Source organism: Pseudarthrobacter sp. NBSH8 (assembly GCF_014217545.1).
Classification (GTDB): Bacteria; Actinomycetota; Actinomycetes; order Actinomycetales; family Micrococcaceae; genus Arthrobacter.
Genome location: NZ_CP043178.1, coordinates 2515083 through 2976455 on the forward strand (window position 1 = coordinate 2515083; position 461373 = coordinate 2976455).

A 461373-nucleotide genomic window follows, 5' to 3' on the forward strand; every position below is an offset into this window, starting at 1 on the left:
GGGCGGCGGCACGATGGTCTGGGTGGCCTGGTCCTCGCCGCTGGGCTCGAGCGGATGGACCACCACATCGATGTCTGCGGCCTGATACACCAGCCGCTGCGGCGGCGACGATGCCGGACCCGCCGGGACCGGGGCGCCGGTGTCCGTGGAGGGCGTGGGGGTGGACGGCGCTGGGCCCTGGGTGGTCGGCTGCACAGCAGCCCCGGTCACGGCCGGCGACGGTCCCGGCCCGGCCAGGAATGGCAGAAATGCGAACGCCAGGTAGGCCAGCACGCCACACAGCGCCACAAAGACAATGCTCTTGGCGGTGAAGAGCCTTCCATCGCTGTCCATGGTTACCCCGCTTGTCAGTCGGATTTGCCCGGTTTGCCGGCAGGCGCCGTGCCCTTTGTGGCCACGGCGCCTGCCGGTGATTCAAACAGCGCCCCTGCGGGCGCCAGTAGCCGGCGTCATTCCTTCCGGGGCCGGGATACGGTACCGCTGGCTGCCAGGGTCTTGCGGGCAGCCACTCCCGCTGCAGCGAGCAACATCACGACGATGCCAGCGGCCCAGGGGGCGATGGAAACGTCAGTCGAACCTGCCATTGCAGTCTGGACATTGAAGCCAGGGTTGTTGGCAGCTACGGCACCTTGACCCGTCGGTGTACCCACAACTGCCCCTCTGGGAGTTTCGCCCGGCACCACAGGCGGCACCACAGGCGGCACCACAGGCGGGACCACCGGCGGCACAGTTGTGGGAACGCAACCGTTGTTGTAGGTTGCCTGCCCTTCAGCCGTCCAGTTCTGGCCAGCAGGCAGCACCGTGCCATCGTTCGGCGGGATGATGTCCTCAGAGTGCTGGTGGTTGGCATTGGCGTGGCCGTTGAGACCGTTCAGGTCGATCGTCACCGACACGTACGGGTTGGTTGCCGATCCGGTGGCGTGGCAGATGGTGATCTTGTGACCCCCGTTGCCGTTCCCCGACTCACCCGGTGCCGCGCAGCCGGCATTCCAGACATCGACCCTGTCAAGGTTCTGGCCGCCGGGAAGTACATTTCCGTCGTTGGCCGGAATGATGTCTTCATCATCCTGGTGGCCCACGTGGCCGTTGAGCCCGTTAAGGTTGATGGTCACCGACACGTAGGGGTTGGTTGCCGAGCCGGTGGCATGGCAAATGGTGATCATTTTTTCGCTGTCGGGCGACGCGGTGGCCGGCGCTGTGGCACCCAATAGCGCAAGACCCGCGACACCAAAAGCGGCAAGGATCCGTTTCATTTCCGTCTCCATCCATTGTCTGGTCCAAACTGATCAGACAGGTGAAAGAACGGCGCCATCCCCGACACGGAGGGCTAAAGGCAAACGGACAGCATCGGGGCGACGGTTCTCCCAGATGCGAATCATCAGTTTGCTAACCAGATAAGGCTAGACAGACGGACACCAAGATGTCTCCAGTACTCAGTACCCGCCTTACAACGTGGGCTCTACTGACCGGCCCCGGAACCGTACTCAGTCCGCGTACCAGCAAGTAGCCAGCAGGGACATACCTAGGCTTCGGCCGGTTCCTCATACTTGGGGAAGACGGGCGCCGGAGCCGGTAGCGGAGTTCCGGCGACAATAGGTGTGGTGAGCGCGGCGAACTGGCGGGATCCGCCGACGGGCTGTCCCAGCGTGTCCAACAGCGCGGCCGTGGCGGTGGGCATCACCGGCTGGGCCAGGATAGCCACGATGCGCAGCACTTCCAGCGTCACGTACAGCACGGTGTTCATGCGTTCGACGTCGGTCTTCCGCAGTACCCAGGGAGCCTGCTCGGCAAAGTAGGCGTTGGTGTCCCCCAGGACGCCCCAGATGGCCTCGAGTGCGCGGCTGAATTCCTGCTTTTCGAAGGCGGCCCGGGCAGTCTCCAGGAGGCCGTTGGCCTGCGCCAGGATCGCGGTGTCTTCAGCCGTGAAGGCACCCGGAACCGGCACGCGGCCCTCGCAGTTCTTGGCCACCATGGACAGCGAACGCTGCGCCAGGTTGCCGAAGTTGTTGGCCAGGTCCGAGTTCATGCGGCCCACGATGGCCTCATGGTTGTAGCTGCCGTCGGCGCCGAACGGGACCTCGCGGAGGAAGAAGAACCGTACCTGGTCCAGGCCGTACTGCGCCACGAAGTCTGCTGGCGCCACCACGTTGCCGAGCGACTTGGACATCTTCACACCGTTGTTGTGCAGGAAGCCGTGGATCATCACGCGTTTGGGCAGCTCGATGCCGGCACTCATCAGGAACGCCGGCCAGTAGATGGCGTGGAACCGCGAGATGTCCTTGCCGATCACGTGGACGTCGGCGGGCCAGAACTTCTTGAATGATTCCGACTCGACGTCCGGGTAGCCGACGCCGGTCAGGTAGTTGGTGAGCGCGTCCACCCAGACATACATCACGTGTTGGTCGTTGCCGGGGACGGGGACGCCCCAATCGAAGGTGGTGCGGCTGATCGACAGGTCTTCGAGGCCGCGCTTGACGAAGCTGATGACCTCGTTGAAGCGGGACTGCGGTGCGCCGAACTCCGGCTGGGCCTCGTACAGTGCCAACAGGCGGTCCTGGTAGGAGGACAGCCGGAAGAAGTAGCTCTCCTCAGCCGTCCACGTCACCTCAGTGTCCGTCTCCTTTGAGTACCGCACGCCGTCGTCCTTGACCACGGTGTCGTCCTCGACGTAGAAGGCCTCGTCCCGGACGGAGTACCAGCCTTCGTACTTGGACAGGTAGATGTCACCGTTGGTTTCCATCCTCTTCCAGATGGCCTGCGACGCGGCGTAGTGGTCAGCGTCCGTGGTCCGGATGAAGCGGTCGTAGGTGATGCCCAGGGCCGCGTGGGCAGACTTGTAGACTTCCGCATTGCGGTCCACCAGCGCCTTGGGCGTGAGGCCTTCCTTCTCGGCCGCCTGCGCAATCTTCATGCCGTGCTCATCCGTTCCCGTCAGGAACATCACGTCAAAGCCGTCAAGCCGCTTGAAGCGCGCCATGGCGTCGGTGGCGATGTACTCGTAGGCGTGCCCGATGTGCGGAACACCGTTCGGGTAGGTGATGGCCGTAGTGATGTAGAACGGGGTTTTGGCTGTTGCGCTCACGTGCGGACGTTACCTTTGGTGCGAAGGGGTAGGGCTAGATCAGTTCAGTCAGCGTATCGCTCAGGCGGACCAGTTCGTGGTCGTGTGAAGCGACCAGTACTGCGATTCCGTCCGAGGTGGTGTCCTTCAGGATGCTGATGATGCGGTTGGCGGAGGCCCGGTCCAGGCTGGCCGTGGGCTCATCAACCACCAGCACCCGCGTGCCCAGGATGAGGGCACGGGCGATCGCCACTCGCTGGCGTTCGCCACCGGACAACTGGGCCGGACGGTGCCGCATCCGACGGCCCAGGCCCACCAGGTCCAGGAGGTCCTTGGCCATGTCGCGGCGCTGGTCCACCTCGCCGTCGGGCACTGCAGGCAGGAGCACGTTTTCAAGGGCGCTCATGCCGTCGATCAGTGCACCGCCCTGGTCAACGTAACCGATCAGGGCCCGACGGCGGTCGGCGATTTCGTCGTCGCCCATGCTTTCGAGGGAATCCCCTTCCCAGAAGACACGGCCCGACGTCGGCAGGGTCAGACCCGCGCCGACGGTCAGGATGCTGGTCTTGCCGGATCCGCTTCGGCCAGCCACGCAGTGCATCTCGCCGGCGTGCAGCGTGAGGTCGAAGCCCTCCACGACACTGACAGCTTCGGCACCGCCCTTGCCGCCGCCGTAGCGGATGGTGATGCCGCTCAGTTCCAGCGGGGTCCCGTGGTCCGCGGCCTTGACGATGGTGTTGGCACGGGTCTGCAGGGGCGCCTCAGCCAGGCCGGACCTCCGGCTCCGGTGAACATTCGTCTCGTTTGTCATTGGACCACTTTCGTTGCAATCGGTATCCAGCAAAGTACAGCCACCAGGCCGGCGACTCCGGCCCACAGCACGGCATACGGGGCAAGAAGCAGCCCGATGCCCAGCGCCCCCAGGACGCCCAGCGGCAGGGCCAGCGTGCCCACCAGCGCGTTTTCGAAAAGCCGGACCTGACGCAGCATGTCCGGGTTCCAGCCCATGGCCTCAAGGATGCCCAAGTACTGGCGTTTGGCGTTCAGCTCAAACCTGCCGGTAACCAACGTCAGGGTCAGGCCCACGGCGACGCCGGCGAGAGCCAGGAGGACGCTGGGCAGCGCCACGCTTGTTGCGGCCAGTGCGCTGAGCGCACTCGCGCCCGCTGCACGGGGGATGTCGATGAGCAAAGCAACCAGCCCGCCTACCGCGGCTCCAAACACGCCCACTGCAACGGCCAGGGACAGGGTGTTGAACTTGTTCGTGCTGAGCTGCCGGTTGGCAAACGTCAGCGGAGAGTCGACCGGGATCAGACGCTCGTCGTGCTGCGGTTCCTGGTCCACCTCATCGCGGTGGCGCAGCTGTTGCGCGGCGAAGAAAGCTGCTGCCGCATACAGGACCAGGACGGAGGCCGAGACGATGGCTGTGGTCACGCTCCAGCTCACCAGGCTCAGGACAATCCCGGCTACTGCGAGCAGCGCAGCGCCGACGGCGAATTCCTCGAGCACCCATTTCCTGATGCGCAGCTGGGTCCAGCCCATGGCGCGGAGGGTTCCGGCTTCGCGTTTGCGTTTCCGGATGTAGCTGACGGTGGAGGCGCCGGTCAGCAGCGCGGCTCCACAGAGGGTGAGGAAAAGAAGTGTGACGTTGGACCCGGTCAGCGAGCCGGAGACGGCGTCGGCGGCGTTCTGCCGGACCCAGGACTGCTGGACAGTGCCCAGCGCTGACTCCTTGCCGGCATCGTCCTTTGAGTAGCCGGGGACAAAAATGCTGGCGTCTTCACGGGCGGAACCGGCCACGACAGTAGCCTCGAGACCCATCCCGCGGATCTCGCTGGCGAGCTTGTCGACGTCCGGTTGGGCTTCCTTCCAGCTGCCGGGGGCCTTGGCCCGGACACGCACCGCATCGATTACGGAAGCGTTGTCCTTGTAGCCGCGGGCCGCGGCCAGGCCGTAGAAGTCGGTGATGGCGCCAGCCGACTGGCTTGCCAGTCCGGTGGCACTGAGTGAAGGCTTGAGTTCGGCAGCGGTGACCGACTTGCCTTCGGCGTCCTTGGTGAGGGTAAACGGGGTGGGGTCGTAGCCACCCAGTGGGAGTCGGTTGACGTCCCCGGCGGCCTTTTCGACGGCCGAGGGGTCAAAGGTCCCATAGACCATGGCCAGCGGAGCTGCGAGCTTCTCCCCCGTTGCCAGGTCTTCCCGGTAGGAACGTTCATCTACGGGCTCACGCTGCGTCTGGTCCACCGGGGCGCCGTTGGCACCCTTCTCCGGTAGCCGGTTAACGGTGACCCAGTCGCTGGGAATGGCGGTCTTCTGGACTGCGCCATTGGCTGCGGCTTCGCCGTCGGTGTACTTCGGCGCGGCTGCGAAGTCGTTGCTCCACGTAGCCGGGGTATAGAGCCCCTGGTTGAAGTTGCCGGCGCTGCCAAAGAGGCCGGAGTGATCGGTGGAACCGGGCCAGGACAACGCGAAGGGGTCCTTGGACACGAAAGGCAGGTAGTCCTTGCCGAGGGACCGCGTGGCCGTGCCGACTTCCTTGACCACCTTGCCCGCGGCGTCGATCTCCTCGATCTTTACGTTGTATTTCAGGTCCAGGGAGGTGCCTGAACGGACAATCAGGGGAATCGCCTGCGAGTCCGCGGTCAGCTGTCCGCTGCGCTTGGCCAGCTGGTACTGCGTCATCAGCGGTGCCCAGTATTTGAGTTTGACGCCGAGGAAGTCGGGGCCTTCATTGAGCTCTTCCGTGCTGATGCCGTTGGTGAAGAGGCTTTCGAAGTGCCGGCCGATCGCTCCGGCGTTGCGCGCGTCAGCGGGCGGAGCCTTCTCCAACGGGGCCAGGAAGTCGCCGGCCGAGCCAAGCAATGCGCGCTCGGAAACGGGATCGACGGCCACCACGGACTCCGTCACTTCGGGAGACAGCGGCAGGGATACAGAAAGGTTGAACAGGTTGTGTTCGGAGCCGCCGGCAGGAGCGGGGAACTTGATGCCCGTCTCACCTGCGGGAGGTGCGATCCGGATGCTGGTGCCCCCTGCCGTCTGCTCTTCGAGCAGTCGGGCCTTGCCCAGGCTGCCCTCGGCGGTGGACTTGAACAGGGTCTGCTCTGAGACGCCGTCGGAGCTGACGGCGCTGGCGGTCAGGCGGTAGTTCTTGGCGGTGTCGCCGAGAACTGACTCGGCGGCGGGCCATTTGCTGGGCTCTGTGGCGCCGGCGGCCTGGTCTGTAGTGGCCGTGCCTGCCAATCCGGAGTTATAGCCAAGGTAGTCCATGGCGTCGAGCCGCGGAGCCTCCAGGTTCTGTGTCACGCGGGACACCAGGCCTATGGGGGCCGCCACGGAGGTTCCGGAAAGTTTCCGGATGTTCTCGAGCTGGTCAAAGCTGATGCCGCCGCCGCCGTTGGCGATCTCCGGCTGCATCAGCTCCCCGGAGCCTGCCTTGGCCTGGACGAGGACGTCGTAGAGACCCCGTGAGTTCTCATCCACCGTTCGGTTTAGCGCGGCCTGAGACTGGCCTTGGACGAGGACCGACAAGCACATGGCTGCGATCAAGATGGCCGCGGTCAGCAGCAGCACTTTGCTTCTGATGAATCGCTGGACGGCGTTCATTGGGCTCCCTGAAACCTGGATTGCGTGCGCACACCGGGATCCGCAGGCGGCGGACATGAAGGATTTCCTGCCTGGTGTGCAAAAAGTATTGGCCGGTCTGCCGGCCTGGTCCCGAAACGGGACCCAGCCATTGTAAGCAGACCGGCCAATCATACGTGGCCGACGTTAACCTTCGGTCACGCGTAATTGATGGCGGTGCGGTACTTAGTCCTCGAGGTCCACTTCGCGGACCATCTCGGCGCCGATGCCTGCCTTGATGGCGTCAAGCACCTGCTGCGGAACGGAGCTGTCGATGGTAAGCAATGCCAGTACCTGGCCGCCTTCCGCCTGCCGTGCCACCTGCATACCGGCAATGTTGATGTTGTTCATGCCCAGAATGTGTCCGATGGTTCCGATCACACCGGGCCGGTCGGCGTAGGCCACCACCACGAGGTGCTCGCTGATGGGGATCTCCACGTCGTAGCCGTTGACGCCGACGAGCTTCTGGATCTGCTTCGGGCCAGTGAGCGTACCTGCCACTGAGATCTGGCTGCCGTCGCTCAAAGCACCCCGGATGGTCAGGACGTTGCGGTAGTCCTCCGCTTCCGCCGACGTGATGAGGCGGACGTTGATGCCGCGCTGTTCGGCGATGACCGGGGCATTGACGTAGGAAACCTGTTCGGTCACCACATCGGCGAAGATACCCTTGAGCGCGGCAAGTTCCAGGACCTTCACGTCAAGGGCCGCGATCTCGCCGGCCACCTCGACGTCGATCTGGGTCAGGGAGGCGTGGGTCAGGGCAGTGAAAATCCGGCCCAGCTTTTCGATCAGCGGGATGCCCGGACGGACGTCGGGGGCGATCACGCCGCCGGCCACGTTCACGGCATCCGGTACGAGTTCGCCGGCCAGCGCCAAACGCACGGACTTGGCAACGGAGACGCCTGCCTTCTCCTGGGCTTCGTCTGTGGATGCACCCAGGTGCGGGGTGACCACTACATTGTCCAGGGCGAAGAACGGCAGGTCCGTGCTAGGTTCCTTGACGAAGACGTCCACGGCTGCGCCGGCGATCTGGCGGTCCTGCAGGGCGGCGTAAAGTGCCTCTTCGTCCACGAGGCCGCCACGGGCCACGTTGACAACGTAGGCGGTGGACTTCATCTTGGTGAACGCGTCGGCGCCGAGCATACCGACGGTTTCCGGCGTCTTGGGCATGTGGATGGTGACGAAGTCAGCCTGGCTCAGCAGTTCGTCGAGGGTGACGAGCTTGACGCCGAGCTGTGCGGCGCGTGCAGAGGTGATGTACGGATCATAGGCAAGGATCTCGGTGTCGAAACCCTGGAGGCGGGCAGCAACGAGGGCGCCGATGCGGCCCAGGCCAATAATGCCAATCTTCTTCTCGAAGAGTTCGATGCCGGTGTACTTGGAGCGCTTCCATTCACCGTTTTTCAGCGCGGAGCTGGCCTGCGGGATGTGGCGTGCGAGGCTAAGGATGTGGCCCACCGTCAGTTCCGCTGCCGAAATGATGTTCGACGTCGGGGCGTTGACCACCATCACGCCGGCTTGGGTGGCGGCTTTGATGTCAACGTTGTCCAGACCAACACCGGCGCGGGCGATGACCTTGAGGTTCTTCGCGGCGGCAATGGCTTCGGCGTCCACCTGCGTGGCGGAGCGGACCAGGATGGCGTCCACGTCTGCGATGGCGGCGAGCAGCTGGGTCCGGTCTGCGCCGTCGGTGTGGCGGATCTCGAAGTCCGGGCCGAGGGCCTCGATGGTGGCGGGCGAAAGTTCTTCGGCGAGCAGTACTACGGGTTTTGACACGGCTGATCCTCTGCGTTGCAGTCCTGGGGATGGGAACAAGTCTAGGCTGACAGAAAGGCCGGGCTCACATTGTTAAGTGTGAGCCCGGCCTCACTGTTGCACGGTGAATGGCGCCGGAAGGGCAGACTTAGCGGGCTGCGGAGCCGTCTACGTAGTCCTCGTCCGTCTGCTGCCAGGCGAACAGGGATCGCAGCTCGCGGCCAACGCCCTCGATCGGGTGCTGCTCAGCCTTCGCACGAAGGGCCATGAACTCGGCGCCGCCGTTGTCCTGGTCGTCAATGAAGCGCTTGGCGAAGGCACCACTCTGGATGTCGCCGAGGACGGCCTGCATGTTTTCCTTCACCGCGGGGGTGATGACGCGCGGGCCGGAGACGTAGTCGCCGTACTCTGCGGTGTCGGACACGCTCCAGCGCTGCTTGGCGATGCCGCCTTCCCACATGAGGTCAACGATGAGCTTGAGCTCGTGAAGCACCTCGAAGTAGGCGATCTCGGGCTGGTAGCCGGCCTCGGTCAGGGTCTCGAAGCCGTACTGGACCAGCTGGGACACGCCGCCGCACAGGACAGTCTGCTCGCCGAAAAGGTCGGTTTCGGTCTCTTCGGTGAAGGTGGTCTTGATGACGCCGGCGCGGGTGCCGCCGATGGCTTTTGCGTAGGACTTGGCCAGGTCCCAGGCTGCGCCGGACGCGTCCTGCTCCACGGCGATGATGTCCGGGATGCCACGGCCGGCTTCGAATTCGCGGCGCACGGTGTGGCCCGGAGCCTTCGGAGCGATCAGGATGACGTCAACGCCCTCAGGCGCTTCGATGTAGCCGAAGCGGATGTTGAAGCCGTGGGCGAAGGCCAGTGCCTTGCCGGGGGTCAGCTTGTCCTTGATGGATTCGTTGTAGATGGAGCGCTGGTGCTGGTCCGGTGCCAGGATCATGATGACGTCGGCCCATTCGGCGGCGTCGGAAACGGTCAGGGCCTTGAAGCCGGCTTCTTCGGCCTTGGCGATCGACTTCGAGCCCTCCTTGAGGGCAATAACAACCTCGACGCCGGAATCGCGCAGGTTCAGCGCATGGGCGTGGCCCTGGGAGCCATAGCCAACAATGGCAACCTTGCGGCCCTGGATGATCGACAGGTCTGCGTCGTCGTCGTAGAACATTTCAGTCACTTGGGTAACTCCTCTTGAGTGTTTTTGCTGGGTAAATAGTCTGGGGTGTTGCGGTACTGCACGGGCAATGCGCCGCAGGTGGGACGTGCCCCGCCTGACTAAGCGCTGCGCAAAGCCCTGTCACTCATGGAGCGGGATCCCCGTCCAACGGCCAGGGTGCCGGACTGCACAATTTCGCGGATGCCGAAGGGCTCGAGCACTGAGAGCAGCGCCGTGAGCTTTTCGGGGTGGCCTGTTGCTTCAATGACCACGGAGTCTGTGGAGACGTCAACCACTGAAGCACGGAACAGGTCTGCAGCCTGGGTCACCTGCAGACGCGTTGCGGCATCCGCACGTACCTTGACCAGGATGTGGTCTCGCTGTACGGAAGATTCGGAGGTCAGCTCAACAATCTTGATCACGTTGACCAGCTTGTTGAGCTGCTTGGTGACCTGTTCAATGAGGTCACCGTCGGCGTCGACGACGACGGTCATCCGGGACATGCCCGGAACTTCCGTCGGGCCCACGGCCAAGGAGTTGATGTTAAAGGCGCGTCGGGCAAAGAGGCTCGCGACGCGGGTCAGTACACCGGGCTTGTCTTCAACCAGAACGGACAATGTGTGGCGGGTCATGTTCAGTCCTCCTCTTCCCATTCCGGGGTCATGTTGCGGGCAACCTGGATCTGGTCGTTGCTCACGCCGGCGGGCACCATTGGCCACACCATGGAGTCGGGGCTCACCACGAAGTCGATGACCACGGGTCGGTCATTGATTTCGAGGGCCTTCTGGATGGTGGCATCAATGTCCTCGTCCCGCTCGCAGCGGAAGGAAGCACAGCCGTAGGCCTCCCCCAGCTTGACGAAGTCCGGGATCCGGACGGTCTCGTGGCCGGTGTTGAGGTCCGTGTTGGAGTAGCGGCCCTCGTAGAACAGGGTCTGCCACTGGCGGACCATGCCCAGCGAGGAGTTGTTGATGATGGCAACCTTGATGGGGATCTTGTTAATGGCGCACGTGGCCAGTTCCTGGTTGGTCATCTGGAAGCAGCCGTCACCGTCGATGGCCCAGACCACACGGTCCGGATCCCCCACCTTGGCACCCATGGCGGCCGGGACGGCATAGCCCATGGTGCCGGCGCCGCCTGAGTTCAGCCAGGCATGCGGACGCTCGTACTTGATGAACTGTGCGGCCCACATCTGGTGCTGGCCAACGCCGGCAACGTAGATGCCTTCCGGCCCTGTCAACGCCCCGATACGTTCGATGACGCGCTGTGGGGCGCTGAGTCCGTCCTCCGGTTCGGTCCATCCCAGCGGATACGTTTCCTTAAGGTTGTTAAGGAAAGCCCACCAGGTGGTGAGGTCCGGCGTGCCGGCGGACTCGAATTGTGAGCGGACCGCCTCGGTGAGTTCGGGGATGATTTCCTTGACGGATCCCACGATCGGTACGTCGGCGGTGCGGTTCTTGGAGATCTCAGCGGGATCGATGTCCGCATGGATCACCTTGGCGTGCGGCGCGAAGGACTTCAGGATGCCCGTCACGCGGTCATCGAAGCGGGCGCCGAGGGTGATGAGCAGATCGGACTGCTGCAGCGCCGTGACGGCGGAAACGGTGCCGTGCATACCCGGCATCCCCACATGCTGCGGGTGGGAATCGGGGAACACGCCGCGTGCCATCAGGGTGGTGACAACGGGGGCGCCGGTGAGTTCCGCCAGTACGCGGAGTTCCGCGGAGGCGTGTGCCTTGACCACCCCGCCGCCCACGTACAGCACCGGCTTGGTGGCCGCAGCGATCAGCTTGGCTGCTTCGCGGACCTGCTTGTTATGGCCGCGCGTCACCGGGCGGTAACCGGGGAGGTCGATCTTCGGCGGCCAGGAGAAGGTCATCTGACCCTGTTGGGCGTCCTTGGCGACGTCCACGAGGACCGGGCCGGGACGTCCGGACGAGGCCAGGTGGAAGGCCTCCGCCATAACGTGAGGGATGTCATTGGGGTCCGTCACCAGGAACGAATGCTTGGTGATCGGCATGGTGATGCCGACAATGTCGGCTTCCTGGAACGCGTCGGTGCCGATCACACCGCTGGATACCTGGCCGGTAATGGCCACCAGCGGCACGGAATCCATGTGGGCATCCATGATGGCGGTAACGAGGTTGGTGGCACCGGGTCCCGAGGTGGCGATACAGACGCCCACCCGGCCGGTAACCATGGCATAGCCTTGCGCGGCGTGGCCGGCTCCCTGTTCGTGACGGACCAGGACGTGATTCATGCTGGAGGCCATCAAGGGGTCATAGGTAGGCAGGATCGCGCCACCAGGCAAACCAAAAATATCGTCGACGCCGAGTTCTTCGAGCGATCGGACAATAGCTTGTGAGCCGGTCATCACCGTTGGGGGTACAACGTTGTTCGGCCCAAGGACAGGAGAGACAGCGGCAAGATCAGCGACGACGGCGGCCTGGTCAGCCGTTCGGTCGGCGCGTTCCGGAGCCTTGGGGGCTCCAGCGGACTTAGTAGCCATCAGCGAGGGGCTGATCGGCGATCCTTTGCTCATCGGACTCTTCCTTGTGGATCATCTGTGTACTTGGAAAATGCGGAAATAAAAAAACCCCTCAGCCTGGTGGCTTTCGAGGGGTTGCGCGTGACGGTTCGTTACCAGTCGGGCTAGTCAGCCACGCGCTTGGTAAGGACGACGGATACACCCAAAGCGGCGCCGACAGTAACGAATGAGATCATGCGTTCAGTTTTCCCTCTGCGTGAGATGCCTGTCAACGAGGACTGTGCGCATCTCACAGTGTGGACTCCATTGTCCACGAATCGAGCAACGCGGCCCATCGGCGCCTTGCTGAGCCCGCCCGCACGAGGCGGCAGGGCTTAATAAGGGTAGCGCCGAGGGACCCGAACCGTTTGGCGCTCAGCGCCAAACGGTTCGGGTAGGCGCTATCCGCAGTAGGCGCCTGTGCTGGCGCTGTGGACCAGTTTGGCGTACTTGGCGAGCACGCCCTTGGTGAACTTGGCAGGGAGGGGTTCCCAGCCAATCTTGCGGGATTCGAGTTCGGCGTCGTCGACCAGCAGGTCGAAGCTTCGGGCGGCGATGTCGACCCGGATCCGGTCGCCGTCCTTGACGAAGGCGATGGGGCCGCCGTCGACAGCTTCCGGTGCCACGTGGCCAATGCACAGGCCTGTGGTTCCGCCGGAGAAGCGGCCGTCGGTGAGGAGCAGGACGTCCTTGCCCAGCCCGGCGCCCTTGATGGCGCCGGTGATGGCGAGCATCTCGCGCATGCCCGGTCCGCCCTTGGGGCCCTCGTAGCGGATGACCACAACGTCGCCGGCCTTGATCAGGCCCTGGTCCAGTGCGGCCAGGGCGCCCTGCTCACGCTCGAACACACGGGCGGTGCCTTCGAAGACGTCGGCGTCGAAGCCGGCGCTCTTCACTACCGCACCTTCAGGCGCCATGGAGCCGTGCAGGATGGTGATGCCGCCGGTCTTGTGGATCGGGTTGTCCATGGCACGCAGGATCTTGCCGTCCAGGTCCGGCGGGTTGATCGCGGCGAGGTTCTCGGCAACGGTCTTGCCGGTGACGGTGAGGCAGTCGCCGTGCAGCAGCCCGGCGTCGAGCAGTGCCCGCATGATGACCGGCACACCGCCGATCTTGTCAACGTCGGTCATGACGTAGCGGCCGAACGGCTTCAGGTCACCCAGGTGCGGGATCTTGTCGCCGATGCGGTTGAAGTCCTCCAGGTTCAGCTCGACTTCTGCTTCGCGGGCGATGGCCAGCAGGTGCAGGACGGCGTTGGTGGAGCCACCGAAGGCCATGGTGACGGCGATGGCGTTTTCGAACGCCTTCTTGGTCATGATGTCCCGGGCGGTGATGCCGAGGCGGAGCAGGTTCACCACTGCTTCGCCGGACTTGCGGGCAAATTCATCACGACGGCGGTCTGCCGAGGGCGGGGCGGCCGAGCCGGGGAGGGACATGCCCAGGGCTTCGCCGATGCACGCCATGGTGTTGGCGGTGTACATACCGCCGCAGGCGCCTTCGCCGGGGCAGATGGCCTTTTCGATGCGGGTCAGGTCTTCGAGGCTCATCTTGCCGGCGGCGCAGGCGCCGACGGCTTCGAAGGCGTCAATCAGGGTGACTTCTTTTTCGGAGCCGTCCTCGAGCTTGACCCAGCCCGGCATGATGGAGCCGGCGTACAGGAAGACGCTGGCGAGGTCCAGGCGGGCGGCAGCCATGAGCATGCCCGGCAGGGACTTGTCACAGCCGGCGAGCAGGACGGAGCCGTCGATGCGCTCGGCCTGCATCACGGTTTCCACGGAGTCGGCAATGACTTCACGGGAAACGAGCGAGAAGTGCATGCCTTCGTGGCCCATGGAGATGCCGTCGGAGACGGAGATGGTGCCGAACTGCATCGGGAAACCGCCGCCTGCGTGGACGCCTTCCTTGGCTCCCTGGGCCAGCCGGTTCAGGGAGAGGTTGCAGGGAGTGATTTCATTCCAGGAACTGGCAACGCCGATCTGGGGCTTGGCGAAGTCATCGTCCCCCATACCGACAGCCCGGAACATACCGCGCGCGGGGGCAGCATGGATCCCGTCGGTGACGACCCGGCTTCGGGGCTTGATGTCGATCTTGTTCTCGGTCGCTGTTTGGGTGTCCTCACTCATGGTCAAAGTCTATGACTCCGATCGGGACGCCAACGACTCGAACAGCACGTTTGGCCCATTTTCAGGAATATTTCGATCAAATAGTGGACGCTTGTCTCAAATTCTGAGACGGCCCCTTACCGGCCTGCCGGAACCTAGACAGCCCCGTTCGCGCCGACGTACCGTCAGGGAACGGCAACCATGCCATCCGGACTGAAGGGCCCTGCTATGGATTTTGTCTTCTGGATTATCCTCATTGTGCTGATCGTGGGCGTTGTGTGGTGGCTGCTGAACCGCAGCAACTCCTCGAGCACCGGCGGCTCGACGCCGATCCGGACGGACGGCGGGCTCGCTGGCGGAAGCGCAGCTGCCTCTGCGGAAGCCGCCGGCACAACGGGCATCCCCAACGCTGCGGGCTTCGGCGCCGCTGAGCCGGCACCACCAACAACGGCGGATGATGCGCCCGAGCACTCCAGCACTCCAGAACACCAGGATGCCGCCGCCGGGCACCAAACCGGCCTTGAAGAAGTCGACGTTGAAAAGGACCCCAGCGATGGGCAGGACGCCGGTGTTGAACCCATCGCTGCCGGTTCCAGGGACGCTGAAGCCGAGGATCCGGCCCGCCCGGAGGACGTATCAACGCAGGAACCTGGAATCCAGGAAGCCGGTAGCCAGGAGAGTGTGAGCCGGCAGGCAGACGAAGCTGAGTGGGAAACCCAGTGGTCAGAGGCAAGTGCGCCAACCCAACCCGCGGCCAGCCGCAGGCCATCAGGCGACGCAGCCACCGCTATGGCAGATATCCCGCTGTCCGAACTGCCAGCCGCCCAGGGCACCGGGCCTGAGCATCACCCGGAGTACACGGAGCCCCACGCGCCCACGCTGCCCGGCGCCGAAACGGCCGCTGCCGAAGCAGTTGAAACGGAATCCGCGGCCATGGAGCCCGCAGCGGTGGCGGACTCCGACGCTGCGGCGGAACCGACCGGGCATCTGGCCGCGGATCAGCCCTATGGCGCCGGTTCCGCGTCGCCCGGCCCGGACGGCAGCGGCCCGGCGGATTTCGACGTCAAGGCCAGTGCCGGAACCATGGTCTATTACGAGGAGGGGCATCCTGACTATGAGCAGACGACAGCCGACGTCTGGTTTGAGTCGGCAGCCCATGCCGAAGCTGCTGGTTTCCGGGCTCCCCGACGCACCCGGATCTGACCAGGCGGGAGCGTTCTTTCGTACGTTCTCGGCGGCCAAGCCTCCTGCGGGCGCTTTCGCAATGATCCTGGCCCTGCTGCTGTCGGGCTGCACCGGGGACGGCACCGATGCTCCCACAGCCAGCATCACGGGAAGAGTGAGCGGACCCGGCACGGAAATCGGAACGGTCCCGGGAAAGACGACGCCGCCGGAGATTGTGGCGCGGCTCGATCTCCAGCTCGACATTCCCTGGGCCGCGGTATTCCTGCCGGACGGGACCGCCATCATCTCCGAGCGTGACTCAGCTCAGCTCAAGGCTGTCCGTGATGGCAGGGCGAGCACCATCGGCCAGGTTCCCGGCGTTGCGCCAGGCGGTGAGGGAGGACTTTTGGGCCTCGCACTCTCCCCCAATTTTGCGGCCGACAGATACCTTTACCTGTACTTCACTTCCGCGCAGGACAACCGGATCGCCCGGTTGAAGCTGACGGACCAGCCTGACGGATCCCTGGACCTTGGCGACCCCGAGGTGGTCTTTGCCGGAATCCCGAAGGCGTCCACGCACAACGGCGGCCGGATCCGGTTCGGCCCGGATGGGTTCCTGTACGTGGGTACTGGAGACTCCCAGCGCCGGGAACAGCCGCAGGACCCGGACGCCCTGGGCGGGAAGATCCTGCGGCTGACGCCGGAGGGTGACCCCGCCCCCGGTAACCCTTTTGGCAATGCCGTCTACAGCCTGGGGCACCGAAACGTCCAGGGTCTGGCGTGGGACAGTTCCGGCCGGCTCTGGGCCAGCGAGTTCGGCCCGGACGTTAACGACGAGCTCAACCTCATTGAGCCGGGCGCCAACTACGGGTGGCCCGCAGTGACCGGGGCGCCGCATCGGGAGGAGTACCGCGACGCAAAGGTGGTGTGGCCTTCGACGGCGGACTCCTCACCCAGCGGCCTGGAAATTGTCGGGTCGACCGCATACCTCGGCGCCCTGCGCGGCCAACGCCTCTGGACGGTGGCACTGTCCGGCGCGGAGGCAGGAGCACCTGTGGCCTATTTCACAGGCGAATACGGCAGGATCCGTGACGTCATCCGAACCCCCGACGGCGGCCTCTGGCTGCTCACCAACAACAGAAACCCTGATTTTGTGCTGGTTCTGGCCCCTCCCGGGTGAGCCTGCTGGCCCCAGCAGCTTCGATTTCACATGGCCCGAAAGTTCGTGTAGAGTTTCATGTCGTTGCGGAGATCAACCGGGAAAGAAAAAGCCGGAAGATCATCACATAAGAGATGCACCTCTAGCTCAATTGGCAGAGCAATTGACTCTTAATCAATGGGTTCCGGGTTCAAGTCCCGGGGGGTGCACCAAGGAAAAAACAGCTCCTGGCACGCGGAAACGCGGCCAGGAGCTGTTTTTGTTTGTGGCGGAAGATCAGCTTGTGCTGACAGGACTACATCGGCAAAAACCGGCACCACCACTGCAAAACTTCGAGGCGGCGATACCGGCGGGGTCCTTTTCCGAACTCCGGGGATTGCTAGCCGAGCGGGGAACCGTCAATCAGGGCGCGCGTTGACGGCGAGGCGAACTGGCTGGCCAATTCCCGGACCACGGCCTGGAGCTCCTGCCGCAGGGCGTCGGGATCAATCGTTGCGGCGGCGAGTACGGAGCGTTCCATCTCAACTGCTGCGGCTGCGGCTTCCCGTCCGCTGTCGGTGAGGGACACCACCTGGCTGCGGCGGTCCGAGGTGCTGCGGACGCGGGCAATGTGGCCGTGAGACTCCAACCGACTCAACGTCTTACCCATGGTCTGGGCCTGAACGCGCACATATTGGGCGAGTTGGGCCTGTGTCATCGGCCCTTGTGCTGAGAGGACTTCGATAGCGATCACGCCGGCGTGCGTCAGTCCGATGGCGCTTAGCTTTTCGTTCCAGGAATGTTCAACGAGGCGTGCCGCAGTGGACAATAGGCGCCCAGTGGGCCAGCGATCCATGTCAGGCATACGAGCAAGTATAGCTAAGGCTGGTTAGTACCGGCCCTGGATGCTTACTAAAATGGTGTGTTCCGCCTGCAACGAGGAGATTAATAGTGGCTGACAGACTCTTGACCGGTGATTTAGCGCCCGGCTTCACCCTGAAGGACTCGTCCGGCAAGGACGTCAGTCTTGCTTCGCGTCACGGCGGCAGCACCATCGTCTATTTCTACCCCGCCGCCGCGACACCAGGCTGCACCAAGGAGGCCTGCGATTTCCGCGACAGCCTCGCGACCTTCACATCGTCCGGCTATCGGATCCTGGGCGTCTCCCCCGATTCTGTGAATAAGCTTGCTGCCTTTGCCGCCAAAGAGGACCTGAGCTTTCCGTTGCTTTCGGATGAGGACCACGCCGTCGCCGAGGCCTATGGCGCATGGGGCGAGAAGAAGAACTACGGACGGACCTATGAGGGACTGATCCGCAGCACCGTGGTGATCGACCCCGACGGCAAGGTGGCATTGGCCCAGTACAACGTCCGGGCCACCGGACACGTGGCGAAACTGCGCCGCGACCTCAAACTGGACTCCTAACGCATTGCGCCTGACGGGGCGCCGGTTCCGGCGTAAAGGATCCGGCTGACCGGACCCGCGCTTGCCCACGGCTACAATGGAAACTGGCATCCGCCGTCGTACGTTTTATCCGTTGGCCAGATGGCCAAGGTCAAGACACATGGCGGCAACTGCCAAGCGCGAGTGGTGAAATTGGCAGACACGCAGGATTTAGGTTCCTGTGCCTTCGGGCGTGGGGGTTCAAGTCCCCCCTTGCGCACACATACACAGAGATCCCAGGCCCGCAGGCCTGGGATCTCTGTCGTTTAACTGCCCAGCCACCGTGTTCTCCTGGGCTTTTTCTCCGGGCTGGCCACGAATCTAAAAAACTCTTGGCAATCCACCCATCCGCTTCCGCGCTTCGGCCGAATACCCATTGAGACACCAGCCAAAGGCAGGTGCCAACAGTCGGAAAAGGTCACGCAGCAGGCACAACGTCTGCGGCAGGCAAGAAATCGGCAGAAACCAAAAAACAAGGAGAATCGAAATGCAGTCATTCAAGCGCACATCCTTCACCGTCGCAGGCGTTGCAGCTGCAGCCCTGATGAGCCTCACCGCCTGCGGTGGAGCCGCAACAACAACCCCGAGCTCCTCCGCTCCGGCCGCTGCACCGTCCGCATCCAGCAATGCTTCATCACCGTCCGCCAGCGCTGCTGCCATGGATCCGGCTGCAAACCTCGTTGGCGCAGGCTGCGCCGGCTACGCGGAGAAGGTCCCCACCGGTGCGGGCTCGGTTGCCGGGATGGCCCTTGACCCGGTAGCGGTCGCGGCATCCAACAACCCCATCCTGACCACCCTGACAGCTGCTGTTTCCGGCAAGCTGAACCCCAAGGTTGACCTGGTTGACACCCTTAACGGCGGCGAGTTCACGGTCTTCGCTCCGGTAGATGACGCCTTCGCCAAGATCGATGCCGCCACCATCGAAACGCTCAAGACCGACGACGCCCTGCTGAGCAAGATCCTGACCTACCACGTGGTCCCCGGCCAGATCACCCCGGACAAGATCGCCGGCACACACGCCACGGTCCAGGGCGGATCAGTCACCGTGACCGGCAGCAAGGATGCCCTCATGGTTGACGGCGCCAGCGTAATCTGCGGCGGAGTCCAGACCAAGAACGCCACCGTTTACCTGATCGACTCGGTGCTGATGCCCAAGTAGTCCGCTTTCAAACCCAGAGGCCTGTTCCCGCCGGAACAGGCCTCTGGCGTGTGCCCAGGGAGCACGGAGGTCTGTCAACTAGACTGTGTCCTTGGCCCGCAGTCGGCGGCGCCCGCCAGAAGCAGCCAGAGGTGATAGACGAGTGCCCAGCAGTACTTCGCGGCGAACGGTCATCAAGACCGGGGCCGTTTTTATGGCGTTAAGCCTGACATCCTGTACCGGCATCCCGTCGCCGTCAGCAACACCCACATCACCTTCAACGGCTCCCGCCGGCGTTGAGCCCACCGAAACCTTCACATTCGGCACGGCGTCCCAGCCGCTTGGCCTCGACCCTGCGCTCTCAAGCGACGTGGAAAGCTACCGGATCACGCGGCAGATCCTCGAAGGCCTGGTGGGCGTGGACCAGACCACCGGGAAACCCACGCCGCTGCTGGCGACGGAATGGTCCGAAGAAGACGAAGGCCGCTCTTACACGTTCAAACTCCGCAGCGGCGTCTCGTTCCAGGACGGCACGCCCTTCAATGCCGACGCCGTGTGCGCCAACTTCAACCGCTGGTTCGCCTTCTCCCCGGATTTGCGGCGGCAGGCGCCGGGAAGCTCGTTCAAGAGCGTGTTCAAGGCACATTCCGACGATGCTGCGCTGTCCATTTTCAAGAGCTGCACGGCCCTGTCCGCTGACACTGTCCGGATCGACCTGACCCAGCGCTTCACCGCGTTCCTCCAGGCGCTCACCCTGCCGGCGTTCGCTATCGCGTCCCCGACCGCCCTGGCCGCGGGCACAGCGGATGTCCTGGACCAGACCCGTGGCGGAAACCCGGTCTCCAGGTTCGCCACCAACCCTGTGGGAACCGGGCCATTCAGCCTGGCCGCCTGGGAAGAGGCGAGTGTCCGGCTCGTCAGCCATAAAGGCTACTGGGGTGACCGCGGGCAGATCTCCACCATCAATTTCGTCACGTACGACCACCCCCAGACGAGGCTTCAGGCCCTCCTGGACGGCAAGATCGACGGCTACGACGCCGTCACGGTGGGCAATTTCGATCAGCTGGTCAAGCGGGGCATGCAGATTGTCCAGCGGGATCCGTTCTCGGTGATGTACCTGGGCATCAACCAGGAAATTCCGGTGCTGCAGAACGAAAAGGTCCGGCAGGCCATTGAGCTGGCCATCGACAAGGAAACCCTGATCCGCAAGTTCTTCATCGACAACACGGCCAAAGCATCACAGTTCGTTCCACCCAAGATCAGCGGTTTCAATAACGATGCTCCCGCGCTGGGCCACGATCCGGTCAAAGCCAAGGCCTACCTGGCCGAAGCCGGCTACATCGGGGAAGAGATCAGGTTCTACTACCCGCTCAATGCCACCCGCCCCTATCTGCCGACGCCGGAGAAAATCTACGCCGAAATCAGCCGGCAACTGACCGCCGTCGGGCTCAACATCAAACCTGTTCCGGTGGACTGGTCCGAGGGCTATCTCCAGAAAGTGCAGTCACCCGGGGACCACGGGCTCCACCTGCTGGGCTGGAACGGCGCGTATGCGGACGCCGATAACTTTGTGGGCCCGCTGTTCGGCGAAAAGAACGGCGAATTCGGCTACCAGGACCCGCAGGTCTTTTCCAAGATCAACCGCGCCCGCGGCCTCCCTGCGGGCAAGGAACGCGACGAGCAATACCACACCATCAACGCCCAGATCGCGGCCACGGTGCCGGCCGTTCCCATCGCCTTCCCCATCTCGGCTCTGGCACTCTCGGACCGCGTCAGCATCTACCCGGCGTCCCCGGTCCTGAACGAAGTTTTCACAAAGGTAGAGCTAAAGTCTTGACGGTCCGGCCCAATTTCAGTATGCGGGCCGCCCGGGGATATTCTTTGACAGCCAGAGCCGCTGCTATCGGAGACTGATTGTGACCTTCATATCCAAGACCCAACATGCCGACGTCGTACTGATTGGCGGCGGCATCATGAGCGCCACGCTCGGGGCGTTCATCAAGCAGCTTGAACCGAACTGGACCATCTCCCTGTTCGAACGCCTGGATCAGCCCGGGCTGGAAAGCTCCGACCCCTGGAACAACGCCGGAACCGGCCATGCCGCCCTGTGCGAACTCAACTACTCCCCCGCAGCCAAAGACGGCTCGGTGGACCCTGCCAAGGCACTGCTCATCAACGAACAGTTCCAGCTGTCCCGCCAGTTCTGGTCCCATTTTGTGGACGAATCCCTGATCGGTTCGCCCAAGGGCTTTATCAACACCGTCCCGCACATGAGCTTTGTGATCGGCGAGAACAACACCAAGTTCCTCAAGACCCGCTACGAGGCACTCAAGCCCCACACTCTGTTCCGCAGCATGGAGTACTCCGAGGACCACGCTCAGATCGCTAAATGGGCGCCGCTGATCGTCAAGGGCCGGGACCCTAAGCAGAACATCGCCGCCACGCGCGCAGCCGAGGGGACCGACGTCGACTTCGGGGCACTGACCCGCGAGCTCACCACCTACCTCGGGAACAACGGCGTCGAAATCAATTACGGCCATGACGTCAGTGGCATCTCCAAAGCGACCGACGGCGGCTGGGACCTTTCGATCAAGCACCCGGCTTCCGGGGAACACGGCAAGATCCACGCCAAGTTTGTGTTCGTGGGCGCAGGCGGCGGCGCACTGCACCTCCTCCAGGCCTCCGGCATCCCGGAGAGCAAGGGCTTCGGCGGTTTCCCCGTGTCCGGCCAGTTCTTCCGCTGCACCGACGAGAAACTCGCCGCCCAGCACAGCGCCAAAGTATATGGTCAGGCCTCGGTGGGGGCCCCGCCCATGTCAGTCCCGCACCTGGACACCCGCTACGTGGACGGGAAGCGTTCACTGCTGTTTGGCCCTTACGCCGGCTTCTCCACGAACTTCCTGAAAAACGGCTCGTACCTTGACCTGCCGCTGTCCATCCGGCCCGGCAACATCATCCCGATGCTTGCTGTGGCCAAGGACAACATGGACCTCACGGCCTACCTCATTAAAGAGGTGGCCAAGCGCCACGGCGACAAGGTCGAGGCCCTGCGCGAGTACTACCCCGAGGCCAAGGACGGCGACTGGGAGCTGATCACCGCAGGCCAGCGCGTACAGATCATCAAGAAGGACCCGAAGCGGGGCGGCGTGCTGCAGTTCGGTACCGAGGTCATCGCCGGCCGAGACGGCACCATCGGCGCGCTGCTGGGTGCGTCGCCAGGCGCCTCCACGGCCGTTCCCATCATGATTGAACTGCTGCAGAAATCCTTCCCCAAGAACTTCAAGGGCTGGCAGGGCAAGCTCAAGGACATGATGCCGGGCTACGGCGTGAAGCTGGATGAGAATCCGGATCTTGCCGCAGAGCTCGAGGCGGCAACGGCCAAGGCATTGCAGCTCGAGGGCGTTTCCGCCAACCACTGATGCAGGCTGTCCGGCGGGCGTGAAGACCTGGCTGGACGGTCTGGTCCTCAGGAGTCCGTCAACCCCACAGGAGAGACCCGCGATGTTCCGGCTGGCACAACTTTCATTGGCAAACCGGGCGCTGATCGCGCTGGTCACCGTCTTCGCGACGGTGTTCGGCGTGATCACCATGTCATCGCTGAAACAGGAACTCATCCCCTCCATTGAGTTCCCGCAGATAACCGTCCTCTCCGCAATGCCCGGCGCGTCACCCGAAGTGGTGGACAAGCAGGTCAGCGCACCGCTGGAAACCGCCTTGAACGGCGTCGAGGGCCTGGAGTCCACGTCCTCGACGTCGCGCAACGGCGTCTCGCAGATCTCAATGGTGTTCACCTACGGAACAAACCTCGACCGCGCCCGCAACCAGATTGACCGGGCCATCTCAAACGCCAAGCGTTCCCTGCCGGAGGAGGTGCAGCCACAGGCCATCGCCGGCAGCATCAGCGACTTCCCCATTGTGTTCCTGGCCGTGTCCTCGGACAAGCCGCTGAGCGAACTGAACGCTGACCTGGCGCGCCTGACCGTTCCCCGGCTCCAGAAGATCGACGGCGTCCGCGGAGCCGACGTGACCGGTGGCGCCACCCAGCACATCGAGATCCTTCCCCGGCCCGAGGCGCTGGCCGCCAAAGGCGCCACGATCGAGTCCATCCGGAACGCCCTCTCCAACAACGGCGCGCTGATCCCGGTCGGGACCATCCAGGAGCAGGGCAAAACGCTCTCCCTCCAGATCGGCAGCCCGGTGGATTCCCTGGACGCCATCACGGCGTTGCCCCTGGGCGGGGCCAAGGATGCCGCAACGATCGGCACGGTGGCCGACGTCAGCCTGCAGGACAACGAGCGGACCTCTATCACCCGGACCAACGGCCAGGAAACACTCGCGGTGTCTGTGACCAAGAAGCCCGAGGGAGACACGGTGGGAATCTCTCACGCCGTGAACGACTCGTTGGCGGCCCTCGAGGCCGAACTGGGGTCCAATGCAAAGTTCACTGCAGTGTTTGACCAGGCCCCGTTCATCGAGAAGTCCATCAAGGATCTCACCACCGAGGGCCTGCTTGGGCTGGGCTTCGCCGTCGCCGTCATCCTTCTCTTCCTGATGTCAGCCCGCTCCACCCTTGTTACCGCGGTGTCGATTCCGCTCTCGCTGCTGGTCACCTTCATTGGCCTCTCCGCGACCGGTTATTCGCTGAACATCCTGACCCTGGGCGCGCTCACTATTGCGATCGGCCGGGTGGTGGACGACTCGATTGTGGTGATCGAAAACATCAAACGCCACCTCAGCTACGGGGAGGAGAAAGTCACCGCGATCCTCACCGCCATCCGTGAGGTGGCCGGCGCCATCACCGCCTCCACTTTGACCACCGTGGCCGTCTTCCTGCCCATTGCATTTGTGGGTGAGCTCGCCGGCGAACTCTTCCGGCCATTCGCCCTGACCGTCACTATGGCGCTGCTGGCATCCCTGCTGGTATCACTGACGATCGTTCCGGTCCTGGCCTACTGGTTCCTCAAGAGCCCCGCCGGTTCCGCAACAGGTTCGCCTGCTGCCCGCGAAGCTGCTGCCCGTGCTGCCGACGCCGCCCGTGCCCACGCCCAGGAGGCGGAACAAAAGAGCCGGTTGCAGCGCGCGTACCTGCCCGTGCTCAGCAAGACCCAGAAGCATCCGGTGGTGACGCTGGTCGCCGCCGTCCTGGTCCTCGGCGCCACTGCTGCCATGACGCCGCTGCTTGCCACCAACCTCCTCGGCGATTCCGGCCAGAACAGCATGACGGTCCGGCAGGTGATGCCCGCTGGCACAAGCCTGGCCGACACCAGCGCAGCCGCGGTCAAGGTCGAGGACGTCCTTCGGGGCATCGAGAGTGTCAGGAATGTGCAGGTCACCTCAGGCAACGCACAGGCCGGTTTTGCCGCCCTGACGTCCTCCGGCTCCGCCAACTCCACGTTCACCGTGGTGACGGATGAGAAGGCGAACCAGGCAAGGCTGCAGGAAACCGTCCGGACTGAGGTAGGCAAGGTGGCAGGTTCCGGGAAGATCACGGTCGGCTCCCAGCAGGGTGGCTTCGGGACGTCCTCCACAGTGGACATCACCATCAAGGCTGCAACATCCGAGGATCTCCGCACAGCCAGCGAGGCCATGGTGGATGCAATGACCGGCGTGCCGGAAACCAGCGAGGTGTCAACCAACCTGGCGGCCAGCCAGCCGGTGGTCCAGGTCAAGGTTGACCGGGCCAAGACCGCGGCAGCCGGACTGAACGAAGAACAGGTAGCCGGCGTCCTGGCTGCCACCATCAGCCCAATCCCCGCCGGTACGGTCCGGATCGACACCAACGACTTTCCGGTGCAGATCGGCAAAGGCACCAGGTTCACCAGCATTGACGCCGTGCGCAACATCGCGCTCCCCGCCGCGGGCGCACCGGTGACCCTGGGCAGCATCGCATCCGTCGAACAGGTGGACGTGCCGGTCTCCATTACCGCCAGCAACGGCCAGCGGACCGCCAAAGTGTCAGTCACGCCGTCGGGCTCCAATCTTGGCGCAGTGAACGCGGAGGTGCAGAAGCGCCTCACGGACGTCAGCCTGCCCGCCGGCGTCACCGCCGAACTCGGCGGCGCCACCACCCAGCAGGCCGAGTCCTTCCAGCAGCTGGGCCTGGCGCTCCTGGCGGCGATCGCAATTGTCTACGTCATCATGGTGGCCACTTTCAAGTCGCTGATCCAGCCGCTGATCCTGCTGGTTTCCGTTCCCTTTGCCGCCACCGGAGCCGTCGCCCTGCTCCTGGCCACGGGCGTTCCGCTGGGCCTGCCGTCGCTGATCGGCATGCTGATGCTGGTGGGCATTGTGGTCACCAACGCCATTGTGCTCATCGACCTCATCAACCAGTACCGGCAGCCACGGGACGGCCGCGCCGGGATGAGCGTGGCGGACGCAATTACCCATGGCGCGAGGCAGCGCCTCCGCCCCATCCTGATGACCGCACTGGCCACCGTTTTCGCCCTGACACCCATGGCGCTTGGCCTGACCGGGGGCGGCGGCTTCATCTCCCAGCCGCTGGCCGTAGTTGTGATCGGCGGCCTGGTTTCTTCCACAGCACTGACCCTGGTGCTGGTTCCTGTACTGTACCGGCTGGTGGAGGGACGGCGGGAAACCAAAGCACTGCTCCGTGCCATGCAGGAGCGTCCGGCGTTTGCGGCAGCGGACGACGTCGATGCCGAGTTCCGGGACTGGACCACTGGTATGGTGCCCCGCGTCAGCGGCCGCCGAGCCGCTCCGGGCGACCCCCAGTAGAGCCTGGAATATTCTCGCCGCGGCGGCGTTATATTCGTCAATACATGCAAATGCATGAAAATCGAGTATAGTGGAAGCAAGCCCAGAGAAGTCCAGGAAACGGAAGGCACACCATGCAGATCGGCGTATTCAGCGTCAGTGACATCACCACTGACCCCACCACCGGCCGGACGCCCACGGAGAACGAACGCATCAAAGCGGCAGTGGCAATCGCCAAAAAAGTCGAGGAAATCGGCATGGATGTCTTCGCCCTCGGCGAGCACCACAACCGCCCGTTCTTCTCCTCCTCGCCCACCACCACCCTCGCGTACATCGCCGCGCAGACCGAGCGGATCACCCTCTCCACTGCCACGACGCTGATCACTACCAACGATCCGGTCAAAATCGCCGAAGACTTCGCCATGCTGCAGCACCTCGCGGACGGCCGCGTGGATCTGGTCCTTGGCCGCGGCAACACGGCGCCGGTGTACCCGTGGTTCGGCAAGAACATCCAGGACGGCGTGGAACTGGCCATTGAGAACTACAGCCTGCTGCGCCGGCTGTGGGACGAGGACACTGTGAACTGGTCCGGCAAGTTCCGCACGCCGCTGCAGAACTTCACATCCACCCCGCGCCCGCTCGACGGCGTGGCCCCCTTTGTGTGGCACGGCTCCATCCGCACACCGCAGATCGCCGAGGTGGCCGCCTACTACGGCGACGGGTTCTTCGCGAACAACATCTTCTGGCCCAAGGAGCACTACCAGCAGCTGATCAGCCTCTACCGTGAGCGCTACGAGCACTACGGCCACGGCAAGGCGGACCAGGCCATCGTGGGCCTCGGCGGCCAGTTCTTTATGCGGAAGAACTCCCAGGACGCCGTGAAGGAATTCCGGCCCTACTTCGATAACGCGCCCATTTACGGCCACGGCCCGTCGCTGGAGGACTTCACCTCCCAGACGCCGCTTACGGTCGGCAGCCCGCAGGAAGTCATCGAAAAGACCCTGACGTTCCGCGAGTACTTCGGCGACTACCAGCGCCAGCTGTTCCTGATCGACCACGCGGGCCTGCCCTTGAAGACGGTGCTGGAGCAGCTTGACCTGTTTGGCGAGGAAGTACTCCCGGTCCTCCGCAAGGAATACGCGGCCCTCAAGCCCGCGCACGTCCCGGACCCGCCTACGCACGCCGGCCGGGTGGCCTCGCTGATGGCTGCTCAGGCGTCTGACACCGCCCCTTCGGAGGCGTGATGGCTGCCGGCGGCAACGAATCACCCATCCGTTTGGCAGCGGAAACCTGGGAATCCCTGTTCCGGGCGCAGGTGGCCGTGATGCGCAGGCTGCAGGCCGGTCCCGCTTTCCGGAAAGTGGCACTGAACGAATACGACGTGCTGTTCACGCTGTCCAGGTGTCCGTCCGGCTGGCTCCGGCTCAATGAACTCAATGACCATGTCCTGCTGAGCCAGTCGAGCCTCAGCAGGCTGGTTGAGAGGCTGGAGAAGCGCGGGCTCGTGGCCCGGATGGCGGCCCCCGACGACGGCCGCGGCGTGCTGCTGAAGCTCACCGAGGAGGGAGCTGCCCTCCAGAAGGAGATCGGCCGGGAGCATGTGAGGGACATCTCCAGCCTGGTGGGGCCGGCCCTGACGGCAGCCGAGCAGCGGGAACTTCAGCGGCTGACTGAGAAACTCCGGCATTCCGTGGGAGCTCGGCCGGCAAAGTAGCCGCCCGGGAGCGGCCGGGAGGTGTCGATCCGAGCCGGGAAACTACCCCAGCATGACCAGCTTGGCCGGATCTTCGGTCGGCAACTGCCCGTTGATCACGGCGCTGACGCGCAGCTCGTTCAGCGTCAGGCGCCCGCCCACTGTGGACAGGAACGCGGTGTCGGACGAGTCGCGGCCGGCCGTGATCCGCAGCATCGACTCACGTGGGGCCAGCCCCGTGGGGTCGATGACGTGCCAGGCGCCGTTGACATGCGCCTCGGCTACCGCATGGAAATCCATGGGACTCAGCCCTGGCGCGTACACGGCGGCGAGCCGGGCCGGGATGTCCTTGGAGCGCAGCAGGGCAATGGCCAGGTGCGCGAAGTCCCTGCACACTCCCCTGCGGTGCAGCAAGGTTTCGACGGCGCCGTCAGTGCCCCTGGAGGAACCGCTGATGTACCGCAATTCCCCGAAGACCCAGCTGCGCACGGCCTGGAGCAGTTCAGCACCGTGCAGGCCGCCAAATTCGGCGTAGGCCGTGGGCAGCAGCCGGTCCGACTCCGCATAGCGGCTTGGCCGCACGTAGCGGATGAGCTCAGCCAGGGTGGCTTCTTCCGCGATGGCCTGCCCTGCAACCGTCGCCGAGTACTCAACGGTGACCTCGGTGGGTTCAACGAATTCCATATAGTGCAGGCGGCCGCCATGATTGTCCTCGAGTTCCTGGAGCGGAACCGACTGCCCGTCGGCTGTGACAGTCAGGGATTCATCAAACGAGGTATAGCCGGGATTCCTGGCCACAGCGATGGCCAGGGCTGCCTTCGTGTCGGCGATGGTCCTGAAAACCATACGCGCTGAAACGGTGCGTTCCATGTGTCTCCGGATGTGAGGTAGTGGCAGAACTTCCCGCCCGGCCCGGGGATGACGGCGCCGGGGGCGGGACTAGTTTTTGATCTCCAGAGACATTAGCATCCGCTGGACGTTCGCGAATTCCGAGCTTTCGTCCACGTACTTCTCGGCCTGGCCCAGGGTGTCGAACGCCTTGGCCGGGGCCACCTGCTCATCCGGGGCAAAGGCCTTCAGGACGCCTAGGTCGCCGAAGGAGTAGTCGCCCTTCCCGCCCGGGCCACGGACCAGGTTACGCAATTCGCAGGCTTGGCCGCCGGCCCCGCCCACAATGTTGGTGATGCCGTAGGAACCGAAGTAGCGGTAACCCTGGATGACGCGGAACACCACGTGTGGCACGATGAGCCCTTCCCCCGTCAAACCGGGAAGCTCTACCGGCACGCTGCTGATCACCACGTAGGGTTTCCGGGCAGCTTCGGGGCACTCAGACGACGACGGCGGCAGTCCTGTCCGCAGGGCAGCCACCACCGTGCCGTCCTGCTTCTTAACCTCGATCTTCAAGGCACCCGGCAGCGTACCGTCCCCGGGCGTGACGGACTGGGCGATCCATTCCTCCGGCAGGTCGAAGCTGACGGTCTTCGCCGGGTCAGTAAAGGTCTTCCAGGCAGCCGCCGTTGCGGCCGGGCCGGGTGAGGCGGACGTCGAGGCGCCATCTGTGGCAGAAGGATCCGACGACGGGGACCCCGCAGCGCCGGCGGTTGAGCTCGTGCCGGCGCCAGGGCTGGCCGACGTTTCCGGCTGTGCCGTCCACGCCGAATCGCTGCTGCCAGGCGAGCTGCACCCGACTGCCAGCGTCCCTGCCATCAGCAGCGCGGCCGTCCGCATTCCCCACGTTGCCGCCTTGTGTGTCATGCAGCCAGCCTAGCGGCGGACGGCGGCGGCCAAGAGCCGCAGCCTCGTGTCGCCGTCGGACATTCCCCGCGCGCAAGGGACTAGGCTGGTGCCTATGGCGGATGAGCAGTATGGCGCGGACCTTGAGAGCCTGGCGGACATCTCTGCCATCGACATTGCGGACTGGCGGCTGCGGACTTTTGCCCTGTACGACACGGTGCGGAAGGTTGCCGCCGAAGATCCGGCGGAGGCCCATTCCCTCTGGCGGCATGAACGCGACCGTATGTTCGCAACGCATCCGGCCTCAGCGCTCAGCGCGAACGATAAATCGCAGTTCTCCGGCCTGAAGACGGCTGACTACGATCCCATCTACCGCTTTTATGTTCCTCTGACCCTTGAGGGGGCCGGCCGGGACATGACCGTGGAAACCGCCACTGACGGTGTTGTCCGTTTTGTCCGGCTGGGCACGTTCGACCTTCCCGAACTGGGCCAGCTGGGTGTGTGGAAGCTGCACGGTTACGGCGGCGGAATTTTCGTGCCGTTCCGGGACGCCACGGCCGGCCAGCCCGGCGGAACGTACGGCGCCGGCCGGTACCTCCTGGACACCATCAAGGGCGCATTCCACGGGGTCCACGGTTCCGGGGCGGGCGCCGAGTTTGTCCTGGATTTCAACTTTGCCTACAACCCGTCCTGCGCCTACAACGAGGCCTGGGCCTGCCCGCTGCCCGGCCCGTCCAACCGCCTGGCCGTGGAGATCCCGGTGGGAGAGCTGTACTGAGCCGACCGACCCGGTGATGGAGCCTGTCGAAGCCGGGTACGGCTCACCCGGAGGACGTAGGATGTCATCATGACTGCCAGCGCTCCCCACCGACTTGCCCGTGTCCGCCCACTGTCTTCTACTGTTGCCGACGAGCATTTCTTCGTGGCCAACGACGCGCCGGATTTCGGCTCAGCCGGCGGCCTGTCCTGGACTGTTATTGATTCCCCCTTCGAGGCGTCCCGCGCAAACGCCAACCACCCGGCCCGGCCGGGGTGGGAGACCGGCACCGTAGTAGACCAGGAGTCCTTCACTTTCCTGGCCCCGTCCGTCCCCGCCAATGTCTTCGGCATGGCGCATAACACCGGCCAGGCCGGCCGGAACCTCCCGCCGCAGGCCTTCCACAAGGCGGCATCCAGCGTGATCGGCCCCGGCGACGCCATTGAACTGAGCTCAACGGTGGGCTACGTGGACCCGGAAGCGGAACTGACCGTCGTCGTCGGGCGCACCGTCCGCGGCCTGACGCTGGAGACTGCCCGGAGCGCCATCCTTGGCTTCACCATCGGCAACGATGTCTCGGCACGCGATCTGCAGAAGTCGGACGAACTGTGGATCAGCGCCAAGAGCCAGGACACCTTCACTCCCGTGGGCCCCTGGATTGTGACGGACCTCGACGACTCGGACCTGGCCATCAGCATCGTCCACAATGGCGCCGAACTGAAGGCCGCCAGCAGCGCCGACCTCGGCTGGAAGGTGGACGAAATCCTCGTGTACCTCAGTTCGTTTATGACCCTGCACGCCGGCGATCTGGTCCTCACCGGCTTCCCGGCGGAGTGTGCCCGCATCCAGCCCGGGGACACTGTTCTGTGCCGCGTGGAGGGCATTGGCGAGCTCAGCAACCCGGTCAAGGCTGCGTCCTGGGAGGAAACTCCTGCCTGATATGTCAGGCTTAGGCAATGGAATCCCCTGCTGCGCCCAGTGCCCAGCTGACGCAGCAGCCCACCCGTGGCGCGCCTGCCACCAGACACTACCGCGGAATCTTCAGGTTTCCACTGGTCCGGCAGCTCCTCCGCTTCACCGGCGTCGGCATTATCTGCACCGCCACGTCGCTGGCTTTGTATGCGTTGCTGCGCCCCTGGCTCGGACCGCAGTTGGCCAATGCGGCCGCCCTGGTGCTGACGTCCCTGATGAACACGGCGCTGAACCGCAGGTTGACGTTCAAGATCTCCGGGCAGCGCCGGATGGCCCGTGACCACCTGAACGGCATGATCGTTATTGCCGTTGCGCTGGTCACCACCGGCGGCAGCCTGGGCGTGCTGCATTGGCTGCACCCGGACGCCAGCGTGTCCGATGAACTGTGGACCACCACGCTGTCAGGCTTCGTGGCCACCGCCGTGCGGTTCACGATGCTGCGGCATTGGATTTTCCGCCGCGCCCGCCATATCTAGCGGCCGAGGGTCCTGACGCGTCCGACGGCGGTGCCCACTGCTGCCGCCGCCTGCTCGAGTTCGTCTGCGGTCACGTCTGACGCGAAGCTGAACCGCACGGCCGTCTGCGCCACTTCGGCGTCATAGCCCAGCGCAGTCAGCACCGGCGACGGCGCATCCGAACCCGCGGCACACGCCGAACCACTCGAGCACACCACACCCTGCCGCTCGAGCTCCAAAAGCACGGATTCGCCGCTGGTACCGGGGAAACAGAACGACGCTACTGACGGCAGGCGTTCCGTCCGGTGCCCGGTAAGCAGGGCTCCGGGAACGGTGTCCAGGATGGTGGCGATGAAGTCTTCGCGGAGAAGAGCCACACGGGCGGCGAGTTCCGGCCGCTCGGCGTGGGCGAGCGTCAGTGCCGTAGCCAGCGCCACGGCGCCGGCAACGTTTTCGGTCCCGGACCGGCGGCCGCGTTCCTGCCCGCCGCCGTGCACCAGGGGCTCCACGCGGGTCCGGCCGCGGACGTACAACACGCCGCACCCCTTGGGCGCGCCGAGCTTGTGGCCGGAAATGCTCAGGGCGTCCACGCCCAGCGCCTTGACGTCCAGGGGCAGCCAGCCTGCGGCCTGGACGGCGTCGGTGTGGAACGGGATGCCCAGCCCGGTGGCGACGGTGGCCAGTTCGGCGACCGGCTGGATGGTGCCCACCTCATTGTTCGCATACATGACGCTGACCAGGGCAGTCTCCGGCCGGAGCATGGCGGCGAGCGCCTCCGGCGTCACCCGGCCGGTCCCGTCCACCGGAACCACGTCCACGGTGAACCCGTGAAACCGTTCCAGGTAGCGCGCAGACTCTTCCACGGCTGGATGTTCGACGGCGCTGATCACCACGCGGTTGAGGGCCGGGTCCGCAGCCTGCCGGGCCAGGGCAACGCCCTTGACGGCGAGGTTGTCCGCCTCCGTGCCTCCCGAGGTGAAGGTGACCTCGCCCGGACGGCAGCCGAGCACCTTGGCCACGGCCGCACGGGCGCCTGCGAGCGCGGACGCCGCGGCCTCGCCCAAGGTGTGGTGGCTGGAGGGGTTGCCGAACTCGCCGCTCAGGTAGGGCCACATGGCCTCGAGGACCTCGCGGCGGACCGGGGTGGTGGCGGCAGCGTCGAGGAAGATCATGGCCGTTTCAGCCGACGCTCAGTTCGACGTCCAGGCCGAGGTCCAGCGCAGCCACGCTGTGGGTGAGACCGCCGATGGAGATGACATCCACGCCCGCCGCTGCGATGTCCTCGACGGTGCCGACATTGACGTTGCCGCTGGCTTCCACAATTGCGCGTCCGTCCACCTGCTTGACACCGGAGCGGAGCTCGTCGAGGGTGAAGTTGTCCAACATGATGGTGTCCACACCGGCGGCAAGGACAGGTTCAATCTGCTCGGCGCTGTCCACCTCCACTTCGAAGTGCGTGGTGTGCCCCAGCTGGGCCTTGGCCGCGGCGAGCAGGGCGGTGAGCTTGGCGGGGTCTCCGCCTGTCATCACGGCCAGGTGGTTGTCCTTGGCCAGCACGGCGTCGGACAGGCTGTACCGGTGGTTGGCTCCCCCACCGCAGCGGACGGCATAGCGCTCCAGCACTCGCAGGCCGGGCGTGGTTTTGCGCGTGTCCGTAATGCGCGCCTTGGTGCCTTCGACGAGCCGGACGAATTCCGCGGTCTTGGTTGCGATGGCACTCATCCGCTGCACAAGGTTCAGCCCGACCCGTTCGGCGAGCAGCACCGAGCGGGCGTTGCCGGTGACGCGCGCGAGGTGCGTGCCGGCGTCGAACCCTGCCCCGTCAGCGAGCAGCAGTTCCACGTCGGTGTCCGGGTCCACAAGCTTCATGGCGTCGCGGAACACCGTTCCACCGCTGAAGACGCCGGGCACCCGGGCGTTCAGTACCGCGGTGGCGCGGGCGTCGGCCGGGATCAGCAGCTGCGAGGTGATGTCACCGTTGGGCGCGTCCTCGGCAAAAGCCCGCTCCAGGATGTCCCGGACGGGTGCTGCGGGGAGGGTCAGGCTAGTCATTGACGAGGCTCGCTTTCCGGCTCATGGTGTAACGCTTATCAGAATGTTCGACGGCGGCATTCCCTGGCACGCTGTCGCTGCGGTAATGCGCCCCCAAGGATTCCCGCCGCTCCCGCGCGGAATGCACAAGCAGCTGCGCCGCCAAAAGGAGATTGGCATCCTCGTGCTCCCGGGGATCGAGGGAATCAGGCACATCGATGGGAAAAACATCGGCCGTCCATGCAGCCAACTCCGCCCCGGCCTCCCGCAGTAAGCCGCCGCTACGAAGCACCCCAGCGTTAGCAGTCATCAACCGCTGAAGAGCCACCCGGGAAAACGGCCCAGCCTCAACGAACGAAGACTCAGCAGGCCCGGGTGCCGGGACCGTTTCAAACTGCCAGGAAATGGACGCTGACGCGTCGTTGAACATCACCGGCAGTTCCGGAGGTCCCGATAGCGCCGTTGTTGCGTGAGCGGCCGCACCGGCCGCCGAGCTTGCGAGGCGATCGCCGGTGCGAGGCGAGAGCGCAGGCGCCGAGGGACTTGCGGAACTGCTGCCCAGGAACCCTTCGACAGCCCGCCGCCCAAAAACAAGACCTTCGAGAAGGGAGTTGCTGGCAAGCCGGTTGGCACCCTGGACACCGGTGCAAGCAACCTCGCCGGCGGCAAGCAACCCGGGTACAGAGGTCCGCCCGTAGAGATCGGTAAGGACGCCGCCCATCCAGTAGTGCGCGGCCGGTGCCACGGGGACGAGTTCCCGGGTCCAGTCGATACCGGCTTGGCGGGTGCGGGCGCTGATGGTCGGGAATCGCTTTTCGAGGTAGCCCTTGCCGTGCAGGGCCTCGACCACCATGGCGTCAAGGAACACGTGCCCGTTGGGATCCCCCAGGGTAGCGAGGTGCAGGGCGATGCTGCGGGAAACGACGTCGCGCGGGGCAAGTTCTGCGTCAGCGTGGTAGGCGGGCATAAAGCGTTCGCCGTGGGCGTCCAGCAGGATGGCGCCTTCGCCGCGCACGGCTTCGGAAATCAGGAGCGGTTCAGCTCCGTTGCCGGCTGCCTCAAGGGCATCGGCCGGGAGCACCATGCAGGTGGGGTGGAACTGGAAGAACTCCAGGTCCGCAACTGCGGCTCCGGCCCGCCAGGCGAGCGCCAGCCCGTCGGCAGTTGCCACGGCGGGGTTGGTGGTCTGGGCGAACAGCCTTCCCGCTCCCCCGGCGGCCAGGAGCACGGCATCGCCGCGGATGGCGAGTTCCCGCCCGTCGTGGAGGAAATTCACGCCGGCCACGCGTCCTTCGCTCTGGGCCAGGGACGTCACCTGGGCGTGCCCGATGACCTGGATCCGGCCAGCTGCCTGCGCATCCAGGACGGTCTTGATGAGCGCCCTGGCCACCCCGGCACCGGTTGCGTCGCCGCCGGCGTGCAGGATCCGCGGCGCGGAATGGGCGGCTTCGAGACCCAGCGAGGGGTCGCCGTCGTCGTCCATATCGAAACGCACGCCGAAGCGTTCCAGGCCGGCGATATCCAGCCGGGCCTCCGTGCAGAGCACGCGGACGGTCTCTTCGTCGCAATGCCCGGCCCCGGCCTTCAGCGTGTCTGCGACATGCGCGGCCACGGTATCTCCGGGCGCGGGTTCGTCGAGCACGGCGGAGATGCCTCCCTGGGCGTAGTAGGTGTTGCTGTCCGCGAGCGCGCCCTTGGTCAGCAGCACCACTTCGACGCCGGCGTCGGCGGCAAGCAACGCGGAGTACAGTCCCGCAATGCCGCTCCCGACGACGATCAGCCGCCGGGGTGCCGGACCACCGGCTGGGCCATCTGCGCTCATGTGGGGCTCGTTTCGGTTTCCAGGGTTACAGCGGGCGGGACTGCAGAGGCGGGGCTACAGGGGACGCGCGGCGAGCATACGCTCGAGCGCGGTTTTGGCGTTGTCCTGGACGGAATGGTCCACACTGATGCGGTTGACGATGCGTCCTTCGACGAGTTCCTCCAGGACCCAGGCGAGGTAGCCGGGGTGGATGCGGTACATCGTGGAGCAGGGGCAGATCACAGGGTCCAGGCAGAAGATGGTGTGCTGCGGGTACTCGGCGGCGAGCCGGTTAACCATGTTGACTTCCGTGCCGATCGCGAAGATGGCTGGTTCGGTGGCGGCCGCAATGGCCTTCTTGATGAAGTCGGTGGAGCCGGCGGAATCGGCGGCGTCCACCACCTCCATGGGGCACTCGGGGTGCACAATCACGTTGACGCCGGGGAACTCGGCGCGGGCCTTTTCGATCTGGCCGACGTTGAAGCGCTTGTGGACCGAGCAGAAGCCATGCCAGAGGATGACGCGGGAATCGAGCAGGGCCTGTTCATCGTTGCCGCCCAGTTCCTTGCGCGGGTTCCACATGGGCATCTGCTCCAGCGGCACACCCATGGCCTTGGCGGTGTTGCGGCCCAGGTGCTGGTCGGGGAAGAACAGGACCCGCTGGCCGCGCTCGAACGCCCATTCCAGGACCACCTTGGCGTTGGAGGAGGTGCAGACGATGCCGCCGTTGCGGCCGCAGAAAGCCTTCAGGGCGGCGGAGGAATTCATGTAGGTGACCGGAATGACCGGAACCCGCCCGTCGGCGTCGGCCTCGGCACCGAAAATTTCTTCCAGCTGTTCCCAGCATTCCTCCACGGAGTCGATGTCCGCCATGTCCGCCATGGAGCAGCCGGCGGCGAGGTTGGGCAGGATGACAGCCTGTTCCGGTGTGGAGAGAATATCCGCGGTCTCGGCCATGAAGTGCACGCCGCAGAAAATGATGGCCTCGGCGTCAGGCCGGGTGAGCGCGGCGTTGGCCAGCTGGAACGAGTCCCCCACGAAGTCGGCGTACTGGATGACTTCGTCGCGCTGGTAGAAGTGACCCAGGATTACGGCCCGGTCGCCCAGCTTTTCCTTCGCCGCACGGATGCGGACGTCCAGTTCGGCATCGCCGGCGCGCTTGTATTCCTCCGGAAGCTGGCCTTGGCGGGGCGTGGCGGCCGGCGCAACGTCCGCGCTGGAGGCGCCGGGGCCATAAGCCGGGGCACCGGCGAGCGCCTCGGCGAGGTCGTATTCCCACGGCCCCTTGGCGAGCTCCGGGCTGCAGGTGGCTGCTGTTTTGCCTGCAGCCGCGCTCCGGGACGCGCTTTCGGCCTGTTCGCGCGTGATCAGCTGGATGGCTGTGTTGACGCTGCTCATGGTGTGCTCCTGTTGTCGGGATCAAGGCCTGGGCGGCCGGTGAAGCGGTAGAGACGTGGCGGGCGGTGCTTGCCGCCCTGGAGGTACTCGCCGGTTTCTTCGATTTCCGGCGTGGATTTGAGCTGGCGGCGGAAGTTGGCCGGGTCCGGCCGGGTGTCCAGGACGGCTTCGTAGACTTCGCGGACCTGGGCGAGGGTGAAGTACTCGCCCAGGAAGTGGTAGGCCACCGAGCCGTAGGCCAGCTTGTTTCGCAGGCGCCGGAGCGCGTACTCAACAATGGCGTTGTGGTCGAAGGCCAGGTCCCCCACCTTGTCTGCCCTGAACCACTTCACGTTCTCCGATTCGTCGGCCAGGGCGGCCTCGGTGGGCTGGACCAGCGCCCAGTAGACGATGGACACAACGCGCTGCGTGGGTGAGCGGTGCAGCCCACCGAACGCATAGAGCTGCTCCAGGTAGCTCGGCGTGAGTCCGGTGGTTTCCCGGAGGTTTCGGGACGCAGCATCCTGCAAGGATTCAACATGCGTCAGCGGTCCGCCGGGAAGTGCCCAAAGGTCTTTGTACGGCTCACGAATCCTGCGGACCAGGGGAAGCCACAGGGTAGGCCGGCCCGAGGATTCGCTGGGCCGCAGGGCGAAAATGACGGTGGAGATGGCGAGGGAGGGGGCAGCGGTGGCCCGCTCGGAGACGTTCGCTGAACTGCTGTACACGGTCACTCACCCGCTTCCTGCTTCTGGGCTTCATTGCCATCATCTAGTTATAGTCAATATGACTAGAACTGATTCTACGGGCACATTCCCCTGATTCAAAATGTTTCGCCGACCGGCCCGCTCGTGTGAAGTCGGTTGATGTGAGCGAGCAGAACGCCATCCCCGGGAACCCGAACCTGGCGGCATCAGGCCTGGGCACCCAGGAATTTTTTCAAATCGTCACCGTCGTTGCACGTCCGTTGCCCGCGGGCCAGCGACTTAGGCGGTAAATTCAAGTGGTCCCCGCGGGGGGCACCAACCCTAACCCCCAAGAAGGTTCACAGGCATGACATCGATTTCCACGGAAGTGCGGCCGAAATCCCACCTCGGCCATACCATGAAACCCCGGCAGCTCACCATGATGGGGCTGGGCAGCGCCATCGGAGCCGGCCTGTTCCTGGGTTCAGGGGCCGGCATCCAGGCCGCGGGGCCTGCCGTGCTGATCTCCTATCTGGTCGCCGGGACGCTCATCATCCTGGTGATGTGGGCGCTGGGCGAGATGGCCGCTGCAAATCCCACGAGCGGCGCCTTCTCCGTGTACGCCGAACGGGCGCTGGGAAAAACCGCCGGCGCTACCGTGGGCTGGCTGTGGTGGCTCCAGCTGGTGGTGGTCATCGCCGCGGAAGCCCTGGGCGCAGCGGGCCTCCTGTTTTCCGTCTGGCCGGTTATCCCCGTCTGGGCCCTGGCCCTGATCTTTATGTTCGTGTTTACGGCCATCAACCTGACGGGTGTCAAGAACTTCGGCGAGTTCGAATTCTGGTTCGCCATCCTGAAGGTTGCCGCCATTGTGGCGTTCCTGGCCGTGGGGGCCGCCCTGCTTCTGGGCCTCCTGCCCGAGGTAGCTTCGCCCGGGCTAGCTAACGTCACCACTGATTTTGCTCCTGCCGGGCTTGGCGGAATCGCCACGGCATTGTTCGTCGTGATCTTTGCCTTTGGCGGAACCGAGATCGTTGCCGTGGCCGCCGCGGAAACGGAGGACCCGGAGCACAGCGTGGGCAAGGCGATCCGTACGGTGCTGTGGCGCATCCTGGTCTTCTACATCGGGTCGGTCTTTGTCATCGCGGCAGTCCTGCCGGCATCCTCCGAAGGACTCGCCTCGCCGTTTGCCGGCGTGCTCGACGCGGCCCGAATCCCTGGCGCCGGCACGGCGATCACCCTGGTTGCCGTCGTCGCGCTTCTCTCCGCACTTAGCGCCAACCTCTACGGCGCGTCCCGAATGGTGTACTCGCTCGCCGAACGGGGCGAGGCTCCCCGGTTCCTGGCCAGGCTCAGCGGCGCCAGCGTGCCCATGGTGGCGGTGGGCGTGTCGGTGGCGTTCGGCTTCTTCGCCACGGTCCTGGAGCTGCTGTTCCCGGACCGGATCCTGCCGGCCCTGTTCCAGCTGGTCGGATCCACGTGCCTGGTGGTCTGGGGCACGGCCCTTGTCTCGCAGCTGATTCTCCGACGCCGCGCGGACCGGGACGGTGCCGAGCTTCCGCTGCGGATGAAGGGATTCCCGGGCCTGACCATCTTCGGACTTGTCCTCCTGGGACTGATTTTCGCTGTGGGCTTCAGCGCGGAAAGCAGCCGCGGCCAGCTGCTGAGCACCTTTGTTCTGGTCGCCTGCCTCGCGGCAGCCTGCTGGCTTGGCGCCCGGCCCACCACCCGCGATCGCCAACCCAAGTAGCTGGAGTCGCTCTCTACCCACGCACCGGGCCTGAAGGTGGTGTCGCCGTCGAAACCGCAGCAGGCCTACCACCTCCTCAAGTACGCGGCCTCACGTCCGGATCCGGTGATCTTATGTCGGCGAAGTCCCGCCGAGGACGGCGTGGACATCGAGGTCCTCGGCGACCGGGTGGAACGGAACCGGCCGCTGGTGGAGGTGGAAACGAGCAAATCCGCTGTTGAACTGCCCAGCCCGCAGGCAGGTAAAGTGGTCCGTATCTTCGGTGGGGCAGGCGACAGGATCAATGTCGGCGAACCCCTGATCGCGTTCGAGGTGCCGGACAACACTGCCGGAATCGTGGGCACGGTCCCGAAGGACGAGGCACCGACGCGCTGGGTCCGCCTGAGCGCCGTACTTGATGAGGACTGACACCATGAGCGGCAGGCACACCGGCGAGATGCATTCCCACACCGTTGAGGGCACTGACCCCCAACTTTTTGTGGAGGTGCACGACCCCCAGAAAGACGCCGGACTGCGCCCAGTGCTGCTGCTGCACGGTTTCTCCTCTTCCAGCAAGCTCAACTGGCATGACACCGGCTGGGTGGCGGCCCTGCTGGAGGCAGGCCGCCGCGTCATCACCGTGGACCTGCCCGGACATGGCCGCAGCGGCGCTCCCGAAGACATGGACTCCTACTCCCCCAGCCGGATCCGCGCGGACCTGCTGCAGATAGCGTTCGACGCCGGCGTGCGGCCAATGCGCAATGGTGACCCCACCAGCGGGGTTGACGTTGTGGGCTATTCCTTGGGCGCCCGGCTCGCCTGGGAATTCGGCGCCACCCAGCCCGAGATCGTCCACCGCCTGGTCCTGGGCGGACCGAACATCGCCGATCCGCTGGCGGCCTTTGACCTCATCGCCGCCCAGAACTACCTCGCCGACGGAACCCCCATCGCGGACCCGTCCACATCCGGCCTGCTCAAGATGGCCATGCTCCTGCCGAGCAACAACATCTTCGCGCTGCTGTCCCTGGTGGATGCCATCAAGGCCGAGCCGTTCGATCCTGCCGAAGCCGTTCCACACATGCCGATGCTTCTTGTGGCCGGCGACCAGGATGAACGTGCGGCCACCATGCCGCAGCTTGCCGCACTCGGAATCCGGGCAGGGTCCATGGCTGAACAGCTGACGTTGCCTGGCCGCAACCACACCAACGCCATCACCAGCCGGGCTTTCAAACAAGGCGCCATCGCCTTCCTGGGGGTCTGACCAGTGCGCGGCTGATCCCTGACAGGGATTTCATAGCTCCCGCATAGGTTCCGCTGCTTGGATCCTCAGATGCACGATCCTTCCCAGCCACGCGCCCGCCGCACGGTCGCCGCCCTACGCCGCCGTTCCGTCCTGGTGGCTGCAGCCGGTTTCCTCGCTGTGGTCCTGATCGCTGCCCCCTACATACTGGCGCCTGCCCGGCCCGGGCAGGGAGCGGCATCGCGCACATCAATTGGCATCGACACCATTGCAAGCTCCGCCCCGATTGACGCGGGCCTGGACGCAGCCATCGATGCCATCATCGGCGCCAACCGTCAGTACCAGGTGGGTGTTGCGCTGATGGCTACCGACGGCGGGGATGTGCACCAGTACGGCGTGGAGGAACCGTTCGAGGCAGCGAGCACGGCCAAGATCCTGACCGCTGCGGCCTATTACCACCTCGTGGAGGAGGGTTCAGCGTCCCTCGATGATCCGCTGGGCGGGTTCACCTCAGAGTTCCAGATCCAGGCGATGGTCCAGGACAGCAACAACGAATCGTGGAGCCTGCTGATGGACGCTGTGGGCCTTTCCGAACTTTCGGAGTACGCCGCCTCCATCGACGTCACGTATGACCCCGGGGTGAATACGCTTTCGACCGCCGAGATGGCCCACATCCTGGCGGAACTGTTCGAGGGCCGGCTCCTGGACCAGGAGCATACGGAGCAGCTCCTGTCCTACATGCAGGACACCAACTACGAAAACCTCATTCCGGCCGCAGTTCCGGACGGCGTCACCGTCTTCCACAAATACGGGCTGCTCGATGACGAACTCCACGACGCCGCCATCCTCTCGATGTCCGCCGGCAGCTACGTGCTGGTGGTTTTCACGAAGGGTGCCGACCTGAGCGACATCCTTGAACGGACGGTGTTGATCCAGGAAATCACCAAGGCTGTTACCTCCGCCCTCTCGTAACTCAGCAGCGGTGGGAGGAAGTATCCCCGGTTCCCGGCGCGGCAGCAGAAGGTAGGCTGGAAGCGGGGCGGAGACAGCCGGAGAGGGAACAATGAGCACGCGTTTTGAAGACCGCACCGATGCCGGTGAACGGCTGGCGGCGGTGCTCACGCAGTTCCGGGAACGCCCCGACACCATCGTCCTGGGGCTGGCCCGCGGCGGCATCCCTGTGGCCGCCGCGGCTGCCAAGGCCCTGTACCTGCCACTCGGCGCCGTTCTGGTCCGGAAACTCGGCATCCCCGGCCACGACGAAACAGCGTTCGGTGCGCTGGCCTGGTCGGGAGGCCGGATAGTGCGCCTGCTCAACCGTCCCTTGGTCACCCGCATTCTGGACCACGGCGTCCGCCAGGAGTGGCTGGACGAAGTGGAGAAACGCGAGAGGGCCGAGCTGCTCCGCCGGGCCGCGACTTACCCGGGGATCAGCAACGACCTCACCGGTCAAACAGTTCTACTGCTCGACGACGGCCTGGCCACCGGAGCCACCATGCGCGCTGCCGCCGAGGCAGCCCGTTCCGGTGGTGCGGCACGCGTCGTCGCCGCAGCGCCGGTGGGTTCGGTGGAAGCCTACACGGCCGTGTCGCGGGTGTGCGACGCCGTGCTGTGCCTGCATCTGCCGGGCAAATTCCGCGCCGTTGGCAGCTTCTACCGGCACTTCGAACAATTGGCCGATGAGGACGCCATCAGCCTGCTGAACCAGTAGGCCCGATGGCAACACCGGGCCCTCACGGCGCAACCTGGCCTCACGGCAGAACGGCGGACCCAGACCAGATGGCCCGAACCCGCCGTTCTGCGATGCGTACAACTTTAGTGGTGGCTGCTGACGCCGAGCGGGTTGCCCTTCGTCTCCTTGGCAAGCAAAACCCCGACAGCCGAAATCACGCACAGGATCATGATGTAGATGCCGATGGATCCGGTCCATTTGGTGCTCTGCAGCAGAGTCTCGGCAATGGTTGCAGCGAAAGCACCACCCAGGATCGCACCGAACGCGTACCCGATGGAGATGCCCGAGTAGCGGACATTGGCCGGGAACATCTCGGCGTACATCGCCGACATGGGGCCGTAGGAAAGGCCGAGGCCGATGGTCAGGACGAAGAGCGCCACACCGTAAAGCCAGATGTTCCTGGTGTCGATCAGGGCAAACATCGGGATCATCCAAACGAAGATGATCGCATAACCGATCAGGAACGTCTTGACCCGGCCGATCCGGTCCGAGAGCCAGCCGCCTGCGAGCGTGAAGATCAGCCAGCCGAAGGAAGCAAGCGTGGTGGCCAGCAGGATTTCCGGGACCGGCATCTTCAGCGTCCTGGTGGCGTAGGAGATAAAGAAGGCAATCAACAGGTAGCCAGCGGCGTTGTTGCCGATGAAGATCATGGTCGAGTAGAGCACGGGCCTCTTATGGTTACGAATGAGCTCGCTGAGGGGCGCCCTGCTTTCGGCCTTTCGGGCCGCCATCTCCTGGAAGACGGGGCTCTCGGCCACAGCCCGGCGGATCAGGTATCCCACCACAATCAGCACAATGGACAGCAGGAACGGAACCCGCCAGCCCCACGAAGCAAAGTCTTCTTTGGACATGTTCGAGTTGAGTATGAAGAGCAGGCCGGTGGCCAGGATCATGCCGACCGGGACACCGATCTGCGGGTACGCGCCGAACACACCTCGCCGGCTCTTGGGGGCGTGCTCCACTGCCATCAGGGCAGCGCCGCCCCATTCGCCGCCGGCGGAGAAGCCCTGGGCAATGCGGAGGATGATCAGCAGGATGGGGGCCCAGACGCCGATCTGCGCGTACGTGGGCAGCATGCCGATCAGAGAGGTGGCTGCGCCCATCATCAGGAGGGTGAAGACCAGCATGGCCTTGCGTCCGAGCCGGTCACCAAGGTGGCCGGCAACCACTGCACCCAGCGGGCGGAACAGGAAGCTGATGCCGATCAGCGCGAAGGACAGGATCTGGGCCAGGCCCGGATTGGATTCGTTCAGCGGAGCCAGGAACAGCGGGGACAGCAGCGTACCCGTCAGTTGGGCGAAGATGAAGAAGTCGTACCACTCGATGGTGGTGCCGACCAACGTTGCTGCGAGGACCTTGCGTTCCTCGTGCTTGCTGCTCGGGCCCGCCTCGGAATCGACGCGTGAAGTTTCGGTCATTGGAACTCCGTGGCTTGGGGCAGCCTGGTTGGGGTTAATGGCTGCCGACGGTGGATTTAGGCCGTCCGATTTACTGATCGAACGGTCAGTTAGTATGACGTTACGCGAAGATGTGACGAAACGCACTATTTTTCTTGATTCTTCGCGCGGATCAGTTCCTTCGTTGATGCGAATCAGTTCTATAGCTGAACTTCCTTTTTCGGAATCAGCGCAGAGCTTTTCGAAATCCGCACACAGTCCGAGTGCGGGAAGCACCGTCACGGCACCCGGGCAGCGCCCGTGCGGCCGCCTAGGATGGGACCCATGACGCCTACCGCAGTCCCCGCCGGAGCAGCTCAGGCTTCGCCGTCCCAGACCCTGTCGCGCGGAATCCGTGCGCTGGAAATCCTGGCGGCCGCGGAGACTCCCTTGACCATTGCGGAACTTGCCGACGCCATGGGGGTCCACCGTTCCGTGGCCTACCGGATATTGCGGACCCTGGAGGACCACTCCTTGCTGGTGCGCGATGACGCCGGCAGAGTCCAGCCGGGGCCTGGGCTCGCTGTCCTGGCGCGGGGCGTGGCCCGCAATCTCCAAACGGCGGCCCTGCCGGAGCTGACCCAACTCGCCAATGCCCTGACCATGAGTGCCTTTGTGGCCGTCTGGGACCGCGACGACTGTGTCACCCTGGTCACCGTGGACCCGAGACATACCGGCGCCGCCATTGTCCAGCACCCCGGCTCCCGGCATCCCATCAGCGCCGGCGCCCCCGGAATTGCGATCCAGTCAGCGTATTCAGAAGCTGATTGGCATGCGGCTGCCCCGGGAATCCCCTACCGGCCCGAGGCGGGAACCGCGCGGCAACTGGGCTTTGCCGCCAGCCACGATGAAGTCCTCGCCGGCGTCTCTTCCGTAGCAGTTCCGGTCCGGGTCCCTGGCGGCCGGCCGGCCGCGCTGTCCGTCGTTTACATCCGGGCAGCCCAGAATCCGGACGAAATCGCCGCTGCGCTGGTGGCGGGCGCCGGGCGCATTGAGGCCCAGCTGGGCTGACCAAGGCACACCCCGCCTGGCCGTGACCAGCGCCCGGCGTCGATCAGTGGCGTTTGCGGAGAATGGCCGCCGCCGCGGCACCTAGCGCCAGCAGGCCGCCAGCAGCAACCACAGGCACAATGAATGCCGTGTGGTAGCCGTGGGCCTGCGCGAGCTGGCCACCAACCGCGGCACCCAACGCGGTGCCGGCCACGATCCCGCTGGCCAGAGCCGTCATCACGGTGCCCAGCCGTTCCACCGGGGCCACCAGGCCTCCGATCGCGAAGACCGTGACCATCACGGGACCCACCGGCAATCCCAGGACCAGCAGCACCACCACCATGCCGCCCAACGATCCTGGCACCAGAAGCAGCAACGCAAGCACCGTCATCAGTGCCGCGCTGACCAGCCACCGGGCCGCCGGGGTGAAGCGCTGGGGCCAGTACGCCACGGACAGGGCTGCGGCGGCAGAGCTCAATCCCATGACCGCATACAGCAGTCCGGCGATTTCAGAGGTGGCGAAACTCGCAGAGAACGAGCTCAAGGACGTCTGGGCGGACCCAAAGAAGGTGCCCATGGCCACCATCGCCAGGACGGGCAGTGCGACGACGGCGGGAATCCTGGCTGCCTTGCGCGAGGCCGCGGAGCCCCGGATCACGGGAACCGCCTTGTGGGTGGAGTGCATGGCAAAGGCGGGCACCATCGTGATGGTCATGGCTGCAGCCAGGGCCAACGGCAGCCAAGGGGCCACCAGGCTGGCCAGGATTCCCACAAGGGCCGGTCCCAGGACAAACGTCAGTTCATCGGCTGTGCCCTCGTAGGACAGGGCCGTGTCAAGGTCCCGGCGGGCCTTCGCTCCCTTGCCCCGCGAGGTGAGCGCCATCCAGCGCACCCTGGCCAACGGCCCTACCTGCGGGCAGCTGGCACCGGCAAGGAACGCGGCGGCGATCACGGCGACGGGAAAGGACCCGGCGTCGGGCGCGGCCCAGGCCGTGCCGATCAGCGCCAGGACGGCCAAGGCATTGAGCACCGCCGCAACCAGGAGGACGGGCCGCTGCCCCCTGCGGTCTGCGAGGGCACCAAAGACGGGGGCGCCGAGGGCCGAGCCGATCCCCACGGCACCGGCGGCAGTGCCGCCAAGCGCGTAGGAGCCGGTCACGGACGTGACGAGGGTCAGGGCACCGACGGTCAGCATGGCCAGGGGCAGCCGGGCGAACAGGCCCAGGGGGATAAAGCTGCGGCCGGCCAGGTGCGGGAGCCTGGCGAACCGACCCGTGGGCGGAGCCAGCGCAGCGGACGCCGGCGCAGTGTCAGGATGGACAGCGCCGGGAGAAAGCGGCGCTTCCAGGGAAGCGGGCAGGGAGGACATTGCTGAAGATTTCAAGGTAACGGGCTCGTTCAGTAATGCGCATCGTCCCTCCTCCCGATGCGCGCGACCCGGTAACTGTTCAATCATATAGGCCGGTTTGGCCCAGTCCAGCCCGGCATGGCCGCAGTCACACCAGCGCCTCGGCGGCGTCGGAAATGCGGAGCATGGAACCGTTCCGACCCTTGAGGACCTGGAGTTGGGTTCCGATGCGCTGTTTCATCTCCCCCACATGGCTGACCAGACCCACAACGCGCCCGCCGTCGCGAAGGCCTTCGAGGGCATCCATGACCTGTTCCAGGGATTGTTCGTCCAGGCTGCCGAAACCCTCGTCTACAAAAAGCGTCTCGATCTGGATGCCACCGGATTCCTGCTGCACAACGTCTGCCAGCCCCAGGGCGAGGGACAGGGACGCCATAAAGGATTCGCCGCCGGAAAGCGTAGAAGTATCCCGGCGGTGCCCGGTCCACTGGTCCACCACTTCCAGCCCCAACCCGGATTTTGCGCCGCGCGCGGCCTTGGCGTCTGAATGCTGGAGCAGGTAGCGGCCATCGCTCATGGCGACTAGCCGTTCGGAAGCAGCCAAGGCCACCTGTTCGAGCCGTGCCGCGAGGACGTAGCTGTTCAGGCTCATGCGGTAGGTGTTGTCTCCACGGCCGGCTGCGGTATCAGCCAGGGCTGTCAGCAGCCGGGCGCGTTCCCTGGGAACGCGCCCGGAACCGGCCAGCTGTTGGTAGTCGTTGCGGACAGCGGCTAGCGCCTCCACACAGCGCGCGGCCATGCCGGCGGCGAGATCGGCAGCCCGTGCTTCCTGTCCGGCCTTCTCCGCGGCGGCCTGCAGGTCAGCGAGGAGGTCTTCGTCCACCACGGGATGGGCTGCCTCTTCAGTCAGTGCCAGCAGCAGCTCCTCGGATGCGAACAGCTCGGCAATCCGCGCCTGTTCGTCCTGGCCGGCCCGGACCTCGGCCTGCAAGGCAGCAGCATCAGCATTCGAAAGAAGCTGTGCGCGGGCCACCTCCGCCGAGCCGAAGCCAGCGTCCGGTAACGCCAGTTCAAGCTGGATCCGTGCTTCCTCGGCCCTGGCCTTGGCTCTGCTGAGCAATGCCTGGGCCTCCACGGTCTTCTCCAACGTGGCGGCGGCATCCTGCAGCGCCCGCAGCCGCTGCGTGAGGCTGCGGTGACCGCCTCGCAGCGCAGAGAGTGCGCTGTCAAGGGACGCCAGCTGGTCCACCCGTCCCGACAATTCAGCGGTGACCTGTGCGAGTTCGGATGCTGCGCTCTGCCTGGCGGAATCCGCTGCCGCCATTCGGGCCTCCGCGGCCTCAAGCTGCTGCCGGAGGTCCGCGAGGTTTTTCACCGCCAGCTGCGACTCGCCGGCGGCGGTGCGGGCGGACGCGAAGGCCGCAAGCGCATCCGCTTCGGGCATGTCCCCGCCCTGGCTTTCAAGGACAGCCACATACTGGTTCGCGTCGCCCAACTCACGGGCCCGCGCTGCCAGATTTGTCTCTGCGGCCTCATGCTCCTGCTGGGCAGCTTCCTCAGCCTGGCTGAGGCCCAGCGCTGACGCCGCAGCCTCCGCGGGAGCCGGGTGGTCCGCACTGCCGCAAACGGGGCAGGCCTCGCCCTCGGCCAGCTGGGCAGCGAGTTCGGCGGCGGCGTTGGCGAGTCTTTCCTCGCGCAGATCCAGCCATCGGAGTTTCTTCTCGAGCTGGATCTCCCGGGACGCCGAGTGGCGCTCCGTGGCGAGCGCCTGCGCCGCGCGTGCAGCCGCGCAGCGCCGGACGACGTCAAGAAGCTCCCCGGCCGCAGCGGCTTCCTTGTCATGGAGCGTGGCTGCTGATGCCAGTTCCGCCAGCGCCTCCAGGCCTGCCGTCAGGGATTCCTGCTCCGCGCGGAGGCCCTGCAGCGAAACGCCAAGGTCAATGTCCTTTTGGGTGAGTTCCTGCTGCTTCGTGGTGAGCGCGGCGCGCCTGGCAACCAGTGAATGGAGGCGTTCTTCGTCCGGCAACCTGGCTTCCACAACGGCCAACAGTGACCTGAGGCGGCTGAGCTCTCCCCCAACGTCAAGTGCCCCGTCGGCAGAGAGCCCGGCATCGCCGTGGTCTGCATCCAAGGCGCCAAGGTCCAGCTGGCCCAGTTCGGGGTCTTCATCCGCGGCCATCCGCAGCAGAGTGATGGCGGATTCCATGGCCCCTGCCGCGTGCCGGACCTGGGTCTGGCTGGACTGGACAGACTGTAGCTGACCCGTGAGCACCTCGGCGCGGCGGTGTTGTTCGAGCCGGACGCCATGGAGCTCGAGCGAGGGCAGCATTGCCTCAGCGGCTGCCTTCCGGGCCTCGGCGGCTGCCAGCTTGCGGTGGCGCTCCCGCCGCGCGGACTCGTTCTCCAGCCGGCCTGACGAGTGCTTACTGACGGCCGCTGCGGCCTCCGCCGCCGCAGCCAGTTCGCCTGCGCGGTGGGCCACGGTTTCCTGCAGCCATTCGATCCGGTCAGCCGACTCTTCCTGGGCAGGAGCCGCAGAATCATCAATGGCCAGCGCAGCGGCCTCAGCTTCGGCCCGCGCCGCCAGCAGCCCAAGTTCTCCGTTCAGCCGGGCAACATCGTTCCGCGCGGCCTGGGCCTGCGCCGACAGCTCCTGTTCCAGGGCTTCGAACCGCTGGGTGCCAAAGAGCTTCTGCAGCAGTTCCAGGCGATCGGCTGCCTTGGACCGCAGGAAGGCGGCAAAATCGCCCTGCGGCAGCATCACCACGCGGGTGAACTGTTCCCGGTCCATTCCCAGCAGGGCGGTAATTTCGGCGCCGGCTTCATCATTGCGTCCGGATCGCTCCGTCCACGTTCCGCTGATGCGTTCCCGGAGGAGCGTTTTGGCTTGCTGTGTGGTGAAGCCGTTTTTACCCCGGGCACTGGGTTTATCCCAGGCCGGCGATCTGGCGACTTCGAAATGGCGGCCCTGGGCCGAAAACTCGCAGGTGACCGCCGGCCCCAGCGAAGGCTCGGCATGATCGCTGCGCAGACGCTTGCCCTCCTGGCGCGCCCCCGGCACGGATCCGTACAGCGCAAAACAGACAGCGTCCAGCACGCTGGTCTTCCCTGCTCCGGTAGGTCCGTTGAGGAGGAAGAGTCCGTGGGCGCTCAACCTGTCGAAGTCGATTTCCTCGGTGCCCGCAAAGGGCCCGAAGGCGGAGATGACAAGGCGGTGGATCCTCATAGCGATGCCTCCCTGAGGCGGACGTTATCCAGCGCCGCCGCGATAGCCGACTGCTCGGCGTCGTCCGCGTCCCGCCCCCGCACGTGATCGAGGAATCCGCAGCAGAGCGAGAGATCATCCTGGGCTTCGGCGAGCCGGCTGCTGTAGCTTTTGGACGCCTTGACGGCGCCGCCCTGCGGATCAAACCCGAGGACCAGCGTGTCCGGAAAACGGACCCGCAGCCGCTCCATGGCCTGTGCGGGCCGCTGGTCATCCGTGAGCGTGATCTGGCAGTACGCCCCTTCGGCCCAGGAATGCTCTGCGGACTCCAGGAGTTCCGAGATTTCGCCGCGGAGCACGGCCAGCTTCCGCGGGGCTTCCCACGTCAGTTCCGATACGCCGGTCACACCGTCCGGGCCAACGTCGATCAGCCAGCTTCCCTTGGTGTGCTTGGCTTCGGAAAACGAGTAGGCCAGGGGCGATCCCGAGTACCTGACCTGCGGCGACAGCGTCTGCCGGCCGTGCAGGTGCCCCAGCGCGGTGTAGCTGAATCCGTCGAACAGGTCCAGGGGCACGGCTCCGACTCCCCCGATGCTGAGGTCCCGCTCGCTGTCGGAGCTGATCCCGCCGCTGGCGAACGTGTGGGCGAGGACCACCGAATGGACTGTTCCCGCAGCGTTGCGCTGCGCGAGGTCCGCCCGGATGCGGTCAGTGGCGGCGCGGGTGACTTCGAAGTGGCTGGCGGTTTCTGCGCCGAGTTGTTCGGCGACGAGGCGCGGTTCCAGCCAGGGGATTCCATAGATGGCCAGGACGGCGCCAGAAGCAGCGCGGTCACCCGCTCCCAGCGGCAGTACAACTGGCTGGTCCAGGTCCGCCAGCCTGGTCCGCAGGTGGACGCCGCCACGTTCCAGCAGCCGGGAAGCGAAGCCCAGCCGGATGGCGGAGTCGTGGTTGCCTGATGTCAGCACCACCGTGGCACCGGCCGCTGTCAGCCGCACCAAGGCATCATCCAACAGCCCTACCACGTCGACGCCGGGCAGGGCGCGGTCGTAGACGTCGCCGGCGATCAGGACAACGTCGACCGCGTTTTCCGTGACGGCGCTGACGAGCTGATCAACAAATGACCGTTGGGCGTCCAGCATCCCGACGCCATGGAAGGACCTGCCCAAGTGCCAGTCCGATGTGTGCAATAACCGCATATTCTTACGCTAGCGGCTGCCACCGACAGTTTAGGAAACCGCCGCAACAGGCCGTGGCCCGGACGGGCCAGCTAGCCGCGCTTTCCGTCGAAGAATTCCTGGGCCTCGTCGGCGACGTCGGCATCGACGTCAACATCCTCGTCGCCAAAATCCTCAACGTCGGCGTCGCTGTCGTCAGGCACTGACCCGCCAGCGGCCGAGGCCGTACCTGCATCAACCGGCTCAGCGAACCCACGGAAGACCAGCCCGGCGATGGCCGCGCCTGCCAAGGGAGCAACCCAGAAAAGCCACAGCTGCTCAAGGGACCAGCTGGAGCTGAAGAGGGCCGAGGCAGTGGCGCGGGCGGGGTTGAACGGCGCGTTGCCCACGGAGAGGCCCAGCTGCAACAGGACGGCGAAGGCGAGGCCCACGGCAACTGCAGCTGCCGTTTTGTTGATGTTGTTGCGCGCGGTGGTGCCCAGGAAGACTGCGACCAGGATGGCGGCGCCGAGTACTTCCAACAGGAGCACGCCGGCGAGGGGCGCTTGGATGATGGAATGTTCGCCGAATCCGGCGGTCACGGTGTCGAACGCCGTGCGGCTGTCCTGGATGCCCGGCAGGGTCCGCAAGATGCCGAAGAGGGCGAGGGCACCGAGGAGCCCGCCCACCAACTGCGCGCCGATGTACGCGGCCGCGTCACCGAGCCGGATCCGGCCGGCGACGGCGTGGCCCACAGTCACCGCCGGGTTGAAGTGTCCGCCGGAAACATAGCCGAAGGCCAGCATCGCCGCGGTCACCGCGAGGCCTGCTGCAAGCGCGGCAGGCAGCGGGCTGGACTGCGGGATGGAAAACAGCGGGACGCCCAGCCCTGCCACCACGATGAAAAGGCTGCCAAAAGCTTCCGCAGACAGCCTGGACACCAGCCCGTGCCGGATCTCGGCACCGCTGCCAGCAGTCAGCCCGGAGGCGGGAACACGGTGGACGGGCACAGGCGTGGTCATGGTGGGGCAATCCTTATCGTTGGGGTTTGGTGCCTTTGCATTCTGCCAAGGGATTCTGGGCGTTGGCTGAGTCCGAGCTTAGTGGACGGACGGCGTGGCACCTCCGGCGCGTTCCACCGCCGCCCCACGGTAAATTTACTGTTATGAGCATCGAACCGGGCGCCATCGCCGCGCCCCCGCTGAAGTCCCGCATCCACGGCTGCCTCCTGGGCGGGGCGTTGGGCGACTCGCTGGGCTACGCGGTGGAGTCCGACTCGATCGAGGCCATCCGCCAGCGCTTCGGCCCGGCGGGCCTGACGGACCTGGCAGGGCTCGACGGCGGCAGCCACTTTTCGGACGACACACAGATGACGCTGTACACGGTGGACGGGCTGGTGGAGGTGCTCGAATGGGCCAATGACGGCGTGGGCGCCGATGCGAACGCCTGCGTGTGGCTGGCTTATCTCCGCTGGTTGGACACCCAAGGTGAGTCTGCGCCGCCGCATGCCCCGGCGCAGCCGGCGCGGTGGATCGACGGCAACGAGGTGCTGCGGCACCGCCGCGCGCCGGAAGAAACGTGCATCAGCGGGCTGGCCACCGGTGAAATGGGAACGGTCTACCGGCCCGTGAACTCGGACTCGAAGGGCCGCGGAACGGTGATGCGGTCCGCACCGTTCGGCCTGATTCCCTACATAGCGTCCGACGCCGTCTATAAGTTGAGTGCCGACGCCGCCTCTCTGACACACGGCCATCCGTCCGCCCGGCAGAGTGCCGGCAGCTTCAGCCTGTTGATCCACCGCCTGGTGGCCGGCGACAGCCTGGCGGACGCCGCGACGGCGGTCTTGGAGGAGGTGCGTGGCCTGAAGGATGTGGCGGCGGAACTTCCCGAGCGGCTTGGAGCGGCCATCCGCTGCGCGGGAAAAGGCATCCTTACACCGGAGGAACTGGTTCGGCAGCTCGGCGGGGGCCGGGCCGCGGAGGAGGCGTTCGCCGTCGGGCTTTACGCGGTCCTGGCGACAGCGCCTGGTGCGGACTCCACACTGTCGCCGCAAGACCATTTCCGGGCGGCGATTGCCTTGGCCGTCAACCACAGCGGTGGCAGTGATTCCACGGGATCCATCGCGGGAAACATCCTGGGCGCCTACTACGGCGAAGAGTGCCTGCCCCCGGAATGGCTCGACGCCCTCGAAGGGCCGGACATCATCCGCGGCATGGCCGATCTGCTGGTGGGCGTTACGGCCGCCTAAGCTGGAGGTTGTTGCAGGCCTCGCAGATGTCCTCCGGGATCAGGCCCCGGCGCTGTAGCACGCCGAAGATGGCGCAGCCCAGGCAGAATCCGGCGAAGGCCTCCAGCGAGGCAGCCGCAATGAGAACCGCGAGCGCAATCCAGGCTGCGGGGGCGGCACCGGCAAGGAACAGGATCAGCGCCGTAGTGGACACCACCGTTCCCACGCCCTGGGCAAAACGCTTGGGCGGTCCGGGAACCAGGCGTGCGCTGCCCAGCCGCGGCGCCAGCACCTTGACGGAGAGCAGGGCCAGCGGCGAGATCCGTGGCCCGAAGAGAACGCGCAGCCAGAAGCCTGCGGCGATCAGCACCAGTCCCCACACGGACCCGCTCAGCACTGTGGCGCCTGCCAGCAGCACCACCAGGCCGGCGGTGATCCGGGCTGCGTACTCGTTGACGGGGTTGGGAAAGGCGAACACGGCGGACCAGTTGATTCCGGTTGTTTGGCCGTGCATTAGTTTGCTCATCCTGTAAGGCTAGGAGCCGGGCCTCCCGCAGGGAAGATTTGTTGCGCCGGATGAACGCCGGGCCGGGTCGCGCAGCCAAAATCTCCGCAGCCAAAATCTCCGCAGGCGGACAACCAGTGCGGCTCAGCCGCCCACCATCTGCAGGAACTCGCCTTCGGAGAGCACTTCAATGGGCTGGCCGCGGTCGTGGAGCTCCAGGACGCGCCGGGCCTTGCCGGTCAGCCTGCCGGACCTCAGGTCCGCGGCCACAAAGCCGTCACCCACCACCAGCACCGTGGTGCGGGCCGTCACCCGGCTTTCCGGCCGGGCACCCAGCTCGGCCGAACGCACCTTCGCTTCCGGCCGGGCCATGGAGAGCTCGCCGGTGAAGACAACGGTCTGGCCGTACAGCGGATGGGAGGGTTCGGCGTCGGCATTGGGCACTGGGTTGTCGCCCTCCTCCGGCCACCCGGACAGGAACGGGCGGACCAGCGCTGCGCTGTTTCCACCAGCGGCGCCGGCAAGTGCGGTAAGGCTGGCTTTGGACAGGACATCGTGCGCCGGGTCAAAAGCCTCCTGATGCGGCAGCACCAGACCCAGCGACAGGTAGAGCTCGGCGATGCTGTTGGTATTGTTCCGCGCAGCGATATCGATCAGGATGCCGGCGCAGGCCCGTGCGTCCTCTGCAGCGTCGTGATGGTTGACCAGCGGCACGCCGGCTTCCTCCGCGGCGAACGGCAAGGAATTGGAGACCAGGGAGTAGCAGCGCCGGGCCAGCATCACCGTGCAGACGTAGTCGTAGGCAGGCCCGGGCAGGCCGGAGACCTCAAGCCCGGACCGGATCACGCCCAGGTCAAAGGCCGCGTTATGCGCCGCCAGGATGTCGGTCCCGATAAAGGCACCAATCTCCGGGAACAGCTCACCGAAGCGGGGACGGCCGGCCACGTCCGTGGCCTTGATGCCATGGACCCGGACGTTGTGGTACTCGAAGTGGTCGTGGTTGACCGGCGGACGCATCAGCCACGACGCCTCATCCACCACCCGCCCGCCCCGGACTTTCGTCAGGCCAACAGCGCACGGTGAACCCCGGAAGCCATTGGCCGTCTCGAAGTCGATCGCCGTAAAGTCCAAACCCACGGCCCATACTTTACCGCCGGACAGGGCCGCTCCGTGTCACCGGGGCGGCCCTGTCGCGCAGATCACGCGTCCGACGCCGGGACGCCCATGTGCGTCAAGTACCCTGAGGAGGTGAACTTTCTTGCGATCAGCGACCTTGCCGCGCCCATGCTGGGTGGTGCAGGACCGGTCCAGCCGCAGCTGGCCTCCTTCCTGCCCGACTGGCTGAACCCCCAGATTTTCCTGGCCGATCCCGCACTCGCGCCCTGGGTGGTGCTGCTGGTCTGCGGAATTGTCTTCGCGGAGACGGGCCTGCTGGTGGGATTCTTTCTTCCCGGGGACTCGATGCTGTTCACGGCAGGGCTGCTTGTGGCAACGGACACCATCCAGTTCAATGTCTGGCTCCTGGCGCTCCTGATCACCATTTCCGCGATCATCGGCAACCAGACCGGCTACCTGATCGGCTCCAAGGCCGGCCCCGCCATCTTCAACAAGCCGAACTCCCGCCTCTTCAAGCGCGAAAACGTTGAGAACGCCCACGCTTTCTTCGAAAAGCACGGCGGCAAGGCCCTGATCCTGGCCCGCTTCGTGCCGATCATCAGGACCTTCGTGCCTGTGATCGTCGGCGTAGCCCAGATGAACAAGAAAAAGTTCTTCCTGTTCAACGTGATAGGCGCGGTCCTGTGGGGCAGCGGCGTCACATTGTTGGGCTATCTGCTCGGTGACAGGGTCCCGTGGGTCCGGGAGAACCTGGACATCATCTTTATCGTCATTGTGCTCGTGTCCGTGATTCCGATCGGCATCGAAGTACTTCGCGGCCTCTCGGCCAAGCGCCAGGCCGCCACATTCGGCACCGATGCCGTCGACGAATTCATTGAGGAACACGCTCCCCACGAGGAGCGCAAGACTAACCTGGACTAGCTCCTAGCAGCGCTGCCGGGCGGCGCTGCATCCAAGGCAAAGCTAAGGGAGCCCCACCATAGTGGGGCTCCCTTAGCTGTTAAGGCGTTTTCCGGTAGGGCCTTACTGCCGTGCCAGTGCGTCGACGATGGCCGGCAGGAGGGCCCGGAAGGCCTGTCCTCGGTGGCTGATCGCGTTCTTTTCAGCCGCCGACAATTCAGCGCAGCTGCGGTCCTCGCCGGCCGGCTGCAGCACGGGGTCGTAGCCGAAGCCGCCCTCACCGCGGGGTTCGCGCAGGAGGGTCCCCTCAAGCTGGCCGTACTCCACCACTTCGCTGCTCCCGGCACCGGGTCCCGGAACCGCCAGGGCCGCAGCGCAGACAAACGCGGCCCCCCGGTGCCCGTCCGGGACATCGGCGAGCTGGTCCAGCAGGAGCCTCAGGTTGGCGGCGTCGTCACCGTGCCGGCCAGACCAGCGCGCGGAAAAGATTCCCGGCGCCCCGCCCAGCACGTCCACGGCCAGCCCCGAATCATCGGCAATGGCCACCAGGCCTGTAGCCTCGGCCACGGCCCGCGCCTTCAACAGCGAATTCTCGGCGAACGTCACACCGGTTTCGACGACGTCGGGCGCCCCTGCCGCCGCAGCGTCCACCACCTGGGTGTCGACGTCGAGCCCGGGGACCTGCCCGCGCAGCAACTCGCGGAGCTCCTTGAGCTTGCCCTTATTGTGCGTGGCCAGGACGAGGCGAAGCACCGGCGCGCTAGCGGATTCTGCGTTCACGGCGTTCGGGTTCACAGTGCGTCTGCGAGAGTTTCGCGCTGGATCGCCGCCAGCGCCGTGGTGCCCAGGAGGGCAAGGTCCAGCAGCTGGTCCAGCTCGTCGCGGTCGAAGGGTGCGCCCTCGGCGGTGCCCTGGACTTCAACGAATTTCCCGGAGCCGGTGACCACCACGTTCATGTCGGTTTCGGCGCGGACGTCCTCAACGTAGGGCAGGTCCAGCATGGGCACGCCGTCGATGATGCCCACCGAAACGGCTGCGATCGTGTCGATCAGGGGCTGGGCGTTCCTGGCGATCAGTTTGTTGTCGCGGGCGAACCGGATGGCGTCAGCCAGGGCCACGTAGGCGCCGGTGATGGCCGCGGTGCGGGTTCCGCCGTCGGCCTGGAGGACGTCGCAGTCCAGGACAATCGTGTTTTCGCCCAGGGCCTTGGTGTCAATGATGGAACGCAGCGATCGTCCGATCAGCCGGGAAATCTCGTGAGTCCGCCCGCCGATTTTCCCCTTGACGGACTCGCGGTCCGAACGGGTGTTGGTGGCCCGGGGAAGCATGGCGTACTCGGCCGTGACCCAGCCGCGGCCTTCACCTTTGAGCCAGCGCGGCACTCCCACCGTCAGGGACGCCGTGCACAGGACCCTGGTGTTGCCGAACTCGATGAGGGCCGATCCCTCGGCCTGCTTGGACCATCCGCGGGTGATGCTGATGGGGCGGAGCTGGTCGGGGGCGCGGCCATCGGCGCGCACTACGGGCACTGCGGTTGATTCAGAAGTCATGCCTTTAGCTTATCGACTCGCGGCGAGCAGCCCCGCCGCAGCCAGGGCAGCCGACCACGCAGGGCGGCGGACCGGAGAAGTATTGGATCAGACGGTGTAGTGCACACCGGCCACGGCAACGGCCACATCGCCGCCGAATACGGGGCGCGCTTCGGCCATAACAGTGGTGGGCGATGTCCAGACGGGGATGTGCGTGAGCAGCAGCCGGCGTGCGCCTGCGCTCTCCGCCGCCTGACCGGCGCGCTTTCCGGTCAGGTGGACGTCCTTGATGTCGTCGTCGCGGCCTTCTTCAAACGCGGCCTCGCACAGGAACAGGTCAGAGTCCTTTGCCGCTTCCTCCAGCCCGGCACATGAATCGGTATCCCCGGAATACGTCAGGACCCGGCTGACCGGGTTGCCCTGCTTGTCCGGTTCGGTCACTTCCACCCGCAGGGCGTAGGCCTCCTCCACGGGGTGGTTCACCGCGAACGGCGTCACAGTAAACGGCCCCACGGTGACGGACTCCCGTTCAATCCAGTTCGTGAAGTCGAATTCCTCGCGCATCCCCGGATCCAGCTCCAGGCCGTAAGCGGTGGCCATCCGGTCCGCCGTCGCGGCCGGCCCCCAGACCGGAATCCTGCCGCGTCCCCAGCCGCCGGGCTTCCAGCGGACCGCCACGTGCAGCCCGCACAGGTCCATGCAGTGGTCCGGGTGCAGGTGGGTGAGGAAGATCGCGTCGATGTCTTCAAGGTCTGTGTAGCGCTGGATGGCGCCCAGCGCTCCGCTGCCCAGGTCCATCACGATCTTCCAGGTCCGCTCGCCGTCGGTGGCGGTCAGGAGGTAACAGGACGCCGGCGAGCCGGGGCCGGGAAAGGAGCCGGTGCAGCCGACGATGGTGAGCTTCACAGGACAGGATTTCCGGCGCGGCGGGCGCCGACAAAGTTCGAAATCCTGGGTCCCGACGACGACTGCCGGGCGCTGGCGGCCTGCGCGGCGGCGATCATCTCGGGGGTGATCCGCGCCAGGCTGCCGGTGGGGTACTGGGCCGCCACGTGGTCCACGTGCCGGACGGACAGGACCTCCGGGCCCAGGAACCGGCGGGCCAGCGTTTCGAACTGGCCAGCGTCACCGGTGGCGATGAAGTGGTGTTCCGGGGGTGTCGCGGCGGTACGCTGAAGATCGTGGGTGGCAAGGGCCCGGTACACGTCCTTGGCCGTTTCCTCGGCGCTGGACACCAGAGTTACGGCGTCGCCCATCACGAAGGAAATGACGCCGGTCAGCAGCGGATAGTGCGTGCAGCCCAGCACCACGGTGTCCACGCCGGCTGCCTTCAGCGGCGCCAGGTATTCCTCGGCGATGGCCAGCAGTGCGGGTCCGGTAGTGATCCCGGCCTCCACGTAGCTCACGAACTCCGGGCAGGCCACGGACGTGATCGCCAGATCCGGCGCGGCGGCAAACGTGTCTTCATAAGCCCGTGAACCAACGGTGGCAGAGGTACCGATGACGCCGATACGCCCGCTCCTGGTGGCGGCGACGGCCCGCCGGACGGCCGGCTGGATCACCTCGATGACGGGAATGCCATACTTCGCGGTGTACCGCTCGCGGGCGTCCCGCAGGACCGCGGCCGACGCCGAGTTACAGGCAATGGTCAGCAGCTTGACGCCGGAGTCCACCAGTTCGTCCATCACGCCGAGTGCGTTCGCACGGACTTCGGCGATGGGCAACGGCCCGTAGGGTCCGTTGGCGGTATCCCCCACATAGAGGATGGACTCGTTGGGGAGCTGGTCGATGATGGAACGCGCCACAGTCAGTCCGCCGACACCGGAATCAAAGACGCCGATGGGGCGGGACCCCACCTGGCCGGTGGTGCTGCTGGCTGCGGAGTCCGATGCGACTGCGTCTGACGGATCCATGCTCGAGGCTGTAGTCATGATTATTCGAGGATAGGTCTTCCCCGGGGCCGCAGCCATCACATTGTGGCGTCCGACTCATGTCAAATTTGTCACATTGGCGGTGCTATCCCGGAACGGGACAGCAGCTCAGGCCCGGGAATCCAGGGACTGGAGCATGGCCTGGACGAGGGACTCCTGCAGCCACGTGGTGAAGTTGTACACCAGGGCGAGGTAGCTTTCCACGTCCTCGGCCTGGGACCAGTCCTGCATCAGGTGCACGTGCTGGGCGTCCTCTTCATCCCGGATGTCCAGGCGCTCCGCCAGCACCAGGCGCACATCATTCAATGCCATGGACCAGAGCCCGGCCCCTTCTGCGGTGAGGACCACCTCGTCCTTGTCCAGGTCCAGCGCGGCGGCGCGCAGCGCGCCGATCTTGGTTTCCCGCAAGGAGCGCTCGGTGAGCTGGCGGAACTCCAGGGACGCACCGTCGTCGTTCTTCATCACGTTGGGCAGCAACCGCTTAACCGCACGGTCCGTCGGTTCCTGGACGTCCATGTCCAGTCCGATCAGGGCGGCCAGCGGATCCTGGCTGGCGTGTTCGGCCGGCTGGAGCATGGAGATGACGTCATCGATCAGGCTGCGGAGCAGTTCACGTTCGGCGGGTTCCAGGAACCCGGCGATGCCCTTGAGCCCGTATTTGAATGCCTTAGCCACGTTTCCCCTTGCCCTGCCCGGACCCGCCGGATTTTCCTGTGTTTCTGGAGTTTCCACCATTCCCGCCGTCGGCCTTCTCCACGGTGGCCCAGAGGCCGAAACCGTGCATGGCCACGGCATGCCGCTCCACCTGTTCCTTGCTGCCGTGGGCAACAATGGACCGGCCCTTTTTGTGGACTTCCATCATCAGCTTGTTGGCTTTGGACTCGGAGTAGCCGAAATAGCTTTGGAAGACATAGCTGACATAGCTCATCAGGTTGACGGGATCGTTCCAGATCACCAGGTTCCAAGGGATGTCCGGGGCGGTCAGGGAGTCGGTGGACGACTCTGTCCCGGTCCGGGTGCCCTCCTGTGTATCAGGGCCGAGCGCAACGCTTAAGGTCATCTGTCCATTCTATGGGGAGTATGGGCCCACGCCGGATGGGCCCATACTGGCGAGGGCCCCGCGGCGAAGCGAAGCGAGACGGGGGAGCCGGCGGGGACTAGAGTGAATTTCGTGAGTACCTCCGCCGGCTGGGACCATCCCCGCACGTCCTTTTACACAGACCACTACGAACTGACCATGCTGCAGGCGTCCCTGCATTCGGGCGCCGCGCACCGCCGGTCCGTCTTCGAGGCCTTTGCCCGACGCCTGCCCGACGGCCGGCGATACGGGATTGTGGCAGGGACGGGCCGCCTGCTGGAAGGCATCGCCGACTTCCGGTTCGGCGAAGCGGAGCTGGACTTCCTGGGCCGGACCGGCGTGGTCAACCAGGACACCCTGGACTACCTGGCGAACTACCGGTTTTCCGGTGACATCTGGGGCTACCCGGAGGGCGAGGCATACTTCCCCAACTCCCCCATTCTGATTGTCGAATCAACGTTTGCCGAAGCCTGCATGCTGGAGACGTACCTGCTTTCGGTCCTGAACCATGACAGTGCCATCGCCTCCGCCGCATCCCGCATGATCACCGCGGCCGGCAACCGGCCCTGCATCGAGATGGGGTCCCGCCGCACGCACGAGGAATCGGCAGCCGCGGCCGCCCGCGCCGCCGTCATCGCCGGCTTCGACAGCACCTCCAACCTCGAGGCCGGCATCCGCTACGGCATCAAAACGGTGGGCACCGCCGCGCACTCCTTCACACTCCTGCATGACACCGAGCGGGACGCCTTTGAGGCGCAGATCGCCTCCCTCGGTCCCGGCACCTCGCTGCTCGTGGACACGTACGACGTCGAAGCGGCGGTGCGTGCCGCCGTCGAGTTGGCGGGGCCCAAACTGGGCGGCGTCCGGCTGGACTCCGGGGACCTCGTGGCCCAGGCCCAGTGGGTCCGGCAGCTGCTGGACGAGCTCGGCAATGTGAACACTAAGATTGTGGTTACCTCGGACCTGGACGAATTCGCCATCGCCGCACTGCAGTCCGCACCGGTGGATTCGTACGGGGTGGGCACGTCCCTGGTCACCGGCTCCGGGGCACCCACAGCGAGCATGGTCTACAAGCTCGTCAGCCGGACCGACGACGCCGGCACCTTCGTCTCCGTGGCGAAGGCGGCCAAGAACAAAACCAGCAAGGGCGGACGGAAGTATGCACTGCGCAAGCTAAACGAGCGGGGGGTGGCTACCCAGGAAATTGTGGGCATCGGCCACCGTCCCGAAGACGACGGCAACGACCGGCCGCTGCTTCAGCAGTTTATGAAGAACGGCGAACTGCTGCCGGGCTGGACCGGACACGAGGGTGTGGTCCGCGCCCGCCAGCGGCACGCGGACACCATGGCCGAACTGCCCGGCGTCGTCAACCGCCTGCAGCGCGGCGAGCCTGCCATCCCCACCATCTACGAGGAGAACTGATGTCCCGCGCCCTGATCATCGTTGACGTGCAGAACGACTTCTGCGAGGGCGGCTCCCTGGCCGTGGCCGGCGGTGCCGATACTGCCGGGGCCATCAGCGAGTACGTGGACGCCCACCACAACGAGTTCGACCACATTGTTGCCACCCAGGACTGGCACATCGATCCCGGGGCACATTTTTCCGACACGCCCGACCTCAAGGACAGCTGGCCCCGGCACTGTGTCGCCGGCACGCGCGGAGCCGAACTCCATCCGGACCTGGACACCGAATACATTCAGGCCTACTTCCAGAAGGGCCAGTTCACCGCGGCGTATTCCGGCTTTGAGGGCCTGCTGGCCCCTGAGGACGCCGTCCCCACCGGCGAACGCCAGCCTGGTGCCATGCCCGCTGACGCAGCTGCCTACGCGCCGGCGGAGAACGCCATCGGGCTGGACGACTGGCTGCAAAGCCATGACGTTGAGGATGTTGTCATAGTGGGGATCGCCACCGACTACTGCGTCATGGCCACCTCGTTGGATGCGGTCCAGGCCGGCTACTCCGTCACGGTCATCCGTTCACTGACCGCCGGCATCGCCGAGGACCTGGAGGATGCCGTCGCCGAGATGGAGCTCGGCGGCGTCGAAGTCTCCTGACGCCTGGCACCAGCCGCCTGATACAGGACCTACAACAAGCGTGGCCCGGGATGCAGAGCACCGGGCCACGGCTGTGTCTTGGGCCGCTATTTCCGGCCGATGAACCAGTCCTGGAGCTTGCGCAGCCTGGACTGGAGCTGCTCCTCGTTCGCCTGCGCCACCGGCGGGCCGCCACAAACCGTCCGCAGCTTCGTGTGCACCACACCGTGCGGGGTTCCGGTCCGCGCCGACCAGGCCGCAACGTTTTTGGCCAGCTCGTTGCGCAGGTCCATGAGCATCCGGTGGTCCGGTATGGCCGGAGCCGCGGCGGCCGGCTCGGCTGCCGGTGCGCGCCTGTTTTTGCGGTTGAGCTGTTCGTGCTGTCGCTGCCGCAGCAGCGTCCCCACCTGTTCGGCGTCCAGCAGCCCGGGGATGCCCAGGAAGTCCAGTTCGTCTTCCGAGCCCACCTCTCCCCCGGTGCCGAACTCGCCGCCGTCGAACAACACGCGGTCGAAGGACGCCTGCGAGTCGAGGGCCTCGAACGTGCCCTTGGTGAGGCTGTCGGACGCCTTGTCCTCCCGGTTGGCCTCTTCCATCAGTGAGTCCTCGGGATTGAACAGGCCGTCGCTGTCCTCTTTCTCGGGGCGGTCCAGCGCGTGGTCGCGTTCGGCCTCCATCGAGTTGGCCAGGGCCATCAGCGTCGGCACAGACGGCAGGAAGACCGAAGCCGTTTCGCCGCGTTTCCGGGCACGCACAAAGCGGCCCACCGCCTGGGCAAAGAACAGCGGCGTGGAGGTGGATGTCGCATAGACGCCGACGGACAGCCGGGGCACGTCCACACCTTCTGACACCATCCGGACGGCAACCATCCACCGCTTCTCGCTCATGGTGAATTCCTCGATCTTGCTGGAGGCCTTGGCGTCGTCGGAAAGAATCACAGTTGGCGATTCGCCGGTGATCCGTTTCAGCTGCCCGGCATAGGCCCTGGCGTCCTCGTGGTCCGTGGCGATGACCAGCCCGCCAGCGTCCGGAACCGTGCGGCGCACTTCGCTGAGGCGTTTGTCCGCCCCCGCCAGGACAGCGGGAATCCATTCCCCGGCCGGGTTCAGCGCCGTCCGCCACGCCTGCGACGTGATGTCCTTGGTGACCGCGGACTCGCCCAGGGAGGCCGCCATCTCCTCTCCGGCACTGGTTCGCCAGCGCATCTGGCCCGAGTAGGCCATGAACATGACCGGGCGCACCACGTGGTCACGCAGGGCGTTGCCGTAGCCGTACGTGTAGTCAGCTTTCGAGCGCCGGATGCCGTCCTTGTCCTGTGCGTATTCAACAAACGGGATGGGCGAGGTGTCGGAGCGGAACGGCGTCCCGGTCAGGGAGAGCCGCCGTGCCGCAGGGTCAAACGCTTCGCGGAGACCGTCGCCCCAGGACAGGGCTTCGCCGCCGTGATGGATTTCGTCAAGGATCACCAGCGTGCGGGCGGCCTCGGTCTTGGCCCGGTGCAGCATGGGTTTGCTGGCCACCTGGGCGTAGGTGACAGCCACGCCAACAAAACCGCGGCCGTGCTGGCCGTCGGAGTTCTTGAAGTTGGGGTCGATGGCGATGCCCACCTTGGCCGCGGCGTCGGCCCACTGCCGTTTCAGGTGGTCCGTGGGTGCCACAATGGTGACCCGGTTGACCGCCCCGGATTCGATGAGCATCGAGGCCACGCGCAACGCGAAGGTGGTCTTGCCGGCGCCGGGAGTTGCTACGGCCAGGAAATCGCGGGGATCGGTCCTGAAGTAGAGGTCAAGGGCTTGCTGCTGCCAGGCACGGAGTTTCTGGGCGGTTCCCCAGGCTGCGCGTTCCGGATAAGCCGGTGGCAGGGTGGGGCCGCCAAAGAGCGTCTCCGTCACTATTTGTTGTTGCCCGAGTCCCCTCCGGGACCCTTGCCGCCGTCGTTGCCCGGGCGGAGGCCGTCATAAACCTCTTTGCACATGGGGCACACCGGGAACTTCTGCGGATCCCGGCCCGGCGTCCACACTTTGCCGCAGAGGGCAATGACAGGATCACCCGTCAGCGCGGATTCCATGATTTTTTCCTTGCGCACGTAGTGCGAGAAGCGTTCCCGGTCACCGGGCTCCACTTCCTGGCGCAGCTCTTCGCGCTCGATGGTTGCCGTGGACGTTCCAGCCCCGGAAAGCTCGCGCATCGGGTCGTTCTCGAGAGGGTCCGTCATGCTAGTCATGGCATCCATCTTAGCGTCCCGGGAGGGCTGACGTTCGACGGCGGGACAACCGTTTTGCACTCACCGCACCGTCCGGCGTCCCCCGTTCCGCGCAACGCCGGTACCCGCCCGCCCGCGGTGTGTGGCCGGAATTACAGCTCCTGCCAGTCAGGTTTGTGTTCGTACGTGTGCCGGTAGAAGTCGGCGAGCTTAAGCGACGACGCCGCCGCCTCATCCACCAGGATGGTGGCGTGCGGGTGGAACTGGAGGACCGAAGCCGGGCAGATCGCGGCAACGGGTCCTTCCACGAAGTCGCGGACCGCCGGCGCCTTCTGCGCCCCGGTCGCGATGAGGACAACGTGCCGTGCCTCAAGGATGGTGCCCAGACCCTGGGTGACCACGTGGTGCGGCACCTCTGCCAGGCTGGTGAAGAACCGGGAGTTGTCGCGGCGGGTCTGCTCGATCAGCGTTTTGATGCGGGTCCGGGATGCGAGCGAGGATCCGGGCTCGTTGAATCCGATGTGGCAATCCGTACCCACGCCCAGGAGCTGCAGGTCCACCCCGCCCGCTGCCCGCATGGCATCTTCGTAGGCTCGGCAGGCGGCGGCCAGGTCCTCGGCCGCACCGTCGGGAGTATGGACGTTGCCTTCGGCGATGTTGACCCGGCTGGTGAATTCCCGCCGTATGACTTCCCGGTAGGACTCCGGATGCCCGTGTGCCAGCCCCACGTATTCGTCCAGGGCAAAGGCGTGGGCATTGCTGAAGTCCAGCCCCTCACGCTGGTGCCTTGCCGCCAACTCGTCGTAGACGGGCAGCGGCGATGACCCCGTGGCGAGGCCCAGTACTGCGGCGGGCTTGCGCCGGAGCAGGGCCTCGATGGCATCGGCAACGAGCGGTCCGATCTGTTTGCTGCCCTGGACGATAACGACTTCCATGTCCGGCCGCCTTTCTGTTGCTTTACGGAATCAACGGTTGACGGTCAGTTGGGCCAGCATTTCCGGGCCACGGGCCTCGAGCCAGCGGCCACCTACCCTGATGCCGACCACAAAAAGTACCAGTCCCAGGACGGGGCCTATGGCAAGGTTCAGCCATCCGAAGACGGGGTTTCCAGTCACACTTTGGGCAATGATCAACCCGGCTTCCGGAAGCACCAGGAGGGACAGGACCCCCATGCCGCCAAACTGCACTGCCATGGTCTGGCCGACGCTGCCGGGTGGCTTCTTGAACGGACTGTCTCCGGGCAGTGGCACTGCGACGTTGTACCGCGCCGAGACTACCGACGAGAGGCCAAGACCGGTCAGTAGAATTCCCACCGACAGTCCCAGCACGCCGGGCAGCCATTCCCAGCTGCCGGTGAACATAAACGGCACCACTGAGAAGGCGAGCACCACCGGTACGGCGAGAATCAGGCACGCCAGGGCCCGGCCCAGCCTGTCCGGGACACCCCGCACGCCGGCGGCAAGGTGGAGCGCGAACGCGGTGTTGTCGTAGGAAACATCGGCGGAGATTGACCAGGCCATGAGGAAAGCGGTCAGGGGGCCCAGCATCGTGAGGATGCCGAAGCTGTCCCCCTGGCTCGCCTGGAAGAACATCATCACGGCCAGCAGCGGAATCACGAGGAGCGATCCGCCGTAACGGGGATCCCGCAGCCAGTAGGTCAGGGCACGAGCTGTGACGGCACCGGTGGGCGTGGCGGGCAGGAGCGAGAACAGCCCCAGCTTGCCGCCCCTCCGGCTCCCGCTCCCTTGATAGGGCGGGTTAACCAGGGCACGCTCCAGGAGGACTTTCCAGCACCAGGCAAGTCCCGCGAGGGTGAGCAGTGAAATGAGCAGCTTCACGGCGGCTTCGAGGGGCCGTCCGGCGTCGACGTCTCCGCCCAAGGACCAGGCGGCGCCCAGCGGCGTCCAGGCAAGAGTCCGGGCAAATTCAGGCAGGAACCCGGCGGACGCTGAGATCCCCTGCAACACTCCTGCCACGATGGGGCCCATCAGGATCAGCGGAACCATAAAAACAACACCGCTGACGTCCTTGAAGCGCCGCGACGCCGCCAGGCTGGCCGTGGCGGTGGTGACCACTTTGGACAGCACAATGCACGTCATGACGCCGAGGGCTGCTCCCAGGAGTGCGGTCACGGCAGGAACGAAGCCGCGCGCCCACGTGCCCACGGTGGCCAGCGCCACAAGCGACGTGGCCACCCCCGGAATTCCGATCAGGCCGCCCAGGGCCAGGCCGGTCAGGAGCTGCCGCATGGGGACCGCAAATGTGGTGAAGCGGGCGGGATCGAGGGTCATGTCGGTGGCCGAAACCGCCACCGGGATGATCCCCCAGCCCAGGATGGCCGCGGAACCGCCAAGCACTACGGCCGTGTAGGCGAGCTCGTGGTTTTCCTGCCGCAGCATCACCAGGGCCACGACCAGCGCGCCCACGATTCCGAGCGCATAGAGGCCGCCGAACGCCAGGCCCACGAGCTGCCAGGGGCTGCGGCGGAGACCGTTCCGCAGCAGGGTCAGTTTGAGCCTTAGGAGGTGCGCAACCATTCCAGGCCCTCCGTGTGGTTTCGTCCGCCGACAAGCTGGACAAATCTTTCTTCCAGCGTTGCCCCGGCGCGTACTTCGTCCACGGTCCCGGCAGCGAGGAGCCTTCCGGCCGCCACCACGGCGACGTGGTCGCACATGCGCTGGACCAGGTCCATAACGTGGCTCGAGACGATCACCGTCCCGCCGGACGCTACATAACTGTCCAGGATGGACCGGATGTTGGCCGCCGAGACAGGATCCACGGACTCGAAGGGTTCATCGAGCACCAGCAGCCGCGGCGCATGGATCAGGGCCGAGGCCAGGGCGATCTTTTTGGTCATGCCGGCGGAATAGTCCACCACGAGGGTCCCGGCGTCCTGGTTCAGGTCCAAGGCGGACAAGAGCTCGCCCACGCGGGAGGCCACCACGTCTTTGTCCATGCCACGCAGCAACCCCGCGTAGGTGACCAGCTGTTCGCCGGTGAGCCGGTCAAAGAGGCGCACGCCGTCCGGGAGGATGCCCATCAGCTTCTTGGCCTCCAGTGGCCGGGCCCAGACGTCAACGCCGTGGACAATGGCCGTGCCGAAGTCGGGCCGCAGCAGCCCGGTGGCCATGGACAACGTGGTGGTCTTGCCGGCGCCGTTGGGGCCCACGATGCCAAAGAACGAACCCGCCGGGACGTCGAGGCTGATGCCGTCCACGGCGATTTTTCCGCCGAAACGCTTGGCGAGGCCGCGGATGGACAAGGCAGGAACGGGCCCGCTGTGCGCCACCGGATCAGAGTGGGGATCAGGATGCGGAGCAGTCATAACGCCAGCCTAGACCCAGGGCCCTGTCGACGGGGTCCACCCGCAGGAGTAGGGCCAACGGCGTAGGGAAGCCTAGAACGAATGGCGCGGCAGGGCCCGTTCGTACTGTGGCGCCCAGGGGAGGTCATGCCCAAGTTCAAAAGCCGCCCGGAGCCACCAGTGCGGATCCCGGAGCGCGGCCCGGGCAATAAACACGCCGTCGGCCTGCCCGGTGGCCACGGCATGCTCCGCCTGGCCCGCGGTGGTCAGCAGGCCCACGGTGCCCGTGGGGACGCCGGCCTCCCGGCGGATGCGTGCGGAGAACTCCGTTTGATATCCCGGACCCGGATTGATGTCCTGATGGGCCACTGCCCCTCCGCTGGAGACGTCGATGAGGTCCACCCCGCGCTTCGCCGCCTGGGCGGCCAGCCGGACCGAAGCCTGGGCATCGACGCCGCCCGGCGCCCAGTCGGTGGCTGAAATCCTGAGGAGCAGGGGCATGGATTCGGGGATGACGTTGCGGACGGCATCTACGACGGCGAGCATCAGCCGGTTGCGGCCAGCCTCGTCCCCGCCCCAAAAATCGGTCCGGGTATTGATCAGCGGGCTTTGAAACTGGTGCAGGAGGTAGCCGTGCGCGCCATGGATTTCCAGAGTGTCGAAGCCGGCGTCAACCGCCCGCACCGCGGCCGCCTCGAAATCGGCAATAACGTCATGGATCTGCGCCTCGGTCATCGCGACAGGTCCGGCGTAGCCGTCGAAGGCAAGCCATGATGGTCCCCCCGTGGGCCAGCCGCCGTCGGATTCCGGGACGCTCCCCCGCTGCCCGGCGAACGGCCAGTAGGTGGACGCTTTCCGGCCGGCGTGCGCGAGCTGGGCACCGATCTTCGCTTCCGCGGCACCGTGCCGGTGCACAAAGGACGTGATCCGCTGCCAGGCCTCGGCCTGCTCGTCGTTGTACAGCCCGGCGTCACGGGGGCTGATCCTGCCGGCTGCATTCACGGCAGCCGCCTCGGTGAGGATCAAAGCGGCGCCGCCCGCGGCGAAGGAGCCCAGATGCATCAGGTGCCAGTCGTTGGGAACCCCCGGGGCGCCGTCGGGACCGCAGCTGTACTGGCACATCGGTGAGACCCAGCCGCGGTGCGTGAGCTTCAGGGAACGGAGCTTGAGCGGCTGGAACAGGGCCGGCACTAGAACAGGACCCTGGCGAGTCCTTGGCGCGCCTTGGCAACGCGGGGGTCGGAGGTGCCCACCACGTCAAAGAGCTCCAGGAGCCGTACCCGGGCGGTCTCCCGTTCCGGACCGAAGTTCCGGCCGATGAAGCTGACCACGCGGTTCAGCGCGTCCTCCACATGGCCGCCGGACACATCCAGGTCCGCCACGCCCAGCTGGGCGGCCAGGTTGTCAGGCTCGTTGGCGGCGACGATACGCAATGCTTCCGAGTCCTCGGCGGACAGCGGCTGGAGCCGGGCCATCAGCTCCACCTGGGCCAGCCCGGCCTTGGCCTCGGCGTCTGCGGGCATTTCCAGCAGGGCCTGGCGGTAGGCCACGGCTGCTGCCTCGTAGTCGCCTGCCTCAATGGCGTCGAAGGCGGCCAGGTGCAGCGGCGGAAGGGGTGCCGGTTCGGATTCCGGCGGCGTACCGCCCCCGCCGAGGCTGCCCGTGACGCCGTTGGCGGCCGCCACTTTGAGCAGTTCATCCAGGAGGGGCCGGATCTGGGCTTCCTCGGCGCCGCCCTGGAAGAGCGGTACGGGCTGGCCCTTGAGCACGGCGACGGCGGTGGGGACGGCCTGGACCTGGAATGCCTGTGCCAGTTGCGGGAAGGCTTCAATGTCCGCCGCACCCAGAACGAGGCGGCCGCCGTAACCGTTGATGACCTGCTCCAGCGAGTCGAGCATCGCGGCGGATTCCGGCGAGTACGCCGCCCACAGCGCGAAGACCACCGGCACCTGGGCGGAAAGCTCCACGAGCTCCTGGAAATTCCCCTCGGTGACAGTGACCCGCAGCGGCGACGCGCCGCCGTCGGGCGCTCCGGCACCTGCCTCCGGGTTGGCGCCTGTGTCCCCGGGAACAGGCGAATTGCCGGGAGCGGCAGGAGGTGCCTGGCGCTGTTTCAGGGATGAAAGGTCGACGGCGCCACGCAAGTTAAGCAGGCTGGCAGCGGCTGGAGGGACTGGGCGGGAAGCTGGCAAACTCATGCTTTCCACTCTAGCCACTCCGGCCGCTGCCGGGGGTACTGCTTCAGGGACTGGACCCTGCGTGCCTATTTGAAGCTTGCTCCTACCAGCCCGCGCGTCGCGGCCACCAGCTTGATGGGATCCGTCGAACCTGCCGGCGGGACGTAGACAGCCATTGATTCAGCAAAGTTCAGCACCATGCCGGTGGTGGTCTCCTTGCCGCCGGCGAGCGCCGCGGCGTCGTCACCGATGGTGAGCTTGTCACCGGAGGCCTTTGGCGTGCCGTCAAAGGCGAAGTTGATCCTGCCCAGCACCAGCGCCCCGCCGTCAGCCGTCCGGAACACCACAGTGCTTTCCGGCACCACCTTGTGAGTAAAGGAGAAGTTGCCGTTTTCTCCCGACTTCACTACCTCGGCCTGGTACGACAGCGTGTCGGCGATGTAAGGCGAAGAAGTGCCCTCCACCAGCTTGTCCTTGAAGCTCGACTCTGCGTTGCTCAGGCGGTCGGCCAGCCCGGCCAGGGCTTCTTCGCCGCTGTACAGCAGGCCTGATTTGTCATTGGCGGCCAGGGTATCGGTGCCGTCCCGGCCGATGGCGGGGAACGTGGTTCCCGGCTGCAGCGGGGTGGTCTCGGTGAGCTTGTAGTTCTCCCGGGGCGAAGGCTGGACCAGGGTGAGGAGCTGCGGGACGACGTTGCCTTCGCCCTGTGTGACCGCGAGGACAGAACGGGGCCAGGTCCGGTCGCTGGTGACCACGGTCGTGAGGAGCTTGGTGGAACGGACAGGCATCCGGGCTTCATAGGTACCCACCTGGGAACGGATCTTGTAGTTCTGGGTACGGACCTCAAGCTCCGTCCCTGCGACCCGCTCTGCAAGCTTGGCTGCATCCTTCGCGGCGTCGCCGGCGTCGGTGGCGCTGGAGACCTGCTCCAGGATCCTGCGGAACTGGGCATCCAGGAGGACCGGCGCGGCCGTCTGGGCGGCCTCCGGTGTCGCAGATCCGGTGGTGGGAGCCGGGGCGGGTGTGGTGGCCGCGTTCGCAGCAACACCCGTTCCGGCCACAACAAGGGCGGTCACTGCGGCGGTGACCATGCCGCCGGAAACCATGCCGAGCCGTGCGGAGGACTTTGCCTCGGCCTTGGCCCGGGCACGCCGGGCGAACAGGCTGCCCTGGCCGGTACCTTCACCGTCGCGCTTGCGGGCGGACATAACCATCAGGGCGATGCCGGCCAGGATCAGCAGGCCGCCAAGCGACATGAGCGGGATGGCCCACGGGGTGGAGGTGTCATTGGGGAACGTCATTGAGATCGACGAGGGTGCGGGCTTGGTGCCATCGGACGCCAGCAGCAGTGACCATTCGCCGTCGGCCGGCGGCGTCCACGAGTACTCCAGCTCACCGCTCGAGTTCTCAGTGGAAACCCAGAGATCGGATCCGGACGGATTTGGCGCCGTGGCGTCGCCGTCGGTGTGCTCAATTTGCAGGGATTTGTTGTCCTCCGAAACCCCTGTGATGGTGTTGCGGGCCGTCGGGCCCACCCAGGCATCCACGTCGTCAGGCCGGCCGACCGCGAGCAGGAAGTTGCCGTCGCCTTCGATCTTGATCGTCACCGGTCCGCCCTGCGCGGTGCGCAGGTTCTGGTCGATGACGGTCAGTGGCGCCTCCGCGGCATCTGCCGGGGCGGAAGCCGTAAAGGTCTCGGAGGGAGCCCAGATTGTCTTCTGGCCGATTCCGGCCAGAAGTGTCAGGAGGCCGAGCAGCACGAGTGCAACTGCAGTCTTGAAGCGCAAAGGAAACACCTATCATTCGCGGGAGTTTACTTTCAATAGTAACCGTTTTGTTACCAGAACCCCCGTTCGGGCGCCGGAGGAGTCCGGAAACAGCGTCGCCCGGGCGGCCCGGGCGGGCGCCCTCGCTCCTGTTGGCAAGGCTGCTGATAGTGTTTGCGATGATCATCACACCGGCCCGCAAACGCGGCGCCACGCACGGAACAGGCCCCATAAACCAGTGACTGACAAGACGGAAGAGTCCTCCCCGGGACACGAAAATCAACCGGCCGCTGACACTTTGGAATCCTCGCCGGACGTCCCTGCCACGGCGAAGCGACGAGGGTCCGCCGCTGCGGCCCTTGGCCAGCTTGTGCAGCGCCTGCGCCAGCCGCTGCCGGGCGCCCAGCCCAGGCTCCGGTTTGAGTTCCCGCCGGAGTACAACCACACGAAAGAATCTGCCGCTACCGAAGTCGACGAGACCGCCGGGACGCGCGAGCAGTTCGGCCGTCCGGGTCCACAGATGTCGATGCAACATCCCCTCTATATGGGCTTCATGGGAACTGTCGGCGTCGGCCTTGCCCTGCTGGTCTACTGGATCGGATCCAACACCACGCAGCTGCTGCTATGGATTGTGGCTGCCCTGTTCATTGCCCTCGGCCTTGAACCCGTCGTCGGCTGGCTGGAGAACCGCCGCGTTCCCAGGCCCGCCGGCATTCTTCTTGCGGTCCTGGTCCTGGTAATGGCTGTAGGGGGGTTCTTCGCCACCCTGATCCCCACCATCGTGGAACAGGTCACCCAAATCGTGGTGCAGGCACCCACCTGGGTCCGGGACTTCATCGACTCTGAATTTTTCCGCACCGTGGACGACCAATTTGGTGTGCGCGACCGCATCAACGAGGAACTCGACAAGTTCGTCAAAAACCCTGATGCGATGGGCGGGATCTTCGGCGGCGTGGTGGGCTTCGGTTCCACCCTGGCCAATGGCCTCTTCGGCACGTTGATCGTCCTGGTCCTGAGCCTGTATTTCCTGGCAGCCCTTCCGGCCATGAAGAAGTGGGGTTACCGGCTTGCCCCACGGTCACGCCGGCACAGGGTTGAAGCCCTTTCCGGGGAGATCACCCGGTCCGTAGGCAACTACGTGATCGGGCAGGCCTGCGTGGCATTGCTCAATGCCACGTTTGCATTCATCGTGATGTCCATCGTGGGTGTCCCGTTCGCCCTCCTGCTGGCCTTCGTGGTGGCCCTGCTGGCCTTTATCCCCCTGGTGGGCGGCATGATCGCCGGCGTCGTGGTCGTGCTGATCGCCTTGACGGTCGGGTGGCAGACGGCCGCCGTCTACGGCATCTGCTACTTCGCCTACCTCCAGTTCGAGGCGTACTTCATCTCGCCCCGCATCATGCAGAAAGCCGTGGCCGTGCCTGGTGCCGTTGCCGTCATCTCCGTGATTGCCGGCGGCAGCCTGTTGGGGGTCCTGGGCGCACTCATCGCCATCCCGACGGCGGCCGCCATCCTGCTCCTGATCAAGGAGATCTACATCGTCCGCCAGGACAAGCACTGACGGACAGAAACCAGTGCGAGCGTGCTAGGCGGCTGAGGTAGCCACCGGGCCGTTCCACACCTGCGGCAGGCCCTCGGGACCGGAGCCTGCTTCCGTCACGTCATCCACGATTTCATTGAGCACGCGGGAAGCGTACTTTTCGCCCACCCATAGGTGCTTGGCGCCGTCCACCCCCACCACTCTGGCCAGCGGCACCAGGCTGAAGCGTTCAGCGGCGGCCTCGGGCTGCAGGTAGTCGTCATGCTCCGGAACGAGCACGGTGAGCGGCTTGGCGGAGTCTGCCCAGAGGCGCAGGTGGGCGTCGGTGGCACGGTGCAGCGGCGGCGACAGCAGCACGGCACCTTCAATTTGGCTGGCCACCGGCTCAACGGCACCGTACATCAGCGCCAGCTCGGTACCGAAGGACCAGCCCACCAGCCAGCGGTTGGGCAGTTGGCGTTCGACGGCGAAACGCACCGCCGCCTCAACGTCCTGCCGCTCGCCGATCCCCTCGTCGAAGGAACCCGCGCTGGTTCCCCGCGGCGAACCGGTCCCGCGCGTGTTGAAGCGAAGCACGGCGACGCCGGCGAGGGCAGGAAGCCGGTAGGACGCCTTGCGGTACACGTGCGAGTCCATAAAACCGCCGTGCGTCGGAAGCGGATGCAGGGTGATCAACGTCGCAGTGACCGGGCCGGACTCGGGGAGCGCCAGTTCCCCCACCAGAATGTGGCCATCCTCGGTGCGCAGCTCGATGTTCTCCCGCCGGGCCGGCAGCACCGTTGACGCGCGGATGGGGGCGGGCCCTGTTGGCTGGCTGAATTCGTACGACGCCGGATCAAAAGTCATGCCTGCCAGCTTAGCGACTCCCGGCGTCCCCAGTCGCGGTGCTCCGGCCTGTAACGCGGCTTTTCCGGGGCGCCGTTCCCCGGGCTATTCAGAGTCAGCGGTAACGGTAGGTCCGGGACAGCCAACAGTTTGTGTGCCAGTGCCGGCGCTCGGCCAGGCTTGCCGCAGCACCGAAAATATGATCGTCTTTCCACACCACCAGGTGGGCGATGCCGGGGACAACAGCGGTGGAGCATCCGGGGCAAATGTAGGTTTTTTCCGCGTTTCTGGCGGTCATCGTCCTGACCATCCACTCGCCGTCCGGCGCGCTTTCCCGCCGGGCGATTCCAGCCCGTGCCCGCTCCAAATCCAGCTCAGGAACGTCGCTGTTGCCCTTCTTGCCGGCCGGCTTTCCGGCAGCTACGCCCGGCCTTCCGGAGGCAGGTCGGCGGGGGCGGTTGGAACGCGGCATGCCTCCATTCTGCCCCAGCCCCGGTAGTGTGTAGGCGTGCGACTTGTCATAGCCAGATGTTCAGTTGATTATGTTGGCCGGCTCAAAGCCCATCTCCCCCTTGCCACCCGGCTCCTGCTGGTCAAGGCCGACGGCTCGGTGCTGGTTCATTCCGACGGCGGCTCGTATAAGCCGCTGAACTGGATGAGCCCGCCCGCCACCCTCCGGGTGTCCTCGCCGGAGGACATTGACCTGGAGCTTGGCGTCACGGAACAGTGGACCGTCCAGTCTGCCAAAACCGATGACCGCCTGATCATTAACATCCACGAACAGCTGCACGAGTCCTCCCACGACCTTGGGGTGGATCCCGGTCTGATCAAGGACGGCGTCGAAGCTGACCTCCAACGCCTGCTCGCCGATCAGATTGAGACCCTCGGCTCGGGCTTTTCACTCATCCGGCGCGAATACTTCACGGCCATCGGCCCGGTGGACATCCTGGCCCGCGACGCCAGCGGGGCCACCGTGGCCATTGAGCTGAAGCGGCGCGGCGACATTGACGGCGTGGAGCAGCTCACCCGCTACCTTGAACTCCTGAACAGGGACCCGCTGCTGGCCCCGGTCCGTGGCATCTTCGCTGCCCAGCAGATCAAGCCGCAGGCCAAGGTGCTGGCAAACGACCGCGGCATCGACTGCATCACGTTGGACTACGATGCAATGCGCGGTGTGGACGACAGCGACTCCCGGCTTTTCTGAGGTCCGCAAACTGCTTTTCTGACGCCGGGTCTCCGCACCGGCGCCGGGGTTCGGCCGCTGACAAGGGGATTCATCCGTCTTATCGGCAAAATTTGCGGTGTTGACAGTTCAGGGGCGTTGACCTAACGGAATCGGCGTGAAATTCTTAGATCAGTCTTTGTGTAGGTGTTTTTCATGCTCGCAAGACATGTTGCGAGCGCGAAGCTCCTGCAGCGCATGTTCCCAGGAACGGCATTGAAGGATTCTTCTCGCGGAGTGACCGAGTCCGGCACGAGGTGTGCCGGACTTAGACAAGTTCCATAATGAGGAGAAATAAATGGCACAGGGAACCGTCAAGTGGTTCAACGCTGAAAAGGGCTTCGGCTTCATTACCCCGGATGATTCCGATGGCGATGTCTTCGTTCACTACTCGGAAATCCAGACCGGTGGCTTCAAGACCCTCGACGAGAACCAGCGCGTTCAGTTCGAGATCGGCCAGGGTGCCAAGGGCCCCCAGGCTACCGGCGTAACGCTGGTCTAGTCCCCCGCCCAGCGGCCGCCATCTGCGCGGCCTCCAGCAAAGAGAAGATCCCCGGCATCCATGCCGGGGATCTTTTCTTTGTCCACCGGCTCTTTGTACACCGTGACTTTCCAGTCGCAAAGGTTGTTCGGGCCGCTGCGAGGATCAGCTTCCCTGGCCCACCAGGCCCCGAATCAACCGTGCCCCCTGCCGCAGCGAAAGGCCGGGCAAATAGGCTCGGGTGAGCGCCCGTCCGATCGCCGGCAGCTGCAAAGGATCCTGGTAATACAAGTAAAGCGCCCGGTACTCAGGTTTGAAGCGTGATTTGAAAGCGGCCAGGGACCGGAACCCGTAGACCGGTTCGAGGGCGTGGCCTACTACATCGAGGATCCGGACGAGGTTCTCTGCCTGCACCGGCTCCCCCGGCGTTTCGTCGCCGGGCCGGCTGGCGAGCGGGGACCCGGAGAGCGAGATCACCTCCACGGATTCGCGCAACTCCAGGACTGCCGACGCAATCAGGAACTCCATCACCCCGGGGAATCCGTCGGCACCCCGGCGCATGACGTCGAGCGTGCGGCTGACCAGCGTGCCGCCGTCGTAAACGGGCAACCAGCTCGTTACCCCGTGCACGTGTCCCTCGCCGTCCACGGCGAGGCAGCAGAGCACTTCGTCGTCCATCAGCTCGTCCATGCCGCCGAGCGTGAATCCCATTTCCGGAACTGATTTGCCCGCCGCCCATTCCTCCGACACTTCGCTGAGCCGGGCACGGAGGGCGGAGGGAAGCCCGTGGTAGGTACCCCAGACGGCTTTGACGCCCATCTTGGCGGCGCGGTTGCGCGCAGTCCTGACGTTCTGCCATTCCTTGCCGGTGAATTCGAGTTGCCTGACGGACAGCCTGGTTTCCTGCGCCACGGACACTCGCTGGAACCCCCGGTCCTGCAGGAGTGGCCACAGCGTGTCATCGCACGAGTAGAACGCCGGGCTGAGCGCGCGGTTGCCGCAATACGAGAGAAACCCTTCTGCGGTCTGCTGGCGGGCATCCGCCGCGCCGAAGGGGCCCGCCAGCGTCAGGGCAACACTGCCGTGCAGCTGGTAGGCCACCGCACCGCGTCCATCCGGGTTAAACCAGTACCGGTTGGGCTCCCAGAGGGCCATCCACGACAGCGAATCGCCGCCCTCGTGCAAAAGCGTCCGCGCTGCCGCCCTGTCATCGTGGCCCGAATCACTCCCATGGTGCCGGCCCAGGAGCACGGACCAGACTCCGGCCAACGCAACAAGCCAGAAGACCGGTCCGGAGTAGCCAAAAATCAGGGACTCGAGGCCGTCCCGTTCAGCAAAAACCCGGTGGTAGAGATTCGGCAGTGGAACCGGCAGATACTGCCTGGAGAGTTCAGCAAGCAAGCCCAGCAGGCCGCCGTCGCGCGTCATTCCCCCAGCGGCAAACCAGACCACTGCATAGCTCCCGGCCAGCAGGAGCCAGACGCCGCCTACCACCGCCAGGAGCCGACGGCGGGCGGCCGGGATTGTCTCGACGCGGAACTGCAGGCGGTTGGCCCAGAGCAGGACCGCCAGCAGCAGTGGGACGATCACCAAAGGCAGGATGTGAACAAAGCCCGAACCCATGGCGGCAGTATGAGGACGCGCGGGGTAGTGCGGGATCAGCGCGAACAATGCCAGGTAGACGGCCGCCATCGCCGTGACCGCAACTTGGAGCGCCAACGTGATGCGCAGTGCCATGCGGCGGCCCCGGCGCATTCCGTCAGCACAGATGAGGAGCAGAACCACCGGTACTACTGCCAAAGCGAGGCCGAAGGGGCCGGCAAAGCCCGTCCGCCCCATCTCCAGGCAGGATGCCTCCACTGTTGCTCCACAGTTAGCTTCGAGTTGCCCGAGTGTGGGCATGGGGTTCAGCACCACATCCCGAAGCAGCGCCAGAGGGCCGGTGGGAGTCCGGGCAACGGCGGTAAGGATGGGGCCCACGGCGAACACAGCCACAGTCAGTGCGAGGAGGTTCCTGGTTTCCCTGCCGCTCAAGCGGGGCGGATGCAGCTGGCCGTGGTCGTCCTGGTTCCACCAGCTGGCTGCGAGACCCACCGCGGCACCTACCAGGCCGATGACGGTTTCCGCATGCCCCACGTACAGAACCAGCAGCAGCGACACCGAAAGCAGCGCCGTCCGCAACCGGCGCCGCCACAGGAGACCAATCTTGCCGCTCGCGGCGAGCGAAGCCGCCAGGACAGCGGCGTAGGGTCCGATCAGGCTGTAGTCCGCCATCAGCCCCAGCCAGCCGTCTCCCGCGTACCTCGCCAACTGGGTCAGGAGCAGAAAGACGGTGACAGCTGCAAACTGGCCACCGAGGAAAAACGCTGCCGTCTGAAGGGACCCAAGGTTCCTCTCGGCCAGGCCAAGCAGCAGCAGGATCATCAGCGACGCCACCAGGTATGCCAGCGGATTCGTGGCAAAGAACAGTGACGTGACCAGGACCCACCAGTTGCCGGCCTTCAGGCCAGGGGCGCTGACGCCCGCGACGGAAAGAAGTTCCTCCGGCGGGCCGCTGAGGAAGCTGCCGGTCGCCGCACCGACGAGCAGGAAAATACCGAGGATGGTGAGCGTCAGCGGCACCGACCGCAGATAGCCCCACATTCTTCCGCCAGCCGGACGCACGACCGTCGACCAGAGCAGCGCCGGCGCACGGGTTTTCCCAGCTTCCCTCATTTCGCCCAGCCCCAGTGTGCAGCCAGCAACTCAAGTCCGTTGCCCATGCCGGGGGTCAGGACGTCCCAGGAATGGCCGGTGTGCGCCACCACATCCGAGCCCACCGTGAAACCTGCGCCGCTGGCGGCTGCCTCCAGAGACCGCAGATTTGCCACGAACTCCGGATCTGTGGCCCCGGCCGCGAAGTAGGCGACGCTGCCAGGATACTTGCGCTCCTTCAACAGCGTCAGCGGTACCTGGGCATCAAACGCGGCAGTGTCGCCATGGAAGGCAGCGTCAACGGTCTTCTGGCGTTCCTTGGCCAGCGCGGGCTCGCTCTCGCTGGAAAAAGCGAGAACACCCGTGTACAGCTCCGGGTGGCGGGTGCCCATCTGAACTGCACACGTGGCCCCATAGCTGAAACCGCCGATGGCCCATTGCCGGTGATCGGTGTCCACGTCCAACATTCCTGAGATCCATGCGGGCACGTCAACGGCGAGGTACGTGTCCGCCTTGGCGATGGCGCTGTCCATGCAGAGGTTGTTCGCTGACTGGCTGCCGTTGGGATCAACCACCACAACAACGGGCGCCACTCCCCCGTGCCGGGCGGCGAAAGTGTCCATGCGCGCCCTGAGCGACCCGCCGGTCAGCCAGTCGGCGGGACCGCCGGGCTGGCCGGGCACCAGAACCAGCACCGGAAGGCTGGGACGGTTCGAAGCAAAGTAGGCCGGCGGAAAGTAGATGTACGAGTCGCGGGTCTGGAGGCCCGAGGCGGTTCCTGAAATGGATGCGGTGCGGAGAACGCCATCGGCAGGGAGCTCAGTGGCCGGTTTCCATCCGTCCAGAGATGTTGCCGGGCCGTTGGGCTGGCGCATTAGCTCCTGTTCCAGGGCCGGGATGCGGCTCAGCGCCGTTCCCGTCAGGTCCGCAACTGTCCGGTTGAGGCCGAAATAGGCGTTGATCTGCACCGCGGCCAGCAGCACCACTGCCAGGAGGGCAAGCACATCCAGCGCACGGCGGCACCACGACGCCGTGCGAAGCCGGAGCACCACCAGCAGAAGTGCGGCCACAGCGGGAAACACCCACGCCAGGACGTCGAACGGCAGTTCTTCGGGGAAGGTCGAGGCCCAATAGATGAGGACCCAATGGACGAGGAGCACTGCGACGGCTGCAGCAGCCACTGAGGCGGCAACACTGAGGATCCAGCGGCGGCGGCCAAGGGCGCGCGGGCGCCAGATCAGGGACAGTGCGGCGGCGGCACCAAGGACCCACGCGGCCCAGTACACCGGTCCGTCGGTCAACCGGATATCAGCAATCCAATCCACGTGGCTAGCGCCAGGTACCCACGCCGATGACCGGCCCGGCTTCCAGCCAGGAGGACAGTCCTGTGTAGGCATCGAATTTCATGGCCAGCCGCAGATCCTGGCCTTCGTATCGCAGCTCGACAATCACGACGTCCGGCTGGACCTTCACAGCCTCGGCCTCGGTGGGTTTGCGACGGCCCAGCAGCTCCAGGGAGCTGCGTTTGAACTTGTGTTTGGGACGCACGCTCAGGGAAAGCAGCCGGAACCACTCAAGGTCGTTGTCCTGATAACGACAAACCCCCATCTGCCAGCTGTTTCCAGCGATGCAAATGGAGGCGTCCACCGTGCCCAGGGCGCGCCGCAGATTGAAGCGGCGCACCCCCGAAAGGCACAGTGCGAAAATCAGCAATCCGAAAACGATTGCCAAGGCGATGAACGTAAAAGTCGGCGCGTCCATCAGGGTCGTGCTAGCGGATCCCAGCAGTAGCCGCGTCACCCAGTTGGGCGTTGTCAGCAACAATCACCACGCGGTTGTTGTCGACGGAGAAGAATCCGCCGTCAACAGCCACGGCAATGCGGTTCCCGGAAACCGGCTCAATGGCCAGTTCACCTTCGGCCAGGATCGCCAGCAGGGGCGAGTGGCCGGGCAGGATTCCGATCTCACCATCACTGGTGCGGGCCTTGACCATCTTGGCCGCTCCGGACCACACGAAGTGATCCGCTGCGACAATCTCAACCTCAAGCTCAGCCATATTACTTGGTCTGTTCCTGGATCTTGGCCCACTGGCGCTCAACATCGTCAAGGCCGCCGACGTTGAAGAACGCCTGCTCTGCAATGTGGTCAAGCTCGCCGTCGCAGATGGCGGTGAAGCCTTCAACCGTGTCCTTGATGGTGACGGTAGAGCCCTCGACGCCGGTGAACTGCTTGGCGGTGTAGGTGTTCTGGGAGAGGAACTGCTGGATACGTCGTGCACGCGACACAACGATCTTGTCCTCTTCCGACAGTTCGTCGACACCGAGGATGGCGATGATGTCCTGGAGTTCCTTGTTCTTCTGCAGGATCTGCTTCACACGGACAGCCGTGTTGTAGTGGTCCTGACCGATGTACTGCGGGTCCAGGATGCGGGACGTCGACGTCAGCGGGTCAACGGCCGGGTACAAACCACGGGAAGCAATTTCACGGGAAAGTTCCGTGGTTGCGTCGAGGTGTGCGAAGGTCGTCGCCGGGGCCGGGTCGGTGTAGTCATCTGCGGGAACGTAGATGGCCTGCATCGAGGTGATCGAGTGGCCCTTGGTGGACGTGATGCGCTCCTGAAGGAGGCCCATCTCGTCAGCCAGGTTGGGCTGGTAGCCCACGGCCGACGGCATGCGGCCGAGGAGGGTGGAAACCTCGGAGCCTGCCTGCGTGAAGCGGAAGATGTTGTCGATGAAGAGCAGCACGTCCTGGTTCTGCACATCGCGGAAGTACTCCGCCATGGTCAGGGCAGACAGTGCAACGCGCAGACGCGTTCCCGGCGGCTCATCCATCTGGCCGAATACAAGGGCGGTGTCCTTGAGGACGCCCGCCTCTTCCATTTCAACCCAGAGGTCGTTACCTTCACGGGTACGCTCGCCAACACCTGCGAATACAGAGGTACCACCGAAGTTACGGGCCACACGGGTGATCATTTCCTGGATCAGAACCGTCTTGCCCACGCCGGCGCCGCCGAACAGGCCGATCTTTCCACCCTTGATGTACGGGGTGAGAAGGTCGATGACCTTGATGCCGGTTTCCATCATCTCGGTGGAACCCTCAAGCGTCGCAAAGGCCGGGGCCTTGCGGTGGATGGGCCAGCGCTCGGTGATCTCGAGTTCGGCCTCCGTCACGTCAAGCGGCTGTCCGAGGACGTTGAAGATGTGTCCCTTGACGACGTCGCCGACGGGCACGGAGATGGGGGCACCGGTATCCACCACAGCGGTACCGCGGACGAGACCGTCGGTTGCCTGCAGGGAGATGGCGCGAATCACGTTGTCGCCGAGGTGCAGGGCAACCTCGAACGTGATGGTCTTGGTCTCACCGTTGAGGGTAATCTCGGTGGTGAGTGCGTTGTAAATCGAGGGGATTGCGTCAGCCGGGAATTCGACGTCGACAACCGGGCCAATAACACGTGCAATACGGCCGGTAGCACCGGTCGTCGCGGCTACGTGTTCGGTAGCAGTGGCAGTCATCTCTCTCACTTCACTCAGTAGATGGCGTGGGGTTAAGTTTGTTCTTTAGTGCAGGTACAGCTGGACCGGACCGGGCTAGGACGCGTTCAAGGCGTCGGCACCGGCAACGATTTCAGAAAGCTCCTGCGTAATTTCAGCCTGTCGGGCTGTGTTGCGCAGACGCGTGTACTTCTTGATAAGGTCCGTGGCGTTGTCGCCGGCAGACTTCATCGCCCGCTGGCGGGCTGCAAGCTCGGAAGCTGCGGCCTGCAACATGGCGGCAAAAATGCGTGACTCGATGTACCGCGGCAGCAGCGCATCAAGGACCTGCTCCGCCTCCGGCTCGAATTCGTAGAGCGGCAGGAGGTCCGACTCGGACGCCGCCTGCTCTTCAACAACCTCGAGCGGAAGCAGACGGATAACCGTCGGCTCCTGCATCACCATGGACTTGAAACGGGTGTAAACGACATGGATCTCGTCCACGCCGCCCTCTTCATAGTCTGTCGCGAAGGCTTCGAGCAGTGCCGCGCCGACTTCACGTGCAGTTTCAAACTCGGGCGCATCGGTGTTGCCGGTCCACACCCGCTCGTAAGGAAGGGTGCGGAAGTCAAAGTACGCCTGCGCCTTGCGGCCCATCACATACGTCTTGACTTCTTTGCCCTCTCCGCGGAGCAACTCGTTGAGGCCAACCGCCTGCTTAAGCACGCTTGCCGAGTAGGAACCGGCAAGGCCGCGGTCAGCACTGATGACCAGGACGGCGGCCCGGCGGATCTGCTCCGGTTCGGTGACCAACGGGTGGTCGATTTCGCTCTGGCTCGCGACAGCAGAAACGGCACGCGTAATCGCGTTTGCGTAAGGCAGTGAAGCCGCTACGCGTGCGCGGGCCTTGCCAATGCGCGAGGTAGCGATCAGTTCCATCGCCTTGAAGATCTTGCGCATCGACGTGGTCGAGCTGATCTTCTGGCGGTAGACCCGAATCTGGGCTCCCATACTTTTCCTTTCCTAAGATCCCGATGGCCGGGACTGCCGGAACCTCAAAGGTCCCGGCAGTCCCTGCCAGCGAAACTAGCGCTTCTGCTTGACGATTTTTTCCTGGTCAACGTCGCCCTCGGAGATAGCGTCGTGCTCCTCGTGGCCGGCGCCTACCAGGCGGTTGTCACCTTCACCGAAGAAGCCCTTTTTGAAGGCCACGATTGCAGTCTTCAGTGCTTCAGCAGTGTCATCGTCCATAACGTTGGTCTGCGCCAGCGTGGTCAGGATGGAGGACTTGTGCTTGAGGTGCTCCAGGAATTCGGTCTCAAAGCGGTTGATATCCTCAACCGGAACCTCGTCGAGGTAGCCGTTGGTACCGGCCCAGATGGACACAACCTGGTTCTCGATCGGGAACGGCGAGTACTGGCCCTGCTTGAGCAGCTCCATCAGGCGGGCACCACGGGTCAGCTGCTGGCGCGATGCTGCATCGAGGTCCGATGCGAACATGGCGAAAGCCTGCATGTCGCGGTACTGGGCCAATTCCAGCTTCAAAGTACCGGAGACCTTCTTCATGGACTTGACCTGTGCAGCACCACCAACGCGGGACACAGAGACACCCACATCGACAGCCGGACGCTGGTTGGCGTTGAAGAGGTCCGACTGCAGGAAGATCTGGCCATCGGTAATGGAGATCACGTTGGTCGGGATGTAGGCAGAGACGTCGTTTGCCTTGGTCTCGATGAGCGGCAGGCCGGTCATCGAACCGGCACCGAGCTCGTCAGAGAGCTTGGCACAACGCTCCAGCAGGCGGGAGTGCAAGTAGAAGACGTCGCCCGGGTAGGCTTCGCGTCCCGGCGGGCGGCGCAGCAGCAGTGACACTGCACGGTACGCCTCGGCCTGCTTGGAGAGGTCATCAAACACGATGAGGACGTGCTTGCCGCCGTACATCCAGTGCTGGCCGATGGCCGAACCGGCGTACGGTGCCAGGTACTTGAAGCCTGCGGGGTCAGACGCGGGGGAAGCCACAATGGTGGTGTATTCCAGTGCGCCGTTGTCCTCAAGGGTCTGCCGGACAGCCGCAATGGTGGATGCCTTCTGACCGATTGCCACGTAGATGCAACGCACCTGCTTGGTCACGTCACCGGAAGCCCAGTTGGCCTTCTGGTTGATGATGGTGTCGATCGCGATTGCCGACTTGCCGGTCTGGCGGTCACCGATGATCAGCTGACGCTGGCCGCGGCCGATGGGGATCATGGCGTCGATAGCCTTCAGACCGGTCTGCATCGGCTCGTGGACCGACTTACGCTGGGTCACGCCGGGCGCCTGGAGTTCCAGTGCACGGGTGGTTTCGGCCTTGATCTCGCCGAGGTCGTCGATGGGCTGGCCCAAGGGGTCAACCACACGTCCGAGGAAGGCGTCGCCTACCGGTACGGACAGAACCTGACCCGTACGGTGGACTTCCTGGCCCTCTTCGATTCCGGTGAAGTCACCGAGTACGATGACACCGATCTCGCGGACGTCAAGGTTCTGGGCCAGGCCCAGGGTGCCGTCTTCAAAGCGAAGCAGCTCGTTCGCCATGACCGAGGGAAGGCCCTCAACACGGGCGATGCCGTCACCTGCGGTTGTTACACGGCCAACCTCTACGCGCTCTGCGTTTCCGGGTTCGTAGGACGCCGCGAACTCGTTCAACGCATTACGGACGTCGTCGGCGTTGATGGTCAATTCGGCCATCTGCAGTCCCTGCTCTCCTGTTTTCGTGATCATCGTTGCTCACGATGACCGGGGGTTTCGTTTCGTTAAGTTGTGCTTGTCCGGCTAACCGGCCAGTTGGCGGTGAAGCTGACCCAGCCGGGTGATAACCGAAGCGTCAAGCACTTCGTCACCGACCTGGACGCGGATTCCACCGATCAGTTCAGGATCAACGGTGATGTTGATCTTGAGCTCGCGACCGTACAGGGAATTAAGCCCTGACTGGAGGCGGGCGAACTGCGTTTCCGTCAAGGAACGGGTGACGCTGACCGTTGCAATCCAGCGCTGCTGCCGCTTGGCTGCCAGCTCGGCAAACCGGGCCACCAACCTGGTCGGCTTGATGCCGCGGGGCTGGGCAACCGCCTGCGCAATGAGGACGTTTGCTTCCTCGCCTGCGCCGGGATTCAGCTTCCTCGCCAACCCGGTCTTCGCTGCAGCACTGGCCTGCGGCTCCGACAGAGCACGTTGTACCTCATGGTTGGAGGCAACGGCCTGGTTGAAGGAGAACAGATCGTTCTCCAGCTCTTCCAGCCCAGAGATTCCGGAGGCAGAAACGGCCGACTTGTTTTCAGCAACGGCGATAACCACCGTTGCGGCAAGCGTCTCGAGTGCATCGCCGATATCTCGGGCCGATGCCCAGCGTGAACTGGCCAGTCCGCCCGCGATGTCCGCAGCCTCAGCGGAGACTTTTCCGCCAACAAGCTGCCTGACAAGCGCCGACTTTTCGGCACCGGTGCGGGACGGGTCAGTCAGGGCGCGGCGCAAGCCAGCCGAGCTATCCACCGTTCCCAGGATTCCGAAGAGTTCCTTAGCCAACTGCAGCGAGGCCACCGGAAGCTTTGCTTCCAGTTGGGTCAGCGCCGTGGTCAGCGATTCGCTCGATACACCTGACATTACTTAGCTGCACCTGCGTTCTGGTTCTCCAGATCTGCCAGGAAGCGGTCAACGACACGGGCAGAACGCTCGTCATCGTTGAGTGCTTCGCCAACGATGCGGCCTGCCAGCGTGGTGGCCAGCGTGCCTACCTCGGAGCGCAGAGACACAACTGCGGCCTGGCGCTCCGATTCGATCTGCACGTGTGCCTGTGCCGTGATGCGGGCAGACTCAGCGGCAGCCTTTTCCTTCAGATCTGCAAGGATCTGGGCGCCTTCAGCACGGGCTTCCTCGCGGATGCGGTTGGCCTCGGCACGGGCATCGGTCAGCTGCTGCTTGTACTCTTCGAGTGCTGCAGAAGCCTCTGCCTGCGCCTTTTCTGCCTTGGCAATGCCACCTTCAATGGCCTCGGCACGCTCTGCAAACGTCTTCTCGAACATCGGGACAACGAACTTGACCACGATGTACATGAGGACAGCAAAGCCGGCGAGAACGACGCCCATTTCCCAGACGTTGGGAACGAGCGGGTTGGTCGCCTCGGCGCCTTCCACGGCGGCTGAGATGATCGTTTGATACATAATTCACCCGTCCTTATCTACTCGGTTCTGGATGTTCGCTTGGTTCTGAAGTCAGACTAGAGAACGAAAGCGAAGACCAGGCCGAGGATGGCGAGGGCTTCAGTCAGCGCGAGGCCGAGGAATGCGATCGGCTGCAGGACGCGCTGGGCTTCCGGCTGACGTGCCACGCCGTTGATGTAAGCAGCGAACACGAGGCCAACACCGATACCACCGCCGATTGCGGACAGTCCGTAGCCGATGAGGTTGAGGGAGCCGTTGATGGTGCCTTCCATTTTTCTTCCTTTCAAGATGCCATCTATGTGGCAGGTTGTTTGGGTTGCTTCATCCCCGTGAGGGGAAGTTTGTGGGTGCCTAGTGGCTGTCCGCGTGCAGGGCGCCTTCGATGTAAATGGCGGTCAGCAGCGTGAAGACGTAGGCCTGCAGGGCCATGATCAGTGCTTCCAGCATGTACATGGCAACTGCGCCGGCGATGACCAGAAGGGAGGTTCCCTTGAGCAGGATGTTCTCCTGCATCACCAGGAACTCAATGCCGGAACCGGCGATCATGACGATCAAGTGTCCTGCCAGCATGGTGGCAAAGAGACGGAGGCTGTGTGTGACCGGCCGGACCAGGAAGTTCGAGATGATCTCGATCGGGATCACAATCGGGAGAATGTAGACCGGAACGCCGGACGGCACGGTGGCCAGCTTGAAATACTTCAGGCCGTTCTTCTTGATGCCGATGGCAATCCAGGTGACGTACACAATGCCCGCGAGGACATAGGCGCCGCCAACGTGCGAGAAGCTTGGGAGCTGGATCACGGGAATGGCGCCGTAGATGTTGTTCACCAGAATGAAGAAGAAAAGGCTGAACAACAGCGGGACATACTTCATGAAATCTTTACCGCCGATAATGTCTTTTGCAATGCCGTTTCGGACAAAGCCATAAGCCATTTCACCAGCGAACTGGAGCTTGCCGGGAACAAGCTGCTGCTTCCGCGCAGCTAGCAGAAAGAATGTGGCGATAATGACGACCGACAGGATTACCAGCAGCATCTGCTTGGAGAATCCGTCAGCCACCCCCCACGGCAGGATTGCCGGCAGGTGCATTTCTTCAATTCCAGGAGGATTGAACTCTCCTGAATCTTGGGCCGGGAGCGCAAGCGCGATCAACGCGTTTCCTCTCTGCAGTGTCCATCATTGGGCGTTGGTCGAGGACCCGCGGAATTGTGCTCCGCAGCTCCCCCTGTGCAATTATTTGGCATTTGTGTTTCCGTCCGCGGACGGGCCGCTGTCTGCGCCGCTCTTACCTGCCGTGGTTCTGGAACTGGTAAGGCCATGCATGTGGGAAAGATAGAAACCTCCGAGAGCTCCAAGCAGAGCGCCTGCGAGCACGATCCAGCGGGTTCCCCACAGATAATCCAGACCCCACCCTATCAAACTCCAGACGATGATTCCGCCAATAATGTAGCTAAAGACGGCCATTCCGGCGTTGTATCCGCCGTCGTTGTTTTCGGCTGACACCCCCGGCGTGGGCGCAGCGTTCTTGGGCACGGAGGAACCGTTTTTCGCTGTTCGTTTCCGATCAGGCATCGTTCGGCTCCTTGGGCTCGGGGTCGTTGTAAATCTGCAGGCGCGCCTTGCTGAAGCCATAGATTTCGGCAGCCTGCCAGAAGACAACAGTGGCAACGGCACCAATCAGGAACCATCGGTCGTGAAGCCAGGCAGGTGCTCCGATCACAAACAGGACAACCGCGAAACCCACGACCTTGACAAAGTAGGTGGCCGCGAACATTCCGATGGCACCGGAGGGGTTGTTGCGCCCCACAAAGTGGCCCACGAGAAGACTGATGGCGAAGAAGAGCATCACCAGGAGGCCGCCCAAAGTACTGGACAGGACGCCGCTGGGGCCGTTCAGGATCACAGCCGGGATGCCCGCCAGGATCAGCGCCCCTGCACCGGCAGCTGAACTGAGCGCGAGGAGGCGAAGCCACAAAGACCGCGTGGGACCGGAAACACCAACGGGTCCGCTGCCGGACGCACGTCCGGATTCGGCGTTGGAGGTCATAAGATCCCAATCGTCGGCGCCCTGGGGCTGGTTTGGCGGGGCAGCTTGGGCTGCCCTCAAATTCTACACGAGATAGAAATATATCCGAACGCTGTTACGCCGGCGACTGGTCGCTGTGGCGGCGCAGGTAGGGCCAGGCCGTGATCAGGCCCATGACCAGCGTGGCGAAGATGTCCGCGGCCAAGACAACTTGCCAAGGGAAGACGGCAAAAGCCAATCCCCCGAAGGACAGGATGGCGGTCCAGAGGTACATCAGGATCACGGCCGTCCGGTGCGAGTAGCCGATATCCAGCAGCTTGTGGTGGAGGTGCCCGCGGTCTGCGGACCACGGTGAACGTCCCCGCGCCGTCCGGCGGACCACGGCGAGGCCCAGGTCAAGCAGTGGCAGGAACAGCACGGCGAACGGCAGGAGGATCGGAATGACGGTGGAGATACCGTTGGCGCGGTCGTACAGACCGGACGTGATCTGACCGGTGGAGACGATGCCCGCCGAGGCCATCAGCAGTCCGAGCAACATGGCCCCGGAATCGCCCATAAAGATCTTGGAGGGGAACCAGTTGTGCGGCAGGAAACCGATGCAGCTGCCCACCACCACGGCGGTGAGGAGCGTGGCCAGGTCTGAGTAGTCCAACAGAGTGGCGTTTCGGTGCACCCAGTATGCCGTGAAGAAGAAGGCAGTTCCACCGATGATGGCCACGCCGGCGGCCAGCCCGTCGAGGCCGTCAATGAAGTTGAAGGCGTTCATGGTGGTGACTATGAGACCGGCCGTCAGCACCACCCGGAGCGCTTCGTTCTCCAGGTAGATCGGCTCCGGAATCCACGGGACAATGGTCATCCGGACTCCCCAGATGGCCACCACCATGGCGGCGGCGCTCTGGCCGATGAGTTTGACCCACCACCGGATGTCCAGGAGGTCGTCCGCGATCCCCACGAGCACGATCAGCGCCGCGCCCGCCAAGACGCCCCATGGCGAGAAGTTGTTCCGGTATATGTCCTTGACGAAGAAGGACTGGCTGGCCACGACGAGGGCCACCAGCACGCCAAGAAAAATGGCCACCCCGCCCAGCCGGGATACCGGCGTCGAATGCATGTCTCGGCTGCGGATGGGGGCATGGAGTTCGAGCCGGTTGCCGATGACCCTGGCAACCCATGTGGCCCCGTAGGAAACCATGGCAGCCGTCAGCCCCATCAGGAGGTACATGATCATGCGAGAGCGGCCATTTCGTCGGTGTGCGGCGCAACCCAGCGGGTGCGCACAGGCATGGACAGCAGCCCGAACAGGTGGTCCTCGATCGATGGGCTCACTGGCCGGGGATCTGACTTTCGATAAATGAAACTACTCCGTCGCCGGGCGGACAGCAGGCAGTGCTTGGTGCCTGACAGGGCTGTATTACAGTGGACTCTAGTCAAGATACTAGCGTCAATAGCTCCATGGCTTCGCGCCACAGTGGCGCATTGCGAGCGGGGAATCCCCTGAAGGCCATGCTGAAAGGAATCCCCAATGACCGTCCGGGTTGCAGTTGCCGCCGTGACATTTAACCGTCATAAAGAGCTGTCCGTCCTGCTGGACGCCGTGAATGCGCAGTCTGCGGCGGTAGACACCATCTGCCTCGTCGACGGCGGTTCGGATCCTGCCCGTGATGTCGCCGCGCGGCACGCGAACGTCGATTACGTCCGCTCCGAGGCGAACCTCGGAGGGGCAGGCGGCTTTGCCCTCGCCGCGTTGAAGGCAGTGGCCACCGGTGCCAAATGGATCTGGATGATGGACGACGACGCCGAGCCGGCAGATCCTGAATGCCTCGCCACGCTGCTCCGTGAGGCTGAAGCGCGTGACCTTGAAGCCGTCGTCCCGCTGGTGGTGGCGCCGGGCGATCCCGACCGGCTTTCCTTCTTTTTCCGGCTGGACGGAAGGGTCACCCATGACCGGGCCGAACTGGAAAAAGTGGGCTTCCTTCCGAACGACGGGCACTTCTTCAACGGTGCCTTGATCCGGTCCGACGTGTTTTTCAAAGTGGGCCTGCCGGACATGCGCCTCTTTATCCGCGGCGACGAGGTGGACTTCACCATCCGCCTGCGCAAGGCGCGCATCCGGTTCGGCACGGTGACCACCACCGCCATTACCCACCCCCATGCGTTCGACGAGACGCGGCACGTCTTTGGTGCCCGCTGGCATGTGATCGTCCCGGACTCTGCCTTCAAGCGCTACTACTACTACCGGAACCGCGGCTACCTGATCCGCCGCTACTTCCGGGTCAAGTCGTTCGTGGCGGACGTGGGTGGTTACGTAGGCTACTTTGCGCAACGCCGTGACCTTCCCGGTTTCCTGTCCTGGGCAAGGTCCTTCACAACGGGACTCCGGGCCAAGGGGTTCGCGCCGCTGGAGGACCAGAAGTTCTAGGCGTGGCCCCGGAGGCGTCGGCGGGCCAGGAGCCACAGGAGTACCCACGGCTCGCCGAAAACGCGGTACGCAACCCGGCGCGGATGCAGCAGTAGGCGCCACGCCCACTCCAGCCCGAGCCTTCCCAGCCAGCGCGGTGCCAGTTTTTGCACGCCCGCCAGCTGCTCGATGGCGCCGCCCACCGTGCAGTAGATGGCCGGCGGGAGCATATCCAGGCGGCGCTGCAGCACTGATTCCTGGAGGGGCATGCCCAGCCCGAGCAGGACGAGCTGGGGTTGATGCTCCGCGAGCCAGCCCACCGCGGCGGTTTCGACGTCGTCGTTCCAGCCTTCGCCAGGGAACCCTGTCACGGTGGCGGCCGGGGCAATGCCCTGGATCTGTGTGACCGCTTTGGCGTTGGCCTCCGTGCCGGCGCCGACCACGGCGATCCGTTCAAGGCCGTCCACCCGACCCAGGGACGGCAGCCAGTCGGTGGACCCCAGCCGGTACTCCATCAGCGGGCTGACAGCGTTTCCAGTCCTGCCCCACAACCACAGCACCGGTGCACCGTCCAGGAGCACGACGTCGCTGTTCTCGTACAGAGCGCGGAATCCTGCGTTGGAATGGGTCAGCGTCACGCTGTGCAGGTTATGTCCGACGACGGTGCGCCGGGTCCCGTCGTCGACAAACCCGGAGAGCACCACAACCAGTCCGTCCACCGTCAGCGGAGTGGCATCGACGCCGAGGACAGGGATGTTCTGGCGTGCCAGGCTCACCCGTCAGTCTCCCGGACCGGTGCGGCCGGCCCGTCGACAGATGTTTCAGGGGCAGGCGCATCAGATGCGGCACGTTCGGCGTCAGATTCGACGTTTGATTCGACTTCTTCAGTTGCTTCCTCGGGCTCAGCCATCGGAATTTCGCCCAGGCCCAATACGCCCGGAACCTGCTCCCTCAGCTGTTCCAGGGACACGGCGCCGTTGCGCACCACTCGCAGGAGCGGACCGGTGGCGTCCACAATCGTAGAGGGCACGGCGTCAGTTCCTTCCACCGGCCGGAAACCGCCTTCGAGGTAGACCTCCACGGACTCCGCGAGCTGGGCTCGTGCCTCAGCGGCGGTCTGCGCCGGCGGCTGGCCGGTCCGGTTCGCGGAGGACACAGCCAGCGGACCCGTCAGTGTCAGGAGTTCCTGGGCAACTTCGTCGGCGGGCATGCGCAAGGCCACCGTTCCCTTGGTCTCGCCCAGGTCCCAGTCCAGTGACGGCTGGGCGTGCAGGATCAGGGTCAGGCCCCCCGGCCAAAACGCCTCGGCGAGTTTGCGGGCATCAGCGGAAATATCCGTGGCCAGCCCGTCCAGGGCATTGATTCGGGGAATCAGAACCGGCGGCGGCATGGTGCGGCTGCGTCCTTTGGAGGCCAACAGCATGGTGACGGCCTGCGGCGAAAAGGCATCGGCGGCAATGCCGTAGACCGTGTCTGTGGGGAACACCACGCACTTCTTCTCGCTGATGGCACGCTGGGCATGCTCCAGGCCAAGGGCGCGCTGATCCTCTGACGTGCAGTTGTAGGTTGTGGTCACTGGCCTATTCTTTCATCACTCGTGGTGCGGACCGGCAAGGACAGCGCTGGTGGCGCGTTCTTTGCCGTTGAGGTCCAAGTGCGTGGTGATCTCCGACCAGACACCCGTCCGCTGCATCATGCCGGCGATCCAGCCGGCCTGGACTTCCGCGTGTTCCATTACGAAGTAGCCGCCGCGAACCAGCAGCCGGGCAGCCGAGGCGGCCGCCGCCGTCGGAAGCTCCATGCCGTCCGCTCCCCCGCCGTACAGGGCTTCGGGAGGATCGTGCAGGGCAACTTCGGGTTCATTCGGGATGGCTTCGGCGGGAATATAGGGCGGGTTGGAGATTACGACGTCGAAGGTTCCGTTAAGTTCCGGCAGCGCGTCGCGGAGGTCCCCCAGGATCAGCTTGACGCCCAACGGCGCCAGGTTCCTGGCTGCCCACGCGTGCGCGAACGGGCTGTACTCCACGGCGTGGACTTCGGCGCCGGGCACTTCGTGGGCGATGGAGCCGGCAATCGCGCCCGAGCCCGTGCCCAGATCGACAATCCGCGGGTGCACCATGCCCTGGACGTGGTCGATGACCAACTGCACCACGGACTCTGTTTCCGGCCGGGGTATAAAAACGCCGGGCCCGACCGCAAGCTCCAGATACCGGAAGTGAGCCACGCCGGTGATGTGCTGCAGCGGGATCCGCTGGGCCCGTTCAGCAACAAGCCCGGCATAGCCATCGGGCGCCTTAGTGTCCCCCAGCATCATCGCCCGCAGCCTGCCGAGCCCTACGCCGAGCAGATGCTCCGCCAGAAGTTCCGCGTCGATGCGGGGGCTGGGGACCCCGGCATCCTGGAGGATCGCCGTGGCCTCGCTAACGGCAGCCGCGAGGGACTGCTCCGACCCGAGTGTCATGGCGCCCGGGCTAGTCGCCGATGGCGTCCAGGCGTGCCTGTTCGTCCATCTCGATGGCGGACTGAATGACCGGTTCCAGGTCACCGTTCATGACCTGGTCCAGGTTGTATGCCTTATAGCCGGTGCGGTGGTCCGCTATCCGGTTTTCCGGGTAGTTGTACGTGCGGATGCGCTCGGAACGGTCCATGGTGCGGATCTGGGACTTACGCTGGGCAGAGTTCTCGGCGTCGATGATTTCCTGCTGGTGCGCAAGGATTCGGGCACGGAGCACGCGCATGCCTGCTTCGCGGTTCTGCAGCTGGGATTTCTCGTTCTGCATGGCCACCACGATGCCGGTGGGGAGGTGGGTGATACGGACAGCGGAGTCCGTGGTGTTCACGGACTGGCCACCGGGACCCGAAGATCGGTAGACGTCGATCTTGAGATCGTTCTGGTTGATGTCCAGCTCTTCGGGCTCATCGACCTCGGGGAGGACCAGGACACCGGCGGCAGAGGTGTGGATGCGGCCTTGGGATTCCGTGACGGGCACACGCTGAACACGGTGGACGCCGCCTTCGAACTTGAGCCGTGCGTAGACACCTTCGGCGGGATCGTTCGAGCTGCCCTTGACGGCCATCTGGACGTCCTTGTAGCCACCGAGATCGGATTCGTTGGCTGAGATGAGTTCAGTCTTCCAGCCGCGGGATTCCGCGTACCGTGTGTACATCCGCAGGAGGTCGCCGGCGAACAGTGCGGCTTCGTCGCCACCTTCACCGCCCTTGACCTCGAGGATCACGTTGCGGGCGTCGTCAGGATCCCGCGGGATGAGGAGCCTGCGCAGCTTCGCGGAAGCCTGCTCCAGCGCTGCCTCCAGCACGGGAACTTCGGCAGCAAATTCAGGGTCCTCCGAGGCCATTTCCCTGGCCGCGGCGAGGTCGTCCTCCAGGGCATGCCACTTGTTGTATGCCTCCACGATGCCATTGAGCTGCGCGGACCGCCGCCCCAGCTTCCGGGCCAGCCGCTGGTCAGCATAAACAGCAGGGTCACCAAGCTGCGCCTGGATAGCATCATGCTCATCAAGCAGGCCCTGTACGGACTCAAACATTTCAAAACCTCTTTCGACTTTTACAAGTCTAGTTTCATGGGACTTAACGACGAACCGCCCAAAATATGCCGGCCACCAGGCCGGCATATTTTGAGCGGTGAGCGCAGCTACTTGTCGTTATCCGACTTCGCACCAAGCGTTGTCTTCTGGACCTGCATGAGGAACTCGACGTTGCTCCCGGTCTCCCGGATCTTGTTGGTCAGCAGTTCAAGGCTCTGCTGCGTTTCGAGTCCGGAAAGGACGCGGCGCAGCTTCCACATGATCTTGACTTCCTCGGGGGAAAGCAGGTTCTCTTCGCGGCGTGTGCCGGACGCGTTGACATCCACAGCCGGGAAGATGCGCTTGTCCGCCAGCTGGCGGGAAAGGCGGAGCTCCATGTTGCCGGTGCCCTTGAACTCTTCGAAGATGACCTCGTCCATCTTGGAACCGGTCTCCACGAGAGCGGTTGCCAGGATGGTCAGCGAGCCGCCGTTTTCGATGTTGCGGGCTGCACCGAAGAAACGCTTCGGCGGGTACAGCGCGGCGGAGTCGACACCACCGGACAGGATTCGGCCGGAGGCCGGTGCTGCCAGGTTGTAGGCGCGGCCCAGGCGGGTCATGGAGTCCAGGAGGACCACCACGTCCATGCCCATTTCCACGAGGCGCTTGGCGCGTTCGATGGAGAGCTCGGCAACGGTGGTGTGGTCATCGGCGGGACGGTCGAAGGTAGAAGCAATGACCTCACCCTTGACCGTGCGCTGCATGTCCGTGACTTCTTCGGGACGCTCGTCAACGAGCACCATCATGAGGTGGACTTCAGGATTATTGATGGTGATGGCGTTGGCGATGGACTGCAGGATGAGCGTCTTGCCGGCCTTCGGCGGGGAGACGATCAGACCGCGCTGGCCCTTGCCGATCGGGGCAACCAGGTCGATGACGCGGGGGCCGATCTTCTTGGGATCCGTCTCGAGGCGCAGGCGCTCGGACGGGTACAGCGGAACCAGCTTGGCGAATTCGACGCGGTCCTTGAGCTCTTCCGGCGTCTTTCCGTTGACGGACGTGACACGGACCAGGGCGTTGAACTTCTGGCGTGCGGTCTGCTGGCTCCGGTCTTCGCCTTCGCGCGGAGCACGAATGGCACCGACGCAGGCGTCGCCCTTGCGCAAGTTGTATTTCTTGACCTGCGCCAGCGAGACGTAGACGTCGTTCGGGCCCGGCAGGTAGCCGGACGTGCGGATGAACGCGTAGTTCTCCAGCACGTCCAGGATGCCGGCGACGGGCAGCAAGACGTCGTCCTCAGTGACCTCGACGTCGTCGACGTCCGGTCCCTGGGTGCGTCCCCGACGGCGGTCGTTCCGGTCGCGGAAACGGTCGTTACGGTCGTTGCGGGAGTTGTCCCGGCTGTCCTGGCCGCCACCGGAGCGGTCATTGCGATCGTTCCGGTCCCTGCGGTTGCGGCGGTTCCGGCGGCTTCCGCCGTCAGCGTCGTCGCCATCGCGAGCGTTGTCGCGGGTGTTATCGCGGTTGTCATCGCGGCGGGCACCATCACGCTGGCCGGCGTCGCGGCTGCCTGCGTTGTCGCGGCCACCATCGGTGGTCTCGCGGGCGCTGGTGTCACGAGACGTGCTCTCGCGGGCAGAGGTTTCACGGGCGGTGGTGTCCCGGGCTGCGGTGTCACGGGCGCCACGGGTGCGGCCGCTCTCACGGCGTTCAGCACGCTGGACGTCGCCTGCTTCGGTAGCCTGGGAATCGGCACGCTGCGTTTCGGTGCGATCAGCCTGGCGCTGTTCAGCGGCGGGCTGCTCGGCCGGAGCCTCAGTTTCTTCTGCCTGCGTTGACGTGCCTGCCGCATCGCCGCGGCGGCGGTTGCGGGTACGCGGCTGGCGGCGTTCCCCTTCAGCGGCGGCCTCGACGGGCGCCGACGCCGGAGCCTCAGCGGGTGCAGCGGCCGGAGCTTCGACGGCAGCTGCCGCGGCGGGTGCCGTAACTACTCCGTCGCTGACAGCGCGGCGGCTGCGTCCACGGCCACGTGCACGGGTCCCCTCAGCGGCCGGAGCCCCCGAGGTTTCGCTTGCGGCAGCCACCGGTGCGGCGGCGGCCGGCGCCACGTGGTTTTCGGTCGCCTTTTCGGCAGCCTTGGCCGGAGCCTTGCTGGCTGACGTGCCTGCACGATGGGCGGAAATGGCGGTCACCAGATCCCCCTTACGCATGCGGGATCCACCGGAAATCCCCAGCTGGCTGGCAAGTGCCTGCAGCTGGGCGAGCTTAAGGCCGGCGAGGCCACTGCTCTTGGCGGGTGCGGCCGTTGACGATCCGGCAGCAGAAGTTGATGGTTCCACAGCTGAAGACAGCTCAGTGGTTTCGGTCACGAAGGATCCTTCCCCCTCGACGGCGTCCAGACTGGGAGCTGGACGCGATGATTTTGATCTGGGCTGCAGTTCAGATCTGCAGCCGACATTTTCGGTCTTGCCGGTTGGATTTCGGCCAGCAGGGCCGGATACTGATTCACCTCACGCACCGATTAATGGCGGGGCGCCGGACTGACGGTTCAGGGGCAGACAATTCAGCTGCAGATTCCTGCGACAGACCAAGCAGGCGGCACCGGAAAATATTTCGCAGTAGGAGATCACTAACAACTGAATGCAGTTGCCGATCAGATAGGCGGGATTACCGCCGGTGCAAGTCCACCTTAGCACCTTCGACGTCCACTGCCAGCTTCAGGACGCGCCAGCCGATGCCCGGCGTGTTCGCCTCAGTAAAGGACTCAATAAACCCAAGCACCTCGGCGGCGTCGGCGTCGCCGTCCGCGAGAACCAGGACTGTAGGCCCGGCACCCGACACCACTGCCGCGTGGCCGGCGTTGCGCAGTGCCCTGATCAGGGCCGCACTGGGGCGCATTGCCTCGGCGCGGTAGCTCTGGTGAAGGTAATCCTCGGTGCCGGCGTGCAGAAACTCGGGCTTCCGGGTCAGTGCATGGATCAGCAGCGCAGCCCGGCCGGAGTTCATGGCCGCGGCATGATGTCCCACAGACGCCGGCAGCAGGGCGCGCGCGGCCTCGGTGGACAGTTCAAAATCCGGGACAGCCACGATGGGGACGACCGAACCAACAACGGTGGCGCATGTGCTCCTGTACTGCTCACCGTCCTGCCATGACAGCGCCAGTCCGCCGAAAATCGCGGGCGCGACGTTGTCCGGATGGCCTTCCATCTCGCTGGTCAGCTGCAGGATCCAGTCCCGCCCGCGACGCGCCGCTTCTGGCACCATGGCGTTGGCAGCCGAGACGGCCGCCACCACGGCCGATGCCGATGATCCCAGGCCGCGGCCGTGGGGGTTGACGTTCGTCGCCGTGATCCTGAGTCCGCCGTGGCGGTAACCAAGCCGGAAAAAGGCGGCCTCCATGGCCCGGACCACGAGGTGGCTGGCGTCGCGCGGCAGGCTGTCCGCCCCCTCGCCGCTGAGCTCGAACAGGAGCTCAGCGGTTTCGAGGCTTTCCACCGTCAGGGTGTCGTGCAACGCCAGGGCGAGGCCCAGGCTGTCGTAACCCGGTCCAAGATTGGCACTGGTGGCCGGGACCCTGACGGTGACACGCTGTCCTGCCTCGATGACGGGCAGGTCAACGGCGGTGGTCGAGGTGGTTTCCAAGGCTACTTTTCTTCCAGTCCCAGTTCAGCTGCGACGGTCACGACGTCGTTGGAGACCTTGACGGGCTGCACTTCGCTGCCGTCCTCGGTCCGGAGGGCCCACTGGGGGTCCTTGAGGCCGTGGCCGGTAACGGTGATGACGATCGTCTTGCCGGCAGGAACTTCACCGGCGGCGTGCTTCTTGAGCAGGCCGGCCACCCCGGCGGCAGAGCCGGGCTCCACAAAAACGCCTTCGCGGGCGGACAGCCAGCGGTGGGCATCCAGGATCTGCTCATCAGTCACGGCATCGATGAATCCGCCGGACTCGTCGCGGGCCGCGATGGCACCGTCCCAGGATGCCGGGTTGCCGATCCGGATGGCCGTGGCAATGGTGTCCGGCTCCGTGATGGGGTGCCCCGCGACGAACGGTGCCGCGCCGGCTGCCTGGAAGCCCCACATCTGGGGGGTTTTAGTGGACACGGCGGGCAGGGTACCGGCTGTTTCGGATTCGAACGGCGCCGAGTATTCCTTGTAGCCCTTCCAGTACGCGGTGATGTTGCCGGCGTTGCCGACGGGCAGGACGTGGATGTCCGGAGCATCGCCGAGCGAATCGACAATCTCAAACGCGCCCGTCTTCTGGCCCTGGATGCGGGCCGGGTTGACGGAGTTGACCAGGAACACCGGGTAGGACTCCCCCAGCTTCCGTGCAATGTCCAGGCAGTTATCGAAGTTGCCGTCCACCTGGAGCAGCGTGGCGCCGTGCGCGATGGCCTGGCTCAGCTTGCCCATGGAGATCTTGCCTTCGGGGACCAGCACCGCGCATTTCAGTCCCGCTGCCGTGGCGTACGCCGCTGCAGAAGCTGAGGTGTTGCCGGTGGACGCGCACACGACTGCCTTTGCACCGGACGCAACAGCGGCCGTCATGGCCATGGTCATGCCGCGGTCCTTGAAGGAACCGGTGGGGTTCATCCCCTCGACCTTCAGGTACACGGTGGAACCCGTGAGCTCGGAAAGCTTCTGCGCGTGGACCAGCGGAGTGCCGCCCTCGCCCAGCGTGATGACCCGGGTGGACTCCGTGACAGGCAGCCGGTCAGCGTATTCGCGGATAACGCCGCGCCATTGGTGAGCCACTTAGACTCCTTCTACCCGCAGAACGGATGTTACTGAATTGATGACGTCCAGGCCTTTGACGGCCTCGACGGTGGCTGCGAGGGCAGCCTCTGATGCGCGGTGCGTAACGATCCGCAATTCGGCCGACTCCACGTTGGACTCTGCGTCCCGGTGGATGGTCTGCCGCATGATTTCGATGGACACGCCATGCTCCGCAAAGAGCTGAGCGATCCGGGCCAGCACGCCGGGCTGGTCAGCCACATCCAGGCCGATGTAGTAGCTGGTCATGACCGCGTCGATGGGCAGCGCGGGGACGTGGCCCGTGGTGGTCTCCGTGCGGCCGGGACCACCCAGCACAATGCGGCGGGCGGCCGAAACGAGGTCACCCAGCACGGCAGATGCCGTCGGAGTTCCGCCGGCACCCTGGCCGTAGAACATCAGCTCGCCGGCGTTTTCCGCCTCAATAAAGACCGCGTTGAACGCGCCACGGACGGCGGCCAGCGGGTGCTCGCGCGGCAGCAGCGTGGGGTGCACGCGCACGGAGACGCCTTCTCCGCCGTCGGCATCGGTGAGCTTTTCGGCGATGGCCAGCAGTTTGATGACAAAACCGGCGTCCTTGGCCGCGGCGATGTCGGCGGCGCTGACGGAGGTGATGCCCTCGCAGTGGACGTTCTCCAGGGCGAAGCGTGTGTGGAAAGACAGCGAGGCCAGGATGGCGGCCTTGGCTGCGGCATCCTGGCCTTCGACGTCGGCGGTGGGGTCTGCTTCCGCGTAACCGAGGCGCTGGGCTTCGGCGAGGGCGTCCGCGAACTGGGCGCCGGTTGAGTCCATCTGGTCCAGGATGAAGTTAGTGGTGCCATTGACAATGCCCAGCACCCGGGTGATGCGGTCACCGGCCAGGCTGTCCCGGATGGGGCGCAGGATGGGGATGGCACCGGCCACGGCGGCTTCGTAGGACAGCTGCACGCCGGCCTTGTCGGCCTCTTCGTAGAGGGTGGGGCCGTCCTGGGCGAGCAGAGCCTTGTTGCCGGTGACAACGCAGGCACCGTTGCGCAGCGCGGAGAGAATCAGCGTGCGGGCAGGCTCGATCCCGCCCATCAGCTCGATCACCAGGTCGGCGTCCTTGACCAGGGTGTCGGCGTCGGTGGTGAAGAGATCCTGCGGCAGGTCCACATCGCGCTTGGCATTGACGTTGCGCACCGCGATCCCGCTGAGCTGCAGGCGCGCCCCGGAACGGGCGGCGAGGGCGTCTGCGTCCTCAATGAGAATCCGCGCGACCTGGGCCCCAACGTTGCCACAGCCCAGGAGGGCTACTTTCAGGGTTCGCAATTCAGTCATTCGGCACTCCCATGTCGCGGTTAAGCAGATCTTCTTCGGTTTCCCCGCGGACAATCAGCCGGGCAGATCCGCCGCGCACCGCGACAACGCCCGGCCGGGCCAGATAGTTGTAGTTGCTTGACAGGGCCCAGCAGTAGGCGCCGGTCCCCGGTACAGCAAGCAGATCACCGGCTGCCACGTCCTCGGGCAGATATACATCTCTAACAACTATGTCGCCGCTCTCGCAATGTTTGCCCACCACGCGGGACAGTTGCGGGGCCGCGGCCGACGTGCGCGAGGCCAGAATCGCCGAATAATCCGCGTCGTAGAGCACCGGGCGGGCGTTATCGCTCATGCCGCCGTCCACTGACACATACCGGCGGGGATGCGTAACGTTCTCCTGCCCTGCGTCCCCGGCCGGGGCATCCACCCGCACGGTTTTCAGGGTGCCCACCTCGTACAACGTGAAGGTAGTGCTGCCAACAATCGCACGTCCGGGTTCGATGGAAATCCGGGGTGACGTGATCCCCAGCTCGGCACACGTGGAACGCACGACGGCGGCCATCGCCTTCGCGATCTCGGCTGCGGGGCGGGGAGTGTCCACCGGGGTGTAGGCAATGCCGTAGCCGCCGCCAAGATCCAGCTCCGGCATAACAATGGAGTACTTTTCCTGCATGGCCGCGTGGAAACGCAGCAGCTTCTGCGCCGCGAGCTCGAAGCCGTCCGGCTCGAATATCTGCGAGCCGATGTGGCAGTGCAGGCCCAGCAGTTCGATGCTGGCGTAGCCTGTGGCCGCCGCCACGGCTTCCTCCGCGGCTGACAGCCCGGCCTGCTCGGTGGAATCCCCGGCCATGGAGAGGCCGAACTTCTGGTCCTCGTGGGCGGTGGCGATGAACTCATGGGTGTGCGCGTGCACGCCCGGCGTCAGGCGCAGCATGACCTTGGCGATGTCGCCGCGACCCGAGGCGATCTTGGCCACACGGTCCAGTTCGTCGAGGCTGTCCACCACGATGCGGCCCAGCTTCATATCCAGCGCACGGTTGATCTCGGCGTCGGATTTGTTGTTGCCGTGCAGGCCCAGGTTCTCGCCCTTGATGCCGGCCCGGGCGGCTACAGCGAGCTCGCCGCCGGAACAGGTGTCCAGCCGGAGTCCCTCGTCCGCCACCCAGGCAGCTACTGCGGTGCACAGGAAGGACTTGCCCGCGTAGTAGACGTCCACTCCCCCACAGATGTCAGCAAACGCGGCGTCAAAGGCGTCCTTGAAGGAGCGGGCGCGGGCCCGGAAATCGGTCTCACTCATCACAAAGAGCGGCGTGCCAAATTGTGCCTTGAGCTCGCTGACAGCGATGCCATCGATGGCGAGCTCACCGGCGTCGTTCTTCTGCACATCCTGCGCCCACATTGGTTCGTGGAGCGCGTTCAGGTCCGCGGGAACGGCGAGCCATTCGGGTGCCAGCGGGGATGCGGTGGTGGTGTCCTGCGCTGGCTTGCCCTGAGCTGAAATTTCCTGTGCCGGCATGGGTCTTACATCCGTTCCGGCGCGGATACGCCCAGCAGGTCCAAACCGTTGGCCAGCACCTGACTGGTGGCGTCGTTCAGCCACAGGCGCGTTCGGTTTACATCGGTCACCGGTTCGTCACCCATGGGTGCGATGCGGCAGGCGTCGTACCAGCGGTGGTAAGCGCCGGCGATGACCTCAAGATGGCGGGCCACGCGGTGCGGCTCACGCAGTTCTGCGGCCTTGGCCACGATGGACGGGTAGCTGCCCAGGTAGGAGAGCAGTTCGTTTTCCGTGGCATGGTCCAGTAGGGAGGCCTCGAAGGCGCTGCGGTCCACACCTGCAGCCACGGCATTGCGGGCCGCGCCGCGGGTACGCGCATGGGCGTACTGGACGTAGAAGACCGGGTTCTCGTTGCTGTGCTTCTTCAGCAGGTCAGGATCCAGGGTGAGCGGGGAGTCCGCCGGGAAGCGGGCCAGGGAGTACCGCACGGCGTCCTTGCCCAGCCAGTCGATGAGATCCTTGAGCTCGATGATGTTACCGGCCCGTTTGGACAGCTTGGCGCCGTTGACGGACACCAGCTGGCCGATCAGCACCTCGATGTTTACGTCGGGGTCATCGCCGGCACAGGCAGCGATGGCCTTAAGCCGGTTGATGTAGCCGTGGTGATCGGCGCCGAGGAGGTAGATCTTCTCGGTGAAGCCACGGTCCTTTTTGGACAAGTAGTACGCGGCGTCAGCGGCGAAGTAGGTGGGTTCGCCGTTCGCGCGGATCATCACGCGGTCCTTGTCGTCGCCGAAGTCGGTGGTGCGCAACCAGACCGCACCGCCGTCGTCGAACACGTGGCCCTGCTCGCGAAGGCGGGCCACGGCACTTTCGATCGCGCCGGCGTCGTGCAGTTCCTGCTCCGAGAAGTAGACGTCGAAGGCCACACCAAAATCGGCGAGCGTGTCCTTGATGTCCTTCAGCTGGGCCTTGTAGGCGGCAGCGCGGATGACGGGGAGGGCGGCGACCTCGGTGAGCTCGCGGATATCGGGGTGCGCGCTCAGGACGTCGTGGCCGAGGTCTGCAATGTACTGGCCCGGGTAGCCGCCCTCCGGCACCGGAAGTCCGTGCAGCCTGGAATAAACAGAGTTCGCAAACACATTCATCTGCGAACCGGCGTCATTGATGTAGTACTCGGCGGTGACCTCCGCGCCTGAAGCACGCAGAACGCGGGCGATGGCGTCGCCCAAGGCGGCCCACCGGGTGTGGCCGATGTGCAGCGGACCGGTGGGGTTCGCCGATACAAACTCCATATTCACCACGTGGCCGGCGAGCGTGGTGGTGGTGCCGTATTCCCGGCCAGCTTCCACAATTGCTTTCGCCAGGGTACCCGCTGCGGCCGCGTCCACCGTGATGTTCAGGAAACCGGGGCCGGCGATATCGACGGCAGAGACGCCGTCAATGGACTTCAACCGGGCGCTGAGGATGGTTGCGAATTCACGCGGGTTGGTGCCGGCCTGCTTGGCAAGCTGGAGGGCTATGTTGGTGGCCCAGTCTCCGTGCTCCCGGTTCTTCGGTCGCTCCACGCGCACCTCATCAGGGACAGCTGATGCAGAAAGCGCGATCTCGCCAGCGGCGACGGCGTCTTTCAGGCAGGCGGATATGGCGAGGGAGAGTTCTTCGGGAGTCACCCCTCTAGCCTACCGGCGGCTGCCACATGGACGAATTTCGGCATGGTGCGTGACTGTTTTTCCTCACAGCGGACGCACGGCTGGTGCGGCGGGTGAACCAATTTGCTGGTTCCGACGTTGAGTACACCGTAAGCACCCAGCCCACGAAACGAGCCCCAATATGAGACCGTCAGTCCGCAAGAGTGTTTTCGTCGGCATCGCCGGCCTGTCCCTCGCCGGAACAGTGGCGGGCTGCGCGCCGTCGGCCACACCCGCCTCAACATCCGAGAACACCTCCGGGGCATCCACCGCCCCTTCCGGCCCAGCATCAACGACAGCCAGCAGCGGCTCGCACTATGCAGACGGCACCTACAGTGCCGACGGCACCTATGTGTCCCCCAATGGCACCGAAACCGTCGGGGTGGAGCTGACGCTCGCCTCCGGCACGGTCACGGCCGTCAACATCACCCAGCACCCTTCGAACCCGAATACGCGGAAATTCCAGGGCGAATTCGCCGGCGGGATCGCGGCGCAGGTTGTGGGCAAGAGCATCGATGAACTCAAGGTCTCCAAAGTGGCCGGGTCCTCGCTCACCAGCGGCGGCTTCAACCAGGCCCTGGACAAGATCAAAGCCGAGGCCCAGTAGGCCGTGCCGGACCCGGAGGACTTCCGCTTCGACGGCATCGGTACCCGGTGGGAAATCTCCACGCCCCGTCCGCTCGATGCCAGTGTCCGGGCCCGACTGCTCGCCTTGGTGGAGCGGTACGACGGCGACTGGTCCCGGTTTAGGTCCGATTCGACAGTCAGTGCCATGGCCCGCGAGCCGGGGCGGTATGAGCTGCCGGCGGAAGCCGCCGACCTTGGCCGGCTGTACCGCTCGCTGTATGACATCACCGGCGGAGCGATGACGCCCCTGATCGGCGGCAGCCTGGAGCGCCTCGGGTACGACGCCGCATATTCCCTCCGGCCTGTAGGGTCCGCACTTCCGGCACCCTGCTGGGAGGACGTCCTGACGTGGAACGGCCAGGTTCTGACCACCTTCGCTCCCCTGGTTCTGGATATCGGTGCTGCTGGGAAAGGACAGTTGGTGGACCTTCTCGCTGTTGAGTTGCGCGACTGTGGCGTGGATTCCTTCGTGATTGACGCCAGCGGCGACCTGCTTCACCGCGGGCCTGATCCGGTGTCCGTGGCATTGGAGCACCCGTACGATCCGGCGAGGGCCATCGGCACTGTGTCGCTGGCAGGCAACGCCTTGTGCGCCTCAGCCTCAAACCGACGGGCATGGGGCGACGGCCTGCACCATGTGCTCGATGGCACCACAGGGCTGCCCGTCAGCACCACGGTAGGCACGTGGACCATGGCGGAAAGCACCATGGTTGCCGATGCTTTGGCCACAGCCCTGTTCTTTGTCCCAGGCAGCGAGCTGGAACAGACATTCGATTTTTCCTGGCTGACGGTTTTTTCTGATGGCAGTGCTGCCTACTCAGCCGGATTTGAAGGGACACTGTTCTCATGAGCCCCGTTGACGCCCCTAAGGCAACCGCCGTATTCACCGCCGGCCGGCTGGACGCCCTGTTGGGCAAGTACACGATGTACCGGCTGATCCTCCTGGTACTGGCTGCCCTTGCCGCGTACAGCCTTCTGCTGAATGCCCTTGGCTGGTTGACGTTCGGCATCCCGCAGATGCTGGCCCACCTGGCGCTGTGCCTTGGCCTAACCTATGTTTCCAACCGCGGGCTGGCCGCCCTTTTCCACGTCCGCCCGCATTCCGAGTCGTCGCTGATCACCGGCCTGCTGCTGTATTTCCTGTTCTGGCCCTCCTTTGTGCCCCTGGATATGGCGGGGGTGGCCCTGGCTTGTGTGCTGGCCTCCGCCTCCAAATACGCGGTGGCCTGGCGTGGCCGGCACATTTTCAACCCCGCCGCTGCCGGAGCGTTTGTGACCGGGCTGACCGGGTTGAACATCGCGACATGGTGGGCGGCGACCCCCGCCATGCTCTGGCTGCTGGTCCCGGGCGTCCTCCTGGTCCTATACCGGACACGGAAGTTGCTTATGGCGGCCTTGTTCCTGGTGGTTGCCACGGCGATTGTGAGCGCTGAGCTGCTGCAGGCAGGGCTCACCCTGGGCAGCGCACTCTGGCAGGTACTCGCCCAACGGCCGCTGCTGTTCTTCGTCGGCTTTATGCTGACAGAGCCTCTCACCCTCGCGCCACGCCGTTGGCAACAGCTCGCACTCGCTGCCGTCGTTGGTGCACTCTTCGCACTCCCCTACAACTTCGGCTTCATCGCCAACTCGCCGGAACTGGCACTACTGACCGGCAACCTGCTGGCGTTTCTCGTGGGCCAGCGGGGCGGGCTCAGGCTCCGGTTCACTGGCTCCCGACCTTTGACGCCGAGCACCACGGAGTTTGCCTTCGAACCGTCCCGGCCCGTCCGCTTTGTGCCGGGACAGTATATGGAACTGGATCTGCCGCACGCGAAGTCAGACGGTAAAGGCCGACGCCGGGTGTTCAGTTTGACCAGTACCCCCAGTTCGGAGACGGTGACGTTTGGCGTCCGGACCGCGGAGCCCCTGTCCGCGGCGAAGAAAGTCCTGCTGGACCTGAAGCCTGGTGATGAGGTGGCAGCCACGTCCGTGGGCGGAGATTTTGTCCTGCCCCGCGATCCTCGGTCCCCCGTCCTTCTGATCGCGGCGGGCATCGGAATCACGCCTTTTCTTGCCCATCTGTCTTCCGGCGCGGCCCAGGACCGGGACGTGGTGCTGCTTCTGCTGGCGCGCAATCCTGCGGAAATTGCCTATGCGGCCGAGCTGCAGGCGTCCGGGGCGCGCATCCTGGCTCGCCTCGCGGACGGTTCCGTCCCGCCGTCGTTCATCACCGATGCCGGGACGCTGGAGTCCGGGGGTGCCGCCGCTGGACGGCTGGACGGAGATTCCCTGAAGGTCCTGGTGCCCGACATTGCCGACCGCGCTGTCTACATCTCCGGGTCCCCTGCGAGCGTCGCTTCGCTGCGCCGTGCAGCCCGGAAAGCCGGCGCTCGGCGGGTGCATGTTGACTCATTTGCCGGCTACTGAAGCCGGCCGTTTTTCCTTGCAGGCACCTTCCTGCTAAGCTCTAGGACGTCCCGCTGGCAACGGCAGGATCCCTGAATTGCCCTCGTAGCTCAGGGGATAGAGCGTCTGCCTCCGGAGCAGAAGGTCGTTGGTTCGATTCCAATCGAGGGCACAAATGAAACCCCCGCCGCTTGCAAAAGCGGCGGGGGTTTTCTACGTTCCGCCGCCGGGCGCGAGCAGACACTTGAGGCCCTACCAACATGGCGCTTGCTGATACCTGGGGCGCTACCGTCCAGCGCCAACGGACTCTTGACGCCCACGCGAAGTTGCACGCGCGGATATCGGCCACACGTGTACAGCCGCACGTCGGCTCGTCCGACTCCTCGCCTGACCCTGCCCCTGGATTCATGACCCGCGATACTGCCCGGAATTTCGTCTTCGGGCACTCCTCAATCTGCACGGGGCGCCAGCGCTGACCATTTTCCCGACTGTTGTTGTGGCCAGTGGGGTGGTTCCCAGTCCTGCCGTTCGCTGGTGTAGTGGCGTCCGGCGGGTGAGATCCAGCCGGGCGGGTTATTCTTGGTAGCCGCAGTGGGTGTCCAGGCTGTGGTGTGGCGGAGTCTGTGGTGTTTGTGGCAGGGCTGGCCGAGATTTGAGATGCCGGTGGCGCCGCCGTGGGCCCAAGCGAGGATGTGGTCCGCTTCGTTGTCCAAAGAGTGGTTGCTGCAGCCGGGAAACGGGCACTTCCCGTCGCGAAGTCTGAGCCATTGGCGTTGGGCTTTTGTGAGCCGATAGCTGGTCCGCCCGATCTCCAGGGGTGCACCGTCCCGCGGATCGGTCAGGACCCGCGGGAAGGACTCCGCGCCGTCGGCGATCAGTTGCCGGGCCATCGACGGCGGGATCGGGCCGTATCCGTCGAGCACGGCAGGTTCATCCGTGAGGCCCAGCAGCGCAAACACCGGCACGGTGATGAAGGCCTGTGCCCGGGGCGAGGAAACACCGCCGCTCACGACCAGGCCCGTGTCGCCGATACCGCTCGTTTCGCCGGTCGCGTCGCCGCTGTTTTCCCTACCCTCATCACCGGTTCCGGCGGCGGCGGTGGTGTTGGCGCCGAGGAGCCAGGTCGCGGCGGTGTCGGCGCGGAGTTGGCTGAGGGTGCGGTCTTCATGGGGGCTTTGGAAGGCCCGGGCTGCGGTGGTGGTACGGTCCCAGATCCCCGCGGCCTGGACGGCGGGGAGGTAGGCGGAGAGCCAGGCCATGCCGTCGCGGTCCGGGGCATACTCCACCCGCCGGTCCTGGACACCACGTAGGTGGCGTTTTTCGATGCTGACCGGGTGATGGCGTTCCCGCCAGGTGCGGGCCTTGTGCCGGAACCGGCCGGGGATGAGCTCACCGGCCGGGCCACATGCCGGATTCATCGCGTGGGGGTCCAGAAAATGTGCCTCCAACGCCTGCGCTCCCGGCCTGTCGAGGTTGGTGGTTTCGTCGACCATGATCCTCGCGTGCTGCCACGAAATCTGCCCGGCCTGCAACGCCGAGAACGTCAACGGCAGGGCCGTGGTCAGCGCGTGCGCCTCAGAAAGCAGAGCACCGGCGGAGCGTTCGCTGACCGTCAGCACGCACGCGACCTCCGCGATCGCGGCCATCTCCTGACCGGCATGGTCCTGCGGCGACTCAGCCGGACCCGCAAGGGCCTCGGCAGCGGCGGCATAACCGGCAGCCAGCCAGACCTTCAGGGCCGCACTTTTCGCGTCCAACCGCGAGATCTCCGCCAGCCCGTCCAGGAATCCATCCGCCACCCGGCGCAACGGATCAGCATCCCCGCAACCGGGGGAACCGGCCCCGCCCCGCAGCGCCACAGCCAGCTCACCGAAAGACACCGAAAGGGCCTCCGCCGTCGCCACAGCTGCTCTGCTATCCATACTCAAATCATCCCGTGAGGGTCTGACAATAACCGCGAGGCTCAATGGCTATGTGGAAAACTCCGCGGCCACGGCCTTGACGGCAGCCATCGCGACTATCAGCCCGGCCATTTTCGGCGCGACGGACACTCCCGCGCCTCAGCTCCCAGGGCTCAACTGTCCGCTCGCGCTCGGAGGCGAAGGATGGCCCCAGCTCCTGGGCCCCAACTGTCCGTTCGCGCGGTCTGCGTCGGCGAGCAGGGCCCCAAACCGTCCGTTTGGGCTGGATTGCGTGCGCCTTCATCGGATTGTCGGTGGCCCCTCGTAGGCTGATTCAACGAACTCGAGGGGGTAGGCCATGCACGTTCCAGCCACATTCTGTTCCATCATTCCGCCGTATTTGTTGCGGCGGTTGGCTCGCTTGGACGAGCCGCAGTTTTCTGCGGCTGCGCGGGCGGCCAAGGAAGCGCTGAGCCACGTCCGGTCCGTCCAGTCGGCCCGTACCCTGCCGGTCCCGGCCGCTCCCCCGGCACTGCGGCAGGTCCGCACCGGCCCGCCCAACAGGAGCATCTACGATGCCGGCGGTTCCGAGAACCTGCCGGGAAAGCTGGTGCGCAAGGAAGGCGAACCGGCTTTCGGCGATCAGTCTGCTGATGAGGCCTACGACGGCCTTGGGCACACACACCGCCTGTTTGCCGACATCTTCGGCCGTAACTCCATCGACAGCGAAGGCCTGCCGCTCGATGCCACAGTGCACTTTGGCAGGCTCTACGACAATGCTTTTTGGGACGGCCGGCAGATGGTCTTCGGTGACGGGGACGGGGAAGTTTTCGAACGATTCACGCGGTCGCTGAGCGTCATCGGGCACGAACTGACGCACGGCATCACCCAGTACTCGGCGGGGCTGGCTTACCGCAACCAAGCAGGTGCCCTCAACGAATCCATGTCCGATGTTTTCGGCGCGCTCGTGGAACAGTACCTGAACAGCCAGACCGTGAGCGATGCCAGCTGGCTCATCGGTGAGGGACTCTTCACACCTCAGGTTGAGGGATCGGCTCTCCGCTCCCTGAAGGCACCGGGCACAGCGTACGACGACGACGTACTGGGTAAGGATCCGCAGCCAGATTCGATGGACTCGTACGTGCGCACAAGCGCCGACAACGGCGGCGTCCACATCAATTCCGGCATCCCCAACCGGGCCTTCTACCTCACGGCGGAGTCACTTGGCGGCAACGCCTGGGAGACACCGGGACGGATCTGGTACAACGCACTGACCGGCGGCTCGCTGCCTGCCACCGCCACTTTCCGCGTATTCGCCAAGGCAACGGCGGCATCCGCCGTTGACCTGTTCGGCAGCGATTCGCCAGAGCATGACGCCGTGCGGCAGGCGTGGGAAACTGTGAAGGTCAAGCTTTAGTTGAACGCCTGCCCGCCGCGAGCCAGCGGCCAGGTTGCAGGAAAGCCCAGGACCGAGGCCATGAAGATCAGTGTGGAGCGCAGCGGCGGCATCGCGGCCCTGACCCGAGTATGGACAGTGCACGCCCAGACGCCGAGCGCCAAAAGCCAGTGGCAACCAATTGTGGAGGCATGCCCTTGGGACGCGGTACCCAAGACGGTCAGTGCCGCGGCCGCTGAGGTGTTCGGCAACCAGCCAGACCGATTCATCTATTCGATCCGGGCGGGCCAGCGCCGCGCGGCGCTGCCCGAGCAGGCTGTCACAGGACCATGGCGAGTCCTGGTGGACAGCACCCGGGCAGCTTCCGAGGACGGCCCCGGACCGGGGGAGAACGCTGGTCCGCAAGGGCCTGCCCCGGATTAAGGGGCCGCCAAGGCTTAGCAGCCTCTCCAGTCAGCCTGCCGTTACCAGGTGGCCCCGGAACGCCCGGCGATAGGACTGCGGGCTGGTGTCCAGCACCTTGGCAAAGTGATGCCGGAGCAGGACGGGGTGGCCAAAGCCCGATTCCCGGGCAACTTCGTCGATGTTCAGGTCAGTGGATTCCAACAGCTCCTGCGCCCGGAGGACCCGCTGCGAGTTCAGCCAGGCAGCGGGCGTGGCCCCGGTTTCGGACCGGAAGCGGCGGGCGAAGGTCCTGGCTGACATGTGCACGCGCGACGCCAACTCAACGACCGTGTGCTCCTGCTCCAGGTTCTGCACCATCCACCGCAGCAGCTCTTCCATCGGCGCCGATCCACAGGCAGGCACGGGCCGGTCGATGAACTGCGCCTGGCCGCCGTCGCGGTGCGGCGGCACCACCATGTCCCGCGCAATAGAGGCTGCCACATTGGCGCCCAGCTCAACGCGCACCAGATGGAGGCAGGCATCAATTCCCGCCGCGGTACCGGCACTGGTGATCAGGTTGCCGTCCTGCACATAGAGCACGTTTTCATCGACCTGCACTTCCGGATACCGGTTTGCGAGCTCATGGGAATAGTGCCAATGGGTGGTGCACCGCCGGCCATTCAGAAGACCGGCGCGGGCCAGGGCGAAGGCTCCGGAGCAGATCGACATCACCCAGGCGCCCCGGTCGTCCGCGGCGCGCAGGGCCTCCAACACCGATTCCGGTACGTCCTCGTTCCGGCCGAACGGCGTCATGATCACGAGGTCCGCGTCCGCAGTAGCGTCCAATCCCAGCGAAACATTCATGGAGAGTCCCGATTTCATCCGGACATCACCGGGCTGCGGTGTGCATATACGGAAGTCGAAGGCGGGGACGTTACTGCCTCGCACCGATCTGTCGATGCCGAACACCTCGCAAGCCGTGGCGAACTCGAAGATCGAGAAGTTAGGAACCACTATGACTGCCACTGATTTCAGCATGCCTTCATTGTGGCAGAAATTATAGCTTTTTGGGCATTTCTGCCACTGGTTCTTGTGTAGGCACCGGAGCAACATTGAGTCATGGAAATCTTCGGAATCGCCTTAGTGGTCCTGCTCCTCGTTGTTCTCGCCGCCACCGTCTCAGCGCTCCTGCGCGATGGCCGCGGTCATACCCCGCCCGTCACCTCCGACCAGGCCTGGTCCGCCCTGGACCTGACTAGCACCCACTACACACTGCGCATCTTCTAACCCGCAGGCATGCCTCAAGCTGCCCATATTTACCCATCAGCACTAACACAAACTGGACCCGGCGCATAAGAGCCGGGTCCTGTCCTCATATCCTGGGTGAGCGGAGTCCGCGAGTCCGGGGCAAGGCGGGATCAGCGGCCGGGGGCGACGGCGGGGTTGCCAGCAGTAAGAGCGGGAAACAGGCGCGGCCCCAGTAGACTGGCTGCAGCCATGACATTTCATATCTCCTACCCTGCTGAGCTGCCCGTTTCCGAGCGCCGCGAGGACCTGAAGGCTGCCATTGCAGCGAACCAAGTGACCATCATCGCCGGCGAGACCGGCTCCGGCAAGACCACCCAGATCCCCAAGATGTGCCTCGAGCTGGGCCTGGGCGACGACGGCTTGATCGGGCACACTCAGCCACGGCGGCTAGCAGCCCGCACGGTCGCTGAGCGCATTGCCGAGGAACTAGGTGTGGAGATCGGCCAGGAAGTCGGGTTCCAGGTGCGGTTCACCGGCGAAGTCAGCCGCGCCACCAAGGTCAAGCTCATGACTGACGGCATCCTGCTCGCAGAGATCCAGCGCGACAAGCTGCTGCGCAAATACAACGCCATCATCATTGATGAAGCACACGAGCGCAGCCTCAACATCGACTTCATCCTGGGCTACCTCAAGCGCATCCTGCCGCAGCGGCCGGACCTGAAAATCATCATCACCTCGGCCACGATCGATCCGGAGCGTTTCGCGAAGCACTTCGGCTCCGACGACGAGCCCTCCCCCATCATCGAGGTGTCCGGGCGCACGTTCCCGGTGGAGATCCGGTACAGGCCGCTGTCCCAGCCAGCCGGCGGACCCGCCGATGACGAAGATGCAGACGCCTCCGACGACGAACTCGAAGAGGACCGCGACCCACTCGACGCGGTCTGTGACGCCGTCGACGAGCTCGCCGCCGAGGCCCCCGGCGACATCCTCATCTTCTTTTCCGGCGAGCGCGAGATCCGCGACGCGGCAGAGGCACTGAATGCCAGGATCCAGTCCAACCGGCGCCTGGCCGGCACCGAAGTGCTCCCGCTATTCGCCCGCCTGAGCCTGCAGGAACAGCACAAGGTGTTCCACCCTGGCCGTAACCGCCGGATTGTGCTGGCCACCAACGTGGCCGAGACATCTCTGACGGTCCCCGGCATCAAGTACGTCATCGACACCGGCACGGCCCGCATCTCCCGCTACTCGCACCGCACCAAGGTCCAGCGGCTGCCCATCGAGCGTGTGTCGCAGGCTTCGGCAAACCAGCGCTCGGGCCGGTGCGGCCGGGTGTCGGACGGTATAGCCATCCGGCTCTATTCGGAAGAGGACTTTGAGTCCCGGCCGCTGTTCACGGATCCGGAAATCCTGCGCACCAACCTGGCGGCAGTCATCCTGCAGATGACCGCCATGGGTGTGGCCCGCGGGCCCAAGGACGTGGAGAACTTCCCGTTTGTCGAGCCGCCGGACTCGCGGGCAATCAACGACGGCGTGACGCTCCTGCGCGAGCTCGGAGCCTTGAATGCCGTCAGGCCAGGTGATGCCAAGAGCGGCGGGCTGACCGCCGTTGGACAGCAGCTTGCCCAGCTCCCGGTCGATCCCCGCCTCGGCAGGATGATTGTGGAGGCCGGCAAGCGCGGCTGCGTCCGCGAGGTGATGATTCTGGCCGCGGCACTGACCATCCAGGACCCGCGCGAGCGCCCAACTGACAAGCAGCAGCTCGCCGCCGAGAAGCATGCCCGGTTCCGCGATGAAAACTCGGACTTCACCGGCTTCCTGAACCTGTGGAACTACCTGCAGGAGAAACAGCAGGAACTCTCATCCACCCAGTTCCGCCGCCTGTGCCGGACCGAGTTCATCAACTACCTTCGGGTCAGGGAATGGCAGGATCTCTTCTCCCAGCTCCGACAGATGGCCCGCCCGCTGGGGATCAGCCTGGACAATAAACGCCTGGCCGATCCCGTGGGCAACCACGAGGGCATCCACATGAGCCTGCTGTCCGGCCTGCTGAGCCACATCGGTATCCTGGACGAGCGCAAGCGCGAATACGCGGGCGCCCGCGGCAGCCGCTTCGCCATCTTCCCCGGCTCGTCGCTCTTCAAGAAGTCCCCCACGTTTGTGATGGCTGCCGAACTCGTGGAGACGAGCCGCCTCTGGGCCAGGGTCGCAGCCAAGTTCGATCCTGTCTGGGCTGAACAGGTGGCACCGGACCTCGTCAAACGCAGCTACAGCGAGCCGCACTGGTCCACCAAAATGGGCGCGGTCATGGCGTACGAGAAGGTCACCCTGTACGGGGTGCCCATCATCCCGCAGCGCCGGGTCAACTACAGCCGCGTGGATCCTGTGCTGACCCGCGAGCTGTTCATCCGGCACGCCCTGGTGGAAGGCGACTGGAAAACGCACCACAAGTTCTTCCACCGCAACCGCGCCCTCCTCCTTGAGGTCGAGGAGCTAGAGGCCAGGATGCGCCGCCGCGACCTGCTGGTGGACGACGAAACGCTGTTTGAGTTTTACGACGCCAGGATCGGCCCCGACGTTGTGTCCGAACGGCACTTCGACAAATGGTGGAAGGAGGCCCGGCAGAAGAGTCCGGACCTCCTGGACTACGACAAGTCACTGCTGCTCAACGACGCCGACGCCCTGGACGAGGCCGCTTATCCGAAGACCCTGATGCACAAGGGCTTCGATCTGCCGCTCAGCTACGAGTTCCACCCCGTGGCGCCGGGGTCACCGCCCAACCCCTCCGATGGTGTCACGGCCGAAGTCCCGGTGCTCTTCCTGAACCAGCTCGATGATGCCGCCTTCCGCTGGCTGATCCCGGGCCAGCGCGCGGAACTCGTGGCTGCCCTGATCAAGTCACTCCCCAAGCAGGTCCGCAAGAACTTTGTCCCCGCCCCGGATGTGGCCCGGCAAGCCGTTGCTGCCCTGGAATCGGACTTCGATCCGGCACATGATGAGCTGGAAGCTTCACTGGAGCTGGCCCTGCGCCGGATCCGCGGCCACGTCATCCCACCCGGTTCCTGGAACTGGGACGCTGTGCCGTCCCACCTGCGGGTGAGTTTCAAGGTTGTCGATACCCAGGGCAAGGCGCTGGATGAGGGCAAGGACCTCGCGGCCCTGCAGGAACGGCTGGCCCCGGCAACACGCCGCGCCATCGCGGAATCGCTGGGGGCGACGCCGGGAACCACGGCTCCGCAGTCACTTGGAAACTCGAAGTCACGCGGAAAATCCGGCGGGGCAGTACCCCCGTCATCGGCAGGTGGAAACTCAGTCGGCAGCGGCACAGGCTTCAGGGAACAGACCGGCCTGACGGAGTGGACCTTCGGCACGGTGCAGCGGCAGGTCAGCAACACCGTCAAGGGCCACACGGTCACCGGCTATCCAGCGTTGGTGGATGAAGGAACATCCGTGGCGCTGCGGGTCTTCCAGACCTCGTCGGAGCAGTTCGAGGCCATGCGCGGCGGTGTGATCCGGCTCCTCGCCCTCAGGGTTCCGGCCCCGGACCGCTACGTGCTGGAGCACCTCAACAACACGGAAAAGCTGACGTTCAGCCAGAATCCGCACGGTTCCGTTTCGGCCCTGATCGCGGATTGTTCCCTCGCCGCCATCGACAAGCTCACGCCGGCCGCCCTCCCCTGGGACGAGGCCTCGTTCCAGGCGCTCTACGAGAATGTCCGGGCGGAACTGATCGACACTGTTTTCACCGTAACCGCCGTCGTCGAACGGATCCTCGCCAGCACGCGCCGGATCGAAAAGCAGCTGAAGGGAACCACCAGCCTGGCCCTGATCAGCGCCCTGAACGACGTCCGCAGCCAGCTGGAACAGCTGGTTTTCCCGGGCTTTGTGGCGCGCACGGGCTACGCTCAGCTCAGCCAGCTGCCCCGGTACCTCACCGCCATCGAAAAACGCCTCGAGAAGCTGCCCGGCAACGTCCAGCGCGATGCCCAGCACATGGCCGCGGTCCAGGCGATCGAGGACGATTACGACGACGCCGTCTCGGCGCTGCTGCCCGGCCGCCGTGCCGGGACCGAGTTAACCCACGTCCGCTGGATGATCGAGGAACTGCGCGTGAGCTTGTTCGCCGTCGAGCTCGGCACCGCCTACTCGGTCTCCGAAAAGCGGATCCGGGCGGCGCTTAACAAAGTGCTGGCGCCGGCCTAAGGCCCCCGAAGGGGCAGTAGGCCGGCGCCAGCGCCGTAGTATTTGCCGTGAACCAGGGCCGGATCAGGCCTGCGGGACCTGCTCCGTGTAGCCGGCCGACCGCAGCCCTTCGCGGAGTTTTTCAGCGTTGGCGTCGAGCCGGGCCGGATCGGGATTCTGGTTGACCGAGCCGAAATCATAGTCGGCCATCGAGTTGGAGGGCCACACGTGGACGTGCAGGTGGTTGACCTCGTAGCCGGCCACGATCAGACCCGCGCGGGCGGCGTCGAAGACGTCGACCTGGACGGCGCCGATCTTGCGTGCCACCTCCATGACCCGGGCCAGCAGCTCGGGAGAGGCATCGGTCCAGCGGTCGACTTCCTCGGTGGGCACCACCAGGGTGTGGCCGTCGGCCAGCGGACCCATCGTCAGGAACGCCACTACATCGTCCTCGCGCCAGACGAACCGGCCGGGGATTTCACCGTTGATGATCCGGGTGAAGATGGTGCTCATGCGTCGGCGCTTCCCGACGGGGCGTGCAGGGTACTCACGTCCAGGACGAACCGGTACTTGACGTCGCCGGCCACCATCCGGTCGTAGGCTCCGTTGAGCTGGTCCGCCGTCACCATTTCGATGTCGGAGACCACCCCGTGCTCGGCGCAGAAGTCCAGCATTTCCTGGGTCTCGGCGATTCCGCCGATCAGCGATCCGGCGTAGGCGATACGGCGGCTGATGAGGGCACCGGGGTTGACGGGCGGCATCGCCTCAGAGGGCAACCCCAGCTGAAACAGCGCGCCGTCCTGGCGGAGCGTGCGGAAGTACGGGTTGAGGTCGTGCGGGGCGGCGACGGTGTCGATGATGACATCGATGCTGCGGTCCGCGGCGGCCATCGCGGCCGCGTCCTTGGAGAGGATGACGTCGTCTGCGCCGAGTTCACGGGCGGCGGCGAACTTCTTCTCCGAGGTCGTGAAGACCTTCACCTCGGCACCCATGGCCTTGGCGATCTTGACGGCCATGTGGCCGAGTCCGCCGAGGCCGACGACACCAACGACGTCGCCCTCTTCGACCTCAAAGTGGTTCAGCGGCGAGTAGGTCGTCACGCCGGCGCAGAGCAGCGGCGCCGCGGCGGCCGCGTCCAGACCCTCCGGGATGGTCAGAACATAGTTGCGGTCCACCACGATGGAGGTGGAATAGCCGCCCTGGGTGACGGCGTCGGCGTTGCGCGGGTCTTGGGCGCCGTAGGTGCCGATCATGCCGTTTTCGCAGTACTGCTCGAGGCCCTCAAGGCAGGCCTCACATTCGCGGCAGGAATCGACCATGCAGCCGACGCCGACGCGGTCACCGACCGCGAAGTCGTCGACGTCGGAGCCGACACGGCTGACACGGCCCACGATTTCGTGGCCCGGGACGAGCGGGTACTTGTCGCCGCCCCATTCACCGCGGGTGGCGTGGACATCGGAGTGGCACAGGCCGACGAAGTCGATGGAAATCTCGACGTCGTCGGCCTTGGGTGCACGGCGTGCAACGGTCAGCGGAACCAGGCCGCTGTCAGGGGCCGTGGCGCCGTAGGCTGCAACGAGGGTGCTGCCGTCAGCCTGGACGTTATCGTTCAGCTGGACGTCACCCAGCTCGGGAAGGGGCGTGGCGAGGGGCGGGGGTACGGGTCGTCCGGGAGTCATAATCTGACGTTACGCCCGTTGCCGTACCGTTATCTAATTCGTCCGCTCACAGCGATACCGGCCAGTAGCTTTCCCCGGAACCGGGGCACCGCAGCCGGACGATGGAGTCGCTGCGTTCGTGGTCCAGAGCTGCCGTGGGTTCGTCGACAAGCAGGATTCTGGGGTCTCCCATCCGGGCGCGGGCGATGTTGACCCGGCGGCATGGCGTCGGACGGCAAGCCCAGCTGGAACAGCGCACCGTCCACTCGCAGGGGGCGACGGCGGCCGGGTCGAGGTTTCCGGGAACGCGGACCACGTAGCGCCGGTCCACCATCACGGCTGACGAGTAGCCGCCCTGGGCGATAGCGTCGCCGTTGCGTGGATCCTTGGCGCCGTAGGTCCCGGTCGACCCGCTTTCGCAGTACTGTTCCAGGCCGTCCAGGCAGCTCTCGCATTCACGGCACGAATCAACCATGCAGCCGACTCCCACGCGGTCCCCCGGGGCGAAGTCTGCACCGCCGAACCGATGCGGCTGACCGTTCCGATGATCTCGTGGCCGGGGACCGCCAGTGCCGGATCAGTTTCCGGATCGGTGCCCAGATCCACAGCAGGATCGGCAACAGCATCATTCGGCAAAACGGGGCGGGCAAGGGGCGGCGGTACGGGGCGTCCTGGGGTCATCCTTCGACGCTACCCCCCGCGGGCCGCCGCATGGCCACTCGGGCCGCTTCCCGTGACCACCGGCCCGGCCGGGTTGTTGGACCATTCCGAGAAGGATCCCGGATAGAGTGCGGCCTGGAATCCGGCGATTTCGAGGGCGGCCACCTCATGGGCGGCGGTCACGCCCGAGCCGCAGTACACGGCCACGGGGACGTCGTCACGGACGCCTAGTTCCTCGAACCGGCGCCGCAGCTGGTCGGCCGGCAGGAAGAGGCCGGCTCCGTCCACGTTCTCCGTTGTTGGTGCGCTGCGGGCGCCCGGAATGTGGCCGGCACGGGGGTCAACGGGTTCAAATTCGCCCCGGTACCTTTCGCCGGCCCGGGCATCCAGGAGGACGCCTGTTGCGGGCCAGTCTGCCGCTCCGGCCGCGTCGATGCTGGGCATCCTGCCTCCAGCAGGGGAAACATCAAAGGAAACACGTCCGACGGCGGCGTCCACCGGTCCGGTGTCCAGCGGCAGTCCGGCGTCCAGCCAGGCTGCCAGGCCGCCGTCGAGCAGGTATACGTCCTGGAACCCGGCGTTCCGGAGCATCCACCAGAGGCGGGCGGCAGCCATGTTGCCGCTGTTGTCGTAGGCCACCACGACGTCGCCGTTGTTGACCCCCCAGCGCCTGGCAGTTTCCTGGAACTCGTCGTGGCCGGGCAACGGGTGCCTGCCGCGGGCAGGAGTGGCCGGCGTCGCCAACTCGGTGGAAAGGTCCACAAAAACTGCGCCCGGGAGGTGCCCTTCAAGGTAGTGCTGCCGGCTGCGCGGGTCTCCCAGCGCCCAGCGGACGTCCAGCAGCACGGTTCGCTGGCCGGCGTCGAAACGCGCCGCCAAAGCCGGGACATCCATCAGTGGACCCATCGTTCTCCTTGGCAATTGCGGGGTGTGCAGTTCCTGATCCAACTCTAGCTCCGGCAAAGCGGCCGGCGGGGAGGGCCGCCGGTAGGCTGGTTGGGTGAAGAACGCGAGCGCGGACCGGGCTTGGGCTGATGAGGCCATCCGAAAAGTAAATGCAGAAAACAACCGGTCCGCCGATACCCATCTCTATTCGGTACCGCTGCCGCAGCAGTGGGGCGTCCAGCTTTACCTCAAGGACGAATCCACGCACCGTTCCGGGAGCCTCAAGCACCGGCTGGCCCGCTCCCTGTTCCTGTTTGGGCTGGTCAACGGCTGGATCTGCGAAGGTACCACCGTCGTGGAGGCTTCCAGCGGCAGCACAGCGGTCTCGGAGGCATATTTCGCGCAGCTTCTGGGGTTGCCGTTCGTAGCGGTCATGACCCGCACAACGAGCCCGGAAAAGATCGCGCTGATCGAACAGTTCGGCGGCTCGTGCCTGTTGGTTGACCATGCCTCAGAGGTCTACGCCGCGGCGGCGGACGTCGCTGCCACGTCCAACGGCCACTACATGGACCAGTTCACCTACGCGGAGCGGGCCACGGACTGGCGCGGCAACAACAACATCGCGGAGTCCATCTTCGGGCAGCTGGCGCTGGAGGAACACCCTGTTCCCCACTGGATCGTGGTGGGCGCGGGGACCGGCGGCACCAGCGCGACCATCGGCCGCTACCTGCGCTACCGCGGCCACAACACGCGCCTTGCGGTGGTGGACCCGGAGAATTCCGCATTTTATCCCGGCTGGGTGAACGGTGCGGGTGGAACGAGCACCGGCCTGCCGTCACGGATCGAAGGCATCGGCCGCCCGCGGATGGAACCGAGCTTTGTGCCCGCCGTCATCGACCACATGATCCAGGTTCCGGATGCCGCGTCCATCGCAGCCATGCGGCACCTGCGCACGGTCGCCGACCTGCATGCCGGACCGTCCACCGGCACCAACCTGTGGGGGGTCTGGCAACTCGTGGCGGAAATGGTCGCCGCGGGCCAGCGCGGCAGCATTGTGTCGTTGATGTGCGACGGCGGCGACCGCTATGCCGGCAACTACTACAATCCGGTGTGGCTGTCCGGCCAAGGCCTGGACCCCGAGCCGCATGAGGAAGTCATCCGCCGGTTCTTCGAGACCGGCGTCTGGAGCGCATAGCTGCTGTTCAGATCTCCACCGATTCCCGCGGGGCAAGGCGGGTGTACTCGGTGCCGTATTTCCGGCCCAGCCGGGCCACGTGGGATTCTGCGACCTTGAGTCCGGTTTCGTTCAGCAGCCCGTCGTGGATCTGGAAGGCACGGGGGGCCCGGACGGCGATGACAAAATCCACCACCTCGCTGACCTTGCTCCACGGCGCGTGGATCGGAACCAGCAACGTCTGCACGCTGAGGCCGTCCGGGATGATGAAAGAGTCCCCCGGGTGGTACACGTTGCCGTCCACCAGGTAGCCGATGTTGGCCACGATGGGAACCTGGGGATGGATCAGTGCGTGCTGTCCGCCGAAGCTGCGCACGTTGAAGCCGGCAGCGTCAAAAGTCGAGCCGGGTTCAACGGTGTGGATCCGTGCTGCCACCTGGGGCGCCACCTCCCGCAAGTGGGCGGCCACTCCGGCCGGCGCGAAGACCGCCATTCCGTCCGAGCCCTGCAGGGCGTTGACCATGGCCGGCACATCCACATGATCGCCGTGCTCGTGGGTGATGAGCACGGCCTGCGCCCCGGCCAGGGCTTCGGCGGTCTCGGAGTATGTTCCAGGATCCAGCACCAACACCCGGCCGTCCTGCTCAAGCCGGACGCATGCGTGGATGTACTTTGTCAGCCTCATAGCGCCAGCCTAGGGTCCGGCCGCCGGCCTGTCCAAGGCACGTCCGGCGGCGCGCTCCCGGCTGGTAATCTGGATGATTGCCACCGTCCCTCAGGGAAGCGAGTACGTTCATGCCGTTCGGCACCAAAACTGGCGCGACGCCGTCGAACGCTGCATCCGGCGCAGGAACCGTCAGCGCGCCCGGCAAGGAGCAGCGCGTCACCAAGCAGCGTGTAGCCGTCAGCGCTGCCCTGGACGAGCTGGATGACTTCGTCAGCACGCAGGAGCTCTACCGCATCCTGCAGAACAAGGGCGTCTCCGTTTCACTGGCAACGGCGTACCGGATCCTGCAGTCCCTCGCGGACGACGGCCTCGTGGACGTCCTGCGCAACGGCGAGGGCGAAGCGGTCTACCGGCGCTGCGCTGTTACCGGGCATCACCACCATCTGCTGTGCCGCAACTGCGGGAAGGCCGTGGAAGTGGAGGCTCCGGCGGTGGAAACCTGGGCGGCCCGGATCGCCACGGAACACGGCTACACAGAAGTGGCTCACACCGTGGAGATCTTCGGCCTGTGCCCGGACTGCACCGCCCTCAGGGCCGCCGGCAAGCTCTGACAGCCAGCGCTGCCTGGTTCATCACGGTTGACCGTGTCAGCGGGCGTGCACCAGACGGCCGTTGATGCCCTTCTTGGCGCGGACACTGCCCACAACGCGGCACACCACGTAGATCAGGAACGACAGCGTGGTGACATAGGGGCTGATGGGGATCCGCCCACCCAGGGCCAGCAGGATTCCGCCCACCGTGGCCGTGACGGCAAAAACAACGCTGAGGGCCACCACGGCCACCGGAGCGGAGGTCACGCGGAGCGCCGCGGCTGCCGGAGTGATCAGCAATGCGAGTACCAGGAGCGCCCCCACCACCTGGATGGACAGCGCTACGCTGACTCCCAACAAGACCATAAAGATCAGCGCGAGCGTCCGCACGGGCACCCCGCGGGCTTCGGCCAGTTCGGGATCAACGCTGGCAAAGTTCAGCGGGCGCCAGATGGCCACCAGGGCTGCGATGACCAGCACGGCGGCGCCGGCGAGGACCTGGAGCTGGACGGTGTCCACGGAGACGATCTGCCCCGTAAGCAGCCCGAATTTGTTTGCGGCACGGCCTTGGTAGAGCGACAGGAACAGGATGCCGAGCCCAAGCCCGAAGGGCATGATCACCCCAATGATGGAGTTTTTGTCCCGAGCCCGGACCCCCATCAGGCCCAGGAGCAGCGCCGCCGCCACCGAGCCGATCAGCGAGCCGAACACGATGTCCGCGCCGATCAGAAGCGCAAAGGCCGCCCCGGCGAAAGAGAGCTCGGAAATGCCGTGCACGGCGAACGCCAGGTCCCGTTTCATCACGAAGGTGCCCACCAGCCCGCCGAGCAGGCCCAGCACGGCCCCGGCCCAGAGGGAGTTCTGGACCAGCACCAGCAACTCGCCGTAGTTCTCGAAGCTGAAGATCGCTCCGATGATGCTGTCCGCATCCATCAGGCCACCTCCCCCACCGTTGCGTGGACATCGGCATGGTGGTGCGTGGTTGCGTCGGGCAGGCCGACGACGACGATGCGCCCGTTCGCGTGGATGACTTCCACGTGGCTGCCGTACAGCTCGGACAGGACCTCGGTGGTCATGACCTGCTCCGGGGTTCCCACTCTGAAGCGCCCGCCGGCCAGGTACAGTACCCGGTCAACGTAATCGATAATGGGGTTGATTTCGTGGGTGACAAATACCACCGCGCTGTTCTGGGCGTGGCACTGTTTGTTGATCAGGGCGCTGACGGCCTGCTGATGGTGCAGGTCCAGGGACAGTAACGGTTCGTCGCAGAGGAGGACCTTAGGGTCCGTGGCCAGCGCCTGGGCCACCCGGAGGCGCTGCTGCTCGCCGCCGGAGAGCTGGCCTACCGGGACTTTGGCGTAGTCGCTGGCGCCCACCAGCTCGAGAAGCTCATCGATCCTGCGGTTTGCCCGGGACATGCCCAGCCGCAGTCCCCAGCGGTGGCCGTCCACGCCGAGCCCTACCAGGTCCCGGGCACGCATGGGCGTGTCCGGAGCAAAGGATTTCTGCTGCGGAATGTAGCCGATCAGGTTGCTGCCGCGCTCCACGGGACGGTCGCCCAAGGTAGCCCGGCCGGACTGCAGTTCCTGAAGGCCCAGGAGGACCTTGAGGAAACTGGTCTTTCCGCTGCCGTTGGGGCCCAGGACGGCGAAAAACTCGCCGGGCCTGATATCCAGGTCGAGACCCTCCCAGAGCAAGCGTTTGCCGAACTGCAGGGACGCCCCGCGGAGGCTGACCACCGGTTTCAACTATTTGTCTCCAAAACTCTGCTGACGTTGTCAACATTGTCCGTCATCCATTGCAGGTACGTCTTGCCCTCAGGCAGTGTTTCGCTGAAGTCAATGACGGGAACGCCCGCTGATTCGGCTGCCTTTTTCAGCGCCTGCGTCTGGGGACCCTCTGTCTGTCCGTTGTAGGCCAGGAACCTGATGTCCTTGGACCCGGCCAGGTCCGTGGCTGCCTTCAGCACCGCGGGCGGAACGTCGGAGCCTTCCTCGATCGCGGCGGTGTAGTCGGCCGGAGTCTTGTTCTCCAGCCCGGCTGCCTCAAGCAGGTACAGCGGGACAGGCTCGGTCAGGGCCACACCTGCGCCTGTTCCGTTGGCCTTCAGAGTGGCGAGCTTGCCGGCCAGACCGTCCACCCGGGCTTTGAAGGTTGCGGCGTTGGAAGTGAAGAGAGCGGCTGAGCCCGGTTCGAGTTCACCCAGTTTGGCCGCCACTGCATCAGCGAGCTTGTCCATGGCAGCCAGGCTGTACCAAACGTGCTCGTTGAACTCACCCTGATCATGGCCGTCAGCCGGCTCGCTCGCCGCCGGCGAATCAGCGTGGTCTTCCTTCGGCGCCAGGCCAGCCACCTCGACAGCGGTAACTATATTGCTGTGCGGGATGTTGCTGTCGTCGGCCATTTTGTGGAGGAAGGCGTCGTAGCCGCCGCCGTTCTCGATCACCAGTTCCGCCTTAGAGACCAGCAGCCGGTCCTGTGCGGTGGCCTCGTAGGAGTGCGGGTCTTGGCTGGTCTTGGTGATGATGGCCGTGACATTGACTTTGTCCCCGCCGATGACCGCCGCAATGTCCCCGTACACGTTGGTGGACGCCACCACGTTAACGACGCCGGCGGATGAGTCGGTGCCGGACGTCGCCGACGGCGCACCGCCGGAGCCGCAGGCAGTGAGCAGCAGGCTCATGCCGGCGAGGGCGGCCAGGGACGTTCGGATGGCGGCGGGATGGCGCACGGAAACCTCAGTTCAGTAAAGGGATGGACTTTTTGCGTCTCCAAAAAGCTTACCCCTAAATGTGAATGATTCCTATTTAGGATAGCCGCGCCGGGCCCTTCCGGACGGGGCGCGTTCAGCCTCCGTTCGGCTCGCCCAGTCGCCTGATGCCGGTGGCCTGCGTGGCGTCCCGGATCTCTCCCACCAACTGCTCGATCACGTCTTCCAGGAAGAGGACGCCGTGGGTCTGCCCGTCCGCACCTATCACGCGGGCCAGGTGTGAGCCCGTGCGCTGCATGACGGACATGGCCGTTTCAACTTCGTCGTCCAGCGCGAGGTTGGCAAGGGAACGGATCCTGCTCTCGGCGATGGGGTGCTGGTAATCCGACTCGGGAATGGACAGCACGTCCTTCACATGGAGGTAGCCGGACAACATGCCGTCGTCGTCCAGCATCGGGAACCGTGAGAACCCGGTCCGGCTGACGGCTTTTTCAAATTCCACCGGGGTGGTGGCCGCCTTCAGCATGACCAGATCGTCCAGTGGAACCATGATGTGCGAAGCCGTGTATTCGGAGAATTCCAGGGCGCCGGTGATCAGGCCCGCGTCATCGTCCACCAGCCCGTGACGGGTTGATTCCTGCACGATCGACTGGACTTCCTCGAGCGTGAAGGACGAGTTCACCTCATCCTTGGGCTCAATCCGCAGGAGCTTGAGGATGTGGTTGGCGGACCAGTTCAGCGCGACGATGGCCGGGTTGACCAGCTTCGCAACAAACATCAGCGGCGGGGCCAGCAGCAAGGCAGCCTTGTCCGCCACCGATACCGAGATGTTCTTAGGCACCATCTCGCCGAACGTCACGTGGAGAAAGGTCACCACCATCAAGGCGATGCCGAACGCTGCGACGTCGGCAACTTCCACCGGCAGCCCAACGGCTTCCAGCGGAGCCGCCATCAGGTGGTGGATGGCCGGTTCGGCCACCTGCAGGATCAGCAGCGAGCACACGGTGATGCCCAACTGCGCGCAGGCCAGCATCAAGGAGACGTTTTCCATGGCGCGCAACGTGGTCTGCGCCCGCTTGGAACCGGCTTCGGCGAGAGGTTCGATCTGGCTGCGCCTGGCCGACATCACGGCGAACTCGGCGCCGACAAAAAACGCGTTCCCCAGCAGGAGGACAACCAGCCAGGCAATTCCGGCCCAGTCACTCATCGTTCCCTCCTGTCGTCCGGAGCAGGCTCCGCTTCGGGTGCGGCCGGATGGAAGGAGATCCGCTCAATCCTTCGGCCGTCCATCCTGGTCACGCTCAGCGTGCCGCCGCCGACGTCGACGGTGTCCCCCACTGCGGCGATCCGGCCCAGCTCACTCATGACGTACCCGCCCACGGTTTCGTAGGCGGCTTCGTCCGGAACGGTCAGCCCCGGAATCTGTTCGGAAAGCTCGTCAGGGCGCAGCAGCCCGGGGAAGTACCAGTCGCCGGAGGCGCTCTGCAGCAGTCCCGGGCGTACCTTGTCGTGCTCGTCGGACACTTCACCGACGATTTCCTCCACCAGGTCCTCAAGGGTGGTGATGCCGGCGGTTCCGCCGTATTCATCCAGGACAATCGCGAGTTGGAGGTTTCCCTCCCGCAGCTCGGCCAGGAGCGCATCGAGGTGGATGGTCTCCGGCACGCGGAGGACATCGGTCATGATGGCTCCGGCCTCCAGGTTGGCCCGCCGGTCCCACGGCACGGCAACGGCCTTCTTGACGTGGACCAGGCCCTTGATGTCGTCGGAGGACTCCCCGATGACGGGGAAGCGGGAGTACCCGGTGCGCCGGGCAGCGTCCAGGATGTCCGAAACAGGCTGGTCGGCATCGATGGTCTCCATCCGGATCCGGGGCGTCATAACGTCAGCAGCCGTCCGGGCTGAGAAGTTCAGGGTCCGCGCCACAAAGTTGGCCGTCCCGGCATCGAGCGTTCCCATGGCGGCGGAGCGCCGCACCAGGGAGGCGAGCTCGGCCGGGGTCCGGGCACCGGAAATCTCTTCCTTGGCCTCCAGGCCAAAGACATTCAGTACCTTGTTGGAAAAACCATTGAGCACCACGATGGCGGGCTTAAAGATGGCCGTAAAGACCAACTGGGGCCGCGCCAATGCTTTGCCAACCTGGAAGGACAGCGCAATGGCCATGTTCTTGGGCACCAGTTCGCCAAGCAGCATGGACAGCAGCGTGGCCAGCACCATGGCGATGACCAGGGAAACGGATGCCGCAGCCACTTCGGGAATTCCGACGGCGGCCAGCGGGCCCTCGAGGAGGCGGCCCACCGACGGTTCCATCACGTAGCCGGTCAGAAGTGTGGTGAGGGTAATGCCGAGCTGACAGCTGGAAAGCTGGGTTGAGAGGGATTTCAGGCACTTGAGCAGCGGGACGGCACCCGTGTCACCGTTGTCGATGGCACGTTGGACCGTGGCCTGGTCAAGGGCAATCAGGGAAAATTCGACGGCGACGAAAAAGCCGGTGCCGGCGATCAGCAGGAGGCCTGCCGCGAGGAGCAACCACTCCATTCAGCATCCCGCCCGAAGGTCGGGAGCAATGGTGTGAGGCCGGGGGAAACGGACCGGCGGAGGATGATCGGCCGAAGCCGATGCTGTTTCCATAGGGGCTCCGCCGGGGTGGGCTGACGGAGAATGATGGGCGCGTGTTCGGGGTTTGCCGGCTCTGCGGGTGGACTGCGCGGTGCTGCAATTCATGCTCCGCTGACAGCCCCCAGGCCGGCACCTAGATTTACTGTCCATAAGAATTTCAGTCTACAGGAGCAGATTGCGCCTTTCGGCTGGCCTCTGATGATCGCGGCGCGCCCGCACCGGGAAGGGTTCCGGACGCCACAATCCGTGATCTCCGCGTCATTGCCATGATTTGGGTCACCGTTATTGGCGGTTAACACAGAATGCTCATTAGACTGGCAACGGTCCGGGTTCAGGACGCAGAGACTGGTTCGAATGTTGTGCTGCGGCACCGTGGCGGCCAGAGAGAAATCAAACTCATGGAAGAGGCGTATTTCAAGTGCCAGAGCAGCCTAGCCACCGTCTACCAGAGGAATTTGGCGGAAACGAGTGGCTCGTTGACGAACTGTACGAGCAGTATCAGAAAGACAAGAACACGGTGGATACCAAATGGTGGCCCCTTTTCGAGTCCTTCGATTCAGGCAGCGGTTCTTCTTCCAACGGAAGCACGGCGGTAGCCGTGGCCCACCCAGCAACCCGCGAAATGCCGGCTGTACCGCCGGCACCTCCAGCTTCTGCAACAGCTGCACCGGCAACGTCGCCGGCTGCACAGCCTGCGGCGCCGGCCACCGCCCCCGCGGCGGCAAAGAAAGCTCCAGCTACGGTCGCCCGCGATGGCGCGAAGAAGACCGAGCCCGGAAACGGGGCCCAGCCGATTCCCGCCCAGCTTCCCAAAAACGTCAAGGCACCCACGGCCCCGGAAGAGGACGTGGTATCCGTTCTTCGCGGCCCGGCCAAGGCCATTGCCACCAACATGGTCACCAGCCTTGAGGTGCCCACGGCCACGAGCGTCCGGGCTATTCCGGCCAAGCTGCTGATCGACAACCGCGTGGTCATCAACTCCAACCTCGCCCGTGCACGCGGCGGCAAGGTTTCCTTCACGCACCTCATCGGCTACGCCGTGATCCGGGCACTGGCCCAGTTCCCTTCGATGAACGTCTACTACGACGAAATCGACGGTAAGCCCAGCGCTGTCCAGCCGGCCCACGTCAACTTCGGCATCGCCATTGACATGCCCAAGCCGGATGGCAGCCGCCTTCTCATGGTGCCTAACATCAAGAAGGCAGAGACCCTCAACTTCTCCGAGTTCTGGCACACCTATGAAGACCTCATCAAGCGTGCCCGCGCAGGTAAGCTGACCGCTGATGACCACTCCGGCACCACTGTGTCCCTGACCAACCCCGGCGGCATCGGCACCGTTCACTCCGTGCCGCGTCTGTCCAAGGGACAGGCTGCCATTATCGGCGTCGGTGCCCTGGACTACCCAGCCGAATTCCAGGGTTCCAGCGAAAAGATCATTGCGCAGAACGCCATCAGCAAGGTCCTCACGCTGACGTCCACGTATGACCACCGCGTCATCCAGGGAGCCGGCAGCGGCGAGTTCCTGAAGCTCGTGCACCAGCTGCTGCTCGGTGCCCAGAACTTCTACGACGACATCTTCGAATCCCTCCGGATCCCGTACGAGCCCGTGCGCTGGAGCCCGGACCTGCAGGTAGACCCGGCCGACGAGATCAACAAGGTTGCCCGGATCCAGCAGCTTATCCACTCCTACCGTGTGCGCGGCCACCTGATGGCAGACACCGATCCACTGGAGTACGTCCAGCGCAAGCACCCGGACCTTGACGTCCTCACCTATGGGCTGACCCTGTGGGATCTGGACCGCGAGTGGCCCACCGGCGGGTTCGGCGGCAAGCCGATGCTCAAGTTCCGCGACATCCTCGGTGTCCTCCGTGACGCCTACTGCCGCACCACCGGCATCGAGTACATGCACATCCAGGAGCCTGAAGAGCGCAAGTGGTTCCAGGACCAGCTGGAGCACGCGTACTCGAAGCCGAGCCGCGAAGAGCAGCTGCGCATCGTGTCCCGGCTCAACGCGGCTGAAGCATTTGAAACCTTCCTGCAGACCAAGTTCGTCGGCCAGAAGCGCTTCTCCCTGGAAGGCGGCGAATCCCTGATTCCGCTGCTGGACGCCATCATTTCCGATGCCGCTGACGACGGACTGGACGAGGTTGCGATCGGTATGGCCCACCGCGGCCGCCTGAACGTCCTCACCAACATCGCCGGCAAGACCTACGCCCAGGTGTTCCGCGAATTCGAAGGCACGCAGGATCCCCGCTCCGTGCAGGGCTCCGGCGACGTGAAGTACCACCTGGGTACGGAAGGCACGTTCACCTCGGAAAACGGCAACGAGACCAAGGTCTACCTCGCCGCTAACCCGTCCCACCTCGAGGCGGTCGACTCCGTGCTCGAAGGCATCGTCCGCGCCAAGCAGGACCGCCTGGACCAGGGCGAGGCCTTCCCGGTGCTGCCCCTGATGGTCCACGGTGACGCTGCATTTGCCGGCCAGGGCGTGGTTGCCGAAACGCTGAACCTGTCCCAGCTCCGCGGCTACCGGACCGGCGGCACCATCCACGTCGTGGTCAACAACCAGGTGGGCTTCACCACTGCCCCGTCATCGTCGCGTTCGTCCACGTACTCCACGGACGTCGCCAAGATGATCCAGGCACCGGTGTTTCACGTGAACGGCGACGATCCCGAGGCTGTGGTGCGCATCGCGCAGCTCGCCTACGAGTTCCGCCAGCGCTTCCACAAGGACGTTGTGATCGACATGGTGTGCTATCGCCGCCGTGGCCACAACGAGGGTGACGACCCCTCGATGACCCAGCCCATGATGTACAACCTGATCGAAGCCAAGCGCTCCGTCCGCAAGCTGTACACCGAGGCCCTCATCGGCCGTGGCGACATCACCGAGGAAGAAGCCGAGCAGTTGCTCCGCGACTACCAGGAACGGCTGGAACGGGTCTTCGCTGAGACGCACGCGGCCCAGACCTCGCCCATCCCGATCATCACTGCGGACTCCGCCGCCGTCTCCGACATTGAGCGTCCCATCGCCCAGCAGGCTGACTTCGGCACCAACGCCCCGGCCTCCACTGCCATCTCGCCGGAGACCCTGGCGCACATCGGCAAGGCCCATGTCCAGATCCCCGAGGGCTTCACCGTCCATGCCAAGCTCAAGCAGCTCCTCGAAAAGCGCGAGCAGATGTCCCGCGAAGGCGGCATCGACTGGGGCTTTGGCGAGATCGCGGCCTTCGGTTCGCTCATCATGGAAGGCGTTCCCGTCCGGCTTGCCGGCCAGGACTCACGCCGCGGCACGTTTGTGCAGCGCCACGCCGTGTTCCACGACCGCGCCAACGGCGGTGAGTGGCTGCCCCTGGGCCACCTCTCCGATGACCAGGCCAAGCTGTGGATCTACGACTCCCTGCTGTCCGAATACGCGGCCATGGGCTTCGAATACGGCTACTCGGTGGAACGCCCGGATGCCCTGGTGCTGTGGGAAGCGCAGTTCGGTGACTTCGTCAACGGCGCGCAGACCATCATCGATGAGTTCATCTCCTCGGCCGAGCAGAAGTGGGGCCAGCGCTCCTCCCTGGTCCTGATGCTGCCGCACGGCTACGAAGGCCAGGGCCCGGACCACTCCTCCGCGCGCATCGAACGCTTCCTGCTGATGTGCGCCGAAGAGAACATGATCGTCGCCAACCCCACCACGGCGGCATCACACTTCCACCTGCTGCGCCGCCAGGCCTACAGCAGGCCGCGCAAGCCGCTGATCATCTTCACTCCGAAGCAGCTGCTGCGCCTCAAGGCTGCCGCGTCGTCCGTCGAGGACTTCACCACGGGGGCCTTCCGCACCGTCATCGGCGACCACGAGCAGTTGGCGGCAGACGCCGTCGAACGCGTACTGCTGGTCTCCGGCCGCCTGTACTACGATCTCCTGTCCACCCGGCAGAAGACCGATGACAAGACCACCGCGATTGTCCGCGTGGAGCAGCTCTACCCGCTGCCGCACGAAGAAATCGCAGCGGAACTGGCCAAGTACCCGAACGCCGAGGTTGTCTGGGCACAGGACGAGCCCGCAAACCAGGGGCCGTGGCCGTTTATGGGACTGAACCTCCCGGAGGCGCTGGACCGGCGCGTCCGCCTGGTGTCGCGTCCCGCGTCGGCCTCCACTGCGGCGGGCTCCATGAAGCGGCACGCTGCCGAGCAGGATACGCTCCTCAAGCAGGCATTTGCACGGAAGTAGTACCAGTGGCTGCCCGGCCGGACGTCGAAATACCAGACTCCGGCCGGGCAGTTCTGTTTAATGAAGATGGATCATAGCCACGCCGGTTGGCCACAACCGGCACGGACGTTAAGAGGGACTTGTGGAAGACAGGAAGCTGCGGATCGCAGCTGTTGGAGATGAACTGCTTGCCGGGCTGGGCGATCCCAGGGCCCTCGGCTGGCTGGGCCGCGTGTTGGCCCGCACTCCGCAGGACGGCATGGTCATGGAAGCGTACGCCCTCCCCTGTCCCCAGGAAGGAACCGAAGGGCTGGCTGCCCGCTGGCAGGAGGAGGCCGGGCGGCGGTTCGGCGACCAGCACGAAAACCGCCTGGTGATCGGCCTCTCGGGCCGGGACATCGAGTTCGGCCTTTCCACCGCCCGCAGCCGCCTGAACCTGGCCAATATCCTGGATACGGCCACGCAGAACCGGATCGAGGTGTTTGTCGTTGGCCCGCCGCCCACGCTGGACCCGGTACAGAACCGGCGGCTCGCCGATCTCAACACCGCTTTCGCTGACGTCACCACCAGGCGCAAGCACCTCTATGTGGACACGTTCTCCCCGTTGCTGAACCACGAGCAGTGGCGCCAGGACCTTGCAGCCAACACCGGCACGCCAGGGCAGGCGGGCTATGGCCTGATGGCCTGGCTGGTCCTCCACCGCGGCTGGTTCCAATGGCTGGGCATGGACGCCCCCGAGTAGGCTTCAAGCCCCTTCAGTCGCGATATATCTTGACCGACTCCCCCAGACCGTTGTATCTTGGGGTAATCAGTCACGATATATCGCGTTTTTGGAGGATCCATGACAGAGGACAGCTGGACCGTCACAGGTCCGCAAAGCATCGATGTTGGCCACGTCAGGTCGCTGAAGCTGGGCATGGTCCGCGGCAGGTTCGACGTCGTGACCCACTCAGAGGCCGTTGTTCGCGTGGAGATCAACGAGGTCCAGGGCGATCCTGTGTCGGTGACGCTGACGGACGGCAGGCTTGAGGTCCGCCATCAGCTGCACGGCCCCCAGGGCTGGTTCAAGAACCTGATGGGCACGGTCAACCACAACAGCAACAACTCCGCGGTTATCAGTATTGCCCTGCCGGCCGGCGTGGAGGTGGAGGCCGGGACAGTCAGCGGCGATGGCCTCGTCTCCGGAATCAGCGGGCACACCCGGCTCAATACCGTCTCGGGTTCAGTGATGGCAGACGGAACGTCCGGGGAACTTCACGTCAACACCGTCAGCGGCGAGGTCATCGCGCGAAACCACGACGGCGTCCTGACCGCCAAGAGCGTCTCCGGCGAGGTCACCGCCTCCGGCCGGTTCAGCAACATCCGGGCTCACACGGTCAGCGGCGACATGAGTTTTGACTTGCTCGGATTCACCCACGATTTCGGTGCCAATTCAGTCTCCGGCGACCTCACCATCAGGCTGCCCCACGACGTCGGGGTGGATATCGTGGCGAAGTCTGCCAGCGGCGTTGTGGTGATTGATGACCAGCAGTACTCCCAGCCCGGCGGCAAGGTGGAAACCATTGCCGGACCGGACGGCAAGCTGATGCTGGTCCGGACGAACTCGGTGTCCGGCAAAACGTCCATCTTCCATGGCCAGCCGGCCCGCAACGACGACGCAAGAAGCCCGGAAGCGGGGCACTGATGCCCCCGGTGTTCGCCCATGGGGCGCTCCGGTTGTACCTGCTCGCGCTGCTGGAGTCGGGGCCCAAACACGGTTATGAACTGATCAAGGCCCTCAGCGAGCGGTTCGGCGGTACGTACTCCCCCAGCGCGGGAACCATCTATCCGCGGCTGGGGAAGCTGGAGGAAGAGGGGCTCGTTGACACCGAGTCTGTTGGCCGCCGCACCAACTACCGCATCACCGCGGCTGGCATTGCCGAACTCAACAAGCGCCGGGAGGAACTCGCGGGCGTCGAGAACGACATTTCCGCTTCCGTCCGCCGCCTGGCGGACAACCTGCGGTCGGATATCCGCGCCAACATGCGCGGGTTGCGGGCTGACCTGGCGGCTACAGCGGAGGCGGCCCGTTCCACGGCGCGGGCCGCGGATTTCAGGAGAGTCGGCCGCCTGTCGTCCGAAGGCTTCCGGGAGCTGAAGGAAGCGGAGATGCTGCTGCAGGCGTTCCGGGACGACCTGCGGGTGGAGCTGCGGCTGCAGGCCACCCGGCAACCGCTGAGCGCGCTCACACTGGAAACCGTCAGGACCGTGCTGGACCAGGCGCGCATCTCCATCCGCAACTCACTGCCTGGCTGAGCCGCATGCTGAGCCGACCGGCTGAGCAAGCCGCCGGACGCCGCCGCTCAGTATTGGCCCCGGTCACAGCCCGTTTCGGTTTCGCGGCGTGTCCCATGGTGTGGGAGACTTGAGGGCAGCTCTTTTGAGTACCAACATTTAAGGAGGCCAGCTATGAGCAAGCGTGCACGTAAACGTCGTGACCGTAAGCGTGGCGGCGCGAACCACGGGAAGCGCCCCAACGCCTAAGCTAAAGCTTGGAAAACGGTTTAAGCGAAGGACCCCGGAAGCCACTCGGCTTCCGGGGTCCTTCGTCTTTGCGCTGTTCTTTTTGCGCCTGCAGTACTGCAGGCGGGTGGCGCTTGTGTCAGGCGTCCACCGGGCGGATGGAGTGGATCCGGTCCAGGATGGCGTTCTTCAGGTTTTCCGGAGCGGCCTCGGTGCACGAGCGCTTCACCATGGTGCGGATCACGCACTCCAGGTCGTACTGCTCGGTGCACTCAGGGCACTCATCAAGGTGGGTCTTGATTTCCGTGATGTCCTCGCGGGTCAATGCCCCGTCGAGGTATTCGTAGATGCGTTGCATCCGGGCGTCATCGCAGTCGCCTAGTCCTTGGCAGTCGCTCATTTCCTGTTCTCCTGTTTTGTGCTCGCGGCCGTGTCCTGTGATTCGACGGCGCCTTTGAATCCTCGTTCGGCGGCATAGTCCGCCAGCATGTCCCGCAACATTTTCCGGCCGCGGTGGAGCCGGGACATCACTGTCCCGATGGGCGTGTTCATGATGTCTGAGATTTCCTTGTACGCGAAGCCTTCGACGTCGGCGAAGTACACCGCCAGCCGGAATTCCTCGGGAATCGCCTGGAGCGCCCGCTTGACGTCCGAGTCCGGCAGGTGGTCCAGCGCCTCAGCTTCGGCTGAGCGCAGGCCCCGGGAGGTGTGCGACTCAGCCCTGGCAAGCTGCCAGTCCTCGATGGTGTCCGAGTTCGACTGCAGGGGTTCGCGCTGCCGCTTGCGGTAGAGGTTGATGTACGTGTTGGTCAGGATCCGGTACAGCCAGGCCTTGAGGTTGGTACCGGGCTTGTACTGGTGGAACGCTGAGAACGCCTTGGTGTAGGCCTCCTGGACCAGGTCTTCAGCATCCGCGGGGTTCCTGGCCATCCGCATGGCGGCCGAGTAGAGCTGATCCACGTACTGCATGGCATCACGCTCAAAACGGACCCGGCGTTCTTCCGCTGATTCGGTGGCCACATCCACGGGTTGCTCAGTGGGCGCGGGCTCGGCGGACACAGGCTCGGCGGACACGGCCTCAGCGGCCGCAGGGACGCCCGCTTCAGGCTGCGCGTCGCTTCCTGCCGGCGTTTCACTGCTGGCATTGGCTTCGCTGCTTGTTTTGGCTTCGCGTTCGGATGCCTCATACATGGCCTCGAGGGCCGGATCCAGGGTGCTCATTGCGTTCAAGTCTACTGTGACGGCCCTGGCACGTGATGTTCCGTACTCCGGAGGATCGGATTCCAGAGTCTGCAGCGCCACCGGCCCGGTGGGTTCCGTCCCGTCCTTCAGTAACCTCAAGGGCAACTCCACTCTGTCTCAGGCCAGGGTGTTCCAGGCAAATATCTGCCCGGCAATCCATGGTGTGTCAATTCGTCCGGTGTTCGGCGGACCCGCAATTCATAACCGCCGACGGCAGGCAAATATTCCTCAAAAGTGCAAGACTAGAACGGACTCCGCCGCATTCGGTGCGGTTCGTCCAGCCAGGAGGAAATCCATGTCCTTTGTCCGTACTCTCGCCCGCCCCATGCTGGCTTCCAGTTTCGTCGTCGCCGGACTGGACAAGCTGAAGAACGCCGATGACACCGCCACCCAGCTCTCGCCGTTCCTGCAGAAGGCGGCCGCGTCGCTGCCGTTCCAGGCCGACGAGAAGATGCTGGCACGCGTGATCGGCGGAACGCAGGTGGGTGCCGGCGTACTGTTCGGCCTGGGCAAGTTCAGCCGGCTCTCGGCATCACTGCTGACCGTCATCTCCCTCCTTAATACCTTTGTGGAGTGGCGCAGCGCGGACATCAGCACCAAGGAAGGCCGCCAGGCCCGCCGGAACCAGCTGCTCAAGAACGTTTCCCTCAGCGGCGGCGCCCTGCTCGCCTCAGTGGACACCGCCGGCAAGCCGGGCCTGGCCTGGCGTGCCGAGCACCTCGCCGCAGACGCCCGGAAGTCAGCTGCAGGTGCGCGGAAGACCACCGGCCAAAAGTTCCACAAGGCGGACAAGGCCGTGCGCCGCGCCGTGGATCACGCAACGGGGGCGTAAGGACGGATGACCGGTTCCACCCCGCCCGCAACCACGGACCCGCGCATCAGCACCGACACCGTTCCGCACTGGCCGGCTCCCTTCGCCGGCAGGCCCATCAACGCCACCGTGACGGTGCCTGGTTCCAAGTCCCTGACCAACAGGTTCCTGGTCCTGGCTGCGCTGGCTGACGGGCCGTCCCGTCTCCGCGCACCCCTGCATTCCCGGGACTCCGCCCTGATGATCGAGGCCCTCCGCCAGCTCGGTGCCACCATCACTGAGGTGCCCGGCGACGGAGCATTCGGGCCGGACCTTGAGGTCACGCCGCTGAGCCAGGAGGCGCCGTCGTCGACGACGCACATTGATTGCGGCCTCGCCGGAACAGTGATGCGTTTTGTTCCGCCGCTGGCGGCTCTGCGCAACGGCGTGAGCGTGTTCGACGGCGATCCCCACGCCCGGAAGCGCCCCATGGGCACCATCATCGAGGCCCTGAGAGCCCTCGGAGTGGCCCTGACCGCGGACGACGGCGGGACCCCCTCGTCACTGCCGTTCACCGTTGAAGGCACCGGGCAAGTCCGGGGCGGCCACCTAGTGATCGACGCCAGCGCCTCATCCCAGTTTGTCTCCGCCCTCCTGCTGGTCGGCGCCAGGTTTACCGACGGACTCCACCTGGAGCACGTGGGCAAACCCGTGCCCAGCCTGGACCACATCAACATGACGGTTGCCGTACTTCGCGGCGTCGGCGTGACCGTGGACGATTCCCTGCCGAATCACTGGGTGGTGGCCCCGGGCCCTATCCATGCTTTTGATCAGCGCATCGAGCAGGATCTCTCCAACGCCGGCCCGTTCCTGGCCGCAGCATTGGCCTCCGGCGGCACCGTCCGCATCCCGGACTGGCCCGCCGGCACCACCCAGGTGGGGGACCTCTGGCGCAGCATCCTGGCGGACATGGGCGCGGACGTCAGCCTGGCTGACGGCGTCCTCACCGTCACCGGCGGGCCAGAGATCAAGGGCGCGGATTTTGACGAAACCAGCGAGCTCGCCCCCACCGTGGCGGCCCTCTGCGCCCTGGCCGCCGGACCTTCACGGCTGACCGGCATCGCGCACCTGCGCGGCCACGAGACGGACCGGCTGGCCGCGCTCGTCACCGAAATCAACCGCCTCGGCGGCGACGCGGAAGAGACCAGCGACGGCCTCGTGATCCGCCCGGCCAAGCTGCACGCCGGCGTCGTCCACAGTTACGCGGACCATAGGATGGCCACTGCCGGCGCCATCCTCGGCCTCGCAGTTCCGGGCATCGAGGTCCAGGACATCGCCACCACGGCCAAGACCATGCCGGAATTCCCGCAGATGTGGGCGGACATGCTCGCCCAGGGCGCGTCCGCCGGCGACGCCACGGAAGGTTCCGCTGGTGGCACGCAGCACTGATTCCTGGGACGAGTCCGACGTCCGGATCCGGCCCAGCAAAAAGGGCTCGCGGCCGCGCACGAAGGACCGCCCCAGCCACGACGACGCCGTCACGGGCCGCATCATTACCGTGGACCGCGGCCGGTACACCGCCGTCGTCGGTGAGGACTCGGGCGACGAACGGATCATCATCGCCGCGAGGGCCCGCGAACTGCGCCGCTCCCCCGTGGTGGCCGGCGACTTCGTCTCCCTTGTAGGCGATGTGTCCGGGGAGCCCGACACCCTGGCCCGGCTGGTCCGGATCCAGGACCGCAGGACCTTGCTGCGCCGCAGCGCCGATGACACTGATCCGATCGAGCGTGCGGTGGTGGCCAATGCCGATCAGCTGGTGGTGGTGGTGGCCGCCGCGAACCCGGAGCCACGCACCGGCTTCATTGACCGCGCCCTGGTGGCCGCGTACGACGCCGGCATCGAGCCGCTGCTGCTCGTAACCAAGGCGGATGTCAAGGATCCCGCGGAACTGTTGGCCAACTATGAGCACCTCGACTTCCCGGTGATCATCAGCCGTACGTCGGACTCCGAGGCCTCAGGTATCGATGCCCGCTCCGATGACGGCCTCTCTGCCCGCCTGGACGGAGACGCGGTCTCGCAACTCCGCGCGTACCTCGAGGGCAAGGTCTCGGTGATGCTGGGCCATTCCGGCGTGGGCAAATCCACCATGGTCAATGCGCTCACCGGGGCCGAACGGGCTACCGGTGGCGTGAACGCGGTGACCGGCCGCGGCCGCCACACGTCGTCGTCGGCCCTTGCCCTGAAACTGACCGGCGCCCCCGCCGGTAGCTGGATCATCGACACCCCTGGCATCCGCTCGTTCGGCCTGGCCCACGTGGATCCGGACCGGATACTAAGGTCCTTCCCGGACCTGGAACCGGGCACGGATGCCTGCGAGCGTGGTTGCAAGCACAACACCGCGGCCGTCAACTGCGGCGTGGATGCCTGGGTGGCGGCCGGTCAAGCGGGCCCCACCGGCCCGGCCCGGCTCGCGTCCCTGCGGCGGCTGCTCGGCACTGATCCGCGCCTGGTGGGCCAGGAAACCAAGGAACTGGGCAGCATCGGCTAGGGGCCAAAAGCCGACGTCCCCAACCCCACGGCCCGGAGACGGTAGTTTGGAACCATGATCCAACCCGCTTCGAGCTACAACGATGACCTGCGCCTTGCCCATGTGCTGGCAGATTCCGTGGACGACCAGACCATGAGCCGCTTCAAGGCACTGGACCTCCGCATCGAGACCAAGCCGGACCTGACGCCGGTAACGGACGCGGACAAGTCCGCGGAGGAAGCCATCCGCGGCCAGCTGTCCCGCTCGCGTCCCCGCGACGCCGTGCTGGGCGAGGAATTCGGCAGTTCGGGCCATGGCTCCCGCCGCTGGATCATTGATCCCATCGACGGCACCAAGAACTTTGTCCGCGGCGTCCCGGTGTGGGCCACCCTGATAGCCCTCGTGGACGAAGGTGAACCCGTGGTAGGAGTGGTCAGTGCCCCCGCGCTGGGCAAGCGCTGGTGGGCCGCCAAGGGTTCCGGCGCCTACATGGGCAAGTCCCTCGCCGCGGCAACGCGGCTCCGGGTCTCGGACGTCTCCAAGCTTTCGGATGCCTCCCTGTCCTACTCCAGCCTGGGCGGCTGGAAGGAACGCGGCAACCTGGATGAATTCCTGGGACTGACCGAAGACGTGTGGCGTACACGCGCCTACGGCGATTTCTGGTCCTACTGCATGGTGGCCGAAGGTGCCGTGGACATCGCCTGCGAGCCCGAACTGAACCTCTACGACATGGCTGCCCTCGTGCCCATCGTGGTGGAAGCCGGCGGCCGCTTCACCTCTCTGGAGGGACAGGACGGGCCGTTCGGCGGAAACGCCCTGGCCACGAACTCCATCCTGCACTCAGAGGTGCTCAAGCGGCTGAACCCGGACCTGGACGATCTCCTCTAGGCACTTTCTTCGAATTATCGACGGCGGATGCCTCCTCAAGGGGGCGTCCGCCGTCGTATCTTCGACAAATGCGCGGTTCCTCAAACGCGCGTAACAAAGTCCTTAACATTGGGCTGGCTTCCTTTCTGCAGCGGCAGATGTTCTACGCTCTTAACAGGTCACGAGTGCCAGCGCTAAACCCCGGTTTGCTGGCCGGCAACCCTCCATTCGCGGTGGGGTGCCCCGGGTGACGACCAGGCCGGTCCGGAATGGACACGGCAAGCGCGGATTCCCGGTGCCGGGTGTCCTTTTAGAGTGAGGTCTCCGTGACAACTGCCACCGTCTCCCCCAACAGTGTTTCCCCCAGCAACGCCGCTGCACTGTTCAACGATGCCGCTACCATCGCCGGGCGGCCCCTTTCCGCCGTCACCGGCGCGGAAATCCAGGCACCGTTGATCCAGGGCGGTCATGTCCGCTACGCAAATCTGGACTACGGCGCATCCGCTCCTGCCCTCTCCGTGGTGTCCGCCTACCTCAACGAGATCCTGCCGTTCTACGCCAGCGTCCACCGAGGCGCGGGCTTTGCGTCCCAGATCAGCACCTCCGTGTACGAGAACGCCCGGAACGTCGTCCGCGACTTTGTGGGCGGGCGCCCGGACGACTCCGTCATCTTCACCCGGAACACCACCGACTCGCTGAACCTGCTGGCGGGTTGCCTGCCGGCGACGGACGGACGGCCGCATGGCGATGTCCTTTATTTGGACATCGAGCACCACGCCAACCTCCTGCCGTGGCAGGGCGTCCCGCACCGCAGCGTCGTCGCCGCGGACACCATCGTAGGGACCCTTGAGGTCCTGCGCGCCGAACTTGAGCAGGGCAACGTCAGTCTCCTCGCGGTCACGGGCGCCTCCAACGTCACCGGGGAGATCCTCCCGGTCAAGGCCCTGGCCGCCCTCGCCCATGAGTACGGGGCGCGGATCGTGGTGGACGCCGCGCAGTTGGCGCCGCACCGGCGCATCAATATCAGCACCGACGACGTCGACTACCTCGCCTTCTCCGGCCACAAGCTCTACGCGCCCTTCGGCTCCGGGGTCCTGGTGGGCCGCGCGGACTGGCTCGACGCCGGTACTCCCCACCTTGCCGGCGGCGGCGCCGTCCGCGAGGCCAAGCTCGACGGCGTCAGCTGGGCCACCGGCCCGGCCCGGCACGAGGGCGGCTCCCCCAACGTCCTGGGTGCGGCCACCCTGGCACGCGCCACCCAGGTCATCGCATCCTTGGACCAGGACCACTGGCACGCCCACGAAGCGGCCATCCGGTCATTCCTGGTGGACGGGCTCGGGAAGATCGACGGCGTCACCGTGCACCAGATCTTCTCGGATACGGACGCCGAAACCGGCACCATCGGTGTGGTGAACTTCTCCGTGGCAGGATACGACGCGGGCCTCGTGGCCGCCTACCTGTCGGCCGAGCACGGAGTTGGCCTCCGGGACGGCCGCTTTTGCGCGCACCCACTCCTCAAGCGCCTCGGCCTTCCCTCCGGTTCGCTGCGGGCCAGCTTCGGCGTAGGCTCCCGACTGGAGGACGCCCAACGGCTCCTCGCAGGCCTGGAACAGCTCCGCCGGACCGGACTGGGCTGGGACTACGTGGTGGACGCGGGCCGCTGGGTTCCGGCTAACGACACCCGCACCTACCCGCATTGGGCGCCCAACACGCCGGGCACGGCAGGCGCGGCTCCATGCCTTGACGACTGACTGAGCCTTTCGTCCTGTACTTCCTGACCTGACGGCCACCCACCGGGTGGAGGCCTATACGGTAAATTCGAAGGATACCGATGGGCGCAGTTGAAGGAGGCCGCACGTGGCACGGGGTGGCCCCAGGCTTGAGCAAGGACGCCGTCTGGAACTCGGACAGAGTTTCCAGGACGGCGGCGAACATTACCAGCGCGTACGCCCTGGCTACCCCGCCGAAGCAGCGGACTGGCTGATCCCTTCCGGAGCCAGGGACGCTGTGGACGTGGGCGCCGGGACCGGCAAGTTCACCGCCCTGCTGCTGGAACGCGGCCTGGCGGTTTCCGCCGTGGACCCGTCCCCGGACATGCTGGACCAGCTGCGGGCACACTACCCGGGGGTTTACGCGACCCAGGGGACCGCAGAGGGCACCGGCCTCGCTGACTCCTCGTTCGACGTCGCGAGCGTTGCGCAGGCCTGGCACTGGTGCGATCCGCTGCCCGCGAGCACCGAACTGGCGCGGATCCTGCGGCCCGGCGGAACGCTGGGGCTGATCTGGAACCAGCTGGACACGTCTGTTCCGTGGGTGCACCGGTTGTCCCGCATCATGCATGCGGGCGACGTCTACAAGCCCGGATTCCGACCGGTGGTGGGCCCGGAGTTTGAAGGCCTCGAAAGCCATGTGGCGCGGTGGGAGGACAGCCTCAGCACGGCGGACATCATGGAACTGACGAAGACCCGCAGCTACTACCTGCGCGCCGGCGAAGCCACCCGCAGCAAGGTCCTGGCCAATCTGGACTGGTATCTGCACGAGCATCTGGGGCACGCCGTGGAAGAGGACATCAGCCTGCCGTACCTGACGCTGACGTGGCGGGCAGCGAAGGCGTGAGGGGCGCAGACCACCGGGTAGGCTTGGAGGCGTGAAGACCAGCGCGCCCTCCTCCTCGATCGAGGACTACGTCAAGGTCATCTACGGCTTCACGGAGTGGCAGGATAAACCAATTACGTCCTCCCAGCTCGCGCAGCGCCTGGGGGTGGCCAATTCTTCGGTCTCAGAGATGGTCCGCAAGCTCAAGGACCAGGGCCTGGTGGACCACAAGCCCTACAGCGCCATCACCCTCACGGACTCCGGTGTCCGGCTGGCACTGTCCATGGTGCGCCGGCACCGGCTTATTGAGACCTACCTCGTCCAGGAGTTCGGCTACAGCTGGGACGAAGTCCACGACGAAGCCGAATTGCTGGAGCATGCGGTGTCGGACACGTTTATCGAGCGTATGGCGGCGAAACTCGGCAACCCGCAACGCGACCCGCACGGCGACCCGATCCCCGCCGCGGACGGCACCGTGCTGCTGCCAGAGGCCCACCTGCTCGGCGAACTCGATCCCGGGCACACCGGCCGGATCACCCGCATCAGCGACGAGAACCCGGATCTGCTGCGCTATCTTTCCGCCGAGGATATCGATCTCGATGCCGAGGTGGAGGTCGTGGGCCGCAAGCCGTTCGGCGGCGCGCTGGTGGTGCGGATCATCAGCCCCGGCAGGAAACGGGATTACGATCTCACGGATGAGGTCACCGCTGCGCTCTGGGTCCACAGCGAGCACCCCCACACCGGCTGCACCCTCAGTGGCACCTGAATGACGAACACCCGCGTGCCGGGATGGCAGGCCTGGCTGGCCGTTGCGATGGGCGGCCTGGCCGGAACGGAACTCCGGTACGGCCTGGGACTCGCGTTTCCGGAAACCGCGGGGACAATGCCCTTGACCACCCTGGGAATCAATGTGGCCGGCAGCTTTGTGCTGGCCGGCCTCACCACGGTCTGGATGGCCCGGCCGCGGACGGCATTCTGGCTCCGCGCCGGCCTCGGGCCAGGACTTCTGGGCTCGTTCACCACGTTCTCAGCCGTAATTTTCTCGATTGACCAGCTGGCCACGGCCGGCGAACACCCGGTGTGGATGGCTTACCTGGGGCTGTCCCTGGCGTTGGGTCTGGGCGCCGCGGCCGGTGGCTGGCGGACCGGGCGGCTGCTCACCGACCGGCTGGAGGCAGCATCATGATGGGCGCGGTCGTGGTGGGGGTGTTCGGCGTGGCGGGCGCCCTGCTGCGCTTCGCCGTCGACAGCTGGTTCGCCCACCATTCGGGGCCCCGTGGCGCCGTGCGCTCCAGCGGGACGCCGCGGCACTGGCCGTGGGCCACGCTGACAGTCAACGTCACCGGGTGCCTGATTATCGGGCTGTCCATCGGGGTCACCGGAAGGCTCGGCCTTGCACCCGAGTGGCAGACCGCCGTCGCCACCGGCCTTGCCGGCGGCCTCACCACATTCAGCTCCTGGACCACCGCGACGGTGCGGCTGCTGAGCGAGTCGCGCTTCGGTGCCGCAGCCCTAAACGTCGGTGCCAACCTGGCCGCCGGTTTCGCCGCGGCGGCTGTGGGCATCGCACTGGCGTCGTAGGACACTCTTCCGGCTTGGCCCCGTCCCGTATCGTTGACTCTGATGATTAGCAGACGTGACGCGGCAATTGCCCTTGATGTACCGATGGAAATGGCCCAGCGCCATGGCATCCCCAAACGAATGACCGAGGCGGAGCTGGGCGACATCCTGGACAACCCGCCGGCATGGCTGATCCAGTCGCGGGCCAACCGGACCGGCAAGCGTCCGGTCTGGGTGCACTTGGAATGCGCCGTCTGCGGCTATGAGGAAGCGGCGCGGCCCAAGAAATGGTGGCCGGAATTCACGTATGTGGTGTGCGAGCACCATCCTCCGGAAGAGGTGCCCCCGCTGCGGGCGGGCCTTATCAGGAGCGAGTTCGACGGCGTCGGAACGCGTTTTGTGGGCATTGCGGACGTTGCAGTTCCGAACTGATCCGGGGCATTACATTCGGGGCTGAACAGGCGTATTTTACGAAGTGGGACGCAGCCCGTCCCCCATTGTAAGGAGCACGCCATGCCGGATAAGTCACCACATCAGCAGCTGCACAAGAAACCGGTTAAAACCATCAAGGAAAAACGCGCGGAGAAGAAGGCCAAGAGCCCGATTGAAGGCCCGCAGGACCCGGTAGCGCACCTGAAGAAGCGCCGGTAGCGGTTTACCCGTTCCCGGCCATCTCTTCGGGCACTGCCACAATGTCCACTTCCTGGCCGTCCCTCAGCACCCGAATCGGCAGCGGCTGGCCGATCGCATCGGCGAACAGCAGCTTCTGCAGGCTCTCAGCGTTGCTGACGGGGCGGCTTCCGGCTGTCAGAATGACGTCACCTGCCCGGAGGCCCCCGCGATCTGCAGGCGAACCGGCCAGGACCTCCACCACGCGCAGCCCGTCGCGTTGCCCCGACCTGATCACATCGCTGGCGTTGAGCCGGAAGGGTGTGCTGACAACGCCGAGATAAGCCCGCCTGACGCGGCCGTCCTTCAGCAGCGCCGAGATGATCCGCCGCGTGGTGGTGTTGATGGGCACGGCCAGGCCAAGCCCGGCGCCGGCCACTGCGGTGTTGATTCCCACGATGCGGCCGTGCGTATCGGCCAAGGCACCGCCGGAACTGCCTGCATTGAGTGCCGCGTCGGTCTGGATGACGTCCTCGATCACGCGCCGATTGCCGCTGGACCACACCGGAATGGCGCGGCCCAGGCCGCTGACCACGCCAGCCGTGACTGATCCGGCCAGGCCCAGCGGATTTCCCACCGCTATGACCAGCTGGCCCACCCGGAGCGCCTCGGCATCGCCGAACTGCGCCGGCGCCACTTTCGGCGCCCGGCCGTGGACCACCGCGAGGTCAGACAAAGGATCCGACCCCACCAGTTCAAGGTCGGTCCTGCTGCCGTCCGCAAAAGCGGCATGGCCTTGGTCCGTGCCGGCCACGACGTGTGAATTGGTCAGCAGGTAGCCGTCTTCCGTGAAGAGCACCGCCGAGCCGGCGCCCATCCGGAAACGGCCGTTACGTCGGTTCCGGTCATTTCAATGGCCGCAACATGCGGCGTGACCGTCTCGGCCACGCGCATGACGGTCTCCGAATACGAGTCCAGCGGACCGTCGTCGGCCGCTGGAAAGCTGTGTTCCCGCGCCGGGTCCATGGCGCACCTCCTGGCTGGCTTTGCTGCCTCCGGCTTCCAAACATTGTGCGGCGTCGGAGCCTATTGGCGACAACCCCGCGGCTGCGCCCGGTAGTCCCGGAACGGCTACGCCGTGGGTGAACAGGGGCTAGTTTCTGAGGTGCGCTTCGCTCCGCCGTGGGGACGGAAAATGGTGCCGTGTCAGGTCTGTTCCCAGGGATCTCTGGTGCTGGCAGACGCTCAGGGGACAGACTTGATGTGTGTGTTTCGGTCGACCCCGATTCGTCTATGGTGCCGGTGAGCCTGTGGGCTAGTTTGGTGGTGGAGGGCACAGTTTTGTGGCTCTTCAGAATGCAGAGTGTAGTTTCGGTCTGAATCCTCCAGATTCCAGCAGTGATCTGGCGACGTAGTTGGTGAGATTGCGGAAGCCGAGGGCAGATCCGCGCAGGTGTTCCAGACGTCCGTTGATTGCCTCCGTTGGGCCGTTGGAGGTGCCTGGTCGGTCAAAGTACGCGAGCACGTCTGCTGCCCTGCGTTTGAGTGTTCCGCCCATCTTTTTCAGTTCTTTCAGGGCGGCGGGGACCCCAGAGCTGAGGGAGTCAATGAGGGCCTGCATGAGCTTCTTACCTTGATCCTGGTCCTTCTCCCGGTAGGCGGCGATCATGCGTTGATACGCGCCCCACGTCGCTTCGACCTCGACATGCTTCTCCTCGGCGAAGAGGTCAGCAATTCGCTTTTGTTGTTTCTCGGTCAGCAACCCGTCACCGGTATGCAGCGTCAGCCGGGCCTTGTAGAGCGGATCCCCGGCCCGTCCCCGGTGCCCGCACGTGGCTTGCTGAACCCGGCGACGGCAGTCATTGAGTGCGTCGCCGGCAAGACGGACGACATGGAACGGATCCATCACCGCAACAGCGGAAGGCAGCTCTTCGGACGCGGCACTCTTGAACCCGGAGAAGCCGTCCATGGCCACGACTTCCACCCCGTCCCGCCACGCTTGAGGACGTTGTTTCAGCCAAGTAGCGAAGACCTGTTTGGAACGGCCCTCGACCATATCCAGCAGCCGGGACGGGCCGGTCTTGTCGCGAACCGGGGTCAGGTCAATGATGACGGTGACGTACTTGTCTCCATGCCTGGTGTGTCGCCACACATGCTCATCAACGCCGATAATCTTCACCCCGTCGAAGCGGTTGGGGTCATTGATCAGCACACGCCGCCCTTCAGCCAGTACAGCCTTGTTCGCGGTATTCCAGGACACACCCAGGCCCTCGGCGACGCGGGCCACGGTGAGGTGCTGACACACGATGCCTTCCAACGCCCACACCAGGCCGCGACGGGAAAGCTTTGACCGTGGTTCGGCCGCCTGGGACGTGTCTTGCCGCCATACATGCCCGCACCCGGTACATCGATAGCGACGGATTCGTACCAGCAAGGTGGTTGGCCGCCAGCCGAAGGGTTCATGGCCAAGTTCCCGGGTCACTGTGTCCCGCGGGATGCCTTGGCAACCGCACTTGCGGCACCATTCGTCCGTGGCCACCACACGGCAGGCGATCACGGCACGATCGGCAGCAAGGAACTGCCCGGTCGCTTCCAAGCCAAGCTCGTCCAAGCGGCAGAAAGTAGTCAGGTCAGGGCATTGAAAGGTAGTTTTAAACACGAGGGCCTTGCGGTAGAAAAATCAGAACTAGACACTCCGATTCTTACCCAAGGCCCTCACCTATGCCGAACCAACTTCCCGGCCTCGGAAGTCACGCGCGCCAACCCCGGCTACACTCTGCATTCGGAAGAGCCAGTTTTGTTGTCCGCGGGACCGTGGACTGTTGCCTTGGAGCACGAATGTCAGATTTGTTGTTTTATCCGCCTTCCCCGGAACGCATGCACTTTGATTCCTGCCGGAATGACTGGGAAGGGTGATCCGAGATGGAAGTGATGCACCCGCGGTGTGCGGGTATTGATATTTCGAAGAAGGATGCGAAGGTCTGTATCCGTGTCCAGGGCCGCGGGTCCAGGTCGACCGCGTCGACGGTCACCACGTGGGGTGCGATGACCGGTCAGATCCTGGACCTGAAGGAGCACCTGCTCAAGGAGCGGGTGAGCCTGGTGGTGATGGAAGCGACCAGTGATTACTGGCGTCCCTTCTATTACCTGCTCGAGGACGAGGGACTGAACGTCATCCTGGTCAACGCCCGTGATGCCAGGAACGTCCCGGGCCGCAAAACCGATGTCTCCGACGCTGCCTGGCTCGCGGATCTGGGCGCCCACGGGCTGGTGCGGGCCTCGTTCGTGCCCCCGCCGCCGATCCGTGAACTGCGCGACCTGACCCGGGCCAGGACCGTCATCACCCGGGAACGGACCCGGGAGATCCAGAGGCTGGAGAAGCTCCTCGAGGACGCCTGCATCAAGCTCTCCTCGGTAGCTTCGGACATCACCGGGGTCTCTGGACGGCTGATGCTGCAGGCACTGATCGAGGGGCAAGAGGACCCGGCGGTCCTGGCAGACCTCGCCCAGCGCAGGATGCGGTCAAAGATCCCCGAGCTCACCGACGCGCTCACGGGCAGGTTTGGCAGCCACCACCGGTACATGGCGGAACTGTATCTGCACCGGATCGATGCCCACACCGCAGATATCGAGGACCTGGGCGCCAGGATCGAGGAGGCGATGGCGCCCTTTCGTTTCGCCCGGGAGCTCCTGATCAGCATCCCGGGATTCAGCACTACCGTCGCGGAGATCTTCATCGCCGAAACCGGCGCCGACATGACCGTGTTCCCCACGGCGGGACACCTGGCCTCCTGGGCCGGAACCTCCCCGGGATCCAACGAATCCGCCGGACGGGTCAAGTCCACCAAGACACGCCCCGGCAACCGATACCTCAAAGGAGCCCTCGGAATCGCAGCGCTCTCGGCAGCACGCTCGAAGAACACCTACTTCTCCGCGAAATACTCCCGCCTCGCCGCCCGGCGCGGACCGATGAAGGCCCTCGTCGCGGTCGAACACGCCATGCTCACCGCGGCTTGGCACATGCTCACCACCGGGGAACTCTACAAAGACCCCGGCGCCGACTACTTCAGGCTGCAAGCACCTGCCAAGACCAAGGCCCGCGCGATCGGACAGCTCGAATCCCTGGGCTACCAAGTGACCCTCGCGCCCCTGCAACCCACCGGATAATCCTGCCTCAAAACGCAGACCGCCAGATCGTTGAGTAAACGGGACAACGTCACCGCAATTTTCATGTCAGCACCTCGCTTAAATGCCAGAAGATCCGGACACAGGGTCCGGATCTTCTGGCAATGTCTTGCGACATTCAAAATGTGGAGATGGGGGGAATTGAACCCCCGTCCGATGTCGTGTTAACAGGTCTTCTCCGGGCGCAGTTTGCGTCGGATTTTCTCGGCCCCAGCCCTCCTGCAAACAGGTGGCTGATCCGGGCCCAGTCATCTAAGAGTCCCGTTTGCCCCGATGACGGAGGCAAGCAGCAGTGGCTATCTAAATGACGCCAGGATCCGGGGCAATAGCAACCTCGGGCTGACGGACTGTCTTACTGCTTAGGCAGCGAGAGCGAAGTCAGTGCGGTTTGATTTGGCACTTATTGGTTTGCAGACAGCGTTAACGAGATAATTCTGCATCCTCGGCCCGCTTCACCTGTCGCGACTAACATCGTCGAAACCGATCATCCCCGTATTTTATTTTCAAACCGGCCGGGCTGTGCAGGCACAAATCCCTGCCGGACTACTTAGCCTAACGCATGTCCGACGGAAAACATTCCTACCGGCGGTTGCGTTCCCGGACCTCGCGAAGTGCTTCGCGGTTGTCCTGCTGCTCCCGCAGGGTCTGTCGCTTGTCGTACTCACGCTTACCGCGGGCGATTGCGATTTCCACCTTGGCCCGCCCGTCGAGGAAGTACAGCTGCAGCGGAACCACCGTGAAGCCGGACTCGCGGATCTTCACGGAGATCTTGTTGAGCTCCTCACGGTGCAGCAGCAGCTTCCGACGACGGCGTGCGGAATGGTTGGTCCAGCTCCCCTGGTTGTACTCGGGAATATGGATCCCCTCCATCCATAACTCATCGTTATAGAACGTGCAGAAGCCGTCCACCATTGAGGCATGTCCTTCGCGCAGGGACTTGACCTCGGTCCCCATCAGGGCGATGCCTGCCTCGTAGGTATCCAGCACGAGGTAGTCATGCCGGGCCTTGCGGTTGGTGGCCACTACCTTACAGCCACTTTCTTTGGGCACGGTGGAACTCCTCAGTTCTTGGATCTTGGCTGGCTCCGTCCGTTCCGGCGCGGAGTCATACCAGTCTACGGCAGGCGAAGACCGGCGTTACAGCAGGCGCATGGGGTCAACTGCGGCTCCGTTGAGCCAGGTTTCAAAGTGTGCGTGGCAGCCCGTTGAGTTGCCGGTGCTGCCCGAGTAGGCGATGAGCTGGCCGGCAGAAACCTGCTGGCCGTTCGAGACCACGATACTGCTGTTGTGGTAGACGATGGTGGTCAGTGAGTTGCCCTGCACCACTCCGTGGGAGAGCTTCACGCGCCAGCCGCCGCCGTCGGCGGAGTTCCAGCCTGAGGAGAAAACCTCGCCGGCTGCAGCTGCGTAGACCGGCGTGCCGCAGGCGGCACCGAAGTCGATGCCAGTGTGGAGGTAACCGCCATTGCCGTAGAAGTCGATGGTTCCCGGCGGCGTGGCTCGCCAGCCGAAGCCGGACGTGATGGGCACGTTACCGGAGAAGGGGTGCCGCAGTCCAAAGGCCGACGGCGATCCGGTCACCGGAACGTACGGCGCTTGTGCCGGCGGAGCCTGGCCCTGGGCGGCTGCCCGGGCGGCCGCTGCTGCAGCGGCAGCCTGGGCCAGCCGGCGTTGTTCGGCTTCCCAAGCCTCACGCAATCTGCGGTCACGCTCTGCGATCTCGTTGGCTACTGCGTTCTGGCTGGCTTCCACCGCAGCCATCTGGCTTTGGATGCCAGGCTTAGCAGCCTGGAGTTCCGCGTCAAGTCTTGTGGTGTCGGCGATCAGCTGATCAACTTGGGCCTTCTTGGCCGCGGCCTCGTCGCGGGCAGCCTTTTCCCTTTCCAGGGCGGCATCAGCCTTGGCCTTGAGGTCCCTGATCTCAGCCTCGACGGCTTCAAGCCGGGCCTGGGAGTTTACGTTGGTGGCACTTTGCTGGGACAGCTTGTCCATGGCGGCGTTCTGGCTACGCATGGCCTGGTCCGCGAGGTCCATCGTGTCAGTCAGGCTGCCTCCGTTGTTGGCCCCGAAGAACAGGGTCAGGTTCGACGGAACGCCACCGGATTTGTACGCCTGGGTGGCGATCTGGCCGATCAGCTTTTTGGTGCCGGCGATTTTCTGCTTATCAGCCTCAAGCTGCTGCGTGATTTTGGCCTTGTTCTGCTGTGCAAGGTCAACGCGCGCCGTCAGCGCTTCGACTTCCTTGACCGCACTGGCCACGCGCCCCTGGGCCTCCAGGAGGGCCTGCTGGGCGCCGGGCAGTTGGCCCTGGTAGATCACCAGGTCGCCGGCGGCCTTCGCGATGCGTGAGTCCACGAATTCCAAGGACTGCTGGACCCGGGACGCCTCGGCTTCAAGGGCGGCCCGCTTGTCATCGAGCTCGTCGGCGTGCACCACCGGGGCTGAGGCGCCCATACTGGCGGCGAACAGCAATACCAGGACGCCGCTGATCAGGCCGGCGCGGCGGCCTGCAGGTCGTGTGCGCTCGGCCCGGTGCCGGGGCACAGTTCGGTGCAATTCGTTCATTGGGATTCCTTGTTCGGTTTGCACAGCCTAAACCTTCAAATATCTGCGTAAGGTCAAGAGGGACGAAATTCCCGCCAAGGATCCGCCAAGGATCAGCAAGGCTGGCGCAAGAATCAGCGTCTGACCCGGTGAGATGAACGCCGTGTCGGGATATTGCTTGGACAGGTACTCGCCCAGGAAGAAGTGCGCCACCGCCCATAACGTGCCGGATGCCAGGGCTGCGCCGATCACAGCCGCAATCACGCCTTCCAGGATGAACGGGAGCTGGATGACCATCTTGGACGCGCCCACCAGGCGCATGATCCCGGTCTCGCGCCGGCGGCTAAAGGCCGAGAGCCGGATAGTGGTGGCGATCAGCAAGATGGCGCAGACAATCATTACGCCGGCGATACTGACGGCCACCAGGGAGGCGGCGTTCATGGCGGAGAAGAGCCGTTCGAGCAGCTGGCGCTGGTCTATGACCGTTTCCACGCCTGGCTGCGAGGAGAACGTCTCGCTGATGATCTGGTACTTTTCCGCATCTTTCATGTTGATCCGGAAGGATGAAGGGAGCTGGTCCGGCGTGACGGAATCGACAATTGGAGAATTGGAGAACTGGTCCTTGAAGTGCTTGTAGGCCTCGTCCTTGGACTCGTACTGGAAATCGTTGACGTACTGGGCCACGGCAGGTGATTCGAGCAGGGTCTGCAGGTTGTCCTGCTGCTCCGGGGTGACCGGGCCTGTGGCGCAACCGGCCGCCGTCGAACCGTCACTGCAGAGGAAAATGGCGACCTGGACCTTGTCGTACCAGTAGCCCTTCATCTGGTTGATCTGGAGCTGGAGCATGCCTGCGGCACCGACGAAGGTCAGTGAGACAAAGGTGACCAGGATGACCGAGACCACCATGGAAACGTTGCGGCGCAGTCCGCTGCCGATTTCGCTGAGAACAAAGGCGAGCCTCATCGCTGAGCCTCCCCTGCATTGGGATTGAGTTCCCCGGGCGCGGGCGGCTGGGCTTGTTCCCGGCCGCTGGCGTCCCTAAGCCTGCGGGACTGTCCCACGATGGGGATCATCGAGGTATACAAAGCCCTGGCCTCATCACGGATCACGATGCCGTTCCTGAGCTCCACAACGCGCTTGCGCATCTCGTTGACGATGTCGTCGTCGTGCGTGGCCATGACCACAGTGGTGCCGTTCTGGTTGATCTTGTCCAGCACACCCATGATGCCCATCGAGGTGGTGGGGTCCAGGTTGCCGGTGGGTTCGTCGGCGAGGAGGATGCCGGGGCGGTTGACTACCGCCCGGGCAATGGCCACACGCTGCTGCTCGCCGCCGGAAAGCTCATGGGGAAGGCGGTTTTCCTTGCCTTCCAGGCCCACGGTCTTGAGGACTTCGGGGACGGTGTCGCGGATGACGCTGCGGCTCTTGCCGATGACCTGCATCGCGAACGCAACGTTGGCGAACACGTTCTTCTGTGGCAGGAGCCGGAAGTCCTGGAACACCACGCCGATGCCGCGGCGGAGCCGGGGCACGCGCCAGCTGGAGATCTTGGCGACGTTCTGCCCGGCCACGTACACGGCGCCCGAGGAGGCCCGGTCTTCCTTCAGCACGAGCCGCAGGAAGGTGGACTTTCCGGATCCGGAAGCGCCGACGAGGAAGGCAAATTCACCACGGTCAATCTCAAGGCTGACATCGTCCAGCGCAGGCCGGGCCGTCTGGTCGTAGACCTTGGTGACATTTTCGAATCGGATCATGGCCCTAATTACCCTGCAGGGCACTACTGATGCAGCCCAGATCTGCAGCCGGCGCACGGGCATTCGTGTGAGGGAATTAGAGCCCCGGCCCCTCGACTATACGCAGTCTTTTGGCCGGTTTTCGGGGGCTACGGGGGTGTGTCGTGTGATCAGGCCTAGCGGGTAGGCACGGCAAGTGCTACTTCACGGCGTTGCGGTTGTCGGTGCGCCAGCGGATCCCGGCATCGATGAAGTCGTCAATTTCGCCGTCGAACACTGCGGACGTGTTGCCTACTTCGTGTTCGGTGCGGAGGTCCTTGACCATCTGGTACGGGTTCAGGACGTAGGAGCGCATCTGGTCGCCCCAGGATGCCTTGACATCGCCGGCGAAAGCCTTCTTTTCAGCGTCCTCCTGTTCCTTCTTCAGGAGGAGGAGTCGCGACTGCAGAACGCGCAGGGCTGCTGCCCGGTTCTGGAGCTGCGACTTTTCATTCTGCATGGACACCACTGTGCCGGTGGGGATGTGGGTCAGGCGAACGGCGGAGTCAGTGGTGTTAACTGACTGGCCGCCGGGGCCGGAGGACCGGAACACGTCCACACGGATCTCGTTGTCCGGGATATCGATGGAATCCGTTGACTCGATAAGTGGAATGACCTCGACGGCGGCGAAGGACGTCTGGCGGCGGCCCTGGTTGTCGAAGGGGCTGATTCGGACCAGGCGGTGGGTTCCGGCTTCGACGCTGAGCGTGCCGAACGCATACGGCGCCTTGACTTCGAATGTTGCGGACTTCAGCCCCGCCTCTTCGGCGTAGGACGTGTCCATCACGGTGGTGGGGTAACCATGGCGTTCGGCCCAGCGAAGGTACATACGCATCAGCATTTCGGCGAAGTCTGCCGCGTCAACGCCGCCTGCCCCTGCCCTGATGGACACGACGGCTTCACGTTCGTCGTATTCTCCGGAAAGAAGCGTCACCACTTCGAGGTCTTTCAGGGATTTCCGGATGGACTCCAGCTCGGCAGCGGCTTCGCCCATGGAATCGGCGTCGTCCTCGTCCTGCCCGAGCTCCACCAGCACTTCGAGGTCATCGATCCGCGACACCAGCTTGTTCAGCCGCTCCAGCTCGGACTGGCGGTGCGAAAGGCGTGAGGTGATCTTCTGGGCCGCCGCGGGGTCATCCCACAGGTTGGGCTCGCCGGCGCGTTCGCTCAGTTCGGCGATGTCTTCCTTCAGAGCCTCAACATCGCTGACTTGCTCGATGGAGGTGTAGGTGGCGCGAAGAGCGCGGATTTCTGCGGAAAAATCAATAGTGGCCATGGTTGTTTAAGCCTACGCTATTAGGCCGGAGTGCCGGACTTCCCTGACTTCTCCGCGTCCGGTCAGCGCGTGAGCCGGGAACGGGCCGTGGAGGCCGCTTCAATTCTGATCCCATCAGGCACGACGAAGTTCGCTATCGGCGGGTGGACAACAGCACTGAGAACCACGACGGCGGTGGATCCGTCAGGGCTGCCGGTCCCCGCTGAAACGGCTAAACCGTCGAACCGGGCCGACGACGGGCTCCGGGCGATAAAGTCGGCCGCAACGCTGCGGACACGGCCAGAACCCAATATGGCTGAGGGGCTTCCGCCCTCTCCCCCGACCTCGCCCAAGGTATAGCTGTCGGCGGCGGCCAGCGAGGCGCCGTCGGCCAGGGACAACAGCCGCTTGTGTTCGAGGTAGACGCTGGAAATGCCGATGACAACCGTCACCACCAGCAGGGCCACCGCGATGTAGCCAATGATCATCACGATCATCTGGCCGTCTTCACCTGAATCGCTGGGTTGGGTTTCAGGGATCGCTTCGTGCGTCATCTTTGGGGTCACCTGAACCTGCCCACCAGTTGGGTGGACGAGGCTTCAACTTCACTGGCCTCGAGCCTGAAGTCCTCGTTGAACGGCACGAAGGGCAGCGGCACAGTGAGGTTGACCGTGACGGTGACGGCAGTGCCCGCAGCCTGGCAGTCAGCAGGGACGCACCGGGTGGATACGCTTGCCTGCCCGGCATCGTGACCGAAGTCCGCGAGGGCGATGAGGGCTGCCTGTTCGGCGGCGGCCTGCGCCGATGGCGCATCCGGCTGGGCCACGAACACCTTTGCGGCCTGGTCAGCGGCGCCGACTACGGCAAAGGACCCGCCCTGGATCTGGCCTACGGTGATGATGAAGTAGACCAGCGGGACCATCAGGAGCAGTGCGAGGAACGTGAATTCGACCACCGCGCTCCCTTCGTCCCCCGATCCCTCGCCAAGTGCTTCTTGGAATCTATGGTGGAGACGGGTTTGCAGGTTTTCAGGGTTGGATGGCTGCATGCCCTTTCACCTCCAGCACGTCCCGCGGGCCGATAAGCCCGATGACGGGCACGGGAGCCTTGATGGTCACTTCCAAGGTCCGCAGGCCCTGAAACGTCACTTCCGTGGTGCTGATGTGCTGCGCGAAGTCAGCATTCAGTGCGGTTCCAATCAGCGTGGCCGCCCGTTCCTCTGCGTCTGATGCTCCCCGGTCCGCGAGCGTTCCATAACGCGCCCCGGAGGCGGCGGCGTCGATCAGTGTGTTGCGCACGTGCAGGACCAGGGTGAGCTGGATGATCGCCAGGAAAAACATTGTGAGCAGCCCGCCAACCATGACGAAGTCCACTATGGCGGAGCCCCGTTCATCAGTGCGCCAGCCCGCATCGGCGCAGCCCCTGGACCGTCGCGGAGGCCTGTTGTAGGTGCACTGGCTGGCGCCCAGCATGCTTTACTTGCCGACCTTGTCCATCGCCTGGTTGAACATAGTTTCGAGGGCCGGTCCGGCGAGAGCGAGAAGAGCCGCCACCAGGACTGCGGACATTAAGGTGATCATCACCCAACCAGGCACGTCACCGCGCTCCGGGTGGTCGTGGATAGACCCGTCGGAGCCATTCCGGGCGTTTGTTGGACCCCACGCGGCACTACTGGCCCAGACCCAAAGGCCGGCCAGCAACGCAAGGAGCAGCACGCTGCCCGAGATTCCCATGTATTTCATTTCGGTCCCATTCATTGTGTAAGTGACGCTGTGTAATTGACGTGGCGGCTAAGGGATATGAGCGCAGGGGTGATGGCCATGGCTACAATCCGAGGCTGATGGCCGCGATGCCGGGGAAAACTGCGAAGACCACCGTTAGGGGAAGGACACCAAAAACCAAGGGAACCATCATGGCAATTTCCTTTTTGCCCGCCGACTCCATCAGGTCCCGTTTTGCCGTGTCCCGGACGTCCTGGGCCTGAGCCCTCAGCACATCTGCCAACGGGGTACCCCGCTCGACCGCAACGATGATGCCGTCAACAAATCTGACGAGCGGCCCCAGATCAGTCCGGGAGGAAAACTCCTGGAGCGCTTCCACCAGCGGTTTCCCAGCCCTGGTCTCAGCAAGAATCTTGGAAAACTCCTTGGCCAGTTCCCCTCTCGCACTGCGGCAGACGCGGTCCAGTGCACCCGTGGCACTTTCACCGGCACCGACCGCCAGCGCCATAAGCTCGGCGAGACTGGGGAATTCTGCCATCATTCGGGATTCCCGCCTGCTGATCTGGACACCGAGCCAGAAGTCCCTGAACAGAAACCCGCCGAGCGCGCTTCCGAGAACGGCCACAACCGCTAGGAAGGGACTGAAGCGGCCGGATACCGCGCCCAGTACCACCGCCGCAAGGGCAGCGGCGAATCCGGCGGCAGCCCAGAGGAGCTGCTCGGCCCGGAAATCGACGGGTGACTTGTTGATGCCGGCTTGGGCGAGCCTGCGGGTCAGCGCCTTTGACCCTAGGTTCAGCTTCCCCAAGGCTGCGAGTCCGTCGTGGAGCAGGGGACGCACGATCCGTTCCAACGGTCCGAATGGCGTGGTGTTCTGTCCGCTGGCCCGCAGCAACCGCGATTCAAGGTTTTGCGATTTCAGCTGCGGATCGATGCGCTCGACGAAGGTGAGCGGCCGCATAAAGGGCAACCGGACGAAGATCAGCCAAAGGCCCGTCCCGAGGACGATGCCGCACACAATCGCAGCCGCCGAGATCCCGTTCATCGCAGCACCCGTTCGTCCTGCGGAAGGGCACCGATGCGGAGCATGATGGAGTAGCAGACCAGCGACACCACGAGCCCGCCGAGGAGGACGCCGGCTCCCATGGGCGTGTTGTAAGCGTTCACGGCTTCAGGCCTGGTGGCCAGGAGGAGCATAACGATCCAGGGAGCGGCCACCGCGAGCCTGGCGGCGTTGACAGTCCAGGACTGCCGGGCCTCGAGCTCGCTGCGGGTCCGCGCATTTTCCCTGAGAAATTCGGCGAGGGTGCCCAACAGTTTCCCCAGGTCCGAACCGCCCACTTCACGGGTCAGCCTGAGTGCCTCGACGATCCGGTCCGCCACCGGGTCCGCTAGCCGGTCCTTGAGTTTATTAAGAGAGGCATCGAACTGCCCGCCCGCGCGGTAGTCGGCTCCGAAGTCCCGGAAAACATGCCGAAGCTCCTCGGGGCCTTTCTCCCCCAGCTGGATCAGGGCCTCCGGCAGTGAAAGCCCGGCGCGGATGGCCGAGCGCAGGTGGTCCACCACGTCCGGCCAGAGCTGGCGTAGGACGGCAGTTCTCCTGTTCGCCCGCCACCGGACAATGCTAACGGGCAGCCAGGCGCCGAAAAGTCCGAAGCATACGGATATAGGCCATGACCGGCTGACCATAAAGAGGATGAGAGCGACAAATATGCCCAATCCCAAGCATGAGGCCACGAGGCCCGTCCCGGTGACCTTTTCGATTCCGGCGGAGGCCAGCAGGTCCTCGAGGCGGCTGGCCCGCGGGCGGCGCTTCAGCGCTGCCGGCTTTTCCCAGAACGACCACCAGATCAGGAAGAGCCCGGCGCCCGCAAGCACTCCTACCAGAGGCGCCATCAGCGCGGCTCCAGCAGCGCCGCGACGTCGTACCCTGCCCGGGAAAACTTCTCCGCCGCGGGCATGGAGTTGGCCCGCGGCTGCAGCTGGCCATCCTCCATGGCGAAAACCATGGAGGATTCGATGATGCCGTTTTCCACCCGCCGGCCGAGGGAAAGGATCTCGGTTACTTGGCGTCTGCCGTTGGCGTGCCGGCTGCAGTGGACCACGAGGTCAATGCAGGACGCCACCGTGGGGACGACGAAGGCAGACGAGATATTTTCACCGGCGAGTAGCGGAAGGGTACAGATCTTGGTCACAGCGTCGTGGGCTGAGTTTGCATGGACGGTGCACATGCCTGGTAAGCCACTATTTAGGGCGATGAGCATGTCGAGGCTTTCCGCTTCCCGTACCTCTCCAACGACCAAGCGGTCCGGGCGCATCCGGAGGGCTTCCTTGACAAGCCTGCGCAGAGGGATTTCGCCCTCTCCTTCGAGGTTGGGCTGCCTGCATTGGAGTCCGACGACATCCCGGAGGGGGAACTGGAGCTCAAAGATTTCCTCGACCGTAATGACGCGCTCACGGCTGCCGATGCTCGCTGCCAGGCAGTTGAGCATGGTGGTTTTGCCCGCCTGGGTGGAGCCTGACACAAGGATGTTCAGTCCGCTGGATACGGCTGCACCGAGGAACCGGGCCGACTGGGGTGTCAGCGTGCCCAGCTCGACGAGGTGTTCAAGGCGGCTGGCCTTCACCACGAACTTGCGGATATTCACGGCCCAGTGCCTGCGGGTGACATCCGGGATGACCACATGCAGCCTGGAACCATCGGGGAGTGCGGCGTCGACAAACGGCGATGACATGTCCAGGCGCCGGCCGGAACTCTTCAGCATGCGCTCCACGAGATCGCGAACCTGCTGGTCAGTGAGGCTGAGCGAGGTCAGTTCCGACTCGCCGTTCCTGGCCACGTAGATTTCGTTTGGCGCGTTGATCCAGACTTCCTCGATGGTCGGATCGTCAAGAAGCGGCTGAAGGACACCGAACCCGGCCACCGCGTCAAAGACAAACCGGCGTGCCGCTTCCAACGGACCAATCGGAGGCAGCGGCCCCATGAGGGCGCGTTCGTCGTAATCGCTGACGGCTGCTTCGACCAGACGGCGGACCTCGCCCGCCTGCCGTAGCGGGTCCAGGCCCCGACGGCGGATCAGCTCGCGGACTTCGTCTTCCACGATTCGCACAGCGTCCATGTTGTTCCCCAATACAACTGCCGCCCCCGGTGGAGGCAGTTCAACTGGGGTGAAAGCTAGAGGACTTACCACACGGTGCCAAGTCACATGAGCGGCGCTGTGGATAACACCAAACGCGAAGTATCCCGGCGGGCGTCCACTCGACTCTTCATGAAATCGACGCGAGCGTCGTCGTGACCTTACGCAACGGAAAAAACCAATGGCAACCGCTGTCGCGCGGTGCTATCTTGATTGAGCACGAGCGGCTCTGAATCTTAGCCGGGGAGAATGTTGAGTGGATTTCGCCGCAGCCGGAATCGCCACGCCCTGCGCGGGGCGTGGCCGCAGAAAAGCAGGCACGAAATCATGAACCGACACGGACACATCGCCTGTTCTCTTCGAAATCGATGGGAACGAGGACTAGCCGCAACGGTGCTCGGCTTTCTTGGGGTTCTTATAACGCCGGCGTCGTCAGTCGCGTCCGACGAGGCCATGCCCACTCTCTCTGTTGAAGCGTCAGATCCCCCCTTGAAGTCCGCTGCCGACGTTCTGACGGTAGATGCCGCGGGGCAGCTTAAGGTATTTCATTCCGACGGCGCGGGGCGTCTGGGCTTCCCCATGACCATTGGTTCGGGCTGGGCGAATGCGAAGGCGCTTTACGTCGTGGATTGGGACGCAGATGGCCTCCAGGACATTCTGTCGCAGTGGAGCGATGGGCGTCTCAAAGTCCACCCGGGGACAGACAATTCGGGTTTCGGGCTCCCAATCGAAGTGGGGACCGGATGGCAGGAGAAATCCATAACGGTTGGCCCCTGGAACAACGATGACGAGTACCCAGGGATTCTTGCGAAGGACACGGAAGGGGCACTGACCTACTACCCGAATACCAGTGGGACGAAACTGGATTCAGGCCGTCAAGTCGGGCGGGGATTTGTTGGCTATCAAATCACGCAAATTGACTTCGACGGTGATGGAAATCAGGACATCGCCGCGCGAAACACCAGCGGCACCATGCTCCTCTTCCGATCCGCCGGCGGAGGTGACTTCATCGATGAACCCCGTCAGGTAATCGGATCCGGATGGAACATGATGACGCACGTCAGCCCCGTAATTGGGTTCGCGGGGTCAGGAACAAGCGGTATCACAGCACGCACTGGAGCCGGCGAATTGTTGTACTATCCCGTCGACCATGGGGCCTGGGGTGCAGTCAGACGCATCGGAAGCGTGTGGCACGACACCGCACTGATCAGCGGCGCCGCGCTTCCTTCGGAACCCTCCGACGAATTAAATCCTGCGGATATCATCGCCGCTGACCCGGATTTCGATCTCCTCCGTTACAGATCAACGGGGTCGGGGGCCTTCTTTGACGGAGAACAGGTAGGAACGGGCTGGATGGGGCTTCGCGCTGGCTTTGTCACAGACTGGAATGCTGACGGTGTTCAGGACCTCGTGGCGCATTGGGCAGATGGGCGTCTCAGTGTGTATGCCGGAGCCAAGGGTGGCGGTTTCAGCAGCCCGATAAGCATGGGTTCGGAATGGCAGGACTGGACCCTAAGCGTTGGATCATGGGTTAACTCGGACCGCTTTCCTTCGCTTCTGGGCTACGACAGCCAAGGCAGGCTTTTCCAATTTCTCAATCTGGGGGGAAGTTCCGTCTCCGAGGGCACGCAGATCGGCACCGGCTGGACTGGCCTACACATAGTACTGGCCGACCTCGACAAGGACGCCCGGACGGATATCGTCGCCCAGACCCCTGACGGGGCACTGTGGCTGTATCGGTCCAGCGGCGATGGCGCTTTGCTTGATGCACCTCCGCAAATCATCGGGAGCGGATGGCACGCCATGACCGGGATGCTCCCCACATCCGGTTTTGCCGGTGCGAACACCACCGGAATCATAGGGCGGACGCCACAGGGCGACCTCCGCTACTATCCAATGGGCGACAACCTTGAATGGGGAACGCCGACTATAGTCGGCCGCGGTTGGAATGGTTTCACCTTGTTTGGTTCACCAACATCGTAGCTAAGAACCCTATGTTGGGTCTGCCCTCGCTTAGCCGTCGCATCAGTTAATGACAGCAACAGGTCGGCGCACGTGGTCTAATGAAGCATATTTCACCTACTTGCCGCGTTGCGCACCTTGGATCCTGATCCTGAGCACTGGGACCGACGTCCACCGGGAGCGCCGATACAAGGAGCGATCCGGACATGGCGTTTAGCGTTTCAACGGCCAAGGTCGACATCACGCCGACACTCAGCACCAATCCCTTTATGGCCGGCTATGGAACGGTAGACGGGGGACGGATCGCCACCAGCAGCACACCTTACCAGCCGCTATATGCCCGGGCCATTGTCCTTTGGGAAGACACTTTCCCGCATCTCATTTTGAGCGCGGATCTGCTTGCTTTCCCCCGTGCGATGCACCAGAGAATCCGGGCCCGGATTCTGGCCCTCGCTAGCTGGCAGAGCAGCGAGATTCTTTTGCAGGCAACACATACCCACAACGGCCCGGCTCTGATCGACTCGCTCCAGCCCTATATTTCCTACGGCTTGTCCGACCTCACGCTCATCAGAAGCTACGGCTCTGCACTAGAGGACAAGATCGTGGCTTTGGTTGGCACGGTCCTTGCGGCTCCACGGACCGCAGTCACCCTTGACTACAAAGTGGCCAGCCAGAATTATGCGGCCAACAGGGTTGGTCTCCCTTACACCGAGACGGCCGTCCCGATCCTTGTAGCCCGGCGCAGCAACGGGGTTCCGCGGGCTGTTATTTTCAGTTACGCGTGCCATCCAGTGAGTGCCGGGTGGCGCACGCTGTTCGATGGCGACTTTCCCGCCGCCGCATGCAACTACCTTGAAAATCAAACCGCCGGTTGCTTCGCCCTTTTCCTTCAGGGAGCATCAGGTGATCAGGATCCGCTCGGGGCCCGCGGCTGGGCCTTGCGGGACCAGCACGGGAACTCCTTGGGAACTGCCGTGAGTTCGGCCATGTCCAGCCCAGGCCGAACGATAACTGGGCCCCTGCTGACCTATTATCAGGAAGTCCGGCTCCCCCTCGATATCACTTTGACTCCGGCAAATCTCGTCGGCGTCCGTGCAGCATTCGTCGCAAGGCTTGGCAATCCTGAAGGGCAGCCACTCTGGTACCAAAGGCATGCGCAGGGAATGATCGCACGGATCGACAGCAACAACCTCCCCACCTTTGTCCCCTCACCCTTCCAAGTATGGAAGCTTTCGGGCAGCCCCCAATTAAAGATTGCGATGGTTGGCGGGGAGCTTGTCAGCGGCTATGCCGCCTACTTCAGGGCCGGGCACGGCGGCGCGAATGGCATCGTCGTGGGTGGTTATGCCAACGAATCATGCTGTTACATACCGAGTAACGAGTTCCTGCCTCCCTATATGCCCTACGGGAGCTATGAAGGCGGATGGGATCCCGATCACCCCGGCGTTGGTGGCGGGTCAATGACCGTCTACGGGCATCTGGCCCATTTCAGGGGAGGAAGCAATGGGGTGGAGGCCACAGTGGTCAATGCCATGAATGCCCTGCTGGGCTAGTCACAGCGTGACGCGTGTTGAGCCGCAACGGCCGCGCACAGCCTGGCCGCGTCCCGAATTTCTAACGTTTCAGGCGCTCTGTAGCCACCGTTCCAGCAGGACGGATTGTGGCGCCAAAGGGGCAAACGCAAGCGCGCCCTTGATGACTGGAGCTCCTAGCTCTGACAAACGAGTGTCCAGCTCCCGTGGATCGGTGCGAATGCACGCCTTCAAGATACGCAGGAACAGGGCTGACCTGTCGTCGCTTGGGGCACCGGCCGTAATTGCAACGTGCACTGCCGTTTCCTCTTCCGGGGTGAGGATGTGGGGACCACCCCCTACGTAGGTGACCTCGCAATTCGCTATGCGCATGTATCTCGACGAAGCCCACACTTCTTCCAGACTGGAGAGCGTTCCAATCCTGGAGCCCCCGACCTCGAAACAATCGAACTGATACCGTGCTTTTGGCTCAGGCTTCTCAGGCGGTATTCGGTTTGCAGCCTCACCTCGTGCTCCGGCCGACGCCGCCACTTGGACGGGTTCAAGATAGGCCGCAGTGGAACAACTGGTTAGGACTAAGGTAGCAAAAGCCATCTGAACGACGGTACGCCTGCGGATATCCACAATGGAGCCCCAATTTCTTTGGGATGCTCCCCAGCTCCGCATGCAATTCCGAGTTCGGCCGTTTAGGCCGAGTTAGTCAATTTTCCCCCAAATTCCGCATTTGTCACTAGTAAAAATTTCTCCATCGTCCAGGGTCACTTCATCCAGCCCCGATGCAGAGCCGTTCCGGTCGCTCACCAGGCCATCAGCACCGGCAACAGCCCAGGTGCATTCTTCTCCTTCAGCGCCTGCCTTACCCTTATCCAGGACGTACCTTCCTGGTTCTATGGAGACACCCGCGATATGCCGACCGTCACCTACCCGCGTGCCGTCAGCCCACGCCTGGATAATTTTTCCTTGCGGACCATCAGGACACACCTGGGCGGCCGCGCGCAGAATCTCTGACCGGTTGTCAGCAAAGCCGCCCGGAGCTGTCTCATCGCTGACGCGTGTGCAGAGCTCGACGGCGGTCAAATAGGCGTCGAGTCCAGCGGAAGAGTCAGCGCCTCCTGAATTCGCGATCTCGATAGCGGCGGCTTCCTCGACCGTGGGCCGGTATGGTTGCGGACCAACGTAGGTAACCACACATGATTCCATGCGCAGGTAATTGCTCGCCGCCCAGACCTCCTCAAGGCTCGATAACTGAACGTCCGGCGAATTATCGAGACTTGTGCAAAAGAAAGCCAGCCGCTGGTCCTGTTGACTTGAACTTCTGCCAGACGATACAGCCGGAGTGGGCGCGCTTCCCGGCTGGGCGGATGGCGGGCCCACGGAGCAACCAGAGAGGAGGATCGCCAACGTCCCCGTCAACAAGAAATTTTTCACGCCGACCTCCTGTTCCATCATCGATCGCCGTCGCCACGCGGTCAACAAGGCGACGAGACTCACCTATAATGCTCGCGAAACGGGGTGCATGCCTCATTTGAGAAACGCTCGCGAAATCACGGGCCGCTACGGGCACGGCGGTGACGATGAGGGATGGACCTGTCGATGGCAACGCGTAGGGAAATCACGAAGAAGCACGCAACCGATTATGCGAAGTCGTCGAAGACTGCCAAGGGGCTGATTCTGGACGAGCTTGTGGCTGTCACGGGGTGGTCCAGGGCCAACGCCCGCCGGGCACTGTCCACCGCGCGGAAACGCAAAGGCCCGGCAAGATCGGTCGTGCGGAAGCCGCGGGGGCGGACCTACGGCTATGACACCTTGAAGGTCCTGATCAGTGTGTGGCGGCTCGCCGGGATGCCCTCAGGAAAATACCTGGCCGCGACCATGGACCTGTGGTTGCCCAAGCTGGAAGCCTTCGGGGAGCTCGACGCGAAGAGGCTGACCCCGGCCGTGGCGGCGCAGCTGATGACGGTCTCCGGGGCCACGATCGACCGGCTCCTCAAACCCACCAGGGACGCCGCCAGGCCCAAGGGCCTATCCGCGACCAAAGCCGGGCCGCTGCTGCGGAACTCCATCACGGTCCGCAAAGCCGGGGACGAACACGAACAGGCGCCGGGGTTCATCGAAGCGGACATGGTCGTCCACTGCGGTCCCACCCTGGCCGGGGAATTCGCCAGGACTCTGACCGCCACCGACGTGTTCACGGGCTGGACCGAGAACGTCGCGGTCCGCAACGGCGCGCACAAATGGGTACTCGCAGCCATGGACGAGGTCATAGCCCGGCTGCCGTTCCCCCTGGTTGGCCTGGACACCGATTAAGCCGAGGAAAACACTGAGCCGAGCGATGCCGGTTTTGTCCCGGGTTTCCGGGGATTCCGGAACTTTTCCTCGGTTTAGCGCTTTGCCTCGATTTTGGCGTTACCTTCGTCGTGTCCATAGACCCAACGAAGGGAAGGCATCATGGAGTCGACAGTTATCGGGCTTGGCGAGCTGGTGGTGGCCGCCTTGGAAGCGGCGGGCTACAAGCAGTCGACGATGCTGGAATACAGGAAATGGCTTCGCCGCCTGGAGTTGCTCGCCCGGAAACAGGATGGCCCTTATACCGTGGGGTTGGGTGCGGAATTCGCCTCGATGACCACGAGCCCGCGGACCGGCAGGTTCAGTGACCAGCGTCGAAAGTCGTACGGCCGGTTGGTGAGGTTGCTGGATTCGTACCTTCTGACCGGTTCGGTGGATCTTTCCATGATGCCGCGAGGTGGTGGCAAGGCCGCTCCGCGGTCCGAGGAGCTTTGCCGGCTGCTGGCCGGGTGGTCAGTTGAGATGGGGCAACGCCACCTGGCGGTGAACACCCGGAACTCTTATGACCGCGAGGCTCGCGGGTACCTTCTCTATCTTGAAGACCAAGGGGTGACGTCGCTTCGGGAGGCCGGGGGTGCCAGCGTGCTGGGGTTCCTTGGATCGTTGCGGGGACGCTGGGCGGAGTCATCGATGTGGTCGGCGGTCCTTAACCTCGATCTTTCATGAGGCGACGTTTTCAGTGGATCAGGGCTTACTGGCTGCCTGACGGTTGCCATGGTGGCATTTGGGTGTGACATTTTGACCGCTGGCCTGATGGCGGCTGTCGGTGACGGTTCCACACCGGTCACGGTGATGCTGTTTTTGTTTCTGAGTGAGTGCGGACCGATGGCGGCTGCGTCTATGGCGGGCTCAGCGCCGCGATTCGTTCCATCCCTTTGAGCAGCAGCTTTACCTCCGGTGCTGTCGCGGCGAGGTGCAGGGTTGTTTGGCGGGCATGGCTGGCAAGCTTGCCGCCGATTTCGAACAGCCTTGCCCGGAGTTTCTTGGGCTCCCAACGCCTGGCTTTCGTACCTGTGAAAGCGATCATTTGGGTCCAGGCCATGATCTCAGCGGCGAGCATGACCACGTGGCACCAGAGTTCATTGCCGGTAAAGGCGTGGAAGGGCAGGTTGGCCAGGCCGGTGTCTTTGGCGTTGCGGATCCTGTCCTCGCAGCGCGCCCGGAGGCGGTGGCGGACCTCCAAGACGGCCAGCTGGCCTTTGGTTTGGTTGGTGGCGATGGCCGTGTAGCGGTTGCCGTCGATGTCGGTGATCCGCAGCTGGGCCCCGGCGTGCGGGACTTCCTTGCGGACGATGACACGCATCCCGGCAGGCCAAGAGGACAGGTCCAGCATGCCGGTGATGTCCGCGACCCAGGCGCCGTCACGCTCGACCCCGTCACTGTCATATGCTTTCGTCCACCCGATTTTGGGGACCAATGGCAGGACCTCGGCCACGGCTCCATGGATAGGGAACCCGACCGAGTAGGAGAAGTTGCGGTGTTTGGCGGTCAGCCAGTCCAGGAAGCCGTGGGTGCCGCCGGCGGAATCCGTGCGGATCATGATTTTCCGCCCGGACCGGTACCCCGTGGGGAGTTGTTTGACAGAGTCTTTGACGACCTGGATGTGATCGGCAACCGTGTTGGAACCGGCATTTCCGGGCCGCAGCAGAGTCACGAGCGGCTCACCGGTGCCCAGAATCCCGTGGTCAAGGAAGGAACACAGTGGGTGGAATCCGAATCCTTTCTTCCACGTTGGACGGGCGTCTTCCTTCTCTGACTCGCCCAGGTTCGTGGCAAGTTGTGCAAGGTCGTGCCTGCAGCGCCCGGGTTGGTTCAGGGTGTGTTGGTCGGGCTTCGGTGGAGCCGGTCGCGGTCGACGTTGTCGGCGAGGTATCGCACGAGTCCGGTGTCTTGCATGCCCAGCTCGGTGGCCGTGAGCTTGGGGTCGAGGTCGGTGACGAGCTGGGTCAGGCGGGTCTGGCGGCAGACGGCGGGGTTGGTGCCGGCCGGGGCGAGCAGCCGCGTGATGTAGCTCGTGTCGACCGGGGTGTCTCGGCTCCGGGTGATCCGGCTGACGATGAGGTGAGGATTCAGTGTGCCGATTGCCTCCCGATCCCGGCGGCACGCTTGGACTGCAGCCCATGTCGCGGGATCCATCGGGGCCGGGGAGGGTCGACCGTGCAGGGTCAGTGCCTGGCGGGCGAGGTCGATGTCAGCGAGGGTGAGCGCGCGGATCTCGGCGTTGGTGGCGGCGTGCAGGAGTGCCAGCAGACCGACCAGCCGCTCTTGCGGGCGGATGGTGTCTGTCGTCCATCGGCGGAACAGTGAACGTTGGGTGGCCAGATCCAGCACGATGCCGGTAAAGGCAGGCTGGGCTCCGAGGGCCAGTGAGCGAGCGGGGTTGGCCAGGACAAGCCGGCGACCCTTGGCCCAGGCGAAGAACCGCCGCAGGACATAAGTCTGCTGGTGCAGGGCGGCGGGTCTGCGTGCAAGGAAGCCTTCCAGGTCAGCGGTGGTCACTTCGGCCCATCCGGTCACCGGGCGCCCGGCGCACATGTGCCCGGCGAGGTCGCGGAGGATGCGCAGTCTGGTCGCGAGCGTGATGTCGCTCAGAGTCTGCCGACCGGTGCGGGTCCGGCGGTCCTGCTCGGTGACCTGGGCGTCGTTGTACTGCGCGACGGCCTGGCGTAGCGGGGTAGGGATGGCGTCCAGATGCCGTTGGCGCGTCGCAGCCGCGCGCTCCGGGGTGTCCGACTGCGCCAGGGTCAGGCTCTGGCTGGTGAAGAATGTGGCCAGGACACGTTCGGTCGTTGCGCTGATCACTGCGCCGGCCGCGCGGCGGAGCTGGTGCGGAGTCACGGCCGGGTTGACGACCAGAATGCGTCCGGTTTCGCGTAGGACCGCCATCGTCCCGCCAGGGTGATATCGGGCGGCGGCGAAATCCACCAGCAGGTTCCACCACGGCGGTGGCGGCTGCATCCGTTGAGCCAGCGACGCGGCATATCGAAACGGCCGGTCCGGGTCCGCGAGCAGGCACCGGTTACATAGCCCACGCCCGGCGTTGCGTCGTTGCTGGCCGCAGTGCCTGCAAGTGATGGTCTTGGCCGGTTTGCGCGGCGCGGCGGCGCGGACGCATCCAGCGCATCGTCCTTCTTGTAGATGGCTTGACTGCCCGCACTCGACGCAGGCCCGCTTCAGGGCGGCGCGTTCCGCGCGGCGATGGCAGGCGTGGCAGTGGTCCCGGTCCCGGAATTTCACCGGTGCCGGGCAGCCCAGACACCGGCGATAGCCGCTCACAGCGGCGGCATCGAGCGGCCGCGGGCGGCCTTCGGCTCGGCCTTGGCCCGGGCCTGCTTCACCGGCTGCGTAACCGGGGTGGTGTCGACCTCGATCAGGTCATTGGGGGTGCACTCCAGCGCCGTGCAGAGCGCGGCGAGGGTGTCGAGCTTGACTTGGCTGGGTTGCTTGGCGAACAGGGCCGATACAGATGCCGAGGACAGCTCAAGGCCGGCGCGTTCGGCCAGGAGCCGGCGCAACTGCGCCCCGGTCCAGATCTCCCGCTGTGCTGCAGCCATCCGCAGCCGCCACCTAATCTCCATCTCCCTCTCCTCTCAGCTCAGCCAGAGTCCCTGAGACCGCCCGGCGGTAAGCATCTTCGATGAACGTCGCCGACGGCGTCACATACCGCATCGTCGTCCCCACGTGCCAATGCCCCAGCATCTGCTGGATAGCAACGAGGTCAACGCCACGTTCGTAATTTCGGGTCGCGCAGGCATGACGCAGCGTGTGCGGGCTGAACCTGACCAGCGTAGCCGGGCCTGTGTGGTTTTCGCCGCGGGCCGCCTGCTCAAGCTCGAGCAAGTGAGCCAACCGGTTACGGATAGGGGCTTGAGCAACATCGGAACGGTCAGTGGCGGTAGTGAGGGTTTAGTCGCCTGCTTGGCGCCACTGACCGTTCCAATGTTGGTGGGTTTTTCGGGGTTGTGGACGGTGTCGTGGGATACCCTCACTTCATGCCGGTGGAGTTTCTGAGTGATGCTGAAGCTGGGGCCTATGGTCGGTACGCTGCGACGGTGGCGCAGGCGGATCTGGATCGGGTGTTCTTCCTCGACGACGCGGACCTGGTGCTGATAGGACGGCGTCGAGGCGAGCATATGAGGCTCGGGTTTGGACTCCAGCTTGCGACTGTTCGTCATTTGGGTGCTTTCCTGGAAGATCCCCTGGATGTTCCAACCGCTGTCGTCGATTTCGTTGCCGGGCAGGTTGGCGTGGCCGATCCGTCGTGCCTTAAAAGGTATGTAGAGCGGGAGAAAACCCGGTTCGAGCACCAGTGGGAGATCCGGCAGGCGTTCGGGTGGAAGGACTTCGCGGACGTCGAGGAACAGTTCGTTGAGTGGATCGCGGCCCGGTCGTGGACGTCCGGGGACGGGCCGAAGGCGATCTTCCACGACGGCGTGTCGTGGCTGAGGGAACGCAAGGTGCTGCTGCCCGGGGTGACGACGCTGACGCGGCTGGTTGCGAAGGTCCGCGAGGACACGAACCAGCGGCTGTGGAACGAGCTCGAACTCCTGCTCACGCCCGGTCAGCGGCTTGCCCTGGACCGGCTGCTGGAGGTCAGGCCGGGAGAGCGGGTTTCGGATCTGGAGCGTTGGCGTAAGGGTCCGCCGCCGCGCGGGAGCGGGCTGGTGATCATCAAGGCTTTGGATCAGGTGTCCGAGATCATGGGACTGGGACTGGCGGACATCGGCGCTGAGAAGCTGTTGCCGCCGCGTCGTCTGGGAGGGCTTGCCAGGTACGGGATGAGCGCGGATGCCTCGCTGATCCGCAGGCACCCGCCGGGGCGTCGGCTGGCGACATTGTTGGCCACGGTCCGGCATCTGGAGGGCGCGTCGGTCGATAACGCCCTGGAGCTGCTGGATTTGTTGATGACAGCCGAGCTGTTGAACAAGGCCCATAGTGCTTCGGACAGGGCGAAGGTCCGTAAGCACCCGCGCCTGGCGAGGGCTTCAGCCCGTTTGGCGGTAGCAGTGCAGGCGTTGTTTGAATCCGATCAGTGGGCCGTCTCGGAATCGGAGCCGCCGCGGGTGTCGAAGGTGTGGGAGGCCATCGAATCGGTTGTTTCCCGGGCCGAACTGCGCGCGGCCCTTGTCGTGGTGGGTGAGGATGTTCCGCCGGTCAACGGCCCGGACCCCGATGACTGGCGGGCGGAGTTGACGGGGCGGTACGCCAGCATTTCGGGGTTTGTGAAGATGCTGCCGCAGACGATCGAGTTCGCGGCGAATGCTGAGGGTACGCCCGTGTTGGACGCGATGCAGGCCCTGCCCGAAGTGTTGGCGTACAGGGGCCGCCTGCCTGCACCATTGATCCCCGGACGGTTGATCAACGCCGAGATAGTGAACGGGCCGTGGCGGCACCTGGTATTCGGGGCCCACGAGGACGGTGCGGTGAACCGCCATGCCTACGCTTTTTGCGTGTTGGAGCAGTTCTGGCGGCACTTGAAGCGCCGCGAGATCTACGCCGAGGCCTCGACGAAGTGGCGCAACCCGCAGGCGCAGCTGCTCGAGGGTGCCCGGTGGGAGGCGATCCGTGCCGATGTGCTGACCACCTTGAGTCTGCCCGAGGACCCGGACGTGCTCCTGGCCGGGCACGCCCAGGCGCTGGAGGAAGCTTACCGGGAGGTCGGCGACCGCCTCATCGTCAACAGCGAGGTCCGTATCGACGATGACGGGAAGATCCACTTGACCGGCCTGAAGGCGCTCGAGGAACCGCCGTCGCTGGTTGACCTGCGTACCAGAAGCACGGCGATGCTTCCGCGCATCGATCTTCCGGAAGCCATTCTGGAGGTCATGACGTGGGTCCCTGAGCTGCCCGCGGCCTTCACGGCCGTCTCCGGGGGACGGTCCCGGCTGGAGGACTTACCGACGTCGCTGGCCGCGTGCCTGGCAGCCCACTCGATGAACGTCGGGTACCGGCCGATCGCGAAGAAAGGCGTGCCGGCACTGGAACGCTCGCGCCTATCGCACGTGTTCCAGAACTACGTGCGCCCTGAAACTCTTGCGGCCGCGAACGTCCCGCTGCTCGCCCGGCAGGCCGGTCTTGAGCTTGCCCAGGCGTGGGGTGGCGGCATGGTCGCCGCGGTCGACGGGATGCGTTTCGTGGTCCCGGTGCCGGCCGTGTTCGCCCGCCCCAACTGTAAGTACTTCGGTCCCAAACGTGGCATGACGTGGCTGAATGCGATGAGCGAGCGGGGCATGGGCCGCGGCGCGAAAATCGTGGCGGGGACCGTGCGGGACTCCCTGCACATGGTCGATGTCATCTTCGGTATGGACGGCGGCAGTCTGCCCGAGATCGTCGTTTCCGATACCGGGTCCTACTCGGATCTGGTGTTCGGGTTGCTCGAACTGCTCGGTATCTCCTACCGGCCGGCTCTGGCTGACCTGCCCGACCAGAAAGGCTGGCGCATCCGTCCCGAGGCCGACTACGGCCCGCTGAACACCTTCGCGAGGGGCCGCATCGACCTGGAGAAGGTCCGTCGGAACTGGGACGACATCCTGCGCGTGGTCGCCTCGATCTATACCGGCACCGTGCGCGCCTACGACGTGGTGACGATGCTTCAGCGAGACGGGCATCCTACCGCCCTGGGTGAGGCGATCGCCTCCTATGGCCGGATCTTCAAATCCCTGCACATCCTGGCCTATATCGACGTCGACGAGTCTTACCGCCGCGACATCAAAGGCGTGCGCAACCTCCAGGAAGGCCGCCACGATCTGGCCCGCAGGATCTGCCACGGACGCAAAGGCGAGCTGTACCACCGGTACGAACGCGGTCTGGAGAACCAGCTCGGGGCCCTGGGCCTGGTCCTGAATTGCGTCGTGCTGTGGACGAGCGTCTATCTCGACGCCGCCGTGCGACAACTCAAAGCCCAGGGCTACCCCGTACGTGAGGAGGACATGGCCCGATTGTCCCCGTTCGTCCGAACCCATTTGAGCGTGCATGGAACCTACAGCTTTGTTCTGCCCGACATGGAACCAGGAACCATCCGCGAACTGCGGGACCCGGACGCCACCGACGAAGACGACGAATGAGCGGGCGTGGTGGCTCATTCCTCCGATGGCACGGCCTTCTCGCCGTGCTCACGGAACATACGCAGCACCGTCGCCGGCGATGGGTGCCCACCCTTCCTCTTGCCCTTTGCAATGACCAGCCGGCCTGCGATATCGCGCAGACTATGCTGCTGCTCGCGCAAGTACAACGCGAGGGCGAGCATCGCCTCGTCGGTCACCGATGCCCCGCCAATCGTCTTGCCCCGCGCCCGGGCAGACTCGTGCCCCTCCAAGGTGCGGGTACGAATGTACTCACGTTCCATTCCCGACAACGCCGCAAGCACCGTGAACACGACCCCCGACGGGTCGTGCAGGCCCTGCAACTCCCCGGAGAGGAACTCCAAGCCGATACCGGACGCCTTCAACCGCTCGGCGAGCATCGCCAGTTCCAGGCCGCGGCCGAGCCGGCCCGTCACGAACAATGGAACAGGATCCGGCGCTAACGGCCCTCGCTCATGTTCGGGGCGTAAAGACGCCGCGATTGCATCCAACGAATCGTTCTCCGTGCGGACTAAGACGTTCGCTGACTGACCCGCGGCTATGCGCCGCGAAGGACTTTCCAGCGCTCTTCGCCGTACAAGAACACCTACATCGTGGTGCTCTCGCGGGTGGCGAGGGTTTGCTGGTGGCGGTAGAGAGTGGCACGGCTCCAGCCGACGAGGTGGGCCGCGTCTTCCGCGGTGCGTCCCTTCGCCCGGGCGTCTTGCGCGATCACTAGCTTGTCCGCAATGACAATCGGATCAGTCAGCGGCCGGCCAAAGCGTGTCCCGTTCTGCCTGGCAGCGGCGATGCCGGCATTTACACGCTCGACAATCAACTCGCGCTCATACTCGGCCAACGTGGCGAGCATGTTCAGCATCAGCCGGCCCGTCGAGGTCGCCGGGTCAATACCGTCGGAGATGGATCGGACCTGGACGCCGCGTTCCCTCAGCAGGTTCACTGTGTTCAGCACGTCGATCAATGACCGGCCCAGCCGATCGACCCGCCACACAACGACTGTGTCGCCCTCCTCTGCGTACTCGAGGAGCCTCTTCATCCCAGGCCGCTCGATCGCCGTCTTACTTCCGGAGGTCACGTCGGCGAAAACGTCGCGCTTCTGCACGCCGGCGGAGACCAGTGCGTCGAGCTGCAGCTTGGCATCCTGGCTCGAAGTACTAACTCGCGTATAACCCAAATGCCTCATTAGGCCATTCTGACTCAAAAAGTCCCTCACTGGGCGCCGCTGAGACGATTTGTGGTGAGACGTGTTTCCGAGACATAAGCGAGCCCGGCTTTCTCAGCCGGCCGCTAACCCCTCCTCAGATCCAGAACAGTGTCTTGAAAAGCTGTACGTTTGCGGGACACCGGTTCCTGACCATTCGTCTCCGACAGGTCAGGGCTGCGGAGCCGGGAAGAGATGATCTAAGAACCGACGCCCGGCGGGGGTGATGGCTCCGGAAGTGATGTCTTCAGATCGTGGAATCAAAGTCCCGTACTCGTCGCGGAGGCGATTCGCGAGCCAAAGCGTGTACTTCTTCTTGGAGCCGCGCCGGAGCGGATGAACCCAGATCCAGGCCAGCTCGCCGCCATCGAGCGTCCGATGCAAGCGTCGCTAGTCGCTGCCGAGGATCTTCCTTGCGTTAATCGGATTCGGCAGCTGGACATATGTTATGAACGTAATCAATTGCTGCGTACAAGGTCCCCCCGCGGGTGTTCCGAGCACTTTGAGCGTGATCGATTGCTCGCTCTCGACAACAGATGCCCCGTCTGGATAGCTGCATTCAAAATTTTGGGTTGTGAGGTAAATTCTGCGCTCAGATTCATCTACCCTGTTCAATGTCCAGGGGATTACGGTCAGGGACCTGACCTTGGACGATTCAATAACCGGAAGTCCGTTCGGGAACGCGGGCGGCGCGATTGCCCCGCCCGGTACCGATTCCTGACGGCAGGACGTAAGAATGGCCACGAGGCACACGAAAACCGCGGTCACACGGTACCGTGCACCTCGTGGCCAAGGGCTCTTAGTAGTGAGCAACCGCCACACCCTTTGTGTTGACGATCTTGTTGATGTGCGTGAAATACAAGGTGGTCCCTGATGCTGTTCCGCCACTGATGATGCCGGCCATGCTGGCCGAACTTCCCCCGTTATTTACCACAACAGGCCCCCCGCTATCACCGGATTGAACGAGCCGGTAGGACGCCGTTGCCCGGTCCAGTCCGCATACTGTGTTGCCATCCGTGTAGATGGTGCAAATGTCAACGAGATCCACTCGTACCTCCACAGACGAAGCCGGTGAATGAGCCATCACTGCATATTTGCGTTCCGTTTCCCACTGCGGCCTGTCCCACTACGGGAAGTGAAGATGTGGCTGAGGTCCAGATACTCGGAGCATAGGAGTTGCCTGAGAGCATGGCCGCATCGATGGCCCCTCCGCCGTACTGGGAAGCGATGGTATTGCCCATGGTTCCGGTATAGTACACCTGCTGGGCAGCCGCGTCAAAGTACCCCTGAAGCCAGACCGTCCCGGTGGGTCCGCAGTGGCCGGCGGTTGACATCTTCAGCGTGCCGCCGCTGGTGTAGACCCCGCCAGCTGTGCACTGCTGGACATATGTCGTACCTCCTGAGGAATAGGTGCGTACCAATCTGTCCCCGCCGTAGTATGGGGTGCTGTCAATCAAAGGCGGGCTCGTGACGGGCCCCGCCATCGGCGAGACGAGTGACGCAGACTGGGCGCCGGGCTTTTCCGGACCGGCAACCAGCTTGGACGTGACCGGCCCGCTGACAGGAGTCGTCTTATCCGGCTCTTCAGAATGCAGAGTGTAGTTTCGGTCTGAATCCTCCAGATTCCAGCAGTGATCTGGCGACGTAGTTGGTGAGATTGCGGAAGCCGAGGGCAGAGCCGCGCAGGTGTTCCAGACGTCCGTTGATTGCCTCCGTTGGGCCGTTGGAGGTGCCTGGTCGGTCAAAGTACGCGAGCACGTCTGCTGCCCTGCGTTTGAGTGTTCCGCCCATCTTTTTCAGTTCTTTCAGGGCGGCGGGGACCCCAGAGCTGAGGGAGTCAATGAGGGCCTGCATGAGCTTCTTACCTTGATCCTGGTCCTTCTCCCGGTAGGCGGCGATCATGCGTTGATACGCGCCCCACGTCGCTTCGACCTCGACATGCTTCTCCTCGGCGAAGAGGTCAGCAATTCGCTTTTGTTGTTTCTCGGTCAGCAACCCGTCACCGGTATGCAGCGTCAGCCGGGCCTTGTAGAGCGGATCCCCGGCCCGTCCCCGGTGCCCGCACGTGGCTTGCTGAACCCGGCGACGGCAGTCATTGAGTGCGTCGCCGGCAAGACGGACGACATGGAACGGATCCATCACCGCAACAGCGGAAGGCAGCTCTTCGGACGCGGCACTCTTGAACCCGGAGAAGCCGTCCATGGCCACGACTTCCACCCCGTCCCGCCACGCTTGAGGACGTTGTTTCAGCCAAGTAGCGAAGACCTGTTTGGAACGGCCCTCGACCATATCCAGCAGCCGGGACGGGCCGGTCTTGTCGCGAACCGGGGTCAGGTCAATGATGACGGTGACGTACTTGTCTCCATGCCTGGTGTGTCGCCACACATGCTCATCAACGCCGATAATCTTCACCCCGTCGAAGCGGTTGGGGTCATTGATCAGCACACGCCGCCCTTCAGCCAGTACAGCCTTGTTCGCGGTATTCCAGGACACACCCAGGCCCTCGGCGACGCGGGCCACGGTGAGGTGCTGACACACGATGCCTTCCAACGCCCACACCAGGCCGCGACGGGAAAGCTTTGACCGTGGTTCGGCCGCCTGGGACGTGTCTTGCCGCCATACATGCCCGCACCCGGTACATCGATAGCGACGGATTCGTACCAGCAAGGTGGTTGGCCGCCAGCCGAAGGGTTCATGGCCAAGTTCCCGGGTCACTGTGTCCCGCGGGATGCCTTGGCAACCGCACTTGCGGCACCATTCGTCCGTGGCCACCACACGGCAGGCGATCACGGCACGATCGGCAGCAAGGAACTGCCCGGTCGCTTCCAAGCCAAGCTCGTCCAAGCGGCAGAAAGTAGTCAGGTCAGGGCATTGAAAGGTAGTTTTAAACACGAGGGCCTTGCGGTAGAAAAATCAGAACTAGACACTCCGATTCTTACCCAAGGCCCTCACCTATGCCGAACCAACTTCCCGGCCTCGGAAGTCACGCGCGCCAACCCCGGCTACACTCTGCATTCGGAAGAGCCTCTTATCCATGGTGACGATTGGCTCTTCCTTGGTCACCATGACTGGAAGCGGCAGCAACCGCTGCAACGCGGCCCGCTCCTGACCCGTCACCGAGGTCAGGCCAACCCGCACGGCTCCGTCCTGGACTGACCAGAAGACCAACCGGTCCTTGAACCCGTTTTCGCCTGCCGCCCTGGTGACCAACGGCGCTATGGATTCTGAACTAACCGGCGTATTGGAGACAAGATTTCCCGCTGGCTCACTTGGTGCGGCGGAGGCGGGGGTAATACCCGCCAGCGTAATGATCGAGGCGCCCAGCAGGGCAAGTATTCTGTGTTTTTTCATTCGAGACCATCCAATCGTCGAAGCACCGTATGGTGCCGGGAAAGGCTGGTCAAGAGAACTGCGCTGAACCCCCGTACCAGCCCATGGTGGTACGGACGCAAAACAAAAGCACCCCCAATGCCCAAAGGCTAACTCGACTTCCGAAGAAACGTCAAAGGATTAAACCGAACTGCGCTATTCCGAGCCTCTTCCAGGCGTTAGTCCGGAAGAAGCTTGTTGCTCACGCAGCCATGCTGAAGGACACGACCCCCCAATACAAGTCTCTGTCAAGTTACTTGTCGGGTAGGGACAGCAACAGGAGTACCGGGCCTTTACCGACGCATCGCCACCATCGAAGCTCAGCACTGGATCATGGCCCAGGGCTAACGATTCCCACCATCCTCGGCTGGGGTTAGTCTTCCTCGGCAATGGCGGCGTCTGGATCGCGCAGCGGTCGTCTACCGTCGAGGAGCTCGGGTAGTAAAAATGAGTAGTGGCCGTGGACGTTGATGTGTTTGCGCATGTAGGGCGAAAGCCGGGCGACGTCGGCGTCGAGCACGGGATAGCCGGTCGCTCGCAAGGCGTCTGAGGTGTACTACTGATGTGAGACACAGTTTGAAAGGATTGTGCCCATGTCTGCTCGACCAACCTATTCCGATGAGTTCAAGGCCGATGCTGTTGCGTTGGTGATTTCCTCGGGACGTTCGCCGGCGTCGGTTGCGCCGGAACTGGGGATTTCCGTCACCGCTCTGAAACGCTGGGTGCGGCTGCATAATGAGGGCCAACCGGAGGGCGGGGGCAAACCAGATGACCCGGTGGATCCAGCGAAATACAAGGCACTGGAAGCCCGGCTGCGTGAAGTGGAGAGGGAAAATGACTTCCTAAAAAAAGTTTCAGCGTTCTTCGCCAGAGAACAACGGTAGAGGATCTCTACCGCCTTGTTCAGACGAAGAACGCGCAGTTCCCCGTCCAATGGATGTGTGGGCGGCTGGGCATTTCCAGGGCCTCCTATTACCGGTGGCTGGCTGCGGAAGAGTCCCCGACGGCGGCCCGGCACCGGGAGCTGACGGAACACGTAAAGGTCATGTTCGATTCCTCCGACGGGATTTTCGGGCACCGTATGGTCCATACGAAACTTGCCGCTGCCGGCATCGAGGTATCGGTGGGAACCGTGGCGGTCATCATGGCAGAGAACGGCTGGGCTGCGAAGCGGATGCGGGCGTTCAAGCGCACGACGATTCCCTCGGATCCGGACAAGGTCTTCGCGGATCTCATCGGGCGGGATTTCACCTCCGCCGCCCCGGGAACGCGTCTGGTCGGGGACATCACATACCTGCGCACCGGTGAGGGTTGGCTCTACTTGGCCACCGTCATCGATCTGTGCACGCGCATGGTCGTCGGCTGGGCGATGGCTGAGCACATGCGCGCCTCCCTGACTACCGGGGCGCTGAAGATGGCCAGGGACCGCGGTCACCTGCAGCCTGGCGCCATTTTCCACAGCGACAGAGGAACGCAATACACCTCCCGGGAAATGAGCGTCTGGTGCACCGGGAACGGCGTCCGACAGTCCATGGGAGCCACCGGAGTGTGCTGGGACAATGCAGTGGCCGAATCGGCGTTCTCATCCCTGAAAAACGAGTTCTACCACCACCACAGCTTCACGACCCGACAGGAGGCCCGGCGCGGAGTGATGAAGTACATCGAAGTGTTCTACAACCGTTGGCGGCCCCACAGCAACAATGACGGACTGCCGCCGGCCACCGCAATGGCGGCCTTCACCTCCACCGCGCAACCGCTACCCGCGGCTGCATGACCAAAAAGAAACTACGCGACTGTCTCACATCCTTGACACACCTCAGTCTAGGAGCCTGCTGATTTAGGCGGATCTAGGACGCCCGGGTTTTCCGGAGGGCCATTTTTTGTGCCGGAGCCGGACGTCGGTTGGGGCGCTGCGGGGCTGAAATCCTGGTCCGTCGCCAGTCTTGGGCACTCCGCGGGGTCTCTGGCGGCTGTTCAGGCCGTTCTCTCCGTGGCGGTCCTGGTCCGGGGTCTTATCCAAGCGCCCACGCCCCGTTCTGGCCGGTCAATCCAAGGTTGAGGAGTCGTTTGAGGTTGATTCCGGCAGCACGGGTCATCCACCAAGCATTATTCTTGGTGACCCCGCGGTAAGGGACGCGTCTGGCTCCGCGGGTCATCCACGCGATCGAGCGCTCGACCATCGGCCGGTGTTGCCGGTAGTCCGCCAGGAACTCCGGGTCAGTAGCCTTGGCCCGGTGTTCTCGGCGGAGCCGGTCGTGCGGGTGGATCTGCATTTTCCGCCCGTTCTTCGCCGTCGTGCACCGGCTCATCAGCGGGCACGATGCGCAGGCTCCACCAAAACTTACCCGTCCTTTCGCACTGATCGCACGGGTGATCTTCGCCGGGCAGGTCACCGTGTTCGCGGCATAGTCGATGGTGAAGTCATCGACAGTGAACCCGTCGGGGACGGCACGGCCCAGCGGCATCGGTTTGATGACCGGGGTGTGCCCGGCGGCCGTGAGAGCGGCCAGCAGCTCGCCGCTGCCGTAGGCGGAATCGCCCAGCACCTGGGCCTGTTGCGTTCCGATGCTCGTGTCGGCGGCGACGAGTTCGGCACCGCGGGCCGCGTCGCTGTTCTCCGGCCCGGCCGCTTTCGTCAGGGCCGCGGCGGTGACCAGGCCGGTCTCGGGCTCGATCACGACGTGGCTTTTGAACCCGTCGATCTTCTTCTGCCGGCTCTTATGCGCGTGCCGGGCGTCCGGGTCAACGGTGGAGATGACCCGGTCCGGGGCGACCTTGCGGGCGATCCTCCACCGACCGTCCGTGCCGTCGGAGCCTTCGGCCGGCTCGACGTCCTGCCCTGCGACCAAGGCCAGGAGTGCAAGTGTTTCCTGCTGCGCCTCGTCCAGGGATTCGGCATCGATACTGCCCAGCAGGGTCAGGGCGTCGGTGACCAGCGCCGACACGAGATCATCGCGGGCACCCTTGTCATCCCAGGCGATGTCCGGTTTTCCCGGTTTGGAGTAATCATGGCCGGCCAGACCCGTCACCACCAGGTCCGCGCCGGGGATTTCCCGGCCGACCCGGCGGATCTGCGCGATCAGCTGGGTGACCGTGTCCTGCCGGGCCACAGCGTCTTCAAGGATTGTCGAATCAATGGCCCGGCGCCTGCGCCCGGAGAGCGCACCCGAGCCGGCGATGACCTGGGTGACGGCCTCGAAAATACGGTGCGGACGGTCACTTTTCGCCAGGCGCCGACGCCAATACGTCAACACCGTCGGATGGAACGCGCCCTGATCCAGGCCGAACCCGCACGCCGCCTTCCACCTCAGGTCAAACGTCAATGCCTCGGCGGTTTCGCGGTCGGAGAGATTATGGAGGGTCTGCAGGACCATGACCGAAGCGATCACGTCCGCCGGGGTCGAGGGGCGGCCGCGTCCGGAGACGAACAGGTCCGCGAAGGCCTCATCGGGGAACAGTTCGTGCCGGTGCTCGGCGAGGAACCTGAACACCGACCCGGCCGGGAGCATATGCCCTGCCAGAGCACCGACATCCAAAAGCTGACGCTGACCATCATCACGACCCTGCACGCACCAAGTCTTAACCATCCCCGGGAATCCGCCCGGAGGCGCGCCTTAAAGTGCCGGATTAATCAGCGCCGTCCTAGGACACGGTCGAGGTAGACGGTGTTCCAAAGGGTGATGCAGTTCAGAACCAGTCCGAGCGCGCCGAGCTGGTCTTCCATGCCCTCTCGGTAGCCGTGGCGAAGTTCGCCCTTGCGGCCGTGGAAGAGGTGCCGGCCCAGGTCATGGCGACCTTCCTGGAGGTTGCGCATGCCCTTGATCTCGCGCCGGTATGACTCGTCCTGGACGACACGAAGAACGTGCAGTGTCTTGAAGATCCGCCCGTAGTGCGCGAAGGCGTCCCCGAGCGGCGTGGGGCGGCCATCGCGTTGCAGCATCCGGATGACGTCGTAGGCGCTGACCGCACCGGTGTGGATCGAAGCGACCACCCGCAGGATCTCTGGCCACCGCCGGTCAATTCGTGTCAGGTCAATCCTGCCGCGGGCGGCGCTGTTGAGCGGTCCGTAATCGGCGTCCAGATCAGTCCGCCACAGCTTCGCGTCAGGCAGGTCGGCCAGCTGCGGCCGGTAGTCGAAGCCCAGGAGCTGGAGTAGCCCGAAGATAATGTCACTGTAAGACCCGGAGTCGGTGATGATCACATCCGGTCGGCGGCCGCCGTCTTGGCTGTAGATCAGGTCGACCACGTGCAGGGTATCCTTCGGGGTTCCGGACACAACCCGCCCGGCCAGGCCCACCGACTGGTCATTGACCATGTTGAGCCAGGTCACGCCGCGGCCCCGGCCGAAGTATTTCGGGTTCGGGCGGGCGTCGACGCTGCGGACCGGGACGACGAACCGGATCCCGTCGACCGCGGCGACCAGCCCGCCGCCCCATGCCTGAGCCAGCGCCACCTCAGCTTGACCAGTGATCAGGGAGGCGTTGGCTGCGGCGTAGCTCTCCGCCCGCAGGTAGTTCTGGTCCACATGACTGATCCGGCTCCGGGTCAGGGCCTGGGCCCCGGAGATGACGGGGGTGAAACCGACGTTGAGCGCTTGCGCGGTCAACGCTGCCGCGATCGTGACGTGCAAGTCATCCAGCCTGGTCTGCCCGCCGGATGCGGCGGTGAACGCCTTGAAGAAATCTGGCTCCCAGGTCATTACCTCCAAGATCTGCTCACCGACGTCAACCTGGGGCATCATCGCCTCGCAGCGTTTGCGCAAGTCGGTCAAGCTCGGCGGGTCCGTGATCGCAGGGTCCTTCTTCACGTGCAGGCGCCCCTCGTCATCGATGCGGACCCCGGCGTCACCGTCCAACCCCGCGGCCACGTGGCGCCAGGCCGCATCGAGGTCGCCCGTCCGGCTGGCCAATAGCTCGGCGGGGGCCAAGGGAAGCTGAAGGTCGTTGAGGACGGGGCCACGGGCGGCGTCCCACGCTGCCCCGGTCAGCAGTTGTGCCCGAGGGTCAGCCCACCGGGTCGAGGCAGCGGCGTAGATGTCGCGGCGCTTGAGGTGCCGGTGGAACTGCTCCAGCACACAGAACACGTACCCTGCCCTGTCCACGGTGCCTTCGGGACGTCCGGGCCGGAACACCAGCGGTCGCCACCACCCTGCCGGTACCAGGTCCACCGCAACCAGCCGTGCATCGAGGAACCCGGCCGGTACACGCTTGCTCGCCTTGGCCGCGAGTAACGCAGGCAAGGCACGCATCGCGTCGAGCACCGGTGTGGACTCGACCGTAGCCCCGAATGCGACTACCTCGGTGAGCAGCGGCAGGAATCCCCGCACCGCGGCGAACCGGGTCACCAGTGTGGCCCGCCAGTCCCCGTTCGGGTCGGCGTCCGGCGGGGGGATGACGTCGCTCAGGTTGGTCACCGCAGTGCGGAGCTCGGCGCGCGAGACCACGCTTTCGATCGCGTCCCACAGCAACTCGATGGTGATCTCCTCGCCCCATTCGGTGGAAGCCAGCATCACCTCCACCGCGGCGGCGCACTTCGCGGCGTCCTTGGACAACCGCGGGTAGCGTCGCAGCTTCTCCGTCTTGGACTCCCGCTCCGCCCGAGCGAGCAGATCGGTGGTCATCAGGACATCGAACATTTCCAGGGTGTCGTCAGTCGCTTTGGCCTCCAGATACACCACAGTGGCGAGCATGGTGGCGAGTTTGCGGGAACGCCGATGACGGCGCAGCGCCGTGGCGGTCCCCGAGATGCCCCACCGGGCCAGCTCCACCACCCGCCGATGCGGCACCGCGTCCAGGCCCAACGCCCCCACCCCCAACCCAGCCACCTCAGCCACCCGATCCAAGGACTTGACCATGTTCCGCCCGGACGGCGGCCGTGGCGCCTTCCGCAACCGCTCCAGATCCGAAACCCGCGCACCCTCGGGAACCTCCAGCAGCCGCTCCACCAGCCGGGCTTGCTCGGCCGTCAGCATCGAGGCCATAACCTCCCACAACCGCTGCATCGCCTCGTCACGCACCCGTGCGGTCAGTCGCGCGAGAATAGTCACCCCTGGCAGCAGGACCCGCCGTTCCCGAAGCCACACCACCGCCCCCTCGAACAGCGCTTTCGGACCATCCCCGGTGTTCCACGCCCGGTCGTCCACCCACCGCACCAGCTCAGCCTCGACGGCTGGGAAGTCGCGGTACCCGAACTCGCGGGCGATCTCCCACTGGTGCTCCAGCCGGGTCTTCTCCCGCTCCCCGTATGCCTTCAGACATGACGGGTCAGCCACCCCAACTGTTCGGCGAGGAAATCGACCGCTTCAGTCGGCACGTCCAACGGATCCGCCAGGAACGAACCGAGCAGACGCGCTGTGCCCAGCTGAAGGCTGAAGCCCAACCGGTTGTAGTCTCCGCGCCGCTTGTTCACCAGCGCCATGTCCGTGTCGTCGAGGAAAAAGAACCGTTCCAACTCCGCCAATGACGGCGGCTGTGTGAAACGTGAATAGGCCGCGGCCTGGACATCAGTGAGGAACTCAACCGGCATAAACCCCAACATAGAGCCAAGACCCGGCAGACATCACAGAACGGAAGAACTGTTACAGGCGTTCCAGCTATCGCTCGGCGAGGTTCACCGCCGCTGCGTTTGCCCAGGTCACCGAGCCAGGACCGTTAGCGCCGGATCCTGTTCCATTGTTCGTGACGGGCCGAGCCGCTTGTGCTCGTGTACCACGATGGTGGCTGCCACACCGGAAACCCGCATTTCCCCAGCCAGGGCCACCGCACGCTCGAGCTCGGGCCGCTTCGTCGCCCTGGTCGAGATCTTCTCCGAAAACACCCGGGCAACCCCGGCCCGCTTGAGCGAGTCGAGCTGGGCGTCCAGCGACTGCCGCACGGTCGAGGCACGGGCATACCCGATGCGCACATGCCCCGCCGGCGCGGCATCGGCTGCGACCGGGCGCGGCAACTCGACCCAAACCGACCCCGGCCGGCGAGCCGACAATGTCGGAACACTCAAAGCCTTCGCCAACGAGGGCACAAGCCGGAACCGGGACGTGTGGTACTGGACCGCAACTTTCCCCCGACCCGTCCGACAAGGCGACCCCGCCGGCACGGCGCAGGAGGACATAGGGCAGTCATTGCCCTCGACAAGCTCGAAGTCATCACTCACCCCGAAATTGTTTCATAGATACGTTTCACGCATCATTCCAAATGCAACATCCTATGAAACATAATCGGCCCCGAACCAGTCACACCACCCACCATGTTTCATAGGCGGTCACCTATGAAACGCCCCAACTCGGTTTACCACCGCCACTGACTGATTTTGTCAATCTGACCGTTCGAATGTTGCTCATGCCCCGACGCCGATCTGCCGATACAAGGATGGCCCGGACCATAGGTCCGGACCATCCTTGTATCGGACTCCCCGAGAGAAGCTAACCTCGAGATTTCATCGGGGGTGTTACCGGGCCGCGTAATTAAAGCCTGAAGGGTGCCCTGACGTGGGAAAATGTAGTTACCACACAACATTTTTCATGACACATCAGGAGCACCCTGCAGGTGAGTTACTTTACCGGTTTTTACCCGCCTGTCCGTGTTGATTCTTCCGGAGACGGGGTGGTGTCTCAGGCTGGCGGTGTGGTCCTGACCTCAATGGTGAAGGTCGCTGGTCTTGGTGCTGGTTTGTCGGAGGCTGGAGCCGTGGCGCAAACCCTTTGCCACGCACGACCCGGGCAAAATCCTCAGCGATCTGGCCCTGTCATTGGCCACGGGCGGCGACAGCGTCTCTGACATTGACCGGCTCCGCAACCAGCCCGAGGTCTACGGGCTCGTTGCCTCGGATCCGACCATCAGCCGGCTGTTCAAGATCCTGGCAACGGTAGAGCCTGCCAAGGCGCTGGCGGCCATCAACGGCGCCCGTGCCAAGGCTCGGGCCCATGTGTGGGCGCAGGCCGGCAAGGACTCGCCCCTGCACGGCGTGAGCGCGGAGAACCCGCTGATCATTGACCTCGACGCTTCCCTCCTGAATTCCCATTCAGAGAAGGAAGACGCCCGTCCAACGTGGAAGAAAGGATTCGGATTCCACCCACTGTGTTCCTTCCTTGACCACGGGATTCTGGGCACCGGTGAGCCGCTCGTGACTCTGCTGCGGCCCGGAAATGCCGGTTCCAACACGGTTGCCGATCACATCCAGGTCGTCAAAGACTCTGTCAAACAACTCCCCACGGGGTACCGGTCCGGGCGGAAAATCATGATCCGCACGGATTCCGCCGGCGGCACCCACGGCTTCCTGGACTGGCTGACCGCCAAACACCGCAACTTCTCCTACTCGGTCGGGTTCCCTATCCATGGAGCCGTGGCCGAGGTCCTGCCATTGGTCCCCAAAATCGGGTGGACGAAAGCATATGACAGTGACGGGGTCGAGCGTGACGGCGCCTGGGTCGCGGACATCACCGGCATGCTGGACCTGTCCTCTTGGCCTGCCGGGATGCGTGTCATCGTCCGCAAGGAAGTCCCGCACGCCGGGGCCCAGCTGCGGATCACCGACATCGACGGCAACCGCTACACGGCCATCGCCACCAACCAAACCAAAGGCCAGCTGGCCGTCTTGGAGGTCCGCCACCGCCTCCGGGCGCGCTGCGAGGACAGGATCCGCAACGCCAAAGACACCGGCCTGGCCAACCTGCCCTTCCACGCCTTTACCGGCAATGAACTCTGGTGCCACGTGGTCATGCTCGACGCTGAGATCATGGCCTGGACCCAAATGATCGCTTTCACAGGTACGAAAGCCAGGCGTTGGGAGCCCAAGAAACTCCGGGCAAGGCTGTTCGAAATCGGCGGCAAGCTTGCCAGCCATGCCCGCCAAACAACCCTGCACCTCGCCGCGACAGCACCGGAGGTAAAGCTGCTGCTCAAAGGGATGGAACGAATCGCGGCGCTGAGCCCGCCATAGACGCAGCCGCCATCGGTCCGCACTCACTCAGAAACAAAAACAGCATCACCGTGACCGGTGTGGAACCGTCACCGACAGCCGCCATCAGGCCAGCGGTCAAAATGACACACCCAAATGCCACCATGGCAACCGTCAGGCAGCCAGTAAGCCCTGATCCACTGAAAACGTCGCCTCATGAAAGATCGAGGCTAAGACGCGCAGTTATCCGTTGGTCAGGATCCCATAGTTTGGGTTGGCATTAAAGAATGCCTGGACCGGGGCCGTGATGATTGTGGCGCTACATTTACGGGTAGGTGTGGATGGGAACCCTTCGCAGTTGTCGCCGGCATTCTGCATTCCGCTGATGATGCCAGCCGCGTATGCATAACCCTTGCGCTGAGCGACCACCGGCCCTCCTGAATCGCCGTTTCCTGCTGCGGAGATCCCGTCCTGCTGAACGGAAAAAGCCAGTTGGCTGTAGCAAGGACCAATCCCAAGGCCGCCGTAACAGACGCTCGCGTTGATTGACGTCACTTTGTTAATGCAAACCATGCCTGATCGAGAACCTGAGGTGCACCAGTAGTCGTTCAGGATGGGAGGTACGGCACCCTTGATCCCCATCCCCAGGTTGCTGTAACGATCACCGTGGTAAATGACGCCACCAAAATGCACCGGTGCGCCGGCTGGAGGGGCAGGAGGCTGGATCAGCTTCAAATCAGAGCCACCGCTGTTTGTTGCTACAAATAACCCAAGCATGGGTGACGTCGAGGACATGCCGGTACGCCAGATGGAACCGGTGGAACCGGTGGGACCGCAGTGATCCGCGGTCAGATTCCTTGTTTCTAGCGTCGACCCGTTCATGAATCCCACACCAAATCCCGTGGTGCAAATGTTGTAATAATCGGGAGCCTCTTTACGTCTTGGTGAAGAATGGGCTTTAGGAAACTGATGGGAGTCTAAGAATTGCCACAAGAATCACCTTCCCCTGGTGGAATTCGAAAGCGTCAAGCTCTGGCGATAGCTGCTCTGGTTGTCGCTGTACTTACAGTCGTGGCTACGGTTGTGCCGTTTTTCTGGACAGACAGTTATCCGGTTAGACCGGTCTCGGCCAGTATGGTGTTTGCCGGAGCGGGGCTCCTTTGCCTTTGTTACTTCTCAAGCGTCCTCCTGCCTCCAGGAACACGCGCACGAGAATTCACGGTGATTGGGTCCGGCATGGTAGGCATGGCACTACTCCTGATAGGCGGACTTACGCTCATCGAAATCTATAGGCCGGCTTCGATTTAAGGACTAATTGCGGGCTGTCCATCCGGGAAGCCGCGGCCGCGCTGAGCGTCCCCGAGAGTTCTCGTACGAGTCGAACAGGCGCTCGGGAGCCCCCGCGGCGAAGCACTGCGCCCAACTTCCAGCCCAGATTGACTCCATCCTGGAGACCGAGGTCCATCCAGCCCCAAGCCTCCCGCAGGAGAATGGACATGAGCGGCGTCACCGACGAGGAAGACCCTGCCGCTTCGGTAGTGGAGTGGGAGGCAACGCATTCGTAGCTGCCGAAGCGCGAGAGCCATCGTGGATCGTGCACCCCGACGTCTGTTCCCAGGATATTCGTCACCATCGAGCGGAGACGGTCGAAGTCCTCAGCCTGATCGCCAAGCGGGCCACTAAACCCTCGCTGCCGCCACTGACCGTTCCAATGTTGCTCAGGCCCCGGATAGTGCCCCTGCTGATACGTCCTCCGCCCTCATCGGAAAACAGTGACGGTCCTTCGCCGAGACGGGGCGCGATCTCCTCCAGGTACCACCCCAGGATCAGGTCAAGGCCGTCGAGCATCGGCACCCACCGCGGCCGGGGTCCGGAGGTCTTGGCTCCCTTGCCAAAGCGGACGTGGACCTTCCCGAAGGGGCCGCGACCGAAGTGCACGTCTGCCCGATCCAGCGACGCCGTCTCCTCCGCCCGCAGCCCCGCGAGATAGAGCGTGCGGAACAAGGCATAGTCGCGTCCGGCGACCGCATACTTCCGCGCGCCGGCGATGCGCTCCTTGAGGAAGTCGAAGAACTCCTCCATCCGCTCATCACTGGGCGGAGCGATCGCGGACGGCGACGAGGAATCGACGTGGCGTGCAGCGTTGAAATCATCGATCGGGTCAACCAGACGGACGCCAAAAACAGACTCGATCTCATTGGCCTTGCGCACGGACAAAAACGCATGGAATCCCTTGAAGGCCTGGACATACCCACGCCGGGTCGCAGCCGATAGGCCAAGCTCGACAAGCCCGGCAACGACCCGGTCGACGTCCTCGGCCGTAACTTCCCACGCCGGCCGGCCGCAAGCGGTCAGGAACCGATCGAGCACCCCGGCGTTGTTCTCAATCGAAGTCTGGGCGAACCCTCGCACGGCCTGGGAGGTCCTGAACGCCTCCACACACGAATCCTGGAACGCCAGAGGATCCGCCGGAGGGTCGATGGCCGGAGCGGGCGCGGCGCCGCCGTGAACAAGACGCAATCCGTCATTGACCACGCACACCTTCTTCCAGCCTTGTAACTGTAGGCGCCACCTTATCGAGCAAGGCGCTATCTTGAGCATGGCGACACGACGAAAAGACCTATATGCCCGGGTCAGTGACGGGATTCCGCCTACAAACCTGTGCCAATGCCAGTTGAATGGGAATTCAGGAGGGAAGCGTCGAGGTCAATGATCAGCGGGTTCTCCGCGCTCACGCCGTGCAGGGGCGAGCCCTTGCCGGCCTGCGCCCACACATGGGCCCGAGCCTTGGCACGGGCGCCGTTGATGGCCGCCAGCGCCTTGGCAGGCTCTACCGTTGCCAGGATCTTGAACAGCCGGCTGATGGTCGGATCCGAGGCAACGAGCCCGTAGACCTCGGGCTGGTTGCGGAGCCGGTCAATGTCAGAGACGCTGTCGCCGCCCGTGGCCAATGACAGGGCCAGATCGCTGAGGATTTTGCCCGGGTCGTGCGTGGCAAAGGGTTTGCGCCACGGCTCCAAATCCTCCGACAAACCAGCACCAAGACCAGCGACCTTCACCATTGAGGTCAGGACCACACCGCCAGCCTGAGACACCACCCCGTCTCCGGAAGAATCAACACGGACAGACGGGTAAAAACCGGTAAAGTAACTCACCTGCAGGGTGCTCCTGATGTGTCATGAAAAATGTTGTGTGGTAACTACATTTTCCCACGTCAGGGCACCCTTCAGGCTTTAATTACGCGGCCCGGTAACACCCCCGATGAAATCTCGAGGTTAATCTGCGGGCCTTCCTGAAATTCCTGGACCGCGACGACCTGCAGGACGCCCTGGACTTGGCCAACGCCAAACGTCATCACGGGATCTTTCCAACCCTGGGCGACGAGGATGAACAGACGGTTCTCCGGGCCGGCACCGGGGGCTTGGTCGCGGCCCGGGATGCTGCCATCACCTTGCTGGCGTTGGTGACGGGCCTGCGCGCGTGCGACCTGATCGCCCTGCGGTTGGGTGACATCAACTGGCGGGAATCGACGATCGGGATTGTGCAGCAAAAAACGGGCAACCCGCTGACGCTTCCCCTGCTGCCGGCGATCGCAGACAGGCTTGCGGAGTATGTCCTCACCGAGCGTCCCGATGTCGGTAACGACCACGTATTCTTGCGGTCAGTGGCGCCCCACACCGAGTTCTCGGATCACTCGTCCATCTATGATGTGACCAGACGAACCTTCAGCGCGGCAGGAACGGACTGCCCGAAGGTCGGGACGAGGTTGCTGCGCCACAACGCCGCCACCAGGCTCCTGCGTGCGGGGACCCCGCTGCCGACGATCTCGGCGGTCCTTGGCCACTCCGGCCCGGATTCCACCAACGCGTATCTCTCCACCGACACCGAGCACATGCGCGCGTGCGTCCTCCCGCTGCCACCGGCTTTGCAACAAGGAGCGGGACGGTGAACGGGCCCAGATTCACCAGCGCGCTCGGCCCCGAGCTGGAGCGTTACCTTGCCTTCAAGAAAAGCATGGGCATCTACTGCGACACCCGGGTCTGGTATTTGAGGAGTTTCGACCGCTACTGCACGCAACGAGCCGTGGATAACCTTGACCGGGCCACCGTGAAGGCTGGGTTTCTTCCCTGATCGCATGCCTCCCGAACGGCCGCCGGTCGTGGATGTCATATATCAGGGACTTCGGCCGTTGGGAACGACTCAATGGCGATGAGGACGCCTACGTTCTGTCTGACCAGTGGAGGTCCGACCTCGTCCGCCCGCAGCCATACCTGCTGACGAACAAGGAGATCACCAGGTTCTTCGATGCCGCGACACGGTTGGAGACCAGGTCCCCGTGGAGGTGGCAGGGGTCCGCGTTCTTCGCCCTCATGCATTCGTGCGGGTTGCGCACCTGCGAGGCGCGAGGGTTGGCGCCGGGGGACGTGAACCTGGCCGAGGGCATCATCGACGTGCTCTGGTCCAAGGGCAACCGCAGCCGACAACTTCTCCTCAACGATCAGATCGTTGACGTTCTGGCTGATTGCGATCCTTCTTCGTTTCCACCACCGGCGACCCGGTGACGGGATCAATGGCTGCGTCCATGTTCCACAAGATCTGGGACCAGGCCGGGCTGCCGCACCCGGTCGGAGGGAAACAATCTAGGCCGTACGATTTTCGGCATCATTTTGCCTATGCCAACATCGAACGTTGGATGGCCGAAGGCACCGACGTCAACGCGATACTGCCCTACCTGGCCAGGTATATGGGCCACGCCTCGCTTCAGAGCACGAACTACTACATCCATACATCCCCGGATTTCATGAACGGCTACGCCGACATCGTCCGTGAAGGCCAGGGAATTCTTCCCGAGGTGGGATTCGAATGAAACGCGACACCAGGAACGACACCCCCCAACTTTTGGGGCTACGCACGGAACTACCTGCACGAATACATGCCCCAAGTCAGGGGCCTGTCCCCGAAGACCATCGGGGCCTACCGGATTTCCCTGGAATGTTTCGTGGGCTCCCTCGTGGACGAGCAATCCGTCCAGCGTAAGGACATCGGCTTCGAGCATTTCGAACGGAAGTTCCTCAAGGCATGGCTGATCTGGATGCGGGAAACCAAGCACTACCAGCCGAAGACCGCGGGCCTGCGCCTGACCGCCATCAAGGCGTTCCTGCGCTACGCCTCCCAGGAGGACCTCCGGCTGGTGGCCTTGCACGAAGCAGCCAAGGCGCTCAAGGCCCCCGCCGCGGCAATGAAGCCCATCGAATACCTGCAGGAGAACGAGACCGCCGCGATCCTTGCAGCCTTCACCGGCTCCACCCCGAAGTCGCGGCGCAACCGCATGCTACTGATACTCCTCTACGAGTCCGCGGCACGCATCAGCGAACTCACCGGACTTGCCCTCGGTGACCTGACGCTGGCGAAACCGGCGCACCTGACACTTACCGCGAAAGGGAACAAAAGCCGCGTGGTGCCCCTTGGCGACAAAACCGTCGGGCACCTGCAGGTCTATCTCCAGGAGTTCCACCCCCAGCGTCCGGCCCTGCCGGCCACGCGTCCGCTGTTCAACAGCCTCCACCATGGCGAACCGACCCGGCTTTCGGAAGACAGCGTCGCCGCGATACTCAAGAAGGCCGGGGACATCGCCCGGGCAACTTGTCCGTCGATCCCCGTCAAGCTGCACTGCCACCTGTTCCGTAAGACAAAGGCGATGGACCTCTACAAGCAAGGAATCCCGCTGCCGATCATCATGCAACTGCTCGGACACGTTAGCGAGAGCACCACCTCGGCTTTCTACGCCTTCGCGACCTCGGACATGATGAAAGCAGCCATGAACACGGCAGCTCCCGGCATCGGCCAGGCCACCGTGAAATGGCTCAGCGAAGAAAACCTGCAGAAGCTCTACACCCTCCGATAACCATGAAAACGCTAAGTCGAGGAAAAGTTCCGGAATCCCCGGAAACCCGGGACAAAACCGGCAGCTCTCGGCTTAGCGTTTTCCTCGGCTTAATCGGAACTAAGCCGATATCGGCTTAGGGTGTGTTGCTAAACCGTTGTGGGGTTAGTTTCCGACAGGTTGGATTCATGGCAGCAAGGCAGGAGATTTCCGACGAGGCATGGGCCGTGATGGCGCCGCATTTCCCGGTATGGAAGGGTAACGGGCGTCCGATCATGGATATGCGCCGAACGGTCGAAGCTATCGTGTGGCGGTTCCGTACCGGGGCGCCCTGGCGTGATGTTCCTGAGAGGTTCGGGAACTGGAACTCGATCTATGGTCGTTTCGCGGACTGGTCCAGGGACGGAACGTGGGCAAACGTTCTCGCGGCCGCGCAGGCTGCCGGCCAGCGTGCCGGTGATGTTGACTGGACAGTATCCGTGGACGCGACGATCACACGCGTGCACCAGCATGGTGCCACCCTTCCCCGCGTCACAGGGGGCCCCGCCAAATTACAAGAAACTCGGCGATGAAGAGCCCGCGGACCACGCGATCGGCAAGTCCAGGGGTGGAATGACGTGCAAAATCCACCTTGCCACGGACGGGAAGGGACGGCCGCTGGGCCTGGTCCTCACAGCCGGTCAGGCCGCTGACACTTCGTTTTTCCAGACCGTACTGGCGAACATCTCAGTCACCGGCGGATCCCGGGGACGGCCACGCACGAGGCCCGACAGGGTGCTGGCAGACAAGGCCTATACCTCCAGCGCCAACCGCGGCTACCTGGCCAGCAGAGGAATCAAAATCACGATTCCGGAGCGTTCCGACCAGATCACAGGACGGGCCCGGCGCGGCTCCAAAGGCGGACGGCCCCGATCCTTCGACAAGGAAGCCTACAAAGGCCGAAACGTCGTTGAACGCTGCTTCAACCGGCTCAAGCAATGGCGTGGCATCGCGACCAGAAGCGACAAAACAGCGCGCAGCTACCTCGCCGGCGTCACCCTCGCCTCGGCCCTGATCTGGATCAAATCAGTGGTTTAGCAACACACCCTAGCACTGATAACGGCGGGGAATTCATCAACTACGCCCTGATCGCCTGGGCTGGCGACAAAGACATTTACTTCACCCGGTCCCGGCCCTACAAGTCCAACGACAACGCCCACGTCGAGCAGAAAAACGGCGACGTGGTCCGCCGGCACGCGTTCCACTACCGTTACGACACCGCCGCCGAACTCAAACTCCTCAATGCTCTCTACGCCCTCGTCCGGGTCCGGCTGAACCTCTTCACCGCCACCACCAAGGCCGTCGGTTGGCGCTCAAACAAACACGGGAAAAAGACCCGGATCTACGACAAACCGCGGACCCCGTACCAACGCGTCATCGACTCCGGAATCCTCACCGAAGCCAAAGCCGCCGAACTCGCCCAACTGATGGAGATCACCAACCCGGCCGACCTCACCCGAGGCATCACCAAAATTCAGACCCAGCTGATAGCCCTCGCAGCAGCCAAAACCCGGGCCCTGGAAGCCTCATCCACGCGAGCAGAAATAGCTGAGGCACGCACAACCCTCTCGCGAGCATCTTGACATGAGTCGTTACGCAAGGCGCCTCTGATCGGTATCGAAAGTAATCGAAAGCGTGTGCCCTTCAGAAAAGACCTCCGAAGGACGGCCCGGCCTTGCCGCGGCGGCCAACACCTATATCCCCGGCGCTGGGTGCCGATTTATATGAGTACCACTACTTATTCACTTGGTCCGCTGGTCGGTCTAGCATTCAGCTCATGAAGGAATACCGCTCCCGGAGCGGCGTTGGATGGGGACTTCGACGACATCGGATTACGGCATTTATTGCTTCGGTTGGCATCGCAGTGGCGGTACTCACCGGCGTGTTTTTTTCTGCGCCAGCGACCGCAGACCAGACCCGCCACACCCTGGCCGTTGGTCTGACGACGGCCGCGGGATCGGTTCAGGATCCAGCCGGCAGAATTTGGATTTCTGATGCCACGGCAGGATTTTGTCGCGTTCTTGAAACCTCCGACAGCACGGTCGGCAGGATCGAGCACCCACTGACAGCAACGGATCCGGCAGCAAAGACCTGTCTCGGAGGCACTTTGCCTTACCGTGGAAAAGGACCCGCGCTGGCAGCGAGTCCCGCTTTGCTCGACCCAACCCCCACTTCCCCGGGCAGCGGGGATGAACTCGTGTTCATTCCGGACGCAGCTGCAGGAAGCGCTGAACTGATTCGCGCGAAGTGGAATCCAGCCACGGGTAAGTTCGAATACCTCGATCAGCTCACGGTCCTGGATGGCGATCTCAGACCCAACGCTGCGAGCGCGGGTCCAGACAACAACATCTACCTGTCTTTTGCGCGGGCACGGGCGATCGTTAAGATCACGAGACCAGCAGCGAACCAACCAAGTATCGAACAGATAGCTTCGGTCAATTCGGCCGCATCGGGTCTTTCCGCTACTACGTTCAATAGCCAGGGACGAGTCACGGTCTTCGTGGCCGAGGCCGCCGGGCTGACAACTTTTACAGCTCCATCCGACGGAAGCCTGACTGACTACGTTCCCCTTGCCGCCTACAACGTCGGGAAGCCAACACGAGTCTATTTCGATAGGGCTACCAACATGCTTTATACCGGAACCTCCGGAGGCACATCGGCGGCCAACGCAGGCATGGACTCAGTTGCCCGTATCAATCTGCAGACCGGTGTCGTTGAATCGCAGTGGGCCCTTGGATTCAGCATGGTCAGCGGCCTCGGCATGAAGGCCGGAAAACTCCTGGTCATGGACGACGCCGGCCAGTTGGACGCGAATAAACCCGCGGGACAGGGCAAGCTCTACCTCTTGTCGAACACAGCGGCGCAGATCCTGACAGGCCCCACGGCGGCAGATGGGACGCAGGCCGCAAACCCCGGGATCACCAACGATCCAACACCAACGTTTACGGTAGGAACGGTTCCGGCAGGCAGCCAGATTGAATGCAGCTTAACGGGGGCAGGACAGACTGAGGTTTGGCAGGATTGCACCTCCGGGAGCTACACCCCTTCGTCGCCCCGGGCAGATGGCTCGTATTCCTTTGCGGTTCGCCCCATCCCCGGCATCGCAGCGACCCGTACGTTCCAGATCGATACCGTTCCTCCCGCAGTGCCAGCCATCACCGCCCCGACCGCCGGCGAGATCGTTACCGGCAATCCCGTGCTCGCAGCCTCATCCGAGTCCGGAAGTTCACTGCGCTGCTCCGTTGATTCAACGGCGGACAACAGCTTCATCGCCTGTGCCTCCGGCCAGCCCTTTGCTTTGACGAAGGAGGGGCCCGTGACCCTCCGAGTCAAAGCTGTTGACCTCGCCGGGAACGTGAGCGCCGCAGCTTCAGTCAATGTCACCGTCGACCGCACCCCTCCCCTGATCACGATCACGGAACCTGCGGAAGGTGCGACCGTGTCGGATTCGATGTCCATACAGTTTTCGTCGACGTCAGCTGACAGCTCAGGGTTCAGGTGCAGCCTTGATGGCGACGCTTTGTCAGCTTGCACTTCTCCGAAGGCGTATAGCGGCCTTGGGAACGGCCAGCATCACGTTGATATTGAGGTTTCGGACGTCGCCGGGAACAAGAGCCTCGCCACCCGTAACTTCACTGTCCAGGTCGCTGACACTGTTCCGCCCGTCGTCACGGCGTCACCTCAGTCCGGAACGTACGGACCGGGAACGACCATAACGTTGTCGGCGAACGAGCCTGCGTCGGTCTATTACACAACTGACGGTTCAACCCCCACCGCCTCCAGCACCCGGTACGTCGAGCCCATCCTGCTCGGCGCCTCGATGACTGTTAGATATCTGGGAGTCGACTCGGCATCGAATGCCTCGGACGTGGGGCAGCAGGCCTACGTCCTTGATGCCACACTTCCCGGGGTGGTCGCCTCGCCAGCCGCCGGCACATACCCGGTCGGGCAGCAGATCACGCTGACGGCCAATGAGCCCTCGACGATCTATTACACGACCAATGGTTCGACGCCCACGTCCGGAAGCACGAAGTACACAGGGCCCATCACGCTGTCTGCGTCGATGACACTGAAATATCTTGCGATTGACGTTTCCAACAATGCGTCGCCGGTGGGAACGCAGGCATATACGGTTATTCCTCCCGTTTCCGGACTCTGGAAGGACTTCAACAGCGACTCCAAGGCGGATGTCATAGCCCGGGACAGTGGGGGTACGCTCTGGATTTACCCCGGCACCGGGAAAGGCGGTTTCCTGGCCCGCAAAAACACCGGTCCTGGCTGGAATGACATGTCGGCAATAATGCCGACTCCGGACTTCAGCGGGGACGGCCGCAGTGACGTGCTTGCCCGGGATAGCAGCGGAGCCTTGTGGCTCTACGCAGGCACTGGCACGGGTGGCTGGCAGCCCAGAGTCAAGAATGGTGAAGCGTGGAACGGAATGTCCGCAATTTTCTCGCCCGGCGACTTTGATGGCAACGGCAAAACGGACATCCTGGCGCGGGACGAGGCTGGCGCCCTCTGGCTGTACCCGGGCAACGGTTCTGGCGGGTTCCTGGAGCGCGTTCAGGTGGGTAGCGGCTGGAACGTCATGAGCTTCATCTTTAGCCCGGGCGACTTCAATGGTGACGGCAAGAGTGATGTATTGGCTCGGGATTCCGGAGGAAGCCTCTGGCTTTATCCGGGCAACGGCAGTGGTGGCTGGCTCGCCCCGCAACAGGTGGGTAGTGGCTGGAACGCCATGAGCACCATGCTGGGCCCAGGTGACTTCAACAGCGATGGAAAGCCGGACGTCTTGGCACGCGATGCGGCCGGGCGCCTCTGGCTCTACCCCGGCAACGGCAAGGCCGGTTGGCTGCCCCAGAAGCAAATCGGTACAGGGTGGAATGGGTATCTGATCCCCTAGCCGCTGATATCTGCTCCTTGCCGGGCAGCACATCGATAACAGTGCCGCATCTTTCACTTTGGCAACATCAGGATCACTGGTTTCACAAGCTCGTACGGTGTTAGTGTGAGCGCGTTAAGTCTCAGCAACCCCAGTTCGGTGTCTCCTGACCGGATTTCACTGGAAACTGAAACCCTGATGTTGCGCTATAGGGAGCGCCTCATGTCATCGGAGCCAAAATGATTCGGAACCACTTAGTCAGCTATCGTCCCCTTCTGCGGGTCTTGGGCACAGCCGCCTTGGCGGCGGCCCTTGTTGCAGGCCCAGGGCTGGCAGAAACTTCCGTAGCGTTGGAACCCAGCCCAACGCCGGCGGCGCCCACGGCGGATCCGGGTGCTCAGCCTTCAGCTTCGGCTCCAACGGTATCCGCGCCGGCGACATCGGCTCCTGCCCTGACCGGGGAGCAGCCGGCAACAGCTGCCACATCGGCTGCTGCCGCCTCCACACCCACGGAAGAATCGATGGCTGAAGCCATCGGCGAGGGCGGGGCGGAGATGGGCCAGCGCTCCGCCCGGGTGACTGCGTCGGCTACTTCTGACTCCTTGAAGAAACTCAGCACCGAATCCCTGGCAACCGAAGGTACTTGGATGCCCACGTTTGGTGTCCAGGGACTGGACGTTAGCGGCCATCAACCCAGCGTGGACTGGCAACAGCAGTGGAATATGGGCGCCAGGTTCGCCTATGTCAAGGCAACAGAAGGAAGTTACTTCACCAACGACTACTTCAACTCCCAGTACCAAGGATCTCGCAACGTCGGGATGATCCGCGGCGCTTACCACTTCGCAATCCCGAACGGCTCCTCCGGATCCGACCAGGCGCGCTTCTTCGTGCAGAACGGCGGCGGCTGGCCCGCGGACGGTTACACAATGCCGCCTGTGCTCGACTTTGAGTTCAACCCCTATGAGGGCCGAACCATCAACGGGTTCTATTTCGGCAACACTTGTTACAACATGTCACCAACGCAGCTGGCGTCCTGGGTCCGCGACTTCGGCAACACGATGCTGTCACTGACGGGTCGTCTGCCAATGATCTACACGAACACAAACTGGTGGAAGCAGTGCCTTGGGGATCCTGCCGGCTTTGGTGACTACCCGTTATGGGTTGCAGCCTACCCACTGACGTCAACTAACAACGCTGGCGCCGTTCCCTCAAGCTGGAGCACTTACAGCATCTGGCAGTACAGCAGCACCGGGCCGTTCGCAGGCGATTCGAACGTATGGAACGGCAGTCTGGCGCAACTGAAAGAATTCGCTGCCATAGGTGACTCCGGGCATAGCGGACCCTCTATAAAGTCCGATGCCGACATTCTCGCCGCTGACGCAGCGGGCAACCTGTTGAACTATGCCTCGAACGGCGCGGGCGGCCTCCGCGCGCCACGAACCATCGGCTCGGGCTGGACGAGCCTGCGATCTGCCACTACCACCGACTGGGACGGTGACGGCGTCCGCGACATCTTTTCACAATGGGATAACGGGGACCTTCTTGTCTACAAGGGGCTGTCCTCTGGAGGGTTTTCGACACCAACCCGGATTGGCCAGGGCTTTCAAGAAAACCTCATCACTGTCGGTGCCTGGCGGACGACCGATTCGCGTCCTGGTGTAATGGCACGGAAACCCTCGGGCGAACTTGTCTACTACGCAAGGTCGGGTGACGGGCTGCAAGCCGGGGTCGTTTCCGGGACTGGTTGGGGAAATATCAACGTCACGATGCTCGACTTCGACGGCGATGGCAATCAAGACATCCTGGCCCAAACCGGAGCCGGTGAATTGAAGCTCTACCGTTCAAACGGCGGCGGGGCGTTCATTGCCGAGACACGGACTGTGGTCGGAACGGGATGGAAGGCCATCACCGCGGTTTCGCTGAGTGGCGGCTTCACCGGAAGCGGAACACGAGGCCTCGTGGTACGCCGTGACGGCGGAGCCTTACAGTATTTTCCGTTCGGACAGGGAGCTTGGGGACAGGCTGCGACAATCGGCACAGGTTGGAATCCGCTGCTTATCCTTGGCTCCGTTGACCAGACTGGACCTCAGCCGTGGGCCACACCGGCAGACACAATGGGCATTACAGGTGAGGGAAAGCTGCTGCTGTATCCTGCGGAAGCCGGCGGCCTCCTGTCAGGGCGGACGGTCGGCACAGGGTGGACAAACGTCCAAGCCGTCTTCAACACGGATTGGGACATGGACGGGAGGCTGGATCTGTTGACCCAATGGAAAGATGGTGCCGTGACCCTTTATAAGGGCCTCGCGGGAGGGGGGTACTCGGTTCCTGTCGGACTGGCCACCGGATTCCAGGACAAGACCGTGACGATTGGCCCCTGGAATAGCAAGGATAAGAGGCCCTTCATAGTGGCGAAGTCCGCGAACGGCGACCTCTTGCTCTACGCCCGCGGGACTGCGGATGCGCTGAAAGCTGCTGTTCCCATTGGTTGGGGATGGAGCGGACTCGACATCACCATGTTCGACTTTGACGGAGACGGCAACCAGGACCTGCTCGCCCGGCGCTCCGATGGTCAACTGCTTCTTTACCGAACGGATGGAGCGTCCAATTTCCTGAACGAGAACCGGAGGCCAGTGGGCAGCGGTTGGGGCCCGGTGGACGCCGCGACCTCCACTTTGGGGTTCCAGGGGGCCGGCACGACTGGTCTTACCGTTAGGTTCAAGGACGGCACCCTTGCCTATTATCCTGTTGTGGGCGGGGCGTGGCGGGCGCCTGTGACGATCGGTTCCGGTTGGACGCCGCTGTCGATTGCCGGATCTGCGCGCTGGCCATAGCCGGTGTGGCTCCGACCAGGGAGGGCTCCTGACGCATGCCCCTCCAGCCGGAGGACGGCAACTGGCCGTGGCTGGGGCGCCGGCCTCGCGCCAGGAGACCGGACATCCAGGCGGCCATGCCTTCTGCTGTAGAATTACACACCGGGTGCGTTCACTCAGGGCCCTTTCGGCTCAAGACACAAAGCAACAGGAGGCTTCTTCAGTGATCTCTGCCCGGATAACCGGTTTCCGTGCGGCCCAAGGCAGATCCTGGTTTTTGCCATCTTTCCTGGTGTTGCTGTTCCTGAGCTGGTCGTGGGCCTTCGCCTCGCCAATTGCTGCTATCCCCGACGAGCCGGCCCATGTCACAAAAGCCGCCGCCGTCGCCCGCGGTCAACTTGGTGGTACACAAGTCGGTACCGATGGGCCGCTGCTCGCTGTCGATGTCCCTCGTTACATCCGATACGTGGATGCTATGACCTGTTTCGCGAGGCATTTGGACAAAACGCCAACGTGCGCCCCCCACCTCGACGGAGACCCTGACGATACGGTCAAAGCACTAACCACTGCGGGACTTTACAACCCGATTTACTACGCAATCGTTGGTTGGCCGTCGCTTGCCGCATCGGGGTTCCCCGCAGTGTACGTAATGCGTTTCGTCAGCGCCTTGTTGAGCAGCTTCTTTCTCGCCGCGGCATTCGGCGCGGTAAGCCAGTTGCGTCGCAACAAGTGGGCACTCATCACTCTGTCGGGCGCTATTACGCCAATGATCCTTTTTCTCAATGGATCAGTTAACCCGAACAGTCTCGAGTACGCGACAACGGCAGCGATATCAGCCAATCTGCTCTTGCTTCTTCGGAAGTCCTCATTGGAGCGCCTGCCAATTCTTCCAATAGCAATAACCACAGCCGCCGCTGCGCTGCTTGCCAATACCAAGGCTCTTTCCTTACTTTGGCTGCTAATAATCGTTCTGGCTGTCATGCTCACGGCGACAGGCGTCCAACTGAAACGCTTAGTCAAGACCCCCGCAGTCCTCGCTGGTGCCGGCGTCATTGCTCTTGCGTGCGCGTTCGCTGTCAGGTGGATCGTCCGGCACGACAGCCTGAGCAGCAAACCATTTGAGGGCGCCGGCCTGGAGCCCGCCGATGGCGTGGAAATCATGCTCGATAAAACATTCAGCCACATGCTCGGGTGGATAGGTCAATTCGGCTGGTTGGAACTCGATGCCCCTGTAGGCGTACTTGCCTTTTGGATGGCGATCATTTTCGTGGCCACCTTCTCTGTCCTGCTATTTACCCGGGGACGATCCCGCCTCGCCGCCCTGCTCTTGGCAGTCAGCCTTATCGTCCTTCCCATAGCACTTCAAGCCCAAGTCATTTCCGAGCAGGGAATCATCTGGCAGGGGCGCTACATCCTCGCCCTATTCGTTCCGTTTATGCTTATGGCCGGCTTCGCCCTTGACAGGTCGCTTACTGGGCGCATCCCGACGCAGGGGCGGAGGGCCCTCGGCGCCGTTGTCAATATCGCGGTAGTTGCACAAATCGTCACCTTTGTATGGGTGCTCCGGCGATACACGACCGGCCTTTCACTGGACGTTCGGTGGGGTGACATGCTTGGGGCCCCAGAATGGCAGCCGCCGCTTGGCATTGTTGGTGTCGTAATCATCTTCTCGGCGACTTTGGTAATAGCCGCTGTGCTTCTCAAACGACATATTAATAGCCCTGACGGTTTGCCCGCTGCCGGTAACACCACCGAACCTGTATCAGCAGAAAGCGTCTGCGGGCATCCTGCGGACAGGATGACGGATCATGCATAATCACCAACGGGATCAGAACGTTGACGAGCGCAAGCCGATCCAGTCTCTACGGCGAGCCATAAATCATAGCGCCTTCCGATACCTGTTTTTTGGGGGCCTGTCGTTCTCAGTCGACCTGGGTCTTCTCGTTCTATTCCGGGAGGTTTTCCAATGGAACCTCTCTGTGGCCACTGCCATCGCGTTCCTGCTCAGCTTCGCCTTCAGCTACACAGTCCAGAAGCTCTTTTCCTTCGAATCCGCCCACAGAACACACGTTAGTCTCGGCCGATACACCCTCTTGGTTGGCGCAAACACAATAGCAACCGTCTTCATCGTGCAGCTTTTATCCCTCACCGGCCTGGGTTATGGCGGAGCAAAAGTGGTTTCCACGGCCGCGACCACTGTATGGAACTATTTCCTCTACAAGCACTGGGTATTCGGAGGCAAGCAGCCGACGCGGGACCATGTCGAGGAAGAAAATCGAAAGGACCCCATCCACAATGTATAACGGCGCCCGAATCGCTGCAGTCGTTCCCGCCTATAAAGAGGAGAGAATGATCGGGCAAGTCATTGAAACCATGCCCGACTACGTGGACCACATTGTTATCGTTGATGACTGCAGCCCGGACAATACTTCTGCGGCAGTCCGTGCAATGTCAGACTCCAGGGTGGAGCTCATTCGTCATGACGTCAACCAGGGTGTTGGAGGTGCCATTATCACGGGGCACCGAAAAGCCATGGAGCTCGGCGCCGATGTGAATGTCGTGATGGCCGGCGATGCCCAGATGGACCCTGCTTATCTTCCCGATCTCTTGGAAAAGGTCGTGGACGACGGCTACGGATTCGCCAAGGCGAACCGGTTCTTTTCCGCAGGCTCATTCTCGGGGATGCCCAAATACCGCATTTTTGGCAACATTCTCTTGTCCTTCATGACCAAACTTGCGTCGGGATACTGGCATCTCTTTGATCCTCAGAACGGTTATACCGCCGTCCGGACTGAAATTTTGCAGCGCCTGCCCCTGGACACGATCTCCAAGCGCTATAGCTTCGAGAACGATATGCTCCTGAACTTGAATATCCTCCAGGTTCCCGCCATAGACGTCCCCATCCCAGCGGTGTACGGCGACGAAGTTTCCAGCATCAGGCTCAGCAAAGTTGTTCCCGAACTGCTGCATATGCTTGGGACCGGATTCTGGAAGCGGATTTGGTACCGCTATGTGCTGTGGTCCTTCTCCCCTGTTGCCCTCATGCTCTTCCTCGGAATGGCCCTGTTTGGGGTGGGTTCCGTCATCAGCATCTGGGTTTGCTTCCAGATCCTGTCCAGTACTGTGGCAACCGCGGCCACCGTGATGCTAGCCGCATTGCCGTTGATGCTGGGAACCCAACTATTGATTAGTGCGCTGCAGCTTGACATACAGGCCAGTCCCTCGGCACCCAGTCTGCCGCACATTCGAAACCACGGCAGGACAAAGCGTTAAGCGAAGCGAGGCCCGGGCTGGTTCAGCCCGGGCCTCGCTTCTTATGTTGCCGCCGCCGTGAAGGGAAAGGGATACTGCCGATTTGCCGTTGGCTACTTGCTGTTCTGTAGGTAGCCCTTGAGGCGGGTATCAGCAAGTTCAGGGCGGAAACCCGTGCCGGTGATCTTTGTCAGGTCCAGCACGCTGTTAGAGGGCCGGGGCGCGGCCTCCTTTCCGCGAAAATACTCGGATGTGGAGACGCCGGTGACGCTGCCCCGCGGGCGCCCGGAAAGTTCGAAAACGTCAGCCGCAACGTCCGCCCAGGACCGGGGCTCGCCGTCGTTCGTCAGGTTGTACGTACCAAACGGTGCCCCGACATCCAAGAGGTGCTTGATCCCGGCTGCAAGGTCTTCCGAGAAGGTCAGACGGCCAATCTGGTCGTTGACAACGGCGGGTGAAACTCCTTTTTCCGCGAGGGACGCCATGGTTCGGACAAAGTTCGGCCCGTCACCAATGACCCAGCTGGTCCGGATGATGTAATGCCGTGGAACCACACTGACAACGGCGTCGCCCGCAGCCTTGGTCTGGGCATAGACGCCCAGAGGAGCCGGGCCCTCGGTCTCATCATGGGAAGGACGGGACCCGTCGAAGACGTAGTCGCTTGAGACCTGCACCATCACCAGGCCATGGGCGACGGCGATCCTTGCCAGTTCCGCAACCGCGGTGACATTCAGTGCCCACGCAGCCTGGCGGCCTTCTTCCGTTTCAGCCGCATCCACCGCCGTGAACGCTGCAGCGTTGATGACGGTGGAATATTTCCGCCAGTTTCGGTTGCCAAACGACGCAGGATCGAGGAGGTCAAAGGTGCTCCGGTCAGCAAACTCCACGCCGGGATCCCCCGCGTACGCCGATCGCAGGGCCTTCCCAAGCTGCCCGTCAGCCCCGAGCACCAGCGTTTTCTTGGGCGCCATCGGGGTGACCTCCGCCAGCCGCGGGTGAGCCATGTCCTTTTCGGACAGTTCCGCTTTCTCCAGCGGAATAGGCCAGGAGATGCCCACGGTTTCGTCAGCTAGATTCACGAACGTGTACTCCGCATCGGCGGACCAATGGTCATTCACCAAATAGACGTAGGACGTGTTGTCCTCCAGCGTCTGGTAGGAGTTTGCGACGCCGCGGGGAATGAAGATCGCCTTGCCGGCATCCAGCTCAGCCGTGAACACGGCGCCAAAAGTCGGACCTTCGCGAAGATCCACCCAGGCGCCAAAAATGCGGCCAGTCGCCACGGAAACAAATTTGTCCCATGGTTCGGCATGAATCCCCCGGGTCGTACCGGCTTTGTCGTTATACGAGATGTTGTTCTGCACGGGGCTGAAATCGGGCAGCCCGAGCGCCATCATCTTCTCCCGCTGCCAGTTTTCCTTGAACCAGCCACGGTTGTCGCCATATACCGGGAGGTCGAAAAGCAGCATGCCAGGAATGGGCGTCTCCGTGGCAGCGAGCTTTTTCTGGAAGTCCATGCCTATTGGCCCTGCACTTTGTATTTTGCTTCAGTTGCGGCTTTCTGCGGCCGCCACCACTCCTCATTGTCCCGGTACCAGGCGATGGTGTCCTCGATGCCGGCGTCGAAGTTGGAAAACTGCGGTTCCCAGCCCAGCTCGTCGCGGAGCTTAGTAGAGTCGATCGCGTACCGCAGGTCATGGCCCGGCCGGTCAACCACGTGGTCGTACGCGTCCGGGGACTGGCCCATGTGCTTGAGGATCAGCTCCACGACGTCCTTGTTGTTCTTCTCCCCGTCGGCGCCGATCAGGTAGGTCTCCCCGATCCGGCCCTTGGCAATGATGGCCAGTACGGCCGAGGAGTGGTCGTTGGCGTGGATCCAGTCACGCACGTTCTCCCCCATGCCATAGAGCTTGGGGCGGATCCCGTCGATCACGTTGGTGATCTGACGCGGAATGAACTTCTCCACGTGCTGGTACGGGCCATAGTTGTTCGAGCAGTTGCTGATGGTCGCCTGCAGCCCGAAGGAACGCACCCAGGCACGGACCAGAAGGTCAGAACCGGCCTTCGTGGACGAGTACGGGCTGGACGGGTTGTACGGGGTCTGCTCAGTGAACCGCTCCGGGTCATCGAGCTCCAGGTCCCCGTAGACCTCATCGGTGGAGATGTGATGGAAACGCTTATTACGCTTCCGGGCCGCCTCGATTAGCGTGTACGTGCCGATGATGTTCGTGTCCAGGAACGGCCGCGGGTCATGCAACGAGTTGTCATTGTGCGACTCAGCAGCATAGTGAACAACAACGTCGTGAGCTGCGACCAGCTCGTCCACGAGCGGCTGGTCACAAATGTCACCCTTGACGAACTGGAACCGCTCGGCCGGAAGGTGCGTCAGCGACTCCTCGTTGCCTGCGTACGTCAGCTTGTCAAGGACGGTCACGTGGTGGTCCGTTGTGGACATGACGTAGTGGACAAAATTGGAGCCAATGAAGCCGGCGCCGCCGGTTACTAATAGTCGCTGCATAGTTTCAAAGGTTACCGGATTTGGATGATGCACGAGTCAGCAGGAAAGATAGGCTATATGCGCGGAATCATTCTGGCCGGCGGTACCGGCTCACGGCTCCATCCGATCACTCTAGGCGTCAGCAAGCAACTGATGCCTGTCTTCGATAAGCCGATGATCTACTATCCGCTCTCCACCCTCATTTTGGCCGGAATCCGGGACATCCTCATAATCACCACGCCCCACGACGCCGAACAGTTTGAGCGCCTACTGGGGGATGGCTCGCAGTTTGGTATCAACTTGAGCTATCTCCAACAGCCGTCTCCCGACGGGCTGGCGCAAGCGTTCATCCTCGGAGCGGAGCACATTGGCAACGAGCCAGTGGCGCTTGTTCTAGGCGACAACATCTTTTACGGTCAGGGTATGGGAACCCAGCTTCGCCGTTTCGAGAACATCGACGGCGGTGCAGTCTTTGGATATTGGGTCGCTGACCCGAAGTCATACGGTGTTGTGGAATTCGACGCCAGCGGCAAGGCCATCTCTTTGGAAGAGAAGCCGGAAAAGCCCAAGAGCCACTATGCCGTTCCCGGGCTGTACTTCTATGACAATGACGTCGTTGAAATTGCGCGGAGCCTCAAGCCATCGCCTCGCGGGGAGCTGGAAATCACAGACGTGAACCGGACATACCTGGACCAAGGAAAACTTCAGGTTGAGATACTTCCCCGCGGCACGGCCTGGCTGGATACCGGTACATTCAATGACCTCAACGATGCTTCCAATTTCGTGCGCACGACCGAGAACCGGCAGGGTCTGAAGATCGGGGCACCGGAAGAGATCGCATGGCGGCTAGGCTTCCTTAGCGATGACGACCTTCGACAGCGGGCCGAACCCCTGCGCAAGAGCGGCTACGGAACGTACCTGCTGGGCCTCCTGGAAAACGGCCGCTAATCCACAGTGCGGCTCCGTCACAGTCGGGATAGGTTCCTCGATCGGATCCGGAAGATGGTCGGACATAGCGGCGGCGAGGACTCCGGACGGAAAACGTTCTGGCTGACATTCCTTCTGCTGATGGGACTCTCCACGGCGTGGACTGTGGCAACGCCGCTGATGGGTGCGCCCGATGAACCTGCCCAGGTCATCAAAGCGGCGGCTGTTGTCCGGGGCGAGATGGCAGGCCTGGAAAAGGCCGGGGTCGGCACCTTTCGGTACGTCATAATCCCGACAGGAATTGCGTACTTAGACAGCTTCGATTGCTTCGCCCAGCATGCAGATGTCACACAGGGAACAGTGATGAACTGGTTGGGGCACGCACTTCGGCAGGAAACTACAACCCCGTCTACTACGCCGTAGCCGGTCTCCGGTCTCTGTTCAGCAGCGACCCTGGAGTTGTCTATGGCATGCGGATGGTCAGTTCCCTACTAAGTTGCTTTTCCTGGCCCTCACCTTTACCGCACTCTCGCAAATGCGCCAACGCAAGTGGGCCATGGTCTCGACAGCTGTCGCTGTTACCCCAATGGTTCTCTTCCTCAATGGCGTAGTGAATCCAAATTCGCTCGAATACGCGACTGCGGCCCCCCTGCTGGCCAACCTCGCGTTGCCTTCTGGAACGTTCCTTGGAGCCGGCAGCCTACCCACGCTTCGTGCCAATCATCGCTGCCTCTGGATGTCTGTTGGCCAACACGAAAAGCCTGTCGCTCCTGTGGCTTGCCTTGATGATGGTCGCGGCCTGCATTCTTGGGACCGGGACGCAGGTGAAAGCCTTGAGCCGCAACCCGTGGGTGGTTGTTAACCCATGACAGTCTCGCCAGCAGTCCCTTTGAGGCGGCAGGCTCGTCGCCTGTAACGGGCTTCTTGATAGTGCTCAGTCGCACCCTAGAGTACTCAACGGCCTACGTCGGCCAGTTCGGTTGGCTGGAAGTATCACCCCTCGTTGGGGGCGGTTGTACTCTGGCTGGGCATCGCGACAGCGCTGATCCTGTCCGCTACCGTGCGCGCCAAGGGCGGTCCGCATGCGGCGACAGTCTTCCTTGTTACAGCGCTCCTGCTCCTCCCGCCGCTTCTTTCAGGCACAGGCCATCGGCACTATCGGAATTGCGTGGCAGGGCCGCTACATCCTGGCCGTTTTCATTCCGCTGGTGATAGTTTCCGGAATGGCACTCGACCGCATCGACCCGGGCCCCTTCTCGCGGCACATGGCGGCGGGCTTGAAGGGAGCAGCCGTGCTGGTCGCATTTTTCTACTTCTGGACGTTTGCGCAGACCCTGCAGCCCTATGTAAGCAGTTGGGCTGCGGACCGTGCGTGGACCGATGTGTCCGCCAACCCGTCCTGGCAGCCGCCAGGCGGCACCTCGCTGTCCCTTGCATTCATCACTGTCATGCTGGTTGCCGCTTTGTGGCTGGTGTGGCGCGGTGTTACTGCGGAGCACGGCCAGCAACATGGTGCCCCAAACCCGCTGGCTCAACGAAGTAGCTGACAGCGTAGACATGATCGGGTCACCTTGACACAGCAGTTTCGGAATCGCCTGGCGGCGCGTCGCAGTTGCCAAGTGGATGTGAAGGCACGGTCCGGATCAGCTTTGGCCAGGCGCACCAAACAGGAGGGGTCAATCTGCTCGACGGCGTCGAAGTCGTTGATCTTGAATGTCGGCCGCGGACCGGGTCTCCCATGACTCGTCATTGCTGCAGCTAAGCCAACACCTAAGCCGCGTTTTCGGCCACCGTGGGCGTCGACTGGCTCGGTTAAGTCCAGCGGCCCGAGTTCTCTCCCCACCAACGTCAAGGCCACAACGTTGTGAAAATACCCCAAGTCATGAACACTCTGGGCGAAAGCGGCCTGGCCTCGATAACAAGGGACTGGACCTTCAGTGACAGGCAATACGTAGATGCCGGGGAAACCATAACCCTCCCCGGCCCGGGTCATCGTCTACCGTATTCCCTCGTAGGAAGGTGCCGGCTGTTTGGTACCGTCGTCTGCTGGCTGGGGCTGCATTGGACCGTCAGACCGCTTCCGCCTGATGGTTAACAGGCTCCAGAGCAGCATCCCCGCAACTGCGAGGGCCCACAACGCGATCCCTATGCGCCACCCCGGCGGTTCGAAGCTTATGGTGATCAGCTTGCCCTTAGCGTCAGCGGGAATGGCCAGCCCAAGCAGATACCCGCCGATGGGGCGATTGGTAGATTGGGCGCCTTCCACACTGTATCCGGGCCAGGGAAGGCGGCTCAAAGCGGCACGGCCGCCTTCGGCCGGCACGTCCTCGACCTTGAGTACGACTTTGGTGTCGTCCCGCGAAACCTCACTCAATTCGGTGCCAGGCCGGGTCCAGGTTACACCTCCGGCAGGGCCCAGGGGCACGTCGCGGCTCCACAGGACGGTGTCGTCAGTCTCCGTTGCGACATGCCATCCGTCGGGAACAGCGGGTATCTCGACTTCTTCATCCCGTGACACGTAATTGTTGGAGGCCATGGCCACTTGCGGTTTGTCGAATGACCGCTTGAGGATCTGTACGTTGTCGAGATGGAGTTCATCGACGAGCAGCAGGCCGGTCTCTGCCCGGCGATCGAAGAGTTTCTCCGCGAGTTCGGGGCAGGTTCCGCCCAGGTACCGCAGACAGAGCAACTCATTGAGCTTGGAGAATCCGACCAGCTGGTAGCGGTTCACTACGTTCGCGTTGCTGAGGTACCACGCGTTCGCCATGAGCGTCTCTTCCCATGTCGCCTTCTCCTGTGGGTAGTCCAGCGGATCCCCCACAACGATGACGTCATTCTGGACGCCCTCGAGCACACCTTTATAGGTGGAGACGTCTTCGGGCTGGTTGGCGATCGACAAGCCGCTTCGGGCAGTCGTGCGGTGCTGAAGTACGGTCGTGGCTGTCGTTGCCAACAAAACCCCGATAGCCAACAACGATAGTGCGGGAAGACCAAACTTATTCCACTTGTGCCTAACGACCTCAGGGTGATTCAACAGCCATCTCATAGACACCAGGCCAGCGACGATCAAGACAGCACACAACGTGATAGTGAAGTAACGCCACGGGGCCTGGGACCAGCCGAGGTAGGACCCAAGCACTACAAGGCCGAGTGCAAAGAAAAGCGACCCTCGACTGATCGAAGGCTGCCTGGAACGGGCCAGTGCAACCACGACCAGGAGAACAGCGGCCAACGCCACGTATGGCATAAAGCGAGCGGGATAGCGCAGGGGGCCTATTGTCGTTGGAAGCAAGACAAAGGCCGCGGACGCTGCGAGGAAGAAGAAAAGGTCCCGCAGATCGGTTGAAAGCTTCTTGAACTGAACCCAGCTCACGAACGCAATGGCGGGTAGGAACCACGCGATATAAGCGGCCGGGCTTGTTGCTGCGGTTCCGGACCACCACCATGAAAGGAGCTGTGGGTAAGCGGTGGCGATCGGCGCCATTAACAGGCTGGTGAAGTCAATGCTCATGTAGTCGTCGTTCCAGATGCCCGTTGTTCCACGCGTGGTGACAGCGGCTGTCAAAACCCCAGGCAGGAACACGACAACGGCGACAAGCCCGATAGATATGCCGGTGAGCGCAATCCTGGCGGCCGGCCACCACGCCTTGCGGATCAGTGCTTCAATACCGACGGCCAGAAGGATAAACCCGATAGCGACAGTCCCAGCGACGTAGCCTACTGTGACTATCAGGTACCCCGTGACGAAAGCCCAGAAGGGGTTTCGTTTGCCAAGCATCAACTGACGTAGCTCCGCCCAGAAAAACGGAAAAATCGCCCACACGAGCGCTCCCGTGACCCATGATGGGGCATCGAAATACATCGTGAATCCGTTCAACGGCACGGCTATGCCTGCAATGAAGGCCCACTCGGGCGACAGCGTGTAGCTCCTCGCGAGAACGAACGTACCAACGCCGGCGAGGACCAGCATGGCCACCTTCAGTGCGGTGGTGAGCACAACCGCGTTAGGGCTGACGTAGGCGAGGAGACCGAACAGCATGACCAGCGGGTTCCAAGTGCCCCACTGCCCCTCCGCGATGTAGTTTCCGCTCGACCAGACTGAGGGGTTCAGGACCGGCACTTTCCCCTGGAGCAGACTCTCGCCAAGGTGATACCACACGCCGTATGCACCGTTCTCGGTGTCATCTTGGAAGTAGAAGCGGCCGTGGAAGATGAGCGGGATAAGGCTTAGCACCAACACCGATCCGGCGGTTGACAGTAGCCACTTCCTGTTGCGTGACGACGGCGATAGGGAAGGCTGCAATTCTGGTTCCGTTCAGTTTGGGCATGCGTCCGCCGCATGACAGCGCGCGAGGGACAGGTTCATAATACCTGAGGGTCCATTCCTCGTGCTCGAGAAGGGTCTCCCCCGCCGCTCAGGGGCGCGGGAGCGGGCTTCGGCCCAACAAAGCCAGCCTGAGCCGGTAGAATCTCCTGACATGACACTGGCTCAACCCGAGACTAACTTGACGCCCCACCGCATATCCGTGGTCATACCCGTCTACCAAGGCGAAAAGACCCTCGTTGGTGTAGTTAACGAACTCCTCCCCTATCGGCAAATGTCAACGAGTAAGGGCGGCCACAATTTCGTCATCTCGGAAGTCCTGCTGGTCTTCGATCACGGCCCCGACGACTCTGCTGCCGTGATCCGCTCTTTGACTCAGTCCATTGACATCGTCCGCGGCGTCTGGCTGAGCCGGAACTTCGGCCAACATGCGGCTACGTTGGCGGGTATGGCTTCGGCAGGTGGGGACTGGATCGTCACCATGGACGAGGACGGCCAGCACGACCCCGCAGCAATCGCCGACCTGCTGGATACGGCCATGGAGCACAACGCCTCTGTCACTTACGCAATGCCGAGCAACCCGGCCCCGCATGGCTTCCTGCGGAACGTCGGGTCGAAGGGCGCCAAAAAAGCAGTGCGCTTCCTGCTGTCCAGCGACGACGCCACGAGCTACCAGAGCTTCAGGCTGGTCACCGGAGAAGTAGCACGCTCTGTGGCCGCCTACGCCGGGCACGGCGTCTATCTGGACGTCGCAATGGGCTGGATTGCTGACAAGACAGCGACTTGCCCGGTCCTGCTGAGGGAAGAAGGCGACCGCCGCTCCGGATACCGGTTGCGGTCGCTGCTCTCCCATTTCTGGCGGATGGTGATTTCGAGCGGGACGCGTGGGCTTCGAATGGTTAGCCTGATAGGTGCAATCTTCGCCTTGACCGGAATCGGACTGGCCATCTATTTTGTCATCGCGTACCTGACCGGCCATGGCGCAGGCCAACAGGGCTGGACGTCGACGATGGTGGTCCTCCTCGTCAGTACCGGCGCAATACTCTTCGCTCTGGGGGTCATCGCAGAATACGTCGGGGTCAACGTCAACATGGCCATGGGCAAACCGGCGTACCTCATTGTGAGTGACCCCGCTCTGGGTCCGCTCGGCAAGACTATCCACAAAGCACCCGCCCAGTTGCCCTCGGGCCCGGTGGCTGATGCAGGCTAGGCCCACGTGGGTCATCGGTGCCGGCGGTCTCCTCGGAAGAGCCGTTGTCCGAGAGCTCGAGTCACGCAAGACACCGGTCTTAACAAGCAAGATCTCGTGGGCTGACCCGGAGGCGGCACTCCGCGAATTCCGGTTCGGCGCCGAGAAGCTGCGGAACGCAGCTGCTTCGGGTCAATGGACTATCGCCTGGTGCGCCGGCGCGGGAGTGACCGGGACCTCACAGGCCGCATTAGACGCGGAACTTTCGTTGTTCTCCCGTGCCTTGGGCGTGTTCGAGGAGACCCTTTGCGCCGACGGTGACGGGCGGATGGGTGCGATGTTCCTTGCTTCTTCGGCCGGCGGAGTCTATGCCGGTTCAAGCACGCCGCCGTTCACTGAGGAGAGCCCCGTGCAGCCACTGGCGCCTTATGGTTTCGCCAAATTAAAGGCGGAGGCGGCGGTGACGGATTTTGCGAAGCGGACAGCGGTCCGGACTCTCATCGGAAGGGTCAGCAATCTTTACGGACCGGGACAGAACCTCCGGAAACCGCAGGGCCTTATCTCAGTGTTCGCCAAGGCTCACCTGACTGGCGCACCGGTTTCGGTCTACGTGTCGTTGGACACGCTGAGGGACTATCTTTTCGTTGACGACGCCAGCCGGTTGGTGTCCGATGGAATCGACAGGCTCGTCCTGCCGGACGTCCTCCCTGGCGAGACCATCGTGAAGATCCTTGCCTCTCAGAGGGCGGATACGATCGGCAACCTCATTGGTGCATGCCGCGCTATCTTCAAGCGCCGTCCGTTGATTATCCTTGGCGCCTCGCCCTTCGCTAAAGCCCAGGCACACGACCTTCGGCTGCGCTCCGTGGTTTGGCCTGAGCTGGACGAACACCCTGTGACTCCGCTTGCTGTTGGCATCAACTACACCGTGCAGGAAGTCCAGCGGCTGGCGGTATCAGGAAAGCTCTGATGTGCTCCCACACCAGGCCTGTGGGCACAAGGATTGTGATGCCCCCTGCCGTCTTCGGTAGTCTGGGGTGTGAAGTTGCCGGTTACCGGCCCTAGAGTTCGGAGATTATGTGGCTTCCACGAAGCAACCCGATTCCCCAGTGGAAGTTGTGAAGGGTATCCATGATGGTCCCCCCGGTCCCCTACTGAGAATCATCAAGGATCAGCGGATCGCTTTCCTGTTGGTTGGAGTCAGCAACACTGCCTTCAGTACCGGATTATTCGTGGCGATCGCCTGGGCCTATCCTGCGCTACCCTCGCCAGTCGTGCTGAGTATCGCATTTGTCGTTTCCCTTGTCGCAGTCTTTTTTGTCTATCGGAAGCTTGTTTTTCGGGTGAAGGGCCACTTCTGGCTGGACCTCGGGCGTTTCACGTTAGTCAATCTAACGATGTTCTTCACCAACATGGCGCTGCTCCTGGTTGCCCATGAAATTCTCGGATATCCGAAGATCCCCGCCCAGATCGCGATCACGTTCGTGACAGTTTTCATCAATTACTTCGGGCACAAGTATTTCTCGTTCCGCAGACGGCCTGAACCCGCTTCCCCCACACAAGCCACCGAGGAAAGTGCACCATGAGTCCCAAAGTCTCCATCGTCATTCCGGCCTACAATAACGTGCAGTACATCGAAGAGACTCTCCAGTCCGTCTTGAACCAGACCTTCGACGACTACGAAGTGGTTGTCGCAGACCACTCCTCCATTGACGGCACGGCTGAAGTGATCGCCCGATTTAAGGAACACCCAAAAGTCCGGGTGCTGTCCCCCACCCCGACAGGCGGCGGCGCCCAGGCAAACTGGAACCGTGTCAGCCAGGCTGCAACCGGTGAATACCTGAAGCTCGTGTGTGGCGATGACCTGATTGCGTCCAATGCCCTCACCCTGCAGGTCGCAGCCCTCGAGGCAAATCCGGGTGCCGTGATGGTCTCCTCGCATCGGGATCTGGTAGATGCGAACGGCCGCCTGTTCCTGAAGGGACGTGGGCTGCAGGGCGTAGACGGACTGGTCAGCGGCCGCCAAGCCATCCGTGCAACTGTGCGTGCAGGTTCAAACATCTTCGGCGAGCCAGCATGCTCCTTGTTCAGGCGGGATCTTCTTGCCCAGGAAGGCTGGTGGGACAACACCCATCCGTACCTCATTGACGAAGCGACCCTCGTGCGGATCTGCCGTCACGGTGACTTCGTAGCGCTCCGGGAAACCTTGGCGTCATTCAGGATCAGCGCCAGCCAATGGAGCGTCCGGCTCGCCCGTCAACAGTCAGGCCAGGCGATTGCTTTTCACAATCAGCAGCGAGCGGATGATCCTACGCTGCTAAGCCGGCTCGATGTGACGGTAGGTAATGCCAAAGCCATCGCCATGTCCTACGCGCGGCGCCTGGCCTACGTCCGCCTGAACCGCCGCATGGGGCACCAACACGCCGTAGAGAGTACTGTCTGACAACGGAGCTTGGCGAACTGCCGGGCACCAATGGTGTAAACGTTCGGAGGGGCTAGGCCCAATACCGTTTACTTAGGCGGTTTGGGTATTCGTTTGAGTTGCCAGCCGGACATCTTGCGTTTGACGACGCGGGGGTTGATTCGTTGTCGGCGTGGCGGCAGGAGGTCGTGGAGGATCTCGCCGGTGAAGCTGGTGAAGGCTTTCCGGAGTTTTTCAGGGGGAAAAAGCCGGGCGGTCGGCGAGGGTTCGCCGGGCCGCCCGGAGGGTGCGTGTAAAGGAAAACCGTAAGGGGTCTTCTTCGAACAGCAGTGCGACCTCGCCGATGAGGGACCGCAGGGCGTAGTGGACGCAGAGGTAGCCTTAGATTTCCTGGAGGACCCCGTCGGGGGTTTTGGAGCGCAGGACGATTCCGGGGCCGCGCTGGTGTGTTTTGAGTTCGTCGAAACAGGACTCGATTTCCCAGCGCCGTCCGTAGAGGTCTGCCAGGTCCTGCGCCGGTGCTGTGTCAGGGTCCAGGATGGTGGTGATGAGGCGGAAATCGCTCGTGCTGGCGCCGGTGGCGACGGTGTATTCGATGACCCGGACGGGGATTGCGTCCGTGTTGTTCCGGCGGGCCTTGGGGTTGGCGTAGACCGCGGAACGGTACGAGCCATCGGGCAGTTCCTCGAGCACCGGCAGGACGTTGCTGGCCTTCATGCGCCATAGCAGTGCCGCGCCGGTTGCGGCACTGTCCCGCCACGCGTGGTAACTGAAGAACCCGCGGTCGGCCATCAGCAGCATGGAGGCATCCAAGTCCGCGTGCAGCCCCGGGAACATGTCCTGCTCAGCCGTGCCATAGCCAGTGACCACGGCTCCGATCACCGCGTGGGTGCCGCACTCCACGAGTCCGAGAACCCGGGCCTGTGGGTAGGCGCTCTTGATCTGGGTGGCCGTGCCGGGCCGCCCGTAGTACTTCTCGTTCGCGGGCGTATCTGCGATGTCCAGGCACGTCCCGTCAACGCTGACCAGCCGCCAGTCCTTGTAAAAACCGCTGCTTCCCGGTGCCGCGAGGGGCTTGGCGACCTCCGCGAAGAGTTCAGCCATCACCGTCGAACCAAGCCGCGTGCGCGCCTTGAAAATCGCGGCCTTCGTCGGCATTTGCCATTCCCTGAACCGGCCCGTGATCCACTCCATTCCGGAGAGCAGGGACCGCATCACCTCTTCATACGAGCCAGAGGCGAACAACGCCATGGCCATGACGTAATAGACCATCAGCCGAGACGGCAGCAGCCTGTTCCGCACTTGGCGCGCGCCCGTGCGGGCGATCACCCGGTCCACCACATCCGGCGGGAAAGCGCGCGTCAAAACACCCAGCGAGACATGGTCACTCAAACGCTCCTGGGTTTCGGGCTTAACATTTCGGGCTTAATCCATCCGCTGCGAGCCATGCACCAAGATTAACAGAACCTGCGCTAAGTAAACGGTATTGGGGCTAGGCCCCTCCGAACGTTCTTCACTTTAAGGTGAGATGGCTGCGGGCAGCGTGGCGCCGGTCATTTTCCGGGGCCGCCGTCGAACCGTTAGTGCCTCGGCGACACTCCAGAACACAGTGACAGCAACAGCGAAAATAATGCTTCCAATGACAACTGGCCAGCCGGGTGGACTGAAGCGAAGGACGATGTCCTTACCCTCGGAGCCGGCGGGAATGTCGAGACCCACAAGGTAGCCCCGTAGCGGCGCTGCCAGGCTCGCACCTTCGGCAGTGTAGCCGGGCCACGCCAGCCTGCTAAGAACGGCATTTCCTGCGCCGTCGTCCAATCTGTTCACCCTAATCACCACTTCCTGACTGCTTTCTGAGACCACCGTCAGGTCCGCGCCAGCGGAAGCCCAGACAACCTGGCCTGTGTTCAGCAGTGGCATGTTCCGGGCCCACATCACAGAATTTTCTGACCGGCTGGTTTCATGCCATCCCGCGGGCGGGGTGTCCCGAAAGGCGTCGTTGGCCTGAGGCTGCGGATCCCGGAGTATCTGGACGGTATCCAAGGAGAGGAGATCCGCGAGTACATCGCCCGTGGTCTCATCGGTTTCGAACAGCTTTCTTCCAGCAGCCGCGCAGGTCCAGCCGTGGCTTGAGATACAAAGATCCTCTGCGTACTCGGCAAACATGATGGGCGAGTACAGGTTTTGAACCTCCGCTGGATTCAGGTACCAGGCGTTGGATGCCAGGGTCTCGTCCCAGATTCCAATACCGAGTACGGTGGGATCTCCCACCACAAAGGTACCGCCTTTGGCACCTGGAAGCTGTTGGGTGTACCCGGCCGATGCGTCGGGCATCCGGTAGTCAGGCAGCGGTGAGCCTTTGAACGCCGCATGCTGCCCACCTGCTATAACGAGGCTGATGAGAATGGGAACGGCAGCTGTGAGTGCCGGCGTCCTGAAACGACCCCTAACCCGGCCCGAGTATAGGAAAAAGTACAGCACTGCGATGCCCGCCACGGATAGCAAGCCGAATGAAGCGGCCAACCGGAAGGATGGAAACTGGGTCCACGCCAGATAGAGACCGGAGACGACAATAGCCGCAGTAAACGCCAATCGTGCCCGGCTCAAAGCTGCGACCCGGTAGCGTGAAACGAGGACGGCAGTACCGATGAGCACCGCCAAGGAAACGTAGGGCATAAGCCGGACAGGAAAGCGGAGGGGTCCAAGGTCACTGGGTGCCAAAGTCAGCCCCAGCGACAGCAGCCCGAAGACACCGATTGCAGCCAACTCCTTGATGCCACCCCTGACACGCCCGTAATTAACGAGGACGAGTGCGGGCAGGAACCATGCCACATAGAGGAGGGGCACGGGCGCAAAGCCGCCCCACCAGCCTGTGACCTGAGGCAGGCTCCCAGGCACCCATGCTGTGGCCAGCCCAGTCAGGTCGAGGGTCAGGAACCCGCTGTTGACGATGCCGCCGGTCCGCGCCGTTACGGGGGCCGTCAGGACACCGGGCAGATAGACAGCCAGCGCCACAGTGCCACAGACCAGACCTGTCAGCAGGAGCCTGAGGGCGGCGCGGCGTGACGCGTGGACCCAGGCTTCAGTCAGAAGCCCAAGGAAAAGGATGGCCAGCATGAGCGTTCCGTGGACATAGCCGATGGTTATCAGCACGTATGACGTCGCTAGTGCAAGGATGGGGTTGGCCCCCGCGAAGGCCATCCGATGCAGACCAAACCACGCAAGCGGTAAAAGACTGAACACCATGAGCCCGGTGACCCACGAGGCGGCATCCATGTATACGGTGAAACCGGTCAAGGTCACGGCAACGCCCGCGATGGCTGCCCACTCCGGACTGGCTTTGTAGCGGCGGGCCACCAGGAACGTCCCGGCCGCCAGGACACAAAGGAATGTAATCTTGAGAATCGTGGAAAAGACGACAATGTTGGGTGATTTGCTCGCTATCAAGCCGATCAGGAGAATCAGCGGATTCCAGATCCCCCATTGCCCCTCAGCCGCATAGTTGCCTGCTCCCCAGGCACTGTCGCTAAACAGGGGCCACTCCCCCGAGCTGATTTTGGCGCCGATCTCAAACCAGATTCCAAATGCCCCGGCCTGGGTGTCATCGTAGTAATAGAACCTGTTGTTGGTGACGAGCGGGATCAACGATCCAATCAACGTGGCGCCTACAGTTGCCGCGGTCCACGCAAGGTCGCGCCGCATTGGCACGTGGCTCACAAACTGCCCTCGACTTCGGCTTCGGCCGAGCGCCGCCGCAGCTCTTTGACCACGCCATGCACTTCGCCGTCCATCACCACTTTGCCGTGCTCCAGGAGGATTCCACGTTCGCAGACGGTTGCCACGAGATCCAGGTCATGGCTGACGACGAACAGCGTCTTCCCCTTGGCCGACAGTTCCTTGATCTTCGCGATGCACTTGCGCTGGAAAGGTTCGTCTCCGACGGCAAGGATTTCGTCGATAAGGAAAACTTCGGGGTCGGTGTGTACAGCGATGGAGAACGCGAGCCGGAGGTACATTCCCGATGAGTAGAACTTAACCTCTGTGTCGATGAACTCCCCGATCTCGGAAAATTCCACGATCGAGTCGAACATCTCGTCAATCTGTTTTTCGGTCATTCCGAGGATGGCGCCATTGAGGTATACGTTGTCGCGGCCGCTGAGGTCGTGGTGGAAGCCCGCACCCACCTCGATCAGTCCGGCTACCCGCCCCCGGGTGCGTACTGTTCCGCCGTCGGGCTGCAATACCCCTGAGATGAGCTTGAGGAGTGTCGACTTTCCGGAGCCGTTCAGGCCCAGGAGCGCGACAGTCTCCCCCTGCTTTACTTCCAGCGATACGTCCTTCAGAGCCAGGAACTTCTTGGACAGGTCGCCTTTCCGTCCCTTGACCAACCACACGAGGGCCTCTTTGAGGGACCTGGTGTGGCGAAGGACGAACTGCTTTCGCAGGTCGATGCAGCTGATCGCTACATGGCCAATCGTCGTCATGTCAGAGCTCCTGTGCAAAGTGGATGGCGAGACGACGGAACGTCAACTGTCCGACGAAGAGGATAACCAACGTGGTCAGCATGGCGACCGGAAGCCACAATGTCAGCAGGTCCGGTGGCATCGTTCCGCCGACGAGCTGATCGGACTTCAATGACGGTTCCCAGAATGCCCAGTGAAAGACTTCCACGGCGACCGTCATAGGGTTCAGCTGGTAGATCCAGAACCAGGGGCCCATAACACGTTCAACCATCGACCACACGTAGAGGACCGGAGAGGCCCAGGTGACGACCATGACGATCATGTCAACGATGTTCTCCGAGTCGCGGAAATAGACGTTGACTGAACCGAATATCAACCCCAAGCCCGTAGCAAGAACTGCAACCATCAGGAATATCAGCACAACAGCTGCCAACTGGAGGACCGACGGCGTCCAACCAACCACAAGACAGGCCCCGATGAGGACCAGCACTTGAGGGAGAAAGTGCGCCGCCGAAACCCATACAGTCGCGACAGGAAAGAGTTCGCGCGGCAGATAAATCTTCCGGATGAGATCGCGGTTGTCCACGATCGAACGCGTTGCGTTGGACAGCGATTCCGTGAAGAAGTTGACCAAAACGATTCCGGCAAAGAGGTAGATCGCATAGTTGGGCGTCCCTCGCTGGAGGTTGAGGAAGATGCCCAGTGCCACAAAGTAGATCAGGAACTGGACGAGCGGTTTAACGTACGACCACATCAGCCCGAGTACGGAGCCCCGGTAGCGAACTTTGATTTCTTTGCGGACCAGCAGTTTCAGGAGGAAACGGTCCCCGTAAACATCGAGGAGACCGCGCCCACTCCCCGGCTTTATGAGCTGGTCGATCTGGCCCACCATCTAACTTTTGTCCTCGGAATTCGCTTCGAAGGTCTTTTTCCACGACTCCAGCGAGCTGATCTCGGCGACAGCGTCCCTGTACTGCCGGGCGAGCTTGTCCCACTCACGGAAGAGCTGCAGATGCAGCCGGGTTGCCTCCGTCAGCATCGATTTCAGCTTTTTCGGGTCACGTTGGTACCACGAAGCTCCTGTTCCTTCGGCATTGGACACCACCACGCTGTCGTAGTGGGCAACCCGGAACCAGCGGTTATCCCGGTGGGCAAGATATCCTTGCGGCCGCTCGCCGCTTTCTGGGCCCGATGCCTTGATCAGCTGCCGCGCAACTGTCTTGATACCCCAGGGAATGAGCTGCTTCTTGCTGGGCATTCCGACGACGGTTCCCCCCATGGGACCGCGGCCCAGTTTCGGTGCGGGAAAGTCGTTGACGTCATCCTTCAACTGCGCGTCCGGGTAGTAGGCCTTCAAGGCGTTGATTTCAGGCAGCTTGGTGCCGAGCACCCGGTGGAGCTCCTGGGGCCCTTTGAAGAGGTCTTTTAGAGCCTCGATCCGACCATGTTCGGTGAAGTACTGCATGGACACGAGGTGTTTCACGTCGGCCTGAACCGATTCCCGCAGGACGCGGCCGCCCTTCGGGTACGGGCTGTGGATCAAGGTGGTAATCAAGCGGTTGCGTTCGTGGAAGTACGCCTGCCATCCCACGAGGTCGTCCTTGTCGATCCACGAGACGTGCCACACGGCAGCACCGGGGAGCGATACCGTCGCGAAACCGGCTTCCCGCGCCCGGAGCCCGTATTCGGCGTCGTCCCACTTGATGAAGAGCGGCAGGGAAAGGCCAATCTCACGGATGACCTCAGTGGGAATCAGGCACATCCACCATCCGTTGTAATCCACGTCGACGCGCCGGTGCAGCCATGCCGTCTGGCGGAGGTTGGAGATGCTGAAGTCGTGCCGGGTTTCCATGTCGGCGTGCGGCAGCGCCGGGACGATCCGGAAGGGATCCACAACCTCACCGAAGGTGTGGAGCACACTGCGGTTGTAAAGGTCGAACATATGGCCGCCGACGATGGTCGGCTTCCTGCAGTGGTCGGCGAAGGTCAGCAACCGGACTATGCTTTCGGGCTCGACCACAATGTCGTCGTCCAGGAGCAGCACGTAGTCACTGCCGTTCTCCACCGACTCGTACATCCCGCGGGCGAAGCCACCCGACCCGCCCAGGTTTGCCTGGTTAATGACCCTGAGCTTTCCGCCCAACGAGTCTTTGATGGCGGCGTAACCGTCCTCTGCCTCGACTTTGTGTGTGCCCTGGTCCACGATCAGGATCTCTTTGACGTTCTCCAGGACGGTGGGATTCTCTGCCAGGATGCGCGCATTGTTCAGGCAGAAGTCGGGTTTATTCATGGTAGTGATCTGAAGTGTCACCTGGCCCTTGGAAGCACGGCTGCTCCCGGCCTGCCATTCTCCGTTCTCCAGGAGGAGTTCGCCCGTACTTGCGGCGAGGTCGAACCAGTACCAGCCGCCGTCGCCAAACGGCTTCAACGTGAGGTCAAAGACAGACGTGGCAGTGCCGTCGACGTGTTGGCCATCCACGCGCTGAACGGACCCTCGTGCGTTGGACTTGTATACGGTGACAGTTCCGGTGCCGCTGGTCCTGACTACCAGTCGAACGTCACGGACATCGGTCCAGCGCCGCCAGTAGCTGGCCGGGAAAGCATTGAAGTATGTGCCGAAGGATATCTGCTCACCCGAACGCACCCGCATTGAATGCCGCGACAGCAAATCTTCGAAATGTGCCTCACGGCTTCCCGAACTGAACATCTGCAGTTTTTGTTCCGGCAGCTTGGGGGTGCGGGCCAGCTCGTCATTTTCGCGCAGCCGGATGCCGCTTGCCGTTCCCGCATCGACGTACAGGGACACTGTGTCTGGCTGGTCCTGCGATGGCAGGATGACGCGCTGGATTGTCGCCCAGTTTGTGGTTACTTCGTGTGCGCTCATGCGTCCACTCCTCCACTTTCAAGCTTGGCGCCGCTTTCGAAGTGCGGCCGGATCTTGTTGTCGAACATGGTCAGGGCTGAGCCAATGGCCATGTGCATGTCGAGGTACTTGTAGGTGCCCAGTCGCCCGCCAAACAACACGTTCTGTTCAGCGGCGGCGAGATCACGGTATTTGAGCAGCCTCGCCCTGTCTGCGGCCGTGTTGATCGGGTAGTACGGCTCATCGCCCTTTTCGGCAGCGCGGGAAAACTCGCGCATCACAACTGTTTTGTCAGTCCGGTAGTCCCGCTCGGGGTGGAAATGGCGAGGTTCGATGATCCGCGTAAAGGCCACGTCGGCGTCGTTGTAGTTCATCACGGACGTACCCTGGAAGTCCCCGACATCCAGCACTTCTTCCTCGAAGTCGATGGTCCGCCACGAAAGCTCGCCTTCGGCGTAGTCGAAGTAGCGGTCTACAGGCCCCGTGTAGATCACCGGAATCCTGCCGACCACGTTGCCCTTGCTGTACTCGTGCGTTTCGTCGAAGAAATCGGTGTTGAGCCGCACTTCGATGTTCGGATTCTCCGCCATCTTCTCAATCCAGGCGGTGTAACCGTTCGTGGGCAGACCCTCGTATGTGTCATTGAAGTACCGGTTGTCGTAGTTGTACCGAACCGGGAGCCTTGAGATGATGCCGGCGGGCAGGTCCTTCGGATCCGTCTGCCACTGTTTGCCGGTGTAGTGCTTGATGAATGCTTCGTACAGCGGCCGGCCGATGAGCTGGATGCCCTTGTCGTTCAAGTTCTGCGGGTCCGTCCCGGCGAGCTCTCCGGCCTGTTCCTGGATCAGGGCCTGGGCCTGGCCCGGTGTGAGGTTCGCACGGAAGAACTGATTAATTGTGGCCAGGTTGATGGGCAGGGAATAGACCTCGCCCTTGTGTACGCCATAGACCTTGTGGACGTAGTTCGTGAAGGCGGTGAACCGGTTGACGTATTCCCACACCCGCTCATTGGACGTGTGGAACAGGTGCGCACCGTAACGGTGCACCTCGATGCCCGTCTGCTTTTCTTTTTCGCTGTAGGCGTTCCCACCGATGTGGTGTCGGCGGTCGATGACCACCACCTTCAAGCCGAGCTCAGTCGCGGCCTGCTCTGCGATTGTCAGGCCAAAAAAGCCCGACCCTACAATGACGAGGTCAGCGTTCACGACTCTCCTGTGTGGTGGATTGCAGGCACAGCTATGCCCGGGTTTACTGGTCAAGGTTACCGCGACGAAGCAGCCGACGTTCCGCTCTGCCGGGCTCAGAGCCTGACGACGTTGCCCGTCCTCGCGGACTCCAGCACCGCTTCTGCGACACGGAGGGTCTCCAGCCCCTCGGCCATTGTGACAATGTTCATTGACTTTCCCAATACGGCATCCCTGAACGCCTCATGCTCCATTTTCAGGGGTTCACGCTTGGCCAGGGCGAATCGAATACTGGATCCCTCGGATACGCCCCGGAACGCCGCCATGGATTCCCACTCGGTCTGGAAGGTTCCGTTTTCGACAAAAGTGAGGTCGGCCGAGATCGTATCTGCGATGAACGCCCCCCGCTCGCCCAGGACAATGGCTGTGCGCTCCTTCAAGGGAGAGAGCCAGTTCACTATGTGGTTCGTGACGACGCCGCCGCTCAAGTGCCCGATGGCTGTCACCATATCCTCGTGCTCGCGCCCGCTGCGGGACGTGGTGTGGGCCACGACATCGACGTAATTCTTCTGGGCAAGCCAGGCGGTCAGATCAATGTCGTGTGTCGCGAGGTCCTTCACCACGCCCACGTCTGCGATCCGCGCCGGGAACGGGCCCTGCCTTCGCGTGGATATCTGGTAGACATCGCCCAGATCCCCGGCCTCGAGTCGCGCGCGCAGGCTCTGAAGGGAGGGATTGAACCGCTCAATATGGCCCACGGCACCAATCAGCCCCCTGCTTTCGAAGGCGGACGCAATCCGACGGCCAGCCTCAGAATCACCGGCAATAGGCTTCTCCACCAGGCAATGGATGCCGGCTTCTGCCAACTGCACCGCCACTGCCTCATGGAGATTGGTCGGAACTGCTACTACGGCCAGGTCGATGCCTTGGGCGATCAGGTCATCGACACCGTTGCAGACGGTCAGGCCGTCCGCCACGCCGTGCGGATCGCCGAAGGAATCTGCCACGGCGACAAGGTCCACGCCGTCCAGCTCCCGGATCACCCGGGCATGATGCCTGCCCATCATCCCGAGTCCAATGAGTCCTGCACGCAAGTTTGGCATCAGCTTCCTGCCTTCGCGACTGCGTTCACGGCAGCAACGATCCGCTCGAGATCGTTCTGGCTCAAAGAAGGGTGGACCGGAAGGGAAAGAACCGTCCTTGCCGCCTCATCGGTGGCCGGCAATTCGTCGTCTGTCTGGAATGGGGCCAGCCGGTTATTCGGAATCGGGTAGTAAATGCCACAGCCAACGTTGTACTCCTCCCGCAGGGCTTTGGCGAAACCGTCCCTGTCTTCGCTGACCCGAATGGTGTACTGGTGATAGACGTGCTGGCAGCCCTCGGCCACAGTCGGAGTGATGACACCCTCAAGATGGGCATCCAGGAATGCAGCGTTTTCCTGGCGGATCCTCGTCCAATCCAACACCTTTGTCAGTTGAACGCGACCGATGGCGGCGTGAATGTTGGTCATTCGCGCGTTGAAGCCAACGAGTTCATTTTCGTACTGGCGTTCCATGCCCTGGTTGCGAAGCAGACGAAGCCGACGCTCGACATCCGGAAGACCGGTGCTGACCATCCCTCCCTCACCAGAGGTCATATTCTTCGTCGGATAAAGGCTGAACATGGCAAAGTCACCGAATGTTCCCACCCTCTGTCCGTTCACCGCAGCTCCGTGTGCTTGCGCTGCATCTTCAAAAACCTTGATGCCGTGCTTCGACGCAAGGGCGCCGATGGAGTGGACGTCAAATGGGTGGCCGTAAAGGTGCACCGGCATAATGCCGGCCGTCTTGTCAGTAATCCTTGATTCAACGGAGGATGGGTCAAGGGTGAAGTGTTCCAGCTCGATGTCCGCGAAGACCGGAGTCGCACCCGTCAGTGCGACAGAGTTGGCTGTCGCGGCGAACGTAAACGAGGGGACAATGACTTCATCCCCCGGTCCGATTCCGGCCGCGAGAAGACCGAGGTGAAGCCCGGACGTTCCGGAGTTGACAGCCACGGCAGCGCGCCCGTCGAGCAGGACGTCGGAGAACTCCTGTTCGAAAAGGGCCACTTCCGTTCCTTGAGCCAGCTGGCCCGTAGCCAGCACGGCATCAACGGCCTTGCGCTCGTCGTCGCCAATGATGGGCTTGGCGGCGGGGATGAATTCCTGGCTCATACTTCAACCTCTCGAAGAACTTCGTCGTTTTCGACATACAGGGCACCGGTCTCAGGGCAGACCCATTGCTCACCGACTCGCTCCAACGGGAACCCCGCCTTTCCGACCCAACCGCGACGTTTGGCGGGAACCCCTACCATGAGTGCAAAGTCGGGAACGTCGGTGGTGACCACAGCGCCGGCCGCAATTGTTGCCCAGCGGCCGATCGTCAGAGGTGCCACACAGACTGCCCTGGCTCCGATAGATGCGCCGTGCTTGATGGTTACGCCGACAGGTACCCAGTCATGTGCGCTCTTCAGCTCACCCTCCGGCGTGATGGCCCGAGGATACGTGTCGTTAGTCAGCACGACGGCAGGTCCAATGAAGACCCCGTCGCCCAATTGGGCTGGTTCGTATACCAGAGCATAATTTTGAATTTTGCAGTTGTCGCCCATCGTGACTCCTGTCCCGATGTAGGCGCCACGGCCAATAATGCAGTTTGCGCCTAGCAGGGCCTTTTCGCGTACTTGGGCCAGATGCCAAATTCTGGAACCCTCCCCAACAACCGCATCAGCTGACACATCGGCGTTATCCGCAATTTCTACCACCCGTGGACGTCCTTCCTCATAAGCACACGACAACGTCATTCATCCTATCTGGCGGGATGGTTGCCCCTCGACACGCGGTGCACCACAGGACCGTCGTTATCCACATGGCGTGTGCCCGTCGAGACAGGCTTCGGATGCAGTGGCTAGCGTTGAAGTGTAGGACAGCCAACCGTTAGGAATTCAACATCATGCCGCTGGAGTGTACGCTCGTCCGCAGCCCCGGTAGTGGGCTGGTCCGGACACCACTGGAACTCACGGTGGACGCGTCCATTGGCACCTGCGGTGCTGACCTGCAGGCCGAACTCGGGGCCAGGTTCGGCACCGGCGCCCTGTCAGTGGACGGCGTGATGCTCGCCTCCCTCACGGTGGGCGAGCCGCCGCTGGTAAACGGGGCGGTGATCGTCGACGGCGGGACGCGGAGCCTTGCAGGCAAGTCGCGGCGGCCTTCCGGACCGCCGGCGCCGCTCGCCCTTGCAGTTCTGAGCGGCGCCGGCGCCGGGACAGTGGTTCCCCTGAGGCGCGGAACGTACAGCATCGGCCGAAGCAACGCGGACATCGTTATCCCGGATTCTGAACTGTCCAGGCGACACGCCCTCATTTTTGTTTCCGAAACTGCCATCACCATCGAGGACCTTGACAGTGCCAACGGTACGGAAGTCGACGGCGAGCGGGTAAGAAAAACGGTGGTGGCCACCGGATCCGTCATCCGTTGCGGCAACTCCACGATGTCGCTGATCTTCGTGGATGCTCCCGGCGTGAGGCTGGAAGAAGCAGGATCAGACGTACACGAGCCCCTTCTGATCCAACGGCGCATCGACGCCGTTAACCGTGGCGCACTCGTGCTGACGGCCGTCCTGCCGTTGGTCATCGGTGTGGGGCTGGCTGTCATGACCGGGATGTGGATGTTCCTGGCCTTCACCGCGGTGTCTGCGGTCTCCGTCCTTGTGCCGGTCGTCTCCGGGAAGCGTCAACGCAGGGACTTGGCCACAGCGGTGGCGACCGCGGTCCGCCACGACCAGGAGCGGCGTCGACGCGCTGCTCCACCGCTGTCCGATCTTGTGGTCAGCGGCCCGCCGTCCGGCGCTTCGCATGAACGGGCTCCCGGCGAACATAGGATCTGGTTACGCGTGGGTTTGGCCGCCCAACGTGCAAATATCCGATTCGAGCCGGCCGCGCCTGGACTGGGGGTCCCGTCGGCCGGAGTTGTTCCGCTGGCCCTCGATCCGGCCAATTCCTTGACCACTGTCAGCGGCCCTGGTGAGTCCCTCGAAGGTCTGATGCGGTCGCTCATCATGCAGCTCGCGGGCTACCCGCGGGCCGGCCGCACGCGCGTGGTGGTCCATGGTCCGGCCGGTCAGCTTCCACTCAGCGCCCGGTTCCTGCCCAGAGTTACGCTGACGGCCACGAAGGCCGCAGCAACAGCCGCGCTGGCAAGGGAGTCTGCCCCAGCAACCAGACAAGGCGTGCTCCTGATGATCAACGCCGGCGACCCGGCGGACGACGGGATCAAAACTCTCGCGGCGGAAAACCACTGGCAGGTCATTGTTTTCCGGACCCGGCTTGTTTCCGTGGCACCAGCGGACATCGAACTCGGTGAACGCATAGCAGAGCTGCACGGACCGGAGGGGCCCATTCGTTTTGTGCCGGACCTGGCACCGGAAGACGTCTTCGGCAGCTTTTGCCGCCTGCTTTCCCGTGCTGCCGCGCCCTTCAACAGCAATGCGTCAATCGTGCCGCAAACTTGCCTGCTCCGCGACCTGCTCAACCCCAGCAAGTCTGAAACGTCAGCGCGCTGGGCCGCTTCCCGCCACGAACCGGGACTCCCCGTGCCTATCGGTCAAACCGCCGACGGCACCCGCTATCTGGATCTCCAAACCGACGGGCCCCATTTGCTGGTGGCCGGGACCACCGGGTCGGGAAAATCCGAGCTGCTGCGCAGCATCACCGCGGCATTGGCGCTCAGCCACCCGCCGGACCGCATTAATTTCCTGTTTGTCGACTTTAAAGGCGGATCAGGGCTTGCGCCCCTGCAAGGCCTTCCACACTGTGTGGGGATGCTCACCGATCTGGCCAGCCACGAGCTCGACCGGGCGCTGGTATCCCTTCGGGCGGAAATCCGGCTGCGGGAAGGAATACTGGCGTCCGCCCAGGCGCCTGATCTGGCTTCATATCGGGCCTCCCGCACGACTCGGGATGCTCAGCTCCCCCACCTAGTTGTGATCATTGATGAATTCCGGATGCTGGTTGAGCAGGCGCCGACAGCCCTGACCGAACTCATGAGGATCGCCGCTATCGGGCGCTCCCTGGGCATCCACCTGATCATGGCGACGCAGCGGCCGCAGGGCGCCCTGACGGCCGACATTCGGGCGAACGTCACAACCAGCATCGCCCTCCGCGTCCAGTCCGACATGGAGTCGATGGACATCATCAATTCCGCGGCCGCTTCAGCCATCAGCCTGCATACACCAGGGCGCGCTTTCCTGGCGCGGGGCACTGAAGAACCAGAGGAGTTCCAGGCTGCCTCCCTGACGGAACCGACTGACAGGAGCGTTCCAGGCCGCCTGCGGGTACGTCTAGCCTCGGAATCGCTCAAGGACCCCACCGGCGAACTACCCGCGGCGGACGACCACGAAGACCTGACACCCGCGATGGCGGCCGCGCCCATGGTCGACATGACGTCCAGCCTCTGGGTCCGCATGGATGGGCAGCCGGCAAGGCCACCCATGGCTGCCCCGCTCCCGCACGTCCTGCAACGCCCGGTGGCGCCCGTTGCAGCCGTGACCGGCCCTGCATTCGAGCCCGGGGACGGGAACCCACAGGGGTGGGCCATAAGCCTCGGAATGATGGACCTGCCCTACCAGCAACGGACAGCACCGCTCGACTGGCTCCCTTTCGAACACGGGCATCTGGGACTCGTTGGTGCCCCTGAGGCAGGCGTGCCCGACGCCCTGAAGGTTATGGTCAACGGACTCGCATCCCATCAGTTCGAAGCGCATTTCTACGTCCTCGACGCCGACGGTTCCTTGGACGGCATCGAGTCGAACTGCCGCGTTGGCGCCAAGGCCGGTCCACAAGACCTTCGACGTGCCGTCCGAATTCTCGAACGCCTCAAACAGGAGCTGTCACTTCGGCTGGGCAGCTCCCCCGACCATCACCGGACTCCCCTGCTGCTGATTATCGCCGGCTGGGGAACGTGGGCTTCGTCCTTCCGGTCCGGGCCGCTGGCCTGGGCGGAAGAACTGGTCCACGATCTTCTGCGGGATGGCAGCCGCGCAGGAATCATTGTCGCCATTTCGGGACAAAGAGAGCTGGTGACCGCCAGGTTCTACGCCTCAGTGCCGAACCGTTTCTACTTTCCATACTGCTCAAACGACGACAGCCGCCTCGCGTGGCCGAAAATGCCCGCCACGTCTGAAGTCCCTGGCCGGGCGGTGGCCTTCGGACCGCTCGCGGCAGGCAAATCTGCCGTCTGCCAGTTCTTTACAACGTCCGACGACGAAGAATCTCTGTGGACTGACCCAGGAAAAGCCGGCGGCCATGCAGTTGTCAGACGGCCCTTCCGTGTGGATTCGCTGCCCGCCAAGGTATCGATAACAGAAATGATGGAACGTGCAATGCCGAATAAGGGAGAATTGCCGGCCCGGCCGGGAACCCACGGTCCGAAGGTTCATCCAGAGACTCCTGGACCACGGACCTTAGTCATTGGGCTGGGCGGAGACGAACTGGCGCCGGTCTCCGTCCGGATTCCGGCAGGCGGAGTTCTCGCCGTGCTCGGAGGGCCCGGCGGCGGCAAGACCAACTTTCTGCGCCTGTTACCGGAGCTGAACGCCGGGACGGCACAGTGGCTGGCACCAGATGCAGGCGCTGACGCCTGCGAGTACTGGTCCGTTGCGCTTCAGAAGGCTGCCGCCGGCACGGTGGGCAGCCATGCCATCGCACTTGTGGACGACGCAGACCTTCTGCCCCAGTCAGCGCACCAGGACCTTACGGAACTGAACAACAGAGGGATCAGCGTGGTTTTCACTGCCGGGTTCAGTCCGATGCTGGTCCAGCGCGTGCCCCTGGCGCTCAGCGCTCGGGGTTCGGGGACCGGGCTGCTGATTGCACCGCGCAGCCTCATGGACGGCGACCTGTTTGGCATCAGGTTCGACGCGGAGCCAAATCCGCCACCGGGCCGCAGCGTCCTGGTAACGAACAGCAGGCCGGTGCCGGTCCAGCTGGGCTGGGTTCCTGACACGTAGAAAGCCCGTGCCCATCAGCAGGATGAGCTGGACGGGAACTCAGACAGCCGGCGGGGAACCGCCCGTCCGTGACGCATAGGCGACGACACGCTTGTCGAACAGCAGCACAATTGCGAGGAGCGCGGGAAAGAGCATGGCGAGCCCGGCCCAGACGAGGCCCCCCGTCAGGGTGGGGACGCCCACTGTCAGGACAAACAGCTGGGCCACCAGGGAAGCAGCCCGTGTCCAGCGGTATCCGCGGAACAGGAAGTGCCCCACCGCGAACAACCACGCCGCGAAGGCGAGGAGCAATGCCATCGTGAACACGGCGCCCCAAAAGGAGAGGACAGGCGCACCCGTCGCAAGTTCATATCCGTACCAGGTGGCCGCGCCAAGCAAAGCTGTGGCTTCAGCGGCGACAACCAGCGCAATGACCGTTACGCTGGCCGGACGTCCGGCCAGCTGGCCGGTGGGAAATTCCTGGCCATTCTGCGGCCCCGATCCGCCCGGGGAAGAGTCCGGGGAACCGTCAGCGGAAGTGTTCGAGGGAGGTACGGGGGGTCTTGACACACTGGCACCCTACCGGAGATAGTCGGACAGTGGCGGGGGTCGGCAATGCCCGTGTGATGTATCGCTCAGCTATCCGGGGATTCCATGCTCTATTACCCCTTGTTTACACAGCGTTAACATGACAGGCTTGACTGAGATGACCAAGGGGGCCCCTGAGGGCCCCTTTCCTTTGTAGCTACTAGTGAATTATTTCACAATCGGCTTATCCCAGAATTGGAGCAACTGATCAGCATGGATTGGCGTAACCGCGCGGCGTGCCTCGACAAGGACCCGGAACTGTTTTTCCCGGTAGGAAACACAGGGCCTGCCCTCCTCCAGATTGAGGAAGCCAAAAGCGTTTGCCGCCGCTGCCCCGTCGTTGACACATGCCTCCAGTGGGCGCTCGAATCCGGCCAGGACGCCGGCGTCTGGGGCGGCATGAGCGAAGACGAACGCCGCGCCCTCAAGCGCCGTGCCGCACGCGCCCGCCGCGCCTCCTAAGTTCGGTCCATCCAGGTTTGGTCCCACGGGCCCAGCCTGAACGGGCCCGGTCCTAATAGGCCAAGCACCAACAGCCTCACATGACGATGGCCGCGACCCTTCCGGGTTGCGGCCATCGGCAGTTAAGTCAGTGACCTTCAAGTCGCCGGCGAGGTCCCCGGGCTATCTGGGCGCCAGGCTGAGCCGGATCTGGACGGCCGTTCCGCCTCCCTCGCGCGGCTGCCACGCGATGGTGCCGCCCAGCTCACTGGTGACCAGCGTGCGGACAATCTGCAGTCCCAGTCCCTCGACGTGCGGCGTATCCGGGAGTCCCACACCGTCGTCGGCAATGGTGACGGTCAGCAGTTCCTCGCCGTCCTCCTCTTCGGAACGGTCGGCGATGAGCCACACCGTGCCAGTGCGTCCTTCGAGGCCATGCTCGACGGCGTTGGTCACCAGTTCATTGATGACCAGTGCCAGCGGGGTGGCGAAGTCGCTGGGCAGTTCGCCAAACAATCCGGCACGCTCGGTCTTGACCTGCTGCGACGGCGAAGCGACCTCCGCGGACAGCCTGAACTGGCGGCCGATCAGCTCGTCGAAGTCAACGCTCTGCGCCAGGCCCTGCGACAGCGTCTCATGCACCAGTGCGATGGTCGCCACGCGCCGCATCGCCTGCTCCAGGCCTTGCTTGGCCTCGTCGCTGACCATGCGGCGGGACTGCATACGCAGCAGGGCTGCAACGGTCTGAAGGTTGTTTTTCACCCGGTGGTGGATCTCGCGGATGGTTGCGTCCTTGGTGACGAGTTCCATCTCCCGACGCCGCAGTTCGGACACGTCCCGGCACAGCACCAGCGCACCAAAGCGCTGCTGCTCATCCCGCAGCGGGATGGCCCGCAGTGACAGGCTCACACCACGGGATTCGATCTCACTGCGCCACGGCATCCGGCCGGTCACCACCAGCGGCAGCGTCTCGTCCACGAGCCGCCGGTCCTTCAGCAGGCCGGCGGTCACCTCGGCCAGGGAACGGCCTTCCAGTGACTCGCCGTCGCCCAGCCGCCGGAAGGCCGATACCCCGTTGGGGCTTGCGTACTGCACAATGCCTTCGGCGTCGAGCCGGATCAGCCCGTCCCCCACACGAGGCGCGCCGCGGCGCGAACCGGTGGGCGAGGCAAAGTCGGGCCACAGTCCCAGCGTTCCCATCCGGAGGAGATCGTAGGCGCACTGCCGGTACGTCAGCTCCAGGCGGGACGGCATCCTGGAACTGGACAGGTCCATGTGAGTGGTCACCACGGCCAGGGTCCGGCCGTTGCGGACCATCGGCACAGCCTCCACCCGCAACGCCATGTCCGTGCTCCAGTTGGTCTCGCTGGACCGTTCGATGGCGCGGCTGCTCCAGGCCTTGTCCACCAGCGGCTGCAGGTCCTGCCGGATGGGCTCGCCCACAAAGTCGCCGTGGAACACGGTGTGCGTGGTTGACGGCCTGACGTGCGCCAGCGCCACATAGCCGTGATCCGGGTGCGGGAACCACAATGCCAGGTCGGCGAACGCCAGGTCAGCGACCATCTGCCAGTCGCCCACCAGGAGGTGCAGCCATTCGGCATCGCCCGGCCCGAAATCAGCGTGTTCCCTGATGGGGTCCGTAAAGATTGCCACTGCACCTCCAGTTACGACGCCGGGATTCCTAGCGTCGGACGATTGACCTCAAGAGCCTCAATGCTACCGACAGCGACGCCATATCGTCGGCTTCGAGCGAGTTGACCTCGTCAAACATGCTCTTCGCCCTGCCCAGCTGCTCGGCATTCTGGCGTTCCCAGTCCTTCAGCCTGTCCTCCGCAGAGTCCCTGGACGCTGTTGACTCGAGTACCGCCGTCGTCATGTCCGAGACGGTGGAATAGAGGTCATCCCGGAGTGCGGCCCTGGCCAGCGCCTGCCATCTGTCCTGGCGCGGCAGGCTGCTGATCCGTTCCAGCAGCGAGTCAGCGTGGAAGCGGTTGAACACGGTGTAGTAAACCGCCGCAATCTCTTCCACCGGCTCCTTACGGGCATGCACGATCTTGGCGATGTCCAGCAGGGCAAAGCTCTCGAAGAGCTCCGCCCACCTAATGGCAAGCCCCTCCGGAAGCTCCCACCCGCGCGCGGTCTCCAGCCAGTTGTCAACGCGGTCACGGTCATCGCCGCGGAGATAATCCAGCAGCCGCGCGCGCATCGGGTCCAGGAGCGGCTTGAATTCGGCCACGGTCTCCGCGATGGGCCGGGACGTGCCGCCCTGGGCCAGCAGCCACCGGACGGCGCGGTCCAGCAGGCGGCGGATGTCCAGGTGGACGGTGCTCCAGTGTTCGGTGGGGAACGACGCCGGCAGGCTGTTCAGCTCCGCCACCATGGTGGTCAGGTCGAAGATCTCGCGGAGCGCCACGAAGGACTTGGCCACGGCCACCTCCGTGGCCGAGGTTTCCTCCATGGTGCGGAAGGCGAACGTGATGCCGCCCATGTTGATCATGTCGTTGGCCACCACCGTGGCAATGATCTCGCGCCGCAGCGGATGGGTGTCCAGTTCGGCGTCGAACCGTTCCCGCAGCTGCTGCGGGAAGTACGCGCGCAGCGTCGCTCGGAACCAGGGATCGTCGGCGAGGTCGCTGTCACGCAGTGCCGACGCCAGTTCGATCTTCGCGTAAGCCGCCAGCACCGAAAGCTCCGGTGACGTCAGCCCCTGACCTTGGCCTAGGCGTTCCCGCAGCGTTTCGGTGCTGGGCAGCGCTTCAAGGTCACGCTTCAGGTCAGCCGACTTTTCCAGCCAGTCCATTAGGCGCTCATAACTGGGGCTCCACTCGGCCACGCGCATCCGGTCGTTCAGAAGCAGGATGTTCTGGTCCACGTTGTCCTCAAGGACCAGCCGCCCCACTTCGTCCGTCATGGAGGCGAGGAACCCTGCCCGTTCCTCCGTGGTCAGTTTGTCCGCAGCGACCATCCGGTCAACGAAGATCTTGATGTTCACTTCATGGTCGGAGCAGTCGACGCCGGCCGAGTTGTCGATCGCGTCGGTGTTCAGGATGACGCCTTGCAGGGCGGCTTCGATGCGGCCGCGCTGCGTCATGCCCAGGTTTCCGCCTTCGCCCACCACCTTGACCCGAAGGTCCTGGCCGTCCACGCGGATGGAGTCATTGGCCTTGTCACCTACGGACGCGTTGGACTCGGTGCTGGCCTTGACGTACGTTCCGATCCCGCCGTTGTACAGCAGGTCGGCGGGGGCGAGCAGAATGGCGCGGAGAAGTTCCGGCGGGCTCAGCTCGGTGATCGCCTCCGGCAGACCCAGCGCCGCCCGGACCTGCGGCGAGACCGGAATGGATTTGGCCTGGCGGGCGTACACGCCGCCGCCTTCGCTTATGAGGGACTTGTCGTAGTCATCCCAAGAGGACCGCGGCAGTTCAAACAGCCTCCGCCGTTCCACGAACGACGATTCCGTTTCCGGTGCGGGGTCCAGGAAGATGTGCCGGTGGTCGAAAGCCGCCAGCAACCGGATGTGCCGGGACAGGAGCATGCCATTGCCAAACACGTCACCGGACATGTCGCCCACGCCCACCACGCTGAACGGCTGGGTCTGGGTGTCCACGTCAAGCTCGCTGAAGTGGCGTTTTACCGACTCCCAGGCGCCACGGGCCGTGATGCCCATGGCCTTGTGGTCATACCCCACCGAACCTCCGGAAGCGAACGCGTCACCAAGCCAGAACCCGTATTCAGCCGCCAGCCCGTTGGCGATGTCGGAGAACGTGGCCGTCCCCTTGTCCGCCGCCACCACGAGGTAGGAATCGTCGTCGTCGTGCCTTACAACGTCCGACGGCGGCACAACAGTTTCGCCTTCAGCTCCGGCGACGAGGTTGTCAGTGAGGTCCAACAGGCCCCGGATGAACGTCTTATAGCTTTCAACACCCTCGGCCATCCACGCCGCACGGTCCGCGGCGGGGTCGGGCAGCCGCTTGGCGAAGAAACCGCCCTTGGCCCCGGTGGGCACGATGACCGCGTTCTTGACGGTCTGCGCCTTCACCAGGCCAAGGATCTCCGTCCGGAAATCCTCGCGCCGGTCAGACCAGCGCAAGCCGCCACGGGCCACCTTGCCGAAGCGGAGGTGGACGCCCTCGACCCGCGGGGAATAGACCCAGATTTCGAACATCGGCCGCGGGAACGGCAGCCCCTCAATCCGGGCAGGATCGAGCTTGAAGCTCAGGTGCGTCTTGTACTGGTAGTAATTGGTGCGTAGGGTCGCCTCGATCAGGTTCGCCAAGGTCCGCAGCACACGGTCGGCGTCGAGCGTTGCCACCTCGTCAATGGCAGCTGACAACTCGCCACGGACCTTCTCCTGCGCCACAAGGCGCTCGGTCCCACTCAGGGCGGGGTCGAACCGGGCCGCGAAAAGAGCCGTCAGGGCCTTGGTGACCTCGGGATTGGCGAGCAGAGTGTCCGCCATGAAACCCACCGAGTTGGTGTTCCCCATTTGCCGCATGTACCGGGTGTAGGCCCGCAGGACCGTGATCTGGCGCCACTGCATCCCCTCACGCAGAACCAGCCGGTCAAAGCTGTCCGACTCAACGGCGCCGGATACGGCGGCACCGAACGAGTCGGCCAGCAGCTGTCCTGTGGCCAGCGGATCAATGCCGGCAGGGTATTTCAGCCCGAGGTCATAGAGGAAGAAGTCGCGCTGGTCAGCTGTCTCGATCTCAAAGGGCCGCTCATCCAGCACCTCGAGTCCAAGATTGTGGAAGAACGGCAGGATCTGGCTCAGGCTCTTGGGCTCCAACATGTACAGCTTGACGCGGGCATCCTCTTCGAGGACTTCACCGGCACCCTTGGGCAAGTACACGTGGACGCCCGGCCGTTCCTGCTTTGCACCGGCTGTGCGCTCGGCTTCAGCCCCGTATTTCTCGAAACGGGCGATGTCCTCCAGCGCGTCTTCGACTTCGTAATCCACCCGGTAGCCGGCCGGAAAAGCCTCCGACCAGATGGCTGCGAGCTCCTTCGCCTGCTCATCCGCGCCGCGTTCCCGCAGGACTTCAGCGATGCCCTCACTCCACGAACGGGCTGCCCGGACCAGCCGCGCTTCAAGCTCATCGGCGTTAACGTGGCTAATCTCAGCGCCCTTGGGCAGGCGGATCCGGAAGAACAGGCGGGCGAGGGCCGATTCGGTCATGCGCGCCTCGTAGTCGATGGTCTCCGCCTGGAACGTGGTCCGCAGTTCTTCCTCGATGCGGAGACGGACATTGGTGGTGTACCGGTCACGCGGAAGGTAGACCAACGCGGACATAAAACGGCCGTAGATGTCCGGCCGGAGGAACAGGCGGGTCCGCCGCCGCTCCTGCAATCTCTGGATGCCGGTTGCTGTGGCCGCCAGGTCCTCGGTCTCGATCTGGAACAGTTCGTCGCGGGGGTACGTCTCCAGGATCCCCAAAAGGTCCTTGCCGGAGTGTGAGTCCGGCGGGAAGCCCGCATTGCCCAGCACGGCGTCCACTTTTTCGCGCACGATGGGGATGTTCCGGACGGATCCGGCGTAGGCACTGGTCGCGAACAGGCCGATGAAGCGGCGCTCGCCGTTGACGTTGCCTACGGCGTCAAAACTCTTCACGCCGATGTAGTCAAGGTACGCGGGACGGTGGACCGTGGACCGCGAGTTTGCCTTCGTGATTACCAGCGCCTTCTTTTCCCGCGCCTTTTTTCGGCCGGCGTCGGTGAGGTGCTGCATGTGCGGAGCGCCCGGCTTCGCCCGGAGCAGTCCGAGACCGCTGTCTTCACGCAGCTCCAGCACATCTTCACCGTCGACGGTGACCAGGTCGTACTCGCGGTATCCGAGGAAAGTGAAGTTGCCGTCGTCGAGCCAGCGCAAAAGGTCCTGCGCCTGCCGCAGTTCGGCAATCTGGGCCGGGTGGGACACCTGGTCCAGACTCGCGGCAATCTGTTGGGCCTTGTTTCGCATCTTGGGCCAGTCTTCGACGGCGGCGCGCACGTCTCCCAGAATGCGGTCCAGCCCGTCCAGCAACGACGCCTTTGTCTCTTCGGAGACGCGGTTGATTTCCACGGCGATCCACGACTCCATGTGGGAGGCGTTTTCGCCTTGCGCAATGAGGTGCGACAACATGGGCATCGCCGCCGTATCACCGCTGGAGAGACCAATGTGGGACGGGACCCGATCAACCTTAACCAGCTGCCCCGTTTCCCGGTTCCGGGTCACCACGAACAGCGGATGAAGGACAAGTCCGATGGCGGCGTTCTGGCGCACAAGCTCGGCGTTGACCGAGTCAACAAGGAAAGGCATATCGTCCGTGACGACATAGACGACGCTGCTGTCTTCCTCGTTGACGATGGAAACCTGAGCCTGGCCCGGCTGCCGGTTCGCGGCGACACCGCGGTGGGTTTCCGCCCGGCTGGCCAGCACCTCCGGGGAATACGTCCGGGCATCCTCTTCGGCAAGATGCTGGTAATAATCCGCCAGGAATCCCTCCCGGTCACCAATAGCCAAGGCTTGATCCTCCACGCTGGATCCAGACGACATCAACAAACGCCTCCATCACAAGTTTGATGCTGCACCGTTGCAGCTCCTACGGTGAGCCTAGCCCTTTCGCTGAAGCCTCGGTGTGGAAGAAAATACAGAGGATCTGGAGGATCGCTGGACAGGTGCACAAACCAATTCGGCGATCGCGTGCCGAAGCTTGGCATCCGGCGCCGTTTCGAGCAGTAGCGAGCCGCCGAGCAGCGCCGCGTCAGCTGCGGGGCTGTCCGCTGGCAGGAAGGCCGCGATCTGCGACGACGGGCCATACCGCCCCCACGCATCCTTCAGCTGGCGCTCCGGGGATCTCCCCACCGCCGCCGCCCGGACCTTGTTCATCACCACAACAGGAGACACCTGCGGTACTGCCAACTCGAGCTCCGCGAGGCCGCGGACAAGCCGGGGAACCCCCACCGGATCGGCGGCCCCCACGGCATAAACGGTGTCCGCCAGTTCCAGGCTCCGCAGTGTCGCGGCGTTCCGGCGCGGAGCCATCGTGTCGAAGCTGAGTTCCTCGTCCGCCTCCAGGCAGAAGCCGGTGTCCACAACCACGACGTCGGCAACCTCCTTCGCGCGTTCCAGCACCAGCGACAGGGCTGCTGCCCGCAATTCGGTCCACCTGTCCGCCCGCGTAATGCCGGTCAGGACCCGGAAAGTCCCAAGCTTGGTGGTGACCGGCGTGGCCACCTTCAGCAACGCGTCGGCGTCGAGCAGTCCCTGGTCCGCAAGCCGGCAGGCCTGTGCGATCCCGGCAGATTCATCCAGCAGGCCCAGGACTGCCGCCATGCTGGCCCCGTAACTGTCGGCGTCGACGAGGAGCACGGATTTGCCATCCGCAGCCAACTCCCCTGCGATGTTGGCTGCAACGAAGGTCCGGCCGGGTGAACCGGCGGGACCCCACACGGCAATGATCTTGCCCGCCCCGGAGGCCGGCGGCACGTCCGCCTGGTCGGCTGGCCGCTGGCGCAGCGCAGCACCGCTATCCCCCAGCCCACTCCCGGGCGTCGTAACCGAGGCAGTGCCGGTCAGCTGGGCAACCGCTTCGGCAATCCTGCCGGCCAAGGCGGCAGACTCCACTCCGGTCAGTGCGGACGCCACGCCGATCCCCCGCAGCCTGGCGGCCTCGTCGGCGTCATCCGTGAGGGCGATGATCGCCACGCCCACGGCACCGAGCCGGTCAACGAGCGACGCAGTCAGGCTCTCGCAACCGTCGGCCACAACCGCAGCCTGCGCCAGGCCGCTCTGGCAGGCGGCCAGCAGTTCGGTCAGTTCGGCGCAGCGACGGACCACAGTGACGGGACCGTGCAGCCGCTCCAACCCGCCCACCACATCCTCGCGGGCCTGTCCCACGGTGACCACGGGGATGCTCATGAGGCCCCGCCGCCCGGGTTCCACACCACTGAAATCTTGGCCTGGTTCGCCTGCGCGCCGAGGAGGGCCGGCATGTGGCTGTCGGCAACCAGCAACATCAGCACCGTGTTGCGGGAGGACCCCAAGGCCGTGGAGCCGGCGGTCACCTGGGCAATTTCCGCGCGAGGCAGCAGGAGCTTTGGCTCACTGAAACCGTTGCGTGCATCCGGCAAGGCAACCCAGACATCCACCCGGGTCCCGGCCACTGCCTGGGGCGGCAGTGCTTCATCAACGGTCACGGCCACGGGCTTGCGGTCCAACGTATCCACAGTGGCCAGGCTTTCCTTCGGCACCAACTGGTGCTTGCCGATTCTCTGGACTGCCACCAGCCCGTCCGGCAGTCCTGCTTCAACGGTGACGTAATGTTGTTCAGTCTCACCCAGGCGGACCTTGGTCCGGACCACATTGTCCGCGGTCAGCTTCTCACCTACCGCAATGGAGTCCCGGGCGGCGTAAACCTCGGTGGTCTGATCGGCGCTGCCAACCAGGGAGATCACTCCCACCACCGATGCCAGGACCAGCAATACGCCAACCAGCAGGCGGGGATCCTTCCACGACGGCGGTCTCAACCTGGCACCCGTAGTAGCTGCATCGTGACTCATGCTTTTCTCCCCCTTGCTCCGGCCCAGTCGGTTGGCTGCGCCCGGACACCTCATTGTTACGGCATGGGCCCCGGAACAAAAGTCAAACGGCCAAACAACATCAAACTGTGGATAACCGCACTAAATGGCACCTTCAATGGCAAAATGGAACCATGCCCAGATTCCTCACCCTTGCCGATGTTGCTGAACAACTGCAGATCAACTCGCCGGCGGCTTATGCCCTGGTTCGCAGCGGAGAATTGAAAGCCATCCAGGTGGGTGGTCGGGGGCAGTGGCGCGTCGAGGAAAAGATGCTGGAGCAATACATCGAAGAGCGTTACGCCGAGGCCAGCCGCATGATCCAGGAAGCCAAAGCCAAGCAGGGCTGACCCAGGCCCCGCTAGAGTTCCCTTGCACTCCATGACCGGAGTGCCCCCAGCGCCGCAAACGGAATCGTGGCAACCTGCCGGACCTGCGATGCCCGCCGGGACTCCCCGGGGGTGACCAGCGCCAAGTCCAAAAAGTCACTTCCTACCCTGTCAATGACTCCGGCCAGCCCAGAGTCTCTTTCCGGCGCGTGGCGCAGAGTGACGGCCAGTTCGGCCCGGTCACGCGCGAGGCCCCGCAGCGCATGTGCCAATCCGATCCGGCGCCGTACCTGCGACGTCTCGGCCACGGAGACCCGCCCCAAGCCCGCGTAGCTCGCCACTGCGCCATACGGGATCAGCACCTGGTGACGCATCTCGTTCAGGACCAGGGCGTCGGCGCCGGCATGACTCAAGGTTCCTTCGAAGACGCGTCCACACACCAGGTGCACTGCCACGTGACTCTCCAAGGAACCCCGCAAGCGGTCAGCCAGGGCTACGGAGGCTGTTTCCGCTCTCGCCCGCTCAGAGATCTCGGCATCAAGCCCCAGCCGCTCGCCCTCGGCGAACTGTGCCTCCATGTCACTGAACAGAGCATCCCAACGCATGGGGCCAAGCGTAGGGCGCGGCTTCATCCGGGGTCAATTCACCGAAGACTTCACTCCAGTCTCTGGACAAACCCGGCACAGTTGCGTCAAACTGGTCCTAGCTTTATCAAACAACATCAAACTGCACCAAACCTAAGATAGGAACCACCATGGCGGCAGGTACAGCACGCGGGCTCCGCGCAGACGCCGTTATGGCGGCGTCCATCCTTCTGTTGGGATTCTTCCTCTGCATCGCCGGCGGGAGCATGGTGGATCGGTGGCAAGTATCAACAGCCCGCCGGCAAGGCCCGGACCTCGATGACCTGCTTGGTGTCGTGGCCGTTGCCGCAGGACTGGCCATCGTGGCCTGGTGGATCCTCTCGATGATGGTGGCGGCAACGGCTGCCGTGCTTGAAAAGTGCGGCAGGCGGCGGGCCGCCGACAGGACAGGCAAGTGCTGCCCGGAATTTATGCGTCGGCTTGCTGTGGCCGTACTGTCGGTGCAACTGCTGACGGCACCGCTGGCTCACGCGGCCGCACCACCGGCCGGACCTGCCTGGGTACCTACACAGGAAGTGGCCGTCCAGGACGTACCGGTCCACGGCGTAGCCATCCAGGCGCAGTGGTCCCCCACCAGCGGCCACCCGCAGATCCCGGAAGCAGAGGGCACAGCTCCCGGGAACCCAGGAGACCAGACCAGCCAAGCTCCTGCGGCTGCGGTCCGGCCCGACTGGCGGCCCAGCCCGCCGGTTCTGGACCCCGGCCTGATGGCTGCCCAGCCCGTCCGTGCGGAGCAGACCACACTGCCGGCGTTGAGTGAGGTCACGGTGCTTGCCGGCGACACACTGTGGGACATCGCCTCCGGACACTTGGGCCCGGCTGCGTCGGATGTGGACGTCGCCCTGCAGTGGCCCCGCTGGTATGAGGCCAACAAATCCCAGATCGGCGAGAGCCCGCACGTCCTGCTGCCCGGGCAGATATTGAAAGCACCCTCCGCGGCCTGACCCACGTTCCGACATTCATCAGCTCACGACTAAGGGGAATCACATGTACGCAGTTACGCCAATCCGCTCCGCCCCGGTTAACCCGGGCCGCGTGGCAGCAGTCCGCCAGGCACCTCCGCGCACCACTTCCGCGCCGGTCGCGCCCCTGCGTGCTGCAGACGAGACCTCAGAAATCCTGGCAATCACCCGCAGCACCGTCCAGGCGGCCATGGAAGTCCTCGCCGGCATCCGGCCGATCCACCAGCTCGCGCGGCGCCTGGATCCGCGCTGCCTCGCCGTCCTGCAGCACCGCTCGGCCCTGATCCGCCGCGAACAGGGCCGGTCCGCCTCGCCATCCCTGGCCCGGCTGCACAGGAACTCCATCGTGCGCTCGGTCCGCGCATGCGAGGTCGCCCCGGGCATTTATGAGGCAAGCGCCGTGGTGGTCGACGATGTCCGGGCCCGGGCGGTGGCGGTCCGCCTTGAACGCAGCAAGCAGGTCTGGCGCGTGACCGAGTTTATGGTCGGCTGACCGTTTGCCCACAATTGGCAGCCACGCGGTCACAGACGAAGAAGTGCCCGGAGCTAAATTGCTCCGGGCACTTCTTTTGTCCGGCTACGGCCTACAGGTATTTGCCTGGAAACTGTGACTGGATCAGCGGCGCTTCTTCTTGGCCGGACGCTTGGTGGCGTCCTGCGCTGCAGCTTTGGCCGGGTTGCCGGACTTGGACGAGGAGCGGGCTTCCACCCGGGTCTCGGATGCGCCGTCTTCACGGGGAGCCGTGTACTGCAGCTGGGCAGGCTTCTCCGGCGCTTCCAGGCCGGCGGCGTGGATCTGCGGCTCAACGTGCTCGGTGTGGCCGCCGGCTGCGTCCGGAACCACCACATCCTGGGCCGGAGTCACCTCAACTTCAAGATTGAAGAGGAAACCGACGCTTTCCTCGCGGATGGCCTCCATCATGCTCTGGAACATGGTGAAGCCCTCGCGCTGGTATTCCACCAGCGGGTCACGCTGTGCCATGGCACGCAGGCCGATGCCTTCCTTGAGGTAGTCCATCTCGTAGAGGTGTTCCTGCCACTTACGCCCGATGACTGACAGCACCACGCGGCGTTCCAGCTCGCGCATGCTTTCGGAACCGATGGTCTCTTCCCGGGTCTGGTAGACCACGCGGGCATCGGAGAGCAGTTCTTCCTTGAGGAATTCAACAGTGAGCTTGGACTTGCCACCGGCTTCCTCAATGATCTCTTCCGCTGTGACGCTGACAGGGTAGAGCGTCTTGAGGTTGGTCCACAGCTGGGTGTAGTCCCAGTCGTCGCCATTGCCTTCGGCCGTGGCGGAGTCGATCAGGGCGGTGATGGTGTCCTCGACGAAGAACTGGACCTTCTCGTGCAGGTCGTCACCTTCGAGGATCCGGCGGCGGTCACCGTAGATGGCTTCGCGCTGGCGGTTCAGGACGTCGTCGTACTTCAGGACATTCTTGCGCTGCTCGGCGTTGCGGCCTTCAACCTGGCCCTGCGCCGACGCGATGGCCCGGGAAACGAGTTTCGATTCCAAAGCCACGTCATCCGGAACGGAACTGTTCATCAACCGCTCGGCTGCGCCGGAGTTGAAGAGCCGCATCAGGTCATCGGTCAGGGAGAGGTAGAAGCGTGATTCGCCGGGGTCGCCCTGGCGGCCGGAACGGCCACGGAGCTGGTTGTCGATGCGGCGGGACTCGTGACGCTCAGTTCCCAGGACATACAGCCCGCCGAGGTTCAAGACTTCCTCGTGTTCGTCCTTCACGGACTGATTGGCGGCCTCCAAGGCAGCAGGCCAGGCGGTTTCGTACTCTTCGGAATTCTCTTCCGGGTCCAGCCCGCGCCTGGCGAGGTCGGCCACCGCGGTGAATTCGGCGTTGCCGCCCAGCATGATGTCCGTGCCTCGGCCTGCCATGTTGGTGGCCACCGTGACAGCACTCTTGCGTCCGGCCTGCGCAACGATGGCCGCCTCACGGGCGTGGTTCTTGGCGTTCAGGACTTCGTGCCTGATGCCCTCCTTGGCGAGCAGCCCGGAGAGGTATTCACTCTTTTCGACACTTGTGGTGCCCACCAGGATGGGCTGGCCCTCCTCGTGACGCTCGGCAATGTCCTTTACGACGGCGTCGAACTTCACCTTTTCGTTCTTGAACACGAGGTCTGACTGGTCGAGGCGCTGCATGTCCCGGTTGGTGGGGATGGCCACCACGCCGAGCTTGTACGTGCCCATGAACTCGGCGGCCTCAGTCTCGGCCGTCCCGGTCATGCCTGCCAGCTTGGAGTACATCCGGAAGTAGTTCTGGAGCGTCACCGTGGCCAGCGTCTGGTTTTCGGCCTTGATCTCCACGGCTTCCTTGGCCTCGATGGCCTGGTGCATGCCCTCGTTGTAGCGGCGCCCGGCCAGGATGCGGCCAGTATGTTCGTCAACGATCAGCACTTCGCCGTCGAGGATGACGTAGTCCTTGTCCCGCTTGAACAGTTCCTTGGCCTTGATGGCGTTGTTCAGGAAGCCGATGAGCGGCGTGTTGGCGGATTCGTAGAGGTTCTGGATGCCCAGGTAGTCCTCCACCTTTTCGATGCCGCTTTCAAGGACGCCGACGGTGCGCTTCTTCTCGTCCGCCTCGTAGTCCTCACCGGCCTTCAGCCGCTGCACTACCTTGGCAAATTCGCTGTACCACCGGTTGGTGTCGCCCTGTGCCGGGCCGGAAATGATGAGTGGTGTGCGGGCTTCGTCGATGAGGATGGAGTCGACCTCATCAACAATGGCGAAGTTGTGGCCACGCTGGACGAGTTCTGACTGGTCCCACGCCATGTTGTCGCGCAGGTAGTCAAAACCGAACTCGTTGTTTGTGCCGTAGGTGATGTCCGCGGCGTATTGCTGCCGGCGCACCGCGGGATCCTGGTTGGACAGGATGCAACCGCTGGTCAGGCCAAGGAACCGGTAGACCCGGCCCATGAGGTCAGACTGGTATTCGGCAAGGTAGTCGTTCACCGTGATGACGTGGACACCATTGCCGGTGAGGGCGTTGAGGTAGGCGGGCGCGGTGGCCACGAGCGTCTTACCTTCGCCGGTCTTCATTTCGGCGATGTTGCCGAGGTGGAGGGCAGCGCCGCCCATGAGCTGGACGTCAAAGTGACGCATGCCCAGGGTCCTGGATGAGGCCTCGCGCACCGCGGCGAAAGCCTCCGGCAGGAGATCGTCCAGTTGCTCACCGTCCTGGTGGCGGGCGCGGAGGTGGTCAGTTTCCTCGCGGAGCTCTGCATCCGTGAAGGTTTTGAACGAGTCTTCGAGCGCATTGATGGAATCGGCATAGTTCCGCAGTTGCCGCAGGGTTTTTTTGTCACCCGTGCGGAGAAGTTTTTCGATAAGTGATGCCACGTGAAGATACTCCCAGTCTTATGCTGCCGAATTCTGGCGTTTTTAGTCTACGGGAGAGACACAGGCCACGCGGCCGGTGTTCCCTGAGAGCGGAGCGGGCCCGCACGGTGGTGCAGGGCCCCCGCGAGGGACTCCGCCAAGTCGCCGACCGGGCTGACCACAATGTCGTCCAGCTCCAGCCATCCGGCCATCAGCTCCAGCTCGGCGGCGACTTCGACGGCGGTTCCTGGCGGTGCGTCCGGCTCACCGTACGCGGACCTGACCATCAGTTTTCCTGCCGCACGGTCCGCTTTAAGGTCCACCCGCGCCACGATCGTCTCGCCCAGCAGGAAGGGCAGGACGTAGTACCCGAAGCGCCGGAGGTGCGAGGGCGTGTAAATCTCGATCCGGTAGTGGAACCCGAAGAGCTCCTCCAGCCGGCGCCGTTCGAAGACAAGGGAGTCAAAGGGACTGAGCAGGGCCCGCCCATCTGCCCGCCGCGGCCTGGCTGCGTCGGCATGGAGATATACCTTCCGGTCCCAGCCCGCGACAGCCACCGGCTCCAGCCTCCCCATGCTGACCAGATGGTCCACCGAAGAAGCTGCCGCCTTGACGGGCGTTCGGAAGTAATCCGCGAAACACTTCACGGTTCCGATGCCATGGGCTTGCGCGGCGGCGTCGATGAGCCGATGCATGGCCTCAACAGGGTCCGGCGTGACTTCGAGGGCAAGCCGGCGCGGCAGTACCTTGGCCGTCAGCGTGTATTTTCGCTCGAATTGTTCGGTTCTGGACGCCGCGGAGATGGTGCCGGCCTCGAACAGGTCTTCAAGCACGCGTTTAACGGCATTCCAGTTCCATCCCCAGTTGTCGTCCCGCCGGTCCTCCACATGCCCGATGTACGCCGTCAGTTCCGCGGCTGTCATGGGCCGCCCTTTGGCGAGGGCGCCGAGGATCTTTCCGGCCACGGCGTCGCGCAGTTCCGGGTCCATGGCGGCTGCCCCCACCCACGTGCGTTTCTGCCACAAGCGGAGGTCCTGGAAGTGCTCGGGCCGGATGAAGCTGGCCTCGTGCGCCCAGTACTCCATCATTCGTCTGGGAGGCGAGCTGGCCATCCGCTGAAGTATGTTGCGGTCGTAGTTGCCGAGCCTTGAAAAGAAGGGCAGAAAGTGACTGCGGGACAACACGTTGACGGAATCGATCTGGACAAGCTGGATCCGGGCAAAGGTACGGCCCACCGTCCGTAGGGTCACGGGGCCGGCGGGCCGTCCTTTGTCGAGTCGCTGAGCTGCCAGTGCGATCCGCCGGGCCTGGTTTAGGCTCAGCGTCGCTGGCACATCAGTCCTTTCATTGAGAGGCGTAAAGCGACCTAGATCCTTGCAGCCTCGTCATCGGAGCGGTAGGCGAGGATTTTTTCTTCGACGGCCGTTTCCCCTGGCTCGCATTCGTGGTCCAGGGTAATCACTCCATAGGTCCAGCCACGGCGCCGGTAGACCACCGAGGGCGTGTTAGTGGCTTTATCCACAAACAGGTAGAAATCGTGGCCCACGAGCTCCATGTTGTCCACAGCATCGTCAAGGGTGAGGGAGGCCGCAGGGAAGACCTTGCGCCGGATCAGTACAGGAGAGTCCCCTGCCGGGATGTCGTTCTCGACCTCGTAGGGCGATCGTTCAACAGGTGCTGCCTGGGCTTCGCTGCGATGGCTCGCCTCGACGTAAATGGGCTCGCTGGTACTTGCGGGTTCCAGTGACGCGGTGGCCTCACGTACTGCCTTGGGTGTGTGACGCCCGTGGTGGACCTTCTTGCGGTCCTTGGCGCGGCGGAGACGTTCAAGGAGCTTGGTGTAGGCGAGATCGAACGCAGCAAATTTGTCTGCGGCGCTGGCTTCGGCACGGATTACGGGTCCCCGGCCCAGAACCGTCACTTCAACGGTGAGCTGGTCGCCGGTCTGGCGTGCATTCGTTTCCTTGGAAACCTTCGCATCTACCCGCTGGACCTTGTCGCCAAGTGACTCGATCTTCGAGATCTTTTCACCGGCGTATTCGCGGAATCGGTCTGAGACCGTGAGATTTCGTCCGCTGATCATAAACTCCATGGTGCCCTCCAAATGACTTCGGTGACACGACGGCGACACTTCCCATGGGCCGATCTGCTTGACAGTCGAGCCCCTTTCCGAGCCGCCATCGAAAGGTACAACTTGTTCTTGGTACCCACAACCGACGTTAGTTCATGGCCACCTGTTATTCATCCTTTCTTCGTTTATTTTTTTCTAAGACGGGCCGCTTTCCGCCGGCTCCCGGGCCGGGCGATTCGCCGCCAGCTGAATCCGGCGGGCGTGTCGCGGCGAGGACCACAGCCCCCACCACCACGGCGCCGCTGACGTGGAGCGCGCGGGCTGCTTCCGCCACTGTGGCCCCTGTGGTGAGCACGTCGTCGACAATGATGCACAGGCGGCCGGTCACTCGTGCGCCCTGGCGTCCCGGGACTTTCAGGGACCCCCTGAGCCGGCTCGCCCGGGCACCACGGCCGAGTCCCTTTTGGCCTCCAGGCAGCCGTTCCAGTGCGGCGCGCCGCCTTGATTTCCGGATCACGTCAACGACCGGCACCCCCGGAAGGGTGGTCCCCCGCCGCAACTCTGCAAGCAGGAGGTGGACCGGGCTGAAGCCCCTCTTGACGTAGCCCGCCGTGCTGCTGGGCACCGGAACCAGGCAGACGCCGTCGACGCCGGCCACAGCCGCGGCAATGCCCCGCCCCAGACCCCGCGCCAGGACAGAGGTGAGCTGGAGCTGGCCATGGCTCTTAAACGACAGCACAGCCTGTGCCAACTCCTCGCGGTACACCCCCGCCGCCACTACGGGAAGGATCAGGCCGCCATCGACCTTCATCAGGGCCGGCGCCTGTTCCTCTGCCCGGAACGGGTGACTGGTCAGCAGGCGCACCTGTCGTTCGCACATGACGCACAAGGCCAGGTCCTCTGCGCCACAGCAGACGCAGTCCACAGGGATGGAAAGTGCCAGCAACTCGGCGGCGGCGGCTCCCATCTGTTCGGCGGCCCGCAACCAGCGGCGGCTGTAGCCGCCGCGATGCTTGGCGTGCACCGCAGGGGGCAGAAGGTCCGGATCCAGGCTTGCAGCACTTCTGGCAGGACTGTCCTCGGCGCGACTGGCAGCACCGCCCTCGGAGCTGCGCGCAGGAGAGCGCAGGACAGGAAGGTGCCGAGCGGGAGGATGTGCGGGCTGGGCTTCGGTCACACCCCATGGTGGCCTCTCGGCCGCGGCCCCCGGAACCCCCAGGCCGCGCTATGTGGACAGCACGTTAGCCGGGGAATGATGGGTCGATGGGGCCCTTAAGCTGGGGCGACCAGCCGTTGCCCAGACGCTGGAAAATGCCCTCGGCCGACTGGCCGTAGATTTCCTCCAGCCCGTTGCCGGCGCTGAGCCACACCAGGCCAGGCCAGGGCGCCAGCTGCTGGGGTTGCCCGGAGGTGAGGGACAGCAGCTCCGGCGTAACGTTCGAGCCTGCCGATGACTTCATCACGGCAACCGTGGTGTCGTTCACCCAGACGCCCTGGTCCGGGTCGCCGGAAGCCACCAGGGTGATGGGGGCAGTCAGTTCCCGGGGAGTCCCGTCGGCATTCCGGATGATCCCGGCAATCTGCACCGTCGTTTTGCCGTTCTGCTCCGAAATGACCAGCGCCCGGACACCCTCACGGGAAATCCTCAACTCCTTGACAATTCTTCCGGCCAGCCAGGACGGCGTGAGGGTAACGGTGGGAACAGCGGCGCCTTCGGCCACCCCGATGGGCCGGTAGGCGACCACCTCAGTGCCCCCGGTGGCTCCCGGCCCTGCGGCCCACACCCAGTCATGAAGACTGAAGGAAGGGTGCGTGATGGTGGTGCGAGTTGTCAGCGCCCGGGCCGGCTGTCCCGGCACCATGCTGAAGAGCGTCGTCCGGCTGTCGTTAAGGAAAGCCACGGTCTGGGACACCGGAGATTCCGCCGGGTAGCGCGGCCCGAGCGCGGACACAGGCTGCATACCCGGCAGCGGGGACACCCTGTTGTTCTCGTAGCGAACCAGCTCATTGCCGCTGACGGCGATCTCGCGGACCGGCACGTTTTTGTCCCGCACCGGGGGCAGCACGGAGCCGTTGTCCTCGACCCGGACCAGGTCCTGGTTGGCGTGCAGCTCCACATTAACGACGTCGGGCTGGCTGCGGAATGTGAGTGCAAGCTGTGTCTGCATCCGGAGCCTGTCCTCCGTGGACGCCTCCGTGAGTTCCTTGGCGGTGAGGTCCACCTGCGCGGCACCTGACACCACCGGAACCGATTCGCGGGCAAGCTTGATGCCGGACGGGAAGGCGCTCACCACGGCACCGCGAAGGTACGGTGCGGGGCCGGCAAGCAGGGCGCTGGTCATGGCTTTGACGGTCTTGTTCTTGATGAACCAGCGGACGTCGGGCACAGCATATGTGAAGCTGGGATCATAGAAGTAGATGGGGTAGGCCCCGTAGATGACCTTGAAGGTTTCCTCCGGGATCGCGGTTCCGTCCGGGATGGCTGAGATCCGCCATTCGCCGTCCACCTGGGTGAGCGTGGCCGGGATGTTCTCGATGGTGCCTTCGGGCATCTGGGTGGCGATGCCGTCAACATCTACGCTGTAGGACACGTCCAACTGGTAGTTGTAGACGTTGTCGACGCCGGTGCCCACCACTTTCGCCTCGCGGTAGACCAGTGCGCGCTGGTCCGGTTTCCAAGACACTGACGCTGCCTGCGTCAGGTATTCGCGGGCCACCGCGTAGTCACCCTCGTAACCGGTACCGGCACGGTAGAAGTAATCAATGATGTTTTCCGGAGTAGCGCCGGCCTGGGGCGCGGCCGGGAGGAATACCGGTGCATTGACGTTTCCGGCGCTGCCTTCCGCACTCTTCCCCACCGGCCCGGAAGTGGGAATGCGCGCGCACGAAGCCAGCAGCAGCACAACAACGAGGAGCACAACGCTCCTCTTCAGCATTATGCGCACTCCTCGTCCCATCATGAAGACTCCTTCGGCGTTCCTGGCCCCAGGACCAGCACGTTCTTGGCGTGAGGAAGCTCGGGGAGGATGATGTCCTCCGGCTCAAGTTGTACGGGTGACCGGTCGATCTCCTCGCCCTGGCGCAACGGAATGGTCAGCCGGAAGTTGGCCCCTCTGCCCTTGTTTCCCCATGCCTGCAGCCAGCCATTATGGAGTTTGGTGTCCTCCATGGCGATGGACAGGCCCAGGCCGCTGCCTCCGGTGGTGCGGGCCCGGGCCGGATCCGCACGCCAGAACCGGTCAAAGACACGGGCGGCCTCGGCAGGAGTCATGCCTATCCCCTGGTCCCGGACAGCTACCCCCACCGCTGACTGGTTGGCCGCCACAGTCACGGTAACCGGCCTGCCTTCGCCATGCTCCACAGCATTCAGGATGAGGTTCCGCAGGATCCTGTCGATCCTCCTGGCGTCCATTTCCGCGACAATTCCCTCGGCGGGCGCCCGGAGGATGATCTCAGAGCCGTATTCGGCCGCGACGGGCGCCGCCCCGTCGATGACGTGGGCAATCACCTGCAGGATGTCCTCGGGCTCGGCGTCGAGCATGGCCACGCCGGCGTCGAAGCGGGAGATCTCGAGAAGATCGGCCAGCAGGGATTGGAACCTCTCCACCTGGTTGTACAGGAGTTCGGCGGAGCGCTTGTTGATGGGGTCGAAGTCGTGGCGGGCGTCGTACAACACCTCCGCGGCCATCCGGACGGTGGTCAGGGGCGTGCGGAGTTCATGCGAGACGTCGGAAACAAACCGCTGCTGCATCTGGGAGAGCATGGCCAGTTGGGTGATCTGCTCCTGGAGACTGGCGGCCATGTGGTTGAACGACGCCCCGAGGCGTGCCACCTCGTCCTCGCCCTTGACCACCATCCGCTCCTGCAACTGGCCGGCCGCGAGCTTCTCCGACACCAGGGCAGCATGGCTGACCGGGCTGACCACGTTGCGGGTGACGTACCAGGCGATGGCCCCGATCATCAGCACCAGCACCGCGGCGCCGGCCAGGAGGACACCCTGGATTTCGTCGAGCGTCTGCTGAGCCGTGTTGACGTCATAGATCAGGTACAGCTCATACACAGTCCCGTTGAATGTCACCAGGTTGCCCACGGCGATGCCCGGCCTGTCCTCGATACCTACCGGAATCACGGTGGATGCCCAGTACTGGTCCTTGCCTGATGCCTGGACTGCCGTACGGAGTTCAGGCGGGATGACGCTGACGGTCAGTTGGTCCGACGCCCGCGACTCCACCCAGCGGTTCCTGGGCTTGGTCTGCTCGGGTTTGGCTTCGAAAACGTAGCGGCGCTGGATGACGGAGCCGCGGCCCTCCACGGCGTTCAGAGTGTCATAGACCAGGGTGATGACGCTGGACTGGTCCGTGACCTGGGCACCGTCGAACGTCTCCTGGACCTGCTTGACGTAGTACCGGGTTTCGGATTCCGCCTGAGTCAGGCGCTCCTGGAAAAGGTTGTTGGCGATCTGGTTGGACAGGTAGGCGCCCACGGCACCAAAGGATGTCACAGCCAGCAGCAGGGTGGTGAGGACGGTACGGAACTGCAGGGACCGGCGCCAGCGCCGACGCATGGACCGCCCGGCAAAACGGATAGCAGGGAAGAAACGGGTCACGCCGATCTGGACAAGGCGGCCCACCCGCAGCCCCACGATGACTCCGCGGCGCCGCCAGATCCGTGCCCGGAACGGCAGCGTTGCCAGCTCCGCCGGCAGCGCATCAGTATGCTCCGGGCCCTTCGCAGCGGGAAGGTCCGGGGCGCGGTGCCCTTCTGGTCCTGAGGGCTCAGGAACCTGCTTTGTAGCCGACACCACGAACCGTCAATACAACTTCGGGAGCTTCCGGATCCCGTTCAATTTTTGACCGGAGGCGCTGGACGTGAACGTTGACCAGCCGGGTGTCCGCCGCATGGCGGTAGCCCCAGACCTGCTCCAGGAGCAGCTCGCGGGTGAACACCTGCCATGGCTTCCGGGCCAGGGCTACGAGGAGGTCAAACTCCAGGGGCGTCAGCGAGATCCGCTCATCGGCACGCTTCACGGTGTGGCCGGCCACGTCGATGGTGATGTCTGCGATCCGCAGGGTTTCAGGCGCCTTCTGGTCGCCGGGCCGCAGGCGGGCACGCACCCGCGCCACCAGTTCGGCGGGTTTGAAAGGCTTGGGCACGTAGTCGTCTGCGCCCGACTCAAGGCCGCGGACGACGTCGGACGTATCCGACTTGGCGGTGAGCATCACGATGGGTACGTCCGATTCGGAACGGATCTGCCGGCAGACCTCGATGCCGTCCACGCCGGGAAGCATGAGGTCAAGCAGCACGAGGTCAGGCTTCGATGAGCGGAAAATATCCAGCGCCTGGCTGCCGTCGGCGCAAAAAACCGGCTCAAAGCCGTCATTGCGCAGAACAATCCCAATCATTTCGGCCAGCGCTTCGTCATCGTCAACTACCAGAATGCGTGCCTTCATAGTTATATGTTCCCTTATTGAACAGGGTTTGTCCTGTTCAACGGCCTTACGGCATGGCGCCACGCTATGACGCCCGACGGAGGAACTATAGGCTGGCAATACGCGGACAGTCCCGCACGGGGGGAGGAACAGGGTGCCCAACCAGGATCCAAACATGCAGCTGCCGAATCCGGCCGGCGAGGCTGGGAAGAGCCAGCCGCCGGGGAGTCTGCCTCCGTGGGGTCCCCCGCCAGGTCCGGCACAGCACTCTTGGGGCGGTCAGCCGGTGTGGGGCCCAACCCCGGGTGGCCCGCCGGCTGGGGGCACACCTCCGCACAACCCGTACGGCGGCCCGCCGCCCTTCCAACAGCCCCGCTACGTGGCCCCGCCCAAACCCGGCATCGTTCCCCTGCGGCCGCTGATGTTCGGCGAGATCCTGGACGGCTCCTTCCAGGCGATCCGGCGCAATGCCAAGGCCATGCTGGGCGCCGCGCTGCTGGCGCAGACACTCGCCGCAGTGCTGACGGCAGTCCTCACGGCATTTTCCGCCACGTCGGCGGCGTCGCTGGAGACCTGGGCGGAGGGACTGTCAGAGCAGGATCTGGTGCCGGTGGCGCTCACCTTCGCGTCCGGCGTCGTGCTGGCCTCGGTGCTGACCGTTTTCCTGTCGGCGGTCCTGCAGGGCGCCATGGTGGTCCCGGTCGCCAGGTCCGTCCTCAACCGCCCCACTGGCTTCAGGCAGATGTGGGCACTGGCGCGGTCCCGCGCGTGGGCACTGATCCGCCTCGCGGCGCTGCTGGTCGGCGCCGGGCTCGTCGTAGCGCTGCTGTTTGCGGCGCTGGCAGTGCTGCTGGTCAGCACGGTGGGTGGAATGGGCGCCCTGATCCTGATCCCGCTGGGTCTCGTGTGCTTTGTGCTGTACATGTGGGTCTACATCAAACTGATGGTGGCTCCCGCTGCCGTGGTGGTGGAAGAGCTCGGGGCGGTGGCCGGCATACGCCGCTCCTGGGAACTCACACGAAACAGCTGGTGGCGGCTCCTGGGCATCACGTTGGTGGTGGGCATCATGGTGGGGGTTATCGTCCAGATCGTCACCATTCCGGTCTCTCTTCTCTCCGGCTTTTACACCGGAGTGGTCTCACCGCATGGTGGTGCCGAGCAGGCTATGACGGCGGCCGTGGTGGCGGGCGTTGCCACCGCGATCGTTGGTGCGATGGTGGGAGCGGTGGGGTTCGCTTTCCAGACCTCCGTTATGGCGCTGCTCTACCTTGACCTCAGGATGCGCCGGGATGGACTGGATATCGTCCTGCTCCGGTTGCTGGAATCGGGCGCGGATCCCGACGGCGTCCCGGGCCGCGGCGTCGCGGCCTACAGGGCAGGACCCGGCCAAACTCCGCGGCCGCCCTACGGGGGACCGCCAAACGGAACGCCACCGTTCGAGGCATGGCCCGATGGCCGCTGAACCACCGGTCCTGCCCGGCCGCGACGAGGCCCGCCGCTGGGCCGAAGAAGAACTTGCCAAGCCTGAATACCGTGACGCGGCCCCCGGCTGGCTGGACAGCGTCTGGGCGGGCATCCTGGACTGGCTGCGGTCCCTGGACGGCCTCTCCGGCCCGGACAGCACCGTCGCGGCGCCTTGGATCGGCGTGGCCTTCGCCGTGCTGATCGGCGCGACGGTCATCCTGGCCCGCCCGCGCCTCAATGCAAAAGCCAAGCGTGCCGCAGACGTGTTCGACGCCGACGCAACAGTCAGTGCCACGGCCTACCGCCAGCGTGCGGAAGCCGCAGCCGCAGCCGGCGCCTGGAGTGCCGCCGTCGTGGACTGTTTCCGTGCGCTGGTGCGCACGGCCGAGGACAGAACGGTTCTTGACGCGCGGCCCGGCCGGACCGCCGACGAGGTGGCACACGAACTGGCCACGCCGTTTCCGTCAGAGGCCGGCCACCTGACGGAAACTGCGCATACCTTCGACGGGATCCGCTACGGCAATGAATACGCGGACCAGGCTGACTATGCCGCCGTGCGCAGGCTGGACGTCACCCTGCAGTCCCTCACGCCGGCGAGCGCGGCCCTGCCCTCTGAACGTGACGAACCGGCGGTTCCGCGATGACGCAGGGTCCCACCATGCAGAACCCTTCGCTGGATCGCCTGACGCCCAACCTTCTGACGCAGAGTGCACCGGAGGCACAGCCGGGTTTCGCCCCTGCACTCCAATCGGATTCCGGGTCAGATTCCGGGTCCGGTACCGGTACCGGTTCCTGGCTCCGGCGGCACCGCGGCGGGGCAGCGATCGGCGCGGTGGCCGCCGTTGGACTGGCGGTGGTCATTTCCACCCAACTCGCGTCAAAGGGCGATTCCCTGCCCTTGTCCGTCCACAACGCCGGGCCGGCCGGCGCCAGGGCGGTCAGCGAGATACTGGGCCGCCACGGAGTCGAGGTCCAGGATGTTGAATCCTTTGACTCGGCCACCGCGGCACTCGCGGACCGGCCAGGTGCCACCCTGCTCCTGTACGACCGGAGCGGATTCCTGGACCAATCCCGGCTGGAACAACTGACCGCAGGTGCGGGACGCGTGGTGCTGGTGACGCCGCGGCTCGGCACGCTGAAGGCCCTCGATACCGGCATCAGCCAGGCGGGCGTGGTGCCGGAGTCAACGGCGCTCCTGGCACCGGGCTGCGATCTCAGCGATCCCGCCGCGGCAGGTGCTGTGTCCGGAACCGGCGGCTTCCTGTACGACGGCGGCACGGTGTGCTTCAGCCCGCCGGGAAGCACCGCCGGGCTGCTTGCCCGCACGGACGACGGCGGCCTGACCGTCCTGGGCAGCACCGCCCTCCTCAACAACGGCGGGCTTGCCGACCCTGGCCATGCCGCGCTGGCCCTGCGGACGCTGGGCAGCTCAGGGGACCTCGTCTGGTACCTGCCCGGACTGGGCGACGCGGCCGCTGCGGAGTCAACGCAGACACTTGATGACCTTGCCCCTGACTGGGTGGCTTTCCTGGGGCCGTGGCTGGTCTTTGTGGCCGTGCTCGCCGTCGTATGGCGGGGGCGCCGCCTGGGCCCGCTCGTCTTTGAACCGCTGCCTGTGGTGGTCAAGGCCGTGGAGACCGCCGAAGGCCGCGCGCGCCTCTATCAGGATTCCCACGCACTGGACCGGGCGCGGGACAACCTTCGGGCCGGCACCCTGGTTCGTCTGGCACACGCCCTTCGGGTTGGATCCGAGGCCACTGCCGACGACGTGGTGCAGGCAGCGGCCCGGCACCTGGGCCGGCCGGCCACCGACATCAGCGGCCTGATCCAGGAAAGCCCCAGTACCGCAGCCAGGCTGGTGCAATGGTCACAGGAACTGGACAAACTAGAGAACGAGGTCAGGACCCGATGAACGAACCGTACGGCGCCCCGCAGATCATGGACACTTCCCCGCGGACGCCCGATCCCGCCCGGCAGGCACTGCTGGATGTCCGCCATGAGGTAGCCAAGGCCGTGGTGGGCCAGGATGCCACCGTCACGGGACTCCTGATCGCGCTGCTGTCCCAGGGGCATGTGCTGCTCGAAGGCGTGCCCGGGGTGGCCAAAACACTCCTGGTACGGGCGCTGTCCGCCGCGCTGAGCCTGGACACCAAACGCGTACAGTTCACCCCTGACCTGATGCCCGGCGACATCACCGGTTCCCTGGTCTACGACTCGCACACCTCGGAATTCAGTTTCCGCGAGGGGCCGGTCTTCACCAACATCCTCCTGGCCGACGAAATTAACCGGACGCCGCCGAAGACGCAGGCCTCCCTGTTGGAGGCCATGGAGGAGCGGCAGGTCTCGGTTGACGGCGTGTCCCGGCAACTGCCGGGGAACTTCCTGGTGGCGGCAACCCAGAACCCCGTGGAGTACGAGGGAACCTATCCCCTCCCCGAAGCCCAGCTGGACCGGTTCCTGCTCAAGCTCACAATGCCGCTGCCCGGCCGGACTGACGAAGTGGAGGTGATCCGGCGGCACGCTGCCGGCTTCAATCCGCGCGACCTTGCTGCGGCCGGTGTCCGCGCGGTGGCCGGCGCCGAGGATCTCGAACGGGCACGGCAGGGAGTGGCCACCGTTGCCGTCGAACCGGAAATCATCGGCTACATCGTGGACCTGGTGCGCGCAACGCGGCAGGCGCCCTCGTTCCAGCTGGGCGTTTCGCCCCGCGGCGCGACTGCGCTGCTGAACACCTCCCGTGCCTGGGCGTGGCTGTCCGGCCGCAGCTTCGTCACCCCCGATGATGTCAAAGCACTGGCGCTGCCGTGCCTGCGCCACCGGGTGGCCCTGCAGCCTGATGCCCAGATGGACGGGGTCCGCGTGGACGATGTCCTGGGCAGCATCCTGGCGTCCGTCCCCGTCCCCCGCTGATCCGCTCGCACATGGCACTCTCCGGACGGTTCGTGTTGCTGGCACTGCTGGGCCTGGTGCCGGTACTGCTGTTCCCCGGCGGGGGAACAGTCCTGGAGGTGGTCGGGGCGCTCGCTGTCCTCCTGGGCCTGGACCTTGTACTGGCCGCGTCCCCGCGGGCCATCATCGTCACGCGCGCCGATCCCGGCAACGTAGCCCTGCACGGCATGGCTTCTTCGGTCCTCAACCTGCGCAACGGTGGCCGACGACGACTGCGGGCGACCGTCCGGGACGCGTGGCAGCCGTCTGCCGGGGCCGTGAATCCGGTCCAGGACCTGGACATCCCCGCCCTGGAAAGCGGCCGGATGACCGTCCGGTTGCAGCCGGTCCGCCGTGGCGACATGGCCGCCCGGCACGTCACTGTCCGCTCCCATGGACCCCTTCGGCTTGCGGCACGCCAACGCACGTTTGACTGCAGCGGCCTCCTCCGGGTCCTGCCGCCGTTCCATTCCCGCAGGCACCTGCCGTCGAAGCTCAGGAAACTCCGCGAACTCGACGGCAAGGCCGCCGTGCAGATCCGTGGTGCCGGCACCGAATTCGACTCCTTGCGGGACTACGTCCGCGGGGACGACGTCCGGTCCATCGACTGGCGCGCAACCGCCCGCCGGTCCGCCGTCGTCGTCCGCACCTGGCGCCCGGAACGCGACCGGCGTGTGGTGATCTTGCTGGATACCTCGCGCACGTCAGCCGCGAGGATCGAGGACGAACCCCGGCTGGATACCGGCATCGAAGCGGCACTCCTGCTGGCGGTGCTGGCCGAGCGTGGCGGTGACAGAGTGGATTTCCTGGCCTACGACCGCCGTCCGCGCGCCAGGGCCGGCTCCGCCACCACCGGCAACCTCCTGGGGCAGCTGGTGCAGGCGATGGCGCCCCTGGAGGCCGAACTGATTGAGCTTGACTGGTCCAGCCTTCCGGGCCAGATCCGGGCGGTCTCCGCACACCGGTCCCTGGTGGTGCTGCTGACGGCCCTGGACGGCGGGGCACCGGAGGAAGGGCTTATTCCCGTAGCCGCGCAGCTCGCGCAGCAGCACGTTGTGGTGGTGGCCGCTGTCCGTGATCCCAGGCTGGGGCAGATGCTGCGTGAGCGTGAGAACGCCGCCGGCGTATACCGGGCGGCAGCGGCTGAACGCGTACTCCTGGAACGGGCCGCGGTCAGCGCCGAGCTCCGGCACCACGGGGTGGAAGTGGTGGACGCGGAGCCACACCACCTGCCGCCGCAGCTTGCCGACCTGTACATCCGGCTCAAGGCGGCCGGTAGATTGTGAATCACCGCAGCGCCGCTGACGGTACCGGCCAGGAGGTCACCATGAACGTCCCTATTTACCGGCAGGCCCTGGGCGAGGACTACCACCGGCTGCAGCCTGAGCTGCAGGAGTACTTTTCCCTGGCGCCCGGCTCGGGGCATTACGGCGTCGGAGAGGGCGTGTTCGATGTTGTGGGCTGCCGGCAGGCCTGGCTGCGGCCTCTCCTCAAGCTCACCTCCGGCGAGGAAGCGTTTTTCCCGGATTACGGTGAAGGCATCCCCTTCCGGATTGAAAACCATGCGCACCAGGATCCGTTCGGCCGCTCCAGCCTGACCGCCCGACGGGAAATCCGTTTCCCAGGGCACGTGCGGATTTTCCAGGACACCACCAGCCTCGTGGATTCCGACGGCGGCCCGCGGCTGGTGGACTACCTGGGCCGTTTCCGGCGCATGGTGACTGACCTCAAGCTCAGTGTGACGGAGGAGGGCAGGCTGCGCGGCGTTTCCGACGCGTCCCGGCTGTTCATGGGACCCCTCCGGCTTCCGCTGCCGGCCACAGTTGACGCCAAGGCCTACGCCGAGCAGTGGTGGGACGGCGATGCCGGCGAGCACGGTCAGCACCGGATCCAGGTCAAGGTCCTGCAACCGCAGATCGGGCAGGTCCTTGTCTATGCGGGCGGCTTCGACTACCGCCTGCGTCCCTACATTGGCGGCAGTTCGGCGCAGAGTTTCCTGCCCCGCTACGCCCGGCCGGACCGTTGGGAAAACCGGACGTAGCCGTTGGCCGTAGTGCGTTCAAACGGCGGGCCCGCTCAGCCGTGTGCGCGCTGGTTCAGGCCGTCGGCCACCTGGGTGAGCCGGCCCAGCACCGCTGTGGCGGTGACTGGCGTATGGCCGGAAAGTCCCGCCGAGGGGGTGACCCGGATACTGCCCAGGGACGACGCCGGGAGCCCCAGCTCGTGCCATGGCCGCCAGACAGACTCCACCACGTCGGCCACCCTGGGCAGTGTGCCGCGGCTAACGTCCAGGGCGCCGGCCCAGATCCGTTTGCCTGCCTCCACCGCTGCGGCCAGCTGCTCCCATTGCCGTGTGGTCAAAGCCCTCAGCGGCACGGCCACGCCGTCGGCACCAGCGGCAATGATCCGGTCGATGGGGGCCTCAATTTCAGGCACGGAGATGACGATTTCGGCGGCCCCCGCGGCGCGCATTGCCTCGATCACCAGCTGCCAGGACTCGGTGACCTCCTGGCCACCCACCGCCCGCAGCGTGCGGTAACCGCTCGACGTCGGAATAGTGCCGGCCAGTACGGCGGCAATGTCAGGCTCATCGACCTGTACCACCAGCCGCGCGCCCGGAACCGCGCTGGAGATCCGGGACAGGTAACCACCAACCCCTGCGGCAAGTGAGTCGGCAATGTCCCGGCGCGCGCCGTAGTCGATCAGTGCCCGTTCACCGTTGTGCAGGTGCAGCCCGGCGGCAAGACCCAGCGGTCCCAGCAGTTGAACCTTTAGTTCGGGGGCCGTGGTGTCCTCGGCGCCCGCAACGTCGGCAAGGACATTGATGTCCGTGGACAGTGCAGACGCGGCCCGGCGGAAATCCTTGCCGGGACGGTCCACCAGCCGCCAGCCGTACGGCTGGATATCCACGGCCATTTCAACCAGGAGTGCGGCTGTCCGCCCCAGGGCGTCGGAGCCGACTCCACGGTCCGGAAGCTCCGCCAGGAACGGCAGGTGCGGGCTGCCGAGCTCGCCGCGGATAATGCGGGCAGCCTCCACGGGGTCCTCCCCCGGCCAGGGCCCAAGCCCGGTGGCAGTTACTTCCACTCTGCAGCGGCCTGGTGGTCCTCGGCGATGGCTTCATGATGCCGGATGACCTCGCCGATGATGAAGTTCAGGAACTTCTCCGCAAAGGCGGGATCGAGGTTTGCATCCTCTGCCAGCCGCCGGAGACGGGCGATCTGGGCGGATTCCCGGCCGGGGTCCCCTGCGGGGAGCCGGTGCGCGGCCTTGAGGAAGCCCACTTTCTGGGTGGCCTTGAACCGTTCAGCCAGGAGGTACACCAGGGTGGCGTCGATGTTGTCGATGCTGGAGCGGATGGACAGCAGTTCCGCCATCACCGAGTTGTCCACCTGGCCTGCCAGCGAACTCGCGGCGGCATCGTAGGTGTCGGTGTCGGGAACATCGTGGTTTTGCTGCGTCATGGTCCAAGTCTATGGGGCGGCCGGGGAAATCCTTCCGGTGTTAAGCGGCGGACGGATACCCCGCATGGGGGGCGGGATGTCCGTCTGGTGGTTCCGCGACTGTGGGGTCGCCGCTGTGGCGTCGCCGGGAGTGCCTACTGCGCCAACAGCGCCCGGTGTGCTTCCCGGCGTCGGGCCTGTTCGTCCGGATCAGGGACCGGCAGGGAGGCAATCAGCCGTTTGGTGTAGTCGTGCTGCGGCGCGCCCATCACCTGGCTGCCGATGCCCTGCTCCACGAGTTTGCCCTTGTAGAGGACGCCCACCCACTGCGACAGAATGTCCACCACCGCGAGGTCGTGGCTGATGAACAGCGCCGCAAACCCGAACTCGGCCTGGATTTCCTTGAAGAGTTCCAGGACCTTGGCCTGCACCGAAACGTCCAGGGCCGACGTCGGCTCGTCAGCGATGAGCAGCCGCGGGTTCAGGATCAGTGCCCGCGCCAAAGACGCCCTCTGGCGCTGCCCGCCGGACAGCTCGTGCGGGTACCGTTCAGCGTACGACGCCGGCAGCTGCACTGATTCGAGCAGTTCAGCAACGCGTTTGCGCGCCTGTGCCGGGCTCGGGTCGGTGTGGATGATCATGGGTTCCGCTACACAGTCGCCGATGGTCAGCTGCGGGTTGAAGGACGCAGCCGGATCTTGGAAAACAAAGCCGATGTCCTTCCGGAGGGGTTTGAACGTACGCTCCTTGAGGTTCAGCATCTCGTAGCCGAGTACCTTCAGGCTGCCGCCCGTGGTCCGGTTCAGGCCCGCGATGGCCCGGCCGATGGTGGTCTTCCCTGAGCCGGATTCGCCCACCAGTCCAAAGACTTCGCCCTGGGACACGGTGAAGCTGACCCCGTCCACGGCCTTGAAGGCCGGCGTTCCCAGCCTGCCGGGATACTCGACGGTCAGGTTGGTTGCCTCCACCAGCACCGGTGAGCCCTGGTGGGCGCGTTCCAGCAGGCCCTCCGAGGCCGAGTTCCGGCCCAGGTGGGGCACGGCGGCCAGCAGCTTCTTGGTGTAGTCCTCTTTGGGTTCGGCAAACAGCACCCGCACCGGCGCTTCCTCCACCACGTCACCCTGGTACATCACCACCACGCGATCCGCGAGATCGGCCACCACGCCCATGTTGTGGGTGATCAGCACGATCGAGGTGCCGTACGTGTCCCGAAGGTCCCTGAGCAGCTCCAGGATTTCGGCCTGGACGGTGACATCCAGGGCGGTGGTGGGTTCATCAGCCACAATCAGTCCCGGGTTCAGGGCAAGCGCGGCCGCGATCACCACGCGCTGTTTCTGGCCACCGGAGAACTGGTGCGGATAGTAGTTGACCCGATGTTCCGGATCCGGGATCCCCACCTTCCGCAGCGCTTCAATGGCACGGACCTTGGCATCCCTGGCCGAAACCCGCTTCCCGCCGGCGTGGGCACGGATGCCCTCGGCAATCTGCCAGCCCACGGTGAACACCGGGTTCAGGGCCGTGGAGGGCTCCTGGAACACCATGGCCACATCGCGGCCGCGGATCTGCCTCAGCTTCGCGGCGCTGACGCTGATCACGTTGTTCCCGTTAATCAGGACGGCGCCCCCGCTGGTGGCAGTCTCCGGCAGCAGCCCGAGAATGGTTTTCGCGGTCACGGTTTTCCCGGAGCCGGATTCGCCCACGATGGCCAGGACTTCGCCGGAGCGGACGTCGAGGCTCACATCCTTCACGGCGTAGACGTCTCCCCCGTCCGTGGCGAAGGTGACCTTCAGGTGGTCGATCTCCAGAACTGGCTGGTCTGCCGGCCTGGACTGGTCAGATACCGCATCAATATTGATGGTCACAGTCCTCTCACATCCGCTGCGATGGCAGCCTGCGCGGCCGCGGTTGATGGTCCCGGGGCGCCCTTGGCGCCCGCAGCCTTGCGCCCGCGCAGTCGCGGATCGTTCAGGTCGTTGATGCTTTCACCCACGAGGGTGAGGCCAACCACCGTCAGTACGATGGCGATGCCGGGGAACACACCGGTCCACCAAATACCGGAGGAGGCATCGGACATCGCCTTGTTCAGGTCAAAGCCCCATTCAGCGGCGGAGCTTGGCTCGATACCAAAACCGAGGAAGCCCAGGCCTGCCAGAGTGAGGATGGCTTCGGAGGCGTTCAGCGTGAAGATCAGCGGCAGGGTCCGGGTCGCGTTGGAGAAGATGTGCCTCCTTATTATCCTGGCGCTGGAGGCGCCAACAACCTGCGCTGATTCCACAAACGGTTCAGCCTTGAGCCGGATGGTTTCAGCGCGGATCACGCGGAAGTACTGAGGCACGAACACTGCAGTGATGGCGAACCCGCAGGCCAGGATTCCGCCCCAGAATCCAGACTGTCCCTTGTTGATGGCAATCGACATCACGATAGCGACGAGGAGCGTCGGGAAAGCGTAGATTGCGTCGGCAATGACCACCAGCACGCGGTCCAACCAGCCGCCGAAGTAGCCGCTCACCAGGCCGAGGAACACCCCCAGGAAGATAGACATCAGCACGGCAGCAACAATCACCGCCAAGGCTGTCTGCGATCCCCAGATCACCCGGGACAGCACATCGTAGCCGCCCACCGTCGTTCCCAACAGATGCTTGCCACCGGGTTCGGCCTGCGCCGGGAACGAACCGGTGTCATCGGAAATCTGGGAATACCCGTAGGGCGCCAACAGCGGCGCAAAGATCGCAGCCACGACAAAAACAGCGCAAAGAACGACGCCGATGAGCAGCATGGTGCGTTGCAGGCCAACGCTCTGGCGGATGTGGGACGAGACCGGAAGCCGGTCCAGCAAGGACTTCTTTGTTGGTTCCCTTGATGTGGTGCCCATCAGTACCTCACTCGCGGATCAATCAGGGCCGCGGCAATGTCCACTGCGAAGTTGGTGATCGCCACAATGACGGCGAGCAGCATTACGATGCCTTGGACTGCCACAAAGTCACGCGCAGTGAGGTACTGGGCCAACTGATAGCCCAGGCCCTTCCACTCGAACGTGGTTTCCGTCAGCACCGCACCGCCGAGCAGCAAGGCAATCTGCAGACCCATCACCGTGATGATGGGGATCAGTGCAGGCTTGTAGGCATGCTGGGTCACCAGTCGGTATTCGCTGACTCCACGGGACCTGCCCGCCTCAACATAGTCCTTGCCCAGTGTGCCGATCACGTTGGTGCGGACCAGGCGGAGGAAGACGCCAGCGGTCAGAAGGCCCAGCGCGACGGCGGGAAGAACCGCGTGCTGGACGATGTCACCGAAGGCCGACAGGTTGCCGCTGCGCAGTGCGTCCAGCCAGTAGACACCGGATGGCGATGCGAGCCTGCTCATGGCCAATTCCGTTGTGGTGGAGGCGCGTCCGGCCACCGGGAACCAGCCCAGGCCTACAGAGAATGTCAGCTTCAGGAGCAGGCCTGCAAAGAAGACAGGGGTGGCATAGCAAAGGATGGCGAACATGCGCAGAAAAGCATCAGGAACTCTGTCGCGCTTGTGGGCGGCAAACATACCCAGCGGAATTCCTACGAGCAGCGCCACCACAAGGGCGTTGATGCTCAGTTCCAGGGTGGCGGCACCAAATTTGACCAGCATCTCGACCACAGGCCGGCCATCTGAAATGGTCCGGCCGAAGTTGCCGGTGGCGATGTTGCCAAGGTACTCGATGTATTGAATGAAGAGGTTCCGGTCATATCCGGCCTGGTGAACCAAGGCGTCAATTTGTTCCTGCGGAAGGCGTCCGCCCTGGGCAGCGGTAATGGGATCGCCGGTGATCCGCATAAGAAAGAAAACGAGGGTGACGAGGATGAAGATCGTGGGGAAAATCAACAGGAAGCGAATCAGGATATATCTCCCGAGGCCACCTCCCGCAGATTTGGAGGTGGGTGCCGCTACCGTTGGCGGCGGCGCATCTATCAATGTGGCCATGCTGAACCTGCTTGGTCTGGAAAGCGAAAAGTGTTGAGCCAACACGTAGGAGGCAGGGCCGGCCGGCCCTGCCTCCTACGCAGGTGCAACAGGTGCTACTTGGAAACGGTGCCGAGCCGGAACTTGAACGACGCGTCCAGCGTCGAATCCACGCCCTTTACGTTGGTCCCCGAAACAGCCACCTGGGCGCCTTGCAGCAGCGGCAGGGTGGAGATGTCCTTGGCCAGAAGGTTCTGGACCTCCTGTATGGTCTTCTCACGCTCTGCCTTATCAGCTGTCACAAGCTGCTTGGCGATCAGCTTTTCGACCTCGCTGTTGGAGTAGTGGTTGTTCATGAAGCCACCGCCCACAAAGAAAGGTGTCAGATAATTGTCCGCGTCGCTGAAGTCCGGGAACCAGCCCAGCTGGAAAACGGGGTAGCTGTCTTTCTTCGACGCCGCGTTATACGTGACCCACTCGGTGGACTGAAGATCCACAGAGAACAGTCCGCTCTTCTCCAATTGGTCCTTGACCATGGCGTATTCGTCACCGGACGAATTGCCATAGTGGTCAGGGTTGTACTGCAGTTTGATAGTCACGGGGCCCGTGATGCCGGCGTCGGACATGGCCTTCTTGGCTTTGTCGGGGCTGGGATTGCCGGAGCCATCCCCGTACGCCTGCTTGAAGGATTCGTTGGCGCCCACGAAGCCGGACGGGACATTGGACCACATCGGCAAGTACGTGCCCTTGTAGACCTGGTCCGAGATGGCCTGGCGGTCAACGAGGTCAGCGACCGCCTGACGGACGGCAAGCGCCTTCTTCGAATCCGCTTCGGGGGTCTTGGCGCCGAACGGCATGGTGTCAAAGTTGAAGACGATGTACCGCATCTCGCCGCCGGGTCCGACATGGACCGTGACGTTGGAATCCTTCTTGAGGTCATCGATGTCCGTGGCACTCAGGCTGCGGTTGGCAACATCGATCTGGCCACCCTTGACCTCCAACTTCATGTTGGTCTGGTCCGTGTAGTACTTGACCGTGGCCCCTGCGTTGGCAGGCTTGCCAAGAACGCCCTTGTAGTCCGGCCAGGCCTTCAGGCTGACCAGAGAGTTCTTGTTGTAGGAGTCGATGATGTACTGGCCGTAGAAGGCGTTGGCCTTGACAATTTCCTCGTCACTGAGGAGCTTGTCTGCCGGGAAGACTTCATCGTCAACGATCACGGCTGCCGGGCTGGTCAGAATCTGCGGGAACGTTTGGTCGTTGGCCTGCTTCAGCGTGAAGACAACGGTGCTGGCATCGGGGGTGGCAATGGACTCGATGTTGGTCAGCAATGATGCCGGGCCATTGGGATCGTTGATCTTTTTCTGGCGATCAAACGAGAACTTGACGTCTTTGGAATCCAGCACGTGTCCATTGGCCCATTTGAGGTCGCTCTTGAGCTTGACCGTGAATTCGGTGGGCTTCGTGAATGATGACGATTCGGCAAGGTCCGGCACGGGGTCGGCGCCACCGGGCTTGGAATTCAGCAAGAAGGAGTAAATCTGGTTGATCATCATAAACGAACCGTTGTCATACGAGCCTGCCGGGTCCAGTGCTACGACCTTGTCCGTGGTGCCGTACGCAATGACGCTGCTTGCATTCTCCGAGGCTGTGCTGCCACCGCCACCATCTGTGGGGCCGGTGCAGGCCGTCAATGCGAAAGCGGAAACGCCTGCGAGCGCGATAACGCTCCGCAAGGCTTTGGTGCTCTTGGTCATCTGTGAACTTTCTGTTCGATGAGTACGCGCTCGCCGCCCGCAAATGGGTGTCTTGGCTTGAGCGGGCAGCGCGCTGTCCTGATGCCTAGATTCAACCAGACGCCGGACTCATCAACCGGCATTTTTGTGAGTTGAGACACAAAATTTACCTGACCAGGGTAATTCTGCTCTGCCTCAGAGCTCCGCGCGCTGCAAAGACCGGGCAGCGTCAATGGTGGCCTGGCCCAGGACGCGGCTGCCCTGGTAGAGAACCACCGTCTGGCCGGGCGCCACACCGCGCAGCGGATCGGTCAAGGTGACCAGGAGCTGAGGTGTATCTTCGCCGGACAGCATGCGCGCGGTTGCCGGCACGGGGTCACCGTGGGCACGGACCTGGGCATAGCAGTCAAACTCGGCACCGGTTTCGATTTCCGCGATGGGCAGGCCGGCCCACGAGACCTTAATTCCGCGGATCTCGTCAATGGCCAGGAGCGCCTGCGGCCCCACCACTACCTTGTTTTCCTTGGGCCGGATCTCCAGGACAAACCTGGGCTTGCCATCCGCTGCGGGCGTCCCCAGCTTCAGGCCGCGGCGCTGGCCCACCGTGAACGCGTTGGCTCCCGGGTGCTCCCCCACCTTCGAGCCGGTCTCGTCAACGATGTCACCGGTGGTCATGTCGATCTTTTCGGCGAGCCAGCCTGCGGTGTCACCGTCCGGAATGAAGCAGATGTCGTGACTGTCGGGCTTGTTGGCCACCGACAGCCCCCGGCGTTCAGCCTCGGCCCGCACCTCAGCCTTCGAAGGCGTGTCCGCCAGCGGGAACATGGAGTGCTTGAGCTGCTCGTGGGTCAGGACACCCAGGACGTAGCTCTGGTCCTTGGCCCAGTCGGCGGCGCGGTGCAGCTCCGGATTACCGTCAGCGTCCTGGATGACCTTGGCATAGTGGCCGGTACAGACGGCATCGAACCCCAGGGCAATAGCTTTCTCCAGCAAGGCTGCGAACTTGATCCGTTCGTTGCAGCGCATGCAGGGGTTGGGCGTCCGCCCGGCAGCGTACTCATCGATGAAGTCCTGGACCACGTCTTCCTTGAAGCGCTCCGAGAAGTCCCAGACGTAGTACGGAATGCCCAGCACATCGCAAGCCCTCCACGCATCGCGCGAGTCCTCGATGGTGCAGCAGCCGCGGCTGCCCGTCCGCAGGGTGCCGGGCATCCTGGACAGCGCAAGGTGAACGCCGACGACGTCGTGCCCGGCTTCGACGGCACGTGCTGCGGCAACGGCGGAGTCGACTCCACCGCTCATGGCTGCTAGAACTCGCATGCTGGCTTTCTTTAGGGTTCGGGGGATGCCGGCAGCGGGCGGCTGCCGATCAACCGGTGGCCGCAGGAATAGCACAATGCCTGCCGCACCAGTCTATCGCCACGCCGAATCCTCCCCAAAAGACCCTTGACCGGGCGGGCCTTCACTTCTAAAGTCAGAATATACAGTTTTAGAATTCGAGCACGCACCAGCGGGAATCGGGCGGACATGGCTGAAGACATTGCGACCGCGGGGGGCATTGTGATTGCCGGCGGCGGACTGGCCGGGGCCACCGCGGCCAAGACCCTGCGGGCGGAAGGGTTCGACGGCCCGGTGACCATCATCGGCGCCGAGAGCCACCATCCCTACCTGCGTCCGCCCTTATCCAAGGAGTATCTGCTTGGGACGGCCGGCGAGGAGGCCGTCCCGGTGGTGCCGCCAGGCTGGTACGCGGAGAACGACGTCGGCCTCCGCCTGGCTACCCGCGTCACGGGCATCAGGCCGGACACCCGGACAGTGGAGCTGGACGACGGAAGCACACTGGCCTACGGTTCTCTGCTGCTCGCCACCGGAGCGACGCCGCGCACGCTGCACCTGCCCGGCAGCGACCTTGCCGGCGTTTCCACCTTCCGCACCCTGGATGACAGCCGGCGGCTGCGCAGCCGCCTCGCGACGGGCGGCCTGAAGGTGGTGATGATCGGCTCCGGCTGGATCGGCATGGAACTGGCTGCGGCTGCCGCCACGTACGGCAACACGGTCACCCTGCTCGGGCTGGAAGCGATCCCCCTGGCCTCGGCCATCGGTCCTGACCTCGGACGGTTCTTCCGCAGCCTCCACGAAGCCAACGGCGTGATCTTCCGGCTTCCTGCCTCTGTGCGGGAGATTACCGGTGACAGCGGGGCTGTCACCGGGGTAATCACCGATTCCGGAGAGGTGCTCCCGGCCGACATCGTGGTCATCGCCGTCGGCGTGGTTCCCGAGACGGGACTCGCGCAGGCGGCCGGCCTCGCCCTGGACAACGGGATCCTTACGGACGCCTCCCTGCGGACCAGCGCGCCCGGCGTCTTTGCCGCAGGGGACATCGCCAACGCCCTGCATCCCTTCACCGGCCAGCACCACCGCAGCGAGCACTGGTCCAACGCCCTGAACGGCGGAAAGGTGGCCGCCAGGGCCATGCTCAGCCAGGACACCGCCCTGAGCACCATCCCTTACTTCTACACCGATCAGTACGACGTCAGCATGGAGTACTCCGGCTTCACGGTCCTGGCTGCCGGCACTGAGCCGGTGATCCGGGGATCGCTGGAGGACAAGGAGTTCATCGCGTTCTGGCAGCAGGATTCCAGGGTGGTGGCCGGCATGAGCGTCAACTGGCCGCGAAAGCCACAGCCCGGCGCGCAGAAGACCATCAAGGCCCTCATCTCGGCCAGAACGCCCATCTCAGCGGAGCGTCTGGCCGACATCTCCGCCGGGCTTGATCAGCTCCTGCCGGAGGACGCCTGACGCGCCACCGTCCCCGCAGTCTGGATCGAGGATTCATGGCCGGCCATCCCTGCCTGGCGGGCGCGCTGGTACGCGCCGGGGAGGGCCGTCAACAAGACATCCACGTCCGCTTCGGCTGAGGCGTGCCCCAGAGTGAAGCGCTGCGCACCGCGGGCCGTCGCCTCGTCCAGCCCCATGGCCAGCAGCACGTGGGACGGTCGTGGGACACCGGCCGTGCAGGCTGATCCCGTGGAGGATTCCACCCCCGCCAGATCCAGCAGGAACAACAGGGAGTCTCCTTCGCAGCCAGGGAACGTGAAGTGTGCGTTGCCGGGCAGCCGCCCCTCCCCCGGTGCGCCACGGAGCACAGCGTCGGGCACCTGCTCAAGAACGCCGTCGATGAGCCTGTCCCGCAGGGCAGCAATCCTCGCGGACTCCGCGGCGAGCTGTGCGGCGGCGGCTTCAGCGGCCGCAGCGAAGGCGGCGATGGACGCCGTGTCCAGCGTCCCGGAGCGCACGTCGCGTTCCTGGCCGCCACCGTGCTGCACCGGGGTCAGCTTGACGGCCCGTCCCAACAGGAGTGCGCCGACTCCCACCGGTCCGCCGATCTTGTGCCCGGAAACCGACATGGCGTCCAGTCCAGAGGCCTTGAAATCCACCGGCAGCGAGCCGAAGGCCTGAACGGCATCCGAATGAACCGGCACCCCGGCGGCATGCGCCAGCTCCACAATCCTGTGTACCGGCTGGATGGTGCCCACCTCGTTGTTGGCCCACATAACCGTCACGAGCGCAATGGTCCCAGGGTCCCGGGCCAGCTCGGCGGCGAGGACATCCAGGTCCACTACGCCTTCGCTGTCGACCGGAAGCCAGGTGACACTGGCGCCCTCGTGCCGCTCCAGCCATTCAACGGTGTCCAGGACGGCATGATGCTCGACGGCGGAGCACAGGATACGCCGCCGTGCCGGGTCCTCGCCGGAACGGGCCCAGTACAGGCCCTTGACGGCGAGGTTGTCCGATTCAGTGCCTCCGGACGTAAAGATGACCTCTGAGGGGTGGGCGCCTGCCGCCGTCGCGATGGCTTCCCTGGCGTCCTCCACGGAGCGGCGGGCCCGGCGGCCCGAGCCGTGCAGGGACGAAGGATTGCCCGTGCGGGAAAGCTCCCGGGTCAGGGCTGCCAGCGCCGCGGCAGAAAGTGGCGTGGTGGCTGCATGATCGAGGTAGACGGGCACGCCTCAATTCTAGCGGCGCCCATGACGCGCATCCGCGGCCCTGGCCGATCAGGCGTCAGGGCGGGGTGATTCTGGCACAGCACTGGCCCGGCTCACTGTTGGGCGCCACACGCTCCTCCGGCTCCCCACACGCCGCTGCCGCTCCTTGCAGAAACGACCCGTTCATGGCGCAGACCACGTCCGGGTGCCCGTCCGCCAGCCGATGGAACGGGCAGTTCACCAGGACGAAACCGCCCGCACCGTCAGCCCGTGGCCCGTAGCCTTCTCCTTCGAGGAAGTCCGCCAGGCTGGCTGCGCCGGAGGCCATTGCCTGACCCTTGCCGAACGACGCGGCCAGCAGGGAACCGCCCACCGGGCCGCCGGTCGCTGTGGAATGCTCGATCGCCGCGACCAACAGCTCAGCGGCGAGATCATAGTTGCGGTCAGGCACGGAGGCACCCACCTCGCCCGTTGCCTGCCGGTACATTTTCGCCGGCCGTCCGGAGCCGGGACCAGACTTCCCCGCAGCCTTGTGGAATTCCACTTCCAGCAGTCCGTCCTGGACCAGCCTGTCGAGGTGGAAGGATGCCGTGCTCCTCGGCAGCCCAAGGGCCAGCGCTGCGTCATCGCGCCCGACTGCGGCATCCGAGGCGGCGATCAGCTCAAAAAGCTGCCGGCGCTTCTCGTCGCCCAATGATGCGACGGCCGCCATGCGGCGGCCCCACGGAAGTCTGCGCACGCTGTGCCCCTCAGTCTAAAAACAACATCCATTGCTTAATCCAGCCTATGTTTCTAAAATAATGATACCTACTTTTAGAAGGAGTCCACCATGACAACCAACGCGAAAATCAACGCAGGCGGTCGGCTTCAGGCGATGTCACCCGACAGGCAGGCGTTCTTCCTGCTGCGCACCGTCTTCACCATCGCACCGATTCTCTTCGGTCTGGACAAGTTCACCAACATCCTGACCGACTGGACCATCTACCTCGCGCCGGTTGCCACCGCCGTGGTGCCGGTGTCGGCGCAGACCTTTATGTACATCGTCGGTGTCGTGGAGATCATCGCCGGTATCGCGGTGGCAGTCCATCCCCGGTTCGGTTCCCTGCTGGTTGCCGTCTGGCTGTTGGGAATCATCATCAATCTGCTGGTCCTGGGCAGCTTCTACGACGTTGCCTTAAGGGACTTCGGCCTGCTCGTGGGCGCGCTCGCCCTGAACCGCCTCTCCCCCGCCGGGTCCTGGCGCAGGCACGGCAAGTAACCGGCACTGCTAATTCGACGGCGGCACCAAAAGGAGGCGTTCTGCGACGTCGGCCCGGGCGGCTGCCAGTGTGGCGTCGTCCGGGCAGGCCACGGAAATGTAGACCGACGATGCGGCGGCACCGAACACCCTCGCCATCACCGCCGTCGACCTGACGCCTGGTTGGCTGGGCGTCTCCAGTACCAGCACCTCAGCCGCTGGCCCCGGCTTGCCAACCTCACCGCCCCACCGCAGCGACTGGGTCTTCAGGTAACCGGGCAGGATGCTCGGATCAAGGTACGTGAAGAGGCCAATGGTTGACTCCTTATCGTCCTGGCGCGCCAGCGGCACCTGGTTGGTGCGGACCTTGGCCGCCACCAGACAGCCATCAGCCTTCAAATACTGGCTCTCGCCAGCCACGTCCTCCTTGACCTGCTGCCAGCCGGGCGCCGCCTTCATTCCGTCGGAGATGCCCACGGGGACCCCGGCGGCCAGTGAACCGCCGGCGGAGAACGGCATGTCCTTGGCCGCAACTGCTTCCGCGTCATGGCCTGGAGTAATGGTGGGGGTGGCCAGGGCGGTAACAGTTGCCTGCACTTTCGGGGCGGCCGGATCGGGCACGCCAACACTGCAGCCTCCCAGGGCTGTCACGCCAAGCAGCGCCCCCGCCACGAGTACAGCCGCCGCTTGTGCCTTCACGCCCACCCCAATATGTTCGCCGGACGGCCAGCCTGCCGTCATCCTCAAAGAGTCTAGACGCCGGCCGAGGGAACCACTGAGGCCTGCGCAGACGTTGTGTGGGCAGGCCGTAAACTGGGGCGAACCGGGCTGCCCGCGGCGGACTGGCCAGACGAAGAAGAGGATGAGTGTTTGACCGAGAGCAGCAGCTCCCACTACGAGGTGCTCCGAGTGGCTGTGACGGCCACCGACAAGGAGATCAAAGTGGCCTACCGTCGGGCCGCGCGAAAGGCCCATCCGGACCATGGCGGGGATGCCGCAGCGTTCCGCCAGGTGACGGCAGCCTACGAAACCCTGATGGACCCCACGCGCCGGAAGGCCTACGACCGCTCCTATGCCGCGGGCACGGCCGGCAATGCTGCCGGCGCGGGCGCCGCGGAAGCGCACTTTGATGCGCCGGCGGCGGGCAGCCATGCCTCGGCCACTGTGCACAGGACCACCACGCCCCGCAATACAGCGGGTGACCCGCCCGTGTACGTCCCGCCCTACGATGCTGAGGCTTTCGAGGCGTCCGGCACGGTGCCGCTGATCCCGTTCGCCCAGGCCAGCCAGCAGGTACACGGGACGCCACGGAAACGGGGTATTTTTGGCGCTGAGGCCAGAATCCAGCGCGAACTGCGCACCGTGCAGCTCATCACCCGCCAGGTCCTCCCGGCGGTCCCTGCGGCCCGGCTGGTGAACGGCCTGCAGTCCCCGGCCGACAACAGCCACATCGACCACGCGCTCCTGTCCGGCTACCGGCTGGCGCTGATCGGGTCCATGCTGCTGCCAAAGGGGGCTTATGCCTGGGACGGACAGACGCTGAAGCACGGCGGACGCTCCATCGCGCCGCCGCAGCTTGCCCACGTTGTCCGGGCCATGCAGGACATCTTCCCGGAGCTGAACGTCACGGGCTGGACAGTCATCCACAGCGCCGACGGCAACCTCCACGAACCCGTCATCGACCGCCACCGGCGAACAGCCAGCACCTCCGAAGCCATTCAGGTGGTCAACGCAGCGGGCCTGGTCCGCGGCCTCAAACAATTCCTTTCCTCCGGCCCCACGCCCAACACAGTCAATGTGTCTGTGCTCGCCAGGCTGCTTCGCGGGATGCACTGAGACTAGGATTGGACCGTGTTCCGAATCCTCTTCCATGCCCCCGAAATCCCCGGCAACACCGGCAACGCAATAAGGCTGGCAGCCATTACCGGCGCCCAACTGCACCTGGTGGAACCTCTGGGCTTTGATTTCTCGGACGCCAAGCTACGCCGCGCCGGACTGGACTACCATGACCTCGCCGTCGTCACCGTCCACAAAGACATCGAAGACGCCTGGCGCGAACTGCAGCCGGAGCGTGTGTACGCCTTCACCTCGGACGGCACCGCCAGCTATGCGGACATCGCCTACTGTCCAGGCGACGTGCTGATGTTCGGCCAGGAATCAGTAGGCCTGCCTGAAAACCTCAAGAGGGATCCGCATGTCACGGCCACCGTGCGGCTTCCCATGCTGCCGTCCCTGCGTTCCCTGAACCTGGCTAATGCGGCGTCCATTGCGGTCTACGAGGCCTGGCGGCAACAGGGATTTTCCGGCGCCCAGATTTGAGCGCCCTCGGCCCATCCCCCGGGCCGCCCGCGCCGAATTACTCCTGACAGCAATTCCGGGGCGAGGAGGAAGGAGCGGTAGGTGACACTGTTGGAGACAAGGCGGGCTAAGCCGCCCGCTTTCCCCTTTTCCAGGGGCAGCACCGGCCGGGATGCTCAGGTTTTGCCGCCGGGCGACCTATGCTGGGTAGTGATGGAAACTCCCAACGCGCCAAACTACGAGGCCCCGGCCGCAGTAACAGACTCACCGGCGGATCTCAGCAAGCGCTTGGCCGGGCTGCTGGCACGCATAGCCGGCGGCGACCAGGCCGCGTTTGCCGAGTTCTACCAATTGACATCCCGCCGGGTTTTCGGCATGGCCCGGCGAGTACTCATCGATCCCGAACTCAGCGAAGACAGCACGCAGGAGGTTTTCCTCCAGGTATGGCAAAACGCCGCGAAGTTCAACCCGGAAGCAGGCAGTCCGCTCTCCTGGCTGATGACCATTTCGCACCGCCGGGCCGTGGACAAGGTCCGTTCCTCGCAGTCGGCCACCGACCGCGAGGCCAAGTACGGTGCCAGCAGCCAGGACGTGGACCACGACTCCGTCTCCGCCGAGGTGGACAGCAGGCTCGAGGCCGAGGCGGTGGTCCGGTGCCTGGAAACGCTGACCGATACACAACAGGAATCCGTGCGGCTTGCCTACTACGGCGGCCTCACCTACCGCGAAGTCGCGGAGAAGCTAAACGCAGCAGTACCCACCATCAAGTCCCGCATCCGCGACGGCCTGATCCGCTTGAAGACCTGTCTGGGGGTGAGTTGAGATGACAGAAATGAATAGTCAGGAAAGCCCCCGCCGTCCCGGCTCTTTCGGAACTGATATCGCTGCCGACCTCGAATCCGGGCGGGCCGTGGATCTCGCCGAGCTCTATGCCCTGGACGCGATCAGCGATACCGAACGCGCCGCCATTGAGCGCTACATCTCCGCCGCGCCCGACGCCGAGCGCAGCGCCTTCCTTGAGCGTGTCCGCCAGGCCCGGGAGACCCTCACGACGTCCTTCACGGCTGAGGCCGAGCCTCCCGCTGACCTTTTCGCCCGCATCGTGTCGCAGTTGCCGTCCCTCGCGCAGCTCCCTGCCGATGGGCCCTCCGCAGTCACGGCGGCCCCTGCCGCCACGGCCACGCCAGCAATACAGTCGCCGACAGATGCCTCGGATGAGCTCGCTGCGGCCCGGGTCCGCCGGGAAGAACGGCGCCGGCCTGCCGGCGCCCGCCGCTGGCTCACCGCTGTGGCAGCCGCCGCCGTGATCGCCCTCGGTGGCGTGGGCGTGGGTGCGTACGTAGCAGACCAGAACGACCCCCTGAACCAGGTGGTCCGGGCCGGCGACGTCCGCGAAGCATCCGTACCCGTCTCCGCCGGCGGCACTGCCACCGTGCTGATTTCTTCATCCGAGGATGCCGTGGTGGTCAAGATGAACGGTGTACCCGCGCCGCCGGCCGGCAAGGTCTACCAGATGTGGCTGATCCCGAAGGACGGCTCGGCACCGGTTTCCCAGGGCCTGATGGACGAAGCTGCCCTGTCTAAGCCTGCCGTGGTGAAGGGCATTGCGTCCGCTGCAGCGCTCGGCATCACCGTGGAGCCTGTGGGCGGCTCGGCCACCCCGACGTTCCCCACTGTCGCTGCCGCACCTCTGGGCGCCTGACTGAACCCTTCGAGTTTTTGTCCAGATAATGTGCCTCAAACGGAGTTTAGGGCACGTTATCTGGACAAAAACTCAGGGGCTGCTGCGCCACAGGCCAACCGCCCCACCACCGGAAATCCTAGAACCCGGCGATCGTCCCCGGGCCGTTGACGGCGATCACGTGGAAGGCTTCGGCGCTGCGGCCCTCGGCGAAGCCCGCATGCCGGGCAATCGCGTGCATGCCGTTCCGCACCGCTGATTCCATGGCCGCGACGTCGGGATGCTGGCTCACGTGCACGTGGATGGCCTCCAGCTTGGCGTCCACATGGTCAGTGACGTCCACAACATGGTTCTCGCGCTCCTCCGGCCCGGCGTAGAGCCACAACCACGGCAGCTTATACGCCTCAAGGCCGGCCTCAGCCAGCTCCGGATAGGCGAAGGGGTTTTCCACTGCAGGATAGACGGCCCGGGTCACCGCCTCCCCCACAGCGAGGTGGTCCGGGTGGCTCTTCTGCAGACGGTTCCAGTTCCGTTCCGGATGCATGGAAAGCACGACGTCGGGACGGATTTCCCGGATCAGCCTGACCACACCCTTCATCACATCATGCGTCGGTTCCAGGTAGCCGTCGCGCTCATGGAGGTAGTGGATGTCGGTCACACCCACGAGTTCGGCGGCCCGGCGCTGCTCGGCCGCACGCAGAGCGATGATCTCCCCCCGGTGCGCCGGGTCGAAGCCGCCCGCATCGCCGTCGGTCATGATGCAGTAGCTGACCTGGATCCCCGCGGCCGTCCAGGCAGCGATGGTGCCAGCCGCACCGAAGTCGATGTCGTCCGGGTGGGCGGCGAAACAGAGCACCCGCCCAACCCGGTGGATGTCCGGATTGAACGGGCTCTGTGCTGAGGCAGCGGAGTGGGCCAAGGGTCAGCCTTTTCGTTTCTTGATTTCTTCGGTGGCCTGCGGAAGGACGTCGAAGAGGTCCCCGATGATGCCAAAATCGGCGATTTCGAAGATCGGCGACTCGGCATCCTTGTTTACGGCCACAATAATTTTGGCTGTTTGCATCCCGGCTTTCTGCTGGATGGCTCCGGAAATACCGGCGGAGATGTACAGCTGGGGCGACACGGTCCTGCCGGTCTGGCCCACCTGGGCGTCATGGCTGATCCAACCGGCGTCCGTGGCTGCACGGGAGGCGCCGACGGCAGCACCGAGGGCGTCCGCCAACTGCTCCACGGGGCCGAAGTCGCCGTCCACTCCGCGTCCGCCGGCCACCACGATGCGGGCGTCCGAAAGATCAGGGCGGCCGCTGGCCACCTTCTGCTCGCGGGCGGTGATGCGGGCCCCCGTGGTGGCATCCGCCGGCACGTCGATGGTGGACGTCTCCGGAGCGGAGGCCACGGACGCCGGCTCGGGCGTGACGTTGTTGGCCTTCACCGTGAGGACGGAAACCGCCGTGGTGGTCCTGGCAGCGGTGGTGTAGGAACCCGCGAGGACTGACTTGTGCGCCGTACCATCGGTGTCAACCGCCACAACGTCAGTGATGACGCCGGCGTTGAGCCGGATGCCGAGCCGCGCCGCGATCTCTTTGCCTTCGGGCGAGTTGTCCAGGAGGACCGTGCCCGCACCGGCGGCGCTGGCGGCAGCACCGAGATAGGCTGCCTTCGCCGAGACGAGGTAGTCATCCAGGTCCTGGGCGGAGGGCCGGAAAACGGCGCTGACGCCGTATTCGGCGAGCGTGGCCGAAACACCTTGATGCAGTTCGCCGTTCAGGGCCACCGCGGTCTCGCCGAGGGAGCGTCCCAGGGTAAGCAGTTCGAGGGTGCTCTTCTTCAGGGCGTTGCCCGGGTTGTCAATGAATACGAGTACGTTTGCCATGTCTGTGATCCCTCTTAGAGCAGCTTCTGGGCGGCCAGGAAGTCGACGAGCCTGACTCCGGCGTCGCCTTCGTCGGTGATAATGGTTCCAGCCGTGCGCGGCGGGCGTTCCTCGGCAGCTGTGACCGTGGTCCAGGATCCGGCGTGGCCCACGTGCGTGGGATCAACTCCGATGTCGGCCAGCGACAGGGTGGTGATGCTCTTGCGCTTGGCCGCGATGATGCCCTTGAAATTGGGGTAGCGAGGCTCGTTGATCTGGTCCGTCACGGAGACCACCGCGGGCAGCGAAGCTTCGACGGTCTCCGAGTAGGTGTCAGCGTCGCGGCGTGCGGTGATGCGCCCGCCGTCGACCGTCAGCGAGGACGCGAAGGTGACCTGAGGCAGGCCGAGGCGCTCGGCGAGCTGGGCCGGCACCAGTGACGTTTCGCCGTCGGTGGATGCCATACCCGTGAGGACAAGGTCCACCGGGGCGCCGGTGCCGAGGTGGCGGATGGCGGCCGCGAGCGCCAGCGACGTGGCGGCGGCATCTGAACCGGCCAGCCCACTGTCGGTGAGGTGCACTCCTTCGGTGGCGCCCATCTGGAGTGCCTTCTTCACCGCGTTCACCGCACCGGACGCGCCCATGCTCAGCGCAATGACGTGGTTGCCTGCTTTGGCGCCACCGCGGGCCTCAGCGAGCTGCAAGGCCGCCTCGAGGGCGTATTCGTCCAGCTCGGAAAGGATGCTTTCGTCACGGTCCGTGGTGTAGCCCTCGCCGGTGAGGTGTCGGTCGAACTGTGCGTCCGGTACATGCTTGACCAGGACGATGATCTTCAATGTCTCTTCCACTGTATTTACAGCAGCCTTCCATGCTTGTGGACAGCCAGCCGGATGGGGTCATGGCCTCGGAACGCCCGGGGTACGGGTAGAACCTAGCTAACCATATAGCTGTCCCCTGTTGCCGTCCCGTTAACGCCTGTGTCACGGCCTGGCAGGCCACCTCAGGGGAACACAAACGACGACGGCGGCGATCACCTTGGTGAGCCCCGCCGTCGTCCGCTGTTTATGGTTGGCCTGCGTCCTTCTGCTCAGTCCCTACTGGTCCGCTGCGGTGCCAAGCGTGACGTCGAACGTCTGTTCCTGGCCGTTGCGCAGGACCGTCAGCTTAACGGTGGAGCCGCCTGCCTGCTCGCGGACGGCCGCGGTCAGCTGGTTGGGCTCGCTGATGACCAGATCGTTGAACTTGGTCACCACGTCGCCCACCTTGATGCCGGCCTTGGCGGCGGCTGAGTTTGCCTCGACTGTGGCCACGTCAGCGCCGACGGAGAACCCTGACGTGGTCCCGCTGGATGACTTGTCCCGAACGCTGACACCCAGTTGGCCGTGGGATGCCTTACCGGTGTCGATGATCTCCTGCGCCACCCGCTTGGCGTTGTTGATGGGGATGCTGAAGCCGACACCGATGTTGCCACTCGACGCGGAATCGGAGCCAGCGGACGCGATGGCCACGTTAACGCCGATGATTTCACCCTTGGTGTTGACCAGGGCACCACCGGAGTTGCCGGGGTTGATGGCTGCATCCGTCTGGATCACGTTGATGGAGATGGAACCCTGGTTCGCGGTGCTTTGGCCCTGCCCGCCACCTGGAGGCGCGAACTGGAAGCCCTGGTCGCCGCCCTGCGAGCTGCTGTCACCGTTCTTGGGTGCCGCCGACGAGGCAACGCTGATGGTCCGGTTCAGCGTTGAGACGATACCGTCGGTAACGGTGCCGGTCAGGCCAAGCGGGGAGCCGATGGCGATGGCCGTGTCACCCACATTGAGCTTGCCGGAATCTCCGAGGGTCGCAGGGGTGAGGCCGGACGCGTTATCCACCTTGATGACCGCCAGGTCAGACAGCGGGTCGGTGCCCACGAGCGTGGCCTTGAGGACCTTGCCTGTGCTGGTGCGGACCTCCAGGGCCGCGCTGGCGCTCTGGCCATCCAGGGTCACCACGTGCGTGTTGGTGAGGATGTGCCCGTTGCCGTCCAGGATAATGCCCGAGCCTGTGCCGCCGGAACTGCCACTGGTGGCGCTGATGGTCACCACGCTGGGGGAAGCCTTCAGCGCTGCCGCCGTGATGGCGTTGACGTCGTCCCTGTTGTTCACGATGACGGTGTCAGGCTGGCTGCTGCTGCTCGCCGCCGACGAGGATCCGCTGTTGAAGAGGTTGCCTGAACCCACTGTGGCTACGCCGCCACCCACGAGGCCGGCGGCCAGGATGCTTGCCACCAGGGTGCCGACGCCGAACGTGGCTTTTCGGCGGGGCGCGTCGGCCGGGTTCGGGGCAGCGTTGTACGGGGCAGCGTTATATGAGACTGCGTTGTACGGGCCCGGGCCGTTGTGGCCTGGGTTGTGCTGGCCCGCAGAGCCGCCGGGCGCCGCCGAATATGCTCCCTGGTGGGCGTACTGGTGACCGGGCAGCTGCTGGTCTGGTGTCTGCTGGCCGTAGAAGGGCTCGCGGGGAGGATAAACCGGACGGGGCGCACCCGGCAGCGACTGGGTGGGGTTCTCTGGTGCCCCGGACCGGTCCAGCTGTTCGGTCGGATTAGCCTGACCGGCAGCGTCACTGCGGACCTCCGCAGGGCTCTGGTCCGCATTCCGGTTCTCATCCGGTTTGCGGTTCTCCGGCGCTGCACCCTGGGTTGGGTTCTCAGTCATTGGCTTCCTTTCATCCTCGTCTGCATTAACTATGTACCGTCTGGCTGGAACTGGGGCGAACGTTGGCTGGGAGGTTGCTGGGAGGCCGAATTCCGCTGCCAACCGGCTCTTCCGGGGGTTTCGCTGGTGGCATATTCGCCGCTGTGGACGCACCAGGAGGTGCACCATAGAATCAAAAGGAAATGCCACAGCGACCTGCGGCTTTACACCACGCGTGGGGGCGCTGCTGCATTCTGAGACGCTCATTCGTCCCGAATCGGTGTCAGTCGTGCTGAAGGGTTGCACATGCGGTCAAAGTTCAAACGTATCCTCGCCGTGATCGGCCTGACCGGGCTGCTCGCGGTTCCTGCTGGCGCGGCCTGGGCTGAAGACCCGGTGACTCTGGACCCGGCGACGAAGATCGTGGATCCCTCGGGCGTCCTGGGTTCGAAGAAGGCTGATGTACAGGAAGCAATCAAGAAGCTGGGGACCGACAACGCCACCGTCCTGCACGTCGTCATCGTTAACAAATTCGAAAACCCGACCGATCGCTTCCAATGGACCGACGAAGTTGCCAAGAAGGCGTCGCTGGGCCCGAATGCACTCGTGTTCGCCATCGCCACCGACACACGCCAGTACAACCTCGCGAAGCCAACCAACAGCAAGCTCACCGCGGCCCAAATCGAGAACATTAAGAGCAGCGCCATTGGGCCCCAACTGGCGAACGACAACTACGCCCAAGCAGCGATTGACGCAACGCTCGCCATCGGCGATGCAGCGAGTGGTGGGAGCGGCAACCTCCCCTCGGGAGACGGCGCCGGGTCTGGCGTCCTCGTAGGAACCGGCCTTGCAGTTGCCGGTGGAGCCGGCGCCTACCTCTACTTCCGAAACAAACGGAAGAAGGCGGCCCAAGCGTCCAGCGCCAGTTACGGCCCCCAAGGCGCCGAACTCGATCCGCTGGCTTCGCTCAGCATCAAGGAGCTCCGACGCAAGGGCGGCTCGCTGATCATCGAGGCCGATGACGCCATCAAGTCCAGCGAACAGGAACTCGGATTCGCGGAGGCCCAATACGGCGATGCCGCCGTGGGCAACTTCACCAAGGCCCTGGCCGAAGCCAAAGCCCACATGTCCGAATCCTTCAAGCTGCAGCAGCAACTTGACGACCACATTCCGGACACGGAAGAACAGCAGCGCAGCTGGCTCGGCGAAATCATCCGCCGCTCAGCGGCAGCGCTCGGCTCGCTCCAGGAGCAAAAGGCCGACTTTGACTCTCTCCGCGAGCTCGAGAAGAACGCCCCGCAGGCACTGGCAGCCATCAGCGCCGGAGCCCACGAAGCCGAGGCCAAGATCGCCAGCGCCGAAGAGTCACTGACGGCTTTGCGTGCCAAATACGCGGACAGCGCACTGGTCCAGGTCGCTGACAACATCACCCAGGCCAAGGAACGCCTGGACTTTGTGCAGAATGCCACGGCCACGGCGCAGGAGAAGCTCACCGCGGGCGAGGGCAGCCTCGCCGCGGTCGCCGTGCGGGCGTCCGAAGAAAGCCTGCACCAGACCAACGTTCTTCTGGACGCCATCGCCAAGGTGTCCACCAGCCTGGACGAGGCCCGGAACGGTCTGGAGGCGGCCGTCGTCGAAACGTCCCAGGACCTCGCGCAGGCGAAGGCCATGATCCAGTCCGGCGAACACCCCGAACTGGCCGGCCCGGTGGCTGGCGTTGAGGCCGCTCTGGGCCAGGTCAAGACCGAAATCCAGGGCGGGAAGATCGATCCCATCGCCACCCTGCAGCGCGTTGAGACAGCACACCAGGCCCTGGATCAGTCACTCACGGGCATCCGGAACCAGCAGGACCAAGCCCGGCGTGCGCAGGCTTCGCTGCAGCAGACCATCATGTCGGCGCAGGCGCAGATCAGTGCCACGTCCGACTACATCACCGCACGTCGTGGCGGCGTGGGTACCGAGGCCCGCACCCGGCTCGCCGAGTCCCAGCGCAACCTTGACTACGCGCTGTCCATCTCGCGCAACGATCCCGTTACGGCGCTGACGTACGCCCAGCAGGCCCACGCCCTCGCCGCCCAGGCAGCGCAGCTGGCACAGGCAGACGTAAACAACTTTGGCGGCTACGCCAACCAAGGCTTCGGCGGCGGTGGCATGTTCGGCGGGCGCGGCGGAGGCGGTGGTGGGCTCGGCGGTGCCATCCTTGGCGGTATCCTCATCAACTCCATCCTCAACGGAGGCAGCGGCGGAGGCTGGGGCGGAGGCCACAGCGACGGCGGCGGCTGGGGCGGGGACTCCGGCGGCGGCGATATGGGCGGCGGCTGGGGCGGCGACATGGGCGGTGGCGGGGACTTCTGATCCGACAAAGGCCAGGCGTCGACAGGAACGAACCTGCCGGCGAAGAGACGCAATACAACAACTGTTCACTGATCTCAGTGGCCTCCACTAAGCAGCACGAAAGGTAACACCATGGTTAAGCAGTCCATTTTCGGCCGGATCGCACAGCTGGCAAAGGCAAACATCAACACTTTGCTGGACAACGCTGAGGATCCGCAGAAGATGCTGGACCAGATGGTCCGGGACTACACAAACAACATTGCGGAGGCCGAATCCGCAGTGGCCCAGACCATCGGCAACCTGCGTATGCTCCAGGATGACTACCGCGAGGACATCAAAAACGCCCAGGACTGGGGCAACAAGGCCCTCGCCGCGTCCCGCAAGGCTGACGAATACCGCAGCGCCGGCGACAACGTCGACGCCGAGAAGTTCGATAACCTCGCCAAGGTAGCCCTGCAGCGCCAGATGTCCGCGGAAAGCGAAGCCAAGGGTGCCGAACCCAGCATCGCTTCGCAGACCGAGGTCGTGGACAAGCTCAAGTCAGGCCTGGACCAGATGAAGGGCAAGCTCAACGAGCTGACGAGCAAGCGCAACGAGCTGGTTGCACGCTCCAAGACGGCTGCGGCACAGTCCCAGGTGCACGATGCCATCAAGAGCATCGACTTCATGGATCCCACCAGCGAAGTTGGCCGTTTCGAAGAGAAAATCCGCCGCGAAGAGGCCAAGGTGCGCGGCCAGCAGGAGCTTGCCGCGTCGAGTCTGGACGCCCAGTTCAACCAGCTTGAAGATCTTGGCGAGCAGGTGGAAATCGAGGCACGCCTGGCAGCCCTGAAGTCCGGCGGCGCCAAGCCGGCAATCGGCGCTTCCGGCGCCACGTCTGCGTCCACGGTCGACGAAGCCGACTTCAACAAGCTCTAGCCAGCCACGTCGGCCGCTGAGCGGGCCAGCCGGGGCCGGGGTTCGCCATGAACCCCGGCCCTTGCTATGCCCGGACAGCACCTCCCACCGGCAGTGCAACCGGCCCCGTGCGGCCGCAGTCGCGGATGTGTAGCGTGGAGGCCATGGCCTCCCCCGTCGCATCCGCACTCGTTTGGCTCCGTGACGACCTTCGACTGGACGATAACCCTGCCCTGTCCCACGCCGTCGAACTCGGCCTCCCGCTCACGGTGGTCTACATCCTCGACGAAGAATCCCCCGGAATCCGTCCATTGGGAGGCGCGGCCCGCTGGTGGCTGCACCACTCGCTGACGTCCCTGGCAGCGGCGCTTGCCGAGTCCGGTTCCGCACTCACCCTCCGGCGCGGACCTGCTCGCCGAGTGATCCAGGACCTCATAGCCGAAACCGGCGCGCAGCATGTGCTATGGAACCGGCGCTACGGCGGTCCCGAGCGGTCCCTTGACGCGGCCATCAAGGCCTGGGCGGCAGAGAATGGCATCCATACCGCCAGCTTCCAGGCCAACCTGCTCTTCGAGCCATGGACAATCACCACCGGCGGCGGCGGCCCCTACAAGGTGTTCACGCCCTACTGGCGGGCCTGCACAGCCTCCGGCGAGCCCCGAGAGCCACTGGGTGCCCCGGCTGGCCTGCCCTCACCTGCCGCTGCCGGGTCCAGGAACCAGGCTGGCAGCGACACACTGGCGGAGTGGTCACTGCTGCCCGTGTCGCCGGACTGGAGCGGCGGACTGGCTGCGGCCTGGGAACCCGGGGAGGCAGGAGCACACAGCAGGCTTAATGACTTCCTGGACGGGGCCGCACAGGAGTACGGTACCGGGCGCGACATACCCGGAGTGGAAGGCACCTCCAGGCTGTCCCCCCACCTCCGTTTTGGTGAAATCAGCCCGTTCCGCGTCTGGCATGAGCTCCGCCGCCACTTCCCCCGGGAGGCGACGCCCGACGTCGGGATCTTCCGGTCCGAGCTGGGCTGGCGGGAGTTCTGCTGGCAACTGCTTTATGCCAACCCCCAGCTGGCTACCCGAAACTATCGGCCGGACTTCGACCGGTTCGAATGGCAGCAACCCACCGCGGCGGAGCTGGGCGCCTGGCAGCAGGGCCGGACCGGCTACCCGCTGGTGGACGCGGGGATGCGGCAGCTGTGGCAGACGGGCTGGATGCATAACCGGGTCCGGATGGCCGCGGCGTCCTTCCTCGTCAAGAACCTCCTCGCCGACTGGCGCCTGGGCGAGGCGTGGTTCTGGGACACGCTGGTGGATGCCGATGCGGCGAGCAACCCCGCTAACTGGCAGTGGGTGGCGGGCTCAGGTGCCGACGCGTCCCCGTACTTCCGGATCTTCAATCCGGTAACGCAGAGCAAGAAGTTCGACGCCGAGGGCCGGTACCTTCGCGAGTTCATTCCGGAACTCGCCCGGATGGACCGCAAGGCCATCCATGAACCGTGGAAGCAGCCCGATGCCCAGGGCTACCCTGCCCCCGTGGTCGGACTCCCCGAGTCCCGGGAGCGTGCTCTGGCGACCTATCAGAAGCTTCGGGAGGACCAGCCAGGCCGGGACGCTCCCACCGGCCCGGAAATCAGCGGCTGACTTTGCCCATCAGGGAAGCAATGGGGCGCAGGAAGATGGGCCGGGCGAGGAACCATGCCGCCACCATGACGGCCACAGACACAAGGAAGATCCAGAAGCCGAGCCAGCCGTCGCCGTCGGACACTGCGTACATGTGGTTCAGGTTCCGCAGGGCACCAGTGGCGAACACCAGGAAGACATGCACAACGATGAAAGCCACGAAGTAAATCATGACGGGGAAATGGATGGCCCGCGCCAGCTCGATCGGGTACGCCTTGTTCAGCGCGGCAGCCTTCTTGGGCCAGGCGGAGGACGTCCGGATGCCCGAGATGAAGGCAAGCGGCGCAGCGATGAAGACGGTGAGGAAGTAGGTCAGCAGTTGCAGGGCGTTGTAGTTGACCCAGCCGTTTTCGGTGGGCCAGTTCAGGGATGCGTACTGCAGGGCTGCGGACAGCGCGTTGGGAAAGACATCCCAGCTGGTGGGAACGATCCTCGTCCATTGTCCTGTCGTGAATAGAAGGACGGCAAACACCAGTCCGTTGAGAATCCACAGTGCGTCCAGAGTCAGGTGGAACCAAAGCTCCAACGTAATCTTGGTGGGCGCGTTCCTGGTCTTGATCAGGCCCTTGTTGTTGCGCGTCCAGTGTCCTGTGGGGCGGGTGGTGGTCCGCACCTGCCAGCCGGTCCTGATGATGAGCAGGAGGAAGAAACCATTCAGGAAGTGCTGCCAGGCCAGCCACGTCGGGAATCCGACAGGCGCGCCCTCAGGCAGTTCCGAATGTCCCGGATAGTCCGACAGGAACGAGGCCACCGCAGGAAGGCCCGTCATCCACTTCGCCAGCAGCACCACCAGCACCAGCACTACGAGAGCGGCAGGGACACCCCAGTAGAGCCCGGACCGTTTGCCTGTCGAGGAGCCGGGCTTCTTCGTGGGTGTGGACATCGAACAACATTCCTCTCGAGAATGACTGACCAGGTGCTCAAAGGGCTTTGCGAACGAGAATACTAGGAACCACGTGTAATCGGGCAAAAGAAGACCCCGACCGGCGTAATGCCAGTCGGGGTCTTCTCCATGGTTGCGGGGACAGGATTTGAACCTGTGACCTCTGGGTTATGAGCCCAGCGAGCTACCGAACTGCTCCACCCCGCGTCGCAAGAACAACACTACCGTACTTTGGAGTAGGTAAAAACCAATCGCGACCAAGGGTCACTTCAACACCGCGGCTGCCTGCCTGGGACGGGTCCGCTTAAACCAAAAAGTCCGGATTCTGTTTCCAGAATCCGGACTTTTCGCCAGTTGCGGGGACAGGATTTGAACCTGTGACCTCTGGGTTATGAGCCCAGCGAGCTACCGAACTGCTCCACCCCGCGTCGCAAGATCAACTCTACCGTTCGGTGAACGGGAGGCCAAATCCTGGTGGCGTGATGTGCGTCTCGCTGGGTCAACCGCCTAGTTGCTGGCTGCAGGCGAGGGCGTCGCCGTGGGTGTGGGCTCCGGCGATGTAGTCGCCTCCGGCGATGGCGTAGCTTCGGGGGCCGGCGCCGGGATCTTGCCTTCGGCGTCGATAGCCTTCTGCAGGGCCGCAGCCAGTTTCTTCTGTTCTTCCCCATAGGCTGCAAAGTCGCCGGCCGCCAAGGCTGACTGGCCCGCCCTTATGGCGGCGTTCGCCTCATCCAGTGCGGCCTTCAGGTCTGCCTGGGCACCTGCACTCACCGGCGGTGTAGTCCCCGGGGTACCGGGGGTCTGGCCGGTGTTGTCGGAGTCACCAGCGGCAGCGCCTGAGTCGCCGCCGAAGAGTTGCTTCAGGGCTCCGTCCAGAGTCGGAGCAAAACCGACTTTGTCACCGAAGGCCACCAGCACACGCTGGAGGGTGGGGTAGGACGTCTCACCGGTCGACTTGAGGTAAACCGGCTGGACGTACAGGATGCCGCCACCCACAGGCAGGGTCAGCAGGTTGCCGTTGAGCACTTCGGAAGCACCCTGCCTCAGCAGATTCAAAGCCTGGGACACCGTGGGATCGGAGTTGAACTTGTTCTGGGCCTGGCCTGGCCCGGGAACCTGGATCTCCGGTGGAATCTGGAGCAGCCTCAACTGCCCGTAGCTTTCCGCCTTAACGCCCTTTTCGTTGCCGGCGTCAGAGTCAGCTGCGAGGAAGCCGTACAGCACGTTGCGGGCAGTGCCGTTCACGATCTGCGGAATGAAGGAGGACGTCAGCTGGAAGGCCGGACTGTCCTGGTCCGGCATCTGCAGCGACATGTAGAACGGCGGCTGCTTGACGGCGGTATCCACGGTGGGATCGTTGGGAACACTCCACACATCCTTCGCCTGGTAGAAGCTGCCCGGATCCGTGACATGGTATCGGCCCAAAAGCTCACGCTGGACCTTGAAGAGGTCCTCAGGGTACCGGACATGGCTCATGACGGCCCCGGACATCTCCGAGTACGGCTTCAGGGATGTGGGGAAAACCTTCTGCCACGCTTTCAGGATGGGGTCCTGGTCGTCCCACGCGTAGAGGGTTACCGAGCCGTCATAGGCATCGACAGTGGCTTTCACCGAGTTTCTGATGTAGTTCACCGAGCTGTTGGGCAGGGCAACCGTCCGGCCTGAAGTGGTCTGCGAGTCCGCGGTCGCAGCGGAAAGCTGTTCCGGCCGCGAGTAGGGATAGTACTGGCTGGTGGTGTAGCCGTCTACGATCCACTTCACGCGGCCGTCTACAACCGCCGGATAGGCGTTGCCGTCAACGGTGAGGTAGGGCGCAACCTTTTCCACGCGGTCACGCGGGCTGCGGTCATACAGGATCTGGGACTCAGGATTGACACCGTCAGACAACAGCAGGTCCGAGGACTGGAACTTGATGGAGTAGAGAATCTTGTTGAAGAAGGTGCCTACGTTCGGCCCGGCGTTGCCAGCGAAGGTGTACTGGGTTTCCCCTTGGCCGGAGGGCCTGTCCTGCTCGCGGGGGGCCGCTCCCTCCGGCGCGCCGACAATGGAGTACTCCGGGGAATTCTCGCCGAAGTAAATACGGGGCTCATAGGTGGAATCATCACCAAGGACACCGGTGGACGGGATGCCGGATTGGAGGAACTCCGGCTTGCCGTCAACGGTGAACTTGTTTCCCTTGGCCGCTACAACTCCATAGCCATGGGTGTAAACAACGTGCTGGTTGAGCCAGCCCTGCTGGTTGGTGGCAACGTTCGCCGGGTTGAGCTCGCGCACCGCGATGACAGTGTCCTGGATCTTGCCGTCGACCACGTAGCGGTCGACGTTCAGCGCCTCCGGGAACTGATAGTACGGCCGGTACTGCTCCAGCTGCGAAAAAGCATCAGAGATCAGGTTAGGGTCCAGGAGCCTGATGTTGGCTGTGGTCTGGGCATCCGGGGCCAGCGCACCGGTCGTGGCGGTGTTGGTGGCGTTATAGCGGTCCACCTGGATCTGGTCCAGGCCGTAGGCGGCCCGGGTCATGTCGATGTTGCGCTTAATGAAATCTTTTTCGTACGTTTCTTCGGAAGGCCGCACCTGGAACTGCTGGATGACCCACGGGTACACACCGCCGGCGAGGATCGAGGTGATGATCAGCATGGCAGTGCCGATGACCGGCAGGCGCCAGCGGCCAATAATCGCCGCGACGATGAAGAGGATGGCCACCAGGACCGCCGCGACGGCGAGAATTGCCTTCGTGGGGATCACTGCGTTCACGTCCGTGTACAGTGCGCCTGCCCAGCGCCCGCCGTTGCTCTGCAAGGCTGCATAGCGGTCCAGCCAGAAATTTGCACCGAGCAGGAGCAGGAAGGAGGCACCTGTCACAGCCAGATGAATCTGCGCCGCGCGGCTGGTGAAGACACCGCGTTCCATCAGCCGGATGCTGCCATAGAGGTAGTGGGTGAGGATTCCGGCGATGCCGGCCACCACAACCACGCTGATGAGGAAGCCCGTGACGAAACCCAGGAACGGAAGCGTCATGAGGTAAAAACTGATGTCCAGACCGAACTCAGGATCCGGCTGACCAAAGGGTACCTGGTTGATGAACAACAGCACTTTTTGCCATTGGCTCGCCGCAGCGCTGCCCGCGAACAGTCCAAACAGGATGGGCAGGCCCACCATGACGACGCGGCGGACCGGTTCAAGCTGGGCCTGGTATCGATTCAGGTTGTCGCGCATCTCAGAGTCCGGCGCGTACACCGGCCGAGCGTGGTAGGCAACCCTAATGGCAAAAAAGACGGCCAGGAACATGAGCACGAAGCCGGCCAGGAAGATCCCGATCCGGGAGAGGTTTTCGGTCACAAACACTTCGAAGTAGCCGAGCTGCCGGTACCACAGGACGTCAGTCCACACATTGGCGAAGAAGATGAAGCCCACCACCGCGATGGCAACAACGATCAGCGTGGGCGTCAGGGCCCCGCGTCGCGAGGGGGGCCTTCCGGTCGGGATGGGGCTGGTAGGACGGGACAAACTCGGTACCTCATAGCTGGTTGTCAGGTTTACATGAGAAGCGTGCGTGCGGTTGACGTCCGGCACCGGTCAAGCGTGTGGCAACGTCCGTCATATCTGCCACGAGTGGCGGTAAAGCTTTGTTCCTGGCCTCAGTCTAGTTGCTGGAGCAGACCGGCAAAGCGCCCGTGTCCTGCCCGGATCCGGAGAGTTCGACGGCGCGGCGCGCCTCTGCGATGTTCTCCACTTTGAACACTTGCAGTCCCTCCGGCACATGGCCCTCAACTTCGTCGCAGTTTTCTGCCGGAGCCAGGAACACGGTGGCTCCCCCGGCACGCGCGCCCAGCATCTTCTGCCGGATGCCGCCGATGGGACCAACGGCGCCGTCGGGGGTGATTGTCCCCGTTCCGGCGACGTGCTTGCCGCCCGTCAGGTCCCCCGGCGTTACGGTGTCGATAATGCCCAGCGCAAACATCATCCCGGCGCTCGGCCCGCCAACCTTGTCCAGGGAAATCTTCACGTCAAATGGAAAAGTGAACAGGTACTTGAGCTTGACGCCGAGAATATAGCGGCCCGCACCGTTGTCCATGGGAACGATGGTCTGAGTGACGGATTCCCCTGCGCGCTGCACCACCAGGCTGGCCGGCGCGCCCTGACCGGCGGCAAGTTCCTCCTGGACGACGGCCAGTGAGGTGATGGGCTTGCCGTTGATCGATTCGAAGATATCGCCGTTTTCAACCATGCCCGCCGACGGCGAACCGTCGGCGAGACCTGCCGCCTGGAGTTGCTGGCCGACGGGAATATTCAGTTCCCTGAGCGCCGATGCCACGGCGTTCTCCTGCGACGACGTCATGGCCACGGAGCTCTGCTCGTCAGCTTCCTCCTTTGTGGTGCCGCTGGGGTAAAGCAGCTCCACAGGGTGAACGGACTTGGACCCGTCCAGCCAGGCGGCGAAGGCACCCAGGACACTCACCGGGCCGTTGGGGCCGCCGTCCACATAAACGGTGGTCAGGTCCAGATTTCCCTTGGCGGGATAGGTTTCGTGGCCCGTCACGCTGATCACAGGACTGCCCTGGCTCTGGCCGATTGTGTTGAAGGTGGGTCCGGGGGACTCCACAACATAAGGCACCGGGACGGTGACGGCCGCGATCCCCAGACCCAGCGCCAGAACGCCCGAAAGCATCATCACGGACACGCGCCGGTCCCCCGGCGGGGAGCTGCGGGGGGCAAATTGCCCGGTTGGCGGGATCCCGGCCACGCCCGTTCCGGGTGCCGCGGCACCCGCTGTGGCGCCGGCGTCGAACTCTGGAGCGTGGTCCTCATGCGGATGGTCGCCGCGGGTTGTAGTCACTGAATCAACAGTACGCGGTGCCGCCGCCGGCCAGCTCTTTGCCTACAGCGAACGTGACGCCTGTCCGGCAGACAGCCGCTCCGGCCCGGGGTACCGTGAAGTGAACAGTCACACCGACGATCGGCGGGATCATGACCTCCAACCCACTCAATCCGTCCAACGGCGACGATGCGCCGAAGGATCCGTTGACCGAGATGCTGCAGAACCTGATGGGCGGCAAGGGCATGGAAAACTTCGACCCTGCCGAACTCGCAAAGGCAGCCGGCCTGCCGAACGACCCCAATCTCCTCGCGCAGATGTTCTCCCAGGTCCAGGCCATGATGAGCGCCCCGTCCGAGGGGCCGGTCAACTGGCAGCTCGCGCACGAGAACGCCCGCCGGGTTGCCGCCAGCAGCGCCGACCCGTCCGTCACGTCCCAACAGACGCGCGAAGTCGACGAGGCCCTGCGACTGGCCGAAATGTGGCTGGATCCCGTGACCGACCTGCCTGCCACCGGCCTGATCGGCCGTGCGTGGTCCCGCGCTGAGTGGGTGGAAGCCACCCTTGGAACATGGAAGCGGCTGACCGAGCCCGTCGCCAACAGCATCGCCAACGCTCTCTCCAGCGCCATGACCGAACAGATGCCCGAAGAGATGAAGTCCATGATGGGCGGGGCCTCGTCCATGCTGCAGAACATGGGCGGCGCGATCTTTGGGATGCAGCTCGGGCAGGCCATCGGCGCACTGTCCGCCGAGGTTGTCAGCTCCACCGACATCGGCGTTCCCCTGGCCGACCTGGAAATGGCGCTCCTGCCGGCCAATGTGACCAAGTTCGGGGAGGGCCTGAGCCTCCCCGAGAACGACATCCGGCTGTTCCTCGCCGTCCGCGAGGCAGCCCACACGCGGCTGTTTGTCCAGGTTCCCTGGCTGCGCGGCCACCTGCTCGGAGCCATCGAGGCTTACGCCCGCGGCATCCACATCGACACTTCCAGGATTGAAGAGCTGGCCCGCGACCTTGACCCCAGCAACCCTGAAGGCATCCAGGAAGCACTCTCCCAAGGTGTCTTTATGCCGCAGCGGACCCCCGCACAGGAGCAGGCGCTTGAAAAACTGGAAACCGCCCTTGCCCTCGTTGAAGGCTGGGTGGACGAGCTCACCGCTGCGGCCACGGAGAAGCTGCTGCCCTCCGCCGGCGCGCTCCGGGAAACAGTCCGGCGTCGCCGTGCCACTGGCGGTCCGGCGGAGCACGCGTTCTCTTCCCTGGTGGGACTGGAACTCCGTCCCCGCCGCCTGCGCGAGGCGGCCACGTTGTGGGCCGCGCTAAAGGACGAGCGCGGTATTGCCGGACGCGATGCCATCTGGCAGCACCCGGACCTGCTCCCCACCGCCGAGGACCTCGATGACCCGCAGGGCTTCAGCGGCCGCCGCAAGCTGGCCGAGGCCAGCGACAGCGAAGTGGACGATGCCCTGCAGAAGCTGCTGAGCGGCGGCTTTGACGACGCCCCGCAGGATGATTCCGACGCCGGCGACGACGGGGACCGGCCCGCAGCCGATGGTGAGCAGCCCAAAGGTTAGCCAGACCGCGGGTTCGTTCCTGATGATGTCGGTGTCCTTGGACGGATTCTTCGAGGCGGCCGACCGTGACATCAGCTGGCACCTGGTGGATGACGAACTCCTCCGCCACTAGAACCGGCAGTCCGGAGCCTCTGAATCATTGCTGGCCGCGGCCAGGCCCCGGGAGGTGGCGAAGGAGACGCCTTCCAGGAATGCCTTGGCCCGCATCGTGTCGGGGTAGGCCTCCAACAGCTTCCAGAACGCGGCATTGTGCCCGGCCACCAGCAGGTGCGCGAGTTCGTGCAACAGAACATAATCGATGACCCACTGCGGCATGGGCCTGAGCTTGTCGGAGAGCCGGATGGATCCTTCCGACGGCGTTGCGGAGCCCCAGCGCGAGTTCTGGTTGCTGACCCAGCGGACCGACGTCGGGACTGCCCTGCCGCCGAAATACCGGGCCGAAAGGGCTGCGGCGTGGGCGGCCAACGCAGTATCTGTGGCTGGCTGCCTACTTCCTTTGCGTGAGCGACGCTCCCCCTGGCGGTGCAGCTTCTCCAGCATGCGGTGCACCCATTCAGACTCCTGCGCGGCGGTGAAACGGGCCGGAATGGCCACCACTGCTGTCCCGTTCTCCCAGAAGGCAGCCACGGTCCTGGTCCGGCGCGCCGACCGCCGCACTTCAACGCGTGCCCCGTCCGCCGTGGTGAGGGGAAGGGCGTCCTGTCCTGCCGGCCGCCGGGTCACAGGGTGGTGCTTTCGACGAGCACCCGCAGCACGTCTTCGCCGTAGCGTTCCAGTTTGGACGGACCCACGCCTGCCAGAACCGCCAGTTCCTCCAGCGTGGACGGTTTGGCCTCCGCGATGGCGGTCAGCGTGGCATCCGTGAAGACCACAAACGCCGGCACTTCCGCGGCCAATGCAATTTCCTTCCGCCACTGCCGAAGGGCATCGAATGTCTGTTCTTCGTAGCTGGGGGGACAGTCGTTACAGCGGCCCACCTTCCGTTCGGCGCCACTCGCCAGCATGCTCCCGCAGATCCTGCAGGTGGCGGGGGCCGCCGATTTCCGGCGCGGCGCCGGCCCTTTTCCGCGGGCGCTGGAGCTGGCAACCGAGTTGGGCCGGAGCCCGTCGAGGAAGCGTGAGGGTTTGCGGTTGGCCCGGCCGCCCGGCGTGCGTGCCGTGGACCAGGAAAGCGACAGGTGCTCGCGGGCCCGCGTGATGCCCACGTAGAGCAGCCGGCGCTCCTCATCCACGGCTTCGGGTGTGTCCGCGAAGGAAATGGGCATCAGGCCTTCGCAAAGGCCCACCAGGAACACGGCGTCCCATTCGAGACCCTTGGCGGCGTGCAGCGAAGCCAGCGTCACACCCTGGACGGTGGGGGCATGCTGCGCGAGAGACCGCTCCTGGAGTTCATTAACAAAGTCACCGAGACTGAACTGCTCGCCGCGGACATGGACGAGCTCGTCCGCAAGGGCCACTAGCGCCGCCAAGGACTCCCAGCGTTCGCGCAGCGCGCCGCCGTTATGGGGTGGAGCCTCCGAGTAGCCCAGCGAGGCCACGATGTCGCGGACCAGTTGGCCGAGCGGTTCCGGTGTCGCGGTTTCGGCGACGGCCCTGGTGGCCGCGCGCAGCTGAAGGATGGCGTCGCGCACTTCCTTGCGTGCGAAGAAACGCTCACCTCCTCGGAGCTGGTAACTGATCCCGGCCGCAGCGAGCGCCTGTTCGTAGGCTTGTGACTGCCCGTTGGTGCGGAAGAGGACAGCCACTTGGCTGGCGGGAGTGCCGGCGTCGAGCAGTTCCTGGATCTTGATGGCCACTGTGGCGGCTTCGGCTTCATCGTCGGTGCATTCGGTGAACTGGGGCACCGGCCCCGCCGCCCGCTGGGCCACCAGTTGCAGCGGAGCCGCCCAGGCAGCATCGGCCACCGGTCCGCCGCCGCGACGGGCGGCAAGGAGATCGTTGGCCAGCTTGACCACCTGTGGCGTGGAACGGTAATCCCGGATCAGTTTCACTACGTTGGCCTCGGGGAACTGGGCTTTGAATCCCAACAGGTGCTTGGGCGACGCGCCGGTAAACGAGTAGATCGTCTGGCTCGCATCTCCGACGACGCACAGCTCGTCCCGCCCACCAAGCCACAGTTCCAGGAGTCGCTGCTGCAGCGGCGAAACGTCCTGGTACTCATCGACCACAAAATGCCGGTATTGCTCGCGGACGGTGGCCGCGACTTTCTGGTCCTCCTGCAGGATCCCGACGGTAATCAGGAGTACGTCCTCAAAGTCGATGACGTTGCGGTCGGTCTTGACGTCCTCATAGGACTGGAAGACCCGGGCGACGGCGGTGAGGTCGAACCCGCCCGGGGTTCCCCTGCCCTGCGCGTTCTCCAGGTAGTTGGCCGGGGTGAGCATGGACACCTTGGCCCACTCGATTTCGGAGGCGAGGTCGCGGATGGACGCGCGGTCCGTGCTGAGCCGGAGGCGACGGGATGCTTCGGCGATCATCTGGGCCTTGTGGTCCAGGAGGTTGGGCAGGGTGCCGCCGACCGCCTGTGGCCAGAAAAACTGCAGTTGGCGCAAGGCGGCGGCGTGGAACGTGCGTGCCTGCACATTGCCCACGCCGAGGTCCCGCAGCCTGCTGCGCATTTCCGCTGCGGCCCGGGCCGTGAACGTCACGGCAAGGAGCCGCTGGGGGCTATACACGCCGGAGTGCACGCCATAGGCAATCCGGTGCGTAATGGCCCGGGTCTTGCCGGTGCCGGCACCGGCGAGGACGCACAGCGGCCCATTCAGCGTGCTGGCGACCTCGCGCTGTTCAGCGTCAAGTCCCCCAAGGATTCGTTCCTCAAGGGACTCGGCACTGTCAAAATTCTCTGTGGTCACTTCTGCTGCTCTGTTGTCGCGACTGCCACGTGCTGGCGTCTGGCCAATGGTGATGCCTGTTCCGGGTGTCAGATGTCCGTGCGGTCCATGATTCGGCCCCCATACCAGTGCTCAATCAATGAGCGGGCGATGGACAGCCGGCTGGAGATAGTGATTTCACCGGTAAGCACGGCGTCCTGGAGTTCCTCCCGGCTGAACCAGCGCGCACGGGTTACCTCCACGCCGTCGGGCCTTGCCACGGCGTCTTCGGTGATGGCGGTAAATCCAAGCATAAGGGAGGCCGGGAACGGCCATGACTGCGAGCCCAAGTACTGGCATCCCGTGACCCTGACGCCCACTTCTTCGTGGATTTCCCTGACGACGGCCTGTTCCAGGGATTCGCCTGGTTCTACGAATCCGGCCAGCGTGGAGTAGTTCTTGGCGTCAACCGGCCCGCCGCCACCGAGCAGCAGCCGTCCGTCCGGCCCTACAACCGTGACGATGATGGCCGGATCCGTCCGCGGATAGTGTTCCGAGCCGTCCTCGGGGCAGCGGCGGACCCAGCCGCCGGCCTCCACTGCTGTACGGACCCCGCAACGGGGGCAATGCGTATGGCCGGCATGCCAGTTGGCGATGGCGCTGGCCTCGACGAACAACGCCGTGTCAGTGGGGTTCAGGACGGCAGCGATGTCGCGGAAGCCCGCCCACTGCGCATCATTCGGGATTCCCGCAGTGCCGGGCCCGGCAGGTTCGGAAAGGATAACGAGGACCACTTCGGTGCCGGCGGCAAGATCCGAGCCGTCCAACGCGGCGCCAAGATAGATGACCTGCTCCGGGGCTGAGCCGCGGTCCCGCAGGTCAGCGAGCAATTGGGCCGCTGCGGGCAGCAAGAGCTGGTTGCCTTGTACCAGGGCCTGCCGCCCGGCTAGGACCACCGCCCGAGTATGCTCGATGTCCAGCAATTCCTCAACCATGCCTGGCCGGACACGGTCGGCGGAGCCTCGGTCAACGGCAGCAGGGAGGACCGGCAGCACGGTATCGAACAGGTGGTTGGCCGGCAGCTGGATTGCCTGCGGCTGGTAGGCCGGTATAGCGGACTCCGCATGACTCATGTGTCCACCGTACTGACTCGGGCTGACAATTTACATTCGGCGGGGCCATTCGGCAAGGACACGTGGCGTGGGCCTCCACACGGTGTGCCGAGGCCGACTTTTGCAGCATATCTGGAGACTCGCCGCCGCACATCGTTGTCTTGGACGCCACTCAATCTACCGTGGAACGGTGAGAAGAAAACCGATCGAACTGGCAGCCGTGGCAACCGCGGCAGTCCCCGGGCTGACCCCTACCGCCGTTAGCTCCGCTGCGGACGATCCCGCGGATTTCGACTCCGCGCTGCTGCTGGATTCGGAGGGCAAGCAGTGGCGGGTACGGTCCCCGCGGCATGCGGAAGCAAGCGCCAGGCTCGAAACGGAGTTCCTCGTCCTCCGGGCATTCGCACCGGCCATCCGGGCCGAGTTGCCCTTCCTGATGCCCACGGTCGCCGGCAGCGTCCGGCTGGGCAGCCTCAGCACCTTTGTCTACTCCCATCTGGCCGGCAGCACGCAAAGTGTTGAGGAACTCACCGCGGGTCCCGCCACGCTTGCCCGGGAAATCGGGACAGCCCTGGCGGCCATCCATGATCTTCCGCACTCCCTGGTCAGCAACGCGGACCTGCCCAGCTATACGCCCAACGAATTCCGCCAGCGCCGGCTCAACGAGCTTGACCAGGCAGCCACTACCGGAAAAATCCCGGCGTCGCTGCTGCTCCGCTGGGAGCATGCCCTCGAAGACGTCTCGCTATGGCGGTTCAACCCGTGCGTTGTCCACGGCGACCTGCACGAGGACAACCTGCTCGTGGAAAGCAGCCGCGTCACGGCGGTTACGGGTTGGACGGACCTTCGGATCGGGGATCCCGCCGACGACTTTGCCTGGCTGGTTGCCTCGAATGAACAGGATTTCGTGGACGCCGTTTTGGCAAGTTACACCAGCAGCCGCCGCGACGTCCCGGACCAGCACCTGATCCGGCGGGCCGCTTTGTCTGCCGAGTTCGCGCTGGCGCAATACCTCGTCAAGGGCATAGCGGCCGGCGACGACGGGATGGTTGCCGAAGCCGAAGGCATGCTGGAAACGCTCGCGGCCGATGTCGAAGAGCACGGCGGCCAGGCCATCAGTGTCGAACCGCTGCCCGCCCCGGCCGACGACGCCGACCAGTCTCCTGCTGCCCACACCGCGACAGCGGGCAGGTCCCAGCAGGTTGGTCAGGCCGCTGCTCCGGCGGTGACCGTCGCCCCCGTACCTATCCTGTCAGCGGCGCCCATTCCGGTGGCGCCCGCAGTGGAAGTCAGCCGAATCCCCGCCGAGCCCATCCTGTCCGACGAAGCAGCGGCCCACGAAGAGCCTGACGACAAGCCGGCAGCACGTCCGTCCGCCGAGGACACGTCCACCGCGGCCATCAGCATCGTCGAAGTCAGGAAGCCCTGACGCCCGGGAGCCCTTCCTGACTTCAGGGCGCACTGACGTCAGGGCGCACTGACGTCGAGAGCGGCGGTCACGATCTGTTCAAGCTCCTCGGCAGTGCCCAGATCGTGCGGCCGAACCACTTGGTTGTCCGCAACGTAGAAGAAGGCGGCTCTGACGTCCTCCACTGCCACGCCCTTGAGCCGGGCCCAAGCCAGCCGGTACGCGGCGAGCTGCACCGATTTGGCCCTCAGCTGGGCGGCCGAGGGCCGGCGGCCGGTTTTCCAGTCCACCAGGTCCCACCTCCCGTCCCCGTCCTGGAAGACAGCATCTATGCGTCCACGGACCACAACGTCGCCCACGCGCGTTTCCACCGGCACTTCGACAAATGCCGGCGACCTGTCGGCCCATTCCGAGGCTTTGAAGGTGGCCACCATGGTGTCGAGGTCGTACGCGGCGTCAATGTGATCGTCGGAGCCGGGGGCCTCGCCAAGATCCAGCATGCCGGCTGCGCCGAAGTACTCCTCAACCCATGCGTGGAATGCCATCCCCTTCCGCGCGGACATGCCGGGCTCACGCGGAACAGGCCTTCGCAGCCGGCCCACTACCCCCGCCGGGTCCTCGCCAAGATCCACCAGCGTGGACGCAGAGATGTGGCCGGGCAGGTGAATGTCCTGCCCGGAAGCGCGCCGGGAACGCCGTTCCAGCAGCAAGGCCGCTTCCCTCGCCCAGCCAGCCGCATTGCCCCGGAGCCTTGGCCCGGACTCCGTGGCGGATGTATGTTCCAAAATTGTCGCCGGGTCCCCGGGAATCATGGCCTCCAAGGCGTCCCGGACACGCGCCGCGGCGTTCTCCATGGCCTGCCGCCTGCCGGGAACAACCCGCAGTCGCTCCCCGGTCCGCGCATCCACAGGGCCTTCGAGGGGGTCATAGGGCCATCCGGCGACCTCAGTTTCGGTAGTCAACGGGCTCTTCTCCGGCAGGGAGGCCTCGTCCACTGACGCCGGGTGCACCACGGCAGAGTTCGTTTCCGTGTTCCTTCCCGGAGCGCTGACAGGGCCGGAGCCGACAAGCTGTTCCAGTTCAGCGAGGAACGGTGACATCTCGGCACGCCCTGCCCTGGAGCCCACCCAGGCTGCGCTGGAGACCCAGAGGACGTGCTTTGCCCTGGTGTAGGCCACGTAGGCAAGGCGGCGTTCCTCACCCTCACCATGGACTTGGACCGCTGTTTTGAAGTCCTTTTCGGCGTCCACCCAGCCCTTCTGGTCCGGCTGGTCGGTATCCCATTGGGGCAGATCCGAACGGTCCCCGCGCAGCGGCCACGGCAGTGCCGCCGCGCCGCTGCTCCAGCGGGAATCCTTGTTGCTGGGGAAGGCACCGGCGTTGAGGCCCGGAACAAAAACGACGTCCCATTCCAGGCCCTTTGACGCATGGACAGTCAGCAGCTGCACAGCCTCGCGGTTGATATCCGACGGAGGAGCCTCAAGGCCGTTTTCCTCAGCCGCGGCGGCTTCAAGCCAGGCCAGGAACGCGAGGATGTCCACGCGGTGCGAGGTTCGCAGGAAGCCGGCTGCCGCGTCCTGAAAGGCATCCAGGTTTCGGCGGGCCTGGTGGATGCTGATTCCCGGGCGCGCTGCCACTTCGATGTCGAGCAACATGGCTCGTTCCACCTCACCGAGCAGCGTAGTGAGGTCGTCCCCGAGGTAGCCGCGCAGCTGCCTGAGTTCCGTAGAGAGCCTGCCGAGGCGGTCGCGGGCCTGGTCCGTCAACGACCGCCCGTGGGAGGAGGTCCAGTCTTCTCGTGGCAGCCAGTCCAGCGCTTCGACCAGGCTGGCACCGTCAGTCAGGTCGCTTTCGATGACGGTTTCCTCGGACGCGCCTGCGGACCCCTCCTCCGGTGTGGCAGCGCCGTCCGGGCGGCCGCGACGGCGTGCGAGCTGGCTGGACCAGTCTCGGAAGGCCATCAGGTCTGCCGGCCCGATCCGCCAGCGTGCGCCGGCCAGGAGGCGCATCAGGGAGTCCGAGCGTCCGGGATCGGCCAGCACGCGGAGCGTGGCCACCAGGTCAACGATTTCAGGGGTATCGAGCAGCCCGCCAAGCCCCACGATTTCGTAGGCAATCCCCCGCGCTTCGAACTCCCGGCGGATGGTTTCCATCTGGGCACGTCGCCGGCACAGGATGGCGAGTGCCGGTGGTACCGGCGTGCCGTCAGGCTCCCGTTCAAAGTCCGTGATCCGGTACTTCAGGACGTCCTCGGCAAGGACTGCGGCTTCGTCGAGGTCTGTGCCGAAGCGCCCCAATACCACCCGCCCCTCCACCGCGAAAGGGCTGGGCTGCAGGGGCGGCACATTCGCTGCCGCGGCAGCCGTGCCCGACGGAATAGTGCCGTCCGCAGCGCTGCCGGCAGGGGCCTTCTGGGCCTCGGCGCGCCCTAAGGCCTCTGACATGATGTTGGCGGCGGACAGAATGGCCCGGCCGTTGCGCCACGCTGTCGTGAGGTACGACGTAGGGGCGGGCATGAAGCGTCCCGGCCCGTCATACCCGTCCACGCGGACCGGGAATTCGCGGACAAAGTGGAAGAGCTGACCTGCCGAAGCACCACGGAAGCCGTAAATCGACTGGTTGGGGTCTCCCACAGCGGTGACCGCGTGGCCCTCACCGAAAAGCCGCGAAAACAGGACCAGCTGGGCATACGACGTGTCCTGGAACTCGTCCAGGAGCACCACCTTGTAGCGCTGGCGTTCCATGTCCGCTGCAAGGGGGATCTCACGGGCAACACGAGCCGCAAGTGCCACCAGGTCGCCGAAGTCCAAAGCTCCCCGTGACTTCTTGGCGGTGGCGTAGCGGCCCACCATGTCAGCCACGCTGGCCCTCGTCCGCAGCATCGCAGCGAGTTCACCGGCTGCCTGGGGGGCGTTCTTTTTCGCTCCGGCCATGTAGGGACGTTCTTCGAACTCGGCGAGCCGCGCCAGAAGCCAGGCTTCGACGTCGGCCGGTTCCTGCAGGTGCTCTGCGCACTCCCCCGCAAGCTGGATGACTGCCTTGACCAGCGTAGACTTGGCGGCCTTAAAGTGGCTGTAATCGCCGTCGAACGCTTCCACCACTTCGCTGGCGAGCTGCCAGGCCTGGGCCCCGCCAAGCAGCACAACGTCGCGTTCCACGCCCAGCCGCAGTCCGTAGTCAGAAACGATGCCACTGGCAAATGAGTGGTAGGTGGATACTTTGGGCTCAAGGGCATCGCTGCTGAGCAGCCCGTCGGGGAACACGTCATGCCGTGTGTCCTGGGCAGCGACCCGCTGCAGTGCCGTCAGCTTAGCCCGGATCCGGGTGGCCAGCTCGCCTGCTGCTTTCCTGGTGAAGGTCACGCCCAGGACTTCCTCCGGCCTGACCCAGCCGTTGGCGACGAGCCAGACCACGCGGTCGGCCATGGTGGCGGTCTTGCCGGAGCCCGCTCCCGCGATCACCAGCCGGGGAGCCAGGGGTGAGGAAATGATGGCGGACTGTTCGGGCGTCGGCGTATTCTTTTCGCCCAGCAGCCTGGACAGCTGCTCCGGGGTAAACAGTGGCGTTGGCACCTGGGGCTGGCTCATTCAGTGACCTGCTTTCCGCGGACACAGAGCGGACAGACCTCGGGGAGCCTGCAGCCGTGCCCCCCGTGGCTGCTCTTTGCCGGGTCGTGCCTGGCTTCGAAGCTGTTGCCGGACATGACGGCGGCCGCATCCGTGACCATGTCCAGCGCCCAGTTATCCTGGGCTTCCAGGGGATCCTGTTGCTGGACGCCGGGGCTCTTGGTGCTTGTTCCGAGCTGCGCCAGCACGGCGCCGCCCGGCACCGGGGAGCCCAGTGATGAGTCCGGCACTGGCGTGTCGGGTTCGGCTGAGCCGGGCAGACCGTGTACATCCGCGAAACCGCCCGCAAGGACCGCTGCCTGGTAGGCCCCCAACTGTGGATGGCGAGACAACTCTGTCTTGCCAGGCTGCCTTTTACCAGTTTTGAGGTCCACAATGACCAGCCTTCCTTCGCCATCGATCTCCAGCCGGTCAACCTGGCCGCGGAGCACGGCGGCGCGGGGAAGGTCGGTCCCGCCAGCCAAACCTTCGACGGACCGGGCATCGTGCTGCCCGGCGTCCGCCGGGGGAACGTCGGGCAGCCGGACCGCAAAGTCCTGCTCGACACCCAGCAGGCTCCGGCCCTCGCTCCGCATCACCAGGACGTACTGGGCGAGCTTACGCACCATTGTTTCGGCACGCTGGAAGTCGAGTTTGCCTTCCCAGTTGTCCTTCATGCCCAGGGTTGACCACCGGCGGATGAGTTCGGCGACGTACTCGCCCCCGGAGGCCTCCGGCAGGTCCTGCGCGATGGCGTGCACCAGCGTGCCCAGACTCCGGGCGAAGTCGGTGGCGGCTTCTCCCCCGGCCGCCTGCACAAACCAGTCGAGCGGTGATTTCTGCACGGATTCCACCTTCGACGGCGAGACGTAAACCGTCCCTCCGGGCGGGACAACCGGCTCAGACGTCGTCAAGGGCGGCAGGCCCCACCAGCTGTCCGGATGCGCTCCGGGGACGGCCGGTTCCACGGCGGCAAGTCCGGCCAGGACCCTGGCGGCTTCGGCGGCCTCGGGCTCATACCTTCCATCCAGCTGCGCGTATTGGCGCAGTTCTGCCACCAGGGCGCGAAGAGTCATGGGCCGTTCCACCGGGGTAAACCCCCTGCCCTCGGAGCCAGGCTCAAGCGGCGCCACATAGTCAAGGAAAGACGACGGCTGGTCATCCTCGGACGAAACTGCGGTGCAGATCAGGATCTCGCACGCCCTGGAAACGGCCGTGGAGAAGCTTCGGAGTTCGTCGTAACGGATTTCCCGCAGCCGGCTCAGCGGGTCCAGCTGCAATGCATAGCTGACCCCGTGCTCGACGGCGTCAGCGTACAGGCTGCTGCCCAGCAGCTCACCGCGGAGCCGGGTATTGGGCCAGACGCCTTCCTGCAGCCCCGCCACGATGACCACGGGCCACTGCCGCCCGGCAGCACTGGCCGGGGTCATCAGCTCGACGGCGTCGTCCACCTGCGCCCGCGCGGCCAGGGTATCCATCGGCAGCTCCTGGTTCAGGAGGTACTCAAGGAACTGCTCCGGCCCGGCGCCCGGCATCTGGTCCACGTAGCGCTCGGCTGTATGGAAAAGCGCCATCATGGCATCGAGGTCCCGGTCGGCGCGGGCGCCGTGGGAACCTCCGGTGAGGGCGGATTCGGTCCACGCGTTGGCCAGTCCGGTGGAGTGCCACAGGGCCCAGAGAACGGTCTCGGCGTTGGCTCCGGACTCGGCGGCGGCGCTCCGCCCGGCCTGGATCATGCGGGCGGTCCGGCGCGCGGAACGGCCTTCCAGGCCCAGGGTCGCCAGGGCCCCGGGTTCCGATAATGCTTCAACCAGCAGGGCGTCGCTGGTCCGTCCGCCGCCGCCCAGCAGTTCTTCCCGCCTGAGCGACTGGCGTAGCCGGCGCAGTTCAATTGATGTGGCGCCCCCGATCCGGGACGTCAGCAGCGCGACGGCTGCTTCCGGGGTCAGCAGGTCCGGATCCAGCGCAATGGCGTAGGCGTCCAACAGCGGGCGTACGGCCACCTCATCGCGGACCGCGGACTCGGCTATCGGAACGCGTACCGGGATCCCCTGTCCCGTGAGGTATCGCTGCAGCTCACTGAGCTGGCCGCCGTTACGCACGATCACGGCGATCTCGGCCAGGTCGCGGCCATGGTTGACGTGCTGGTCCAGGATGCGCTGGGCAACGTACCGCAGTTCGTGTACCGGAGACGGAACCAGGTGTGCTTCCAACGTTCCGGCGGACTGAGGTTGGGATTCGACGACGGCGGTGGGTCCGTGCGCGGTGCCCGCCGTGGGTTCGGGCTGCTCCAGCCGCCTGGCCAGCTGGCCGCCGGCACGTTGTGATATCCGGGACGCGACGCCGAGCCAGGCTTCGGCGATGGCGGGAGCATGCCGATGGGTGTGCCACAGCGGCCGCTCGATGACGCCGGCTTCGGTCGAAAGCAGCCGCGGCAGTTCCGCGACGAGATCTGGCCTGGCCCCGCGGAAGCCTTGCACGACGGTGTCCGGAGAGTAGGCGACATAGCAGTCCTTGCCGGCGGCGATATCGGCGAGAAGCTCAAAAACGGCGGGGTTTGCCTCCTGTACATCGTCCACCAGCACGAGCTGGAGACGATTCCGTTCCGCGGCAAGGAAGTCAGGCGCGTCCTGGAAGATCTGCCGTGCTGTGGTGATGATGCCGGCGGGGTCGAATGCCTCCGGCATGCGCAGGTCCAGTACGTCCCGGTACTCGGCGTACAGCGCCGCCGCGGCGATCCAGTCAGGCCGGCCGCACTGGTGGCCCAGCGCCTCCAGGTCACCGGCGGTCCGGCCGGATTCGATGATCCGGTCAAAGAGTTGGCGTACCTCGTGGCGGAAGCCCCGAGTCTCAAGTGCCGCTTCCAGGTCGACAGGCCACGGAAGTTCCAGGCCGGGCATCCGGTGGCCCTCCAGGAGCTCGCGGATAATGAGGTCCTGTTCCGGGCCGGACAGGAGCCGCGGCGCGCGCGGAAGCGGAAGGATTCCCTCTGCCTTCGCCCGCCGGATCAGGTCAAACGCATAGGCTGCCCAGGTCCGGGCCGGCGTGGTGCTGAGGCTCCTGTCCAGCCGTGCGGTGAAACGGTCGCGGAGTGAATCGGCGGCGAGGCGTCCGGGTGCCAGGATGAGGATCCGTTCCGGGTCAACGCCGTCATGCAGGGTGCGACGGACCGCGGCTTCGATCAGGACCGTTGATTTTCCGGTTCCTGGTGCACCAGGAACCAGGACAGGCCCGGAGCCGTGAGGCACGTCGACGGCGTCACGCTGGTCCGCAGACAACGCCGGAACGTCGGCGTGCAGCTGCCGCGGAGGCAGCAGACGCAGGCCCGTACCGCTGGCACGCCCGGCCGCGGAGGCGGGCCTGGCTGATGTGCGTCTGGACTTGGTGGGGTCAACTACGGGGATTGTTACGCTCACACAGACATTTCATCATCAGCCACCGACATTCTATGCAGCCGCCGCTCCAGCTGCTCCGCAATGGCGTCGATCCGGTCGAAGTCATCCTCGCCCGGGGCCCAGCGTGCTGCCATCAGGTCCACTCGCCATTTGCCTTCGCCGGTACGCAGGAAGGCATCGTGGTTGCCGAGCAGGGGCGTTCCCTCCTGCAGGTAGTGGCGGAGCGCTTCGGCCTCGTGGCCTTCCGGACCCTGGCCGCTTGCTTTGAGAATGCGCCACCACGCGACCTGGCTGCCGTAGTGGCTCATGGCGTGGCCCACCTGCCGGGGACCTCCGGATCCCAGCAGCTCGGCCACATCACCATAGGCCAGTGCGGTTCCGGCTGGAACCAGCTCGACCAGCGAGAGCACCGCCTCGATGTACTCTGTCCGCATACATCAAGGCTACCGGCAGTGGCGTTGGCGGATCCTGTCGGTGCTGGCCGGTAGCGTTGAAGCATGACCTCCTGGAACACCCTTCCCCGCGCAGCCTTCGATCTCGAAACCACCGGACGGAATTCGCGTGCCGCGCGCATCGTCACGGCGTCGGTCACCGTGGTGGACCACAAGGGGGAAGTCATCACCGAACACGAATGGCTGGCCGATCCCGGCGTCGAAATCCCTGCCGAGGCCAGCGATATCCACGGCATCACCACGGAGCAGGCCCGGCGTGAGGGACGCCCGGCCCATGAAGTCACCGGGGAGCTCGCCACTGTCCTGCAGGACCTGTTCGACGCCGGGATTCCGGTCATTGCGTTCAACGCCAGCTACGACTTCACCGTTCTGGCGGCGGAGTCCGCCCGCTACGGCGTCCGGCAGTTGAGCCGGTTCCCTGTCCTGGACCCGTTCATCATGAACAAGCAGGTGGACCGTTACCGTAAGGGGAAGCGCACCTTGACGGCCTTGTGTGAGGAATACGGCATCACGCTGGACAACGCCCATACGTCGGCCGCGGATGCTTTGGCCACGCTCTGGATGCTGGATGCCATGGCTATCAAGTTCCCTAAGCTTAAGATGCCGGCCAGCCAACTTCACGAACTGCAAAAGGACTGGGCTGTCAGCCAAGCGGCGGACTTCCAGAACTACCTGCGCAAGACCAAGCCCGCCGCCGTGATCGAAGGCGAATGGCCCGTCCTTCCCCCGGAAGACGCCAGCGGTGACTTCTAGCTGAGAGCTAACTCACAATTAGGCGGGAACCGCGGACAGCCCCCTTGGGAATCCTTGGATTCGGCCACGGGGGCATCATTCATTCATCAAACTTTCAGGACTAAATATATTCGTTCGTATATTCGACAAACGACCCCTCCAAGCAAAACTTTATTCTCCCGAAAGCGCCGAAAGCCCAGAATGAGAAGATTAAGTTCAGCGGTAATCCCGCCCCGGCCGGCAGTTGGGAGCAAGGCGCCAGACGCCACACGCGCAGCCTCAGGCCCGGTTGAACCTATGACTCTGATGAAAGTGACTTTCCCATGAAGACCAATGCCATGAAATGGCTGACCAGCGTTCCCGTCGCGGTTGCCTTGGCCCTCTCGCTGGCCGCCTGCGGCACGGGGACCGCCCAGCCTAGCGGCACGCCCACCGACGCCCTCGCCGGCAGCGACCAGCAGACGCTGGACAAGTACACCACCGCCGATGTCACCCCGCTGGACCAGATCGACAAGACCAAGCTGGGCCTTAACACCGAAGGCAAGCTGGAGGTTGGTACGCTCTCCGACGCGCCACCGAACATCTTCATCGACCCCGCCGGAAAGTTCACCGGCTACGATAACGAGCTGCTGCGCGCCGTTGCCGGCAAGCTGGGCCTCGAAGTTGAATTCGTGGCCACCGATTTCTCGGCGCTGCTCTCGCAGGTACAGACCAAGCAGTTCGATCTGGGATCGTCCTCGATCTCCACCACTGAAGCCCGCCGCGCCAACGTGGGCTTCACCAACGGCTACGACTTCGGCTTCATGGCCGTCGTGGCCAAGACCGACAGCAACGTCAAGGGTTTCGCAGACCTGGACGCTAATGCCCGTATCGGCGTCGTTCAGGGCACTGTCCAGGACGACTACGTCACCAACACCCTGAAGCTTGAGCCGGTCCGCTTCAAGGACTACGCCACCGTGTACGCCAATGTGCGCAACGGCCAGATCGATGCCTGGGTGGCACCCTCGCAGCAGGCCACCGGCCAGGTGAAGGAAGGCGACGGAACTGTCATCGCCGAGTCTGTTGTGAACACGCAGAACTTCACCGCCTACGCCGTGAACAAGGACAACAAGGCCCTGATCGATGCTTTAAACTCCGGCCTTGACGCCGTAATTGCTGACGGGACCTGGGCCAAGCTGACCAAGGAATGGTACCCGGACCGCGAAACCCCCGCCGACTGGAAGCCGGGAAGCAAAGCTGCTCCGGCTCCCAAGAGCTGATCTGGGCTTAACCGCTTATGGATCTCCTGGACCAGCTGGGTGAAACGTTCCTCAACTGGGAGGAAATGGCGAAAGTCGTTCCCTCCCTTCTCACGGTGGGCTTGCCCAACACCCTGATCCTGGCCTTGGCATCGGGCATCCTCGGCTCCTTGCTGGGGCTTCTGCTCGCACTCATGGGTATTTCCCGGAATCCGGTGGCCCGCTGGGCAGCCCGGATCTACACCGACCTGTTCCGCGGCCTGCCCGCCATCCTGGTGATTCTGGTGATCGGCATTGGGCTGAGCCCCATTGCCCGGGAACTCACGGGTAACCGGAATCCGTATCCGCTCGGGATCCTCGCGCTGACCCTGATCGCCGGCGCATACATCGGTGAGATCTTCCGTTCCGGTATCCAGAGCGTGGAGAAGGGCCAGCTGGAGGCTTCCCGTGCCCTGGGATTCAGCTACGGAAAGTCAATGCGCCTGGTGGTGGTGCCGCAGGGCATCCGGCGTGTGCTGCCTGCCCTGGTGAACCAGTTCATCTCGTTGTTGAAGGATTCCTCCCTGGTGTTCGTGCTGGGCCTGGCTGCCTCCGACCGGGAGATATTCCGGATCGGTAACGATGCGATGGCCAACACGGGGAACCTTTCGCCGCTGGTGGCTGCCGGCGTTCTGTATTTGATCCTGACTGTGCCGCTGACCCACTTCGTGAACTTCATCGACAACCGGCTCCGTACCGGCCGGCCGGAGAAGAAGGAACCGGACGAGCTCGCGGCACCTATCGGCAAGGGGGCACAGGCATGACCGACTTTACTTCCGGAACCCTGACCGGCAAGAACCTGCACCTTTCGTTCGGGCACAACCATGTGCTCCGCGGCATCGACCTCCACGTGGAGAAGGGCACCACCGCTTCGGTCATTGGTCCATCCGGCTCCGGCAAGTCGACGCTGCTGCGGGTCATGAACCGGCTGATCGAACCGGACCAGGGCGACATCCTGCTGGACGGCCGGTCAGTCCTGAAGGACAACCCGGACGAGCTGCGACAGCGGATCGGCATGGTGTTCCAGCAGTTCAACCTGTTCCCGCACAAGACCGTGCTGGACAACGTCTCGCTCGCGCTGCGCAAACTCCGGAAGCTACCGAAGGACCAGGCACATGCCGAGGCTCTTGAGCAGCTGGACCTGGTGGGCCTCAAGCACAAAGCCGATGCCCGTCCGGCCAACCTTTCCGGCGGCCAGCAGCAGCGTGTGGCGATCGCTCGTGCGCTGGCCATGAAGCCTGAAGTGATGTTCTTCGACGAGGCCACTTCCGCCCTGGACCCCGAGCTTGTCAAGGGTGTCCTGTCGCTGATGGCAGACCTGGCCAAGGGCGGCATGACCATGGTGGTGGTGACCCACGAAATGGGCTTCTCCCGCAACGTCTCGGACACTGTGACGTTTATGGATGCCGGCGTGGTGGTGGAATCGGGTCCGCCCGAACAGATCTTCACCTCCCCGGCCACGGACCGGCTGAAGGGCTTCCTCTCAGACGTCCTCTAGCGCCAACAGAAATCCCCGCCTCCCGGACGTTTCCCCCCTCGCATGGAGAGGGGATTCGTCCGCGAGGCGGGGATTTCCGGTTTAAGGAACGACGCCGGAGCTAGCGTTGCGCTGCTGCTGCTGCCTTCGCGGCGGCCGGGAGAGCGTCAAAGATCCGGTTCATCGCACCGTCGTCGTGGGCTGCCGACAGGAACCACGCCTCGAATACCGACGGCGGCAGGTAAACGCCGGATTCCAGCATGGAGTGGAAGAACGGCGCGTACCGGAAGGTTTCCTGGGCCTGGGCGTCAGCGTAGTTGTGGACGCCGTTGGCGGACGTGCCGAACGCCACCGAGAACAGGTTTCCGGCGAACTGGATCGAGTGGTCCACGCCGGCACCATCCAGGGCCTCGGACAGCGCAGAGGCGAGTTCCAACGAGCGGGCGTCCACAAACGAATAGACGTCGCGGGTGGCGTGCGTCAGGGTGGCCACGCCGGCTGCCATGGCCACCGGGTTCCCGGAGAGCGTGCCCGCCTGGTACACCGGGCCCAGGGGCGCGAGGTGGTCCATAACGTCGGCACGCCCGCCGAGGGCCGCCGTCGGCATTCCGCCGCCGATGACCTTTCCGAAGGTGAGCAGGTCTGGGGACCACGGGTCCGCTGCGTCAGGAGCGCCGCCGGTGAGCCCCCAGTAGCCGGAGTAGCCGGTGCGGAAGCCGGTGAGTACTTCGTCCAGGATGAGCAGGGCACCGTGCTCGCGGGTGATGCGGGACAGCCCCAGGTTGAAGCCCTCCCCCGGCGTCACCACGCCCATGTTGGCGGGGGCGGCTTCGGTGATGACGGCCGCGATGTTCGGCCCGTGCGCGGCAAAGGCGGCTTCGACGGCAGCGAGGTCGTTGTAGGGCAGGACCAGCGTTTCGGCGGCAGTGGCTTCGGTGACGCCGGCCGAGCCCGGCAGCGCCAGGGTGGCAACGCCGGATCCTGCAGCGGCAAGCAGCCCGTCCAGGTGGCCGTGGTAGCAGCCGGCGAACTTGATGATGAGGTTCCGGCCGGTGAAGCCGCGGGCCAGCCGGACTGCCGTCATGGTGGCTTCGGTGCCGGTGGAGACCATGCGGACGCGTTCGGCGGCCGGCACGCGCTCCTGGACGATGGCAGCCAGGTTGGCCTCGTCCGGGGTGGACGCGCCGAAGGAGAGGCCGCGGTCAACCGCCGCATGGACGGCCTCCAGGACGGCCGGGTGGGCGTGTCCCAGCAGCGCCGGGCCCCAGGAGCAGACCAGGTCAACGTATTCCTTACCGTCGGCATCGGTCAGGTATGGACCCTTGGCCGACACCATAAACCGCGGGGTTCCGCCCACCGAGCCGAAGGCACGGACGGGTGAATTGACGCCGCCGGGCATCAGGGTCTGGGCACGGGCGAAGAGGGCTTCGGAGCGAGTCATGCCCCTATTCTTCCATCCCGTGCAGTGGCATCCGGCGCCGCGCCACCTGCGGGCGCCGGATACAGTGGCCGCCCGATGAAGAGGCTGCCTGCCTCAGCGATCCGCGAACATGTCCGCAAGCTTGTCCGCGACGAGGGGCGCCACCTTGGAACCGAACAGCTCGATGGAACGCACCATCTGCTCGTGGGGCAGCGTGCCACTGCTGTACTTCATCTCGAAGCGGTCCGCACCGAGGGTGCCCTTGAGCCGGGCTACCTTCGCCGCCACCGTTTCCGGAGAACCAATAAACAGGGCGCCGTCCTCGTCCGCAGCAGCTTCGTACTCGCCGCGCCCGGCCGGTCCCCAGCCGCGCTCCGCGCCGATCTTGTTGCGGGTGGCGAGCCAATGCGGGTAGTACTCTTCGAGGGCCTGCTCGTCAGTCTCGGCCACATAGCCGGGCGAGTGCACGGACAGTGCCTGCGGTTCCTTACCGGCTTCGGCCAGGGACCGGCGGTAGAGGTCGGCGTAGGGGCGGAAGCGCTCGGGCTCGCCGCCGATGATCGCCAGGACCATCGGGTAGCCGTAGGTGGCCGTGCGGACCACGGACTGGGGCGAGCCGCCCACCCCGATCCAGGTGGGAAGCAGGCGTCCCTCCACATGCGGATAGACCATCTGGCCCCGAAGCGACGCCCGTGTCCGGCCGTCCCAGTTCACCGGATTCTGGGACCGTACCCGGTCATAGATTTCCAGTTTCTCCTCGAACAGGGCGTCGTAGTCGCCCAGGTCGTAGCCGAAGAGCGGGAAGGACTCGGTGAACGAACCCCTGCCCAGGATCACCTCGGCGCGGCCGTTGGACACAGCGTCGAGGGTGGCGAAGCGCTGGAAGACGCGGATGGGATCGTCCGAGCTCAGGACCGTGACCGCGCTGCCGAGCCGGATGTTGTCCGTGGCCGTGGCGATGGCTGCCAGCACCACGTCCGGCGCGCTGACGGCGAAGTCCCTGCGGTGGTGCTCCCCCACGCCGAAGGAGTGGAGTCCGACGGCGTCGGCCACCTTGGCCTGTTCCACCACCTGGCGCAGCACCTCGGCGTGGTGCTTGGGTGCTCCGTCGGCAGCCAGGTCGACGTCGCCGAAAGTGCTAACACCAAGCAGCATGGTGCTTGCAGGGACGGGGGCCGTGGGGTTGCCCGGGGTTGACGGAGTGGTTACGGAAGGCTCACTATTTTCATGCATACGCATACAAACCACGGAGCTTCCGGAAACATTCCCCGCCGGGTCAGGATTCCTTCAGCCAGCCGGCAACTTCTGCGGCCCAGTAGGTCAGCACTGTGTTGGCGCCCGCCCGTTTGATGCCGAGGATGGATTCCGTGATGGCACCGCGCCGGTCGATCCAACCGTTGGCTGCGGCAGCCTCGATCATCGCGTATTCACCCGAGATCTGGTAGGCCGAGACAGGCACGGGGCTCATGGCGGCGACGTCGGCCAGGATATCCAGGTAGCTCATGGCTGGCTTCACCATGACCATGTCTGCGCCTTCCTCAAGGTCCAGTTCCACTTCCAGGAGGGCTTCACGGCGGTTGGCGGCGTCCATCTGGTAGGTGCGGCGGTCGCCCTTGAGCTGCGAATCCACGGCTTCCCGGAACGGGCCGTAGAAGGCGGAAGCGTACTTGGCCGCGTAGGCCAGGATGACGGTGTTTTTGTGGCCGGATTCCTCGAGTGCCTGCCGGATGACGGCGATCTGGCCATCCATCATGCCGGAGGGTCCCAGCACGTGGGCGCCGGCGTTGGCCTGGGCCACGGCCATCTGGCCGTAGATTTCCAGCGTGGCATCGTTGTCCACGTAGCCGTCGGCATCAAGGACGCCGCAGTGGCCGTGGTCGGTGAATTCGTCCAGGCAGACGTCGCCCATGATCACCAGGTCATCGCCCACCTCGGCACGGACGTCGCGGATGGCCTTGTTGAGCACGCCGTCCGGGTCCAGCGAGGCGGTGCCGCGGGCATCGCGGACGGCGGGAATGCCGAACAGCATGATGCCACCGACGCCCAGTTCCACGGCTTCCGCAGCGGCACGCTTAAGCGACTCGGTAGTGTGCTGCACAACGCCCGGCATGGAGGAAATGGGAGACGGCTCGCTGAGGCCTTCGCGGATAAACGCGGGCAGGATCAGGTCCGCCGGTGCCAGCCGGTATTCGGCGGTGAGCCGGCGCAGGGCGGGCGTGGTGCGGAGGCGGCGCGGGCGGTGGTTCGGAAAGCTCATCGGGTGTTCCCTTCGTTGGCGAATACGGTGCCCAGCGCGGCCACTATGCCGTCCGGGGTGGGGACTTGGGCGGTGGCGGCCACCGGGATGCCGAGGGCCGCAGCCTCCGCCGCAGTCGGGCGCCCGATGGCGATGAAACGGCAGCGGCCCAGCGGCAGGAGGGTCGCGGCGATGCGGCGGGCAGCGCTCGGCGAGGCGGCCACAACGGCGTCGAGCGTCCCGGCGTCGAGCTCCCTGCGGGTCTGCGACTGACTGAGCTCGCGGGGAGCGCCAGGGTGGGAGACCCCGACGGCGGACGGCAGTTCCGCCTCCAGGCGGTCTTCCGGACGGGCCGGGTATTGCACGGTGTGATAGGCCACAACAGCGGTGACGTCGGCACCCTTGGCTGCCAGGCCATCGCGCAGGGCAGGCGCAGCGATGTCCGCCTGTGGCAACAGCACGCGCGCCGGGACGGCAGTCCAGAGGTCCACGAGCCCTTCGGCGGACTGGATGTCCACCGGGGCGAGGGCCACGGGGATGCCGGCGGCTTCAAGGATCCGTCGGGAGGACGGGCCGATCGTGGCCACCCGCGTTCCGGCCGGCACCAGAGCAGCCGGCGTGGTCCTACGCTCGGCCGCCTTTTCCACGAGCATCCGCACCGTGGTGATGCTGCTGACCACCAGCCAGTCGAAGCCACCGGCGGCCAGGGTATCCAGGGCGGCATCGAGAGCCGGCTGGTCCGCGGCCCGTTCGAAGTCGATGAGCGGCAGGACCAGCGGTTCGGCCCCCAGGCTGCCGAGCAGCGCGGCCAGAGGGCCGGCACGGTCTGCGCTCCGGGTGATCAGGACGCGTCGGCCGCCGAAGGTGCCTGTCGGTGCATCAGGACGCGGCAAGGTCCGCGATCTCCGCGGCGCCGGCAGCGAGCAGGAGCTCGGCCACCTCGATGCCGAGCAGCGTCGCACCGACTTCGGTGAGGCCGTCCGTTGCCTTCTTCTCGCGCACAGAGCTGGTGCCGTCCACGGCACACACCGCGGCTTCGAGGTACAGCATGCTGCCCTTGCGGTAGGCGAAGGCACCCACGGGGGCGGCACAGCCGGCCTCGAGGCGGGCCAGCACGGCACGCTCGGCGGTCACGGCGAGGCGGGTGTCCTCATCGTTGAGCGCGGCCAACGCCTGCGCCAAAACACCTTGCGAGCCTTCGGTGGAACCTGCCTTGCGCGGGGCGTCAGCCGTCCGGCATTCGATGGCCAGCGAACCCTGCCCCGGCGCCGGCAGCATCACGTCCAGCTCGAAGAATTCACTGATGACGTCCAGGCGGCCGATGCGTTCCAGGCCTGCGGCGGCCAGCACAACGGCGTCGAGGTCCCCTGGTGCGCCTGCCGCGTTGCCGGGCAGCCCGGGCACGCGGCCCAGTCGCGTATCCACGTTGCCGCGGATGTCCTGCACGTCCAGGTCAGGCCGGGCGGCCCGCAGCTGCGCAGCGCGGCGGGGCGAGCCTGTGCCCACCTTTGCGCCCTGAGGGAGATCTGCCAGCTTGAGGCCATCGCGTGCGCACAGGGCATCCCGCACGTCGGCACGTTTGGGTGTTGCGGCGATGGTTAGGCCCAACGCAGCGCCCGTGGGGAGGTCCTTGAGCGAGTGCACAGCAACATCGCAGATGTCCTGCAGCAGTGCATCGCGCAGCGCCGCGACAAACACCCCGGTGCCGCCCATCTGGGACAGTGATCCTGTCCTGACATCGCCTTCGGTGGTGATGTGCACCAGCTCTACCGGGAAGCCTCCGACGGCGGCCAGCTGGTCCGCCGTCTGCTGCGTCTGGGTCAGTGCTAGCTTGCTGGCCCTGGTTCCGATCCGTACGGTCACTGCGTTCCTACTCCCCCGGCAGCGCCCGCGGACGCGGCCGAATATGCGTCATGTCCGGTGCCGACGGTGGTGTCGGCTCCGGCGATGGTGGGCTTCTCGCCGCGGAAATTGGCGCAACAGCCCGGCCTGCAGACGTCATACCACGGGCCCAGTCCAGTCACGGCCGGCCGGTCGCCAATGTTGTTGGCGAGCGTCCGTTCGGAGATGAGGTCAACCAGGCCGTTCACAAACTTCCGGTGCGTGCCAGGGGTAGGCACACGCGTGGCAGCCAGGCCCAGGTTGCGGCAGGTCTCCAGGGCTTCGGTGTCGAGGTCCCAGACAACTTCCATGTGGTCGCTGACGAAGCCCAGCGGGACGATGACGATGCCTTTGATGCCCTGGCCCGCCAGGTCGGCGATGGCGTCATTGATGTCAGGTTCAAGCCACGGGACGTGGGGCGCGCCCGAGCGGGACTGATACACGAGCGACCAGGGAGCGGTCAGGCCTGATTCGGCCTGCACGCGGCTGATGACGGCTGCGCCGGTGGCCAGGTGCTGGGCAACGTATGCGGAACCTTCCTCGAAATCGCGCGGCTCGTCCCCGGACCGTCCGGCGGCCTCGGCGTCCCGGGTCGGGATGGAGTGGGTGGCAAAAAGGATGTGCACGGGGGCGTCCGGCATGCCGGCCGCCGTAAGCTGCGACCGCACGTCCGCGAGCCCGGCGGCGGTGCCTTCCACGAAGGGCTCCACGAAGCCCGGGTGGTCGAAGTACTGCCGCACCTTGTCCACCTCAAGCCGGCCATCCAGCCCCGACTCCGTCAGGGCGATGCCGATGTCCTCGCGGTACTGGCGGCAGCTGGAATAACAGGAGTAGGCACTCGTGGTGACCATCAGCAGTTTGCGGTGGCCGGCGTCGTACGCGTCCTGCAGGGTCTGCGGAATATAGGGGTTCCAGTTGCGGTTGCCCCACAGCACCGGAAGTTCAATGCCGCGGGCCGAGAGCTCCGCTTCGAGGGCTGCCTTGAGCTCGCGGTTTTGCTGGTTGATGGGGCTGATGCCGCCGTTGGCCCGATAGTGATGGGAAACCTCTTCGAGCCGCTCGTCCGGGATGCCGCGGCCGCGGGTGACATTGCGCAGGAAAGGGATAACGTCGTCCTGGCCCTCGGGCCCGCCAAAGGAGGCCAGCAGGACGCCGTCATAGTTTTTGGGCGCCATCCGGCCGGTTTCGGTGACCGGGTTGATTCCGGTGAGTACGGCGCCCGCCGCGGGCTCGGGCCGGGTCATGCGAGCACCTCAGCGACTTCCACTGCGGTGACGCGGCGGCCGGTGTAGAACGGGATTTCCTCCCGTACGTGGTTGCGTGCCTCGGTGGCGCGGAGGTGGCGCATCAGGTCCACGAGGTCCACCAGTTCAGGGGCTTCCAGGCCCAGGATCCACTCCCAGTCGCCCAGGGCGAAGGAGGATACCGTGTTGGAGATGACCTGCGGGAATTCCCGGCCCAGCATGCCGTGATCGCGCAGCATCTTGCCGCGTTCGTCGTCGGGGAGGATGTACCACTCATAGGAGCGCACAAACGGGTAGACGCAGAGCCACTCGGCCGGGGCCACACCACGTGAGTAGGCGGGGGTGTGGTTCTTGGCGAATTCGGCTTCCCGGTGGACGCCCATGGCGGACCAGACAATCTCGGTTCCGGCGAAAAGGGTGCTGCGGCGGATGTCGCGGATGGCCTGCTGCAGCGCTTCGGGCTTCGGGCCGTGGAGCCAGACCATGACATCGGCGTCAGCGCGCATTGCGGAGACGTCGTAGCTGCCGCGGTGCGTCACGCCGGCCTCGGCCAATCGGATCAGCAGGGCATCGAAATCTGCGGCAGCGTCAGCGCTGCGCACGAGTTCCTCGGACCGCTTGAAAACAGTCCAGAGAGTAAAGAACTGCTCGGCTGATTCTTCGGTTTTAGTGACAGATTCGGCAGAAGTGTGGCTCATGGTTACCAGTTTGCCCCTTCCCTACCGCCAAGTCGAAACCGGCGACTTCTACAAGACGTAGAAGTGCTTAATGTCACAGCTTCGGCCTGGTGCGGGTCTTGAACCGATCCGCCATAGTGGTCAGATCTTGCGGATCCGGGCAAAGAGGAGTCCAGCGGCCCCTGCAGACCCCACCAGCCCCACACCAAGCCAGACCTTCGCGGGTTCGGCCGCCGCAGCTGCCGCCGTGGCCGATGCCATGTTGTCCCGGCTGGCAGGTGCGTTTCCGTGGCGTTCCGGTCCCGAAACAGGCGTGGCGTTGGCACTGTGGGCGCCCTCGGGCTGGTCCCCGGCGGGATCGCCGTCCTGCCCGGAGGCCTGGGTACCGTCGGCAGGGGAGCCGGGCTGGCCGTCCGGCTGCGTTCCTGCCGGTGAGTCGGCGGCATCCGGTGACGTGCTCAGCGGCGCCGGAACGCTCGACGGCGATCCTGGGCTCTGGGGCGTCGTGACTTGCGGAGTCGTGCCCCGGGGAGTTGTGCCCTGGGGCGATGGGCTGGCAGACGTCGTTGGAGCGGACGACGTCGGCGCAGTTGACGTAGGGGCCGTGGACGTCGGAGTGGGAGAGCCTGAGGGGGCGGAAGTCGGTTGGGGCGAGGCTTTGGTCTGTCCGCCGGAACCGCCCAGGAGGCCATTCAGCAGGCCATTGACCCCGGAGAGATCACCATCCGCTGCTACCTCGGCGGAGGCGGTGGGATCAGAACTGCCATCGGCCGCCCGGGATGCCGGCACACCGGCGGACAGGACCAGTACCGCTCCGGCGGCAGCCACTGCAGCGCCACGCCGGAGTCCCCCATGGATACTGGTCCGGGAACGGGAAAAGTCGGACCTGTAAATAACCATAGTTATCGACCCTAGCCACGTCAGGGGGTGGATGAAAAACCGAAACCTGCACCCCTGGGCGGCCTTTTCAAGGCCCGTATTCCACTGAACAGGGGCGATGGTCAGCTGAGCAGGCTGCGAATTTCTTTTCGGGTATCGGCCACCACGGCGGCGAGTCCATTGCCGGCTACCCATCCGCCCACTATGCCAAGACCGGCCTCTGCCGCGCAGAGTTTCCTGACCTCGGCCACCCGCGCCTTGTGCCCCACGGCCGCGAAGGGCAGGGCTCCTTGCCACCTGACAACATCCCAGCCGACGACGTCGGTCCCCTGCACCGGGACGTCCAGCAGGGCCGAAGCGTCATGCAAGGCAGCAGCCAGGAGGTCGGGGGCAGGGGCGCGGGTCCCGGCCGAGTGTCCCGAGGCTTCCAGGCGGCCGTACGAGAGCCGCAGGACGTGCGTCCCGGGACCTGCCGCAGCGGCAAGCCAATCCCACTTCGCGGTTGCATGCGTAAGGGCTTTCGCCTGGATGCCCGGAGTCTGGGGCGCCACCAGGATCCCGGTGCCCCGCGGCCTGCCATCAAGTTCGGGCAGGTCCACCACCAGCGTGACCAGCCTGACGTCCGGCCCGCTTTCCGGGCTCCTGCCGGCGAGCCCGGGTACGGCCGCCTGAAGCAGCCCCACTGCCGCCGGGCCGGGCAGCGCCACCACCAGCACGCCGCCGTCGTACGTTGCGTCACCGGTGGTAACCCGCCACCCGTCCGCCGTCCGTTCGATGGCGCCCGCGGCTGTTCCACTCATCAAAGTGACCCCGCGGCTGCGGAGATCGCTGAGCAGGGCCACCACCAGGGTGTGCATCCCGCCTTCCAGGCCGGCGACGGCGGAACCCGCCTTCGCGGCGGATGGCTGGGTGGAGCCGCGCCGCTGGGCGGCCACCGCGGCGGCAAGGGAGCCGTGCTCCCGGACTCCGGACCGGAGGCCGGGGGCCACCATGTCCACGTCGAGGAGACCGGGGTCCGCGGAGTGCACGCCGCCCACCACCGGGGCCACGAGGCGCTCCAATACACGGCGGCCCATCCGTGCCCGCACCAGCGCTGCGACGCTCGTGACGTCGGCAGACGCGCCGATCGAAGCCGGCAAGTACTTATCCAGGGATGCCCGGAGCGAACCCACAAATCCCAGCGACCGCCGGACCTCCGGGTCCCACGGATTGGCAGGAATGCCCAGGACCCCGGTCTTGGGCAGTTCGCGCGGGCCGTCCGGAAGCTGCACCCAGGCGCCGCCCGGACGCGGCGCCACAACGTTGCCGCCGAGTCCAAGTTCAGCAGCAAGCTCAGCCACGGCTGAGGAGCGCGTGGCGAACGACTCTGCTCCGCTGTCCAGGGTGAGGCCGGCCACCACATGGCTGCCCACGCAGCCGCCCCAGGACGCGGTGGCCTCCAGGACGGTCACTGTATGTCCGGCAGCTGCCAACTCCCGCGCCGCCAGCAGGCCGGAGATGCCGCCGCCCAACACGAGTGCGGCCCGGTTCGGCGTCAAGGAGCTGCTCATGGTCCTACTCCGGGGAAATGGAGTGGATGAGTTCTACAACCCGGGTCAGGACCGTGGGGTCGGTTTCCGGCGGCACGCCGTGGCCGAGGTTGAGCACGTGGCCGGGCGCGGAGGCGCCGGCCGCAATGACCGCACGGACGTGGGCTTCGAGCACGTCCCAGGGCGCGGAAAGCAGCGCGGGGTCGATGTTGCCCTGCAGCGGCACCGTTCCGCCCAGGCGCCGGTTGGCCTCATCCAGCGGCAGGCGGTAGTCCACACCAACCACGTCCACGCCGACATCCCGCATGGCAACAAGGAGTTCGGAGGTTCCGGTACCAAAGTGGATCAGCGGCGCGCCGAGGTGGCGGACATGGTCCAGCGCCCGGGCCGAGGCGGGTGCCACGAACCTGGTGTAGTCGGCCAGGCCCAGCGATCCCGCCCAGGAATCAAACAGCTGTCCCGCGGACGCGCCGGCTTCCAGCTGGGCGCGGAGGAACAACCCCGAGGCGTCGGCGGCCCATTTGGCCAGCGCAATCCAGGTTTCCGGGTCCGCGTGCATCATGGTGCGCGGGCCCAGGTGGTCACGGGAAGGTTTGCCCTCAACCATGTAGGCAGCGAGGGTGAACGGGGCACCGGCAAAGCCGATCAGCGGGGTTTTGCCCAGCTCGGCGACGGTCAGCCGCACGGCTTCGCGGATCGGTTCCAGCGCTTCCCAGGTCAGCTGCGGCAGGGCGGCAACGTCTGCAGCCGTGCGCACCGGCTTGTCCAGCACGGGGCCCACGCCCGGCACAATGTCCACGCCCACGCCGGCGAGCTTGAGCGGAATGACGATGTCGGAGAAAAATATGGCAGCGTCGACGTCATGGCGCCGGACGGGCTGCAGCGTGATTTCGGCCGCGAGGTCGGGCCGCAGGCAGGAATCCAGCATGGCCACGCCTTCGCGTACCTTCAAGTATTCCGGCAGCGAGCGCCCTGCCTGGCGCATGAACCACACCGGCCGCCGCGATGGCTTGCCGCCACGGTAGGCAGTGATGAGCGGCGAATCTGCGGTGCGGCCGTCCATCAGCGGATGGCCGGCAGCAAGAGCACTGTTGTTAGACAGGACACTAGACGCGGACTTGGACACGGCGGAGCTGGAAGTCATGTCTTTGATTGTGCCCAAAATCGGCCCCAAAAGATAACGACAGCCTGTCACCTGCGGACGCCCCGGCCGCGCCGTGGCAGGAAAGACGGCCCTTTACCGCCCGTTGCTGTTTGCCGGGTTGTTCTACCGGGCAACGAAAAAGCTATGATTGATCTGCTGTGGTTCTTTTTTCATTGGTGGCTACACACGCCGACATCGACCTTGAGACCGTTGCTCAACTGAGCAACGGTGCTTCCGGTATCGCAACATCCGCACTCTCCGGATCGCCGGCAGTGACGGGTGCGATTGTGCTTGCCACCTGCAACCGGTACGAAATCTACGGCGAAGCGCCCCACGCTGACGATGTTGAGGCCGCACGTGCGGCTCTCGTGTCCGAGATCAGCGGACTCAGCGGACTCAACGAACAGCTCGTGTCCCGCTCCTTCAGCACACGCACCGGACCCGAAGTCAGCCAGCACCTGTTCGCCGTCAGCGCCGGGCTGGACTCCGCCGTGGTGGGTGAACGTGAGATCGCCGGCCAGGTGCGCCGGGCCCTCATCACGGCCCAGCACGAGGGCACGGCCAGCTCGGGCCTGGTCCGCCTCTTCCAGGCAGCCTCCAAGACGGCCAAGGATGTCGGGGCGCAGACCGCTCTCGGTTCCCGGGGCCTGTCCATCGTTTCCGTGGCACTGGATCTGGCCACCGACCTTTCCGAGAGCCCCGACTGGTCAGCGAAGAAGGTGGTGGTGTTCGGCACCGGAGCCTACGCCGGCGCCACCATGGCGCTGCTCCGCGAAAGGGGCTGCACCCACATCTCCGTGTTCTCCTCGTCGGGACGCGCCGAAGCGTTTGTCGCCACCCGCGGCGGAACATCGCTGGACAGCGGTTCCCTGCCGGTAGCCGTGGCTGCGGCCGACGTCATGATCGGGTGCAGCGGCTCCGACACCCGGGTCGAGGCCGGTGAACTTGCCGAGATCCGCGTGGACTCCGTCCAGCCGCTGATCGCGATCGACCTCGCCCTCACCCATGATTTTGACCCTGAGGTCGGCCAGCTCGACGGCGTTGAGCTGCTCACGCTGGAATCCGTGCGTTTGGCGGCACCCCAGGAGCAGGCCGAGTCCCTCACCCAGGCCAGCGGCATTGTGTCCGGCGCGGCCCAGGCCTTCGAGCAGGAACGGGAAGCCCGCTCGGTGGATTCCGCCATAGTGGCGCTCCGCCGGCACACCATGAACGTCCTGGACGCGGAAATGGAGCGCGTGCGTGCCCGCCACGGCTGCACAGCCGCCGCCGAAGAAGTGGAATTCGCCCTCCGCCGGATGGTCAAGCAGCTGCTGCACGTGCCCACCGTCCGTGCCCGTGAGCTGGCCGCCAACGGCCAGCAGGACGACTATGTGTCGGCGCTCGAAACGCTCTACGGCATCACCGTGGAGCAGCCGGCTACGGCAGCGCAGGCGGAGTGCCCCGTGGACCACCGGGGCCTCGAAACCGCCTGACCCACCCGCGACCCTCTCTCACCTTTAGGGGCTTTCTTGACGACCCTCTCTCACCTTTAGGGGCTTTCTTGACGACCCTCTCTCACTACTTTCTAGAGAGTGAGAGAGCGTCGTTGAAATAGGGGCGAAAAGTGAGAGAGCGTCATTGAAGGGCAACCGGTTAGTAGACCGGCTTTTGCGGCTCCACGTCGCGTACCCAGGCCAGGATCCCGCCGTCGAGGTGGCTGACCCGCTGATAGCCGGCCTTCCGCGCAGCCTCCAGCACGTTGGCTGACCGGGTGCCGGCCTTGCAGTGGAACACAATGTCCTTGTGCTGCGGGAGTTCCGCCCACGCCTCCCCCGCGAGGATCCTGCCCTGCGGGATCAGCACGGAGCCGTCGATGCTCACGATTTCGTGTTCTCCGGTTTCCCTGACGTCCACCAGCACGAAGTCCTTCAGGCCTGCCTTCCGGGACGCCAGCATGGTGGCCAGCTGGGTTGCCGTTACCGTGTGCTCCGTGTCTGCGGCGACGGCAGGAGTGATGCCGCAGAAGGCTTCGTAGTCCGTCAGTTCCGTAATGGGGGCCGCTGCCGGGTCCTTGGACACACGGATCTCGCGCCAGCTGCCCCCCAGCGCATCAAACAGCGCCACCCGGCCCAGGAGTGAACGCCCGACGCCGGTAATCAGCTTGACTGCCTCGGTCACCATGAGTGATCCCACGGCAGCGCAGAGCATGCCGAAGACGCCGCCCTCGCCGCAGGAGGGCACCGACCCGGCCGGCGGGGCCTCGGGGTACAGGTCCCGGTAAGTGGGTCCGTGCTTTTCCCAGAACACGCTGACCTGGCCGTCGAAGCGGAAGATCGATCCCCACACATAGGGCTTGCCGAGGATGGCGGCGGCATCGTTGACCAGGTAGCGGGTGGCGAAGTTGTCCGCCCCGTCCAGGATCAGGTCGTAGTCCGCGAACAGCTCCAGCGCGTTGGAGGCATCCAGCCTGACGTTGTGCAGCCGGACCTCCACGAGCGGGTTCAGTGCGGCGACGGCGTCCCGTGCGGACTCGATCTTGGGCCGGCCCACGTCGGCCACACCGTGGATCACCTGGCGCTGGAGGTTGCTCAGGTCAACGATGTCGTCGTCGACGATTCCCAGGGTCCCCACACCCGCCGCCGCCAGGTAGAGCAGCGCCGGCGAACCCAGTCCCCCGGCACCAATGACCAGCACCTTGGCATTCTTCAGCCGCCGCTGCCCCACCGCTCCGATTTCGGGAATGATGAGGTGCCGCGAGTAGCGTTCCACCTCGGCCGGCGTCAGCTCACCGGAGGGCTCCACGAGCGGTTTAAACGAGACAGGGGAATCATTTACGGTCAAAGTCGAAGCCATACCTCAATGTATGCCCCGAGATGCCGCCAGGTCATATTACCGCGCAGTATTGTGTAGGTAACGGCAAGCGAAAGTAGGGCAACTGTGGTCCATGAAGCACGGGCTGACCGGGCGTCCGGCGGCGAACCGGCCGCACTCGAACCGGCCGCACCTCAACGGACCGCCGGCCAGCGGTCCGCCCGGCTTCCCCGGGATGAGCGCCGGGCGCAGCTTCTCGCGGCGGCCCAGGAGGTTTTTGTCGCCAACGGATACCATGGCGCCGCCATGGATGAGATCGCCGAGACGGCGCATGTCAGCAAACCGGTGCTGTACCAGCACTTCCCGTCCAAACGCGAGCTGTATCTTGCACTGCTGGACAGCCATCTCGCGTCGCTGACGGATCTGATGCTCGGGGCCCTGAGTTCCACCGATGACAACGACGAACGCGTGCAGGCCGTGATGCGCGCTTACTACCGCTTCATCGCCAGCGATGACCAAGCGCACCGCCTGGTCTTCGAATCGGACCTCATCAACGATCCCGATGTCAGTTCACGGCTCGAGACATTCAACAAGACGTTCGCGGATGCCGTGGCCCGCGTGATCGCCGAGGACACCAAACTGCCGCACCTTGAGGCGCAGCTTCTGGGCCGCGGCCTGGCCGGAATGGCCCAGGTCAGCGCGCGGTATTGGCTTGAAACGGACGGGAACCTGGACCTCGATGTGGCCAGCGACCTCATTTACCGTTTAGCTTGGCGCGGAATCTCTCGCTTCCCCAAAGAGTCCTAGACTACAAATAAGAGAACCCAAGAAACTTTGATTGGCTGGGAGGCCCCCTGTTGGAAATTAAGATCGGCATTCAGAACATTGGCCGCGAAATCGTCCTGGAATCGGCTCAGGATGCAGACACTGTAGCCACGGTTGTTGAAGAAGCCATCACCAAGGGCACCGAACTCCGCCTCAAGGACGACAAGGGCCGTATCATCATCATTCCCGGCAACGCCTTGGGTTACGTGGAAATCGGCGCCGAAGAGGCCCGCAAGGTCGGTTTCGGCCAGTTCTAGCAGGTCCGCGGCCGGCCGCCTTGGCGGTTGGCCGCTGCTTTCCGAGGAGATTTGATGCTTTCGCTGACCATCGTTGTCCTGGTAACAGTGGCCGCAGGTCTTATTGTCTGGGCCAATGACAAGCGCCACACCCGGTATGGGACGGGGTTGCCCGCAGGGGTTGCCGTTGTGGTGGGTGCGGTCAGTTGGATCATCTTTATCGCGGCAGGATTTGGCTACCAGCCGGGCCTGACGTGGATTCCCTGGGTCCTGCCCATGGCGCTGGGCACCGTCGCTGCCATCGGGACGGTCATCTACCTCGGGCGGATCCGCGAAGGCCACGATACTCAGCGGCTGACGCAGGCCCTCAAACTGTAGGCATTTCCTTATAGAACGGTGACCACCACCCAGCAGGGTGGTGGTCACCGTCAGTTAAGCCACCGGTTGGGCAGCGGCACCAAGCCGGGCGGCAGCAGCGCTCACGGCCGCCGCAGCTGCGGCATCCCGCTCAGTGGCCTTGCCGCCGGCGTCGTGGGACGTATAACGGAGATGCACCCTGTTGTAGCGCCAGTCAAGGTCCGGATGGTGGTTCTGTTCTTCGGCCAGGCGTCCGACGGCGGCAATCAGCTCGAGTGCGGCGGCCGCCGTCGGCGTCTTATAGACAGCAACGAGCCCGCCGAGCCGGTACTGCCAGTCGGGCAGCGCGGCGAGGACGGCCTCGATGCGCTCAGGCGTGAGTGTGTCTTGCTTGCCGGCCATGGCGGCCTCCTTGGCTCGTCCGGTGAGCTCGCCCGGCTTTTGGCCGAGGGCGCCCGGTCTGGAGGAGAAGGCCTAGAGAAACTCTGCCCGGCCTTCCATGGCCGATGACGCCAAAGCGTGCTCGCGGCGCGGAATCCTGCCGGCCGCTTTCGCCAGCCTACCGGCGATGACGGCGTGTTTGAAGGCCTCCCCCATGAGTGCCGGGTTCTGCGCACGCGTGACCGCGGTGGCCAGCAGCACGGCATCACAGCCAAGCTCCATGGCCAGTGCGGCGTCGGATGCCGTGCCGATGCCGGCGTCCAGCACCACGGGCACCGAGGCGCGCGAGACGATCAGTTCGATGTTGTGTGGATTCAGGATTCCCAGGCCGGTACCGATGGGCGCTCCGAGCGGCATAACCGCGGTGGCACCCAGGTTTTCCAGCCGCAGCGCCAGGACCGGGTCATCGTTGGTGTAGGCGAACACCTTGAAGCCCCGGTTTACCAGCTGTTCGGTAGCATCCACGAGCTCCACAGCGTCCGGCAGCAGGGTCTGTTCGTCGGCGATGACTTCCAGCTTGAGCCAGTCCGTTTCCAGCGCTTCGCGCGCAAGTTCCGCCGTCATAACCGCGTCCCGGGCCGTGAAGCAGCCTGCAGTGTTGGGCAGGATCCGGATCCCGTGGTCCACCAGGAGCTGGAAAAGGGACCCCGACTCGGCCGGCGAATAGCGCCTCATGGCCACCGTGGTCAGTTCGGTTCCGGACGCCAGCAGGGCAGCTCCCAGCCCGTCGAGGCTCGGGGCCCCCCCAGTGCCCATGATGAGGCGGGAGCCGAGCTCGACGCCGTCGATCACCAGCCTGTCAGCGGCTTCGGGCAGGTTCTGTGTGCTGATGTTGCTGGTTACTGTCATGGTGTCAGCCTCCCTGGACTGCTGTGACCAGTTCGACGTCGTCACCTTCGGCGAGCGCCGTAACGAACCACTGGCTGCGGGGTACTACTTCGGAGTTGTGGGCGACGGCGACGCCGAGTTTCTGCCCGTCTGTCGCCTGGCCGTTGGCTGCGAGGGGGCGGCCTGTGATCTGGCTGATGAGGGTGGTGATGGAGGCGTCGTCCGCGACGGAATGGCGCGAGCCGTTGAGGGTGATGTTCATGCTGATTCCTTCTGAGGGTCGAGGTCCTTCATGATGCTGATGTCCTTGGGTGGGGACTGTGTGCCGGCTATGCGGTGCTGGCTTGAAAAGCGGGCCGGGTTGAGCACTCCCCAACGAGGATCCGTCCGGCCGTCGAGCAAGTCCCGGCAGATCGCTGCCGCCGCCGGAGCAAGGAGCACTCCGTGACGGAAGAACCCGGTGGCAACAATCAGCCCGGCAATGTTCCCCAGGCTCTCCTGGTTTCCCGTTCCTGGTGCGGAAACCGGTACGCGGCCCAGGAGCGGCGCGTTGTCAGGGGTCGCCGGCCTTGCCCGCGCAGTACATTCGAGGAGTTCAAGCTCCGAGACGGCAGGCACCAGGACCTGGGCGTCACGCAGCAACTGGTAGACGCCGCCGGCCGAGACAGCACCATCGCCTGTCCCGGCGAGCGCGTCCTCCCGTTGCGTTGCCCCGATCACCACCGTGCCGTTCCCTCTGGGAACGATGTAGACCGGCACGCCATGGACTATTCCGCGGACTGTCGAGGTGAGGAGCGGGCGCAGGTGCTGCGGCACAGCAAGTCGAAGGATGTCACCGTAGACGGGCCGCAGGGGCAGGTACAGCCCAACCGGCAGGCCTTCCAGCGAGGCCGCCTGCAATCCGTTGGCCACGATAGTCTCGCCGGCCTGGACTATTCCGCCGTCGGCGAGCGCCACGCCGCTGACGCGGCCGTCCTCCCAAAGAACGGCAGCGGCCCGCTGGTCAACGGCGAATCCCCCGCGGGCACCTGCCACGGCGGTTTCTGTTCCCGGTTCATGGAGGGCCAGGACTTCCTGGAGGCACGCCACCAGCCTCCGTGGATCCACCTGGTGGTCTGCGGGGATGTCCAGGGCACAGGAGATGGCCGGGCTGAGCAGGGATTCCCTGGATCTGGCCTCACGGACAGTCAGGGGTTCCACCACCAGGCCGCTGGCCTGCTGCACGGCCCGGAGGTCCATCAGCGCCCTGCGGTCCGCGGCGTCCGCGCCGATGGCGAGGGTCGGCGTCGTCAGGTATCCGGTCTCGCCAGCCCCTGCCAGAGCAAGGTCTGCCGCGAAGGCGGGCCACAGGCCGGAGGATGTAAGCATCAGCGCCAGGAGGTCTTCCTCCTGATAGTGGAGTTCGCTTACAGGGGCCAGCATGCCGGCGGCTGCCCAGGTGGCGCCTCTCCCGGGCGCGTCATCGATCAGCACAACGGAACGGCCGGATCGCCGGGCCTCCCAGGCTATGGCGTGGCCGATGACTCCACCGCCGATGACCGCCACGTCGGCGTGCAGCACGGAGTCCGGTCGGGCTGATGCAGTCTCAGGCGGGCTGCTTATTGCGGGGGGCATATGGTTCCTTCCCTACGCCGGTACTAGCCGGATCAGGTCAAGCGGTCGGCTCTGACGCCCTCTCAGCCCGGCCGCTTTGTGACGGCTGCAACGGGCTCCCGCAGTACTCGCCCAGTTTAGGGGAATTAGGCTGGTTTCCATGAACGCGCAATCCTTCGCCGCTGCAGGCACGCCCTCCGCCAGCTCTTCCACCCCCGAATCCTTGATCGCAACAGACCCCACCGGCGGCACAGGCCCGGGCCTCCCGCACAGCGCCCGGCTGTACCTATGCACAGACTCACGCCGTGACCGGGGCGACTTTGGCGAGTTTGTGGACGCGGCTTTTGCCGGCGGCGTCGACATCATCCAGCTCCGCGACAAGGCGATCGAGGCGGCGGAGGAGCTGGAGCTGCTGGCCGTGCTTCAGGCCGCGGCCGAACGCCACGGAAAGCTATGGGCCGTCAATGACCGCGCCGATGTCGCTATGCTGTCCGGCGCCCCCGTCTTCCACATCGGGCAAAAAGACCTGCCGGTCGCTTCCGCCCGCGCCCTGCTTGGGGCACCCACAGCGATCGGGCTGTCCACGCACACCGCCGAACAGATCGAAGGCGCCATCCGGCTGTCCGGCGGGCTGACGTCCGAACGCGGCCTGGACTACTTCTGCGTCGGACCGGTCTGGGCCACTCCCACCAAGCCCGGCCGGGCCGCCGTCGGCCTTGAGCTGGTGCGGTACGCTGCCGAAGCAGTCCGCGCTGCCGGTGGCGCCCAGGCCACGCTGCCCTGGTTTGCCATCGGAGGCATCGATCTTGGCAACGTGGAGCAGGTGGTGGAGGCCGGTGCCGGCAGGATTGTGGTGGTGCGCGCCATCACCGAGGCCCCCGATCCCGCAGCGGCTGCCGCAGCACTCGTGGCGGCCCTGAACGCAGGCGCATCCTGACAATCCCACGCGTGGCGGACCGTGGGCGTGCACGATCCATGAAAATCGGGCTAACCTGATTTTCGTGTCACATCATCGGTTGGCCCCCAACGTCCACGAGCAGACCAACGAGCTCGCGGCGGCACTGAGCGCCCTGCGGACCGAGCTGGAACTGCCCGGACCCTACCCGGCGGAGGCGGTCCGGGACGCGGAAGCGGCAGTGGCCGCACACGAGTTGCCAGGCGCTGACCTGACAGACGTGGACTTCCTCACCATCGATCCGGCGTCCTCCACTGACCTGGACCAGGCGCTATTCATCGAGCGCGCGGACGATGGCTACCGCGTGCTTTATGCCATCGCTGACGTGCCGTCCTTTGTCCGCCCCGGCGGCATGCTGGATGCAGAGACCCGGCGCCGCGGCCAAACGTTCTACGCCCCGGACGGCCGGATCCCGCTGCACCCGGAGGTCATCAGCGAAGGAGCCGGCAGCCTCCTGGCCGGGCAGCTTTGTTCCGCCTACGTGTGGGAGTTCGAGCTGGACGACACCGCACAGATCTCCACGGTGAGTGTCCGCAGGGCCACCATCCGCAGCAGGGCCAAGCTGAGCTACAAGGGAGTCCAGGCCGAACTGGACGCCGGGACGCCAGGTCCCGTGCTGCAGCTCCTGAAGGAAGTGGGGCTCAAACGGGTTGAACTGGAGCGGCAACGTGGCGGCGCCAGCCTGAACATGCCCGAGCAGGAAATCGTGCAACTGCCCGACGGCGGCTACCGGATTGCCGCGGCACCGCAGCTTCCGGTGGAGGACTGGAACGCCCAGATTTCCCTGATGACCGGAATGGCGGCAGCGAACCTGATGTTGGCGGGAAAGGTGGGCATCTTGCGCACCATGCCGGCGCCGGACGAGCGCTCCCTGCGTCACTTCCGCCTCCAGACCGAGGCATTGGGCAAGCCCTGGGACGGCAAAATCAGTTACGGCGAATACCTCCGCAGCCTTGATCCGACAGAGCCCCGGCAACTGGCCATCCTGCACTCGGCCGGAATGCTGTTCCGCGGCGCCAGCTACACGGCGTTTGACGGCACCGTCCCGGACGACGCCGTCCAGTCCGCCATCGGCGCCGCCTATGCCCACACCACAGCACCGCTCCGGCGCCTCATCGACCGCTTCGTGCTGGTGATCTGCGAAGCGCTGAGCAACGGCAAGCCGGTACCGGACTGGGCGCGGGAAGCCCTGCCGTCCCTGCCGGAGATCATGGCCGGATCCGACCAGTTGGCTTCGCGGATGGAGCGCATGGCGCTGGACACGGTGGAGGCCGCGCTCCTGGTCAACCATGTGGGCCAGGAATTCGAGGCGATCGTGATTTCCGGCTCCAAGCCACAAAAGGACAACGGAAACGGGAAAAACGGCAACGGCGCCAGGAACGGCGCTGCGAAAAACGGGAACGGCCCCTCGGGGGTCATCCAGATCGCCGAACCCGCCGTGACGGCCCGCTGCGCCGGCGACCTGGAATCGGGCACAAAGGTGCGTGTCCGCCTGATCTCCTCCGATATTGCCGCGCGCGAGGTCCACTTCGAGCTGCTGGCCTGAACCATCAGTGCCCGGCCTGATCGGCCCAAAGCCGGGATTCAGGGTCCGTGCCGCTAGACTGAAGAAGTAGATATGGATGCCCGGTCGTTGATTTCCTTGATTTGAATTCAACAAGCCCGCCCCTACGCGATCTTGAGATGCACCCGTTGGTCACCAGTGCCAGCATTTTGATAGCCCGCGATCGGCTTCCACTGGATTTGCTTGCGCGCTTCGAGCGTGCTCCGGAACGGCCACGTTGGCCGGCCCGTTGAGCAGGCAGCGCCAATGCCCAAATGAATTAAGGAAACTCCACTGTGAGTGAATTGCATACCCACCAGATCCTGACTGACGACTCCGGCATCGAGACGATCGAACCCGAAGAAACCATCATCTCGGACGAGAAACCGCACGAGATTGAGGAAAAATCCTTCGCTGACTTCAACGTCCGCGCCGACATCGTGGAATCCCTTGCCGACGCCGGGATCACCCACCCCTTCCCCATCCAGGCCATGACCCTGCCCGTGGCGCTTTCGGGCCACGACATCATCGGGCAGGCCAAGACCGGCACCGGCAAGACCCTCGGCTTCGGCATCCCCGCCCTGCAGCGCGTTGTGGGTCCGGACGACGCCGGCTATGACAAGCTCGCAGTTCCCGGCGCACCGCAGGCCCTGGTCATCGTGCCCACCCGCGAACTGGCCGTCCAGGTGGCCAACGATCTCCAGAACGCCTCCCGCAAGCGCAACGCCCGCATCACCACCATCTACGGCGGCCGTGCCTACGAGCCCCAGGTGGAGGCCCTGCAGAATGGCGTCGAAGTGGTCGTCGGTACCCCCGGCCGCCTCATTGACCTTTACAAGCAGAAGCACCTCGTCCTGAAAAACGTCAAGATGGTCATCCTTGACGAGGCCGACGAAATGCTGGACCTCGGCTTCCTCCCGGACGTGGAAACGCTGATCGCCGGTACCCCTGCGGTTCGGCAGACGCTGCTGTTCTCCGCCACCATGCCCGGCCCGGTCATCGCCATGGCCCGCCGGTACATGACGCAGCCCACGCACATCCGGGCCGCTGATCCGGACGACGAGGGCCTGACCAAGCGCGACATCCGCCAGCTCATCTACCGTGCCCACAGCATGGACAAGATCGAAGTTGTGGCCCGCATCCTGCAGGCCCGCGGCCGCGGCCGCACCATCATCTTCACCAAGACCAAGCGCACCGCCGCGAAGGTTGCCGAGGAGCTGGTGGACCGCGGCTTCGCCGCCGCGGCCATCCACGGCGACCTGGGCCAGGGCGCCCGCGAGCAGGCCCTCCGCGCCTTCCGCAACAACAAGGTGGACGTCCTGGTGGCCACCGACGTCGCCGCCCGCGGCATCGACGTCGACGACGTTACGCACGTCATCAACTACCAGTGCGTCGAAGACGAAAAGATCTACCTGCACCGTGTGGGCCGCACCGGCCGCGCCGGAAACAAGGGCACTGCCGTGACCTTCGTTGACTGGGACGACATGCCGCGCTGGGGCCTGATCAACAAGGCCTTGGGACTCAGCGTCCCGGAGCCGGTGGAAACGTACTCCTCCTCGCCGCACCTCTACGAAGAGCTGGACATTCCGCAAGGCACCAAGGGACGCCTGCCCCGCAACAAGCGCGTGCTGGCCGGCGTCGACGCCGAGGTCCTCGAGGACCTGGGAGAGACCGGCAAGAAGAACACCCGCCCCAGCGGTGGCCGCGACAGCAGCCGCGACAGCAGCCGCGACGCCGGCCGCTCCGGTGGGCGCGACAGCAGCCGCCGCACCGGCGAGCCCGGCGGACGCTCCGGTGACCGCCGTCGTCGTACCTCTGATGCGGCGACCGCCGGCACCAGCCCCGCCCCGGAACCGGCCACTGCGGCTCCATCCGACGCCGAAGTGGACCCTCGTGCCCGCCGCAGCCGGACCCGCACCCGGCGCCGCAACGGCGAAGTAGTGGCCGGCGCCGACAACGGCCAGCAGCAGCGCAGCACCGAGGCATAACAGCGTCGATGACTGACACCGTCTGGGCGCCGGACGGCAGCAACCTGGTGGTTCACGCGGACAACGCGGAGTTCCTCCCCTCGCTGCCGGACGGCGCCTTCACCTTGATATACGTTGACCCGCCGTTCAACACCGGCAGGGTCCAGAAGCGCCAGGAAACGCGGATGGTGCTGAACACCGACGGGGATGGCGACCGCGTGGGCTTCAAGGGGCGTTCCTACGACACCATCAAGGGCGCCCTGCACCGGTACGATGACGCCTTCAGTGACTACTGGTCGTTCCTGGAACCCCGGCTCGTGGAAGCCTGGCGGCTGCTGGCAGACGACGGCACGCTCTACCTCCACCTGGACTACCGGGAAGTCCACTACGCGAAGGTAATGCTGGACGCCATCTTCGGCCGCGAGTGCTTCCTCAACGAGATCATTTGGGCCTACGATTACGGTGCCCGCGCCAAGTACCGCTGGCCCACCAAGCACGACAACATCCTCGTGTACGTCAAGAACCCGACGAAATACCACTTCGACAACGCAGAGGTGGACCGCGAGCCCTACATGGCCCCTGGCCTGGTGACCCCGGCGAAGCGGGAGCTCGGGAAGCTGCCCACCGACGTCTGGTGGCACACCATCGTCTCCCCCACGGGCAAGGAAAAGACCGGCTATCCCACGCAGAAGCCCGAGGGCCTCATCCGCCGTGTGGTGTCGGCGTCAAGCCGGCCCGGGGACTGGTGCCTGGACTTCTTCGCCGGTTCCGGGACCCTTGGCGCCGTGGCGGCCAAACTTGACCGGAGGTTCGTGTGTGTGGACCAGAACCAGCCGGCCATCGATGTGATGGCCAAGCGGCTGGGTGCCAAGGCGACCTTTACGTCGTTCCCGCCACGTTAGCGAGCAGTAGGCGTGGTTCTGGGCCTCCTGAACCTCTGCTATCTGCTTCTCCGCCGATGGTCTTTTAGCAACCCCCCATCAGCTGGATGCCGTGGCCAGCCTGCCGATTGTCCAGGACGACACCCTTGGAGTCACAGTGCGCGTTGACCAGCAGGGCATAACCGCTGCCATTCTGAAAGTTTCCCTTCTGGCCGATTGGCGCGGTTGGATCGAGCTCTTTGAGCGATCCCGGCGGTACGAAGACCCAAGCGTTTTCCGCCACGATGAAGGCCCAATTGCCCTTGATATACAACTCGAAGCCCGGGTACGGCTCGTGGAAGGTGGCGCCGGTGAGATTGGCCGGGCGGCTGACGTTACTACAGTCCAGCGCATTGGCGGCCACAGGGACGAACAACAGTGCTACGGTCATACCGGCCGCGGCCAGGGACTTTTTGAACATGGATTTCCTCCGTCACTCGTTGGGCACTGCTTACGACGAGACACGCAATGGGCCTTCGCCGCACCCCAGTAAGCGCTAGCCCGGGGTTTTCATCAGTCTTGGGCTGACGGGTGTGTTTAAGAGACGAAAAGGTGCTCTGACAAGGGAAAATAGGGGTGTCTACGCCGTTATTTCCGTGTCTTGAAGGAGCACCTTTTCGATGCCCCAGTCTACCAAGGTCTTCCCATCCGTCCCGGTCACTTTCACCGGCCAGTCGCTGGTCTCCCATGCCGGTGCCAGGGTCCTGACTTCATTCATTGACGCCCTCGGGTTCCGGGATCTGTGCGAGGACCGGCTGGGCCAGTTCGTCCCCGCGATGGCCTCGCACCGGCCAGGGAGGCTGCTCGGGTCGCTGGCGGTGATGCTCGCCGCCGGCGGCGAGTACGCCTCCGACCTGGACATCCTGCGCTCCCAGCCCGGAGTGTTCGGGAAAGTGCCCTCGAACGCGACAGTCTCGCGGTTCTTCGAACGCACCGTGAAGAACCCGGACGTTTTCGATTACGGTTTTTCGACCCTGTCCAAGGAACTGCGGACCCGGGCATGGGAAGCCGCGGGTGACCGCAGCCCGGCGGTGACGGCGACGGCCGCGGACCCGCTGGTCATCGACCTCGACGCCACACTGGTGGCCTCGCACTCCGAGAAGGAACGAGCCACCGGCAACTACAAGGGCGGGTTTGGATTCGCCCCGTTCACCGCCAGCATCGATTACGGTTCCGGCCGAGGCACCGGGGAGGAACTCGCGGTGCTGTTGCGCCACGGCGGGGCAACAGCGAACAACGCCGAGGACCACATCCGCATCTTCGAGGCCGCCATCGCGGTCCTGCCCGACGCACTCTACGGTGAAGACGACGAACTGGACGGGGAGAAAATCCTGGTCCGCACCGACAGCGCCGGCGCGTCCCGGAAGTTCCTCTGGTACCTGCATTCGCGCGGCGTGCAGTTCTCCGTCTCGTACCCGGTTCCGGTCGGCAAGGCCCACATGATCGACTGGATCAACGACAAGAAATACTGGCAGCCGGCCCTGGACCAGGACGGCAACGAACGCGACGACGCCTGGGTCATCAACGCCACCCAGGTGATCCCGCTCGAGGACTACCCGCCCGGGACGAAGATCTTCCTGCGCGCCGAACCGCTGCACCCCGGTGCGACACCGACCCTGCTCGACATCGACGGTCACCGTGTAACAGCGTTCCTGACGAATGCCCCACGCTGGCACGGACCGTTCCTGGACGCCCGGCACCGGGCCCGCGGCCGCTGCGAGAACCGCATCAAGACGCTGAAGAACACCGGCCTGAGCAAGCTCCCCTTCTTCGATTTCGCCGCGAACCAGGCCTGGGCGAACCTCGCGGTCCTGGCCGCGAACCTGGTCTCCTGGCTCCAGCTCACCGCCCTGCCCGACGGCCACAAGGCACAGGGCTGGGACATCAAACGCTGGCGCTACCGGCTCTTCGCCACCGCCGGCAAGATCATCACCCGCGCCCGCCGGACCCACCTGCTGCTGCCCGACGCCGCACCGGAGAAACCCCTCATCGCCGCACTGCTCGAAGCGATCAGCCGGATCGCTGCAGCCGCTAACCGCCCCGCACACCTGCTGCGGACCTGACACCGCAGCCCCCGTCAACCAACGAGCCGGAAAGAGCACGCCAACGGGATCAGTGGAAGCCCGCGCCCCGCCCCGCGACCCCGGGGCCCTTCAGCCACGCCCTAAATCCGATCCAGCCCGCCGGGACGACAAAAACCCGGACCCGGCGCCCCGACCGCCGTCCGATGAAAAATCCGGGCTAGAGTACTCAGCGTTGACTATTAGTCAATGAGCGCTCGTTAGCTAGAGATCCGCGCGCACAACGGCGGTTCCCGTGCCCAATTCCTCTATCCTTGCGAGTACCTGCGGTGCAGTGAGATTCTCACCGAAAAGATTGGGTTTTCCGGTCCCGTGGTAATCCGAAGAGCCCGTGATCAGCAGTCCGTGCTTGGCGGCAAGGCCCCTGAGGAAATCGCGCCCCTCCTCCGGGTTGTCGCGATGGTCGATCTCCAGGCCCACCAGGCCGGCGTCTATCATGTCGCGGTACGTGCGCTCCCCCACGATCCGGCCACGGCCGGACGCAACGGGATGAGCGAACACGGGAACGCCACCTGCGGCACGGACAAGTTCGACGGCGGTGGCCGGGTCCGGCGCGTAGTGCTGGACAAAGTAGCGCGAATGGGACGTCAGGATGGAGGTGAACGCCTCGGAGCGGTCCGAGACCACTCCTGCCGCCACCAGGGCATCAGCAATATGCGGCCGCCCCAGGGTGGCCCCGGGAGCCACATGGTGGATGACGTCGTCCCACGTGAGCGGGTAGTCTTCGGCAAGCAAGCTCACCATACGTTCGGCCCGGGTGAGGCGTGCGTCCTTGGCTTTGGTGATCTCTTCAAGCAGTCCCGGGTGGACAGGATCGTGCAGATAACTCAACAGATGCACGCTGATGCCCTGCCCGGTCCGGCAGGAAACCTCCATGCCGGGAACCAGCGCCACTCCGTTTTCCAGCGCCGCGAGGGACGCCTCGGCCCAGCCGTCGGTCGAGTCGTGATCGGTCAGTGCCACCACGTCCAGGCCCGCCCGGGCAGCCGAAGCCATCACTTGGGCGGGGGGTTCGGTGCCGTCCGAAACATTCGAGTGGGCATGCAGGTCAATCCTCACCTGCCCAGCCTAGTTGACCGCGCCCGCGCCGGTATTGGCTCCTTTGTCGCGCGTGCCCTGATGCTGGTGAGACGATGGTGCCGTGAACGATGCCGAAAACACCCTGAACTCTGCCTCCCAGCCCCTCGACGAGCGCGTCAACAACCGCTCCCAGCGGCCCAGTTCCGCCGCCTTCAAGGCCTTTATGGCCAGCAACTGGGCGCCTTCCGAGCAACAACTGCCGGCAGTCGACGCCGTGGCCAACTACGCCGCAGCCCGGCGCAAGGCCATCTCGGAGAAGTTCAAAGGCGAACGCCTGGTCATCCCCGCCGGTCCGCTGAAGGTCCGCTCCAACGACTGCGACTACCGGTTCCGTCCGCATTCCGGCTTTGCGCATCTCACCGGCCTGGGCCTGGACCACGAACCGGACGCTGTCCTCATTATGGAACCAGCCGGTGAAGGAAAGGGCGACGGCGGCAGTCACCACCGTGCCACACTGTACTTCCGTCCGCTGGCCGGCAGGGATACAGAACAGTTCTACGCTGACTCCCGTTCCGGCGAGTTCTGGATCGGTACAAGGCCCAGGCTTGCCGAGTTCGAAGTGCGCCTGGGCCTGGCCACGGCCCACATCGATGGACTTGAATCCGCGATCACCAGGAACGTGGGCGCCCCCGAGATCGGCGGCATCTCCATCCGGTTGGTCCGCAAGGTGGACGAGAACATCGACGCCCTGGTGGATACTGCCCGATACAACACTGCCAAGGACCCGGACAACCTGGACCTCGCTGTCCTGGATGCACTCGATGAAAAGCTTTCCGAAGCGCTGTCCGAACTCCGCCTCCTGAAGGATGAGTGGGAAATCGAACAGATGATGACTGCGGTAGCGGCGACCGTCGAGGGCTTTGTGGAAGTGGTCAAGGCCCTGCCCCGCGCCCTGACCCATGCCCGCGGCGAGCGCGTCGTCGAAGGCGCGTTCTTTGCCCGTGCCCGCGAGGTAGGCAACGAACTGGGCTACGACACCATCGCAGCCGCCGGCAACAATGCCACCGTCCTGCACTGGACGCGGAACACCGGCCGGATCAACGCCGGCGAGCTGCTGCTGCTGGACGCCGGCGTTGAAGCGGACTCGCTCTACACCGCCGACGTCACCCGGACGCTGCCGGTTAACGGCACTTTCACCGCCGTCCAGCGCAAGGTCTACGAGGCAGTCCTGGATGCTGCCGACGCCGGATTCGCCGCTGCCCGGCCAGGTGCGAGGTTCCGTGACATCCACACCGCCGCCACCACCGTGTTGGCGGAACGCCTCGCCGAGTGGGGGCTGCTCCCGGTGAGCGTCGAGGAAGCCATCAGCCCGGAAGGCCAGCAGCACAGACGTTGGATGCCCCACGGCACCAGTCACCACCTCGGCTTGGATGTCCACGACTGTGCCCAGGCAAAGCGGGAACTTTACCTCGACGGCATCCTTACGGAGGGCATGGTCTTCACTATCGAACCGGGCCTGTATTTCAAGAACGAGGACCTGGCCATCCCCGCTGAGTACCGCGGAATCGGAGTGCGGATCGAGGACGACATCCTGATGACCGCCGATGGTCCGGTGAACCTCAGCGCCGCGCTGCCCCGCAAGGCCGATGACATCCAGTCCTGGATGGCAGGCATCTACCAGGAGCTGGCCAGCGGGTTGCCAACCCGCGATAACGGCTAGAGAACGTACGTCCAGCGCATCTCCGCAGAGATGCGCTGGACGGTCATTTCCCTTGGTGAAACTCTCATAACAGTTTTTGGCAATCGCTTGCCAAAAGTTGGCGTTGATGATTACGCTAGCCCCGGAGAAAGAAATCGTAGACTGACTTTTAGTCTCGGGTCTCTGCCGCAATGTACGTCTTCAAAGGAGAAGTCTCATGGGTATGTCCAAACCGCGCCGCCTCGGCACTATCGCCGCAGCGGCAGTGTCCGTTCTTATGCTTGCCGCGTGCGGCGGCTCCGGCGGCTCGGGGGGCGCCACGTCCGGCGCACCGGGCGGCAAGGTGGACGGCACCGGAAAAACGCTCAACGTCCTGATGAACGTCACCGCACAGTACCCCCAGGAACAGCAGGCCTGGTTCAAGGAAATGAGCGCCAAGTTCAAGACGGAAACCGGAGCGGACATCCAGTGGGAGACCTTCGCAACCGCAAATGACGAGATGACCCGGATCCAGACGTCAGTCGTCTCGGGCCAGGGGCCAGACGTCTACGGGCTCGGCACCACCTTCACCCCCACGGCATACTCCACCGGTGCATTCGTGAAACTGGGCGACAACGAATGGGACCAGCTCGGCGGCAAGGACAAGTTCGTTCCCGCAGCGCTCGGCATCTCCGGTCCGGATAAGGCCAACCAGATCGGTATCCCCTTTGTGAGCCGGCCGTTCGTGATGGCCTACAACACCGAACTGCTGGCAGCTGCCGGTATTGAAAAGCCTGCCACAACGTGGGATGAGTTCACCGAGCAGGCCAAGAAGCTCACCAATGGGGACCAGTACGGTGTCGCAATTGCCTACAAGGACAACTTCGATCCCTGGAAATACATCTGGGGCATGTCCATCCAGGCAGGCAACCCCCTGATTGACGGAAGCAAGGTCCGTCTCGATGACCCCATCACGAAGAAGGCCTACGAGACCTACTTCGGGTGGGTGACCAAGGACAAGGTAGTTGACCCCTCCTCCGTTGGTTGGGCCAACCCCCAGGCCCTGGCCGCCTTCGCGGCAGGAAAGGCAGCGTACTTCCCCATGACGTCGCCGCTGTCCATCCCCGCACTGGACGCCTCGGCAGTCAAAGGCAAATACAAATACGCCCTGATGCCCACTGTTCCCCCGGGGGAGACCTCCAACCCTGCGGACGGTAAACCTGCCGCCAGCATCCTCTCCGGCGACAACCTCGTGGTGGCTGACTATTCGAAGCAGAAGGACCTCGCCTTCGCGTTCATCAAGATGATCACCGACAAGGACGTCCAGCTCAACTACTTCAAGGTCTTCGGCCAGCTTCCCGCCAATCAGGAAGCCGCGAAAGAACTTGCAACCAACGAAGTCATTGCGCCGGCCCTTGAGTCCGGAGCCAAGTCTGTAGCCACCCCGTTCAGCGGCGCGTGGGGCGATGTCCAACTGTCGCTGACCAACGTGGTTGTCCAGTCCATTCCGGATCTTTCCTCCGGTGCAGTCAGTGATGCCAACCTGTCCCAGCGGCTCAAGGACGAACAGGCCAAATCGCAGACCGCATTGGACCGGGCCAAGAAGTAAGACCGACCCACCAACTGCGGAAGGTTACGGAAAATGGCTAGCAGCGTTACCGAGCCCCGGCCATCAGACAGCAATCCGCTGGCCGGGGCGGACGCCGGACTTGGCGAAACTACACCCCCCGGGAAGCGACGCAAGGGCCTCAGCGAGAAGAACCGGCCCCTGTGGCTCCTGATCCCCGGCGGACTGCTGATGACCCTTGTCATCCTTGTCCCCTTGGCCATGGGCATCTGGATGTCCCTGATCGATCTGGATCAGTACACCCTTCGCCAATGGGTTAATGCCGAATTCATTGGCCTCCAGAACTACATTGAAGCGGCCGTCAGCAGCGAGTTGCTCCGCTCCATCTGGCTCTCCGTTTCGTTCGCGGTGATTTCCACAGTGGTGACCGTCCCGCTGGGCGTCGCCGCCGCCGTCGTCACCCAGAACGCGTACCGTGGCCGCGCAATGGTGCGCTCTGTCTTCCTGATCCCCTATGTCCTGCCGTCATTTGTGGTGGCCAGCGTGTGGCGGACAATGCTGCAGCCGGATGGCATCGTGAACGTGACGCTGACCAACCTGGGAATGGACGGCGGGCTGTGGCTTAACGGGCCCAACGCATACTGGACACTGGTCTGGGTGGAAATCTGGGCGGCCTGGCCCTTCATCTACCTGCTGGCGCTGTCCGGCCTGCAGGCGGTGGACCACGAGGTCCACGAGGCATCGGCCCTGGACGGGGCACTGTGGTGGAACAAGCTGCGGTACGTGATCTTCCCCTACCTCAAGGGACCGGTTTCGCTCGCCTTCCTGCTGGCCACGCTGAACCACATCAACAACTTCACTCTCCCCTATGTCCTGTTTGGTGCGCCGGCACCGTCCGATGTGAATGTGCTGCCGATCCTGGTTTACGTCACCAGCTTCCAGAGCTTCCGGTTTGGCCTCAGCGCCGCGATGGCGGTCGTTTCGCTGATACTCATTGCCATTCCGCTCTTCATCTACCTGCGCGCAGTCCGGCTTGATGTGCACGAAGGAGGAAAGAAATGACCATCGACGCGGCCAACCCGATCAAGCAGCAGAAGAAGCAGCCCATCCGGCGTGACGCAGCCCTGGAGGTTACACGCCTGATGCCGAGGCCGCTGCTTGCAACGCTCACGGTCCTGCTCTGCGCCGTGGTCCTCATCCCGATCGCGTATATCTTCCTGGCGTCACTGAACACGGATGTGGGCGTCGCCAGCGGCGAGTTCTGGCCCAGCAGTTTCTCGTTGGACAGCTACACCAAGATCTGGGATTCCGTGGGGCTGGCGAAGGCCATCGGCAACAGCCTGATCGTTTCCGGCGCCACGGCAGTCGTCTCGGCCATCATGGCTATCGGCACGGCTTACGTGCTGGTCCGGTTTGAGTTCCGGGGGCGCCTGACCGTGCTGCGCGGGCTGCTGGGTCTCCAGTCCATTCCGGGAACCCTGATGCTCCTGCCCGTATTTGTGCTTTTCTCTTCCGCGGGCACCTACTTGGGTGTGACCGTCATCGGCACGCTCTGGGGCCTGTTTATCGCCTACCTGACGTTCGCGCTGCCGTTCTCAACGTGGGTGATGGTTACGTACCTCCGCGGCCTGCCAAGGGAACTGGAGGAAGCAGCACGCATCGATGGAGCTTCCAACCTCGGGATCCTGTTCCGGATCATCATTCCGCTTAGCTGGCCCGGAATCATCGTTTCGGCTATTTTCGCTTTCCTTCTGGGCTGGAATGACGTGCTGTTCGCGTCTGTGTTCACCCGGCCGGACACGCACACCGCCGCGGTTGCGCTGCAGGTCTTCGCGTCCGCCGTCGAGGGTGGAGCGATTCCGGTGTACTCGCAGATGATGGCGGCTTCGCTGGTCTGTGCCGTCCCTGTGGTGGTGCTGTACTTCATGTTCCAGAAGTACCTCGTTGGCGGCCTGACTGCCGGCAGCGTCAAGTAGGACAGCTTCACAAACAACTCCGCCCGGTGCAGCTGCTGCACCGGGCGGAGTTGTTTGTTTACTGCCGGCATCGCTCCTCGGACCATGGATCACCAGGCCTCCGGGGGGCGCGGCCTAAGGTGTGGATTCGCCGGAGTCCTTGGTGGCGTCAGCCTGGGACTGCGTCCGGGACTGTTCTGTGGGCCGCTGGCCTGTGCCGGGTTGTTCCGAACCGGGCTGTTCTGAGCCGGGCTGTTCTGAGCCAGGCTGTTCCGTGCCGGGCTGGCCTGTAGTGGCCTGGCCTGTAACACGGACTCCGTACTGGGGCCGGCCGTCAGGGAGGTCCGGGTAGCGGACGGCGGCCGCGGGAGCCTTCGCCGGCTGGGCCTCTGCCTCCGGCTGCGCGCCCTGCTCCGGGCCGGCGGCGTGGCCTACACCTTGGACTGCCCCCTGGCCCGGAGTACCAGCACCCTGCTGTCCGTAGGGGTCATTCCAGCTGGCAGGGCGCGCGGGTGCCGGACCGGACTGATTGCCGGGCTGGTCCTGCTGACCGGGCTGCTGGCCCGTTTGGCCGTACTGCTGGTTCTGGTAGCCCTGCGGATTGTAGGGGGCCGCTGCTGCGTCCGAACGGTTCATGGGCAGTTGCTGGAGCAGCCGGCGCGCATCATGGGCGGCTTCCACCGACACCACAACGTCGTAGTTGGTGGCCACCACCTGGCTGGTGGAGGTGAAATCCCGCTTTCCGCGCTGCATGGCATACGTGACAATCCCGAACAGCATAAAGAAGGCAGCGCCCATCAGCACAGACGCCAGGATCGAGAAATAGCCGGGCGATGGTGCGAAAAACGAAAGCATAACGCCAACGAAAAGGCCGAACCACATACCGCTGAGCGCCCCGGAGAGAGCTACCCGCGGGTAGCTGAGGCGGCCGGTCACCCGCTCAACCATCTTCAGTTCGTTGCCCACGATCGAAACCATGTGGACCGGGAACTGCTGGTCGGCGAGGTAATCCACCGCCTTCTGGGCATCCAAGTAGGAGGTGTACGAGCCCACGGTATCGCCGGTAGGCACCGTCCGGGCGTCGTCGGGCCCGCTGGGGCCACCGGCCTTGGGAGCACCAAAAATGTTTGACATACACCCATTCTTGCCCATCCGCATGTATGCCGCCTGTAGATTCAGCTAAAAGAGAGCAGACTCGGTAGCCTGTAGACGTGAGCACAAATCTTTCGCGCGTCTTCGTGGCCCGTCTGCTGGGTCTTGACGTCTTCGACCCTTTAGGCGACCGCCTGGGCAGGTTGCGCGATGTGGTGGTGCTCTCACGTGGCAGCCGCGGTGCCCCGCACGTGGTGGGCATCGTCGTCGAAGTTCCCGGCAAAAAGCGGGTCTTTGTACCGATGACACGCATTACCTCCATCGACCAGACACAGATCATCTGCACGGGACTGGTTAACCTCCGGCGCTTTGAACAGCGCGGCGCGGAGACGCTGGTGGTCGCGGAAATGTTCGACCGCCGCGTAACCCTCCGGGACGGCAGCGGCGACGCCACCATCGAGGACATCGCCATGGACCAGCACCGGTCCCGCGACTGGTTCGTGAGCAAGCTGTTCGTCCGCCGGGGCCACTCGCTGTCCCCGCTCAGCCGGCTGCGCCGGAACGAGACCATGATCATCGACTGGGCCGACGCCCTCCAGGGTGCCCGCACTGAACCCCAGGCAGCCACGCAGTTCGTCGCCAACCACGAGGACCTCAAACCCGCAGACTTCGCCGAAGCCCTGCAGGAAATGAGCGACAAACGCCGGTTCGAGGTGGCCAGCGAACTCCAGGATGAGAGGTTGGCTGACGTCCTGCAGGAGCTGCCCGAGGACGACCAGGTGGAAATCCTCTCCGCCCTTGACGTCCAGCGCGCAGCCGACGTCCTGGAGGAGATGGATCCCGACGACGCCGCCGACCTCCTCGGCGAACTGCCGACAGCACAGGCAGAGGAACTGCTCCAGCTCATGGAACCCGAAGGCGCCGACGACGTCAGGCGGCTCCTCGAATACGACGAGGACACCGCCGGTGGCCTGATGACGCCGGTTCCGGTGATCCTTCCCCCGGAGGCGACTGTCGCCGAAGCACTGGCCCACGTCCGCCGCGAGGAACTCTCCCCCGCCCTGGCCTCGTCCATTTTCATCACCCGGCCTCCGCTGGAAACCCCCACCGGACGCTTCCTCGGTGTGGTCCACATCCAGCAGCTCCTGCGTTTCCCACCCTTCGAGCCCTTGGGCAACCTGGTGGACAAGAACCTTGAACCGTTGTCCGATCAAGCCCACATCAGCGAAGTAGCCCGCACCCTGGCAACGTACAACCTGAACTCCCTTCCGGTGGTTAACGACGCCGGCCGGCTTGTGGGGGCGGTGACTGTTGATGACGTCTTGGATCATCTGTTACCCGATGACTGGCGCGCCTACGATGGCGAAGCCCCGATAAGAAAACTGGGAGGCCGCATTGGCTGACACCGGCGCCCCCAAGAATCCCAACAAGCAGGCCGCGGCCAAGGGCGGGCTCGACACACCCCTAAGCGGCCGCCAACGCATCCTGCCAAAATTCTCGCCGGATCCGGACGCGTTCGGCCACGCTACGGAAGGCTTCGCCCGGTTCATGGGCACGCCACAGTTCCTGGTCTACATGACGGTCTTCGTTGTCATCTGGCTCGTCTGGAACACGTGGGCACCGGAGGCGTGGCAGTTCGATTCGCGCATCCTCGGCTACACGCTCCTGACGCTCATGCTGTCGCTGCAGGCCTCGTACGCAGCTCCGCTGTTGCTGCTTGCCCAGAACCGGCAGGATGACCGGGACCGCGTCTCGCTCCAGCAGGACCGGCAGCGCGCCGAACGCAACCTGTCCGATACCGAGTACCTCACGCGGGAACTGGCCTCCCTGAGGATCGCGCTGCGCGAAGTTGCCACCCGCGACTACGTCCGGGCCGAACTGCGAACACTCCTCGAGGACATGCTGGAAGCCCAGGAGGAACTGCGGACCCATGATCACGCCGGAGCCGGCAGCCACGAGTCACCGCGCGAAAAGATCAAGGACAGGCTCAAGGAAAAGCGGGATAAGCAGCGGAATCCCCGCACGCAGCAGATTCCCAAGGTCAAATCCAGCCACGCCGCCAAAGAGCAGGCAGCCAGGGACCAGGCCCAGAAGGAGTCATCCGTTCAGGACCCGGCCGTCCCGGAGCACCACCCCACCACCGAAAGCTGAGCCCTGCCCCTATGAGCCACCCCCTGGAGCAGGCAGTCAACGCTGCACTGGCCACCGTAATCGATCCCGAGCTTCGCCGTCCCATCACGGAACTCGGCATGGTGGAGTCCGTGGAGATCTCTGCGGACGGCCATGTCAGGCTGGCCGTCCTGCTGACAATCGCGGGCTGTCCCCTGCGCGGGACCATTACTGCCGACTCCGAAAAGGCGCTGTCCGCAGTTCCGGGCGTGACCGCCGTCGACGTTGAACTGAAGGTGATGAACCAGGCCCAGCGGGACGCCCTGAAGGAGCAGCTCCGCGGCGCCGCCGGCCAGCGCGGGATTCCGTTCAACGAGCCGGGGTCGCTGACCAAGGTATTTGCGGTGGCCAGCGGCAAAGGCGGTGTGGGCAAGTCATCACTGACGGTCAACCTGGCCTGCGCCCTGGCCGCCCAGGGGCTACGGGTTGGCATTGTGGACGCCGATGTCCATGGATTCTCGGTTCCGGCCCTGATGGGCATCACGCAGGCGCCCACCCGGGTGGACGACATGATCCTGCCGCCGGTGGCCTACGGCGTGAAAGTGATTTCCATCGGCATGTTCGTGGCCGGAAACCAGCCGGTCGCCTGGCGTGGGCCGATGCTCCACCGGGCCCTGGAACAGTTCCTGACCGACGTCTACTTCGGCGACCTCGACGCCCTCTTCCTCGACCTGCCGCCCGGCACCGGCGACATCGCGATTTCTGTGGCCCAGCTGCTGCCGAAGGCGGAGATCCTGGTGGTCACCACGCCGCAAGCCGCAGCTGCCGACGTCGCCGAGCGCGCTGGTGCCATCGCCACCCAGACAGGTCAGACGGTTGCCGGCGTCATCGAGAACATGTCATACCTGGAAATGCCCGACGGCGGAAGGATGGAGCTGTTTGGCAGCGGCGGCGGGGCGGTCCTCGCCGAAAGACTCACGACGACGGTGGGCATCGATGTTCCGCTCTTGGGACAGATCCCGTTGGACATCCTGCTGCGGGAAGGCGGCGATGCGGGCGCGCCGATCGTGCTGGGCCGGCCGGAGACCCCGGCGGCCATTGCCCTGATCGAGATTGCGGGAAAACTTGCTGCCAGGCCCCGAGGCCTCACTGGGATGAACCTGGGCCTGCAGCCGCGCTAGCGCAGCCCATCAGGGGCGACGGCGCCTAGGTCGCTTCGGTATCGAACGGGGCTGGTTCGCCCGGGGGCAGTGACTGGACCACGCGTTCCGGACGGGACGAAGCCGTCCCGTCTGTGGCAACGGCCCCTGCTCCGGCGACGGCAGCTACCGCCGCCGGCGCGCCGGCACTGACGGGTTTGGCGTCATCGTCCAGGAGCGCTTCCTTGATGATGCGCCGCGGATCATACTGGCGGGGATCGTATTTCTTCCAATCGACATCGTCGATGTCGATGCCGACTTCTTCCTTGATCTGCTCCCGCGCACCGGAAGCCATCCGGCGGACTTCCTTCACCAGATTCGCAAGTTTCTGGGTGTATTCCGGCAGGCGCTGGGGACCGATCACCAGGATGCCGATGATCAGCAGGAGGAAGAACTCCGGGCCGTTGATTCCAAACACTTTAGGAAGATTACCCTCTCCGGAGCCCGGCTGACGATTCCTGCCCGCCAGCGTCGCAAAGTGCCTGCATCACGGAGCTAGCATCTCCCCGAGTTTGCGGATTCCACGCTCCAACCGCGCCACGGGAGAGTCGTCCGCTGCAGCAGGCGGGGAGGCCCTGGTCTCCGGGCTGGCACCCGTGTTAATTCCTTCAACGGCGAGGACGCTGAGCCGCTCCAGCAGCGGAACTGCGTCGTCGGCCTGTTCCGCCGGGAGGTCGGACTCAACCGTAAAAATGCCGGCCGTGGTCTTAATAGTGGCCGTCCAGGGGGCCAGGTTGCTGACCATCAACTTCTCATGCGACTCGTTTGTGCTCAGGTCTGCATCCTGACCGGACTCCTGCCCGGCGTCCGCAGGATGTTGTTCGACGATCGTGGCGTAGTGGCTCCCATCGGACAGGCGCAGTTCCACCGCCGGCCGCCCGTTAAGTGTTATGGCATTTGCGCTGCGGACGTGGAAGCCAAGTTGCTCCAGTTCCGGACAGACCCACCCTTCCGAGCGAAGGGCGAGCAATTGCGGGGCATCGAGCTCCCTGCCGTCGGCCGGCAGTTGGGCCGTATGCTGCACCAGGCTCCCCTTGATGGCCGCTTGGGCGACTGGCGTGCTGTCCCCCGCCAGCGCAAACGCACTGACCGCAAGAATTCCAGCGGCTGCGGCTGTACCGCCGGCGGCGAGCGCAATGACTTTCACGGGCCGGTACGGGCGCTGGGCTGGCTCGGCCGCGGCCGCCAGCAACTGCGTCCTGGCCAGCAGCCGGGCCGTCAGGTCATCGCTGGCAGGTGGCACGGCCGCATCACGGAGACGCTCGATGTACTGGCGTTCACGCTTCAGCGCCGCTGCACATTCTGCGCAGGCCTGCACGTGCTCGGCGCCGCGGTGGTGCCGGCGGCCGAAGGGGTTCTGGGGCGTCATGGTGCCGATCAGAGGATGCTGGCGATGCGTGGCAGTGAAAGTTTCGGCTTTCGTCCTTGCTGTGGCCGGGGATCGCGGTGGGCCAGCTTCTCGCGCAGCATGGTCCGGCCCCGGTGGATACGGGAACGGACGGTACCCAGCTTGACGCCGAGTGCAGCGGCAACTTCGTCGTAGGACAGGCCTTCCAGATCGCAAAGCACAACGGCGGCGCGGAAGTCCGGGGGCAGGTCCTCCAAGGCAGCCTGGACGTCGAGGTCCAGGTTGTTCAGTTCGAAGCTCTGTTCAGGTCCGGGTTCACGCCCGGGAATCCGGGATTCGGCGTCGTCGGCCAGCGCGTCAAACCTGATACGGGTTTTCCGACGGGCCTGGTCCAGGAACAGGTTGGTTGTGATGCGGTGCAGCCAGCCATCCAGTGTCCCTGGCTTGAAATTCTCCAGTGACCGGAAGACGCGGACAAATACTTCCTGGGTGAGATCCTCGGCGTCGAACTTGTTCCCCGTCAGGCGGTACGCCAGCCGGTAGACCTTGGCGGAGTGGTTGGCCACCACTTCCTCCCAGGTGGGCATGACCCATTCAGCGGAGGAATCTTGCGTCGCTGGGACAGGTGCCATACTCGATGCTGACATCGTCCACTCCCATCGTGGATTGCTATCGCCCGGATACTGTTGACATCTCTGGTTCGGCGCCGATCACCTCATGGATGACCGGATATCCATCATTTCAAATTTGGCTGGGAATTTCCTGACCAGGGCGGTTCTTCAGCCAGAGGCACAACGATTCCCTTCCCCGGCTGGCACCCCCGCACACAGTAGGCTGTACTAAACACTCCCCTGCCGCCCAGAAAGCGAATCACATGAGCGCCGACAAATCCACGAGCTGGTCCTATGCAGAAGATCTGCCCGCAGAGGATGAGGTTATGCTTCGGGCCAGGGAGCGCTCCTTCGAACTGGGCGTGACCCCCATCGGCGCAGGTGTTGGTGCGGTGCTGACGGTGTTGGCAGCCGGCTCGAAGGCCCAGACCGCCGTCGAAATCGGCACAGGCGCAGGTGTCTCGGGGGTTTGCATCCTGCGGGGTCTCGGTCCGCAGGCCGTGCTGACCACCATCGACGTGGACGTCGAACATCTGAAGGCGGCACGTGAGGCTTTTTCGGAGGCTGGCAGTCCGGCCAACCGCACGCGCACCATTTCCGGCCGCGCCGGTGATGTCCTGCCGCGCCTGACCGACTCCGCTTATGACCTGGTGTTTGTTGACGCGGACAAGCCGGGCCTGCCCGGCTACGTGGACCAGGCCGTCCGGCTCCTGAAGGCCGGCGGGCTGCTCATCATCAATGACGCCCTGGACAAGGACCGCGTGGCCAACCCGGCTGTCCGGGAGTCCAACACTGTGGTGCTCCGCCAGGTGGGGAAGGCAATCCGCGACGACGACCGTTTGGCGTCCGCTATGCTTCCCACCGGCGACGGCCTGCTGGTCGCGGTCAAGAAGTAGCTCCACAGAAAATAAGCCAGCGTCCGCAGCCGGTTGGCTGCGGACCCTGGCCCTGCGGGATTATTCGGCAACGCCGAACAGGATTTATTCCGTTACGCCGACGAGGCATTCCTTAAGGTTGGCCGCCTCCGCAGCGTTCAGTTCCACCACAAGCCGTCCGCCGCCTTCGAGCGGTACGCGCATGATCAGGCTGCGGCCCTCTTTGGTGACTTCCATAGGGCCGTCGCCGGTGCGTGGTTTCATAGCCGCCATGAGGAATTTCCCCTCCATTTAGTCCCAGGACATATCAGCCCGGATGGGCTGTGTCCGCATGGTCAAATCAAGCCGCTATGGCGGCCCGTACTGATGCCGCCACGGCTGAACATTTCTGAATGCTTTTTGTCCCTGCTTACTTACTATTATCCCGTAATGACCCGCACGTAGCTAATCGATGGACATTTACGGCCGCGTCGGATTCCCCAATCCGCCGGCCAGGCGCCGCCCGCGATCACGGCGGATAATCTCCGCCGCCCGGAAGCTGTGCCCATGCCCACAGCCAGACGATCCAAACGATCTGGAGCAGGATAAACATTGTCAGGACCGTGCCGCGGTACGCCTTGGACCGGGACAACAGCGCAGCTGCCAGGGCCAACGGGAACAGCGGGAGCAACATCCGGAAGGTACTGGTTTGGGGGTGGAGGAACAGGAGGAGGTAGCCCATATAGCAGGCGCACCAGAGGCGCAGCTCCACACCAAGCCGGACCACCGGCGGGGAGAAAAGCAGGAGCACAAAAAGGCCCGCAAAGACGAATGGTGCCACGATCCCCAGGACGGGGCCAAAGAGGTCGACACCGGTGTCGAACCAGGGCTTGAAGGGCACCAGACGGTGGCCGCGCCACACTGTCTCGGTTTTGGTATACGCCTCAATGTCGCCGGTGGCGGCCCAGGCCGTTGCCGGCCACAGCAGTGCCGAGGCACCGCCGATAACGGTCAGGCCCGCCAGGGACGCCAGCTCCCTCAGGCTGTGGGTGCCCGGCCGCTGCTCGCGCCTCCGTTCCACGAGGCGCCACAAGAAGAGAAGCCCCACCATTGCGGCAAAGGGAACGCCCACGGGACGGGAGAGGCACAGCAGGACCACCACTGGCATAGCCGCGAAATAATGATGCCCGATGACCAGCAGCAGCGCCGTGGCCAGCAGGAAAATGGTCAGGGGCTCCGCATACGGGGCCTGGAGAATGGCTGACACCGGAAATGTCGCGAAAAATGCCACCCCCCAAAGCGCCGCAGTGTGCGAAGCCTTGTGCCTGAACAAACAGTACAAAACCAGCGCCGCGCCCAACCCTGCCAGCATGGCGACGACCGTGAGCGCCGTGGCAGGACTGATTCCCGTCAGGCCCGCGAGCGCCTGGCCCAGGGCCGGGAAGAGCGGATAGAAGGCCCACGCATTTTCCTGCACATTGCCGGCGGCATCCGTTGGAAGTCGTGAGGGATATCCGTCGGTGATGATCCGGCCGTACCATCGCGCATCCCAGATATTGATGAAGTTCCAGTAGTCAGGGACGGCCGGAAACCACGGATTGGGGCCTTGGTGCAGGGCTGCTGCCATAAAGATGCACGCACTGACCAGGCGGGCAGCGACGTAGAGGGCGCCAACCTGCAGCCACCATGGCCAGCGTTGGACCGCACCCGCTGCGCGGGCGCCGAATGCAGTGATCAACGCCGTCGGGCCCGTTCGGTGCCCCGTGTCAGTGCTCAAGCGCCGGCCTCCGGGTGCGCCGCACGTTCCACTTCCAGCAGCCGTGCCCGGAGCCTGTCCAATTCTTCGTCTTTGGCCTCGATCTGATCCCGCAATTCGTCAAGGACCTGGTCCACCTGGTCCATCCGGTATCCCCGCAGGCCGAGGGAGAAGCGGACACGGTCGACGTCAGCAGGTACAGCCTCCGCCGGCAGCAGCACCGGCGGAAGGTTGGCGGGCGGCTGCCCGAACCCCGGGTAGAGAATCGGATTCTCCGGGACCTCGGTGCTATCGGCCGGTTCACTGCCCCGGCGGAGGAGACGCAGGATGCTGCGACGGCCACCGGCGCCTGCCCACAGGGTGGCGGCGATCAGCGCGATGGCGAGGTAGACCAGGAAAAAACTCACAGCACCCATCGTGCCAGACCCGGGCAGGCGGCCTATTCGGGCCGTTGCTCGCCATTGGTGGGAACGGGGGGCGTCCCGTGCAGCACCAGCTGCACCGCTTCGGCAGGATCGTCCACCACCTGAATAAGGTCCAGGTCCTTTGCGGAGACCATTCCTTCGGCCACGAGGGTGCCCTTGATCCATTCGATCATCGGCCCCCAGAAGTCGACGCCCAGGAGCACGATCGGGAAGGAAGTCACCTTGCGGGTCTGGACCAGGACCATGGCTTCGAAGAGTTCATCCAGTGTCCCCAGTCCGCCCGGAAGAACGATGAAGCCCTGGGCATATTTGACGAACATGGTTTTCCGGGCGAAGAAGTACCGGAAGTTAATGCCGAGGTCCACCCACTGGTTCAGGCCCTGCTCGAACGGCAATTCAATGCCCAGCCCGACGGAGACGCCGTTGCCTTCCACGGTGCCGCGGTTGGCGGCCTCCATGGAGCCCGGACCGCCGCCGGTGATGACGGCCACGCCTGCGGCTGCCAGCTTCCGGCCTACTTCCATGCCCATTTCGTAGTACAGGCTGCCAGGCTTGGTACGGGCCGAGCCGAAGACACTGACGGCGGGCCCCAGATCGGCAAGCGCGCCGAACCCTTCGACGAACTCGCTCTGGATCCGGAGGACACGCCACGGGTCTGTATGGACGAACTGTCCGGCGCCCTTGGTATCAAGCAGATGCTGGTCGGACATTTCCACAGCTGCCTGCTTGCGGCGGAGTTCAAGGGGCCCCTTACGGCGCGGCTGGGAAGTTTTGGCCGGATCTGCGTTGATGCTCATCCTCCAAGGCTAATGCCAAGGCCGGCGTGCCCGTGGCAGGTATCTCTTGAATCACGATCCGCGCGAACTTGGCGTGATTCACCTCATATCCAGCCAATGTTCGCTAGATTCTTCTTATGACTACTCATGTGCCCGGCGATGCGCTCGTCTCCCTGAATGGTGTGAATAAGCATTACGGTCAGTTACACGTTTTGAAGGACATCAATCTCCACGTCCGCAAGGGCGAAGTGGTGGTGGTCATTGGCCCGTCAGGCTCAGGAAAGTCCACGTTGTGCCGTGCCATCAACCGTCTCGAAACCATTGAAGGCGGCACCATCAGCATTGATGGAAAGGTGTTGCCGGAGGAGGGGAAGGAGTTGGCGCAGCTCCGCGCCGACGTCGGCATGGTCTTTCAGTCATTCAATCTTTTCGCGCACAAGACCATCCTTGAGAACGTGACGCTTGGTCCCATCAAGGTCAAAGGCGTTGCCAAGGCCCAGGCCGACAACGAAGCCATGGCGTTGCTTGAGCGTGTGGGCGTGGGTCACCAGGCCCCCAAACTCCCGGCGCAGCTCTCCGGCGGCCAGCAGCAGCGCGTGGCAATCGCCCGCGCCCTGGCCATGAAGCCCAAGGTCATGCTCTTTGATGAGCCCACCTCGGCGCTGGACCCCGAGATGATCAACGAAGTGCTCGATGTCATGATCCAGCTGGCCAAGGAAGGCATGACCATGGTTGTGGTCACGCACGAAATGGGTTTCGCCCGGAAGGCCGCCGACCGTGTGGTCTTCATGGCGGACGGACAGATCGTCGAGGACGCCAAGCCGGAAGAATTCTTCACCAACCCGCAGAGTGATCGCGCTAAGGACTTCCTCTCCAAGCTGCTCACCAACTGATTCCACCAACGAACACACACACCAGTTCGCACCCAGGCCGTGACCCACGGCCAACCAATGAAAGGAATGTCATGAAGGCATTTATGACCCGCCGGAAGTCGTTCTTCGTGGCGGCTACTGCTGCCCTGGCGCTGTCCCTGAGCGCATGTGGCGGCGGTACCCCCGGCACCACCAGCGATCCCACTGTGGCCGAAAAGCCCACGTTCGCGGCCGGCACCACCATGGAAAAGCTGGCCTCTGCCGGAACCATCAAGATCGGCACCAAATACGATCAGCCGCTCTTCGGTCAAGTTGGCCTGGACGGCAAGCCCGTGGGATTCGACGTCGAGATGGGTAAGCTGATCGCAGCCAAACTGGGCATCGCTGCGGACAAGATCGAATGGTCCGAGACGGTCTCCGCCAACCGCGAGCCGTTCATTGAGCAGGGCAAGGTGGACATTGTCATCGCCACCTACACCATCAACGACAAGCGCAAGCAGGTTGTCAGCTTCGCAGGCCCCTATTACGAGGCCGGTCAGGCTTTGATGGTGAACAAGGACAACGATTCCATTAAGAAGCCCGAGGACGTCGCGGGCAAGAAGGTCTGCTCAGTCACCGGCTCGACGCCGGCCGCCACAATCGTGGACAAGTACCAGGCCGAACTCGTTCCGGCCGCCACTTACTCTGCGTGCCTGGAGCCGCTGCGCAACAAGCAGGTTGAGGCCATCACCACCGACAACGTGATCCTGGCCGGTTTTGTGGACAAGGAACCCAACGCCTTCAAACTGGCCTCGGACGAGACATTCACCAAGGAGCCTTACGGCATCGGCCTGAAGAAGGACGACACCGAGTTCCGCAACTGGATCAACGACCAGCTCGAGGCGTTTGGCAAGGACGGGTCCTACAAGAAGGCCTGGGAAGCCACTGCCGGCACAGTCATCAAGACCGCGCCTGACCTTCCCGCCATCAACCGCTACTAGGTAAAAACGACGCCTTCCGGGGAATGAGCTGCACAGCCCGTTTCCCGGAAGCCGCCAACCTGCTCACGAGAACGTCTACGCCCAGAGCCGAAGGACCCTATGGAAGTCATCATTGAAAACCTCCCCCTTTATTGGGAAGGACTTCTGCGCACGCTCTTTCTTTCCGTCGTCTCCGGGATCATCGCCCTCATCCTCGGAACACTCCTGGCAGCCGCCCGTGTCTCCCCCGTCGCGGCTCTTCGCGGTTTCAGCACTGTCTACGTGGAAATCCTCCGGAACACTCCGCTCACCATTGCGTTCTTCTTCGCGGCAATCGTTCTGCCCCGCCTGGGTGTGACCTTTGAACAGTTTGAGGTCGCTGCCATCATTGCCCTCAGTGCCTACACCGCCGCATTTATTGCCGAAGCCGTGCGCTCGGGCGTGAACAGCGTCCCCATCGGCCAGGCCGAGGCCGCACGAAGCATCGGCATGAAGTTCGGCCAGGTGCTGTCCCTCATCATCCTCCCCCAGGCTTTGCGGACGGTGATCCCACCGCTGATCAACATCCTGATTGCCCTGGTGAAGAACTCTTCCGTCGCTGGTGCGTTCTTTGTCCTGGAACTCTTCGGCTACGGCCGCCAGATGGCCAACGCCAACGGAGATCAGGTCCTGACGGTACTGCTGGGCGTGGCGTTCTTCTATCTGCTCCTCACCGTTCCGCTGGGCATCATGGCCAGCGCGGTGGAACGAAAGGTGGCGATTGCCCGATGACTTCAGTCCTCTACGACGTCCCCGGTCCCAAAGCGCGCCGGATATCGCTCATTGGTTCCGTGGTGGGCTCTGTCCTGATCCTCGGCCTCATTGCCTGGATTGTCATGACCCTCGCCCAACAAGGGATCTTTGAGGGCCGCCGCTGGGCCATCTTCACACGCGCCGATGTGTGGTCCCTGCTCGGAAACGGTGTCATGTCGACGCTCAGCGCCGCAGCCATCGCAGCGATCATCGCATTTCCGCTTGGGCTGATGCTGTCACTGCTGCGGATCTCCCTGGTCGCCTGGATCCGGATCCCTGCGCGGGTGGTCCTTGAGTTCCTGCGCGGCATGCCGGTTGTCCTGATGATGTTCTTCGTCCTGCTGGTGTTCGGGACCAGTTCGTTCATCGCAGTGGTGGCCGGTCTGGTTCTGTACAACGCCGCCATCTTCGCGGAGATCATCCGGGCCGGCATCCAGTCATTGCCGAAGGGTCAGCGTGAGGCGGGCCTGACCATCGGCCTGACAAGCTTCCAGTCCCGGATGCTCATCGAACTGCCCCAGGCTGTTCGCCGCATGATGCCATCTCTGGTGGCCCAGTTGGTGGTACTCCTAAAGGACACCTCACTTGGCTACATCGTGGCCTATGGCGAGCTCCTGCGCGCAGTGCAGGTCATGGCGGACTTCCTGGGCACCGCTTTCCTGTTTCCGATCTTCTTTGTGGCCGCTGCCATCTACATCGCCATCAATATTTCGGTATCCCGGATCGCGGTCTGGATCGAGCGCCGAGGTTCGAGCAAGGCGGCCGGTGGCGTGGCCAAGGTGCCGACCGCAGTAGTGGCACCTGAACTACCGGACGTGCGCGAACCCAAGTAGCAACACCCACCACGCAAGCAGAAGGGTCCGCAGCCTGCTGGCTGCGGACCCTTCTGCTTGCGTGCTACGCCGCGAGCCAGCTCCGTAACGCCCGCAGGCATTCCCGGATGGCGGCGGCGTCAACGTGCTCGTTGTCCTTGTGGGCCAGCAACGGATCGCCGGGCCCGAAGTTCACAGCGGGGATCCCCAGTTCGCTGAAACGCGCGACGTCGGTCCAGCCGTATTTCGGTTTCGGCTCGGCTCCCACGGCCGCTACGAAGGACGCCGCGGCAGGGTGGTTCAGTCCGGGCCGCGCGCCAGCGGCAGCGTCCGTGCGGACCACAGCGAAGCCCTCCAACAGTTCCCGGACATGCGCCTCCGCCTGGTCCGGCGTTTTGTCCGGGGCGAAGCGGTAGTTGATCTCAACCACGCACCGGTCCGGAATAACGTTGCCCGCTGTGCCGCCGTTGATCTTCACGGCGTTGAGGCTCTCCCGGTAGTCCAGTCCGTCCACGTTGATGGTCTGCGGTTCGTAGGCTGCCAGCCGGGCAAGGATGGGTGCAGCCGCGTGGATGGCGTTGCGGCCCATCCACGCACGCGCGGAGTGCGCGGCCTCGCCCACCGTGGTGGCCTCAAAACGGCTGGTGCCGTTGCAGCCACCCTCGACGGTGCCATGGGTCGGCTCCAGGAGGATTGCAAAGTCGCCGCCCAGGAGGCTGCCGTGGTTGCGGACAAGGCGGCCCAGCCCGCTCTTGACGGCTTCCACTTCCTCGTGGTCATAGAACACGAAGGTGACGTCGCGCTTGGGCTCCGCGCCGCCGTCGAACATTGTGGCCGCCAGCGCCAGCTGCACGGCGACGCCGCCTTTCATGTCGGTGGCTCCGCGGCCGTAGAGCACGCCCTCGCCCGGGATACCTGATTCCCAGGTGGACGGGACGGTTCCGCGCGCTCCTTCGGTGACGGGCAACGGCACTGTGTCCAGGTGTCCGGCGAGGATGACGCGTTCCGCCCTGCCCAGTTCGGTGCGGGCGATGAGGGAGTCACCGTCCCGGACCACCAGGAGTCCGGGGATGGCCCGCAGCGCGGCTTCGACGGCGTCGGCCAGTACCGTCTCATTCCCGGAGACGCTGTTGATGTCCATGATGGCGGCCGTGAGCACGGAGACATCCTGACGGAGGTCCAAAGGCACGGTGATGGATTCAGGGGCGGTTTCGGCAGTCACGTTGCCAGTCTAGTTCGATCGCGGTGCCCGCCTCTCGCTAGACTGGGGCCATGACTGAGACCGCTACCTCCGCCGCGCCCGAGAACCAAAACGCAACTTCCGAAGCCCGCTCCGCCCACGGGTTCGGCCTGGCAACCATCGCCAGCGCCACGGGCGAAGCCACCGTCCTTGACGTCTGGTTCCCCGCGCCCGCCCTGGGCGTTGCGGCCGAAAACCTGCGCGCTGTGGAGAACGCCGACGAATCCCTGGTCCAGCTCGCAGAAAGCGGCACCGACGCGGACCGCGGGACCGAGCAGAAGGTGGTCTTCGTCCAGATCAACCTCGATGAAGCTCCGGCCGACACCGCCGACGCGTACCTCCGCCTGCACCTCCTCTCCCACCGGCTGGTCCGGCCCAACACCATCAACCTGGACGGAATCTTCGGCAAGCTCCCCAACGTGGTGTGGACCAACTTCGGTCCCGCCGCCGTGGAAGGCTTCGAACTGACCCGGGCCAGGCTTCGCCGCCGTGGCGCCGTTACCGTTTACGGGGTGGACAAGTTCCCCCGCATGGTGGACTACGTGGTGCCCTCCGGTGTCCGGATCGCCGACGCCGACCGCGTCCGCCTCGGCGCCCACCTCGCTGAAGGCACCACCGTGATGCACGAAGGCTTTGTGAACTTCAACGCCGGCACCCTGGGCGCTTCCATGGTGGAGGGGCGTATCTCGGCTGGCGTCGTCGCCGGCGACGGCAGCGACGTGGGCGGCGGCGCGTCGATCATGGGCACCCTCTCCGGGGGCGGCAAGGAAAAGATCGTCATCGGTGAGCGCGTCCTGCTGGGCGCCAACTCCGGCGTGGGCATCAGCGTCGGCGATGACTCCGTGGTGGAGGCAGGCCTCTACGTCACCGCAGGAACCCGCGTGCTTGTTCCCGGGCCCAAGGACGAGAATGGCGAGGACACCGCCAAGATCGTGAAGGCAGCCGAGCTGTCGGGCGTCCCCAACCTCCTGTTCCGGCGCAACTCCACCACCGGCGCCGTAGAGGTGTTGCCGCGCAAGGGCCAGACCGTGGAACTCAACGACGCCCTCCACGCCAACTGACCTGTCAGTGGCACCTGGTCGCAGTTTCGTTCGCCCCACCGTGCTGCTGCTTACCCTGGCGCTGGCGGGCGCCGGAATCTACACGGCAGTCTCGTTCCTGCAGCGCTCCGAAACCCTGGTCTCGGAGCGCTGCACGGCCGACGCCGGAACCCAGAGTGCCGAGCTCGCAACGGACCAGGCGGTTAATGCCTCACTGATCACAGCGGTTGCCGTGCAGCGCGGGCTACCTCCCCGGGCAGCCAGCATCGCTCTTGCCACCGCCATGCAGGAATCCAAGCTGCGCAATATCGCCCATGGCGACCAGGCAGGCCCGGACTCCCGCGGACTCTTCCAGCAACGTCCCTCGCAAGGGTGGGGAACCGAAGCCCAGGTCATGGACCCGTACTATGCTGCCAATGCGTTCTACGATGCCCTGCTCAAGATTCCCGGCTATGAGTCCCTGGAAATCACCGACGCCGCCCAGCGTGTCCAGCGCTCGGCCTATCCCCTCGCCTACGCACAACACGAAGATCTGGGCCGCTCCTTCGCGTCCGGCCTGACCGGCCAGACGCCCGCCTCCGTGCAGTGCACTTTGCGCGCCCCGCAGGAGCCGGGCATCCCCGCCGCCGTCGAGTCCGAGCTCGCCCTGGCGTACGGGCCGCTCGCGATCACCACGGAAATTGAATCCCTCGTGGTGGAAGCTGACGGCACCCAGGCATGGTCCGTGGCGCATTGGGCAGTTGCCAACGCGAAGGGCCTGGCGGTGACGCGTGTGGACGTTGCCGGCCGCAGCTGGGACCGCGAGGCTCAGGACGGCTGGCGGGAATCTGACGCGCCGGCCGGCCAGGTCAACATTACTGTGGCACCGGCCGGCACCGGCAGCTGACTGCCCGGTTACTGAGGCCCGCGTGCTGACCGCGGAGCCTCAGACCAGGATGTCGACCACGGGCTGGACGTAGCTGCGGAAGAGCTCCGGCGCGGACAAGAGGTTATGGCTCATGATGATCTTGTCCGGCTCCAGATACCACGCCCGCTGTTCGTTCAGCGGAAGTTCGATAATGGTGAGGGTGAAGTCCCGCGAACCCCGGCCCACCTCCAGCAGGCGGTCATCCACCATGTCGCCCAACAGCTGGTCCGACCCGCTGGCCACCCGTTCGGCTTCCAGCCTGAAGTACTCACTGCGGCGCTCCCGTGCCCAGGTCAGTGCTGACCCGAAATGCGCCTGCAGGACACGCTGGAGGGCCGGGGAATTTCCGAATTCCGAAAAATCCGGAGGGGACAGCTCCGGCGAGGTCTGGGGGTGTGCCTTCAGCAACTGCTCCCACCAGGCTTCCCATTCGGTTTTGAGCGCACTCTGCCCGCCGACGTCGGCCGTGAGGTGCGAGTGGTCTGCTTGGCGGATCTTCGGCGCGGCATGTGACAACGCAGGGTGGCCTGCGCCGTCGAGTCCTGCCGCGTCCCGGACAAAGAGCGCGATCATCAGAGGCCCGGACGTATCCGTGGTGATCTGCCAGCCGGAACCACCTGTGTGATGCATCCCTACTCCTCCTGTGGCCTGCCTGCACCGGCCTGACCAGCCGGTTCTGCTTCCCCGGCTCCCAGTCTATTCCCCATGCCACCGGACGGTAATATCAGGCGGCCAGGCTCCTGAGGTGCCGGTCCAGGACATCATGGCACATCTGTGCCGTCATCCAGGCGGGCTGCAGGAGGGCATGCATGCACAGCCCGTCCAGCGTAGCCAGCAGCCTCTCTGCCTCCACCGCCAGCGATTGCTGCCCGTCGCCGTCGTCCGGCACGAGGGCCGTGATGACCTGCCCGACGACGGCCGCCACCTCCCGGTGACTCCGGTCTGCCTCAGCCGCGAGGAAGGGGCGGATCCTGGCGGCGTTTTTGAAGGCCATCCATACACAGGCGTCCACGGCCCGTTCCTCGTCGAGCGGCAGAAATTCGCCCAACAGGGTTAATACCGCTTCACGATGCGGGCCGGTCCCGGGTACGCTGGCGGCCATCGCCGGCAATGCCGCCGTGAGCCGGACCATGATCCGGTCCACAACCGCGGCAAAGGAATGGCTGAGCAGTTCTTCGCTGCCGGAAAAGTAGTGCCGGACGGAGCCTACGGCGAGGCCGGCTTCGTCGGCCACCTCCCGCAGTGACGCACGCTCGAGGCCGTCGACGGCGATGATCCTGAAGACCGCTTGAACGATTTCTGCGCGCCGGGCTTCGGCATCAACAATTTTAGGCACCTGTATTATTTAGCACACCCGTGCTGAAATCCACTCATCGCCGGAATTGGGATAGCGTAGGGGCATGAAAATTCTGGTCACAGGTGGCACCGGGTACATCGGTTCGCACACAGTCTTGTCCCTGCAGGAAGCCGGCCACGATGTGGTGGTGATCGATAACCTGGTGAACTCCAGCGAGGAGTCCCTGCGCCGGGTTGCCGAACTCAGCGGCAAGACCGCGGAATTCCACAACGTGGACCTGGTGGACGAAGCCGCCGTTGAAGGCGTCTTTGCCGCCCACGCGATCGACGCCGTGATCCACTTTGCCGGGCTTAAGGCCGTGGGCGAGTCGGTCCGCGAACCGCTCAAGTACTACTACAACAACCTCGTGGGCACGCTGAACCTGATCCGGGTCATGGACCGCCACGATGTCCGCTCCATCGTCTTCAGTTCATCCGCCACCGTATACGGGGAGCACAATCCCATCCCCTACGTGGAAAAGATGGAGATCGGCGCCAACAACCCGTACGGCCGCACCAAGGAACAGATCGAGGACATCCTCGCCGATCTGGGCGCCGCTGACAGCCGCTGGCACATAGCCCTCCTGCGCTACTTCAACCCGGTGGGCGCACACCCGTCGGGCCGCATCGGCGAGGATCCCCAGGGCATCCCCAACAACCTGGTGCCCTTCATCGCCCAGGTGGCCGTGGGACGCCGCGACAAGCTCATGGTGTTCGGCGGCGACTACGACACACCTGACGGCACCTGCCTGCGGGACTACATCCACGTCGTCGATCTCGCCGAAGGCCACGTGGCCGCCCTCAACCACGTTGCGGACCGCCCAGGCGTCTACCGCTGGAACCTGGGCTCCGGAAAGGGGTCCTCGGTCCTGGAGGTCCTTCGGTCCTTCGAGAAGGCCGTGGGCCAGCCCATCCCCTACGAGGTCACCGGACGCCGTGCGGGCGACCTCCCGGCCTTCTGGGCGGATGCAACCTCCGCCCTGGCCGACCTGAGCTGGTCCACCACCAAGACCGTGGACCAGATGTGCGAGGACCACTGGCGCTGGCAGAAGAACAACCCCCTCGGCTACTCGGCTTAAACAGCAACGCGGGGTCACTTACGGCCCGTCCCGAAGCTCGGGATGGGCCGTAAGTGACCCCGCGTTGTTCTGTAGCGGAGTTCTTAGCGGGCCGGGTAGTCGCGCTCGGGCTCGCCGATGTACAGCTGGCGCGGGCGGCCGATCTTGGTGTTCGGGTCGCTGATCATTTCACGCCACTGGGCGATCCAGCCCGGCAGGCGGCCGATCGCGAACAGGACGGTGAACATCTTCTCCGGGAAGCCCATCGCCTTGTAGATCAGGCCGGTGTAGAAGTCCACGTTCGGGTAGAGCTTGCGCTGGATGAAGTAGTCATCGTTCAGCGCCTTGTCTTCCAGACGCATGGCGATCTCGAGCAGTTCGTCGTTGCCGCCGAGCTTGGTGAGGATTTCGTGGGCCGTGGCCTTGACGATCTTGGCGCGCGGATCGTAATTCTTGTAGACGCGGTGTCCGAAGCCCATAAGGCGGACGCCGTCTTCCTTGTTCTTGACCTTCTCCATGTAATCCTCCGGCTTGGTGCCGTCGGCCTGGATCTGGCGGAGCATCTTCAGCACTGCCTCGTTGGCGCCGCCGTGGGCGGGACCGAACAGGGCGTTGATGCCGGCCGACACCGACGCGAAGAGGTTGGCGTTGGAGGAGCCCACCAGGCGCACCGTGGACGTCGAACAGTTCTGCTCGTGGTCGGCGTGCAGGATCAGGAGAAGGTCCAGCGCCTTGGCGATGACCGGGTCTACTTCGTACTGCTCGGCGGGAAGGCCGAAGCTGAGGCGAAGGAAGTTCTCCACGAGGTTGTGGGAGTTGTCGGGGTACAGCATGGGCTGGCCGATGCTCTTCTTGAGAGCGTAGGCGGCGATGACCGGCATCTTGGCCAGCAGCCGGTACGTGGAGACCTCTACCTGCTCAGCGTTGAACGGATCCAGCGAGTCCTGGTAGAACGTGGACAGCGCCGACACGGCCGAAGAGAGCACAGGCATCGGGTGAGCATCACGGGGGAAGCCGCTGAAGAAGCCCTTGAGCTCTTCGTGCAGCAACGTGTGGTGACGGATCCGCTGGTCGAAGGCTTCCAGTTCCGTGGGGCTGGGCAGGTTGCCGTAGATCAGCAGGTAAGACACCTCGAGGAAGCTGGAGTGCTGCGCCAGCTGTTCGATGGGGTACCCGCGGTAACGCAGGATGCCGGCATCGCCGTCGATGTAGGTAATTGCGGACGTGGTTGCTGCGGTGTTCATGAAGCCGGGGTCAAAGGTGACTGCGCCCGTCTGCTTGAGCAGCTTGGAAACGTCGTAACCTTCGTTTCCTTCAACAACCTGGATGCGCGGGAGCTTGAGCTCGCCTCCTGCATGGTGCAGGGTTGCGCTGTTGGTCTCAGTCATGGAGTCCCCTTCATGAGGCGCGTGGGCCTCTGTCGAAAGCTTGATCCAACATCCGGTGAGCCGTGGCACTGACCCTGTTCTTCCAGGAATCCAACACCCGGGCTGCCTTCTTGTAGAAAGCCACCATTGATAGTCACTTAAAAAGTACCGCCCGATTGCGGGTGTCACTAATCGGAGGCGCGGGAAACCCCCGCAAAATGCCGTCTTTGTGGCGCGAGTCACATGATTGTTACGGCGTCGTGGCCAGTCTGCCCACGGCCGCGTCAATCCGCTCATCCGTGCCCGTCAGGGCGACACGCACAAACCCGTTGCCGGCCTCGCCGTAAAATACGCCCGGACCCACCACGATGCCCCGCTCAGCCAGCCGCGCCACCGTGTCCCAGGTGCTCTCCCCGGCGGTGGACCAAAGGTACAGTCCGGCGTCGGAATCCTTGATCTCCAGCCCGAAGCCCTGCAGCGCCGGCATCAGGCGCTCCCGGCGTCCGCGGTACAGGTTTTTCTGGGCCTGGACATGGATGTCATCGCCCAGCGCAACCCGCATTGCTTCCTGCACCGGGTAGGGGACGATCATGCCCGCATGCTTGCGGCTGTTGACGAGGTTAGCCATGATGGCCGGGTCACCGGCCACGAACGCGGCGCGGTAGCCTGCCACGTTGGACTGCTTGCTCAACGAGTACACAGCCAGGAGTCCCTCGTGGGACCCGCCGGAAACGCGATGATCCAGGATGCTGGGAACTGGCTCGCCGCCTCGCTGTGCGTCCCAGGCGCCCCACCCGAGCTCGGCGTAGCACTCGTCCGACGCCACCACGGCGCCCAGGTCGCGGGCTTGCGCCACAATGGCTTGGAGTGACTCAACACCCCTTACGCTTCCGGTGGGGTTGCCCGGAGAGTTCACCCAGATCAGCCGCACGCGGGAGCGTGTGCTCTGGTCCAACTCGTCGAGATTGTCGGTAGCCACAGAAGTAACGCCGGCGAACGTAGCCCCGATGTCGTAGGTGGGGTAAGCAACCTTGGGACGGACGACGACGTCGCCCGGTTTCAGCCCGAGCAGGAGCGGCAGCCACGCCACCAGTTCCTTGGAGCCCACGGTGGGCATGACGTTCTTAGGGTCCAGACCGGGGACGCCGCGGCGGCGCTCAAACCATGCCGCAATGGCTTCCCGCAATGGAACGGTGCCGTGAACGGTGGGGTATCCCGGCGCGTCCGCGGCGGCCTTGAGGGCAGTCTGGATCAGTGCGGGAGTAGGGTCGACGGGCGTGCCGATCGACAGGTTTACGGCCCCGCCGGGGTGCTCAGCTGCCTTGGCCAGGTACGGAGCCATGGCCTCCCACGGGTAGTCGGGCAGGCTCAGGCCAAAGCCGTTCACGGCTGCGGTCAACGCGCTGCCCGGCTCAGTGGTCTTGGTTCTGCAGCGGCAGGGCGGCGATCATCGGGTGGTCCTTGCCCGTGTTGCCCACCTTCGCGGCGCCACCGGGCGAGCCCAGGTCATCGAAGAATTCGACGTTGGCCTTGTAGTAGTCAGCCCACTCTTCAGGAGTGTCATCCTCGTAATAGATGGCCTCCACGGGGCAGACCGGCTCACAGGCACCACAGTCGACACACTCATCGGGGTGGATGTACAAGGAACGTTCACCCTCATAGATGCAGTCAACGGGGCACTCCTCAATACATGCCTTGTCCTTGACATCTACACACGGCTGCGCGATTACGTACGTCACGTCCCTTGCCTCTCCACGATATTTCCCGGCAATGGCCGGCACTTGAATCCGGCACCGGCCGGACAATTGACTTCTGAGCTTATTATCTCCCAGCCCATCCACGCGAACCTAGCGGGCCGCCTTAGTATGAACTGGTGAGTCCCGCCCAGCCTACGCCCCGAGAATTTCTGGCCAGCGCCCCGCCCGGAACCCGGGTTGTAGTCCGTTACCGGATCGACGGCGGCCTGACCGACGCCCTGGGGCACCTGGTGGCCACTGACGACGGCGGCTGCACAGTCCGCACGCGGAAGGCCGACATCGTGATCCCCCTGGACCTCGTGGTGGCGGCCAAGGAAGTGCCGCCGGCGCCCGAGCGCCGCCCAGCCCGCGTCCGCAACTGACACTCCCCTGACACAAAAGAAACTGCCGGCACGCCGGCGGGGTTCCCGCCTGCCGTACCGGCAGCTTCAGTGACGTGCTATTCAGGACTAGGCCTTGGCGCGTGCCCGTGTGGACTTGGCGCGTTCGCTGGCGTCCAGGATGAGCTTCCGGATACGGATGGACTCCGGGGTCACCTCAACGCACTCGTCTTCGCGGGCGAATTCCAAGGATTCTTCCAAAGTCAGGTTGCGCGGCGGCGTCATGTTCTCGAAGGTGTCCGAGGACGCTGCACGCATGTTGGTGAGCTGCTTTTCCCTGGTGATGTTCACGTCCATGTCATCGGCGCGGGAGTTCTCGCCAACGATCATGCCTTCGTAAACCTCGGAGGTGGGCTGCACGAAGAATGACATGCGTTCCTGGAGCTTGATCATCGCGAACGGGGTGACCACGCCAGAGCGGTCAGCCACGATCGAACCGTTGGTGCGGTACTCGATGGGGCCGGCCCACGGCTCGTAGCCCTCGGCGATGGAGGAAGCAATGCCGGCACCGCGGGTGTCGGTGAGGAACTTGGTGCGGAAGCCGATCAGGCCACGGGCCGGAACGATGAACTCCATGCGGCACCAGCCGGTGCCGTGGTTGGCCATGTTGGTCATGCGGCCCTTGCGGGCTGCCATCAGCTGGGTGACGGCACCGAGGTACTCTTCCGGCACGTCGATGGTCATGTGTTCCATCGGCTCGTGGATCTTGCCGTCGACGGTCTTGGTGACAACCTGCGGCTTGCCGACAGTCAGTTCGAAGCCTTCACGTCGCATCTGCTCAACCAGGATGGCCAGCGCCAGCTCGCCACGGCCCTGGACTTCCCAGGCGTCGGGACGCTCGGTGGGGAGAACCTTGATTGAGACGTTACCGATCAGTTCCTTGTCCAGGCGGTCCTTGACCTGGCGGGCCGTGACCTTGGCGCCCTTGACCCGGCCGGCCAGCGGCGAGGTGTTGATACCGATGGTCATGGAGATGGCAGGATCGTCCACGGTGATCAGCGGCAGCGGCTGCGGGTTGTCGACGTCGGTCAGGGTCTCACCAATGGTGATTTCCTCGATACCGGCAACGGCGACGATTTCGCCCGGACCTGCAGACTCGGTGGGAACACGGTCCAGCGCCTTGGTGGCCAGCAGTTCGGTGATCTTGACGTTCTTGAGCTCTCCGTTGGCGCGGGCCCAGGCAACGGTCTGGCCCTTGCGCAGGGTGCCGTTGTAGATGCGCAGCAACGCGAGGCGGCCCAGGAACGGGGAGGCGTCCAGGTTGGTCACGTGTGCCTGGAGGACACCGTTCGGGTTATACGTCGGGGCCGGGATGTGCTCGATGATGGTCTTGAACAGCGGCTCAAGGTCTTCGTTGTCCGGAGCGGAGCCGTCGGCGGGCTGGTCCAGGGAGGCGCGGCCCACCCTCGCTGCTGCGTAGACAACCGGAACTTCAAGGATCTTGTCGAGGTCCAGGTCCGGAACTTCGTCGGCGAGGTCCGAGGCGAGGCCCAGGAGGAGGTCCATCGACTCGTGGACAACTTCCTCGATGCGGGCGTCGGGGCGGTCCGTCTTGTTGACGAGGAGAATGACCGGCAGGTGCGCGGCCAGGGCCTTGCGCAGCACGAAGCGGGTCTGGGGCAGCGGGCCCTCGGATGCGTCAACGAGGAGCACAACGCCGTCCACCATGGAGAGGCCGCGCTCTACTTCGCCGCCGAAGTCGGCGTGGCCGGGGGTGTCGATGACGTTAATGGTGATGGTTTCACCGTTGGAAGACGGTCCGTTGTAGGCCACGGTGGTGTTCTTGGCCAGGATGGTGATGCCCTTTTCGCGTTCCAGGTCACCGGAGTCCATCACACGGTCTTCGAGGTGGTTGTGTTCGGCAAAGGAGTTGGTCTGCTTGAGCATGGCGTCGACCAGAGTGGTCTTGCCGTGGTCAACGTGGGCCACGATCGCGACGTTGCGGAGGTCACTGCGTGATGCAGTGGCTACCGCAGTGTTGGTGGTGGTTTCAGACATGCGTGATTGCTCGATTCAGTGGTGAAGTCAGCTGTTGTATCGCGACATTTCCAACCGGAACGCACGACGGATTAGCCCAATAACACAGGGCTCCTTCCCTCATTCTAAACGCTGAGCCTATTGTTGGCCTAAAAATTTCGGATCGGCCCAGTTTGTCCGGTAAGCAATTTCGGCGCGCCACGCCTCAAAGAGTGATCAAGCTCACTGGATATTTATGACTTGATGCCACATCATTGCTGTGATAGCCACAGCAAGCCCGGAGAACCCCTGATGCGAAAAGCCTCGGCTCTGACCCGCTTTGTCGCATCTGGAATCGCGGTAACCGCGCTCCTGGGCGGCTACGGACAGACCCCAGCAGCCACAACGGATTCCGGCGCGCCGTCCCCGGTTCAGGCGGCCGCGGCCGGGGCTTACCAGGCCGGCCGCGGGGATCCGATCGGTTTGCCTGCCGGCTCTGTATACAGCAACCCGGCCAGCGGACGTGACGAAGTGGTGGTGCCGGACATGCGGCACACTGCCCTCCTGATCGGCGACTCCCAATCCGAACCTACTGACGGGTGGCCGAGGCTTGGCCTCGCCGCCGTTGGTTACAAGGTCCATTTCTGCGGGCTCGGCGGGACGGGATTCGTGGCGTCCAACGGCAAGACCGGCAACTACATCGACGCCTTGCAGCGCGGCGACTGGAAGCTGCCCTACGGGACGCCCGCCCTGATCGTCATCCAGGGCGGCGGCAACGACGCCGCGCGCGGCGCCACCGATGCCCAGATTGTGGCCAACGCCGACCGTCTGATCGCTGCACTGAAGGACCGCTATCCAGGCGCCAGGATGGCCATGATCGGCACCCTGGCCCGCGGCGCCAACTACGGCGGCGGGCGCAGGACCCAGGTGGATGCGCTTCTCGGTACTGTGGCGGCCCGGCACGGCCTTCCGTTTGTGGGCGTGGGCGACTGGCTGTCGAAATACAGCCTCACGAAAAACCTGGCAGATGCCGTCCACATGGATGCCGCAGGCCGCCGGTCACTGGGCGGCCTGCTTGAAACCAGGCTTCGGCAGCTGGGGCTCGAAGGCCCGGCGCTGGACGGCACAGTCCCGGCGACAGCTTCCGCGCTCACTCCTGCGGACTGAACAGACTCCCTTCGGACTGAGCGGAATCTCAAAAGCGACGGAGCCGGTGCCCTGAGGCACCGGCTCCATTTTTAACTCGGGATACTGCGGCCGGGTCAGGCCACTTCGGGTGGAAGCATCAGCTTCGCACCGGGAATGGCATTGAGCAGTGCCTTCGTGTACTCCTGCTGAGGGGACTCGAAGACATCGTCAGTGGAACCGGTCTCCACCAGCTTGCCCTTTTCCATCACACAGACGTGGTCGGCGATCTGCCGCACCACGGCCAGGTCATGGGTGATAAAGAGATAGGTCAGTCCGAGATTGGCCTGCAGGTCCGCGAGCAGGTTAAGTACCTGCGCCTGGACCAGGACGTCCAACGCGGATACGGCCTCGTCGCAGATGATCACCTCTGGATCCAGCGCCAGGGCACGGGCAATGGCAACACGCTGCCGCTGCCCGCCGGAGAGCTCGTTCGGGTACCGCTGCATGGCGGACTGCGGCAGTGCCACCTGGTCCAGCAGTTCCCGGACCTTCTTCTCTCGGCTGGCCGCGTCACCAATCTTGTGAACGCGCAACGGCTCCTCGATGGTGCGGAAGATGTTGTACATCGGGTCCAACGAGCCGTATGGATCCTGGAAGATGGGCTGCACGCGCCGCCTGAATTTGAAGAGTTCCGACGATTTCAGCAGCGAGGTGTCGACGCCGTCGAACAGGATCTTTCCCTCGGTAGGCCTTTCGAGCTGCAGCACCATCTTTGCGACGGTGGATTTGCCCGAACCCGACTCCCCCACGATAGCCGTGGTGGTACCCCTCTTAACATCGAAGCTCACCCCGTCAACGGCCGCGAAATCCGTCGTTTTCCCCAAGCCCTGGCGGAGCTTGTAGACCTTGCGCAGGTCCTGGATCTGCAGGACGTTATCTGCGGCAGTTGCCTCCGCAGCTGGAGCCAGCAGGTCTGACGCTTCGAGACCCTGCTGCCTGGCGACCTGGATCCTTCGGCTCGCCAGTGACGGCGCAGATTCAACCAGCCGCTTGGTGTACGGGTGCTGCGGGTTCTGGAGCAATGCCAGCGAAGGTCCGGCTTCCACCACCTGCCCCCGGTACATCACCACAACCTTGTCGGCCCGTTCTGCGGCCAGCCCCAGATCATGGGTGATCAGCAGGACTGCTGTACCCAGGTCGGCGGTCATGGTGTCCAGGTGATCCAGAATCTGCCGCTGGACCGTGACATCCAATGCCGACGTCGGCTCATCCGCAATCAGCAGGCGCGGCTGGCAGGACAACCCGATGGCAATGAGGGCACGCTGGCGCATACCGCCGGAAAACTCATGCGGGTACTGCTTGGCGCGCCGGTGGGCATCCGGCAGTCCTGCCTCGGACAGTACCTGGGCGACATCATCCGGGCCGCTGGGCCTGCCGTTGGCGCGGAGAGTCTCCTTGACCTGGTAGCCGATCTTCCAGACCGGGTTCAGGTTGGACATGGGGTCTTGCGGGACCATACCGATCGTATTGCCCCGCAGTTCGATCATCCGTTGCTCCGTGGCGTGGGCGATGTCCTCGCCGTGGAGCAGGATCTGGCCGGCGGAAACGCGGCCGTTGTTGGGCAACAGGCCGATGGCAGCGAGTGCCGTCGTCGACTTGCCTGAGCCAGACTCCCCCACGATCGCCACGGTTTCTCCGGGCATGATGGTCAGATGCGCATTGCGCACGGCCTGGACTTCACCGCTGCCGGTGGTGAAGGTGATTGCCAGGTCGCGAATTTCCAGCAGTGGCTTCACTCCCGCCGACCCGGCCTCATCGATGTGGATTTCTGGAGTAATCATCTCTTCCTTTCTCATCGCTGGCGGCTCTTCGGATCGAGGGCGTCACGGACAGCATCGCCGAGCATAATGAAGCTCAATACCGTGATGGACAGGGCCGCAGCCGGGTACAGAAGGATCTCCGGTTGGGTCCGAACAGAGGACTGTGCAGCGGCTCCAATGTCGTTACCCCAGGACATGATGCTCTGGGGCAGGCCAATGCCCAGGAAGGACAGCGTTGCCTCGGCCACGATGAAGACGCCCAGTTCGAGGGTGGCAAGGACGATAATCGGTGCCAGGGCGTTAGGCAGAACGTGGCGGACCAAGGCACCAAACTTTGAAACGCCCAGTGAACGGGCAGCCGTCACAAAGTCGGCATTGCGCACTTCAATGACCGCACCGCGGGTGATACGTGCCATCTGCGGCCAGGCCAGCAACGAAATCACAAACACGACGCTCCAAACGCCCCTGTTTTCGCGGAAGAAAGGCAACTGCGTGATCACCAGTGCGCCGAGGATCAGCGGCAAAGCGAAGAAAATATCGCCCAGGCGGGCAAGCACGGCATCGACCCAGCCACCGTAGTAGCCGGCAAGGGCACCAACGGTCACACCAATAACCAGGACGCAGAGCACGGAGAGCAGACCTACTGAAAGCGAAGCCTGGGTTCCATGGATGACCCGGGAGTAGATGTCGCAGCCCTGGAACGTGAAGCCAAACGGATGCCCGGCAGAGGGGCCGCCTTCCGAATTGGACAGTAAGCACCCGTCGTTCGGAGCGACGGAGGAGAAAAGGCCCGGGAAAAGTGCCACCACGGCAAGTGCCAGGATCAGCAGCGCCGAAATAATGAACAGCGGCCGACGGCGGAGCTTGCGCCAAGCGTCCGACCACAGACTCAGCGGTGCCTGGTCGGTCTTGACGGTGTCGGTTGCCAGCAACGGAGTTTCGTCGATGGGCGCCACAAAGTGGCTGTTATTACTGGTCATAACGGATCCTCGGGTCAAGCCAGGCATATAGGAGATCAACGAGCAGGTTGGCCACCACGAAGACCAACACAAGAACGCTGACAATGGCGACGATGGTGGGGCCCTCGCTGCGCAGGACGGCCTGGTAGAGCTTGTTGCCGACGCCGGGGACGTTGAAGATGCCCTCCGTCACGATCGCACCGCCCATAAGACCGCCGAGGTTGGCGCCAAGATAGGTCACCACCGGAATCAACGAGTTACGCAGGATGTGTGCGATGACCACCCGTGGCCGTGACAGGCCTTTGGCGGTAGCAGTCCGCACGTAATCGGCGTTCATGTTTTCGCTGACCGAGGCGCGGGTCAGGCGGAGAACATAGGCGAACGACACGAGGCCCAGGACCACTGCCGGAAGCAGCAGGCTGCCCCAGTCGGCATTGGCGCCGACGGTGGGTTTCGCCCACCCGAGTTGCACGCCAAAGACGAGTTGAAAGACAAAACCCAGAACAAAGGTTGGGACAGCGATGACAACCAGCGAAACTACCAGGACGGTGGAGTCAAACCAGCCTCCGCGGCGGAGACCTGCGAAGACGCCGAAGGCCACTCCGAAGATTGCCTGGATGGCCAGTGCTTCCACCGCAAGCATTGCCGTCACGGGGAAGACCCGCGCCAAGCTTGCCGCGATGGGCTGGCCGGTGAAGTCGTTGCCGAGGTTGAACGTGAAGAGGTTCTGCAGGAAGAGTCCGTACTGGACCCAGAATGGTTCGTCCAGGTGGTACTGGCTTCGCAGGGTATCGATGACTGCCTGCGGGGGCTGGCGGTCTCCGAAGAGCGCCGCAATGGGATCGCCGGGAAGGGCGAAGACCATGTAGTAAACCAAAAGCGTGGTGCCTATGAAGACAGGGATCACTTGTAGGAGGCGTCTCAGAATAAAGCGGACCACCGGATCACCAGCCTTCCGGATGCGAAGAAAGGTGTTTCATTTGTGCCTTCCTGCCGTGCAGGACAATGGGGGCCCGGCTTTGTGCCGGACCCCCATTCGCCTGGCGGCAAGTTAGATCCTGGAGACTACTTGGCCGTGATGTTGTAGTAGAGGATTCCGCCATTCCAGCCAGTTTCGGCCTTCAAAACGTTTTCGCTCCACACAATCGGCTTTGCCTGGTCCCAGAGCGGCAATCCGGGCAGGTCCTCGAAGAGGATCTCCTGGGCCTGGTTGAACTTGTCGTTGGCCGCATCGGTGGTCTTGGCGGCAAGTCCTTCCTGGAGCAGCTTGTCGAACTCGGGGTTCGAGTACTTCTCGTAGTTGGAGGATGCGCCCGTTGCCCAGACCGGTCCGAGGAAGTTGTAGAGCGACGGGTAGTCGCCCTGCCAGCCGGCGCGGCTCAGGCCCGGGAGGGACTGGGACTTGCGCAGGTTCAGTACTTCAGCGAACTTGGCGAAGGGCTGGATTTCGGCCTGGATGCCGAGGTTGTTCTTGAAGCCATTGGCTACGGCGTCAATCCATTCCTTGTTGCCACCATCAGTGTTGGAGGCAATCTGCAGCGGCTTGGATCCGTCGTACGGCTGGATCTTGTCAGCCTGGGCCCACAAGTCCTTGGCCTTGGCAGCGTCGAAAGTGAGGACTTCGCTGCCCTTGAGGTCTGCCTTGAATCCGTCGATGACCGGCGGGGCGAAGGCCTTGGCCGGGGTGCGGGTGCCGTTGAAGACTACCTTGGCGATCTCTTCGCGGTTGATGGCGTAGGACAGAGCCTGGCGGCGCAGCTTGCCGGCTTCTCCCTGGAAGTTCGGGTTGTAACCCGGGATGTTCAGGGTGGAGTTGGTGGCCACAGCCTTGGTGGCGTTGCGGTCCTGGAAGTCCGAGACGTATGTCTTCAGTGCGTTGGACGGCAGTACGTCGGTGACGTCCAGATTATTACCCTGAAGGTCCGTGTATGCGGGGCCCGGATCGGTGTAGAACTTGAAGGTCACTCCGCCGTTCTTCGCTTCGCGGGGACCACTGTAGTCGGCGTTCTTGACGAGCGAGATCGACTGGTCGTGTACCCAGGAGCCGGTCTTTTCGAACTTGTACGGACCGTTGCCTACCGGGTTTTCGCCGAAGGCCTTCGGATCCGCCAACGCTGCGGACGGCAGCGGGAAGAATGCTGAGTAGCCAAGGCGGAGCGACCAGTCAGCTTCCGGCTGTGCCAGCTTCACCGTGAGGGTCGAATCGTCTGTAGCTTTCAGACCCGACATCGTTTCGGCGGTAGGCGCCGGGGTGGTGGTCTTCTTGCCATCGGCCGCTGTTTCGGTGGTCACGGCAGAGACGTCTGCATAGCCAGCGATGGACTCAAAGAAGAATCCGTTGTTCTGCAGGTTCTTGGAGTTCGCGGCGAAGTTCCAGGAATCAACGAACGTCTTGGCAGTGATCGCTTCGCCGTTCGTGAACTTCTGGCCCTGCTTGACCTTGATGGTCCAGTTCTGGGCGTCAGGCGACTCAATGGACTCTGCCAGCGAGTTGACCGGCTTGCCGTTGGCGTCGTAGCTTCGAAGGCCTTCGAAGAGCAGCTCGACGACGCGGCCGCCGTAAACTTCGTTCGTGTTTGCCGGCAGCAACGGGTTCTGCGGTTCGTTGCTGTACGCGGTGATGACCTTGTTGGGATCACCGGCCGACTGGCTGGCACCGTCATTGCTGCCGCCTCCGGCGCCGCAGCCGGTCAGGGCAAGAGCGGCGATCGCCACCATGCCGAGTGCTTTGGAAGTGCGCGTGAAACGCATTCCGCCTCCTATGAGTTGTGGGAGATGTTCGGGGGAAATCTTTTGCTCCCCGGCAGGTCCGTCACAGGTTCTCACTGTGACGTGGCCTACATATACGAGTAGCCTAACCGCACAATGTCCAAATACTGGTACTCCGTTGCCAAACCGTAACCAGTTAACCGCCAATAACTAGCCGGCACCCGGAAGTTGCGCAAGTCACATGCTACTCGCTGGTAAGGATTGCTGCGAATCGCGGGCGGGGCGGGCTCCCACAACGGCGACACGCCCCCAAGGACGTCCTATTTCAGGCGCCACTCCCACGCATTCCACCAGACGCCCAAAGGGCCGGAGCTGGGCTTGACACCCGTCACGCGGCTGCTGAAGGCGACAGTTCCCGTGGTCTGGTACAGCGGCAGGCCGTAGGCGCTTTCCCAGACGCGTTTGTCGATGTCAGCCAACAGTTCGTCCTGCTTCGCCAGGTCCGTGGTGCCGGCCAGCTGCTCCATGGCTTTGTCTGCATCGGCGTCGGAAAATCCGTTGAAGTTGCTGCCGCCACCGGTCTTGAAGATCTGAGGGACGCGACTCACGCCAACCCCGGGTCCGACAAAGCCGACGATGGCGGCGTCGTAGCTGCCGCCTCCGAGCGCTTTGGCCCAGTCCGAGCTGCCAAGGCCCGCGTCTTCAACCGTGAATCCGGCCAAGCGGGCGGAGTCGCGGATCAGGGAAAAGGCCCGCACGCGGTTGGGGTTGTCCTTGTTGTACAGGATGCGGACGGTAGGAGCAGCATCCCGCAATTGCGACCTGGCGCCTTTGATATCCACGTCGGCGTAGTCGGCCGAACCGTTGTCCTTCACGGCGTCCCGATATTTGGGCTGGGCTGGCAGGAAGACCTGTGAGTCCAGCGGTTTCGCGTCGGCGACAAATCCGCCCACCACGTCAGCCACGATCTTCTGCCGCGGAACGGTCTTCAGAAACGCTTCCCGGACGTCCTTGTCCGTGAACGGTCCCGAAAAGTTGAGATCGAGGTGGTCGTAACCGGACTGGCTGAAGCGCTGGACGGTATTGCCCTGCTCCGCCAGTCCGTCGAAGAGACTTTCGGTACCGGCAGAAGGCTGCGGGGCGATGATGTCCGCCTGTCCGTTCCTGAGGGCGGCAATGGCGGTGGAGGCGGCACCGGTGAACCGCACGGTGATGTCATCCAGATAGGGCTCCGGCCCCCACACATAGTCCCTGTTCCGGACCAGCCGGATCGAGGCGTCCGGAACGATGTCCCGGACGATGTACGGGCCGCTGGAAAGGTACATGGCAGGATCATCAGGAAGCTTTTTGGTGTCGAAGCCTGAATTCCAGAAGTCGCTGACCCGCTTCAGCGGGGTGTTGACCGCGGGCCGTTCGGTGTCGCCCCTAGGCGAGTCCCTGATCAGGTCCACGAGGTCATCTTCGTCGTTAAGGCCGCTTTTGGCGGCGACAACATGGGCGGGGAGCCCGACGTCGAACGCTACTTCCCAATCAGCGTACGGGGAAGCGTATTCCAGCGTGATGGAACGCCCGTCACTCCCGATCTCCGGGAGTGCAGTGGCGCCCAAGCCGCTCTTGTCAGCCGCGGCCGAAAAGTACGTAGTGCCCGTCCCCAACCGGGGATCAGCGTCGTCGAAATAGCCCGAGCCGGCTGCCCAGGACAGGAGGAGGTCGCCGGTGTCGATGGCTTCGCCGTCGGACCATTTCACACCCTCGTTGACGGTGTACTTCACCTTCAGCGGCCTATCGGAGATTTTCTCGATCCGGCCGAATTGCTCGTTCCGGACCACCTTTTCGGTGTCATCCACATAGTAGAACCCGGAATGGGTGATGTAGCCGATCTTGGTGTTGATGTCCGTGTTTCCGGCGGCGCTGAACGGGTTGAAGGAGCTAAAGGCATTCGCCTCGGCCACGGTGGCATTGCCGCCACGGTTCGTTTCACCGCCTACCACCGGGGGCGCCCCCCCGGAAGCAGAGCACCCCGAGATAACCAGCGCCGCAGCGACGGCCCCGGTGATGACCTGAATCAGATGCCTCAGGGGCATGCCGTCTCCTTTGCCTGTCCGGAATCAGACGTTGAAGCGGAACTCCACCACATCGCCGTCAGCCATCACGTACTCTTTGCCTTCAATACGTACCTTGCCACGGGACTTCGCTTCAGCCATGGACCCCGCCTCGATGAGGTCATGGAAGGACACCACTTCTGCCTTGATGAAGCCGCGCTGGAAATCGCTGTGGATGACGCCGGCTGCCTGCGGCGCGGTGTCGCCCTGGTGGATGGTCCAGGCGCGTGTTTCCTTCGGACCGGCCGTGAGGTAGGTCTGGAGGCCCAGGGTGTGGAAGCCGACGCGCGCCAGCTGGTCAAGGCCGGACTCGTCCTGGCCGTTCATTTCCAGCATTTCGCGGGCTTCCTCCTCGTCCAGCTCCACGAGGTCGGATTCGAGCTTCGCGTCCAGGAAGATGGCGTCCGCAGGGGCCACCATGGCCCGCAGCTCATCCTGCTTTTCCGGGCTGCCCAGGATGCCTTCGTCGGAGTTGAAGACGTAGATGAACGGCTTGGCGGTCAGGAGGCTGAGCTCCTTGAGGTGCTCCATCTCCAGCTTGTCGCTCTTTATCGAAGAGAAGACTGTGTCGCCGCGTTCCAGGACCGCCTGCGCAGCCTTGATGGCAGCCAGCTCGGCGGCTTCCCGCTTCTTGATCCTGACTTCTTTTTCGATCCGGGGAATCGCATTTTCAATGGTCTGAAGATCAGCCAGGATCAGCTCGGTGTTGATGGTTTCCATGTCGGAGCGGGGATCCACTTTGCCATCGACGTGGATGACGTCGGGATCATCAAACACCCGGACAACCTGGGCGATGGCCTCGGCCTCACGGATGTTGGCAAGGAACTTATTGCCCAGGCCTTCGCCCTCAGACGCGCCCTTCACGATGCCGGCGATGTCCACAAAGGACACCGGAGCGGGAAGGAGCCGCTGCGAACCGAAGATGTCAGCCAGCTGCTGGAGCCGGGGATCGGGCAGGTTCACGACGCCGACATTAGGTTCGATGGTAGCGAACGGATAGTTCGCAGCCAGCACCTGGTTCCGGGTCAGTGCGTTGAAAAGAGTTGATTTGCCGACGTTGGGCAGTCCGACGATGCCAATAGTAAGAGCCACGAGCATTGATTCTACCGGTTGCCGGACACATGGGCCCCAGCCGGTCCCCCGCGGTGCCACACCTTGGTGGAACGGGTGGCCGAATATGTCGCTTCCGTAAATTGTCACAGGGTCATGCAACAGTGAGGATATGGATGCTGTAGCCCTGATTCTTGCCCTGTTAATGCTGCTGGTGGGTGCCGTCGCCGGCGCCGCCGCCACCTACTTCCCCTTGCGCCGGCACAGTGGTGCCCTGGAGGACGACTTCGACGCCGTCTCGTCGCGACTTTCCGAGGTCAGCGCCCAGTTCGCCGCCGCGGATGCGGAGCGCCGCCTCCTTTCCCTACAGAACCGGGAGCTGGGCGAGTCCCGCCACCAGGACGGCAGTGTGCTCCGCGCGCTGGCGCCGGTGGCGGAAAAGCTGACCGCCGTGCAGCAGCAGGTGGCCATGCTGGAACGCGACCGCCTTGAACAGTACGGCCAGCTGGCGCAACAACTGCAGGAGGCCAGGCTCTCTGATGCCCAGCTGATCCGCTCCACGCACGCCCTCGAGTCCGCCCTGCGCTCCAACAGTGCGCGTGGGCAGTGGGGCGAAGTTCAATTGCGCCGAGTGGTTGAAGCGTCGGGCATGCTCAAGCACGTGGATTTCCTGGAGCAGGTCCACAGTGCCGGCACCGATTCAGCGGTCCGCCCCGACCTCGTGGTCCAGCTTCCGGGCCAGAAGCAACTGGTGGTTGACGCCAAAGTGCCGTTGTCCTCGTACCTGGAGGCCCAGGAGCTGGGTTCGCGTCAGGATTCAGGCATGGCTGGGAACCCCGGCAGCCAGCAATCCCTGCTGGCTGCCCATGCCAAGGCGCTGCGGGCCCACGTGGACTCGCTGAGTAACAAGAAGTATTGGGACATCCCGGGGAACTCCCCTGAGTTGGTGATCTGCTTCCTGCCGGCGGAATCCATCCTGGCTGCCGCCCTGACGGCCGACGCGACGCTGTTGGACCACGCGCTCTCCAGGAATGTGGTGCTCGCCTCCCCAAGCACGCTTCTCGCCGTACTCAAATCGGTGGCCTTCACGTGGCGCCAGGATGTGCTGACGGACAGTGCACGCGAACTCTTTGACCTCGCCCGTCAGCTGTACGAACGCATGGGAACACTCGGGGACAACGTGGGCAAGCTAGGTTCGTCACTCAAGTCTTCAGTGGACCGGTACAACGCCATGATCGGCACCCTGGAAGCGCGGATCCTGCCCACCGCACGGAAGCTCAATGCCATGGATGAATCAGGGCTGCTCACCCCGCCGGCACTCGAGGTCACGCCGCGCACGCTGGCGGCGCCGGAGTTTCAGCAGGACGAGGCCGCCGCCTGACGTTGTCGGAGACTGGTCAGTCGCGGGAGCGGCGTCCGCCGAGCGCCCGGCTGACGTCCCCGGCTTCCTTCAGGGTTGCGCGGAGTTCCTTGGGCAACGAGAAAAGGAGGTCCTCTTCGGCCGTGACAACTTCTTCTACGGAGCCGTAGCCGTAGTCGGCCAGCAGGCGAAGGACGTCCGTGACCAGGATCTCCGGCACTGAAGCCCCTGACGTGACTCCGACCGTTGCCACGCCTTCAAACCACGCTTCGTCCACTTCATTGGCGAAGTCCACCCGGTAGGAGGCCTTGGCCCCATACTCCAGGGCGACTTCCACCAGGCGGACCGAGTTGGAGGAGTTAGCCGATCCCACCACAATGACCAGGTCGGCCTGGGGCGAGATCTTTTTGATGGCCACTTGACGGTTCGTGGTGGCGTAACAGATGTCGTCGCTGGGCGGATCCTGCAAGGTAGGGAACCTCGCCTTCAGCAGGCGGACCGTTTCCATGGTCTCGTCCACGCTGAGGGTGGTCTGGGACAGCCAGATGACCTTGTCGGGATCCCTGACGGTTACCTTGTCCACTTCGTGGGGACCGTTGATGATCTGGATGTGCTCCGGAGCCTCGCCGGCGGTCCCTTCAACTTCTTCGTGACCGTCGTGGCCGATCAGCAAGATGTCGAAGTCGTCCTTGGCGAACCTCACGGCTTCCTTATGAACCTTCGTGACCAGCGGGCAGGTGGCGTCAATGGTGCGCAGTCCGCGGTCCTCGGCCGACTGGACGACGGCCGGCGATACCCCGTGGGCGGAAAATATCACGAGCGCGCCTTCCGGGACCTCGTCAGTCTCGTCGACGAAGATTGCGCCCTGTGCCTCCAGCGAGCTCACGACGTGGACGTTGTGCACGATCTGCTTCCGGACGTAAACCGGCGGCCCGTAGTGTTCCAAGGCCTTCTCGACGGCGATCACGGCCCTGTCCACACCGGCGCAATAACCGCGGGGCGCGGCCAGGAGTACCTTTTTGGGACCGGTTACCGGAGCCGCCGCGGCTACCTCCTCAGGCGAGCGCCGCCTGCGCGGGACAGTTGGCATCGAGAGGGACACAGCAGAGGAAGTCATTTCTCCATGCTACCGGGTTGGGGGCCGCCGCCCCGGCGAGGCGATCCGGATCACAAGGGCCGCCGCGACCAGCACACCGCCGGTTATCGCGGCACCGCCGACCCAGGATTGGAAGCTGCTGGACGCGGCCGCCACAAACGCATTCTTGAACATGTCCGCAAGTCCGTTGCCACTCGCTGTCCCCACTACAGCGTCCCTGGCGAATTGCGAGCCGGCGGCCCACAGGCCGGCCAGCGCAAGTGCCGCAAGTCCCACCGCGAACAGCACTGACCAACGACGGCGGGCGGCAACCAGGGCAAGCGCAAAGGCGATACCAGCCCCGATAGCCAAAGAGTAGCCGAGCGGCGCGTAGGCGGACACCCTCTCGACCAGCTGGCGCTGCTCCGGTTCTCCAACGTTGATCAGCGTCTGCTCCGGCGCAGTCAGCGGCAGTCCCGTGGTGCGCGCGAGTTCCTCCGCCGCCAGCGCTACCAGTGGCGCCAAGTCCAAAGTGAGCGACGACGGGGAGTCCGGTTCGGCAGGAGCTGCTGCCGGTGCGGCGAAGCTGAGCCGGTGACTCTTCCGCAGTGTCTCCTCCCAGGCCGCCGGGTAACCCGGTAATGCAGTGAGTGAACCGGCCGCCGCCTCAAGCACTGGCCTCACCAGACCTGCCAGAGCGTCCGGGATAGCCCCTGTGTCAAAGGTGCCAACAGCGGCTGTGGCCAGCCGCTGCTGGAATTCTGCGTCCTTCCCCAGCGGACCGGCCAGCGCCACAAAGCCATCCTCCTGAACCACGTTGCGGTCAAGCCAGATGGCGGGAACGGCCAATGCGGACAGCAAAACGCCCAGGACGACGGCGATGGCTGAAACGAAGGTGCGCAAAACGGGTCCTCACGGGTTGGCGGCAGCACAGCCATCATAAGGCTGGTGTCTGGACAAAGAATGTCAGTCTCAGGTGCTACAGCTTATGGATAAGGTTGAATGGCATCCGCCAGCCCGCTGACAGCAGCCAGTTGACTGACCGCCGCCATTCAAACACGAACCGCCACCTCCCGAACAAAGGACCGCAATGCCGCCACCCACAGCGTCCCGGGGCAGCGGACATGTCTGACCAGGCCGCCCTGCCAGGCACTGCTGCCACTACGCTGCCTGCCACAGCCGCTGAGACCAGCCCGGACAATCCCTGGCCGCTACAGTTGCTGTCCCAGAAACTCAAGGCCCATATCGACCGCACACCGTCGGCGTGGGTGGAGGGTCAGGTCATCGAGATGAACCGCCGGGGCGGCAACGCGTACCTCACCCTCCGGGATGTGGACGCGGAAGTTTCCCTGCCGGCGTCGGTCTGGACGAATGTCCTGGACCGGCAGAACATGCCCCTGGAGCGTGGCTCCCGCGTGGTGGCCTTGCTCAAGCCGGAGTTCTGGCTGAAGACCGGGCGGCTTAACATGCTGGTAAGGGACATCAGGCCTGTAGGGCTTGGCGATCTGCTGGCGCGGATCGAACGGTTGCGGCAGGCCCTCTCAGCCGAGGGGCTGTTCGCCGATTCACGGAAGAAAGCATTGCCGCTGCTCCCCCACCGTATCGGCCTGATTACCGGACGGGACTCTGACGCCAAAAAGGACGTCGTCCAAAACGCCGCACTGCGCTGGCCCGCCGTCGAATTCGAGATCCGGGAGGTGGCAGTCCAGGGCAACACAGCGGTCTCGCAGATCATCCGCGCCCTGCAGGAGTTGGACGGCCGCCCCGACGTTGACGTCATTGTCATCGCCCGGGGCGGCGGAGCGTTGGAGGACCTGCTGCCTTTCAACAGCGAGGAACTGATCCGTGCCGTCGCGGCGACGGCCACCCCTGTGGTCAGCGCCATCGGACATGAGGCGGACCGCCCCCTCCTCGACGACGTGGCGGACCTCCGTGCGTCCACGCCCACTGATGCCGCCAAGCGGATCGTGCCTGACGTTGCCGAGGAACTGGCCGGTGTGCGCCAGGCACGCGAGCACCTGCGCAGGAGCATCGGCAGGCTCGTGGACCGGGAGTCGGACCGGTTGTCCGCACTCCATTCCCGGCCGGTTCTGGCCACGCCCGAAGCAATGGTCACCGGACGCGCGGAGGAAATCGAACGCCTCCTCAGGAGATCATCGGCCGCCGTCAGCTCAACGGTGGTCCGGGCGGCTGACCAACTGGTTCACCTGCAGGCACAGGTCCGTGCCCTGTCACCGCAAAAGACGCTGGACCGCGGCTACGCCGTGGTCGAACTGGCCAACGGCCGGCCGGCCCACGCCGCTGAAGCTGCCGGCCACGCTGTGGTCCGCGACCCTTCGGAGGCGCCGTCGGGGACTGCGTTGTCCGTACGCGTGGCCCAGGGCCTGTTCGGCGCCACATCCACTGGGGAACTTCAACAAGGAGAAGCACATGCCCGAGACAAAGCCTGACCCGGAAATCGAAGCCCTGAGCTACGAGGAAGCCCGCGAACAGCTGGTACACGTGGTGGGGAGGCTTGAGGCGGGCGGCGCCAGCCTTGAGGAATCCCTGGCACTGTGGGAACGCGGCGAAGCCCTGGCTAAGCGCTGCGAGGAGTGGCTGGAGGGCGCCCGCAAGCGGCTTGCTGCCGCCCGCGACCAGCCGCTCCGACGAGCCCTCTGACCACCCAGTGCGGGCCTACCCTCGGAACAACCGGCCCCAAACAAGTCAGGACCGATCGACCAAATCAGGACCGATCGACCAGTTCCCGTTCGGTAGGGACGTCGAACTCAGCTTTTGGCCATTCCAGCTTCATGTCAGACATCGCGCCCAACACCAACTGCTGCACTGCGATCCTGGCATACCATTTTTTGTTGGCCGGAACCACATGCCAGGGTGCCGCTTCCGTGCTGGTCTCGTCGAAGGCAGCCTGGTAGGCGCCCATGTAGTCGCCCCAGAACGCCCGTTCCTTGAGGTCATTGCTGCTGTATTTCCAGTGCTTGGCGGGGTTGTCAAGTCGGGCAAGGAGCCGGGCCTTCTGTTCATCCTTGCTGATATTGAGCATCACCTTGATGATTTTGGTTCCGGCATCGGTCTGGCGCGCCTCGAACTCATTGATGGCCCGGTAGCGACGCTTAAGTTCGTCAGGCGAAGCCCAGTTGTGAACCCGGTGGATCAGGACGTCCTCATAGTGGGAGCGGTCGAAGATGCCCACCATGCCGGCTCCGGGAACCTCCCTCTCGATCCGCCAGAGAAAGTCATAGGACTTCTCCTCCTCGGTGGGTGCCTTGAAAGCCTTGAACTGGACGCCCTGCGGATCCATTGTGGCCATCACATGGTTGACGATTCCGCCCTTGCCCGCCGTGTCCATGCCTTGCAGGATCAGCAGAAGCCGTTTTTTCCCGCCGAAGCGCGACACCGCGAACAGCTTTTCCTGAAGTTCGGCCAACGCGCCGTCCAATTCAGCCAGAATTGTGTGGCCATCGGATTTGCTGCCCTTGTAACCGGGCGTCGCGTCAGGGTCGGCGTCGGCCAGCGAAAAGCCTTTCCCCGCCCTCAGCGTATCGACGGGGTGCTTCTTGAACTCAACCAAGTCGGCCATTGGGGTCCTTTGTCCGCAGTGTACGCGTCATCTGGCGCGTCCCCACAGGCTAGTTCCCTTTGTACCTGCTCAGGAAGTCCCCCATACGGTTGATGGCCTCCTCGAGGTCCTTCACCAGCGGGAGGGTAACCATCCGGAAGTGGTCCGGGCGGACCCAGTTGAAGGCCCGGCCGTGGGAGACGAGGATTTTCTGCTCGCGCAGCAGGTCCAAGACGAACTTCTCGTCGTCGCGGATGTGGAATACCTCGGGATCGAGTTTCGGGAAGAGGTACATGGCGCCACGGGCCTGCTGCGTGCTCACACCGGGGATGGCGTTGAGCATGTCGTAGGCCTTGTTCCGCTGTTCCAGCAGCCTGCCGCCGGGCAGGATGAGGTCGTTGATGCTCTGGTAGCCGCCGAGTGCGGTCTGGATGGCATGCTGGGCGGGCACATTGGCACAGAGGCGCATGTTGGCCAGGAGGCTGATGCCTTCCAGGTAGTCCGAGGCATCCTTCTTCGGGCCCGAGATGGCCATCCAGCCGGCACGGTATCCGCAGACGCGGTAGGCCTTGGACAGTCCGCTGAAGGTGAGGCACAGGACGTTGTCGCCCGTAAGCGCGGCCATGTTGATGTGCACGGCGTCCTCGTACAAGATCTTTTCGTAGATTTCATCCGCGAAAAGGATCAGTCCGTGCTTTTCGGCCAGGGCCACGATCTTCTTCAGCGTCTCTTCCGGATAGACCGCGCCCGTGGGGTTGTTGGGGTTGATCACCACAATGCCCTTGGTGCGCGGCGTGATCTTGGCTTCAAGATCCTCAATGTCAGGCTGCCAGCCTGATTCCTCATCGCAGAGGTAGTGCACGGGCTTCCCGCCCGCCAGGGCAACGGAAGCCGTCCACAGCGGGTAATCCGGTGTAGGGATCAGCACCTCATCGCCGTCGTTGAGCAGCGCCATGAGGGACATGGTGATCAGTTCGCTGACGCCGTTGCCCAGGTAGATGTCGTCCACATGGATGTTCTGGATTCCGCGGGTCTGGTAGTACTGGGAGACGGCGGTCCGGGCCGAGAAGATGCCCCGGGAGTCGCTGTAGCCCTGGGCGTGGGGCAGGTGGCGGATCATGTCCACCAGGATGGCGTCCGGGGCTTCAAATCCAAACGGCGCGGGGTTTCCGATGTTCAGTTTGAGGATCCGGTGACCCTCCGCCTCCATCTGCTGGGCGGCCTGAAGGATCGGTCCACGGATGTCGTATAGGACGTTGTGAAGCTTGGTGGACTGCTTGAATTCTGCCATCCATCAAATATGCCATATGACGGATGTACTTCCGTTGAGACCTCAAACACAGAAGCGCCGCGAGCGGACGACGGCGGCTGCCGGCCCATGTGGGTCCGGCAGCCGCCGTCGTGATTTGGTTCTGGAGTCAGGTGTTACTTGACGATGCCCTTGTCCTTGAGCCAGGTGGCGGCGGCGTCTTTGGCATTCTGCTTCTGGCTTCCGCTGACTGCGCGGTTGAGGTTGACCAGGTCCTCAGTGGTCAGGATCTTCGATACGGCATTGAGCGCGTCCTTTGCCTTGTCGGTCATTTTTGCCTTGTTGTAGAGCGGCAGGACCTGCTGGGCCTTGAAGTTGTCTTTTGGATCCTCGAGCACCACCAGGTCGTTGTCCGCGATGGACGGTGTGGTGGTGTAAATGTCAGCGACCTGGACGTCGTCGGTCAGAAGTGCTTGCAGGGTCAGGTTGCCGCCGCCGTCGCTGAAGGGCTTCAGCGCCTTGAGTTCGCAGCCGTAGTTCGCTTTTAGCCCGGGCAGGCCATAGGCACGGGTTTCGAATGTGGCCGGGGCCGCCATGGTCAGGTCCTTGCAGACTTTGGCCAGGTCCTCAATGGACTTCAGCTGGTACTTCTCCGCCGTAGCCTTGGTGACCACCATGGCATCCTTGGACTCAGCCTTGGACGCCTCCAGCACTCCAAGCCCTTCGGGGAGCTTACCCGGCAAGGCCTTGTATACGTCCTCGGCCGAGACCTCGGCAGCTTCAGGATCCACATGCGAGAGCAGGTTGCCGGAGTAGTCAGGGACGAGGTCAACGGAGCCGTCCTGAACCGCCTTGAAATAGATTTCGCGGGCGCCGATGTTGGGCTTGGTGGTTGCCGTGACCCCTGCAGCAGTCAGTGCCCCGGCATAGATCTCTGCCACGATCTGGCTCTCCGGGAAATCAGCCGAGCCGACCACCAATGATCCGCCGCCGGCGCTCCCGGCACTGGTGCTGGGGGTTGCCAACGGGTCGCTCCCGCCGCAGGCTGTCAGCGCAACGGCAAGGCCGACGCCAGCAGCCATGCCGGCCAGTCGCCTGCGGGTAAGGATTGTCCTGGTGTTGTCTTTCATGGGGTACCTCCTTGAACGGCAGCTGACGCAGGCGCGGCAGCTGGGAGATCAGCGGCGGCCTGCTGGCCACCGTGCAGATCGGATGTGAGGCCAGGCGAAAGAAGGACTCTTTGCACCGCGGCAAGGATGAGGTCAACAATGATGGCCAGCCCTGCAATCAACAAGGACCCGGCAAGCATCCGCGGGAAGTCCTGCAACGCCAAGCCATCAAAAAGGTAGCGGCCCAAGCCGCCCAAGGGGAGGTACGCAACCACGGAAACCGTCGCGATGACCTGCAGAACTGCCGTTCGGACGCCGCCGAACATCACCAGCAGCCCGTTGGGCAGCTCAACACGGAACAGGATCTGCACCTCGGTCATGCCAACGGCCCGGGCAGCGTCCACCACAGCCCTGTCCACGCTCGAAATGCCGGCGTACGTTCCGGCAAGGAGCGGCGGCACGGTCAGGATGACCAACGCCCACACCGGTGGCATCAGGCTGCTCCCGGCCAGGAGGGCGAAAAGGACCAACAGGCCCAGGGTAGGCAGCGCCCGCAGCGCACCTGCCACCGCTACTGCCACCACGCGCCCGCGGCCCGTATGGCCGATGTAGAGCCCGGCCGGGACCGCGACGGCGGCGGCAATCACCAGGACCAGCCCGCTGTACTGCAGGTGCTCCAGAAGCCGGACGGGGATGCCGGAACTGCCGGTCCAGTGCACCGGATCAGCTATCCAGGCGAGGGTGTCCACAAAAATATTGCTCATGGTGCGGCCCCCGCGTGAACGTTGGCATCGGCCAGGTAGCCGGCGGCCGAAGTCACCGAGGGGCCAGACGCCTTAGCGGCGCGGGTCCACGGCGTGAGCAGCCTTTCCAGGACGACCAGCACGGCATCCATCAGCAGCGCGAGGACGAGGATAGCAATGATCCCCACCACCACTTCCGTGACGAAGTTCCGTTGCAGTCCATCGGTAAACAGCATGCCCAGGTTTCCCACGCCCAGGAGCGCCGCGACGCTCACCAGGGAGATGTTGCTGACGGAAACCACCCGCAACCCGGCGAACATCACCGGCAGGGAGAGCGGCAGGTCAATCTGGACAAAGCGGAGCCACGGCTTGTACCCCATGGCGATCGCAGCCTGCCGGAGATCCTCCTCTACGGAGTCAAAAGCATCCAGCGCGGCCCGGACCAGCAGCGCCACTGCGTAGATGGTGAGGGCAACAATGACGTTGAGCGGGTCCAGGATCCGAGTTCCGAGAATCGAGGGCAGGATGATGAACAGCGCCAGCGAGGGGACGGTGTACAGCAATGAACTTGCGGTCACCACCACCGACCGCAGCGCCGGGTGGGTCCGCGCCAACTGCGCCAACGGAATGGAAATAACCAGCCCCAGCACCATCGGAATGAGGGCCAGGACCAGGTGCTGGCCGGCCAAACCCATGACCATGCCGCTGTTTGCCAGGAACCAATCCATCAGAGCGCAGCCTGCCTGACCTGGCGGGCTTCCTCAATGACACCGATGACTTCCTGAGCCCTGACGGTTCCCAGGACCTTGCCGTCGCCATCCACCGCAACACCTTGGCCGGATGGGGATGATAGGGCCGAGTCCAGTGCACGCCGTAGTGTCTCGCCGGGCCGGAAGAGTGACCCGCCCGGAATGAGCTCGGAATCCGTCCCCGGCCTCGCCCAGCCCAGGGGGCGCAGGTCCGGATCCACCACGAGCTGCCAGTCGGTCACCGCGGCGGGATCGCCGGCAAACTGGCCGGCACTCATCACAAGCGTGGGCACCGGGTGGATGGTGACGGCGTCGGACGTGGTGAACCCCAAGTGGCGGAAGCCACGGTCCCGGCCCACGAAGGAAGCCACAAAATCATTCGCCGGTGCCCGGAGGATTTCCTCAGGGGTGGCGTACTGGGCCAGCCGGCCGCCGACAGCGAATACGGCCACCTTGTCGCCAAGAATGGTTGCCTCGTCGATGTCGTGCGTGACGAAAACGATGGTTTTTGCGAGGTCTTTCTGCAGCCTCAGGAGTTCCTGCTGTAATTCGTCGCGCACCACGGGGTCAACGGCGCTGAAAGGTTCGTCCATCAGCAGGACGGGTGGATCGGCTGCGAGCGCCCGGGCTACGCCGACTCGCTGCTGCTGGCCGCCGGAGAGCTGGGACGGGTACCGCTTCCCGAGCGCGGAAGCCAGCCCGACGACGTCGAGCAGTTCCGTTGCGCGCTTGCGGGCTTCAGCCTTGGAAACGCCGTTAAGCCGGGGCACTGTGGCGATGTTGTCCAGCACGGAACGGTGCGGCATCAGCCCGGAAGACTGCATCACGTAGCCCATGGACCGTCTCAGCTCCGCGGCAGGCACCGAGGTCACGTCCCGCCCGTCCACGGTGATCACACCGGACGTCGGTTCCACCATACGGTTGATCATCCGCAGCGAGGTGGTCTTGCCGCAGCCGGATGGCCCCACAAAAGCGGTGATGGTGCCCCTGTCGATGGACATGGTGAGCTGGTCCACAGCAGGCTGCCCGCCCTGATACTGCTTGGTGACGCTCTGGAACTCAATCATGGCTTGGTCCATTCCCGGACTTACCTGTTCTGTTGGACGGCATCGGACAGTGTTGGGTCATAAGCTCACTGACATTCACGGTAACGCAATCCGTGATCAGCGTAACTGGATCTTCGGGCAATCCGGGCAAGAAAATCCCTACTGTAATCATTCGTTGCACAACCCCGCGTGGATGGGTCCCTCCGATCACCCCGTGCCGGGATGCGCTTACGCCCGGCTGTGCCCGCGCCTAGAGTTGGACCGTGACCAACTTGGAAGTAGCTCCCCAACAGGAACTTTGTCCGCCCGCCGGCCCTGAAGGGACGTCCGGCCCCTGCCTCCAGATCTGGCCCGAACGGGAGGTCCCGCTGGGCGGCGTGCGGGCCATGACCGTACGCCGCACGCTGCCGCAGCGGGGCTTGCCCACCATCGGCGCCTGGTGTTTCCTGGACAGTTTCGGCCCGGACCGCACCGCGATGTCCGTCCTCCCCCACCCGCACATCGGGCTGCAGACGGTCACCTGGCCACTTGCCGGGAACATCCGGCACAGGGACAGCGTGGGCAGCGATGTTGTGGTCCGCCCAGGTGAGCTGAACATCATGACGGCCGGGCACGGGGTGTCCCACTCGGAGTTCGCCGTCCGGCTGGATCCCGACGCCGCCGCGCAGTTGCCCGTGCAGCGCGGCCTGCAGCTCTGGGTAGCGTTGCCGGACGCGGAACGCCACCGCGAACCCGCGTTCGAGCAGCACCGGGAACTGCCCTCCGTGACGGGGCCGGGTTTCACCGCGACTGTGATGGTGGGCGAATTCGCCGGGGCGGTGTCACCGGCCACGATGTACTCCCCCATCGTCGGAGCAGACATCTCCTGCGAGGGGCCGGCCGTCCTACCAATGAACGCACACTTTGAGCATGCCGTGCTGGTGCTCGACGGCGGGCTGACGCTGGACGGGCAGGAGGTCCCGCCCGGTCCGCTGGGCTACCTGGGCGCGGGACGCCCCTCACTGGAGTTCCAGGCCCTGCCCGGAACCCGGTTCCTCCTGATCGGCGGGGAGCCGTTCCAGGAGGAACTCCTGATGTGGTGGAACTTCGTGGGCCGCACCCACGACGAAGTGGAGCAGGCCCGTCACGACTGGGAGGCGCAGGTGGCACTGGCCGACGATGCCGCCCGTGGGGCCCGCTACGGGCTGGTTGAGGGGCACGGCCCGGACGCAGGCGCCGAAGCCGGACGCATCCCCGCCCCCATCATGCCGGCCGTCAGACTGACACCCCGCAAGCGGTCAGTGGGCCCCTGACCCTTCCGAGACCAGCTTCAGGACGCCAAACACGGGGTCCTGGTCCAGGACACGGACATCGATTACGCCGGCGTCGGCCAAGTGGCTCCGGAAAGAGTCCTGCAGCGGGATCACGTTCATGCCCAGTCCGCTGCCGAGAATAACGGGTCCGTCGATGCCAAGCTTCTGCAATGCCTGGGCAGCCAGGCCGGCGAGGTCCTTGCCGGCCTGGTCCAGCAGCTCCTGGCACGCCGGGTGGCCGGCCGCTGCCGCGTCCACCACCAGGCGTGCCTGCTGGGCCCAGAACCGGCGGCCGGTATCCGGAGAATGAAAGAGCGCAATCAGCCGGTTGGGGTGGTCCACTCCGCACGAGGCAAGCAGGGCCTCGGTCAGCTGGTCCGCCGGGAGTCCCTGGTTCATCCGGCGCAGGCTGTGCCGCACCGCCTCACGGCCCAGCCAGTAGCCGCTGCCTTCATCACCGAGCAGGTAGCCCCAGCCGCCGGCCCGGGCCTCGTCGCCGGTGGCGTTCCGTCCCCAGGCTGCGGAGCCGGTTCCTGCGATCACGGCCACACCCGTGCTGGCTCCGCCTGCGGCCAGCAGCAGCCGCGAATCGTGGACCACCGTGACCTTGGCTCCCGGAACATGCGGTTCTATCAGTGCGGCAAGGGCGGCGGCGTCGTCGTCGGTGTCAATGCCCCCGGCCCCCGCATATACGTGGACCACCTGGCCGCCGCCGATCCGGGAGAAGAGATCCGCGAGGTTCAGTGCCGCCTGTTCGCGGCTGACGTTCTGCACGTTGGAACTGCCGGCGGACTCGTCGGCCACGGCTACTCCGTCCACAAACCTGACGCCGCGGGTCTTTGTACCGCCGATGTCCAGGCCTATGATGACCCCCGCGAGGGGATCCGGGGCGGACGCGGCGCCGCCCACCTGGTGGATTCCGGGCAATGCGGTCTGGGGGTGCTCGCTGTCAGTCACACACCCAGCCTACTGAAATGCTGCCGGCGAATCGCGGCCGGGCCGGGGGCCGCCGTCGTGTCTCAACACGTCGTGCCTCAACATCCCGCGGTTATCCCGTCCCTGAGCGGGCGGCCACGAGGCCCGCCAGCAGGTGGGGCCCCTCTTGCAGGACCATCTCCCGGAAGAACCGGACCGGATCGGGCTCGGCATCGGGACCGGGTTTCCGCCGCCGCCAGCCCAACCCGATCTCGCGGTACGCAAGCCCGGATTCCAAGGCAAGCTCGACCCAGCCCAGGTTGCCCGTTTCCGGGCTGACATGGCGCCCCGGCGCATTGCCCCCGGGCGGAAGGATGCTGACTCCAAGGCCCGCGGTGACCAGGCCACGGGCTGTGTGGGTGTCCTGGCTTTCGAACGCGATCCGCGGCCGGAATCCTGCCTCCCGGAACAGCGCATCGGTCAGTGACCGCATGCCGTACCCCGGCTCCAGCGCCACGAAAGGGTCCCGGCGGATGTCCTGCACACTGACGCTGCCCCGGCCGGCCAGCGGATGGCCATGGTGAACCACCAGGCGGAGGGGCTCACGGTAGAGCGACGCCGAGGAGACGATGCTGCTTGCGGACGGAACCGGTGCTGTCAGTGACAGATCCGCCTGCCCCGAGGCGAGTTCCGCGAGGCAGGTGTCCCGCGCCCCCTGGCGCAGGATGAAGCCGGCCTCCGGGTGGCGGCTGCGGAAGGCGCTGATGAGCAGCGGCAGGGTGGCCTCGCCGAACGTGTGCTGAAAGGACAGCGACACCTTCCCCCGCACCACGTCCGACTCGTGCCGGACCAGGTCCAGCCCGGCCTGGAATTCGGTCAGGGCCGATTCGATGTACGGGAGCAGCGTCCGGGCGGCCGCCGTGAGGCGGATGCCCCGTCCGTCACGGATCAGCAGTTCGGTTCCGACGACGGCGCTGGCCCGGGACAGTGCCCGGCTCACCGTGGACTGGGGTACTCCCAGGAGCTCGGCCGTTTCCGTGACGTGCTGGGTCCGGCCCAGCTCAGCCAGGATAGGCAGCAGCGGCAGGAGCTTCACCAACTGCTTGTGGTCGGCGTGCATTGGTCCCGCCTCTCCAAACGTTCCATTACTGACATGAATTGCGGCCAAAAGATGCATTGGAAGCATACATTGCGGAAGCCTACCCTTGGGCTATGCCACAAAATGCCGCAGCCCCGGGAACATTCGCTCCACCGCAGGGTGGCTGGGCCGGACATCCCAAGGGCTCCGCTGCCTACAGCAAGATCCTGGCCGGCCTGGCCTTCGCGGGCGTGGCCACGTTCGCCCAGCTCTACTCCACCCAGGCAGTGTTGCCGCTCCTGGCCGCAGACCTGAAAGTGACCGCGGCAGAGGCGGCGTTGACCATATCGCTGGCCACTGTGGGCCTGGCCATCACCGTCATTCCCTGGTCCTTCCTCGCGGACAGGATCGGCCGGGTCAAGGCCATGGCCTGGGGCATCTCCGCTGCCACCGTCCTGGGCCTGCTGGTACCCCTCGCCCCCACGTTCGGCGCGCTGCTTGCTTTGCGGCTGCTTGAAGGAATGGCGCTGGGCGGGATCCCGGCCATCGCCATCGCCTACCTGAACGAGGAAGTGAACAGGGCCCATGCGGCCATGGCCGCAGGCAGCTATGTTGCCGGCACAACGCTGGGCGGACTGGCCGGCCGGCTGGTGGCAGGGCCGGCCGGTGAGCTCTGGGGCTGGCGCACAGCCGCCCTGGCCGTTTCCCTGCTGGCAACAGTGGCCGCAGTGCTCTTCCTGGTTCTGGTACCGCCGGCCAAGGGATTCACAGCCGCCAAAGCCTCCGGGATCCGGGGTGCCATGGCTACGCTCGGCGGACATGTGCGCAATCCCCGGCTGCTGGCGCTCTACATCCAGGCCTTCCTCATGATGGGCGGGTTTGTAGCCGTCTACAACTACCTTGGCTTCCGCCTGTCCGCTGAGCCCTTCACGATGCCGGCAACCCTCATTAGCCTGATCTTCCTGGCCTACCTTTCGGGAACGTTTTCATCCCGCTGGGCCGGCGGGCTGACGGCGAGGCTTGGCCGCAGGGATGTGCTGCTTGCGGGCATCGTCCTGATGGTGGTTGGGCTGGCACTGACGCTGACGCCGGTGCTCGCCCTGATCCTTGCCGGTCTGGTGATCTTCACCGGCGGCTTCTTCGCGGCCCACAGCATCGGTGCAGGCTGGACCGGAAGCATCGCCACCACCGGCCGTGCCCAGGCATCGTCGCTCTACAACCTGGCCTATTACCTGGGCTCGAGCGTCATCGGCTGGGCGGGTGGACTGGTGTTCCAGTCACTGGGCTGGACGGCGCTTGCAGCGGCAATCATGGTCCTCGCCTGCATCACGGCGGTGACAGTCGCCGTCGTACATCCCCGGCGAACCCACGAAACGGCACCGCCCTGCACACGAGACCGAACGAAAGCCGCGCAGCCGTAGAACTATCGGCCAACAAATGACGGCTTCGTCTGGCGAATATTCGGAAGGAAGGATGCGTCCCAGGGTGAGTAGCAGGAATCCGCCGTCTAGGATGAATGGACGGACATTCAAGGAGATTCCATGAGCAGCAACCCAAAAAACATCCGGCCGGCCAGCCACTTTGAGCCGCTGGATGCCATTGATGAACGGCTTCTCGCCGCCTTGGTGGACGATGCACGGATCTCCAACAAGCAGTTGGCTGAACTCGTGGGAATCGCCCCGTCCACCGCGCTCATGCGGACCCGCGCGTTGTCCGAACGTGGCATCGTCCAGGGATTTGAGGCGACACTCAGCCTCTCGGCCATCGGCAGGTCCGTCCAGGCACTCGTAGCCGTCCGGTTGCGGGCCCACGACCGGGACCAGATCGACCGCTTCACAGCCCGCGTTCCGCACCTGCCCGCGGTTCTCTCCACCTTCCACACGTCAGGCTCCGTGGACTACCTGCTGCACATCGCCGTCGCCAGCACCGAGGACCTGCGGGACTGGGTCCTCGACAACCTGGCCACCGATCCTGTGGTGGGCCACACCGAGACCACCCTCGTCTTTGAGCACATCCAGGGAAACCACGGTCCGCTGCCGGATTAGGCTCCGCGCTGCAGCGCTTTCCGAAACGTGACCGCGGACAGCGCCAGTGCGGCGGCGCTGCAGAGCACCACGAAGCCCCCGACCGCCGTCGGCAGCCCGAACACCGCAGTGGCCCAACCCAGCCCGATGACCGGCACGGCACTGCCCAGGTACGTGATGACATAGACCGTGCTGATGACCTGGGCATGCTGTGACGATTCCACCTTCGCGGCCACATCGTTGAAGACCGTGCGGAAGGCGACTCCCTGCCCCAGACCAGCCAGGACGCTGGCCGCGGCCAGCAACAGAGGACTGCTCCAGGCCGCTGCTGCGGCAAGGAGCAACACCGAGCCTCCAAGGACCGCCAGCCCGGCGGGCACCACAAAGCGGCCGCGCACGGACAGCACCTGGCTCAGCGCTGAGGCGGCGAGCGTCATCCCGGCCAGGGCGCCGATCAACGGACGTGAATCCGTGTGAAGGATCGGAGCGAAATAGGCCGGGGCCAGCGACAGGCAGAATCCAAAGACCGAGAAGCTGAGGAACCCGACGGCGGCCGCGAGCCAAAACGCGCCCCGCGCTTCAGTGGATACCGCGGGCCGGCGGGGAGCCAGGACCATGACGGGGCGCCGGCCAGCCGGAGGCTTGATGGCCGGCCGGGCCTGAAGCAGGTAGAGCGGCACCAGCATTGCCGCCAGGACCAGCGAGTGAACATAGTACGGGGCGGTGGTGGGCCCCGGCAGCAGCGACAGCAGGCCACCGATGACCGGACCGGCCGCCACTCCACCCGCCGTCGCCAGCAGGGTGAAGCGCGTGGCCCACTCCGGCCGGGACGGGAGCAATTCCCGCAGCGCGGCGGCACTGGCACCGGTGGCCAGGGCAACGGCCACCCCTTGAAGGGCCCGTCCGGCCGAAAGCGCCACCAGGTTTCCGGCCTGCGAGAAGACCCAACTGCCCGCCAGTCCGGCGAAAACAGCCAGGATGAGCGCCGCCCGCCGGCCGATGTGGTCCGACCAGTGGCCTGCCAGCATCAGCGTGGCCACCAGCGCCAGCACATAGCTGGCAAAGGCCGCCGTGACCCCAAGTGCCGAGAGGCCAAGGTTTGCCTGGAGCAGCGGATACAGGGGCGTGGCCAGATTCGCACCGACCAGCAGGGTGAAGATGACGGCACCGGCCATCACCAGCCGTGCGGTGGTGGATGCATCCCAGCCCTGACGCCCGGCGGTGGCCGGACGCATACGGAGTTCATTAAAGACTGTCATTGCTGCTGCCTTGGCGTCGACCGGGGCAGGAGGTCCTTGTGGGAAGCCGCCCCGGGTGGAAATTGATACCTAAAGAATGCTTGACTGTTGACTGATTGGTTCCTTGCTAGTGAAACAATTGCGCAAAATACGCAATTTCTGGTGTCTCCAGTAACTGAAAGTGACAGTTTGCCTACCCTTGATCCCACTGACCTGAAGATCCTGCTGGAACTCATCCGCGATCCACGCGTCCAGATCGGCGAGTTGGCCGAGATGCTGGGCATTGCGCGCAACACGGCACAGTCGCGCGTGCGGCGCCTGCTCCGCGCCGGGGTGCTGCACGATGGCGGCCGCGAGATCGACCTCGAGGCGGTAGGGTACGACGTCGTCGCTTTCGTCACGATCGAGGTGACGCACCGGGAACTGGACGGAGTTGTGGGCGCCCTCCGGCTGCTCCCCCAGGTTCTGGAGGTCCATGAGATCTCGGGTCGGGGTGATGTCTGGTGCCGGGTAGTGGCCACCGATACGCATAATCTGCAGTCAGCCCTCCGCCAGATTCTTCGCGTCAAGGGCGTCATCCGGACCGAAACAGTCCTGGCGCTCCACACGCATATTCCGTACCGGACCGAACCCCTGATCAGCCGCCTCGCACAGGCCGTGCCCGGCACCCCAACACGGCCGAAGCAATTGTCCGAGCGCGGCGGCGGCTCCCCAGATGGCAGTTAGGATTCGAGCATGGAGTGGCTTTCACATATTTCACAGATCAACTGGCTCGCCGTGGCACTGGCCTTCATCTCGAGCATGGCGATCGGCTTTATCTGGTACATGCCGGCCGTGCTGGGCAAGCGGTGGATGGCCGCCATCGGAAAGACTGAAGATGACCTGAAGAACATCAGCGGCGGCGCGGGGATCTGGGTTCCCATGACGGTTGCGGCCGGCCTGACTGCCATCCTGCTGGCGGTCCTGATCAGCAAGCTGGGCCTGGACAGCGCCATGGCAGGCGGCGGGTTCGCCCTGGTACTCGCGCTGGTGTTCCGCGCCGGCGGGCATGTCATCCATAACGGGTTCGCAGGCCGCCCGACCGCTGTCACGCTGATCGATTCCGGACACGATCTGCTCGCCATGACGGTGGCCGGCGCCATCATCGGGACCATGCCCTGACGTGACCATCATCGACAATGCCGTCTACGTGGACGGCGTCCGCAGCGCAGAGCCGCAGAGCCTGGAACAGACCTTCGAAACCCTCTCAGAGCACGGAGGCATGGCGTGGATCGGGCTGTACCGGCCCACGGCGGCGGAAATGACGGCCGTGGCCACCGAATTCGGGCTGCATGCCCTGGCCGTGGAGGATGCCATTTCGGCGCACCAGCGGCCCAAGCTTGAACGCTACGAGGACAACCTCTTCACGGTGCTCCGCCCGGCGCGGTACCTGGATGCCACCGAGACCGTGGAGTTCGGCGAACTCCACATCTTCACCGGCCGGAATTTCGTGGTCACCATCCGCCATGCCGAAATGGCCGGCGTTGCCCGGGTCAGGCGGCGTCTGGAGAGCCGCCCCGACCTGCTCCGGCACGGCCCCGAAGCCGTACTCTACGCGCTGCTGGACCTGGTGGTGGACGACTACGCACCGGTGGTGGCCGGGCTGGAAAACGACATTGACGAGATCGAGGACCAACTCTTCAGCGGGGACACCACCGTCTCCCGCCGCATCTATGAACTGGCCCGCGAAGTCATCCAGTTCCAGCGCGCCATCCACCCCCTGCCGGACATGATGCAGCAACTCAAACGGGGCTTTGAAAAGTACGGCGTGGATTCCGAACTGCAGCACAGCCTGCGGGACGTCGAGGACCATGTGGCGCGGGTCATCTCCCGCGCGGATTCATTTCGCGACCTGCTGCAGAACGCCCTCACGCTGGACGGAACGCTGACCGCCAACCGGCAGAACGAGGCCAGCGCCGAACAGAACGAACAGGTCAAGAAGATCTCCTCGTGGGCGGCGATCTTCTTCGCACCTTCCTTCGTGGCCGGCGTCTACGGCATGAACTTCGACCACATGCCCGAACTCCACTGGACCCTGGGCTATCCTATGTCCATCGTGCTGATGGCCGGCACCGCAGGCCTGATGTACGCCATTTTCAAGAGGAAAGGCTGGCTGTAGAGCCTCGGTCGGCGCGGGCCTCAGACGGCGCGGGGAGTCAGGCCACCTGCAGGTCCACACTCCCGTGGCCCGAGGCTTCAGCGCTGAATACCAGACGCCGGTTGGCAATCTTGTCCGTAAAGAAACGGTCGTGGCTGACCACCACCACTGCACCAGGGAAATGCAGCAGGGCACGCTCCATGACCTGGGTGCTGGAGAGGTCCAGGTGGTTGGTGGGCTCATCCAGCAGCAGGACCGAAGCACCCGAGAGCAGGCACTGGGCCATAGCCACACGGGCGCGTTGGCCGCCTGAGAGGTTGCCGATCTTTTGCTTGAGGTCAGCTTCGGAGAACTGGAACATAGCAAGGAACCTGTTCACCGACTTCTTCGTCGCAGTCAGGGCCAGGCTGTCAGGCATGGCGTTGACCGCATGACTGACCGTGTCGTCGTCGTCCAGTTCTTCCAGCACCTGGTTGTAGGAGACCATTCCGGCACCCTTGGCCCAGGCCACGCTGCCCGAATCGGCCGGCTCTTCGCCGGTGAGTGCCCGGAGTAACGTGGTCTTGCCGCTTCCGTTGGACCCGATGACGGCGATCCGGTTACCGCGCCCGATCTCGAAAGTGAGGCCGCTGAACAGCGTTCTGCCGCCATATGCCTTGCTCAGGGATTCCACCCGGCACAGGACGTCCTTGACGTACAGACCGCCGTAGATCTCCGTGATGATCTGGTCTACGGGCCGGGGCGCACGGGACTTCTTGATCCTGGCCAGCTGGTTTGCGAGTCCCTTGCCAGCCCCATTGGCGGCTTCCCGCCGGTCCGAAATACCTTCGGCTTCGAAGGCGAGCAGCTCGGACTCGTGGACGAACTGGCTCTCCAGGCTCTTGAGTTTGAACTGCTTGGCAACGACGTATTCGGCGAAATTGCCCGGGTATTCGTGGAGGTGGAAGTTCTCCACCTCGATAATCCGGGTGACCACGGAGTCCAGGAACTTCCGGTCGTGCGAGACGATGATCGCAGCGCCCTTGAAAGTCCGGAACCAGCCTTCAAGCCATTCGACGCCGGCCACGTCAAGGTAGTTGGTGGGTTCATCAAGCAGGAGGACGTCCGGGGCTTCCAGCAGGATCTTTGCCAGTGCGGCCCGGTTCCGCCAGCCGCCGGAGAGCTCGTCGATGGCGCAGGTGCGGTGGTGGTCGCTGAAGCCGAGGGTGGTGAGTACTTTGTCGATGCTGCGCTGATAGTCCCAGCCATCCAGCCGGTCCATCGCCTCAAAGAGTTCGGACTGGCGGTGGATGAGTTCATCCAGCCGTGCTGCGTCCGAGGAATCGGCGGCGATGGCCGCATCGATGCCGGCCAGCTCGGCTTCGATCTCTTTCACGTGGGCGAAGAGCCCGTCCAGGACCTCCGCAATAGTGGATTCGCCGTTCAGCTCTGAGAACTGGGAGAAGTAGGCGGCCTTGGTTCCGAGCTCGACGGCGACGGTCCCGGAATCTGGAGCCACCTGGCCTTGGATCAGCTTCAGGATAGTGGACTTGCCCGAGCCGTTCTTGCCGATCAGGCCAACCCTGTCCCCCGCTTCAAGTTTGAAAAAGGCTTCGCGGAGAACCTGGGTTTTGTCAAAGCTGACGTTGACGTCGTTCAGCCGGATCAAACTCATTGATGGTGTCCAATCCAGTCATGATAAAGCGTGGAAGCGGTGGGGGTCCTGCAAGCCTATTCGAAACCAGCATGGAGGTCTTCATCCGCGTGGTGGGTAGGTGGGTCAGAAGGCGCAGCAGGAGAGTTTGGAGACGTCCGTTTTGTAGGACTGGGCGGCGATCTTGATTCCTTCGGCCATGGTCAGGTAGGGGCTCCATAGGTTCGCAACCTGGTCCACGGTCATCCCGGCTTCCAAGATGTAGACCCCGGCCGCAGCCAGGTCCCCTGCGTCCTTCGCGACGGCGGTGATTCCCACGATGCGTCCGGTGTCGGCGTCGGCGACGATCTTGATGAAGCCGCGGGTGTCCCTGTTCACCAGGGCCCGGGGGACGTATTCCAGGGGCAGGACCCGGCATTCGCACCGGATGCCGGCCTCGTTGGCTTCCTTGTCCGTCATCCCGACTGCGGCCAGGGCTGGGCTGGTGAAGGTGACCCGGGGCAGGTGCCGGTAGTCGACCTCGCGGCCGGCGTTGTTGAAGGCGTTCTCCGCCACCAGGGATCCGTGGGAGGCTGCGACGTAGACGTATTCTCGGTGCCCGGTCACGTCTCCGGCGGCCCAAATCCGTGCATTGGAGCTGGCCAGCTGGCTGTTGACCAGGATCTCGCCGCTGTTCCCGGTCCTGACGCCGACGGCGGCCAGGTTCAGGCCGTCCGTGACCGGGCGGCGGCCCGTGGCGACGAGCAGTTTGGCGGCCCGGATTTCCTCCTGCCCGCCGGAGACGGCCGCGGTCGCGACGATCCCGCCGCTGGCCGGGTCCGGGCGCACGGAGGACACGGCCGCCCGACGGACAACACGGATCCCTTCGTCCGCGAAGACACCCATCAGGGCACGTGAGGCCTCGGGCTCCTCGGCCGAGGCCAGACGGGAGCGGACCACCATGGTGACCTTGGACCCGAGCCGGGCGAAGAGCTGGGCTTGCTCCAGGGCCACGTACCCGCCGCCGATGACGAGCAGGGACTCGGGGACCTCCTCGAGTTCCATGGCAGTGGTGGAGGTCAGGTAACCTGTGTCCGCCAGCCCATCGATGGGGGGTGCCCACGGGGCGGACCCGGTGGCAACCAGATAGTGCAAGGCCCTTACGGATTCCCGGGTCCCGTCGCTTCCTGCGATTTCCAGGAACGGATCGTTCTGGGTGCCGGCGAACACTGCATTGCCTTGGCGCAACTCCCAGCCGTAATCCGTGATCAGGTCGACGTATTTATCCGACCGCATTGTCTCCACCAGGGAACGCTTCCCGCCGATCAGCCCGGCCATGTCCACTTCCCCGGCAGTGGTGTTGATGCCGGGGAACCGGCCGGACGCGTCCAACGCGACATGCCTGGCCTCGGCCGCCGCTAGGAGCGCCTTGGAGGGAACGCAGCCGGTGTTCACGCACGTCCCGCCGACGGTGGAACGCTCGATCATCAGGACGCGTTTGCCCAGGCTGGTCGCCCGGATCGCGGCCGCGAACGCTCCGCCGCCGGAGCCGATGATGGCAAGGTCGAAATCAGGTGTTGGTTCAGACATGAAATCCTCCAAAGTCGTACGGTATCGCCGTCCCACAAGCCCTCGACGGTGCCTCGTATAGGGGTCTTCCCCCAGTCTGCACCTTCCACTATGGGGGAAGGTCAAGAGCCAGACCCGTACCGGCCCCGAACCTTTGAGCCACCACCCTGCTCACCGCCGCCGAAGAGGGTGGGTGATGCCTGTCCCAAGCCGGGAACCAAAGGTTCCTTTATCCGTTCTTGACCTTCCACTAATCTGGAAGGTCAAGAGGGAAATCCCCGGGACAAGAGGTTCATGATGCGTATTGGCGAAACCGCCACAGCTGCCGGCTTGACGTCCAAGACACTGCGGTTTTACGAGGACCGGGGCCTGCTGCCGGCCGCTGACAGGGCACCGAACGGATACCGCGACTACCCCCAGGAAACGGTCGGAAGGTTGGAATTCATCCGCCGCGGCCGCACCGCCGGGCTGACCCTGGCCCAGATCGGAGACATCCTCGCCGTCCGAGACACCGGCCAGGCCCCCTGCATACACGTACGGGACACGCTGGCCAAACAACTCCGGGACCTCGACGCCCGGATCGCAGAACTCACGGCACTGCGGGCGACCGTCGCCGAATTTCATGACGCCGCGGCCGCAGGGGACGCAGCCGCCTGCGACCCCGAACGCATCTGCAGCTATCTCTAACGAGCGCCAAGGGCCGTGCCAGTTCACGCTGCTGGATTGCCCGGTTGGCACCGCCAGTGGTTCCCTGTCATTCAGGGAAGGCGGCAGACTTGCACCGGAGCCGTAAACGCGACCACAAGGAGAACCCATGACCACCGCCATCTCAGTCATTGTCTTTGACGTCAACGAAACCCTGTCAGATATGTCACCCCTGAGGGAACGCTTCAGCGAGGTCGGGGCTCCGGCTGAACTGGCCAAACTCTGGTTCGCCACGCTGCTGCGTGACGGCTTCGCACTGACGGCCAGCGGAGACAACGGATCGTTCGCCGCCATCGGGGCCGACGCACTCCGGGGACTTCTGACCGGGGTGGAGCTTAACCGCCCTCTCGAGGCGGCGGTCGACCATGTCATGGGCGGCATGGCCGGCCTTGGTGTACACCCGGATGTCCCCGAGGGGATCAAGGCCCTCGCCGCTGCAGGACTCCGACTAATCACACTCAGCAACGGCTCCGCCCAGATCGCCGGGAAGCTGTTCAGCGGAGCCGGGATCCGCGACGCGTTTGAGTCACTGCTTTCGGTCGAAGACGCGGCCGCCTGGAAGCCGGCCCGGGCCTCCTACGAATATGCCGCCGACGCTTCCGGGACCGACCCGGCCGGCATGCTGCTGGTCGCCGTGCATCCCTGGGACATTCACGGCGCCGCCCGTGCCGGGCTGCGTACAGCATGGCTGAACAGGACCGGGGGCAGCTACCCGGGATACTTTGAGGCCCCTACATTCGTCGTCACAGCTTTGACCGAACTTCCCGCAGTCCTCGAAGCAGCGCACTGACGGGGACCGTGCCCCGCCCGGACCGGGGCCGGCCGCCGCCTGCTGGTTTGAACCGGGAACCGCGGACCGGGTGGAAGGGGGCCGATACTCCCTTTCACCTTCCCGGTGTTTCAGGCGGTCAGTTCCGGGACGGCGGGCAGGTCCAGTTCGGTTCCGGCGCAATGGTTGAAGTAGGTTGCGATCACGGCCGGTGAGTGGGCCATCCCGGCATGGATGTTGAGCAGATTGCCCATCTGGCGGCCCGCCCGAAGGGCTACCTCATCTTCACCGACCCCTCGACCGAGGCAATGCACTGGTACGGCAGTGACGCCATCACCAGCTCCTACACCAGTTGGCTGGCGCCCACGAACCCGAGGTCGAAAGCTTTGGTCGACGCCATCGCCGGTCTGAGCAAGGACGCGCAGGCCCTTTGCCCGCCACTGCCCTCGAACCCGCCGGTATCACCATCGGCTAAACGATTTGCAGGAGCACCGTCAGGAGCCCTGGGATTAGCAGCACTGGTGTTAGGTAGTCATGGACATGCTAAGAGACGCCGCCATCCTCCGTTCCTGTTGACTACGCTAGGGCGCCCATGGGATCCCAGGCCGGCAGAATAACGGGCTCAGCGTCCAGAGCCCGGCGCAGTTGGGGATCAAGGCGCCACTTGTTGACTACGACCTCGAAAACATACTCGTCGAACCAATTGTCAGCCATGGTGAAGAAACCCTGGTCGCCGTTCTCGTCACCCCAACTGTTTTCCACCCGCCACCGGCGCGTCTGGCCTTCGAACACGTCAACCCCCGTCAAGAGCATGGCGTGGGTCATCGCCGAGTCGCCAAATCGGAGACGAGACTCTTTATCCATGGTCAATTTGGCGCCGTAAAGTCCCTCATAGTCGAAGAGGCGTGCATCCCATAACCCATCTTTGCGCACCATCTGGGGTCCAACGTCGCAACCGAACCATACCGGTTCTCCGCCCACGATGGCTTCCATGGCCAAGCGCTTGGCTAAGCCAATCTCGACGTTTAGGTAAAGTACTGGCGCAGCCCCAATCACGTTGCCTAGGTGCTCGACGGTCAGTGTGCTTCCTTTTGGATGCTCCGGTCGAGGGTCGTCGACCAAGCAGACGTAGTCCTCGAGGTTGAGCGTGGTGTATTTCGCCAGAAAATCCTGCGGCGTCAGCATGCCCTCGCGGTGGAATACTTTTTTATCATCCGTGTATTCCCAGTCAATAAGCGTTGGTGGCGTGCCTAGGTGAAGGGTCAGGATTCGGTGGACGTCTGCGATAATCAGTGCCTTGGCTCGGTCCTGTCTTTCGCTGTCGCCAGCGCAGCTGAGGCGGCGTAGCTCCTGCGCTCCGCGGCGAAGGACTGAACACAGCACGGCGTTCATGCGGCCCGTGTTGGAGGAGGACTCGGTCTCGGGCATGGCGGACTTCGGTACGGCACCGTACTTTTTAAAGATGTTCACGGCCATGTCCCATTGGCCGCCGTCGCCCATTACGGTTTGCAGCAGGTAAGACACGAGGCGATCGTCGTCGGGGCGATCAGCCGTCTCCTGAATGGATTGCAAGAAGTAGTTTGCTCGCTCTAACTTGTCAAAATAGGTGGGGTAGTTTTGAGAAAATTCGAATTCCTTGATGTTTAGTGCCGTCTTGGCTTCGACGCGCAGCAGGTTCAACGCCGCGAAGAGCCAACAACGCCCGGACTTCTTCTGGTTGGTTACCTTCCAGTCGTCAATTCGGTGAGAGACAGTAGTTGAGAGCACTGTCGCAAGGTGGCGGTCAATTGCGAGATCATCGACACTGACCCGCGAAATAGCGTTTTGGGTGCGTTTCAGAACCGGGTCGGCGGCGAATGCTTCGTTCAGTGTCATCAGTTGCTCGGTAGTGAGTGACGCGTCTTTGGTGTCCGTGGTGGTAATAGCACTATTAGTCACAGTTGAATCCTTATAATCTTCCACAGTTGATATCGAATTTATAGAAAGTAATGGGTGGGGTGGCACCTCCCGTCTCAGCTGCCCGTTGAGACCTGCTGTGCGAAGTGGCAACGTGAAACGTGGGTATCGCAAATTTGGATGAGTTCCTGTTCTTCGGGGGCACAAATGGCTTGGGCCATGGGGCAACGGGTATGGAATCGACATCCGGGTGGCGGATCGATCGGCGAGGGCGGATCCCCCTGCAATACGATCCGTTCACGGTCCGTGCCATCATTCTTTCTAAGCTCCGGTGCGGCAGACATCAACGCTCTCGTGTAAGGCTGGCCGGTCCGCTCATACACATCGGCATAGGTACGAAGCAGGTTATCAAGCAGGTTTACCATTTGGGCTCGCACCTACGCATCCAGGGCTGAGACCGGTTCGTCGCAGATGAACAGCTGCGGGCTCAGTGCAATACCACGGGCAATGCCAATACGTCCTTTGCCCCCTGGCGCCCTCGATCATTCGGTCGACTGCCGCAGTGATACAGCGGTCCATGGATGCCCTGTCGGGGACATTGATTTCGATGGGTTGAACATGCTGCATGTTCATGACTGGCTCACCTCGCTGGGTCGGATAGGTAGGACGGTATATCCCTGCGCTTTTTCATACAGGGTTCGAGGTTCGGGGCCGTAGGCTTCCAGCCAGAGAGCGTCCGCTGTAACGGCTGCGTCCTTGACATACCCGGTCCGAATGGTTCGGCCGGCTTTCCGAACCTGGACCTACCGGCCGGCCAAATCCGTCCAATCTGCATGGTCTCCCATGGAGCTGCCTTTCGTGTCGCAATTCACTGTTTTGCTTGTGCCTGCGGCTTATTGCCAAGGTAATTTCCATCCCGCGGTCATCCGGACTGGCATCTGCGGTCCGAGCCAGGAAGCATCTCGCTGTCACTACCGGGCAAGGCGCGCTCCATGGGTACTATCCAGCCACGCCTATCGGGAGACACGCTTTAGCTGCAGCCTGCCGAGTCACAGTGGATGCGGACGGTTTCAGGGTGAGACTGTTCTGAATCCAGCGTTGCCCATGGAGGAATCCGGAGTGTTGGAGGACCGGGCAGCGTTCCTGTAGCGGTTGCAGTATGAATCATGGCAGAGGTACGAACCTCCCCTCATTGATCGTTGGCTTCCTTGTTCCGGGCCTTTGGGGTTCATTTCGGGGGAGATCCGGTAGTAGTCGTGATCGAACCGATCTGCGCACCACTCCCATACGTTCCCTACCATTTGCCAGAGTCCCCAGGCGTTGGGTTCATAGCTGCGGACAGGCGCCGTGGTGAGTGCCCCGTCTTCCAAGGTATTCACCGTGGGAAACAGCCCCTGCCAGATGTTGCAGCGCCAGCCGTTTTCGGCGTCGAGCTCGTCGCCCCATGGGTAGCGCATATGCTCGCGCCCGGCCCGTGCAGCACGCTCCCATTGGGCTTCGGTGGCTAATGCCCTATCGGCCCAGGCACAGTACGCCTGGGCGTCATTCCAGCTCACGTGGACGACCGGGTGGTCTTCGAGTTTGTCAAGACCCGACAGCCGCCCGTGGGGGTGTCTCCAGTCCGCGCCGCGGACGCCTACCCACCATGGCGTCCCGGCTGCTGTACCGATGAGGTCTGACGGGTGTGCCTGCACGGCCAGGTGGAAAACGGCGGAAAAGCCGAATACCTCCGCTTCAGTGCGGTATCCGGTTGCCGAGACAAATTCGGTGAACGCCGTATTGGTCACTGTCGTTGCATCGATTGAGTACGATTCCGTGAACACCCGATGCACGGGAGTTTCACCGTCTGCGTTTAGTCCGTCTCGATGTGAGTCGCCCATATCGAAATAGCCTGCCGGGATATGGATCTGTTCAATAGGGTGTGCCCCGTTGCCAATGTGCCGCGCTGCGCCCCAAGCGGGTGCAGCGCGGCGCGGTTGCGACGCCGGGACACAGCAGTTGGGCCCCTCGGCAGGGTTGCCGTCTGAGACTGCAGTTCGTCTTTTTGTCATGAGCTTTCGACTATCTGTAGCTACCAATGCTTTCGGCGATGCCCATTTGAGGCTGTGCCGAACATGCCTAAGCTATGGCCACATTCCCTTCAGGGTGTCATTTGAGTCAGTCGTGCCCATCCGCAACGCGGAACTTTGAGTTTGATAAGGCCCGTCAAGTTCTGCTTCTCTGTGCTGTGCTTGACTCCGGCTGCATCAAAAACTTCGACGAGAGTCGGCGCCGATCCTTCAACGTCTATCACGACCATGTCCTCGGCCGTGACGTTGAATATCAGGCATTCCTCACCGATTTGCGTGTCGTACTTAACCACTGACGGCGCGTAGAGCCCAATAACGGTTTGTTTACCGGGACGTCGGGCCAAGACGGTTGTATATCCATCGATCGGAAGTGAAGGTTCCAGTTGGGCTTCCAGGATGGTCGCACTGCATTGTTTCCACAACCCGAGGAACGCCTTGATCGTATCCAGGTGCCCGCGGTCAAGTGTTGACAGAGGCATCGAGATCTGTGGAACTCCAAAGAACGCATTCATGAGTTGGCGTGTGCTGACAGCCGGGTCTGCTGTTGGATCCCACATGATGGGATCTGAGTGAACAATACGACTGCCGGCAAGCATGCGGGCATCGATGATAGCGCCCCGGTTCATGTAGGCGTCTCCGGGGCAGTCGTCGGCGCGTAGAACATTTGCGAAGGGTGCGATTGCGGGGCTTACGTAAGGGTGTCTGAACTCGATAAGGAGGTCGCTGAGTCCCCGGAGCTCCAAAGCGCTATTAAGGTCGGCAAGAAGCTGCTGCATCGCTTGCCCGACGTCGGGGATATCGCCGTCGGTGGGCGTGGACGCATAGATCATTGATTCGTTGAGGAAATCGATCTTGAGTCCATCAAGATCGAAGGTTTCGATGAGGCGGACGCAGGTGCTAACAATGTGCTTTCGAGCTGCAGCGATCCTGGGGTCGTAAATGTGGCAGTTGAGGCTTGGTTTGAAAGCGGGCGCCAGGTCCGACAGTTCGGCGAAGTCCGCGCTCTCGGTGCCCAACAGCAGCGGTGCCACCCATAGGACTACCCGCATTCCCTTTTTGTGGACGGTTTCGATTAATCCCTTTAGGTCAGGGAACTTCTGCGGGTCGGCTGTCCAGTCACCGCATCCTTGGTAGCCCCGCCCGTTTCCGAAGTTTTGCCAGCCGTCGTCGATGAAGAGCGTTCGGATGCCCAGGTCCGCAGCAACATTGACGTCGGCGAGAATCTTGGTTTCAGAGATGCGTTGGTTATAGGCATACCACGTCGAGTAAACGGGTTCCGACGCGAAGCCGGGTGCGTTCATCGGATCGGCGTGTTTACTGGCTAGCCAGCTGGCGAGGTGGGGAACACTCTCATTTAGCGTGCCGTCCGATGATCGAACAGCCAGCTCATGGGTAGCACTTCCTTCCGGGAGCGCCAAGTGCACAACAAATGATTTTCCCTCCTCCGAGACCCCATATTTCATTGTCACTTCACGCACGGTTTCATCCAAAGCAAAAGAAAGCAGGGAGTGGCCGCCCCCGTCGTAGAGACAGCCGAGTGGCACCGAGTTCACGATGCTCGCGACTTGCCGTCCCATCCAGTCGGGATCGAGTGAGCGATGATTCCGCGCTGAAGAACCAGCGTTCCAGAAGCCAGCAGAATCCCCCAGCGGTACTTCGATGGCCACTACGCCAGGGTTCGCGCTGTTGTTTCGAAGCCGGAATATGGCAAGCTTGTCGTCATCAATTCGCCCGGTTACTTCCACGCCGTGAGTAAAGATCCTGGCGTTTCGCACGTCTGCGACGTGGCTAAGATTTCCTTGAAAAAGTTCCTGCAGCAAAGTCTCTCCCTTGATTCAATATTGCGATACTAGGGACGTCCCGTGGAAGTCAACGTCTGCTCTACGAGCCGGATTTTTCGTCCCTCTCGTGCCAGTCCTTTCCGTCCGCGACGATCCGCCCGAATAATGTCTACGGCCGAGTTGTGCTGCCGTATTAGCCGCACCTGCTGGCCAAAACATCCGCATTGCCAGGACATCAGCTCGGATTTACTACCAGCTGCGGGATCGGGCCAAACGTGGCGAGAGCTGTCAAAATATACTCGTTGACTACCTCGTCGTCGTGGTCGATCGCGAATCGCCAGATTTTTTCATAGAGCTCATGAACGATCGGCACATACTCATGTGGCACGTTGGCAAGTGGCGGCCTCCCGACTTCGCGTCCGGTCTCCTCAATCGCTAGAAGATTGGTGAGTTCGTCCGGGTCCTGATGAATGTTGTAAAGCTCGTCGAAATCGAAGAGGTTGACGACGAGCTTCCACTTCCCTGAGATGACTGCCCGCTGTATCCCATATGTCTCGTTCCCATTGGTTTGGAAGAAGACATCTCTTGGAGTGTGTGGGTCATGTGTTCCTCGTACGATTCCACTCAAATCCAGCCCCGAACGCTCCCGGGCCGATTCCACGCCGCAAATCTCCATCAGCGTTGGGCCGATGTCCACCAGGGTGATGGGCGAAGTAGCGACTGTCGGGCGCCCGTCCTGCTGTGGCCTTGGATCGCGGAGGATGACCGGAATCTCGTACGCCGGGCTGAAGGCGGGAAGTCCTTTGCCCCAGAGTCCGTGCTCCGCCGTGTAGTCGCCATGATCGGAGAGGTACGCGACGATGGTGTTCTCTGCCTTACCGGACCGTTCCAGAGCCTCCAGCAATCGGCCGAAAAGGTGGTCTTCGTAGCTGCAAAACGCCAGGTAGTGCAGCAAGGCTTCCTGATGTTCCTTCACGGTCAGTTGATCGAAGCGGTCCCGTGTCCGTCGATAGAGATTCGGCTTGTCTGTCATGGGATCGTGAAAGCTCGCCGGAAGCTCGATTGAGTCCAGGTCGTAGAGGTCAATGAATTGCTGTGGCGGGATATAGGGGTCGTGCGGGCCAAGCGTACCGACGTAGAGGAACCACGGTTCGTCGCCTGTGGTCTGAATGAATTCGATGCCGGCGTTCACGATGGATGAATCACCGAACGGGTCTTCTTCCGAGCCGTACAGGTGGTAGGCCGGCCAGCCGGGGCGGATGATTTCGCCCTTGCCTCGGAGCCCCGGGTCCGGGCTTTGAGGCATTGTTCGAAGAACATCCAGTTCTCGCTCGCGTGCTGATGCCCGTTGCTCCTCCAGCGACCCGCCATCGTCCCTGACGTACTTCTTCGATTGCAACTCTTTCCACCCATAGGATGCCGGGGGTTCCGAGTTACTCACGTGCCATTTACCGCTGATTCCCAGCGAGTAGCCTGCGTCGAGGAAGTCTTGGGACCAAAACGGCGTGTCGGAGCGCGGACCTCTGCTGAGGGCATTCGTGACGTTGACGTTGTTCCACACGCCGTGTTCGGACGGGTACACCCCTGAAAAGAAGCTGGCCCGCGAGGGGCAACAGTGGGGTGATGGTGCATACCCGTTCGTGAAGGCAACCGCTCCCTCTCTAAAACGGTCAAGGTTGGGGGTGATTGCCCTCGTGGGGCCGTCGCCGAAGACGGTGCTGGCGCGTTGTTGATCCGTCATGAACACGATGACGTTAGGCTTTTCGGTACTCACGATTTAGCTCCCGAAAAAGCAATTCCTTCGATGAACTGTTTCTGCATAAACAAAAAGAGAACAATGAGCGGCAGCTGCGCGAGAAAAGAGCCTGCCATAAGGAGTGGATACGGCGTGATAAATTCTCCACCAAAGGTGGAGAGTCCCGCCGCCAGATTGAGCTTTTCGGGGTCTGAGTTGACGATCAAGGGCCACAGCAGTTCATTCCAAGAATAGATGGAAGTGAAGATTGCAAGTGCAATCAGCCCGGGTTTAGCAAGCGGGAGCATGATAGCGAAGAATATTCTGAAGGGCCCTGCACCATCGATGCGGGCAGCCTCTTCGAGTGATGCCGGCAAGGATAAGAAAAACTGACGCATGAGGAAGACGCCAAATGCGCTGATGAAGCCCGGCAGTACCAGGCCGGTGACGGTGTTGAGGAGCCCCAGTGACCCAAGTATCTCAGTCTGAGGTAGCAGGTAGAGCTCGCGGGGCACCATCATAATGCCGAGCAGTGCAAAGAAGAGGATGTTCCGGCCCGGGAATCGAAGCCTTGCGAAAGCATAGCCAGCGGCCGAGCAAAGGATCAACACGACCGCGGTTCTCGACAGAACAGAGATTGTCGAGACAAGCAGCTGGTCAAAAAATGGGATAAGAGTCGTCGCTGAGATGTAATTGTCAAGGCGCCACTCGGACGGAAAAAGCGTGGCAGGGACTGACAAGGATTCCGAAGTCGTCTTGAAAGAAGTCAGAAACTGCCAGATGAACGGGAAGAGCATGACAGTGGCGCCTGCAATGAGTACCACATGGACAGCCAGGCTCTCCCAATTAATCGGCTTACGGACAGGTCCTCTAGAGCTAATGGTGTGGCTCTCCTGAGTCGTTAGGCTACTCATAATGAACCCATTTCTTTTGAAGTCTGAACTGAGCAAGGGTAAGAAGGAGAGTCAGGACGAGCAGGACGCATACTATCGCGGCACCGTAACCACGGTTCTGTTCGACGATGGCAGTCTGATAGAAGTAATAAACAATAGTCTCCGCGTTGCGCACATTCGGGCTGGTGGGACCGATCATGACAAACACCAAATCGAATACCTGCAACGATCCGATGACGGTGAGCACTGATACGAGAAATATTGTCGGGCTCGCTATCGGAACGCTGATCCGGAAGAACCGTCGGATGGATCCCGCACCGTCGAGGGCTGCAGCTTCAAGAAGGTCGGACGGGACTGTCTGGAGTCCTGCAATCATCAGCACGATGTTCTGTCCCAGGGAGGCCCAAATGCCGACCAGCGCGATGGTAATCATTACGGTGTTTGGATCTGTCAGCCAGGCAATGGGTGGAATGCCCACGGTCGACAGTGCTTGGTTCACGAGCCCGTACTCCGTGCTGAAAAGGAACTTCCAGACGAGGCCAACGGCAACCGGCATGGTGACGACCGGTATGAAGTAGATAATCCGATAGCCGGAAACGAAGCGTAGTCCTTTGCGGTTGAGGAGTCCCGCGATCATCACCGCAATTGGTATTCCGAGCAGACCCACGACGGCGTAGGTAAGAGTATTGCCGAGGGCGCGCCACATCTCCGGGTCCTGCAGCAGCTTCGTGTATTGCTCCAAACCCACGAAGGTTTCCCCGGAGAAAAAGCCGGTTTCTGTCAGGGACAAGTAGAGGCTGCGGACTATCGGATAGAAGTTGAAGATGATGGCACCGATAAATAGTGGCAGCAGGAACAGGTAGGCAGTAAGCGCTTCGTTCCTTTTTCGCCGTGAACTCACCGTCATCATCGTTTTCCCGGCGGTCCTGGACCGGGCACCTTCCCGGCCCTGAGGCCGGGAAGGCTCCGCTAGAGTCGTATCGCGCATGGAAGGCTACTTCTTCTCCGCGTCCAGCGCCGCTTGGATGTCGCTGTTCGCCTTCGCCGCAGCATCAGCAACCGATGTTTTTCCTTCAAATGCCGGCGTGAGGTCGGTGGCCATCTTCCTGGACCACACTGAGGTGTTGTTCGAACGGTCGATCGGGTAAGCCTTCGCAACCGCATCAGAGAAACTGCGCACATCAATTGTGCTGGCGAAGTGATCAATGAAGGTCTGATCAAGTTCCGGATACGCGGTAAAACCTATTCCGTTTTCGGTGTAGATCTTGGCAGCATCCTTTGAACCCAGGAATTGGATGAGTTTCAGGGCCTCTGCCGGATGCTTTGCCTTTTTAGGCATAACGTTTCCAAGGGACGATGTGGAGGTTTCGTTGGTTCCTGCTGACCCCTTCGGGTAGGGGGCAACACCGATACGTCCGGCTTTACCAAGAGGTGAGTCCGCGAAGCTGCGGCTCATCCAGGATCCGTCAGGGTGCATTGCCGCTTTTGCAGAGAGGAACAGACTGATCGGATCCGTCTCTGCTTGTTGGGCAAGGGTTGGAGCACTGCCCTGGGCGATGAGGTCTGTCCAGAACTGAATACCCTTAATGGCCGCCGGCGAGTCAATCTCGGCTTTCGTTGCGTCCGAGTTGATAATGCGGCCGCCTTCGTTGTGGATAGTTGCACCATAAGTGGCGCGGCTATCCAGCGGTGCCGTCGTTCCCCATACCTGTGTCCCTGAATTTGCGAGCGACTTGGCTGTTGCCGCATAGTCAGACACCGTCCAGTTATCCGCCGGGTATTTGACCCCGGCCGCGTCGAACAGATCCTTGTTGTACCAGATCCCGATAGCATCCCGGTTGTTCGGGAATGTGTACAGTTCGTTTTTCCAGGTGTAGAGCCCGCGCATTGTTGCAGGGACAGCATCAGCCGTGACGCCTTCCCCTTCCTTGACAGGAGCAAGTATTCCTTGGGATGCGTAGATGGGGAAGTTCTGCGGGTTCGTCCAGAACACGTCAGGAAGCGTGCCGTTGCTGGCTTCTGTCTGGCGTTTGGTCCAGTAGTCACCAAAAGCGAGGACCTGGGTCTTGACCGTAATGTTCGGATTTTTTTTCGAGAATTCGTCGAACATTTTTCTGAAGACTGGTTCTTGGGTGGTGTCCCACATTGCGTATGTGAGTTCCACCGGTTCGTCCTTGGCGCTTGTCGCCCCGGTGGAGCAGCCTCCCAGGACCATGGCTGCGACAATACTTGTCGCTGCTGCAAGAATTCGTTTCCTCATTTTGTTCCTATCTGTATCGCCGCTGTTTTAATAGCGGACATTTAGTTAGAGCAGGTAAGTTCAAATAACACGAGTGATTCGGGTTGGAGAGACGGAGCAGGGAGCCCCACCGTGGAGAGCAGCTCACCCGAGATCGTCGGGGATCCTTTACCACCATGGAGATCTCGGAGCCAGCGCACGTTGCGCCAATGCCCAACGAAATCCGGAGAATCCACCAAATCAATGCGATAAAGCCGGTCGGGAGCCAAACCAGGGAACCTGATACGTCCCGGAACGCCGCTGGCCGACTGACGCATCCCAACAAGTGCGTAAAGACCGACCGACTGGTCTCGAGCGACGACACCGTGCAGGAGCTGGCAGTCATCGTCCATGTCAGCTCGGACCACCCGGCCGCTATGCAACAAGGGGCGCCACGTCTTGTAGATTTCGAGCCATCTCGCCAGCCCCTGCCGTTCTGTTTCGTCGATCTCCGAGATATCCCACTCGATGCCAAAGTGCCCGAACAGTGCCGTCCCCGCCCGGAAGGCAAGTGAATGTGTCCGCCCGGTTGTGGTTGACTGCGGACGTGCTATATGTGCGCCGATAAGTTCCGGCGGAACGAGCTGCCCCGTCCAGCGTTGAATAAGTTGCCTGTCCAACGCATCATGGTTGTCAGAGGCCCAGAATCGGTCTGTGTGTTCGGCGACACCGAGATCGATTCTGGCGCCGCCGGCGCTGCAGGATTCGATCTCAACTCCGGGAAACTCGCGCCTAAGCTCGGCCATCAAGCGGTACACGGCAACTGTCTGCCGGTGCACGGCAGGCGCATGATTAATCGACGATCCAGCTTCGAGGAGGTCTCGATTGTGGTCCCATTTCATGTAAGCGATGTCGTTGTCGCGCAGCAACGCACGCAACTGCGCCAAAATGTGGTTGTAAGCCTCTACGCGCGTGAGGTCCAGTACATACTGGGTGCGTGCACTTCGGGGAAGTTCGGCCGATGCCTGGAGGAGCCAGTCAGGATGTGCGCGGATCAGGTCCGAATCCAGGTTCACCATTTCAGGTTCAATCCATATACCGAACTCCATGCCGAGACGCTTTGCGGACTCGATCAGGGGCCGGAGACCGTCTGGCCACCGCTCCTCGTCCACAACCCAGTCACCGAGACCCGCCTTATCGTTCACGCGGCCCTTAAACCAGCCGTCGTCCAAAACGAAGCGTTCGACTCCGATGCCTGCGGCCTTCTCCGCGAGAAATATCAGGTGTTCGGGAGAATGGTCGAAGTACACGGCCTCCCAAACGTTAAGAACCACGGGACGCGGCTTCCAAGGGTGCTGTTCACGATTCCTCAGAAATTCGTGGAACCTGGACGCCGCAGCATCCAGGCCGTCGCCATATGTCCAGTAGACCCACGGAGTCGCGAAGTCATCGCCGGGCCGGATAGTGACCTCCCCCGGAAGCAGAAGCTCACTGCCACCCAGGACCTGGACTCCATTTCCCAGCCGTTCGAGGAAATGCCTATGGTTTCCGCTGAACCCTACATGAACCCCCCAAACCTCGCCCGATTCGAAGCCAAAGCCCGGTACCCCGGCATGCAGTACATATGCGCTGTCGTGACCTGTACGGCCGCGACGGTTCTCCCTTACATGCGAACCGATACTGATCGGAGCCCGTTGCGGTGCCCGTTCGTAACCCCAGTGGCCAGAGAAGTCCAGCCGCTCCGAGGCCCTGAGCGGCACCGGAAACGCCATAGCAAGCTCCTCCAGCGAGTACGTTGAGGAGGGTTCCGAACTTCCCGCCGTCTCGGGAGCCACGAGGACAGTTGCGCGGGTTCGTACCAGACCAGACGCTGTCATCTCGATTTCAAGTCGAACCCGGAGGCCACTGTTGCTGTCAACAAGGTCGTACTCGATGTGTCCCCCGGGAGCTTCGATCTCAGATTGATGTACTTGTTCACCATTCAAAGAGACCGACTGGACATGAAATCGCGGAGACCATGAAGAGCCGTCCGAGTGTCCGCTCAGACCGAAGCGCCCCATCCATCCCTCATGATGAGATGGGAGTATCGCAAGTCGCGTAGGTGTGTCAGCGGTGCTGTTCGCCGACGGCATTTCATCGAGTTGGGCCCACAGCCGCAACTCATGAATCGGCGATGCCAGGCTACGGCCCCAATGGACAACGGCCGGGGATCGACGCTGGGAAGTGTCTAAGACGAGGGAAACGCCTCCGCTAGAGAGGTGAATAAGCTCGGATACTGAGTCCTGAGTTGTAGCCGTGGACCCTCCTTCCGCTTCAGTTGATGGGTGCTGCGCTGTCACGAATGACGCTCCTCAATGCCACGGCTGCGGCTCCTTTGGACCATCCTGCAAGTGGCAGGTGGTCAACGAGTGTTTCTGACTTCGCGGCCCGCCAGTGCCGCGCGCGTTCGAATTCGCGATTCACTGCGTCCCCGTAGGTCGTGTAGACGGCGATGCCGTCACCGGTGACGATTACGCGTTCAGGTCCAAGCATGTTTACTACCAACGCCAGCGCCCGACCTATGGCAATAGCCGCGTCACTGAAAATTCGATTGGCGATGGCATTGCCCGTTTCTGCTATCTCAAGCAGGTCCTCGAATGAGCGGCCCGGAAAATATGGTGACGCTTGCCTCAGAATTGATGGAATGGACGCGTATGAAGACAGGCACCCGCGGTGCCCGAGATCGCATATCGGCCCAGATCGATCGATTTCCAGATGGCTCAACAACCCTGAACGACCCTCAACACCATGCACAATCTCGCCGCTGACTATCAGCCCGCATCCGATACCCGTTCCCAGCGTCAGCACCGCAAGGTCCTTGCATCCCCGCCCTAGACCGAACCAATGCTCGTAGGTCGTCGCTGCGTTAACGTCATTGCTTAGAACCGTCCTGAGCCCTGTTCTCGCCTCGACCGCGTCAGCGAGACGCCCTGAACTCCAACCAAGGTAAGCAACATCATGAACCCCACGGCCATCTGGATCGACCGTTGCTGGCAAGCCAACACCGATTGCCGCCACATCATATTCAAATGGCGAGCGCTCCATCAGTTCGGCCGTTGCTTTAACAGCAGCGTCAATGCTCGCCCCTTCAATCGAAAGCTCGGCGTAATGCAGCTGTTTTCCTTGCATGTCAATCCACGTGCCAAAGGCCATATCCGGCGTTAACTTGACGCCTAGAGTAACGATCCGATCCGCCACGGGGAGGAGAATACGGGCCGGCCGGCCTGTGCCTCGAAGTATCTCTTCCGACTCTTCGAGATACCCATGAGAGATCAAGGACGCTATCAACTTACTGACACGGCCATTCGAGAGGGCAAGAGCCTGTGCTACCTGCGCTCGACTGGAAACCTGCCCGGAAACTATGAGCTCGAGGGCGCGCCGTTCGCTGTCCCCCAACTGTGTGAGGTGTGACTCTCTATACATGCCAACACTGTATCTTAGTTTCCTAAGGAATGGAAGATCCTGGTAAATGGATATTTAAGCCCCTAGTTGACGCATACTTAAATACCAATGGAAAGTATTAGGCGTGGCGCCTTGGCTGTGCGCTTGTTTGCGTTTTCCATGACTCACTGCGTGGGCCCCAATGCTTCGACAACACGGCTGGACCTCCCAGGTCCGGTCCTGGACAAAGCCACCCCACCTTCACCGGCCTGGACATGGACATGGACATGGACCAGCTCGTAGCTCATCGTCGCGGACCGGGTGCCGATCGCGGCCGAATTTCCCACCGCCCGGGTGCAACTCAAGACCCAGTCGACCCGCACTGAGCGAAAACAGAATGCCGCCACCAAGCCCTGAAATCCACAGGCCCGCGCGTGGACACCCCCGATAATGTCCCTGAACCCAATTCACAAGCGTTCAATTTCGGTGCAAAGGACCACGGCGGAGTCGGACTAACCGTACTCAAGCACGAGAACCCGCTCCGGCGCTCAGCGGACACAATAGGGTTGACGCCTATCAACAACGACGCCCCGGCATCATGCCGCGCCATGAATGGTCAAAAGCATCATCGCCGTTTGTCATTCTGATCCCCATCATCGCCGGGCGGGTCCTCCGCGGTGATTCGTCTATCAGAACGGCGCACACATCTGACTGACGCGCCCTGTGCCAGCCAGCCGCTGAAGGAGAAAGAACATGGAACCGCTCATCATCAAAACCCCGCCGACGTCCTCAGTTTCATTGGCCACACCTTGGGGTTTTGGCCCCAAGAAAGCCTGGTGTTCATCACCCTGGCCGACAACCACGTAGGGGCAACCCTCCGCGTCGACCTGCGGAAGCCAGGCGCCGAAATCAGTTACGCAAAGATGGTCGCCGAATACCTCGGCCACGACACCAGCGCCGAAGGTGTGCTCCTCAACGTCTACACCTCGGAGCCCATGAATGGCGGCCACAAACCACACGCGGCAACTATCGCTGCGCTCACGGGCGCCCTGGCCGGGCGAGGACTCACCATCGGGGAAGGACTCCTCGTCGGAGATCGGACGGTGTCACAGTACGACGGCGATCCTAAGAAGGGCGTCCGGCTCCCCTAGAGTGCCACCCAATCCAGCCAGACCAACGCCGCATTCCGTCCCGTGCGATCCTCCGACGAAATCGAGAACAACGGTCGAGCAGGCCGAAGGACCATCGATGGCTACCGCGACACCTACCGGCGTGTCACCAAACCCGCGCTGGCCGGACTTCGCCTCCACGAGCTCAGCACCGGCCGCATCTACCGGTTCCTCAACAACGTCGCCTCAGACCACCCCGCCACAGCACGTCATTCCAAAATCGTGCTGACCGGCATGATCGGTCTCGCGGTCCGACATGATGCTCTGCACAGCAATCCAGTCCGGGATGTCGGACCCATCAAGATCGCCACGAAGGACGTCAAGGCGCTGTCAGTCAATGACGTTCAGAAGCTCCCGACTGTCGCTGGAAGGTGGCAGGAGGACCCCGCACACCAAGGACGGCCACGCGCTACAGATCTACTGGACGTTCTCGATATCTTCCTTGCCACGGGCGCCCGAATTGGTGGGGGCTTGGCCATCCGCTGGCAGGACGTCGACCTCGAAGCGGAACCGCCAACCATCACCATCTCGGGAACTGTCGTCATGGAGAAAGGCCGCGGCACCTACCGGCAAGACCATCCGAAGACGAAAGCCGGCTTCCGCACGATGAAGGTGCCTCCTTTTGCCGTACAAACACTCCGATGCAAACAAACAGCCGAGCAGCCCAAGCCCGAAGCCATGTTGTTCCCGTCTTCCACAGGAAATGTCCGCAGCCCACACAACTTCCGCAGGCGTTGCCACTCTCATCGACCAGGAATACAGTTCCAACATGCCGCCGCCCAGCTGGGTCCCTCCGGAACTGCGATCACGGAGAAGCACTACATTGCCGGCCCTTCGCAGTTAGGCATGGTTGGTTTGTTTGATCCGGTAAGGTCGGTGGCCGCCGGCGGCGAGTAGGCATCTGAGTCGGTAGTTGGTGAAGTTGCGGAAGCCTCTGGCGATTCGGCGTGTGGTTTCGATGACGCCGTTGATTGCTTCCGTGGGTCCGTTGGAGGCGCCGTTGGTGTCGAAGTAGGCCAGGATCGCCGTCTTCCATTGTTTGAGTGTCCGGCCGAGGCGGGCGACTTCGGGGATCGGGCAGGTCGGGAATGACGCTATGACTTCGTTGACGAGTTCCCTGCCCCGTTCCGGCCGGGCGTGGTAGATGTTGCGGAGCTTCTGATAGCACTGCCAGGCGAGGGTGACTTCGTGGTCGGGGTCCCCGAGAGTGAGTTTCGCATCGAGCCGTGCGGATTGCTTGTCGGAGAGATGTTCAGCGCCGATCTGTAGGGTCCTCCGGATGCCGTAGAGCGGATCTCCCTTGCGGCCGCGGTGCCCCAGGGTGTCCTGCTGGACGCGGCGGCGGACTTCATCGACCATGGCTGATCCGAGCTTCACAACATGGAAGGCGTCCAGGACCGTGATAGCTTCGGGTAGCTCGTCGCGGATCGCGTTGGCGTAGCCGCGGAATGGATCCAGCGCCGCTGTCTTGATGCCGGCGGTGAACCCGGTGCCGCGGTCTTTGAGCCAGTCGGCGTAGGCCTTCCCGGATCGGCCCGGGACGAGGTCCAGCAGCCGGGCGTGGACCATGCCGTGGGCGTCGCGGGTGTGGTCCACGATCCCGGTGACCATGCCGGATCCCGGCGGGCCGGTGTGGGACCAGACATGCTCATCGACGCCGAGCGCGTCAACGCCGGCGAGCCGATCGGCGCTCCCGATGCGGCGGGTGGCCTCTGCCTTGATGGCGTCCCAGACGGTGTGCCAGGAGACCCCGAGTTGGTGGGCCAGGGCCGAGACCGGGGTATCGAAACCCTGCAGCGCGTCGGTCGCCCACCCAACGGCCCGGCGGGTGCTCTTCGGTGAACGTCATTCTTGGGCAGCCCGGGTCCGGGCAGCGCCAGACCCGTTTGGCCCACAGCAGCCGCACCGGCCTGCCGAAACAGGGAATGTCATGGAGCCGGACCTGGCGGCGGCCGTGGCCTACCGCGACGACGCCGCAATCAGGGCAACCCGCGAGTTCCCCGCCGGTCTCGATGCGCAGAAGCAGGCCGGTCCCGGTTGCCGTGACAGTGCTGACGTGGATGCCCTCGACACCGAGCAGCGCATCCGCGCGCGCGCACCAGCGGCCACCGGAACAAGACATAGAGTTATTCATGTCAGGGTCTCTTTTGCTATTGGTTTGCTTGGTCGCTACCAATTCAAAGAGGCCCTGACCTCTTTCCCACCGCACCACGCCGCACCGAAAACCCCCAGCCCGGCGGCGGTATCCTCAGACCGCCCTAACCACGCTCATCTGCGAAGGGCCACATTGCCAAGGCAACCGAATCGCCGGATCTCACGGAGGCCCTCCAAAAGATTGGCAACGTGCCTCCGCCTCACCCGGAACGAAAGTCCGGATGAACACCGGAATTTTTCCAAAGCGTGTCGTTTCCGTGTGGTCGCCCAAAAACAGGCAAGGTAAAAGCCCTCCAACCCAACGTTTCCGCAGGTCAGAGGGCCTTCAATGTGGAGCTAAGGAGATTCGAACTCCTGACCTCTTCGATGCGAACGAAGCGCTCTACCAACTGAGCTATAGCCCCGGAACAGTCCGCCTTCCCTGGTGAACGGGCGGTACCGGTGACCTTAGGCTACAAATTTTCGTCCCGCATTGCGAATTGACACTCCGCACACGGGCGGGCAAACGGCGTGGGCTGCTCTGGCAAGCTATCAGGCGCGGCGGCGCTGCAGGACGTCGTCGAGGTTGCTCAGGGCGCTCTGCGCCTTGGTGAGGGGCTTCGCGGCAGGCGCGGCGGGCGCGGCAGCGGGTACGCCCTGTTTCAGGGACGGCTTACCGACGGCTTTGGGTGCCTCAGGAAGATCAAGCGGCTGGGGAGCCGGGCGCTCTGCCTTGGCCGCTTCAACGTACACCGGTTTCGGCACGTCTACCGGTTCCCAGGTGGTGTCAGCCGGCTTCAGCGATAGGGCAGCGCTGGTATCTCCGGCGGCAACGGCTACAGCCAGTGCCGCTTCCCGGAGTTCCATCGCGGTCAGGGGCTTGGGCTCCGGCTTGGGCTGGTGGGCCTCGGCGTCAAAGAGCCGGCTTTCCGGCCGGGCGGCGGGACGGGCCACGGTATCCGTGGCGTCAGATCCTGAACGCCGCACGGGGGCACTCATCGCTGAGCGAAAAGCGGCGTTGACCTTCGCTTTGCGGTCCCGGACAGCCAGGGACCGGAGCACCGCCACAGCTGCGACGGTGGCGGCCAGGCCGGCCACCGGCAGCAGCGCGCTGCCGATTCCGAACGGCAGAAGAACACCCGAAACAAACGCGGTCAGCAGCGACAGGACCCCGACGAGGGCGATCGCTGTCCTGCCATAGCGGATCCGGAACGCGCCGCCCGTCGTCGAACTGCCGGACGTTTCCGTTGCGGTCTCGGGGCTCTTCCTGATCTCCATGGCTTTCTCCTGCTGGGCGGTGATGTTCAGTACCGTCCCGGCTCTCGGTTCCGATGATTCAATGGCTGGTACTTCTGCCAGGAAGTCGCCAGCGGCCTGGGCCTGGTGCCGGCGGTTCCGCAGAACGTAGGGCGCAACCCACACGATCCAGAGCACAACGGCAACCACAAGGATCACTGAGCTGCTTAGGGGGAAGTCCACAATCAAAACCGTATGAGTATTACGGCAGCCGCCCCCGCATTAGCCACGGTGTGTCGCGGGCAACGTGGCAATTGATTGGATTTATGACTTTGGAAGTACGTCTGGCGGGTTCAGCTGCCGGGGGTCAGGACCGGGACGCGAGCCACCGCGCGAGCAGCCCCTCCGGGACCTCTTCAGCGGTCAGCGCGAAAGTCCGGTGGTCCGCCCACTCGCCGTTGATGTGAAGGAAGCGTGGACGATAGCCTTCGTCGCGGAATCCCAGTTTCTCAACCACGCGCAGGCTGGGGCCGTTCTCGGGCCGGATGTTGATCTCCATCCGGTGCAGGCCGAGGGCCTGGAAGCAATGGTCCGTGGCCATGGCCACGGCGGTAGGTGCGATGCCATGACCGGCGCGGGCCTGGTCAACCCAGTAACCCAGTGTGGCCATCATGGCGGAACCCCACACAATCGAGGACACGGTCAGCTGGCCAACAATGACCGGGGCGGCCAACCTGGGTGTGCGCTCGGCGATCAGGAAGGGCAAGGCCGTCCCTTGGGCGGCCTGGATTTTCAAGGACCGCACCATCTGCCGGTAGTCAGGCAGCGCACCGCCAGACGCCGGGTTGGATGCTTCCCAGGGCGCCAGCCACTCGCTGTTGCGCCCCCGGACCTGGGTCCATTCCCTCTTGTCCCGGTACCGGATGGGGCGCAGGATCAGGTCGCCGCATTCGAGTGTCACGGGCCAGATGGCTCCGGGGCGCACGGCAGCTATTTAGTGAGGCCGGCCGCGAAGCCCGGCAGCCACTCCCGAAGGCCGGGGCCGAGGTCGTCGCTGTCGATGGCGAGCTGGACGCAGGCCTTGAGGTAGCTGAGCTTGTCACCGGTGTCGTAACGGCGGCCTCGGAAGACCACGCCGTAAACTCCATAGCCCTCGCCTTCGCCGGCCGCCAGTTCCTGCAGGGCGTCCGTCAGCTGGATTTCCCCGCCCCGGCCCGGGCCGGTGCGCTCGAGCACGTCAAAAACTGCCGGGTGGAGGACGTAGCGGCCAATGACGGCCAGGTTGGAGGGCGCCTCCTCCACGCTGGGCTTTTCGACGAGCTTGTTGATCCTGACGTAGCCTTCACCGTCGATCCCCTGCACGTCGGCACAACCGTAGGCACTGATCTGGGAGGGCTCCACCTCGATGAGGGCCACCACGGATCCGCCGGTCTTGGACTGGACATCGATCATGGTGCTGAGAAGTTCGTCCCGGGCATCGATCAGGTCATCGCCGAGGAGCACAGCAAAGGGTTCGTTGCCAACGTGCTGCTTTGCACGCAACACTGCGTGGCCCAGGCCGTTGGGGTCACCCTGCCGGACGTAGTGGATGTCACCGAGGTTGCTTGCTGCCTGGATGGACTCAAGTTTGGCGAGGTCGCCTTTGGCTTCCAAGGTGTCCTCCAGCGAAGGAACCCTGTCGAAGTGGTCCTCCAGGGCACGCTTGTTGCGTCCCGTGATCATCAGGATGTCGTTCAGGCCAACGCTGACAGCTTCTTCAACCACGTACTGGATGGCCGGCTTGTCCACCACCGGGAGCATTTCCTTGGGCATGGCTTTGGTGGCCGGCAGGAACCTGGTGCCGAGTCCGGCAGCGGGAATAACGGCCTTGCGTACTGTCTGCTGAGTGGTAGTCACTGGACTAATCTAACGGAGGGGCTGATCATTCAGTAATTATTGGTGGCTCCCGGGCCAATGGACCGCAGCGACTGCAACGGCCACAGTAAACGCCAACGAAGGAGCGGCATGTCCGAAGGCAGCAGCGCAGCCAAGGCGGACATCCGCGCACGCCATCGTGCGCGCCGTGCCGCGACGGATCCCACTCACCGCGACGCCGCCGGTGCCGCCCTGGCCGCCCACGGCGCCGCGTGGGCCGAACAGTTGACCGGCGGGACGCCGTCGACCTTTTGCGCATACCTGGGCGTAGAACCCGAACCGCCCACACTGCCCCTGATCATCGAACTCCATCGGCATGGCCACGCAGTCCTGCTCCCTGTCTGTGAGCCCGGACGCCGGCTGAGCTGGACGCAGTGGACCCCCGGCGTCGAGTTTGTCCGCAGCCGTTATGCGCCGGTGCTGGAACCGGCCGGACCTCGCCTTGGCCTCGGCGTCATGACGTCTGTTGCCGCACTCTTCATCCCCGCCACAGCCGTGGACAGGGACGGCAACCGCATAGGCCAGGGCGGCGGCTACTACGACGTCCTGCTGGGCTCCCTTGGCCGGGACGGACTTGAGATCCCGTTTGCGGCCGTCGTCTTCGATGCCGAACTGCTTCCGGCCGGAAGCATTCCCGCCGAAGACTTTGACCGGAGGGTGCCGGCTGCCCTGACGCCGTCAGGTTTGATCCGGCTACCGGACCCAGCCTGACGGAGGGCTACTTTCCGGGGGTGATAGAATTGGCACTCAGGCCCTGCGACTGCTAATGGACGGTTTGCGTTCAGCGCGGCACAGGACCTCTCGTTTGCCCCCGAGGAGGATCACCAGTGCCCACTTATGCTTACGCCTGCAAGGATTGCGGCCACGCCTTCGACGTTTTCCAGTCGTTTACCGACAGCACCCTGACGTCATGCCCGGAGTGCCAGGGCGCCTTGCGCAAGAAGTTCAACAGCGTGGGCGTGGTCTTCAAGGGCTCCGGTTTCTACCGGACTGACTCCCGGGATGCCAAGGGAAGCACCGTTTCGGCTGCCCCTGCCCCTGCCCCTGCCCCTGCCGCGGCCGCGCCGGCACCTGCCACGGCCGCTGCCGCCAGCTGACCTCCGGTCTAACAAGACGTACGACGCCGGCGGCTCGGTTGTCCACATAGGCACCTTCGCTTCTGTCGGACTCCGTTGCCGGTACGTAGCGTGGTTCGCATGCCCGCTACTCTCTTTCGTCCCAGCCGCGGATCCGCCCCGTCGGGACGCCAGGTCCGCCGTCCGCTCCCGTCAGCACGCCCCCGCGGCGTGCGTGGCCACAGGCTATTGTCCTGGCTGGGCCGGAACCGGCGCCTTGCGATAGCGCTCCTGCTTTGCCTTGCTGCGGGGATCACGGTCCATCAGCTCACTCCCCCGCCCACCGATACTGTTCCGGTGTTGGCTGCGGCGCGGGATCTCCCCGCAGGCACGGCCTTGTCGGCCACGGACATGACGGCAACGAAGATCCCGCCGGGGATGCTGACCGCCGGGGCCATATCCCACACCGGTGAAGCCGCGGGAAAACAACTGGCAGCCCCTTTGCGGAAGGGCCAGCTTGTGACCGACTCCCTGCTGCTGGGACCCGGCCTGCTGACCGGAACGCCTCCAGGCTCCGCAGCCGTGCCGTTGAGGATGGCCGATCCTTCCTCCATCCAGCTGGTATCGCCCGGGCAACTGGTCAATGTGGTACTAACCCGGGCGAACGGCTACGATCAGCAGTCCCCCTCAGAAGTGCTGGCAACGTCCGTTCCCGTCCTGTGGACGTCAGGACAGGGCGGCAAGACGGGTCAGTGGTTGGGCACCGGCGAAACCGACGGGCTGATTGTCGTGGCGGCAGCCCCGGAGCAGGCTGCGCGGCTGGCCGGGGCCTCCACCCAGGGCAAACTGTTTTTCGTTCTGGTGGGACCCGAAGGCGGGGCGGGGTGAAGCCGTTGCAGCTTGCAGGTCAGCCCCAGTGCGGCGGCTTGTTTTCCTTCAGCCAAGCATCGTGATCGTTGTCGGGGCCATCGCCCCAGCGCTTCGGGTCATCCTCCGCAGCCTTGTTGGGCAAGATGCCTGCTGCCCCTGGCACCTGGCGTTCCGGCGCAGCGGCCGTCCCGTTTCCTGCCTCATCTGGCTGGCCGTTACCGCGTGTCTCCGCCTGATCGGTATTCCGTGGCGTCACAACAACCGCCTCCTCACTGGCCAGGCGTCCGGCCTGGTCTTCGTTCCTGTCGTTTTCAATACTTCCCAGCGCGAGCGCGTCCATGTCCTCGTCAAAGAATCCGCCCGAGGCTGTGCCTCGTCCGGGCGGCAGAACATTCTCAAGGCCCAGGTAACCCGCGATCCGGTCCGCGCAGGCGGACGGGTCCGTAAAGACTTCGATGGTCCATAGCGGCATGTACCGCCAGCCCATCCGTTCCAGCAGCTGAGGGCGGAGCCGGCTCCGCTCGCGGACACTCATGGTGCGGTACTGCTCCGTGCCATCCGATTCGATGGCCACCGGTCGCGGAATCTCGGCGTCGTCCTGGCCCATGGTGCTGAGCGGGTCTGCTGCGGCCACCACGTCAATCACGCCGTCGTACTGGTGCCAGACTCGGGCGCCGCGGGCACGCAGCCGGTCGCCAAGATCGGCCACGAGGGGATCGGCCCCAAGCGCCTGCTCGCTGGCAGCCGCACGCGAGGCCGGGGTACCGAGATCGGTCTTTCCGGCAATTTCACGATTGAGGAGCTCGTAGAAGTCCACCGCCCCGTAGGACAGCCGCGTGTGGTCCAGGTCTTCGGGCTGGAAACACGTCAGTACGTGGAGCGATCGGCGGGCACGCGTCATGGCCAAAGCGAACTTTTCCCGCCCGCCCTCAGCCGACAGGGGTCCGAAGTTGTGCAGCGCCCGGCCATGCGGAGTGCGGCCGAAACCGGGTGAGAAGATCACGTGGTCACGGACCAGGCCCTGCGCACGCTCAAGGTCAACCACCCGGAAGGACTCGGATCCTGCGCTGAAGAAGCTGGCCAGCCCCGGGTGGTTCGGGAGCTGAAGACGGATTGACTCACCGATCCGGGCAGCGTGGCGCAGGCTGGCGGTGACCACTGCCAGCGACGTGCGCGGCCGCGTCCGGGCGTGCTCAAAGACCAGCTGGACCACGCGGTTAACCTCGGCCACCACGGATTCCACGCCTTCGTGGTCGGCGCTGGGCAGCCCCGTGCCGTCGGGCAGATACTCGACCAGGAGCGCCCTGTCCAGTCCCGTGGCCGATTGCCCCTCCGGGAGCCTGCGGAGGGCCCCGTCGTAGGAGTTCTTGCTCAGCTGCAGGACCAGGTCCTCGTCAACCGCGCGGTAGACAAAATTCAACCGCCAGACAGGCAGGACCGCAGACAGCGCCGAATACGCGCTTTCGACGCGATGATGGGCCGCTTCACCGGGGGCCAGCCGCTCAACACCAACAGTGAAAGTCCGGGGGCTGGCAATCTTGGCATCACCGAAGGCAATGACCTGCCCGGCTCGGGCGATGGCAGGCAGGACGGCCTGCAGCGACGTCGCTTCGGCGTCCAGGATGACCACGGCGTCGAAGTGCTGTTCGGCCGGCAAGAGCCCGGTCATGAGGTACGGGCTGACCGACCAGACCGGCACCAGCATGGGAACCAGCTCGGCGGCCTGGGCGGTCAGCGCCGCGAGGGTAACCCTACCGTCCTTGAGCAGGCTCTTGAGCAGCTGCGCCTGACGCGGGTGTTCCGCAAGCGCGGTCCCCCACCGTTCGGACAGGTCCCAGCGCAGGCGCGCCGCGCCGCTGGCAATATGGGCGTTGTCCGCGAGCCGGTATTCGGCCTCAAGCTGCCGGAGCGCGTCCCCGTCAGACATGGCGAGGTAATCGTCGCCGCTGATCATCGCTTCCAGCGCGGACTGCCACCAGGCCAGTTCAAGCTCTGCTGCGACGGACCCTGCGGGAACCTCCCGGTCCGCAAGATCGGCCAGGAGCTCCCCCAGGCCGTGCTCGCGCATGTTTTCCACGAGCAGCGTGCGCTCGGGAAGCGTTTTGAGCGTGTGGGTGTCGGCCACGAGCCGCTCCAGCCGCTCCATGAGTTCCTCATAGCGGGCCGTTGCCAGCGAGCCACCGGCCTGGGTGTGCCGGAGGGCCTCGCCCAGCTGGGTCAGCTCCCGGTCCAGCGACCGGTACATCACATTCATTTCGGCAAGGCCCGCGGGGACGGCCGGGTGGCGCTGCGAGGTGGCGTACCCTGACCAGAGGGCACGCTGGTCCTGCACCAGCACCAGCGAGCTGTGGAGATCGCTGATGTGGACGCCCGGGCGGACGTACTCTTTCGCGACCCGGCGCAGGCGGGAACGCTGCATGGAGGCCATATCGACGTTCCGCTCCCGGCGCCAGGCGGAGGACGCCGTGGCGGAAATGAGATCGTTGACCGGCCTGTCGAAGATGTCCGGTGTGAACTTATCTAGGCTTTCGCGGACAGCCATGAGGAGTTCGAGCTGCTCCCCCCACTCCGAGAAGGACAAGCCAAGCCGGATTTCGGCATGTTCGGCCACGCTGTTCATCCGGTCACGCAGAATAGGCAGGTTCTTCGCCACTGACCGGGCGAGCTCCTGGGCTTCCTCGGTCTCCTTGCGGGTGAGCAGCCGGGCGCCGTGCCACGGGCTTGTGGTGGACGCGCGGCTGAAGCTGCCAAGCTCGGCGGCGCGGCGGAGCCGGCCGGCGAGCTCATTGCGGTCGCGGATGCTGTCCAGCACACTGCGCTTGAGACGGACCGTGGTGGCGGGAGCCGGATGGATGGACGTCAGCTCGGCCAGTGACTGCATGGCCTGATACGGCGAGCAGCCCCAGCGCTGGCGCACGTTATGGAGGGACGCCACGTGGTCCATCAGTGCGTGCCGGTGCTCGGTTAGGGTCCGGTGGAGGTTCCCCAGCTGCGGCTCAAGTGATTTTTCGTTCCGCACGATGGCCCGCACCAGCTGGGCCTTGAGCTGCTGGGGGGTGGCTGTGCCGGAGAGCTGGAACAGGATGGATTCAAGTCCAAGCGATTCCAGTTGTGCCGATACTTCGTTCAGGCTGGCCCGGCGGTCACCCACCACCAGGACAGACTTGCCCGCATCCACCAGGGCACCGATGGTGTTGATGGCCGTCTGGGTCTGTCCTGTGCCCGGCGGGCTGCTGACCACCAGGGAGTCGCCTGCACGGGCGGCATCTATAACGTATTGCTGGGCCGGATCGGCGTCGAGGAGGAGCAGTTCGTCGTCCGGGTGGCGCGCGTCCACACTCGGGAAGCGGGAGGGGTCCGGCGCAGGTACGTCAATGACCTCACCGCCGGCTGCCTTGGCCAGGGCGGCGACCAGCGGGTTGCCCTCATGGATCCAGGGATCGTCCAGGTTGCCGGAGAGGTCCGCGAAAGTGGACACCAGCAGATTGTGCTGGGCTTCGGCGCCGTGGATGGGCCGGATGAGCGTTGCGAGCCTGTCCAGGACAGGCTGGGGATCGAAGCGCGCGGTGCTGTAAGCGAGGCGGGTCACGGCGTTAACGTCAAAAACGATGCCATGGACGGTTTTCAGGTGCCGGACCAGGGCCGGGTTGATGTTGGCCTGCTCGGTGAGCTGCAGTTCGTAGTCGTCCTCACCCGGCCGGACCGTAAGCGAAATTGCCGTTAGCATCACCGGCGCGGAAATGCGCTGGGGTTTGCCGCCAACGGCGGAGGTCCACACAACGGTGCCTGCGGATAGGTAACCGGCATCAATGCCCCGGTCATTTCCGAGTTCGAAGATTTTGGAGCGGATGTTCCGCGATGCCCGGGCCGCGACGACGTACTGTTGGTGGTCGCGGATGAGTGTGGACAACCGTGTGCGGCGGCCGGCCATAAGCTGGGCCAGACCGGAAGGGTGCGCATGGGTCAGGTCAATGGAACCTTCGGGGGTCTTGGTGAAACGCAGCATGGTGTCTGCCCCGGTGACGGGTTTAAGCCCGGACAGCCATTTTCCAAGCTCCTCAGAACCCTCCGGGTGGCCTTGACCAACTGACACTACTGCCTTCTTTTCTGCGTTTGCACGTGACGCCCTGGACCATACCGGCATACTTTCGAGCGTAGCCGCAAAGAAGCCGGGATGAGAGACCGCAACACTGAATCAGGCCAAATTGCGGTGGATTCCAACGGATGATAATAATGGCCGGCCTCCGCTGACGGAGACCGGCCACTCACACTGCTATTCCCACTCGATGGTTCCCGGCGGCTTGCTGGTTACGTCCAGCACCACCCGGTTGACGCCTTCCACCTCGTTGGTGATCCGGTTCGAAATCCGGGCCAGGAGATCGTACGGCAGGCGGGACCAGTCCGCCGTCATGGCGTCCTCGGACGAAACGGGACGGAGCACAATCGGGTGGCCGTACGTGCGGCCGTCACCCATGACGCCGACACTGCGGACGTCGGCCAGGAGGACTACCGGCATCTGCCACACCTCGTTGTCCAGCCCGGCTGCGGTCAGCTCGGCACGCGCGATGGCGTCTGCCTTGCGGAGCAGGTCCAGGCGCTCCTGGGTGATGTCGCCGACGATGCGGATTCCCAGTCCGGGGCCGGGGAACGGCTGGCGCCCGACGATTTCCTGTGGCAGGCCCAGCTGGGCGCCCACGGCGCGGACCTCGTCCTTGAACAGTGCGCGGAGGGGTTCAACCAGTTCGAACTGCAGGTCCTCGGGAAGGCCACCGACGTTGTGGTGGCTCTTGATGTTCGCGGCACCTTCGCCGCCGCCGGATTCGACGACGTCCGGGTACAGCGTGCCCTGGACCAGGAACTTGATCTTCTCGCCGTGGGCCGCGGCCTCGGCGATGATGGCCAGCTCGGCCTCTTCGAACGCGCGGATGAACTCGCGGCCGATGATCTTACGCTTGGTTTCCGGATCGCTGACGCCGGCCAGGGCCGACAGGAAACGCTCCTGCTCGTTGGCTACGTACAGCTTGACGCCGGTGGCGGCAACGAAGTCGCGTTCAACCTGTTCGGCTTCGCCTTCGCGCAACAGGCCGTGGTCAACGAACACACAGGTCAGCTGGTCGCCAACGGCCCGCTGAACGAGCGCCGCCGCAACGGCAGAGTCAACGCCGCCGGAGAGCCCGCAGATAACCCGGGCGTCGCCGATCTGCTTACGGATCCGGTCCACCTGCTCCTCGAGGATGTTCCCCGTGGTCCAGTTGGGCTCCAGCTTTGCGCCCTTGAACAGGAAGTTTTCCAGCACCTGCTGGCCATAGGCCGAGTGCTTGACCTCGGGGTGCCACTGCACGCCGTAGAGGGCCTTCTCTTCGTTGGCGAAGGCAGCCACTTCAGCGCCGGCCGTCGTCGCCAGCACTTCGAAGCCTTCGGGGGCCTCGTGCACAGAGTCGCCGTGGCTCATCCAGGTGTTCTGGTGCTGCGGCATCCCTTCGAGGACGGAGCGGCCCTCACCGAGGATGGTGGTTTCGGTGGAGCCGTACTCGCGCAGGCCGGTCTTGTCGACCTTCCCGCCCAGGGCATTGGCCATGGCCTGGAAGCCGTAGCAGATGCCGAAGACCGGAATGCCGGCCTCAAACAGGTCGGCGCCGACGGCGGGTGCCCCGTCCGCGTAAACGCTGGAGGGACCACCGGAAAGGATGATGGCGGCGGGGTCCTTGGCCAGGAGCTGCTCGGTGGTGAAGGTATGCGGAACCACTTCCGAATACACATTCGCTTCCCGGACGCGGCGGGCAATCAGCTGCGCGTACTGGGCACCGTAGTCAACAACCAGCACCGGCTTCTGGGAAGTCTGGGATGCAGTGGGAGTAGTCACCGCACTAGCCTACTTGCGTGGTCGCCCTGCCGCACCTTGGCGGGCCCCGCTGTGACGGAGCAGACTCTCCCCGTCCCGGCGGCGCTCCCGTTTACGCCGTCTCAGTAGCGCTGTGTGGCCTGGGGGTTCGCCGCCAGTTCAGCCTCCACCTCGGCGTGGAACTTCTTCTCCACGATAAAGGAAAGGAAAGGCACCACGCCTCCCAGTGCCAGGAGGATCAGCTTCATAAAAGGCCACCGCATCAGCGACCACAGGCGGAAGTTGGAGATCAGGTAAACCACGTACATCCAGCCGTGGAGGATCAGCACGGCGACGGAGATGTTCACGCCGCCCTCCACGCCCTTGGGCTCGGCGTCGGCGAAACCCAGGCCGAACGGCTGCCCCGTGCCGGCGCTGGTGCCGCCGGCAAAAAGGTACTGGCCAAAGGCGTAACGTGCGATGAGTTCGGCGCAGAGCAGCAGCAGCATGGCGCCGGTGAGGTACGCCAGCACCTTGTAGAACTTCAGGGCGGAACGGATCTGCCGCTCGGTACCGCCGAAGCGGCGCTTCTTGCCCTTGCCCTGCGCAGGTCCCTGCTGGATGGCCGGTTTCGGTTCGATCATGGCTTTACCTTTTGTTGGAGCTGTTCAGAGGTTGCTTCGGCGGGCGGAGCATCATGGTGAGGATTGTCGTCGAGTTCCTCTTCGAGGTCCCGCCGGTAGTCGTCCTTCACGAGGCGCCACCAGATAAACAGGGCGAAGCCAGCGAACACCACCCACTCGAGCGAGTAGAAGAGATTGAGCCAGTTGACTTGCTGGGCGGGCGGCTGGGGACCGATTTCCAGGGGCTTCAGGGCTCCGTCAACGGCCGCCGCGGACAGGTCGGACCCGGCGGCCAGTTCCGAGGTCGCGGCCACGAATCCCGGGTACATGCTGATGTCCCAGTAGTTGATGAGTTCGGCAACCGACACGGCAGAGGCGCGTCCGGCGTCCGGCGCGGTGGACGGCAGCGGCGATTCAGACGGCAGCAGCCGTCCGGTCAGGTTCACAATGCCCGACGGCGGTGCGCCGGCGTCGTCGGGATCTGCCACCCAGCCGCGGGCTACGGGAATCCAGGTCTGCGGGGAAGCCGCGACACCGGTGACCGCGGGCGCTCCGGTCACGGCGAAGGCGGAAACCACCCAGTAGCCGTTCTCGCCATTCTTCAGGCGTTCTGGCACCAGAACCTGTTTGGCGGGGTCGTAGGTTCCTTCGGCGGAGACCATCTGGTCTGACACTGACCCGGGGAAGAATGATCCGGGGACAAGCGTCTCCGTCAGCACCCTCACGTCCTCGGTGTCGGGATTCACCGCAACCTCGGGCTGCGTGGAGCGCCCGAACTGCCACTGGCTGAGCAGGACAAACACCCCGGAGACAACGATCGCGAAGACCAGGCCTGCGATCCATCGGGGCTTAAGGGCTGTTTTCCACACGTCTTAACCGTACTTCGTTCCTCTGTAGAACAACTAATAGCCTGCCCTAGAGTGGGGCAGCCGGGTCCCTACGTGGCGACGGAGTCGACACGAAAGGGCCTGCCCCAATCTCAGTGGTCGAAGAACACCAGGCTCGAGTTGATGAGTTCGGCGATGACTTCGGCATCGTAGGCCCGGCGCAGCGACTCCCGAAAGGATTCCTTGGACAGGGAGCGCGCCAGCGTGGCCAGGACTTCGAGGTGATCGGAAAACGAGCTTGCCGGAGTGGCGATCAGGAGGATGACGGTGGCCGGACCGTCAGCGGCACCGAAGTCCAGGGAGTGGCCGTATTTGGTGATGCCCACGGCGATGGACGTCCGCGAGACGAATTCGCTGCGGGCGTGCGGGAGCCCGATCCCGCCCGGCAGGCCGGTGGCGAGCTGGTGTTCGCGGGCGTTGACGTGCTCCAGGAACCCCGGCAGGTCTGTGACGCGCCCGGCGGCGAAGAGGCGTTCTGCGAGTTGCGCCGCGGCGTCCGACTTGCCCGTTGCTTCCAACTCCAGAATCACCAGATCGGAGGTGGTGAGATCGGCATCGTACCGGTCAAGTGGTTCCGCCAAGGCGTATCCCTTCAGTCAGGAGAAATGCTGGTATGCGGTGCCGCCTCAGCGCAAGGGGACAATGTCCTCCACACCCAGCCGTGCGGCGTCGGCGGATTCGTCGTCCGGCTGCTGCTGGCTCAGCCGTTCAGCTTCAACGCGTGCTATGTAGTGCTTTATTTCGCTTTCGCGTTGTACATCGCTCCAGCCAAGGACTTCGCCCATAAGTTTAGCGACAACCGGCACCGCCGATACACCACGGTCCCAGGCCTCGATGGAGATGCGTGTCCGCCGGGTCAGCACGTCATGGACATGCCGGGCGCCCTCGTGGGTTGCGGCGTACACGGCTTCGGCCTGCAGGTAATCGTCAGCACCGGGTAACGGCTCTGCCAATTCGGGATTCCGGGCGATGATGTCCAGTACCTCCGGAGTCATGGACCCGTAGCGGTTCAGCAGGTGCTCCACCCGGGCCACGTGTACGCCGGACTCTTCGGCGGTCCTGCTCCTGCGGTTCCAGGCGGCCTTGAATCCGCCGGCACCGAGCAGCGGGATGGTTTCGGTGCAGCTCGCCGGGACCCGCTCATCCATGGTGCGGGTGGCCTCGTCCACTGCGTCCTTGGCCATAACCCGGTAGGTGGTCCATTTGCCGCCGGCCACCACCACCAGGCCCGGTACGGGGTGGGCCACGATGTGTTCACGCGACAGTTTCGCCGTGGAATCGTTCTCCCCCGCCAGGAGGGGGCGCAGTCCGGCGTAGACGCCTTCAACGTCCTCCCTGGTCAGCGGGCGTTTCAGGACCCGGTTGACGTGCTCGAGGATGTAGTCGATGTCCTTGCTGGAGGCCGCCGGGTGGGCCTTGTCTAGGTTCCACTCAGTGTCCGTGGTGCCGATGATCCAGTGCCTGCCCCACGGAATAACGAAGAGCACGGACTTTTCGGTGCGCAGGATCAGCCCAACCGTGGACTGGAACCGGTCGCGGGGCACTACGAGGTGGATGCCCTTGGACGCCCGGACTTTGAGCTGCCCCCGGTCCGTGACCATCGCCTGGGTTTCGTCAGTCCATACACCGGTGGCGTTGATGACCTGCTTGGCTTTGACGTTGAAGTGCGTACCGTCCTCGTGGTTGACCACTTTGGCCCCCACCACGCGTTCACCTTCCCGCAGGAAGTCCACCACCGCCATCTGGTTCACCGCATGGGCGCCGTAGTGTGCGGCCGTCCGGACGAGGTTTGCCACGTACTTGGCGTCATCCACCTGGCCGTCGTAATAGCGGATGGAGCCCACAAAGGCGTCTTTTTTCAGGCTGGGGGCGGCTCTGAGGGTGCCCCGCCTGCTGAGGTGCTTGTGGAACGGCACGCCGCGGCTGTGCCCGCCGCTAATGGACATGGCGTCATAGAGTGCGATCCCGGCGCCCACATAGGGCCGCTCGAGGAACGGTTTGGTCAGCGGATACAGGAACGGCACGGGCCGGGCCAGGTGCGGTGCCAGGACCGAAAGAATCAGGCCGCGTTCGTGCAGCGCTTCCTTCACCAGCCCGAAATCCAGCATCTCCAGGTAGCGCAGGCCGCCGTGGATCAGCTTGGAGGAACGCGACGACGTGCCGGCCGCCCAGTCGCTGGCCTCCACAATCCCCACACTGAGGCCTCGGGTCACGGCGTCCAGCGCCGCTCCGGCGCCCACGATGCCGCCGCCGACGATCAGGATGTCCAGTTCGTTGACGGGTTCCGAGGTAGCCCTGAGCCTGGCGATCGATGCTTCCCTGGCCGCGGGACCAAGGACCCCGCCTTCGTTTGGAACATTGTTCACTGAACGCCTCCCTTGCCGCTGCTGCCGGTAGTTAATCAACATTACTTCTTTGCTGCCCGGTTGGGCAGGGCAGGGTCCACCGACGGAGGCGCTCCGGATGACGTCAGCGGTATCCGCCGCTCACTGTTTGAGGCTGTCAGTTACCGGTGTATGGAGAAACTACGACGTCGACGCGCTGGAATTCCTTGAGGTCCGAATAGCCGGTGGTCGCCATCGAACGGCGGAGTGCGCCGATCAGGTTGGACGTGCCGTTGGTGTGATGGCCGGGCCCGAATAGCACCTCTTCGAGCGGTCCGACGGTGCCGACGTTGGCGCGGTCACCGCGGGGAAGCTCCAGGTGGTGGGCCTCCTGGCCCCAGTGCCAGCCCTTGCCGGGGGCTTCTTCGGCGCGGGCGAGGGCGCTGCCCAGCATCACGGCGTCGGCGCCCATGGCAATTGCCTTGACGATGTCACCTGAGGTGCCCATGCCGCCGTCGGCAATGACATGGACGTACCGTCCGCCGGACTCGTCCATGTAGTCACGGCGGGCGGCCGCGACGTCGGAGATGGCGGAAGCCATGGGCGAGTGGATGCCCAGGGCACGCCGGGTGGTGGCGGTGGCTCCGCCGCCGAAGCCGACCAGGACGCCGGCGGCGCCGGTGCGCATCAGGTGCAAAGCGGGCGTGTAGCCGGCCGCGCCGCCCACAATCACAGGGACGTCCAGTTCGTAGATGAACTGCTTGAGGTTCAGGGGTTCGTGGTCTTTCGAGACGTGCTCGGCTGACACTGTGGTGCCGCGGATGACGAAGATGTCGACGCCGGCAGCCACCACGGTTTTGTAGTGTTCCTGGGTGCGCTGCGGGGTCAGTGAGCCCGCCACCGTAACACCGGCGGCGCGGATCTCGGCGAGGCGGGAGGTGATCAGTTCCGGCTGGATGGGGGCACGGTACAGCTCCTGCATCCGGCCGGTCACCGCGGGGCTGTTGACCTCGTCCTGGAGGGCCGCGATCTCGTCAAGGATGGACTGCGGGTCCTCGTAGCGGGTCCAGAGGCCTTCGAGGTCCAGCACGCCGAGTCCGCCCAGCCGGCCCAAAGCGATGGCCGTCTCCGGGGACATGGCCGAATCCATGGGGGCGGCAATCACGGGCATGTCGAACTTGTAGGCATCGATCTGCCAGGAAACGGAAACGTCCTTGGGGTCGCGGGTACGACGGTTGGGGATAATCGCAATGTCATCCAGGGAGTAGGCACGACGCCCACGCTTGCCACGGCCGATCTCGATCTCGTAAGTCACTGCTCTAGGTTATCCTCCACGGCTGTCAACTGCGATTCGAACATCCTGAAGTAGCGGCCGCGCAAGGCCACCAGCTCCTTGTGCGTCCCCTGTTCCACAATCTGACCGTCTTCGAGCATGTAGACAATGTCGGCCTTCTCAATGGTGGCGAGCCGGTGGCTGATGGCAATGATGGTGCTGCTGCGGTCCGCGAACAGCCGGGTGAAGATCCGGTGCTCGGCCAGCGCGTCAATTGCAGATGTCGGCTCGTCCATCACCATGAAGGTGGCGTTGCGGTAGAAGTTCCGGGCCATCGCGAGCCGCTGCCACTGGCCGCCGGAGAGCCCGCTCCCCTTCCGGCCGCGCGGATCCTCCATCCAGTTGCTGACGTAGTTATCCAGGCCGTTAGGCAGCTTATTGATGAACTCCAACGCTTCGGCGTCGCTGGCCGCCCGGCGGATCCGTTCATCATCCCGGGGCGACTCGACGTCGCCAAAGCGGATGTTGTCGGCGGCAGTGGCGAACTCGTATTTCAGAAACTCCTGGCTCAGCACCGCCAGGTGGCGGTGCCAGGACTTCACGTCGACGGCGGCGAGATCGACGCCGTCGAGCATTACCTGCCCTGAGTCCGGCCGGTAGAGTCCGGCGAGGATTCGGATCAGGGTGGACTTTCCGGCCCCGTTCTCACCTACGACGGCGATGTGCTGCCCCTCGTGGATGGTCATGTTGATGCCGCGGATCACCTCGGTGTCGCTGCCTGTGTAGGTGAAGCGGATGTCGCGCAGTTCCACTGTGTTGGGTGCCTGCAGCAGCGGCGGCGAATGGTCCGAATGCACGTGCATGGCCATGAACAGCTCGTAGTCCTTGAGATTGGCGAGGTCCTCGTCAATCGAACTGAGGGAGGAGACCAGGCTGTTGGCTGTGGACAATGCGCGGCTGACGATCTGCTGGACATAGAGGAACTGGCCAACAGGCTGGGCGCGGGCGATGATCTGGCCCACCACCCAGATCAGGGAGATCACCTCGGCGCCGTACTGCAGGGCATCGGCGGCGAGTTGCTTGGGAATGTAGCGCTTCTGGAAGTCCAGGCGGCGCCGCTCATCAGCATCGCGCAGCCGGGAGCGGAGATCCATCAGGTAACGGACAATCCCGTAGAGCCGCATCTCGGCGATGTGCTGCGGGCGGAGCAGGTTGGTTTCGATCATCCGCCGCTGCCGGCGGGAGTCCACCTGCGTGTTCCAGTGGGCGATCTGTTCGCGCGAGAGCTTGAACTGCAGGTAGACGCTGGGCACGATGGCCACCAGGACAATCACCGCAATCCACCAGCTGACCAGAAGCAGGGCTCCCACGGCCAGGATCACCGAGACCAGCTGGGTGAAGATGGCCGCGATCCGGTCCAGCACGCGCGCATAGGAATCGGAGAACCGCTTGGCCCGGTCGTAGAGGTCGACGGTTACTTTGTCGTCGTACCACCAGAACTCCAGGGCCAGGAAGCGCTCATACATCTGGTCGCCCACAATGGCGCCCACCTTGAAGCTCATGAGCTGCTGAATGAAGCGGTCCACGCTGCTGAAGCCGCCCCAGAAGAGCCCCAGGGCAGCCGTGATGATGACGTACACAATGGCCTGCTGGCCTGCTGCGGAATCACCGGAGTAGGCGGCCGCCAGCGCCGTGGTGGTCAGCGCTGCGAAGTAGGTGGTCACCAACGGCAGCGTCGCCGAAATGAGCGAACCGACTACTTTCATCACGACGGCGGCTGGCGAGGCCCGGAAGCTGACCCGCAGCACCTGCGCCACAGCCCGGGCGTACGGCTTCAGGGCCAACCGCCGCTGAGGGTCCTTTTTTTGGTTCAGCTCGGCGGGATGGCGTGGATGGGACATGGCTTCAGCCTAGTTCCCAGCTGTGGACCCACGCCGGTGGGGATTAGCGCGAACCGTAGTTCGGGGCCTCCACAGTCATCTGGATGTCGTGCGGGTGCGATTCCTTGAGGCCGGCCGGGGTGATGCGGACGAACTTACCGCGGGCTTTGAGCTCCGGGATGGTTGGCGCGCCGGTGTAGAACATGGTCTGGCGGAGGCCGCCGACCAGCTGGTACGCCACTGAGGCGAGCGGGCCGCGGTAAGCGACGCGGCCTTCGATGCCCTCGGGGATGAGCTTGTCATCACCGGAGACGTCCGCCTGGAAGTAGCGGTCCTTGGAATAGGACGTATTCTTGCCGCGGGACTGCATGGCGCCCAGCGATCCCATGCCGCGGTAGCTCTTAAACTGCTTGCCGTTGACGAAGATGAGCTCGCCCGGGGACTCATCGCACCCGGCCAGGAGGGAACCCAGCATGACGGTGTCGGCGCCGGCAACCAGCGCCTTGCCGATGTCGCCCGAGTACTGCAGGCCGCCGTCGGCGATCAACGGTACGCCGGCAGGGATGGCTGCCTTTGCGGACTCGTAAATGGCGGTGATCTGCGGGACACCCACGCCGGCCACCACGCGGGTGGTGCAGATGGAGCCGGGGCCCACGCCCACCTTAATGCCGTCGGCACCGGCGTCGATGAGGGCCTGGGCGCCTTCGCGGGTGGCAGCCTGGCCGCCGATGATGTCCACGTGCGCCGTAACGGGATCGGACTTCAGGCGGCGGATCATGTCCAGCACACCCTGGGAGTGGCCGTTGGCGGTGTCAACGAACAATGCGTCCACGCCGGCGTCGACGAGTGCCATGGCGCGTTCCCAGCCGTCACCGAAGAAGCCGATGGCGGCACCTACGCGGAGCCTGCCCTCGTCATCCTTCGTGGCCAGCGGGTACTGCTCTGCTTTGGTGAAGTCCTTGGTGGTGATGAGGCCCTTGAGCCGCCCCTGCTCGTCAACGAGCGGAAGCTTTTCGATCTTGTTTGTGGCCAGCTTATGGGAGGCTTCCTCACGGCTGATGCCCACATGACCGGTGATCAGCGGCATCTTGGTCATGACGTCGCTGACCAGCCGCAGCGGGAAGTCGGCTTCGGGCACAAAACGGGTGTCGCGGTTGGTGACAATGCCGAGGAGCCGCATGCCCTCGTCCACAACGGGGAGTCCGGAAACCCGGTACTGCGAACAGATCTCATCCAGTTCCGCCAGCGTTGCTTCAGGGCCGATGGTCAGCGGGTTGGTGATCATCCCGGACTCGCTGCGCTTCACGCGATCCACCTGGTCCGCCTGGTCCTGGATGGACAGGTTGCGGTGGATCACACCGAGGCCGCCCTGGCGCGCCATGGCAATCGCCATCCGGGATTCGGTGACCGTGTCCATAGCGGCTGACAGCAGCGGTGTGTGGACGGTGATCCGCTTCGAAATCCGCGATGACGTGTCAGCCTCGGACGGGATGACATCCGTGTGGCCCGGAAGGAGCAGGACGTCGTCGTAGGTCAGGCCGATGAAGCCGAAAGGATTGTGCTCGGGCTGGGTCATGAGTGCGCCTCTTACCTTGGTTATGGGGTCACGGGTAGGGGTTGCAGCTAATGACCAGCCCGTCATTACGGGACTGGTCCGTGCAGGGCCTTAGTACATGCGGGTGCCTCATGCGCGGACACCGTGCAGAAAGCTTTGAATAAATATTAGAACCTCGACGCCGATCCCCCTATTCCGGGAGTCCATTGTGAGCAACGGCACGCAGGGCGCACGTCAGTTCCAGCCCGTCGCCGCCAGCAGCCGGTCCTCAAACATGGGAATCATGCTTTCCACATACGTCCTGCTGAGGTGGTTGTCGTCCTTGTACACGTAGACGTTGCCTACCACTGCCGGGCAGATACCGCCGGCGCAGATGAAGTCGCTAAGGTCCATCAGGTACAACCCGTCCACTTTCCCGCGGTAACTCTCCAGCGGGGACGGCTCCGCCAGCGATTCGTTCAGCGGCGGGTTGCAGGCCGGGGCGTCCGCGCTGTGGCGCTGGACGCACTCGGGCATGTTGATGGTGAAGCGCGGGTTGTCCCGGATGCCGACGATCTCTATGCCGGCGTCCGCGATGGGCTGGATTCCTTCGAGGTACGCGGGCACCTCGGTCTCGAACGGTGCTTCCTCATGAGTCAGGGTGGCCACGGTGAAGACGGCATCGGGCCGGTGTTCCAGCACGTACGCTGCGCTGGCCCGGTTGTAGGCGTTGCACTCGGCGTTCCGGGTCTCGGATTCGGCCCCGAACCGGCAGGCCGGCATCAGCAGGGTGACCAGCTCCCAGCCGCGGGCTTCGGCGATGGGAGCCAGGGCGGCAAGATACTGCTGGGCATGGGAGTCGCCCAGGACAACGATCCGTTTGGTGGGGTCGCCTTCGGGGAGCGCCTGCCGGCACCCTTCCAACACAGGGTCTTCGGTGGCGTTGGGACCGACGCAGGGCGCATCTATGCCGGCCCAGTCGTTGTCCAGCGCCGCGGGCCCCGGAATGATCCTCCCCTGCGGCGCGGACGCCCCGGCGTTGCCGGGGGCCAGCATGGCGGCTCCCGGCGTCAGCTCGCGGGGCTGGGCGGCAGTGGCGGCTTCCTCCGCTGTGAGGCTCGTCTGCCAGACCGCCACCGGTCCGGCCAGCAGGGCACAGCTGGCGACGACGACGACGGCGGTGCGCCAGGTGCGCACCTGCGGCCAGCGCCACTCCCGGAGGGGTTTTTCCACAAAGCGGGTGGTGAGGACGGCCAGGAACACCGAGGCGGCGATGATTGCCGCGCCCTGGATGAGGGTGGGCGCCTCGACGCCGGTAGCTGCCAGGGCAAGCACCAGGACGGGCCAGTGCCACAGGTAGAGGGCGTAGGAGTTGTCGCCCAGCGAGACCAGCGGCTTCCAGCTCAGGAGACGGTCCACGCCGTACGGGCTCCCGCTTTGTCCAGCCACGATGATCGCCGCGGCAGCCAGCGTGGGCCACAGTGCCACGAAACCGGGGAACGCCCGGTCCACGGTCAGCAACAGACCGCAGGAGACCATGGCCACCAGGCCGGCCCAGCCGAGCACCACACGCAGGAGTTTCCCTGGTTTCACGTACGGCAGGACAAGCGCCAGCAGCGAGCCCAGCGCGAATTCCCAAAGCCGCGTCCGGGTGTCGAAGTAGGCGTACGCCTGGTTCGTGGCCGTCTGGTCAACAGAGAACGCGAGCGAGGCAACGAGGATCCCGGCGAACGCGGCTGCCACTACGGCCCGATAGCTGGCGTTGTACCGGTGCCGGAGGAGCCGCCACAGTACAGCGGAAGCGGCAAAGACGAGCGGCCACAGGATAAAGACCTGCCCTTGGATGGACAGGGACCAGAAGTGCTGGAGGGGGCTCGCCGCGGCGTGGTCCTGGGCGTAGTAGTCCACGGCGGTGTCCGCCAGCAGCCAGTTCTGCCGGTACAGCAGCGCCGCCCAGGCCTGATCCAGGATGACGGGCCAGCGGCCTTGCGGGAGGATGAGCCAGGTGCCTGCCAGGACCCCGAGGATTACCACGACGGCGGCGGGCAGCAGCCGTTTGAAGAGGTGCAGCCAGTGCCGGAGGAGATTGAGGGAGGCCCCGGCTTCCACCTTCCGGACGAAGGACAGCGTCAGCAGGAAGGCCGAGATCAGGAGGAAGACATCCACCCCGCCGGACACCCGGCCAAGCCACACATGGTAAGTCACCACCATCAGTACGGCGAGCGCGCGGAGGCCCTGGACTTCGGGACGGAACGTCAGTTTCCGGACGGGCGTCCGCGTGCCGGTCTTTGCGTCCAGCGCAGGGCGCGGGGCAGCCTCGGCTGGTGCACTGGACACAGAGACCTCTCCAAGCGGGTAAGCAAAGCATCAAGCCTACGGAGCCGCAGGGCCGATGGCCAATCAGGGTCCGGTCCCGTGGGGCATTTCAGGTCGCTGCGCGTGCCGCTGCGCGGCGGGACGGAACAGGTATCCGCGCCCTACGAACGCAACAGCGCCCGGAGCGTCTGAATGGTGTCGGCCTCCGCCGCCGTCTTGTCGTCGCGGTAACGCTTGACGCGTGCGAACCTCATCGCGATTCCGCCCGGATACCGCGAGGATTGCTGCACGCCGTCGATCGCGATCTCAACCACCGTGATGGGCTCAACCCAGACGGTGCCCGCCGTTCGCCGCACCTCAAGCTCCTGGAACCTCTCGGTCTGCCAGCGCAGCAGCGCGTCGGTGAGTCCTTTGAAGGTCTTGCCCACCATTACGTAGCCGCCGGGTTCGCCGAACTCGCCGGTCGGGTCGAGGGCTCCCAGGTGCAGGTTCGAAAGCAGCCCGGTGCGGCGTCCCGATCCCCATTCGCAGGCGAGCACCACCAGGTCGTAGGTGAGCACCGGTTTCACTTTGATCCAGTTGGAGCCACGCCGGCCGGCCGCGTAGGCCGATCCGACCGCCTTCACCACCACGCCCTCATGGCCCGCGGCCAGCGCATCGCGCGAGACCCTCTCAGCAACGGCCGCATCCGCCGTGATCTCCCCCGGGATCCGGTACCCGGGGGCGATGTGCTCGAGCACGCCGATGCGCGTCGACAGCGGCTCCTCAAGCAGGTCGCGCCCGTCAATGTGCAGCACGTCGAAGAACCACGGATGCAGCACTGTAGCGCGCACCGCATCCGCCCCGAACCGCGACATGGTCTCCTGGAACGGTCGGGGGCCGCCGTCCTCGTCGAGGGCGAGGGTCTCGCCGTCGAGGATCACATCACGTACCGGCAGTCCGCGCACCACCTCCACCACCTCGGGCAGCCTGTGGGTCACCTCGGCCAGGGTGCGCGTGTAAATGCGCACATGGTCGCCGGCGCGATGCACCTGGATGCGCGCCCCGTCGAGCTTGTATTCCACGGATGCTTCCCCTGTTACCTCAAGCGCCGCGCTGGCACTGGCCGCCGTTCCGGCGAGCATGGGCTGCACGGGACGGCCGACGACGAGGCCCACGTCGTCAAGCTCGGCCGCCGTACCCGTGATGGCCAGCAGGGCGGTTTCGCCGAGATTGCCGGAGAGCATCGCGGCGCGGCGTACGGCGTCGACGGGCCGATCGGCGGCGCGGGCAACAGCATCCGTCAGCACACCCTCAAGCGCACCCGTTCGCAGTTCACCGAGCAGCACGCCGGCGATGAAGGCCTGTTCACGCTCTGTTGCCGCCGCAGTGACCATCCGGAGGGTCGCGGCGCGCTCCGCGGCTGATCCAGCGCCTGAGGTGGCAAGCAGCCGGTCCAGCGCAGCGTCGAGGTCGGACACCGTCAGGCTCGGCTCAGCGGCCGGCTCTCCCATGGCTGCCGTCATGCCGCGCCAGCCGATGCCGACGCGGCCTTGCCGAGGCTGGGCGATAAGCAAGCCGACGGCCGTCGCGATGTCCACTGGCTCGAGCCTGCGCAGGAGATCGGCCAGTGCGTCGACCTTCGCGAGCCGGGAGCGGGTGGACGCGACGGTATCCGAGGTTTTCACGAGCTCATCGAGCAACATGGCATCAGTCTGCCACGTTCGGCAGCGGCGTCCTCCTCCATTCGCTGCCATGAAACGCACGGACATGCCGGGCGCATAGGGCGGCAAAGCGGGCCGCAGGTGAGCTGTGAGCACAAAAACCGGCCCAGCCGAGGCTGGACCGGTTCTTTATGAGGAGACGCGGGAACTAGTGGCTGTGGCCTGCGTGCTCGTCTTCGTTTGCGGGCTTCTCCACTACGAGGGTCTCGGTGGTGAGAACCAGCGCAGCGATGGATGCCGCGTTGCGCAGGGCTGCACGGGTGACCTTGACCGGGTCGATGACACCGGCGGCGATCAGGTCCTCGTACTCACCCGTCTTGGCATTGAAGCCATTGTTGGTTTCGAGTTCGGCAACCTTGGCGGTGACAACGTAGCCGTCGAAACCGGCGTTCTGGGCGATCCAGCGAAGCGGCTGCACCAGCGCGCGGCGGACGATGCCCACAGCAGCGGCGGCGTCGCCTTCGAGGGCCTTGACTGCAGGATCCTCGTCGAGGGCCTTCAGTGCGTGGATCAGAGCGGAACCGCCACCGGCCACGATGCCCTCTTCGAGGGCGGCGCGGGTGGAGGACACTGCATCTTCGATGCGGTGCTTCTTTTCCTTCAGCTCAACTTCGGTGGCTGCGCCGACCTTGATGACGCCGATGCCGCCGGCCAGCTTGGCCAGGCGTTCCTGGAGCTTTTCCTTGTCCCAGTCGGAGTCGGTGCGGGTCAGCTCGGCGCGCAGCTGGGAAACCCGGGCTGCGACGTCTTCTGCGGAACCGGCGCCGTCAACGATGGTGGTGTTGTCCTTGGTGACCGTGATGCGGCGGGCGGTACCCAGCACCTCAAGGCCAACCGAATCCAGGCTGAGGCCCAGTTCCGCGGAGATGACCTGCGCACCGGTGAGGGTGGCAATGTCCTGCAGCATGGCCTTGCGGCGGTCGCCGAAGCCCGGAGCCTTGACGGCAACAACGTTCAGGGTGCCGCGGATGCGGTTGACGATCAGCGTGGACAGGGCCTCGCCCTCAACGTCTTCCGCAATGATGAAGAGCGGCTTGGAGCTCGCCAGCGCCTTCTCCAGCAGCGGCAGGAAGTCCTGCACTGAGGAGATCTTGCCCTGGTTGATCAGGATAAGGGCGTCCTCGAGGACGGCTTCCTGGCGTTCGGAGTCGGTCACGAAGTACGGGGACAGGTAGCCCTTGTCGAACTGCATGCCTTCGGTGAGGACCAGCTCGGTCTGCGTGGTGGAGGACTCCTCGATGGTGATCACACCATCCTTGCCGACCTTGCCAAATGCCTCGGCGAGGAGCTCGCCGATTTCGTCGCTCTGGGCCGAGATGGCTGCCACGCTGGCAACCTGGGTGCCTTCAACCGGGCGTGCGTTCTCGAGCAGGCGGGCTGCAACGGCTTCTACGGAAACTTCGATGCCACGCTTGATCTGGCCAGGGGCGGCGCCCGCCGCAACGTTGCGCAGGCCTTCCTTGACCAGGGCCTGGGCGAGCACGGTGGCCGTGGTGGTGCCGTCGCCGGCGACATCGTTGGTCTTCGTGGCGACTTCCTTAGCCAGCTGCGCGCCAAGGTTTTCGTACGGGTCATCAAGCTCAATTTCGCGCGCGATGGTGACGCCGTCGTTGGTGATGGTGGGTGCCCCCCACTTTTTGTCGAGGACAACGTTGCGGCCGCGGGGGCCGAGCGTCACCTTGACAGTGTTGGCGAGCTTATCGATGCCGGCTTCAAGCGACCGGCGGGCAGCGTCGTTAAACGCAAGCTGCTTTGCCATGGTTTTGTCCTTTCAAGACAGAACCCCGCACAGCTGACCAGCGGAATGCATGATCAGCGGCACGGGGATCCAAAGAGTTACTTTACGACGATCGCCAGAACGTCGCGGGCGGACAGCACGAGGTACTCGTTGCCACCGGTCTTGACTTCGGTTCCACCGTACTTGGAGTAGATAACAACGTCGCCAACGGCTACGTCGACAGGGACGCGGTTGCCGTCTTCGAAGCGGCCGGGGCCTACTGCAACAACTTCACCCTCCTGCGGCTTCTCCTGTGCGGAGTCCGGGATAACCAGGCCGGAAGCCGTGGTCTGCTCGGCTTCGAGCGGGCGGACAACAATACGATCCTCAAGAGGCTTAATAGAGACCGACACTCGGACCTCTCCTTCTACGTCAGCGAAATTTGTGGACAGTTGAGCTGTTTCGCCGTGGCTGGCTAACCGTCGTCGCGGTGCCGGCAGCAGCCTGGCTGGCAGCTCGTCATGTGTTAGCACCCTCCTAGGGAGAGTGCTAATGATGACTCTATGTTTTGGTTAGCACTCGGTCAAGGCGAGTGCCAGAATTATGTCTCCGGCGAACAGCCTGTTACCGGCCGGTGAGGTCCTCGAGATCGACGTCCTCGTCGCCGTCGTCCCCTTCATCGGCTGTGCCCCGCCGCAGATACAGCACCACGGCGCCGCCCACGGCAGCCAGCAGTGAGACCACCAGCAGGATGATGCCGCCTACGCGTGCCCCGGCGTAGAGCCCGCGAATCTCCCCTGCTTCGTCCGTGGCGTCCTGGATGTTATTGCCGCCCACTGAGTAGACAGTGGCGTTGAACGTGTCCAGGAAGAAGATGATCACGAGCAGCGCAACGCAGACAACGGCCACTGCGGATCCTGCAATCAGCGCGGGGCGGGCGAACTTCACCAGGTCCGGTTTACTGGTTTGGGGTAGTCCGGACGGCTGGGTGCCTGCACTGTCTTCCATGCCTTCAACCCTAGCGGGATCTGGCCACCGGGCCACCTCCACTAGGCTTGAACCCATGGCTCAAGCACCGCAGGACCAGATCGCCCCACTGCTCACGAGCGAAGGCTGGGAGCTCCTGGCGTCCCTGGGCCCGTACCGGGAGGACAAGGCGTTCGAGCTCAACGCGGCCCTCCGCAAGGCCGGCCACTCCCCTGCATTGGTCTCCGCCGTCCTCACCCAGTCCCGGCTCCGCACCAAGGCCGAGCTGAAGTTCGGCGAGTTCGCCCGGAGCATGCTCTTCACGCAGGCCGGGCTGGAACAGGCCACGCGTCTTACGGTCGCGGCAAGGCATGCCGAGCGCTTTGCGCAGGCCGGCGTCCGCCATGTGGCCGACCTTGGGTGTGGCCTTGCCGCGGATTCCCTGGCCCTGGCCTCAATGGATATCACGGTCACGGCCGTGGAAATGGACGAAACCACCGCCGCCTGCGCCACGGTCAACCTGATCCCCTTCCCCAACGCCACGGTGGTGCATTCGGACGCCACCACCGTACCTTTGGACGGGGTCGACGGCGTCTGGCTGGATCCCGCACGCCGCGTCACCTCCACTTCGGGTACCAAGCGGATCTGGGATCCTGAGGCGTTCTCACCGCCCCTGTCATTTGTGGAATCACTCGCGGCCACCGGGCGCGCGGTTGGCGTCAAAATGGGCCCCGGCATGCCGCACGAGTCTGTTCCCGCTGGCTGCGAGGCGCAGTGGATATCGGTGGGCGGCGACGTCACCGAGGTGGCCCTGTGGTTCAACTCCGTGCGCCGGCCCGGAATCCGCCGGGCCGCGCTGCTGCTTGGCCCGCAGGGTGCCGCCGAGCTGACCAGCGCTGACGACTTCGACGGCGGTCCCGCGGCGCCGGTGGGTCCGGCGGAGGGCTACCTGTATGAGCCCGATGGTGCGGTGATCCGCGCCGGCCTGGTGGCCGACGTCGCGCTTCAATTGGGCGGGCACCTGCTGGACGAGCACATCGCCTACATCTGCGCTCCGGAACTGGTGGACACGCCCTTCGCCCGGGCGTACAAGGTCCTGGAGGTGATGCCGTACAACGTCAAGGCGCTCAAGGCCTGGGTGAAGGAGAACGGCATCACGGTGCTGGACATCAAAAAGCGCGGCACGTCGGTAACCCCGGAGGAACTGCGCAAGCAGCTGTTCGCCGGCAACAAAGGTGCCGGCAAGAAGGCCGGACAAAAAACAGCCACCCTGGTCCTGACCCGTATTGGGGAGGATCGGGTGGCCATCTCGGTGGAACCGGCCTGAGGCAGCGAACGCTCCCGAGACCGGGCCCTACTGGGCGCGCATAAAGTCTTCGGCGGCCCGGACCTGCTCGTCGGTGGGCCGCAGGCCGGTATAGAGCACAAACTGCTCGAGCGCCTGGATGGTGGCCACCTCGGCGCCCGTGATCACCTGTTTCCCGGCGGCCCGGGCGGCCTTGATCAGCGGCGTCTCGGCCGGTAGCGCCACAACGTCGAACACCACTTTGGCTGCCGCGATGGCATCTTCCGGGAAGGACAGGGAGTCCACCTCCGGACCGCCCGCCATACCAATGGGAGTGACGTTGATGATCAGGTCCGCGGTGCCGCCGTCGAGCGTTGCCCGCCACTGGAACCCGTACTGCTCAGCGAGCGCCCGGCCGGTGTCTTCGTTCCGGGCGATGACCGTGACGTCCGTGAAGCCGGCGTCGCGCAGGGCCGCGACGGTGGCCTTGGCCATGCCGCCGGCGCCCTGGACCAGCACCGAGTAATCCGCAGGGACGGCGTTGCCGGCGAGGAGCTGTTCGATGGCGGTGTAGTCGGTGTTGTAGGCCAACAGACGTCCGTCCGTGTTCACGATGGTGTTGACCGAATTTATGGCTTTGGCGGAGGGATCCAGCTCATCCACGAGGGCCATGACGTCCTCCTTGTACGGCATGGACACCGCGCAGCCGCGGATGCCCAGGCCCCTGACGCCGGCGATCGCCTGGGCCAGGTCGGTGGGGGCGAAGGCCTTGTAGATCCAGTTCAGATCCAGCTGGTCGTACAGGTGGTTGTGGAACCGCGTCCCATTATTGCTGGGCCGGGCCGACAGCGAAATACACAAGGTCATGTCTTTATTTAGAATGGGCACCTGTCCATTAAACCGCCGTTGACCGATTCGGCGATGTGATGCGGGCCAAGTTACGGGCAGCCTGTCCCGGCCGGATAGCTTCCGACGGCGGCGGGCAGCTTTCCCGGTGCAGTCGCCTTGCCTGCCAGCACGGCAACGAGGGCGTCAAAGGCACCCGGTGTCCGGCCGTAGAGCGCAATTTTCACCGGAGCGCTGGAATCCTGCAGCGGCCACGGCGCATCCAGTGCGACAGCGATATCGCCCCCGACCGGACGGCCGGCGTAACCGATGAGGCTGACCAGTGGGCCCGCCCCGGTGCCGAGCCCGGCCTTCGCCGCGGCAGCCTCAAACCGTGCCCTGTCTTGCGGTGATCCGCCCGCGATCCGGATGCTTCCCTGGACTATTGGCGCGCCGCAGTGTCCGGACAGAACTGTGACGGCGCCCGCGGAGACCCGCGCCGAGATATCGCCGCCGCTGCCGGGCGCTGCGCTGGCGGGGGCCGAGCCGGCGGGCGGCGAGGTGACGCGGCCGCGCCAAATCATCATGGTGGCCACCCGGATGGCTGCTTCGTCCAGGCGCGCCGCGGGCAGTGTTCGGGCCGCCACGGCGCTCACGATGGCCGTGTGGGCCTGCCCCACATCCGTCGGCATCAGCAGCAGGTCCGCGCCGGCAGCCAGCGCCGCCGTTGCTGCGGAGCCGCCAGGGTATTGCTTTTGGACTGCCCCCATATTGAGGGCATCGGTTACGGCCACACCCTTGAAACCCATGCCGCGCAAGGCAGCGTAGGCGGGGCCGGACAACGACGCCGGGACGCCCGGTTCCAGGGCCGGTACGGCGATGTGCCCGGTCATAACCATCGGCACACCGGCGACGATGGCTGCCCGGAACGGCTTCCAGTCCCGGGCCTCGAGCTCCGCAATGCCCGCGGGCTGCACCGGAAGTTCCTGGTGCGAGTCAACCGTCACGGAGCCGTGGCCCGGGAAGTGTTTGAGGGCCGGCAGGACGCCTGCCTCCTGCATGCCCTGTGAGAACCCCACTGCCAGCGCTCCCGCTGCGTCCGGGTTGCCGGACATTGACCGGGCACCGATGGTTGGATCTGCGGGGCCGATGGTCACGTCAGCAACGGGCGCGAAGGCCACGGTGAAGCCCAGCGACCCGACCTCCGCGGCCAGGCCGCGGCCTGCATCCTTGGCGAGCGGCACATTTGCGGCGGCTCCGTAGCTCAAGGCTGTTGGCCATTCGGTCAGGGGCGCACCGAGCCGCGCTACGATCCCGCCTTCCTGGTCGACGCCGATGAGCCCGGGCCAGGGCCTGCCGTCGGCTTTTGCGGCCTGGGCCAGCCGGGCGTTGACCGTCGCCATGGCGACCGGATCCGCCTGGCCGCGGGCGTCGAGCGGGACGTTGTCGCCCATGATGATGGACCCGGCCAGATGGAGGCGTTCAATGGTCGCGGCCTGGGCTTCGGCGTCGGTACCGGCATACAGCGGAATCAGCACCTGACCGGCTTTCTGCTCCACCGACATCGCCGCCACGGCGGCAGCGGCGGCATCCTGGTCCCGCTGTTCAGGGCCCCAGCCCAGCGGCAGCAGCCCGGTGTCAGGTGAAGGGGAAGCGGACGGAGGTGCCGTCGTCGGACGCTCTGATCCCGGGGTCGACGCCGGCGCGGGGCTGGAGGTCGCCGGGGTGGTGGTGGGAACCGCCGTGCAGGCCGTCGTAGCGGCCACGGCGGCGGCCGCGAAAAAGAGGGTGGATTTGTGAATACACTCACGGCTCCATATGAACAAGGCCATCAAGACGATGCTACCCCTGGACTAGACTTGAACGCGGCGCGTGCCCAGTGATATCCGAACAGTTAGGGGAACGCATGAAGATTGATTTCGCTTCATCGAAGCAATCAACTCTTGGTGTGGAATGGGAGCTGGCGCTGGTGGACGGCCAGACCGGTGAACTGGCATCGGTCGCCAACGAAGTGCTCAGCGGCGTGGTTGCCAAGCACCCCGAACTCAACGAAGACGACGAGCACCCGCACATCAAGCAAGAACTCCTGCTCAACACCGTTGAGCTGGTCACCGGCATCTGCGAAACTGCCGCCGAAGCCAAGGAGGACCTCAACCGGTCCCTGGCCGCGGTGCGCGAAATCACCGACCCCATGGGCGTGGAGGCTTTCTGCGCCGGCAGCCACCCGTTCAGCCCGCCGCAGCTGCAGCCCGTGACGGACAAAGCCCGGTACGCCAAGCTGATCGACCGTACGCAGTGGTGGGGCCGGCAAATGGTCATCTATGGTGTGCACGTCCACGTGGGCCTGGACCGGCGCGAAAAGGCACTCCCCGTCCTGGATGGCCTGGTCAACTACTTCCCGCACTTCCAGGCGCTCTCGGCGTCGAGCCCGTTCTGGGGCGGCGAGGACACCGGCTACGCGTCGCACCGCGCCCTGATGTTCCAGCAGCTGCCGACCGCGGGCCTGCCCTTCCAGTTCCCGTCCTGGGGCGAATACGAGTCCTACGTCCAGGACATGTTCACCACCGGCGTTATTGACACCCTGTCCGAGATCCGCTGGGACATCCGGCCGGTTCCCAACCTCGGCACCATCGAAATGCGCATCTGCGACGGCCTGGCCACCCTGGAGGAAGTGGGCGCGATTGCCGCCCTCACCCAGTGCCTGGTGGATGAATTCTCCACCACCCTGGACAACGGCGGCACCATCCCCACCATGCCGCCGTGGCACGTCCAGGAGAACAAGTGGCGTGCCGCCCGCTACGGCATGGAGGCCATCATCATCCTCGACGCCGCCGGCAACGAACGGCTGGTCACCGACCACCTCCTGGAGACCCTGAACCGGCTTGAGCCAGTGGCCGCGAAGCTCGGCTGCCCCGACGAACTGGCAGACGTCGAAAAGATCATCCGCCGCGGCGCAGGGTACCAGCGGCAGCGCCGGGTCGCTGCCGAGCACGGCGGCGACCTGCAGGCCGTGGTGCTGGACCTGGTCAAGCAGATGCGGAACGGGCCCACGGGGTAATCCCCACCCGTTGCTCTATCAGCGGGGCAGTCAGCTGGGCGGTCAGGCGGGGCGGTCAGGCGGGGAGTGACACCGCGGTGACCGGCATCGAGGAGTCGGGGGCGAAGCGGATGCCGCTGGGCCCGATCCCGGCCATCACCAGCTGGGCACCGAGGGCCGCCACCATGGCGCCGTTGTCCGTGCACAGCTCCAGCGGCGGCACATGGAGCTTGATTCCGGCGGACGCACAGCGCTGACCGGTGAGTTCCCGCAGCCTGGAGTTGGCGGCCACTCCCCCGCCTAAGAGAACGTCTTTGATGCCATGCTCGCGGCAGGCCAGGACGGCCTTGGACGTGATGACGTCCACCACCGCTTCCTGGAAGGCTGCGGCGACGTCGGCCACCGGCACCTCTTCGCCGCGGGCCTCGAACTGCTCGACGCACCGCGCCACTGCCGTCTTCAGGCCGCTGAAGGACCAGTCGTAGCGGTGCTTTCCCGGCTCCTCGGCGGTGCCCATGTACTTGGGCTGGCTGAGGCCGCGCGGGAAACGGATGGCTTTGGGGTTGCCGGTGCGGGCGAGCTTGTCGATGGCCGGGCCGCCCGGGTAGCCGAGGCCCAGGATGCGGGCCACCTTGTCGTAGGCTTCGCCGGCGGCGTCGTCGATGGTGCAGCCGAGGAGCTGGACGTCGCTGGTGATGCTGTCGATCTTCAGGATCTCGGTGTGCCCGCCGGAGACCAGCAGGGCACCCAGGTTCTCCGGGAGACGGCCGGCGTGGCCGAGCCCAACCGCAGCACCCGCAGCAGCACCGCCGTCGGGGTTTACGTCCAGCAGCCCGACGCCGACATGCGCCACCAGGTGGTTGATGGCATACAGCGGCTTGCCGGTGGCCACGGCCAAAGCCTTCGCGGCGCAGACCCCCACCATCAGGGCGCCTGCCAGCCCGGGGCCGGAGGTGACGGCAATGGCGTCCACGTCCTCCAGCGGCACGTCGGCGTCGGCCAGGGCCTGCCGCAGAGTGGGCACAAAGGCATCAAGGTGTGCGCGGGAGGCGATCTCGGGGATCACGCCGCCGAAGCGGACGTGCTCGTCCATCGAGGAGGACACCGTGTTGGTGAGCAGCGTGGTGCCGCGGACGATGCCCACACCGGTTTCGTCGCAGGAGGATTCGATGCCCAGCACCAGGGGCTGCGAGCGGTTCATGCTTTGCCTGCTTCTGTTGTGGGGTCCGGGGCCGCTGCCGGGTCGGCTGGTGCGGGGGCTGTGCCTTCGGGGACCAGTTGCAGCCGCATGATCAGGGCGTCAACGCCGTCGCGGTAATACCCGCGGCGGACATGGATCTGTTCGAAGCCGAACCGCACGTACAGCTGCTGCGCCCGGGGATTGTCCGCACGGACCTCCAGGAGGACGTCCGCTGCTCCCCGGTGCCGGGCTTCGTCAACCAGCCGGGTCAGGAGTGTTAAGCCGATACCCCTGCCTTCGAATTCAGGCACCACGGCGATGGTCTGGACATCCGCGACGGGCTCGATGCACATCAGGCCGGCGTACCCCACAATGTCCCCGCCACTTTCCGCCACCAGGTACCGGCGCGTTTCGTGCTGGGACAGTTCGGACAGGAACATGTGCAGCGGCCACGCGTCCGCCGGGAACAGCCGCTGCTCCAGAGCGTCCACTGCGGGCACGTCTTCGAGGGTCATATCCCGGATGACCACTCCGTCTGCGCTGGTAGGCATGCTCACAGGGCCCGCTTCCGTGGGCCGGGGACCTGGGCGTCCGACTCGCGGAGGTACAGGGGTGTGGAGTCGAGCAGTTGCCCGCCGGAGGCGAGCCTGGCCAGGGCGAACTGTCCGAGGTAGAGAGCGTCGGGCTGCTCGTTGCTGAAGCCCGGGTCGGCGCGCAGCACGTCACTGTAGAGTCCGGCGCCTGCGCCGTAGGCCGGGAGGTGCGGGAGGTCGGCGGCGAAGCTGACGTGCGGGCCGTCCTCGAGCTGCGGCAATTGGCCGTCGGCGAGACTGTACCGTGCCCAGTAAACTTCTTTGCGCCGGGCGTCCGTGACCACCAGGAATTCGGCCGCGGCATCAGTGGACTCTGCCACTTCCAGTGCCACAGCGTCCAGGCTCATCAGCCCGTACAGCGGTTTGTCCCAGACGAAGGCGAGCGTCCGGGCGGTTGCGATCCCCGAGCGCAGGCCGGTGAACGGGCCTGGGCCCACGCCTGTCACGATCGCGTCAATGTCCCGGCCGGTGACGCCGGCAGAAGCCAGCAGGTCCTCGATGCCGGGGGCCAGTACTTCGGCGTGGCTGCGGGTGTCCTCGGTGGAGAAGCTGGCCACAACGCCTTCAAGGGCGTCGTCCGAAACCAGCGCAGCACTGGCTACGGCGGAGGTGTCGATGGCAAGAATAAGCATCAGGGTGTCCCTTCGAAGGCCCCGCCCAGGGCAGGCATGGTGCTCCAGCGGGGACCGAAACCGCGCAGCACGATGGTGCGCGGCTCGTCGAGGTCCTCGGTGTCGAAGTCCAGGATTTCAGTGTGGGCGGGGTTGGGTTTCCGTTCCGCCGCGTCCGCCACCCCGTCCGGCCCGATCGGTTCCAGCCCGATCGCGCGGTGCAGGTCCACTTCCAGCCGGCTCTCGCTCAGGTGCTCCACCCGGCCGCGTCCCCACTCCACCACGGTCACGGCCGAGTCCAGCGTGTTTTCCAGGTCAATGTCGTCAATTTCCGACGCCGATCCCAGCCGGTACGCGTCCACGTGCACCAGGTCGGGGCCACCGGGCCGCGGGCCGTCGGGCAGGTTGGGGTGGATGCGGACCAGGACAAACGTGGGCGAGATGATGCCCGAGCGCACGCCCAGGCCTTCGCCGAGGCCCTGCGTGAAGGTGGTTTTCCCGGCACCCAGCTCGCCGGTCAGTACCACCAGGTCCCCGGCCTGCAGCTCCGCCCCCAGAGCGGCGGCGAGCGCGTGGGTCTGGTCCGCCGTCGTGACTCTCAGCGCCTCTTCCCAGTGGGGCATCTCTGCCGGCGCCATGCTCACGGCGTTGCCTGCCCGGCGTCGGGATTTCCCCCGGCAGGACGGCCGACGGCGGGACTTTCGTTAATGACCCGGCGTGGCACCCGCGGGCTGATCCGGGTCACGATCTCGTAGTTGTTGGTGCCGGCGGCGACCGCCCAGTCGTCCGCCGTGGGACCGCCGTCGTCCCCGTTGCCGAACAGCACCGCTTCGGCGCCGAAGAGGTCTGCGCCGGTGGGGCCGATGTTGCCGAGGTCGATGACCATCTGGTCCATGGCGATCCGGCCCACCACGGGGTAGGTCCGGCCGCCCACCCGGACGGGACCGCCGGTGGCAATGCGGGGCACGCCGTCCGCGTAGCCCAGCGGGATCAGCGCCAGGGTGCTGGGGCCGCTGGTGCGGTAGCGCAGGCCGTAGGAAACGCCCTGCCCATCAGGGACCTGCTTGCACTGGGACACCAGGGTGCGCAGCGTCATCGCGGGACGGAGGCCCAGTTCGGCGGACGTCTGGCCTTCAAAGGGCGAGAGACCGTAGATGCCCAAACCCACGCGGACCATGTCAAAGTGGGTATCGGGGCGGGACAATGTGGCCGGGGTGTTGGCCAGGTGGCGGACCTCGGGGTCCACGCCCGCGTCCTCAGCCACAGCCAGCACCTCGCGGAAGGCCGCCAGCTGATCATCGGTTTCCGGCCGTTCGGGTTCATCCGCCACGGACAGATGGGAGAAGATGCCCACCACCCGCAGGAGGCCCTGGTCCTGGTACTCCATGGCCTCGCCCAGCAGCTGGTCCCAGGCATCGAGCGCTACGCCGTTCCGGCCCAAACCGGTGTCCACTTTCAGGTGGATCCGGGCGGGACGCTCCTGGTCACGCGCGGCGGCCACAATCCGGTCCAGTTCCCACCCGGAGCAGCCGATGTCGACGCCGGCAGCCACGGCTGCGGCGAAGTTGCTTTCCGCCGTGTGCAGCCAGGCCAGCAGCGGGGCTTCGATGCCCGCCGCCCGCAGTGCCAGCGCCTCGGAGATGTGTGCGACGCCCAGCCAGGACGCGCCGGCGTCCAGGGCGGCCCGGGCTACAGGAACCGCGCCGTGTCCGTACGCGTCAGCCTTCACCACGGCCATGACCTTGGCGGGCGAGGCCGCGTCTGCCAGCCGCCGCACGTTGTGGCGGATTGCGTCCAGGTCGATAACGGCGGACCGCTCGTACCGAGGATCGGGTCCTGAGGCCGCGCGGAAGTCACCTGTTGTTACGGGATAAGTCACGCTAGTGATTCTAGTGCGGCCGCTCAGGGCGGGATAATCGCGGCGCCCTCAGGCATCGGAAAGGTGCGCGATCGTGGCGGTGGCCCGGCGCTGGGCCGCGAGCGGTATGTCGTGGAGAATGTCGGCCAGGAAGCCGAAACGGCGGAGCCACTGGCTGCTCTGGCGTTCCGGCCTGGAGTTGGCCCGCTGCCACCAGTCTGCGATGTCTCCCCAGCCGGGTGCCGCCAACGAACCGCCCACCTCCTGCACGGCGAGGGAGGCGCAGAGGTTTGCGAAGCGAAGCCTGTTGCCCAGCGGCCAGCCAGCCAGGCTGCCCACGATGAAGGCCGCGTCGAAGCAGTCTCCGGCGCCGGTGGGATCCAAAGCAGTGACCGGCGGCGACGGTACCCACTCCTCCTCCCCCGTCTCCGAGTCCACGGCCATGGCACCCTGCGCGCCGAGCGTCACCACGGCCACGGGCACGCGATCGGCGAGGGCGTACAGCGCGGACCACGGATTGTCCTTCCCGGTGAACGCCATGGCCTCGCGCTGGTTGGGCAGGAACGCATGGAAGTACTGCAGGTTGTCCAACCGGACCGGTGACCATTCACCGCTGGGATCCCACCCCACATCCCCAAACAGCTTCACGCCTCCCTTCTGTGCGGCCACGGCCCAGGGTTCAATTTCGACGCCGAGCTCGGCAATGCCGGCGAGCGCCCGGGGCGGTGAACCAATCAGTTCGGACGACGTCACGGGGGCCGGGTGGCCGTGGGTCACCAGCGACCGGTCCTTCTCCACGCAGAGCGAGACGGTGACCGGCGAATGCCACCCCTCGACTTTGCGCGACATACTCAGGTCCACATGCTCTTGCCGGGCCAATATCTTCCAGTTGTAGTCCCCGTAACCGTCGTCGCCGAACGCGGCGGCCAATCCGGTGCGCAGTCCCAGCCTCGCCGCCGCAATAGCCTGGTTTGCGACGCCGCCGGGGCAGCTGCCCATGCCGTTGCTCCAGATTTCCGTGCCCGGCTCCGGCGCGTGGGGCAGGCCGGTGAAGATGATGTCCTGGAAGACCGTTCCGGCGAGGATCAGGTCGAACCCGCCGCCGGACTGCGCGCGGACGGACGAGAGCGGATCGAAGCGACGGTCCGGGATGGCGTCCATGTCCGGCACACTACGCCCTGTCGACGCCACGCGGTAGGGGCGCGCCCCGCGGAGGCCTACACTGCTGACTATGCGGCTTATGATTGCCGGCGGCGGCGGATTTCGCGTGCCGCTTGTCTACCGGGCGCTGTCCTCGGGCGCGTTCGCGGAGCTGGTCAGCGAACTGGTGCTGTTCGACGTTGATCCCGCCCGCCTGCGAGCCATCAATGCGGTTCTGCATGCCATGCCGGATTCCGGCGGCCCCACCGCTGGTCCCCACGCCGGTGCCCGGCCGCCTGCCGTGCGTTCCACCACGTCCCTGCCCGAGGCCCTGGCGGGGACAGACATGGTGTTCGCGGCGATCCGCCCCGGCGGTACAGCCGGCCGGATCCACGACGAACGGGTGGCCCAGGACCTCGGCCTTCTTGGCCAGGAAACCACCGGCGCGGGCGGCATCTCCTACGCGCTCCGCACCATTCCGGAGATGCTGCACCTGGCGCGGCAGATGCGGGAGTTTTGCCCGGACGCGTGGCTGATCAACTTCACCAACCCGGCCGGCATGGTCACCGAAGCCCTCCTGCCCGTCCTGGGAGGGAAGGTCATCGGGATCTGCGATTCTGCGGGCGGCCTGGTGCACCGGGCGGCCCGCGCGGCCGGCCTGTCGCTGCCGGACGGAAAGCTCGACGGCGTGGGCTACTTCGGTCTGAACCATTTGGGCTGGCTCTACCAGCTGGAGTCCGGCGGCCACGATCTGCTGCCCGGCCTGCTGTCCGACCCGGCCGCCCTCGGCACATTCGAGGAAGGCCGGCTCTTTCCGCAGCCCTTCCTCCAGGGCCTCGCCGCCCTGCCGAACGAATACCTCTATTACTACTACCGGCGGGACAGCGCCGCCGCGGCCATGCGCGCCATGGCCCGGACCCGCGGCGAGTCCATCCATCACCAGCAGACAGAGCTGTACCCGCGGCTCGCCACTGCCGGGGCGGACGCCTACAGACTGTGGGACGCCGCCCGCCGCTCGCGGGAGGAAGGCTACCTCGCCGAGGCACGGACCCGCGGCGAGCAGCGCGACGAGGACGACCTCGCCGGCGGCGGCTACGAACGCGTGGCCCTCGCCGTGATGCGCGCGTTGGCAGGGGCCGGGGATTCCCAGCTCATCCTCAACACCCCCAACACACTTCCGTCCGATCCTGGCCGGGCGACCGCCCCCGGGGGCATCCCTCCGGAACCGGCCATTCCGGGACTCCCCGCGGACGCCGTCGTCGAGGTCCCCTGCACCGTAACGCCCGACGGCGCGGCGCCGCTTCCACAGTCAGCCCCGGGGCCGGAGCAACTCACCCTGCTCCGGCGCATCAAGGAGGTCGAGCGGCTCACCGTCCGGGCCGCGACGCACGGAGACCGGGCGGCCGCCGTCGACGCCTTCAGCCGGCATCCGCTAGTGGACTCACCCGCGCTCGGGGCCAAGCTGCTGGCCGGCTACGAGCGTGCGTTCCCTGCGCTGCTGGAGCTTTGGCGCGGCTAGAGCCCCCGGCACATCACGTTCAGGCCCACATATCCGAGCATGGGGTGGTTGAACGCCCGGGGGTGGTGGCGAGGGCTGCATTCACACGCGCCACGTTAGCAGCCGCCCACGTGCCGGGAGGCCGCCCCGGAGCGGCTGGAGTAGTGTTTTACCGAGCGGGCAACATCAGGTCCCGCGCCGCGCCAGCGGTGGGAAGGAGAAGCCATGACATTGATGCGCAGGGTCGCTTTACTCTCCCTCCACACCTCCCCGATGGAGCAGCCCGGCGCCGGCGACGCCGGCGGGATGAACGTCTACATCCGGCAGCTGGCCTCGGCGCTGGCCGAGACTGGCGTGGAGGTGGAGATCTTCACGCGCTCCACCTCAGCCAAGCAGGCCGCCGTCGAACATCCCTTCCCCGGCGTGTGCGTCCACAACGTGCTGGCCGGGCCGCCGCGGAAGATCCCCAAGGAAGAACTGCCGGCGCTGCTCCACAGCATGGTGGCCGAGATCGACCAGATCCGCCGGCGCCAGCCGCACGGCCGCTATGACGTCATCCATTCGCACTATTGGGTGTCCGGGATCGCTGGCCTGGAGCTTTCGGAAGTTTGGGGTGTGCCGCTCGTCCACACCATGCACACCATGGCCAAGGTCAAGAACCTCCTGCTGGAGTCCGGCGAACTGCCCGAGCCACGGCGGCGTGAGGAGGGCGAGCACCGGATCGTCGACGGCGCCACCCGCCTGATTGCCAACACCACGGCCGAAGCCGAAGAGCTGGTATCCCACTACGGTGCAGATTACGACCGTATCGATGTGGCGCCGCCGGGCGTGGACCTCAGCACCTTTACACCCGCGTTCCGCGCGCGGTCCCGGGCCGAACGCGGTGTTTCGCCGGAGACGTTCCACCTGGTGTTCGCCGGCCGGATCCAGCGGCTGAAGGGCCCGCAGATCCTGCTCAAGGCCGCGGCCCTGCTTCGCGCCCGGCGGCCGGGGATCGATCTCCGGCTCACCATCCTGGGCGCCCTCAGCGGCAACAAGGACTTCAACCTCCGGCACCTGATCGCGGAGTCCGGAATGGACGACGTCGTCACGCACCTTCCCCCGGTCAGCGCGGCTGACCTGGCGTCCTGGTTCCGGGCGGCCGACGTTGTGGTGATGCCTTCCTACAGCGAATCGTTCGGACTCGTGGCCATTGAGGCACAGGCCTGCGGAACCCCCGTGGTGGGCACCCGGGTGGGCGGACTGTCCCGCGCCATCTGCCATGGCCGGACCGGGCTGCTGGTGGACGGGCACCACGCCTCGGACTGGGCGGACGCGCTCGAAGCCATGTACGACGATCCGGACACCCGCGCCGATATGGGGCGGGCCGCGGCCATCCGCGCGGAGAACCTGGGGTGGAACCGCACTGCCGCGATCACGCTCGAGACTTACCACGCCGCCGTCGAACAGCAGCTGGCCAGCCGGCTGATCCCGGCGGTGCCGGCACCGTAAGCGGCGGGCAACCGCCGTCGGCCTTCAGTACCCGGCCCCAACCAAAGGACAAGGATGTCTGAACGGAATACCCTCAGCGACCTCGAGATCGCACGACAGGCTACGATGCGGCCCATCGAGGAGATCGCAGCGGCCGCGGGCATCAACGCCGCCGCGCTGGAACTGTACGGGCGTTACAAGGCGAAGGTTGACCCGGCACTGCTGACCGCTCCCGCGCCGGCGGGGAAAGTGGTGCTGGTCTCGGCGATGTCGCCCACGCCTGCTGGTGAAGGGAAGTCCACCACCACGGTGGGGCTCGCCGATTCGCTGGCCCGGGCCGGGCACAAGGTGATGATCGCGCTGCGGGAACCCTCGCTGGGTCCCATCCTCGGCATGAAGGGCGGCGCCACCGGTGGCGGCTACTCCCAGGTCCTGCCGATGGATGAGATCAACCTGCACTTCACCGGTGATTTCCATGCCGTGACCTCAGCCAACAATGCCCTGATGGCGCTCGTGGACAACCACATCTACCAGGGCAACGAACTGAACATCGACCCCCGGCGGATGACGTTCAAACGGGTCCTGGACATGAATGACAGGTCGCTCCGCGAGGTGATCATCGGCCTCGGCGGTCCCACCCAGGGTGTCCCCCGGCAGGACGGCTTCGACATCACCGTGGCTTCGGAGATCATGGCGGTTTTCTGCCTGGCCTCCAGCCTGGCCGACCTCCGCGAGCGCCTGGGCCGGATCACGTTCGGCTACACGTACTCCCGGGTTCCGGTCACCGTGGCGGACCTCGGAGTCCAGGGCGCCCTGACCCTGCTCCTGAAGGAAGCCATCAAGCCCAACCTGGTGCAGACCATTGCCGGCACTCCCGCGCTGGTGCACGGCGGGCCGTTCGCCAACATTGCGCACGGCTGCAACTCGCTGATTGCCACCCAGACGGCGCGGCGGCTCGCGGACATTGTGGTCACGGAGGCCGGTTTCGGCGCGGACCTGGGCGCGGAGAAGTATATGGACATCAAAGCGCGGATCGCGGACGTGGCGCCGTCGGCCGTCGTGGTTGTGGCCACCGTCCGTGCGCTCAAAATGCACGGCGGCGTGCCCAAGGACCGGCTGACGGAGCCGGACCTTGAGGCACTGCAGGCCGGCGTCGCGAATCTCCGGCGGCACGTGCACAACGTGGAAAAATTCGGGGTGGCGCCGGTGGTGGCCATCAACAGGTTTTCGTCCGACACGGAAGAGGAGCTGGACTGGCTGCTGGAGTGGTGCGCGGCGGAGGGAGTCCAGGCTGCGGTGGCGGATGTGTGGGGCCGGGGCGGCGGCGGCGACGGCGGCGACGAACTGGCCGCGAAGGTCGCCGCTGCAGTTGCCGGGCCGAACAGCTTCCACCATCTGTATCCCTTGGACCTGCCTGTGGAGGAGAAAATCCGGACCATTGCGCAGGAGATCTACGGCGCGGACGGTGTGGACTTCTCCGTCCCCGCCCTGAAGCGCCTGGCCGAGATCGAAAAGAACGGCTGGACCGGGCTTCCCGTCTGCATGGCCAAGACCCAGTACTCCTTCACCGACGACGCCTCCCGGCTGGGGGCTCCCAAGGGCTTCACCGTGCACGTCCGGGATCTCATCCCCAAGACCGGCGCGGGTTTCATCGTGGCGCTGACCGGTGCCGTCATGACGATGCCCGGCCTCCCCGCCGCCCCCGCCGCCATGCGCATGGACGTGGACGACGCCGGCAACCCGGTAGGCCTCTCCTGACCTATCCCTCTCCCCACCCCGGACGCTCTCTCACATATGGTGGGTTTCCAACGAACCCTCTCTCACCTTTGGGGCCTTCCCAGGCAACGCTCTCTCACCTGTGGATAACTTCTGCGGGCACCGGCGACTCTGAGCAACAATGCCGGTATGCACACGCAGACTGCGCTTCCCGCCCAATTGGCATCCGGCCCGTTCACGCTCTCGGACGCCACAGCCGAAGGAGTCCCTCGGAACCGTCTCCTTCGGCCCGACGTCGCGCATGTCAGCCGCGGACTGTACCGTCCCGCAGACTGGGATTTCGAACTTGAGGCTGCCGCCCGCGCGCTTTCGGCAGCCACTCCGGGTGCCTGGATCTCGCACGTGACGGCGGCACGCCTTCGCAGCTCGTGCCTTCCACCGTGGCTCTCCGACTCCACAGAACTGCATCTGAGCAAGCCGCGGTCCCTGCCGAGCGTTCGCCGCAAAGGCGTGATTGGGCATACCGTGACCGCGGCTGACGACGAGGTCGAATCGGTTGACGGAATCCGCATCAGCACGCGGCCGCGCACGTGGCTGGACATGGCCCGCGTGCTGCCGTTGAAGGATCTCGTCTGCCTGGGTGACGAGTTGATCCGGCTGCCCCGGCAGGCGTTTGATAACCGTGACGTACCGTTTGCCACCGTTGAGAAGCTGCGCACCCTGATGGATCGGCACAAAAACCTGCAGGGAATCGTCCGCGCCCGCGAAGCCCTGGAACTCATGCGCGTGGGAGCGGATTCCGGCCCGGAGACCCTGCTTCGGCTGGCAATGCTCGACGCCGGGGTCCCCGAGCCCCAGCTTCAGCTCAGGCTGCGCGAGGCAGACCCACTGTCGCCGTCGGCGGATCTAGGTTACCGCCATCGGCGCGTGGCCATCCAGTACGACGGCGACCATCACCTCGTGCCCAAACAGCGGCTCAGCGATCGGCGACGGGACAAGGCCTTTGAAGCCGCTGGCTGGACGGTCCTCATTTTCGATAAGGATCATCTGGCCGACGGATTCGAACGCGCCGTCAGGATGATCAAAAGGGAACTGCGGTCCGCCTGGGTGGATCCCGCCGTCGTGTCCGGCTTTTCGCGCTCGATAAAGTGAGAGAGCGTCCGTCAGAAACGCCCCGAAAGTGAGAGAGCGTCGCAAGGGGCGTTAAACGCCGGACGCTCCCCCACCAAAGTGAGAGAGCGTCCGTCAAAAAACCGCCAAAGGTGAGAGAGCGTTTAGCGCTCCAGGTCGCCGCGGATGAAGGCCTCGACCTTTTCCCGGGCGAGGTCGTCGTTGAACTGCTCGGGCGGGGACTTCATGAAGTAGCTCGAGGCGGAGAGCAACGGGCCGCCGATGCCACGGTCCAGGCCGATCTTGGCGGCGCGGATGGCGTCGATGATCACGCCGGCGGAGTTGGGTGAGTCCCAGACTTCCAGCTTGTATTCCAGCGACACGGGGGCGTCACCGAAGTTGCGGCCCTCGAGGCGGACGAAGGCCCACTTGCGGTCATCGAGCCACTGGACGTAGTCGGACGGACCGATGTGGACGTTGCGCGGTGCAATGTCAGCTTCAACGTTGGACGTCACCGCCTGGGTCTTGGAGATCTTCTTGGACTCGAGGCGGTCCCGCTCCAGCATGTTCTTGAAGTCCATGTTGCCGCCGACGTTCAGCTGGTACGTGCGGTCCAGCGTGACGCCGCGGTCTTCGAAGAGCTTGGCCATCACGCGGTGAGTGATGGTTGCACCGATCTGGCTCTTGATGTCATCGCCCACGATCGGGACGCCGGCGGCGGTGAACTTGTCGGCCCATTCCTTGGTACCGGCGATGAACACGGGAAGGGCGTTGACGAACGCCACGCCGGCGTCGATGGCAGCCTGCGCGTAGAAGTGTGCAGCGTCCTCGGAACCAACCGGGAGGTAGCAGACCATAACGTCTGCCTTGGATTCGCGGAGGGCTGCGACGATGTCAACGGGCTCTTCGGCGGACTGTTCGATGGTCTCGAGGTAATACTTGCCGAGGCCGTCGAGGGTGTGGCCGCGCTGGACGATCACACCTGTGGGGGGCACGTCGGCGATTTTGATGGTGTTGTTCTCGCTGGCCAGGATGGCGTCGGCGAGGTCGACGCCCACTTTCTTGCCGTCAACATCAAAAGCGGCAACAAACTGGACATCGTTGACGTGGTACTTGCCGAACTCTACGTGCATCAGACCCGGGATCGTGGCCTGGGGATCGGCGTCACGGTAATACTGCACGCCCTGGACGAGCGAGGCGGCGCAGTTACCTACACCAACGATGGCAACACGAATCGGATTTGCAGACACGGAACTCCTTTGAAGAAAACTTCAGCCGCCAGGACGGTCAGTACCGGAAAGGTACGACGGCGGCACGCTGGCAGTGCGCCATTCGGCGCCATTTCATCTTACCCAACCAAGAGGGGGCCGGGATTGTTCCCGGCCCCCTCTGTCGAAGCGTTACGTGGTTACTTTTGCTTCCACAGGTTGATGTCCGACTCGACGGCGAACTCGTCGATGGCATCAACCTCGTCGGCGGTGAAGTCCAGGTTGTTGATGGCGGACAGGGTGTCTTCCAACTGCCGGACGCTGGATGCGCCGACGAGCGCCGAGGTCACGGAGGAGCCCTTGCCCTGCTCGCGCAGGATCCAGCCGATCGCCATCTGGGCCAGGGTTTGGCCCCGGCCCTCGGCGATGCGGTTGAGCCCGCGCACGCGGTCCAGGTTTTCTGGACTGATCATGGCTTGGTCCAGGGACTTGTGCTGCGCTGCCCGGGAATCTGCGGGCACGCCGTTGAGGTAGCGGCCTGTGAGCATTCCCTGGGCCAGCGGAGAGAAGGCAATGCAGCCGGCGCCCACCTGCTCCAGCGACTCGTAGAGGTTGGGGCTGCCGTTCTCGGTCCAGCGGTTCAGCATGGAGTAGCTGGGCTGGTGGATCAGCAGAGGCGTGCCCAGTTCCTTCAGGATCCTGGCCGCTTCGAGGGTCTGCTGCGGGGTGTAGGACGAGATGCCGGCGTACAGGGCCTTGCCCGAGCGGACTGCGTGGTCCAGGGCGCCCATGGTTTCTTCCATCGGCGTTTCCGGGTCCGGCCGGTGGCTGTAGAAGATATCCACGTAGTCCAGGCCCATGCGCTCCAGGGACTGGTCCAGGCTGGCCAGCAGGTACTTGCGGGAGCCAAAGTTGCCGTACGGTCCCGGCCACATGTCGTAGCCGGCCTTGCTGGAGATGATGAGTTCGTCGCGGTACGGCTTGAAGTCGTCCTTGAAGTGGCGGCCGAAGTTCGTCTCGGCGGCGCCGTAGGGCGGACCGTAGTTGTTCGCGAGGTCGAAGTGGGTGACGCCCAGATCGAAGGCGCGGCGCAGGATGGCGCGCTGAACTTCGAAGGGCTTGTCGTCGCCGAAGTTGTGCCAGAGGCCCAGGGAAATGGCCGGCAGCTTCAGTCCGCTGCGTCCGACGCGGCGGTATGGCATGGTGTCGTAGCGGTTCTCCGCAGCGATGTAAGTCATGTTGACTATCCTGCCAGCCCCGTCTCACATAACAGCACAAAAGCGAACTATTAAGCCCGGGGCTGAGGTCCGGCCTGAGACAATCCACTCACGACGTCGTCAATCGCCTTTTGGTACTGAGGCGTCTGGAGGTAATCGCTATGCGTAGTGACGAGGAACTGATACGTGAAGGGATCCATCTCCTGCGCGTAGCGGTCCGGAACGTTCCCGACGTCGGGGAATCCCGAACCGTTGTAGAGAACCGGGAAACCGAGGTAATCGGTCTTGCGGTAGAGATTCACCCATCGATTCGGGCCGGCGCCGAGGACGTGGCTGAGATTCACATCGAACTGAACCGTCGGTTCGCCTGTGATGATGCGCTCATCGTCCGGGCTTCCGGCCGCGGTGAGTTTTGTCCGGCCCACCGGTGCCGTGGCGAGTACGGCCGGCCCCAGGAGTTCCGGGAAGAACCGGCCAAAGTAGGACCTCAGCTGAGTGCCGTAGGTCAGCAGACCAATCCTGTTAAAGGGCAGGTCAGGCCGCGTTGACTTTAGATGGAACAGCGCGCTGACGGCGATCACCGCGCCCAGGCTGTGCGCCGAGATCGCCACCATGCCGGTTTTGGCAGGCGGCGCACCGTCCGTGCCATCCAGCCACGCCGCGATCCGGGCGGCAAATTCGGGGACCGCCCGCTCGCCGTAGCTGGGGGGTCCGAACGGGTGCGCGGTCTTGGGCATAAAGCACATCAGATCCCAGAGGAGCGCCAGCGGCCGGGAGTTCGGTTTGGCCGACATCACGGCAAGCGCAACAATCGTGGCGCCGGCCGCAGCCAGACCCAGGGCTCCCATGCTTTCGATCAGACCGTAAAGCCCCGCGGCCGGGCCGGCATTCCACCAGTCTTTGAAGGTGCCCAGGATCAGGGCTGCCAGCAGACCCAGGAAAATGAGGATGGCCAGCAGCGACACCACAGCCTCGGCCCGGTGAGCCAGGGACGCTGTCCGCCGGGCAGCCACCAGTTTGCGGCCGGCAGCTTCCTGCTGCGGCAGTGGCGGAGCGGCAGCGTAGGCGGACAGCAGCTCCGAGACTGCGGCTTCCTGCGTGTTCCACGTCATCGAACGCACGGCCCGCCACGTACAAACGCCCCAGGCGATGGCACCGCCGACGATGACTGCCAGCAACAGCCCGCTGAAGAGCGAAAAGACCGACGGCGGCAGGAGGACGTCGCCGGCAATGGTCCCGTACCGCCACATCCCGTCCTCCGTAGCAGCCCGCCGCTGGAGGTTGCGCTGAAGCACCGTGGCAGCAGCGCCGACGATCGCGGAGCCCAGAATTGTGGCCGCTCCCAGCGCGAGGGTGGAGAAGACGGCCGAGCCTTTGCCCCGCCAGCCAAGAGTCCGTTTGTCGTAGCCTTCCCGCCGGAGCGTGGCCATGGTGAGGATCAGCACCAGCATCACGAACATCAGCCCGGCCGGGGCGGTGCCCAGGCCCAGCATTCGCGTTGCGGCCGCGACCCCGCCCTCGGGAGTACCTGACAGGCCGGCGGCCAGACCGGCGACAAGGACGCTGATGATGGCTGCGGCGGCAATCCCACCCAGCCAGGCGGGTCCGGCCCCGGACGGCATGTCCGGATTGTCCGGGGACTTCCGCACCGTTTCAATGCCTGCAGTGACCACCGCGGCCGCCGCGACCAGCCACGCGGCCACCATCGCGATCCCGGCCAGACCGATTCGGCCGGGCACAAGCTGCGGGACGCACTCCGTGAAGAGTGTGCCCAGGGTTCCGCAGGCGGCACCGTCGATCCGCGTCCAGAGGCCGTCCCAGGCGATGATGGCGCCGACCGCGGCCAGCGCCGCCCACACGTGCAGCCACCCGTTGTAGCGGATCTCCTTCCGCGCTTCCCACAGATTCCGGATCATCAGGGTGGGGAGTGCCGATATTTTCGCGGCACCCGTGCCGGCCGACGCCAGGGCACCGGCGCCCAGATTCGGTCTGGGGTGGAACCGGGTCCGCGCCAAGTAGGCGATGGCTGCCAGGACGGCCACTGAAACAATGGGTATCAGGGCGAACCCCACGATGCGCTGGCCGCGGGTCCAGCCGGCCAGGCCGTCCAGGAACGCAGGCAGCGCGGAGCAGACGCGGCGTTCCTGGTCCGGAACGTCGGCCGGAAAACATTGGACGGCGATGAGGTCCGTCGACACGACGGCCGCCGTCACCACAAAATAGAGGGTCAGAACAAGCGCGAAGAGCCTGATCCGCCCTGCGCCGTCGCGCCCGTGCACTGCTCCGTCGGCACGGTCGATGCGCGTTTCCGCCTGCCCGGACACCGGATCCGTAACCACTTCCTGCTTAACAGCGGGCAGCGGCCGGCTCCAGTAGGCGGCGTTTGTCAGTCCGAACGGCATCAGCAGGAACCACGCTGTACGGACCGCGGCGTCGGCCACTTTGCCGGCCAATCCTACCCCGGTGAAGCGTGCCAGCCGGCCCCAGGAGTATGCCTCCACCACTCGCGGACTGCCACCGTTAGCCGCGGCATCTTCGCCCGCGCCATCCCCCGCACCGGAGTCCACAACGGCTCCCGACCCGGACTTGGCCCGGTAGAAGCCCGCAAGCTCATCACCCCAGGACAGTTCGACGTCGTCGGGCTTGAGTGAGCGCTTCCCCGCCCGGAGGAGCTCGTGGGGCGGTGTATTGCGGATGCCGTGGATCCGGAGTTCGAGCGTGGCAGGAACCGTACTTATTCCTGGGTCACCCATGACGGCCTCCATCGCCCGTACACCACCGAGCCGCCCGTCACGGCTGGTCAGTATGCGAATAGTACGCCCGTGCCACTCCAGTGTCTACGTTAACTCAAGGGTACTTCTGCCCCTGTAGTAAGAACCGCCCCACTGTGCCCCGCCAGCACGAACGAATCGCCGTGAAACAGGGTGGCCTCGTCCGTCGACAGCAGCACCGAGCCGCCCAAACCGTCCAGCCGCACCGGCGCTGCCGAGAAGTTCAGCAGCACCTCCATCGACCCGCGCCGGAAGCGCAACCAGCCGGCGTCGTCGTCGAACGTCACGTCCGTTTCCTCGAACCCCAGCCCGGCCAGTTCGGGGTAAGCCCGCCGCAGCGCCGTCAGCGAGCGGTAGAGCGACAGGAGCCGCGCGTGGTCACCGTCCGCGGCCTCCGCCCAGTTGAGTTTGGAGCGCCGGAACGTTTCGGGATCCTGTGGATCGGGGACGACGGCGGGATCCCACCCCATGCGTTCAAACTCTCGGATTCTGCCCTCCGCCGTCGCCTTGCCCAACTCCGGTTCGGGGTGCGAGGTGAAGAACTGCCATGGGGTGGAGGCCCCGAATTCCTCGCCCATAAACAGCATGGGCGTAAACGGCGCGGTCAGCGTCAGCACTGCGGCCACAGCCAGCGGGCCGTACGGGAGGGACTGGGACAGCCTGTCGCCGATGGCACGGTTGCCGATCTGGTCGTGGTTCTGGCTGCAGACCACCAGGGCCGCGGGGTGGA

402 protein-coding genes, 6 tRNA genes, 1 other RNA gene, 7 pseudogenes and 2 riboswitches (2 of these 418 running past the window's edge) are annotated in these 461373 nt (G+C 64.3%); of the genes and pseudogenes, 159 read left to right on the plus strand and 257 right to left on the minus strand.

Features of this window, described 5'->3' with window-relative positions:
- The 5 genes from FYJ92_RS11565 to FYJ92_RS11585 all read right to left on the minus strand — a co-directional run.
- Positions 1 to 333, minus strand: the 5' portion of a protein-coding gene (locus FYJ92_RS11565) for a class F sortase (protein WP_185260862.1). 348 nt of this gene lie to the left of the window's left edge; only the first 333 of its 681 coding nucleotides appear in the window; its start codon is at positions 331 to 333; its stop codon lies beyond the left edge, outside the window.
- A gap of 116 nt (positions 334 to 449) precedes the next feature.
- Positions 450 to 1253 carry a hypothetical protein gene (locus tag FYJ92_RS11570; protein WP_185260863.1) on the minus strand — a complete coding sequence of 268 codons (804 nt, stop codon included), beginning with the start codon at positions 1251 to 1253 and terminating at the stop codon, positions 450 to 452.
- A gap of 269 nt (positions 1254 to 1522) precedes the next feature.
- Positions 1523 to 3082 (minus strand): methionine--tRNA ligase, encoded by a 1560-nt coding sequence (gene metG / locus FYJ92_RS11575; protein ID WP_185260864.1) that lies wholly within the window; start codon positions 3080 to 3082, stop codon positions 1523 to 1525.
- 34 nt (positions 3083 to 3116) lie between these two features.
- Positions 3117 to 3872: an ABC transporter ATP-binding protein gene (locus FYJ92_RS11580; RefSeq protein ID WP_185260865.1), complete on the minus strand. Its 756-nt coding sequence runs from the start codon at positions 3870 to 3872 to the stop codon at positions 3117 to 3119.
- Positions 3869 to 6664 (minus strand): ABC transporter permease, encoded by a 2796-nt coding sequence (locus FYJ92_RS11585; protein ID WP_185260866.1) that lies wholly within the window; start codon positions 6662 to 6664, stop codon positions 3869 to 3871. Before FYJ92_RS11585 ends, FYJ92_RS11580 begins: the two co-directional genes overlap by 4 nt.
- Here FYJ92_RS11585 and FYJ92_RS11590 point away from each other — a divergent pair.
- Positions 6594 to 6800 carry a hypothetical protein gene (locus FYJ92_RS11590; RefSeq protein ID WP_185263881.1) on the plus strand — a complete coding sequence of 69 codons (207 nt, stop codon included), beginning with the start codon at positions 6594 to 6596 and terminating at the stop codon, positions 6798 to 6800. The two genes, FYJ92_RS11585 and FYJ92_RS11590, sit on opposite strands and share 71 nt — an antisense overlap.
- A gap of 68 nt (positions 6801 to 6868) precedes the next feature.
- On the opposite strand, the gene serA is transcribed toward FYJ92_RS11590, so the two are convergent.
- The 5 genes from serA to ilvD all read right to left on the minus strand — a co-directional run bounded on the left by serA (position 6869) and on the right by ilvD (position 14240).
- Entirely contained in the window at positions 6869 to 8458 is a 1590-nt protein-coding gene (gene serA, locus FYJ92_RS11595; protein WP_185260867.1) for a phosphoglycerate dehydrogenase, read from the minus strand.
- Between the two features lie 127 nt (positions 8459 to 8585).
- The gene (ilvC, locus tag FYJ92_RS11600) at positions 8586 to 9611 is read right to left on the minus strand and encodes a ketol-acid reductoisomerase (protein ID WP_185260868.1); all 1026 of its coding nucleotides are present in this window, start codon (positions 9609 to 9611) and stop codon (positions 8586 to 8588) included.
- Between the two features lie 98 nt (positions 9612 to 9709).
- Entirely contained in the window at positions 9710 to 10222 is a 513-nt protein-coding gene (gene ilvN, locus FYJ92_RS11605) for an acetolactate synthase small subunit (RefSeq protein WP_028271611.1), read from the minus strand.
- Positions 10223 to 10224: 2 nt separating this feature from the next.
- Positions 10225 to 12132: an acetolactate synthase large subunit gene (locus FYJ92_RS11610; protein ID WP_185260869.1), complete on the minus strand. Its 1908-nt coding sequence runs from the start codon at positions 12130 to 12132 to the stop codon at positions 10225 to 10227.
- 386 nt (positions 12133 to 12518) lie between these two features.
- Positions 12519 to 14240 (minus strand): dihydroxy-acid dehydratase, encoded by a 1722-nt coding sequence (gene ilvD, locus FYJ92_RS11615; RefSeq protein WP_185260870.1) that lies wholly within the window; start codon positions 14238 to 14240, stop codon positions 12519 to 12521.
- A 180-nt stretch (positions 14241 to 14420) separates the two neighbouring features.
- On the opposite strand from ilvD, the gene FYJ92_RS11620 reads away from it, so the two are divergent.
- The 3 genes from FYJ92_RS11620 (at position 14421) to FYJ92_RS11630 (ending at position 16754) form a co-directional block, all read left to right on the plus strand.
- A complete protein-coding gene (locus tag FYJ92_RS11620; protein WP_255482040.1) occupies positions 14421 to 15422 on the plus strand; it encodes a hypothetical protein in 1002 nt (333 codons plus the stop codon).
- The gene (locus FYJ92_RS11625; protein ID WP_370525943.1) at positions 15376 to 16563 is read left to right on the plus strand and encodes a PQQ-dependent sugar dehydrogenase; all 1188 of its coding nucleotides are present in this window, start codon (positions 15376 to 15378) and stop codon (positions 16561 to 16563) included. The genes FYJ92_RS11620 and FYJ92_RS11625 overlap by 47 nt, the downstream gene beginning before the upstream one ends.
- A gap of 115 nt (positions 16564 to 16678) precedes the next feature.
- Positions 16679 to 16754 (plus strand) — tRNA-Lys (locus FYJ92_RS11630).
- A gap of 167 nt (positions 16755 to 16921) precedes the next feature.
- Here the strand turns inward: FYJ92_RS11630 and FYJ92_RS11635 are convergent.
- Positions 16922 to 17377 carry a MarR family winged helix-turn-helix transcriptional regulator gene (locus FYJ92_RS11635; protein ID WP_185263775.1) on the minus strand — a complete coding sequence of 152 codons (456 nt, stop codon included), beginning with the start codon at positions 17375 to 17377 and terminating at the stop codon, positions 16922 to 16924.
- 95 nt (positions 17378 to 17472) lie between these two features.
- On the opposite strand from FYJ92_RS11635, the gene bcp reads away from it, so the two are divergent.
- The 8 genes from bcp (at position 17473) to FYJ92_RS11675 (ending at position 27530) form a co-directional block, all read left to right on the plus strand.
- Positions 17473 to 17946, plus strand: coding sequence for a thioredoxin-dependent thiol peroxidase (gene bcp / locus FYJ92_RS11640; RefSeq protein ID WP_185260871.1), 474 nt, complete (start codon positions 17473 to 17475; stop codon positions 17944 to 17946).
- A gap of 156 nt (positions 17947 to 18102) precedes the next feature.
- Positions 18103 to 18184: transfer RNA gene (locus tag FYJ92_RS11645), tRNA-Leu, on the plus strand.
- A 267-nt stretch (positions 18185 to 18451) separates the two neighbouring features.
- On the plus strand, positions 18452 to 19123 hold the full coding sequence (locus FYJ92_RS11650) for a fasciclin domain-containing protein (protein ID WP_185260872.1): 672 nt from the start codon (positions 18452 to 18454) through the stop codon (positions 19121 to 19123).
- A gap of 193 nt (positions 19124 to 19316) precedes the next feature.
- A complete protein-coding gene (locus FYJ92_RS11655) occupies positions 19317 to 20939 on the plus strand; it encodes an ABC transporter substrate-binding protein (RefSeq protein WP_185263776.1) in 1623 nt (540 codons plus the stop codon).
- A 79-nt stretch (positions 20940 to 21018) separates the two neighbouring features.
- On the plus strand, positions 21019 to 22521 hold the full coding sequence (locus FYJ92_RS11660; RefSeq protein WP_185260873.1) for a malate:quinone oxidoreductase: 1503 nt from the start codon (positions 21019 to 21021) through the stop codon (positions 22519 to 22521).
- Between the two features lie 82 nt (positions 22522 to 22603).
- The gene (locus FYJ92_RS11665; protein ID WP_185260874.1) at positions 22604 to 25837 is read left to right on the plus strand and encodes an efflux RND transporter permease subunit; all 3234 of its coding nucleotides are present in this window, start codon (positions 22604 to 22606) and stop codon (positions 25835 to 25837) included.
- Between the two features lie 113 nt (positions 25838 to 25950).
- Positions 25951 to 27060 carry an LLM class flavin-dependent oxidoreductase gene (locus FYJ92_RS11670; protein WP_185260875.1) on the plus strand — a complete coding sequence of 370 codons (1110 nt, stop codon included), beginning with the start codon at positions 25951 to 25953 and terminating at the stop codon, positions 27058 to 27060.
- Positions 27060 to 27530 carry a MarR family winged helix-turn-helix transcriptional regulator gene (locus tag FYJ92_RS11675; RefSeq protein ID WP_185260876.1) on the plus strand — a complete coding sequence of 157 codons (471 nt, stop codon included), beginning with the start codon at positions 27060 to 27062 and terminating at the stop codon, positions 27528 to 27530. The genes FYJ92_RS11670 and FYJ92_RS11675 overlap by 1 nt, the downstream gene beginning before the upstream one ends.
- Positions 27531 to 27572: 42 nt before the next feature.
- On the opposite strand, the gene FYJ92_RS11680 is transcribed toward FYJ92_RS11675, so the two are convergent.
- Together FYJ92_RS11680 and FYJ92_RS11685 are read right to left on the minus strand one after the other, a co-directional pair.
- Positions 27573 to 28379: a transglutaminase family protein gene (locus FYJ92_RS11680; protein WP_185260877.1), complete on the minus strand. Its 807-nt coding sequence runs from the start codon at positions 28377 to 28379 to the stop codon at positions 27573 to 27575.
- A 69-nt stretch (positions 28380 to 28448) separates the two neighbouring features.
- Positions 28449 to 29264 carry a hypothetical protein gene (locus FYJ92_RS11685; protein WP_255482041.1) on the minus strand — a complete coding sequence of 272 codons (816 nt, stop codon included), beginning with the start codon at positions 29262 to 29264 and terminating at the stop codon, positions 28449 to 28451.
- A 94-nt stretch (positions 29265 to 29358) separates the two neighbouring features.
- Here FYJ92_RS11685 and FYJ92_RS11690 point away from each other — a divergent pair, with 94 nt between their 5' ends.
- The 3 genes from FYJ92_RS11690 (at position 29359) to FYJ92_RS11700 (ending at position 31448) form a co-directional block, all read left to right on the plus strand.
- Positions 29359 to 30021 carry a DUF1684 domain-containing protein gene (locus FYJ92_RS11690; protein WP_185260878.1) on the plus strand — a complete coding sequence of 221 codons (663 nt, stop codon included), beginning with the start codon at positions 29359 to 29361 and terminating at the stop codon, positions 30019 to 30021.
- A gap of 69 nt (positions 30022 to 30090) precedes the next feature.
- The gene (locus FYJ92_RS11695) at positions 30091 to 30939 is read left to right on the plus strand and encodes a fumarylacetoacetate hydrolase family protein (protein ID WP_185260879.1); all 849 of its coding nucleotides are present in this window, start codon (positions 30091 to 30093) and stop codon (positions 30937 to 30939) included.
- A gap of 17 nt (positions 30940 to 30956) precedes the next feature.
- Entirely contained in the window at positions 30957 to 31448 is a 492-nt protein-coding gene (locus FYJ92_RS11700; protein ID WP_185260880.1) for a GtrA family protein, read from the plus strand.
- Here FYJ92_RS11700 and FYJ92_RS11705 read toward each other — a convergent pair.
- The 5 genes from FYJ92_RS11705 to FYJ92_RS11725 are packed head-to-tail and all read right to left on the minus strand — an operon-like array spanning position 31445 to position 37364.
- The gene (locus FYJ92_RS11705; RefSeq protein WP_185260881.1) at positions 31445 to 32599 is read right to left on the minus strand and encodes a cysteine desulfurase family protein; all 1155 of its coding nucleotides are present in this window, start codon (positions 32597 to 32599) and stop codon (positions 31445 to 31447) included. The genes FYJ92_RS11700 and FYJ92_RS11705 overlap by 4 nt on opposite strands.
- Before the next feature lie 7 nt (positions 32600 to 32606).
- Positions 32607 to 33479 carry a carboxylating nicotinate-nucleotide diphosphorylase gene (nadC, locus tag FYJ92_RS11710; RefSeq protein WP_185260882.1) on the minus strand — a complete coding sequence of 291 codons (873 nt, stop codon included), beginning with the start codon at positions 33477 to 33479 and terminating at the stop codon, positions 32607 to 32609.
- Positions 33472 to 35280: an L-aspartate oxidase gene (locus tag FYJ92_RS11715; RefSeq protein ID WP_185260883.1), complete on the minus strand. Its 1809-nt coding sequence runs from the start codon at positions 35278 to 35280 to the stop codon at positions 33472 to 33474. Before FYJ92_RS11715 ends, nadC begins: the two co-directional genes overlap by 8 nt.
- Before the next feature lie 54 nt (positions 35281 to 35334).
- On the minus strand, positions 35335 to 36657 hold the full coding sequence (gene nadA, locus FYJ92_RS11720; protein WP_185260884.1) for a quinolinate synthase NadA: 1323 nt from the start codon (positions 36655 to 36657) through the stop codon (positions 35335 to 35337).
- Positions 36654 to 37364, minus strand: coding sequence for an NUDIX domain-containing protein (locus FYJ92_RS11725; protein WP_185263778.1), 711 nt, complete (start codon positions 37362 to 37364; stop codon positions 36654 to 36656). Before FYJ92_RS11725 ends, nadA begins: the two co-directional genes overlap by 4 nt.
- 325 nt (positions 37365 to 37689) lie before the next feature.
- Between FYJ92_RS11725 and FYJ92_RS11730 the strand changes: the two genes are divergently transcribed.
- The 5 genes from FYJ92_RS11730 (at position 37690) to FYJ92_RS11750 (ending at position 41999) form a co-directional block, all read left to right on the plus strand.
- Positions 37690 to 39069 carry an amino acid permease gene (locus FYJ92_RS11730; RefSeq protein WP_185260885.1) on the plus strand — a complete coding sequence of 460 codons (1380 nt, stop codon included), beginning with the start codon at positions 37690 to 37692 and terminating at the stop codon, positions 39067 to 39069.
- Between the two features lie 105 nt (positions 39070 to 39174).
- On the plus strand, positions 39175 to 39477 hold the full coding sequence (locus FYJ92_RS11735) for a biotin/lipoyl-containing protein (protein ID WP_370526264.1): 303 nt from the start codon (positions 39175 to 39177) through the stop codon (positions 39475 to 39477).
- 4 nt (positions 39478 to 39481) lie between these two features.
- Positions 39482 to 40309: an alpha/beta fold hydrolase gene (locus FYJ92_RS11740; RefSeq protein ID WP_185260887.1), complete on the plus strand. Its 828-nt coding sequence runs from the start codon at positions 39482 to 39484 to the stop codon at positions 40307 to 40309.
- Between the two features lie 69 nt (positions 40310 to 40378).
- Positions 40379 to 41260 carry a serine hydrolase gene (locus tag FYJ92_RS11745; RefSeq protein WP_185260888.1) on the plus strand — a complete coding sequence of 294 codons (882 nt, stop codon included), beginning with the start codon at positions 40379 to 40381 and terminating at the stop codon, positions 41258 to 41260.
- 91 nt (positions 41261 to 41351) lie between these two features.
- The gene (locus FYJ92_RS11750; protein WP_185260889.1) at positions 41352 to 41999 is read left to right on the plus strand and encodes a phosphoribosyltransferase; all 648 of its coding nucleotides are present in this window, start codon (positions 41352 to 41354) and stop codon (positions 41997 to 41999) included.
- Between the two features lie 104 nt (positions 42000 to 42103).
- On the opposite strand, the gene FYJ92_RS11755 is transcribed toward FYJ92_RS11750, so the two are convergent.
- The gene (locus FYJ92_RS11755) at positions 42104 to 43438 is read right to left on the minus strand and encodes an MFS transporter (protein ID WP_185260890.1); all 1335 of its coding nucleotides are present in this window, start codon (positions 43436 to 43438) and stop codon (positions 42104 to 42106) included.
- A gap of 303 nt (positions 43439 to 43741) precedes the next feature.
- Here FYJ92_RS11755 and FYJ92_RS11760 point away from each other — a divergent pair, with 303 nt between their 5' ends.
- Entirely contained in the window at positions 43742 to 44467 is a 726-nt protein-coding gene (locus FYJ92_RS11760) for an IclR family transcriptional regulator (protein WP_185260891.1), read from the plus strand.
- A gap of 43 nt (positions 44468 to 44510) precedes the next feature.
- Here FYJ92_RS11760 and FYJ92_RS11765 read toward each other — a convergent pair whose 3' ends face one another.
- The 4 genes from FYJ92_RS11765 to FYJ92_RS11780 all read right to left on the minus strand — a co-directional run bounded on the left by FYJ92_RS11765 (position 44511) and on the right by FYJ92_RS11780 (position 51178).
- Positions 44511 to 45815: an MFS transporter gene (locus FYJ92_RS11765; protein ID WP_185260892.1), complete on the minus strand. Its 1305-nt coding sequence runs from the start codon at positions 45813 to 45815 to the stop codon at positions 44511 to 44513.
- Positions 45816 to 45942: 127 nt separating this feature from the next.
- Complete coding sequence (locus FYJ92_RS11770; protein WP_185260893.1) at positions 45943 to 49020, minus strand: AAA family ATPase; 3078 nt, start codon at positions 49018 to 49020, stop codon at positions 45943 to 45945.
- On the minus strand, positions 49017 to 50198 hold the full coding sequence (locus FYJ92_RS11775; protein WP_185260894.1) for an exonuclease SbcCD subunit D: 1182 nt from the start codon (positions 50196 to 50198) through the stop codon (positions 49017 to 49019). Before FYJ92_RS11775 ends, FYJ92_RS11770 begins: the two co-directional genes overlap by 4 nt.
- 71 nt (positions 50199 to 50269) lie before the next feature.
- On the minus strand, positions 50270 to 51178 hold the full coding sequence (locus tag FYJ92_RS11780; protein ID WP_185260895.1) for an MIP/aquaporin family protein: 909 nt from the start codon (positions 51176 to 51178) through the stop codon (positions 50270 to 50272).
- Positions 51179 to 51321: 143 nt separating this feature from the next.
- Between FYJ92_RS11780 and FYJ92_RS11785 the strand changes: the two genes are divergently transcribed.
- Positions 51322 to 52404 carry an ADP-ribosylglycohydrolase family protein gene (locus FYJ92_RS11785; protein ID WP_185260896.1) on the plus strand — a complete coding sequence of 361 codons (1083 nt, stop codon included), beginning with the start codon at positions 51322 to 51324 and terminating at the stop codon, positions 52402 to 52404.
- Here FYJ92_RS11785 and FYJ92_RS11790 read toward each other — a convergent pair.
- Positions 52391 to 52909: a DUF4395 domain-containing protein gene (locus FYJ92_RS11790; protein ID WP_185260897.1), complete on the minus strand. Its 519-nt coding sequence runs from the start codon at positions 52907 to 52909 to the stop codon at positions 52391 to 52393. The two genes, FYJ92_RS11785 and FYJ92_RS11790, sit on opposite strands and share 14 nt — an antisense overlap.
- Positions 52910 to 53032: 123 nt before the next feature.
- Entirely contained in the window at positions 53033 to 54025 is a 993-nt protein-coding gene (locus tag FYJ92_RS11795) for an exonuclease domain-containing protein (protein ID WP_185260898.1), read from the minus strand.
- Between the two features lie 126 nt (positions 54026 to 54151).
- Between FYJ92_RS11795 and FYJ92_RS11800 the strand changes: the two genes are divergently transcribed.
- Positions 54152 to 54925, plus strand: coding sequence for a DedA family protein (locus tag FYJ92_RS11800; protein ID WP_185263779.1), 774 nt, complete (start codon positions 54152 to 54154; stop codon positions 54923 to 54925).
- A 102-nt stretch (positions 54926 to 55027) separates the two neighbouring features.
- On the opposite strand, the gene rdgB is transcribed toward FYJ92_RS11800, so the two are convergent.
- The 6 genes from rdgB to clpS all read right to left on the minus strand — a co-directional run bounded on the left by rdgB (position 55028) and on the right by clpS (position 59424).
- Positions 55028 to 55684 carry an RdgB/HAM1 family non-canonical purine NTP pyrophosphatase gene (gene rdgB, locus FYJ92_RS11805; RefSeq protein ID WP_185260899.1) on the minus strand — a complete coding sequence of 219 codons (657 nt, stop codon included), beginning with the start codon at positions 55682 to 55684 and terminating at the stop codon, positions 55028 to 55030.
- 11 nt (positions 55685 to 55695) lie between these two features.
- Positions 55696 to 56454, minus strand: coding sequence for a ribonuclease PH (gene rph, locus FYJ92_RS11810; RefSeq protein WP_185260900.1), 759 nt, complete (start codon positions 56452 to 56454; stop codon positions 55696 to 55698).
- Between the two features lie 87 nt (positions 56455 to 56541).
- Complete coding sequence (locus FYJ92_RS11815; protein ID WP_185260901.1) at positions 56542 to 57339, minus strand: MBL fold metallo-hydrolase; 798 nt, start codon at positions 57337 to 57339, stop codon at positions 56542 to 56544.
- The gene (gene murI / locus FYJ92_RS11820) at positions 57336 to 58403 is read right to left on the minus strand and encodes a glutamate racemase (RefSeq protein WP_185260902.1); all 1068 of its coding nucleotides are present in this window, start codon (positions 58401 to 58403) and stop codon (positions 57336 to 57338) included. The genes FYJ92_RS11815 and murI overlap by 4 nt, the downstream gene beginning before the upstream one ends.
- Before the next feature lie 69 nt (positions 58404 to 58472).
- Complete coding sequence (locus FYJ92_RS11825) at positions 58473 to 59039, minus strand: DUF2017 domain-containing protein (protein ID WP_185260903.1); 567 nt, start codon at positions 59037 to 59039, stop codon at positions 58473 to 58475.
- Positions 59032 to 59424: an ATP-dependent Clp protease adapter ClpS gene (gene clpS, locus FYJ92_RS11830; RefSeq protein ID WP_185260904.1), complete on the minus strand. Its 393-nt coding sequence runs from the start codon at positions 59422 to 59424 to the stop codon at positions 59032 to 59034. Before clpS ends, FYJ92_RS11825 begins: the two co-directional genes overlap by 8 nt.
- 111 nt (positions 59425 to 59535) lie before the next feature.
- Between clpS and FYJ92_RS11835 the strand changes: the two genes are divergently transcribed.
- Together FYJ92_RS11835 and FYJ92_RS11840 are read left to right on the plus strand one after the other, a co-directional pair.
- Positions 59536 to 60864, plus strand: a complete 1329-nt coding sequence (locus FYJ92_RS11835) for a nicotinate phosphoribosyltransferase (RefSeq protein ID WP_185260905.1) — start codon at positions 59536 to 59538, stop codon at positions 60862 to 60864.
- Complete coding sequence (locus FYJ92_RS11840; RefSeq protein ID WP_185260906.1) at positions 60864 to 61496, plus strand: isochorismatase family protein; 633 nt, start codon at positions 60864 to 60866, stop codon at positions 61494 to 61496. Before FYJ92_RS11835 ends, FYJ92_RS11840 begins: the two co-directional genes overlap by 1 nt.
- 86 nt (positions 61497 to 61582) lie before the next feature.
- Here FYJ92_RS11840 and FYJ92_RS11845 read toward each other — a convergent pair whose 3' ends face one another.
- The 8 genes from FYJ92_RS11845 to FYJ92_RS11880 form a co-directional block, all read right to left on the minus strand.
- Entirely contained in the window at positions 61583 to 63367 is a 1785-nt protein-coding gene (locus tag FYJ92_RS11845) for a DEAD/DEAH box helicase (RefSeq protein ID WP_185260907.1), read from the minus strand.
- Entirely contained in the window at positions 63367 to 63708 is a 342-nt protein-coding gene (locus FYJ92_RS11850) for a DUF3039 domain-containing protein (protein ID WP_056349372.1), read from the minus strand. Before FYJ92_RS11850 ends, FYJ92_RS11845 begins: the two co-directional genes overlap by 1 nt.
- Before the next feature lie 122 nt (positions 63709 to 63830).
- Positions 63831 to 64613, minus strand: coding sequence for a glucosamine-6-phosphate deaminase (nagB, locus tag FYJ92_RS11855; protein ID WP_185260908.1), 783 nt, complete (start codon positions 64611 to 64613; stop codon positions 63831 to 63833).
- Positions 64614 to 64643: 30 nt separating this feature from the next.
- Positions 64644 to 66215: a transporter gene (locus tag FYJ92_RS11860; protein WP_185260909.1), complete on the minus strand. Its 1572-nt coding sequence runs from the start codon at positions 66213 to 66215 to the stop codon at positions 64644 to 64646.
- Positions 66197 to 67003: an ABC transporter ATP-binding protein gene (locus FYJ92_RS11865; protein WP_185260910.1), complete on the minus strand. Its 807-nt coding sequence runs from the start codon at positions 67001 to 67003 to the stop codon at positions 66197 to 66199. Before FYJ92_RS11865 ends, FYJ92_RS11860 begins: the two co-directional genes overlap by 19 nt.
- A 72-nt stretch (positions 67004 to 67075) precedes the next feature.
- A complete protein-coding gene (locus FYJ92_RS11870; protein WP_185260911.1) occupies positions 67076 to 68173 on the minus strand; it encodes an NADH:flavin oxidoreductase/NADH oxidase in 1098 nt (365 codons plus the stop codon).
- Positions 68173 to 69180, minus strand: a complete 1008-nt coding sequence (locus FYJ92_RS11875; RefSeq protein ID WP_185260912.1) for a tetratricopeptide repeat protein — start codon at positions 69178 to 69180, stop codon at positions 68173 to 68175. Before FYJ92_RS11875 ends, FYJ92_RS11870 begins: the two co-directional genes overlap by 1 nt.
- Positions 69181 to 69245: 65 nt before the next feature.
- Positions 69246 to 70946, minus strand: a complete 1701-nt coding sequence (locus FYJ92_RS11880; RefSeq protein WP_255482042.1) for a hypothetical protein — start codon at positions 70944 to 70946, stop codon at positions 69246 to 69248.
- A gap of 217 nt (positions 70947 to 71163) precedes the next feature.
- Here FYJ92_RS11880 and FYJ92_RS11885 point away from each other — a divergent pair, with 217 nt between their 5' ends.
- Positions 71164 to 72483 carry an AI-2E family transporter gene (locus tag FYJ92_RS11885; RefSeq protein WP_185260913.1) on the plus strand — a complete coding sequence of 440 codons (1320 nt, stop codon included), beginning with the start codon at positions 71164 to 71166 and terminating at the stop codon, positions 72481 to 72483.
- A 24-nt stretch (positions 72484 to 72507) separates the two neighbouring features.
- Here FYJ92_RS11885 and FYJ92_RS11890 read toward each other — a convergent pair whose 3' ends face one another.
- Positions 72508 to 73308 carry an alpha/beta hydrolase gene (locus FYJ92_RS11890; RefSeq protein ID WP_185260914.1) on the minus strand — a complete coding sequence of 267 codons (801 nt, stop codon included), beginning with the start codon at positions 73306 to 73308 and terminating at the stop codon, positions 72508 to 72510.
- Positions 73309 to 73402: 94 nt separating this feature from the next.
- On the minus strand, positions 73403 to 73759 hold the full coding sequence (locus FYJ92_RS11895; RefSeq protein ID WP_185260915.1) for an ATP/GTP-binding protein: 357 nt from the start codon (positions 73757 to 73759) through the stop codon (positions 73403 to 73405).
- Between the two features lie 36 nt (positions 73760 to 73795).
- Here FYJ92_RS11895 and nucS point away from each other — a divergent pair, with 36 nt between their 5' ends.
- Positions 73796 to 74491: an endonuclease NucS gene (gene nucS / locus FYJ92_RS11900; RefSeq protein ID WP_058933052.1), complete on the plus strand. Its 696-nt coding sequence runs from the start codon at positions 73796 to 73798 to the stop codon at positions 74489 to 74491.
- Positions 74492 to 74807: 316 nt separating this feature from the next.
- Positions 74808 to 75011 carry a cold-shock protein gene (locus FYJ92_RS11905; protein WP_011692441.1) on the plus strand — a complete coding sequence of 68 codons (204 nt, stop codon included), beginning with the start codon at positions 74808 to 74810 and terminating at the stop codon, positions 75009 to 75011.
- 144 nt (positions 75012 to 75155) lie between these two features.
- Here the strand turns inward: FYJ92_RS11905 and FYJ92_RS11910 are convergent, their stop codons facing one another.
- The 14 genes from FYJ92_RS11910 to FYJ92_RS11975 form a co-directional block, all read right to left on the minus strand.
- Positions 75156 to 77705, minus strand: coding sequence for a bifunctional lysylphosphatidylglycerol flippase/synthetase MprF (locus FYJ92_RS11910; protein ID WP_185260916.1), 2550 nt, complete (start codon positions 77703 to 77705; stop codon positions 75156 to 75158).
- The gene (locus tag FYJ92_RS11915) at positions 77702 to 79009 is read right to left on the minus strand and encodes an alpha/beta hydrolase family protein (RefSeq protein ID WP_185260917.1); all 1308 of its coding nucleotides are present in this window, start codon (positions 79007 to 79009) and stop codon (positions 77702 to 77704) included. Before FYJ92_RS11915 ends, FYJ92_RS11910 begins: the two co-directional genes overlap by 4 nt.
- Before the next feature lie 4 nt (positions 79010 to 79013).
- Complete coding sequence (locus tag FYJ92_RS11920; protein ID WP_185260918.1) at positions 79014 to 79445, minus strand: DUF2550 domain-containing protein; 432 nt, start codon at positions 79443 to 79445, stop codon at positions 79014 to 79016.
- A 10-nt stretch (positions 79446 to 79455) separates the two neighbouring features.
- Entirely contained in the window at positions 79456 to 79740 is a 285-nt protein-coding gene (locus FYJ92_RS11925) for a F0F1 ATP synthase subunit epsilon (protein WP_056349400.1), read from the minus strand.
- 1 nt (position 79741) lies between these two features.
- Positions 79742 to 81196, minus strand: coding sequence for a F0F1 ATP synthase subunit beta (gene atpD, locus FYJ92_RS11930; RefSeq protein ID WP_185260919.1), 1455 nt, complete (start codon positions 81194 to 81196; stop codon positions 79742 to 79744).
- A 75-nt stretch (positions 81197 to 81271) separates the two neighbouring features.
- Positions 81272 to 82165 carry a F0F1 ATP synthase subunit gamma gene (locus tag FYJ92_RS11935; RefSeq protein WP_185260920.1) on the minus strand — a complete coding sequence of 298 codons (894 nt, stop codon included), beginning with the start codon at positions 82163 to 82165 and terminating at the stop codon, positions 81272 to 81274.
- Positions 82166 to 82240: 75 nt separating this feature from the next.
- On the minus strand, positions 82241 to 83878 hold the full coding sequence (gene atpA, locus FYJ92_RS11940) for a F0F1 ATP synthase subunit alpha (RefSeq protein ID WP_185260921.1): 1638 nt from the start codon (positions 83876 to 83878) through the stop codon (positions 82241 to 82243).
- An 84-nt stretch (positions 83879 to 83962) separates the two neighbouring features.
- Positions 83963 to 84790, minus strand: coding sequence for a F0F1 ATP synthase subunit delta (locus tag FYJ92_RS11945; protein ID WP_185260922.1), 828 nt, complete (start codon positions 84788 to 84790; stop codon positions 83963 to 83965).
- Positions 84790 to 85347 carry a F0F1 ATP synthase subunit B gene (locus tag FYJ92_RS11950; protein ID WP_185260923.1) on the minus strand — a complete coding sequence of 186 codons (558 nt, stop codon included), beginning with the start codon at positions 85345 to 85347 and terminating at the stop codon, positions 84790 to 84792. The genes FYJ92_RS11945 and FYJ92_RS11950 overlap by 1 nt, the downstream gene beginning before the upstream one ends.
- A 56-nt stretch (positions 85348 to 85403) precedes the next feature.
- Complete coding sequence (gene atpE / locus FYJ92_RS11955; protein ID WP_056349415.1) at positions 85404 to 85619, minus strand: ATP synthase F0 subunit C; 216 nt, start codon at positions 85617 to 85619, stop codon at positions 85404 to 85406.
- Between the two features lie 79 nt (positions 85620 to 85698).
- Positions 85699 to 86499 carry a F0F1 ATP synthase subunit A gene (gene atpB, locus FYJ92_RS11960; protein WP_056349417.1) on the minus strand — a complete coding sequence of 267 codons (801 nt, stop codon included), beginning with the start codon at positions 86497 to 86499 and terminating at the stop codon, positions 85699 to 85701.
- Between the two features lie 81 nt (positions 86500 to 86580).
- Complete coding sequence (locus tag FYJ92_RS11965) at positions 86581 to 86919, minus strand: hypothetical protein (RefSeq protein ID WP_227008120.1); 339 nt, start codon at positions 86917 to 86919, stop codon at positions 86581 to 86583.
- Positions 86912 to 87394, minus strand: a complete 483-nt coding sequence (locus FYJ92_RS11970) for a hypothetical protein (RefSeq protein ID WP_185260924.1) — start codon at positions 87392 to 87394, stop codon at positions 86912 to 86914. Before FYJ92_RS11970 ends, FYJ92_RS11965 begins: the two co-directional genes overlap by 8 nt.
- Positions 87395 to 87488: 94 nt before the next feature.
- Entirely contained in the window at positions 87489 to 88601 is a 1113-nt protein-coding gene (locus FYJ92_RS11975; RefSeq protein WP_185260925.1) for an MraY family glycosyltransferase, read from the minus strand.
- 294 nt (positions 88602 to 88895) lie between these two features.
- On the opposite strand from FYJ92_RS11975, the gene FYJ92_RS11980 reads away from it, so the two are divergent.
- Positions 88896 to 89792, plus strand: coding sequence for a glycosyltransferase (locus FYJ92_RS11980; protein ID WP_185260926.1), 897 nt, complete (start codon positions 88896 to 88898; stop codon positions 89790 to 89792).
- Here the strand turns inward: FYJ92_RS11980 and FYJ92_RS11985 are convergent.
- From FYJ92_RS11985 to argS, 10 genes are all read right to left on the minus strand, one after another.
- Positions 89789 to 90547, minus strand: coding sequence for a WecB/TagA/CpsF family glycosyltransferase (locus tag FYJ92_RS11985; RefSeq protein WP_185260927.1), 759 nt, complete (start codon positions 90545 to 90547; stop codon positions 89789 to 89791). The genes FYJ92_RS11980 and FYJ92_RS11985 overlap by 4 nt on opposite strands.
- The gene (locus tag FYJ92_RS11990) at positions 90544 to 91347 is read right to left on the minus strand and encodes an L-threonylcarbamoyladenylate synthase (RefSeq protein WP_185260928.1); all 804 of its coding nucleotides are present in this window, start codon (positions 91345 to 91347) and stop codon (positions 90544 to 90546) included. Before FYJ92_RS11990 ends, FYJ92_RS11985 begins: the two co-directional genes overlap by 4 nt.
- 15 nt (positions 91348 to 91362) lie before the next feature.
- Positions 91363 to 92232 (minus strand): peptide chain release factor N(5)-glutamine methyltransferase, encoded by an 870-nt coding sequence (prmC, locus tag FYJ92_RS11995; protein ID WP_185260929.1) that lies wholly within the window; start codon positions 92230 to 92232, stop codon positions 91363 to 91365.
- A 10-nt stretch (positions 92233 to 92242) separates the two neighbouring features.
- Positions 92243 to 93316, minus strand: a complete 1074-nt coding sequence (gene prfA, locus FYJ92_RS12000) for a peptide chain release factor 1 (RefSeq protein WP_185260930.1) — start codon at positions 93314 to 93316, stop codon at positions 92243 to 92245.
- Positions 93317 to 93423: 107 nt separating this feature from the next.
- Entirely contained in the window at positions 93424 to 95664 is a 2241-nt protein-coding gene (rho, locus tag FYJ92_RS12005) for a transcription termination factor Rho (protein WP_185260931.1), read from the minus strand.
- 298 nt (positions 95665 to 95962) lie between these two features.
- Positions 95963 to 96937: a homoserine kinase gene (gene thrB / locus FYJ92_RS12010; RefSeq protein WP_185260932.1), complete on the minus strand. Its 975-nt coding sequence runs from the start codon at positions 96935 to 96937 to the stop codon at positions 95963 to 95965.
- Positions 96938 to 96939: 2 nt separating this feature from the next.
- Positions 96940 to 98046, minus strand: a complete 1107-nt coding sequence (thrC, locus tag FYJ92_RS12015) for a threonine synthase (protein WP_185260933.1) — start codon at positions 98044 to 98046, stop codon at positions 96940 to 96942.
- A complete protein-coding gene (locus tag FYJ92_RS12020; protein ID WP_185260934.1) occupies positions 98047 to 99363 on the minus strand; it encodes a homoserine dehydrogenase in 1317 nt (438 codons plus the stop codon).
- On the minus strand, positions 99356 to 100861 hold the full coding sequence (gene lysA / locus FYJ92_RS12025) for a diaminopimelate decarboxylase (RefSeq protein ID WP_185260935.1): 1506 nt from the start codon (positions 100859 to 100861) through the stop codon (positions 99356 to 99358). Before lysA ends, FYJ92_RS12020 begins: the two co-directional genes overlap by 8 nt.
- Before the next feature lie 5 nt (positions 100862 to 100866).
- Positions 100867 to 102516 (minus strand): arginine--tRNA ligase, encoded by a 1650-nt coding sequence (gene argS / locus FYJ92_RS12030; protein ID WP_185260936.1) that lies wholly within the window; start codon positions 102514 to 102516, stop codon positions 100867 to 100869.
- A gap of 160 nt (positions 102517 to 102676) precedes the next feature.
- Between argS and FYJ92_RS12035 the strand changes: the two genes are divergently transcribed.
- The 4 genes from FYJ92_RS12035 to FYJ92_RS12050 all read left to right on the plus strand — a co-directional run bounded on the left by FYJ92_RS12035 (position 102677) and on the right by FYJ92_RS12050 (position 105718).
- Positions 102677 to 103141, plus strand: a complete 465-nt coding sequence (locus tag FYJ92_RS12035) for a hypothetical protein (protein WP_185260937.1) — start codon at positions 102677 to 102679, stop codon at positions 103139 to 103141.
- Between the two features lie 3 nt (positions 103142 to 103144).
- Positions 103145 to 104011, plus strand: a complete 867-nt coding sequence (locus FYJ92_RS12040; protein ID WP_185260938.1) for an FAD:protein FMN transferase — start codon at positions 103145 to 103147, stop codon at positions 104009 to 104011.
- The gene (locus FYJ92_RS12045; protein ID WP_185260939.1) at positions 104008 to 105567 is read left to right on the plus strand and encodes a ferredoxin--NADP reductase; all 1560 of its coding nucleotides are present in this window, start codon (positions 104008 to 104010) and stop codon (positions 105565 to 105567) included. Before FYJ92_RS12040 ends, FYJ92_RS12045 begins: the two co-directional genes overlap by 4 nt.
- Before the next feature lie 78 nt (positions 105568 to 105645).
- Positions 105646 to 105718, plus strand: a tRNA-Arg gene (locus FYJ92_RS12050).
- A 277-nt stretch (positions 105719 to 105995) separates the two neighbouring features.
- Here FYJ92_RS12050 and FYJ92_RS12055 read toward each other — a convergent pair.
- On the minus strand, positions 105996 to 107468 hold the full coding sequence (locus FYJ92_RS12055) for an HNH endonuclease signature motif containing protein (RefSeq protein ID WP_185260940.1): 1473 nt from the start codon (positions 107466 to 107468) through the stop codon (positions 105996 to 105998).
- Between the two features lie 337 nt (positions 107469 to 107805).
- Between FYJ92_RS12055 and FYJ92_RS12060 the strand changes: the two genes are divergently transcribed.
- Both FYJ92_RS12060 and FYJ92_RS12065 read left to right on the plus strand, forming a co-directional pair.
- Positions 107806 to 108864, plus strand: a complete 1059-nt coding sequence (locus FYJ92_RS12060) for a M4 family metallopeptidase (RefSeq protein WP_185260941.1) — start codon at positions 107806 to 107808, stop codon at positions 108862 to 108864.
- A 60-nt stretch (positions 108865 to 108924) separates the two neighbouring features.
- Positions 108925 to 109266: a protealysin inhibitor emfourin gene (locus FYJ92_RS12065; protein ID WP_185260942.1), complete on the plus strand. Its 342-nt coding sequence runs from the start codon at positions 108925 to 108927 to the stop codon at positions 109264 to 109266.
- A gap of 30 nt (positions 109267 to 109296) precedes the next feature.
- Here the strand turns inward: FYJ92_RS12065 and FYJ92_RS12070 are convergent, their stop codons facing one another.
- Entirely contained in the window at positions 109297 to 110265 is a 969-nt protein-coding gene (locus tag FYJ92_RS12070) for a GlxA family transcriptional regulator (protein ID WP_185260943.1), read from the minus strand.
- Between the two features lie 81 nt (positions 110266 to 110346).
- Between FYJ92_RS12070 and FYJ92_RS12075 the strand changes: the two genes are divergently transcribed.
- Together FYJ92_RS12075 and hrpA are read left to right on the plus strand one after the other, a co-directional pair.
- Positions 110347 to 110514 carry a hypothetical protein gene (locus tag FYJ92_RS12075; RefSeq protein ID WP_185260944.1) on the plus strand — a complete coding sequence of 56 codons (168 nt, stop codon included), beginning with the start codon at positions 110347 to 110349 and terminating at the stop codon, positions 110512 to 110514.
- A gap of 210 nt (positions 110515 to 110724) precedes the next feature.
- Positions 110725 to 114675, plus strand: a complete 3951-nt coding sequence (gene hrpA / locus FYJ92_RS12080; RefSeq protein ID WP_185260945.1) for an ATP-dependent RNA helicase HrpA — start codon at positions 110725 to 110727, stop codon at positions 114673 to 114675.
- 63 nt (positions 114676 to 114738) lie between these two features.
- Here hrpA and FYJ92_RS12085 read toward each other — a convergent pair whose 3' ends face one another.
- The 4 genes and pseudogenes from FYJ92_RS12085 to FYJ92_RS12100 form a co-directional block, all read right to left on the minus strand.
- Positions 114739 to 115167: an HIT family protein gene (locus FYJ92_RS12085; protein WP_185260946.1), complete on the minus strand. Its 429-nt coding sequence runs from the start codon at positions 115165 to 115167 to the stop codon at positions 114739 to 114741.
- Positions 115164 to 116333 (minus strand): NAD(P)-dependent alcohol dehydrogenase, encoded by a 1170-nt coding sequence (locus tag FYJ92_RS12090; protein WP_185260947.1) that lies wholly within the window; start codon positions 116331 to 116333, stop codon positions 115164 to 115166. The genes FYJ92_RS12085 and FYJ92_RS12090 overlap by 4 nt, the downstream gene beginning before the upstream one ends.
- Before the next feature lie 250 nt (positions 116334 to 116583).
- Positions 116584 to 116993: pseudogene (locus FYJ92_RS12095) on the minus strand (alcohol dehydrogenase catalytic domain-containing protein); the annotation flags it as partial.
- A gap of 9 nt (positions 116994 to 117002) precedes the next feature.
- Complete coding sequence (locus FYJ92_RS12100) at positions 117003 to 117878, minus strand: sulfurtransferase (protein ID WP_185260948.1); 876 nt, start codon at positions 117876 to 117878, stop codon at positions 117003 to 117005.
- Between the two features lie 94 nt (positions 117879 to 117972).
- Between FYJ92_RS12100 and FYJ92_RS12105 the strand changes: the two genes are divergently transcribed.
- Positions 117973 to 119052 carry a PLP-dependent cysteine synthase family protein gene (locus FYJ92_RS12105; protein ID WP_185260949.1) on the plus strand — a complete coding sequence of 360 codons (1080 nt, stop codon included), beginning with the start codon at positions 117973 to 117975 and terminating at the stop codon, positions 119050 to 119052.
- A gap of 7 nt (positions 119053 to 119059) precedes the next feature.
- Here the strand turns inward: FYJ92_RS12105 and FYJ92_RS12110 are convergent, their stop codons facing one another.
- Entirely contained in the window at positions 119060 to 119716 is a 657-nt protein-coding gene (locus FYJ92_RS12110) for an MBL fold metallo-hydrolase (RefSeq protein WP_185260950.1), read from the minus strand.
- Positions 119717 to 119826: 110 nt separating this feature from the next.
- Between FYJ92_RS12110 and FYJ92_RS12115 the strand changes: the two genes are divergently transcribed.
- Positions 119827 to 120309, plus strand: coding sequence for a Fur family transcriptional regulator (locus FYJ92_RS12115; RefSeq protein ID WP_185263781.1), 483 nt, complete (start codon positions 119827 to 119829; stop codon positions 120307 to 120309).
- A gap of 36 nt (positions 120310 to 120345) precedes the next feature.
- On the opposite strand, the gene FYJ92_RS12120 is transcribed toward FYJ92_RS12115, so the two are convergent.
- The 5 genes from FYJ92_RS12120 to FYJ92_RS12140 form a co-directional block, all read right to left on the minus strand.
- Positions 120346 to 121221: a metal ABC transporter permease gene (locus tag FYJ92_RS12120; protein WP_185260951.1), complete on the minus strand. Its 876-nt coding sequence runs from the start codon at positions 121219 to 121221 to the stop codon at positions 120346 to 120348.
- A complete protein-coding gene (locus tag FYJ92_RS12125; protein ID WP_185260952.1) occupies positions 121221 to 122036 on the minus strand; it encodes a metal ABC transporter ATP-binding protein in 816 nt (271 codons plus the stop codon). The genes FYJ92_RS12120 and FYJ92_RS12125 overlap by 1 nt, the downstream gene beginning before the upstream one ends.
- A complete protein-coding gene (locus FYJ92_RS12130) occupies positions 122033 to 123019 on the minus strand; it encodes a metal ABC transporter solute-binding protein, Zn/Mn family (protein WP_255482050.1) in 987 nt (328 codons plus the stop codon). Before FYJ92_RS12130 ends, FYJ92_RS12125 begins: the two co-directional genes overlap by 4 nt.
- Positions 123020 to 123134: 115 nt before the next feature.
- Positions 123135 to 124205: a hemolysin family protein gene (locus FYJ92_RS12135; protein WP_185260953.1), complete on the minus strand. Its 1071-nt coding sequence runs from the start codon at positions 124203 to 124205 to the stop codon at positions 123135 to 123137.
- Positions 124202 to 125536, minus strand: coding sequence for a hemolysin family protein (locus tag FYJ92_RS12140; RefSeq protein WP_185260954.1), 1335 nt, complete (start codon positions 125534 to 125536; stop codon positions 124202 to 124204). The genes FYJ92_RS12135 and FYJ92_RS12140 overlap by 4 nt, the downstream gene beginning before the upstream one ends.
- A gap of 499 nt (positions 125537 to 126035) precedes the next feature.
- Between FYJ92_RS12140 and FYJ92_RS12145 the strand changes: the two genes are divergently transcribed.
- From FYJ92_RS12145 to FYJ92_RS19310, 5 genes are all read left to right on the plus strand, one after another.
- On the plus strand, positions 126036 to 129836 hold the full coding sequence (locus tag FYJ92_RS12145) for a multifunctional oxoglutarate decarboxylase/oxoglutarate dehydrogenase thiamine pyrophosphate-binding subunit/dihydrolipoyllysine-residue succinyltransferase subunit (RefSeq protein WP_185260955.1): 3801 nt from the start codon (positions 126036 to 126038) through the stop codon (positions 129834 to 129836).
- A 121-nt stretch (positions 129837 to 129957) separates the two neighbouring features.
- Positions 129958 to 130557 carry a GDSL-type esterase/lipase family protein gene (locus FYJ92_RS12150; RefSeq protein ID WP_099093407.1) on the plus strand — a complete coding sequence of 200 codons (600 nt, stop codon included), beginning with the start codon at positions 129958 to 129960 and terminating at the stop codon, positions 130555 to 130557.
- Between the two features lie 99 nt (positions 130558 to 130656).
- Positions 130657 to 131499: a DUF4097 family beta strand repeat-containing protein gene (locus FYJ92_RS12155; protein ID WP_185260956.1), complete on the plus strand. Its 843-nt coding sequence runs from the start codon at positions 130657 to 130659 to the stop codon at positions 131497 to 131499.
- A complete protein-coding gene (locus FYJ92_RS12160) occupies positions 131499 to 132110 on the plus strand; it encodes a PadR family transcriptional regulator (RefSeq protein ID WP_185260957.1) in 612 nt (203 codons plus the stop codon). Before FYJ92_RS12155 ends, FYJ92_RS12160 begins: the two co-directional genes overlap by 1 nt.
- A 153-nt stretch (positions 132111 to 132263) precedes the next feature.
- Positions 132264 to 132338 (plus strand): 50S ribosomal protein bL37, encoded by a 75-nt coding sequence (locus FYJ92_RS19310; RefSeq protein ID WP_104061284.1) that lies wholly within the window; start codon positions 132264 to 132266, stop codon positions 132336 to 132338.
- Positions 132339 to 132456: 118 nt separating this feature from the next.
- On the opposite strand, the gene rsrA is transcribed toward FYJ92_RS19310, so the two are convergent.
- Positions 132457 to 132717, minus strand: a complete 261-nt coding sequence (gene rsrA, locus FYJ92_RS12165; RefSeq protein ID WP_185260958.1) for a mycothiol system anti-sigma-R factor — start codon at positions 132715 to 132717, stop codon at positions 132457 to 132459.
- Entirely contained in the window at positions 132714 to 133619 is a 906-nt protein-coding gene (locus tag FYJ92_RS12170; RefSeq protein WP_370526266.1) for a sigma-70 family RNA polymerase sigma factor, read from the minus strand. Before FYJ92_RS12170 ends, rsrA begins: the two co-directional genes overlap by 4 nt.
- Before the next feature lie 235 nt (positions 133620 to 133854).
- Between FYJ92_RS12170 and FYJ92_RS12175 the strand changes: the two genes are divergently transcribed.
- From FYJ92_RS12175 to FYJ92_RS12225, 11 genes are all read left to right on the plus strand, one after another.
- Positions 133855 to 134391: a DoxX family protein gene (locus FYJ92_RS12175; RefSeq protein WP_185260959.1), complete on the plus strand. Its 537-nt coding sequence runs from the start codon at positions 133855 to 133857 to the stop codon at positions 134389 to 134391.
- A 6-nt stretch (positions 134392 to 134397) separates the two neighbouring features.
- Positions 134398 to 135798: a 3-phosphoshikimate 1-carboxyvinyltransferase gene (gene aroA / locus FYJ92_RS12180; RefSeq protein ID WP_185260960.1), complete on the plus strand. Its 1401-nt coding sequence runs from the start codon at positions 134398 to 134400 to the stop codon at positions 135796 to 135798.
- Positions 135782 to 136897 carry a ribosome small subunit-dependent GTPase A gene (locus FYJ92_RS12185; RefSeq protein ID WP_185260961.1) on the plus strand — a complete coding sequence of 372 codons (1116 nt, stop codon included), beginning with the start codon at positions 135782 to 135784 and terminating at the stop codon, positions 136895 to 136897. The genes aroA and FYJ92_RS12185 overlap by 17 nt, the downstream gene beginning before the upstream one ends.
- 54 nt (positions 136898 to 136951) lie before the next feature.
- Positions 136952 to 137764, plus strand: coding sequence for a histidinol-phosphatase (gene hisN, locus FYJ92_RS12190; protein ID WP_185260962.1), 813 nt, complete (start codon positions 136952 to 136954; stop codon positions 137762 to 137764).
- A gap of 156 nt (positions 137765 to 137920) precedes the next feature.
- Positions 137921 to 138034, plus strand: a riboswitch (SAM riboswitch).
- A 35-nt stretch (positions 138035 to 138069) separates the two neighbouring features.
- Positions 138070 to 139494 (plus strand): aminotransferase class V-fold PLP-dependent enzyme, encoded by a 1425-nt coding sequence (locus FYJ92_RS12195; RefSeq protein ID WP_185260963.1) that lies wholly within the window; start codon positions 138070 to 138072, stop codon positions 139492 to 139494.
- 106 nt (positions 139495 to 139600) lie between these two features.
- Positions 139601 to 140359, plus strand: coding sequence for a class I SAM-dependent methyltransferase (locus tag FYJ92_RS12200; protein ID WP_185260964.1), 759 nt, complete (start codon positions 139601 to 139603; stop codon positions 140357 to 140359).
- A 31-nt stretch (positions 140360 to 140390) separates the two neighbouring features.
- Entirely contained in the window at positions 140391 to 141104 is a 714-nt protein-coding gene (locus FYJ92_RS12205) for a metal-dependent transcriptional regulator (protein ID WP_185260965.1), read from the plus strand.
- Positions 141105 to 141524, plus strand: coding sequence for a CrcB family protein (locus FYJ92_RS12210; RefSeq protein ID WP_185260966.1), 420 nt, complete (start codon positions 141105 to 141107; stop codon positions 141522 to 141524).
- The gene (locus FYJ92_RS12215; RefSeq protein WP_185260967.1) at positions 141521 to 141919 is read left to right on the plus strand and encodes a CrcB family protein; all 399 of its coding nucleotides are present in this window, start codon (positions 141521 to 141523) and stop codon (positions 141917 to 141919) included. The genes FYJ92_RS12210 and FYJ92_RS12215 overlap by 4 nt, the downstream gene beginning before the upstream one ends.
- Before the next feature lie 42 nt (positions 141920 to 141961).
- Positions 141962 to 142330, plus strand: coding sequence for a hypothetical protein (locus FYJ92_RS12220; protein WP_185260968.1), 369 nt, complete (start codon positions 141962 to 141964; stop codon positions 142328 to 142330).
- A gap of 81 nt (positions 142331 to 142411) precedes the next feature.
- Positions 142412 to 142549, plus strand: a complete 138-nt coding sequence (locus FYJ92_RS12225; protein WP_185260969.1) for a hypothetical protein — start codon at positions 142412 to 142414, stop codon at positions 142547 to 142549.
- A 4-nt stretch (positions 142550 to 142553) separates the two neighbouring features.
- Here FYJ92_RS12225 and FYJ92_RS12230 read toward each other — a convergent pair.
- Together FYJ92_RS12230 and FYJ92_RS12235 are read right to left on the minus strand one after the other, a co-directional pair.
- Positions 142554 to 143533: pseudogene (locus FYJ92_RS12230) on the minus strand (S1C family serine protease).
- Between the two features lie 325 nt (positions 143534 to 143858).
- Complete coding sequence (locus tag FYJ92_RS12235) at positions 143859 to 145166, minus strand: ISL3 family transposase (RefSeq protein ID WP_185260970.1); 1308 nt, start codon at positions 145164 to 145166, stop codon at positions 143859 to 143861.
- 263 nt (positions 145167 to 145429) lie between these two features.
- Between FYJ92_RS12235 and FYJ92_RS12240 the strand changes: the two genes are divergently transcribed.
- Entirely contained in the window at positions 145430 to 146674 is a 1245-nt protein-coding gene (locus FYJ92_RS12240; protein WP_185260971.1) for an IS110 family transposase, read from the plus strand.
- Positions 146675 to 146815: 141 nt separating this feature from the next.
- On the opposite strand, the gene ssrA is transcribed toward FYJ92_RS12240, so the two are convergent.
- The 13 genes from ssrA to FYJ92_RS12305 all read right to left on the minus strand — a co-directional run bounded on the left by ssrA (position 146816) and on the right by FYJ92_RS12305 (position 157103).
- Positions 146816 to 147184: a transfer-messenger RNA gene (ssrA, locus tag FYJ92_RS12245) on the minus strand.
- Positions 147185 to 147271: 87 nt separating this feature from the next.
- Positions 147272 to 147742: an SsrA-binding protein SmpB gene (smpB, locus tag FYJ92_RS12250; RefSeq protein WP_185260972.1), complete on the minus strand. Its 471-nt coding sequence runs from the start codon at positions 147740 to 147742 to the stop codon at positions 147272 to 147274.
- Positions 147743 to 147829: 87 nt separating this feature from the next.
- Positions 147830 to 149257 (minus strand): M23 family metallopeptidase, encoded by a 1428-nt coding sequence (locus FYJ92_RS12255; RefSeq protein ID WP_185260973.1) that lies wholly within the window; start codon positions 149255 to 149257, stop codon positions 147830 to 147832.
- 27 nt (positions 149258 to 149284) lie between these two features.
- A complete protein-coding gene (gene ftsX / locus FYJ92_RS12260) occupies positions 149285 to 150199 on the minus strand; it encodes a permease-like cell division protein FtsX (RefSeq protein WP_185260974.1) in 915 nt (304 codons plus the stop codon).
- Positions 150196 to 150990 (minus strand): cell division ATP-binding protein FtsE, encoded by a 795-nt coding sequence (gene ftsE / locus FYJ92_RS12265; RefSeq protein WP_185260975.1) that lies wholly within the window; start codon positions 150988 to 150990, stop codon positions 150196 to 150198. Before ftsE ends, ftsX begins: the two co-directional genes overlap by 4 nt.
- Before the next feature lie 178 nt (positions 150991 to 151168).
- Complete coding sequence (prfB, locus tag FYJ92_RS12270) at positions 151169 to 152284, minus strand: peptide chain release factor 2 (RefSeq protein WP_185260976.1); 1116 nt, start codon at positions 152282 to 152284, stop codon at positions 151169 to 151171.
- 62 nt (positions 152285 to 152346) lie between these two features.
- A complete protein-coding gene (locus FYJ92_RS12275; protein ID WP_227008109.1) occupies positions 152347 to 152817 on the minus strand; it encodes a pilus assembly protein TadG-related protein in 471 nt (156 codons plus the stop codon).
- 8 nt (positions 152818 to 152825) lie between these two features.
- Positions 152826 to 153218: a hypothetical protein gene (locus FYJ92_RS12280; protein ID WP_185260977.1), complete on the minus strand. Its 393-nt coding sequence runs from the start codon at positions 153216 to 153218 to the stop codon at positions 152826 to 152828.
- Positions 153219 to 153291: 73 nt separating this feature from the next.
- Positions 153292 to 153624, minus strand: a complete 333-nt coding sequence (locus FYJ92_RS12285; protein WP_255482411.1) for a TadE family protein — start codon at positions 153622 to 153624, stop codon at positions 153292 to 153294.
- 114 nt (positions 153625 to 153738) lie between these two features.
- Positions 153739 to 154005, minus strand: a complete 267-nt coding sequence (locus tag FYJ92_RS12290) for a hypothetical protein (RefSeq protein WP_185260979.1) — start codon at positions 154003 to 154005, stop codon at positions 153739 to 153741.
- An 82-nt stretch (positions 154006 to 154087) separates the two neighbouring features.
- On the minus strand, positions 154088 to 155029 hold the full coding sequence (locus FYJ92_RS12295) for a type II secretion system F family protein (RefSeq protein ID WP_185260980.1): 942 nt from the start codon (positions 155027 to 155029) through the stop codon (positions 154088 to 154090).
- Positions 155026 to 155880, minus strand: a complete 855-nt coding sequence (locus FYJ92_RS12300) for a type II secretion system F family protein (protein ID WP_185260981.1) — start codon at positions 155878 to 155880, stop codon at positions 155026 to 155028. Before FYJ92_RS12300 ends, FYJ92_RS12295 begins: the two co-directional genes overlap by 4 nt.
- Positions 155880 to 157103: a CpaF family protein gene (locus FYJ92_RS12305; protein ID WP_056343673.1), complete on the minus strand. Its 1224-nt coding sequence runs from the start codon at positions 157101 to 157103 to the stop codon at positions 155880 to 155882. The genes FYJ92_RS12300 and FYJ92_RS12305 overlap by 1 nt, the downstream gene beginning before the upstream one ends.
- Before the next feature lie 507 nt (positions 157104 to 157610).
- Here FYJ92_RS12305 and FYJ92_RS12310 point away from each other — a divergent pair.
- Both FYJ92_RS12310 and FYJ92_RS12315 read left to right on the plus strand, forming a co-directional pair.
- Positions 157611 to 159104, plus strand: a complete 1494-nt coding sequence (locus FYJ92_RS12310; RefSeq protein WP_185260982.1) for a hypothetical protein — start codon at positions 157611 to 157613, stop codon at positions 159102 to 159104.
- Between the two features lie 185 nt (positions 159105 to 159289).
- Positions 159290 to 160636: a hypothetical protein gene (locus FYJ92_RS12315; RefSeq protein WP_185260983.1), complete on the plus strand. Its 1347-nt coding sequence runs from the start codon at positions 159290 to 159292 to the stop codon at positions 160634 to 160636.
- A 675-nt stretch (positions 160637 to 161311) separates the two neighbouring features.
- On the opposite strand, the gene FYJ92_RS12320 is transcribed toward FYJ92_RS12315, so the two are convergent.
- Complete coding sequence (locus FYJ92_RS12320; protein WP_219729658.1) at positions 161312 to 162043, minus strand: hypothetical protein; 732 nt, start codon at positions 162041 to 162043, stop codon at positions 161312 to 161314.
- Between the two features lie 165 nt (positions 162044 to 162208).
- Between FYJ92_RS12320 and FYJ92_RS12325 the strand changes: the two genes are divergently transcribed.
- A complete protein-coding gene (locus tag FYJ92_RS12325) occupies positions 162209 to 162922 on the plus strand; it encodes an integrase (protein WP_185260985.1) in 714 nt (237 codons plus the stop codon).
- A 141-nt stretch (positions 162923 to 163063) separates the two neighbouring features.
- The gene (locus FYJ92_RS12330) at positions 163064 to 163627 is read left to right on the plus strand and encodes a hypothetical protein (protein ID WP_185260986.1); all 564 of its coding nucleotides are present in this window, start codon (positions 163064 to 163066) and stop codon (positions 163625 to 163627) included.
- Between the two features lie 172 nt (positions 163628 to 163799).
- Here the strand turns inward: FYJ92_RS12330 and FYJ92_RS12335 are convergent, their stop codons facing one another.
- The 4 genes from FYJ92_RS12335 to FYJ92_RS19315 form a co-directional block, all read right to left on the minus strand.
- On the minus strand, positions 163800 to 164834 hold the full coding sequence (locus FYJ92_RS12335; protein ID WP_370526268.1) for an IS1380 family transposase: 1035 nt from the start codon (positions 164832 to 164834) through the stop codon (positions 163800 to 163802).
- Entirely contained in the window at positions 164774 to 165919 is a 1146-nt protein-coding gene (locus tag FYJ92_RS19080) for a hypothetical protein (RefSeq protein WP_255482054.1), read from the minus strand. Before FYJ92_RS19080 ends, FYJ92_RS12335 begins: the two co-directional genes overlap by 61 nt.
- 314 nt (positions 165920 to 166233) lie before the next feature.
- Complete coding sequence (locus FYJ92_RS12340; protein WP_185260988.1) at positions 166234 to 166539, minus strand: helix-turn-helix transcriptional regulator; 306 nt, start codon at positions 166537 to 166539, stop codon at positions 166234 to 166236.
- Entirely contained in the window at positions 166529 to 166810 is a 282-nt protein-coding gene (locus FYJ92_RS19315) for a site-specific integrase (protein ID WP_219729659.1), read from the minus strand. Before FYJ92_RS19315 ends, FYJ92_RS12340 begins: the two co-directional genes overlap by 11 nt.
- Positions 166811 to 166953: 143 nt before the next feature.
- On the opposite strand from FYJ92_RS19315, the gene FYJ92_RS12350 reads away from it, so the two are divergent.
- Positions 166954 to 170025, plus strand: coding sequence for a Tn3 family transposase (locus FYJ92_RS12350; RefSeq protein ID WP_185260989.1), 3072 nt, complete (start codon positions 166954 to 166956; stop codon positions 170023 to 170025).
- Positions 170026 to 170039: 14 nt separating this feature from the next.
- Here the strand turns inward: FYJ92_RS12350 and FYJ92_RS12355 are convergent, their stop codons facing one another.
- From FYJ92_RS12355 to FYJ92_RS12380, 6 genes are all read right to left on the minus strand, one after another.
- Positions 170040 to 170459, minus strand: a complete 420-nt coding sequence (locus FYJ92_RS12355; RefSeq protein ID WP_255482412.1) for a recombinase family protein — start codon at positions 170457 to 170459, stop codon at positions 170040 to 170042.
- Between the two features lie 170 nt (positions 170460 to 170629).
- The gene (locus FYJ92_RS12360) at positions 170630 to 171226 is read right to left on the minus strand and encodes a recombinase family protein (protein WP_185260990.1); all 597 of its coding nucleotides are present in this window, start codon (positions 171224 to 171226) and stop codon (positions 170630 to 170632) included.
- Between the two features lie 817 nt (positions 171227 to 172043).
- Positions 172044 to 172292, minus strand: a complete 249-nt coding sequence (locus tag FYJ92_RS12365) for a trypsin-like serine protease (protein ID WP_185260991.1) — start codon at positions 172290 to 172292, stop codon at positions 172044 to 172046.
- A gap of 536 nt (positions 172293 to 172828) precedes the next feature.
- Entirely contained in the window at positions 172829 to 174136 is a 1308-nt protein-coding gene (locus FYJ92_RS12370; RefSeq protein WP_185260970.1) for an ISL3 family transposase, read from the minus strand.
- A gap of 60 nt (positions 174137 to 174196) precedes the next feature.
- The gene (locus tag FYJ92_RS12375) at positions 174197 to 174595 is read right to left on the minus strand and encodes a hypothetical protein (RefSeq protein ID WP_185260992.1); all 399 of its coding nucleotides are present in this window, start codon (positions 174593 to 174595) and stop codon (positions 174197 to 174199) included.
- Positions 174596 to 174986: 391 nt separating this feature from the next.
- Positions 174987 to 175154 carry a Tn3 family transposase gene (locus tag FYJ92_RS12380; protein WP_185260993.1) on the minus strand — a complete coding sequence of 56 codons (168 nt, stop codon included), beginning with the start codon at positions 175152 to 175154 and terminating at the stop codon, positions 174987 to 174989.
- A gap of 52 nt (positions 175155 to 175206) precedes the next feature.
- Here FYJ92_RS12380 and FYJ92_RS19320 point away from each other — a divergent pair, with 52 nt between their 5' ends.
- The gene (locus FYJ92_RS19320; protein WP_370525957.1) at positions 175207 to 175497 is read left to right on the plus strand and encodes a transposase; all 291 of its coding nucleotides are present in this window, start codon (positions 175207 to 175209) and stop codon (positions 175495 to 175497) included.
- Positions 175498 to 175517: 20 nt separating this feature from the next.
- Positions 175518 to 176387: pseudogene (locus tag FYJ92_RS12385) on the plus strand (IS3 family transposase); the annotation flags it as partial.
- A gap of 238 nt (positions 176388 to 176625) precedes the next feature.
- On the opposite strand, the gene FYJ92_RS12390 reads toward FYJ92_RS12385, so the two are convergent.
- From FYJ92_RS12390 to FYJ92_RS12405, 3 genes and pseudogenes are all read right to left on the minus strand, one after another.
- The gene (locus tag FYJ92_RS12390; RefSeq protein ID WP_185260994.1) at positions 176626 to 178182 is read right to left on the minus strand and encodes an IS1182 family transposase; all 1557 of its coding nucleotides are present in this window, start codon (positions 178180 to 178182) and stop codon (positions 176626 to 176628) included.
- 62 nt (positions 178183 to 178244) lie between these two features.
- Positions 178245 to 181150 (minus strand): annotated as a pseudogene (locus FYJ92_RS12395) (Tn3 family transposase).
- A gap of 96 nt (positions 181151 to 181246) precedes the next feature.
- Positions 181247 to 181762: a recombinase family protein gene (locus tag FYJ92_RS12405; RefSeq protein ID WP_219729661.1), complete on the minus strand. Its 516-nt coding sequence runs from the start codon at positions 181760 to 181762 to the stop codon at positions 181247 to 181249.
- Between the two features lie 392 nt (positions 181763 to 182154).
- On the opposite strand from FYJ92_RS12405, the pseudogene FYJ92_RS12410 reads away from it, so the two are divergent.
- Positions 182155 to 183547 (plus strand): annotated as a pseudogene (locus FYJ92_RS12410) (IS1380 family transposase).
- A gap of 201 nt (positions 183548 to 183748) precedes the next feature.
- Here the strand turns inward: FYJ92_RS12410 and FYJ92_RS12415 are convergent.
- The 4 genes from FYJ92_RS12415 to FYJ92_RS12430 form a co-directional block, all read right to left on the minus strand.
- The gene (locus tag FYJ92_RS12415) at positions 183749 to 184498 is read right to left on the minus strand and encodes a hypothetical protein (RefSeq protein ID WP_185260997.1); all 750 of its coding nucleotides are present in this window, start codon (positions 184496 to 184498) and stop codon (positions 183749 to 183751) included.
- Between the two features lie 311 nt (positions 184499 to 184809).
- The gene (locus FYJ92_RS19325; RefSeq protein ID WP_370525958.1) at positions 184810 to 185091 is read right to left on the minus strand and encodes an FAD-dependent monooxygenase; all 282 of its coding nucleotides are present in this window, start codon (positions 185089 to 185091) and stop codon (positions 184810 to 184812) included.
- 40 nt (positions 185092 to 185131) lie between these two features.
- Positions 185132 to 186040 carry a site-specific integrase gene (locus FYJ92_RS12425; protein ID WP_219729662.1) on the minus strand — a complete coding sequence of 303 codons (909 nt, stop codon included), beginning with the start codon at positions 186038 to 186040 and terminating at the stop codon, positions 185132 to 185134.
- 116 nt (positions 186041 to 186156) lie between these two features.
- Positions 186157 to 186660 (minus strand): transposase, encoded by a 504-nt coding sequence (locus tag FYJ92_RS12430; protein WP_185260998.1) that lies wholly within the window; start codon positions 186658 to 186660, stop codon positions 186157 to 186159.
- A gap of 179 nt (positions 186661 to 186839) precedes the next feature.
- Between FYJ92_RS12430 and FYJ92_RS12435 the strand changes: the two genes are divergently transcribed.
- From FYJ92_RS12435 to FYJ92_RS12460, 8 genes and pseudogenes are all read left to right on the plus strand, one after another.
- Positions 186840 to 187454 carry a site-specific integrase gene (locus FYJ92_RS12435; protein WP_255482056.1) on the plus strand — a complete coding sequence of 205 codons (615 nt, stop codon included), beginning with the start codon at positions 186840 to 186842 and terminating at the stop codon, positions 187452 to 187454.
- Positions 187451 to 187636: a hypothetical protein gene (locus FYJ92_RS19090; RefSeq protein WP_255482057.1), complete on the plus strand. Its 186-nt coding sequence runs from the start codon at positions 187451 to 187453 to the stop codon at positions 187634 to 187636. Before FYJ92_RS12435 ends, FYJ92_RS19090 begins: the two co-directional genes overlap by 4 nt.
- 32 nt (positions 187637 to 187668) lie before the next feature.
- Positions 187669 to 188067: a tyrosine-type recombinase/integrase gene (locus FYJ92_RS19095; RefSeq protein ID WP_255482058.1), complete on the plus strand. Its 399-nt coding sequence runs from the start codon at positions 187669 to 187671 to the stop codon at positions 188065 to 188067.
- Positions 188068 to 188087: 20 nt separating this feature from the next.
- Complete coding sequence (locus FYJ92_RS19100; RefSeq protein WP_255482059.1) at positions 188088 to 188372, plus strand: hypothetical protein; 285 nt, start codon at positions 188088 to 188090, stop codon at positions 188370 to 188372.
- Between the two features lie 66 nt (positions 188373 to 188438).
- Positions 188439 to 189410: a tyrosine-type recombinase/integrase gene (locus FYJ92_RS12445; RefSeq protein ID WP_185260999.1), complete on the plus strand. Its 972-nt coding sequence runs from the start codon at positions 188439 to 188441 to the stop codon at positions 189408 to 189410.
- A 167-nt stretch (positions 189411 to 189577) separates the two neighbouring features.
- A pseudogene (locus tag FYJ92_RS12450) lies at positions 189578 to 190466 on the plus strand (IS5 family transposase).
- Positions 190467 to 190609: 143 nt separating this feature from the next.
- Positions 190610 to 191011, plus strand: a complete 402-nt coding sequence (locus FYJ92_RS12455) for a hypothetical protein (protein WP_185261000.1) — start codon at positions 190610 to 190612, stop codon at positions 191009 to 191011.
- Between the two features lie 92 nt (positions 191012 to 191103).
- A complete protein-coding gene (locus FYJ92_RS12460; protein ID WP_255482060.1) occupies positions 191104 to 194331 on the plus strand; it encodes a chitobiase/beta-hexosaminidase C-terminal domain-containing protein in 3228 nt (1075 codons plus the stop codon).
- Positions 194332 to 194707: 376 nt separating this feature from the next.
- Here FYJ92_RS12460 and FYJ92_RS12465 read toward each other — a convergent pair whose 3' ends face one another.
- Positions 194708 to 194965: a hypothetical protein gene (locus FYJ92_RS12465; RefSeq protein ID WP_185261001.1), complete on the minus strand. Its 258-nt coding sequence runs from the start codon at positions 194963 to 194965 to the stop codon at positions 194708 to 194710.
- A 43-nt stretch (positions 194966 to 195008) separates the two neighbouring features.
- Between FYJ92_RS12465 and FYJ92_RS19105 the strand changes: the two genes are divergently transcribed.
- The 4 genes from FYJ92_RS19105 (at position 195009) to FYJ92_RS12485 (ending at position 200393) form a co-directional block, all read left to right on the plus strand.
- The gene (locus FYJ92_RS19105; protein WP_370525959.1) at positions 195009 to 197141 is read left to right on the plus strand and encodes a GH25 family lysozyme; all 2133 of its coding nucleotides are present in this window, start codon (positions 195009 to 195011) and stop codon (positions 197139 to 197141) included.
- A 145-nt stretch (positions 197142 to 197286) separates the two neighbouring features.
- Complete coding sequence (locus FYJ92_RS12475; protein WP_185261002.1) at positions 197287 to 198936, plus strand: DUF2142 domain-containing protein; 1650 nt, start codon at positions 197287 to 197289, stop codon at positions 198934 to 198936.
- Positions 198929 to 199423 (plus strand): GtrA family protein, encoded by a 495-nt coding sequence (locus FYJ92_RS12480; protein ID WP_185261003.1) that lies wholly within the window; start codon positions 198929 to 198931, stop codon positions 199421 to 199423. The genes FYJ92_RS12475 and FYJ92_RS12480 overlap by 8 nt, the downstream gene beginning before the upstream one ends.
- Complete coding sequence (locus FYJ92_RS12485) at positions 199416 to 200393, plus strand: glycosyltransferase family 2 protein (RefSeq protein WP_185261004.1); 978 nt, start codon at positions 199416 to 199418, stop codon at positions 200391 to 200393. The genes FYJ92_RS12480 and FYJ92_RS12485 overlap by 8 nt, the downstream gene beginning before the upstream one ends.
- Positions 200394 to 200485: 92 nt before the next feature.
- Here the strand turns inward: FYJ92_RS12485 and FYJ92_RS12490 are convergent, their stop codons facing one another.
- Together FYJ92_RS12490 and rfbB are read right to left on the minus strand one after the other, a co-directional pair.
- Positions 200486 to 201889: a sugar nucleotide-binding protein gene (locus tag FYJ92_RS12490; RefSeq protein ID WP_370525960.1), complete on the minus strand. Its 1404-nt coding sequence runs from the start codon at positions 201887 to 201889 to the stop codon at positions 200486 to 200488.
- 2 nt (positions 201890 to 201891) lie between these two features.
- Complete coding sequence (rfbB, locus tag FYJ92_RS12495; RefSeq protein WP_185261005.1) at positions 201892 to 202890, minus strand: dTDP-glucose 4,6-dehydratase; 999 nt, start codon at positions 202888 to 202890, stop codon at positions 201892 to 201894.
- 57 nt (positions 202891 to 202947) lie between these two features.
- Here rfbB and rfbA point away from each other — a divergent pair, with 57 nt between their 5' ends.
- From rfbA to FYJ92_RS12510, 4 genes are all read left to right on the plus strand, one after another.
- A complete protein-coding gene (gene rfbA, locus FYJ92_RS12500) occupies positions 202948 to 203817 on the plus strand; it encodes a glucose-1-phosphate thymidylyltransferase RfbA (RefSeq protein ID WP_185263790.1) in 870 nt (289 codons plus the stop codon).
- Between the two features lie 54 nt (positions 203818 to 203871).
- The gene (locus FYJ92_RS12505) at positions 203872 to 204219 is read left to right on the plus strand and encodes a hypothetical protein (RefSeq protein WP_185261006.1); all 348 of its coding nucleotides are present in this window, start codon (positions 203872 to 203874) and stop codon (positions 204217 to 204219) included.
- 133 nt (positions 204220 to 204352) lie between these two features.
- Positions 204353 to 204658, plus strand: coding sequence for a hypothetical protein (locus FYJ92_RS19330; protein WP_370526270.1), 306 nt, complete (start codon positions 204353 to 204355; stop codon positions 204656 to 204658).
- Positions 204659 to 204878: 220 nt separating this feature from the next.
- Positions 204879 to 205343, plus strand: a complete 465-nt coding sequence (locus FYJ92_RS12510) for a hypothetical protein (protein WP_185261007.1) — start codon at positions 204879 to 204881, stop codon at positions 205341 to 205343.
- Between the two features lie 449 nt (positions 205344 to 205792).
- Here the strand turns inward: FYJ92_RS12510 and FYJ92_RS12515 are convergent, their stop codons facing one another.
- The gene (locus FYJ92_RS12515; protein ID WP_185261008.1) at positions 205793 to 208030 is read right to left on the minus strand and encodes a hypothetical protein; all 2238 of its coding nucleotides are present in this window, start codon (positions 208028 to 208030) and stop codon (positions 205793 to 205795) included.
- 244 nt (positions 208031 to 208274) lie between these two features.
- Here FYJ92_RS12515 and FYJ92_RS12520 point away from each other — a divergent pair, with 244 nt between their 5' ends.
- The 4 genes from FYJ92_RS12520 to FYJ92_RS12535 all read left to right on the plus strand — a co-directional run bounded on the left by FYJ92_RS12520 (position 208275) and on the right by FYJ92_RS12535 (position 211752).
- A complete protein-coding gene (locus FYJ92_RS12520; protein WP_185261009.1) occupies positions 208275 to 209330 on the plus strand; it encodes a glycosyltransferase in 1056 nt (351 codons plus the stop codon).
- Positions 209320 to 210279 carry an NAD-dependent epimerase/dehydratase family protein gene (locus tag FYJ92_RS12525; RefSeq protein WP_185261010.1) on the plus strand — a complete coding sequence of 320 codons (960 nt, stop codon included), beginning with the start codon at positions 209320 to 209322 and terminating at the stop codon, positions 210277 to 210279. The genes FYJ92_RS12520 and FYJ92_RS12525 overlap by 11 nt, the downstream gene beginning before the upstream one ends.
- Before the next feature lie 109 nt (positions 210280 to 210388).
- Complete coding sequence (locus FYJ92_RS12530) at positions 210389 to 210895, plus strand: GtrA family protein (protein ID WP_185261011.1); 507 nt, start codon at positions 210389 to 210391, stop codon at positions 210893 to 210895.
- Entirely contained in the window at positions 210892 to 211752 is an 861-nt protein-coding gene (locus FYJ92_RS12535) for a glycosyltransferase family A protein (protein ID WP_185261012.1), read from the plus strand. The genes FYJ92_RS12530 and FYJ92_RS12535 overlap by 4 nt, the downstream gene beginning before the upstream one ends.
- 213 nt (positions 211753 to 211965) lie before the next feature.
- On the opposite strand, the pseudogene FYJ92_RS12540 reads toward FYJ92_RS12535, so the two are convergent.
- From FYJ92_RS12540 to FYJ92_RS12580, 9 genes and pseudogenes are all read right to left on the minus strand, one after another.
- Positions 211966 to 213179, minus strand: a pseudogene (locus FYJ92_RS12540) (IS4 family transposase).
- Between the two features lie 70 nt (positions 213180 to 213249).
- Positions 213250 to 215448, minus strand: coding sequence for a hypothetical protein (locus FYJ92_RS12545; RefSeq protein ID WP_185261013.1), 2199 nt, complete (start codon positions 215446 to 215448; stop codon positions 213250 to 213252).
- Positions 215445 to 216215, minus strand: coding sequence for an ABC transporter ATP-binding protein (locus tag FYJ92_RS12550; protein ID WP_185261014.1), 771 nt, complete (start codon positions 216213 to 216215; stop codon positions 215445 to 215447). The genes FYJ92_RS12545 and FYJ92_RS12550 overlap by 4 nt, the downstream gene beginning before the upstream one ends.
- A gap of 1 nt (position 216216) precedes the next feature.
- The gene (locus tag FYJ92_RS12555; RefSeq protein ID WP_185261015.1) at positions 216217 to 217086 is read right to left on the minus strand and encodes an ABC transporter permease; all 870 of its coding nucleotides are present in this window, start codon (positions 217084 to 217086) and stop codon (positions 216217 to 216219) included.
- Entirely contained in the window at positions 217087 to 219078 is a 1992-nt protein-coding gene (locus FYJ92_RS12560; RefSeq protein ID WP_185261016.1) for a glycosyltransferase, read from the minus strand.
- On the minus strand, positions 219075 to 220262 hold the full coding sequence (gene glf, locus FYJ92_RS12565; protein WP_185261017.1) for a UDP-galactopyranose mutase: 1188 nt from the start codon (positions 220260 to 220262) through the stop codon (positions 219075 to 219077). Before glf ends, FYJ92_RS12560 begins: the two co-directional genes overlap by 4 nt.
- A 95-nt stretch (positions 220263 to 220357) precedes the next feature.
- The gene (locus tag FYJ92_RS12570; RefSeq protein WP_185261018.1) at positions 220358 to 221344 is read right to left on the minus strand and encodes a Gfo/Idh/MocA family protein; all 987 of its coding nucleotides are present in this window, start codon (positions 221342 to 221344) and stop codon (positions 220358 to 220360) included.
- Entirely contained in the window at positions 221344 to 222435 is a 1092-nt protein-coding gene (locus tag FYJ92_RS12575) for a DegT/DnrJ/EryC1/StrS aminotransferase family protein (RefSeq protein WP_185261019.1), read from the minus strand. The genes FYJ92_RS12570 and FYJ92_RS12575 overlap by 1 nt, the downstream gene beginning before the upstream one ends.
- On the minus strand, positions 222432 to 223061 hold the full coding sequence (locus tag FYJ92_RS12580) for an acyltransferase (protein ID WP_185261020.1): 630 nt from the start codon (positions 223059 to 223061) through the stop codon (positions 222432 to 222434). The genes FYJ92_RS12575 and FYJ92_RS12580 overlap by 4 nt, the downstream gene beginning before the upstream one ends.
- A gap of 149 nt (positions 223062 to 223210) precedes the next feature.
- Here FYJ92_RS12580 and FYJ92_RS12585 point away from each other — a divergent pair, with 149 nt between their 5' ends.
- The gene (locus tag FYJ92_RS12585) at positions 223211 to 227263 is read left to right on the plus strand and encodes an FtsK/SpoIIIE domain-containing protein (RefSeq protein ID WP_185261021.1); all 4053 of its coding nucleotides are present in this window, start codon (positions 223211 to 223213) and stop codon (positions 227261 to 227263) included.
- Between the two features lie 39 nt (positions 227264 to 227302).
- On the opposite strand, the gene FYJ92_RS12590 is transcribed toward FYJ92_RS12585, so the two are convergent.
- A complete protein-coding gene (locus FYJ92_RS12590) occupies positions 227303 to 227812 on the minus strand; it encodes a hypothetical protein (RefSeq protein ID WP_370525964.1) in 510 nt (169 codons plus the stop codon).
- A 231-nt stretch (positions 227813 to 228043) separates the two neighbouring features.
- Between FYJ92_RS12590 and FYJ92_RS12595 the strand changes: the two genes are divergently transcribed.
- On the plus strand, positions 228044 to 228292 hold the full coding sequence (locus FYJ92_RS12595) for a WhiB family transcriptional regulator (protein WP_003804966.1): 249 nt from the start codon (positions 228044 to 228046) through the stop codon (positions 228290 to 228292).
- Between the two features lie 162 nt (positions 228293 to 228454).
- On the opposite strand, the gene FYJ92_RS12600 is transcribed toward FYJ92_RS12595, so the two are convergent.
- The 4 genes from FYJ92_RS12600 to FYJ92_RS12615 are packed head-to-tail and all read right to left on the minus strand — an operon-like array spanning position 228455 to position 236812.
- Positions 228455 to 229924, minus strand: a complete 1470-nt coding sequence (locus FYJ92_RS12600) for a sensor histidine kinase (protein ID WP_185261022.1) — start codon at positions 229922 to 229924, stop codon at positions 228455 to 228457.
- A 28-nt stretch (positions 229925 to 229952) separates the two neighbouring features.
- Positions 229953 to 234806 (minus strand): NAD-glutamate dehydrogenase, encoded by a 4854-nt coding sequence (locus tag FYJ92_RS12605; RefSeq protein WP_185261023.1) that lies wholly within the window; start codon positions 234804 to 234806, stop codon positions 229953 to 229955.
- A gap of 57 nt (positions 234807 to 234863) precedes the next feature.
- Positions 234864 to 236171 carry a chromosome partitioning protein gene (locus tag FYJ92_RS12610; protein ID WP_185261024.1) on the minus strand — a complete coding sequence of 436 codons (1308 nt, stop codon included), beginning with the start codon at positions 236169 to 236171 and terminating at the stop codon, positions 234864 to 234866.
- On the minus strand, positions 236168 to 236812 hold the full coding sequence (locus FYJ92_RS12615; protein WP_185261025.1) for a hypothetical protein: 645 nt from the start codon (positions 236810 to 236812) through the stop codon (positions 236168 to 236170). Before FYJ92_RS12615 ends, FYJ92_RS12610 begins: the two co-directional genes overlap by 4 nt.
- Positions 236813 to 236964: 152 nt before the next feature.
- Here FYJ92_RS12615 and FYJ92_RS12620 point away from each other — a divergent pair, with 152 nt between their 5' ends.
- Positions 236965 to 237180: a helix-turn-helix domain-containing protein gene (locus FYJ92_RS12620; protein ID WP_104062208.1), complete on the plus strand. Its 216-nt coding sequence runs from the start codon at positions 236965 to 236967 to the stop codon at positions 237178 to 237180.
- Positions 237181 to 237191: 11 nt separating this feature from the next.
- On the opposite strand, the gene FYJ92_RS12625 is transcribed toward FYJ92_RS12620, so the two are convergent.
- Positions 237192 to 237764, minus strand: a complete 573-nt coding sequence (locus FYJ92_RS12625) for a hypothetical protein (RefSeq protein WP_185261026.1) — start codon at positions 237762 to 237764, stop codon at positions 237192 to 237194.
- Positions 237765 to 237913: 149 nt separating this feature from the next.
- Here FYJ92_RS12625 and FYJ92_RS12630 point away from each other — a divergent pair, with 149 nt between their 5' ends.
- Both FYJ92_RS12630 and FYJ92_RS18825 read left to right on the plus strand, forming a co-directional pair.
- Positions 237914 to 238747 carry a LysM peptidoglycan-binding domain-containing protein gene (locus tag FYJ92_RS12630; RefSeq protein WP_185261027.1) on the plus strand — a complete coding sequence of 278 codons (834 nt, stop codon included), beginning with the start codon at positions 237914 to 237916 and terminating at the stop codon, positions 238745 to 238747.
- A gap of 43 nt (positions 238748 to 238790) precedes the next feature.
- Positions 238791 to 239258 (plus strand): Rv3235 family protein, encoded by a 468-nt coding sequence (locus tag FYJ92_RS18825; RefSeq protein WP_219729664.1) that lies wholly within the window; start codon positions 238791 to 238793, stop codon positions 239256 to 239258.
- A 123-nt stretch (positions 239259 to 239381) separates the two neighbouring features.
- Here FYJ92_RS18825 and secA read toward each other — a convergent pair whose 3' ends face one another.
- The 7 genes from secA to mtrA all read right to left on the minus strand — a co-directional run bounded on the left by secA (position 239382) and on the right by mtrA (position 249620).
- On the minus strand, positions 239382 to 242120 hold the full coding sequence (secA, locus tag FYJ92_RS12640; RefSeq protein WP_185261028.1) for a preprotein translocase subunit SecA: 2739 nt from the start codon (positions 242118 to 242120) through the stop codon (positions 239382 to 239384).
- Positions 242121 to 242167: 47 nt separating this feature from the next.
- Positions 242168 to 243433, minus strand: coding sequence for a winged helix-turn-helix domain-containing protein (locus tag FYJ92_RS12645; RefSeq protein ID WP_185261029.1), 1266 nt, complete (start codon positions 243431 to 243433; stop codon positions 242168 to 242170).
- Positions 243434 to 243465: 32 nt separating this feature from the next.
- Positions 243466 to 244191, minus strand: coding sequence for a ribosome hibernation-promoting factor, HPF/YfiA family (gene hpf, locus FYJ92_RS12650; RefSeq protein WP_185261030.1), 726 nt, complete (start codon positions 244189 to 244191; stop codon positions 243466 to 243468).
- A gap of 145 nt (positions 244192 to 244336) precedes the next feature.
- On the minus strand, positions 244337 to 245347 hold the full coding sequence (locus FYJ92_RS12655; protein ID WP_255482063.1) for a ComF family protein: 1011 nt from the start codon (positions 245345 to 245347) through the stop codon (positions 244337 to 244339).
- 64 nt (positions 245348 to 245411) lie between these two features.
- A complete protein-coding gene (locus FYJ92_RS12660) occupies positions 245412 to 247106 on the minus strand; it encodes an LpqB family beta-propeller domain-containing protein (RefSeq protein ID WP_185261031.1) in 1695 nt (564 codons plus the stop codon).
- 20 nt (positions 247107 to 247126) lie between these two features.
- Entirely contained in the window at positions 247127 to 248974 is a 1848-nt protein-coding gene (gene mtrB / locus FYJ92_RS12665; protein ID WP_185261032.1) for an MtrAB system histidine kinase MtrB, read from the minus strand.
- Entirely contained in the window at positions 248946 to 249620 is a 675-nt protein-coding gene (gene mtrA / locus FYJ92_RS12670; protein WP_056343773.1) for an MtrAB system response regulator MtrA, read from the minus strand. The genes mtrB and mtrA overlap by 29 nt, the downstream gene beginning before the upstream one ends.
- 358 nt (positions 249621 to 249978) lie before the next feature.
- Here mtrA and FYJ92_RS12675 point away from each other — a divergent pair, with 358 nt between their 5' ends.
- Genes FYJ92_RS12675 through FYJ92_RS12700 form a run of 6 tightly spaced genes read left to right on the plus strand, consistent with a single transcriptional unit; the run spans position 249979 to position 256032 of the window.
- Positions 249979 to 251061, plus strand: a complete 1083-nt coding sequence (locus FYJ92_RS12675; RefSeq protein ID WP_185261033.1) for a hypothetical protein — start codon at positions 249979 to 249981, stop codon at positions 251059 to 251061.
- On the plus strand, positions 251051 to 251707 hold the full coding sequence (locus FYJ92_RS12680; protein ID WP_185261034.1) for a DUF4129 domain-containing protein: 657 nt from the start codon (positions 251051 to 251053) through the stop codon (positions 251705 to 251707). Before FYJ92_RS12675 ends, FYJ92_RS12680 begins: the two co-directional genes overlap by 11 nt.
- A 14-nt stretch (positions 251708 to 251721) precedes the next feature.
- Complete coding sequence (locus FYJ92_RS12685; protein ID WP_255482064.1) at positions 251722 to 252975, plus strand: DUF4350 domain-containing protein; 1254 nt, start codon at positions 251722 to 251724, stop codon at positions 252973 to 252975.
- Positions 252972 to 253973 (plus strand): MoxR family ATPase, encoded by a 1002-nt coding sequence (locus FYJ92_RS12690; RefSeq protein WP_185261035.1) that lies wholly within the window; start codon positions 252972 to 252974, stop codon positions 253971 to 253973. Before FYJ92_RS12685 ends, FYJ92_RS12690 begins: the two co-directional genes overlap by 4 nt.
- Before the next feature lie 11 nt (positions 253974 to 253984).
- Positions 253985 to 255277 carry a DUF58 domain-containing protein gene (locus FYJ92_RS12695; RefSeq protein ID WP_185261036.1) on the plus strand — a complete coding sequence of 431 codons (1293 nt, stop codon included), beginning with the start codon at positions 253985 to 253987 and terminating at the stop codon, positions 255275 to 255277.
- Between the two features lie 41 nt (positions 255278 to 255318).
- A complete protein-coding gene (locus tag FYJ92_RS12700; RefSeq protein ID WP_185261037.1) occupies positions 255319 to 256032 on the plus strand; it encodes a DUF4166 domain-containing protein in 714 nt (237 codons plus the stop codon).
- 35 nt (positions 256033 to 256067) lie between these two features.
- Here the strand turns inward: FYJ92_RS12700 and FYJ92_RS12705 are convergent, their stop codons facing one another.
- From FYJ92_RS12705 to mnmA, 7 genes are all read right to left on the minus strand, one after another.
- Positions 256068 to 257078, minus strand: a complete 1011-nt coding sequence (locus FYJ92_RS12705; RefSeq protein ID WP_185261038.1) for a hypothetical protein — start codon at positions 257076 to 257078, stop codon at positions 256068 to 256070.
- Positions 257069 to 257455: a chorismate mutase gene (locus tag FYJ92_RS12710; protein WP_185261039.1), complete on the minus strand. Its 387-nt coding sequence runs from the start codon at positions 257453 to 257455 to the stop codon at positions 257069 to 257071. The genes FYJ92_RS12705 and FYJ92_RS12710 overlap by 10 nt, the downstream gene beginning before the upstream one ends.
- A gap of 134 nt (positions 257456 to 257589) precedes the next feature.
- Positions 257590 to 259296, minus strand: a complete 1707-nt coding sequence (locus tag FYJ92_RS12715) for an ABC transporter ATP-binding protein (protein WP_185261040.1) — start codon at positions 259294 to 259296, stop codon at positions 257590 to 257592.
- Complete coding sequence (locus FYJ92_RS12720) at positions 259293 to 260306, minus strand: ABC transporter permease (protein ID WP_185261041.1); 1014 nt, start codon at positions 260304 to 260306, stop codon at positions 259293 to 259295. The genes FYJ92_RS12715 and FYJ92_RS12720 overlap by 4 nt, the downstream gene beginning before the upstream one ends.
- Positions 260306 to 261388: an ABC transporter permease gene (locus FYJ92_RS12725; protein ID WP_185261042.1), complete on the minus strand. Its 1083-nt coding sequence runs from the start codon at positions 261386 to 261388 to the stop codon at positions 260306 to 260308. Before FYJ92_RS12725 ends, FYJ92_RS12720 begins: the two co-directional genes overlap by 1 nt.
- A gap of 95 nt (positions 261389 to 261483) precedes the next feature.
- Entirely contained in the window at positions 261484 to 263121 is a 1638-nt protein-coding gene (locus FYJ92_RS12730) for an ABC transporter substrate-binding protein (RefSeq protein ID WP_185261043.1), read from the minus strand.
- Between the two features lie 174 nt (positions 263122 to 263295).
- Positions 263296 to 264402 (minus strand): tRNA 2-thiouridine(34) synthase MnmA, encoded by a 1107-nt coding sequence (gene mnmA / locus FYJ92_RS12735; protein ID WP_255482413.1) that lies wholly within the window; start codon positions 264400 to 264402, stop codon positions 263296 to 263298.
- A 225-nt stretch (positions 264403 to 264627) separates the two neighbouring features.
- Here mnmA and FYJ92_RS12740 point away from each other — a divergent pair, with 225 nt between their 5' ends.
- Positions 264628 to 265899 (plus strand): NAD(P)/FAD-dependent oxidoreductase, encoded by a 1272-nt coding sequence (locus FYJ92_RS12740; RefSeq protein WP_185261045.1) that lies wholly within the window; start codon positions 264628 to 264630, stop codon positions 265897 to 265899.
- Here the strand turns inward: FYJ92_RS12740 and FYJ92_RS12745 are convergent.
- Entirely contained in the window at positions 265875 to 267107 is a 1233-nt protein-coding gene (locus tag FYJ92_RS12745; protein ID WP_185261046.1) for a cysteine desulfurase family protein, read from the minus strand. The two genes, FYJ92_RS12740 and FYJ92_RS12745, sit on opposite strands and share 25 nt — an antisense overlap.
- A gap of 55 nt (positions 267108 to 267162) precedes the next feature.
- Entirely contained in the window at positions 267163 to 267825 is a 663-nt protein-coding gene (locus FYJ92_RS12750) for a metalloregulator ArsR/SmtB family transcription factor (RefSeq protein ID WP_185261047.1), read from the minus strand.
- 90 nt (positions 267826 to 267915) lie between these two features.
- Between FYJ92_RS12750 and FYJ92_RS12755 the strand changes: the two genes are divergently transcribed.
- Positions 267916 to 268344 (plus strand): hypothetical protein, encoded by a 429-nt coding sequence (locus tag FYJ92_RS12755; RefSeq protein ID WP_185261048.1) that lies wholly within the window; start codon positions 267916 to 267918, stop codon positions 268342 to 268344.
- Between the two features lie 9 nt (positions 268345 to 268353).
- On the opposite strand, the gene FYJ92_RS12760 is transcribed toward FYJ92_RS12755, so the two are convergent.
- Complete coding sequence (locus tag FYJ92_RS12760; RefSeq protein WP_370525965.1) at positions 268354 to 269064, minus strand: hypothetical protein; 711 nt, start codon at positions 269062 to 269064, stop codon at positions 268354 to 268356.
- A gap of 129 nt (positions 269065 to 269193) precedes the next feature.
- Between FYJ92_RS12760 and FYJ92_RS12765 the strand changes: the two genes are divergently transcribed.
- The 4 genes from FYJ92_RS12765 (at position 269194) to FYJ92_RS12780 (ending at position 272323) form a co-directional block, all read left to right on the plus strand.
- A complete protein-coding gene (locus tag FYJ92_RS12765) occupies positions 269194 to 270159 on the plus strand; it encodes a J domain-containing protein (RefSeq protein WP_185261049.1) in 966 nt (321 codons plus the stop codon).
- Positions 270160 to 270174: 15 nt separating this feature from the next.
- Positions 270175 to 270642 (plus strand): tRNA (cytidine(34)-2'-O)-methyltransferase, encoded by a 468-nt coding sequence (locus FYJ92_RS12770; protein ID WP_185261050.1) that lies wholly within the window; start codon positions 270175 to 270177, stop codon positions 270640 to 270642.
- Positions 270643 to 270834: 192 nt separating this feature from the next.
- Positions 270835 to 271443, plus strand: coding sequence for an ECF RNA polymerase sigma factor SigK (gene sigK / locus FYJ92_RS12775; RefSeq protein WP_185261051.1), 609 nt, complete (start codon positions 270835 to 270837; stop codon positions 271441 to 271443).
- Position 271444: 1 nt separating this feature from the next.
- Entirely contained in the window at positions 271445 to 272323 is an 879-nt protein-coding gene (locus tag FYJ92_RS12780; RefSeq protein ID WP_185261052.1) for an anti-sigma factor domain-containing protein, read from the plus strand.
- 118 nt (positions 272324 to 272441) lie between these two features.
- Here the strand turns inward: FYJ92_RS12780 and FYJ92_RS12785 are convergent, their stop codons facing one another.
- From FYJ92_RS12785 to FYJ92_RS12800, 4 genes are all read right to left on the minus strand, one after another.
- Positions 272442 to 273221 (minus strand): PIG-L deacetylase family protein, encoded by a 780-nt coding sequence (locus FYJ92_RS12785; RefSeq protein WP_185261053.1) that lies wholly within the window; start codon positions 273219 to 273221, stop codon positions 272442 to 272444.
- Positions 273222 to 273224: 3 nt separating this feature from the next.
- Positions 273225 to 274175 carry an electron transfer flavoprotein subunit alpha/FixB family protein gene (locus FYJ92_RS12790; RefSeq protein ID WP_185261054.1) on the minus strand — a complete coding sequence of 317 codons (951 nt, stop codon included), beginning with the start codon at positions 274173 to 274175 and terminating at the stop codon, positions 273225 to 273227.
- A gap of 14 nt (positions 274176 to 274189) precedes the next feature.
- Positions 274190 to 274990 (minus strand): electron transfer flavoprotein subunit beta/FixA family protein, encoded by an 801-nt coding sequence (locus tag FYJ92_RS12795; RefSeq protein ID WP_185263796.1) that lies wholly within the window; start codon positions 274988 to 274990, stop codon positions 274190 to 274192.
- Between the two features lie 258 nt (positions 274991 to 275248).
- On the minus strand, positions 275249 to 276850 hold the full coding sequence (locus tag FYJ92_RS12800) for a S1C family serine protease (RefSeq protein ID WP_185261055.1): 1602 nt from the start codon (positions 276848 to 276850) through the stop codon (positions 275249 to 275251).
- A gap of 285 nt (positions 276851 to 277135) precedes the next feature.
- On the opposite strand from FYJ92_RS12800, the gene FYJ92_RS12805 reads away from it, so the two are divergent.
- From FYJ92_RS12805 to FYJ92_RS12815, 3 genes are all read left to right on the plus strand, one after another.
- The gene (locus FYJ92_RS12805) at positions 277136 to 279184 is read left to right on the plus strand and encodes a TPM domain-containing protein (RefSeq protein WP_185261056.1); all 2049 of its coding nucleotides are present in this window, start codon (positions 277136 to 277138) and stop codon (positions 279182 to 279184) included.
- A gap of 111 nt (positions 279185 to 279295) precedes the next feature.
- Positions 279296 to 280081 carry a PspA/IM30 family protein gene (locus FYJ92_RS12810; RefSeq protein ID WP_185261057.1) on the plus strand — a complete coding sequence of 262 codons (786 nt, stop codon included), beginning with the start codon at positions 279296 to 279298 and terminating at the stop codon, positions 280079 to 280081.
- A 143-nt stretch (positions 280082 to 280224) separates the two neighbouring features.
- Positions 280225 to 281700, plus strand: coding sequence for a deoxyribodipyrimidine photo-lyase (locus tag FYJ92_RS12815; protein ID WP_185261058.1), 1476 nt, complete (start codon positions 280225 to 280227; stop codon positions 281698 to 281700).
- Here the strand turns inward: FYJ92_RS12815 and FYJ92_RS12820 are convergent.
- The 5 genes from FYJ92_RS12820 to FYJ92_RS12840 form a co-directional block, all read right to left on the minus strand.
- Positions 281690 to 282622, minus strand: coding sequence for a cytochrome b/b6 domain-containing protein (locus FYJ92_RS12820; RefSeq protein WP_185261059.1), 933 nt, complete (start codon positions 282620 to 282622; stop codon positions 281690 to 281692). The genes FYJ92_RS12815 and FYJ92_RS12820 overlap by 11 nt on opposite strands.
- 130 nt (positions 282623 to 282752) lie before the next feature.
- Positions 282753 to 282829: transfer RNA gene (locus tag FYJ92_RS12825), tRNA-Met, on the minus strand.
- Positions 282830 to 282976: 147 nt separating this feature from the next.
- A tRNA-Met gene (locus FYJ92_RS12830) sits at positions 282977 to 283050 on the minus strand.
- Between the two features lie 79 nt (positions 283051 to 283129).
- Positions 283130 to 286129 carry a UPF0182 family protein gene (locus FYJ92_RS12835; protein WP_185261060.1) on the minus strand — a complete coding sequence of 1000 codons (3000 nt, stop codon included), beginning with the start codon at positions 286127 to 286129 and terminating at the stop codon, positions 283130 to 283132.
- A 136-nt stretch (positions 286130 to 286265) separates the two neighbouring features.
- Complete coding sequence (locus FYJ92_RS12840; RefSeq protein ID WP_255482067.1) at positions 286266 to 287459, minus strand: PDZ domain-containing protein; 1194 nt, start codon at positions 287457 to 287459, stop codon at positions 286266 to 286268.
- A gap of 131 nt (positions 287460 to 287590) precedes the next feature.
- Here FYJ92_RS12840 and FYJ92_RS12845 point away from each other — a divergent pair, with 131 nt between their 5' ends.
- Positions 287591 to 289012 (plus strand): zinc-dependent metalloprotease, encoded by a 1422-nt coding sequence (locus FYJ92_RS12845; RefSeq protein ID WP_185261061.1) that lies wholly within the window; start codon positions 287591 to 287593, stop codon positions 289010 to 289012.
- Complete coding sequence (locus FYJ92_RS19110; RefSeq protein WP_255482068.1) at positions 288993 to 289124, plus strand: hypothetical protein; 132 nt, start codon at positions 288993 to 288995, stop codon at positions 289122 to 289124. Before FYJ92_RS12845 ends, FYJ92_RS19110 begins: the two co-directional genes overlap by 20 nt.
- Here the strand turns inward: FYJ92_RS19110 and FYJ92_RS19335 are convergent.
- The 3 genes from FYJ92_RS19335 to nudC all read right to left on the minus strand — a co-directional run bounded on the left by FYJ92_RS19335 (position 289121) and on the right by nudC (position 292958).
- Positions 289121 to 289735, minus strand: a complete 615-nt coding sequence (locus tag FYJ92_RS19335) for a M48 family metallopeptidase (protein ID WP_185261062.1) — start codon at positions 289733 to 289735, stop codon at positions 289121 to 289123. The genes FYJ92_RS19110 and FYJ92_RS19335 overlap by 4 nt on opposite strands.
- Positions 289732 to 291867, minus strand: a complete 2136-nt coding sequence (locus FYJ92_RS12860) for an ATP-dependent DNA helicase UvrD2 (RefSeq protein WP_185261063.1) — start codon at positions 291865 to 291867, stop codon at positions 289732 to 289734. Before FYJ92_RS12860 ends, FYJ92_RS19335 begins: the two co-directional genes overlap by 4 nt.
- Positions 291868 to 291935: 68 nt before the next feature.
- On the minus strand, positions 291936 to 292958 hold the full coding sequence (nudC, locus tag FYJ92_RS12865) for an NAD(+) diphosphatase (RefSeq protein ID WP_185261064.1): 1023 nt from the start codon (positions 292956 to 292958) through the stop codon (positions 291936 to 291938).
- Positions 292959 to 293127: 169 nt separating this feature from the next.
- Between nudC and FYJ92_RS12870 the strand changes: the two genes are divergently transcribed.
- Complete coding sequence (locus tag FYJ92_RS12870) at positions 293128 to 294366, plus strand: macrolide 2'-phosphotransferase (protein WP_185261065.1); 1239 nt, start codon at positions 293128 to 293130, stop codon at positions 294364 to 294366.
- Positions 294367 to 294404: 38 nt separating this feature from the next.
- Here FYJ92_RS12870 and FYJ92_RS12875 read toward each other — a convergent pair whose 3' ends face one another.
- The 3 genes from FYJ92_RS12875 to FYJ92_RS12885 all read right to left on the minus strand — a co-directional run bounded on the left by FYJ92_RS12875 (position 294405) and on the right by FYJ92_RS12885 (position 301779).
- Positions 294405 to 297932, minus strand: coding sequence for an ATP-dependent DNA helicase (locus tag FYJ92_RS12875; protein WP_185261066.1), 3528 nt, complete (start codon positions 297930 to 297932; stop codon positions 294405 to 294407).
- Entirely contained in the window at positions 297929 to 301273 is a 3345-nt protein-coding gene (locus tag FYJ92_RS12880) for an ATP-dependent DNA helicase (protein WP_185263798.1), read from the minus strand. The genes FYJ92_RS12875 and FYJ92_RS12880 overlap by 4 nt, the downstream gene beginning before the upstream one ends.
- Before the next feature lie 89 nt (positions 301274 to 301362).
- A complete protein-coding gene (locus tag FYJ92_RS12885; RefSeq protein ID WP_185261067.1) occupies positions 301363 to 301779 on the minus strand; it encodes an MGMT family protein in 417 nt (138 codons plus the stop codon).
- A gap of 63 nt (positions 301780 to 301842) precedes the next feature.
- Here FYJ92_RS12885 and FYJ92_RS12890 point away from each other — a divergent pair, with 63 nt between their 5' ends.
- The 4 genes from FYJ92_RS12890 to FYJ92_RS12905 all read left to right on the plus strand — a co-directional run bounded on the left by FYJ92_RS12890 (position 301843) and on the right by FYJ92_RS12905 (position 305304).
- Positions 301843 to 302550: a 3'-5' exonuclease gene (locus tag FYJ92_RS12890; protein ID WP_185261068.1), complete on the plus strand. Its 708-nt coding sequence runs from the start codon at positions 301843 to 301845 to the stop codon at positions 302548 to 302550.
- A gap of 302 nt (positions 302551 to 302852) precedes the next feature.
- Entirely contained in the window at positions 302853 to 303788 is a 936-nt protein-coding gene (locus FYJ92_RS12895; protein WP_185261069.1) for an ABC transporter substrate-binding protein, read from the plus strand.
- 17 nt (positions 303789 to 303805) lie between these two features.
- Positions 303806 to 304570: an amino acid ABC transporter permease gene (locus FYJ92_RS12900; protein WP_056343886.1), complete on the plus strand. Its 765-nt coding sequence runs from the start codon at positions 303806 to 303808 to the stop codon at positions 304568 to 304570.
- Entirely contained in the window at positions 304567 to 305304 is a 738-nt protein-coding gene (locus FYJ92_RS12905) for an amino acid ABC transporter ATP-binding protein (RefSeq protein WP_185261070.1), read from the plus strand. Before FYJ92_RS12900 ends, FYJ92_RS12905 begins: the two co-directional genes overlap by 4 nt.
- A gap of 100 nt (positions 305305 to 305404) precedes the next feature.
- Here the strand turns inward: FYJ92_RS12905 and hemL are convergent, their stop codons facing one another.
- The 10 genes from hemL to hemE all read right to left on the minus strand — a co-directional run bounded on the left by hemL (position 305405) and on the right by hemE (position 316293).
- Positions 305405 to 306724, minus strand: a complete 1320-nt coding sequence (gene hemL, locus FYJ92_RS12910) for a glutamate-1-semialdehyde 2,1-aminomutase (RefSeq protein WP_185261071.1) — start codon at positions 306722 to 306724, stop codon at positions 305405 to 305407.
- Between the two features lie 93 nt (positions 306725 to 306817).
- Positions 306818 to 307858 (minus strand): LLM class flavin-dependent oxidoreductase, encoded by a 1041-nt coding sequence (locus FYJ92_RS12915; RefSeq protein ID WP_370525969.1) that lies wholly within the window; start codon positions 307856 to 307858, stop codon positions 306818 to 306820.
- A 121-nt stretch (positions 307859 to 307979) separates the two neighbouring features.
- Complete coding sequence (gene hemB, locus FYJ92_RS12920) at positions 307980 to 308960, minus strand: porphobilinogen synthase (protein WP_185261073.1); 981 nt, start codon at positions 308958 to 308960, stop codon at positions 307980 to 307982.
- Complete coding sequence (locus tag FYJ92_RS12925; RefSeq protein WP_185261074.1) at positions 308957 to 309832, minus strand: uroporphyrinogen-III synthase; 876 nt, start codon at positions 309830 to 309832, stop codon at positions 308957 to 308959. The genes hemB and FYJ92_RS12925 overlap by 4 nt, the downstream gene beginning before the upstream one ends.
- Complete coding sequence (gene hemC / locus FYJ92_RS12930) at positions 309819 to 310802, minus strand: hydroxymethylbilane synthase (protein ID WP_185261075.1); 984 nt, start codon at positions 310800 to 310802, stop codon at positions 309819 to 309821. The genes FYJ92_RS12925 and hemC overlap by 14 nt, the downstream gene beginning before the upstream one ends.
- Entirely contained in the window at positions 310799 to 312064 is a 1266-nt protein-coding gene (locus FYJ92_RS12935) for a ferrochelatase (RefSeq protein ID WP_185261076.1), read from the minus strand. Before FYJ92_RS12935 ends, hemC begins: the two co-directional genes overlap by 4 nt.
- Positions 312061 to 312762, minus strand: a complete 702-nt coding sequence (gene hemQ / locus FYJ92_RS12940) for a hydrogen peroxide-dependent heme synthase (RefSeq protein WP_185261077.1) — start codon at positions 312760 to 312762, stop codon at positions 312061 to 312063. The genes FYJ92_RS12935 and hemQ overlap by 4 nt, the downstream gene beginning before the upstream one ends.
- A gap of 120 nt (positions 312763 to 312882) precedes the next feature.
- Positions 312883 to 313641, minus strand: coding sequence for a hypothetical protein (locus FYJ92_RS12945; protein WP_185261078.1), 759 nt, complete (start codon positions 313639 to 313641; stop codon positions 312883 to 312885).
- A 101-nt stretch (positions 313642 to 313742) separates the two neighbouring features.
- Entirely contained in the window at positions 313743 to 315170 is a 1428-nt protein-coding gene (gene hemG / locus FYJ92_RS12950) for a protoporphyrinogen oxidase (protein ID WP_185261079.1), read from the minus strand.
- A gap of 4 nt (positions 315171 to 315174) precedes the next feature.
- Positions 315175 to 316293, minus strand: a complete 1119-nt coding sequence (gene hemE / locus FYJ92_RS12955) for a uroporphyrinogen decarboxylase (protein ID WP_185261080.1) — start codon at positions 316291 to 316293, stop codon at positions 315175 to 315177.
- Between the two features lie 158 nt (positions 316294 to 316451).
- Between hemE and FYJ92_RS12960 the strand changes: the two genes are divergently transcribed.
- Positions 316452 to 317765, plus strand: coding sequence for a glutamyl-tRNA reductase (locus FYJ92_RS12960; RefSeq protein ID WP_185261081.1), 1314 nt, complete (start codon positions 316452 to 316454; stop codon positions 317763 to 317765).
- A 160-nt stretch (positions 317766 to 317925) separates the two neighbouring features.
- Here the strand turns inward: FYJ92_RS12960 and moeB are convergent, their stop codons facing one another.
- Entirely contained in the window at positions 317926 to 319125 is a 1200-nt protein-coding gene (gene moeB, locus FYJ92_RS12965; protein WP_185261082.1) for a molybdopterin-synthase adenylyltransferase MoeB, read from the minus strand.
- An 84-nt stretch (positions 319126 to 319209) separates the two neighbouring features.
- Between moeB and FYJ92_RS12970 the strand changes: the two genes are divergently transcribed.
- Genes FYJ92_RS12970 through FYJ92_RS12980 form a run of 3 tightly spaced genes read left to right on the plus strand, consistent with a single transcriptional unit; the run spans position 319210 to position 320522 of the window.
- Positions 319210 to 319890: a TetR/AcrR family transcriptional regulator gene (locus tag FYJ92_RS12970; protein ID WP_185261083.1), complete on the plus strand. Its 681-nt coding sequence runs from the start codon at positions 319210 to 319212 to the stop codon at positions 319888 to 319890.
- Positions 319891 to 319940: 50 nt separating this feature from the next.
- Positions 319941 to 320165: a DUF3107 domain-containing protein gene (locus FYJ92_RS12975; protein WP_160672408.1), complete on the plus strand. Its 225-nt coding sequence runs from the start codon at positions 319941 to 319943 to the stop codon at positions 320163 to 320165.
- Between the two features lie 54 nt (positions 320166 to 320219).
- Positions 320220 to 320522 carry a hypothetical protein gene (locus tag FYJ92_RS12980; RefSeq protein ID WP_185261084.1) on the plus strand — a complete coding sequence of 101 codons (303 nt, stop codon included), beginning with the start codon at positions 320220 to 320222 and terminating at the stop codon, positions 320520 to 320522.
- A gap of 54 nt (positions 320523 to 320576) precedes the next feature.
- Here the strand turns inward: FYJ92_RS12980 and FYJ92_RS12985 are convergent, their stop codons facing one another.
- The 4 genes from FYJ92_RS12985 to thiO all read right to left on the minus strand — a co-directional run bounded on the left by FYJ92_RS12985 (position 320577) and on the right by thiO (position 323384).
- A complete protein-coding gene (locus FYJ92_RS12985; protein ID WP_185261085.1) occupies positions 320577 to 320903 on the minus strand; it encodes a 4a-hydroxytetrahydrobiopterin dehydratase in 327 nt (108 codons plus the stop codon).
- Positions 320904 to 320975: 72 nt separating this feature from the next.
- Positions 320976 to 321791, minus strand: a complete 816-nt coding sequence (locus FYJ92_RS12990; RefSeq protein ID WP_104062153.1) for a thiazole synthase — start codon at positions 321789 to 321791, stop codon at positions 320976 to 320978.
- A 4-nt stretch (positions 321792 to 321795) separates the two neighbouring features.
- A complete protein-coding gene (thiS, locus tag FYJ92_RS12995; RefSeq protein ID WP_058931870.1) occupies positions 321796 to 322032 on the minus strand; it encodes a sulfur carrier protein ThiS in 237 nt (78 codons plus the stop codon).
- Positions 322029 to 323384: a glycine oxidase ThiO gene (thiO, locus tag FYJ92_RS13000; RefSeq protein WP_185261086.1), complete on the minus strand. Its 1356-nt coding sequence runs from the start codon at positions 323382 to 323384 to the stop codon at positions 322029 to 322031. Before thiO ends, thiS begins: the two co-directional genes overlap by 4 nt.
- Positions 323377 to 323496, minus strand: a riboswitch (TPP riboswitch). (Overlaps the previous gene by 8 nt.)
- A 27-nt stretch (positions 323497 to 323523) precedes the next feature.
- Between thiO and thiE the strand changes: the two genes are divergently transcribed.
- From thiE to FYJ92_RS13020, 4 genes are all read left to right on the plus strand, one after another.
- A complete protein-coding gene (gene thiE, locus FYJ92_RS13005; RefSeq protein WP_185261087.1) occupies positions 323524 to 324300 on the plus strand; it encodes a thiamine phosphate synthase in 777 nt (258 codons plus the stop codon).
- Between the two features lie 64 nt (positions 324301 to 324364).
- Positions 324365 to 325864, plus strand: coding sequence for an RNB domain-containing ribonuclease (locus FYJ92_RS13010; protein ID WP_185261088.1), 1500 nt, complete (start codon positions 324365 to 324367; stop codon positions 325862 to 325864).
- Between the two features lie 293 nt (positions 325865 to 326157).
- On the plus strand, positions 326158 to 327849 hold the full coding sequence (locus FYJ92_RS13015) for a DEAD/DEAH box helicase (RefSeq protein WP_185261089.1): 1692 nt from the start codon (positions 326158 to 326160) through the stop codon (positions 327847 to 327849).
- Between the two features lie 8 nt (positions 327850 to 327857).
- A complete protein-coding gene (locus tag FYJ92_RS13020; protein ID WP_185261090.1) occupies positions 327858 to 328730 on the plus strand; it encodes a site-specific DNA-methyltransferase in 873 nt (290 codons plus the stop codon).
- A 64-nt stretch (positions 328731 to 328794) separates the two neighbouring features.
- Here FYJ92_RS13020 and FYJ92_RS13025 read toward each other — a convergent pair whose 3' ends face one another.
- Positions 328795 to 329169 carry a hypothetical protein gene (locus FYJ92_RS13025; RefSeq protein WP_185261091.1) on the minus strand — a complete coding sequence of 125 codons (375 nt, stop codon included), beginning with the start codon at positions 329167 to 329169 and terminating at the stop codon, positions 328795 to 328797.
- Between the two features lie 199 nt (positions 329170 to 329368).
- Here FYJ92_RS13025 and FYJ92_RS13030 point away from each other — a divergent pair, with 199 nt between their 5' ends.
- Positions 329369 to 330811 carry an IS1380 family transposase gene (locus FYJ92_RS13030; RefSeq protein WP_185261092.1) on the plus strand — a complete coding sequence of 481 codons (1443 nt, stop codon included), beginning with the start codon at positions 329369 to 329371 and terminating at the stop codon, positions 330809 to 330811.
- A 222-nt stretch (positions 330812 to 331033) separates the two neighbouring features.
- Here the strand turns inward: FYJ92_RS13030 and FYJ92_RS13035 are convergent, their stop codons facing one another.
- Complete coding sequence (locus FYJ92_RS13035; RefSeq protein WP_185261093.1) at positions 331034 to 331888, minus strand: PHP domain-containing protein; 855 nt, start codon at positions 331886 to 331888, stop codon at positions 331034 to 331036.
- Positions 331889 to 331970: 82 nt separating this feature from the next.
- On the opposite strand from FYJ92_RS13035, the gene FYJ92_RS13040 reads away from it, so the two are divergent.
- The 4 genes from FYJ92_RS13040 (at position 331971) to FYJ92_RS13055 (ending at position 337070) form a co-directional block, all read left to right on the plus strand.
- Positions 331971 to 333569, plus strand: a complete 1599-nt coding sequence (locus FYJ92_RS13040; RefSeq protein ID WP_185261094.1) for an aminopeptidase P family protein — start codon at positions 331971 to 331973, stop codon at positions 333567 to 333569.
- Positions 333570 to 333771: 202 nt separating this feature from the next.
- Entirely contained in the window at positions 333772 to 335136 is a 1365-nt protein-coding gene (locus FYJ92_RS13045; RefSeq protein ID WP_185263799.1) for an ABC transporter substrate-binding protein, read from the plus strand.
- A 33-nt stretch (positions 335137 to 335169) separates the two neighbouring features.
- Positions 335170 to 336156, plus strand: coding sequence for a carbohydrate ABC transporter permease (locus FYJ92_RS13050; protein WP_185261095.1), 987 nt, complete (start codon positions 335170 to 335172; stop codon positions 336154 to 336156).
- An 80-nt stretch (positions 336157 to 336236) separates the two neighbouring features.
- Positions 336237 to 337070: a carbohydrate ABC transporter permease gene (locus FYJ92_RS13055; protein ID WP_255482415.1), complete on the plus strand. Its 834-nt coding sequence runs from the start codon at positions 336237 to 336239 to the stop codon at positions 337068 to 337070.
- A gap of 114 nt (positions 337071 to 337184) precedes the next feature.
- Here the strand turns inward: FYJ92_RS13055 and FYJ92_RS13060 are convergent, their stop codons facing one another.
- Entirely contained in the window at positions 337185 to 338183 is a 999-nt protein-coding gene (locus tag FYJ92_RS13060) for a general stress protein (protein WP_255482069.1), read from the minus strand.
- A gap of 77 nt (positions 338184 to 338260) precedes the next feature.
- On the opposite strand from FYJ92_RS13060, the gene FYJ92_RS13065 reads away from it, so the two are divergent.
- The 3 genes from FYJ92_RS13065 to FYJ92_RS13075 are packed head-to-tail and all read left to right on the plus strand — an operon-like array spanning position 338261 to position 341431.
- Positions 338261 to 339544: a magnesium transporter MgtE N-terminal domain-containing protein gene (locus FYJ92_RS13065; protein WP_185261097.1), complete on the plus strand. Its 1284-nt coding sequence runs from the start codon at positions 338261 to 338263 to the stop codon at positions 339542 to 339544.
- Complete coding sequence (locus FYJ92_RS13070; RefSeq protein WP_185261098.1) at positions 339537 to 340292, plus strand: DUF1003 domain-containing protein; 756 nt, start codon at positions 339537 to 339539, stop codon at positions 340290 to 340292. Before FYJ92_RS13065 ends, FYJ92_RS13070 begins: the two co-directional genes overlap by 8 nt.
- A gap of 11 nt (positions 340293 to 340303) precedes the next feature.
- Entirely contained in the window at positions 340304 to 341431 is a 1128-nt protein-coding gene (locus tag FYJ92_RS13075; protein WP_185261099.1) for an Mrp/NBP35 family ATP-binding protein, read from the plus strand.
- A 25-nt stretch (positions 341432 to 341456) separates the two neighbouring features.
- Here FYJ92_RS13075 and FYJ92_RS13080 read toward each other — a convergent pair whose 3' ends face one another.
- From FYJ92_RS13080 to sigE, 3 genes are all read right to left on the minus strand, one after another.
- On the minus strand, positions 341457 to 341867 hold the full coding sequence (locus FYJ92_RS13080; protein ID WP_185261100.1) for a Sec-independent protein translocase TatB: 411 nt from the start codon (positions 341865 to 341867) through the stop codon (positions 341457 to 341459).
- A gap of 69 nt (positions 341868 to 341936) precedes the next feature.
- Complete coding sequence (locus FYJ92_RS13085) at positions 341937 to 342818, minus strand: anti-sigma factor (protein WP_255482070.1); 882 nt, start codon at positions 342816 to 342818, stop codon at positions 341937 to 341939.
- A gap of 8 nt (positions 342819 to 342826) precedes the next feature.
- Positions 342827 to 343444 carry an RNA polymerase sigma factor SigE gene (sigE, locus tag FYJ92_RS13090; RefSeq protein WP_185261101.1) on the minus strand — a complete coding sequence of 206 codons (618 nt, stop codon included), beginning with the start codon at positions 343442 to 343444 and terminating at the stop codon, positions 342827 to 342829.
- A gap of 227 nt (positions 343445 to 343671) precedes the next feature.
- On the opposite strand from sigE, the gene FYJ92_RS13095 reads away from it, so the two are divergent.
- On the plus strand, positions 343672 to 344304 hold the full coding sequence (locus FYJ92_RS13095) for an O-methyltransferase (RefSeq protein WP_058931857.1): 633 nt from the start codon (positions 343672 to 343674) through the stop codon (positions 344302 to 344304).
- Between the two features lie 84 nt (positions 344305 to 344388).
- Here the strand turns inward: FYJ92_RS13095 and FYJ92_RS13100 are convergent, their stop codons facing one another.
- The 4 genes from FYJ92_RS13100 to FYJ92_RS13115 all read right to left on the minus strand — a co-directional run bounded on the left by FYJ92_RS13100 (position 344389) and on the right by FYJ92_RS13115 (position 347240).
- Positions 344389 to 344556 (minus strand): DUF3117 domain-containing protein, encoded by a 168-nt coding sequence (locus FYJ92_RS13100; RefSeq protein WP_009357720.1) that lies wholly within the window; start codon positions 344554 to 344556, stop codon positions 344389 to 344391.
- Positions 344557 to 344791: 235 nt separating this feature from the next.
- On the minus strand, positions 344792 to 346039 hold the full coding sequence (locus tag FYJ92_RS13105) for a hypothetical protein (RefSeq protein ID WP_370525972.1): 1248 nt from the start codon (positions 346037 to 346039) through the stop codon (positions 344792 to 344794).
- Positions 346036 to 346434, minus strand: coding sequence for a DivIVA domain-containing protein (locus tag FYJ92_RS13110; RefSeq protein ID WP_185261102.1), 399 nt, complete (start codon positions 346432 to 346434; stop codon positions 346036 to 346038). Before FYJ92_RS13110 ends, FYJ92_RS13105 begins: the two co-directional genes overlap by 4 nt.
- Positions 346435 to 346457: 23 nt before the next feature.
- Positions 346458 to 347240, minus strand: coding sequence for a TIGR00730 family Rossman fold protein (locus FYJ92_RS13115; protein ID WP_185261103.1), 783 nt, complete (start codon positions 347238 to 347240; stop codon positions 346458 to 346460).
- A gap of 116 nt (positions 347241 to 347356) precedes the next feature.
- Between FYJ92_RS13115 and FYJ92_RS13120 the strand changes: the two genes are divergently transcribed.
- The 4 genes from FYJ92_RS13120 to FYJ92_RS13135 all read left to right on the plus strand — a co-directional run bounded on the left by FYJ92_RS13120 (position 347357) and on the right by FYJ92_RS13135 (position 350675).
- A complete protein-coding gene (locus FYJ92_RS13120) occupies positions 347357 to 348112 on the plus strand; it encodes an amino acid ABC transporter ATP-binding protein (RefSeq protein WP_185261104.1) in 756 nt (251 codons plus the stop codon).
- Between the two features lie 71 nt (positions 348113 to 348183).
- Positions 348184 to 349071 carry a glutamate ABC transporter substrate-binding protein gene (locus FYJ92_RS13125; RefSeq protein WP_185261105.1) on the plus strand — a complete coding sequence of 296 codons (888 nt, stop codon included), beginning with the start codon at positions 348184 to 348186 and terminating at the stop codon, positions 349069 to 349071.
- Between the two features lie 99 nt (positions 349072 to 349170).
- On the plus strand, positions 349171 to 349821 hold the full coding sequence (locus FYJ92_RS13130; RefSeq protein ID WP_185261106.1) for an amino acid ABC transporter permease: 651 nt from the start codon (positions 349171 to 349173) through the stop codon (positions 349819 to 349821).
- Entirely contained in the window at positions 349818 to 350675 is an 858-nt protein-coding gene (locus FYJ92_RS13135; RefSeq protein ID WP_185261107.1) for an amino acid ABC transporter permease, read from the plus strand. The genes FYJ92_RS13130 and FYJ92_RS13135 overlap by 4 nt, the downstream gene beginning before the upstream one ends.
- Positions 350676 to 350739: 64 nt before the next feature.
- Here the strand turns inward: FYJ92_RS13135 and dapE are convergent, their stop codons facing one another.
- Entirely contained in the window at positions 350740 to 351876 is a 1137-nt protein-coding gene (gene dapE / locus FYJ92_RS13140; RefSeq protein ID WP_185261108.1) for a succinyl-diaminopimelate desuccinylase, read from the minus strand.
- Between the two features lie 50 nt (positions 351877 to 351926).
- Here dapE and dapD point away from each other — a divergent pair, with 50 nt between their 5' ends.
- Both dapD and FYJ92_RS13150 read left to right on the plus strand, forming a co-directional pair.
- Positions 351927 to 352955, plus strand: a complete 1029-nt coding sequence (dapD, locus tag FYJ92_RS13145; RefSeq protein ID WP_185261109.1) for a 2,3,4,5-tetrahydropyridine-2,6-dicarboxylate N-succinyltransferase — start codon at positions 351927 to 351929, stop codon at positions 352953 to 352955.
- A gap of 46 nt (positions 352956 to 353001) precedes the next feature.
- Positions 353002 to 353820 carry a hypothetical protein gene (locus FYJ92_RS13150; RefSeq protein WP_370526271.1) on the plus strand — a complete coding sequence of 273 codons (819 nt, stop codon included), beginning with the start codon at positions 353002 to 353004 and terminating at the stop codon, positions 353818 to 353820.
- A gap of 39 nt (positions 353821 to 353859) precedes the next feature.
- Here the strand turns inward: FYJ92_RS13150 and FYJ92_RS13155 are convergent, their stop codons facing one another.
- Both FYJ92_RS13155 and FYJ92_RS13160 read right to left on the minus strand, forming a co-directional pair.
- Entirely contained in the window at positions 353860 to 354471 is a 612-nt protein-coding gene (locus FYJ92_RS13155; protein ID WP_185261111.1) for a hypothetical protein, read from the minus strand.
- Positions 354472 to 354565: 94 nt separating this feature from the next.
- The gene (locus tag FYJ92_RS13160; RefSeq protein WP_185261112.1) at positions 354566 to 355177 is read right to left on the minus strand and encodes a TetR/AcrR family transcriptional regulator; all 612 of its coding nucleotides are present in this window, start codon (positions 355175 to 355177) and stop codon (positions 354566 to 354568) included.
- A 64-nt stretch (positions 355178 to 355241) separates the two neighbouring features.
- Between FYJ92_RS13160 and galE the strand changes: the two genes are divergently transcribed.
- Entirely contained in the window at positions 355242 to 356255 is a 1014-nt protein-coding gene (gene galE, locus FYJ92_RS13165; RefSeq protein WP_185261113.1) for a UDP-glucose 4-epimerase GalE, read from the plus strand.
- Positions 356256 to 356338: 83 nt separating this feature from the next.
- Here galE and FYJ92_RS13170 read toward each other — a convergent pair whose 3' ends face one another.
- From FYJ92_RS13170 to fdxA, 3 genes are all read right to left on the minus strand, one after another.
- A complete protein-coding gene (locus tag FYJ92_RS13170; RefSeq protein ID WP_185261114.1) occupies positions 356339 to 357622 on the minus strand; it encodes a citrate synthase in 1284 nt (427 codons plus the stop codon).
- A gap of 229 nt (positions 357623 to 357851) precedes the next feature.
- Positions 357852 to 359000, minus strand: coding sequence for a succinyldiaminopimelate transaminase (dapC, locus tag FYJ92_RS13175; protein ID WP_185261115.1), 1149 nt, complete (start codon positions 358998 to 359000; stop codon positions 357852 to 357854).
- Between the two features lie 13 nt (positions 359001 to 359013).
- A complete protein-coding gene (gene fdxA, locus FYJ92_RS13180) occupies positions 359014 to 359340 on the minus strand; it encodes a ferredoxin (protein WP_056344030.1) in 327 nt (108 codons plus the stop codon).
- A gap of 134 nt (positions 359341 to 359474) precedes the next feature.
- Here fdxA and FYJ92_RS13185 point away from each other — a divergent pair, with 134 nt between their 5' ends.
- A complete protein-coding gene (locus FYJ92_RS13185; RefSeq protein WP_255482071.1) occupies positions 359475 to 359720 on the plus strand; it encodes a hypothetical protein in 246 nt (81 codons plus the stop codon).
- An 87-nt stretch (positions 359721 to 359807) separates the two neighbouring features.
- Here FYJ92_RS13185 and typA read toward each other — a convergent pair whose 3' ends face one another.
- Positions 359808 to 361736 carry a translational GTPase TypA gene (typA, locus tag FYJ92_RS13190; protein WP_104062125.1) on the minus strand — a complete coding sequence of 643 codons (1929 nt, stop codon included), beginning with the start codon at positions 361734 to 361736 and terminating at the stop codon, positions 359808 to 359810.
- A 270-nt stretch (positions 361737 to 362006) separates the two neighbouring features.
- On the opposite strand from typA, the gene FYJ92_RS13195 reads away from it, so the two are divergent.
- On the plus strand, positions 362007 to 362861 hold the full coding sequence (locus tag FYJ92_RS13195) for an SGNH/GDSL hydrolase family protein (protein WP_185261116.1): 855 nt from the start codon (positions 362007 to 362009) through the stop codon (positions 362859 to 362861).
- 95 nt (positions 362862 to 362956) lie between these two features.
- Here FYJ92_RS13195 and FYJ92_RS13200 read toward each other — a convergent pair whose 3' ends face one another.
- The 6 genes from FYJ92_RS13200 to ychF all read right to left on the minus strand — a co-directional run bounded on the left by FYJ92_RS13200 (position 362957) and on the right by ychF (position 371504).
- The gene (locus FYJ92_RS13200; protein ID WP_185261117.1) at positions 362957 to 364663 is read right to left on the minus strand and encodes an ABC transporter ATP-binding protein; all 1707 of its coding nucleotides are present in this window, start codon (positions 364661 to 364663) and stop codon (positions 362957 to 362959) included.
- Between the two features lie 11 nt (positions 364664 to 364674).
- Positions 364675 to 365622: an ABC transporter permease gene (locus tag FYJ92_RS13205; RefSeq protein WP_185261118.1), complete on the minus strand. Its 948-nt coding sequence runs from the start codon at positions 365620 to 365622 to the stop codon at positions 364675 to 364677.
- Positions 365612 to 366541: an ABC transporter permease gene (locus FYJ92_RS13210; protein WP_185261119.1), complete on the minus strand. Its 930-nt coding sequence runs from the start codon at positions 366539 to 366541 to the stop codon at positions 365612 to 365614. Before FYJ92_RS13210 ends, FYJ92_RS13205 begins: the two co-directional genes overlap by 11 nt.
- A gap of 125 nt (positions 366542 to 366666) precedes the next feature.
- A complete protein-coding gene (locus FYJ92_RS13215; RefSeq protein ID WP_185261120.1) occupies positions 366667 to 368352 on the minus strand; it encodes an ABC transporter substrate-binding protein in 1686 nt (561 codons plus the stop codon).
- 278 nt (positions 368353 to 368630) lie between these two features.
- Positions 368631 to 370394 carry an ABC transporter family substrate-binding protein gene (locus tag FYJ92_RS13220; RefSeq protein WP_185261121.1) on the minus strand — a complete coding sequence of 588 codons (1764 nt, stop codon included), beginning with the start codon at positions 370392 to 370394 and terminating at the stop codon, positions 368631 to 368633.
- A 24-nt stretch (positions 370395 to 370418) separates the two neighbouring features.
- Positions 370419 to 371504 (minus strand): redox-regulated ATPase YchF, encoded by a 1086-nt coding sequence (ychF, locus tag FYJ92_RS13225; protein WP_185261122.1) that lies wholly within the window; start codon positions 371502 to 371504, stop codon positions 370419 to 370421.
- Positions 371505 to 371634: 130 nt separating this feature from the next.
- Here ychF and FYJ92_RS13230 point away from each other — a divergent pair, with 130 nt between their 5' ends.
- Positions 371635 to 372843: a DNA recombination protein RmuC gene (locus FYJ92_RS13230; RefSeq protein ID WP_185261123.1), complete on the plus strand. Its 1209-nt coding sequence runs from the start codon at positions 371635 to 371637 to the stop codon at positions 372841 to 372843.
- A 16-nt stretch (positions 372844 to 372859) separates the two neighbouring features.
- Here the strand turns inward: FYJ92_RS13230 and FYJ92_RS13235 are convergent, their stop codons facing one another.
- Both FYJ92_RS13235 and FYJ92_RS13240 read right to left on the minus strand, forming a co-directional pair.
- Complete coding sequence (locus tag FYJ92_RS13235) at positions 372860 to 373939, minus strand: 4-hydroxy-3-methylbut-2-enyl diphosphate reductase (protein WP_185261124.1); 1080 nt, start codon at positions 373937 to 373939, stop codon at positions 372860 to 372862.
- Positions 373940 to 373948: 9 nt separating this feature from the next.
- The gene (locus FYJ92_RS13240; protein WP_185261125.1) at positions 373949 to 374800 is read right to left on the minus strand and encodes a hypothetical protein; all 852 of its coding nucleotides are present in this window, start codon (positions 374798 to 374800) and stop codon (positions 373949 to 373951) included.
- Between the two features lie 221 nt (positions 374801 to 375021).
- On the opposite strand from FYJ92_RS13240, the gene xseA reads away from it, so the two are divergent.
- Positions 375022 to 376347 carry an exodeoxyribonuclease VII large subunit gene (gene xseA, locus FYJ92_RS13245; RefSeq protein WP_185261126.1) on the plus strand — a complete coding sequence of 442 codons (1326 nt, stop codon included), beginning with the start codon at positions 375022 to 375024 and terminating at the stop codon, positions 376345 to 376347.
- On the plus strand, positions 376328 to 376558 hold the full coding sequence (locus tag FYJ92_RS13250) for an exodeoxyribonuclease VII small subunit (RefSeq protein ID WP_185261127.1): 231 nt from the start codon (positions 376328 to 376330) through the stop codon (positions 376556 to 376558). The genes xseA and FYJ92_RS13250 overlap by 20 nt, the downstream gene beginning before the upstream one ends.
- Before the next feature lie 64 nt (positions 376559 to 376622).
- On the opposite strand, the gene FYJ92_RS13255 is transcribed toward FYJ92_RS13250, so the two are convergent.
- The 6 genes from FYJ92_RS13255 to FYJ92_RS13280 all read right to left on the minus strand — a co-directional run bounded on the left by FYJ92_RS13255 (position 376623) and on the right by FYJ92_RS13280 (position 382385).
- Complete coding sequence (locus FYJ92_RS13255; RefSeq protein WP_185261128.1) at positions 376623 to 377477, minus strand: polyphosphate kinase 2 family protein; 855 nt, start codon at positions 377475 to 377477, stop codon at positions 376623 to 376625.
- Positions 377478 to 377526: 49 nt separating this feature from the next.
- Positions 377527 to 378747, minus strand: a complete 1221-nt coding sequence (locus FYJ92_RS13260) for a pyridoxal phosphate-dependent aminotransferase (RefSeq protein ID WP_185261129.1) — start codon at positions 378745 to 378747, stop codon at positions 377527 to 377529.
- Positions 378748 to 378881: 134 nt separating this feature from the next.
- A complete protein-coding gene (locus FYJ92_RS13265) occupies positions 378882 to 379835 on the minus strand; it encodes an ABC transporter substrate-binding protein (RefSeq protein WP_185261130.1) in 954 nt (317 codons plus the stop codon).
- Positions 379832 to 380578, minus strand: a complete 747-nt coding sequence (locus FYJ92_RS13270) for an ABC transporter permease (protein WP_185261131.1) — start codon at positions 380576 to 380578, stop codon at positions 379832 to 379834. Before FYJ92_RS13270 ends, FYJ92_RS13265 begins: the two co-directional genes overlap by 4 nt.
- The gene (locus FYJ92_RS13275) at positions 380575 to 381285 is read right to left on the minus strand and encodes an ABC transporter permease (protein ID WP_185261132.1); all 711 of its coding nucleotides are present in this window, start codon (positions 381283 to 381285) and stop codon (positions 380575 to 380577) included. Before FYJ92_RS13275 ends, FYJ92_RS13270 begins: the two co-directional genes overlap by 4 nt.
- Positions 381285 to 382385 (minus strand): ABC transporter ATP-binding protein, encoded by a 1101-nt coding sequence (locus tag FYJ92_RS13280; protein WP_304632591.1) that lies wholly within the window; start codon positions 382383 to 382385, stop codon positions 381285 to 381287. The genes FYJ92_RS13275 and FYJ92_RS13280 overlap by 1 nt, the downstream gene beginning before the upstream one ends.
- Before the next feature lie 230 nt (positions 382386 to 382615).
- Between FYJ92_RS13280 and FYJ92_RS13285 the strand changes: the two genes are divergently transcribed.
- Positions 382616 to 383644, plus strand: a complete 1029-nt coding sequence (locus FYJ92_RS13285; protein ID WP_185261134.1) for a pirin family protein — start codon at positions 382616 to 382618, stop codon at positions 383642 to 383644.
- Here the strand turns inward: FYJ92_RS13285 and FYJ92_RS13290 are convergent.
- Both FYJ92_RS13290 and FYJ92_RS13295 read right to left on the minus strand, forming a co-directional pair.
- On the minus strand, positions 383630 to 384571 hold the full coding sequence (locus FYJ92_RS13290; RefSeq protein ID WP_227008073.1) for a BadF/BadG/BcrA/BcrD ATPase family protein: 942 nt from the start codon (positions 384569 to 384571) through the stop codon (positions 383630 to 383632). The two genes, FYJ92_RS13285 and FYJ92_RS13290, sit on opposite strands and share 15 nt — an antisense overlap.
- 121 nt (positions 384572 to 384692) lie before the next feature.
- Positions 384693 to 385679 carry a LysR substrate-binding domain-containing protein gene (locus FYJ92_RS13295; RefSeq protein ID WP_185261136.1) on the minus strand — a complete coding sequence of 329 codons (987 nt, stop codon included), beginning with the start codon at positions 385677 to 385679 and terminating at the stop codon, positions 384693 to 384695.
- A gap of 92 nt (positions 385680 to 385771) precedes the next feature.
- Between FYJ92_RS13295 and FYJ92_RS13300 the strand changes: the two genes are divergently transcribed.
- Together FYJ92_RS13300 and FYJ92_RS13305 are read left to right on the plus strand one after the other, a co-directional pair.
- Positions 385772 to 387058, plus strand: a complete 1287-nt coding sequence (locus tag FYJ92_RS13300; RefSeq protein WP_185261137.1) for an MFS transporter — start codon at positions 385772 to 385774, stop codon at positions 387056 to 387058.
- Between the two features lie 120 nt (positions 387059 to 387178).
- Entirely contained in the window at positions 387179 to 387682 is a 504-nt protein-coding gene (locus FYJ92_RS13305) for an Lrp/AsnC family transcriptional regulator (protein ID WP_185261138.1), read from the plus strand.
- On the opposite strand, the gene FYJ92_RS13310 is transcribed toward FYJ92_RS13305, so the two are convergent.
- Positions 387679 to 388920, minus strand: a complete 1242-nt coding sequence (locus FYJ92_RS13310) for an MFS transporter (RefSeq protein WP_185261139.1) — start codon at positions 388918 to 388920, stop codon at positions 387679 to 387681. The genes FYJ92_RS13305 and FYJ92_RS13310 overlap by 4 nt on opposite strands.
- 168 nt (positions 388921 to 389088) lie before the next feature.
- On the opposite strand from FYJ92_RS13310, the gene FYJ92_RS13315 reads away from it, so the two are divergent.
- The 3 genes from FYJ92_RS13315 to corA are packed head-to-tail and all read left to right on the plus strand — an operon-like array spanning position 389089 to position 391057.
- Positions 389089 to 389625 carry an Lrp/AsnC family transcriptional regulator gene (locus FYJ92_RS13315; RefSeq protein WP_185261140.1) on the plus strand — a complete coding sequence of 179 codons (537 nt, stop codon included), beginning with the start codon at positions 389089 to 389091 and terminating at the stop codon, positions 389623 to 389625.
- A 9-nt stretch (positions 389626 to 389634) separates the two neighbouring features.
- A complete protein-coding gene (locus FYJ92_RS13320; RefSeq protein WP_185261141.1) occupies positions 389635 to 390060 on the plus strand; it encodes a DUF1761 domain-containing protein in 426 nt (141 codons plus the stop codon).
- Position 390061: 1 nt separating this feature from the next.
- The gene (gene corA / locus FYJ92_RS13325; protein WP_185261142.1) at positions 390062 to 391057 is read left to right on the plus strand and encodes a magnesium/cobalt transporter CorA; all 996 of its coding nucleotides are present in this window, start codon (positions 390062 to 390064) and stop codon (positions 391055 to 391057) included.
- Between the two features lie 37 nt (positions 391058 to 391094).
- Here the strand turns inward: corA and FYJ92_RS13330 are convergent, their stop codons facing one another.
- Together FYJ92_RS13330 and merA are read right to left on the minus strand one after the other, a co-directional pair.
- Positions 391095 to 392690, minus strand: a complete 1596-nt coding sequence (locus FYJ92_RS13330) for an ABC-F family ATP-binding cassette domain-containing protein (protein ID WP_185261143.1) — start codon at positions 392688 to 392690, stop codon at positions 391095 to 391097.
- A gap of 105 nt (positions 392691 to 392795) precedes the next feature.
- The gene (merA, locus tag FYJ92_RS13335) at positions 392796 to 394238 is read right to left on the minus strand and encodes a mercury(II) reductase (RefSeq protein WP_185261144.1); all 1443 of its coding nucleotides are present in this window, start codon (positions 394236 to 394238) and stop codon (positions 392796 to 392798) included.
- 276 nt (positions 394239 to 394514) lie between these two features.
- Here merA and FYJ92_RS13340 point away from each other — a divergent pair, with 276 nt between their 5' ends.
- Both FYJ92_RS13340 and FYJ92_RS13345 read left to right on the plus strand, forming a co-directional pair.
- Positions 394515 to 394904: a heavy metal-responsive transcriptional regulator gene (locus FYJ92_RS13340; RefSeq protein ID WP_185263803.1), complete on the plus strand. Its 390-nt coding sequence runs from the start codon at positions 394515 to 394517 to the stop codon at positions 394902 to 394904.
- Positions 394905 to 395031: 127 nt separating this feature from the next.
- Positions 395032 to 395712, plus strand: a complete 681-nt coding sequence (locus tag FYJ92_RS13345; RefSeq protein ID WP_185261145.1) for a haloacid dehalogenase type II — start codon at positions 395032 to 395034, stop codon at positions 395710 to 395712.
- A 110-nt stretch (positions 395713 to 395822) separates the two neighbouring features.
- Here the strand turns inward: FYJ92_RS13345 and FYJ92_RS19125 are convergent, their stop codons facing one another.
- The 11 genes from FYJ92_RS19125 to FYJ92_RS13395 form a co-directional block, all read right to left on the minus strand.
- Positions 395823 to 395945 carry a hypothetical protein gene (locus FYJ92_RS19125; RefSeq protein ID WP_255482075.1) on the minus strand — a complete coding sequence of 41 codons (123 nt, stop codon included), beginning with the start codon at positions 395943 to 395945 and terminating at the stop codon, positions 395823 to 395825.
- Between the two features lie 322 nt (positions 395946 to 396267).
- A complete protein-coding gene (locus tag FYJ92_RS13350; RefSeq protein ID WP_255482076.1) occupies positions 396268 to 397629 on the minus strand; it encodes an aminopeptidase C in 1362 nt (453 codons plus the stop codon).
- Positions 397630 to 397703: 74 nt separating this feature from the next.
- Positions 397704 to 398012 (minus strand): oligopeptide/dipeptide ABC transporter ATP-binding protein, encoded by a 309-nt coding sequence (locus tag FYJ92_RS19130; protein ID WP_370525976.1) that lies wholly within the window; start codon positions 398010 to 398012, stop codon positions 397704 to 397706.
- A gap of 645 nt (positions 398013 to 398657) precedes the next feature.
- Complete coding sequence (locus FYJ92_RS13360) at positions 398658 to 399467, minus strand: formylglycine-generating enzyme family protein (protein ID WP_255482077.1); 810 nt, start codon at positions 399465 to 399467, stop codon at positions 398658 to 398660.
- Between the two features lie 260 nt (positions 399468 to 399727).
- Entirely contained in the window at positions 399728 to 401476 is a 1749-nt protein-coding gene (locus FYJ92_RS13365) for a glycoside hydrolase family 36 protein (RefSeq protein WP_185261147.1), read from the minus strand.
- A 196-nt stretch (positions 401477 to 401672) separates the two neighbouring features.
- Positions 401673 to 403211, minus strand: coding sequence for a sulfatase-like hydrolase/transferase (locus tag FYJ92_RS13370; protein WP_185261148.1), 1539 nt, complete (start codon positions 403209 to 403211; stop codon positions 401673 to 401675).
- Positions 403208 to 403969: a carbohydrate ABC transporter permease gene (locus tag FYJ92_RS13375; RefSeq protein ID WP_227008034.1), complete on the minus strand. Its 762-nt coding sequence runs from the start codon at positions 403967 to 403969 to the stop codon at positions 403208 to 403210. Before FYJ92_RS13375 ends, FYJ92_RS13370 begins: the two co-directional genes overlap by 4 nt.
- Positions 403970 to 404078: 109 nt before the next feature.
- A complete protein-coding gene (locus FYJ92_RS13380; protein WP_219729665.1) occupies positions 404079 to 405053 on the minus strand; it encodes a carbohydrate ABC transporter permease in 975 nt (324 codons plus the stop codon).
- A gap of 6 nt (positions 405054 to 405059) precedes the next feature.
- A complete protein-coding gene (locus FYJ92_RS13385) occupies positions 405060 to 406325 on the minus strand; it encodes a sugar ABC transporter substrate-binding protein (protein WP_185261150.1) in 1266 nt (421 codons plus the stop codon).
- A gap of 41 nt (positions 406326 to 406366) precedes the next feature.
- Positions 406367 to 408622 carry an alpha-galactosidase gene (locus FYJ92_RS13390; RefSeq protein WP_185261151.1) on the minus strand — a complete coding sequence of 752 codons (2256 nt, stop codon included), beginning with the start codon at positions 408620 to 408622 and terminating at the stop codon, positions 406367 to 406369.
- Entirely contained in the window at positions 408597 to 409520 is a 924-nt protein-coding gene (locus tag FYJ92_RS13395; protein ID WP_185261152.1) for an ROK family protein, read from the minus strand. Before FYJ92_RS13395 ends, FYJ92_RS13390 begins: the two co-directional genes overlap by 26 nt.
- Positions 409521 to 410539: 1019 nt before the next feature.
- Here FYJ92_RS13395 and FYJ92_RS13400 point away from each other — a divergent pair.
- Entirely contained in the window at positions 410540 to 410854 is a 315-nt protein-coding gene (locus FYJ92_RS13400; protein WP_255482078.1) for a DUF4192 family protein, read from the plus strand.
- Positions 410855 to 410896: 42 nt separating this feature from the next.
- Positions 410897 to 411769, plus strand: coding sequence for a tyrosine recombinase XerC (gene xerC, locus FYJ92_RS13405; RefSeq protein ID WP_185261154.1), 873 nt, complete (start codon positions 410897 to 410899; stop codon positions 411767 to 411769).
- Here xerC and FYJ92_RS13410 read toward each other — a convergent pair.
- From FYJ92_RS13410 to galU, 6 genes are all read right to left on the minus strand, one after another.
- Positions 411713 to 412639 carry an ISL3 family transposase gene (locus FYJ92_RS13410; RefSeq protein WP_370526272.1) on the minus strand — a complete coding sequence of 309 codons (927 nt, stop codon included), beginning with the start codon at positions 412637 to 412639 and terminating at the stop codon, positions 411713 to 411715. The two genes, xerC and FYJ92_RS13410, sit on opposite strands and share 57 nt — an antisense overlap.
- Positions 412539 to 413006: a transposase family protein gene (locus FYJ92_RS19340; RefSeq protein WP_370525977.1), complete on the minus strand. Its 468-nt coding sequence runs from the start codon at positions 413004 to 413006 to the stop codon at positions 412539 to 412541. Before FYJ92_RS19340 ends, FYJ92_RS13410 begins: the two co-directional genes overlap by 101 nt.
- A 351-nt stretch (positions 413007 to 413357) precedes the next feature.
- A tRNA-Ala gene (locus FYJ92_RS13415) sits at positions 413358 to 413430 on the minus strand.
- A gap of 127 nt (positions 413431 to 413557) precedes the next feature.
- Positions 413558 to 414460 (minus strand): hypothetical protein, encoded by a 903-nt coding sequence (locus tag FYJ92_RS13420; protein WP_185263806.1) that lies wholly within the window; start codon positions 414458 to 414460, stop codon positions 413558 to 413560.
- A 148-nt stretch (positions 414461 to 414608) separates the two neighbouring features.
- Positions 414609 to 415226 carry a GNAT family N-acetyltransferase gene (locus tag FYJ92_RS13425; protein WP_185261155.1) on the minus strand — a complete coding sequence of 206 codons (618 nt, stop codon included), beginning with the start codon at positions 415224 to 415226 and terminating at the stop codon, positions 414609 to 414611.
- Between the two features lie 5 nt (positions 415227 to 415231).
- The gene (galU, locus tag FYJ92_RS13430) at positions 415232 to 416137 is read right to left on the minus strand and encodes a UTP--glucose-1-phosphate uridylyltransferase GalU (RefSeq protein ID WP_185261156.1); all 906 of its coding nucleotides are present in this window, start codon (positions 416135 to 416137) and stop codon (positions 415232 to 415234) included.
- A 108-nt stretch (positions 416138 to 416245) separates the two neighbouring features.
- Between galU and FYJ92_RS13435 the strand changes: the two genes are divergently transcribed.
- The 3 genes from FYJ92_RS13435 to cpaB all read left to right on the plus strand — a co-directional run bounded on the left by FYJ92_RS13435 (position 416246) and on the right by cpaB (position 418098).
- Positions 416246 to 416866, plus strand: a complete 621-nt coding sequence (locus FYJ92_RS13435) for a 5-formyltetrahydrofolate cyclo-ligase (protein WP_185261157.1) — start codon at positions 416246 to 416248, stop codon at positions 416864 to 416866.
- A 116-nt stretch (positions 416867 to 416982) separates the two neighbouring features.
- Complete coding sequence (locus FYJ92_RS13440) at positions 416983 to 417252, plus strand: FmdB family zinc ribbon protein (RefSeq protein ID WP_185261158.1); 270 nt, start codon at positions 416983 to 416985, stop codon at positions 417250 to 417252.
- Positions 417253 to 417351: 99 nt separating this feature from the next.
- Positions 417352 to 418098, plus strand: a complete 747-nt coding sequence (gene cpaB / locus FYJ92_RS13445) for a Flp pilus assembly protein CpaB (protein WP_185261159.1) — start codon at positions 417352 to 417354, stop codon at positions 418096 to 418098.
- 19 nt (positions 418099 to 418117) lie between these two features.
- Here the strand turns inward: cpaB and FYJ92_RS13450 are convergent, their stop codons facing one another.
- The 14 genes from FYJ92_RS13450 to FYJ92_RS13515 form a co-directional block, all read right to left on the minus strand.
- A complete protein-coding gene (locus FYJ92_RS13450) occupies positions 418118 to 422224 on the minus strand; it encodes an AAA family ATPase (protein ID WP_185261160.1) in 4107 nt (1368 codons plus the stop codon).
- A 129-nt stretch (positions 422225 to 422353) separates the two neighbouring features.
- Positions 422354 to 423943 (minus strand): glutamine-hydrolyzing GMP synthase, encoded by a 1590-nt coding sequence (gene guaA, locus FYJ92_RS13455; protein WP_185261161.1) that lies wholly within the window; start codon positions 423941 to 423943, stop codon positions 422354 to 422356.
- A gap of 101 nt (positions 423944 to 424044) precedes the next feature.
- The gene (locus tag FYJ92_RS13460; RefSeq protein WP_185261162.1) at positions 424045 to 424545 is read right to left on the minus strand and encodes a DUF3817 domain-containing protein; all 501 of its coding nucleotides are present in this window, start codon (positions 424543 to 424545) and stop codon (positions 424045 to 424047) included.
- Positions 424542 to 425393, minus strand: a complete 852-nt coding sequence (locus FYJ92_RS13465; protein ID WP_185261163.1) for an SURF1 family protein — start codon at positions 425391 to 425393, stop codon at positions 424542 to 424544. The genes FYJ92_RS13460 and FYJ92_RS13465 overlap by 4 nt, the downstream gene beginning before the upstream one ends.
- A 110-nt stretch (positions 425394 to 425503) precedes the next feature.
- Positions 425504 to 425992, minus strand: coding sequence for a PTS sugar transporter subunit IIA (locus tag FYJ92_RS13470; RefSeq protein WP_185261164.1), 489 nt, complete (start codon positions 425990 to 425992; stop codon positions 425504 to 425506).
- 45 nt (positions 425993 to 426037) lie between these two features.
- A complete protein-coding gene (locus FYJ92_RS13475) occupies positions 426038 to 427777 on the minus strand; it encodes a glycerol-3-phosphate dehydrogenase/oxidase (protein WP_185261165.1) in 1740 nt (579 codons plus the stop codon).
- 136 nt (positions 427778 to 427913) lie between these two features.
- Positions 427914 to 429050: a GuaB3 family IMP dehydrogenase-related protein gene (locus tag FYJ92_RS13480; protein ID WP_185261166.1), complete on the minus strand. Its 1137-nt coding sequence runs from the start codon at positions 429048 to 429050 to the stop codon at positions 427914 to 427916.
- The gene (locus FYJ92_RS13485; protein ID WP_185261167.1) at positions 429047 to 430909 is read right to left on the minus strand and encodes an ABC transporter ATP-binding protein; all 1863 of its coding nucleotides are present in this window, start codon (positions 430907 to 430909) and stop codon (positions 429047 to 429049) included. The genes FYJ92_RS13480 and FYJ92_RS13485 overlap by 4 nt, the downstream gene beginning before the upstream one ends.
- A gap of 43 nt (positions 430910 to 430952) precedes the next feature.
- On the minus strand, positions 430953 to 432464 hold the full coding sequence (guaB, locus tag FYJ92_RS13490) for an IMP dehydrogenase (RefSeq protein WP_111906560.1): 1512 nt from the start codon (positions 432462 to 432464) through the stop codon (positions 430953 to 430955).
- Positions 432465 to 432677: 213 nt separating this feature from the next.
- Complete coding sequence (locus FYJ92_RS13495; protein WP_185263807.1) at positions 432678 to 434720, minus strand: acyltransferase family protein; 2043 nt, start codon at positions 434718 to 434720, stop codon at positions 432678 to 432680.
- 179 nt (positions 434721 to 434899) lie between these two features.
- Positions 434900 to 436423: an ATP-dependent DNA ligase gene (locus FYJ92_RS13500; RefSeq protein WP_185261168.1), complete on the minus strand. Its 1524-nt coding sequence runs from the start codon at positions 436421 to 436423 to the stop codon at positions 434900 to 434902.
- 166 nt (positions 436424 to 436589) lie between these two features.
- A complete protein-coding gene (gene groL / locus FYJ92_RS13505; protein ID WP_185261169.1) occupies positions 436590 to 438200 on the minus strand; it encodes a chaperonin GroEL in 1611 nt (536 codons plus the stop codon).
- A 77-nt stretch (positions 438201 to 438277) separates the two neighbouring features.
- A complete protein-coding gene (gene groES / locus FYJ92_RS13510; RefSeq protein WP_056344177.1) occupies positions 438278 to 438571 on the minus strand; it encodes a co-chaperone GroES in 294 nt (97 codons plus the stop codon).
- A 211-nt stretch (positions 438572 to 438782) separates the two neighbouring features.
- Positions 438783 to 439166 (minus strand): hypothetical protein, encoded by a 384-nt coding sequence (locus tag FYJ92_RS13515; protein WP_185261170.1) that lies wholly within the window; start codon positions 439164 to 439166, stop codon positions 438783 to 438785.
- A 55-nt stretch (positions 439167 to 439221) separates the two neighbouring features.
- On the opposite strand from FYJ92_RS13515, the gene FYJ92_RS13520 reads away from it, so the two are divergent.
- A complete protein-coding gene (locus FYJ92_RS13520) occupies positions 439222 to 440451 on the plus strand; it encodes a class I SAM-dependent methyltransferase (protein ID WP_185261171.1) in 1230 nt (409 codons plus the stop codon).
- 27 nt (positions 440452 to 440478) lie between these two features.
- Here the strand turns inward: FYJ92_RS13520 and FYJ92_RS13525 are convergent, their stop codons facing one another.
- Both FYJ92_RS13525 and FYJ92_RS13530 read right to left on the minus strand, forming a co-directional pair.
- Positions 440479 to 441276 (minus strand): shikimate 5-dehydrogenase, encoded by a 798-nt coding sequence (locus tag FYJ92_RS13525; RefSeq protein WP_185261172.1) that lies wholly within the window; start codon positions 441274 to 441276, stop codon positions 440479 to 440481.
- A 71-nt stretch (positions 441277 to 441347) separates the two neighbouring features.
- On the minus strand, positions 441348 to 442799 hold the full coding sequence (locus tag FYJ92_RS13530) for a glycoside hydrolase family 3 N-terminal domain-containing protein (protein WP_185263808.1): 1452 nt from the start codon (positions 442797 to 442799) through the stop codon (positions 441348 to 441350).
- 341 nt (positions 442800 to 443140) lie between these two features.
- On the opposite strand from FYJ92_RS13530, the gene FYJ92_RS13535 reads away from it, so the two are divergent.
- Complete coding sequence (locus tag FYJ92_RS13535) at positions 443141 to 444292, plus strand: glutamate--cysteine ligase (protein ID WP_185261173.1); 1152 nt, start codon at positions 443141 to 443143, stop codon at positions 444290 to 444292.
- 55 nt (positions 444293 to 444347) lie between these two features.
- Here FYJ92_RS13535 and tsaD read toward each other — a convergent pair whose 3' ends face one another.
- From tsaD to FYJ92_RS13565, 6 genes are read right to left on the minus strand one after another with little or no spacing between them, the layout of a single operon-like run.
- The gene (gene tsaD, locus FYJ92_RS13540) at positions 444348 to 445472 is read right to left on the minus strand and encodes a tRNA (adenosine(37)-N6)-threonylcarbamoyltransferase complex transferase subunit TsaD (protein ID WP_255482081.1); all 1125 of its coding nucleotides are present in this window, start codon (positions 445470 to 445472) and stop codon (positions 444348 to 444350) included.
- Complete coding sequence (gene rimI / locus FYJ92_RS13545) at positions 445469 to 446002, minus strand: ribosomal protein S18-alanine N-acetyltransferase (protein WP_185261174.1); 534 nt, start codon at positions 446000 to 446002, stop codon at positions 445469 to 445471. The genes tsaD and rimI overlap by 4 nt, the downstream gene beginning before the upstream one ends.
- A gap of 2 nt (positions 446003 to 446004) precedes the next feature.
- A complete protein-coding gene (gene tsaB, locus FYJ92_RS13550; protein WP_185261175.1) occupies positions 446005 to 446676 on the minus strand; it encodes a tRNA (adenosine(37)-N6)-threonylcarbamoyltransferase complex dimerization subunit type 1 TsaB in 672 nt (223 codons plus the stop codon).
- Positions 446676 to 447293: a tRNA (adenosine(37)-N6)-threonylcarbamoyltransferase complex ATPase subunit type 1 TsaE gene (tsaE, locus tag FYJ92_RS13555; protein WP_185263810.1), complete on the minus strand. Its 618-nt coding sequence runs from the start codon at positions 447291 to 447293 to the stop codon at positions 446676 to 446678. The genes tsaB and tsaE overlap by 1 nt, the downstream gene beginning before the upstream one ends.
- Before the next feature lie 2 nt (positions 447294 to 447295).
- Positions 447296 to 448534: an alanine racemase gene (gene alr / locus FYJ92_RS13560; protein ID WP_185261176.1), complete on the minus strand. Its 1239-nt coding sequence runs from the start codon at positions 448532 to 448534 to the stop codon at positions 447296 to 447298.
- A gap of 48 nt (positions 448535 to 448582) precedes the next feature.
- Positions 448583 to 449674, minus strand: a complete 1092-nt coding sequence (locus FYJ92_RS13565) for a carbohydrate kinase family protein (RefSeq protein ID WP_185261177.1) — start codon at positions 449672 to 449674, stop codon at positions 448583 to 448585.
- A 70-nt stretch (positions 449675 to 449744) separates the two neighbouring features.
- On the opposite strand from FYJ92_RS13565, the gene FYJ92_RS13570 reads away from it, so the two are divergent.
- The 4 genes from FYJ92_RS13570 (at position 449745) to FYJ92_RS13585 (ending at position 455489) form a co-directional block, all read left to right on the plus strand.
- A complete protein-coding gene (locus FYJ92_RS13570; RefSeq protein ID WP_185261178.1) occupies positions 449745 to 451172 on the plus strand; it encodes a 6-phospho-beta-glucosidase in 1428 nt (475 codons plus the stop codon).
- Positions 451173 to 451376: 204 nt separating this feature from the next.
- Positions 451377 to 452642, plus strand: a complete 1266-nt coding sequence (mshA, locus tag FYJ92_RS13575) for a D-inositol-3-phosphate glycosyltransferase (protein WP_185261179.1) — start codon at positions 451377 to 451379, stop codon at positions 452640 to 452642.
- Between the two features lie 54 nt (positions 452643 to 452696).
- Positions 452697 to 454379 (plus strand): formate--tetrahydrofolate ligase, encoded by a 1683-nt coding sequence (locus tag FYJ92_RS13580; RefSeq protein ID WP_185261180.1) that lies wholly within the window; start codon positions 452697 to 452699, stop codon positions 454377 to 454379.
- A gap of 147 nt (positions 454380 to 454526) precedes the next feature.
- Complete coding sequence (locus tag FYJ92_RS13585; protein WP_185261181.1) at positions 454527 to 455489, plus strand: DUF559 domain-containing protein; 963 nt, start codon at positions 454527 to 454529, stop codon at positions 455487 to 455489.
- Positions 455490 to 455611: 122 nt separating this feature from the next.
- Here FYJ92_RS13585 and FYJ92_RS13590 read toward each other — a convergent pair whose 3' ends face one another.
- The 4 genes from FYJ92_RS13590 to treZ all read right to left on the minus strand — a co-directional run.
- Positions 455612 to 456697: an inositol-3-phosphate synthase gene (locus FYJ92_RS13590; RefSeq protein WP_185261182.1), complete on the minus strand. Its 1086-nt coding sequence runs from the start codon at positions 456695 to 456697 to the stop codon at positions 455612 to 455614.
- 158 nt (positions 456698 to 456855) lie between these two features.
- Complete coding sequence (mgrA, locus tag FYJ92_RS13595; protein WP_185261183.1) at positions 456856 to 457893, minus strand: L-glyceraldehyde 3-phosphate reductase; 1038 nt, start codon at positions 457891 to 457893, stop codon at positions 456856 to 456858.
- A gap of 50 nt (positions 457894 to 457943) precedes the next feature.
- On the minus strand, positions 457944 to 460625 hold the full coding sequence (locus FYJ92_RS13600; RefSeq protein WP_185261184.1) for a hypothetical protein: 2682 nt from the start codon (positions 460623 to 460625) through the stop codon (positions 457944 to 457946).
- 89 nt (positions 460626 to 460714) lie between these two features.
- Positions 460715 to 461373: the end of a malto-oligosyltrehalose trehalohydrolase gene (treZ, locus tag FYJ92_RS13605; RefSeq protein WP_185261185.1), read on the minus strand. 1132 nt of this gene lie beyond the right edge of the window; the window shows 659 of its 1791 coding nt (coding positions 1133-1791); its start codon lies off the right edge, out of view — the gene reads right to left on this strand; the stop codon is at positions 460715 to 460717.

What these genes read in the sequence shown, in the direction of transcription:
- FYJ92_RS11570 (WP_185260863.1), bottom strand. Translation starts at nt 1,253, where the DNA reads ATGAAACGGATCCTTGCCGCTTTTGGTGTCGCGGGTCTTGCGCTATTG.
- FYJ92_RS11580 (WP_185260865.1), bottom strand. Translation starts at nt 3,872, where the DNA reads ATGACAAACGAGACGAATGTTCACCGGAGCCGGAGGTCCGGCCTGGCT.
- FYJ92_RS11590 (WP_185263881.1), top strand. Translation starts at nt 6,594, where the DNA reads ATGGCTGCGATCAAGATGGCCGCGGTCAGCAGCAGCACTTTGCTTCTG.
- FYJ92_RS11585 (WP_185260866.1), bottom strand. Translation starts at nt 6,664, where the DNA reads ATGAACGCCGTCCAGCGATTCATCAGAAGCAAAGTGCTGCTGCTGACC.
- ilvN (WP_028271611.1), bottom strand. Translation starts at nt 10,222, where the DNA reads ATGACCCGCCACACATTGTCCGTTCTGGTTGAAGACAAGCCCGGTGTA.
- FYJ92_RS11610 (WP_185260869.1), bottom strand. Translation starts at nt 12,132, where the DNA reads ATGAGCAAAGGATCGCCGATCAGCCCCTCGCTGATGGCTACTAAGTCC.
- ilvD (WP_185260870.1), bottom strand. Translation starts at nt 14,240, where the DNA reads ATGAGTGAGGACACCCAAACAGCGACCGAGAACAAGATCGACATCAAG.
- FYJ92_RS11620 (WP_255482040.1), top strand. Translation starts at nt 14,421, where the DNA reads ATGCCATCCGGACTGAAGGGCCCTGCTATGGATTTTGTCTTCTGGATT.
- FYJ92_RS11625 (WP_370525943.1), top strand. Translation starts at nt 15,376, where the DNA reads ATGCCGAAGCTGCTGGTTTCCGGGCTCCCCGACGCACCCGGATCTGAC.
- FYJ92_RS11635 (WP_185263775.1), bottom strand. Translation starts at nt 17,377, where the DNA reads ATGGATCGCTGGCCCACTGGGCGCCTATTGTCCACTGCGGCACGCCTC.
- FYJ92_RS11650 (WP_185260872.1), top strand. Translation starts at nt 18,452, where the DNA reads ATGCAGTCATTCAAGCGCACATCCTTCACCGTCGCAGGCGTTGCAGCT.
- FYJ92_RS11655 (WP_185263776.1), top strand. Translation starts at nt 19,317, where the DNA reads ATGGCGTTAAGCCTGACATCCTGTACCGGCATCCCGTCGCCGTCAGCA.
- FYJ92_RS11665 (WP_185260874.1), top strand. Translation starts at nt 22,604, where the DNA reads ATGTTCCGGCTGGCACAACTTTCATTGGCAAACCGGGCGCTGATCGCG.
- FYJ92_RS11670 (WP_185260875.1), top strand. Translation starts at nt 25,951, where the DNA reads ATGCAGATCGGCGTATTCAGCGTCAGTGACATCACCACTGACCCCACC.
- FYJ92_RS11675 (WP_185260876.1), top strand. Translation starts at nt 27,060, where the DNA reads ATGGCTGCCGGCGGCAACGAATCACCCATCCGTTTGGCAGCGGAAACC.
- FYJ92_RS11680 (WP_185260877.1), bottom strand. Translation starts at nt 28,379, where the DNA reads ATGGAACGCACCGTTTCAGCGCGTATGGTTTTCAGGACCATCGCCGAC.
- FYJ92_RS11685 (WP_255482041.1), bottom strand. Translation starts at nt 29,264, where the DNA reads ATGACACACAAGGCGGCAACGTGGGGAATGCGGACGGCCGCGCTGCTG.
- FYJ92_RS11690 (WP_185260878.1), top strand. Translation starts at nt 29,359, where the DNA reads ATGGCGGATGAGCAGTATGGCGCGGACCTTGAGAGCCTGGCGGACATC.
- FYJ92_RS11695 (WP_185260879.1), top strand. Translation starts at nt 30,091, where the DNA reads ATGACTGCCAGCGCTCCCCACCGACTTGCCCGTGTCCGCCCACTGTCT.
- FYJ92_RS11700 (WP_185260880.1), top strand. Translation starts at nt 30,957, where the DNA reads ATGGAATCCCCTGCTGCGCCCAGTGCCCAGCTGACGCAGCAGCCCACC.
- FYJ92_RS11705 (WP_185260881.1), bottom strand. Translation starts at nt 32,599, where the DNA reads ATGATCTTCCTCGACGCTGCCGCCACCACCCCGGTCCGCCGCGAGGTC.
- nadC (WP_185260882.1), bottom strand. Translation starts at nt 33,479, where the DNA reads ATGACTAGCCTGACCCTCCCCGCAGCACCCGTCCGGGACATCCTGGAG.
- FYJ92_RS11715 (WP_185260883.1), bottom strand. Translation starts at nt 35,280, where the DNA reads ATGAGCGCAGATGGCCCAGCCGGTGGTCCGGCACCCCGGCGGCTGATC.
- nadA (WP_185260884.1), bottom strand. Translation starts at nt 36,657, where the DNA reads ATGAGCAGCGTCAACACAGCCATCCAGCTGATCACGCGCGAACAGGCC.
- FYJ92_RS11730 (WP_185260885.1), top strand. Translation starts at nt 37,690, where the DNA reads ATGACATCGATTTCCACGGAAGTGCGGCCGAAATCCCACCTCGGCCAT.
- FYJ92_RS11740 (WP_185260887.1), top strand. Translation starts at nt 39,482, where the DNA reads ATGAGCGGCAGGCACACCGGCGAGATGCATTCCCACACCGTTGAGGGC.
- FYJ92_RS11745 (WP_185260888.1), top strand. Translation starts at nt 40,379, where the DNA reads ATGCACGATCCTTCCCAGCCACGCGCCCGCCGCACGGTCGCCGCCCTA.
- FYJ92_RS11750 (WP_185260889.1), top strand. Translation starts at nt 41,352, where the DNA reads ATGAGCACGCGTTTTGAAGACCGCACCGATGCCGGTGAACGGCTGGCG.
- FYJ92_RS11755 (WP_185260890.1), bottom strand. Translation starts at nt 43,438, where the DNA reads ATGACCGAAACTTCACGCGTCGATTCCGAGGCGGGCCCGAGCAGCAAG.
- FYJ92_RS11760 (WP_185260891.1), top strand. Translation starts at nt 43,742, where the DNA reads ATGACGCCTACCGCAGTCCCCGCCGGAGCAGCTCAGGCTTCGCCGTCC.
- FYJ92_RS11765 (WP_185260892.1), bottom strand. Translation starts at nt 45,815, where the DNA reads ATGTCCTCCCTGCCCGCTTCCCTGGAAGCGCCGCTTTCTCCCGGCGCT.
- FYJ92_RS11770 (WP_185260893.1), bottom strand. Translation starts at nt 49,020, where the DNA reads ATGAGGATCCACCGCCTTGTCATCTCCGCCTTCGGGCCCTTTGCGGGC.
- FYJ92_RS11775 (WP_185260894.1), bottom strand. Translation starts at nt 50,198, where the DNA reads ATGCGGTTATTGCACACATCGGACTGGCACTTGGGCAGGTCCTTCCAT.
- FYJ92_RS11780 (WP_185260895.1), bottom strand. Translation starts at nt 51,178, where the DNA reads ATGACCACGCCTGTGCCCGTCCACCGTGTTCCCGCCTCCGGGCTGACT.
- FYJ92_RS11785 (WP_185260896.1), top strand. Translation starts at nt 51,322, where the DNA reads ATGAGCATCGAACCGGGCGCCATCGCCGCGCCCCCGCTGAAGTCCCGC.
- FYJ92_RS11790 (WP_185260897.1), bottom strand. Translation starts at nt 52,909, where the DNA reads ATGAGCAAACTAATGCACGGCCAAACAACCGGAATCAACTGGTCCGCC.
- rph (WP_185260900.1), bottom strand. Translation starts at nt 56,454, where the DNA reads ATGACTTCTGAATCAACCGCAGTGCCCGTAGTGCGCGCCGATGGCCGC.
- murI (WP_185260902.1), bottom strand. Translation starts at nt 58,403, where the DNA reads ATGGCTGCGGCCCCGGGGAAGACCTATCCTCGAATAATCATGACTACA.
- clpS (WP_185260904.1), bottom strand. Translation starts at nt 59,424, where the DNA reads ATGACCTTAAGCGTTGCGCTCGGCCCTGATACACAGGAGGGCACCCGG.
- FYJ92_RS11840 (WP_185260906.1), top strand. Translation starts at nt 60,864, where the DNA reads ATGTCCCGCGCCCTGATCATCGTTGACGTGCAGAACGACTTCTGCGAG.
- FYJ92_RS11850 (WP_056349372.1), bottom strand. Translation starts at nt 63,708, where the DNA reads ATGGATGCCATGACTAGCATGACGGACCCTCTCGAGAACGACCCGATG.
- nagB (WP_185260908.1), bottom strand. Translation starts at nt 64,613, where the DNA reads ATGGAAGTCGTTATCGTCCAGGGCAGCAAACAGATCGGACCGCTCGTT.
- FYJ92_RS11860 (WP_185260909.1), bottom strand. Translation starts at nt 66,215, where the DNA reads ATGGTTGCGCACCTCCTAAGGCTCAAACTGACCCTGCTGCGGAACGGT.
- FYJ92_RS11865 (WP_185260910.1), bottom strand. Translation starts at nt 67,003, where the DNA reads ATGACTGCTCCGCATCCTGATCCCCACTCTGATCCGGTGGCGCACAGC.
- FYJ92_RS11875 (WP_185260912.1), bottom strand. Translation starts at nt 69,180, where the DNA reads ATGAGTTTGCCAGCTTCCCGCCCAGTCCCTCCAGCCGCTGCCAGCCTG.
- FYJ92_RS11890 (WP_185260914.1), bottom strand. Translation starts at nt 73,308, where the DNA reads ATGACTTTTGATCCGGCGTCGTACGAATTCAGCCAGCCAACAGGGCCC.
- FYJ92_RS11895 (WP_185260915.1), bottom strand. Translation starts at nt 73,759, where the DNA reads ATGCCGCGTTCCAACCGCCCCCGCCGACCTGCCTCCGGAAGGCCGGGC.
- FYJ92_RS11905 (WP_011692441.1), top strand. Translation starts at nt 74,808, where the DNA reads ATGGCACAGGGAACCGTCAAGTGGTTCAACGCTGAAAAGGGCTTCGGC.
- FYJ92_RS11910 (WP_185260916.1), bottom strand. Translation starts at nt 77,705, where the DNA reads ATGAGGGAAGCTGGGAAAACCCGTGCGCCGGCGCTGCTCTGGTCGACG.
- FYJ92_RS11920 (WP_185260918.1), bottom strand. Translation starts at nt 79,445, where the DNA reads ATGGACGCGCCGACTTTTACGTTCATCGCCTTGGCAATCGTTTTCGGA.
- FYJ92_RS11925 (WP_056349400.1), bottom strand. Translation starts at nt 79,740, where the DNA reads ATGGCTGAGCTTGAGGTTGAGATTGTCGCAGCGGATCACTTCGTGTGG.
- atpD (WP_185260919.1), bottom strand. Translation starts at nt 81,196, where the DNA reads ATGACTGCCACTGCTACCGAACACGTAGCCGCGACGACCGGTGCTACC.
- FYJ92_RS11935 (WP_185260920.1), bottom strand. Translation starts at nt 82,165, where the DNA reads ATGGGAGCCCAGATTCGGGTCTACCGCCAGAAGATCAGCTCGACCACG.
- atpA (WP_185260921.1), bottom strand. Translation starts at nt 83,878, where the DNA reads ATGGCCGAATTGACCATCAACGCCGACGACGTCCGTAATGCGTTGAAC.
- FYJ92_RS11945 (WP_185260922.1), bottom strand. Translation starts at nt 84,790, where the DNA reads ATGTCAGGTGTATCGAGCGAATCGCTGACCACGGCGCTGACCCAACTG.
- FYJ92_RS11950 (WP_185260923.1), bottom strand. Translation starts at nt 85,347, where the DNA reads ATGTATCAAACGATCATCTCAGCCGCCGTGGAAGGCGCCGAGGCGACC.
- atpE (WP_056349415.1), bottom strand. Translation starts at nt 85,619, where the DNA reads ATGGAAGGCACCATCAACGGCTCCCTCAACCTCATCGGCTACGGACTG.
- FYJ92_RS11965 (WP_227008120.1), bottom strand. Translation starts at nt 86,919, where the DNA reads ATGCCTGATCGGAAACGAACAGCGAAAAACGGTTCCTCCGTGCCCAAG.
- FYJ92_RS11970 (WP_185260924.1), bottom strand. Translation starts at nt 87,394, where the DNA reads ATGACCTCCAACGCCGAATCCGGACGTGCGTCCGGCAGCGGACCCGTT.
- FYJ92_RS11975 (WP_185260925.1), bottom strand. Translation starts at nt 88,601, where the DNA reads ATGATCATGTACCTCCTGATGGGGCTGACGGCTGCCATGGTTTCCTAC.
- FYJ92_RS11980 (WP_185260926.1), top strand. Translation starts at nt 88,896, where the DNA reads ATGACCGTCCGGGTTGCAGTTGCCGCCGTGACATTTAACCGTCATAAA.
- prmC (WP_185260929.1), bottom strand. Translation starts at nt 92,232, where the DNA reads ATGACACTCGGGTCGGAGCAGTCCCTCGCGGCTGCCGTTAGCGAGGCC.
- prfA (WP_185260930.1), bottom strand. Translation starts at nt 93,316, where the DNA reads ATGTTTGAGTCCGTACAGGGCCTGCTTGATGAGCATGATGCTATCCAG.
- FYJ92_RS12020 (WP_185260934.1), bottom strand. Translation starts at nt 99,363, where the DNA reads ATGACTGAATTGCGAACCCTGAAAGTAGCCCTCCTGGGCTGTGGCAAC.
- lysA (WP_185260935.1), bottom strand. Translation starts at nt 100,861, where the DNA reads ATGCCGGCACAGGAAATTTCAGCTCAGGGCAAGCCAGCGCAGGACACC.
- FYJ92_RS12035 (WP_185260937.1), top strand. Translation starts at nt 102,677, where the DNA reads ATGAGACCGTCAGTCCGCAAGAGTGTTTTCGTCGGCATCGCCGGCCTG.
- FYJ92_RS12045 (WP_185260939.1), top strand. Translation starts at nt 104,008, where the DNA reads ATGAGCCCCGTTGACGCCCCTAAGGCAACCGCCGTATTCACCGCCGGC.
- FYJ92_RS12055 (WP_185260940.1), bottom strand. Translation starts at nt 107,468, where the DNA reads ATGGATAGCAGAGCAGCTGTGGCGACGGCGGAGGCCCTTTCGGTGTCT.
- FYJ92_RS12060 (WP_185260941.1), top strand. Translation starts at nt 107,806, where the DNA reads ATGCACGTTCCAGCCACATTCTGTTCCATCATTCCGCCGTATTTGTTG.
- FYJ92_RS12065 (WP_185260942.1), top strand. Translation starts at nt 108,925, where the DNA reads ATGAAGATCAGTGTGGAGCGCAGCGGCGGCATCGCGGCCCTGACCCGA.
- FYJ92_RS12070 (WP_185260943.1), bottom strand. Translation starts at nt 110,265, where the DNA reads ATGCTGAAATCAGTGGCAGTCATAGTGGTTCCTAACTTCTCGATCTTC.
- FYJ92_RS12075 (WP_185260944.1), top strand. Translation starts at nt 110,347, where the DNA reads ATGGAAATCTTCGGAATCGCCTTAGTGGTCCTGCTCCTCGTTGTTCTC.
- hrpA (WP_185260945.1), top strand. Translation starts at nt 110,725, where the DNA reads ATGACATTTCATATCTCCTACCCTGCTGAGCTGCCCGTTTCCGAGCGC.
- FYJ92_RS12085 (WP_185260946.1), bottom strand. Translation starts at nt 115,167, where the DNA reads ATGAGCACCATCTTCACCCGGATCATCAACGGTGAAATCCCCGGCCGG.
- FYJ92_RS12090 (WP_185260947.1), bottom strand. Translation starts at nt 116,333, where the DNA reads ATGACTCCCGGACGACCCGTACCCCCGCCCCTCGCCACGCCCCTTCCC.
- FYJ92_RS12100 (WP_185260948.1), bottom strand. Translation starts at nt 117,878, where the DNA reads ATGGGTCCACTGATGGATGTCCCGGCTTTGGCGGCGCGTTTCGACGCC.
- FYJ92_RS12110 (WP_185260950.1), bottom strand. Translation starts at nt 119,716, where the DNA reads ATGAGGCTGACAAAGTACATCCACGCATGCGTCCGGCTTGAGCAGGAC.
- FYJ92_RS12115 (WP_185263781.1), top strand. Translation starts at nt 119,827, where the DNA reads ATGCCGTTCGGCACCAAAACTGGCGCGACGCCGTCGAACGCTGCATCC.
- FYJ92_RS12120 (WP_185260951.1), bottom strand. Translation starts at nt 121,221, where the DNA reads ATGGATGCGGACAGCATCATCGGAGCGATCTTCAGCTTCGAGAACTAC.
- FYJ92_RS12135 (WP_185260953.1), bottom strand. Translation starts at nt 124,205, where the DNA reads ATGAGTGACTGGGCCGGAATTGCCTGGCTGGTTGTCCTCCTGCTGGGG.
- FYJ92_RS12140 (WP_185260954.1), bottom strand. Translation starts at nt 125,536, where the DNA reads ATGGAGTGGTTGCTCCTCGCGGCAGGCCTCCTGCTGATCGCCGGCACC.
- FYJ92_RS12155 (WP_185260956.1), top strand. Translation starts at nt 130,657, where the DNA reads ATGACAGAGGACAGCTGGACCGTCACAGGTCCGCAAAGCATCGATGTT.
- FYJ92_RS12160 (WP_185260957.1), top strand. Translation starts at nt 131,499, where the DNA reads ATGCCCCCGGTGTTCGCCCATGGGGCGCTCCGGTTGTACCTGCTCGCG.
- rsrA (WP_185260958.1), bottom strand. Translation starts at nt 132,717, where the DNA reads ATGAGCGACTGCCAAGGACTAGGCGACTGCGATGACGCCCGGATGCAA.
- FYJ92_RS12175 (WP_185260959.1), top strand. Translation starts at nt 133,855, where the DNA reads ATGTCCTTTGTCCGTACTCTCGCCCGCCCCATGCTGGCTTCCAGTTTC.
- aroA (WP_185260960.1), top strand. Translation starts at nt 134,398, where the DNA reads ATGACCGGTTCCACCCCGCCCGCAACCACGGACCCGCGCATCAGCACC.
- hisN (WP_185260962.1), top strand. Translation starts at nt 136,952, where the DNA reads ATGATCCAACCCGCTTCGAGCTACAACGATGACCTGCGCCTTGCCCAT.
- FYJ92_RS12210 (WP_185260966.1), top strand. Translation starts at nt 141,105, where the DNA reads ATGACGAACACCCGCGTGCCGGGATGGCAGGCCTGGCTGGCCGTTGCG.
- FYJ92_RS12215 (WP_185260967.1), top strand. Translation starts at nt 141,521, where the DNA reads ATGATGGGCGCGGTCGTGGTGGGGGTGTTCGGCGTGGCGGGCGCCCTG.
- FYJ92_RS12220 (WP_185260968.1), top strand. Translation starts at nt 141,962, where the DNA reads ATGATTAGCAGACGTGACGCGGCAATTGCCCTTGATGTACCGATGGAA.
- FYJ92_RS12225 (WP_185260969.1), top strand. Translation starts at nt 142,412, where the DNA reads ATGCCGGATAAGTCACCACATCAGCAGCTGCACAAGAAACCGGTTAAA.
- FYJ92_RS12240 (WP_185260971.1), top strand. Translation starts at nt 145,430, where the DNA reads ATGGAAGTGATGCACCCGCGGTGTGCGGGTATTGATATTTCGAAGAAG.
- FYJ92_RS12255 (WP_185260973.1), bottom strand. Translation starts at nt 149,257, where the DNA reads ATGAACGAATTGCACCGAACTGTGCCCCGGCACCGGGCCGAGCGCACA.
- ftsX (WP_185260974.1), bottom strand. Translation starts at nt 150,199, where the DNA reads ATGAGGCTCGCCTTTGTTCTCAGCGAAATCGGCAGCGGACTGCGCCGC.
- ftsE (WP_185260975.1), bottom strand. Translation starts at nt 150,990, where the DNA reads ATGATCCGATTCGAAAATGTCACCAAGGTCTACGACCAGACGGCCCGG.
- prfB (WP_185260976.1), bottom strand. Translation starts at nt 152,284, where the DNA reads ATGGCCACTATTGATTTTTCCGCAGAAATCCGCGCTCTTCGCGCCACC.
- FYJ92_RS12275 (WP_227008109.1), bottom strand. Translation starts at nt 152,817, where the DNA reads ATGACGCACGAAGCGATCCCTGAAACCCAACCCAGCGATTCAGGTGAA.
- FYJ92_RS12285 (WP_255482411.1), bottom strand. Translation starts at nt 153,624, where the DNA reads ATGGTTGGCGGGCTGCTCACAATGTTTTTCCTGGCGATCATCCAGCTC.
- FYJ92_RS12290 (WP_185260979.1), bottom strand. Translation starts at nt 154,005, where the DNA reads ATGAAATACATGGGAATCTCGGGCAGCGTGCTGCTCCTTGCGTTGCTG.
- FYJ92_RS12295 (WP_185260980.1), bottom strand. Translation starts at nt 155,029, where the DNA reads ATGAACGGGATCTCGGCGGCTGCGATTGTGTGCGGCATCGTCCTCGGG.
- FYJ92_RS12300 (WP_185260981.1), bottom strand. Translation starts at nt 155,880, where the DNA reads ATGGCGCCTCTGGTAGGAGTGCTTGCGGGCGCCGGGCTCTTCCTGATC.
- FYJ92_RS12305 (WP_056343673.1), bottom strand. Translation starts at nt 157,103, where the DNA reads ATGGACGCTGTGCGAATCGTGGAAGACGAAGTCCGCGAGCTGATCCGC.
- FYJ92_RS12315 (WP_185260983.1), top strand. Translation starts at nt 159,290, where the DNA reads ATGGCGTTTAGCGTTTCAACGGCCAAGGTCGACATCACGCCGACACTC.
- FYJ92_RS12325 (WP_185260985.1), top strand. Translation starts at nt 162,209, where the DNA reads ATGGCAACGCGTAGGGAAATCACGAAGAAGCACGCAACCGATTATGCG.
- FYJ92_RS12330 (WP_185260986.1), top strand. Translation starts at nt 163,064, where the DNA reads ATGGAGTCGACAGTTATCGGGCTTGGCGAGCTGGTGGTGGCCGCCTTG.
- FYJ92_RS19080 (WP_255482054.1), bottom strand. Translation starts at nt 165,919, where the DNA reads ATGCAGCCGCCACCGCCGTGGTGGAACCTGCTGGTGGATTTCGCCGCC.
- FYJ92_RS12340 (WP_185260988.1), bottom strand. Translation starts at nt 166,539, where the DNA reads ATGGAGATTAGGTGGCGGCTGCGGATGGCTGCAGCACAGCGGGAGATC.
- FYJ92_RS12350 (WP_185260989.1), top strand. Translation starts at nt 166,954, where the DNA reads ATGCCGGTGGAGTTTCTGAGTGATGCTGAAGCTGGGGCCTATGGTCGG.
- FYJ92_RS12360 (WP_185260990.1), bottom strand. Translation starts at nt 171,226, where the DNA reads ATGAGGCATTTGGGTTATACGCGAGTTAGTACTTCGAGCCAGGATGCC.
- FYJ92_RS12375 (WP_185260992.1), bottom strand. Translation starts at nt 174,595, where the DNA reads ATGAAAAAACACAGAATACTTGCCCTGCTGGGCGCCTCGATCATTACG.
- FYJ92_RS19320 (WP_370525957.1), top strand. Translation starts at nt 175,207, where the DNA reads ATGTCTGCTCGACCAACCTATTCCGATGAGTTCAAGGCCGATGCTGTT.
- FYJ92_RS19325 (WP_370525958.1), bottom strand. Translation starts at nt 185,091, where the DNA reads ATGGCTCTCGCGCTTCGGCAGCTACGAATGCGTTGCCTCCCACTCCAC.
- FYJ92_RS19095 (WP_255482058.1), top strand. Translation starts at nt 187,669, where the DNA reads ATGTCATATATCAGGGACTTCGGCCGTTGGGAACGACTCAATGGCGAT.
- FYJ92_RS19100 (WP_255482059.1), top strand. Translation starts at nt 188,088, where the DNA reads ATGTTCCACAAGATCTGGGACCAGGCCGGGCTGCCGCACCCGGTCGGA.
- FYJ92_RS12445 (WP_185260999.1), top strand. Translation starts at nt 188,439, where the DNA reads ATGCCCCAAGTCAGGGGCCTGTCCCCGAAGACCATCGGGGCCTACCGG.
- FYJ92_RS12480 (WP_185261003.1), top strand. Translation starts at nt 198,929, where the DNA reads ATGCATAATCACCAACGGGATCAGAACGTTGACGAGCGCAAGCCGATC.
- FYJ92_RS12485 (WP_185261004.1), top strand. Translation starts at nt 199,416, where the DNA reads ATGTATAACGGCGCCCGAATCGCTGCAGTCGTTCCCGCCTATAAAGAG.
- FYJ92_RS12490 (WP_370525960.1), bottom strand. Translation starts at nt 201,889, where the DNA reads ATGGACTTCCAGAAAAAGCTCGCTGCCACGGAGACGCCCATTCCTGGC.
- rfbB (WP_185261005.1), bottom strand. Translation starts at nt 202,890, where the DNA reads ATGCAGCGACTATTAGTAACCGGCGGCGCCGGCTTCATTGGCTCCAAT.
- rfbA (WP_185263790.1), top strand. Translation starts at nt 202,948, where the DNA reads ATGCGCGGAATCATTCTGGCCGGCGGTACCGGCTCACGGCTCCATCCG.
- FYJ92_RS12505 (WP_185261006.1), top strand. Translation starts at nt 203,872, where the DNA reads ATGGTCGGACATAGCGGCGGCGAGGACTCCGGACGGAAAACGTTCTGG.
- FYJ92_RS19330 (WP_370526270.1), top strand. Translation starts at nt 204,353, where the DNA reads ATGGTCTCGACAGCTGTCGCTGTTACCCCAATGGTTCTCTTCCTCAAT.
- FYJ92_RS12510 (WP_185261007.1), top strand. Translation starts at nt 204,879, where the DNA reads ATGCGGCGACAGTCTTCCTTGTTACAGCGCTCCTGCTCCTCCCGCCGC.
- FYJ92_RS12520 (WP_185261009.1), top strand. Translation starts at nt 208,275, where the DNA reads ATGACACTGGCTCAACCCGAGACTAACTTGACGCCCCACCGCATATCC.
- FYJ92_RS12525 (WP_185261010.1), top strand. Translation starts at nt 209,320, where the DNA reads ATGCAGGCTAGGCCCACGTGGGTCATCGGTGCCGGCGGTCTCCTCGGA.
- FYJ92_RS12535 (WP_185261012.1), top strand. Translation starts at nt 210,892, where the DNA reads ATGAGTCCCAAAGTCTCCATCGTCATTCCGGCCTACAATAACGTGCAG.
- FYJ92_RS12550 (WP_185261014.1), bottom strand. Translation starts at nt 216,215, where the DNA reads ATGACGACGATTGGCCATGTAGCGATCAGCTGCATCGACCTGCGAAAG.
- FYJ92_RS12555 (WP_185261015.1), bottom strand. Translation starts at nt 217,086, where the DNA reads ATGGTGGGCCAGATCGACCAGCTCATAAAGCCGGGGAGTGGGCGCGGT.
- FYJ92_RS12560 (WP_185261016.1), bottom strand. Translation starts at nt 219,078, where the DNA reads ATGAGCGCACACGAAGTAACCACAAACTGGGCGACAATCCAGCGCGTC.
- FYJ92_RS12570 (WP_185261018.1), bottom strand. Translation starts at nt 221,344, where the DNA reads ATGCCAAACTTGCGTGCAGGACTCATTGGACTCGGGATGATGGGCAGG.
- FYJ92_RS12575 (WP_185261019.1), bottom strand. Translation starts at nt 222,435, where the DNA reads ATGAGCCAGGAATTCATCCCCGCCGCCAAGCCCATCATTGGCGACGAC.
- FYJ92_RS12580 (WP_185261020.1), bottom strand. Translation starts at nt 223,061, where the DNA reads ATGACGTTGTCGTGTGCTTATGAGGAAGGACGTCCACGGGTGGTAGAA.
- FYJ92_RS12585 (WP_185261021.1), top strand. Translation starts at nt 223,211, where the DNA reads ATGCCGCTGGAGTGTACGCTCGTCCGCAGCCCCGGTAGTGGGCTGGTC.
- FYJ92_RS12595 (WP_003804966.1), top strand. Translation starts at nt 228,044, where the DNA reads ATGGATTGGCGTAACCGCGCGGCGTGCCTCGACAAGGACCCGGAACTG.
- FYJ92_RS12605 (WP_185261023.1), bottom strand. Translation starts at nt 234,806, where the DNA reads ATGTCGTCTGGATCCAGCGTGGAGGATCAAGCCTTGGCTATTGGTGAC.
- FYJ92_RS12610 (WP_185261024.1), bottom strand. Translation starts at nt 236,171, where the DNA reads ATGAGCATCCCCGTGGTCACCGTGGGACAGGCCCGCGAGGATGTGGTG.
- FYJ92_RS12615 (WP_185261025.1), bottom strand. Translation starts at nt 236,812, where the DNA reads ATGAGTCACGATGCAGCTACTACGGGTGCCAGGTTGAGACCGCCGTCG.
- FYJ92_RS12620 (WP_104062208.1), top strand. Translation starts at nt 236,965, where the DNA reads ATGCCCAGATTCCTCACCCTTGCCGATGTTGCTGAACAACTGCAGATC.
- FYJ92_RS12625 (WP_185261026.1), bottom strand. Translation starts at nt 237,764, where the DNA reads ATGCGTTGGGATGCTCTGTTCAGTGACATGGAGGCACAGTTCGCCGAG.
- FYJ92_RS12630 (WP_185261027.1), top strand. Translation starts at nt 237,914, where the DNA reads ATGGCGGCAGGTACAGCACGCGGGCTCCGCGCAGACGCCGTTATGGCG.
- FYJ92_RS18825 (WP_219729664.1), top strand. Translation starts at nt 238,791, where the DNA reads ATGTACGCAGTTACGCCAATCCGCTCCGCCCCGGTTAACCCGGGCCGC.
- hpf (WP_185261030.1), bottom strand. Translation starts at nt 244,191, where the DNA reads ATGGAGTTTATGATCAGCGGACGAAATCTCACGGTCTCAGACCGATTC.
- FYJ92_RS12660 (WP_185261031.1), bottom strand. Translation starts at nt 247,106, where the DNA reads ATGCTGAAGAGGAGCGTTGTGCTCCTCGTTGTTGTGCTGCTGCTGGCT.
- mtrA (WP_056343773.1), bottom strand. Translation starts at nt 249,620, where the DNA reads ATGAAGGCACGCATTCTGGTAGTTGACGATGACGAAGCGCTGGCCGAA.
- FYJ92_RS12680 (WP_185261034.1), top strand. Translation starts at nt 251,051, where the DNA reads ATGGCCGCTGAACCACCGGTCCTGCCCGGCCGCGACGAGGCCCGCCGC.
- FYJ92_RS12685 (WP_255482064.1), top strand. Translation starts at nt 251,722, where the DNA reads ATGCAGAACCCTTCGCTGGATCGCCTGACGCCCAACCTTCTGACGCAG.
- FYJ92_RS12690 (WP_185261035.1), top strand. Translation starts at nt 252,972, where the DNA reads ATGAACGAACCGTACGGCGCCCCGCAGATCATGGACACTTCCCCGCGG.
- FYJ92_RS12695 (WP_185261036.1), top strand. Translation starts at nt 253,985, where the DNA reads ATGGCACTCTCCGGACGGTTCGTGTTGCTGGCACTGCTGGGCCTGGTG.
- FYJ92_RS12700 (WP_185261037.1), top strand. Translation starts at nt 255,319, where the DNA reads ATGAACGTCCCTATTTACCGGCAGGCCCTGGGCGAGGACTACCACCGG.
- FYJ92_RS12710 (WP_185261039.1), bottom strand. Translation starts at nt 257,455, where the DNA reads ATGACGCAGCAAAACCACGATGTTCCCGACACCGACACCTACGATGCC.
- FYJ92_RS12720 (WP_185261041.1), bottom strand. Translation starts at nt 260,306, where the DNA reads ATGGGCACCACATCAAGGGAACCAACAAAGAAGTCCTTGCTGGACCGG.
- FYJ92_RS12725 (WP_185261042.1), bottom strand. Translation starts at nt 261,388, where the DNA reads ATGGCCACATTGATAGATGCGCCGCCGCCAACGGTAGCGGCACCCACC.
- FYJ92_RS12730 (WP_185261043.1), bottom strand. Translation starts at nt 263,121, where the DNA reads ATGACCAAGAGCACCAAAGCCTTGCGGAGCGTTATCGCGCTCGCAGGC.
- mnmA (WP_255482413.1), bottom strand. Translation starts at nt 264,402, where the DNA reads ATGAGCGGTGGAGTCGACTCCGCCGTTGCCGCAGCACGTGCCGTCGAA.
- FYJ92_RS12740 (WP_185261045.1), top strand. Translation starts at nt 264,628, where the DNA reads ATGGCTGAAGACATTGCGACCGCGGGGGGCATTGTGATTGCCGGCGGC.
- FYJ92_RS12755 (WP_185261048.1), top strand. Translation starts at nt 267,916, where the DNA reads ATGACAACCAACGCGAAAATCAACGCAGGCGGTCGGCTTCAGGCGATG.
- FYJ92_RS12760 (WP_370525965.1), bottom strand. Translation starts at nt 269,064, where the DNA reads ATGACGGCAGGCTGGCCGTCCGGCGAACATATTGGGGTGGGCGTGAAG.
- sigK (WP_185261051.1), top strand. Translation starts at nt 270,835, where the DNA reads ATGGAAACTCCCAACGCGCCAAACTACGAGGCCCCGGCCGCAGTAACA.
- FYJ92_RS12780 (WP_185261052.1), top strand. Translation starts at nt 271,445, where the DNA reads ATGACAGAAATGAATAGTCAGGAAAGCCCCCGCCGTCCCGGCTCTTTC.
- FYJ92_RS12790 (WP_185261054.1), bottom strand. Translation starts at nt 274,175, where the DNA reads ATGGCAAACGTACTCGTATTCATTGACAACCCGGGCAACGCCCTGAAG.
- FYJ92_RS12800 (WP_185261055.1), bottom strand. Translation starts at nt 276,850, where the DNA reads ATGACTGAGAACCCAACCCAGGGTGCAGCGCCGGAGAACCGCAAACCG.
- FYJ92_RS12805 (WP_185261056.1), top strand. Translation starts at nt 277,136, where the DNA reads ATGCGGTCAAAGTTCAAACGTATCCTCGCCGTGATCGGCCTGACCGGG.
- FYJ92_RS12810 (WP_185261057.1), top strand. Translation starts at nt 279,296, where the DNA reads ATGGTTAAGCAGTCCATTTTCGGCCGGATCGCACAGCTGGCAAAGGCA.
- FYJ92_RS12815 (WP_185261058.1), top strand. Translation starts at nt 280,225, where the DNA reads ATGGCCTCCCCCGTCGCATCCGCACTCGTTTGGCTCCGTGACGACCTT.
- FYJ92_RS12820 (WP_185261059.1), bottom strand. Translation starts at nt 282,622, where the DNA reads ATGTCCACACCCACGAAGAAGCCCGGCTCCTCGACAGGCAAACGGTCC.
- FYJ92_RS12845 (WP_185261061.1), top strand. Translation starts at nt 287,591, where the DNA reads ATGACCTCCAACCCACTCAATCCGTCCAACGGCGACGATGCGCCGAAG.
- nudC (WP_185261064.1), bottom strand. Translation starts at nt 292,958, where the DNA reads ATGAGTCATGCGGAGTCCGCTATACCGGCCTACCAGCCGCAGGCAATC.
- FYJ92_RS12875 (WP_185261066.1), bottom strand. Translation starts at nt 297,932, where the DNA reads ATGAGCCAGCCCCAGGTGCCAACGCCACTGTTTACCCCGGAGCAGCTG.
- FYJ92_RS12885 (WP_185261067.1), bottom strand. Translation starts at nt 301,779, where the DNA reads ATGCGGACAGAGTACATCGAGGCGGTGCTCTCGCTGGTCGAGCTGGTT.
- FYJ92_RS12890 (WP_185261068.1), top strand. Translation starts at nt 301,843, where the DNA reads ATGACCTCCTGGAACACCCTTCCCCGCGCAGCCTTCGATCTCGAAACC.
- FYJ92_RS12895 (WP_185261069.1), top strand. Translation starts at nt 302,853, where the DNA reads ATGAAGACCAATGCCATGAAATGGCTGACCAGCGTTCCCGTCGCGGTT.
- FYJ92_RS12900 (WP_056343886.1), top strand. Translation starts at nt 303,806, where the DNA reads ATGGATCTCCTGGACCAGCTGGGTGAAACGTTCCTCAACTGGGAGGAA.
- FYJ92_RS12905 (WP_185261070.1), top strand. Translation starts at nt 304,567, where the DNA reads ATGACCGACTTTACTTCCGGAACCCTGACCGGCAAGAACCTGCACCTT.
- hemL (WP_185261071.1), bottom strand. Translation starts at nt 306,724, where the DNA reads ATGACTCGCTCCGAAGCCCTCTTCGCCCGTGCCCAGACCCTGATGCCC.
- FYJ92_RS12915 (WP_370525969.1), bottom strand. Translation starts at nt 307,858, where the DNA reads ATGCTGCTTGGTGTTAGCACTTTCGGCGACGTCGACCTGGCTGCCGAC.
- hemB (WP_185261073.1), bottom strand. Translation starts at nt 308,960, where the DNA reads ATGAGCTTTCCGAACCACCGCCCGCGCCGCCTCCGCACCACGCCCGCC.
- FYJ92_RS12935 (WP_185261076.1), bottom strand. Translation starts at nt 312,064, where the DNA reads ATGACCCGGCCCGAGCCCGCGGCGGGCGCCGTACTCACCGGAATCAAC.
- hemQ (WP_185261077.1), bottom strand. Translation starts at nt 312,762, where the DNA reads ATGAGCCACACTTCTGCCGAATCTGTCACTAAAACCGAAGAATCAGCC.
- FYJ92_RS12945 (WP_185261078.1), bottom strand. Translation starts at nt 313,641, where the DNA reads ATGGTTATTTACAGGTCCGACTTTTCCCGTTCCCGGACCAGTATCCAT.
- hemG (WP_185261079.1), bottom strand. Translation starts at nt 315,170, where the DNA reads ATGAGCAGCTCCTTGACGCCGAACCGGGCCGCACTCGTGTTGGGCGGC.
- hemE (WP_185261080.1), bottom strand. Translation starts at nt 316,293, where the DNA reads ATGACTTCCAGCTCCGCCGTGTCCAAGTCCGCGTCTAGTGTCCTGTCT.
- moeB (WP_185261082.1), bottom strand. Translation starts at nt 319,125, where the DNA reads ATGGCTTCGACTTTGACCGTAAATGATTCCCCTGTCTCGTTTAAACCG.
- FYJ92_RS12980 (WP_185261084.1), top strand. Translation starts at nt 320,220, where the DNA reads ATGCTTTCGCTGACCATCGTTGTCCTGGTAACAGTGGCCGCAGGTCTT.
- FYJ92_RS12985 (WP_185261085.1), bottom strand. Translation starts at nt 320,903, where the DNA reads ATGGCCGGCAAGCAAGACACACTCACGCCTGAGCGCATCGAGGCCGTC.
- FYJ92_RS12990 (WP_104062153.1), bottom strand. Translation starts at nt 321,791, where the DNA reads ATGACAGTAACCAGCAACATCAGCACACAGAACCTGCCCGAAGCCGCT.
- thiS (WP_058931870.1), bottom strand. Translation starts at nt 322,032, where the DNA reads ATGAACATCACCCTCAACGGCTCGCGCCATTCCGTCGCGGACGACGCC.
- thiO (WP_185261086.1), bottom strand. Translation starts at nt 323,384, where the DNA reads ATGCCCCCCGCAATAAGCAGCCCGCCTGAGACTGCATCAGCCCGACCG.
- thiE (WP_185261087.1), top strand. Translation starts at nt 323,524, where the DNA reads ATGAACGCGCAATCCTTCGCCGCTGCAGGCACGCCCTCCGCCAGCTCT.
- FYJ92_RS13020 (WP_185261090.1), top strand. Translation starts at nt 327,858, where the DNA reads ATGACTGACACCGTCTGGGCGCCGGACGGCAGCAACCTGGTGGTTCAC.
- FYJ92_RS13025 (WP_185261091.1), bottom strand. Translation starts at nt 329,169, where the DNA reads ATGTTCAAAAAGTCCCTGGCCGCGGCCGGTATGACCGTAGCACTGTTG.
- FYJ92_RS13030 (WP_185261092.1), top strand. Translation starts at nt 329,369, where the DNA reads ATGCCCCAGTCTACCAAGGTCTTCCCATCCGTCCCGGTCACTTTCACC.
- FYJ92_RS13045 (WP_185263799.1), top strand. Translation starts at nt 333,772, where the DNA reads ATGTCCAAACCGCGCCGCCTCGGCACTATCGCCGCAGCGGCAGTGTCC.
- FYJ92_RS13050 (WP_185261095.1), top strand. Translation starts at nt 335,170, where the DNA reads ATGGCTAGCAGCGTTACCGAGCCCCGGCCATCAGACAGCAATCCGCTG.
- FYJ92_RS13055 (WP_255482415.1), top strand. Translation starts at nt 336,237, where the DNA reads ATGCCGAGGCCGCTGCTTGCAACGCTCACGGTCCTGCTCTGCGCCGTG.
- FYJ92_RS13060 (WP_255482069.1), bottom strand. Translation starts at nt 338,183, where the DNA reads ATGTCAAACATTTTTGGTGCTCCCAAGGCCGGTGGCCCCAGCGGGCCC.
- FYJ92_RS13075 (WP_185261099.1), top strand. Translation starts at nt 340,304, where the DNA reads ATGAGCCACCCCCTGGAGCAGGCAGTCAACGCTGCACTGGCCACCGTA.
- FYJ92_RS13085 (WP_255482070.1), bottom strand. Translation starts at nt 342,818, where the DNA reads ATGACGCCCCAGAACCCCTTCGGCCGCCGGCACCACCGCGGCGCCGAG.
- sigE (WP_185261101.1), bottom strand. Translation starts at nt 343,444, where the DNA reads ATGTCAGCATCGAGTATGGCACCTGTCCCAGCGACGCAAGATTCCTCC.
- FYJ92_RS13095 (WP_058931857.1), top strand. Translation starts at nt 343,672, where the DNA reads ATGAGCGCCGACAAATCCACGAGCTGGTCCTATGCAGAAGATCTGCCC.
- FYJ92_RS13100 (WP_009357720.1), bottom strand. Translation starts at nt 344,556, where the DNA reads ATGGCGGCTATGAAACCACGCACCGGCGACGGCCCTATGGAAGTCACC.
- FYJ92_RS13110 (WP_185261102.1), bottom strand. Translation starts at nt 346,434, where the DNA reads ATGGGTGCTGTGAGTTTTTTCCTGGTCTACCTCGCCATCGCGCTGATC.
- FYJ92_RS13115 (WP_185261103.1), bottom strand. Translation starts at nt 347,240, where the DNA reads ATGAGCATCAACGCAGATCCGGCCAAAACTTCCCAGCCGCGCCGTAAG.
- FYJ92_RS13120 (WP_185261104.1), top strand. Translation starts at nt 347,357, where the DNA reads ATGACTACTCATGTGCCCGGCGATGCGCTCGTCTCCCTGAATGGTGTG.
- FYJ92_RS13125 (WP_185261105.1), top strand. Translation starts at nt 348,184, where the DNA reads ATGAAGGCATTTATGACCCGCCGGAAGTCGTTCTTCGTGGCGGCTACT.
- FYJ92_RS13130 (WP_185261106.1), top strand. Translation starts at nt 349,171, where the DNA reads ATGGAAGTCATCATTGAAAACCTCCCCCTTTATTGGGAAGGACTTCTG.
- FYJ92_RS13135 (WP_185261107.1), top strand. Translation starts at nt 349,818, where the DNA reads ATGACTTCAGTCCTCTACGACGTCCCCGGTCCCAAAGCGCGCCGGATA.
- dapD (WP_185261109.1), top strand. Translation starts at nt 351,927, where the DNA reads ATGACTGAGACCGCTACCTCCGCCGCGCCCGAGAACCAAAACGCAACT.
- FYJ92_RS13155 (WP_185261111.1), bottom strand. Translation starts at nt 354,471, where the DNA reads ATGCATCACACAGGTGGTTCCGGCTGGCAGATCACCACGGATACGTCC.
- galE (WP_185261113.1), top strand. Translation starts at nt 355,242, where the DNA reads ATGAAAATTCTGGTCACAGGTGGCACCGGGTACATCGGTTCGCACACA.
- FYJ92_RS13170 (WP_185261114.1), bottom strand. Translation starts at nt 357,622, where the DNA reads ATGACTGAGACCAACAGCGCAACCCTGCACCATGCAGGAGGCGAGCTC.
- typA (WP_104062125.1), bottom strand. Translation starts at nt 361,736, where the DNA reads ATGTCTGAAACCACCACCAACACTGCGGTAGCCACTGCATCACGCAGT.
- FYJ92_RS13195 (WP_185261116.1), top strand. Translation starts at nt 362,007, where the DNA reads ATGCGAAAAGCCTCGGCTCTGACCCGCTTTGTCGCATCTGGAATCGCG.
- FYJ92_RS13200 (WP_185261117.1), bottom strand. Translation starts at nt 364,663, where the DNA reads ATGATTACTCCAGAAATCCACATCGATGAGGCCGGGTCGGCGGGAGTG.
- FYJ92_RS13205 (WP_185261118.1), bottom strand. Translation starts at nt 365,622, where the DNA reads ATGACCAGTAATAACAGCCACTTTGTGGCGCCCATCGACGAAACTCCG.
- FYJ92_RS13215 (WP_185261120.1), bottom strand. Translation starts at nt 368,352, where the DNA reads ATGCGTTTCACGCGCACTTCCAAAGCACTCGGCATGGTGGCGATCGCC.
- FYJ92_RS13220 (WP_185261121.1), bottom strand. Translation starts at nt 370,394, where the DNA reads ATGCCCCTGAGGCATCTGATTCAGGTCATCACCGGGGCCGTCGCTGCG.
- FYJ92_RS13230 (WP_185261123.1), top strand. Translation starts at nt 371,635, where the DNA reads ATGGATGCTGTAGCCCTGATTCTTGCCCTGTTAATGCTGCTGGTGGGT.
- FYJ92_RS13235 (WP_185261124.1), bottom strand. Translation starts at nt 373,939, where the DNA reads ATGACTTCCTCTGCTGTGTCCCTCTCGATGCCAACTGTCCCGCGCAGG.
- xseA (WP_185261126.1), top strand. Translation starts at nt 375,022, where the DNA reads ATGTCTGACCAGGCCGCCCTGCCAGGCACTGCTGCCACTACGCTGCCT.
- FYJ92_RS13250 (WP_185261127.1), top strand. Translation starts at nt 376,328, where the DNA reads ATGCCCGAGACAAAGCCTGACCCGGAAATCGAAGCCCTGAGCTACGAG.
- FYJ92_RS13255 (WP_185261128.1), bottom strand. Translation starts at nt 377,477, where the DNA reads ATGGCCGACTTGGTTGAGTTCAAGAAGCACCCCGTCGATACGCTGAGG.
- FYJ92_RS13260 (WP_185261129.1), bottom strand. Translation starts at nt 378,747, where the DNA reads ATGGCAGAATTCAAGCAGTCCACCAAGCTTCACAACGTCCTATACGAC.
- FYJ92_RS13265 (WP_185261130.1), bottom strand. Translation starts at nt 379,835, where the DNA reads ATGAAAGACAACACCAGGACAATCCTTACCCGCAGGCGACTGGCCGGC.
- FYJ92_RS13270 (WP_185261131.1), bottom strand. Translation starts at nt 380,578, where the DNA reads ATGAGCAATATTTTTGTGGACACCCTCGCCTGGATAGCTGATCCGGTG.
- FYJ92_RS13275 (WP_185261132.1), bottom strand. Translation starts at nt 381,285, where the DNA reads ATGGATTGGTTCCTGGCAAACAGCGGCATGGTCATGGGTTTGGCCGGC.
- FYJ92_RS13280 (WP_304632591.1), bottom strand. Translation starts at nt 382,385, where the DNA reads ATGGACCAAGCCATGATTGAGTTCCAGAGCGTCACCAAGCAGTATCAG.
- FYJ92_RS13295 (WP_185261136.1), bottom strand. Translation starts at nt 385,679, where the DNA reads ATGCACGCCGACCACAAGCAGTTGGTGAAGCTCCTGCCGCTGCTGCCT.
- FYJ92_RS13300 (WP_185261137.1), top strand. Translation starts at nt 385,772, where the DNA reads ATGCCACAAAATGCCGCAGCCCCGGGAACATTCGCTCCACCGCAGGGT.
- FYJ92_RS13305 (WP_185261138.1), top strand. Translation starts at nt 387,179, where the DNA reads ATGAGCAGCAACCCAAAAAACATCCGGCCGGCCAGCCACTTTGAGCCG.
- FYJ92_RS13310 (WP_185261139.1), bottom strand. Translation starts at nt 388,920, where the DNA reads ATGACAGTCTTTAATGAACTCCGTATGCGTCCGGCCACCGCCGGGCGT.
- FYJ92_RS13320 (WP_185261141.1), top strand. Translation starts at nt 389,635, where the DNA reads ATGGAGTGGCTTTCACATATTTCACAGATCAACTGGCTCGCCGTGGCA.
- FYJ92_RS13330 (WP_185261143.1), bottom strand. Translation starts at nt 392,690, where the DNA reads ATGAGTTTGATCCGGCTGAACGACGTCAACGTCAGCTTTGACAAAACC.
- merA (WP_185261144.1), bottom strand. Translation starts at nt 394,238, where the DNA reads ATGTCTGAACCAACACCTGATTTCGACCTTGCCATCATCGGCTCCGGC.
- FYJ92_RS13340 (WP_185263803.1), top strand. Translation starts at nt 394,515, where the DNA reads ATGCGTATTGGCGAAACCGCCACAGCTGCCGGCTTGACGTCCAAGACA.
- FYJ92_RS13345 (WP_185261145.1), top strand. Translation starts at nt 395,032, where the DNA reads ATGACCACCGCCATCTCAGTCATTGTCTTTGACGTCAACGAAACCCTG.
- FYJ92_RS19125 (WP_255482075.1), bottom strand. Translation starts at nt 395,945, where the DNA reads ATGGGCAATCTGCTCAACATCCATGCCGGGATGGCCCACTCACCGGCC.
- FYJ92_RS19130 (WP_370525976.1), bottom strand. Translation starts at nt 398,012, where the DNA reads ATGGTAAACCTGCTTGATAACCTGCTTCGTACCTATGCCGATGTGTAT.
- FYJ92_RS13360 (WP_255482077.1), bottom strand. Translation starts at nt 399,467, where the DNA reads ATGGGCGACTCACATCGAGACGGACTAAACGCAGACGGTGAAACTCCC.
- FYJ92_RS13375 (WP_227008034.1), bottom strand. Translation starts at nt 403,969, where the DNA reads ATGCTCTTCCCGTTCATCTGGCAGTTTCTGACTTCTTTCAAGACGACT.
- FYJ92_RS13380 (WP_219729665.1), bottom strand. Translation starts at nt 405,053, where the DNA reads ATGCGCGATACGACTCTAGCGGAGCCTTCCCGGCCTCAGGGCCGGGAA.
- FYJ92_RS13385 (WP_185261150.1), bottom strand. Translation starts at nt 406,325, where the DNA reads ATGAGGAAACGAATTCTTGCAGCAGCGACAAGTATTGTCGCAGCCATG.
- FYJ92_RS19340 (WP_370525977.1), bottom strand. Translation starts at nt 413,006, where the DNA reads ATGAATAACTCTATGTCTTGTTCCGGTGGCCGCTGGTGCGCGCGCGCG.
- FYJ92_RS13435 (WP_185261157.1), top strand. Translation starts at nt 416,246, where the DNA reads ATGTCCGAAGGCAGCAGCGCAGCCAAGGCGGACATCCGCGCACGCCAT.
- cpaB (WP_185261159.1), top strand. Translation starts at nt 417,352, where the DNA reads ATGCCCGCTACTCTCTTTCGTCCCAGCCGCGGATCCGCCCCGTCGGGA.
- FYJ92_RS13450 (WP_185261160.1), bottom strand. Translation starts at nt 422,224, where the DNA reads ATGCCGGTATGGTCCAGGGCGTCACGTGCAAACGCAGAAAAGAAGGCA.
- FYJ92_RS13460 (WP_185261162.1), bottom strand. Translation starts at nt 424,545, where the DNA reads ATGATCGAACCGAAACCGGCCATCCAGCAGGGACCTGCGCAGGGCAAG.
- FYJ92_RS13485 (WP_185261167.1), bottom strand. Translation starts at nt 430,909, where the DNA reads ATGTCCCATCCACGCCATCCCGCCGAGCTGAACCAAAAAAAGGACCCT.
- guaB (WP_111906560.1), bottom strand. Translation starts at nt 432,464, where the DNA reads ATGACCCAGCCCGAGCACAATCCTTTCGGCTTCATCGGCCTGACCTAC.
- FYJ92_RS13500 (WP_185261168.1), bottom strand. Translation starts at nt 436,423, where the DNA reads ATGTTGCTCGATGAGCTCGTGAAAACCTCGGATACCGTCGCGTCCACC.
- groL (WP_185261169.1), bottom strand. Translation starts at nt 438,200, where the DNA reads ATGGCAAAGCAGCTTGCGTTTAACGACGCTGCCCGCCGGTCGCTTGAA.
- FYJ92_RS13515 (WP_185261170.1), bottom strand. Translation starts at nt 439,166, where the DNA reads ATGGAAGACAGTGCAGGCACCCAGCCGTCCGGACTACCCCAAACCAGT.
- FYJ92_RS13520 (WP_185261171.1), top strand. Translation starts at nt 439,222, where the DNA reads ATGGCTCAAGCACCGCAGGACCAGATCGCCCCACTGCTCACGAGCGAA.
- FYJ92_RS13525 (WP_185261172.1), bottom strand. Translation starts at nt 441,276, where the DNA reads ATGACCTTGTGTATTTCGCTGTCGGCCCGGCCCAGCAATAATGGGACG.
- FYJ92_RS13530 (WP_185263808.1), bottom strand. Translation starts at nt 442,799, where the DNA reads ATGTCGGTGGAGCAGAAAGCCGGTCAGGTGCTGATTCCGCTGTATGCC.
- FYJ92_RS13535 (WP_185261173.1), top strand. Translation starts at nt 443,141, where the DNA reads ATGAAGATTGATTTCGCTTCATCGAAGCAATCAACTCTTGGTGTGGAA.
- tsaD (WP_255482081.1), bottom strand. Translation starts at nt 445,472, where the DNA reads ATGAACCGCTCGCAGCCCCTGGTGCTGGGCATCGAATCCTCCTGCGAC.
- rimI (WP_185261174.1), bottom strand. Translation starts at nt 446,002, where the DNA reads ATGCCTACCAGCGCAGACGGAGTGGTCATCCGGGATATGACCCTCGAA.
- tsaB (WP_185261175.1), bottom strand. Translation starts at nt 446,676, where the DNA reads ATGCTTATTCTTGCCATCGACACCTCCGCCGTAGCCAGTGCTGCGCTG.
- tsaE (WP_185263810.1), bottom strand. Translation starts at nt 447,293, where the DNA reads ATGGCGCCGGCAGAGATGCCCCACTGGGAAGAGGCGCTGAGAGTCACG.
- FYJ92_RS13565 (WP_185261177.1), bottom strand. Translation starts at nt 449,674, where the DNA reads ATGGACGCCATCCCGGACCGTCGCTTCGATCCGCTCTCGTCCGTCCGC.
- FYJ92_RS13570 (WP_185261178.1), top strand. Translation starts at nt 449,745, where the DNA reads ATGCGGCTTATGATTGCCGGCGGCGGCGGATTTCGCGTGCCGCTTGTC.
- mshA (WP_185261179.1), top strand. Translation starts at nt 451,377, where the DNA reads ATGACATTGATGCGCAGGGTCGCTTTACTCTCCCTCCACACCTCCCCG.
- FYJ92_RS13580 (WP_185261180.1), top strand. Translation starts at nt 452,697, where the DNA reads ATGTCTGAACGGAATACCCTCAGCGACCTCGAGATCGCACGACAGGCT.
- FYJ92_RS13585 (WP_185261181.1), top strand. Translation starts at nt 454,527, where the DNA reads ATGCACACGCAGACTGCGCTTCCCGCCCAATTGGCATCCGGCCCGTTC.
- mgrA (WP_185261183.1), bottom strand. Translation starts at nt 457,893, where the DNA reads ATGACTTACATCGCTGCGGAGAACCGCTACGACACCATGCCATACCGC.
- FYJ92_RS13600 (WP_185261184.1), bottom strand. Translation starts at nt 460,625, where the DNA reads ATGGGTGACCCAGGAATAAGTACGGTTCCTGCCACGCTCGAACTCCGG.